Consider the following 325,941-nt stretch of genomic DNA (forward strand, 5'->3'; position numbering starts at 1 on the left):
GATCTGACCTCGGCGTTGCTGGATGCGGAGATCGGCGGTGACCGGCTCACCGATGCGGAGATCATCGGTTTCCTGTTCTTGATGGTGGTGGCGGGTAACGAGACGACCACCAAGTTGCTGGGTAATGCGTTGTATTGGGGTGCGCGTTATCCGGGGCAGTACGCGAAGGTCGTCGCGGATTCGGGTTTGGTGTCGGACTGGGTGGAGGAGACCCTGCGTTATGACACCTCCAGTCAGATGATCGCCCGCACCGCGACCGAGGACCTCGCGTATCACGGTGGGGTGGTTCCGGCGGGGGCGAAGGTGTGTTGTTGCTGATCGGTTCGGCCAACCGGGATGCGGCGGTGTTCGAGGATGGTGACCGTTTTCGTATCGATCGTGCCGATCGGTCCGGGCTGGTGAGTTTCGGGGCGGGTGTGCATTTCTGCTTGGGGGCGCACCTGGCGCGTGTGGAAGCGACGGTGGCGCTGACGGAGTTCGCGTCGCGTGTGCGGTCCTACGACGTCCTCGATTCCGGGATCGCCCGGGTTCATTCGTCCAATGTGCGTGGCTTCGCGCACCTACCCATCACCGTGGAGACCCGATAATGCCAAGATTCGCACCCCATCCGGAGCGCAGGCCCGCGCTCGTCGCCGGCGCCTCCTCCGGGATCGGCGCGGCCACCGCCGTCGCCCTGGCCGAACTCGGCCACCCGGTCGCGCTCGGCGCGCGTCGCGTCGAGCAGTGCGCCGAACTGGCGGACAAGATCCGGGCCGACGGCGGTGCGGCGTTCGCCCATCGGTTGGACGTCACCGAGCCGGATTCGGTGGAGGAATTCGTGCGTGCCGCCGAAGAAGCGCTCGGCCCTACCGAGATCCTGGTCTCCAGTGCGGGCGACATCGAGTTCGGGCAGGCGTACGCGATGGATCCGGAACGATTCGTGCGCCAGGTGCAGGTCCATCTGGTCGGCGCGCAGCGTCTCGTGCACCGGGTGCTGCCCGGCATGCTGCGCAGGCAGCGCGGCGACATCGTATTGATCAGTTCGGATTGCGCCTCCGAGCCGCGTCCGCGCACAGGCGCCTACAGCGCGGCCAAGGCGGGACTGGAAGCGATGGCCGCACAGATGCGTATGGAGCTCGAGGGTAGCGGCGTCCGCCTGTCCCAGGTGCGCCCCGGACCGACCTTGACCGGCATGGGCATGGACTCCACGCCCGAGATCGTCGGCCCGGTGCTGGAGGACTGGAAAGCGTGGGGGTTCGCCAGGCATCCGTACATGTTGCGCGCGAGCGACTTGGCCGCCGCGGTGGTCGCGGTGGTATCCACCCCGCGCGGCTCGCACTTGGTGCTGGTCGAAGTGCAACCCGAGGCGCCGATACGTCCCCTCCCGGACGACGCGGGACCGAACGAACAGTAAGGAGTCACGATGCGAGTGCTCGCCGATCTCGATCTGTGTCAGGGGCATGCCGTGTGCCAGGACGAGGCGCCGGAGGCGTTCCACGTCCCCAAACGCGGCAAAGTCGAGATCCTCGACGCCGCCGCGGACCCGCGGGCCCGCGACGACGTACAGCGCGCGGTCCGATACTGCCCGACCCAAGCGCTGTCGATCGCCACGGACGAATGAGCGGAATTCGTCCCTCGCGGCAGGTAGGCAGGGCGCGGCCGGGCGAATACGATGAATCCAAAATCGGAACGTGTTCTAATTCAGTTGCGCGGTCCGGCCCGGCACCTGCGGCGATGCCCGACGTCATGGAGAAGATCCGATGAGCACAGCACACACCGACAAGGCCGAGAGCACCTTGCCCGCCAGGATCACCGGGGAACTGCTCGCCCGGTTGACCGGCCTGGTCGCCGCCGACGGTGGTGCGGCGCCATATGAGATGACCGAGGTCTACACCGGCGCGCCGGTCGGTGCGCTTCCGCAGTCGTCCCCGCAGGACGTGCTGACGGCGTGCGCCGCCGCCCGGGCGGCGCAGACGGAGTGGGCCGCACTGCCGCTGCGTCAGCGGCTTCGGGTGTTCGAGCGGCTGCACGAACTGATCCTCGGCGAGGTGGAGACCATCGCCGACCTCATCCAGATCGGGTGCGGCAAGACCCGTCGCATGGCCGTCGAGGAATCCTGCGACGTGCCCATGGTGATCAGCCATTACCTCAAGACCGCGCGCCGGGTGCTGCGGCCGAAGCGGCGCGGCGGCGCGATGCCGCTGATCACCTCCTCGATCGAGCAGCACCGGCCCAAAGGTCTCGTCGCCGTGATCGCGCCGTGGAACTTCCCCTTCGCCATCGCCCTGTCCGACGCCATGCCCGCGCTGATGGCAGGCAACGGCGTAGTCCTGAAGCCGGACAACAAGACCGCGCTGTGCGTGCTCTTCGGCGTCGAACTGCTGCACCGCGCCGGGCTGCCCCGCGGCCTGGTCCAGGTGCTGTGCGGTGAAGGGCCCGACATCGGGCCGACCCTGATCGACAACGTCGACTTCGTCATGTTCACCGGCTCGACCGCCACCGGCCGGATCGTCGGCGAGCAGGCCGGTCGCAACCTCATCGGATGCAGCCTGGAACTGGGCGGAAAGAACCCGATGATCGTGCTCGCCGACGCGAACCTGGACGAAGTGGTTCCCGGCGCGGTGTTCGCAGCGTTCGCCAACTCGGGGCAGGCGTGCATGCACATCGAACGGATCTACGTGCACCGGTCCCTCCACGAGGAATTCCTGCGCCGGTTGGTGGCCGCGGCGGCGGAATTGAACGGAAAGATCGGCGGGGCCTACGACTACACGCCGGAGTTCGGTTCGCTGGTCTCCCCGCAGCATCTGGAACGGGTCGCCGCGCACGTCGACGACGCGCGGGCCAAAGGCGCCACCGTGCACGTCGGCGGGCAAGCGCGCCCGGATGTCGGTCCCGCTTTCTACGAGGCCACCGTGCTGACCGGCGTGACACCCGAGATGACCCACGCGACGCTGGAGACCTTCGGCCCGGTCGTCACCGTGTACCCGTTCGACGACGAGCAGGAAGCGGTGCGCCTGGCCAACGCGACCGACTACGGTCTCAACGCCAGCGTGTGGACCCGGGATGCGGCACACGGCGAGCGGATCGCCGCACAGCTGCAAGCGGGCAACATCAACATCAACGACGGCTTCGTCGCGACCTACGCCGCCAAAGGCACGCCGTCGGGTGGAGTGAAGCAGTCCGGAGTCGGCACCAGGCACGGTGACCAGGGCCTGTTGAAGTACACCGATACGGTGAACGTCGGCGTGCTCAAGAAGCAGGTGCTCGCCGCGCGGGCCGGTCAGCCTTACGACAAGCAGCTGAAGATGACCTTGATGTCACTGCGGCTGATGCGCCGGACCAGGTTGCGCTGAAAGCTCGTAGGCCGATGCGCCCGCGGCGGTCGGAAACCCGGTGATCCGGTAGCGTGGCCGTCGGGGTGGATCTACGGAATCGAGAACGGATACCTATGAGCCTTCGAGAAGTCCCGCTACGCACGCTGTCCGGCGAGTCGACGACCTTGGCCGACTTGGTCGGCGACCGCGCCGTGCTGCTGGTGAACGTGGCCTCGAAATGCGGGCTGACACCGCAGTACTCCGGCCTGGTCGAACTGCACGAGTCCTACGGCCCGCGCGGTTTCAGCGTGGTCGGCGTGCCGTGCAACCAGTTCATGGGGCAGGAGCCCGGCACGGCGGAGGAGATCCAGCAGTTCTGTTCCACCACCTACGGCGTCGACTTCCCCTTGCTGGAGAAGACCGACGTCAACGGCGACCAGCGCCACCCCCTCTACCAGACCCTGGCCGACACCCCCGACGCCGAAGGCAACGCCGGCGACATCCAATGGAACTTCGAGAAGTTCCTCATCGACCGCGACGGCAAGGTAGCGGGCCGCTTCCGCCCCCGGACCACCCCCGACGCACCAGAATTGGTCGCCGCCATCGAATCCGTGCTCTGACCGAACGCGAAACCGGAGCCGCCGTCCATCCAGGACGGCGGCTCCGGTCGTATCCACTCACGAATGGCGCATCGCTGCGGCGAATCGCGAGTAGACCTCTCGATGGCGTGCCACTCGACAACTTCGGGCCCGATCGGTCGCGCGGCCTCCGGGCACAGGCGTGCGGAGTGGTTGCCGAGCCGTCGCACAAGTTGGGCGGCGGCTCGGCTGTCGTGCGATCAGGAGCGGCGGGTGAGGGGTTCGCGTAGGCCGAGGTGGGCGCGGAGGGTGGTTCCGGTGTATTCCGTGCGGTAGACGCCGCGGTCTTGGAGTTCGGGAACGAGCCAGTTCACGATTTCGTCGAGGCCGGTCGGGACCAGGTAAGGGGAGATGTTGAAGCCGTCGGTCGCGCCGTGGCGGACCCAGCGGGCCAGTTCGTCCGCGACCTGGGTGGGGGTGCCCGCGAAGCCGGAACGTTCGGTGGAGGCGATCACGACTTCGCGCAGGGAGAGGTTTTCCGCCTCTGCCCTGGCCCGCCATTCGCGGGCGATGGCGATCGGGTCCTGTCCGGAACGCGGTGCGCCTCGGGTCTCCGAGATCGGGCGGGGCTGCGGATCGTCCGCGGGCAGGGGACCGTCGGGGTCGAGGCCGGACAGGTCGCGGCCCCAGATCTGGCCGGCCAGCGACAGCGCGGTCTGGCCGGTGTACTGGCCGCTCTTCACCCAGCGCACTTTCTCCTCGACCTCGGATTCCTTCTCCGCGAGGATGATCTGCGTGCCGGGCAGGATCCGGATGTCGTCCTCGGGGCGGCCCGCCGCGCGCAGGCGTGTACGGATGTCGTTCGCGAAGGCCAGCGCGTCGTCGAAATGCGTTCCGTGCCTGGAGAAGATGACATCGGCGTGCGCAGCGGCGAAATCGCGGCCGGTGGGTGAATCACCCGCCTGGAAGATCACCGGATGCCCTTGCGCGCTGCGCGGCAGCGTGGGGGTGATCGTCACGTCGAAGTGCGGGCCGGTCCGCACCACCGGATGGATCGCCTCGGCACGCGCCCACGACGGGCTCTGCTGCGAGGTCGCGATCGCGCCGTCGTCCCAGGCGTCCCAGATCGCCCGCACCGTGGCGACGAACTCCCCGGCGCGCTCGTAACGCAGCGCGTGGTCCAGGAACCCGCCGCGCCGGAAGTTCGCGCCCGTCCAGGCGTTGTCCGTGGTGACCGCGTTCCAGCCCGCCCGGCCACCGGACAGCAGGTCCAGGCCGCCGAGTTTGCGCGCCAGGTCGGCGGGCTCGTTGTAGGTGGTGTTCTGGGTGGCCACCAGGCCGATGTGGCGGGTGACGCCCGCCAGCGCGGCGAGCTGGGTGATCGCGTCGGGGCGGCCCGCGATGTCCAGTTCCAGGATCGCGCCGTCCTGCTCGCGCAGGCGCAGGCCCTCACCGAGGAAGAACGCGTCGAACAAGCCGCGCTCGGCGGTCTGCGCGACCCGGCGGAAGGTTTCGAAGTCGATCTGCGAGCCGCTGGACGGGTCGGACCAGATGGTGGTGTGGTTCACGCCCTGGAAGAAGACGCCGAAATGGACCTGGGCGTCGGGACGCGGGAAGTCGGTCACGGAAACGATCTCCTGACGATCAGCGGGTGGTCGCGTAGCGGTTGGCGGGGCGGTTCAGGCCGAGGTTGGCGCGCAAGGTCGAACCGGGGATCGGGCGGTGCGCGACGCCGGTGCGCAACAGCGCGGGGACGACCTCGCGCGCGAGCACGGGCAGATCCTCGTCGATCACGGCGAGGTGCAGCCGCACACCGTCCAGGTGCGCGCTGAGTTCGGTCAGCAGATCGGTCAATTCCCCGGCCGATCCGGAGAACGCCAGGCGGCCCGGCGAACCGGAGGATTCGCCGAATCGCTGTGCTGCGTGCGTGCCCGGAACGTCCAAGGTCACTTCGACTTCGGCGAACGCGAGCGCGGCACCGCCGGAGTCCGCCGCCACGGCCGCCGCGACGGAATCGGCGGCGACGAACCGGACGTCGACCTCGCCTTCGGTGCCGAACACCACGGGCTGACCCTGTGGCGGCCGCGGCACGATCGCGGGTCCCTTCACCGAGAAGGTCTCGCCCTGGAAGTCGATGTAATGCAGCTTGTTCCGGTCCAGGAATCGGCCGCTGGCGTAGTCGCGGATCACCGCGTCGTCTTCCCACGAGTCCCATAGGCGACGGGCCACCTCGATCGAATCCCGTTGCTCGCGGGCCAGATCGGCGTCTTCCGACACCGGTCGACGTCCCCAGGTGGCGGCGGCGCGCGGATCGTCGACGCGCTCGGCGATCCATCCGGCCCGTCCCCGCGAGGCGTAGTCCAGCGACGCCACCTGCGATGCCGTGTGGAACGGTTCGGCGTAGGTGGTGGCGACGGTAGGAACCAGACCGATCGTGCTGGTCGTCGCCGCGACGAAGGACGCCCGCGTCACCGCGTCGATGCGACCGGGAATCTCCTGCCCCGGCAGGATCGAGTCGGCGAACGTGGCCAGGGTGAACCCGGCGTTCTCGGCGGCGGCTACCCGCCTGTGCACGGTATCCGCGGTGAGCAGGCGGTCCGGCGCGTGTGCCGCCCGCCGCCACGCCTCGGGGCGGAACCCCTCTCCGTCGAGTTCTACACCGAGCGCGAAAACGCCCATCCCGCACCTTCTTTCATCCCGCGAACGATGACGCGACGATCGGTGGCCCGAGCCGGGCACGATGCGGCTCGGGCCACCTTCGGCGCACCCCTTGCGAGCATGCGCGCAAGGGGCGGCCGATCGCGATGGTTTGCGTCGCGATGATTCGAAGGTTGTCGAACGGAGGGTCGGCTACCGTGCCGCACGAGCCGCGAAAGCGGCCGCCAGCAGGACCGTGACGCCCTCGGCGATCGCGGTGCCGCCGAGCGCATGCGCCGCACTGCGCACCGTGCTGCCCGCGAGGCCGAGGAACAGCGACCCGAAACCGGCGATCCCGACCACCACGCCGAGTTGCACGTTGGTCACCAGGATGCCGCTCGCGTCGGCCGCCAGGCTCATCGGGACCTTGGCCAGCGTGCGGGTCATGAGCGGACTGAAGGCGATACCGTTGCCCGCGCCGCACAGGCCGAGCAGGGTCAGCGCGAGCGGTCCGACCTCGCCGCCGTCACGTAGCAGCACGCCGAGGGCGACCATGCTCACCGCCCCGACGACCAGGCCGAGCGGGATCATCACCGGATGGAACCGGGCCGGGACGCGTTCCCAGTTCAGGCTGGCGACGGCGAAGGTCACGCCGAGGGGGACGAACAGCAGTCCCGCGTGCAGCGCGCTGTAGCCCAGCGTGCTCTGTAGGTGGATCGCCATGACGAACATCCAGCCGCCGAAGGTCGCCATGGTCACGAACAGCGCGACCGCGGCGGGCACGAGGCCGGGCGCGGTGAGTACCGCCCGCGCGAACAGGGGCTCGCCGCCACGGGTGGCGACGACCCGCTCGATCGCCACGAACGAGGCGAAGCCGAGCACGCTGGCGGTCAGGGCGATCCACGACCACAACGGCCAATCCAGCTCCCGCCCCAGGACGAGCGGCAACACCAGCATCAGCACCGACGCGGTGAGCGTGGCCAGTCCCGGCAGATCGAGCTTGCGCTCGAGCCGCTGGGCCGAGGACGGCAGGATGCGCGGCGCCGCCGCGAGCAATACGAGGCCGATCGGCACGTTCACCAGGAACACGCCGCGCCAGCTGCTGCCGAAGAGATCGGCGTTGACGATCAGCCCGCCGAGGACCTGTCCGGCGACCATGCCGCCGGAGATGATGGCCGAGTAGACGCTCAGCGCCCGCGCGCGGGCATCGCCGGTGAAGGTGCGCTGGATGAGCGTCATGATCTGCGGCACCATGGCCGCCGCGCCGACGCCCTGGGCGAACCGGAAGACGATCAGCGATGCCTCGTTCCAGGCCAGACCGCAGGCCAGCGAGGAGAGGGTGAACAGCGCGAGTCCGGCGATGAACGCGCGGCGCTGGGTGAATCGGTCGCCGAGGCGCGCCCCGGTGACCAGCAGGACGGCGTAGGCGATGACGTACCCGGCGACGATCAGCTGCAGCGCCGCGCCGCTGGTGTGCAGGGAATTGCGGATGGAGGGAATGGCGACGTTGACGATGGAGGCATCGAGCACCGCCATGAACTGCCCGGTGAGAATGACGGCGAGGAGGGCAAGCGAACGCCGCGCTCCCAGCACGGCCGGTGCGGCCGCGGCCGCGGCGGCCGTCGTCGCCGCGGGCCCCGGCGATATGGTCTGTGTCATGCATCGAGCATGCGGTGCGGCGGGCACCGGTAACAGGAGCCCGATAACACTGGTACCGACAGCACCAGGCTGAGTGTGCGGCACAACGCAATACCGAGTAGTTTCCGGACCTTCCCGACACCGTGTCCAGTGTCACAGACGTGCGCGGCGGCTATTGCCTGACCAAAGTACTTAGTCGAGCTAACGTGTTTAGGAAGGCGCGTTCAAGGACCGAAGGAGGTCGTCGTGGCACCCGAAACACGCGGGGAGCGGCTCATGCGCCGCATCACCCGGCTATATGCCGAATACGACGACATCCGCAACGCCACACCGCGTGCGGACGTCGCCGAGAAGATTCGCGACCCCGGAGCGGGGCTCGCTCAGATCGTCGAGACGGTGATGGTCGGCTACGCCGACCGGCCCGCCGTCGCCCAGCGCGCAACCGAGCTGCGCACCGACGAGACCGGACGCACCACGCTGACGCTGCTGCCGCGGTTCGACACCATCACCTACGGCGAGCTGTGGGAGCGCGTGCGCGCGGTCGCCGCCGCATGGCACGGTGACGCGGACACACCGCTGCGGGCAGGCGACTTCGTGGGCATCCTGGGCTTCACCAGCAGTGACTACACCACGCTCGACCTGGCCTGCATCCACCTCGGCCTGGTCGCGGTACCCATGCAATCCAGCGCCCCGGTCGCCCAGCTCACCGCGATCGTGGCGGAGACCGAGCCGCGGGCGCTGGCGGCGACACCGGAACTGCTCGACACCGCGGTGACGTGCGCGCTGTCGGAGTCCGGGCCACAACGGCTGGTCGTCTTCGACTACCACCCGGAAGACGACGACCAGCGGGCGGCGTTCGACGCGGCCCGCGCGCGGCTGGCCGACGCGGGCAGCGCGGTGCGCGTCGAATCGCTCGACGAGGTGCTGGCGCGCGGCCGGACGCTGCCGCCTGCGCCGCTGTTCGTCGCCGAGCCCGGCGAGGACCCGCTGGCGCTGCTGATCTACACCTCGGGCAGTACCGGAACCCCGAAAGGCGCGATGTACAGCCAGCGGCTGGTCGCCAGGGGATGGGTGAACCGGCCCGACGTCGCCGCGATCAACTTCAACTACATGCCGATGAGCCATGTGGCCGGTCGCGGTTCGCTGACCGGCGTGCTGGCGCGCGGTGGCACCGCGTACTTCGCGGCCGAGAGCGATATGTCGACGCTGTTCGACGACATCGCGCTGGCCCGGCCGACCGAGCTGTTCTTCGTTCCGCGCGTGTGCGACATGGTCTTCCAGCGCTACCAGAGCGAGGTGGACCGGCGCTACGGACCCGGTGTGGACCGCGTCGCGCTGGAAGCGGAGGTGAAAACCGAACTGCGCGAACACTTCCTGGGTGGACGGCTGGTCATGGCGATCTGCGGGAGCGCCCCGGTGTCGGCGGAGATGAAATCGTTCGTCGAGTCGGTGCTCGATCTGGAGTTGCACGACGGCTACGGATCCACCGAGGCGGGCGGCGTGGTCGTCATCGACGAACGGGTGCAGCGGCCGCCGGTACTGGACTACAAACTCGTCGACGTCCCCGAGCTGGGCTACTTCCGGACCGACAAGCCGCATCCGCGCGGCGAGCTGCTGTTGAAGAGCAGCACCCTGATCTCCGGGTACTACAAGCGGCCCGAGGTCACGGCAGAGGTCTTCGACTCCGACGGCTTCTACAAAACCGGCGACATCGTCGCCGAACTCGCCCCGGATCACCTGGTCTACGTCGATCGGCGCAACAACGTGCTGAAACTCTCCCAGGGCGAATTCGTCGCGGTCTCGCGCCTGGAGTCGGTCTACGCGACCAGTCCGCTGATCCGGCAGATCTTCGTGTACGGCAGCAGTGAACGCGCCTATCTGCTCGCCGTGATCGTGCCCACCGAGGACGTGCTGGCCTGGGGCGATCCCGAGAAGATGAAGACGGCGCTGAGCGACTCGCTGCGACAGCTGGCCAAGGACGCCGAGCTGCAGTCCTACGAGATCCCGCGCGAGTTCCTGATCGAGCCGGAACCGTTCACCACCGCCAACGGGTTGCTGAGCGGCATCGGGAAGCTGTTGCGGCCCAAGCTCAAAGAGCACTACGAGCCGCGCTTGCAAGCACTCTACGCCGAGCAGGCCGCCGGGCAGGCGAACGAACTGCTCGACCTGCGCCGCACCGCGGATCACCTGCCCGTGCTGGAGACGGTGAGCCGCGCGGCGAAGGCCGTACTGGGCTGCGCGGACGCCGATCTGCGCCCCGACGCGCACTTCGGCGACCTCGGCGGCGATTCGCTCTCGGCGCTGTCGCTGTCGAACCTGCTGCACGAGATCTTCGAGGTCGAGGTGCCGGTGTCGGTGGTGATCAGCCCGGCCAACGGTCTGCGCCAGGTGGCGGCTTACATCGCGGCCGAGCGCGCCTCGGGGACGCGGGGCGCCACCTACGCCTCGGTGCACGGCGCCGGGTCGCAGGTCCGCGCCGCCGATCTGACCCTCGACAAGTTCCTCGACGCCCGCACCCTCGCCGAGGCGCCGAATCTGGCGCGCCCCTCCGCAACCGTGCGCACGGTGCTGCTGACCGGCGCGAACGGCTACCTCGGCCGTTTCCTGTGCCTGGAATGGCTGCGACGGATGCACGACAGCGGAGGCACGCTGGTCTGCCTGGTCCGGGGTTCCGACGCCGCCGCGGCGCGCAAGCGACTCGACAGCGCCTTCGACACCGGAGACCCCGGCCTGGTCCAGGAATTCCAGGATCTGGCCGCCGCGCATCTGGAGGTGATCCCCGGCGACATCGGTGATCCGAACCTGGGGCTCGACGATCGGACCTGGCAACGGCTGGCCGAACAGGTCGACGTGATCGTGCATCCCGCCGCGCTGGTCAACCACGTGCTGCCGTATCGGCAACTGTTCGGCCCCAACGTGGTCGGCACCGCCGAGTTGATCCGTCTCGCCCTGACCACGCGGCTCAAGCCGTTCACCTATCTGTCCACGGTCGCCGTGGCCACGCAGATCGACTCGGCCGTCTTCGCCGAGGACGGCGACGTCCGCGAGCTCAGCGCGGTGCGCGCGGTGGACGACAGTTACGCCAACGGCTACGGCAACAGCAAGTGGGCAGGCGAGGTGCTGCTGCGCGAGGCCAACGACCTGTGCGGGCTTCCGGTGGCGGTGTTCCGGTCGGACATGATCCTCGCCGACCGGCGTTACACCGGTCAGCTCAACGTGCCCGACATCTTCACCCGGCTACTGCTGAGCCTGCTCGTCACGGGGATCGCGCCGTTCTCCTTCTACCGCACCGACGCGAACGGTCAACGCTCGCGCGCCCACTACGACGGCTTGCCCGCCGATTTCACCGCCGAGGCGATCACCATTCTCGGCGCGACGGCGGGGACGGGTTTCCACAGTTTCGACGTGCTCAACCCGCACGACGACGGCCGCTCGCTCGACGAGTTCGTCGACTGGCTGATCGAGGCGGGCCATCGCATCGAGCGGATCGCCGATCACGGCGAGTGGGTCACCCGATTCGAGACCTCCCTGCGGGCGTTACCGGAAGCTCAGCGCCAGGCCTCCGTGCTGCCGTTGTTGCACGCCTATCGACGACCGGCCCCGGCCGTTCGTGGCTCGGCATTGCCCGCGGAGAAATTCCGTGCTGCCGTCCGAGCCGCGAAAATCGGCGCCGATCAGGATATTCCGCAGATCTCCCGGGAGCTGATCGAGAAATACGTCACCGACCTGGGCGTGCGGGGCTTGCTGTAGGAGCTAGGACGGCTTCGGCACGGCATCGAGCAAGGCGTTGCCGATGCGTTCGGCTTGGATCAACACGTTCGTCTGCGCCGAGAGGTAGTCGCCGATGCCTTCGTCCTGCGCTGCCCGCAGATACGGCGGCAGCGGTTGCTGGATCTCGGTGCGAATGACGTTGTCCAGCAGCGACTCCATCTCGCCGCGCAACGGATTCCCGGTGGCGGCTTGGTTGTCGAGTTCGAGCCTGCCGCCGTCGGTGCTGTAGTCGTAGAGCTCGAATTCCTGTGCGGCCGCCGGGTCGATCTGGATCCGGCCGTGCACCCAATGGGAATAGGAGGCGAATTTCGCGTCCGGGGTGCGCACCATCGCGACGTGGCCCGGGGCGTTCTGGTCGAACAGCATCGCGGCTTCCTCGATCGAAGCCTCGTCGGTGGTATGGGCGACCCATGGCCTGCCCGCGGCTCCCGGGTTGCGGCACAGCGCGGCGATGTCGAGACGCCCGCTGAGATGTTCGTAGCGTCCGTCGCCGCGCCATTCGTCGCCGCCGGTGCCGATGGTGAGCAGCAGGGGAGTGAAATCGACACTGGAAGTGAGCTGGTCCCTGGTGCTCGTCCCGTTCACCGGGCTCAAGTGACCGCGCGGATCGTGGACGTAGAGCGGGACGCGCAGCGCCTCGTCGTAGGCGGCGCCGCCTTTGCCGTGCAGGCCGTGGGAGCCCGCGTAATCACCGTGGTCGGAGGTGAAGACGACGACGGTGTTGGCGGCGACGTCCGGACGCGACTGCAAGGTGTCCAGCACGCGGCCGATCTGGATATCGACCTGCTGCTGCGCCCACAGATACAGATTGCGCATCTCGATCCAGGCCTGCATGGCTTCCGGCGTTCCGTAGGGCGCCGCTCCGAACGCTACCGCCGAGACCTCCACCAGCGCCATCTGCAGGCGCGGTTTGCGCGAAAGTTGTTCGAGCGACTCGAAATTGGGCGGCAGCTCGTTCATCCAGCGTGGGATGTCGGCGTTGAACTGGTCGCGACGGGTCCAGCGCGGCCACCATTGGATGTCGTGCGGGTTGACCAGCGACACCGTCGTGCACCAGGGCGCATTGCCGGAATCGTTGTGGAACCAGTCGACGAATTGGTCGACGATCTTCGGATCCATTTGCAGCCCTTGACCCGGCGCGCCGTTCGGTGAGGGATAGGTGCCGCCGTGGAATCCGTAGGCTTCGAGCGCGCCCGGTGTGCGATCCGGGTAGCTGCCGAGATGCCACTTGCCCCAGTATGTGGTGGCGTAACCGTGGTCGCGCAGCATGGACCCCCACGTCGGGAACAGCGGCGACAACGTCGATTCCGACACGACCATGACCCCGGTCTGCTGCGCGTAGAGGCCGGTCAGCAGGCAACCCCGGGCGGGTGTGCAGTCGTTGGCCGCCGTGTAGTGATTCTCGAACGACACGCTGCCCCGGCGGATCCGTGCGATGTTCGGCAGCACGGCGTCCAGCGTCTGCTGGTCGGGAAACCATACGGGTGTCCGCATCTCGTCCACGATGATCACCAGGATGTTCGGCTTGTCCGGATCGGTGTCCGCTCGAGCCTTGCCCGGCGCGGCTCCGGTCGTGACGGCGGCCGCGGCCGTGGCCGAAGTGGCCGCACTGGACAGAAATCCCCTGCGAGTGAACGAGCTCGGCAATGTTCCTCCACGAATGAGTCGTGTTCGGTCGAATGGAACGCGGAGAATCTCGGTGCTGTGTACCGTAGCGCCGCCCGGCGTGCGCTACCCGCACGCCGGTGCGGACACGCCGCCATGTCGTCGTACAGATGAGCTGGTCGGACCGGATCGAGACCGGGCTGCGAAGAAGGCGGCGAGGAGACCGCCGGAGGCCGGGTTACGGCAGGCCGACCAGGTCGGCCATCACGTTCATGTGGTGACCGAAGTATTCGTCGCGGGCGTCGATGGTTCCGTTCAGGCGGCCGAAGATCTCGAAGCTGATCAGGCCGAACAGCTGGGTCCAGCCGACGAAGACCCGGTCGAGCACGTCTTCGGGCATGTCGGCGGGCGGCTTCTGCTCGATGAGTCGGCGCAGGTCGGTGCGGACGGGCGCGGGCAGCGGGGCCGGAAGCGGTGGCGGTGTCAGTTTTCCCGCCCCCTCCTGCGCGATGGCGACCAGCCGGAAGACAACGGCCGTGGCGGGGGCCACGGTGTCCTCGGGTGCGAAGTATCCGGGTACCGGGCTGCCGTAGAGCAGTCCGTATTCGGCCGGATGGGCCAGCGCCCAGTCTCGCACCGCCGAGCACACCGCCAGCCACCGGCCGCGTAGATCGGCGGTGGGAACCTTCGCGTCGGCGGTTTCGGCTTCGGCGGCCAGGGCGCGGTAGGCGTCGAGAATCAAGGCGGTCAACAGGTCGTCCCGGCTCGGGAAGTAGCGGTAGAGCGCGGACGGAACGATGTCCATATCCCGTGCGACCCCGCGTAAGGACAGGTTCGCGCCGTCCACGGCCAACCGTCTGCGCGCGACCTCTTTGATCTCCTCGGTCATCTCGGAGCGGATGCGGGCGCGTAGGGATCGGGCGGACATCTCCCCAGTGTAGAGAACAAGCAACCGATAACAGAACATATGTTGGTTCGGTGAACAGTGCTCTTGACTTCACGCATTGTTCTGACTTACGGTGAAGCCGCATTGAGAACACTGTTCTCTAAACGGAACGCCCGACAGGATGGATTGCCATGGTTCTGCACGTTGTCATCGGAGCCGGCCCGGTGGGCGCGACCACCGCCGCGTTGCTCGCCGCACGCGGCGCCCAGGTGCGCGTGATCACCCGGCGCGGCGTCGGCCCGGATCATCCGCTGATCGAGCGCGTCGCCGCCGACGCCACCGACTCGGCGGCATTGATCGGGCATTGTGCGGGCGCGGAGGTGATCTTCCAGTGCGCGCAGCCTCCGTATCACCGCTGGGCGAGCGACTTTCCGCCCCTGGCCGCCGCCGTGTTGCAGGCGGCGGAGGCTACCGGCGCCGCGCTGCTGAGCGTCGGAAACCTCTACGGCTACGGTCAGGTCGACGGTCCGATCAGCGAACAGCACCCGCTGCGTCCCAACAGCGTGAAAGGGCGCGTGCGCGCGGAGCTCTGGACCGAGGCGCTGGCGGCGCACGAAGCGGGCCGCGTCCGCACCGCCGAAGTACGCGGATCGGACTACCTCGGCGCCGGAGCGACGTCGGCGTTCACCGTCGCGGCGCTGCCCGCCGTGCTGGCCGGCCGCCGGGTGCTGTTCCCCGCCGATCCGGACGCCGCGCACAGCTGGACCGACGTCACCGACACCGCACGTACTCTCGTCGCGGTCGCCCACGACGAAAACGCTTGGGGCCGCGCTTGGCACACGCCCACCGCGCCGCCGATGTCCCTTCGCGAACTCGCCGGGCTCGCGGCGACGGTCGCGGACGCGCCGCCCGCGCGGGTGAGCCGGATGCCCGCCGCGGTGCTCTGGGTCGGAGGGCTCTTCGATCCCAACGCCCGCGAGATGCGCGAACTGCGGTATCAGTTCGATCGTCCGTTCGTGATCGACTCCTCGGCCGCGACCGCGGCCTTCGGCATCGAGCCGACGCCCACCGCGGAATCACTGCGCGCCACGATCGCCGCCCTTCGCGACGAGGCGTCCGCATCCATCGACTGACGTCCGGCGGACGATTCGTGGGGAGGGGACCCCGAACACGTCGTGGCGGACGAAGGCCAGGCGCTCGCTCGGGTCCGAGGAGTCATGAGCGGACCGGGCGCCGCGCCGCTACCGCCTGTCGGGAAGCGACCTCGTGCGACCCACAGGATGATTTCGACCTAGCTGCCGGGAACCACGGCCGTCACTCAGGGTCGCGGCCGCCGCGCGAAAGTGGATCTCGGTAGTCGCGCTCGCCGTCGGCGTGCTCATGCCCACTCCTCGGGTAGTCCCTCGATCAGCCGCGATGGGGTGTCCGACGCCGTCCGGACGGCGTCGGCCGGGTAGCGTCGACAACCTCGCCTATGACGAGAGACACCGGGGGAGAGGTAACACAACCGATCCCCGGTCTATCAGGATGGCTGATTCCCGCCAGCGCGGGCGGGGTGGCGGTGACCAGGATCGTGCGCATGACAACTGATGTGATGAGCACCCTGAGGGCCTTCTACGCGTCGGAGGCGGCATATCTGACCGACGGGTCCGGGTTCGAGGAAACGGCCCGGCATCTGGCGCCGGATGTGGTCATGCGCCAGGCGTCGAGCCTGCCCTATGGCGGCGATTGGCATGGACACGACGGATTCCGGAGATTCCTCGCCGCGATGCGAGAGAGCTGGGACGGCTTGTGGTTCGACGAGCAGCATTTCCTCGACGACGAGGCCAGCGTCGTGGTCTACAGCCGGGGTCGTCTACGTGCGCGGCGCACCGGACGGATACTGGAAACCTCACTGCTGCAATGGATCAGCTTTCGAGACGGCCTGATCACCGAATTCCGGCCCTACTATCACGACACTTCGGCGGTCCTGGCCGCCCTGACCGAAGGGCCGTCGGCCGTGCAGCCTCCGTCGGCCGATTGACCGATCCCCTGGCCGAACGGCTAATACCACTTACCCGGATAAGAACCATTCGGGCTGTGGTACAGGACTCCGGTCTCGTAGCAGACGAATTCACCGCGGGTGTCGAAGCAGGTCGCATAGTTGTTCGAGACTTTGCCCGAGATCACCAGGATCCAGTCGCCGATGACATCCATCGGGCGCTGATGCCATCCGCTCGCGACTTTGTTCAGTGTCGTGAGGTCTATGACGGGGCTGTCATCGGCGTTTTGGATGTAGAGATACTTGCCGGCGAGGTAGACGTGCTGGAACCCGAGGCCCGCGGCGTCGTTACCTGACTTCTGGACGACGAACGTCTTCTTGTTCATGTCGTAGACGTTCAGGTAGGCGCTGTCGCTGCCTCCCCGCCCATACGCGAGCAATAGGTTTCCGCTGCGTTGGAACGACTGCGCGAAGGGCGCGATCGGTCCGACGAGCGCGGCGGCAGCCGAATCGAAGTAGAAGAGGTGGTAGTCGGGCCGACCGGCCTGTGCGACGAAAAAGCCGTTGTCCGCCGTCGTATGCGGTGAATCGATGGCCGTTCCGCCCGCGAGGCCGATGCCATCGAACCGCGCGATCTCGGAGCCGTCCTTCGCGCTGTTGAATACGATTCTCTGGCCGCTCTGCGTCCCCAACTCCCTTGCGAGACTCCGACCGTTGTAGCGGTCGCTGTAGAGCTGGCCTTCGTCGAGCTGCCAGGCAACGGCGAGCGTATCGAGGTCGAATCCGACGACGCGCGAACGAACTCGGACGATGAAACCGTATTCTGTCGGGGCCAGCACCGAGAACTTGTCGAGTGCGAGGTCTGCGGGCCAAGGCGCCTGAGCGACAGGTGCTCGATCGTTCACTCCGAACGCTTCGATCCTGGTCGAGTACTTTTCGGCATCCAGACCCGAAGCAGGTGTGCGAACCGAGACTATGTACACGACGCGCACATTTCGAGGCGTACCCATCACCGTGCAGAAGTGGTTGACGAGTTGCTCGGGCGCTTTGAGAATCGGTTGGGGGATCGGCTTGTTCGTGCCGGTCAGCGGATCGAACACCTGGCCGCCGCGGGAGAATTTGTCACCGGCATCGGGAGTGCAGCCCGAGAACACCGTCCCCGGACCGCGCATGCGGTTGTCGCCTTGCAGTAGTGGCACCGTCTCCGGTGGCGGCGCGGCGCTGGACGCCGGTGCGCCGGGGGTTCTGGCGGTTGCGGTCGTTGTCGCGGCGGCCGCCGATCTGGTCGCCGGACCCGGCGAATCGTCGGATGTGGCGCAACCGGCGATCACGACCGCGGCGGCCAGGACGACAGCACCCAAGATTCGTTGCACACACTGACCCATTTCCAACCCCAGACCGTGGACGCACCCGTTCGACCGGGCGTCGGCGGTAGCCTTCACGATCGGTCGATTCGACACCGACCCGAATGTAGAGCATGCGCACCGCATCTGAATGTCAGCTGTTCGACCGATATTCCGGAACCGGAGGCGGGAGAAACGCTGTATTCGGGTCGCTACTGCGATGCCGAAGTTCGCTCGACCCGCGTGCTGGTCACACTGCTGGGATCAGATGGGACGGAATCCGGCGCCGACGTCGTCGCGGGAGTCGATGTCGGCGAGGATGGCGTTGATGTCGGTTCCCACCTCGGGCCCGAGACACCCCATGCCCCAGTAGGCGTTGACCATGCCGACCAGGGTCGAACCGATCACCACCGGCGCGCCGGAATCGCCCTTGAGCACACACATTTGAGTCCAGGTGTCGCTGCCGCGGCCCATCATGTCGCCCCAGGCGACACCGCAGGTTCGGCCGGTCGTGCGGCCCTTCTTGCACACCACGTCGGGAAATCGCGCGGGTGCGCCGAGGCCGTCGATGGCGAAACCACCGACGTCGCGGGCTGGAGCGACCCGCGCGTCATCGAATTGGATGATCGCGTAGTCCAGTTCGTGATCGGCGTAGACGAACCGCCCCAGCACCCCATAGCTGGGATAGGTCACCGACGCCACCTGCGCCCCGGGCTCGCCACAATGCCCCGCCGTCAAACCGACCAGCCTGCCGGCCGCGTCGTAGCCGATGGCAGTGAGCGTGCACTCGGCCCGGTCATCGATCACGATCCCCGATCCACCGCCGATCGGCGGCAACGGCAACTGCGGTACACCGGCCGCCGCACCGGCTCCGACGGAAATCGGGCCGCACACCAGCGCGGCCGCGGAAATCACCTTCATCAGCGAACGAGACACCGTTCCTCCCACCGAGCCGAGCGAACCTCACCACCACCGAGCTACCCACACCTACCACGCGGAAACGGAGGATCGGTCGCAAAGCTGTCGCTCCCGAGGTTCGGTCAGCCGTTTCACGGCGAGGCACTTTGCCGTTGATGCTCGCGATCGGGTATCCATGCGGGTTCCGCGGCGGAATGTGAGCGTCGGGCCGCGGCTCGGTAGTACGTTGTCGTCAGGTTCCCATGGACGTTCCGGCTGCCCGCGCGGCAGTCGGTCGTCGAGTCCAATGCTTACCCGAACGCGGCGTCAGGGAGGAAATGTGGACATTACCGAGCTGATTCTCGATGACCATCACGAGCAGCGGCGGCTGTTCGCGATCCTGGAGCAGATCGATCGCGGGGAAACTGCCGCGCTGTCCGCGATCTGGGACAGACTGGCGGCCTTCCTCGAGCTGCACGCGCAGGCCGAGGAGGAGATCTTCTATCCCGAGCTGCTCCAGGCAGGGATCGCGGCCCGGCGCGCGAGCGGGACGGAGGACGAGACACTCGACGCGATCCACGACCACAACGAGATCAGGGACGCGGTCGCCGAAGTAGCGCGACACCAGGTCGGCACCGACGATTGGTACGCGGCCGTAGCTGCGGCGAACCTGGCCAACAGCGACCATATGGCCGAGGAAGAACGTGAGGGGCTCACCGACTTCCGCCGTCTGGCCGGGTTGGCGCGCCGCCACCAACTCGCCGTCGCCTTCGCCGCCTACGAAGCGAGCAATTACGCCGGCGTCGAGCCCGTAGACAAAGACCCTCTCGGCTATGTCCGCGCGGCGGAGGCGACACTGCGCACCGGGGCGAGTGGATCGCTCAGTGTCGGCAGCCTGAAGCGAATTCCACCGAGCTGAGCACCGTCGATGCGATGGGGGAGCGCATGTCTCGACCGTGCCCACTCGGATTCTGTTGCCTCGAAGAGCTTTTGGATTGGGTGGCCCGCTCTTCCATCGTGAGACGTGCTCTGCGGAGGCGCCATCCCGCGCTCGGTCGATCAGTCCTCGGCGAAGGTTCGGCCGAGCATGGCAATCTGGATGAGTGCCCCTCCCAGCGGGTGGCCGTCGGCACGACAACGCTAGGAGATCGCAGTTACATGGTCAGTGTTATCGGTGGTGGGATCGCGGGTAGTTGCCTGGCCGGTGGTCTCGCGCGGAAAGGTCGTCAGGTAACGGTCTACGAGCAGCAGCGCCCCGGTCCCGGAGCCGGGGCGTTTCTGTTCATCGATGGGCGCGGGCACGACGCGATGGAGGCGATGGGCGTCGATCGTTCGGCGCTGCATGAGGTTTCGTATCCGCTGGCGGGGCTCGACTATGAAGACAGTCGCGGTCGGCGCAGCGAAATGCCCAGTCGCGGTCATCGCTTCTGGTTGCGCCGCAACCTCATGGGTGTGTTGTCGGAGTTCGTCGCCGGCTCCGGCGCGGAGCTGCGCTACGGCGAGCCGATCACCGAGGTGACCTCGGGTGACGACGGCCATGAGATCCGGCGCGGCGCGGACGTCGTCGCCGCCGAGGGACTGGTGGTCGGCGCCGACGGTATCGACTCCGTGGTCCGCGCGGGCCTGGAACCCGGCCGCATCCCGGTCTACGCCGGTGACGTCGTGCTGTACGGGATGACCGGCACGCCATTGGATTCCCCGCCGGCCACCGCACCCGCGGTCCTGCACTTCTTCGCCGAGGTCGCCGAAGACGGCAGTGCCGGTAGTACTTTCGGGCACATCTGGCGCCCAGAGGATCCGGCGGCTCTGTGGTTCGTGCGGATCCCGCGCGAACCCCTGCCCGCTACCCGCGACGATATCGGGATGCGGCCGACCGGTGAATGGGCCGAAACCATCTTGGCCGCAACACCTTCCATCGAGGCGCTGGTGTCGGATTTACTGTCGCACACGGAACTGGTGCACGTCAGCAACGCCCGCGACGTTCCCCTGGACGGAGCGCGCGCGCCTCAGGATTCGGTGCTCCTGATCGGTGACGCCGACCACGCCATCACTCCGGCCGCCGGAGTCGGCGCACGTGACGCGCTCGAGGACGGACGCGCGGTGTTCGAGGCGATCGTCGGCGCCGGCTCACCCGCCGAAGCGATGACGCAGCGCCGCAAGCAGATCATCACCGATCGCGAGGCAGCCCAGCGGGCCCGACGGCGATGATCCGGCATTCGGTCCGCCGCGGTGCGGTCGCTCAGCAGCCTTGCCCACAGTGGCGCTGCACTCAGCGACCGAGATTCGCCGCCAGGATCGCGTCGAGGAGTGCCGGAAGTCGCCGCCCGGGGCCCGCGCTGGAGAACAGGCCCGAGGTGGTGAATGTGCCGACGATCCCCAACTGGAGCTGGTCGGCGAAGGAATCGGGGTCGGGCACGGCAAGGCGTCGACCAAGCCTGCGAAGGCGCATGCCCAGTTCCCGCTCGTGCTGGAGGCAGCGGTCACGGATCTCGTCATGGCTCTCGGAGAATTCGGCCGCCGTGTTGACGAAGGCGCAGCCTCGGTATCCAGGTGATGCCGCCATGTCGGTCATCCACGTGATCTGGGTCCGCAGCTCTGCCTCGGCATCGTCGGCGAACTGCTTCGCCACCTCGTCCCACCGTGCCCACAGTTGCTGGTCGATTCGGTCGAGAACCGCGAGGATGAGCGCGTCTTTGGTGGGGAACCACCGGTAGAGGCTGGCTTTGGCGATGCCGGCGCGGCGCACGACCTCATCCACACCGACGGCATGCACACCGTTGTCGTAGAAGAGTTGACAGGCGATGTCGAGCACCGCTTCTCGAAGCGCCGGCCCACGCAGCCGGGGGGCGCGTGAACCGGCGGTGCCCTGTTGCCGGGGCGGGGCTGCCGGCGTCCCGGTTCGCTGGGTGGTCATTCCGCTGAGTCCGGCATCACGATGACGGCCTTGCCGATGCCGGATCGGCTGGTCACCCACTGCTGTGCCCGACTCGCCTCCGCGAGGCCGAAGGTCGCTCCGATGTGCACGCGCAAGGAACCGGCTTCCGCGAGTTCGGATAAGGCTCTCAGGCCTACGGGATCCGGGTCGACCAAGCAGGACACCGCGTCGATCCCACGCGCATCAGCCTCAGCCCGGTAGTCCGGGACTGCCCAGCCCAAGGCGAGCGCAGCGCAGCCGCCCGGGGCGATCCGGTCGAACAGCCGTAGGGCCAGATCGCCGCCTACGACATCGCACAAGGCGTCGGCCATGTCGATGGCGGCCACCGCCGCGGCGTCCCGATAGTCCACGCAGTCGTCGGCGCCCCATGAGGTGACCAGCGAGTGGTGCTCGGGCCGAGCGAGCGCGATCACTTCCGCATCGAGCGCGCGAGCGATCTGCACGGCGAGGTGTCCGACACCGCCGGAGGCGCCGTCGATCAGGACACGCTTGCCCCGCTCCACCTTCGCCGCTCGGAGCATCTGCCAGGCGGTCAGCCCGCACAACGGCAGCGCGGCCGCCTCCACCATGGTGAGGCCTGCCGGAGCGCGCACCACGTGGTGTGCGGGAGCCGTCACGTACTCCGCGTAAGCCCCGGCCGGATGGGGGAACCGGGCCAAGCCGAAGACCGAGTCGCCGACGCGGTGCCTCGCCACGCCGTACCCGACCGCATCGACGGTTCCCGCCACGTCCCAGCCCGGGATGAGCGGAAGTGTCATCGACTGGACGTAGCCGTTCCCGCGACCGGTGTGCATGTCGACGGGGTTGACGCTGGTCGCCGCGACCTTGATCCGGACCTCCCCGGGAAGCGGCACCGGCCGGGGCAGTTGGCCCACGGCGAGCGGCGCGCCGAATTCGACGTGATGGGCGGCGAGCATCGTGGCAGGCGTCTCCTCCGCGGCTCCGATGATCATGCGCCCGCCCGCAAGTCTGACTCCGTAGCCATGAAGGACTCCATCCGTCGCGCCGATAGAGACTGATCTGTCTCGTTAAAAATAGAGACAGATCAGTCTTGTTGGCAATAGGTACGTCCGAATCCGCCGACAGGAGTCCTGTTCGCGGCGCTCCCAGCGCCACCGCTCCACGAACTGACCGCACGAGCGATGTCCACAGAATCGGCTTCGAATACACTGGCGACCACTTCGAGTGGCATCTTCAAGATTCAGGCTGGCTCGTATGGGCGCAGATCACCTCGTAGGCCCGCGCGGCGTCCTCGGGGAAGACGAGAACGAGCAGGCGGTGGAGTCGGCCGCGTCGGTCGGTCCGTCCCACAGTGGAACGGATCCCGTTGGCGCGCAAGGTGTCTCTGACGACGTTACCCGCGTGCTCGCTGGCGACGGTGGCCGCGGGGACCAGCAGGCCGTAGTCTTCGGCGTGCCCGGCGCGCCTCCGTCTCATCGGTCGTGCCTTTCGTTGTCGCGGCGCTGCTGGTATTCCCGGAGAACGGCAAGTTGCCTGCGTTCTTCGGTGTGCTCGGTCATCACCAGGCGCTCCGCTTCGGGCGCCGGATCCGGGCGCAGGAACGAGCCCGGTCCGGGCTTGCCCGCCAACCCCAGTTTGTTCATCTTTTTCGGTACCGGGGCGCCTTGATATTCGAGCGGAACCGGGTGGCCGTGGTCGTCGACTGGGCCCAACGGCTGGTGCATCTCGATGTATTCGCCGTGCGGTAAGCGTTTGATCACGCCGGTCTCGATGCCATGGGCGAGTACCGCGCGATCGCTGCGTTGCAGACCCAGGCACATTCGGTAGGTAAGGAAGTAGGCCGTAGGCGGGCACAGCAGCACCGCGATGCGGAAGAACCAGGTCGTCGCGTTGAGCGAGATGTCGAAGTTCAGTGCGATGATGTCGTTGACACACGCCAGCGTCAGCACCACGTAGAACGTGAGGGCCATGGCGCCGATTGCTGTGCGCACCGGCACGTCTCGCGGCCGCTGCAGCAGATTGTGATGCGCGGTGTCCCTCGAAAGACGCTTCTCGATCCACGGGTACACCATCAGCGCCAAGAGCACCAATCCCATCGCCAGCGCGACCCAGAAGGCTGCCGGCACGGTGTAGTTGCCGATGTACAGTTCCCAAGGCGGCATGAGGCGTGCCATGCCGTCGGTCCACATCAGGTAGAAGTCGGGCTGCGAACCCGCCGATACCTGCGACGGGTTGTAAGGACCCAGGTTCCAGACCGGATTGATCTGGAAAAGGCCACCCATGAACGACACTGTCGCGAGGGTGAACATGAAGAAGGCGCCCTGATCGAGGGAGAACACCGGCACGATACGTGTGCCGACGACGTTGTTCTCGTTCCGGGCTGGTCCGGGAAACTGAGTGTGCTTCTGGTACCAGACGATTCCGATGTGTGCGACGACCAGCGCCGACATGATCGCCGGGAACAGCAGCACGTGCGTGATGTACAGACGGGGGATGATGATGTCGCCGGGGAAATCGCCCGCGAAGATCAGCCAGTGCAACCAGGTGCCCACCACGGGGATGGAAATCGTGAAACCCGAGAAGGCCGCGCGCATGCCGGTACCCGACAGCAGATCGTCAGGCAGCGAATAGCCGAAGAAGCCTTCGAACAGGGCGAGGATCAGTAGTAGTGAGCCGATCACCCAGGTGATCTCGCGTGGGCGGCGGAACGCGCCGGTGAAGAATATCCGGCACATATGCACGATCATCGACGCCACGAAAAGCAACGCGGTCCAATGGTGTACCTGCCGCACGAACAGCCCGCCGCGGACCTCGAAACTGAGATTCAGCGTCGACTCGTAGGCCCGGGACATGGTCAATCCCCGCATGGGCTGGTACGCGCCGTCGTATACCACCTCGCTCATAGAGGGATCGAAGAACAACGTCAGGTACACCCCTGACAGCAGCAGGATGATGAAGCTGTACAGGGCGATCTCGCCGAGCAGGAACGACCAGTGGGTCGGGAATACCTTGTTGATCGAGCGCTTGACGAAGGCGGAAGCGCGGTAACGTTCATCCAGGGCATCTGCTCCCCGTGACATGGTGCTCATAACTGGCGGGACCTCCCGGTCATCGACGGCTGCCCATAAGACATTTCGGGCCGCCGATTTCTGACACGATGTGATGGACATCACCAATGGATCCCCGTAGGCCGGGGGCGAGCGGCCGACGCCGCGGCGGGTACCACCGGTACGTGCTCGGCGAACGTGTACACGGCGTCGATCGCGGTTCTCGATATGAGTGTCCTATCGGCGGATCGAACTGGGCGACAGCGCGTTTGCCCTCGACCGGGCCGGGAGAGGATTGCGGCGTTCGAGCTGAAACCCCGATTCGGGGCACATCACTGGAGGCCGCGCATGCGCCCCGTAATCCTTGACCTCGCCGCGCACGACTACGCGATGATCGACGCGGAGGAATACCTGCGCGCCGTGCTGGCCTGGCATTTCAGCGAGGAGACGGGCAGCCCGTACTGGCTGCGCCGCGCGCGGACATTGGATTTCGATCCCGTCGCCGATATCCGGACCTTCGCCGACCTGCGCCGTTTCCCCAACGTCATCGACGAATTCCGCACGGTCGCGGTGGAGGACTTGATCCCCCGCGGGCTGACGGGCGCCGACCGCGTCATCGCGGGGATCTATGAGAGCGGCGGCACCACCGGTGCGCCGAAACGTTTCGTCATGTTCGACCGCTGGATGCAGTTCGCGCTCGGCTGGGACGAGCACCACTACGCCGGGCTCGGCACGGTGAACACCTTGGCCGTGGCGCCGAGTGGCCCGCACATGTTCGGCGAGTTCGCCGAACGCCGGGCGCGCAGGCACAACGGCGTGCGGTTCACCATCGACCTCGACCCGCGATGGATCAAGCAGATGATCGCGCGGGGCGACACCGAGAACACCGAGCGGTACGCCGAACACGTCGTCGACCAGGTCGCGCAGATCCTCACCACGCAGTCGGTGGGGATCCTGATCACCACTCCGCCGCTGCTGGAGCGCATCGCGCGTCGCGACGACCTGGTGGAGCAGATCCGCCGGAAGATCGAGTTCATCTGCTGGAGCGGCGCGCACATGGACGCCGACACCCGCGACATCTTCCGGCAGGAGATCTTTCCCGGCATCCCGCTCAAAGGGCTCTACGGCAGCACCACCATCCTCGGCATGTCCCGGGAGCGGGACGAGGAGCGCCCCGACGGACTGCCGGTTTTCGACCCGCCGAGCCCCTACCTGGCGTTCGAGGTGGTGGATCCGGAGACCGGCGACGACGTCGGCTACGGCGAGCGCGGTCAGGTCGTGATGCATCACCTCACGAAATACGCTCTGCTGCCCAACAATCCGGAACGGGACCTGGCCATGAAGGTCGAGCCGCCGAAGCAGGGTTCCGGCTGCTCGGTCGCCGATGTCGCGCCGATGACCTCCTTCGGCGGCGCCGAGGTCATCGAGGGGGTGTACTGATGGGCGAGTTCGTGCACATCGACGCCCTCGGTCCGCAGGGCAGCTATCGCGCCCGCGACCGCAAGCCCCTGACGACCTTGTCCGGCATCGAGATCGGGGAGATCTCCCAGGTGCCGCCGCTGTATGTGCGCCGGGCGCTGACGGCCATGCGCAAGGCGCCGGTGCTGCCCGCCGCCGAGCGATTCGCGGTGCTGGAACGGGCGGCCGACCTGTTCACCGACGCCGAGATCGGCGGGCTCGGACCCGACGAATACGCGCGACTGGTCAGCGTCGCGTCGGGAGTCCCGCTGGCCGTCGTGCGGCAGTCGGTGCAATGGGTCGCCGATGTACTGCGCGAGCAGCGCGACACCCTCGAACTCGCGATGCCGAAGGGCGCGGTGGCGGATTGGCAGGACCGGCGCACCCTCGCCGGATGCGCCGTCTGGACGCGCAGGGGCGATCTATTCGCGGTGCACGCGGCGGGAAACACCCCGGCGGTGCACGGTTTGTGGCCGGAGGCGCTCGCGTTGGGCTACAAGGTGGCGGTGCGGCCGTCGACCAGGGAGCCGTTTACCGCTTTTCGCCTGGTCAGCGCTCTGCGCATGGCGGGGTTGCCGCCGGAGCTGGTCACGCTGCTGCCGACCGACTACGAAGCGGCCGACGTGCTGGTGGCGGAGTCCGATTTCGCCATCGTCTACGGCGGGCAGGACGTGGTCGACAAGTACGGTGGCAGCGCGCGGGTGCTCACCCAGGGGCCGGGGCGCTCGAAGATCCTGGTGACCTCGGACGTGGACTGGCGAGCTGAGGTCGAGCTGATCGCCGAGTCGGTGAGCCACCTCGGCGGTACCGCCTGCACCTGCACTACCGCGGTGCTGGTCGAGGGCGATCCGGAGCCGCTGGCGCGTGCGCTCGCCGCGGAGTTGGGGGCCATTCCCAGCCTGCCGCCCGAGCACCCGGATGCCATCCTCACCGTGCAGCCCACCGAGTCCGCGGCGGCGATGGACCGCTACCTGCGTCGGGTCGCGGGCGACGCGCGCCCGCTGCTCGGTGGTGACACCATCGTGGACGAACTGTCGCCCGGCGCGGTGGTGCTGCGCCCCGCGGTGCACCTCGTCGGCAGCAGCACCGCGCCGCAGCTCGGTGTGGAACTCGCCTTCCCCTGCGTGTGGGTGGGGCCGTGGTCACCCGCCGACGGCGTCGCCCCGCTGCGCGATTCGCTGGTTCTCACGGCGATGACCGAGCGGCGCGAACTCATCGACGCGCTGCTGGACGAGCCGACGATCACCAACCTCTATCTGGGTGACCATCCGACCACGTGGTTGCGTCCGGGGGTCCCGCACGACAGCTATCTCGGCGAGTTCCTCATGCGGACCAAGGGAATGATCCGTTCGGCGGCGACCCGACCGCGCACACCGGTCGGCTAGCCCGCGCCAGGTTCCGTTGGCGTGACCCGGTGGTGCAGGGTCAGCAGGAGATGATCGAAGCGGGTGCGCTGCTGAACCAGCGCACCACCCATCGCGACGACGTCGGCGACGAGCTGCTCGGCCAGCGCGCGGATCTTGATGTTGGTCTCCTGCGAGCGCCACCGCAGCACCCGGAACGCCTGATCGGCGTTGACGCCGTAGACGAACATCACGACGCCCTTGGCCTGTTCGATCACCGCGCGCGCGTCGATCACGTCCGGCAGCAGGTCGTCGAGGGCTTCCTGCCGGTTGTCTTCGAGCGTCTCGGTGACATCGATGAGGTAACCGGAGGAACCCACCACGGCGCCCTGCTCGTCGAACAGCTGGTCGCCGATGACGATCACGTCGTGCGTCTCGTTCTCGGTGTCGATGATCCGGTGACGGGTGCAGAACGGCGACGCGGTCTCGATGGCCTCGGCGAGCGTCTGGGCGACGCGCTCGCGGTCGTCGGGGTGCAGGTGGCGTTGCAGAAGTTCGGTGGACGGCTCGGCTTCTCCCGGTGCGTACCCGTAAATCGTGGCGGCGTCGTCCGACCATTCCCACCGCTGGTCGGCGAACCAGAAACTAAAGCTGCCGATATCGGGGCAACCACCGAGCATCTTGCGTGCAGTCTCCTGCTCGCACTGACCTATCTCCGTCACCGGTCCAGTATGGCGCGTAAACAAGTCCAGGTCAGGCGGGAGGGGCGGCGCTGCGTGACCGACCGGTGACCGGCTCGCGGTTGTGCATGGCCAGGCTGAGGGAAAAAGTGAAACGGGAACGGCCGCGAATCGAAGTCGTCTGCGAAGATCCATCCAAAAATCGATGTCTGAAATCGGTCATCTTATTGGTATTCCATGGTTGCCGAAGGCTAGCGTCGACAGTGTCGTCGCTGGGGATCCAGACGCGTGGGATCGATACTTCCAGGTGCCACGTGGACCAGCGCGACGGGACTCGATGACGCGAACCCTGACCGAGCGGGTTCCGGACGACGGAGACAACACACCATGTCGAAGATCCTTTTCGTGATGACCGGAGTCGACCACTGGACGCTGGCCGACGGGACGAAGCACCCGACCGGCTTCTGGGCCGAGGAATTCGTGGTGCCCTTCGAAAAGCTGAAAGGGGCGGGACACGAGATCGTGGTGGCCACGCCCGGCGGCGTCGTACCGAGCGTGGACAAAGGCAGCCTCGCGCCCGAGGCCAACGGCGGTCAGGAGACCGCAGATCATCGAGCGCGGGTGATCGGCACGAGCGCCGAGTTGAACAACCCTGTCGACCTGGCGAAGGTGGACCTCGCCGACTACGCGGCGGTGTTCTACCCCGGCGGGCACGGGCCGATGGAAGATCTCGCGGTCGACGCCGACTCCGGTCGGCTGCTCGCCACCATCCTGACCTCCGGCAAGCCGCTGGCGGTCGTGTGCCATGCGCCCGCGGCTCTGCTCGCCGCCAAGGGTGAAGATGGCGCGAACCTGTTCGCGGGCTATGCCTTGACCGGGTTCACCAATGCCGAAGAGACCCAAGCGGGCTTCGCGGACAAGGCCCGATGGTTGTTGCAAGACCGGCTCGTCGAGATCGGCGCCGACTTCCGCGAGGCCGATCCGTGGGCGCCGAATGTGGTGGTGGACCGCACGCTGATCACCGGCCAGAATCCGGCTTCCTCCGCAGGGGTGGCGGACGAACTGCTGAAAACTCTCGGTTGATCACGGGACCCGTCTACCCGATCGCTGAAGGGTGAGCGGCGGCCGCGTCGCCGTCCCGATCGGGGCAGTCTGCATGCCAGGTCGGCCGCGGGATCGCTCAGGATCGGTGGTATGCCGGTGGTAGGCGGTACCCGCGGCCGGACAGCAGTGTGCGGAGTACGTCCGGGCGATTCGTGATGAGACCGTCCACCCCGAGGCCGAGCAGAGCGGTCATGGTGGGCTGGTCATCGACCGTCCATGGCACCACCCGCATGCCGCGGCGATGTGCGGCGCGGACGAGTTCGGGCGTGGTGAACGGCCGGTAGTCGGGGTCGGTGACGGTGCCGTCCTGCGGAGTGCCGTGCACCGGCGAGATCGCGGCCGCGCCGATGGCCGCCGCGGCCGCGACGTACTTCTCCTGCAACGATCCCGGAAAATCGTCGATATCCATGCCGCCCAGCCACGGTGAGCCACCGGGCTCTCCGGGTTGCAACTTCGGCCGGCCGTCGGTCAACGCGACGGTCGGCAGCTCGGGGGCCACCTCCCGCAGGCGCGTCAAGGCGCCGAAGTCGAAACTCTGGACAGTGACCTGCCGCCCGATGCCCGCCCGGCGGATCTCCGCCACGACGACGTCCACGAACTGCTCGCGCGGCGCGGTCTGTTCCGGGGCGGCGGCCTCGACCTTGGTCTCGATGTTCAGCATCACCTGATCGGCGCCATACGCGCGCACCAGATCGAATACCTCGGCCAGCAACGGCATTCGCGCTCCCGGCGCCCTGCGCTGCTCCGGGTGATCCGCGGACGGCACCGAACCGCAATCGATCGTCCGCACCTGAGCCAGCGTCAGGTCCCGGATGTAGGTAGTCCCCGGCACATACGGGAACTTCGGGTCGCCCGCGACGGCCGGCGCCGTGTCCACGCACTTCGCCGGACTCGGATCGCGATCGTGGGTGACCACCGCGTATCCGTCCGCGGTGATCTGCACGTCCAGCTCCAGCGTGCTCACCCCGAGTTCCAACGCGTTCGCGAACGCGGGCAGCGTATTCTCCGCCACCAGCCCCGCCCCACCTCGATGGGCTTGCAGATCGAACGCGGCCGGACCATCGGCCGCCACCGGTCCCGCCGTCAGCGCACCGCCCGCCACCAGCCCCGCTACCACACCGGCTGCGCACATCCGCCGCATCACTTCATCGTGCCGCTCTGCGACCGCTCCGGGGTGAAGAAGCGATGAACGGACAGGCAACCGTCGAGGCGAACCCGGCCTCGACGAGACCGGGCCTGCGCACGTTGCCACCCCAGAGTGGATGGGGCAGCGCGGTCGGGATCGGCATCATGCGGACGTATTGACAAGGCGGAGGCATCTTCTCTAATCTCTTCTTCAACGAAGAAACTGCTCTAAAGATGAAACATCTTGTAAGCAGTAAATGCTGTGGGAAGGGATTTCACCATGACGTCGGCTATCGCAGGGACCGAACCGACTGCCTCGCGCAGTCCGCGACGACGCACCGTGGTCCGAGCCGTGGGGGTCGCCGTGCTGACGCTCGGCGTCGTCGGCGGAGGCGGGTACCTGTGGCTGGACCGGACCTCGGATGTCCGCAGTGCCGGCGTCATGGAGTGCACGCGGGTCGTCGCCGATGGTGGCGGCGCCGACGACCTGCGGGCTGTGTGCGGGACCATCGCCGCCATGACGGCGGCCTGGGGCCGCAACGACGCCGACGCGTTCGGCGCGACCTTCACCGAAAATGCCACCTACACCACCTTTCTGGGCACCCACTACGTGGGCCGCCGCGATCTGACCGAGGCGCACCGTGCCCTGTTCTCGGGATTCCTGAAGGGCACCGAACTCGCCGACTCCTTTCTCGGAGTGCGCTTCTACGGTGCCGACGTGGCGATCGTCACCAGCCGAGGTGACCGCTACGAAGGCGATCGCCCGGCGGAGTTGTCCAAGACGCAGACTTACACGTTGGTGCGCGAAGCCGACAGCCAGTGGCGGATCGCCAGTTTCCACAACACCAAGCGGCAGCCGGTCATGGAGCGCATCTCGTTCCTGTTCGACCCGGCGACGAAGGCGGAGGCCGAACGGTGAGAGCGTTGGTGACCGGCGCCAGCGCCGGGATCGGACGCGCATTCGCGAAATCGCTGGCAGCACAGGGCTATTCGGTGACCGTCGTGGCGCGCGGGATCGAAGCGCTGGAGATGTTGCTCGCCGAACTCGGTGACGGACACGACTATCTCGCCGCCGACCTCGGCACCGAAGAGGGACTGCGGGCGGTCGCGGAACGGCTTCGCGGCGGTGGTTACACGCTGCTGGTCAACAATGCCGGGACCGCCGCGCACGGCGATTTCACCGAGGTTGCGCTCGAAGCGTCGATCGCCACGTTGGAGGTGAACTGCCGGGCGGTGGTCGTGCTGGCCCACGCCTTCCTCGGTGCGGCCGCTCCCGGCGGCGTCCTGGTGAACGTGTCCTCCACGCTCGGGCACATACCGAAGCCGGGCCTCGCCGTCTACAGCGCTACCAAGGCGTTCGTCACGGCCTTGTCCGAAACGCTGTGGCACGAACAGCGAGCACGCGGCGTACGGGTGCTGGCTCTGTGCCCCGGCGTCACCGCCACCGCCTCGCAAACCGCCACCGACGTACCGCCCTGGCTGGTCCAGACACCCGAGCAGGTGGTGGACCGTGCGCGAAAAGCTCTGTCCGGCGGGTCCGGTTCCGTCGTACTCACCAGCCCGTTCAACCGGGCACTCATCGCCGTATCGCGGCTGTTCCCCCGCCGGGCCGCCCTGGCCCTGCTGGCCGACTGAAGGAGATCGAAATGACCACCAGCACCGACACCGCCGCCATCCGCGCCCTCATCGAGCGCAGCAGGCAAGCGTGGGATCGCGGCGACGGCGCCGCCTACGGCGCCTGCTTCACCGACGACGCCACGGACATCACCTATGTCGGCACCGTCTACCACGGCGGTGCGGAGATCGGCCGGGCCCACCAAGCGCTGTTCGACAGCTTCCTGAAGGGCACGCGTCTGACCGTGGACATCGTCGAAATCCGTTGCTACGGAACGGATGCCGCCGTAGTCGTGACCCGCGGCGAATCCTCGAAGCGGCGGCCGGGCAAGCTCGGCAAACTCGCGACCTACACCGTCGTCCGCGACACCGCCGGACAGTGGCGCATCGCGGCCGTGCAGAAGACCCAGCGCAAGCCGCTGATGGAGGCCGTGTCCTTCTTGACCCAGCCCGCCACCCGGCCCGCGGCGCGCTGATGGCCGCCATCGCGGTCCTGGGCGCCACCGGCCGAACGGGGCGGATGGTGGTCGACCGGGCGCTGGCACGAGGACATCGCGTCACCGCGATCGTCCGCCCGGCCACTACCGCGGCGTCCGCGCTCGGGTCGACCGTGGTGACGGCCGACCCGTGTGCCGCGGGATCGTTGACCGGCTTGCTCGGCGGGTACGACGCGGTGATCTCCGCGCTCGGCGCGACCGGGCGCGGCCCCGCCACCGTCTACTCCGCCGCCACCGCCGAGATCATCGCCGCCATGCGTCCGGGCGGGCGGCTGCTGGTGATCTCCTCCGCGGCGCTGGACGTCCCGGCGGACGCGGGGCCGGGCGCCAGAGTCCTCGCCGCCGTCCTGCGGAGGGTCATGCGGCACACTTACTCGGATATGGCGCGCATGGAACACCTACTCGCGCAGAGTGATCTGCGCTGGACCTCCGTCCGCCCCACGGGATTGACCGATGCGCAGGCCGACGGCAGCCCGCGCGTCTCGGTGGGAGCGAAAGGTAAGGTCGGTCCCCGCACTTCGCGTGCCGACCTCGCCGACTATCTCCTCGACGCCATCGACGACCCGCACACCTACCGGTCCGTTGTCGCTGTCTCGTCCTGATCGCGACCAACGCGGCGAGCTGTTGGTCGAGGCTTTCCGGGCGCGACTGACCGAGCGTGAGGAGTGGGCGCCGTTCCTCGACATCGGCAGGGTAGCTATATGGACCAGGAGACATCACGGCGAGGCGCCGACCTGCTGGCGGCCGACATCGAGTCGGCTCTCGGTTTCGAGGTGCACATCGATGAAACGATCCCCGAGCGGCTTCGCCGCCTGGCGGATCCACCGGGATGGCGGATCGAATTCACCGTCCCGGCCTTGAGCGTCGTAATTGGCACCACCCCCGTCGAGCGCACTCCCGACGGTGTGGCGTGCAGACTGGCCCGGGAAGTCCACGACGACATCCTGTCCCGCAGTGGAAAGATCTGGCCCGCCGACCCCGCGGGTGGGGACCAACCGTTGCTCCCCACTCTCGACGGATGGCGTGGCGCAGGCGGCTTGGTACCGTACGGGCAGGTCGACGCGGCGAAGGATCCTGATCCGAGCCTCGACGGTGTGGTCCGATGGTGGCTGCCCGACACCTACGACGGACTCATCGCCAGCCACTCCGGCGACGTATGGTTCTCCCTCTGGCAATACCAGGGCGACGAACAACTCATCACACCGGGCATGCCGGTGACATGGGTCATCGGCGAAGGCGGACACGGAAAGTACCGCAAGGCAAGCGAAGTCCGACCAGCTCAGCCGTAGCCCAGACGGTTCGGTATTCGGCCCCGGAACCCCGAAGGCTGACCGTGCGGGTCTTGCCCTCCGTTGGCCGACATCGGCTCGCGCATGCCGGAAACGATGGGTGACACTGCCACCAGATGGGGGCGATCTGTCACGAAATGCCTGGTGACGGGGCCACCAAGGAACGTGTATCGTCGCCTATCAGCGGCACAGCGGCAGTTTGCGCAGGCCTGAACAGCAGTTTCGATGGTCCATGAGATCGGAGTTTCGAGTTCGCTCAGGCCATGGATGCGTGTCGCTCATTCGGTTCGGGCATAGGCAATTTACGTGAATGTGCGAGAACGAGTGGGAAACGAGTTCGCCACCCCCGCTGATCGACCGGCGCACGGTGGTAGGGAGAGTGGAGCGATGGCGGGAGGCGAGCTGCGTCACGGCGTCGAACTGTCCAATCTCGATCAGCCGTTGTTCGACGAGGCCGAGGCGAGCAAAAGGGATCTGGTGGACTATCTGGAGTTCGCCAGGGAACGGTTACTGGGAGTGCTGCGCGGACGGCCGCTGTCGGTGGTACGGGTGCGGCCGGGGCAGGAGCCGTTCATGCAGAAAAACCTCCCGAAGTACACGCCGGAGTGGGTGGCGCGGACGAAGGTCTGGGCGGAGAGTTCGCGGCGGGAGATCACCTACGCGCTTTGTGACGACCTGCGGACCCTGATCTGGTTCGGTAATCAGCGGGCGGTCGAATACCACCCGACCCTGTTCCTCGCGGAATCCGCACCGGAACCCACACATCTTGTGCTCGATCTCGATCCCGCACCGGGACAGACTTTCGCCGACGCCGTGGCAGGCGCCCGGCTGATCCGGGAAGCGCTGACTGCGGACGGGCTGTCCGGAGCAGTGAAGACGAGCGGTTCCAGAGGATTGCACGTGTTCGTGCCGGTGGTCCCGGGGACCGATGTCGAGGACGCGGCCGCGGCGACGCGGGCGGTGGCGGCGCGAGCCGAGCGGATCGATCCGTCGGTCGGCACGACAGCGTTCATCCGGGAAGACCGCCACGGCAAGGTCTTTCTCGACGCCACCCGTGCGGGTGGCGCCACCGTGGCCGCCGCCTACAGTCCGCGTATCCGTCCGGGTGTCACCGTGTCGTTCCCGCTGCGCTGGTCGGACCTCGACGAGGTGACGCCGTCCGATTTCACTGTGCGGACCGTGCCGGACCTGCTCGGCGACAACGATCCGTGGCAGGCGGAGATGCCTGCCCCGCAGCATCTTCCTCCGGATCTGATCGAGGAGGGACACACGATTCCAGTGGCCCGGGTTCAGGCCATGCACGAGGGCAAACGGCGCGCCCGGGCACGCCGCGCGGCGGACGCGCCCCCGACCAGCTGATCCCGTCCGTGTCGGCACCGAACACGCGCGAGTACGCCAGGAAGTCGCCGGTCAGCATGGACTTCACCGCTTCGAGATCGTGGTCGAGGGTTTCCGGCGTGTAGGACAACAGCGCGACCGTGCCGCGGGAGGCGGCATCGAGCGCCGCCGCGGCGTCGCCGTCGGTTCGGTTGTCCGCCGGTTATTGGAGGAACAACAGCATCCGGCCGAGGTGATCGAGGTACCGGGCGTGTCGAGTGGGCAGCGGTTCGAGATCGTGTCCGCCGCCCTGCCCGGCGGCAACGCCGAAGCGCCCGCGCCCCTGAGCCACGATCCGGACACGGTCGTGCAAGCAAACAAGACGAGTATCTGCGGGCCTTCCGCGACTACTTGTTCGGACATCGCCCGCAGCCGATCTACCCTCCCGGCCCCGGACGGCTTCCACTCGATGCGGGACAACACGATCCGAGGAACGAGCAAGAGCCCTCAGGGCCGAGAACATCCGACAACGCCGGATAGTGCGCAGATCATGGGAACTGCGCAGCGAGATCCGCGAGTTCCTGCGAACCGCCGCGCGCGGCTGACCCGCAGCAGGCCGGGCTGCCCGCCTACGGCGGCAACCGTCACGTGGCCGGGTTGCGCCGCGAAGAGGTCGCCCTGCTCGCCGGGGTGACATCTCTGCTACGCACTCCTTAATGCTCGCCTTGGGCAGTCACTCCCAACACTGGGACGAGCGGAGGTGAAGGGCGGGCACTGCTGCCCGCGCAACCCAGCGTGCGACCCCGATCGCCAACCCTCAACCAGGATGATCCGGCAACGCTGTGACCCGGTCGAACACGGAAGGTTATCGGTCGCCGGCTATTCCGTGCGTGCGTTCCGGTCCGTGTCCGGGGCCGCCACGGACAACGCTGGGTGCCCGACCAGGCGGCGTCATCACCGCCGCTTACGGGTGCCTCGCCTGCCCTATCCACAAGAGTTTTCCACTTCCGACAGACGCGTTAGTTGAGCACCAGGGGTAGTTGCGTTAGTTGAGCTGTTGCGGTACCGCCGTGAACCCCGTCTCGCCGACGGTGATGACGCAGTGCGCGTCATGCCGGTCGAGCTCGTGCAGCGCTTCCAACAAATGGGTGGACATCAGCGATTGCCACTGTTGCCATTTCTGGTCTTCGGGATAGAGCGAGGACTTGCTCACCTCGACGTAGTAGGCGCGCAGTTCATCGTCCGTGACCGCGAACTCGATAGGCACATCCAGTCGTTCACCGCCACGCCCGGTGATCTGCAAGCCCTGATCCGACGACGAGATCTCCACCTGCCACTCGCGGCCTGCCGCGATCACCGATTGCGTCAGTTCGGCTGTGGTGGGGTGCGAGCTAGGCACGACATTTACCTCCAGGGAACGCAGTGACGATGACGCCGTTATCGACGATGACTGTGGGTTCGACGGTTTTCGCGATCTGCCCGTTGACGTGGTTGACCAAGTATATCTGCCCTGAGTAACAGGTTCTGGCGCCCTGCGGGACAACGAGGTCGGGGGTATCCAACGATTTACTGATCGCCATGTCGGCGATGTCGCGCCAGTTGCGGTTTTCTATCGCTGCAAGCCCTTGCCACTCCTCGCCGTGCTTGGTTTGGATGTGCCGGAATCCATAGCCGGTGTTGCCGCAGGTCAACCGCGCTTTGCTGTACTTCGCGACAACTTTGTCTTCGGGAGTGCTGATACCGCACGCTCCCCACACTTGCTGTGCGAAGCTGTTGGCGCGGAACCGATCACGGCGGGAATCGTCGCTGCGATCAAGGCAACGATGATGAGTTTCGTGTGGTTCATGGTCTCCCCATTGGGTGTTGCGATGCATGCGCATCAGCAACTGTTGAGTTGCCTTCTGGGATAAGCCCTCTCATTCATCTACTTGGACGTGGCCGTTCCAGACGCCGTTCCATTATGTGATATACATCACATGCCATCGGCCGTGGCGTCGTCAGAAGAGGGTGTCGCGGCCCGCAACAGTCGTAGTCGGTGGGTCCACACTGGGCTGGTTCGGCGTCGATTTGCGCGATTTCACCGGCCCTCGTATTCAACTGCGCCCCAAGTGATGTGATCTCATCCAGATCGGTCTTCAGCGGCTCGACCATCGGGAGTTTCTCCATTGTTAGCACCGAATCCCCACTACAGCAGGCGCGAACGCATCACTCCGGAGGCGGCGGGGTTGCGGCCCGGCCTGGCCCATCGACGGGTGCCGGGGTTGCGGCGCGAGGAGTTGGCGCGCGCGGCGGGGGTCTCGGTCGACTACTACGTGCGCATGGAACGCGGTAGCCTCGCAGGCGCCTCCGAATCCGTCCACGACGCCCTGGCCACCGCGCTGCAAGCCCCGCTGAACGCAACGCGAGGGTCAGATGGTGACGACGATTTTGCCGACCTGATGTCCCTGTTCCAGGTGGTGGTGTGCGGCGACGATGTCGTCGAGGGTGAACACGCTGTCGATCGTGGGGTGCAGGGCGCCGGTGCGGATTCCCGCGGTCAGGAATGCCGCGATGCGGCGCACCGCCACAGGGTCGAGGGTGTGCTCGAAGCTCATGTACCGGATCATCGTGATCGGGCTGGCCGGGAACGGCGCGGGCCGGGGATCGAGCCAGCCCACCGTGACCAGGGTGCCGCTGAATGGCTTTGCCGCGTCGGCCAGTTGGGCCAGGCCGGGACCCATGACGGAGTCCAAGACGATGTCGGCGCCGGTCCCGGCGGTGTGCCGGTGCGTGGCCTCGACGACATCGTCGTGGTCGGTGACGATGACAGCGGCGGCGCCGGTGGCCAGCAAGATGTCCCGCTTCGCGGCGTGCCGGGTGACGGCTAGGGGAACGGCGCCGATCTGGTTGGCGATCTGGATGGCGGCGAGGCCGACAGAGCTGGAGGCGGCGGTGATCAGGACATGGTGACCGGGTCGCATCGCGGCCTTCTCGACGAGGGCGCCGTAGGCGGTGGAGTAGGCCACCCATAGCGCTGCGGCGCTCGTGGCGTCCAGTCCGGCGGGTCGAGCGATGACCCGATCGGCGGGCATGACGATGTGTTCGGCGTAGGTGCCGTTGATGTCCATGTCGGGCACGGCGGTGACGACGACCGCATCGCCGATCGCCCATCCCTCGACCTCGGCGCCGAGGGCATCGATCGTTCCGGTTGCTTCGACTCCGAGACGGGCGTGTGGCACTCGGATCGGCCGCGGGGACATGCCCGCACGCACCATCTGGTCCAGTCGGTTGATGCCGATGGCTTCGACCTTGATTCGCACCTCGTCGATGCCCGGGTCGCCGACCGGCTCGTCGATGATGCGCAGGACTTCGGGGGCGCCGGTCTCGTCGAAGACGACGACTCGTGACATGGAAGGCTCCTGACTCAAATTTCTTGTACAGTCGTTCTAGGAATAATTTCTAGTACAGTCGTTTTAGGAATGTCAATCCGCGAACGAGGGAGCGCAACGATGGCAGGGCGGCCGGTCGACCATCGACACCGGGAAGAGCTGCTCGAGGCGGTGGTCGACTACACGATCGAGCATGGGCTCTCCGAACTGTCGTGGCGGCCGGTCGCGGCAGGCCTCGGGGTCTCACCGACCACCCTGGTGCACCACTTCGGCACCAAAGAACAAATGCTTCAGGCCATCCTCGAGCGGTTGCGGCGGCGCATGTTCGCTGCCACCGGTGATGCGGCGGGCGCGCATCCCGACCTGGCGACGGCAGCCCGCGCGGTCTGGACCCGCAGCTCCGACCCGCGGCGGTGGGCGGAGTTCAAACTGTTCTTCGCCGTCTACGGGCGCGCTCTGCAAGCTCCGCGCCAATTCGCCGACTTCCTCGACCACGTCGTCACCGACTGGAAGATCGCACTGTGCGAAGCCCAGGCGTCCGACACCGACCCCGAGACCGCGGCTCGCACAGCCACATTGGTGATCGCCACGATCCGCGGCCTGCTGCTCGACCTGCTCGCCACCGGCGACCGCGACCGGGTCCAGGACGCCGCCGAGAGCTTTCTGGGAACCCTCGAGCGCCGGGCGTGACCATCGCGGTGACCTGCGGGCGACACCTCCGGAAATCTCGCTCGGCTAGACGGGGCGGCCGGTGAAGCCGTAGGCGCAGAAGTTCCACACCTCGGGGTCGAGTGGCGACGGTCATCTCGCCCGCTCGACGAGCCTTACCGGCTGCGGATTTCAGGCGGCGGCGTTTCGCGAGTCGCCCAGTCGTTTCCGGACGGTGGCCGTGATCCGGCGTCGTCCGGAGCCGGACGTCGAAGCCGCGTAGGCGCTGACGAGTATCAGTGCGCAGCCGGACAACTGGAGCATCGTGGGCTGCTCGCCGAGGACGACCGCCGCCAAGGCGAGCGCACCGACCGGGGTCAGCATGAGCATGGCCGCGCTCACCGTGCTGCTCAGGTGGGCGGTGGCCAGGGCGATCAACAGCCAGCCGCCGATCTGTCCGCACACCGCCGTCAGGGCCAGCCAGCCCAGTTCCGCCCAGCCCGGCGTGAATGTGACCCCTGGCCACAGCGCTCCGACGACGGCCGCGGACAGGAGCACCACCCGGTAGGACTGGACCACCTGCCCGTTGTGCCCGCCGCGGCGCAGGAGGAACAGGAACGCCGAGTAGCACAACGCGGCGAGGACGGCGTGGACCGTGCCCGATACGGGGTCGCTGCCGGAGGCTCCGGTCTCGAAGACGCCGCCGGTGAGCAGGATGCCCGCCACCAGGAACGGCGAGACGACGAGGAACGCGCCCCGAATCGGCTCGCGGTCGATGAGCAGCGCCAGCAGCGGAACGATGACGACCTGCGCGTTCACCAGCACCGCGGTCAATCCGGCGCCGACCTCGTAGATCGCTCGCGTCCACAGCAGCGCATCCGCGGCGAACAGCACACCGGCGGTGACGGCGACCGCGGCCTGTCGCCAGGACAGCGCACCTTCCCGGCCCCGTTCACCACCGGCCAGCGGCCACAGCAACGGCAACGCGAGCGCACAACGGAAGAACGTGGCGGTGGCCGGTGCGACGCCGGACAGATCGATGAAGACCCCCGAGGTCGCGACGCCGAGCGCGCCCACGGCCATCGCCGACCGGGGCCGTGCCCGAACTCCGCGCGACACCGCTACCAGAAATCGCTGCCGCCGCGAACCATTGAGCATCGGCCGACGCTACAACCGAAGGATCGGCGAGGGCATCCGATTATCCGCGCGATGGCGAGGTGCGCAGGCGATTGGACCGGAGCACTGGTTCGAACGCGCGTGGCGTCGTGCTGAGATTCGGTGTGAATCCTTTTCCCGAGGTCGGTCCTCTCATAGTCGTGCCGGCAACCGGGTCGGCACGATAACGAGGAGGTCGTTGTGATCATTGCCGCTATCGCTGTCGCCGCCGTGCTGGTCGGCTGGTGTAGCGTGACGCTGCTTCGCCGCCGGAGCCGCTCCCGTGACTGACCGGATCTGGCCCGACGAACAATTGGTCGTGGCGGCGCGCGAAGGCGACGCCGCGGCGATCACCACGCTGGTATCGGGCTCCTATCCGCATGTCCGCCGGTTCGCCCACACACTGTGCGCCTCCGCCGAAGACGCGGAGGACGCCGCACAGGAGGCGCTGATCATCCTCTACCGCAAGATCGGGACCTTGCGGGCCTCCGGCGCGTTGGCGTCGTGGATGTTCCGCATCGTCCGCAACGAGTGCCTGCGGCAGTGGCGAACGAAGATCAGGCAGCCCGAGCCGATTCCGGACGCCGCCGTGGCGTCGGCCGAGGAGGAGGCGGTGCGGCGGCTCGAAGCGGGCCGGGTGGCGGCCGTGATCGCGGCGCTGCCCGCCGACCAGCGGCGGGTACTGATCATGCGCGATGTGCAGGGATACAGCGGCCGCACGGTCGCGGGCATGCTCGGGCTCAGCGTCGCGGCGATGAAGTCACGGCTGCACCGCGCCCGCGCGACGGTCCAGCACGAGCTGCGGAACACACCGTGGCCGGACTCCGGAGAGGAGCGAACGAAATGACCGACGAGCGAAGCTTCGCCAGCGCCTCGGTGCCCCGGCACCTGGCCCGCGGAGTCGCGGGCTTCGGCGCGCTGATCGGCGCGATCGCATTGCTGCCGGTATTCGGGGCGTTCAGCTTGCTGCTCGCGCCGGTGGGTCTGCTCGCACTGCGCGGGTGCCCGACCTGCTGGGCGATCGGATTGGTGCAGACGATCTCCCGGGGCCGGTTGCGGCGTTCGTGCGTCGACGGTCAGTGTCGATTGACCCCTGCCGGGCACGGTCGGACAGAGCACACGACAGTCGATCAAGTGCCCGACTCGGCGGTATCGCTCTTCGCCGATCACCGTGTCGCGGTTCGGTCACCGCGGGACTTCTCACGCCGGGACTGACGGGGCCGTCGTCCATCGAGGCCGAGCGCATGATCGCGGGGTGCGCTCGGCTCGGTGCGGTCCGGGTCGCTGTGCGCCGCTGAGCTGCCGAATTCCCTCCGGACAGGTTTCAGCACCGATTCACGTGTCCATCAGCACGTTCCGGACACGAGTCACTGGCGCGCGACTTCGCGCCGGATGGGGAACGAAAGCGCGGGCCCATTCCGCCCGCGTCACATCCCGTTGTCCTCGTCTGCCGTGGCGTCGCCGAACGCCGCGACCGCGCAGGCGACGGTGCAGCTGGCGTGATCCGAGAGCTGCTCGAGGGTGATCACGCTGCCGGTGATCGCTATCGGTGGGGTGACCGGCAGTACGCGGACTCGGAGGGAATCGGTTTCGGCGATCTGGTCCGCCGGAAGCAAGGCCCAGCTGTGCGGGTCGGAACCGATCTCGACCACGGCGTCCTGGGTGGTTCCGATAGGCCGGCCGAACTTCGGACGGACTCCGGCTTCTCGGAACGCGGCGTCGATCGCGTCGTGCAGCGGCGGATCGGACTGCCGGGACGGGACCCGCAGTGCGTCCCCGGCCAGGTCGGTGATGGCGGCTACGCCGCGCGCCGCGGCGGGATGATCTCTGGACACCACCGCGCGCAGCGGTTCCGACCAGGTCGGTGAGACGGTGAGCCCTGGCGCGGAGACCACACCGCGGGCCAGCGCCAAGTCGAGTTCGCCGCGCCGCAGCGCGTTCAGCCGCTCGACGACCGGCAGATCGACGAGGACGACTTCGAACGCCGGGGTGTGTTCGCGCAGCGCATCGATGCCGCGCTCGAGGCGGGCGGTCAGTCCTGCCGTGGTGCCGATGCGTACTGTCGCGGCGGGCCGACCGGCGACAGCGCGAACTCGGTCGGCGGCGGCGAGCGTGTCCCGCGCCGCGGCGAGCACGCGACGCCCCGCCTCGGTGAGCTGGACGCGGCGTGGCGATCTGTCGAACAGCCGGACCCCCAGTTCTCGTTCCAGTCGTGCGATCTGCTGGCTGACCGCCGGTTGCACGATGCGCAGCCGCTCGGCGGCCCGGCCGAAATGGAGCTCCTCGGCGACGGCGACGAAGTATCGCAGAGCACGTAATTCCACTGTGCCTCCCGTCGGTACCTGCGGCGATCACATCATGTTATTGCTGCGCAGCGGAATCGGGTCTGGCTGCCTCCAACCATCCCGTGCTGGAGTCGAAGTCATGAGCATCGAACTGGGTACGCTCGGAGCCCACCTGCGCCACAGCGAGGTGACCCTGCGGCAAGCGGCCGAAATCGAAAGATCCGGGTACGGCGCGTTGTGGCTGACCATCTCGCCACCCGCCGATCTGACCGTGGCCGAGCGGATACTCGACGCCACAGAGCATCTCGTGGTCGGCACCGCCGTGGTGAACATCTGGACCACCGACGCGAGGACGGTGGCCGCTTCCTACCACCGGATCGCGGCCGAACACCCCGATCGGTTGATCCTCGGGATCGGCGCCGGACATCGCGAAACGGATCCGGAGTACGCGTCGCCCTACGACGCGATGGTGGCTTACCTCGCCGAGCTGGCCGACGCCGGTGTGCCCTCGGACCGGGTGGTGCTGGCGGCATTGGGGCCGAGGATGCTGCGCCTGGTGCGCGACCGCGCCGCCGGGACGATCCCGGTTCTGGTGACGCCCGAATATATTCGGCGAGCGCGGGAGATCCTCGGCGCTCGCCCGCTGGTGTTGCCCGGCCAAATGGTGGTGCTGGACAGCGACGTCGAACGAGGCCGCGCGACCGGCCGAGCCCACGCCGCGGCCCCTGCCTTGCACGTCGCCAACTACACCGCCAATCTGCGCCGCATCGGCTTCACCGACGCCGACCTCACCGAGCCGGGCAGCGATCGCCTGATCGACGCTCTCGTGCTGCACGGCGATCCGGCCACCGTGGCCGCGGGCGTCCGGGTCTCCCTCGAAGCGGGCGCGAACCACGTCGGCCTCACCGCCCTCGGCGACGACCCGATCGGCACGCTCCGTACGATCGCCGACGCGGTATTCAGCGCCGTGCCACGGAACTGACACCGGCTACCCGTTCGTTTACGAACCGCCTGGCCTCATCGAATTCGCCCGATGCAGGCCGTCGGAGGGTTGTTCGCCATGTCGACGGACGCGGTGCGGTTCTTGTTCCGGAGACCGTTCCAGACCAGCGCGTTCCTCGAGCGGTCATGGTTCATCGTGCGGGTTCGGTCGGCGCGGAAACGCCACCGGCACCGTTGTGCTGGTTCGGCTTCGAACCCGGTCGCTCGACACCACTCGTCACTGGAACCTCACCCGGGCGTGTGGCAGGCGAAAGTGGCGGTGTCCCGCGTCGGCGATCTCAACGAGTGGGATCGGTGATGCGGCGCAGGGCTTCGGCGAGGTCGCTTCCGGTCGGCGCGCTCTCGGGGTCGATGAGGTATTGCGCCGCGACGCCGGTGAGCAGGGCTTGATAAAGGGTGCCGAGACTGCGCGCCGCGGCGGTGTCGGTTTCGGCGACGCCGTCGAAGAGTCGGGCCAAGCCGGAACGGGCCTCGTCGAGGTTCTCGGCGAGCCGGGCGCGGGCCTCGGGGTGGGCCAGCGCGTCGAAGGTGGCCGACCACACCCCGCGATGGGCGGCGAGCGTGGCCAGCACCGCGTCCCAGCGGTCGGCGAAGCGCTGCCACGGGTCGGTCTCGTCGGGCAACCGGGTGAGCGCGTGTTCGAGATCGGCGCCCCATTCGCGGGTCGCCTCGGCCAGCGCTTCGGTGAGCAGGGCCTCTTTGGTGCCGAAGTGGTAGCCGATGGCCGCCATGCTCACCCCGCCGGCGGTGGCGATGTCGCGCACCGTGGTACGTGCGTAGCCCTTGTCGAACAGGCAGCGGCGTGCGCCTGCCAGCAGATCCTCACGGTTTCCCATACGGATCATGGTAGCGCAATCGCATTAGACATTTGTCTTGCGCAGATGCGCAACACGGTTGTACGGTTCGTGGCATGCGGCAGATGAGCAATCGAAACGTCCTGATCTCCGGCGCCAGCATCGCCGGTCCCGCCCTGGCCTTCTGGCTGAAGCGCTACGGGTTCACCCCGACGATCGTGGAGAAATCGCCGACCCTGCGCGAGGGCGGGCAGGCCATCGACGTGCTGGGCACCGCCACCGAGGTGGTGCGGCGCATGGGCCTGCTCGACCGGGTGCACGAGATGAGTACGGGCAAGCGCGGCACCTCCTACGTCGACGCCACCGGCAGAACGCGGGCCAGCATCAGCAGCGAGACGTTCAACGGTGTCGGTGCCAACGGGGACACCGAGATCCAGCGTGGCGATCTCGCGCGAGTGTTGTATGAGGCCACCAGCGACGACGTCGAGTACCTCTTCGTCGACTCCATCACCGCTCTGGTGCAGGACGAGGAGGGCGTGCGGGTGAGCTTCGAGCACGCCCGGTCACGCACCTTCGACCTGGTCATCGGCGCCGATGGTGTTCATTCGAACACGCGCACAATGGTTTTCGGTCCGGAGTCGCAGTTCGCGCGGCATATGGGCTACTACATCTGCATCTACACGATCCCGAACTTCCTCGACCTCGATCACTGGGAGCTGGACTACAACACTCCCGGCAAGATCGCCGGAGCCTACAGCGCCCGGGAGAACACGCGGGCCAAAGCGATTTTCGCGTGGGCATCCGATCCGATCGACTACGACTACCGCGACATCGAGCAACAGAAGAAGATCGTCGCCGACACCTTCGCCGGCCTCGGCTGGCAGGTGCCGCAACTGCTCGCCCACCTCGATCCCGCGCCGGATTTCTATTTCGACGCGATGGCGCAGATTCGCATGGACAGCTGGCACAAGGGCCGCATCGCCCTCGTCGGTGACGCAGGCTACTGCGCGTCACCGCTGTCCGGGCAGGGCGCGGACCTCTCCCTGGTCGGCGCCTACACCCTCGCGGGCGAGTTGGCCGCCGCCGCAGGCGATCACAGCATCGCGTTCGCTCGCTACGAACAACGGATGCGGCCCATGGTCGACGCCTGCCAGAAGTTCGCCGAGGGCGTGGGCGGGTGGTACGCACCCGCGAGCAAGGCGATGATTCGCTTCCGCGATCTCAACGTGCGCCTGCTGCCGTACCTGCCGTGGCGGGGGCTGATCGGCGGCGCCCCGCAGAAAGTCGCCCGCACCATCTCGGCCGGAGATTACGCGGACCTCGAGCGAGCCTCAGGGCGTTAATTCGGGTGACTCCTACCGTGACATGGTCGATACTCGACCGTTCATGGGTCGATGTCCGGAGGTGGGGAAGTGAAGTTGGCGGAGGCGTTGGCGTTGCGCGCGGATTCGGCGCGCCGGATCGAACAGTTGCGTGCTCGGATCGTGAGTAACGCTCGCTTTCAGGAGGGGGAGGAGCCCGCTGAGGACGCGGCGGATCTGCTGGCGGAGGCGGGACAGGTGCTCGGTGAATACGAGACGCTGATCCGGCGCATCAATCGGACCAACGCCGCCGCGCGGATCGGAGACGACGGCACCTTGACCGACGCGCTGGCCCGCCGGGATGCGTTGCGGCTGCGGCACTCTCTCGTCACGGCTGCGGCGGACGCCGCGGCGGGCAAGGGGCAGCCCGGGTACGCGCGCCAGTTGCGATCCGAGTTGAAGATGTTCTCGGCGTTGCCGGTTGCGGAACTGCGCGGGCAGGCCGATGACCTCGCCAAGGAACTGCGGGAACTCGACGTGCGCATCCAGCGCTCCAACTGGGAGGTCGACCTGCTGGATTGACGCGAGAGGTGGAGCGGGTAGCCGTCACGGAGGCGTGCACGAACCCGACGGGCCGACGGGATATTCGGCCCACTTTCTCGGCGCACGAGGGGCAGTGCGAGGGGTTCGATTCCCCGTCTCACACCGCAGCCCAGCACCGCGCACACGAGACAGTGCACAGCACACAGCACACCACCATGTGCAGATCCGTGACGACGAGGGCGGGTAAGGGGCACTCCACCTCTCGCGTCGACCCCAGAGTGCGCCGCACGGCAGGGGGCGGCAGGCCGGGGCGTACGTCGTCGTCGACGGTGATGACGAATCCGCTGTGGGCGCCCAGGTCCGCGACGTCCGCGATCTGCGCCGTGCCCGCGTGGTACCCCCGGCGAAAGCGCCCGCGTCGAAGGTCCGATCGGATTTCCGGCGCGCTCCGTGTGGGCGGCCCGGGACATCAGGGTGCCGGTCGCGCGGAGCGCCTACGCAGCAGCAGGGCGAAGAGCAGCACGAGGACGCTGGCGAAGGCCAGACCGCCCAGCCGGGTGGCGCTGCTCGCACCGGCGGCTTGGAGCATTTGGAGCATGTCGATCGGCTCGGCCGGTTTGCGCGCGCTGGGGTCTCGGTGGCCGGTGTCGCGGCGACACCGGCCACCGGCACCGCCGACAACGTGCCTGGCTCCGGCCCGGCCTGCGCCGAACCCGATCTACGTGGTCCCGAGTTCGCCGAGGTCACCCTGTTCGAGTACGTCGGCGCGGACGACGACAGCGTCATCTCGGTGGCCCCGGCGACCTGCCGGGGCTGGGTCCCAACGCGCCAACTGAGCACGTGCTCGGTGATTCGACCGCTTGCGCACACGGTCCTCGACGTGCTGTTCTTCGCCGACGCGGCTCCCGCTTCTCCCACTCGCGCCCGGCCGGGAGTGGATCGGGAGATGTGCCACAGCGCTCCAGCGCCGAGTAGGTTTGTGCGCCGGCCACCCTCTAGGGCTTGGGTGACGCCGGCTCGATCCACCCGTGTCGATGGCTCGATGCGCAGCAGCAGGCCCGCTGGACCTTGATTAGGGAAACGAACTTCCGAGGGCTGTCGGACTTCCATTGGTCGCATGGTCGACCGAGTTCCGCGCGGCCCAGGCAGACCGTGTCTGCGGCGGATGCGTACGCGAGAGGGCGTGGATTCGCGCCGTTGCACTCGCCGGTTACTCTCTTTTCGACCACTTGCCCGGGCTATGCTCGAATCGTCGCTCGCGCCATCTCGGCCCATCGGCGGCAGTGCAGTCGAACCGCCATTGTGAACAATCACTATCGCTTGCCGACCGCGCTTGCCGAATATCACGTTACTCGGAGTAAACCGTTCTCTACGTTCTTGCGCTGGCTACGCTGGTGCAATAGCTCAGTTAACGGGGGTGGAAGGAAGCTCCACCATGGCTCTCACCTTCGCCGGACGGCAAGGACTCACTGTATCCGGTCGGCCCATGTCGCTGCCGCTGAAAGACGTGCGCGCCTTGTCGCGGCAGATGGTCGGGCATTTTGTCGAAACCGTCGCACCCTGCGGCACCTTGCCTGGTGACGCGATCCATGGCGACATCACCATCATCACCCGTGTGTGCTTGGAGCTGGCAGTCAGCATGCTGGACGGCAGCAACATTTCGGAGAAGACTGGGCAACTCGAGGAGGCTGCGGCGCAATGGGCTCGCGAAGGTGTGCCCATCGGTACCATTCACCACGCAATCCATGAGGGTTTCAAGATCGGCTTCGACCTGGTGGTGTCCACAGCCTTGGCTGAGCAGCGTGCCTCCGGCTCAGCTGACACCGATCCGATGCTCGCCGTCAGTACGGCCGATTATCGAAGCATCCTCGACGGCGCCAAACTCGTCGTCGAAATGCTCGACACCATGACCACGGCGGTCTCGGCGGCCTATGTGCGTGAACTGCGCGCGGTCGTGTCGGAGCACCACACCGCGGTGCACACGCTGACCTCGGCGCTGCTCGGGGGCCATCCCACTTCCACCATGGCCCGAGAGTGTGGCATCGACATCTCCGAGCGCTATCGCGTAATAGCCCTCGCCATTCCGTCTCACCCGGACGAGTCCAATCCGGTGCTGGACGCGAAAGTCGTTGCCCGCCGCAAACTCCGGCGGGTGCAGGCGGAATTGGCCACCCGCTGCGACGATACCGTGCTTTCGCTGCTTTCGCTGCTTTCGGTCGACGGTGGCACCCTGCTCATCCCCGCCGATCACATCACCAAGGGCGCCCTGAAGGAACTGATCGGGCATCTGTCGCGGGCGGCTCGCGTGCACATCACCGCCACCGAGGTGACCGCCTCTACCGACACCGTACCCACCGCCGCGGATCAAGCCCACGAACTGCTCGACATGGTGACCCGGCTCGGGTCGGTGCCGGACCTGTACCACTTCGACGAGCTGGCTCTGGAATACCAGCTCAGCCGCCCCGGCCCTGCCCGCGAACAGCTCGGGTCGCTGCTCGATCCCCTGGATGAATATCCGGAACTGCTGGAGACTCTGCAAATCCATATAGCGCACAACCTGAACCGCCGGCGCACTGCGCGGCTACTGCACGTACACACCAACACCGTGGATTACCGGCTCAAGCGGATCGGTCAGCTCACGGGTTTCGATCCGGCCGAGGCGAGCGGGCTTTGGCGCCTGCGTTCTGCGTTGGTCGCCCGCACATACCGCACGTGATCGGCGTGCGGTCGAGTGGGTGCGGAATCACTCCAGTCGATCAGCGTGCGCCGTTCCCGATCGCAGCGCGGTAGCGCTGACGCCGGGCGAGCGTCAGTAGATGCGATATAGGGGCATGTTTGCATTCTCCATTCATGCCCGGACCCGACCCGACCGATTATCCGTGAACCAAAATCAGCAGGAGGCCGACATCGATAACGGTTGAAATGCATTGGGCCAGAGTCGAAGAGTTGGAAACCGAACATGAATGATATGCGAAGAACCGAGGTCGAAGGATTTCACGTGACATGGCGGCTGTTCCAGGATCACTTGATCTCCATCGTCGCCGTCCACGAGGCATCCGGCGTCACGCCGATCGTATCCTTCGGTCCCGAGAACTTTCCGGATCTCGCACAAGCGCGAGAACTCCTTCCGGAAATGACCAAGTTGTGGGACGCGGTACGCCATGACTTCTGGACGAAACTCATTCCGCCGCAACCGCGGTGCCGCCAGCGGCGATGGAAATGATTTCGAAACCAGATCAGTCCCGGCGTCAGCGCATTCGACCGCCCCACCCTGGGACAGCAGCGCCGCCCGCTCGGCATTCCCGCCGCCGCGGTCGGCGACCTACCGGAAGCGCTGGATGCCAGCCCCGAAATCGTGGTGACGGCGGGGATATTTCGTTTGGTCGGCAGCCCGATCCGGATCGCCGGTTACGAGCCCAGCTACGCGCCACCGCCGCGATTGGGCGAGCGCGGCAGCTGAGGCCGTGACCGGCGGGCCTGTGCGGGGCGGCCGCGATCACGAAGCCGGACGAGGCACTAGGCCTCGGGGCAAGGCGTGAGCCACCACCATCCGCCTGCCAGCTCCGTCGTTGGGCAGATAGGATCGCCGAACCCGTCGTACGGCCCGGCTCCGGGTGTTCCGGTGAAGTGCCCGTAACCGATTGCGCCGTCCGGGATTCCGACGTAGTCGGGCACGAACCGTACCGGCTGTCCACCGCTGGTGCCGATGACCGCCACCTTGCAGTTCGCCGAAACGAAGCACAGGTGACGCGGTAGCGCGACACCGTAGTAGTCGCCTGCGCCATGCTCCGGCACTTCCACTGTGGCCGCCGCTGCGAACGCTGGGCGCTCGAGCTGAAACCGGGTCCACGCGGCGGCCTCGGGTTCGAGGATGAGGAAGACAGGTCCGCAGAGACCGATCACCGCGAGTACCGCCGTGACAGCCAAGGGCCACCGCTGCGCGTCGCGTCGCGCCTGCCACAGCGCGAGAGTGAACAGTGCGATCGAGATCAGGAACGCCAGCGCGGACAACGGCAAGGCGAGGAGCCACAGCTGAGTCAGTATCCAGCCGCGATGCAACGTATAGCCGAGTGTGACCACAGTCAGGAGAGCGGCCGCAAGAGGTGGCGTGGCCGAACCAAGCGTCTTCACGAACACAACGGCAAACCTACGTCGGCTGTGTGGAGAACTCGTGCGTGCGGTGTGCGGATGGTGTGTGCCGGGCGTGCTCGATGCGGTCACGACCGGTGGACGTCAGGGCGGTGCCGGCCGCCCTGGATTACGCGACGACCGCGGAGGATCTCTCCTTCCAGACCGCGGACTTCCACGCGGTGATCAGCAAACTCACCGCGGGCCGGGGCTGACGCCGCGTCGCCGGTCGCAGGCGGCGCCGCCGGGACAGTAGCCGTGCAATAGCCCGTCGGACGCGCGAAGATTGCGCGGAACCAGATGCACCGCAGGATATCTCGCGGCAACCGGCGGTCCTGGAAAGGGTGCTTGGCTAAGTGAACATTCGCGGGGCACACTCTAGGTAACGACGTCCGGCGCCGCCGGTCGAATGCGGGGGCGAGGTCCGAGAAAGATGAGGATTCGGCCGAGGCAGCAGTTGCTCGAGCTGTGGCGAGCGGTGCTGGCCTACTCCTATCGGAACGGAACGTGGACGTGGGGCGGGCGCGACGGCGCCAACTCGATCAGCGACGCCGAACAACTGCTCTGCCTGCTGTATCCGGCTACCGAGATCGCGGCGTTCGCGCTGGACCAGCCGAACGACATGAGTCCCGACGTCCGGTCCGCGCTCGCCCCGTTCGGCGAGGAGACCCGCATCGGCGGCGTCCTGGTCGACTTGGTGGAGGACTATCTGCGCCGCTACACCGGACCCGACGGCGAACCGGTCTTCGCCAGCGGCTCCTACTTGCGCTCGGGCGACGACACTCCGCTCACCCCGGGTCAGCAGGCGGTGGAGGTCGTCGACTCGTACTCGATGTCGTTGAGTCTGTGCATCGCGGCGCTGCGATTCCTGCGCGGATTCATGCGCTTCGTCAGCGGTGAGGTCCGGCTGGAGGCTCGCCAGCTGCGCGAGCGGATCCCCATGGTGATCGAACAGGTCAGCGCGCGGCTCACCGCGGCGATGGCTGGCCTGGTCCGCAGTTTCGTCATCCACACACCGGAGCCGAAGACCGAATACGGTCAATCGATCGTCTACATGCTCAATCAGTCCCGTACGCCGTCCGACGAGGTCATCGAACGGCTGTCGACACAGCTGGAACGCCTGCGGGTGCAGGCGGCCAACGAGGTCAGGCTCAGCCAGACCACCGAGATCGATATCGCCGACGACGGGCGGCTGTTCGAATGCGGATGGAGCTGGGGCATCGTGCGCAGCGCCGAACCCATCGACCTCGTGCCCGGCCGGGTCAGCAGCACGCCCGGGCACGCCGAATCCCGTCCCTACCTGTACTTCACGGCCGTCGCGCTGGACGGCATCAGCGACCTGTCGTCGCAGCGCATCCGGGAACTCGATCTGCTGACCGACGAGCAGCGCACGCTCGCCGACGCGCTGCAGTTGCGCTTCGAGCTGACCCGCAACTACTGGTCGAGGGTCGCCCGCTTCGACAGTGGCCGCTGGCCGCTGGAGGACATCCCGTGGCGTACCTCCGACGGCGAGGAATCGGAGTACTTCAGTCTCGTGGTCGCCGCCGTACTCATCCAGGACCTGGTCTACCGGGAGAGCACCGAGGATCTGGCGCGCACAGTGTCGGTGCTCGATCAGCTTGCCCGCCGGGGGCGCATCACCAGCCGGTTCACGGTCGATGATCCGGCCGCGCCATTGCACTTCCCGGGTGTGCGACTGAACCTGGCCGGCAGCGAGGACGTCGCCGACGGATCCCGATTGATCTGGTACGTCCCGGATTTCGCGACCTTGCTGCTCAAACGCTGCCTGGATGCCGCACGCCTGCGCACCGACGTGGACACCCGCGATCGGTTGATGGAACTCGCCGAGGCGGCGATGGATCACCTCGACCGGCGGGTGCTGCGGAACGGCTCGGTGGTCGGTTTGTGGGACGACATCGGCAGGCTGGTCGGCACGGGCGACATACGGACGGAAGGGCCGTCCTGGTTCGTCACGGAGCGAATGATGGAGTGCTTGGTCATCGCGTACAGCACCTTCGAGCAACCGCCGCTGGCTCCGCAGGCGATGGTCGCCCGCGCGGTGGACCTGCTCAGCGAGGCCGAGCATCTGCTCAATCAAGAGGAACTGGAGGTCGAGGGCCAGGATCGCTCGCCGAAACAGGCGGCGATCAACCGGATCCGGCAGTCGCTGGACCGGGCCCGCCGCGTGCTGCGCGAACGTCCCGGCACCGCCTACAGCCTGGCCACCCAGGCGTTGGTCCAGCTCGACGAACTGGCCTACGCCCGCCGGGACGCGACACGGTAGGGGCGGCATCGTGCTGGTGTTCTCCACCTCCGACAAGGGCGGCACCGGACGGTCGGTGACCAGTTGCAACATCGCCTACCGGCTGTGCCGTTCCGGCCTCAACGTCGTCTACGCCGACTTCGACCTCGGCTCGCCCACGGCCGGTGCGCTGTTCGAGATCGGCGCGGCCGAACGCGGCGTGCCCAGCGGCGGCGTGCATTCCTACCTGCTCGGCGAGAGCGGAACCGTCGCCCGCGTCGACGTGGGCGCGGCGACCGATCGGCCGGAACTGCGCCGGATCGGCCCCAACTCGGGGCGGCTGGTGCTGCTGCCGGGGGACGAGGGCGGCGCCGAATTCCTCACCGACGACGACGCGGTGGTCGAGCGCTGCGCGGAACTGCTGGTCGCGCTGGATCACGAGTTCCGGGTGGTGTTCGTGGATCTGAGCGCGGGTCGTTCCGCGGCGCTGCAGATCGTGTTGCAGGCGACCGCCTTACCGCAACTGCGCGGGCTGACCGCTCGATGGTTGATCTTCCACCGCTGGACGCGCCAGCACATCCTGGCCGCCGCCGGCCTGGTGTACGGCTCGCACGGATTGCTGAAGGCCGGAGCCGAGTGCGGCCACGACCCGGAGGAGTTGCTCGGGTCGGTGCGTTACGTGCGCACCGCGGTGCCCGACGCCAACTGGGACGGTGTCGCCCAGCGCCCGGCGCAGGCGGCGTGGCTGCAAGAGCAGGACACCGCGCTGCGGCGGCTGGCCACCGCCAAACGGCTCGGCACGACGGCGGTGCTCGGCTCGACCCCGATCGAGCCGGTGCTGCAACGGCGCGAGCAGCTCATTCTCGACGCCGACGTCAACGCCCAGATCGCCAACGAGCAGACCGCGCAGGCCTATGCCGAGCTCGCTCGACGACTGGTCGACAACGCGACCTGGGAGAGGCTGTAGATGGGGGAAACACAGGGCTACAGCGAGGCCACGGAACAGCCGCGAATCGCTCAGGTCCCGTTGTCGCACTTGTCGATCGAGGTCGGGCATTTCTATCTCAACGACATCAGTTCCGACATCGAACGGGTCGGCGCGGAGTTTCGCCGCATCGTCCCGCTGGTATCTGCCTTCACCGAGTCGGCCAAGGTGCAGTTCGGACCGAACGCCCGGGTCAGCACCTGCTACCTGATCGACGACTACTTCCAGCCCGACACCGACCCCGCCGCCATCCTCACCAAGCTGCTGGGCGCCGCGGACGAAGCCGGGTTGGTCATCGACTATCTGGCCCGGGAGTCCGCCTGCTGGCGGGCCTCGAGGTTCGTCGACGGTGTGGCGTTCGGTGAGCCGATTCCCGTGGCGGAGATGGTGGCCGCGCGCATCGTCGCCGAGCCCGCGCCGCCGAGCACGGGCCGCAGGCCGCCGACCGCGGAATCGGGCTGGCTGTGCAACGGGCGGCGGTCCTCCGAGGACGAACGCGGCCAGGCCATGCGGCAGCGGATCTATCAGCCGCCGGAGGAGTTCGGCCGCCGCGAGCATTCGATCTTCCTGGACGTGGAACTGTGGAGCAAGCACGTCGTCGACGGGGTGGCGGTGACGCGCTGGTCGTGCCCGTTCCTGGCCGCGGTCTGGCATCTGCTGCGGCTGGGCATGCTGCGCTACCACGGCGCCGCCGTGGTGGATCCGCAACCATGGCGCCGCGAGGATCTCGCGCCGCGCCGCTGGCACGACATTCCGCCGGTGGTGCGGCTCAATCCGTCCGCCGCGCCGTTCGCCGCTTACAAGACCTTGTCGATGCTGCCCAAGCGGTACATCGGCATCGAGCACGCGGTGCGGCTGGTGCTCGACCATCTCGATCTCGACGACGACGTGGTCGAACAGACCATCGTCCGTGGCGGCGGAGAGGTGCCACCGGTGCCGGTGCCGCGCGCGGTCAGCGAACGGCTCTCGCACCTGCTGCTCGACGGAGCCTGACATGGCCTCGACCACGCCTTTGGTCGTGCTCGGTGAAGTACGCACCTGCCTGCTGCCGTCGGCGACCGCGCTGACCGGACCCGAGGCCTGCGATCTGCTGGCGCTCATGCCGGGCTGCACGGTGCGCTGGCGGGAGCGGCCGGGCACGCTGGCGGTGTCGCCGACCACCGCGGTCGGCGTCGATTGCGATCTGGCCGTGGGCGAGCAGACCGCCCACATCGTCGGGACCGTGGCGACCAGCGCGGTCCTGTCCGGCGGCCGCGTGCTGCAGTCCAGCGCGCGCACCCAGGTGGTCCGCGCGGCCAACCGGCGCAGGCAGACGTGGTCGCACTACCTCAGCCGCAAGGGCGTGACCGAGGTCATCAGCCGCCTGCCCGAAAGAAGCGGCAGCGCTGAGGCTTTGGCCGAGGGTTATCTCACCGGTCCGGTCGGCTCCGAGACGTTGGACCTGGCTTCGATCAGCGAGCGGCTGCTGGCTCGCCTGCGCGCCGACACCAGGCTGGACCAGAAGCCGCCGGTGCGGACCGGCGCCACCCGGTTGCGCTGGGTTGCCTGGATCGGGGGCGGTGCGGGCCCCACCGCCAAGCTGCACCTGGACGACGCCACCGTGCGCACCGTCCGGATGCGGGTGCGCAACGAGGCCGATCTGCATGAGGCGCAGCGGTTCTGCGAGGACCTGGCCGCGCACGACTGGCTGCTGACCGTCGTCACCGACGCGCTGGCCGAGGCCGACCGCTTCCCCTCGCACAGTCGCGAACGCACCGACATCCTCGCCCCCGTGCTGGAGGATCTCACCGGACTGTGGATGCCGGGAGCGCACACTCCGGCATCGATGCGGACGTTGTGGCAGAAGTTGCAGACGGATCCCGGGTTGTCTCGCCAGTGGAACGCCCTCGTCGCGCGGTTGCAGAACCGTATCGCCATCGCGACGCTGGACGCGCTGCGGCACAAGGCTTTCGACGCCGAATGGTAGCGCCGCGTCGCGCTACATCCGGAACCACTTGCGCACCAGCAGCGCGAAGAACACCGACATCGACACCGTGCCCATCCACGCTTCCACGGCGAACAACGGCCGGGCGATCGGGCGCAGATCCTCGGTGTCACCGGGGCCCAGGGGATTGATGAAGCTGGTCACGCAGGTATAGACGGTGGCGGCGGGCGAGGGATTGCCGTTCAGGGCCAAAGCGGCGACGGTGAACAGCACCAGCTGCACCGCGACCCAGCCGAGCAGCCAGAACGGCCGGTACCCGTAGCCGCACAGCACATACGACAGTTGTCCGGTCCACCGCCGCCAGCCCGGCGGCAGCGCGAGCGTGCGCGCCCGCGCCAAGCGCAGACCGCAGCGGTCCTGCGCTTCGTCGTCCTCGTTCATCCGGTACAGCGCGGCGCCTCTGCGATAGGCGAGGGCGGCGTGACCGGGCAGACGCGCCGCGGAGAGCTGAGCGCCCAACTGCTCGTACACCTCGGCCAGCATGGTGTTCTGTCGACTGCTCAGCCGCAATGGGCCGCGGAATTCGAGTTCCGCGGCCAGCAGCGCCGCCGGGATCGCGCTCGGCACCCGCCAGCCGGCCTCGTCGGGTATCGGTTGCCGTGCGGCGGCGTACAGGTGCCGGAACACCAGGGAATCGGAGCGCCGCCGCGTGCTGGGCGGGTCGTAGTCGGCCAGAATAGCCTCGGCGTGCGCTGCGAACCGCTCCAGTTCGGTCTGCTCGGAGCGCTCACCCCGATCGAGTTCGGCAGTGTATTCGTCGGCGCGCCTTGTGATCCGGGTCGAGACGGATGCGACGAAGGGCGAGATCTCCCCCATGTCACGAGTCTAGCGGTCGGCCTTTCAGCCGGTATTCGAAAACGTCGCGGGGCTCGCCAGGGCCGAAATACCGGTCGTCGTGCTCGACGAACTCGAAGCCCGCTCGTTTGAACAGGTTGCTCGCGTGCTGATTGTCCGGCCGCACGGTCAGGTACACCACTTCGGCTCCCACTTTCCGGCACGTCTGCAGTGTGCGGCTCAGCAGGCCGCGCCCGTACCCTCCGCCCTGGTGCCTCTTGGCCACCGCGAAGGTGAACAGCAACGCCCGGCCCTTCTTCTCCAGGGTCAGCGCGTAACCGATCACCGTGCCGTCCACCTCCACGACCAGCCATTCGGATCCGTGCAGGTCGAACAGTTGGCGCAGCATCAGATACAGGTACGGCTCGGCGAACACCTCGGCCTCGATGGCCGCGATGTCGTCCAGATCGGCGAAGCAGGCCCGCCGGTATTCCGGCTGAGGCGCTTTGGCGATGTTCATCCGCTCCCTACTGCCAGGGCATAGGCCGTCCGATTCCAGCTTAAACGTCACTCACCGAGCGGGGTCAGTGTAGAACCAGCGAAATCGTTCCCCGGCGCGGCGGGCGGTCGGTGTCGCGTCCGCGCCGGACGACCCGGGCGATGCCGCGTGGCTGTAACGGAGGCAGTCGGGCGCGCTCGCCGCGCAGCGGGCTACTTCGGCGGGAAGCGCAAGGCGGCGTCGAGGCGGATGACTTCGCCGTGGGGTAGTCGTTGTCGATGATGGCGGCGGCCAGCTCGGCGTACTCCTCGGAACGGCCCATGCGCTCGGGGAACGGCACCTGCGGGCCCCAGTAGGGCCTCCTCCGTGGGTGTCGACCGAGATGCGCACGGGCCCCGAGCGATTCCGCTTCGGCGACGGCGGCGAGCACAGAGTCCTCTTCGGTGGCGTCGGTGTGCACGTAGCGGATTCCGGGTTCGGTTTCGAAGATCGGGCATGCACCCGGGTGTAAGTTAAGCTCTCTACTGAGAGAATGGAGCTCTCAGTCGCGAGCGAAACCGTGGGCGCAGAAGTTCCATACTTCGGACGCGGTGATCGGATGCTGCGTCTCGTCGTCGGACGCTCCCGCGGATTGCGCGGTGAACATGACGGTCTGCATGACCATGGCCGCCGTCCGGCGCGAATCGACCTCCGGGCGCAGTTGGCCCGCGTCCTTGGCCAGGTCCATCAGTTCGGTGAACAGTGCCAGCATCGGCGCGTGCGCGACCTTCACGTGATCGGGATGCGAGATCACCAGCTGCGGTGCGAAATCGGTGAACAGTGGGCGTTGCGCCGACGGATCCGGCCGGCACAGCTCGAACAGCAGCTCGACGGCCACATGGAGTTTGTCCAGCGGGTCGGTCTGGCCGTCGGCGGCGGCGCGCAGCTGGTCGGACGTGCGGCTCAGGGCGTCCTCGAAGAGGGCGAGCAGCAGTTCGTGTTTGCCGTCGAACTGCAGGTAGAAGCTGCGCAGGGACTGCCGTGAGCGGTCCACCACCTCCTGCACCGTGAAGTCCGTGCTGTCCTTCTCGGTGATGATCGCCTGGGCGGCGTCCAGGAACCGCTGCACGCGCTCCTCGGCGCGCAACTTCGCGGTGCGAAGAGAGCGCTCGACGGCGCGCTGCTTCCAGGCCGGTTTCTCGCTCGGGCTGGTCACGGGCGCCTCGGTCCTCGGTCATATGCAGAGAACATGAATGCACTGTACGGGAGAACGATGTGTCATCGGGTTCTCGAGGCGCCGTGTCCGCCCAGTTGTGAGACTATCATTTCCTGATACGAGAATAATATTCTCGTACCTGAGCGGCGGTGGAGAGGAGGCAGACCGCGGTGGTCCGTTCGGACCGCTCAGGTCGCCCCTCGGTGCGCCGTCGCCGCCGGGCACGAGCTCGGCCGTCTCGTACTCGAGGAGCTCGATTTGTACATTCGCTATGAGGCCGCCGACCGGGTCGCCACCATTACTCTCGACCGCCCGGAAGCGGCCAACGCGCAGAACGGCGAACTGCTGGACCAACTCGACGCGGCCTGGGTGCGTGCCGCCGAGGACGACGAGGCGCGGTCATCGTGCTGCGCGGTGCGGGTAAGCACTTCTCCCACGATCACCACCGGGATATGCCATTGCGGGCGGCAGAAATGCGCTTCACGCGCCCGCTACTTCGCGGCGGTCACGGGCTCGTCAACGCGCGGGACTCGGAGCTCGAGTGTTCAGCTCTCACGCCTTCGAGCCGGGCGCGATCGTTGCGGTCGGCATGAATCGGCGGGAAGCGGGTCATCCGTTGCTCCCACTCGCCGTCGCGTACTTCCATGCGCCAGGTCTTGTTCCAGCCGAATGGCATCATGTGCACGGCGAAGTCGTGATCGCGCAGGTGTTCGGCGATCCGGGCGAGCACGGTTCTCGCCGTCGTGGTGTCGCATTCGTGACCGGGCCGGGTGAGATGCGAGAAGCCATTGATGACGATCCAGGTAGTGTCGGTCTTGCGCGCGATACGGCGGATCGCTTTGGCTGCGGCACGGGCGAACGTCGAGTCTCCGCACTCGACGCCGATGAGAAGAAGCAGGCACTCGCCGAATTCGTGCGTCACCCCGGGTATGTCGGGCTCGAGCGGCATCGCGGCGGAACTGGGAGTGGTTACGGCATAGTTGAGTGTTCGACAACGTTGACTCAATATGTTCACGCCGAGTCCTCACCTGGAAACCATCTGATCACCAGCCAACCGTCATCGCCCTTGATGGCCGGCCGCGGTGTGAACTATAAAGGCCGACCATCGCCGCGGCGCCTTCCCTCGGTTGGAGGGCTTGGGCCACCACTCGGACCGAGGAGCCTGCCGTGGTGTCGACTACATCGAACACTCAGATCTACACCTTGCGTGCCGACAAGGTCGGTTATGCCGAGATCTGCGTTCCGTGCCGACATCGCACAGGTCGCCGCTGACCGACCTGAAGCCCTCGATGAGCCCATGGAGTGTTACGAAACTGGGATGTTCTCGGGCACTCGATCGTCGGCCCTTGCTTCGACCTGCGGATCCCGGAGCCGCCCCCGCGCGGTCCGCCCGTCGGGCGAGGCTCGCCCATCACACTCGGTTTTGGGTCGGAAGATCCAGTGTGAGAGTTTGAGTTTTGGATGGAACCGAATGACTATCCGGTGCGTCCAACCATTCGAAACCATCCTGTGGGGGGATGAGAGGGCATAGCAGTTGACGTACGACCCGTCTGCCACAACCACGTTCACCGTGGTTCCTGAAACCGTCTCCGATGCAGGGCGCTATGTGCAACAGACCGCGCAGGCCCTCATCAGCGGGTTGCGTTCGGCCAGCGCCGAAGTCGACGGGCTCATGTCGAGCTGGCGCGGCGCGGCGGCCAGCGCATACGCGGGCGCCTGGGACGAGACCCATAGTGCCGCACTCGAGGTGTTCGAAGCGCTGGCTGACATGGCCGACTTGCTGGGCGTGGTGGTCGACCGCAGCGCGGCCGCCGATACGGAGGCCGCGAACCAGTACAGCTCGTTGAGCTTGCCCCCGATCTGACCGCGATCAAACCGAAACCGCTGGGAGAACCCGTGACCGAGTATCGCGTCGATCTCGCGCACCTGGAATCCGTAACCGCCCGAATAGAGGGCTTGAACGGATTTGTGGCCGATTCCTTGGTCGAGATAGACGAACGCATAGCCGCTCTGAAAGGAACATGGAACGGTGAAGCCGCCGAAGCTCACGCCCTGGCTCACGCCGAGTGGACCACCGCCGCTGCGAAGATCCGTGACGGGCTCGCGAGGATGAAGTCCGCCGCCGCATCCGCTCGCAAAGAGTACGAAGCTGTCGTGGCGGCCAATCTGGCCATCCTCGGGCGTGGCGGTAGCGGTGGCGACGGGGCCCCGCGGTGACCGTGCTCGACGTGTCGGTGCCGGTCTACTACGACACCGCGCAGAAATTAGCCGATGCCGCGTCGCGATTCTGGATGTCCATCGATGACGAGTGGCCGAACATGGCCATGGCTACGAATATGGCGGGCTCGTATTCGGATGCGAAGAAGTGGGGCGAGTCCTACGACAATCGGGCCGCTGCCATTCTGAGCATGGTATCGAAAATCGCTACCGCCGCGCACGACTACGCCACGATATTGCAGACCCTCGGCTACAACCACGAGCTAGCCGAACACAATGCAACCATCGGTGAGGCAGCGCCACCACCCGCCCAGCCCGCGCCGTTCCTGCCTCCGGTGGTGGTGTGCCGAATCCCGTTGCCCTCGGCCGGCGGTCCCGGAAATGGTTTGGTCGATGAGGGCATCGGGCTCGCCGAGATGATCGGCATCATCGTGCCGGACGGCAACGCCACGACCATCTCCAATGCGGGCGATACGTGGGCGCGGACTGCGGCGGCCGAAGCGGTGGCATCTTTCCCGGCCGCGCTCGAGGCGGCGGCCGTGGCCTTCGATTCGCTCACCGCACCCGAAGTCGCGTTCATCGATGAAGACCTGCGCACGGTTAAGGCTTCCGCCGAATCGGTGATCACCGCGATGAACGATCTTGCCCAATCCTGCCGCGACCACCGTGTCGCGCTGGACGAGCTACGCGCCAACCTCAAGACCCAACTCGAGGCGATTCGGGATGCGCTGCTGACCGAGCTGGCCATCAACGCGGCGATCTCGATTGCCTCGAGCTGGATCACCTTCGGTGTCTCCGCGGCTGTCGGTGTTGCCGGTGCCGCTGCGATCTGTGCGCGGTATGCCCGGCCGATCCGGCTCATGATCGAGCAATGGCAGACCGAACGCAGGATCGCGGCCGGGGTGAAGCTGGATGAGGATATCGCCCGGCACGTGCGGGACCTCGAGGCTCTGCCAGGCGGGCGGCTGCCGGTCAAACCGGATCCGGTCGGACCGCCGAAAAAGGACCCGATCGAGCTACCCAAGATCGAACATCCCGAAGGCATTCCCAAGGTGGATCTACCGCGAGCGGATATCGACACGATCGGTCGCTACACCGGCAACAGTGCACCACTCAACACCGCGATCCGATCCGGCGAGCCATTGACACCCGCACAGATAGCCGAGCGCGACGCGATGAATGCCGCGTTGGACAAGTGCCCCGTCTACGACGGACCGGTGACCCGGCGCGTGGACATCTCCTCGGAAGACCTGGCACGGTACGAGCCCGGATCAACGGTCATCGAAAAGCCGTTCACCTCGGCGTCCGCTACCCCGGCCGCTGCGAAGGATCTGCCGGTGGAAATGCAAATCTGGTCGGCAGACGGCCGCTACATCGGCCACCATTCCAGTGTTCCCGAAGAGCTGGAAGTCGTGTTCAAGACCGACACCCCGTTTTATGTGGAGGATAAATTCCCCGACCCGGAGACAGGACGCATCATCGTTCGAATGCGCGAAGTGCCCCGGCCATAGAAAGGACAGAGGACAATGCCGGAAGAGATCAATGGGAAGACGTTTTATGCACCCGGTGAATACCCGCACCCCGTCGATATTTCCGATGAGGAACGGGCGAAGATTGAGGCGGGATGGGCGGCATTCAACGCACGCCGCGACGCTGTACCGGAAAACGAGCGAATCCACTTGCGCGACCGGTTCGGTGACGAAGACAAATTAGGCACCCCCCAGGAAGCCGAATACTTGGCCGAAGTGGAAGAGCGCAAAAAGCGGGGCGAGTACTGGGGGTAACCACGGGAGTCGGGTCGGGGCGGATGCTCATCGGGCGAACTGTGATCACCCAACGGCACGGTCTCCCCGGACTTCGTCGCCGGCCTAAGCGTGGCCCACGTCCACAAGCACGCCCTCACCCGCCCCATCCGACACCACACGAGATATGCCGTGGCGCGACGCCGATTCCCCGGACGCGCCTCGGATCCCCGCATCCGAACTCGACGCGCTGTGCGGCGAACTGGCGGCGGCGCTGCCAGGCTGAGGTAGATCGACTCAACCGCCAGTTTGCCGGACTGGACGACGCGCCGACCGCCGCACCGTTCTGCGCTCGGTGCTGATTGCGGCTCAGTTGCCGGGACAGGCGTCGCGGTCGTGGCTGGTGGGGTGGCCGTCCTTGTCGTACCACTGGCCGTTCGCGTTGCGGGTCCAGCCATGGAAAGCGATACCCGTTTCGCGTGGTCGACAAATTTCCCGGACCAGATGGTCGTACCATCATTCAAATGCGAGAATTACCCGAGTAGGAAGGAACCCGGTAATGCCCGAAAAAATCGGAGGAAAAACCTTCTACGCACCGGGTGAATACCCTGGCGACGATGATATCTCTCCCGAAGAGTTGGAGAAGATCAAAGCGGGATTCGCGGCCTGGAATGCCCGCCGCGACGCGGTACCACCAGAGAAGCGCAAGCATCTGCGCGACCGGTTCGGCGACGAGGACAAGCTGGGCACTGACGAGGAAGCTGCATACCTGGCCGAAGTGGAAGAGCGGAAAAAGCGCGGCGAGTACTGGGGGTGATCCTGCGAACCCGGTTTGGGGGCGTAAACGCGTCGGGTCGCTGGCCTGCTTATAGGACGGCGGCCATTCGCCGCCCCTACATCTGCACCATGTGCGGTCACGTCGTCTACACGCCGCGCGTCTTCGCGGACTGCGAGCACCCGACGACAGGGTCGACGTGAACCGATCAGTTGGTCAGATCAGAGTCGGCGGCTACTTGATGTCGTACGGAAGTGCGACTCAAACCGCGTGACAACAATTTTGGTGATTTTACTGTCGGCTTGTGGAACTGGCCCTCGCATAGGTGCCCGACTGCCGTCTGCCTCTGATCGAATGACGCAACCCTTATGTCGGCTTCGGCACAGAAGGCAGTCTTGAACCGGCCGACCGGCTCGGAGGCCTACACGAAGACTCCTTCGTGCCACCAGCGATCGGGTCGCTGAACCAGGGGCCGACCCGGCCCGCGCCGAGGACGCGTAATTCGCTCAGGTCGATGTTGTATCTCCGGTAGAGTGCGACGATTTCACACAATCCGCCTTCATCGACGGCTTCGAGATCGATGGTGAGGTACAAGGTGCGCACTCGTCCGTAGTACGACTCGACGCAAGCGATCTTGTCGAGCCACCCGAAGAACGCCGCCTCGTCCTCCGGCGAATAGTAGGTGACGCCGGTGGCCTCGATGACCACGGTGCCGATGTCGCTCACCGTGACTTCCCGCCTGGATACACGTTCGTATAACCACCTTTCTTCACCGTGAACCCTATCGGTGCGACCCGGACATCATCGAGTTCTGCAACCGAAAGTTTCACCGTGGCGTGCTGATCCGGGATACGTGCAGCACGCCGGGCGTTGCATTGATGTAGTGGTGGGGGCCGTCCCACGACGACCACATGCGCCGCACCTACGGCGACGACGACCTGAATTCGAAGGGGCGGAGTGACCAGCGCGAGACCGACGATGTGAGGTCGATCTTCGACCTGCTGTACATCGACTACACGCAGCGGCGCCGCGCCCACCGGTATATCGGGGGCGTACCGATTGGACTTTCGGAGGACATCGCCTTCACGATGCTGGAAGCGATACTCGCCGAACCCGGCTACGACCCCACCTCGGTATACACCCGCAGGTCTACCTGCAAATGTGTTCCCACGCAGCGACGCGTTGAAGTACGAGGCGACGCTTCGCGCAGCATAGGTGCGTCGCCGCGCCGACGGTACATCCGGAGTCGTGTGCGCCCCGGCGGCCCTTCGGAGACTTCGCGTCTTGCTCGAACCGATCCCACCCCGCCAGGCGTTGCGTGATCGGGACAGACAGGACTCTCATCCTGCGATATTTCGAATCGCCGCCAGCGCGTCGTTGATCTCGTCTTCGTAAAAGCCGGTTCGGTAGCGCGCTTCCTGGCTGCCCAGAAACTGAAAGGTGAGATCCAACAGGGGTGGCCACACGTCGGCGATGAACGTCGGCAGGTGCCGCACGAAGTCGCCGGTCGAGTCGGCCGCCTCCTCGTCGCCCCCCTCGCCTTCGGAGGCGACCACCCTCATTCGCGTATCCGGGTCCAGTTGGCGGGGCACGGAACGGACGAGTCGCTGCAGGCAGTCCTGGACCCCGGCATCCCAGCCCAAGGGAGTCAGGAGGTCTTCCCGAACATTCGCTATTCGAAGTCGCGGACCAGCAGGGCGGAACGGGATCGCGGTGACGATGCTCACCGAGAAGGCGAGCGACCGCGCAGTACTGTGGATCGGTCACCTGCGGTGCGGGTGTCCGGCTGGACGAGAGAACTGACTACCCATGAGCGACGAGCGACAAATCCTCATACCCGGCGAAACCTGCTGGCAGATCGCACGGGCCGACCGGCTGGCATGCATTGTCGACGCGGCGGACTATTTCCGCTTTGCCAAGTCCGCCATGTTGCAGGCCCGTAAACGCATTGTGCTGATCGGCTGGGATTTCGATACCCGGATCAAGTTCGAGCCGCAGGAGAAGACTCTCGAAGGGCCGAATCGGCTGGGTGAATTCCTGTCCTGGCTGCCGAAACAGCGACCGGATCTCGACATCTACCTGCTGAAGTGGAATGTCGGCGCGTTCGCGGCGATCGGCCGTGGGATGACACCGATCTTCGTCGTCAATTGGATGACCGATCGGCGGTTGCACTTGGAAATCGATGGCGCGCACCCGATCGGTTCAGCGCACCATCAGAAGATCGTGGTGATCGACGACGCGCTCGCCTTCTGCGGTGGTATCGACATGACCGTCGATCGCTGGGACACCAGCGACCATCGGGACGACAACCACTACCGAACCGAGCCGAACGGCAACCGGTACGGACCATGGCACGACGCGACCACCGCCGTCGACGGCGACGCGGCGAAGGTGATCGGCGAATTGGCCCGGGCCCGGTGGAAGGCGGCGACGGGACAGCAGTTGGCCGCGGTCGACGAGATCGCCGGTGACACGCTGTGGCCGGACGGGTTGGAGCCGACGATGCGGTCTGTGGATGTCGGTATCGTGCGCACCTTCCCCGAGCTCGCCGACCGCGCCGAAGTCAGGGAGGTCGAGGCGCTGTATCTGGCGGCGATCGCGGGCGCCACGCGGTCGTTGTACATCGAGAGCCAGTACCTGGCCTCGCGCACTCTCGCCGAGGCGATCGCCGCGCGGCTACGTGAGCCGAATGGTCCGGAGATCGTGCTGGTACTGCCGCGTCACGCCGATGGCTGGCTCGAGCAACAGGCGATGGATGGGGCTCGCCGCCGCTTACTCCATCTGTTATGGAAGGCCGATACCGAAAACCGGTTCGGTGTCTACTACCCCGTCACCGAGGCGGGCGCGCCGATCTACGTCCACGCCAAGGTGCTGGTGGTGGACGATCGGCTGCTGCGGGTGGGATCGTCGAACCTCAACAACCGCTCGATGGGCTTCGACACCGAATGCGACCTGGCAGTCGAGGTCACCCCCGCCACCGAGGAAGGTGACCTGCTGCGGGACACCATCCTCGGTATCCGGCGCCAGCTGATCTGCGAACATCTCGATGCCGAACCCGCGAAGTTCGACGCCACACTCGCCGAGACGTCGTCGCTGCTGCGCACGGTCGAGGTCCTGCGCGGCAACGGCCGGACCCTGGTGCGGTTCGAGCCGGGGACCGTCGAGGACGAAGACAGCCCACTGGCGGACAACGAACTGTTGGATCCCGAACGCACGCCACCGCGCCTGCGGGACAACCCGTTGCTGATCCGGGGTATCCGCAGGCTGAAGACAGCGGTGGGGGTGCGCTGACCGCGGATCGCAACGACCAACCGCCGAACATCGTTCCAGATGCGGTGACGGCGGTCGGCGGCACGCCTATGACGTTGCGCAGCAATTGAAATCAGCATCGGTAGCGTTGGACCGTGAGGTTCAAGCGATATTCGGCACCAGGAAGGGGAGTGCCGCCGATACTTATCGCGAGGGATGGGACGACATGCAGGACGGCGCGATAAGGCATGGGACGCGCTCACCGGCCTGGCCTCGAAGCTCGGCGTCAGTGTGTCGACGCTGCAGAATCCGGACAGCTCCAACGCGGCGCCGATCATATTTTGAACGCACGGTAATGCCGATCCCGGGTGATTGGGGAGTGTGGACGCGATCTCGGCTGCACCGATGATTTTCGGGTGAATCTGTCGTCGATACCTCTGGAGATGCCGACAGATAGGAGTCCAGGCATGACGAGACCGTTTCGGTTGGGCATGACGTCGGTGCGGGCGAACGGTGTGGATCTCGGCATCGAGAGCTTCGGTCGCGAGGACGATCCGCTGGTCCTGCTGGTCGGCGGCACGACGATGTTGTCCTGGCCTGAGGTGCTGTGCGAGCGGCTCGCGTCGGGCGGGCGGCGGGTGGTCCGCTACGACCTGCGTGACTCCGGCGCGTCGACGACCCTCGACCCGGAGAATCCGGCCTACGACCTGCGGGATCTCGCCGCCGACGCGGCCGCGCTGGTCGGGGTGCTCGGCGCCGGGACCGCCCACCTCGGTGGTGTCGGCGTCGGCGGGATGGTCGCTCAGGTCGCCGCGCTGGACCACCCGGAGGTGTTCTGCGCACTGACTCTCGTCAGCACTCGGCCGGTGGCGCCGGGCCCGGTCGACGAGGACCTGCCCGACCACGACCGCGCGGTCATGGGCGCGCTGTTCTCCCACCCACGGCCGGACTGGACCGACCGAGATGCTGTCGCAACGTTCGCCGCCGAGGGCGCCGCGCTGATGGGCAACGATCCGCAGCAGGCGCGGGCGACGGCGGCCCGGATCTGGGATCGGACACCGTCGAGCGATCCCGCGGTGCACCAGGCGAACCAGCTCGGGATGGTGTTCTCCCGGATCGACTGCGCCCCGCGCTGGCGGGAGCGGCTCGGTGAGCTCGACGCGCCCACGCTCGTGGTGCACGGTCGCGCCGACCCGTTCTTCCCGGTCGGTAACGGTGAGGTCCTCGCCGCCGAAATCCCGGGGGCGCGACTGCTCGTCCTCGACGACATGGGTACCGCTCTGCGTCCAGCGGCGGCCGACCAGGTCGCTGCCGCCATGCTCGCCCTGTAACCGCCCGGCTGGGAGGCATCCTGAGCCAGCGGCACGCACCATAATGCCGCTGATCGCGCTGACCGAACCGGCCCGGCGCGGCACCTCGGAAGATCAACGAGCAGAAGTGCGCGTCCGACGCTGGCCGATCGCACCCTCATGCCGAGTACAGGGCGTCCGCAGGAGCGTGTACACGACCTCGACCGCACCGATGAATTTCGGGTGGCTCCCTCGTCGAATGGAGTGTCGGACTCGAGGCGTCGCTTGCTGATGCCGAAAAGGACAAGATGCGCACACGTGGGGCTCGGCCTGCGCTCCGGCGCCAGCGGAAGGCGGCGAGGAGCTCGCCTATCCCGTCGGTGCGTGCCATCGCGTCGACAACTGGCATCCCACCGCGAACTCTTCGGCGTCGCGCAGCGCTCTGCCCGCGATGAGGTCCAGTTCGAGCGAGTCGTCGCCGTATCCGGTTGTCGCCGCGATCATCTGGCGGGCGGTGGACCGGATCGCCGACTTGTCGCCGGTCACTGTCCAGCGGTTCACGGCAGGCACGTGGATGAGCCAGTGTGGGCCGCAGCAGTGCACTGTGACGCGGTAGTGGCGCACGGTCACGGCCTTCGCGCTCGGACGGCCCGATGGCGGGTCACTCGGTCCACGACAGGGCTTCGGTGAGGGTCACCGGAGGCGGGGGAGGGGTCGGCACCCCGCCTCCGGGACGTTCGGGTGTGTCGGCCCACTGCCGCAGCGCGTCGGCGTAGCGCTCGAGCACGGGCAGCGGCACGCCCTTGTAGGGGGCGCGAGCCCGTGGGAACGGAACGCGTTGCGGTAGTGCGTTGGTCATGTGTCCTCCCGCTGTCCAAGTGGCGGCGAACGGGGAGTCACGCCGCGCCGATCTCGCGGTCAGTGGAGCACCGGATGCGGGCCGTATGGATATTCCCGCGCGAATTCGCGACAGAAAGTGGCGAAAGCCCTGGACACCTTCCAGCGACCCTGCACAATAGCCCCCGGTGGGGCGAAAGACCGCCCTCCACAATGACTTTCGGAACATTCCAGTCAGTGGGTGTGAATATTCCACGGAAGGGAGCAAACAGCATGGGGGAGAGCGATGCGGGCGCCGGTATTCGGCAGCTCAAAGCCGACATTCGCGGGACGGGAGGCGTTCCACACCGCAGCCTCGGCCGCTGCCTGCGCGGCATGAGGCAGGAGGCGGGGTTGTCCATCGAAGTGGCGGCGCGGGCCATCGGGCGCGGAGCGGGGACGCTGCACCGTTTGGAAACCGGTGCGCCGAACGTGGTCGTCCGGGAGGAAGATCTACGGCGGCTGTGCAGGCTGTATCAGCGGGTGGACATGCTGCCGGTGTTGAAATCGCTCGCTGCACAGGGGCGGACGCCGTCGTGGTTGGACGAGTTTCCCGATCAAGTGAATCCGACATTCAACGCCTACGTGCAGATGGAGGCGGCAGCGTCTCATATCACTGTCTATCGCCCCGATATGGTGCCCGGACTGTTTCAGACTCCGGACTACGCGCGGGCGCTGGATCGTGTCTACTTTCCGATGGACACCGCAGAGGAGATCGAGCGTCGCGTCCGAGTGCGGCGTAACAGGCAAGCGTTGATCTGTCGTGACTTCTCGCCGCTGGCAGCTGTGCTCGTGCTGGACGAGGCAGTGACCAGGCGAGTCGTCGGCAGTCCACGCGTGATGTCGACGCAGCTGCGCCACCTGGCCGGTCTGCCGCCGAATGTTCGCGTGCAGGTGCTTCCTTTCGGGGCAGGCTTCCCGCTGGGAGTCTCGACCGGTCCCTTCACGATCCTGGATTTCGCCGGTGACGGAGGGGGTCGGCCGCTGGAGCCGCCGGTGGTCTATGTCGAGAGCTACACAGGCAACATCTACCTGGAGCGCACCGGCACCGTGCGTCGGTACCGAGCTGGATTCGAGGTAATCCAGCGAGTAGCTTTGGATGTGCCGAATAGCAAACGCCTACTGCGGCAGGTAGCGAAGGAGTTCGACTGTGTCCGTTGATCTATCCGGAGCGCACTGGTTCAAGAGCACCCGTAGTGCTGCTGGAAACGACTGTGTCGAGATCGCGCATCTGGACGGCGGGCGCGTGGGGGTTCGTGACTCGAAGAATCCTCACGGTGGGGCGTTGGTGTTCACGCCCTCGGAGTGGGATGCGTTTCTGTCGGTCGCGCGGGGCGGCGAGTTCGACCGATCTTGAGCTCCGCCTGCTCGATCGCCGGTGTTCATCGAGGACCGCAGTAGGTACGCTTCTGCGGCCAGCAGTACTTCCGAGGCCGAGGGGTTCGACGGATATCGTGCGCTACATCGGCTGCGTCGGCGGGTCGGGGGACCTGCCGACCTCCTCGCGCAGTGCACCGCCGATAGCAATGATCGACGGTGTCTTCGGCATCGGCACCGCATACATTTCATGACGCGGCGAGACCGATGAGTACACCGATTCCGCCGCGAACGTTGACCGACCTCGAAACCAGTGTCGCCATGAAGCTGCTGTCGTCGGGCGACCCCTGCGCCTCCGAGTACCGGGCGCAGGTGCCGTATTCGCAGGTCGTCGCCACCTGGGGCATCGGTTCACCCAGCATCGATCTGGCGGTGCGGGCCGGTGCGGTGCGAGCATCCGGTTCGCCGGACGGGATCTTCGCCAGCGGAGGGGTCACCGACCGCAACGGATCACCGATCGGCGAGGTCATACTGTGGGTCGAGGACGGCTGGCTCAGCGGAATCGAGTACGCCTGGTATACGGACGAACGCCCGCTCGCGCTGCCCGAGCCCGGTCGAATCGAGCTTCTGTAGCGCGAGATGATGATTGGGCCATATTGAGCCGCATGCCGCACACCGAGATCGAGATCACCGCGGAGTTGGTGCGGGATCTGCTGCGTGACCAGCACCCCGACCTAGCCGACCGCCCTGTGCGGCTCGGCGCGCGTGGCTGGGACAACCAGCTGTGGCGGCTCGGCGACGACCTGGCCGTCCGATTGCCTTGGGCGACAGAGTCCGCCGACGCGTTGCTGCGCAAGGAATACACCTGGCTGCCTGACCTCGCTCCGCGTCTTCCGCTGCCGGTTCCCGTTCCGCAGCGCTTCGGTGAGCCCTCCGAACGGTTTCGGCGGCCGTGGATCGTCACGACCTGGGTGCAGGGCGAGGCTGCCGACCGAGCTCCCGTCACCCACGGCGCGAAGGCTGCCACCACCCTGGCCGCCTTCCTGAGGGCACTTCATCAACCTGCCCCCGAGCACGCGCCCGAAGGCCGCGACCGGGGAGGGTCGCTGGCCGGTTGTTCCGACAGGTTCGCCGAGCAGCTCGCAGCAGTCACCGAGTTAGGACTGATCGCCGATCCTGACGCCGTCCGCGCGGTCTGGGAAGACGCTGTCGCCGCACCGGATTGGGACGGCCCGGCGCTGTGGCTGCACGGCGATCTGCATCCGGCCAACGTCCTCACCGCGGATGGCGCGATCTGCGGGGTGATCGACTTCGGCGACCTCTTCGCCGGCGATCCGGCTTTCGATCTCGCTGCCGCGTGGATTCTGCTGCCCGACGGTGCCACCGACCGCTTTCATGAGGCCTACCAGTCGTCCATGGATACGGCGACTCTGCGGCGCGCCCGCGGATGGGCAGTGTTACGCGCCTTCGCGGGCACCCTCATCGCAGACGCCGGGGTCCACGGCCGCCCTGGCGGCAAGCCGACATGGGGTCCACCCGCCCAGGCCGCACTGCGACGCCTCATCGCCACCCATCGCTGATCGTGCGCGTGCCCCGACGCTTCAGGAGACGGTGACGAATAGCGCAGGGTCGCCTGCTGGCCTTTCTGGGGCTTTTGTCCCTGGTACGTGCTCGGTGCGGACAACCGAGCGACATCCGCTCGAAGGTTCACTCGCGACGGTGGGGCCAGTACCGCTTGGATTGAAAGTATTGTGTGGCTTCAGGAGAGTCGTTGTAATCGAGTAGATTGCCGACCTTCTTGGCCAGTACTCGGCGTACTTCTTCCGGGCTGGCGAAGAAGAACTCCCGGCGGGGGTTCGCGTGGTTCAGTCGCGCCGAAGCGAACTCTTTGTGCAGTTCGCTTTCGAGTGTGACTGCATCGTCGGAGAAGTACACGGCGTGGACGTCGAACGGGAACGGGACGGATGCGCCGCCCAGTTCGCGGACTCGGTCGAGTGGTTCGAGTCGACGAGTCAGCCCGATCTTGGGGCCGAAGGCGCCGATGTTGGAGATGACGTAGACGTAGCCTGCGCGGATGTTCGCTGCACGGTAGTCGTTCTGCGCGATCGCCTCGGTGATGCGGGTGAGCTGATCTTCGATATCCCGAGTGTCTTGTCCGGCGGCGGTGAGCCGTTGCAGCACGGCGCGGTAGTGTGCTTGCTCTTTCTCGAGTCGCTCGCGTTCGGCGGCGAGTTCTTGTTCGACTTTGCGTTCCTCGCGCAAGCGCTCGCGTTCCTCGCGGGCGGCTTCTCGTTCTTCCTGCACCTTCATCATGTAGTCGGCGGTGAGTTCGAGTTCCTTTATCCGCAGCGCATGGTACGCGGTGGAAACGTGCATTTGCATTGCCGCGCCGAGCTTTTCGATGTCTTTGGCGGCCTTGTCGAGTCGCCGTTTGGCGGTGTCCAGGTTGCCGGCGCGTATGGTTCGCACGCAGTTTTCCGCTTCGGCGTTGTATGCCCGCAACATGAGCTTGGAAAGGTCAGCGGTCAACCGGCGGCCCTCGGCGAGGGAGTTGTTGAAGCTGAACTTCTTGGCCACCACGATGGCCTCGCTGGTCTTCACGGCTTCTCGCACGTCGGCGCGCAGCTCGGCGAGGGCTTGTTTGTAGCTGTCGGCGTTCTCCAAGGGGTGGTGGTACTCGTAGATTCCCACCTCTTGAAGCACCAGTGCGTCGTCCACGGTGATGAGCCGGGGATCGTTCAGCGGAGGCGGTGCACCGGCTGTGGTCGGGTGGGCTTGCAGTTGTGCGGTGAGTTCTTGGATGCGGTCTTGGAGGTCGGCGGACTCGCGTTCCTTGACGATCAGCATCTTGCGCAGTGCGACGATCGCGGCTTGGGGGTCGTTCATCCGCGCACTCCGTGGTTTGCCATGGGCACCAGCCCGTAGGGGTTCTTCGATACCGCGGCCGCGAGGTGAGTCAGAGTTGCTGTCGACTCCACGCGTGCGAGGTCGATCGGCAGGAAATCTGCCCGGTCGGTGGCCAGACGGACGAGATCGATTCGGGTGTCGTGGCCGGTCGCGGCGTCGACGGTGTCGACAGCGACGGTGAGTGCGATGCTGTCGATGATTTCTTCGCGATCGGCTTCGAACACTTCGTGTGCTGTCCGCAGCGCGGTCTGCGCGATCGCTGATGCGTAGCGACGTTTGACTTCAGCCGCAGGCAGCGCAGTTGCGGTGATTTCATCAGTGGTTTTGTTGTAGCGGAACGCTTTTGTTGTCGGGAACGCGTCAGGGTGCGGAGCCAGGACTGTGACGTGCAACTCGCGGTCGCCGGCGTCGAAGGAGTGCTCGTAGGTCACCTCGAACGTCTCGGGATAGACCGAGTTGGCCAGCACGATGCCGACGTATTCGTCCATTGCGTCGGATCGACGCTCCCGTAGTCCGGCGATCAGCCGATCCAGCCGCGCGTTCGATTCTTCGACCTGTCGGCGGCGCTCGGTGCTTGCTTGCTCGAGCCGGCGCCGAGCATCGCCGAGCTCTGCAACACGCGAGGCTTCCTGCTGCCGCCAACGGGCACGTAGTTCTGCGTTCGCGGCGCAGATTCGGGCGAATGTCAGCTGCCACTGCTGCACGACGTTCAGGTATTCCCGTTGCGCCGCCTCCAGTTGTGTCGCGCGCCTGCGGTTGCCGCCGAGGGCGCCGCTGAGACCTGTTGGCGGCGCGGGTGGGACGAAGATCGGGTGATCCGGCAGCGCGTGGTAGCGGGGAGCCGGTGTTGGAGTGAGCAATTCGGGACGATCGAACGGAAGGTCTGTGGCCTGTTCGCGCAGCGACTCGAGGTCGACCCAGTCATCGACTTCCAGCGTGGCGTCCAGTAGGTGGTCGATCGCGTCGTAGGTGGCGGCGAGCTGCGCGTTCTTCTCTTCGGCCTCTGCCTCACGGGCCGCGATGTGGGCGAGTTTCGCAGCCTTCTCTGCTGCCGCGCGGTCGGCGGCCGAGGCACGCATGGCCGCGGCCGCGGCTCGTTGCTGCTCCCGCGCGAAGCGTTGCGCCTCCCTGACAGCCGTGTTGTGCGCGCGCATCGCTGCCCGTTGCTGCTGCGCCTGCCGCTGCTGTGCCAGCCTCTGCTGGTGTTGCAGTTCCGCGAAAAACCCCCTGCGCCGCGCCACCCGAGCTACACCCCTCTTCCCGATACTCGACATGAACCGGCCGGACAACCCCGGCCCGCAGTTACTGTCCGCGACAGAACCAATCCCGTTACAGACGCCACACTCTGGCTTTTCCAGCTATCAGCGCTCGAGCTTCGGCTCGTGATCCCTTCGGGTCGATGCTGTATCTGCGGTACATGTCGTGCGGCGTAACGACTAGAGGTTGATCACGGATAAGACGTGCAGCCGGGCCGGTGTTCTCGAACTCCCGGTACCGAGGCCCGGCGGCCGTGTATCCGGGCATGTCGATCAGTGTGCAGACTCAGAGGGGAAAGATCATGCGCTCAGTTACCAAATTGGCCACGACCGCCGCTGCCGCCGTAGTGGCCTGCGCCCCGGCGTTCGTCTTCGCCGGTACCGCCTCGGCCGAGGCCGTCAACCTCCCGGTGCTCTACACCACGGCGACAGAAGCGGGCCTGTGCTACGGCACGATTCGCGGGAACGTGGACCAGGACTCCTCCCAGGGACTTCACCTCACCAGCGCCTTCGAGGGCATCGGCACCTGCGCCACCACCGCCTACGTCTCCTGGCACAACGTCGACACCGGCGCGCGGGGGAACACCACGATCAAGCTGGTCGGCTCCTGGTACAACTCCGCCACCATCCCCTCCGGCCCCGGCCACGTCGAGTTGTCCGTCACCACAAAGGAAATCTTCCACTCGCCCGATTCGGTTCAGGTGCAGTACGTCATTCCCGGATGATCGGCAGCTACCGCGCAGCAGTCGCGGCGGATCTGCGCAAGCCCGCCGATGGTGACGCGGCGCCGAACCCACGGTTCGTCCGCTCCGGCAGCAGAAGCCGCCGATAGCGCAGGCATCGTTCCTACCGGCTAGCCGCCCGTTCTTTCCACGAGGTCGGCGCTTCGGTGGGCGCAACGTCAGCACCGGCTTCGCTTGCCTGGGCGGCCGCAGCCTTGGTGTGGTGGCGAATCCTGGTGGCACGCCGCTCGGCGGAGCCGGGATCGCGCTGTGCCCGACTCCGGTCCGTCACGGGGCGGCGCGTTGTCGACCTCGGGTTCGGCAGGTAACTTCGAGCAAATGGATGCTGGCGTAGCCTACTTCCCGACCCACGACGGCCTCGGGCCCGCGGAGCTCGCTCGAACCGTCGAGGACCGCGGCCATCGGTGGCTGATGTGGGCCGAGCATACGCATATTCCGGCGGCGCGGGAGACACCCTGGCGCGGCGAGGAGGGCGCGCCGCCGCTACCGCGAAAATACGCGCACACTTATGACCCTTTCGTGGCGAGCGCCTACGCATTGGGCGTCACGAAAGCGCTGCGGGTCGGGACCGGTATCGCGCTCGTGGCCCAGCGCGACCCGATCATCACCGCCAAGGAGGTCGCGTCGCTCGATCATCTGTCCGGCGGGCGATTCGACTTCGGCATCGGCGCAGGCTGGAACCGTGAAGAGATGGCGAATCACGGCACCGATCCACGGACCCGGATGAAGCGCATGGGCGAGTACGTCCGAGCGATGAAGGTGATCTGGACGCAGCACGAGGCCTCGTTCGACGGCGAATTCATCTCTTTCGACCGGATCTGGAGCGACCCCAAGCCGATCCAGCGGCCGCACCCGCCGATCCTCGTCGGAGGCGGCGGGCCGACGGTGCTGGATCGCGTGCTCGAATACGGCGACGCGTGGATGCCCAATCACGGCCCTGGGATCATCGAGCGGATCACCGAGCTGCGCGAGCGGGCCGATCGCCCGATCGACGTCGTCGTGATGGGCGCCCCCGTCGACGACCTCGAGGCTCTCGAAGCCTATGCGGAAGCGGGAGTCGACCGCGTGCTCTTCTGGTTGCCGTCGGCACGCCGGAGCGTCGTCGAGCGCGAACTCGATCGGGTCGAGGCGACGATGGCCGAGTTGCACGACCGCCCGGTGTGAAGTCGGAGGTGGAGTCGCCCCGGTTTCCTACCGCACCCGTTGCCGGGACGGCCGCCCGCTCGGGCTGAGCCCGGCACGACAGCCGGTCCGGAAGCGGAGCGATGGCTCCGCGTTGACTACGCTGACGCGGTGTCCCAATCCGTGCCACTGACGAGACTTCTCGATGACGCGGGCTTGCTGTCGCTCGAGCACCGCCTGCACCTCGAGGAGGTGCTCGGCGCACACGTGTTGGAGGCCGACCTGGACGGACGTCGGCTCGAATTCCTCGGTGACGAAGGCTCCTTCGTGTGCACCGACGTCCACCTGCTCGGAACGGCGGATGCCGACACGTGGCTGTGGGGATGGGTCAACCCCTGGGGCTACCCGCCGTCGCTGCTGCGCGCGGCGGAGACCGTGCGCGAGTTCGGGTCCCGCTACCGTGTCGCCGAATTGTGTTCGGCCGAACTGCCCGTGGTCCTCGGTGGCGCGGCGCCGGAGCCCTATCAGGTGGCCGGCTTGATGGCGGATGCCGCGAAGATCGTTTGCGGGCGCTGGAACTCCTACTGCGGTGTCATCGATGGCGCCTGCGTGGCGTTCCTCATCGACCACCCGGCCTTCGAGTTGCCCGCGCCCACTCCCTCCGGCCTCGCTCGCGTGCTGGCGCACGGCTTCGGTGCACTGCCACTGACGGATCACCGGCGTGCCGTGTACAGCTACCTCACCCGGCGGGGACTGAACACCGAATTCCTCGACGACTACCGGTTGCTGGAATTCGGCGACGACGGTCTCGCCGGCGAGGTCGAGTTCGACGCTTCGGGCCGGATCGCGAACCTCGATATCCGGATCGTCATGGACGGGATCGACGCACCCTTCGAATCGCAGCCCCAGCCGGCGTGATCCGACCGGTCAGGTCGGCGGGAACTGTTGCTCGAACCAGCCGAGGATCTCGGGGACGGCTATCCGGGCCGTTCCGGCGTGGTCCACGTCGCCCAGGTCCCGCAGCGTGGCGTTGCCGCTGCCGAGAGTTTGCAGGCAGTGCTCGGCATTCGGAAACGGCACGGCGCGATCGCCGCGGGCAGCGTAGAGGTGAACGGGTACCCGCGGCGTCCAGTCGCAGGTGCCGTCGCTCTCGGCGATAGCCGCCGCGGTGGCGCCGGTCGGCTCGGCGGCGGACTGGACGAACCGGGGGGCCAGCAATTGTCCGGGGGTGGGCGCCAGCGAGGTCACGATGGTGATCTCGGTGTGGAAGCCGTCGAAGAGTTCTTCGACTTTGTCGGCGTAGGGCTGCTGGAAGGCCTCGGTCGGGTCGTCGTAGAGGTGGTGGATCCGGTTCATGGAAGTGATCCAGTAGGAGAGGAAGAGCACCGCCGCGCCCGGTAGGACCCGCCCGTCCAGTGCGGCGGGCGCCTGGACGCGCCGTAGGTCGTAGGGTCCGCTTATCGGGGCCAAGGCAGCCACCCCGAAACCCGGGATCGCGCCGGAGGCCAGCGCTTTCCCGAGCGCCATCGCGGCGTGGCCGCCTTGGGAGAAGCCGGTCACCAGCACGTCCGGATCGAGCTCTCGGAGCTGCTGGGCCACGAGGGAAGCGGTCGCGCGCAACAGGTCGGCCGAAGCGCTGACCTCCGAAGGCGCATGGGTGTAGGGATGCGTTCCCGGACCGTTCCCGAGGCCCAAGTAGTCCGGTGCGGTCGCCGCGTAGCCCGCGGCGGCGAAGGCCACCGTACGTAGCCGATCGGGGAGGTTGCGGGTGTCGACCGACGGCGCGTCGCTCTTCAGCGTCATGGTTCCGTGCTCGTAGCTGACCACCCGCAGCCGCCGGGAGTCCGTGCGCGGCAGCGCCACCAGCCCGCTGGCGGTGGTCGGGTCGCCGTGCGGGGTGATCGTCCGGTACTCGATGCGGAAGGCGTCGACGCCGTTGCGCACCGGAGTGGAGATTCCACCGTTGGTCAACAGCGCGGCGGTCTGCTCGGGCGGCAGACTCAGCAGGGGCGTCGTGGAAACGATCTCACCGCGGGCGGGCGGCGGTTCGTGTTCGGTCCCGCATCCGGCGGCTGCCAACAGGACGACCACCGCGACCAGGCAGCGCCTCAGACGGTACATCCGTCGGTCCTCTCGACGATCATCGGCTTCGTTCCATCATCGCGCGTACGCGTACAGGTCGTCGGGCGGTGCGGCCGAGCCGCCGGGATCTGGGGGTGGTTTCGGGTCTCGTGGAAGGCTCGAAGTTCGCGGCGGGCGGAGGGAAGCCGCTCCGATCGTCCGCATCCCCCGCGTCCGGTGCCTGGTCGTAGCTGATCCGGCCACACGCAGTTCACCCGACCGTTAAGTAAATGGCTGTTTCAAGCAATATAGGGCTATCTACCAGTCCAGAGAAGCGATATGTTATGAATCATTATCGTCGACTGTGGTAGTTCGGTGTGGTTGCTACCCGGTCGGCGTGAGGTTGTCGACGCTACTCGGCCGACGCCGTCCGGGCGGCGTCGACACCCCATCGCGGCTGATCGAGGGACTACCCGAGGAGTGGGCATGAGCACGCCGACGGCGAGCGCGACTACCGAGATCTACTTTCGCGCGGCGGCCGCGACCCTGGTCGAGGCCGCGACGGTGCTTGCGGACTTCGGATGCTCGCCGGTGGATGTCTCCGGGATACTCGAGCGCTCGCGCCGAGTCGAGCACGCGCTCGGCGTGGTTATCGGCAACTTGACCGCCGCGCTGGAGTCCGAGCCCGTGGCCGCTGACGGCGCGAAATTGTCCGAACTCGGGCGGGCGCTCGGCCGCGTCGTCGAACGGATCCGGGCGGCAGCCGCGCTCGCGGACGCCCACCTCGTCACGTCGGTGCCGGACGAGGTGCTCGAAGTCGTGATGACGATAGGTCGCTGCGCGCATCTCACCGCCGCTGCGCTGGGCGCGTGCGACCAACCGCTGCTCGGGTCATATCGCGCCGAGTTGCTGCGTCTCGCGGTGCACGCCGAGCGGACGTTCACCCGGTGGTCGCTGTCGCGGCCACGGACCGGCGCGAACCCGACGGCGGAACTCGGCAAGGCGCTCGTCTCGGTCGTGCACGCGTTCCTGGCGGTCGGATGCGCGGCCGCGATCGTGATAAGGGCGTGAACGCTATGTGGCCATGCATTCTTTCCCCGAATCCGAAATCACCAGGGCAAACGGGTCTTTAGTTAGTGGTTGTTCATGTCGTGTGATAGAACTCACTGGCGAAACGAAGGGGACTGTTCGACATGGAACCAACAGCCAAGCAACGCGCGGCGATGAACGTCATCTGCGACACGTTCAACCCCGGCGACGGGTTGACGCTGCCGTCGGCGAGCGCGCTCGGAGCCGTTGACACCGTCTTCCAACTGCTGGGGCGCAATCCGCGCGAGGCGGAGAAGAAGCAACTGGCCACGCTGCTGAACCTGTGGGATTCCCGGCTGACCGGCCTGCTCACCGGCAGCGGTCTCCGGCGCTTCTCCCGCCTGTCGCAGGAGGAGCGGGAACGGGCATTGCTGCGGCTGGCCGATTCGCGTTTCGAATCCGTGCGGGTGATCTTCGGGGCGCTCAAACAAGCGTCGCTGCTGTCCTACAACATCACTCCCGGCCCGACGGGCGTCAATCCGCTGTGGAAGGAGATCGGGTATCCGGCCCCTTCCGGTCCGCTGACCACGGCGCCCGCGCCCGTGTTGACACCGCTGCGCTGCACCGAGACGACCGAATTCGACTGTGATGTAGTGATCGTCGGTTCCGGCGCCGGAGGCGGTGTGGCCGCCGCGGTATTGGCCGAAGCGGGCCTGGACGTCGTGGTGCTGGAACGCGGAAACTACTACGACGACCGCGATTTCGGCGCGGGCGAGCTGGACGGGTTGCAACACCTGTACGCACCGGGGCCGCCGGGCACCGCCGACGGTCAGATCACCCTCGTCGCGGGCACGTGCCTGGGGGGTGGGACGGTCGTCAACTGGAGTACGTCGTTGCCGACGCCGGAGGATGTCCGGGCGGAGTGGGCCGCCCTGGGCGCCGCCCAGTTCGCCGAGGACGAATTCGGCGACGCGCTCGACGTGGTGCGGCGGCGGCTCGGTGTCACCGATCGGCGGTCGGTGCTGTCGGCTCGCGACGGCGTTCTCGAGCGCGGCGCCCGCGCGCTCGGCTGGGAGGTGGACACGTTGCCGCGCAACGTGACCGATGCCTGCGACGCCGGTGTGGAGTGCGGCCGGTGCGGTTACGGCTGCCGCCTGGGCGCCAAGCAGTCGGTGACCAAGACCTGGCTCGCCGATGCGGCGGATCGGGGCGCGCGACTGGTCGTGGACGCCGACGTGCGGCGGATCAGTGTGCGAAATGGTCGCGCGGAAGGCGTTTCGGCGGTCACGTCCGACGGCGTGGCGATCGAGGTGCGCGCTCGTGCGGTGGTGGTGGCGGCCGGTGCGATCCAGACTCCGGCGTTGCTGCGGCGCTCCGGGCTGTGCAACCAGAACATCGGCCGCCATCTGCGCCTGCACCCGGCGGCCGCGGTGTTCGGGGTGTTCGAGGAAGAGATCCGGCCGTGGGAGGGCGGCTTGCAGACCCGGATCTGCCGCGAGCACAGCGATTTGGACGGCAACGGCTACGGCGTGATCTACGAAACCGGCCCGATCCATCCCGGTCTCGCCACCGGGTTCATGAGCTGGCGCGGCGCCGAGAACCATCGGACCACCATGCTCGATTTCGCGCGTTCGAACGCGATCGGCATCATCACGCGCGACCGCGATTCGGGCACCGTGTCCGTCGACCGCGGCGGTGAGCCGATCGTGAACTACCGGTTGTCGGACTACGATGCCGCCCATTTGCACACCGGGTTCGAGGGGGCGGCGAGCATTCTGGAAGCAGCGGGTGCGCAGCGCATCTTCTCCGGGCACCAAGCGGGCGTCTCCTACGAACCGGGCCGCTGCGGCTCGCACGCCGATTTCGCCGCCGCGTGCCGGGCCGCCGGGTACGGACCGGGGCAATGCTCCCTGGGCGCACTGCACATCATGGGTTCGGCGCGGATGGGCGGCTCAGCGGAAACCTCGGCCACCAACCCGGACGGCGCCACGTGGGAGGTGGCGAACATCGTCGTCGCCGACGCCTCCAGCTTCCCCACCGCGTCGGGCGTCAACCCGATGGTCTCAATCGAGGCGATCGCCTACATGAACGCGAAAAGGCTTGTCGCGCGGTTGAGCTGAATACCGGCCGGGGTCGGGTCAGAGCGCGCGAATGCCGTCGAGCACCGCGCGCAGGAGACCGAGATCCGATTCGGACCCGGCCGTGGGCTGCGCCGACCGGTAGATCAGCCTGCCGTCGTCGAGCAGGTCGCCGATGAGGACCTTCGTCATCGTCAGCGGCAGGTTCAATCGCGCGGACACCTCCGCTACCGACTGCGGGGTGCGGCAAAGCTGCACGATGGCGGCGTATTCCGGTTCGGTGCGCCGCAGTGCGGTGCCCGGCGCGCCATCGACCACCAGGGTGACCAAGTTCAGTTCCGGGCGCACGGCACGACCCCGGCCGCGGGTGATGGCGAAGAGCCGGACCATCGGACCGGCGTCTTCCTCGTACCAGGGATCGTGCTGATAACTCATGGCTGTGTCGAAGCGGGTGGGTGCGGGCGCGTGTCGACCGACAGATGTGTTCCGACTCGCTGCACCGTCTGATTCATTTCGTAGGCCACCATACCCATATCGGCGGTCTCGGACGCCAGCAGTGCCAGGCAGGCGTTGGTTCCGGCCGTGGTGACGAACAGCACGGCGTGGTCGAGTTCCACCACGGTCTGGCAGACGCCACCGGCGTCGAAATGGTGACCGACGCTGCGGGATAGGCTGTGCAGTGCCGATGCCATCGCGCAGAACCGCTCGGCGTCGGCCTTGTCCAGTTGCGCCGAATGGCCGATCAGCAGCCCGTCGGAAGACAGCAGCACCGCGGATTTCGCTCCGACCAACCCGGTGACCAGCTCGTCGAGCAGCCAACCGAGGCCGGTTCCCTGGGAAGTAGTCATCGTCGCCTTCTGCAGAGGGGGGATTGCGGACTAATCGAAGTCGGGACGCTTCCGGCGTCCCTGGCGGGTGCCGTTCTCGATGGCACTCATCAGATTGCGTGCTTCATCGGCGGTCCGCTGTCGTATCGGGGCGGCGGGCGCCGTCTGCTCCTGCTCCTGGGGAGATTGACGGCGGCGGCGTGGGAGCGGCGGCCTGGCGTCCGCGGCCGGACCGGGATCTGGTGTGGCCGCGGTGTCGAAGCCACGGTCGTCGCTGTGCGGGGTCGGTGCCGGGGCCTGTTGCTCGGAGGCCGGGGTGAACCATGCCGATCGGCCCGGTACCGGCGCCGGTCGAGGCGGGAGGTCGTCCGGCGCCTGCGGCCGCACGGGCTCGATGGGGTCAGCGTCGCTCTGCTCGCGCGGCGAGGTCTCCGACCGCAGGAGTGCGCTCGGAATGAGCACCACCGCCCGCACGCCGCCGTAGGCCGACTCACCCAGACGTACCGAAACACCGTGCCGGTGAGCCAGTTTCGCGACGACGAACAATCCGAGCCTGGTGTCGCTGGACAAAGTCACCACACTGAAATCCGGTGGGTTGGACAGCAGTTCGTTGCGCGCGGCGAAGTCGGCCTCCGACATGCCCAAGCCCTGGTCGATGATCTCGACCGCGACGCCGCGCCCGACCACGACGCCGGACACCTCGACCCGCGCCTGCGGGGGTGAGAAGGCTGTCGCGTTGTCCATCAGCTCGGCCATCAGGTGGATCAGGTCGGCGACGGCGTTGCTCGACACCTGGAGTTCCGGCAGCCTGCCGGTCTGGATCCTGGCGTAGTCGAGACTTTCGGCGACGGCGGCGCGGACCAGATCGATCAGTGGAACCGGCTTGCGCCAGCGTCTACCCGGCTTCTCGCCGCCGAGGATGATGAGGTTCTCGGCGTTGCGGCGGGCCCGCGTCGCCAGGTGGTCGAGCTGGAACAGCAGCTCGAGCTGGTCGGCGTTCTCCTCCTTGCGTTCGGCTTGGTCGAGCAGCGCCAACTGGCGGTGCACCACGACCTGGCTGCGATGGGCGATGTTGAGGAATACCGCGTTGACGCCCGTTCGCGTCTTCGCCTCGGCGACCGCGGCGGACACGGCCGCGACATGGGCGCGGTTGAAGGCGTCGGCCACTTGGCCCAATTCGTCGGAACCGAAATCCAGTCGGGCCAACTCGGCCTCGGAGTCGATGCTTTCGCCTCGGCCGAGCCTGCCCATGAGATCGGGCAGCCGCTGGTCCGCCAGTTCCAGTGTGTCGCGCCGCAATCGTCGCATTCGCCCGATGAAGCGATTGGCCATGATCAACGCCGCGAGGAAGGCGATGGTCGCGACCAACAGCACCCCCGCACCACCGAGCATGGACCGCCGCGCGGTTTCATCGCCTCGCTCGCGCGCGATCTGGTGCGCGTCGCGGCTCTGGTCGTCCCAAAGCTTCAGCAGGGCCGCCGAGACCTGGCCGGAGGCCTCTTGCCAGGCCGCGACACCCATGGGCAACGACGACGTGGTCCTGGAGGCCGAGCGGCCGCTCTGGGTCCTACCGGTACCGGTGGACTCGTCGGAGTCGGAGCCCGCCTCCACCGGACCGCGCACCAGCACCGCGTCCTGCATCGCGACGAGCTTCTGATAGGCCGGTCCGGCGGTGATCTCCTGGAGTTGGGCGAGTCGCTTGTTCTTCAACACGCGGCCGGAGTAGGCGACCTCACTGCGGAATTCGCCTACCAACCGGCTGAATTCGGTCAATTGCGCGGGAGTGTTCTCGCCGACGGTCAGCGCCACCGCGCCCAGGGTGTCCGCCATCGACAGGGCTTCGGCCGCGCGTAGGGGCTCGACGCCGTAGTTCAGTTCCATGGCGATATCGGCTTCCGGCGCCACCCGTGCGGCGAGCGTCGACGCGGCGATGATCGTGCCGATGACCCCGCTGAAGACTTCGAAAACCTCGTGCGGCGCGGCCTGCCGGGTGTCGACCCCGCCGCGCAGCGTCGGAACCATCGCGAACAGCTTGTTGTAGCCCTCGATATCGGAGGCGGACCCGCCGGGATTCAGTTTGCGGGCGGCATCGCCTTTCGCCATCACTCCCGCCAGCGCCGCGTCCGAACGCTGGCGTGCGGCGGCGAGCCCGCGGGCGACTTCGGTGTCACCGGCCAGGGACAACAGCGACAGGCGACGCTCCTCCTGGAACGCCTGGACCATGAGGATGGCCGGTGCCGTCGTGCTGCTGGCCAGCTCCGCCCATTCCTTGGCCGCCTGGGCGGATCGCACCAGATAGCCGGCCGCGCCCACACCGATGATGAGTAGCGTGACGCTCGATATGAGCACGATCGCCAGCAGGCGTACCCGGACACTCACTCGACCACGGACATCACGCCGGCTCGACCGAACCACTCCCATAGCGGGTTCGCGCAGCTCTGACCACTTGCTCACGGCTGGAAAATGCCTACCCTCTGACACGGCCCCGCCCGACCCGGGCGGCACCTCACCTGTACCCGTTCCGAAGAATAACGAAAGTGTAGCGGTTCGATCGCGAATCCCACGGATTCGCTTGGACCAACAAGTGAATCGAAATTATTCCGAAATTCGAGCACGCGAGCTCGGGTGCGACGGGCTCCGCGCGTGATCGTCGACCGTAAACGCGCCCGGATCGATTGCTACTCAGCGGTATAGCGTAGCCGATCCGCAGCTGCAAGAACCAGAGCGAACATCAATCTCTAACTTACCGATGGTTCTGGTCGTATATGGACAGCTCGTTCGATTCCTCAGCTGTCCGCCTGTGCGATATGGGTGATCGGTACCGTGTCATCGGACCAGACACCGAGAAGGGCAGCCCAATGTCCACGGAACCGGGTGATGATATAGCGCCCACTTCGATATCCGATTCCCGCTGCTGGCAATAAATCCGTCGCTCGATCGCCACACCGGCACTCGCCGCTGCGACCCGCGCTGTTCGTGCAAGCGTTGCGAAGTCCCGGAGCGCCGCCGGGTGCCCGGCGAACGATTCCAGCGTGGCCCTCGTTACCGGACCGTCGGCGCCGCGCCGGGAGTTCGTGTCATCGCGGTGACCAGGTGGCCCGCAGTTCGAGCGCGGCGATAACGCGATGAAGCGTTTCGACGGGGTCGGGGCCGCATTCGAGATGCAGGCCGCCGGGAACGGTGCCGGTCGTTCGGCACGTGTCGAAGAACGCGCGAATCACGTCGGCGACATCGTCGGCACCGAAGTCGCCGCCGCCGTGCGGCATGCGCGTGGACGGCATCGGATCGCACACCCAGCAGATCGGTGTGTCACACGCGGCGGCCGCGGCGAACAAGGACGGAAGCGTATCGAGGGTACGGGCGAAGCCGAGTCGGGGGACCAGTGTGAGCCGCCCCGGCTCTTTCCGCGGATTCAATGTGCGACAGAGGAACTCGATGTCGTCCGGGGTAGTGGCGGAGCCGAGTGCTACCGCGACAGGGTTACCGGCATGGATGGCGACCCGCATTCGGTCGTGGGCGAGAGCCCCCGCCCGATGGTCGAGCCACAAAAGGTGTGCCGAGCGATCCCACCATCGTTCGTCGGGTCCCTGGCCGGGCGGGACGACCGGTTCGCGGGAGATGCGCAGCAGCGGTAGCCAACTGTGCAGTTCACTGGCGCCCGGCGGTGCGATCGCGGCGACGGGCAACAGCCCGCTCACCGCGCGGAGCAGGTCGCGTCGCACCGGATCGTGCGACCGGTCGGCGGCGCGGCGCAAAATGTTCACGCACAGCGTGATCGGCAAGCGGTCGGCGGGCCACTCGTCGAGCGCCGCGACAGCGCGGAGGTCGCCGCGGTGTCGTCCGGGCGCTCGTTCGATGGTGACCGTCGCCGCTCCCAGCCCATGCGTCATGACCGCGGCCGCCGCGTACGTCAGTGCCCTGCGCGCGGCGACCGTTCTGGTGTCGTCGCCGGCAGAGGCGTCGTGGCGGCCACCGAGGTGCAGGACGAAACCATCTCCCCGTGCTGCCTTCGCCAAATCCGCGGTGAGGACCTCACATTCGTGGGGTTGTATGGGCCCGGGCCGCGAATGCCGCAGGCGGATGGATGGCGCTGCGGAGTCCGCACCCCGCTGTACGCTGCCCAGGAATTCGTGCGCCTCGAACAGTCGGCTCGCCACCAGGAACGACCCCGGCCGCGCGGGTTCCGGTTCGTCGGCCCAAGGCGGATCGGCACCGGCCGTGGCGGCGTGGTCGGGTGGGATGACGTCCGGGTTGAACGCCTCCCGGATGTAGCAGAGCGGCCGATCCCCGAGGGTCATGACGTATGCCCGTGCCGCGCAGAGGCGACCGTCCGGCCACCGCACCACGCCGGTCCGCAGGAGATGCCGCCGCTGGGATACGCCGCGGGAGATGAGTCCGGTCCCGATCGGCACCCGCACATCGTCCATACCGGAAGCGGCCGCGCCCGCGCGCACCGCGACGACGTAATTGATGGATGCGGTGACCAAGTCGGCGTTGACCAGGCAGGAGCGGCGGACGATGACGCGATCGGAACCGGATACGCCCAAAGCGTCGGTGACCGTGGTCGGCAGCCGGCCGGCCGCGATGTCGTCCTGACGCAATACCCGCACGTGCAGGTCGGTGCGAAGAATCGCCGCCAGCGCGGGGGTGGTGAATCCGTCACTCGCCAGCAGCATCCTGGTCAGCGGGTGGTCGAATCGCCCGATCTCGTCGTGGGTGCGCAATCCCGAACCACCGGGCGGGCGATCACCCGGTGGTTCGGGGCCGGTGTGCGTGATCGTCACGACCGGCTCCGTGCAGTGCCTGTCACGAGGAATCCGTGCCGGTACCGGCGCTAAAGGGTGGTGGCAGCCGTCGGTGGGAGAACGGGACGAGCCACGGCGGCGATCTCCGCTTCGGTCCGCGGCCGATCGGTGAGGCCGAGCACCGGCTCGGTCGTGATGCGCAACTGGCCGGTCGTCGTGTCCGCCAACGGGTCGCGCCAGTGATCCCACACGACGGACATGTCGAGGTGGCCCATGTACTCGAGGTTCGCCGACTCCGCGTGCAGGCCTTCGGCCGCGGAGATGATGGTCGCGGTCGCGGCGCGCTGTTGCACACCCGAGGACTCGTCCATGTCGGTCAGGCCGGCCATGATCTCGGTGAACTGAGCCTGCTTCGTGTCGCCGCTGTGCCCGGTGGTCAAGGTGCCCGCGTGTGCGAAATACTCCTCCGAGCCCACATACTGCTCGTACATCCGCGACACCAGGACGAGGAATCGCGTGTAGGCCCGGCGATAGGCGTCCTCGTAGAAGGCCAGCGCGGCGGACTCGCTCAGTTCGCCGCGCAGGATCGTCGCGATCGCCGCCGCGGCGACCAGGCCGGAGTACGTCGCGAGATGCACGCCGCTGGACAACAGCGGATCGAGGAAGCAGGCCGCGTCGCCGACGACCACCCAGCCCGGACCGCTGAACCGGTCGGAGGTGTAGGAGTAGTCCTGCTCCGCCTTGACCTCCGCGACCTGCCGCGCACCGACGAGCAACTTGCTCATCGCCGCGCTGTCGGCGATGGTCTGTGCGTAGTACGCCTCTCGGCCGAGTTCGCGGAGTTTCGGAGCGGCTTTGCGCGCCGAGACGACATAGCCGACGCTGTGGCGGCCGTTCGAGAGCGGAATGTTCCAGAACCAGCCGCCCTCCGGCGTGGAGACGACGTTGATCGCGCCCTCCGGGCTGTCCGGATGTAGGTGTGCGCCTTCCCAATACGACCACACGGCGACGTTGCGGAAGGCGGGATGCTGCTGACGATCGACGACCTGGTGTTTGGCCAGTACGCCCGCGCGGCCGGAGGCGTCGACGAGGAAGTCGATCTCGGTGGTGTGCACTTCGTCGTCACCGTCGACGGTCCATTCCACGGCCGTCGGCCGGTCGCCCTCGAACAGGACGTTGGCGACCGTGGCCTGCTCGATCACTCGCGCACCCTGCTCGGCGGCGTTGCGCAGCAGCAGTTCGTCGAAGACGTCGCGTTGGACCTGCCAGGACCAGGCCTCGGCGTCCACGAGCTTGGACCAGTCCAGCAACCAGTTGTCGTCCTGCCACTGGAAGTGGCCACCTCGTTTGATCTGGAAGCCGTGGGCGGCCACCGCGTCGTAGGCGCCGGAGACGCGCAAGGTCGACAGGACCGAAGCCAACAGGCTCTCGCCGATGTGGTAGCGCGGGAACTTATCTCGTTCCAGGAGGGTCACCCGGACCCCCGATTTCGCGAGCAGGGCTGCGGTGGTGGACCCGGCTGGGCCGCCACCGATGACCAGAACATGCGGATTGTCCATAGCGAACTCCCTGGAACTGCCGACAACGGATCGTGCGCCCGCCTCAGTGGTGCAAGAACTCCGGGCGAGCCGCGGTCTTCGACGCGTCCGGATCTAGTTTTGCCACTGATTAGCTAAACTAACGGTGCACGGTTCGATTGTAGCAATTGATAGCCAAACCTCAATAGATACAAGCTATTTGGCAACCATCGGTCTATCCGCCCCCGGGTTACTGAAGGGTTGCCAAAATGCCCGCAGGAGACCTTGCCGCTGGACTGCCGTCACTGGGCATGAGCTGCGACGCCGAAGATGGTGGACATCACATCTTCTGTGGAAACCGTTGCGGGAGGAAGTGTTTCGCCAGCGCCATGCAGTCGCGGCGGGGAATGTGGAGGTCAGGGGGTAGGCGGCGATGACATAGGTCGTTCGGTCATCACCCCTCTTTCCCAACGGATCCAAGGATACGGCGGACCCTCGCGTTGCACGAGCCGTTCACCCAGAGTTACCGCGCTGGTGACCAGGTCTCGGCTTCGGCCAACTCCCGGCGACGGTCCAGGCGAGCGGACGACGTTGTGGCGCGGCCGATTTGCCGACCCTTCTGACCTGCGCGGTAAAGAATTTCGCGGTGTCGGTGGTTGTGACACTCCGGTGGGCGAACTCGGTGGCGTGCGCCGAGCCGTCATCGAGAGGGCGCGAACGGCGACACGACCGCCGAGTCATCCAGGAACGGGCGTTCGCGATCACGGAAGTCGGTGTCGCGTCGCGTGAAGGCGGCGAAGTGCCGGGAAATGGGCGAGAAGGGGCGAGTTCAGGCCGGGCCGCGTCCGGCGGCGACCCGGCCCGCGACCGGCCGTACGTCGCGGTGGGATATCAGCCACTCGCCGTCGTATTTCTCGTATCTGTCCTGCACCAGGCCGATGGTGGTCCAGTCCGCGGGGCGGTTGGTGTCGGCGAATTCCCTGGTGGTGAACCAATGCCATACCGTGGCGTAGGCGGTGAGCAGCGGGCCGTCCTCGGTCCACTCGATGGTGGCCTGCCCGGCGACATGCGCCACCATGGCGCGCTGGGATTTCGGCGCGCGGCTCATGTACGCGGTGAACTCGTCGCGTCCGTGGAAGCGCACCACCGGGCCGGGCATGATCCGGTACTCGATCAGCGCGTCCGGTGTGAAACATTCGACGAAACGTTCGCTCTCCCCGGTGTCCGCGAGTCGGAAGAAGTGATAAAACGTGCGGTAGATCGCCCGCTCGGCTTCGATGGTCGCGAGCAGATCTTCGGGTGAGTCGGTCACGTCGGTCCTTTCCCGGCGACAAGGTATCGCGCGGCGAGTCGTACGGTGTCGAATTCGGCGGCAGCGGTACTTCGCAGGTGCGCTGCGGCTCTCGCCAGGTGCGGCGGACGCGGTGCGCTCCTGCGCGTCGACCGTGGAGGCGGTTTCCAAGCTGACGGCCTACGGGCTCAGGGGTTTTCCTTCGCTTCGTAGGCGCGCAGGAAGGTGTCGACCCCCGTCGTGGCGACCGCGCGCATCTCGGTGGTGGAGACCTTGCGGGTGCCCAGCCGTGAGCGGCCCTCCATCGGGCCGGTGATCAGCGCGAGGAACTGTTCCGCGGCGGTGGCCGGGTCGCACGCGCGCAAGCGGCCGGACAGCGACAGGCGCGCCAGCCGATCGGCCAGCGCATCGGCCAGTTGGTCGGACGTGCGGCTCACCACGATGTCGATCAGGTCGGGGAACTGGGCGACCTGCCCGTAGGTCAGCCACCGCAGCGACCGGGATCGCTCGGAGCAGCAGACCCGGATCAGCCGGTACGCCAGGTCCTCCAGCGTGGCGCGCAAGTCGGGGCCGGGGTTGCGCAACCGGTCCACGACCGCCAGGTTCTCGGCCAGCACCGCGTCGCCCGCGGCCGCCAGCGTGTGCCGGAACAGGGTTTCCTTGTCGTTGAGGTGGTTGTAGATGGTCGGCTTGGCGACGCCTGCCGCCTCGGCGATCTCCTGCACACACGCCTGCGCGTAACCGCGGCGTGCGAAGACCGCGAACGCCGCGTCCAGGATCGCCTGCCGTTTGTCGATCCGCCCGCGCGAAGCCGCCTGTCCGGCTTGCGATGTCACTGCTGCCACTCCCGCAGTCTAGTACGCCGACGAATATCAGATTGAACCGGCTGGTACAAAGCTTCGCACGTTTCGGCTCGAGCCCGTGACCATGAGACCCGGCGCACGGCGGAACCGATGAGTTTCCGGCGGTCACGGCGTCGTTGGTGAGGGAGTATCCCCGACCTGAGCAAGGAGAATCATGACCGACGACCTGGCTGCCGCCTCCACGGCCGATCCCGAATTGCTCGATGTCCCGGAGGTCACCACGGCGGTTATCCGTGACCGTGTCCCACCCGCGGGCTTGCGAGACTTCTTCGACCGGTCGTTCCGGATCCTGCCGGAGGTCGTCGCCGGACAAGGCGCGACGATCGAGGGGCCGGCATTCTGCGTGTATCGGGCGGAGTCCGATGCCACGCTGGATCTGGAGGTGGGGTTCGCGGTCGACCGCGGCCTGCGCCCGGAGCGCGACGTCAGGGCCGGTTGCCTGCCCGCAGGCCGCGTGGCGAGGATCGTGCACGCCGGTGGATTCGACGGCTTGGCTGCCGCCTGGGCACATCTGCGGTCCTGGATCGATGAGCAGGGACTCGCCGCGGAGCCGCTGCGGTGGGAGGTCTACCTGACCAAGCCCGCTCCGGACATGGACCCCACGGAACTGCGCACCGAGCTGAACTGGCCGGTTGCGCAGCGATGATCGAACCCACGCCCGCCCGACGGCGCAGCCGGCGAACTGTTGGCGGCAGCTTCGGCGGGATTGCGTCGAATCGAAGACATCCCCGGCGCGAGCTACTCCGTTCGTAGGCCGGTCAGGATGACCCGCAGGCCGTTTCGGAAGTGGCGTCCCGGAATCTCACGACGCTGATCCTCGCGTCGGCCCGGCTTGGCGGCTTCACGTATCGGGGTCCTCGTCTCGGTCGGTGTTGGGCCCCGGGCCCGCCAGATTGCCGGAGTTCTCGGAGTGGCCTTCGAGAATGCCCTTTTCCCGCGCGTTCGATGTTTCGTGCGAGTCGTCCTTGTCGGTGGTGTCGTGGGGCTGATTCATGACTGCTTCTCCTCGGGAAAAGTCGGGTGTCCGGTCCGGGTGGGGCTATCGCGAATCGGCCTACCCCTGGAGTTGCGCGGCAAACCGAGGGGAGCGCCCGGTCCAGCCATATTGGACGCGGCGCTCGACGGGTTCAGTCGCGCTGTAAGTCAATTGAATGCGTGATGCACGGCTCTCGCGGGCGGTGACGGGCTACAGGCCGAGCAGAGTTTCCGCGACCTTTCCCATGGCCTCGCGATACTCCGCACGGCTGGATTCGTCGGCGGTCCGACGCGCGAGGATGCCCGCGGTGAGGGTGTAGCCGATCGTTTCCGCGATCACCCGCGGCGTCGCCACCGGGGTGATGCGGCCCGCGTCGAGTTGACGCTGGAGATACCGGGTGAAGCGGCGGATCGGCCGTTCGGTGATCTCCTCGGACAGCGCCGCAACCTTGGGGTCCACGGACCCGCGCTCATCGATCAAGCGCAGCAGAGGTCCCGCCGCGGCGACCGCTGTGGCGAAGGATTCGATGGTGGCGCGCAGCATATTCCGCGGATCTTCGTCCTCGATGCCCGGCTCCTGCGCGGCGAGGAAGTCGTCGCGCACCCGCTCGGCCAGCGCGAGGAAGATCTCCTCCTTGGAGGCGAAGTACACGTACATCGTCGCGCGGGAGACGCCGGCCTCGGCGGTGATGGCGGCGACGGTGGTGTTGTCGTAGCCGCGCTCGGCGAACACGCGGGTCGCGGCGTCGAGCAGATCGCGGTGCCGGGAGGTGTGCGAGCGCTCCCGCGCGGCGCGCACCGACCAGGTGGACTGGGTCACGCCGATATGGTGACCCATATTGACGTTGACGTCAATGTCAACGACACTGGGCGGCATGCAGGTCGTCGTGGCGAACAGGGGAGAAGTAGCGGTCCGCGTGTTGCGCACCGCCCGGGAACGGGGTTGGCGAACCCTCGCGGTGCACACCGCCGAGGAACGAGACGCGCTGCACGTCCGGCTGGCCGACGATGCCGTGCCATTGCCCGGCGTGGGAGCCTCCGCCTACCTCGATGTCGCGGCCGTCGTCACGGCGGCGAGGAAGGCGGGCCCCGGCGCGTTGGTGCACCCAGGCTACGGATTCCTCAGCGAGAGCGCCGAATTCGCGAAGGCGTGCGCGGCGGCCGAACTCGTGTTCGTCGGTCCGTCGCCCGAAGCGCTCGACATCTTCGGCGACAAGACCGCGGCACGCGCGGCGGCCGAGCGCGCGGGTGTCCCGGTGATCCCGGCTAGCCCCCGCGGCGCGGACATCGCCGAGGTGCGGGCACTGCTCACCGCGCATCCCGACGGGGTGATGGTGAAGGCCGCGGCGGGCGGTGGCGGGCGCGGTATGCGTGCGGTGCGCGACGCGGCCCGCCTCCCGGAGGTGTTCGAACGCTGCCGCGCGGAGGCGCTGGCCGGATTCGGTGACGACGCGGTCTACGCGGAGGCGCTGATCACCGGCGCGCGGCACATCGAGGTTCAGATCGTCACCGACGGAGCCGTGGCGGCGGCGGTCGGCGACCGCGATTGCAGCGTGCAGCGCAGGCAGCAGAAACTGCTCGAGGTCGCGCCCGCCCCCGAATTGCCGGCCGGGTTGCGCGAGCGGTTGCATCGCTGGGCGGTCCGGCTCGCCGAATCCGTCGGCTGCCGCGGTGTCCTCACCGTCGAATTCCTGGCGCGCGGCGACGAGGCGTGGTTTCTCGAGGTCAACCCGCGGCTGCAGGTCGAGCACACCGTCACCGAAGCGGTTCTGGGAATCGATCTGGTGGCGGTGCAATGCGATCTCGCCCGCGGCGCCACGCTGGCCGATCTCGCGCTCCCCGATCCCGGTTCCGCGCGCGGTTACGCGGTGCAGGCGCGCCTGAACGCCGAAACCGTCACCGCGGGCGGCGACGTGCTGCCCGGCACCGGCACGCTGACCCGGTTCGCGCCACCGACCGGAGTCGGCGTACGGGTCGACACCGCCGCGTTCACCGGTATGCGGCAGGACGCGCGCTTCGACTCGTTACTGGCCAAGGTCATCGCCTGCGGACCGTCCTATCCGGCCGCGCTGCGCCGGTGCGCCGACGCGCTGGCCGAGACCGTCGTGACCGGGGTGGACACCAATATCGCCGTGCTGCGCGCGATCTTGACGGATCTGTCGGAGGGCCGCGTCGTGCCGACCACGTGGTTCGAGCGGAACGTCGACGAATTGGTCCGGCGGGCGGATGATTTCGCCGTCGTCGTGCCCGCTGCGCCCGACCGGGAAGAGAGCGCGGCCGCCGAAGTGACGCTGGACGGCGACGAGGAGGCGGTGCGGTCGCCCATGGGTGGCACGGTGGTCGCGCTCACCGAGCCCGGCGTCGTGGTCGCGGCGGGCGGCGAGGTCGCGGTGCTGGAAGCGATGAAGATGCAGCACGTGGTGCGCGCCGAGCAGGACCTGCGCGTGTGCCGCCACGTGGCGGCGATCGGCGCGGTCGTCGATTCGCACGCGCCGCTGCTGACCTTCGTCCCCGCCGAGCACGAGGGCGCGGTCATGGATCACACCGCGGTGGACCTGGATGCGGTGCGCGCCGACCTCGCCGAAGTCCACGCCCGCCGACGGGGAGTGCTCGACGAAGCACGGCCGGAGGCGGTCGCCAAACGCCATCGGCTCGGGCGGCGCACCGCCAGGGAGAACATCACCGACCTCGTCGACGCGGACAGCTTCGTGGAGTACGGCGCGCTCGCGGTGGCCGCCCAGCGCCTGCGTCGCAGTCCGGAGGACCTGATCGCGAACACGCCCGCGGACGGCCTGATCGCGGGCGTGGCCACCGTCGGCGCCGAGCGATTCGGTCCCGGCCGCTCGCGCGCGGTGGTGCTGTCCTACGACTACACGGTGCTGGCGGGCACCCAAGGGATGCGCAACCACGTCAAGACCGACCGTATGCTGGAACTCGCACGCGAACAACGGCTTCCGGTGATCTTCTTCACCGAGGGCGGCGGCGGCAGGCCGGGCGACACCGACTATCCCGGCATCTCCGGTCTGGACGTGACCACCTTCCGCGCGATGGGCGCACTCTCGGGCCGGGTTCCGCTGATCGGCATCGTGTCCGGACGCTGCTTCGCGGGCAACGCGGCGCTGCTCGGCATGTGCGATGTCGTGATCGCCACTCCCGACGCGAATATCGGCATGGGCGGCCCCGCCATGATCGAGGGCGGCGGCCTGGGCGTCTACGCCCCGGAGGACATCGGCCCCGTCGAGGTGCAGCGTCGCAACGGCGTCGTGCACATCGTGGCCGCGGACGAGGCGGAGGCGGTCGCCACCGCGCGGCGCTATCTCGCCTACTTCCAAGGCGACATCGAGGAATGGACCGCGCCGGACCCGCGGCTGGCGCGGCACGTGGTTCCGGAGAATCGGCTGCGTGCGTTCGATATTCGTGCCGCGATCGAGGCCGTCGCGGATGTCGGGTCGGTGCTGGAGCTGCGCCGCGACTGGGCGGCCGGGATCATTACCGCACTGATCCGGGTCGAGGGACGGCCGTTCGGTTTGATCGCCAACGACTGCCATCATCACGGCGGGGCGATCGATGCTCCGGCCGCCGACAAGCTCAGCATGTTCCTACGTCTGTGTGACGAGCACGGCTTGCCGATCGTCTCCTTCTGCGACACACCGGGCTTCATGGTGGGCCCCGACGCGGAGAAGGACGCCACGGTGACGAAGTTCAGCCGCCTGTTCATCGACTCCGCCGCGCTGTCGGTGCCGCTGGGCACCGTCATCGTGCGCAAGGGCTACGGTCTGGGCGCTCAGGCCATGGCGGCGGGCTCGTTCCGCGCTCCCCGGTTCGTCATCGCCTGGCCGACCGGCGAGATCGGCGGCATGGGCCTGGAGGGCGCGGTCCGCCTCGGGTTCGCGAAAGAGCTGGCCGCCATCGAGGATCCGGGCGAGCGGCAGCAGGCGTTCGACAACCTGGTCCAGCTCGCCTATGCCAACGGCAAGGCTCTCACCGCCGCCACCGTTCTGGAAGTCGACGACGTCATCGATCCGGCCGATACGCGCCGCTGGATCCGTACGCTGCGCTGACCGGTACGGCAGCCAGGGATCCGGCGCGACCCGCCACGCGCTTCGGGTCGAGATCATGATCCGCACGCGCGCCCTATCAGGCGCCGTGCCAGGACTGTCCGTCCTCACCACGGGATCGAGGACCGGCGAGCCGGGCAACGCCCGCGACACATCCACGGCAGAGAGACCTGCCACGAGTTGACCGTGACCACCGATCCAGCGACCGGCACGGCGCGGATGCGCGTGGCACTCGGCGATGACGACGCGACGACCACGCGGATCGCCGACCGGCTCGCCGGACTCGTCGACGTGCACGTTGACCGTGCGCTGAACCGCCGCACCCGGTGACCGGGTGGGCCTGCGCGCGTCGCGGCGGAGCGAACGCTCACCGCACGGTCGCGTGCACGCCGTTCAGCGCGTCGACCAGGTTGCGGGCGCGCAGATCGAGCGCGCCTTCGACGATATGGTTGGTGACGTAGGCGAAGGCGAGACGGCGTTCGGGATCGGCGAACGCGAGACTGCCGCCGCGGCCCGGATGGCCGAACGAGGCGGCTCCGCCCAGTGGCAGTTCCGCGGTGGGCAGCATGTACCCCGAGGCATAACGGCCGGGCAGCATCAGGACGTGATCGGTGCCCGCGACCTGTTCCCGGCTGGCAGCGGCGAGAGTGTCGGCGGTGAGCAGGCGCGTGCCCTCGACCTCGCCGACGAGTGCCGCGTACAGACGCGCCAGGCCGCGAGCCGTGCCGATGCCGTTGCTCGCTGGCAGTTCCGCGGCTTGGACGGCCGGTGAATTGAAGTCGATGTCCGCCGGGTCGGTGATCTGGAAGGCCCGATTGACCAGGGCCTGCGGATCACGCATCGCCGCGAGCAGCGGACGCAGCGACTCGGGAACGGCGTCCTCGGGCACCGCGGTCAAGTCGGGCGCGGGCGCGAACACCAAGCGGCTGACCCGGGCCTGCTCGGACGGTGGCAGGCCGATGAAGAAGTCGATATCGAGCGGACCCGCGATCTCCTCGGCGAGAAACCGGCCGGGCGTGCGACCGGACACGCGGCGGATCACTTCGCCGACCAGCCAGCCGTAGGTGCGCCCGTGATACCCGAACGCGGTGCCGGGGGGCCAATTCGGCGCTTGCGCGGCCAGCGCGTCCACCATCGGCGTCCAGGCCAGTGCGTCACCCAGTTCGACGGGCTTGTCCAGCGCCGCAAGGCCCGCTTGGTGCGTCAGCAGCCAGCGCACCGGGATGTCGGCCTTACCCGCCGCCGCGAATTCCGGCCAGTAGCGTGCCACCGGAGCGTCGAGATCGAGTTCGCCCCGTTGCGCGAGCAGGTGCGCGATGGTGGCGACGACGCCTTTCGTCGCCGAATAGACCAGCTGCAAGGTGTCGCGCTGCCACGGTCGCCCGGTATCGGGATCGGCCGTTCCGCCCCACAGATCGACCACCGGCCGCCCGTCCAGGTACACGCAGACCGCGGCGCCGATGTCGCCCTGCTCGGTGAAATCGGCCGCGAACGCCTCCCGCACGGCCTCGTAGCCGGCGGCGGCCGTTCCCTCGATGATCATGCGGGACAGCATGGCACGACGCGGCCGAGCAGAGCATCCGGCCTGGTGACCACCATCGAGAAGTTTTTTCCACCGCGATGTCCGAGAATGGTCAGCGGCTCCGACGTTCCAGACGAGCGGCGCCACCGGGGCGCCGACGACCCAGAGGAATCGCCATGAAATACATGATCCTGAGCTACGCCTCGCAGCGGGACTATGACGGCATGGTCGGCAAGGACACGGGCAAGCCCGCGTGGACGGCCGAGGAATTCGCGGCACTGACCCAGTTCATGACCGAGCTCAACAAGAAGCTCGAGGAATCGGGCGAACTCGTGGAGACCCGCGGACTGGCGGAGCCGGTACACACCAGGCGGCTGGGCATCAAGGACGGAAAGCCGTTCGTCACCGACGGCCCCTACGCCGAGACCCAGGAAGTGCTCGCGGGATTCTGGATCGTGGAATGCGAGAGCTTCGACCGCGCCACCGAGATCGCGGCCGAACTCAACAAGTGCCCAGCTCCCGCGCACGTGCTCCAATCGGTCTACGCCGATGTGCGCCCGATCGCCGAAGCCGCTCCCGAATTCGGCTGACCGTGCCCGATCCGGTGGCGACGGACCTGCTGCGCCCGTTGGCGCCGCAGGTCCTCGCCGCGCTCGTGCGCAAGTACGGGCACTTCGACACCGCGGAGGACGCGGTGCAGGAGGCGTTGCTCGCCGCGGCGACGCAGTGGCCCGCCGACGGTGTCCCGGCCAAACCGCTGGCCTGGCTGATCACCGTCGCCTCGCGCAGGCTCACCGATCTGCTGCGGGCCGAGCAGGCCCGCAGGCAACGCGAACAGACCGTGGCCCGCTGGGCGCTGCCGGAGGACTGGCTGACGCCGCCCGCCGACCGGCAGCCCAGCGACGCCGACGACACCCTGATCCTGCTGTTCCTGTGCTGTCACCCCGCGCTGTCGCCGTCCTCCCAGGTCGCGCTCACGCTGCGCGCGGTCGGCGGCCTCACCACCGCGGAGATCGCCCGGTGCTTCCTGGTTCCGGAACCGACCATGGCGAAACGCGTCGGCCGGGCGAAGCGCACCATCGCACGCAGCGGCGTGCCGTTCGCCCCGCCGTCCGCGGCCGACCGCGCCGACCGGCTGGCCGCCGTGCTACACGTGCTGTATCTGATCTTCACCGAGGGCTACGCCGCCACCTCCGGCCCGCAACTGCATCGGGTCGAGTTGTCGGCCGAGGCGATCCGGCTCACCCGCCTCGTGCACCGCCTGCTGCCCGAGGACGACGAAGTGGCGGGACTGCTGGCGCTGATGCTGCTCACCGACGCCCGTCGTGCCGCACGCACCGGCCCCGGCGGCGAGCTGATCCCGATGGAGGAGCAGGACCGTAGCCGATGGGACGCGGGCACGATCGCCGAGGGAATCGCACTGATCACCGCCGCACTACCACGGGGGATTCCGGGGCCGTATCAGTTGCAAGCCGCGATCGCCGCACTGCACGACGAGGCGCCCAGCTACGCCGCGACGGACTGGCCGCAGATCGCCCTGCTCTACGAACGCCTGCTGGCGGCGGCCGACAATCCGATCGTCGCGCTGAACCACGCGGTCGCGGTGGCGATGGCAGTGGGACCTGCGGCGGGGCTGAAGCTGGCCGACGATCTCGGCGAGCGTCTCGCCGGCGACCACCGATTGCCCGCCGTGCGCGGACACCTGCTGGAGATGCTCGGCGACATCGCCGGCGCCCGCGGGGCGTATCTGGCCGCCGCGGAGCGGACAACGAGTATTCCGCAGCAGCGCTACCTGCTGTCGCGCGCGGCCCGGCTGGAGTCGAGCGGCGACTGATCTCGATCAGCGGCCGAACTTGTCGTTGCGCACCGGAATACTCGTCGCCGACCGATCTTCGTGACGAACTGGAGGAGTGCATGGCGCGCGAACTCGACGACCTGCCCTACGCGCGGTATCTCACCGCCTTGGACGGGGACCTCGAAGCGGAGGGCGACTACGACTGCGTCCGGGTCGACGGCGGTGCGCTGGACGACATCGATGTGTCGCCCGCGCGCTTCAACGAGTCGGCGTTCAGCTCGAACACCTTCACCCGCGGCACGCTGCGCTACAGCCGGTTCACCGATGTGTGGCTGCGCCACGTCCGCTGGGTCGGCACCGAATTGGCCGACACGGCGTGGCTGGACAGTGAGGTGGTGGCGGGCGCGATGTCCGGTGTCGACTTCGCGGGGGCGAACCTGCGGCGGGTGCGATTCGAAGGGTGCAAGTTCGACTCGGTGAACTTTCGCCGGGCCCAATTGCGCGAGGTGACCTTCACCGACTGCGTGCTGCGCGATTGTGACTTCGCCGAGGCCGCGCTGACCGAGATCACGGTGCCCGGCTCGGCGCTCGTCCGGCTCTCGCTGCGCAACGCTCGCGTGATGAAAGCGGACCTGCGCGGCGCGACGGCACTCGATGTCGCCGACGGGCTCGACAGCCTGCGCGGGGCCACGATCAGCAGTCCGCAGCTGATGGATCTCGCGCCCGCCTTCGCGCGTTCCATCGGTATCACCGTGCGGGATTGATGGCGCCGAACTCACGCGACACCGGACACGGCTACCGTTCCGGCGACGAAAACAGCTGGCTGCCAGCGGCTGCCGTGACGACATTTCGGCGAACCGCCGATGCGCACGACACCCGATTGATACATTGCGCCGATACCGCGCAGTACCGCTTCATCGAGGACGCGAGTCATGGTCGATCCGGATACCCTCCGCAGCACCGCAGGCGTGCGTGCGCTCGTACGCATCGCCGGAGAGCGGGGCATGGCGCCCGCCGAGTGCCTGGCCGGTACCACGCTGGCGCCCGCCGATCTGGGCGACCCCGCCGCCGAGATCACCGCGCAGGACGAACTGCTGGTGGTGCAGACGGTGCTCGGCCGGTTCGGCGACGAGCCGGGACTCGGTCTCGCGGCGGCGGTCCGGCGCGATGTGCGGTCGCGCTGGCCGTGGGGTCTCGCGCTGCTGGGCAGCCGGACGCTGCGTGAGCTGATCGAGGTGGGGTCGCGCTACATCGGTCGCACAGTGCCGTTCGGGCGACTGGCCATCGAGGAAGCCGACGGCGAAGCGCGGCTGGTGTTCGACGACGCCGACATCCCGCCCGAGATGCGGGCGTTCTTCGCCGAAGCGGCCCTGGCCGGATTGCCCGCTTTCGATCGTGAATTGTTCGCCGTGGGCGTCCCGGTGCGGCGGGTCGGTTTCCGGCACGCCGGTCCGCGCGACCTCGAGCGGTACCGCGACGTCTTCGGTGTGGCGCCGGTTTTCGGTGCGCCGACGAGCGCGGTGGTCTTCGACCGCGGTGTGCTGGACCGGCCGCTGCCACCGGCGAACGCGGCCGCGCGGGACAACTGCGGACAACTGTGCCGCGACCTGCTGGACCGGCGCCGGTCACGGACCGGCGTCGCGGCGTCGGTGCGCGACCGCCTCGTTCGCACTCCGGGTGAGATCCCCGATCAGGCGACAGTCGCTCTCGGGCTGTTCATGAGCTCGCGCACCCTGTCGCGGCGGCTGAACGAGGAGGGCACCTCGTTCCGGGCGCTGCTGGACGAGGTACGCCAGACCATGTCGGAGGTGCTGCTCGCGCACACCGACATGACCACCGAACAGGTCGCCGCGCGACTGGGCTATGCGGAGGCGGCGTCCTTCATCCGGGCCTTCCGCCGTTGGCAGGGCTGTCCTCCGCAGACGTTTCGCACGCGGGGGCGGCGGTCGCATCGGTCGCCCGAGCTGGTCTGAGCGACGAGCGGCTGCTCTCGTGCGGATCATCCGGCGCGGGGTGCCATCTCTCGCGGGTGCGGGCAGACCGTCGGCTATCGTGCTGCCGGGCAGCGGGCAGGGAGATCCGGCACCGGGATCGAGACCCGGAACACTCCCGTACTATCGCGATCGGAGTCGGCCTGCCGGGGAGATGAAGGAGGAGGGTGTGGAAGTTCGCACCAGCAATACGCCACTGTGGTTACGGTTGGGCCAACGACTTCCGGAGCATGGCGCGCCCGCGGGCCACGGCACTGTCGGCCGGGGAGCCGTTCGATGAACGATGAAGGTGCCGACCTACGCTGCGCCGGATGCTCGGCTGTCGGACTCGACGGCCTGCGGTGCGGGTCCTGCGGTCGGGAACTCGGTTATCGATACATAGCGCTGCCCGGTCCCGACGCCACGTCGTGCGCCGATTGCGGAGGCGACCACTTCTACGCCGACGGGCGCTGTGCGCGGTGCGGCCGGTCGCGACCGGTGCCGGATCGCTTCGACACCGATCTGGGCGCGGTGGCGGTGCTCACCGATCGCGGCATCGCCCACGCGCGCAACGAGGACGCCGTCGCGGCCGGGGTGCTGGAAGGCGTAGTGCCGGAAACGGACGCGTCGGTCGTGATCGCGGTCAGTGACGGCGTGTCGACTTCGTCCCGGCCGCAGGTGGCCTCCGGCGCGGCGGTCCGGGCCGGTGTCGGCGCGACCTCCGCCGCGCTCGCGGCCGGACAGCCCGCGACCGAGGCGATCATGGCCGGGTTGGCGGCCGCGGTGCAGGCGGTCCGCGACGTGGACGTTCCCGATGGTCCCGCACCCTCGTGCACGTATGTGTCCGCCATCGTCGCCCACCACGGCTCGGAAACCGAGATCACCGTGGCGAACGTCGGTGACAGCCGCGCCTATTGGCTGCCGACCCAGCGCGACGAGCAGGCCCAGCGCTTGACCGTCGACGACTCGTGGGCACAGGCACTGGTCGACGCGGGTGCGATGGACGAGCGCGCGGCGATGGCCGATCCCCGGGCGCACACGCTGATCCGCTGGCTCGGCGCGGACAGCCCGCCGAAGCCGTGGGCGGACAATTGCGTTCGGACGGTGCGCGTCTCGGGGCCCGGTGTGCTGCTGCTGTGCTCCGACGGGCTGTGGAACTACTCGCCCGCGCCCGCCACGCTGGCCGACCAGGTGGCAGCGAAGGCGCCCGCGGAGGCTGCCCGCGCGCTCGCGGAGTTCGCATTGCGTTGCGGTGGCGGCGACAACATCACGGTCGCGCTCGCGCCGGTTCCGTGGGAGAGCCGTTCGCCTGTTCCATAGACAGTGATGTTCATGGTTGCGTATGGTCATCGACTATGACGAAGTTCGCCGGCAAAACCTGTCTGATCACCGGCGCGGCCAGCGGTCTCGGTCGCAGTACGGCGCTCGCGGCGGCAGCCGAAGGCGCTTCGCTCGTGCTGACCGATATCGCCGCTGACGGCCTGGCGCGGACCGCGGCCGACGCGCGCGCCGCGGGCGCGACCGTTCACGTCGCCGAGGCGGCCGATGTCAGTGACTACGACCAGGTCGTGGCGCTGGCGGCCCAGGTGCACGACGTGGTCGGCAGCGTCGACATCGTCATGAACGTGGCCGGTATCGCCACGTGGGGGACCGTGGACCGGCTGACGCACGATCAGTGGCGGCGCACCGTCGACATCGACCTCATGGGCCCGATCCACGTGATCGAAGCGTTCGTCCCGCCGATGATCGCGGCCGGACGCGGCGGTCACGTGGTGAACGTGTCCTCGGCGGCCGGTCTGTTCGGCTTGCCGTGGCACGCGCCGTACAGCGCCGGCAAGTTCGGCCTGCGCGGGGTGTCGGAGGTGCTGCGCTTCGACTTGGCACGCCACCGCATCGGCGTGAGCTTGGTGTGTCCGGGCGCCATGGCCACGCCGATGGTCGACAGCGTCGACATCGCGGGCGTCGATCGCACGGCCGAAGCGGTGCAGCGGGGCATGGCGCTGTTCATGCGGCACGCGGTCACCCCGGAGGCGGCGGCGCGCTCGATCGTGCGTGGTGTCGAGCGCAACCGCTACCTCGTGTTCACCTCGCCCGACATTCGCGTGGGCTTCTGGGCACAGCGGTATTTCCCGCCCGCGTACAACGCCGCGATGCGCGGATTGAATTGGGCGATGAACCGCTATGTCGAGCAGAAGGCAGGCGCTCGGGCGAACTGAGCGCGGCGGGGTCGCCGTAGCCGGTCGTGGCGGGGCGCGCCATGATCGTCGTCATGGCATCGGCTGTCTATCTGATCACCGGCATCCAGGCCGCGGGCAAATCCACCGTCGCCCAGGCGCTGGCCGAGCGGCTGCCGCGCTCGGCGCACGTGCGCGGGGACGCCTTCCGCCGGTTCGTGGTGAACGGGCGTGCCGAGATGACCGCGGACCCCTCGCCCGAGGCGCTGGCCCAGTTGCGGCTACGGCACAGCCTGGCCGCGGCGACGGCCGACTCCTATGCCGATGCCGGATTCACGGCTGTGCTGCAGGATGTCTTCCTCGGTGAATTCCTGCCCTGGACGGCGGATCTGATCGTCACGCGACCGCTGTATGTCGTCGTGCTCGCGCCGCGCACCGAAGTGGTCCTGGCGCGCGAGGCCGGACGCGGAAAAGACGCCTACGACGAATTCACCGTCGCGGGGCTGGACAGGGTGTTGCGCGAGACCACTCCTCGGATCGGGCTCTGGCTGGACACGTCGGATCTCACGGTCGAGCAGACGGTCGATCGAATCCTCGCCGATGCCAGGCCGCTGACGGACTGAGCAGCCCGTCGCCGGTTCACCGGGTGTCGCGCGGCTCGTGCAGGGCAGTGAGCGAGCTGGTGGCCGGGCCCTCGAGCAGCGTGCCGTCCGCGGCGAAACGCGAGCCGTGCAGCGGACAGTCCCAAGTGCGTTCGGCGTCGTTCCAGTTGACGATGCCGTAGAGATGCGGGCACACCGCCGAGACCCGGTTGGTGACGCCGTCCACCGTGCACACCGCCGTCGGGTGCAGGCCCTCGCGCAGGACCATGCCGCAGTCTTCGGCCGGAGCGTCGCCGTCGTGGTGGGTCGCGACCCGCAGCCAGCCCGCGGAGAGTTTCTGTGCCACGGCGCCGTTGATCTTCGTCGCCGCGGGCAGTGCCTTGAGCTCGTCCGGACGCCAGCTCGCCAGCGCGCCCGCCCATCGAGGTGCCGCCCCGGTGAACCGTCCGGCCAGCGCGATCGCCGCGGCGACCCCGTTGGTCAAACCCCACTTGGCGTAGCCGGTGGCCAGCTGAATGTCGTTCTGCCCCGGCAGCAACGGACCCACATAGGGAAGCTCTCCGATGGGGGAGTAGTCCTGAGCCGACCAGCGGTGCGTCAGCTCGGCGCCCGGGAACCAGGTGTGCGCCCAGTTCACCAGATCCTCCACTTTCTCCCGGGTCGATCCGCCGCGGCCGACGACATGACCGTTGCCGCCGACCAGCAGAAGCTCGCCGTCCGGTCCCTGCGCGCGGCGCAGGGAGCGAGTCGGGCTGCCCGCGCTGATGTACATATCGCGCGGAGCCGGTCGGTCCAGGCGGAAGGCCGTCAGATAGGAGCGTTGCGGAGTGAGGCGGGCGAAGAATCCGCCACGATCGAGGATGGGCGTCCCCGTGGCCAGCACCACCCGGCCCGCGCCGAGGTCGCCGTGTTCGGTGGAGACGACGAGATCACCGCCGCCACCGTGATGTACGCCGCGCACGAGGGTGGATTCGTAGATCGGCGCGCCGTGTGACTCCACGTCGGCCGCGAGCGCGGCCAACAGGGCCATCGGATCGAGTTGGGCCTGATCGGCCAAGCGCACCGCGCCGCGCGCGGGAAAGTCGACGTCCAGCTCGCGCAACAGCTCGGTGGGCAGGCCCGCCTTCTGCGTCGCGGCGTATTCCGCTCGCACGGCCGACATTTCGTCGTCGTTCTGCGCGTAGGTCAAGGCTGCTGCCCGCTCGACGGTCACGCCGTGCGCGGTACAGTACTCCAAGAGCCATTCCTGCCCTTCGCGATTGGCCGCCACATAGTCGCGCAGGACGTTGTCGGAATGGTGCCGGGCGATCTGCTGCGCACGCGTCCCCTGCAGCAGACTGACCTTACCCGTGGTGGCCCCGGTGGTGCCCGCACCGACGCGTCTTCCTTCGACCACGGCCACTTCCACGCCGTTCTCGACCAGCAGCAGGGCGGTCACCAGTCCGGTGAGCCCGCCGCCGATCACCACCGTGTCGAAGCGCGATCCCGGCGTCAACCGCAACCGCGCCGGAACCTGCGCGCCGTGCAACCATAGGGACGTCATATGCCCGAGATAGCCGGTCTCGACGGGGCGAAACGCCCGTGCGGATTCCTTCTCATACTCGCACGTGGCCGCTGAGCTGCCGATCGGCGGCGGCGAGCACCTCGGCGGCGCTGATCATCGCCAATCCGGGCGCGGGTGTGTCCGCCCGCGGGTCGCCGGGGTGCCCGGCCCACAACGCGACATGCGCCGCCCGTTCCGGTGGCGGCCCCCAGACCGCGGGCGAGTCGGGACCGAAGATCAGCACCGACGGTGTGCCGAACGCCGTGGCCAGATGCCCGACGCCGGTGTCGCCGCTGAGCACGAGGGACGCGTCGGCCACCGTCGCGGCGAGTTGGCGCAGCGTGAGTTCGCCTGCCAGGACGTCGTTTTCGGGCAAGCCCGCCTGGGCCGCGACGCTGAGGGCGAGCGGACGGTCCGCGGCACTGCCGACGATACGTACCGGACCTCCCCACTCGCGCAGGCCGGCGGCCACCGTCGCGAAACGGTCGGCGGGCCAGCGACGCGCCAGGGCTCCACCCGGATAGACGACGATGGAGCGCCGCTCTCCGGTGCACTCCGGTGGTGGCGTGATGTCCAGTCGGGCCGAATCGGCCGGGATGCCCGCCCAATCCAGTAGCCGGCACCACCGCACGGTGTCGGGCAGGCCTGGCTCGTACAGCGGACCCGGCACCTGCGGAAAGTCCTTGTGGCGGTGGGTGATCATCCGTTCCGGATCGGTCGCGAGCAGCGCGCGTATGCTCTCGGCCCCGCAGTCGTTCAGATTGACCGCGAAGGTCGGCGCCGCGGCGTTCCAGCGCAATCCGGCCGCCATCGGCGTCGCGTGGAGTTCGTCGACGCACGCGGCCAGTTCCACCACCGGGCGCAGCCATCCCGGCGCGGCCAGTACGAGCCGGTGTCGCGGGCGGGCGTCGTGCAACGCGCGCAGGGCGGGAACCGCGGTCAGCAGCTCCCGCAACCCGTGCGCGCGCAACGCGAGCAAGACGCTCATTTCGGCACGAAGATGCCGGTGAGGTCGGCCTTGCGGATCGGGGTGTCCGGATTGGCCTGCGCCGCGCACATCAACTTGATCGCCGTGATCGCCGCGTCGACGGTTCTGGCGTCGGGCGTCTCGTGACCCTCGCGCTCCTCTTCGAGGAACTTCTCGGTGGTGACGCGCTGCTTGTCGGGATCCTGGGCGACGTATTCGTTGCACGGTGTGTCACCGCCCTTGTTCACGATCTTCTCCGGCTCGTTGCCGCACCCCGCCGCGCACACCGCCAGCGCGGCAAGGACGGCGACGCCCATCCGGCGCGCGGCGCTCATCGGCCGAACCCCGCCAGCGCCGAGGCCAGGTCCGGTACGCCGAGCGCCTGCACCGCCTGTTCGCGCACGTCGGGGCAGGTCTGCGTAGTGACGGCGTCGACCGTGTCGCGGTGGGTGACGACGACGTCGTTGAGCCCGCCGTTACGGGCCGCCCAGTTGTGCACGGTGCCGTTGAACGTCACTTTGGCCACCGTGGCGCTCTGGCCACGCCAGGTGTCGATGTCCGCGCCCATCATGTCGCACAGCTGCTTCGCCGCTTCCGCCGTGATCTGGTCAGTGTTCGGCACCTGGGGGCTGCTCGGCCCCGGCATGGTGATCGAGACGGTCGCGGGCTGGGGCGTATCCGCGGCCGGATCGCCGCCGTCGACCGAACATGCCGTGAGCGCCGATCCCGCCGCCACAGCGCCGATGAGCAGGGCGAAGCGGCCCAAAGGCCGATTGGGCTGGTGTGTCATTCCTTCTCCTGGAGTTCGAAGCCGCATCCCCGCGGGCGGCACGCGATCGGGCGAGGATCAGTGACCGGCGGCGTCCCGCAGCCGCCTGCCTTCTCGCGCCTTGATCCGGCGGTGCTCGGCGACGATCACCAAGACGCCCGCGATGATGCAGACGCCGCTGACGACCCCCGCCACCACCGCCCACCCCGCGAATCCGTACCCGGCGGCGGTGAGCGTCAGGGCCATGGCCACGATGCCCACCGCGACCAGGATGATGCCCGGCCAGTTCCGGGCGTCCTCGATGGATTCTCCGGCGTGTGTCCGAATGGTGCGGGTGTCGTCCGGAAACGCGTGGGTCCGGGCCACGTGCTGCTCTCCGGCGCCGCCGGATCCCGCGGTCGGCTCGTTCGGTGCTGGCAGCATCGGATGTCCTTTCTGCTGAGCGGCAACGATTTCGGTGCGCGGGCCTCCCGAGGCCCGCGCCGTTGCGAGCGGGCCGTCCTGGGCGGCCATACCGGTCGGATGCCCGCGTTAAGGGATCCGAAACGGGGGTAGGACGTCAGCGAGCGACCCTGTTCCGGGCCGCTCGTACCCGCGAGAAGATTCAGGAGGATCCCGATGACAACAGCACGGGACATCATGACCCCGAACGTGGAGTGTGTCCGCTCCAGCGACACGGTGGTTGCGGCCGCGCAGCGCATGGCGGAGTTGAACGTCGGCGCCTTACCCATCTGCGGTGAGGACGACAAGCTGAAAGGAATGCTCACCGATCGCGACATCGTCGTAAAGGTGATCGCCCAGCGTAAGGACCCGCTCGGCGTCGACGCGGGCGAACTCGGGGGCGAGGAATTGGTCACCGTCGAAGCCGACGACGACGTACGCAAGGTGATGTCGGTGATGTCGCAGCATCAGGTGCGCCGCGTGCCGGTACTGGAGAAAGGCAAGCTGGTCGGAATCATCGCGCAGGCCGACGTGGCCACCACCGTCGAGAACACCCAGTCGGGCAGCACCGTGGAGGCGATCTCGACCGACTTCTGAGTCCGGCCCTACTCAGACCGCGGCCGGGTGCATATCGTAGACCGCGTACGCCGCTCGGATCACCGGCTGGGCGACATTGCGCACCCGGATGCCGCCCGGAGTGGTGCCGCGCTCGGTGCCCGCGTGCGCATGACCGTGCAACGCCAGGTCGGCGCCGTGTTCATCGATCGCCTCGCCGAGCAGGTAGGAGCCGAGGAACGGATAGATCTCCCTCGGCTCGCCGTGCAGGGTGTCGCTGATCGGGGAGTAGTGCGTGAGCGCGACGGTGACGTCGGTGTGCAGATTCGCCAGCGCATCGCCGAGTGCGGCGGCCACGTCCACGGTGTGCCCGGCGAATTCACGCATCAGGGGTTCACCGAAGACGCTTGCGCACTTGCCCGCGAAGCCGCCGCCGAAGCCTTTCGTGCCCGCGACCCCGAGCGTGCTCCCGTCGAGGTGCAACGTCACCGAAGTGCCTTCCAGCACCGTGATGCCGTGGTCTGCCAGCACGGTGCTGATCTCCTGATCGGCGTCGCTGTGATAGTCGTGGTTGCCCAGGACGGCGACGACCGGCACGCCCAGGTCGGCGAACTCCTCCGCGACCACCCGGCCTTCGTCGACGGCGCCGTGGCGCGTCAGGTCGCCCGCCAGCAGGAGCACATCCGCTCGCGCGGACAGTCCGTCCAGTGCCTCCCGCCATTGCCCGCGCGAATCCACGCCGAGATGTACGTCACCGACCGCGGCTATCCGCATGCCGCTCAACTCCTTTCGGATCCGTCCGGCTCCAGCGTCTCGGTTTCGACGGGCGCCGTGGGACGGGTGACATGGACGTCGTTGTGGATCCGAGCGTGCGGAAGCTGTTCGCGCACGACGGTTTCCATCTGCTGTTTGCAGTTCTCGCTACTCACCTCGCCGCACAGCACCACGACGTCGCCGCGAATGGTCACCTGCACACCGAGTTCGGCGGTGCGGGGATCCTCGGCCAGCGCCCGGCGCAATCGTGCGACCAGGTATTGCGGCTGCTCCATCTACTCCACCTTTCCGGTGCGGGTGATGCCGAGATCGTCCAGCAGGCCCAGGAAGGCCCGCGCGTAGGGCGAGGCCTTGGTCTGCTCGCGCACAACCTCCCAGTCGACCTGTTCGCGCAGGTCGCGCGCGATGTGCAGAATCGGGCTGAGATCAAGGCGGTGCGCGTCGAAGACGAGCATCTTGTCGATCATCAGGTCGGTACCGCTGATCACCGGGGCCTTGGCGGGCCCGATCCGCATCTCGGTGGCCCGGTCGAGCAGTTCGTCGGTCACCTCGCGATCGTTCGGGCGGTGGATGACGTCCACCAGGATGTCGTCGGCGTAGACCTTGCGTAGCCAGTTCTCCGGCGGGTCGCACACCCGCAGCCCCGCACGGGCCAGCGTTTGGATCGCCCGCCCGCTGTCGGCCGGTTTGACGAAGATGTCCACGTCGTGCTGGGAGGTGGGGCCGCCACGGGCGTAGACCGCGCAGCCGCCCGCCACCGCGAATCGGATGTCTGTCGCCGCCAAGGCGTTCACCGTGCGGGTGAGCGCATGCAGCAGCTGATCGGTGGTAACGGCCATGCAGCGGTGGTACCCGGCGGACACCGGGTTAATCGACGTTTCACCGGGTATGCGTCCGGATATCCGGAGGGCCCGATGCGGCCCGGCGCCGGGCTTTCGGACCACTTCGGACCAACCTCGCGAGCAGGGAAGGAGCGACACATGCCCAAGACGACAGCGCGCGGCGATGTGAAGAAGTCCGAGTTGCCGAGCACGCTGAAGCGGTCGGAGGAGAAGGCGCAGCGCACCTTCGCCGAGGCGCACGACGCCGCGCTGGAGCAGTACGACGGGAACGAACAGCGCGCCCACCGCGTCGCCTATGCCGCGCTGAAGCACAGCTACGAGAAAGTCGGCGACCACTGGGAGCCCAAGGCGCACCGCGGTCCCTCGGACGAACGCGCCAAGCAACACGGGCCGGACGCGCGAGGTGAGACGGCCGAAGGCGTCGATGCCAACGCGTCGAAACAACACCTGCTGGAGGTCGCCCGGCGACTCGAGGTCACCGGGCGCTCGCGGATGAGCAAGGACGAACTCGTCGAGGCGATCAAGAAACGCAACCGCCGGGAGGCCGCGCGTGCCCGAGGGTGAGGACGACGACTGGGCCCGCCGTGCGCGCGGCGAGACCGAGCTGGAACGACTGGACCGGAACTGGGCGAGCCTGATCCAAGAGTTGCGCGTTGTCCAGACCGGTGTGCAATTCCTGTTCGGGGCGTTGCTGGTGCTGCCGTTCCAGGCGTCGTTCGGCACGCTGGCGCCGGGCTTGCGAGCGCTGTACCTCGCCACTTTGGCTGCTGTGCTGGGGGCGACGGTGTTCCTGATCGCGCCGGTGTCCTGGCATCGGATCCTGTTCCGCAGGCACCGGCTGGGCAATGTCGTCTGGGCGGCGCACCGGTGCGCGATGGCCGGCGTCGCACTGCTGGGTCTCGCGTTGATCGGCGCGGTGGTTCTCGTGGTCGACTATGTGACGGGCACGGCAGCGGCGGTGGTGACCGGTATCGCCGCCGTCGCGTTGTTCGTGTCGACATGGCTCGTCGCCCCGTGGCGCTGGCGCAGCGCGTCCGAGGACGTCCGCGCCGAGCACTACTGATTCACCGCGCCCAGGAGACGACCTCGCCCGCGTGAGCGGGTGCGCCGCGGTGGTAGGCGCTGAGCGTCTCGACCGCGACCCGATCCCAGGAATTGCGGCTCGCGGCCCGCTGATAGGCTGCCGCGCCCCAGGTTTCGCGCAACGTCGAGTCCGCCAGGAGCGGGCGCACCGCCCGCACGATGGCAGCGGGTTCGGGCGGAGCGACGAATCGTCCCGTGACGCCGTCGACCACGGTATCCAGCAGGCCGCCGACAGCCGTGGCGATCACCGGCTTCCCGCAGGCCATAGCCTCCAGCGCCACCCGGCCGAACGGCTCGTACCAGGGCGTGCAGAGCACGACGTCGGCGGAGCGGTACAGCCGGGGCATGGTCGGCCGCGTGACCGGTCCGGTCAATCGAAGCCGTTCTCGCACACCATGATCCGATGCGATGCGGCGCAGCCTGCGGCCTTCGGCGTCGTCCTCGTCGTCGGCGGCGGGGCCGCCGGCGATCACCAGCTCGGTGTCCGGCAGCTCCGCCAGCGCTCCGATAAGGGGGTCGAATCCGCTGCGGCGCACCAACTCTCCGGCCGCGAGCAGCCGGTGCGTGGCATGCCGATCGGCGGCCGCGCCCTCCGGGGTGAACCTCGTGAGGTCGACCCCGTGCGGCACGATCGAGGTACGGAAGCGCGGCACGCCCATCCTGGCCAGCTCCCCGACCTCGTCGGAGCAGGTCGCCACTACGTGCGCCGCCCGCGTCGCAATGAGCCGCTCGAACCGGATCCGGGAGCGTGGGCTCGGGTCGGCGAGACCTTCGCAGCGCCGCTGCACGGTGCCGAGCCCGTGGAAGGTCAGCACCACTGGGATGCCGTGGGCGCGGGAGGCCAGTTCGGCGGCGAGCCCGGACTTCCAGTAGTGCGCGTGCACGATGTCGGGCCGATCGGCACCCCAGTGCCGTCGCAGCACGGTGCCGAAGTCACCGAGGTAGGGCAGGGTGCGGTCGCTCGGCAAGGGGTTGGGCGGTCCGGCCGCGACGTGCACCACGCGATAGCCGCCGTCGGCGAGCAACTCGGCCGGGGCGTGCGGACTGATACGTCGGGTATAAACCGTCACGTCGTGGCCCCGGCGGGCATAGGCGGCCGACAACTCCGCTACATAGGCGCCGCGGCCGCCCCCGTCGGCGGGGCTGCCTTCGGCGAGCGGGCTGGCATCTTCGGAAACCATGGCAATCTTCACCGGGTGCTCCGTTCTCGTCGCGGGCGGCATCCGGACGCGCGGATACGCGCGGTTGCCCTACGACCGGCATCGCGTGACGTTCGGGAATATGTTCGGTATATGCCCGCGGCCGGCCCGATGAAACCCCACGTCAGCGGTCACATTCCCGGCCGACCGGTCGGTTCGTCCCGGTCGCGGGCCCTCCGGCGGCGGGTCACGTTCTCCTACCGAACGCTGTCGGGAAGGGGTCGGCCGTGCCACACTGTAGGGAGGTTGAGATCACAGCCGACCCCGGTTCGACGCATTCGGCGCAGCCGGTCGATGGGACGGCACGGCAACCGATTCGCGCGCTGCCCTCTCCGGCCGTCGCGGAGGACTGGATACCCCCTACACGGGAGGTTCGACTTGTCTGCCATTTCTCTGCTACGGGACCACGCCGAGGGCGTGCATCTCAATGGTTCGGGACCGGGACGTCGTCGGGACAACCGGTTGTGGGCACAGCGGGTGGACCGCCGTCGCGAATGCGTGGTGGTCCGGGTCGAAGGCGAGTTGGACGCCGCCGTGTCGGCCGAGTTCTTCGAGACGGTCGAGCGTGCGTTGCAGTCACCGTGCGATGCCGTCGTGATCGATCTGCGAGCGGCGAGGTTCTTGAGTCTGCGCGCGGCCGTGCGGCTCGGTGCGCTGCGCAGAGAGGGGTTGGGTCGTCCGGACCTGCGCATCGTCGTGGGCGGACCGGGAGTCGAGCGGGCACTCGAGGTGACCGGCGTGCGGTCGTTGTTCCCCCGCTACCAGTCCATGCGCACAGCTTTGGACGCCTGAGCCGAAGACTGTCGCCCGAGACCGGTGCTCGCCGGTGTGACCGCTCCCGATCCGGTCACACCGGGCGCGTCGGCATCGGATACTTCAGCGGTGAGTGAAAGCAGGTCGGTCCAGCCCGAGAACGCCCTCGCGCTGGACCGGGTGATCGGTACCGGAAGGCCGCAAAGTGTCGGCAGTTTCCGTTTCTGGTTCACCGACCAGCGTTGGGAATGGTCGGACGAGGTCGCGTCGATGCACGGTTACGCGGTGGGGACGGTGACGCCGACCACGGAGTTGTTGCTGAAGCACAAGCACCCGGACGATCGCGAAGCGGTGGCCAGCGCCTTGGCGCGGTCGATCGCCGACGCGGAACCGTTCTCCAGTCGCCATCGCATCATCGACACCGCCGGCGCGGTCCACCACGTGGTCCTGGTCGCCGACCGGATGATCGACGACTCGGGGCTGGTGGTGGGCACCTCCGGTTACTACATCGACGTCACCGACACCCTCGAGGAGCACCGGCAGGAGACGCTGGACGACGCCCTGCCCGAGTTGTACGCCGCCCGAGCGGTGATCGAGCAGGCGAAGGGCGCGCTCATGCTGATCTACGGCGTCGGCCCCGAGCAGGCGTTCCGTGTGCTGAGCTGGCGATCGCAGGAGACCAACGTCAAACTGCGCAAACTGGCCGCGCGGCTGGTCGCCGATCTGCCCGGGCTGGCCGGCGTCACGGTAGGCCTGCGCACCGAATTCGATCATCTGCTGCTCACCGCCCACGAGCGCATCGACGGCGACTGACCGGCGTTTCGATCCCATCCCGGCGGGTACGTCCCGGACGAGGAACGCGGCGATATTCCGCTCCACAGTCCGTGGCGTCCGCGGTGTTCCGGTGGCTGAGAAGGAGAACTCGGCGGCGGTATGCAGGCCGCAGTGGAGTGGCTGTGAGGACAAGGTGGTGATGGGCAAATGGGGGAGTCGACTTCCCGATCCTCGACCGATACGACGACAGTCGGTGTGCGGGTGCCCGCTCGGCTGGAACAGTTGACCATGCTCCGCGCGCTCGCCGAGACAGTCGCCCTCATCGCGGACTTCGCCTTGGACGAGGTGACCGATATCCGGCTCGCGCTCGACGAGGTGGCGACCTCGCTCATCATCGACGCCGCCGTTGGCTCGACGATCGACTGCGAGTTCACCTATGACGACGGCAAGATGTTCGTGCACGTCTCCTCGGTGGCGGTCACCGAGTCGGTGCTCGGGCACGCCGGGCTCGGCTGGCACATCGTACGCACGCTGACCGATTCGATCGCCGCCGCGCAGGGCTCCTACGACAGTGTGCTCGGCGGATATCCGACAGTGATCGACTTCAGCTGGGTGCGAGGTGCGCCGAATGGCGGGTGAGCCGAGGTCGCGCGGGGATACCTACGACAACATCGAGCCGCTGTTCGAGAAGATCGCCGCGCTGGATCCCGGCGATCCACGACGTGCGCCGATGCGTCGGGAGCTGATCGAACGATGCCTGCCGCTGGCCGAGCACATCGCCCGCAAGTTCGCCGGGCGCGGCGAGAACTTCGACGACCTGCTGCAAGTGGCCCGCCTGGGGTTGGTGCAGGCAGCGGACCGTTTCGACGTCACGCGCGGATCGTCGTTCCTGTCCTTCGCCGTGCCCACGATCATGGGCGAGGTCCGGCGGCACTTCCGGGACAACACCTGGGCGGTGCGGGTGCCCCGCCGGACCAAGGAGATCCAACTGAGTATCGGTCCGACCGTCGAAACGCTGTCCCAGCGACTGGGCCGGATGCCACGCGCCAGGGAGATCGCGGCCGAGCTGGATGTCGAGCTCGTGGAGGTGACCCAAGCGCTGATCGCGGGCAACGCCTACCAGTCGTCGTCCATCGACGCGGCCGCCGGTGAGGACGCCGAGAACACCGCGCAGCCGCTACTGGACAGCCTCGGCGCCGAAGAGCCCTCCTATCACCTGGTCGAGGACGTGATGGCGGTCGAACCGCTGCTCGGCGAACTTCCCGAGCGTGAGCGTCAGGTGCTGACCATGCGTTTCTTCGAGTCGTTGACGCAGAATCAGATCGCCGAGCGGCTCGGAGTCTCCCAGATGCACGTTTCGCGCATTCTTTCCCGGACCTTGAACGCGCTGCGCGAGCAGGCGCTGCGGGACTGACGTCGGCCCGTTACACCGGATTCGGCGGAGTCGGGTCCGGCGACGGCCCGGGCAGACCGGGATCCGGCACGGGGGGCGTCGGCGCCGGTCCTGGTACCGGCGGACGTGGCGCGGGGCCTGGCACCGGTGGCAGCGGATGCGGATCAGGTTCCGGCGGAACAGGATTGGGCTCCGGAATGGGGTCCGGCTCGGGAATCGGCGGTACGGGATCCGGTTCCGGGATGGGCGGTACGGGGTCCGGCTCGGGCGTGGGCGGGACCGGCTGTGTCGCGCTGTCGGTGGACATGCGAACTCCTCCTCGTTCGGGTGATCGGCGTGCGCTACGGCTGTGACCGCGCTTCGTCCGGCCGATCATCGGCCGGTTACCCACCGATCACGGCGCCAACCGGTTCGCTCGGCAGCCACGGTTCGGCCGACCAGTTTGCATAACAGGCCCAACGGGTAGTTAGACAGGAACCGGACAACAGATGCCGATGGCTCGAGGAGCTCGTCATGACCGACCAGCGCCGCCCAGGCACCCGGAATCCGCGGTTCGGACCGGGTGGGCCGGGGGCGTCGATCCAGTCCCGAGGGATCTCCGTCACCAGGAACCACGATGTCATCCGCCGCTGGGCGGCCCAGCGCGGAGCCCGGCCCGCGACCGTGCCGGGCAGCGAGCACGACGGACGGCTCGGGGTGTTGCGATTCGACTTCCCCGGGTACGGGGGCGCCGTGCTGCGCCCGGTGCGGTGGGAAGAGTGGTTCGCCACGTTCGATGCCAGGAAACTTCGCTTCTGGTACGAGGAGCGCGGCACCGATGATCCGCCGAGCAACTTCAACCGTTTGGAGCCGCCGCGATAGCCGGGCGGCCGCTGGATTAGTCGTGAGACCGGTCACGGTCGTGCGCCCGTGATCGGCGCATCGGAAGCAATGTGACGCACGGCACGATCGCCTCGCGAAATCTGTTGTCGACCCTACGGTTCGCGCAGGCCCGGCCCGATGTGATCGCTTGTTCGAAAAAGTCTGTTACCGTGCACTTTTCGCGGTCGGTCTCGTTCTCCGCGTCGTGCCGCGGTGCGCGGAAGGCGAGTTCCGCTGCCGCCCCGGTGCTGCCCGAGTCGGGCGGGCGTATAGCGTCGATGGAACAACCAAGAGGCCCCACATCGGTCTGCCGGACGTTTACCGGCCGGGCACAGGGGTACTCGAAGCCGAGCAAAGGTTGCTCGAAAAGCGGAAGGTCGCGTCGGTATGGGGATGCGGTTGTCCGCATCGTGACGCGCTTCCGCATGTCTGCAAGGGATAAGGTCTTGAGCGCAAACCTGATGATCGTGGAAGACGACGACCGGGTCCGTGGTGCGTTACGACTCGCTATGGAAGACGAGGGATACGACGTCGACGAGGCGGAGGAAGCCGAAGACGCGCTCACTCATCTGCGCAGCAACGGTGTTCCCGATGTGATGATCGTCGATCTGATGCTCGGCGGCATGGACGGGTTCGAGTGTATCCGGGAGATCCGCCGCGACCATGACGTCCCGATCATCGTGGTCAGCGCTCGCGACGACACCCACGACGTGGTGGCCGCCCTGGAGGCGGGTGCCGACGATTTCGTGACCAAGCCGTTCGAAATCAAGGAGATCACCGCTCGTATGCGCGCGGTGCGCCGCCGCTTCCGGCTGACCGCCGAACGGGAGACGCCGCAGGAGATGGTGCTCGAGGCAGACGACACGGCTCCGCTGGTCCTCGCGCAGGACAGCGGGGTGGTGCGCCGCGGCGACGAGGAGATCAGGCTGACGCTCACCGAATTCCGTTTGCTGTGTGAGCTGGCCGAGACGCCGGGCCGGGTGCTCAGCCGCACGGCGCTGCTCGAACGGGTTTGGGACCGTGGGTTTTTCGGCGACGAACGCATCGTGGACGTGCACATGCGCCGCTTGCGCACGAAGATCGAGCGGGATCCGTCCGATCCGCGCATCGTGGTGACGGTGCGCGGACTCGGCTATCGCCTCGATGTGCGCCGCTGAACGCTGCTCCGACGCCGAACGCTGGAATCCGAACGCCTGGAGCCTTCGCGCCCGGGTGACCGCCGCCTTCGCGACGATCGCCGCGCTGATGTCGCTGGTACTGGTCGTTTCGGTCTTCGTGATCAGCCGCGGCTACCTGGAAGCGCAGCGAACACACGCGGGCAGCGAATCGCCGGGAGATCTCAACGCGGATCTCGATCTGCTGCGCAACGTGCTCATCTGCTGCGCCGTCGTGGTCACCCTGATCGGCGCGGCGGTCGGCTGGTGGGCGAGCAGGCGGGTGCTGACCCCGCTGCATCAGCTCGCGGGCACCGCCGCGCGGATCGCCTCCGGTGATCTCGACCAGCGGTTGCCCGCGACCGGGGACCAGGATCTGGCGATCACCGTCGAGTCGTTCAACACCATGGTGGACTCGCTGCAACGGCGCATCGAGCGCGAACACCGGCTCTTCGGTGACGTCAGCCACGAGCTGCGCACGCCCCTGACCACCCTGATGGCCAGCGTCGATGTGCTCAACCGGCACCGCGGGGATCTGCCGGAACGTTCGCAACGGGCGCTCGGCCTGGTCACCGCCGAGGTGGAGCACCTGCGCAAACTGTTGGACGATCTGCTCGCCCTGGCGCGGGTGGAAGCGGGCATGCATCACGGCGACGCCGAGCCGCTGTCGGTGCGCGACCTGCTGGTGCACACGCTGAGCGACCGTCGCTATCCGGGCGAGCTGCTCACGGTGCGCCAGGACGTCACCGTGCGCGGCCGCAAGGTCGAACTGGAGCGCGCGGTGGCCAACCTGCTGCACAACGCCGACCGGCACGGCGGCGGTGTGGTCGCGGTCGGCATCGACCGCGACGGCACCGACGCGGTGCTCACCGTCGACGACGCGGGCCCCGGCGTCCCCGCCGCGGACCGCGACCGGATCTTCGAACGATTCGCCACCGCCCGCAGCGGCCGCCGCTCGCCGGACGGGACGGGGATCGGATTGGCGCTGGTCGCCGAGACGGTCGCCACGCACGGTGGCGGGGTGCACTGCACCGACCGTCCCGGCGGCGGCGCGCGATTCGTCGTGCGGTTGCCCCGGCTCGGCGACATCCATCCGTAATACGACCGTAAAGAAGTCGACAGGTTCACCTCAAAGTCGCTTCGCAAGCCTGGATAAGTACTGCTGATCAGACGAGGGAGTTGTATGTCATCGCCAACCCTGTCCCCAGCGGAGATCGAGCGATCGCGCGTCGGGAACGCCGCGGCCGCTCTGGGGGCCACCCCGTCTCGGAGAAGCGCCGGGCCCGCCGTGGTCCTGCGCACGCCCCGCTTGGGCGACGGCGCCCCGATGTGGCGCATCGCGAAGAATTCCGCGGTGCTGGACGTCAATTCGAGCTACGCGTACCTGATGTGGTGCCGGGACTTCGCCGGAACCTCGGTGGTCGCCGAATCCGACGGTCGCGTCGTCGGATACGTGATCGGATTCGTCCGTCCGCAGGCGCCCGACACCGTCTTCGTCTGGCAGATCGCGGTGGACCGCGCGCAGCGCGGCCGCGGCATCGGTGCCGAGCTGCTCCACACGTTGCTCAACAGCGTCGCGGCTCAGGGAGTTTCAGTACTCGAAACCACCATCTCGCCGGACAACGCCGGTTCCATCGCGCTGTTCACGTCGGTGGCCGCTGCGCGCGGCGCCGAGGTGACCAAGCGCCACTTGTTCGACGCGGGCGTCTTCCCCGACAGCCACGCACCCGAAGACCTGTATCGCATCGCCCCGACCGCCCGCACCACCGAGGAGGATCACCGATGATCAACGCGGACACCACCGTTTTCGAGAGTCTGGAGTCGAACGTGCGCGGTTACTGCCGCGCCTGGCCCACCGTGTTCACCACGGCGAAGGGCAGCTGGTTGCGCGACGAGGAAGGCAAGGACTACCTGGACTTCTTCGCGGGCGCCGGTGCCCTGAACTATGGGCACAACAACGATGTGCTCAAGCGCTCGCTGCTGGACTACATCGCGAGCGACGGCATCACCCACGGCCTCGACATGTCGACCGGAGCCAAGCGCGAACTGCTGGAGACGTTGCGCGACACGCTCTTCACCCCGCGCGGCCTGGACTACAAGGTCCAGTTCCCCGGCCCGACCGGCGCCAACGCGGTCGAGGCCGCGCTCAAGCTGGCGCGTAAGGTCACCGGCCGCGAGACCATCGTCAGTTTCACCAACGCCTTCCACGGCATGACCCTCGGCGCGCTGTCGGTCACCGGCAACGCCGCCAAGCGCGCGGGCGCCGGTGTGCCCTTGGTGCACGCCGCGCACATGCCCTACGACGGCTACTTCGACGGCACCACCGCCGACTTCCAGTGGATGGAGAAGGTGCTCGACGACACCTCGTCGGGCTTCGACCGCCCGGCCGCGGTGATCGTGGAGACGGTGCAGGGCGAAGGCGGCGTCAACGTCGCCCGCGCGGAGTGGCTGCGCCACCTCGCCGGGCTGTGCACGGAGCGGGAGATCCTGTTGATCGTCGACGACGTGCAGATGGGCTGCGGCCGCACCGGACCGTTCTTCTCCTTCGAGATCGCGGGCATCACGCCCGACATCGTGACGTTGTCGAAGTCGATCGGCGGCTACGGCCTGCCCATGGCACTGGTGCTGTTCAAGCCGGAGCTGGACGAGTGGTCGCCGGGTGAGCACAACGGCACCTTCCGCGGCAACAACCCCGCGTTCGTCACCGCGACGACCGCGCTGCGCCACTACTGGTCCGACGACGCCCTGCAGACCGCGACCCTGGCCAAGGGTGAGAAGATCGCGCGCAGCTTGGGCGAGCTGGCCGCGCACTTCCCCGGCGTCTCGACCCGTGGACGCGGACTGGTGCAAGGCGTGGTGTTCGACGATCCCTCACAGGCGGGCAAGGTCTGCCAGATCGCCTTCGAGCGCGGGCTGCTGGTGGAGACCTCCGGCTCGACCGACGAGGTGGTGAAGCTGCTGCCGCCGCTGACGGTCACCGACGAGGAACTCGACCAGGGGCTCGGCGTCCTCACCGGCGCCGTCGAGGCGGTGTGCGGCGGGATGGGGGCGATCGCATGATCGTGCGCAGCACCGCGGAGATCACCGGTACCGAGCGCGACGTCGCGGGCCGAGGCTGGCGCAGCAAGCGCATCGTCCTGGGCGGCGACGGCGTCGGCTTCTCGTTCCACGAGACCACCATTGACGCCGGGACGGTGCACGAGTTCCACTATTTGAATCACGTAGAGGCCGTGTGGCTCGTCGAAGGCGAGGGCACGCTGACCGATCTTGACAACGGCGTCACCTACGAGCTCGCGCCCGGCTCGATGTACCTGCTCGACGGACACGAACGCCACCGCTTGGAGGTGCGCACCACGATGCGGATGATGTGCGTGTTCAACCCGCCGGTCACCGGTCAGGAGGTTCACGACAGCAACGGCGTCTATCCGCTGGTCACCGCGACGATCGGAGGTTGAGGACACCAATGGTTCTGCAGCACACCGAAACACCGCCCGAGACGGCTCGCTACGATCGCTACCCGACCCGTCTCGGCGCGCCCGCTCCGCACTTGGAGCGTGCCGACCCCGCGGTGTGGGGGGAGGTCGAGAGCCCGGAACTGGCCTCGTTCGACGCCGATGGGTTCGCCATCCTGGATCAGCTGCTCACGCCCACGGAAGTGGGCGAGTACAGCGAGGAGATCACCAGGCTGGCGAACGATCCGGCGCTGCGCGACGACGACCGTGTCATCGTGGAGAAGTCGTCGAACCGTGTGCGTTCGGTCTTCGAGGTGCACAAGCTGAGCGAGGCGATCGCCGAACTGGTGCGTCAACCGCGGGTGCTCCGGCTGGCCGAACAGGTGCTGGGGTCGCCGGTGTACGTGCACCAGAGCCGGGTGAACTACATGCCCGGTTTCCGCGGCACCGGTTTCTACTGGCACTCCGATTTCGAGACCTGGCACGCCGAGGACGGCATGCCCGCGCCGCGAGCGGTGAGCCTGTCGATCGCGTTGACCGACAACTATCCGATCAACGGCAGTCTCATGGTGATGCCGGGCTCGCACCACACCTTCGTGCCGTGCCTGGGCAGCACTCCGGCCGAGCACTACCGGGAGTCGTTGCAGGAGCAGGAGATCGGCGTGCCGACGAGCGACGACATCACCGCGCTCGCGAACCGGTACGGGATCAGTCAGTTCACCGGCCGGGCGGGCTCGGCGCTGTTGTTCGACTCCAACCTGATGCACGGGTCGTCGAACAACATCACGCCGTTCCCGCGGTCGAACATCTTCGTGGTGTTCAACAGCGTGCACAACACGCTCGTCGACCCGTTCGCCGCGCCCGCGCCGCGACCGGGCTACATCGGCAGCCGGGACTTCACACCGCTGTCGGCCTGATTTCGAGCCGCCCCGCGCGTGCCGCCCGCTCTGGTCGTCGGGCGCGCCGTACGCGCGGGGCGTTTCGCCTGGCGTGCGGTTTCGTGTGGATCAGGCGAGCCGCCGGATCGCTTCCGGACCGAGGTCGGCGATCGTCGGGTAGCCGTCCACCGCCATCAGCAGATCGGCCTCGGCGAGCAGCGAACGCACCACGTGCACGAGGCCGTCGACACCGCCGAGGGCGAGCCCGTAGGGGTAGGGGCGTCCGATGCCGACGGCCGTGGCGCCGAGCGCCAGCGCTTTGACGATGTCGGCGCCGGTGCGGACGCCGGAGTCGAACAGCACCGGCAGGCCGTCGGCCGCCGCGACCACCTCCGGCAGATGCTCGATCGCGGGGATGCCGCCATTGGCTTGTCTGCCGCCGTGATTCGAGCAGTAGATGCCGTCGACGCCCGCGTCCTTGGCGCGCCGTGCGTCGTCGGGATGGCAGATGCCCTTGAGGACGAGCGGCAGGTCGGTCAGCGATCGCAGCCACGCCAGGTCGTCCCAGGTCAACGCGTTGCCGAACAGTGAGATCCAGGTGAGGATGGCGGTTTTCGGATCCTGTTCGGGTGGGCTGGGCAGCAGGGCTCGGAAGACCGGATCGCTGAAGTAGTTGGCCAGGCAGTGGCCGCGCAGCTGAGGAAAGTTGGAATTCGTCAGATCGCGCGGGCGCCAGCCGGGCACCCAGGTGTCCAACGTGACCACGATGGCCTTGAATCCCGCCGCTTCCGCCCGCTGGACCAGGCTCTGCGCGAGATCCCGATCGGTGGGGGTGTAGAGCTGGAACATCCCGGGGGTGTCGCCGAACTCCGCCGCCACGTCCTCGAGCGGATCGACGGTGAGGGTGGAGGCGACCATCGGAACGCCGGTGCGCGCCGCGGCCTTGGCGGTGGCGATGTCGCCGTGCCCGTCCTGGGCGCACAGCCCGATCACTCCGACCGGGGCAAGGAAGATCGGCGTCGGCAGCGTCATGCCGAACAGCTCGATCGAGAGGTCGCGCGTCTTGCTCGCGCGCAACATGCGGGGGATCAGGCCGAGTTTCTCGAACGCCGTGACATTGGCCCGCTGGGTGAGTTCGTCGCCCGCGCCGCCCGCGACGTACGACCAGATGCCCGGTGGCAGCGCCGCCTGCGCCTTGGCTTCCAGGTCGGCGTACGTCATCGGGAAATCGGGCAGCACACCGCCGAGCCCTTGGAAATAGATCTCGTTCTGGTAGTCGCCGAAGTTGGTCACGCTGCTCCTGTCCTCGCCTCGATGCATGAATGTATCCGATACGTTCCTGTAGCGGGTTGGTTCCCCTCAGGCGCGCAGCGCGCGATACAGGGTCAGCCAGCGATCCGGGGAGACCAGCCCGACCGGCTGTTCGAGCGGTACCCCGGCCGCCCCGCAAGCGCTGCGGACGGCACGCGCGGGAAACTCCCGCCGCAACGACGCGGCCACGCTTCCCCCGACTCCGGAGAAACCCAGCTCGACCAGCGCGCGGAAAGCGCCGAGCTGCTCGTGTGGCAGCAACGGCTCGGGCCGGTTGCGCAACCGCAGGACGGCGGCATCGACTCGCGGAACCGGATGGAAACTGTGCCTGCCGACGCGCGCGCCCAGTTCGATCGCCGTCGTCGGCCAGTGGGCGACGGTGAGCTTCGTCCAGCGGCCGTAATCACCGGAGTGCTTGCGAGCGAATTCGAGCTGGGTGAGCAGGGTCGCGGAGGTGAGCCCGCCCGCGGCCAGGCACCAGCGCACGATGTCGGTGGTGATGGCGAACGGCACGTTGGCCACGACGGCGAACGGCTCCCGAGGCGGGCGCACCCTGCGGAAATCTCGGTGGTACAACGCGATTCGCGGGTCGTCCGCGTATCGGCGGCCCAGCAGTGCCGCGTAGCGCCGATCCTTCTCGTAGGCGCGGACCCGGCCGCTCACGGTCAGCAATTGCCTGGTCAGTATGCCGTCACCGGGTCCGACTTCGAGAACGAGATCGTCGGCGGTGACGCCGGAGGCGTGCACGATCAGCCGGGCGGCGCGTGCGTCGGTGAGGAAGTTCTGCGAGAGCCGCTTTCGCGTGGTCGCCGGGTCGCTGCCGCGGGCACGCGAAAGGGAATGATGGCGGGACATGGGTGTCCTCCGAACGGAGTGGTCGAATCGGGAAGGTCGATTCGCCCGGACCCATGCCAGGGCACGAAGAGTGCGACGACCGCTACCGGTCACCGACGCGGATTCCGCTCGAACGGATCAGGAGATCGCAGCGGTACGGTGCACCGGCAGAGCCCAGGCCTCCGTACGCAGCCGGAGGTAATACGCGCCGACCGCGTACGCTCCGTTCATGCCGGGACTGCCACACATGTCCCGCACCGTACGACCGTCACCCAGCCGTGTGCCACTTCTTTTCCGGATGCGGCACCGTAGAGTTCAGCGCGGCGTCGACTGGCCGACCACGTCCGGGTCTTGCCGCTCGGCGGCGTAGGCCCGCCAGGACTTGGCCTCCGCGTGCTTGCCGAGCTGGTCGAGGAGATCGGCGAGTTCGGCGATGGCGCGCGGCTCGTGGCGGTCGGCGGCGGTGCGCCACCAGGATTCGGCCCCGACGGGATCGCCGCGCCGCAGCCGAACCATGCCGAGTTCGTAGGCGGCACCCGCGTGCCCGGCATCGGAGGCCTGCGCCCACAGTCCGCATGCCTGCTCTTCGTCGCCGCGGCGGTACATCGCGACGCCGAGGTCGTAGAGCGCACCGCGATACCCGGGGTCGCCCGACTGCCTGGACTCGCTCGCCCGGGGCGGGGCGTCGACCGGAGCGGGCCGTTCGTCGGACTGCGGGACTCCGTTCGGCACCGACGCCGTATCGGGAACCCGGGTACTCGGCACGCTCGCCGGGGGGCTGCTGTTCGTGTCCACCGGGTCGAGCTCACGGACGGGTTTCTCCGCTGCGGGGGGCGTTTGCGACACCTGCCCGCCGAGCGGTGAGTTCGATTCTCGCTGGACGTGATTCGGCTCCGCAGCGCCGGAACTCGAAGGCGAAGTCTGCGCCGGGGGCTGGGTGTGCGTGCCGGCGAGGTCGAATGCGCGATATGGGTCCACCGTCGGACGGTTCGCGACCCGCGGGCTCGATCCGGAGTGCGGGCCGTCTGCCGAGGGGGAGGTGGTGGGCGGGACTCGAGTGTCCTGGGGGACGGGCCCGGACCCGGGAGGTGAGGTATCTGTTTGGGGTTGGGTGTGTGTGCCGATGGGGTCGAGTGCGCTGGGGTCCGCCGCAGTTGGACGGTTCGCGACCCGCGGGCTCGATCCGGAGTGCGGGCCGTCTGCCGAGGGGGAGGTGGTGGCCGGGACTCGAGTGTCCTGGGGGACGGGTTCGGACCCGGGAGGTGAGGTGCCTGTTTGGGGTTGGATGTGTGTGCCGATGGGGTCGAGTGCGCGATAGGGGTGTGCGGTCCACGGATTCGCGACGATCGGGCTGGCTTCGGTGCTCGTGCCGTCCGCCGCGGGGCGAGCGGGTAGCGGAGCGTTCGGTGCGGGTGGCGTATTGCCGAGCAGCAGGCCGGTGCGGGAGCGTGCCGGGTCCTCGGGCGGGTGTGTATGTGCGACCGGAGGTCCGAAGGTTCCGTACGAGTCCGCCGCCGTTCTCTCGTGCGCGATCCTCGGATGGTGAGCGAGGTTCCGGGCGGGTACTTCGGACTCCGGCTGCGGCCCAGCCGACTGGGTGGTCGAGCTCGACGCCGGCTGCGCGCTGTCCGGGGCTCGGGAGCCGGGAGCGGAAGGTGGAGTTTCCGCAGTGGATCGTGTGGCGCGGGACGACTGCAGATTCACGAAGAGACTGCCTGCGCGGCGGGGCTGGGTCGCTTCCGTCGTTTTCTCGGCACCGCCACCGACGGCTGCCGAGGAAACCCCGGTGAGCCGTTCGGCCGCCGTCGCGGATGCGCTCGCGGCCGTAGCGGCGTCGATACGCGGAACGGGCATGGTAGGCGCGGTGGGCGGGCCCGCCGACGAGATCGCCTGCGGAATGGGCGGATTCATGCCGATCGGAGCCGTCGCGGGCGCGGCGGGAGCCGGAGGCTCCGGGGCGACCGGTGTGGGAGCGGTGGACAGTTCCACGACCAGGTTCGCGAAGTTCGGTGGTCCCTCGCCGATGCTGCACCACAGCACGACGCGACCGTTGGGCCGGTGCTCGACGACGATGCCGTAGTTGCCCGTCCACGACTTCTGCGTGCCGAATTCGTCCACCCAGACGGGGGTCAGTGTCACCAGGGTCACCGGCGCGGTGGGCGTGACGGCGAAGCTGACCCCCGCGGCCAACGCGTCGCTCCACGCGTCGACTCCGGCGAGTGAACGTCCGTGCAGGTCCAGATAGCCGTCGACGACCGACAGACCCATGCCGAGCCCACGCAGCCCTGCGGGCGGTGCGGCGGAGATCATGGTCAAGGCGATGGTGGTGGGCGCGGGGCCGACTTGCTCGGTGTACATCGGGTAGACCATGCTGCCGTGCCAGCGGATCGGATCCGCGCTCTGGTAACGCGCGGCCAGCGGCAGCTCTTCGGGCGTATTCCGGGCAGCCCACGACGAATACCGCTCGTTCACTGTCGCGCGCCTGCCTTTCCACCCGATCCCGACCGCCGCCCCCGCGCCGGGCAGCGGGATATACCGTACTCGCCGCGAACCGGAACTGCGCCGCGATCCCTGGCGGTAGGTAATGCCCCGAGCCCCAACGCTACCGGGTAGTTCACGCCATTTCCCAATGGTGCGTAGTGGCGAGCCGGGCGCGGAATCGGGCGGCGCACGCGTGTGCGGACCCTGTTGTCGATATCCGAAGCGAGGAGAAGGATCGCATCGGCGACGCCGCTGTCCCGCGCTGCCATGGGCGAACGGTCCGCTGCGACCGTCGCTCCCGGAACCGGCGGATGGAGTGCCTGTGGCGCTTAAGGGTGATCGGAGCGCTTTTCCGGAACGCCGAACAGCCGACCAAGCGCTTGCTACGCTCGATCGATGATCTCCACGGTGGTCTGGGGAACCGGCAACGTCGGCCGGGCGGCCATCCGGGCCGTCGACGCGCACCCCGCGCTGCGTTTGACCGGGGTGCTGGTGCACGATCCGGCGAAGGTCGGCCGCGATGCGGGCGAACTCGGCGGGCTGGATCGGGACTTGGGCGTCGCCGCGAGCGATGATGTCGGCGCCGTTCTCGGCGCACGCCCGGACGCGGTGGTCTACGCGGCCTCCGGCGACATCCGGCCGGACGACGCGCTCGCCGATATCGTGCGCGCGCTGCGCGCGGGCGCGGTGGTCGTCACCCCGGCTCTCTACGCCCTCTACGATCCGCGCAACGCACCGCCGGAGGTACGCGACCCGGTACTGGCGGCGATCGCGGAGAGCGGCGGATCGCTGTTCGTCTCCGGTATCGACCCCGGGTGGGGCAACGACGTACTGCCGCTGCTGATCAGCGGGCTCGGGAGCACGGTGGAGACGATCCGCTGCCAGGAGATCTTCGACTACTCCACCTACGACCAGCCGGACTCGGTGCGCTACCTGGTCGGCATGGGGCAGCCGATGGACTATCAGCCGCCGATGCTCGCGCCGTCGGTGCCGACCATGGTGTGGGGCGGGCAGATCCGGCTGATGGCACGGGCGCTCGGTGTCGAACTCGACGAGATCCGCGAGACGCTGGATCGGCGCTCCCTCGACGCCACCGTCACCACGACGTCCATGGGTGAATTCGAGGCAGGCACCCAGGGCGCCGTGCGTTTCGAAGTGCAGGGCATCGTCGCGGGGCAACCGCGACTGGTCGTCGAACACGTCACCCGCATCCATCCGACGTGTGCGCCCGATTGGCCCGTACCGGCCGATGGCGGCGCGGGCGCGCACCGGGTGATCATCGAGGGGCACCCGCGCATCGAAGTGACCGTCGAGGCGACCGACGAAGACGGCAACCGCTCCGCGGGCGGGAACGCCACGGCCGTCGGCCGCCTGGTCGGCGCAATCGACTGGCTGGTGGCGGCGAAACCCGGACTCTACGACGCACTGGATGTCCCGTTGCGTCCCGCCGTCGGCAAACTCGGAAGGAAGCACCCATGATCATCGACGTTCCCGAGGGCAAGGATCCGATCGGCTACGTCTGGGGTGAGATGGTCCCCGGCATCGGCGTCGCCGCCTCGAATTTCTCGCTGTCGGTGTACTCGCACAGCACGCTCGGCCTGCGTGAGTTCGAGGCGGCCCGGCTGCGCATCGCCCAGATCAACGGCTGTCTGTTCTGCATGGACTGGCGCACCGAACGCGACGGGGTGAAGGTCGAGCCCGAATTCGCCGACGCCGTCACGAACTGGCGCACCACCGACGCTTTCGACGAACGCACCCGGCTCGCCGCCGAATACGCCGAGCGTTACGCCACCGACCATCACAACCTGGACGAAGAGTTCTGGCATCGGATGCTCGCCCGCTACAGTCAGGCCGAAGTCGTCGAACTGAGCATGAGCATCGGCTCATGGCTGGCGTTCGGCCGGTTGAACCACGTGCTCGGCTTGGATTCGGTGTGCGTGCTGCCCGGCCATACCGGCAACCGGTGAACCGGCGCCGAAAACGCTAGACCGGCATTCTCGACACCCACGCGGGCTGCCCGTCGACCAGGCCCAGTTCGAACTCCTCGGGCGCGTCGAGCACGGCGCCGAGCTGGCGGAGCGCTCGATCGGCGGAGATTTCCGCCGGGAAACGGATGTATTCGAGGGTGGCGCCGGATATCCGGGCCCGGAATCGGTACCGGAATTCGACCTGACCCGCGTAGGTCAGCGCGATTCGACCCTGCCAGTCGATGTCGTGCCTGCCGTCGGATCGCCGGGTGAACGACACTTCCTGGTCGGCGACCGAGTCGTGCCCGAGCAGGTAGATGTTGAACGCAAGGTATCCGACGTCGTCGGCGTGCGCGAGGGGCAGCGGGTCGACCGTGAGGCGCTGCGGTTGTTCGGATTTCAGTCGAAAGGGCAGGCCCGGCGCCGCGGCGCGCAGGCCGGTGGCGTCGTCCTCGCCCCAGTACGTGGACGACAGCGTGCAGCTGTGATAGTTCTGCCACACGATCGGCGACAGCCAGTCCTCGCCGTCCTCCTCGCCGTGAGCGGGGTCGCGTTCGGCGTTGTACGCCGCGGAGCGCAGGTGCAGATCGAACCACAGGCTGCCGGCCTGGTCCATGCGGCCGGTCCACGCGAACTCCTCGATCGCGTGCCCTTCCGGCCACGGATTGCCCGGGAACACAATTCTCCCGGCGGGCGAAAAACGCACCAGGTCGGTCCTTTCCATGCCGACACACCCTAGCGACCGAGGCCGACAAACTCGATACGCCAGATCAGGGAAGCCGCGACCGGACCGGTCGTACCTCAGGCGTTGGCCGGCGCCTCCTGCTCCGGCTGGTCGGCGGGCGGCTCGTCCACCGTCCGTTTCGGCCCGGTGAACCAGGTCCGAGCCGACGCCAGCCACCAGATGCCGATCGCGCCCACCACGCCGACCAGGGTGATCGGTGCGTAGTTCACGGTGTTCCAGGTGAATTCGCTGTGCCACGGATAGCCGCGGGCGTCGGTGGGCAGGATGAACAGGAAGCTGATCAGCACGATCCAGATCAACGCGACCACTCCGACCGGGCGATACCACGCGCCCAATCGCCATGGGCCGGTGCGGAATCGGCTCCCGTGCCGCTGCCGCAACAGGATCGGAATGCCGTAGGCGATGTAGAGACCGATGGTCGCGACCGAGGTCGCCGCGGCGTAGGCGGTCGGTGCGTTCGCCGCGGGCACCAGCATGGACGGAATCAGCAGCACGAACGCGAAGAACGAGATGAACAGCACCGCGTGCACCGGTACCTTGCGCGTGGAAAGCCGCGACCAGAACCTCGACCCCGGCACCGCGCCGTCCCGCGCGAACGCGAACAGCATGCGGGAAGCCGAAGTCACCGAGGCATATCCGCAGAACAATTGCGCGACCGCCGCGATGATCAGCAGCGAACCCGACCAGAAGCCGTTCAGCGAGTTCTCCAGGATGTAGATCACGGGATAGCCGCTGTTCTTCGCGGGATCCAGCGCGTCGTCCAGATTCGGGATGGCGAACGTCACCGCCATGATGAGCAGATATCCGGCGATCGCCGACACGACGATCGTGTTGATGATCCCTTTGGCCGCCATCCGCGACGCGTCGTGTGTTTCCTCCGACATATGCGCGGAAGCGTCGTAGCCGGTGAAAGTGTATTGCGCATGCAGCAGGCCGAGCAGGAAGCTGAACGCGACCCCGCCGAATCCGATCGCGCTGTTGTCCACCGTCTCGGTGAAGACGAATCGGGCACTCTGGTGGTGTTCCGCTCCGAAGCCGAGGACGACCACGAAGATCGTCACACCACCCACGTGCCACCACGCGGACACATTGTTGATCACCGCCGACAGATGCGGGCCGATCACGTTCAAGACGGCGTGCAGGACCAGGATGGCGGCGAACACCAGGAAAATCGCGGTGCGGTCGGTGCCGATGTCGATTCCGACGACGTTCAACACCACGGTGGTGAAGATGGCGGCGCCGTAATCGATCGCCGCGGTCACGGCGATCTGCCCGATCAGGTTGAACCATCCGGTGAACCAGCCCCACACCGGTCCGCCCAGTTCGGCGGCCCACCAGTACAAGCCGCCGGAGGTCGGGTAGGCGGAGGCCAATTCCGCCATGGCGAGTCCGACGAACAACACCATGAGCGAGACCAGCGGCCACCCCCAGGCCATGGTGATCGGGCCGCCGTTCGCCAGACCGATGCCGTAACTGGCCAATCCGCCGGTCAGGATGGACACGATCGTGAAGCTGATGGCGAAATTCGAGAAACCCGACCATGATCTGGCCAGTTCCTGCTTGTAGCCCAGTTCGGCGAGCCGACGTTCGTCGTCGGAAGGGGGTCGGATCTCGGTCATGTCGTGCTCCCGGGTCAAAACGCTGCCCTCATACCGCGTTTGCCAGAAGATCAGTGTGAAGTACGGATCGGTCACCCGCAGCGCAACCAGCAAATTCGTGGAACGGTGGCCCACGCGGCCGCCGGGTGGACGCCGAACGTAGCGTGAAGCCATGAGCGAGCGACTGGTGGTCATCGGCGGTGACGCGACCGGAATGTCGGCGGCCTCGCAGGCGCGCCGGATGAAGGACGCCGGCGCGCTGGAGATCGTGGTCTTCGAACGCGGCGGGTTCACCTCCTACTCGGCCTGCGGCATTCCGTACTGGGTCGGCGGTCACGTCGTCGACCGGGATGCCCTGATCGCCCGCACGCCCGAGGAACATCGGTCCCGCGAGATCGACTTGCGGCTGCACACCGCGGTCACCGAGATCGATGCCGAGCAGGCTCGCGTGCGCTATCGCGACCGGGAAACCGGCGCGTCGGCATGGATGTCCTACGACCACCTCGTCATCGCCACCGGCGCCCGCCCCGTCCGGCCGCGGCTGCCCGGTATCGACGCGAACGGTGTGCACGGTGTGCAGACGCTCGACGACGGACAGGCGCTGCTCGACACGCTGGAGCGGGCGCGCGGCAACCGCGCCGTCGTGGTCGGGGCCGGTTACATCGGCGTGGAGATGGCCGAGGCCCTCATCCGGCGCGGCTACGACGTCACGATGGTCAACCGCGGCTCGGAACCCATGTCCACGCTCGACCCCGACATGGGGGCTCTGGTGCGCGACGCGATGTGCGGAATGGGCGTCAAGGTGGTCGGCGACGCCGAGGTGTCCGAGTTCCGGACGGATGACGACGGCCGGATCGCCGCGGTCGTCACCGACACCGCGGAATACCCGGCCGACGTGGTGGTGCTCGGCATCGGCGTGCGCCCGGAGACCGAGCTGGCCCGCGCCGCCGGTCTGCCGCTGGGGGAGTACGGCGGGCTGCGGACCGATGTCGCCATGCGGGTACGCGGGCACGAGAACATCTGGGCGGGCGGCGATTGCGTCGAGGTGCTGGACCTCGTCTCGGGCCGGGAACGCCACATCCCGCTCGGCACCCATGCCAACAAGCACGGTCAGATCATCGGCGCGAACATCGGCGGGGGATACGCGGTCTTTCCCGGCGTCGTGGGCACCGCGGTCAGCAAGGTCTGCGAACTCGAGGTCGCCCGCACGGGTCTTCGGGAGAAGGACGCCAGGGCAGCGGGCCTGCAATACGTGACCGTCGCGGTCGAATCCACCAGCCGCGCCGGCTACTACCCGGACGCGGCGCCGATGACGGTGAAAATGCTCGCCGAGCGGCTCACCGGACGCTTGCTCGGCATCCAGATCGTGGGACGGGAGGGCGCGGCCAAGCGCGTCGACATCGCCGCGGTCGCGCTGACCGCCCGGATGACCGTCGAGCAGATGACCATGCTCGATCTCGGTTACGCACCGCCGTTCTCCCCGGTGTGGGATCCCGTTCTGGTAGCAGCGCGCAAGGCCGTCACCGCTGTGCGCAAGCGCGGGTAGCCCGCTCAGCCGAAGATTTCCAGCAGCTCGGTCTTGCCGAACATGACCGCGGCGTCGCGGGCCGACGGGGTGCCCGCGTCGGGGTCGGCGCCCGCCGCTGCGAGTTGTCGCACGATCTCGCTCTCGCCCTTGAAAACCGCCCCGGCCAGCGGAGTCTGGCCCTTGTCGTTGGCACGGTCCGGATCGGCCGACCGTTGCAGCAGCGCCGCCACGGCATCGGCGTGCCCGTGGTAGGCGGCGAGCATGAGCAGGGTGTCGCCCGCGTCGTTGGTGAGGTCGACCGGCACGCCGGCGTCCACATAGGCGGCCAACCTCGCGGTGTCTCCGCGCCGAGCGAAGTCGAACACCTTGGCGGCCAGTTCCAGCAGTTCCGGGTCGATCTCGTCGGTGCTCATCCACTCACTCCTGTCCTGGGCCGCGTGATCAGCGCGCCGCCGCCGACTTTCCGAGTTGTTCCCGCACTATGCGCAGATCGTCGACGAACGCTTCGTAGGCGGCGGTACGGTCGGGCGCGCGCAACACCGACGACGGGTGCACGGTGGCGATCGCGCGGAAGTCGGCCGTTTCGACGACCTCGCCGCGGCGTGCGCTGACCTTGAACGTCGGGCCGAGCACCGCCTGCGCCGCGATCGCGCCGAGGCACACCACCAACCGCGGACGCAGCAGATCGAGTTCGGCGTCGAGCCATGCCGAGCAGGCGACCACCTCGGTGCGGCCGGGTTGCTTGTGGATGCGCCGCTTGCCGCGCTCCACGAACTTGAAATGTTTCACCGCGTTGGTCAGGTAGACCGCGTCGCGGTCGATGCCGACCTCCGCCAGCGCGCGGTCGAGCAGCCGCCCCGCCGGACCGACGAACGGATGGCCTGCCACGTCCTCCTGATCGCCGGGCTGCTCGCCGATCAGTACCACGTCCGCGTCCTGGGGCCCCGCGCCGAACACCGTCTGCGTGGCATGGCGGTAGAGATCGCACCCGTGACAGTCGCAGGCCGCTTGCCGCAGCCGCGTCAGATCCGCGTTCTCGGGGACGTACATCGTGGCGCCGGGCGCCTTCGTCACCATCGGCCGACCTCCTCTGCCCCTCGTGCTGGTGGCGGCTTACCCGTTTCCGCAGCCCTCACGCGACAGTCGCGAATCTGCCTCCCATGTGGTGAACGAGCGGACCCGGGTCGGTATAGTCGCCGCGGATGAGTAGTGTCACCGCCACCGCCGGAACGCCGATGTCCCAGAACCGTCGACTCGCGCGCGTGCTGCGCCCGGCGCCGGTTCTCGCACTCGCGTTCTCCGCGTTCTGTCTGCTGACACCGGTCTGGCCGTTCCACAAGATCACCGGCGGGTTCATCGACCTGCAGGTGTATCGCCTCGGCGTGGACGCCATGCGGCACGGCGCCGACATGTACGGGCAATTGCCGCAGACCACCATCGGAGCGGGTCTGCCGTTCATCTACCCGCCCTTCGCCGCGCTCGCGCTCGGCCCCTTCGCGATGCTGCCCTGGGACGTCGCCGCGTTGAGCTTCTTCGTCTCGTCGGTGGCCGCGTTGGCCCTCACGCTCTATCTGGTGGCGCGGCGGGTGTGGCCGGACGAGTCGCAGCGCCGGCTGGCGGTCTGGGCCACCGCGTGCGCCACTCCGCTGGGGCTGCTGCTGGAGCCGATTCACTCCACGCTGGACTTCGGTCAGGTCAACCTGTTGCTGATGGCCCTGGTCGCCGCCGATTGCCTCACCCACAAGTCGCGCTGGCCCCGGGGCATGCTGATCGGCGTCGCCGCCGCGATCAAGCTGACGCCCGCGGCGTTCGTGCTCTACTTCCTGGTCCGGCGGGACTACCGCGCGGCCGCGACCGCCGCGGTCACCGGCGCGGCCGCCACGGCGCTCGGCTTCGCGATTCTGCCGAAGGAGTCCGTCAAGTATTGGTTCGGCGGCCTGGGCAACGTGTCCGGGCTGAGCGGTTCGGCATTCCACACGAATCAGTCGATTCAAGCGGTGTTCTCTCGTTTCGAAACGCCCGAGCCCGCGTTCACCATCATCTGGTTGATCCTCGGCGCGTTGCTGCTCGCGCTGGTGGTCACCGCCATGCGCCGAGCCGCCGACTTGCCCGCGCTCGCGCTGTCCCTCAACGCCGTCTTCACGCTGCTGGTTTCGCCGATCTCTTGGTCCCACCACTGGGTGTGGATCGCGCCCGCGTTGTTCGCCATGGTCGGTCACGCGTCCCGCCTGCCCGGCAGGCGGGCGATCGGGTGGTGGGTGACGTTCGTGGTGACCGCGGCGATATTCGTCATCGGCCCGCACAACTGGCTGCCCGACGGCGAGCACCGGGAGACCGCGTGGACACCCTGGCAGCATTTCATCGGCAACACCTACGTCTGGTTCAGTGTGGCGCTGGTCGTGCTGTTCCTGGTCGTCCGCAGGCGGAAGGTCGTGGGCGACGGGAGCCCCGCCCGCGAGGAACCGGCCCCCGCGTCCGAGGCCCCGCCCTCAGCGCTGTCGGCGCGCTGAGGAACCGCGGCGGTCTTCGTCGCGTCAGCCCATGCCGGGAGCGGACGGCGCGACGAAGAGGAAGCTCTTCTCCTCGACGCGCTGCTTGATCCGCCACTGTCCGTCCACGCGGACGAACGTGTCGTGGTACCAGAGACCGCACAGCATGATCGTCGGCGGTCCGTCGCCGCCGGACACGAGCATCGGGTTGTGACACATCGTCCGCCCGGTGGCGGTGTCACCGTCGACTCGGATGGACGAGTTGCTGATCAGGTGTTGGAAGGCCGGGAAGTTGGGCAGGACGGCGGCCAAGAACTGCTTCGTCGCCGCCAGATCGCCCACCGATCCGCCCATGGCCGAGTAGTCGATGTGCGCGTCCGGGGTGAACACCTCGTCCAGCAGGTCCCACTGTCGAGTGTCGACCGCGTGCGAATACCGCACCATCAGGTCTTCGATCTCGAGTCGATCCGAAATCTCCTGCAACGACAGCATGCCTGCCTCCCGATTGACGTCGATATCCGGGTAGATGCCACCAGGATTCGGCGTGCGAGGCAAGGTCCGCGCGGTCAAGCCTTGCGCGGCAGGATGTTCAGCACGAGTGTGAGCCCCGCCACGATGCTCACACACGCCACGAGCGTGGTGAACGCCGATTGGGTGAGCGCGGCGATGCCGATCGAAAAGGCAAGGCACGTGGTCAAAGCTAGCGCGCCGGTTCCCGGTTCCACACCGGCGATGCGGGTTGGTCGGTGATCCGTCATTGCTATGTAATACCCACCGCAGCCCGTTACGAAACCGTGATGCCGACTGATTTTCCGCCGGGGCGTGCCAGCAGGTCAGCGCCCGATGGCGGCTCGGGCAGGATCGAGTCGTGACCGTCGCTGTGCAGACCCTCCTCGATGAGGACGACATCCGTTCCGCCAATGCCCTTTTCCGCACGGCCATGGTGGGCTTGCCGCCGCTGACCCCTACCGCGGAGCTGTCGGAGCCCGGTCGCACGCTCGGCGCCTACATCGATGGCGAACTGATCGGCACCGCGGAGTCCTACACCAGCAGGCTGGTCGTCCCCGGCGGCGCGCGCCTGCCGCACGCGGCGGTCAGCCACGTCGGAGTGCTGCCGACCCACACCCGCCGCGGGGCGCTCACGGCGTTGTTGCACCGTCAGCTCGCCGACATCGCCGAACGCGGCGAAGCGGTCGCCACGTTGCGTGCGTCGGAGGGTGCGATCTACGAACGGTTCGGCTACGGCATCGCCAGCTCGTTCGCGCGGGTGGAGTTGCAGCGCCGTCGGGCCCGGCTGCGTGACACGGTGGCGGCGTCCGGTCCGGTGCGTTTCATCGACGGCGCCGCGGCGTGGAAACTGCTGCCGCAGATCTACGCGACGGCCGACGTCGCCTGGACCGGCGCTGTCGATCGGCCCGAATACTGGTGGCGGTTGCAGGAATTGCTGAGCACGGAGCCGAACTACTGCCTGGTCCACGGCCGGCCGGCGCCGAGGACGGGTTCGTCCGCTACCAGCCGGTCGATCCGAGGAGCTGGCTGTCCCGGCCGGAAAAGCAGGTGGTGATCAACGATTTCGTCGCGACGACGCCCGCGGCGTATCGCGGGCTGATCCGCGGGCTGATGTCGATCGACCTGGTCGATACGTTCGTGCTCCCGTTCCTCGCCTTGGACAGTCCGCTGCGCCACCTGCTCACCGACGAACGCGCGGTGCGCGTGCTGTCGACCAGGGACGAGACGTGGTTGCGCCTGGTCGATGTCGGGCACGCGCTGGCGCGGCGCACCTATCGCCAGGCCGCCGCGGTCGTGGTGGAAGTGCGGGACCCGATCCTGACGGCGAACTCCGGCCGCTACCGGATCGCTGTCGACGGCGTGCGACGAGTTCGGGAGAACCGGGATCTCACCACGAGTATCTCCGAGCTCGCGGCGGTCTATCTGGGCGGAACGACATGGCGCGAACTGGCTTTCGCGGGACGTGTCGACGAACATCGTCCCGGTGCGGTCGCGGACGCGGACGCGCTGTTCGCCACCGACTCGTTGCCGTTCTCGGGGACCTTCTTCTGAGCGCGAGGCAGGCGTACAGTACGTACGTACGGTTTGGTAGCGAGCCTCGGAGTGGCCTATGTGGGATCCTCAGCAGTACCTCGCCTTCGACGATCACCGGTCCCGCCCGTTCTTCGACCTGCTGAGCCGGGTCGCCGCGGCCGAACCGCGGGTGGTGGTGGACCTGGGCTGCGGTCCCGGGCATCTCACGGCGGTCCTCGCGCGGCGCTGGCCGGGCGCGATCGTGCGAGCGCTCGACTCGTCGCCGGAAATGGTCGCGGCCGCGCGAGATCGTGGCATCGATGCGACGCTCGGGGCGGTACAGGAATGGCAGCCGAGCGCGGAGACCGATGTCGTGGTCTGCAACGCCGTCCTCCAATGGGTGCCCGGGCATCCGGACTTGCTGGCTCGGTGGATGCGAGAGCTTCCAACGGGCGCGTTTCTGGCCGTGCAGGTGCCCGGAAATTTCGACGCGGCCTCGCACCGGGCGATCCGCCAGGTGGCCGCTCGCGACGATTGGCGCGACAGCCTCGGACGAGCGGGCATCCTCGAGCCGAGGGCGGTGCTCGATCCCGCCGGATACGCCGACCTGCTCGCCGCCGCGGGTGGGGCGGTCGATGCCTGGGAGACGACGTACCTGCAACGCTTGAGCGGAGAAGATCCGGTGCTCGAGTGGGTCACCGGCACGGCGTTGCGGCCCGTGCGCGGGGCCCTCGATGACGCGCAGTGGCGGGAATTCACAGCGCAACTCGCCCCACTGTTGCGCAACGCCTACCCTCGACGCGCCGACGGCACCACTTGGCTGCCCTTCCGGCGAGTCTTCGCCGTCGCCCAGAAGCGATAGGCCGCAGCGGCGCTCAACGGCCGTGTTCGTGCGCGGTCGACAGCAGCCGGTCGACCCGGCTGCGCAGTTCGCTGGTCAGGGCGGGCATGCCGACCGACGGTAGCTCGGCGGCCACATTGGCGGCGAGAACGCGCAATTTGGTGTTGGTTTCCTGCGACCGCACGCGCAGGATGGCGAACGCTTCGTCGGCGTCGAGGCCATAGACCAGCATGACCGCGCCTTTGGCTTGTTCGATCACCGCCCGCGCGGCTACCGGGTCGAGGTCACCGTCCGCCGTGCCGTCACCGTCGTAGCTCACATGCACGCACTACCCGTCCACGGCGGTTCGACACGGCTTCGCGCGCGGGAACACCGGCGTTGCGGTGGCCTCGGCCGGTGAGGGGTTGACGCGAGCCTCCGGGATCGCGATACTTCGAACGTCATAGCGATTGCGTATAACTTGTCCTGCGGAAACGCGACGGAGACAGATCAATGACGATCCATACGGCAGTCGAAGCATTTCTTCTGGCTCAGGTGGACGACCCGGTCCCCGAAGCCCCCCCGAACTCGGAAAAAATTCTCCAGCTGTTCCGGTATTTCACGTGGTTCGTGATTCTCTCCGGAGTCACCGGGATCGCCTATGCGGGTGGAAGATTCGCCTGGGAAAAATGGAACGGCGGTCCGCTCGCGTCGGCGAAAATGGTCGCGGGCGGAATGCTCGGCGGCGTCATCGCCACCAGCGCGGGGACGATCATGAATGCGCTGATCGGTTGAATCGGTCGGCCGGCGCATCCGAATCCGGCCGCCGCGGTCAGTCGGTAACCTCCAATTCGACCAATTGACCCGGCGTGAAAGACTTTTCGCGCCGGTTGGTCTCGACGCCGAAGACCGCGACCACGAGGTCGCCGCCCGGCTGGACCACTCCTGCTTGGGTGAGGGTGCCGTACCCGACGATGGATTCGCCGACATGATCGGCGAGTTCCACCGCGGGAATTCGAATCGTCCTGCTCACGGGGCACCTCTATCGAGTCGAAGTGTTACTGGCTGCTGTGTCCGAGTTCGCAGGACTCGATCCTAATCCCAGAAAAGCGGCGCAGCACCCCCTGTCGCCGCCGATTCACCGCGCCGTGCCCGCACGGCGGCAAACTACGCCGTCAGGACGGAATTCCGTGCGCCATAACGATTTACCTCATGGCCTTGACCGGTTCGTGACCAGCGCGAGCGCGTCGGCGACCTTGGCCTGGAAGTGCGGGCACTCACGGAAGTCCGCGGCGGCGCAGTCGAGAGCGTGCGTAATGGTCTCCAGCGCCGCGGTGGACTGCGCGATCCGGCTGACGAGCTGGTCGCGGTGGGCACGCAGCAAGTCGCGGCGAGCGGAGCGGTCGGACGCCTCGGCGAAGAGCGTGGCGAGTTCCTCCAGCGATAAACCCACCTGCTTGCCGATCAGGATCATCGCCACGGTTTCCGCATCGCCGTCGCGGTAGCGGCGACGGCCCGCCCCGTCCCGCCGCGGCGCGAGCAATCCGGCATCCTCCCAGTGCCGCAGCACATGGGTGGCCAGACCGAACCGCGCCGCGAGTTCACCGATCGGCATGTCGTCGCCCGCCATATCCGCACTCTAGGCGGCGCGGGCGGTGAGCCGCGTGTACAGCCCGATGGGCTGACGCCGCGGACGTACCGCTTCCCGCCGCACGGTCGCCGCCTCGAACGAACGGCGCAACGCGCTGAGCGCGGCCGCCGAGCGCAGGAAACGGAAGTCGTAGATCGCCACGGCGCCGCCGGGTCGCGATACCCGCGCCAGCTCGGCTATCGCGCGGTCGACCTCCGGCCACTCGTGCATGCTCAGGCTCGAAACGACCAGATCGAAGCTGTCGTCAGGGTAGGGAAGCGCGGCCACGTCACCGACCGACAGTTCCACCGCGCCGCCGGACAGCTTCGCGTCGGCGAGGTCGATCATGTGCGGCGACAGGTCGACGCCGTGCAGCCGCAGATCCGGCCGCCGAGAACCCAACTGCGCCAATAGTTCCCCCGGCCCGGTCCCCACGTCGAGCACACACGCCCCCGATTGCGCTATTGCGTCGACGTCCGCGGCGATCCGGCGGTACAGGCCCCCGAGCAGCCGGGAAGCCCGCTGGTCGTAGCCGCGGCTCTGCTTTGCTCCGAACGTTGTCATGGTCACCTCTCCTCGTGCTGCGCTCAGCTTGCGAGTTGAGGTCGCCCTGAAGTCAAGAGCTGCTTGCGGCGCCGAGTCGCCCAGGCTTGCCACCCGCATCGCGCCTCAGTGGACGACACGGCGATCGCGGGTGTGGCACAAAGGAGGTCCGATGGTGACAGTGCCGCCGCGACGGTCGATCCACGTGCGGCGGCGACTGCGACGATCTGCCTTCCTCATGTCGGTTCGCGTGACACTGGGCGGGCTGCCTCGCACACCGCCGATCATCGGAGCTGGAGAAGACTTCCAGCCGAGAAGTGCGGCCCCGCCGGAACGCGGCGGGGCCGCACAACAGGCGCTCTCAGATGCACCAGACGGCGCTGCCGAGCGGTATGCAGAAGACTACCGAGCCGAAAACCGGCGTCGCGGCGCCGGACGGCGTCGTTTCGGCGGTAGCGGCGGGAGCCGCGATGACGCCGAAGGAGACGGCCATTGCGGTCGCTGCGACGATTTTCGTGATTTTGGTCGACATTGTGCATCCTTTGACTCGAGTGAAACTTAACTCTGACTCACGAGATTCATGCTTCACCCATAGTCCGGTGAGCACCAGGCAAGGAAACGTCAAGTTCCCCGGCATCACGTAACAGGACGATCACCGATGGCGCTTTTTTCGGGGTAGTGGCAGCCAACCCGGGCGAAAAACCTACCGGCGGATTCTTTTTGCCCACAATCACCGGAATTACGTGCTTCGATATGTGTTCGATTCTCCTTTGCCCAATGGAGACCTGGCTATCTCCGATCGTGTCGTGGAGTGATAGCCGTCGGCCTGATGCGTTGCCACGGCACACGCTGTGTGGATTGGTTCGGCGCGGGGGAGAGCCGTTCGGTAACGGTGATCGTTACGCCCTCGTAGCGGGGTGGGGCCGCCCGTTGGGCCGCGCCGCCGCATCCGCATGGAGACTTCCCACTGTTGGTGAGTTGGGCCCGAATTCGGTCGGTGCCGCGACCCTAAACTGAGGTAATGGTGCAGCCAACGCCCTGGCAGTCGGACGAAACGCGAGACGACCGGTCCGCCCGGCAGGACCGGGCGGGAAGCGGCGCCGTCGTGCCGGCGAAGGCAATTCTGGCCGCGCTGCGCGGATATTGGGGCTATGTGTGGGCCGCGGTCGGAAGCCTGGTGACGCTCGTGCTGCTGTTCCAGCCATGGCTCACCGCCGCGGGCGCCGATGGCAAGGTCAGCACCAACGCGTTCGGCCGGATGGAGATCACCACGCGGTTCCTCAACGTCTGGTCGCGATCGGCGCCTCCCGGCGCCCGGATCACCGGCTTCTGGGCGTTGCTCGCCTGTGCCGCTATCGTCATCGCGCTTTTCGCGATCGTGGTGAACCTGCGCCTTCGTATCGAGGCGCTGAATCGGCTGGCGACGCTGGCCACGTTGGTCGCCGCACTGTTCGTGGTGTTCACCGTGCTCTACATCAACAGCAAGGGCCCCGAGCTGAAGGCGATGGTCGGACGCAAGACGGATCTGGGCGGGCAGATCGGATCGTTGATGAACTGGGCGTTCGGCAACGGCAAACTCGTCGTGCCCGGTATCGGGCAGGTCGCCTACACGTCCGCGACGCTCACGCCGTGGGCGCTGCTCGCGGGCGTGACCTCGCTGGGCTCGGCGGTCGCCGCCGTCACCCAGTGGGTTCGCAACCGATCGGGCAACCTGTTCCGCCTCCCGTTACGGATCAATGTCGTCACGTCGAAGCCGTCCGCCGAATCCGAAGACGCGGACTGATCGTCTACCCCCGCGGGGCCGAGTAGACTCGCCCGAATCACTGTGTGAGTACGCAGTCCGAGGCGGTAACGCATGGTCGGCACAGAGGTACTCATTGCCGGTGCTGGGCCGGTCGGGTTGACCGCGGCAATCGAGTTGGCCCGGCGCGGTGTCGCCTGCCGAATCGTGGACGCGCTGCCCGAGCCGCCCCGATACGCGAAGGCCGTGGGCATCCAACCGCGAACGCTCGAGGTGTTCGAAGGGTTGGGTGTCCTGCGCCGGATGCTCGACGCATCCCTCCAGTTGCGTGGCCAGCTGGTGTACGTGAACGGCGCCGAGGTGGCCAGGACGGAACTCACGCTGCCCGCGGACGTCCCCTACGGGTTCATCGGGCTGCCGCAATACGTGACCGAGCGAATCCTGCGGGAGCGATTGGCCGAGACGGGCACCCGGATCGAACGCGCCACCTGGCTGACGACCTTCGAGCAGGACGACAGCGGCGTGCGCGCGGTGCTCGTCGACGCCGACGGCGAACACACCGTCGACGCGCAGTTCCTGATCGGCTGCGACGGAGCGCACAGCATCGTCCGCAAGCGGCTGGGCCTGTCCTTCGGGGGAGCGGCGTTCGCCGAGCAATACATGCTCGGCGATGTCGAACTCGACTGGTCGCTGCCCCGCGGCTACGTCATCCGCTCGACGCACCGCACCGAAGGCGTCACCGATGACCTGCTGGTGTGCATACCGTTGCCGGGACGCGGCCGGTACCGAGTGTCGATGCTGGTCCCCGACGAACTCACCACGGCGGAAACGTCCAACCCCGACCAACTCGTGCACGGATTCGAAGGCGGCCCCACGCCGCGGTTGCACCATATCCAAGCCGTCCTCGACCGCCTCGCTCCCGAGCCGGTCACCGCGTCGAAACTGCGATGGTCGTCGGTCTTCCGGATCAGTCACCGCATCGTCGATGCCTACGCGCGCGGACGGGTTTTCGTGGCAGGCGACGCAGCGCATATTCATCCGCCCACCGGCGCGCAGGGGATGAACACGGGCATTCAGGACGCGCACAATCTCGCGTGGAAGCTCGCGCTGGCGGTCAACGGCGACAGTGCACCGAAACTGCCTGCCAGCTACGACGCCGAGCGCAGGCCGGTCGGCGACGAAGTGGTCGGACGCACCGTGCGCAGTGCACGGGAGGGTATCGGGGCCGGGGAGTCGGACCTGGATTTCGTCATCCGGCGTGAGGCGCAACTGCTGATCGACTACCGGGACAGCCCGATCGTGGCGCGCGCGGCCGACCGCTGGCCGGGTCTGCGGGCGGGACTGCGCGCTCCCGACGCCGCCGGGTTGGTCCGCGGCGCGGTCACCTTTCCGATCCGCCTGTTCGCGCTGTTCGGACGGACCGATCACACCCTCCTGCTCTACGCCGACGACAGCGCCGGGACCGAAATCGGGGCGCTGGCCGATCTTGCCGCAGCGGCGCGCCGCCGAGCGCACCGGCACCTGGACGTGTACCTGCTCGCCGCACCCGGAGCGCGGGTCGACGATACGCTGCTGCCGGTCGTCCGCGACCGTGACGCCGATTTCGCGAAGGCCTACGGTGCCACCGGCGCAGCCGCGTATGTCGTGCGTCCCGACGGATACCTCGGTTACGCGGGGTGGGCGTCCTCGATCGACGATCTGACCGAGTACCTCGGCGCGACGTTCCGCTGACGGCGCCACGCCCATTGTGCGGACGAAGGACCTTCCCCCCTTGCGTGCGACCGACTCGATCGGGTACGCCGGATAACAGGAGGTGTTCGATGCCGTCCGCACACCCGTCCCCGACGCGGACAGAAGAGGTCATCGTGCCGTCGGAGTCCACCCGACTGGCCGGGGTGCTGGCTGTGCCGCCGGAGCGCACCGCGCTGATCGCGTTCGCCCATGGCAGCGGCAGCGGCAGGCGCAGTCCGCGTAACCGGTTCGTCGCCGAGGTCCTCAACCAGGCGGGATTCGCGACGATGCTGGTGGATCTGCTGACCGTCGAGGAGGAAGGCGACCGCGCCCGCGTTTTCGACATCCAGTTGCTCGCTCACCGGCTGGTCGAGGTGACGCACTGGCTGCGGACGCGGCCGGAGCTCGGTGGCCTGCCGACCGGATATTTCGGGGCGAGCACCGGCGCGGGCGCGGCACTGTGGGCGGCGACCGAACCGGGCACCGAGATCGCGGCGGTCGTCTCCCGTGGCGGTCGTCCGGATCTGGCCGGTTCGCGGTTGGGCTCGGTCCGCGCACCGACACTGCTCATCGTGGGTGGCAACGATCGATGGGTGCTGGAGATGAATCGGGAGGCGCAGTTACGGATGCCGTGCCCGAGTGAGCTGGACATCGTTCCCGGCGCGACACACCTGTTCGAGGAACCCGGTGCGCTCGAACAAGTCGCCGACTCGGCGGTAGCGTGGTTCCTCCGCCATCTCACCGTCGTGCGCCACTGAACACCACGGGGAGGTCGTCGGTTCCGGGCGCGATGCGGGTGCCGAAACCGCGGCTGATGTCTTCGAGTTTGGCGCAGAGCCAACGGGATTCGGTGCGCGGGGCCCATTCCAGGCGCATGTGCCGCACCTGCAGTGGAATCAGCCGGACCTCCGCCGAACCGTGGTCCACCGCCACGAGATACAGCGGATGCAGATCGGTGTGGTACCGCTCGTGGCCGCGGATGCCTTCGTAGTCGTCGATGACGTCGCCGCACCCGTAGAGGATCGGTTTGCCACGGTAGATCTCGATCGGACGCGGATGGTGCGCGGAGTGCCCGTGCACCACGTCGACTCCGGCGTCGATCAATCGGTGTGCGAACTGTGTTTCGGTTCGCGTCACGTCGTAGCCCCAGTTCGGCCCCCAATGCACGGAAACGATGCCGATGTCGTTGTCCCGCTTGTGCGCCGCCACCTCGGCGGCGACATCATCGGCCGCCGTGGCGCCGGGGGAGTAGCCCACTCGCCACAGGCCCGGCCGGTCGCGCCGTGCCGACCAGGATTCCGGAACACCGCTGGATCCGGCGGCGACCGACACGATCACCACGCGACGGCCGTCGGCGAGTTCCACCGTGGCGGGGGCACGGGCGCCCGCGAGGTCGGCCCCCGCGCCGGCGCGGTCGATATGCGCGGCGTCGAGCGCTTCGAGGGTGTCGGCGAGCCCGGGAATTCCGAAATCGAGCACGTGATTGTTGGCCAGCGCGCAGACCACCGGTGCGATCGCGGTCAACGCGGGCACGTTGTCCGGATGCATCCGGTAATGAATGCCCTTCGCGGGAGCGAACGCGCCGTCGGCGGTGATCGACGTCTCCAGGTTGAGCAACCGCACCTCAGGGTCGAGCTGGGCGAGCAGCGGCAGCACATCACCCCACAAGTGCCGGTATCCGACCGGATGAGTGAACTCGCCGTGCGCGCGCTCGGCCAGCTCCACGTAGGTTCGTGCGTCGTTGACGTACCGTTCGCGCAGCCTCGGGTCGCCGGGATGCGGCAGGATCTGGTCGACACCCCGGCCCAGCATGACGTCGCCGCCGAGCAGCACCGTCGCCATGTCACCATTGTCGATCATCGCGGCCTCGATGTGAACGCGCCGCTGGTCGCGTGCCGCACCCGAGTATCGGGCGTGACCCGTACTCGCCGACCTCCCGGAGTGGTCGGCTACCGAGTCGCCTGCCGGGCCATCGAAAGCAGCTGCTGCGGGTCGTCGGCGTAGACGGTGGCGATGACGTTCGCTCGCGCGGCGAGATCACGGGCGAGATCGCGGATCTCCTCCGACGCGGCCGGGTCGGCGTCGATCCCGGTCAGCAGATCGCGGGTATGGATCGCGGTAGCCTGCGCGCAGCGTCGCAGGCGTGCTTTCGCGACGGTGTCGAGCGCGGCGGGACTGAGATAGCGCTGAATGTGCTCGCCGCGGTCGGTGACCTGGTTGACGATCGGTTCGGTCGCCGCGTCGGTGAGCCAGCGTTCGGCGTCGGCCGTGATCTCGAAGACGAGATCGTGGTCTCGGATGTCGGTCGGATTGGCGGAGGTGGTCAGCAGGGCCATGCTCGCCCGTCCGATCGCGAGGAACCCGCTCATCGCGTGGGCGAGCAGGATATGCGGGTTTGCTGTCGGCAACTGGTGTAGACGTTCCCCCACGACGGTGACCCAGCAGGCGAGGTGTTCGGCTCCGGTGTCGATCGACGTCGCTGTCGGCATAGCGCGACCATACGCTGTTATCCAGGTGAGATATACGGAGAAACGCTGAAAGTTCGCCAGAAGTCGCGATTGGGCGTGCTCGCCGGCTCGTCTCGCTCCGTTGCGCCGCCGCGGCAGCGCCGGAATCGGCGTTCCCTATCGTCGCGTTCATGCTGGCCTCGCCACGACGATCCCGGGGGATACGAGGGCGTGAAGGTCTCTGCCGGAGTGGGTCATCGGGGACGGCGGCCGGCCGTCGCGTCCGGACTTGGGCGTTAACTGCGATTGTGCTCGTGCTCGGCTTCCGAAAGGTTCGGCCGCCGTGCCGAAATCGCATTCGCACGTGCATCCGACCAGGAGTCCGGTTGACCGATACGGCCCTTCGAAGTTCGGCTACCGCTCGGATGCCGGATGCCGGATGCCGGATGCCGGATGCCGGATGCCGGATGCCGGATGCCGGATGCCGGATGCCGGATGCCGGATGCCGGATGCCGGATGCCGGTACCGGCGGCCACGGGTCCGGTGAGTGGGATACGGGTCGTGCTGCCGTCACGTGGAAGCCAGATACTAGCTGTCGAGCGCCCTTACGCGCGGAGGTGGCGCTGTGGGCCGAAGCACCGTCGCTTCGATGGCCTACCAGCGCACTTCCCGCTATTTGGAACTCATCCTATGTTTATAAAGAGGATAGTAGTACTCTAAACTATCTACCTGCAGTTTCACTATGTGAGATCCGGGCTTCGCGTCGCCGATGGCTCGAATCTATCCAGCGAGGGAGTGTCGCGTGCTGGAAATCGACCACTTCAGTCACGGATGGCTTACGCCCATCGTCGCCTACGTCATGTCGTTCACCGGATCATTGCTGGGACTTCGATGCGTGGCCAGATCTCGTACCGGGTCCGCACGCGACGGCTGGCTGATCGCCGCGGCGGTCGCGATCGGCGGCACCGGCATCTGGGTCATGCACTTCATCGCGATGCTCGGCTTCGCCATCGAGGGGGCGACGATCCGGTACGACGTTCCGATCACCCTGCTCAGCGCCGTGATCGCCATGGTGGTGGTGTGGATCGGACTGCGCATCGCACACCAGCGAGCGCTGGGGCCGGTGGGACTGCTGGCCGGCGGCGGGGTGACCGGTCTGGGCGTCGGCGCGATGCACTACGCGGGCATGTACGCCATGAAATCCGACGCGATGATCGGCTACGACGGACGGATCGTCGCGTTGTCCATGGTGATCGCCGTCGTCGCGGCGACCGCCGCGTTGTGGTTCACGCTGCACACCCGCAGCACGCTCGTCACCGTCGGCGCGGCGGCGGTCATGGGTGTCGCGGTGTCCGGCATGCACTACACGGGCATGCTCGCGATGCACGTGCACGAAGCCGAGCACATGCACGCACCTTCCGGGGCCGGCGCGACGCAGTTGCTCACCCCGCTGATCGTGAGCATCAGCCTGGTGACGGTGCTGCTACTGCTGCACCTGGGTGTCACGGAAGTCGACGACGAGAACACCTATGTGCCGCAGGGCCGGCACGCTGCCAGTTACTGGCCGACTCGTGAGTGAACCGACCGGGTAGCGCTTTGTCGCCGGTCGGCCGAATGACGCGGTAGCCCGTTGCCCCGGCACCGCCCGGGGCGCGGCGACGTTTTCACCGCCGCATGCCGGGTACGCGCGCCAAGAGCCGGTTCGCGCGGTGGCCGGACGCTCCCAGTCGAACCAGGAGGTGGCGATGCGCATCGGGTACAAACTGGCGGCCGAGGCATTCGGTCCGAACGAGCTTGTCCGGCAAGCCGTTCGGGCGGAAGAGGCGGGTTTCGACTTCGTCGAGATCAGTGACCACTTCCATCCTTGGCTGGACAACCAAGGGCACTCACCGTTCGCCTGGACAGTGCTCGGAACCATCGCGGCGAAGACCGAGCGGATCGAGCTCGCGACCGGAGTGACCTGCCCCATTCTGCGATACCACCCCGCGATCGTCGCGCAGGCGGCAGCCACTCTGGCGATCTTGTCCGGCAACCGCTTCACCCTCGGTGTCGGTTCTGGTGAACGTCTCAACGAGCATGTCGTCGGCCGGGAATTCCCGCCAGTACGCATCCGGCATCGCATGCTGCGCGAGGCCATCGAGATCATCCGCTTGCTCTGGAGCGGCGGCTATCACTCCTACGACGGGGAATTCCTGAGCCTTTCCGACGCACGGGTCTTCGATCTGCCCGAGACCCTCCCGCCCATCGCCGTCGCCAGCGGTGGGCTGGAGGCGGCCTGCATCGCCGCGGAACTCGGCGACGGCCTGTTCGCGACCGAGCCCGAGTCCGAAATCGTCGAGCGCTACCGCGCGTCGGGCGGCGCGGGCCCCCGATACGCGGAAGTCGGCATGGCGTGGGCGCCCGACGAGGAAACGGCGGCGAAGGCGGTGCTCGATACCACCCGCTGGGCCCTGACGGGCTGGAAGGTGATGAGCGAGTTGCCGAACCCGGTCAATTTCGCCGCGGCGACCACCACCGTCCGGCTCGAAGACGTCCTCGACAACTTCGCCTGCGGGCCGGACCCGGCCCGCTATCTCGATGCCGCCCAGCAGTACACCGATGCGGGCTTCGACCATCTCGTGATGCAGAACGCCGGTCCCGACCCCGACGGCTTCCTGGACTTCTACCGCCGTGAACTCGACAAACCTCTCCGTGCACTGACCCCGAGCGTCTGAGCGCGAAACTTCCGTCACCGACGGGCGCGCGGTCGTCGTCGGTATCTTCCGTCGCGCCGTGCACGTCGCGGGTGGGCAGCCGCTCACGCCCGCCGGCGTGCGGCGCATGTTCGCTTGTTCCGCGCGCAACGCGTCGCCCGCGACGAGGTGTTGCATTGCGACGCAAGGCGACCGCGATCAGGTCCGTCGAGTGGTCGTTCCACGGACCGTGGTGAACAGGCGCAGGCAGCGCTGGGTCATGTCCTCGGGCGTGTGGTCGGGATGGTCGCTCCACCACGAGATGGTGGTGGACACGATGCTGAACCACAGCGCCAGCAGCAGCGAGTGATCGCCGGGATCGGAGATGCCGGCATCGGCCAGAATCTCCGATACCCCTGCCGAGCCCATGCCGTTCAAGGCATCCTGATAATGCCGGGCCACCGCGAAGGCCGCACCCGGACGTGGCAGTGTGGGGTCGTAGACGATCTTCCAGTTCTGGGTGCGTCCGTCCAGTGCGTGGAAGATCCCGGTCAGTGTCGCCAGCGCCCGGTCGTGCGCACCATGCGTGGACTGGGCCGCCGCGACCGCGTCGACCAGGCTCTTCCCGGCGCGGTGCACGCAAGCCGCGTGCAGTGCGTCGCGGGAGCCGAAGTAGGCGTACACGAGCGGCTTGGACACGCCTGCGGCCGAGGCGATTTCGGCGACCGAAGCCTTGGCGTAGCCGCGTTCGCCGAATTCGGTGGTGGCGATGTCGAGGATCTGCTCTTCCCGCCGCTCGCGCGGCACGCCCTTGGTGCCCGGCCTGCTCACCGGTGCTCCCCGGTGGCCCGGTGTACGACCGGGTCGATCAGCACACCGGGATTGAGGATGCCCGCGGGATCGAGTGCCGATTTGGCCGCGCGCAGCGCCGCGGCGAAAGGTTCGGGTCGCTGGCGGTCGTACCAGGGGCGGTGGTCGCGGCCGACGGCGTGATGGTGCGTGATGGTCGCGCCGTTGCGGTGCAGCGCCTCCGACACGGCCGTCTTGATCTCGTCCCATTGCTCGACGGTCCGTCCCCACCGGCCCGCGGCGTAGATGCCGAAGTACGGCGCGGGTCCGTCCGGATAGACATGGGTGAACCGGCAGGTCGAAACACCGGTCACACCGGCGGATCGGAACGCGTCCGTGGTCGCTTCCCGCACCGCCGCTCGCAGGTCCTCGAAACGGTCCCAGGTGCAGGCTGTTTCGAAGGTCTCGACGATCATGGATTGGGCGGCGAGCGCGTCGCGCTGGTAGGGCATGCGGAGGAACGCCGAGCGCCACGCGTCGGCCGCGCCCGTGCGCGCCGAGTCTTCGGCGGAATCGGTGGTGCGGACCCCGTCCGGAATCGTGCCGCCGTGCTCGCGGCAGATCCGCACCGCACGACGCATCGGCTCGTCGACGGGATGGTCGGCGGACTCGAAGCCGAGGACGAGCACCCCGCCCGCCGCGCTGGTGCCCGCGTTGATGAACGCCTCCACCGGATCCAGCAGCCGGCAGTTCGCCGGATACAACGCGGACTGGGCGATGGCGCGCGTCGCGGCCACGGCCGCGCCGTAGTCGCCGAACACCACCGACGCCCCGGACCGCCAGCGCGGACGATCCTGCAAGCGCATCCACGCTTCGGTGATGACGCCGAGGATGCCCTCCGAGCCGAGGAACATCCGATCGGGTGACGGACCCGCGCCGGACGCGGGCAGCCTGCGGGATTCGCTGATCCCGGCCGGTGTGACCACCCGTAGCGATTCGACCATGTCGTCGATGTGGGTGTAGACGGTCGCGTAGTGCCCGCCCGCCCGGGTGGCCAGCCAGCCGCCGAGCGTGGAGAACTCGAACGACTGCGGAAAGTGTCGCAGCGTCAGACCATCCGGCCGCAATGCCGCTTCCAGCGCCGGGCCGAGTATGCCCGCTTGGATTCGTGCGGCTCGGCTGGTGCGGTCGAGTTCGACGATCCGACTCAGGCGGCCGGTGTCCAGCGACACCGACCCGGCGTAGGCGTCGGCGCCGCGGAGTTCGACACCACCCACCACCGACGTTCCGCCGCCGAACGGCACCACGGCGACGCCCGCGCTCGCGCACCAGTCCAGGATGTCGAGGACGTCCTGCTCGGTCCGCGGCCGCAACACCTGGTCGGGTACGTGGTCGACGCGGCCGAGCAGATTGCGCACCACATCGCGGAATGCCTGCCCATGGCCGTGTGCGACCCGGTCGCCGAGGTCTTCGGAGGCCAAGGGGGTCAACGCGTCCGGCACCCGGACGCGTGGCGGAGGCACGCTCAACGACGTCAGGTCCGGCGCCTCGTGCACGGTCAACTCGGCTTTCGGCAGCAGTGCCGCCACGCGTTCGGTCAGGACCTTCCGCTCGGTCCCGGTGACCGCGTCCTCCCGGTTGCCCCAACCCCACCACGATTTCGTCGCCATCGCCGCGCTCCGTCCGCTGAATTGACTCGATGGTAAATTACCTGACGATCAATTGGCAGCGAATGCGTCGACGTCGCGGGCGGTCGACGCCGCGCCGCGACTACCGGACGAGTGCGTTGTTCCGCGTGACGATCAACGGATCGCTCGGCGTGAAGGGCAGGTCGGGAAGTGCGTCCAGGGCGACGCCGAACGTCGCGGCGAGCACTTTCCTGGAATAGGCGCTCATCGAGGCGCGGTAGCCGATGTCCGCGGGCGTGGGTTGGTCGAAGAAGATCAGCAAGTGGATCTCGGGGGAGTCGACGACTTCGATGTGGTGCGGGTAGGCGCGCGGGACGAAGTACACCTCGCCTTCGCGCACGATGTAGGTGTCCAAGGTGCCGTCCGGATCCATGATCGTCATTCGCGCCGAGCCGCGATGGACGTAGCCCATTTCGGCGGTCACCGGATGCCAGTGCGGTTCACGCATGCCGTCTTCGCGCACCCGCAGCGAGTACATCGAGATGTCACGCAATGCGGGCCAGAACTGGGCGCGGGCGGTGCGCGCGGAACCGACCGGCGAGTCCACCGGGGCGGGCATCGCCTCGATCGCGAAGTGGTGCGGATCGCCGTAGCGGGCGGTGCACGGGATGTCGGGCTCGCCCTCGCGTCGCACGACGAGTTTCGCTGTGGTGTCGCGCCGGATCTTCGCGAAGTCCTCGGCGGGCAGGTCGTAGGTGTTGCCGAGCACCGAATCGGTCATCGCGCCGAGGCTCGCGCTGAATCCGAAGTCCTCCGGTCGTTCGTGGCGGAAGGCGAGGATGAACTCGGCCTCGGTATCGCCGACGTTCTCCACGTGATGCAGCGCGCCGGAGTCGATGTGGAACATCTCGCCCGCGCTCACCAGGAACGAGGAGAATCTGCTGCCGTCGTCCAAGACCGAGACCAGGGCCCGGCCCGCGGTGCAATAGGTGAGTTCGGTGGCGTTGGCGTGCCAGTGCGGTTCGCGGATCGCGCCGGGGGCGAGCGTCAGGCGTTTGATCGAGAGCCCGCTGAGGATCGGGAAGCTGTCGGCGGTGAGCCGGGTGAGCGAGCCGAGTTCGCTGCGGTGGATCTGCTCACCCTTCCGTAGGGAGGCCACATGGATCGATGGTGTCTGCACGGTTGCTCCTCGCTCGCGGTCGAAGGATCGGTGTTGCGCGCTCGCGCCGGTATCGGCGCATGGCAGCTCGGGGAGACCGCGCCCCATGCGTCATAGCCGAAAGCCTTGCATAGTGATTTGCAGCACAATGAATAGTGCTGATGGGTGGTGCCCAAACGAATGTTTTTCACATCACACCATGTCATAGCCCAATGCGGGTGCGGGTAATCCTAGGACCTTTACCAACCTCGGCGCGCCGATCCGATCGGTGTTCGCTAAGGTCCGTTCTGCACGCTCGGGTCATGGTTCACGCATTTGAGGCACCGCTTCTGGCTCCATAGCCGGAGCGGACGATGATCGACCAGAGAGTGAACTCGCCGCCGCATGACCCCGACACGCCGTTCCGCACGTCGCACCCAGCATTCACGAGCACGCAATCTTCTGTTCCCGCAACTGCTCACGGCCGCGGTCGACACGGCGTTCGACTCGGCGGCCCTCCGGTACAATCCCACCGGCGATCCCGCGGACCAGCGTGAGCTCAGCTACCGGGAATTGGACGAGATGTCGTCGCGATGGGCCCGCTACCTGATCGGGTTCGGCGTAGGGCCGGGAGACTTCGTCGCGGTGGCCGTCACCCGCTCGATCGAGTCGGTGCTCGCGGTGTGGGCGGTCGCGAAGACCGGTGCCACCTACGTGCCCGTCGATCCCTCCTATCCGGCGGATCGAATCGCACACATGATCGCCGACTGTGGCGCCGTCGTCGGCCTCACCACATCGGCGCATCGCGCGGCACTCGTCGCGCCCGGCATGACGTGGATCGAACTCGATTCCGAAGCGCACCGGGAGAAGGTCGCCGCCGCGCCCGGCCATTCGATCTGCTACCTGGACCGGCTTCGTCCCCTCACCGAACAGCACCTCGCCTACCTGATCTACACCTCCGGCTCGACGGGCAAGCCGAAAGGCGTCGCGGTCACCCATGCCGGTCTCGCGGGCCTGGTCGAGCACGAGATCGCCGCCCGGGCGGTGAGCCGGGCATCGCGCGTCTCGCATCTGTGCACGCCGAGCTTCGACTTCTCGGTGATCGAGATGCTGCTCGCCTTCTCGGCGGGCGCGACGCTGGTCGTGGCGCCGCCCACGGTGTTCGGCGGCGCCGAACTGGCCGATCTGCTGCGGCGCGAGCGGGTCACGCATCTGTGCATCACCCCGGGAGCCCTGGAATCCATCGAGCCGGCCGGGCTCGACGACCTCAGGGCCATCCTGTGCGGCGGGGAGCGTGTGGGCCCCGAGCTGGCCGCACGGTGGGCGACCGGCGCCCGGTCCTTCTATATCGTCTACGGCCCCACCGAGACCACCATCTTCGCCACCGGCACCGAGGCGCTGTGTGCGGGCGGCGCGACCCATATCGGCACTCCGGTCCCGGGGCTGGGCGTCCACGTGCTGGACGCGCGGCTGCGGATGGTGCCCACCGGCGTGATCGGCGAGCTGTATCTGTCCGGACCGGCGCTGGCGCAGGGGTACCTCGGACGCCCCGGGATGACCGCGGACCGATTCGTCGCCAACCCGTTCGCGGCGGTACCTGGCTCTCGCATGTATCGCACCGGCGATCTGGTGCGGCGCGACTCGGCGGGACACCTCGAACACCACGGGCGGGTGGACTTCCAGGTCAAGATCCGAGGGCTGCGGATCGAACTCGGCGAGATCGACAACGCGCTGACCGCCCACCCCGACGTCGACTACGCCGCGACACTCGGCACGACACTGCCGTCCGGCGCCACCGCGCTGGTCTCCTACGTGCTGCCACGAGCGGCGACCGGCCCGGACGGCAGCGTCCGGGTGGCGCTCGACACCGCCGAATTGGCCGATCTCCTGGCGAAAACCCTTCCGGCATACATGATTCCGGCCGCGATCACGGTGCTCGACGAACTCCCGCTGACACCGGTCGGCAAGCTGGATCGCGCCGCGCTGCCGGAGCCGGTGCTCAACACCAGGCAGTTCCGTGCGCCCGCCACGCCGACCGAGCATGTGGTCGCCGACGTCTTCGCCGCGCTGCTCCTCCCGCCGGGCGACTCCGAAACCGCCCGGGTCGGTGCCAACGACGACTTCTTCGAACTGGGCGGCAATTCGCTGATCGCGACGCAGGCCGCGGCGCGGCTCGGTACCACGCTGGGCGTCCGCGTTCCGGTCGCGCTGTTGTTCGAGGCCTCGGTGGTGGCGAAACTGGCCGAACGCCTGAACGAACTGGCTCGAGTCACCCACCCGGCGCCGCGACCGATGGCGCGACCGGACCGGGTGCCGCTGTCGTACGCACAGCGCCGGATGTGGTTCCTCAATCGGTTCGACCCGGCCGCGGCGAGCAACAACATCCCACTGGCGGTGCGGTTGAGCGGACAGCTGGACGTGGACGCGCTGCGGGCGGCGATCCGAGATCTGGTCGAGCGGCACGAGGTGCTGCGGACCAGCTATCCGGAGCGCGACGGGACGGGCAGCCAGCGGGTGCACGCGCTGTCGGAGCCGGGCGCGGTGCCCGAGCTGCCGGTGCTCGACGTCGCCGAAGCCGAGGTCCTCGAGCACACGGTGGCCGCGGTGGTCGAGGGCTTCGATGTCACGGCCGCGCCGCCGCTCCGGTTGCGTCTGCTGCGTTCGAGCGAGTCCGAGCACGTGCTGGTCGGCGTGGTCCACCACATCGCCGCCGACGGCTCCTCGATGGGCCCGCTGACCGCCGATCTGATGAGCGCGTACTCGGCCAGGACCGAGGGCCACGCTCCCGCTTGGCAGCCGTTGCCCTTGCAGTACGCGGACTACACGTTGTGGCAGCGCGAGATGCTCGGCGCCGAGAGCGATCCGGACTCGACGCTCGCCCGCCAGCTCGGTTTCTGGCGGCAGCGGCTGGCGGACCTGCCGGAACGGCTGGACCTACCCGCCGACCGGCCGCGCCCCGCGGTGTTCTCCGGTCGCGGCGCCACCCACGAATTCAAGATCGACGCGGCGGTGCACGCCGCACTGGACCGGCTGGCACACCGCCACGACGCGACGTTGTTCATGGTCGCGCACGCCGCGTACACGGTCTTGCTGGCCCGGCTGTCGAACACCCGCGACATCACCGTCGGCGCGCCGGTGGCCGGTCGTGGCGAGGCCACGGTGGACGGCCTGATCGGCATGTTCGTCAACACCCTCGCGCTGCGTACCGAGATCGACCCCGGCCACAGCTTCACCGAGCTGCTCGAGCAGGTGCGCAGGCGGGACATCGAGGCCTTCGGCCACGCCGACGTGCCGTTCGAACGCCTGGTGGAGGAGCTCGACCCGGTGCGGTCGAGCGCGCATCACCCGCTGTTCCAGACCATGCTGACCTTCCAGAACTTCGCGCCGACGACACTGGAACTGCCCGGGCTGCGGGTTTCCGCGGTGGACTTCGCGCTGCCGCTGGCGAAATTCGACCTCGAGCTGACCATGGTGCCGCACGAGGACGAGCGGACGCCGCTGGGCATCTCGGCCGCGTTCACCTATTCCACCGACCTGTTCGACGAGGCCACGGTGGCGGGATTCGCCCGGCGGCTGTGCGTGATCCTCGCGGCCGTCGCGGATTCGGCGGATCGGGCGGTCGGGGAGATCGACTTGCTCGATTCCGCGGAGCGCGCCGCGATCCTGACCGGGTGGAACGACACCCGGCACCCGATCGCGGCGGGGCTGGTGCTCGACGGGTACCGGCGTGCGGTAGCCCGGCACCCGGACGAGATAGCGGTGGTCCACGCGGATACGCAGTTCACCTACCGCGAGTTCGACGAGCGGGTCAACCGGCTCGCCCGGGTACTCGCCGATCACGGCGTCGGCGCGGAAACCCTTGTGGCGCTCGCGGTCCGGCGGTCGGTGGATCTCGTGGTCGGCATGTACGCGATCCTCACCGCCGGTGGGGCGTACGTACCGCTCGACCCCGATCACCCCGCCGAGCGGATCGCGCACGTGCTCGAGGTCGCGAAACCGGTCTGCGTGCTCACCACTTCCGCCGACGCGATCCCGGTACCCGATCATGTCGCCGTCCTGTCCCTGGACGCCCTCGGCGCGGACCAGCGCTCGGGAGCTGCGATTCGTTCCGACGAACTGAGGCGGGCGGTGCTGCCGCAGCACCCCGCCTATGTGATCTTCACGTCCGGTTCGACCGGGCGTCCGAAGGGTGTGGCGGTCTCGCACGCCGCGATCGACAACCAGATCGAGTGGATGCTCGCCCAGTACCCCATGGGCCCGCAGGACGTATACCTGCAGAAGACCGCGGCGACCTTCGACGTCTCCTTGTGGGGCTACCTGATGCCGTTGCGCGCGGGCGCGAAACTCGTGCTCGCCGACCACGACGGGCACCGTGACGCCGCCTACCTCGCCGCGGCCGTCGCCGCGCACCGTGTGACGGTCACCGATTTCGTGCCCTCCATGTTGACCGAGTTCGCCGCCCATGCGACGGCGGAAAGTCTCGCGACACTGCGGGATCTGTTCGTCATCGGGGAAGCTCTGCCGCCGGAGACCGTGCGCGCGGTCCGCGCGGTGTCCGGCGCACAGGTGCACAACCTGTACGGACCCACCGAGGCGGCGGTCTCGGTGACGTACCGGCCCGCCGGAACGGGCGACGATGTGACGGTGCCGATCGGGCAGCCGCAGTGGAATACCCAGGTATACGTGCTGGATTCGCGCCTGCGGCCGGTTCCGGCCGGGGTACCGGGCGAGCTGTACCTGGCCGGCGAACAGCTGGCCCGCGGATACGTGCGGCAAGCGGCGCTGACCGCGGACCGTTTCGTCGCCAACCCGTTCGGCCGCGGAACCAGGATGTACCGCACCGGCGACCTGGCGGTCTGGCGTGCGCCTCGCGCGGACGAGCCGCAACGCCTGGAATACCTCGGGCGCACCGACTTCCAGGTGAAATTCCGCGGCCAGCGCATCGAACTCGGTGAGATCGAGACGGCGCTGCTCGCGCAGCCGTCGGTGAGCCAAGCGGTCGCGGCGGTGGCGGCATCGCCGTCGGGAGATCGGCTGGCGGCCTATGTCGTCGCGCGTCCGGGGCAGGTCATCGATCATGGCGAACTCGTTGCCGGGATGTCGGCGGTCCTGCCCGCGTACATGATCCCGTCCGCGCTGGTGGAGCTGGCAGCGCTGCCGCTGAACGCGAGCGGGAAACTCGATCGCACAGCGCTGCCCGAGCCCGCCATCGAGACCACGGCGTTCCGAGCGCCGCGCAACCCCGCCGAACAGGCCGTCGCGCAGGTGTTCGCCGAACTGCTCGGCGTCGAGCGAGCGGGCATCGACGACGACTTCTTCGCGCTCGGCGGCAATTCGCTGCTCGCCACCCGGGCCGTCGCACGGGTTAACGAGGCGCTCGGATCGCGGGTCACCGTGCGGGATCTGTTCGAGGCGCCCGCGGTGTGGGCACTCGCCGCGCGGGTGGTCGCCGGTGGGGCGGGCGTGGCTCGCGCGCCCTTGGCGCGAGTGCGACGACCGGATCGCATCCCGCTGTCGCCGGCGCAGCAGCGGATGTGGTTGCTCAACCGCCTCGCGCCGGACTCGCCCGCCTACAACATGCCCTTCGCCGTCCGGCTGACCGGCACTCTCGATCTGCCCGCGCTGCGCCAGGCGCTCGCCGACGTGATCGAACGGCACGAGGTGCTGCGCACCCGCTACCCGGTCGATGCCGACGGGCAGCCGTATCAGGAGATCCTTCCGACCGATGCGGTCCTTCCCGACGGCATCGTGATCGAGCACGGTGCCACGGACGCCGCGGCCATGGTGGACGCGCTGATGTCCGCGGGCTTCGACGTGACCACGGACGCGCCCGTGCGCCTGCGGCTGTTCACCTCGGGCCCAGATCATCTGCTCGTCATCGTGACCCACCACATCTCGGCGGACGGGTCGTCGCTCGCGCCGCTGGCCCGCGACCTGGTGACCGCCTACGTGGCCAGGCTCGGCGGCGGCGCGCCGGACTGGTCGCCCCTGCCGGTGCAGTACGCCGATTACGCGATCTGGCAGCACGGCACGATCGGATCCGAGGACGACGAGGATTCCGTTGCGGCGCAACAGCTGTCGTATTGGCGCGGGCAGCTGTCCGGGCTCACCGGACCGCTGGAACTGCCAGCCGATCGCCCGCGCTCCTCGACAGCCTCGACGCGCGGCGCGTCGACCGGCTGCACGATCCCGGCGCGGGTACACGAGCGGCTGACCGGCATCGCGCGCGAGCACAACGCGACGCTGTTCATGGTGGTGCACGCGGCCCTCGCCACGCTGATCGGACGCCTCTGCGGCGCCACGGACGTCGTCATCGGGACCCCGGTGGCCGGGCGGGGCGAACATGCGCTGGACGACTTGGTCGGGATGTTCGTCAACACGCTGGCGTTGCGCGTCGACGTCGACCCCGACGTGCGGTTCCACGATCTCGTCCAGCGCTCCCGTGAAGTCGCCGTCTCGGCCTTCGCCAACGCGGATGTTCCTTTCGAGCGAGTGGTCGAGGAGGCCGATCCCGCGCGCAGCGGAGCGCGCACCTCGCTGTTTCCGGTGATGCTGTCGTTCCAGAACCTCGAGCAGCCCACCCTGGAGTTGCCGGATCTGACGGTCACCGCCGTCGACAACGGCGAGATCACGGCCAAATTCGATGTGCAAGTGGTCGTCGAGCCGCGGGCGTGCGGCGACGGCCGGACGGAATCGGCGGTGACCTTCACCTACGCCACGGACCTGTTCGACGAATCGACCGTTCGCGCCTTCGCGCGCCGGTTCGAGCGCATCGTGTCCGCGGTCGCCGAAGATCCCTCGGCGCGGGTGTGGGACATCGACATCCTCGACGAGAGCGAACACTGCCCGGCGGTCGCGCACGAGGCGCGGGCCGGGACCGAACCGGTGGCGACCCTGCCCGAGCTGATCGGCGAGCAGGCACGGCGCAGGCCGGAGGCGGAGGCCGTCCGGTTCGGTGCCGCCACACTGAGTTTCGGCGCGTTGTACAAGCGCGCGAATCGAATCGCCCGCGCGCTGATCGCCGCCGGAGCGGGCCCGGAAACCCTGGTCGCCGTGGCGGTCCCGCGCACCGAGGACCTACCGGTCGCGTTGCTCGGAGTGCTGGCCGCCGGTGCCGCGTACCTGCCGATCGACCTCGGCTATCCGGCGCAGCGGCTGGCGTTCGTGCTCGCCGACGCGGCACCGGTGTGCGTGCTGACCACCGCCGCCGAGCGCTCCGCCATCCCGGACACCGACCTGCCCACCGTGTTGCTGGAGCAGACGGCGGAGTTCGCCGACGATCCGATCACCGACGCCGACCGGGCGTCGCCGCTGCTGCCGGACAATCTCGCCTACGTCATCTACACGTCGGGTTCGACGGGCGTGCCGAAGGGTGTCGGCGTGACGCATCGCAATGCGGTGCGACTGTTCACCGAGGCGCGGCCGCTGTTCGAATTCGGCGAGCACGACGTCTGGACGCTGTTCCACTCCTTCGCGTTCGACTTCTCGGTGTGGGAGCTGTGGTGCGCGCTCGTGACCGGCGGCACCGTCGTCGTGGTCGACTACGCGACCTCGCGCTCACCGGAATTGTTCCGCGAGCTGCTGATTCGCGAGCAGGTGACGGTGCTGAACCAGACGCCGTCGGCATTCTGTCAACTGGTCGAAGCCGATCGGGACGTCTCGGCCGCGTCCGGCGAATTCGCGCTGCGGTATGTGATCTTCGGCGGTGAGGCGCTGGATCTGCGGCACCTGCGACGCTGGCGTGAGCGTCGTCCGGGGGAATCGCCGCGACTGGTCAACATGTACGGCATCACGGAGACCACCGTGCACGTCTCCTTCCTGGACGTCGGCGCGGAGCTGATGGAAAGCCCGGCCAGCCTGATCGGACGAGCGCTGCCCGGGCTGGACACGCACGTGCTGGACATTCGTCTGCGACCGGCGCCGGTCGGTACGCCCGGTGAGATCTATGTCGCGGGCGGTCAGCTCTCCCGCGGCTACGTGGGGCGGCCCGGGCTCACCGCGACGCGGTTCGTCGCGAATCCCTTCGGGCCGCCGGGATCGCGGATGTACCGCTCGGGTGACCTCGCGCGCTGGAACCGGTTCGGCGGCGACGCCGGCCTCGCCTACTCCGGTCGCGGCGACCAGCAGGTGCAGTTGCGCGGGTTCCGGATCGAACTCGGGGAGATCGAATCGGCGCTGGTGCGGTGTTCCGGCGTGCGTCAGGCCGTCGCGCTGGTCCGGACCGATCCGACGCTCGGTGACCAGCTCGTGGGTTATGTCCTGCCCGAACCGGGGGCGCGGCCGGACCCGGCCGAGTTGCGCGAACAGGTGGCCGAACACCTGACCGGCTACATGGTGCCCGCCGCGATCGTGGTGATCGACGCCATCCCGTTGACCCCCAACGGCAAGCTCGACAAGCGGGCGTTGCCCGCGCCGGCGTTCCGCGCGCGCGAGTTCCGCGCTGCTGTCACTCCCGTGGAGGCGACCGTCGCGGCCGCCTTCGCCGCGGTGCTCGGCGCCGAGCGCTTCGGCATGGACGACAACTTCTTCGAGCACGGCGGCAACTCACTGCTCGCCGCGAAGCTGACTCTGCGGCTGTCGTCCGCGCTGGGCACCCGGATTCCGGTGATGCGGGTGTTCACCGCGCCCACACCCGCGGAACTGGTCGCCGACCTGGCCCGCCGGTCGAGCGGCGAAGTCCAGACCGAGGCGGCCTTCGACATGCTGCTGCCGCTGCGTCCCGGCGGTTCGGCCGCGCCGCTGTTCTGTGTGCATCCCGTGTCGGGCATCTCCTGGTCGTATGCGGGCCTCGCCGCCTACCTCGACCCGGAACGGCCGCTCTACGGCCTGCAAACGCCCGTGCTGGCCGGCGATGAGGTGATGCCGGATTCGATCGAGGAATGGGCCCGCCGCTACCTCGAGCTGATCCGCGCGAAACAACCGACCGGTCCTTACCATCTGCTCGGCTGGTCCTTCGGCGGCGTCATCGCGCACGAGATGGCGGTCCAGCTGCAACGCGAAGGCGAGCGAGTCGCGCTGCTCGCGGTGATGGACAGCTACATGGCGGATCCGCCCGGCACGCCGCCGGGTGACGCGGGCCAGGTCCCGGTGGCCGAGTTGATCGGCGGCCTGCTGGGTGAGCAGGCGGGCGACCTCGGCAATGTCGCGGAGGTGGACTGGGTCGCGCTGCCGCAGAAGATGACCGAACTTCCGGAGCCGTTCGCGTCGTTCGGCTCCGACCGCGTCACCCGGATCCTGGACGCGGCGGTGCACTCGGTCGCGCTGCGCGGCGCCTACGTCCCGCCGGTGTACCGGGGCGATGTCCTCTATTTCACCGCCGCGCTCGACGATCCGACCGGCTGTGTCGGCGCGTCGATCTGGAGCGAGGTCGTCGACGGCCGCGTGCACAACCATCCCGTGTCGACGACGCACTGGCGAATGACCGTCGCGTCCGGCCTGGCCGAGATCGCCGCGGTGCTGACCCGCGCGTGGCGAGCGGGCGAGCCGGGCGGTGAGGACTCGGTCAGCCGGTGAACCAGCGGTGCAGCCGGGCCTCGGCGGCGGCGGCCTTCTCCCGTGCGAGTTCCACCGAGGGCACGCTGAACGGTGCGACCGGCGCGGGACCGGAGAGGAAATCGGCCTCGACCTTGCCGACCAGCCCGCCTCCGAACTCGATATGGCAGGTGCCCCGCCCGCGATACTGTTCCTGCGGCGCCGAGCCGCCGAACCCGGCCTCGATGCCCGCGGCGACCGTGCGGGCGGCGTCCTCGGCGAACACGCCCGCCCGCGGAACCGGCGCGTCGGCGCAGTCGCCGAGGGCGTAGACGCCCGGATACGGCGTCTCGAGGGTGTGCGGGTCCACGGCGATCCAGCCGTCGGTCCCACCCTCGGTGAGCCCCGACACCTCGACGACCGCGGGAACCCGGTGCTTCGGGATTCCGATGAACAGGTCGTAGGGCACCTCGCCGGTCCTGGTGACCGCGATGTGGCGGTCCGGGTCGAGCGCGTGCACCCGGCGCCCCGGCGAATAGGCGATGCCACGCCGCGCCAGCGCTTCGACGATGGCGGCGGAGGTTTGCGCGGACACCGGAATCGGTGCGTCCATGGGGGTGAAGAACTGCATGTGGGTGCGGTTCCGGATTCCGCGCCTGGTGAGCGCTTCGTGCAGGAGCATCGCGCCTTCGTAGGGCGCGGGCGGGCACTTGAACGGGACGCTCAGCACCGCGAGGACGACGGCTCCGCCGTCGAAACCCGCCAGGCGTTCGCGCAATCGACGGGCGCCGTCGATCGAGTAGTACTCGTAGCCGTCCTCGACGAAGCCGGGGGTGGCGCCGGGATCGTAGTCGGCGCCCAGCGCGACGACGAGGATGTCGGGGTCGTACACCGCCTGGTCGGTGCGGACGCGGCGTGCTCTCGGGTCGATCTCGGTGACCTCCTCCTGCCGGAATTCGACGCGCGGATGGGTGAAGCGGGAATACGGCACCCGCGCTGTCTCCGGGGGCAGGTCACGGAACAGAATGTCCAGTTTGGCGAAGCCGAAGGTGAAGGAGTCGTTTCGGTCGATGATGACGACACGGAGTTCGTCGGCCGGCGAACCCGACAGACGGGTGGCCAGCTCCAGCCCTCCGAACCCCGCACCGAGAATGAGTACGGTTCGCATACGCCGATTCTTCCCCTGGTGACGCCGCCGAGTCGAGGGTTGCTTCCAAGCCTGCCGACGGCCGAGTCCCGGTCCGGCGACGGGCGCGCCGTGGCCGGAGTGCCCTGCGTTCGGTGACCTTCGGCCATCATCTGAACCGACGCTTCGCGCGATGCTGGAGAGACGAAGCGACTCGAATGAGCATCCCCATGACAGAACTACGACCCCTCGATTCCGGCTTCATGGAACTGGAGGACTCCGACCGGCATATCAGTCTCGGCATCGGCGCGGTGGCGATCATCTCCGGTGCCCCACCGAGCAGGTCCGAGCTGAGCGGCGTAGTCGCCAAGGGCGTGCAGCGGAACGCGCGCTTGCGCCAGAAGGTGCGGCGGGCGCCGCTCGACCTGGCCACGCCGGTGTGGGAGGACGACCCCAATTTCGATCTCGCACACCATATTCGGTGGACCGCACTGCCCGCGCCGGGTGACGAGGGCGCGTTGTGCGAATTGGTGGCGACGGAACTCGAGGAGCGACTCGATCGCGACCATCCGCTGTGGCAGTGCGTCGTCGTCGAACACCTCGCGGCGGACCGCTGGGCACTGCTGGTCAAAGCGCATCACAGTCTGGTGGACGGCGTATCCGGCATCTCGGTGTTCCGAAGTTTCTGCGATGCCGTGGCCGAGGAGCCGAACGATCCGGTGACCGAGCCACCGAACCGTACCGAGGTGCGCCGGCCGGATCTGGTTCGAGAACTGTCGCGGCTACCCGTCGTCGTGCCGCGGTCGGTGGTCGCCATGACGCGCGGTCTGGCGCCGCTGCTGTCCGCCGTCGTCTCGCCGGCCACCGAGTGCTCGCTGAACGGCCCCATCGGACGCCAGCGCCGGTATGTCGTGGCCCGGGCCGCCCTGTCGGATGTCCATGAGATCGGCGCGGTGTTCGGCGTCACGGTCAACGATGTCGTCCTGGCCGCGGTCGCCGCCGCTTATCGTGAACTGTTGGTCGGCCGCGACGAACGGCCGTCTCCGGACAAACTGCGTATTCTCGTCCCGATCTCCATGCGCTCCGAACAAGCGAAATACACACTGGACAACCGAGTTTCGGCGGTGCTGCCGTTCCTGCCGATCGAGGTCGCCGACCCGGTGGAGCGGCTGAGGGCGATCCGGGAACGGATGAACCGGCACAAGTCGGGAGGCGAAGCGCAGGCGGAGAAATCGGTGCTCGCGCTGGCGGGCTTGCTGCCGTTCGCGCCCCTGGCGTGGAGTCTTCGTCTGCTGGCACGGTTTCCGCAACGAACCGTGGGGGCGCTGGTGACGAATGTGCCCGGCCCGCGTGAACAGCTGACCGTGCGCGGGCGTGTGGTGTCGGAACTTCTGCCTGCCATGCCGATCGCCATGCGGTTGCGCACGGCGGTCGCGGTCCTCAGTTATGCGGGCCACCTGACCTTCGGCATCACCGGAGACTATGACACCGCTCCCGATATCGCCGTGCTCGCCGAAGGCATCGAGCGGGAGATCCGGCGGCTGCGGGAGCGGGCCGGGATCCGGCGAGCGTCCCGGCCCGAGGAGATCCGACCGTGACGCGCCTTCACGGCGGTGCGGCCCGAGCCGCCGGGACCGGCTGCGCGAAGAGGACGGATCGGGGACTTTCTGCCCTGTCCGGCAGTAGGACTCGGTGATGATATGGGAAGCCGTGGTGTCGAGTGAAGACCGGAGAGCGAGGTTGTTGCCAGGTGGATGCACGCGCGATGTGCCCCGGCCCGAGATCATGATCGCCTCGAACGGCCGTGTCGCTGACCGCGGCGTAGCGGGCCGCACGATGGTCGAGATCGACCGCGAGGAGGCGCTGCGGCTGCTGGCCGGCGTCGCCTACGGACGCGTGGTGTTCACTCGCGACGCACTGCCCGCGATTCGCCCGGTCAACCATTTCGTCGACGGCGGTGTGGTCATCGTGCGTACCCGGGTCACCTCACGGCTCACCGACACCGTTCGTGCCGATCCGTCCGTCGTCGTGGCGTACGAGGCCGACGACATCGACGCGGTGAGCCATGTGGGCTGGTCGGTCGTCGTGACCGGTCTCGCGCGTACGGTCACCGACCCCGAACGGATCGCGCGCTATACGCGGCTGCTGCGCCCGTGGGCCGATGGGCTCATGGACACCGTCATCGCTATCGAACCCACGATCGTGACGGGTGTCAGACTGCTCGGCGAGCAGGGATAGGTCGCCGTAGCGAAGCGCAACGGGTCGGTGACCCGAAGCCGGTCACCGCGAGCAATTGCGGGTCCGCGGTGGACGTCTGTGATCAAATGAGGTGGATGTTGCGGCGTTCCCTTCCGACCGTCGGCGGTCGTCCGACGGCGGGGGCGCGTGGTCGATTCGGCCACCGGACCAGAACACCAGGCAGGTGGCCCGGCAAGTCGCCCGCCGACAGATCGCCGACGCCAGGGCGCTGCTCGGTTCCGGCACGGCGACCGCCGCCGTAGCCGAGTGGCTCGGGCCCCGGCTCTCGGCCGAGACCGGGACGGAACCGAGACATGAGCATCGAGAGTTCTTCGGTATCGCAGGCCAGGCCGAACTCCGTTCTGGTACTGGGTGTACTGGCCGCGGGCCAATTCCTGATGACGCTCGACAGCTCGGTGATGAACGTGTCGATGGCGACCGTGGCCCAGGACGTCGGTACGACGATCACCGGAATCCAAACCGCGATCACCCTCTACACGTTGGTGATGGCGACGCTGATGCTGACCGGCGGGAAGGTGGGCTCCATCCTGGGCCGTCGCCGGGCGTTCGGCCTCGGGCTGGTGATCTACGGCGCCGGTTCCTGCACCACCGGCCTGGCGCCGAATCTGCCGGTTCTGCTGTTGGGTTGGTCGCTGCTCGAGGGGATCGGAGCGGCTCTGATCATGCCCGCGATCGTGTCCCTGGTCGCGGCGAACTTCGCGCCGGAACGCCGCGCGGCGGCCTATGGATTGGTGGCGGCGGCCGGCGCGATGGCGGTCGCGGTGGGGCCGCTGCTCGGCGGCGCGGTGACGACATACGCGTCCTGGCGGTACGTGTTCTTCGGCGAGGTCGTCATCGTCGTACTGATCCTGCTGGTGCTCCGCAGGATCGAGGACGCCCCCGCGGAGCAGGTACGGCTCGATCTGGTGGGCTCGCTGCTGTCGGTGGCCGGTCTCGGCATGGTCGTCTTCGGCGTCCTGCGGTCGAGCACGTGGGGCTGGGTGCGGGTGAAGCCGGGCGGTCCCGCCGTGCTCGGGCTCTCCCCGGTCATCTGGCTGCTGATCGCCGGACTGCTGGTCTCGTACCTCTTCCTGCGGTGGCAGACCCATCTGGTCGACACGGGCCGGGAGCCGCTCGTCGATCCGGGATTGCTGCGTAATCGGCAGCTCACCGGCGGCCTGAGCATGTTCTTCGCTCAGTTCACGGTGCAGGCGGGGGTGTTCTTCGCGGTTCCGCTGTTCCTGTCGGTGGTGCTCGAACTCAGCGCCGTGGAAACGGGCGTGCGGATCCTGCCGCTGTCGGTGGCGCTGGTTCTGGCGGCGACGGCGATTCCGAAGTTCCGGCCGCGGGCGAACCCGCGGCGGGTGGTACGGCTGGGGCTGGGCTCGATGATCACCGGCATCCTGATTCTGGTCGCCGGGATGGACCCCGGAGCGAACGCCGGGGTGGTCTCGATTCCGATGCTGCTGATGGGACTGGGACTGGGCGCTCTGGCCTCGCAGTTGGGGGCTGTCACCGTCTCGTCGGTGCCCGATGCGCAGAGCGGCGCGGTCGGCGGGCTGCAGAACACCGTGACCAATCTCGGCGCATCGCTCGGCACCGCCTTGATCGGCTCGGTGCTGATCGCGACCCTGACCTCGTCGGTCGTCGCGGGCATCGAAAGCGATCCCGCGGTTCCCGCGTCGGTGCAGCAGCGGGCGACCACCGAACTCGCGGGCGGCGTGCCGTTCCTGTCCAACACCCAACTCGAGGATGCCCTCCATGCCGCCGGAGTGCAGCAGTCCACCGCGGACGCCGTCATAACCGTCAACACCGAGGCGCGGCTGGAAGCCTTGCGGGTGGCGTTGGCCGTGACTGCCCTGCTCGCCATCGCGCCGCTGTTCGCCACCGGCAGGTTGCCACTGCGGCCGGCCGCGCGGAGCCGGAATGACCCGGCCGAGACCGACGAATCGTAGAAGCAGCCTTCGGCAGAGGTCCGACGGCCCATCCGGTGAATGACCTTCGTCTCTGCCGCCTTCGTGGGGGACGCGAGATGCTCGATGCCGATGGCAGCGGCGGCGCGGACGGCCGAGGGGACGCCTGCGGCGCCGCTCTCGACGGAGGGAATCTTCATGACTACCGAAAGCGCCTCGCGCGAAACGAATCTCGACTTTCCCGTCTTGGCGGCCGTCGACGGCTCGGCCAGCTCGTACCAGGCGGTCGCTTGGGCGGCGGTCGAAGCCGCGCTGCATCACCGCTCGCTGCACATCGTCACTTCGATGGCGATCCAGACCGGTTTCGGCCCCGAGATGTCGCTCGGAGAAGCCGATCTGGAGTGGTTGCGCGACGACGGCGAGCGCATCCTCACGGAGGCGGCGCGGGTGGCGCGCACGGCAGTGCCGGGCGCCGAACCCGCCATCACCACCGAGGTGACTTTCGAACTGATCATTCCCATGCTCATCGAAAGGTCCGCGCGAGCGTGGATGCTGGTGGTGGGCAGCCGCGGGATGGGTGCGTTCCAGCGGGGGCTGCTCGGCTCGGTGAGCACCGCGGCCACCCATCACGCGCGGTGCCCGGTCGCGGTGATCCATGGCATCGCGGCGATCGACGCCGTGTCGGCCCGGCAGCCCGTGCTGGTGGGCGTCGATGGGACCGACAACAGTGTGGCCGCCGTCGAACTGGCGTTCGAGGAGGCGTCACGCCGAAAGGTCGACGTGGTCGCGCTGCACGCGTGGAGCGACACCAGCGGTCCGGACGCGCCGGTCCGCGGCTGGGACGGCGCGCGCGAGTCGGCGGAGGCGGTGCTGGCCGAGAGTCTGGCCGGTTGGGCCGATCGCTACCCGGACGTCGCGGTACGTCGCGTCGTCACGGCGGGCCGGCCGGGACGATCGTTGCTGGACGAGTCGGCGAACGCACAGTTGGTTGTGGTCGGCAGTCACGGCAGAGGAGGGTTCGCCAGCATGCTGCTGGGCTCGACGAGCAACACCCTGCTGCACTCGGTGGAGGTGCCTTTGATCGTCGTTCGAACGCGGTGAAGGTCGTTTGCGAGCCGCGATGAACAGCACTGACCGCCCGTCGGTCGCGGTGCTGTCTCTGTTGGGTCAATCCGGTGTGCCCATCGCTTGCCCGTGGTTGTCTGGATATCTCACTGCGACATCATGGCGATCGGGGCCTCGTGCCCGCTCACGTCCGGATCGGGCGCTGGAGAACCTGCCATGCGGTCCCAGCCGAGAAAGGACCAGCGGGACATGGCAACGACGGAATCAGCGCGGTACCGCGTACGTCAGGCCGACTCGGAGAGGCGACCGGTCTGGTACGCGCAGGACGCGGACGCGGTGCTGGCGGCTCTCGGCTCGGACCGGCAGTCCGGCCTGACCGCACTCGACGTCGAGGAACGGCGAAAGCGATACGGGCCCAACGAGCTCGCCGCGGAACCCGCGCCGTCGGTCTGGGCGATGGCGTTGCTGCAGTCGAAGGATCCGATGAACCTGATGCTGCTGGTGGTCACGGTGGTCAGTGTGATCATCGGCGAGATTCCGACGGCGATCGTGGTCGGGGTGCTGGTCGGGCTCAATGTCGTGCTGGGTACCCAGCAGGAGGTCAAGGCGCGGGCCAGCGTCGACGCGCTGGCGAGGATGCAGACGCCGCAGGCGCGGGTTGTGCGCGACGGGTCGCTGACGCGCTGTGCCGCGACCGAGCTCGTGCCGGGCGACATCGTCGAACTGGAGGCAGGCGACATCGTCCCCGCGGACGGCAGGCTGTTGAAATCCACCACCCTCGAGACCCAGGAAGCGGCGCTGACGGGGGAGAGCGCGCCCGTCGCCAAGGACGCCCACACGCTCGGCGCCGCCGACGTCGCCCTGGGCGACCGGGCCGACATGGTCTTCCAGAACACGTCGGTGACGCGCGGCACCGCCGCCATGGTGGTCACCGAGACCGGCTCGGACACCGAGATGGGCCGGATCGCGTCGATGCTCTGCGCGGTCGCCCCGAGCAAGTCGCCGTTGCAACGGGAGCTGGATGCGCTGACGAAGGTGCTGGGCGCGGTCGCCTGGACGGCGGTGGCGATCATCGTGATCATCGGGGCGATTCGCGGACAGAGCATCACGGCGGTGCTGTTGCTCGGGATCTCGATGGGCGTGTCGGCGATCCCGACCGGCTTGCCCACATTCGTGCAGGCGATGCTGGCCTACGGGGCGCGCCGGCTGGCCGAGGCCAAGGCCGTCGTCAAGAACCTCACCGATGTCGAGACACTCGGCGCGACGAGCGCCATCAACTCCGACAAGACCGGCACGCTGACGATGAACCAGATGACGGTGCGGTCGCTGTACTTCCACGGCCGGTGGTACACCGTCGAGGGCCAGGGGTACGACAAGTCCGGGGCGATCACCCACGCCGCCGGGCAGGCGGCGCCGGACTTCACCCTGCTGGCCTACGGGCTGTGCCTGGACAGCGACGCCACCGTCGCCGACAGCGGGGAGGTCGTGGGCGATCCGACCGAGGCGGCGCTGGTGGTGCTGGCGGCCAAGCTCGGCGTCGACGCACCCCTGACCCGCCGAACCTACCCCCGGGTCGCCGAAGTGCCGTTCGATTCGGCCTACAAATTCATGGCGACGTTCCACCACCTGGAAGTCGACGGGAGCACCCGGTTCGTCGAATTGGTCAAAGGCGGGCCCGACGTCGTCCTGGACCGGTGCGCGACCGCGTACCGTCCGGGCAGGCGAGCCGTGCCGATCGACGACATGCGGCACGAGATCGCGGCCGCGAATCGCGCCATGTCGGAGAAGGGGTTGCGCGTGCTGGCCTTCGCCGCACGCTTGCTCGACGAGCAGGAGGAAGCCGCCGTTGCCGACCCGATGTCCTTCGTCGGGGAACTCACCTTCGTCGGCATGGTCGGGATCATCGATCCGCTGCGGCGCGAGGCGATCGAGGCGGTGCGCACCGCGCGGGCGGCCGGCATCGAGGTCCGCATGATCACCGGAGATCACGCGATCACCGCGTCCGCGATCGGCGCCGAACTCGGCCTCGGGCCCGGTGCGATCGGCGGCGGCGAACTCCAGGCGATGACCGACGAGCAGTTGTCGGCGGCCTTGCCGAATCTGCACGTGTTCGGGCGGGTCACCCCGCAGGACAAACTGCGGCTGGCCGACCTGATGCAGCGCGGCGGTGACGTGGTGGCCATGACCGGCGACGCGGTCAACGACGCCGCCGCGCTGAAGAAGGCCGATATCGGCGTGGCGATGGGATCGGGCAGCGAAGTCACCAAGCAGGCGGGCAAGATGGTGCTCACCGACGACAACTTCGGGACCCTGATCACCGCGATCCGGCTGGGGCGCGGCATCTACGACAAGATCGTGTCCTATATCCGCTATCAGATGTCCAAGCTGTTCGCGCTGGTGGCGCTGTTCCTCGTCGCCAGCGTCTTCGACATCAACGACGGGGTCGCGCTGACCCCGCTCATGGTGCTGTTCCAGCACTTCTTCATCACCCTGTTCCCGGTCGCCGTGATCATGCTGGATCCGCCGCCGCCGGATCTGATGAACAAGCCGCCCCGCGACCCGGCGAAGCCGATCGCGAACCGGAATTCGTTCGTGCAGTGGCTGGCCTACGGTGCTCTGCAACTGGCCGTGACGCTCGCCGCGATGCTCCTCGCGCCGGGGGAGATGAGCACGACTACGGCGAGTGTCCCGATGACCATGGCGTTCGTGGTGCTGTCGTTCGGTTCCATCCTGAGCGGCCTGGTCATGCGCCGCGACCCGGAGTCCGGCGTCACCGCACCGGTTCTCGGCGCGGTGAAGATCCTGTCGATTCCGGTCGTGGTCACCGTGTTCGCGGTCGAGATCGGCTTCCTGCAGGATCTGCTGATGACGAGGTCGCTGACGGGTGGTCAGTGGCTGGCCTGCCTGGGCTGGTCGCTCGTGGTCCCGATCGTCATCGAAGCAGAGAAGGCGGTGCGACGTCGGCGTCGATCCGGCGCGCCCGCGCCGATCCCCACAATGGCGGCGGTCGGTCCGGGACGGGCGAGTGAACGAGCGGTGCTGCCGGACATCGCGTCGTCCCGGTGATTGTCCATACGCCGGGTCCTGGCGTGCGGCAGGCGACACCACGCCAATTTGCCGAACTCTCCTACCAAGAATTTTTGCGGCCGTATCCGGTGGACCAGCACACGGCTGCGGCGCCGCCCCGATTCCCTTGCGGGCAAAATGTCTTCAGCGTTGTGCCGGTGTGCGTCCGGCACGGCGGTCGTACCGATTGCTCCGGCATGGTCGCCGGTCGCCGGTGCCTGCCCGGCCTGCCATCGGCCGTTCGAATCCGTGGCCTGACCGGGACGATGTCCGTCGTGAGCGCTGATCGACCGCCGTCCGGCCGTGCGTGAAAGCGTGGTGGACGCTGGACTTCTCTCGGGAACCACCCCTTTCCCGCAGCGATCTTCGGCGCACGCGGAAGCGTGGGAACAATTCATCGCCTGATATGAGCGCGCTGCCGAACGGAAGTATGTGCTGCGAGACGGTACCCGGGACAGATTGTTCGGGTGTAGCGGAATGGGCACTCATATGGAATTGTCGGCACGCCGCGTCGATTGATGGAAGTGGTGTCTATTGGCGATCACAAGTGAGATTGCCAGTTTATTGCTATAACCGCCGACTGGTAATTCATTGTCGATCGAAGGCATAGGAGGGGAGGTGCTGCGGCCCCTCGCTCGGCCGTCTGGGCGGCCGCGGACATACCGGCTTGATTCCGCCCCTGACCCGGCATGTACTATGCCCGATCGCAGGTGTCTCTCCTCGGTTACATGGCCCTGAACCAGGATCTTCTTCGGGGATGCGCGATCGAAGTAGCGGCGCCGTCCGAGATGTGCCACGGGTCCGCGTCGCTGGAATCGGGATCCGAAACACCGGCTTCCGTGCGGGGTCGAGAGGTTTGATACGACTAGACTCAGCCAGGCTGCTGTCAGATAGCTTGTCCCACCAGAGTGTCGATGCTCCACCACAGATTCAAAAGTTCTGTTTTCAGATTTTGAGACGACTGGAAATGCCGACAAACAGGAGGTGTGGGAGCCGCCGTAGCGGCCACAATGGTGTCCGATTCGGATGCCGGGAACTGGCTGATCGAGCTACACGCGAAACCTGAACGGCGCGGCGAACAGCAGGGGTACGCCGCTTCTCAGCAGACCAAGTGCATATGTAAGCCAGATTTCGGACGCGGTGAGCTGCGTGGTTCCGCCATGCCTGCGCGCGTCCGGGTAGGAATAAGGGGTCATGCGATGCATCTGAATTCAGACGGAACCGCCGATGGCGAACCGGGATTGATTCCGCTCTCGAGCGCGCAGTACGGCATGTGGCTCGCGGATCATGTGCCCGGTGGACCGGCTGTCAACATCGCACACTACGTCGAGATCGATGGCCCGGTGGACCACGACGCGTTCACCCGCGCGGTGAACGACGGCGGGCACGAAACCGAGTCCCTCGTGGTGCGGGTGATCGAATCCGACGGACGCCCTTATCAATTCGTGGACCGCGGCATCATCTACGACGAGCCGGTGCTGGATTTCAGCGATGCGGAGGATCCGATCGCGGCGGCGATGGAGTGGATGCGCCGCGACTACAACACGAAGGCGGTCGATCTCAGTCGCGACCGGCTCACCCGGACCAGGCTGATCCGGGTCGGCGAGGACCACTACTTCTGGTACGGCCGCGCGCATCATCTGGTGGTCGACGGGTACGGCGCCTTCAACAGTCTCACCCGAATGGCCGAGCACTACAACGCGCAGCTGGAAGGCAGGCCACCGACGCGGCTGGACGCGGCGAGTCTGCACGACATCGTCGAAGCGGAGCGCGTCTATCGCGCCGGCTCGCGGTACCAGGCGGACAAAAAATATTGGCTGGACAAGGTTTCCGATCTGCCGACACCGGTGAGCCTGTCCGGCCGAACGGCACGTTCCGGCAAGGTGGACCGCGTCGCGGGCCTGCAGCTCCCGGCGCACCTGTCCGACCGGCTCGACCGCTTCGCCGATGAGGTGAACGCATCCGCCGCACAGGTGGTGATCGCGGCGTTCGCGGCGTTTCTCGCCCGGATGACCGGCACCGAGGATGTCGCGCTGTCGCTTCCGGTGACCGCCCGGGTGACCAAGCGCCTGCGCAACTCCGCCGCGATGTTGGCCAACATGGTGCCGATTCGTTTCGCCGTGCGCCATTCGACCACCGTGGAGGAGCTGGTCCGCGCCTCGGTGTCGGAGCTCGTCTCGGCCATGCGCCACCAGCTGTACCGGTTCGAGGATCTGCGCCGCGACTCGGCCGCGATCGATTCGTCGGCGAACTCGTTCGGCCCGATCGTGAACATCTTGTTCTTCGACTCGGAGATTCGCCTCGGCTCGGCCGTCGGCCGCTACCGCGCGCTGACCTCGGGCGCGCTCGACGATCTGCAGCTCAACCTGTACCGCTCGGGCGCGGACGCGCCGCTGCTCATCGAGTTGCACGGCAATCCGAACCTCTACGGGCAGAACGAACTCGAGTCGCACGCCGACCGGTTCCTGGATTTCCTGCAGCGGATGATGGACTCGTCCCTGGGCACCCGCATCGGTGACATCCAGCTGGTCGGCCCCGCCGAGGAATTGCGCATCGTCGAGGAACTCGCCGGTCGCGACGGTGAATCCCCTTCGGCCACACTGGTGGATCTGCTGACCCGGCAAGCGGCGGCGACTCCGTCCGCGGTGGCCGTGACGTCCGAGGCGACCACTCTCACCTACCGCGAGCTCGACGAACGATCCACCCGGTTCGCCCGCGGGCTCATCGCACTCGGCGCGGGACCGGAAGCACTGGTGGCCATCGCGATGCCACGCGACGCCGACCTGATCGTCGCCGTGCTCGGCGTGCTGAAATCGGGCGCGGGGTACCTTCCGCTGGACACCGCCCATCCGGCCGAGCGGCTCGAATACGTACTGGACGACTCGAACCCGATCGCGGTGGTGACCACGCGGGGCATGCGCGAGCACGTGCTGGGCGATCCCGGCCGCGTCGTGCTGTTCGACGACGTTCTCGCCGCGGAGCAGGCCGCCGACCCGATCACCGATGCCGATCGGACCGGCCCGTTGCTTCCCGATCACCTCGCCTATGTCATCTACACGTCCGGGTCGACCGGCCGACCGAAGGGCGTATCGATCACGCACCGTGCCGTGTCCACCTACCTGGTGAACTCGTGCGCGGAGATCGGGATTCGATCCGACGACGTCTGGACGCTGTTCCACTCCTTCGCCTTCGACTACTCGGTCTGGGAGATCTTCGGCGCGCTGGTCACCGGCGGCCGGATCGTGGTCGTGGACAGCCTCACCACCCGTTCGCCGGACGACGTGGTGCGCCTGGCGGCGCGGGAGAAGGTCACCGTCTTCAGCCAGACGCCGTCGGCGTTCTATCAGTTCGCGGCCGCGCGCCAGCGGTACGCGCACGCGGGAGAGCCGGAAGGCGAACTGTCGCTGCGGCTGGTCGTCTTGTCCGGCGAAGCTCTCGATCCCGCCGGGCTGGCCGACTGGTACGAGCACAACCCGGACCTGCCGGTGCTGGCCAACAGTTACGGCATCACCGAGACCACCGTCTTCGTCACCTACACCGCCCTCACGCCGGACGTCGCGGTCCCGGGCGCGCCGAGCACGGTCGGCCCGGCATTGCCAGGCCTGCGAACCTATGTCCTGGACGAGCGGTTGCGTCCGTGCCCGCTCGGCGCATGGGGCGAGATCTACGTCGCGGGAACGCAGCTGGCTCGCGGCTATCTCAACCGACCGGCGTTGAGCGCGGGACGTTTCGTCGCCGACCCCTTCGGCGGTGCGGGCAGGCGTCTCTACCGCAGCGGCGACGTGGCGCGCTGGAATCACCGGGGCGAACTGGAGTATCGCGGCCGCGCCGACCAGCAGGTGCAGTTGCGCGGGTTCCGGATCGAGCTGGACGAGATCCGCAACGCCCTGCTGGCCCACGACAGCGTCGCCGCGGCGGTCGTCGTGGTGCATCTGCCCGGCACGGAGGCTGCCCGGCTGGTCGGGTACGTCGTACCCGCCGTCGGCGCCACCTGCGAGCCGGACGACTTGCGCACCCACGTCGGCGGGATGCTGCCGGAGTACATGGTGCCGTCGAGCGTCGTCGTGATCGACGCGGTGCCGCTGACCGTGAACGGCAAAGTTGATCACCGGGCACTGCCCGAGCCGGTGTTCGATTCGGCCGCGGCCTACGTCGCTCCCCGCACGGTCGTCGAGGAGTCGATCGCGGACGTCTTCGCCGAGGTGCTCGGCACCGACCGGGTGGGCGTGTTCGACAGCTTCTTCGACCTCGGCGGCAACTCGATCACCGCGACCAGCGCGGCGGTGCGTATCGCGGAAGCGACCCGGTGCGATGTGTCGGTGCGCGACCTGTTCGTCAAGCAGACCATCGCGGAACTCGCCGCGCACATCGAGGACGGACACCGTTCCGGCAGGCCCGTGCTGCGGGCGGCGGGCAGACCCGATCCCATTCCGCTCGCGCCGGCGCAGAACAGGATGTGGCTGGTCAACCAGACCGACCCTACCTCGGCCGCCTACAACATTCCGCTGATCGTCCAGCTCACCGGACGTCTCGACGCGGCGGCGCTGCGTGCCGCGCTGACCGACGTGATCGATCGGCACGAATCGCTGCGCACCGTCTACCCCGCGGTGAACGGCGAAGGGACACAGATGATTCTGCCTGCCGACGAGGTTGTCGCTGGGCTCGACCTGACGCCGCGGCCGACCGACCCGGACGAGATCGAGGGCCGAATCCGCGACCTGGTTTCGGTCGGGACCGATCTGCGCGAACGCGCTCCGATCCGGGTGGCGCTGCTCGCGACCGCCGACCGCACGCGGCATGTCCTGGCGGTGGTCCTGCACCACATCTGCTGCGACGGATCGTCGCTGCGGCCCCTCGCGGCGGATGTCGCCGTCGCCTACGAGGCGAGGGCGCAGAAGAAGATCCCGGACTGGGAACCGCTGAGCGTCCAGTACGCCGACTACAGCGTCTGGCATCGCAGCCTGCTCGGCGACCCGGACGACCCGGATTCCCGGGCGGCCCGCCAATTGCGGTACTGGTCGCAGCGTTTGGCGGGGATGCCGCCGGTCCTGGAGCTGCCGGCCGACCGGCCGCGTCCGGCCCGCCGGACCATGCGCGGCGACGTCGCGGACACGGTGATCCCCGCGGAGACCTTCGCCGGAATCGAGCGGCTGGCGCGCGCGGCCAACGTCACGACGTTCATGGTCGTCCACGCCGCCCTGGCCGTGCTGCTGGCGCGGATGTCGGGCTCGGCGGACATCACCATCGGCACGCCGGTCGCCGGTCGCGGCGAACGCGCGCTCGAGCCGCTCATCGGCATGTTCGTCAACACCGTGCCATTGCGTACCGAGGTGTCCGCCGAGGAGTCGTTCACCGAGTTCCTCACACGGGTCAAGGGCATCGACGTCGACGCCTTCGCCAACAGCGACCTGCCCTACGAACGTGTCGTGGACGAACTGCATCCGAAGCGGTCCCCGGCGTACGCGCCGCTGTGCCAGATGTATCTCGCGTTCGAGAACATGGACCGGGCGAACTTGGAGCTGTCCGAGCTCACCGTCGAGCTGCTGGACCCCGGCGCCGAACCGGCGAAGGTGGACATCATCGTCACCGTCGCCGAGAACACCGCCGCGGGCGGCGATGTCGCGCTGCGCGTCAACTACGCGACAGACCTGTTCGATCGGGAGACCGTCGAAGAGCTCGCCGAACGACTGAATCGGGTGCTCGACGCGTTCGTGGCGAATCCACGGGCCCGAGTCGGCGACGTGGATTTGTTGTCGGGAGTCGAGCGTCTGGGATTGGTCCCTGCCTCCGGTGGTCGTGCCGAGCCGCCCCGGGTGCTGGCGGATGTGTTGCTGGTGGGTGAACGCACCGCGCCTGCCGTGGTGGCGGGGGATCGCGTGCTCTCCTACGGGGAGTTGGACGACTGGTCGAATCGTCTCGCACGGGTCCTGATCGACTGGGGGGTGGGGCCGGGGGATCAGGTCGCGCTGGCCATGGGGCGGTCGGTCGAGTTCGTGGTCGGTGTGTGGGCGGTGGCGCGGGCGGGCGCCGCGTTCGTGCCGGTCGATCCGCGCTATCCGAGCGAGCGGGTCGCGCACCTGGTCGCGGACGCGAATATCGAGGTCGGGCTCACCGTCGAGGCGTCGTGCGGCATGCTTCCCGGTCACGTGCGGCAATTGGTTCTCGACCATCCTGGCACCGAGGCGTTCCTCGCGGCGCAGTCCCCGGCTGTGGTGACCGACGCGGAACGGGTGCGGGCCTGCCGTGTGGCCGACGCGGCCTACGTGGTGTACACCTCGGGCTCGACCGGCAGGCCGAAAGGCGTGGCGGTCACTCACGAGGGCTTGGCGAATTTCGCGATCGAGCAGCGCGAGCGGTATCGGGTGGATCGCAGGTCACGCGTGTTGCAGGTGGCGGCGCCCGGCTTCGACGCGGTGATGCTCGAGTTGCTCATGGCGCACGCCAACGGCGCGGTGCTGGTCGTCTCGCCGCCGGAGGTGTTCGCCGGGGCGCAGCTGGCGGAATTGATTCGCGCACAAGAGGTCTCGCACGCGTTCGTGACGCCCAGCGTGCTGGCGACGATGTCGCCCGCCGGACTCGATTCGCTGCGGGTGCTGGTGGCGGGCGGAGAAGCGGTATCGGCCGAGACGGTTTCGGTATGGGCGCCGGGGCGTCGGCTGCACAACGGGTACGGGCCGACCGAGACCACGATCATGGTGGCGATCAGCGATCCGCTGTGCGTCGGCGACCCGGTGACCATCGGCGGCCCGATCCGCGGCGTCGACGCGGTGGTTCTCGACGAGCGGTTGCGGCCCGTCCCGGTCGGGGTGACCGGACAGCTGTACGTCTCGGGCGTGCAGCTGTCGCGCGGGTACCTCAATCGTCCCGCCTCGACCGCCGCCACGTTCGTCGCCAACCCGTACGGTCCCGCGGGCACCCGCATGTACGGCACGGGTGACCTGGCGCGCTGGACCGCCGACCACACCTTGGAGTACCTGGGGCGCACCGACTTCCAGGTCAAGATTCGCGGACAGCGCATCGAACCGGGCGAGATCGAAGCCGTCCTCGCCGGGCACCCCACCGTCGCGGCAGCCGTCGTGGTGGGCGTGCACGCCGAGACCGGGTCGCGTCTGGCGGCGTACGTGGTGCCCGCCGACGGCGTGGTCGATACCGCGGAACTGACCAGGTATGCGGCGCAACGCCTGCCGTCGCACATGGTGCCGGACACGGTCATGGTGCTCGACACGCTCCCACTGTCGTCGGTGGGCAAAGTCGATCGCGCCGCCCTGCCGGAACCGGAATTCGCCCCCGCCGTGGAGTTCGTCGCGCCGCGCAACGCCACCGAGCAGATCGTGGCCGACATCTGCGCGGGCGTGCTGGGCGTCGAACGCGTCGGCGTGCTCGACGGTTTCTTCGATCTCGGCGGCAACTCGCTGTCGGCCACCCGCGCGGCCGCGCAGCTCAGCGGTGCGTTCGGCGTCGAGGTGCCGCTGCGCGCGATCTTCGAGACGCCGACCATCGGGGCACTGGCGGAGCGCCTGCGCAGTGCCGACGCGGCGACCAGGGCGCCGCTGGTGCCGCAGGAGCGCCCGGACCGGATCCCGCTCTCACCCGCCCAGGCCAGGATGTGGTTTCTCAACCAGTTCGACACGAGCTCACCGGTGTACAACATCCCGCTGGTCGTGCGGATGTCGGGAGACCTCGACGTGGCCGCGATGCACGCGGCGATCGCGGATGTGCTCGAACGGCACGAGGCGCTGCGCACGGTGTACCCGGACAGCGACAGCGGGCCGCACCAGATGATCGTGTCGGTGCCGACGGCGCTGCCGCCGCTGACGCCGGTGGCGGTCACGGCCGGTGCGGTCGAGGCGCGCGTCGCCGCCGAGGTCGCTGTGGGCTTCGACGTCACCACCGAGGTTCCGTTCCGGGTCGCGTTGTTGCGCAGCGCGGCCGACGAGCATGCCTTGGTGCTCGTGGTCCATCACATCAGCTTCGACGGGTCCTCGCTCGCGCCGCTGGCCGCGGACCTGATGGCCGCTTACCGTGCCCGGGTCGGGAACGAAGCGCCGCAGTGGGCCCCGTTGCCGGTGCAGTACGCGGATTACGCGCTGTGGCAACGGAAGCTGCTCGGCAGCGAGGACGATCCGCACAGTCCGACCGTCGCCCAGACCCGGTACTGGATCGCGGCTCTCGCCGATCTGCCCGAGGTACTGGATCTGCCCACCGACCGTACGCGGCCCGCGAAGCAGTCGTTCCGGGGCGCGACGGTCTCGGCCACCCTTCCCGCGGATCTGCATCGCGAGGTGATCGCGCTGGCCCGCAGCCACGACGCGACGGTCTTCATGGTGATGCACGCGGCCTACGCGGCACTGCTGGCGCGGTTGTCCGGTACCGGGGACATCGCGGTCGGCACACCGATCGCCGGTCGTGGCGAGCCGGGATTGGACGGCCTGGTCGGGATGTTCGTCAACACGCTGGTGTTGCGGACGTACATCGAACCCGGCGCGTCCTTCGTCCGGATCCTGGACCAGGTCCGGGCCACCGACCTGGCCGCCTTCGAGAACGCCGACATCCCGTTCGAGCGTCTGGTCGAGGTGCTGAATCCGCCGCGCTCGACGGCACACGCGCCGTTGACGCAGGTGGGCTTCTCGTTCCAGAACATCGAGATCCCCACGGTGCGGTTCGAGGGCCTGACGGTCTCGGCGCGGATGGCCGATCCGAGCGTGGCGAAGTACGACCTGCACCTGAATCTGGTCGACGCCTTGGCGGCGGATGGCGAGCCGGGGGACATGGCGGTCGAATTCGGCTACGCGACGGATCTTTTCGACGAGGCGACGGTCGAGTCGATGTTCGAACGCTATCTGCTGTTGCTGCGCGCGATCGTCGGTGACCCCACCCGCGCCATCGGCGACATGGAGCTGCTGACCGCCGAAGAGGCGCACCGGATCGCGGCCCGGTCGAGCGGCATACGGACGCAGGCTCCGCCAGCGACGATCGCGGACCTGTTCGCCGCACAGGTGGCCGCGACGCCGGAACACCCGGCGGTGCTCGACGCCGCCGGTGGTGCCCGGCTCGACTACCGGGAATTCGGGGCACGGGTGAATTCGCTGGCCCGCGCGCTGATCCGGCGCGGCATCGGACCGGAGACCATTGTGGCGGTGGCGATGCGCCGCTCGGTGGACCTGCTGGCCACGCTGTACGCCATCCACGCGGCGGGCGCGGCCTACTTGCCACTGGACCCGGACCATCCGGCCGACCGGGTGAGCTCCGTCCTCTCCGCCGCGCGTCCCGCCGCGATTCTCACCCGTACGCCCGACCGGGCGAGTCTGCCCGGCGACGTGCCGGTCTGGACGCTCGGCGAGCTGGAGGCCGAGCGCCTGGACGCGTCGGCGCTGACCGATGCCGATCGGATCCGGCCGCTGCGCCCGGACGATCTGGCCTACGTCATCTACACCTCCGGTTCGACGGGTGTGCCCAAGGGCGTGGCGGTTGCGCACGCGGCGGTGGTGAATCAGCTGCGCTGGATGCGCGATCACTACCGGCTCGGTGGCGGCGACGTCATGCTGCTGCGCACCCCGGTGACGTTCGACCTCTCCGTCTGGGAGCTGTTCTCCGCGCCGACCTGCGGCGCTGCCTTGGTGGTCGCCGGTCCCGACGCGCACGGCGATCCGCGCGAGATCGCCCGGCTGATGGCCGAGTATCACGTGACCACGGTGGATTTCGTCCCGTCGCTGCTCGCGGCGTTCCTCGAGGTGGCAACTCCGGATCAGTTCCCGGACCTGCGGCGCGTACTGTGCATCGGTGAGGCGTTGTCCGCAGAGATCGCGCGCCGCTTCCGGGATTTCAGCGACGCCCGCATCGACAACCTGTACGGCCCGACGGAAGCGGCGGTCAGTGTCACCGCGCACCGGATCGACGTGGTCGAAGGCGCGACCGTGCCGATCGGCGTGCCCGAGGCGAATGTCACGGTGCACGTGCTGGACTCGCGGCTGCATCCCGTGCCGGTCGGCGTCACCGGCGAGCTGTACCTGGGCGGCGTGCAGCTTGCCCGCGGATACCACGAACGCCCGGACCTGACGGCCGCGACGTTCGTCGCCGATCCCTCCGGCGCCGCGGACGGCGCGCGTCTCTACCGCACCGGTGACCTCGTGCGCTGGGACGGCGACGGCAACCTGCGCTATATCGGCCGCGCCGACACCCAGGTGAAGGTGCGCGGCCTGCGGATCGAACTCGGCGACATCGAAGCGGCGCTGCTCGCGCACGAGCAGGTGCGCGCGGCCGTCGCGCAGGTACGCGGCGACGGCGGCGAGCAGCGGCTGGTGGCCTACGTCGTCGCGGATGGCGCGCTCGACGCCCGGCAGGTACGGAATTCGCTGCTGGACCGGCTGCCCGCCTATATGGTGCCGTCGTCGGTGACCCGGATCGACTCGATTCCCTTGAATGCCAACGGCAAGGTGGAGTATCGAGCGTTGCCCGAGCCGGACCCGAGCGCCCAGGACACCGAGTTCCGGGCGCCGCGAAGTCTGATCGAACAAGCGATCGCCGCGGTTTTCGCGGAACTGTTCGACCGCCCCGAAATCGGCGCGGACGACGATTTCTTCGAGTTGGGCGGCAACTCGCTGGTCGCCACGCGCGCGCTGAGCCGGATCGGGGACGTCGTGGACGTGACCATTCCGGTGCGCGCGATCTTCGAGGCGCCGACCGTGTCGGGGCTGGCCGAGCGCATCGCCCAGTTGCGCGCGGTCCCGAGTCTGCCCGCGCCGACGCGGGTCACGCGGCCGGACCGTATCCCGCTGTCGCACGCGCAGACCCGGATGTGGTTCCTCAACCAGTACGACCCCGCCGCGCCCGGATATGTCGTGCCACTGGCGATCCGGCTGGAAGGCGCGCTCGATCCGGCCGCGTTGACGGCCGCTGTCAGCGATGTGCTCGAGCGGCACGAGAGCTTGCGCACGATGTATCCCGCGGTCGACGGCACGCCCACCCAGGTCGTGCTGAACGCCGAAGACGTGCTCGCGACCTGCGATCTCACCCCGCAGGCCGTCGGTGAGCGGGAACTGCCGCACCGGCTGGCCGAATTCTGCGGCACCGGATTCGACGTGGCCGAGGGTGTGCCGCTGCGGGTGGCGCTGTACCAATTGTCCGACGAGGCGTGGACGCTCGCGCTGGCCGCGCACCACATCAGTTGTGACGGCTTCTCGGTGGCCCCGCTGGCGGCCGACCTGGTGACGGCGTACCGGGCGCGCTCCGGCGGTACCGCGCCGGATTGGGCGCCGCTGCCGGTGCAGTTCGCCGACTACGCCTTGTGGCAGCGAGCGGTCCTCGGTTCCGCGGACGACCAGGACTCGCCGGTGGCCCGCGACATCGCTTACTGGCGAACGCAACTCGCGGGCGTACCGGAGCTGCTCGAATTGCCGAGCGACCGGCCGAGGCCGATCGAGCAATCCCAGCGCGGGGCGGTGATCCAGGTCGCCATACCCGGTGAACTGCAAGGCCGGGTGGAATCGCTGGCACGGCGCTCCGGTGCCACCACGTTCATGGTCGTGCACGCGGCCCTGGCGGTGCTGCTGTCGCGACTGTCCGGCAGCGACGACGTCACCGTCGGTGTGCCGCACGCGGGCCGGGGCGACCGGTCGCTGGACCACCTGGTCGGCATGTTCGTCAACACCTTGGTGCTGCGGTCGCGGGTCACGCTCGACCAGACGTTCGCGAGTCTGCTGGACCAGGTCCGGCGCACCGACATCGAGGCGTTCGATCACGCCACCGTGCCGTTCGAGCAACTGGTGGACGCGCTGAACCCGGTGCGATCGACCGCGCATACGCCGTTGTTCCAAGTGCTGCTGGCCTACCAGAACATGACCCGGGCTCGCGTCGAACTGCCGGGACTCACCGTGGAGAACGTGGACCCCTGCGACAGCGCGGCGATCTACGACCTGTTGCTGATGATCAGCGAAGGCCACGGCACGCACAACGAGCCGACCGGCATGACGTTGCGCCTGACCTACGCCACGGATCTGTTCGACGAGGACACGGTGCGCGGCTTCGCCGACCGGTTTGTCCAGGTCCTCGATACCGCGGCCCGCGATGCCGAGGCCACCGTCGGGGAGATCGGCCTGCTCGACGAGGCGGAGCGGTCCCGAGTGCTGGAGCGGTGGAACGACACCGGTGGCTCCGCCGCACCGGGCCGGACGCTCGTCGACGTCTTCGACGAACAGGTCGCGCGCACACCGGACGCCACGGCGCTGCGGCTTCCGGACGGAAGTACGTCGACCTACCGGGATTTCGACGCACGCGTCAACCGGCTGGCTCGCTGGCTCATCGGGCGCGGTGCCGGGCCGGAGACGATCGTGGCGGTGGCCGTCCGCCGATCGGCCGAGCTGGTCACGGCACTGTACGCGGTCGTGAAGGCGGGCGCCGCGTTCCTGCCCATCGACCCGGATCACCCGAGCGCGCGGATCGCGCACGTCCTCGGCGCGGCCGATCCTCTGCTGGTGCTCACGACCGCGGACGACGGCCAGGGCCTGCCCGACGGATTCGAGTACGCGCGGATCGACCGGCTGGACGTGACCGGTCTGTCCGGCGCTCGGATCACGGACGCGGAGCGCCGCACACCGCTGCGGCCGAACCATCTGGCTTATGTGCTGTTCACCTCCGGGTCCACCGGGGCGCCCAAGGGCGTGGCGCTGACCCATGCCGCCACCGTGAGCCAGCTGGCATGGGCCCAGCAGCGGTGGCCGCACGGAACGTCCGACGCGGTGCTGCACAAGACGCCGATCACGTTCGACATCGCCGTGTGGGAGTTGTTCTGGCCGTTGCAGACCGGCGCGCACATCGTCGTAGCCGAACCGGGCGGACATCGCGATCCCGTTCACCTGGCGAAGGTCATCGCACGGCACGAGATCACCACCGTGCACTTCGTCCCGTCGATGCTCGATGTCCTGCTGGAATCGGCCGGGGTCGCGGAACTGCCCTCGATCCGGCGGGTGTTCGTCGCGGGTGAGGCGCTGGCGCAGCGCACGGTCGACGCCGCGGCGCACGTCTTCACGCACGCGGAGCTGGTGAACTGGTACGGGCCTGCGGAGGCGGAGGTGGTCACCGCGCAGCGGTGCGCGCCGGGTGCGTCGGCCGTCGCGGCGGTGCCGATCGGAGCGCCCGCCGGCGGCATGAAGGTCTACGTGCTGGATTCGCGGTTGCGGCCGGTGCCGGTCGGGGTCGTCGGGGAGCTGTACGTCTCGGGTGTCCAATTGGCGCGCGGATACCACGCGCGGGCCGATCTCACCTGCGGCGCCTTCGTCGCCAACCCGTTCGGAGTTGCGGGACAGCGGCTGTACCGGACCGGTGACCTGGTCCGGTGGCGCAAGACCGGCGAGCTGGAATACCTGGGGCGCGGCGACTTCCAGGTGAAGGTGCGCGGTCAGCGGGTGGAGCCCGGTGACATCGAAGCCGCGCTGCGCGCCTGCGGGCAGGTAGCGCGTGCCGTGGCCATCGTGACGACGGAGCGCATCGTCGGTTACGTGACGTTGGCGCCGGGCGCGGTCACCGACGGCCGCGCGATCCGCGAAGAGCTGACCCGGACGCTGCCGTCCTACTTGGTTCCGGACGTCGTGCAGGTGCTCGACGCGATGCCGCTCACCGCGAACGGCAAGCTCGACCGGTCGGCGCTGCCGCGGCCGGTGTTCGACGACGGCGCGGACTTCGTCTCGCCGCGCACCGACGGCGAGGTGGTGCTGGCGCGTCTGGTCGCCGAACTCACCGGCGCGGAACGGGTGAGCGTGACCGCGAATCTCTTCGAGATCGGTGTCAACTCGCTGTCGGCCGCTCAGCTCGCGGCGCGGGCCCAGGCGGTCGTCGGCGTCGATGTCGGCATCAAGGACGTCTTCGATGCGGCGACCATCGCCGCGCTGGCGGAGCGGATCTCGGCACGGACCGGATCCACCGCTGTTGCGCTGACCGCGCGGCCACGCACCGGCGCGGTCCCGTTGGCGGCGGCGCAGCGGCGGATCTGGTTCCTCAACCAGTTCGACACCTCCTCGGCGGCCTACAACATCTGCTTCGCGGCCCGCCTGACCGGGCCGCTGGACACCGAGGCACTGCGTGCCGCGTTCCTCGACGTGGTGACCAAGCACGAACCCTTGCGGACGGTGTATCCGCTCGTCGACGGCGAGCCCTGCCAGGTGGTGCGGGAGATCGCGACGATCGCCGCGGACATGGCCTTCGAACCGGAGCCGGTCGTCGGCGAGACGGAACTCGCCGACCGCATGCGGAACGCGGTCGAGGCGGGATTCGACATCGCCGAATCGGTACCTGTGCGGGCACGGTTGTATCGCACCGCGACGCGGGAACACGTGCTGGTGGTGGTGGTCCATCACATCGCCGCCGACGGGGCGTCGATGGCTCCGCTCGCCCGCGACGTGTTCGCCGCGTACCGGGCGCGGGCGGGCGGCCACCCGCCCCGGTGGGAATCGCCGGTGGTCCAGTACGCCGACTACGCGATGTGGCAGCAGGAGCTGCTCGGCTCCGAGGACGATCCGGCGTCGCTGATCGCGCGGCAGATCGATTACTGGACCGACGCGCTGGACGGTTCCCCGGAGCTGCTCGCCCTGCCGACGGACCGGCCACGCCCCGCCACCCTCTCGACCGACGGCGGCAACGTCCGGTTCGAGCTGCCCGCGCGGCTGCACGACGACATCGTGCGGCTGGCCCACCGCGAGGGCGTCACGGTGTTCGTCGTCCTGCACGCGGCCCTGTCGATCCTGTTGGCGCGCACCGCGCACAGCGACGACATCTCGGTCGGCACGCCGGTCGCCGGTCGCGGCAAGCCGGAACTCGACGATCTCGTCGGCATGTTCGTCAACACCGTGGTGCTGCGGACCCGCATCGATGAGGATCGCTCGTTCCGGGAGCTTCTCGCCGTAGTGCGCGATGTCGACCTCGAAGCGCTCGCTCACGCCGACCTGCCCTACGAGCGGCTCGTCGACGTCATCGGCCGTCCGCGTTCGACGGCGTATTCGCCACTGTTCCAAGTAATGTTCGGGTTGCAGAACACCGGAGCGGCCCGATTCGAGCTGCCCGGAATCGACGTCGAGATCTTGGACCCCGGCATCGCGCAGGCCAAAGCCGACCTCACCGTGCTGGTGACCGAGCGGCGCGAAGGCGATCGGCCCGCCGGAATCGACGGCGAGATCATCTACGCCACCGATCTTTTCGTCCAGTCGACCGCAAATGCTCTGGCGGAGAGGTTCGTCCGCGTCCTCGAGGCGGTCACCGCCCATCCGGCGCGGGCGATCGGCCAGATCGATCTGTTGAGCGCCGCCGACACCGAACGCTTGGTGCCCGCGCGAGGCGGCGACGACGCGCGGCCTTGCTTGCTGCCGGATCTGCTGGCGACGGCCGTGGCATCGGCTCCGGCGGCGGTGGCCCTGATCGGGGACGGCGAAACCCTCACGTACGCGGAGCTGGACGTCAGGGCCAACCGGCTCGCTCGACACCTGCTCACCCAGGGAGTCGGGCCGGGAGTGTTCGTGGCGCTGGCCGTGCCACGCTCGATCGAGTATCACGTCGCCATGTGGGCGATCGCGAAGACCGGCGCCACGTTCGTCCCGGTCGATCTCCGCTACCCCGCCGAGCGGATCGCGCACATGGTGAGCGATTCCGGCGTCCGCGTCGGGCTCACGCTCGCGACCGCACGCGGGGAGCTGCCGGACGCGGTGCGCTGGCTGATGCTCGACGATCCGCGCACGGCGCAGGAGATCACGGCGCGGTCCGGCGAGGCGGTGACCGATGCCGATCGCGGGCGTGTGCTGCGGATCGAGGACGCCGCCTACCTGATCTACACGTCCGGTTCGACCGGAACACCCAAGGGTGTCGTGGTCACCCATGCCGGGTTGGCGAACTTCGCGGCCGAGCAAACCGAACGCTACCGGGTCGACGGCACGTCCAGGGTGCTGCAAGTGGCGGCGCCCGCGTTCGACGCGGTGCTGCTCGAAGCGCTGATGGCGCATGCGGCGTGCGCGGCGTTGGTCGTGTCGCCACCGGAGGTGTTCGGCGGGCCGGATCTGGCCGCGCTGATCCGGACGCATCGGGTGTCGCACGCGTTCCTGACGCCGAGCGTGCTGGCGACCATGGCGCCCGCCGGTCTCGAGTCGGTGCGGATGCTCGCGGTCGGCGGCGAGATGGTGCCCGCGGAGCTGATCGCCACCTGGGCGCCGGGTCGCCGGTTGCACAACATCTACGGCCCGACCGAGACGACGATCGTGATCACGATGAGCGATCCGGTGCGACCGGGCGATCCGATCGCGATCGGCGGCCCGATTCGCGGCGCGGAGGCCTTGGTGCTGGACGCGCGCTTGCGCCCGGTGCCGGTCGGAGTCGCGGGGGAGCTGTACCTGTCGGGTGCGCAGCTGGCGCGCGGCTATCTCAACCGGCGTGCGGTCACGGCCGGTGCGTTCGTCGCGAATCCGTACGGTAGGCCGGGCGGGCGGATGTACCGCACCGGGGACATCGTCCGCTGGACGACGCGACGCACGCTCGAATACGTCGGCCGCAGCGACTTCCAGATCAAGATCCGCGGCCAGCGCATCGAACTCGGTGAGATCGACGCGGCGCTGCTCACGCATCCGGCGGTGGCCGCCGCGGTGACCGTCAGCCGCACGGGGCCGGGCGGGCACCCGGTGCTGGCCGCGTACATCGTGACCGAAGCCGCGACGGTCGCCGACCCGGAGACCGTGCTCGAACACGTCGCGTCGGTATTGCCCGCGCACATGGTGCCGTCGGTGCTCACCGTGCTCGATCGCATGCCGATCACCTCGACCGGCAAGGTGGATCGGAAAGCGTTGCCGGAGCCGGTCTTCCGCGCCGACGGAGACGCGGAGGCGGCGTCCACGGATCTGGAACGCACCGTCGCGGCCGCGTTCGCGGATGTTCTCGGCGTCGCGTCGGTCGGTGTCTCCACCTCGTTCTTCGCCCTCGGCGGCGATTCGATCCTGTCGATCCAGCTGGCTTCCCGGCTGAAGTCGGCAGGTGTCGTGGTGACGGCGCGGGACATCTTCGAGCAGAAGACCGTCCGTGGCCTGGCGCGGGTCGCCGCGGCCGCCGAACGGTCTTCGCTCGCGGAGTTGCCTGGTGGCGGCGTGGGCGAGATCCCGTTCACCCCGGTGGTTTCCTGGTTCACCGAGCGTCTCGGCGCCGCTCCCCGGTTCGCTCAGTCGATGCTGGTGCGCTTGCCGCGCGACGCGCGAGTCGAGGACGTGACCGCGACGGTGCGGGCGGTGCTGCGACAGCACGACATGCTGCGCGCGCGGCTGCGCGAACAGTGCTTGGAGGTGCCGCGGCCGGAGGCCGCGGATGCCGCGGACGTGGTGCTGACCCGCACCTTCCGCGCGGATGAGACCCCGGGCACTGACGGTTTCACCGCGGTGGTGGAAGCGGCGCTGGCCGAGGCGTCGGACCGCCTCGACCCGGCGGCGGGCCGGATGGTGCAGGTCGTGTGCCTGCTGCCCGAACCGGGCCTCGACGCCGAGGCGCGGGCGCTCGTGGTCGTCCATCACCTCGTGGTCGACGGTGTGTCCTGGCGAATCCTGATTCCCGACTTCGCGACAGCCTGGCAGCAGGTCACGCGGGGACGAACGGTGGAATTGCCCGCGCAAGGGACATCGATGCGCCGCTGGGCGCACGCGCTGGCCGATGCCGCCGCGGCCCGTGCCGGGGAGTTCGACCTGTGGCACCGGATGGGTGCGGCGCCGGATCCGCTGCTCGGCAGCGCGGTGCTCGATCCCGCCGTCGACACCCAGTCGACCGTGCGGCATCTGACGGTGTCCCTCCCGGTGGACGTCACTTCGGCATTGCTCGACGCGGTGCCGAAGGCCGCGCACGGCAGCGTCGACGACGCGTTGCTGGCCGGCCTGGCCGTGGCGGCGACGCGCTGGCGCCACCGGCGCGGTATCGCGCACGCGGGTGTGAAAGTCCTCTTGGAGGGGCACGGCCGCGCGGAACAGATCGCCGAGGGAGCGGATGTCTCCCGCACGGTGGGTTGGTTCACCAACACATACCCCGTGGCGCTCGACCTGAGCGGGGTGAATGCGGATGATCCGCGTGCCGCGGTGAAATCCGTGAAAGACCAGTTGCGCGTGATCCCGGACAAGGGGATCGGCTACGGCCTGTTGCGTTACCTCCACGCCGACACCCGCGACCGGCTCGCGGCACTGCCGGAGCCGCAGATCGGTTTCAACAATCTCGGCCGGGTCGGCGTCGACCTCACGACGCTGTCGGACCTCGCGTGGATTCCGACCGACGAGCCGTTCGACCGGTGGTCGGCCTTCGATCCCGACATGCCCGTGGCGGCGGCCGTCACGATCGACGTGAACATCGTGGACACCGAAGCGGGACCGCGCCTGTCGGCGCGGATCGGCTACGCGTCCCGGCTGTTCGAGCGCGACGACGTGGCCGAACTCGCCGACGAATGGATCGGCGCGGTGACCGGGATCGCGACCGCGGCCCTCGCGGACGAGGACTGGGGCTTCTCACCCGCCGACGTTCCACTCGTCGAGGTCACACAATCCGACCTGGACGGGTTCGCCGACCGTTACGGAGCGCTCGGCGATGTCTGGTCGCTGGCGCCGCTGCAGGCGGGACTGCTGTTCCATGCCGAACTCGCCGCGGGTGACCTCGACGTCTACACGGCACAATCCACCCTCGCCCTCGCCGGTGTGATCGATGCGGATCGGCTGCAGCGCTCCGCCACGGCCTTGCTGGAGCGTCATCCGAATCTGCGAGCCGCCTTCGTGCGCACGGCCGATGGCACTCCGGCGCAGGTGATTCCGGCGGCCGCCGCCGTGCGCTGGCGGCGGGTCGATCTGCGCGACGGCACGACGACCCCCGAGGAGCTGATCGCGGCCGAGCGGGCGGTCCCGTTCGATCCCGCCGATCCTCCGCTGCTGCGGTTCCTGCTGATCGATGTGGCGCCGCAGGAGTTCCGGCTGGTGCTGACGGCGCACCACCTGCTGTTGGACGGCTGGTCGTTGCCGTTGCTGTGGCGCGAGTTGATCGGCCTCTACGCGGTGAGTGCGCGGGCCGAGTTGCTGCCCGCCGCGGCGTCGTACCGCGGCTACCTGGCATGGCTGGATCTGCGCGAGCCGTCGACCGGCATCGAGGTGTGGCGGGAGGTCCTGCGCGATTTCACCGAACCGACGGTGATCGCCGACGCGCGCACGCACACGACGGTCGGCATCCCGGTCGACCTTGCGGTGGTGCTGGATCGTGCCGTCACCGCGGAACTGGTGGAATTCGCTCGGGCACGGGCGGTGACCATGTCGACGATCGTGCAGTTCGCCTGGGCGGTGGTCCTGGGGAACCTGCTCGGCACCGAGCGTGTGGTGTTCGGCAGCACGGTGTCGGGACGTCCCGCCGACCTGCCCGGCGTGGAATCGATGATCGGCTTGTTCATCAACACGATCCCGGTAGCCGTGCACCTCCCGCGAACCTGGACCGTCGAGGACGCGCTGCGGCGGTTGCAGGCCGACAACACCCGCGTGCTCGATCACCACGACGTCGAACTGTCCCGGATCCTGGCGGACACGGGCGCTGCCCAGCTGTTCGACACGCTGGTCGTCTTCGAGTCGTATCCGGTCGACAGCAGCGGCCTGGGCGACGCGGACATCGACGGCATGCGGGTGGTCGCGGCCGACGGAAGCGACGCAGCGCACTACCCGATCACGGTGCAGGCGCACCAGACCGATCAGCTGCACGTCATGATCCGCTACCAGCAGGCCCGCGTGGACGACTCGACGGCCGCCGGTCTGGCCGCCCGGATGGAGACCGTGCTGCGCGCCATCACGACCGATCCGGGCGCGCGGCTGGGCGCGGTCGACCTGCTGACCGCTGCCGAGCGCCGTGACCTGGTACCCGCCACCGGCGGACCCGCCGCAGCGCCCCGAGTTCTCGCTGAGCTGTTGGCCGCCGGTGTCGCGGTGGATCCCGAAGCGGCAGCGATCGTTTCGGACGGGCACACGATGTCGTACGCCGAGTTGGACGCCTGGTCGAACCGTGTCGCGCGCGAGCTGATCGACTGGGGTGTCGGCCCCGGCGAGCAGGTGGCGTTGGCGATGGCCCGATCGGTGGAACTCGTGGTCGGCATGTGGGCGGTCACCAAGACCGGCGCCGCGTTCCTGCCCGTGGATCCGCGCAACCCCGCCGAACGCGTCGGGCACATGGTCGCGGACTCGCAGGTGCGGGTCGCGGTCACGGTCGAGGCGTGGCGAGAGCTGGTTTCCGGGCCCGTCCGGCGGCTGGTACTCGACGATCCGGAGACCCGTAAAGCGATCGAGGCACGGTCCTCGGACGCGGTGACCGACACGGATCGAACACGGACGCCGCATGTTCGCGACACCGCGTACGTGCTGTACACCTCGGGCTCGACCGGGACGCCCAAGGGCGTCGCGGTCACCCACGAGGGGCTGGCCAATTTCGCGGCCGTGGAACGTGACCGCTTCGGCGCGGACAGCCGGTCGCGGGTGCTGCACGCGTCCGCTCCCGGTTTCGACGTCGTGGTCCTCGAGTTGCTGCTGGCCCACACCAACGGCGCGGTACTCGTGGTGGCGCCGCCGGAAGTGTTCGGCGGCGCTGAACTGGCGGAATTCGTTCGGCAGCAGCGCGTCTCGCACTCCTTCCTGACGCCGAGCGTGCTGTCGACGATGTCACCGGAGGGGTTGGATCGCCTGCGGGTACTGATGGCCGGTGGCGAGGCCGTGACGCCGGAGATCGTCACGCAGTGGTCGCCGGGCCGGCGACTGCTGAACGGGTACGGCCCGACCGAAACAACGATCCTGGCCGGAATCGGTGGCCCGCTGCATCCCGGTGCGGCCGTCACGATCGGTGGTCCGATCAGCGGCGTCGAGGCCGTCGTGCTGGATGCCTGGCTGCGGCCGGTGCCGGTGGGCGTGGTCGGCGAGTTGTATCTCGCCGGTGTGCAACTGGCCCGCGGATACGTGAACCGCCCGGTGGCGACGTCGAACGCGTTCGTCGCGAACCCGTTCGGTGCGCCGGGATCCCGCATGTACCGCACCGGCGACCTGGCTCGCTGGACGCCGGAGCACACCGTGGAGTACCTCGGTCGTCGCGACTTCCAAGTCAAGATCCGCGGTCAACGGATCGAGCTCGGTGAGATCGAGGCCGTGCTGGCCGCGCAACCCGGCGTGGAACACGCGGTCGTCGTGCTGCGCGAAGACGAGCGCGGCGTCGGCAGACTCGTCGGCTACCTGGTCGGCGCCGAGAACCTGGATCCGGAGGAGATCAGGGCGGCCGCGCGGCTGCGGCTGCCCGCGCACATGGTGCCCGACATCTGCGCGGTGCTCACCGAATTCCCCCTCACCAGAACCGGAAAGCTCGACCGCCTGGCACTGCCCGCGCCGCGGTTCTCGGCGGCACGGGCCTGGACCGCACCGGGTACGGAGACCGAACGGCAAGTCGCGGACGTCTTCGGAAGCGTCCTCGGCATCGACCGGGTCGGAGCGGGCGACAGCTTCTTCGACCTCGGCGGCAACTCGTTGTCGGCGACGCGGGTGACCGCTCAGTTGGGTACCGCGCTCGGAGTGAGCGTGGGCGTTCGCGACCTGTTCGAAGCGCCCACGGTCGCCGGACTCGCCGCCCGTCTGGACGCCTCCGAGCGGACGGTCCGCGCGCCACTGGTGCCGCGCACCCGCTCCGGGCTGGTGCCGTTGTCGCCGGCACAACAGCGGATGTGGTTCCTCAACCAGCTCGACACCTCCGTCGGCGCGTACAACATCCCGCTGGTGATCCGGTTGACGGGCGAACTCGACATCGACGCGTTGCGGCGCGCGTGCGAGTTGGTCCTCGATCGGCACGAGTCACTGCGAACCAGATTCCCGATGACCGACGGGACGCCACATCAGGTCGCGGTCCCCGTCGAAGAGGTCACGATCGGGCTGACCGCCGTACCGGTCGAGGCGGATCGGCTGATGGAGCGAGTGCTCGCCACCGTCTCGGCGAGCTTCGATGTCACACAGGAGCCTCCGCTGCGCATGGCGTTGTTCCGGCTCGGAGCCACCGAGCACGTCTTGGTCATCGCCGTGCACCACATCTGTGCCGACGGGCAGTCCATGATGCCGCTCGCGCGAGACGTGGCGGTGGCCTACCAGGCGAGCAGACAAGGGACACAACCGATCTGGCCCGCTCTCGCGGTCCAGTACGCGGACTACACGCTCTGGCAGCGCGATGTACTCGGCGACGAGCGCGACCCGGGCTCGGTCATGTCCCGGCAGTTGCGCTTCTGGAAGGACACTCTCGCCGGGCTGCCCGAACTGCTCGAACTGCCCACCGACCTGCCGCGTCCGCCGGTGGCGTCGATGCGTGGCCGGACCGTGGATTTCGAGATCTCCGGCGCGTTGCGGGAACGAATCGGCGCGCTGGCGCGCGCGGCGGACGCGACTGTCTTCATGGTCGTGCACGCCGCGCTGGCCGTCCTGCTGTCGCGGTCGGCCGGTGTCGGCGATGTCGCGGTGGGTGCTCCGGTGGCCGGACGCGGGGAGCGCGAACTCGACGATCTGATCGGCATGTTCGTCAACACCCTCGTGCTGCGGTCACGGGTGTCGTCGCGTCAGTCGTTCGCCGAGCTGCTCGCGGCGACGCGGGAAACGGATCTGGCGGCGTTCGCCCATGCCGACGTGCCGTTCGAGCAGGTGGTGGAGGCAATCAATCCACCGAGGTCCACGGCCCATCTGCCGCTGTACCAGGTGACGCTCGATGTGCAGAACCTGAGCAAGGCCGCGTTGGAACTGCCGGGCCTCACCGTCGAGCCGGTCGAGAACGGCTTCGAACCGGCGCAGGCCGACCTGAACCTGAATCTCGTCGAAGGCTCCGGCGCCGGTTGGCAGGCGGAGGGCATTCGAGGTCGCCTGACCTACGCCACCGATCTCTTCGTGGAGGAGACGATGACCCGGTTCGCGGCGGCCTTCGTGCGGATCCTGGAGCAGGTGACCGCCGATCCGGAGGTCGCCGTCGGTGACATCGACCTCGTGGGCCCGCAGCAGCGTCGCGAGCTGCTCGGCGCGGCCGGTGTCGCCGGGGTCGCCGTGCCGGACACGACCCTCGCGGAACTGTTCACCATCCAGGCCGTCGCGCGACCGGACGCGGTCGCGGTGACCGACGGCGAGTCGCGGCTGACCTACGCGGAGCTGGATCGGCGCTCCGCCGCGGTGGCCGCTCGGCTGGCGGAGCGGGGAGTGGGTCCGGAATCGCTGGTGGCCGTGGCGTTGCCGCGGTCGGCGGACCTGGTCGTCGGCCTGCTCGGCGTCGTGCGCGCGGGTGCGGGATATCTGCCGCTGGATGTGGCGTATCCGCCTGAACGATTGCGCTTCATGCTCGACGATGCTCGTCCGGCCGCGGTTCTGACCTCGGCGGACCTGTACGCCGCGGTGCCGGAGTGCGCCGCGCCGGTACTGCTCATCGAGGAGTGCGCGAACGACGACGCGGCGGCCTCCGATTCGGTGGTGTCGCCTGCGCGGCCGGGCAACGTCGCCTACGTGATCTACACGTCGGGATCGACGGGCCGCCCGAAGGGCGTGACGGTCGGCCACCGGGAAGCGGTCACCCTGTTCACCAACGCGGCCGAGAGATTCGACCTCGGACCCGACGACGTGTGGACGATGTTCCATTCCTACGCCTTCGATTTCGCGGTGTGGGAGATCTGGGGCGCGCTGCTGTCCGGCGGCAAGGTGGTCGTGGTCGACTACGACACCTCCCGGTCGCCGGAGGCGTTCGTGGACGTCGTGGCGCGGGAGGGCGTGACCGTGCTGAGCCAGACGCCGTCGGCGTTCTACGGATTCGTCGACGCGGAGCGCCGCTATCGCGAATCCGGCTGCCCCGCAGGTGATCTCGCGTTGCGTTATGTCGTCTTCGGTGGCGAGGCGCTGGACGCGTCGCGGTTGGACGACTGGTTCGCCGCGCACGCGCCTGGCATGCCACGGCTGATCAACATGTACGGCATCACCGAGACGACCGTGCACGTCACGTTCTCCGAAGTGACGCAGACGAGCTCGGCCGGGATCGGTGTGCCGCTGCCCGGGCTGCGGGCGTACGTTCTCGACGACCGGCTGCGTCCGGTGCCGATCGGTGTCGCCGGAGAGATCTATGTGGCCGGTGGGCAGCTTTCCCGGGGATATCTGGGGGCCGCGGCACTGACCGCGGGCCGATTCGTGGCGAATCCCTTCGATCCCGACGGCGCCCGGCTCTATCGATCCGGGGATGTCGGCCGCTGGCGGAAGTCCGCGAGCGGGCTGGAGTTGGCGTACGCGGGCCGGGCCGACGCGCAGGTGCAGTTGCGTGGTTTCCGCATCGAAATCGGCGAGGTGGAGTCGGCGCTGTTGCGCCATCCGCTCGTCACCCAGGCCGCGGTCACGGTGCACCGGCACGATCGCGGTGTCGATCAGCTGATCGGCTACGTCGTCGGCGTCGACGGCGAGCGGATCGATCCGGCGGAGGTCCGCGAGGCCGCCGCCGAGGTGCTGACCGGCTACATGGTGCCCGCGACGATCATGGTGTTGCCCGCGCTGCCGTTGACGGTCAACGGCAAGCTCGACCGAAAAGCACTGCCCGACCCCGAGTTCGACGAGTCGACGATCGCGTTCGTGCCTCCGAGGACCCACACGGAGAAGGTGATCGGCGACGTCTACGCGCAGGTCCTCGGCGTCCAGCGGGTCGGGGCATCGGACGGCTTCTTCGATCTCGGCGGCAACTCGCTGCTGGCCACCATGGTGGTGACCGAGTTGCGCGGCCGCGGCGTGACGATCCAGTTGCCGTGGATGTTCGACGACGCGACGCCGCAAGCCCTGGCGGCCCGGGCCGACGGCACGGCGGGCGGTTCGGGGCTGCAAGTATTGCTGCCGCTGCGCGCGCACGGCCCGAAGCCCGCGGTGTTCGCGGTGCATCCCGCGGGCGGGCTGGCGTGGTTCTACGGCGGAATGGTCGAACATCTGGACAAGGACCGGCCGGTCTACGGCTTGCAGGATCCCCATGTCGTGGCGGGCGAACCCGGTGCGCGTTCCGTCGACGAACTCGCGGAACGCTATGTCGCCGAGATCCGCCGCGTGCAGCCGAGCGGGCCGTATCACCTGCTGGGGTGGTCGCTGGGCGGTGCGATCGCGCATGCCGTCGCGGTCCGGCTCCAGCGGGAAGGACAGCAGGTCGGCGTGCTGGCCATGATGGACAGCGCGGTCGGCGACTCCGAGGCGCTGGCCGCGGCGATGAGCGGCACCGCGGACGAGCCCGCGCCGAGCGAACTGATGGCCGATCTGCTCGGTGGCTGGCGTGAGCTGTTCGACCTCGGCGCCGAGGTGACCGCGCAGACCCACGAGCAGGCCTGGGCGGTGATCCGCGATCAGGTGACCGCCACCGGGATGTTCACCGCCGAACAGGTCGATCGGGTGATGGAGAGCTTCCGGACCGCGAGCGATATCGCCCGGGAGCACCGGCCGGGTGTCTTCGACGGCGACCTGATCTTCTTCACCGCAGGAAAAGACCGCACGGACCACGACGCCGTCGTGCGGACGTGGCGGCCGTTCATCACCGGCGATCTGCACAACACGGTCGTCGACGCACGACATCTCGAGTTGACCCATCCGCACGCACTGGCCGTCATCGGCCCGATCCTCGAAAGGTTCGCGAACGCATGCTGAAGACTCTCGATCAACTCCAGCAACTCCGGCTCGAGGACGGCAGGACGGTCGCCTGTACCAGTCCGGCCGAGGCGCGGATGTTGTGGGGCGAGATGTCGACCGACGGCTTCTATCGGCTAGCGGCCGCGCTGCTGCGTCCCGGGGACATCGCACTGGACATCGGCGCGAACATCGGGCTGAGCGCGATGATGTTCGCCGAGACCTGCCCCGGCGTCCGGGTGATCGCCGCCGAGCCGGCCCCGGCGACCTTCGACTGTCTGCAGCGCAATATGGCCGCTCATGTGCCGGACGGCGTGCCGTTGCAGGTCGCGGTCGGCGCGGCGCCCGGCAGCGCGCCGTTCACCTGGTACCCACGGGCGTCGGCGAATTCGGGTCTCTACGCCGACCGCGCGGCCGACGACCGGGCCACCGAGATCTACCTGCGCAACAGTGGCCTGAACGACGAGGCGATCGCTCTCATCACCGCCGGGCTGCACGAGGGCGAGCGAATGGAGGTCGAAGTCACCACCGTTTCGGCGATACTCGACGAGCACGGCGGGAACGCGGAGGTCGGCTTGCTCAAGGTCGACGTCGAGCGAGCGGAGCTCGATGTCCTGCGCGGCATAGCCGCCGCGGACTGGCCGCGTATCCGTGCCGTCGTCGCCGAGGTGCACGATCGGGACGACCGTTTGGCCCAGTGCCGCGAATTGTTGAGCGGACACGGTCTGTACGCGCGAACGCGCCAGGACCCGAGCCTGGCCGGAACCGAACTGCACGAGATCTACGCCGTCAGGCCGGAGAGCGTCTGACGGTCCCGCGCCGTCTTGTTCCATCTCGGCACGGGTCCAGCCTGCGGATACTCTCCCAGGCTGTTCCCGTGCCGGATCGCCGCCTTCCCGCGCGCTCTCCGGAACAGCCGGATCCCACTGTCGCGGGTGTGGCGACGACCCGGGTACTAGAGATAGAGAGCGCGGCGGGCGTATCGGTTACTGCCGAGCCATGTGCATGCGCATCTCGCTCTTGGCGTCCGTCGTCAGTTCTCCGGACAGATCCACGACGACCGTGCGCAACGTGCCGGTGAACCGGAAGGGCGGCCGGTAGTCGGGCACCACCGCGGAGCCCGGGTTGGCGCCGCAGGTCATCCCACCGGGGTTGAACGCGACCGGCGTGATGAACGGGAAATCGGCTTCGCCTGCCGGGCTGCGGTCGATGTAGAGCCGGGCGATGCCAGGGGTGCCCTTGCCATTGCCGAAATCCGGTGCGCCGGTGGGTTCGAACTCGAAGCGCAATTCGTGGCGGCCTTCCGGGATGGTTCGTGTCGAGGCGACGCGGTGCACGGTGCGCCGCACGTAGTTGTGGGCGTAGTGCAAGTGGCCGTCTGCGACGAAGAAGGTCCAGCCTCCGGCATTGGTGCCCTGGCACAGCAAGACGCCCTCGGCGCCGCCGGACGGGATCTCCACTTCGGCGGTGACGCTGTGCGGGCGGTTCAGCACCCGCGGCGAGACGGCCGCAGGCAGCGTCTCGGTGTCCGGGCGCAGGGTGTATCGGGTCTGCGCGGGCGTGATCTGCGGGCGCTCGGCGAGCAGGCGTTGCAATCCGCTGCCGTCGATCGGCAGCACGTCGTAGCGGCCTGCTTCCACATACCACAGGGCGATCATCTCGTTGAGCTTGTCTCGACGTTCAGCGGCGAGGTCACGGGTCTCGGCGAAGTCCTCGGCGACGTGGTAGAGCTCCCAATCGTCGGCGTCGAGCCGGCGGAGATCATCGGCCGTGATCGGCGTGCCGAACGGCCGGTCCGCTTCGGCGAAGGACGGGCCCGGCCAGGGGCACACGGACCGCCAGCCGTCGTGGTCGATGGCTCGGTGGCCGAGCATTTCGAAGTACTGCGTGTGGTGCCGGGTCGCGGCGGTGGAATCGTCGAAAGTGTGGGCGAAACCGACACCGTGCAAGGGGGACTGGGATACGCCCCTGATGGTGTCCGGCGGTTCGAGGCCGAAAGCGTCGAGAACGGTGGGAACGACGTCGATCAGGTGCGCGTACTGGGTTCGGATCTCGCCCTGTGCGGTGATGCCCCGAGGCCAGTGGACCAGGAAGGGATCGCTGACGCCGCCGCGGTAGGTTTCGCGCTTCCATCGTCGGAAGGGGGTATTGCCCGCCCAGGTCCAACCCCACGGATAGTGGTTGAACGTGGTCGGACCGCCCAGCTCGTCGATGGCGCGCAGGCTGTCCTCGATCGGTTCCGGGGCGTTGTTGAAGAATTGCAGTTCGTTCGTGGTTCCGGTGACCCCGCCCTCCGGACTGGCGCCGTTGTCGGACACGAGCATGAGCAGGGTGTTGTCGAGCTCCCCGATCTGGTCGAGGAAGTCGAGCAGTCGTCCGATGTGGTGGTCTGTGTGGGTGAGGAATCCGGCGTAGACCTCCATCATTCGTGCCGCCAGGCGGCGTGCGTCGGCGGACAGCGCGGCCCATTCGGGCACATCCGGATCACGGCGGGAAAGCCGCGCGTCCGGTGGTACGACACCGAGCTCGCGCTGCCGGTCGAACGTGTATTCGCGATAGGCGTCCCAGCCGCCGTCGAATCGGCCGCGGTAACGGTCCGCCCACTCCCTCGGCACGTGGTGCGGCGCGTGTGTGGCGCCGGTGCAGAAGTTCAAGAAGAACGGCTTGTCCGGGGCGACCTGCTTGGCACCGGCGATGAAGGAGATCGCCTTGTCCACCAGATCGGCGGTCAGGTGGTAGCCGTCTTCCGGGGTGGCGGGCGGCTCGACCTGATGGTTGTCGTGGACCAGATCCGGATACCACTGGCTGGTGTCGCCGCCGAGGAAGCCGTAGAACCGCTCGAAGCCCCGCCCGAGCGGCCAACGATCGTACGGGCCTGCGGCGGATTCCTGCTCCGACGGCACCAGATGCCATTTGCCGACCATGTAGGTGTTGTAGCCGTGCTGCAACAGCATCTCCGAGAGGAATCCGTTCTCGAATGGGATGTTGCCGTTGTAGCCCGGATACCCGGTGGCGATCTCCGTGATGCCCGCCATGGCGTTGGCGTGATGATTACGCCCGGTGATGAGACAGGAACGCGACGGTGAGCACAACGCGGTGGTGTGCATATTGTTGTACAGCAGTCCGCCTGCGGCCAACGCGTCGAAATGCGGCGTGGAAATGGGACTGCCGTAACACCCGAGCTGTCCGAATCCGGTGTCGTCGAGCACGATGAACACCAAGTTCGGTGCGCCGGGAGCCGCCCGTACCGGTTGCGGCCATGCGGGATTCGACACATCCGTCGTTCGCCCGATGATTCCGGGAAAAGCCGTTCCCCGTTTGTATTCTTCCAGTGACATCTACCCGCCCTCCGTCCTGCGGATGGACTGGACACCGCCAGCCTGGTTGTCCGAATGAACGCGTGCGATGCCACTGCGTCGACGAGCGGTGCCGCTGGTGGCACTGCGCAATCAAGTACTGCCGCGGAGCCGGGTGGGTCCTCATCGTCGGAAGTCGACGCCACCGGAGCGTCCGATATCGGTTCCTCGCCCATCCGCTATCGCGACGTGAGTCAAATGCTAGACGACGCGGGCGCGACTGTCAGTGGCGGAAGCCGACCGGCCGCCGCATCGTCGGATGCGGCGGCCGGTGCGACGGTGATCGCCGAGGGTGTCAGAATGCGGCTTCGTCGAGATCCATGACGCTGATGTCGACGTCGGAGATGACCGACCATTCCGCGCTGAGGTGCGGCAGGACAGTTTTGGCGAAGAACGACGCGACGGCGATCTTGCCCTCATAGAAAGCGCGGTCTCCGCCGCCCGGCTCGGCATCCAAGGCCGCGGCGGCGATCTCGGCGGCGACGATCAGACGCCAGGCGATGAGGAGATCGCCGACGGCGAGCAGGAACCGGACGGAATTCAGTCCGATCTTGTACAACTCGGTGGGTTGCTGCTGGGCGGCGATCAGGTGCTGAGTGAATCGGCCCGCCATGTCCTGGACATCCTCCAGCGCGGTGGCCAGCAGCACCTTCTCGGTCTTGAGCCTGCCGTTGCCCACGCCGGATTGCGCCGTGTCCCGGATCTTGCCCGCGATGTGCGCGAGCGCGACGCCGCGATCGCGGGCGATCTTGCGGAAGAAGAAGTCCTGCGCCTGGATCGCGGTGGTGCCCTCGTAGAGCGAGTCGATCTTCGCGTCGCGGATGTACTGCTCGATCGGGTAGTCCTGCAGGAAGCCCGAACCGCCCAGGGTCTGCAGCGACTCGGTCAGGTACTGGTAGGCCCGCTCCGAGCCGACGCCCTTGACGATCGGAAGCAGCAGGTCGTTGACCCGCGCGGCCAGCTCGGCATCCGCCCCCGAGATGTGCTGCGCGACAACGTCGTTCTGGTGACCGGCGGTGTACAGGTATACCGCGCGCAGGCCTTCGGCGTAGGCCTTCTGCATCATCAGCGACCGGCGCACGTCGGGGTGCCGGGTGATGGTCACCTTCGGTGCGGACTTGTCCGCCATCTGGGTCAGATCGCTGCCCTGCACCCGGCTCTTCGCGTATTCGAGGGCATTGAGGTAGCCGGTCGACAAGGTGGCGATGGCCTTGGTGCCCACCATCATCCGAGCTTCCTCGATGACGTGGAACATCTGCGCGATGCCGTTGTGCACCTCGCCGACCAGCCAGCCCTTGGCCGGGATGCCGTGGCCGCCGAAGGTGAGCTCACAGGTGGCGGACGCTTTCAGGCCCATCTTGTGCTCGACGTTGGTGACGAAGACGCCGTTGCGGTCGCCCAGCTCACCGGTCTCGTGGTCGAAGTGGAACTTCGGTACGAAGAACAGCGACAGGCCCTTGGTGCCCGGTCCCGCGCCCTCGGGGCGGGCCAGCACCAGGTGGGCGATGTTGCCGAACAGGTCGTCGGCGTCGGCGGAGGTGATGAACCGCTTCACGCCCTCGATGTGCCAGGTGCCGTCTTCCTGCTCGATCGCCTTGGTGCGACCGGCGCCGACGTCGGAACCGGCGTCGGGCTCGGTCAGCACCATGGTGGCGCCCCAGTTGAGTTCGGTGATGAATCGCGCCCAGCGCCGCTGCTGCTCGGTGCCGATGCCGTCGATGATGTGGGCCATCATCGGCCCGGTCAGATACATGTAGGCCGCGGGCTGCGCCCCGAGCACGAATTCGCTGATGGCCCAGCTGACCATCGAGGGGGCGGGCACTCCGCCGACCGCCTCGGACTTGCCGACGCGCCACCATTCGGCGTCGTACCAGGCGCGCACCGCCTTCTTGAACGACTCCGGCAGGCTGACCGAGTGGGTGGCCGGATCGAAAACCGGCGGGTTGCGGTCGGTTTCGGCATACGGTTCGGCGACCGGCCCTTCGGCCAGGCGCGCGGCCTCCGCCAGCATCGATCGCACGGTGTCGCCGTCCAGGTCCCCGAACGCTCCGGTCCGCAGGATGTCGTCGAGTCCGTACACCTCGAACAAATTGAACTCGAGGTCACGCACGTTGCTCTTGTAATGGCTCACGAGCCAGGGCCTTTCGAGAAACGGCCGGTGTACCGGCGAGGGATTCGGCGGGCGCACGGATAGGTGCTCACCCACGGCACACTGTGCGGCACCGATGACGCGAAAGCAATCTTATGTTAATAACCACTAAGTAGATGGTCGGATGTCCAACGGCATTCAATCCGCTGCTAGCACGTAATTGGCGCAGCTAAGTTAATGCTCGCTAAGTGGTATAAATCACTGCGAGGGGGTGCGGCCGGGATTTCCCGCCGTTTCGATCCGCTCCCCGATGGCTACGAGGACGTCGACGAGATCGGCGCGCCGCCGGAAGCGGGGATTGCGTACGGCATCGATGACGACGGTGACGATCGCGCGGCTGAGCACCCGCGCGACGGGCGCGGATAGATCCGGCCGCACCGCCTGCAGCATGCGGGCCCACTGGGCGATGCCGTCGAGGCGCACCCTCCGGTAGCGCTGCACCCCGTCGCCAGGAAGATGCCGGGTCTCGCTGACCGTGATCGCCAAGAGGTCGGGTTCGTCGACGCCCAATTGCGCGAAGCTGCGCATGAGCGAGCGCAGGGACTCCTCGGCGCTGCGGCCCTCGGCGATCGCTCGGGCGAGCAGCAGTCGGAGCCACTCGTCCTGGCGCCGGACGATCTGGTCCAGCAACTCCGCCTTGCTGGAGAAATGGTGATACAGGGCGGGTCCGGTGACGCCGACGGCCGCACCGATGTCCTCGATGCCCACCGCGGCGTAACCGCGGGTGCTGAACAGCCGCGCCGCCTCGGCGAGCATTCGCTCCGAGCGCAGCGCTCGGTCCAGTGCGGTGTTGCCGATCTCGGTGCGCGGTGGCCGGCTCGGCGCGTGGCCGTTCGGGTGTTCGGGCATCCGGGTCGTGATCACCGCCGCGACGGCGGCGTCGAGCACTTGCGCGGCGGCCGGCGCGGGCAACTCGGCGCGGTGATAGGAGGGGCTGACCGCGATCGACAGCACGCACCAGCTCAGCAATTCGACATCGGCCGTGCTCAGTTCGGGTCGGCGTAAGTGGATCGTGTGTCGTAGGTAGCGGGTGAGCCGCGCGGCGCGGACGAGCACCGCGGTCTTGTCGGCGGCGGTCAAATTGCGGAACTCCAGTTGCCACAGCCGCGGCAGGCCGCGCAACTCCAGCGCGACCCGGACCAACTCGGCCGTTACCGCGCCGCCGGAGTCATCGGCGCGATATGCGGCGTCCAGCCGGTTCAAGGTGTCGTCGAGGCCAACCAGCAGGCATTGGCCCAAAAGTTGCTGTTTGTTGCGGAAGTGTCGATACAACGCCGTCGCCGAGATGCCAACCGCAGCCGCGATGTCGGCCATCGTCGTGCCGTAATAGCCGCCGTGCGTGAAGGCGTCGACCGCGGCGGCCAGGATCATCTCTCGTCGATGCGGTGGTCTCCGCCGTGGTTGTCCGCTGTTCGCCTGTGTGCCCATCGCGGTCAGTGTCGCGCATCGGGCGGTCCGCACCGGCTATCGGGCCGCCCCCCGGGGTCGACCCGATAGCTGGTGGGCCGTGGGAATCTGTCGCGGCCACCGGTCCGTATGACGATTTCGTCACGGGCCACGCCGATGTCCTACTGTCGAGTAGGCTTCCCGCAGCTATCACCAGCCCGGGGATCGTTGTCCCACCAGGTAAGCAGAGGGAGCCCGCCCGTGAGCGCTGACACCGCGGACGCCACAGCACTGTCCACCATCGCGGCCCGGCTGCGCATTGCGACGACCGTCATCCTGCGGCGCGCCCGGAGAGATCCCGACGAACGGCGGCTGTCTGCGACGCAGTGGGCGGTCTTAGGACGGCTGCACCGATACGGCGCCATGGCCGCGGTCGACTTGGCGCGGCTGGAGATGCTGCGGCCGCAGACGATGCGCAACGTGGTCGACGGCTTGCGCGACCAGGGTCTGATCATCGGTGTGCGCGACCCGAACGACGGACGCCGGGTGAATCTGACTCTCACCGACGAAGGCCGCGCGTGGGTGTGCGGACATCAAGCGTCCGCGAACGACGCGCTGGCGCAAGCGTTGTCGGAGAGTTTGCGGACGGGTGAGTTGCACAAGGTCGGCGAGGCGCTGGATCTGCTCGAGCGCATCGCTTACGGTGACCGGGGAGCGGATGCGCTGATCGCGGGCGGTCTCGGCGCCGGGTCACTGGTGGCCGATTCGCGATGACTCGGCCGCCGCCCGGCCGGGGTCCGTGGGCGGCGTGAGCGCCCGGGTCCAGAGATCGATGATCGCCCGGCCGCATTCGTCGGCGGTGCGGCCGGGCGGCGGATCGAGGACCGCGCCGTGGATCTGCGCCTCCACCGCCTGCACGAGCAGCAATGCCGTCAACCCCGGGTCGTCGCCGCCGACCTGGAGGCGGCGCAGATGGAATTCCACTTCGTCGGCGAGGACCCGTTCGAGTTGTCGGAGGCGTTCGACACCCGCGGCGGTGCGAGGGGCCTGATCGAAGAGCAGCCGGTGCATATCCGGTTGAGCCGTGTGCAACCGCGTCACGGCGACGACCAGTTGCCGGATGGTGTCGACCAGAGGCGGCTGTTCGGCACGCAGGCGCCCGGCCGTTTCCAGCAGCGCCTGGGAAGCGTGCCGCAGGTGCCGTTCGGCGAGTGAGTAGAGCAGTGCGTCCTTGTCGGGGACGTAGTGATAGAGGGTGCCGATGGAGACGCCGGCGAGTTCGGCGATCTTGTTGGTCGTCGTCGCGGCGTAACCGTGCTGCTGGAAAAGTCGAGCAGCGGCGTCGAGGATCGCGTCGAAGGTGAACTCCGACCGCTGCTGGCGCGGGATTTTCCTGGGTGTCGACATGGCGTCCTGAAGTCGAGTTGGCAAAACCGAGGATTGCTCGAATTATTGTCACATGCACGCTTCTTACCTCGCCTTTCTCCCCGATGACCTACGCCGGAGCTGGGATTTTCGGCCCCAGTCGAGCACTTGGTCGTGGCGCGGCCATCAAGTCCACATCGAACGGGTCCACCGGCCGGACGCGGACGTTCGGATGATCTTGATCCACGGCGCCGGTGGTCATGCCGCGGCGATGTGGCCGTTCGCGGCGCTGGCGGCGGCGCGCGGTTTCGACGTGCGGGTCCCCGACCTGCCCGGCTACGGCCACACCCGCGTCCCGTCGTCCCGCGCGATCCGGTATGCGGACTGGGTGGACTGCGTCGACGATCTGGTCCGTGCGGTCAAGGCGGCGGATTCGCGGCCGTTGGTGCTGGTGGGGGCGAGCGTGGGCGGGATGCTGGCGTACACGGTGGCGGCCCGCACCGGCATGGTGGACGCGCTCGCGGCCACTTGTCTGCTCGACCCACGGCTGGCGCGAGTTCGCGCGGCGGTCGCCCGTCGCCCGTGGCTGGGTCGGTACGGAACACGGTTGCTGGTGCCCGCGATCGACGATCTGCGAATCCCGATGCGGTTGCTCGCGAATATGTCCGCGATATCGAACGATCCCGAGCTGACCCGGGTCGTCTCGGCCGATCCCCACGGCGGTGGCGCCTGGATGCCACTGGGATTCCTGCGAACCTATCTGCGGTCCGATCCCGGTCTCGAACCGGAGGATTTCACCTCCTGCCCCGTATGGCTGGTTCACCCCGGCGCCGATCGGTGGACGCCCTTGGCGCTGAGCCAGTCGTTCTTCGATCGGATCGCCGCTCCCAAACGCCTGGTCGTGCTCGACGCGGCGGGGCATTTTCCCGTGGAGACGCCGGGCATCCACCAGTTGGCCGACGCGTTCGCCGAGATTCGTGACCGGTTGGTCTCCGGTCCCGTGCCGGCCGGGACGTGAAGTCGCGTACGCGCCGACGCCCGTATGGTCACGTGAGCGGCTCGTGATGCGCTCCGAGCCCGCACCGGCGGGGTGGGTAAGGTCTGAAGCGTCGTGGAACGGACGCCACGATGCCGCCGCCGAACAGCTTCGCGCGGACGCGCCGCCCTGCCGAACGAAGAGAGCTGATTGATGCCGACCTCTACAGCGCGCGCACAGATCGGGGTCACCGGTCTGGCGGTCATGGGTAGCAACATCGCACGGAACTTCGCCAGGAACGGCTATACCGTTGCGCTGCACAACCGCAGCATCGCCAAGACCGACGCACTGCTCGAGGCCCACGGCGACGACGGCGACTTCGTGCGGACCGAAACGATCGAGGAGTTCGTCGCCGCGCTGGAGAAGCCGCGCCGGGTGCTCATCATGGTGAAGGCAGGCGCCGCGACCGACACGGTCATCGAGGAACTCGCGGACGCGATGGAGCCGGGCGACATCATCATCGATGGTGGAAACGCCCTCTACACCGACACCATTCGGCGGGAAGCCGCGATGCGCGAGCGCGGGCTGAACTTCGTCGGAGCGGGGATCTCCGGGGGCGAGGAGGGCGCCCTCAACGGCCCCGCGATCATGCCCGGCGGCCCCAAGGAGTCCTACGACTCGCTCGGGCCGCTGCTGGAATCCATCGCGGCGAAGGTCGACGGAACGCCCTGCTGCACCCACATCGGCCCGGACGGCTCCGGACATTTCGTCAAGATGGTGCACAACGGCATCGAGTACGCCGACATGCAGTTGATCGGTGAGGCCTACCACCTGTTCCGCGACGCGCTCGGTTTCGACGCCAAACAGATCGCGGACGTATTCACCCAGTGGAACTCCGGCGACCTGGAGAGCTACCTGGTCGAGATCACCGCCGAGGTGCTGAACCAGGTCGACGCGAAGACGGGCAAGCCGCTGGTCGACGTGATCGTCGACGCGGCGGAGCAGAAGGGCACCGGGCGCTGGACGGTGAAGTCCGCGCTCGACCTCGGCGTGCCGGTGACCGGAATCGCCGAAGCGGTGTTCGCGCGGGCGCTGTCCGGTTCGCGCGAGCAGCGAAAGGCCGCGCGGGGTCTGGCTTCCGGACGGCTGGCCGACAAGCCCACCGACGTGGAGCGGTTCACCGAGGACATCCGGCAGGCGCTCTACGCCTCGAAGGTGGTCGCCTACGCGCAGGGCTTCGACCAGATCGCCGCGGGCAGCGCCGAATACGACTGGAACTTGCGCCCGGGTGATCTCGCGACGATCTGGCGTGGCGGCTGCATCATCCGCGCCCGGTTCCTCAACCGGATCAAGGACGCCTACGACGAGAACCCGGCGCTGCCGAGCTTGATTCTCGCACCGTACTTCCGTGAGGCGATCGAGACGGCCATCGACAGCTGGCGCCGCGTCGTGGCCACCGCGACGCTGCTCGGCATTCCGGTGCCCGCGTTCGCTTCGTCGCTGTCCTACTACGACGCCCTGCGCGCCGAGCGTCTCCCGGCCGCGCTCACCCAGGGGCAGCGTGATTTCTTCGGTGCGCACACCTACGAGCGGGTGGACGCCGAAGGCAAGTTCCACACGCTGTGGAGCGGGGACCGCGGCGAGGTTCGCGCCGACTAGCCGGACGCGCTGTCGCAGTGCGGGATTCGTTTCCGCACTGCGACGGAGGTCGCTGTCACTCCCGTGATCCGGCAGCTCGCTCCCACGCACCCCGGCGGAGCAGGCGTAGCCCGTTGAGCCCGACGAGGACGGTGGATCCCTCGTGCCCGGCGACGCCGAGGGGGAGCGGCAGGGTCCCGGCGAGGTCCCAGACGACCAGCACGCCGATGCAGGTGGCGGCGATGGCCAAGTTGGCGATCACCACCCGTCGCGCCTGCCGGGACAACGCGATCACCGCCGGGATCGTGGTCAGGTCGTCGCGCACGACGACGGCGTCCGCGGTCCGCAGGGTCAGGTCGGATCCGGCGCCGCCCATGGCGATGCCGACCTCGGCCGCGGCGAGCGCAGGGGCATCGTTGACGCCGTCGCCGACCACGGTCAGTTTCCGCCCGCCGGCTTGCAACTCGCGCACCGCGATCATCTTGTCGTCGGGCAGCAGTTCCGCCCGGACGTCGGTGATGCCGACACATTCGGCGAGCCGATCGGCGGTGGCGGTGTTGTCGCCGGTCAGCAGTATCGGCGCGCTGCCGGTCAGCGCGGTCGTCGCGCGCACGGCCGCGACCGCTTCGGGCCGGAGCTGGTCGGTCAGTGCGAGCACTCCGATCGGTTCGTGCTCGCAGGTCACGACCACGGCGGTGTAGCCGCTCGCGTGGAAGGCGTCGACAGTTGTGTGGGCGTCGCGGGTGGGTTCCCACGCGGCGGGGGAGCCGACGCCGATGAGACGGTCACCGACACGGGCGGTCACGCCGCGACCTGGGTGGGCCGTGAATTCGGTGACCTCGGGCAGCCGCAGCTCTCGGGTGCGGGCCGCGCGCACGATCGCCGCCGCGAGGGGGTGCTCGCTCGGGTGCTCGGCCGCGGCGGCGAGCCGAAGCACCTCGGCGTCGGTGAATCGCTGGTCCAGGCAGCGGATCTCGGCGAGTTCCGGGATGCCGCGGGTCAGGGTGCCGGTCTTGTCGAAGGCGACGTGCGTGGTGGCGCCGAGCTTTTCCATGACCACCGCGGATTTGACCAGGACACCGTGACGCCCCGCGTTGGCGACGGCCGCCAGCAGGGGCGGCATGGTGGCCAGCACCACCGCGCAGGGGGAGGCGACGATCATGAACGTCATCGCTCGCAGCAGCGCTCGCCGCACGTTGTCACCGAGCAGCAGCGGGATGGCGAACACCGCGAGGGTGACCGCGACCATGCCGACGGAGTAGCGCTGTTCCACCTTCTCGATGAAAAGCTGTGTGCGCGCTTTGGTTCGGGCCGCCTGCTCGACCAGGGCCGCGATGCGCGCTACCACGGAGTCCCGCGCGCGGCGCACGACGCGGATGCGCAGGGCCCCCGTGCCGTTGAGGGTGCCCGCGTACACCTCGTCGCCCTGGATTTTGTTCACCGGCAACGGTTCGCCGGTGATGGTGGCCTGATCGACCTCACTGCCGCCGGAGAGGACGGTCGCGTCCGCGGCGATCCGCTCCCCGGGCCGCACCACGAGGACGTCTCCGACGCGCAGTTCGGTGGCGTGGACCGTCTCTTCCTCGCCGTCGCGCGCGACCCGGGTCGCGGTGTCGGGTGTGAGGTCGAGCAGTCCGCGCACCGAGTCCTCGGTCCGGGCGGTGGCCAGCGCTTCCAGGGCGCCGGAGGTCGCGAAGATGACGATCAGCAACGCGCCGTCGGTGATCTGGCCGATGGCCGCCGCTCCGATCGCCGCGGCGACCATGAGCAGGTCGACGTCGAGCGTCTTGTCGTGGAGAGCCTGTAAGCCGGCCCACCCGGGTTCCCAGCCGCCTGCGGCGTAGCAGGCCAGGTACAGGCCCCAGCGCAGCCACTGGGGGCCATCGGTCAGCGGCACCGCCAGCCCGGCGCAGAAGAAGACCACGGCCACTGCGGCCCAACGGGCTTCGGGCAGGGTGAACAGCCGGGTCCGGCGCACGGGCACGCGACCGGATGGCGGAGTCGGACGAGTCGGCGCGAGCGTCGGCGCGGCCACGGGTCACCTCCAGAACAGCAACGAACAGACGGCCCGAACCATACCAGAACACATGAACATGTCTTCATTTGTTCCTAGAGTATGCTGTTCAGTCATGGGACACGGCGTCGAAGGCAGGGACCGCCCTGCCGTGCGCTTGGATCCCGAATCGGCCACCCATGTGGCGACCACGTTGCAGGCGCTGGCCACACCGAGCCGCTTGATGATCCTCACCGAACTGCGCCAAGGGCCGCTGCCGGTGAGCGCGCTGGCCGACGCCATCGGCATGGAACAGTCCGCCGTCTCCCACCAGCTTCGGCTGCTGCGCAATCTGGGTCTGGTCACGGGCACTCGCACCGGCCGCAGCATCGTCTACAGCCTCTACGACAACCACGTCGCCCAACTGCTGGACGAGGCGATCTACCACAGCGAACACCTGCGCCTCGGCTTGTCCGACCGTCCTGAGGCCGCGGTCTGACCGACCCTGCGGCACTGGCGATCCGGCTGCTCGGCAAGGCTTTCACCCGATTCGGGTGATGTCGGCCCGGTACGGCGGTGGCACCGTCCAGGAAATGACGGCCCCGGCGATGGTGGACAACCGGTACGAGTTCGCGAATGGCTATCCGATCGGGTCGTCCGCGACTCGGGCATGGGACGACAGCGTGTTCCAGCGCGCCGTGGTCGCGTACCGGTTCTGGTATCCGACCGTATCGATGGAAGGAATTTTCAACGGAAACAGGGAGCTCGGACTGAACGACAACCGCGCGGTCGGAATCGCCTCGACCGGGCCGCGGCATGTCGGGTTCACTCTGAATTCCGATACCCCGTATGGCGCCGCGGTGCTGGATCTGTCGGCGGGGCCGATGGTGGTCGAGCTTCCGCCGGGACCGTACATCGGCCTGGTCGACGATCATCATCAACGGTGGATCACCGATCTCGGCATTCCCGGGCCGGACCGAGGGCAGGGCGGCACTTACGTCATCGTTCCTCCCGGCTACGCGGGGGCGCTGCCGGATCGGGCGCACGTCGGGCGATCCGCGTCCTTCAAAGTGCTGCTCGCCGTGCGCGCGCTGCCGCTCGGTGGCGACCTGGCCGAGGCGATGGATGCGCTGCGGGCGGTCCGGGTGCATCCGCTCGAGGAGGCGGGCGCGGTGCTGGACATCATCGACACCACCGAGTTGGCTATGGACTCCACCTGTTTGTGCTGGGAAGCCGACATCTCTTACTGGCGGGTGCTGCACGGGATTCTCGAGACGGAACCGGTGGTGCCGGAGTTCTTGCCGATGTATGGGCTGCTCGGGGCGATCGGTCTCGAGCGAGGCGTTCGGTTCGCGCCCGACCGCCGGTCCGCGGCGCTGTTGACGGCCGCGGCGCGGACCGGGCGCGGTCAATTGCTCGTTTCCGCGTTCGCCAGTGGCCGGCCGGACCGCATGGCCTGGCCGGACCGTCGCTGGGAATGGGTGGGACTGGTCGCCGACAACGGCGACTTCCGGACCGCCTCCGGTCTCGACCTCGAAGCGCGCGACCGGTGGTTCGCCCAAGCGATCATCGCCTCACCGGCCATGTTCCGGCGGCAGGTGGGCGGCGGATCGCTGTATTGGCTCGCCATGCGGGACGGGCGAGGGGATTACTTGGACGGTAGTGCCACTTATACCCTCGATATACCGCGGCCGGTGCCGGCCGGGCTGTTCTGGTCCGTGACGGTCTACGACGCGCAGACCCGCTCGCAGATCCAGGCCGACCAGGGCAAGGCCGCCCTCCGGTCGCTGTTCGAGTTGTGCGACCTCCCGCCCGACGGCCCCGTGCGGCTGCACTTCGGCCCCATTCCTCCTGACGGCGACGAGACCCGCTGGCTGCAAACCGTCCCCGGCCGCGGATGGTTCGCCTATCTGCGCATCTACGGACCCGAGGAAGCGGCGTTCGACCAGACTTGGCGGCCCGGCGATTTCGAGCGCGCGAGCTGATCGAATGTGGCGACGGCCCTCGTGGCTCGGCCTATGGGGCGGGATGGCAGCGCTTGCGTCTCTGGTCCGGAATTTCCGCGCGGAGCAACTCGATCAAGCCAGGGAATCGGTGCTGGAGTTCGGCTCTGCGTAGTTGGGCCATATTGCTGTTGCCGCGATCGACCTGACGGATCAGCCCGGCCTGGCGAAGAACCCGAAAGTGGTGCGTGAGTGTCGCTTTCGATACCGGGAGGCCGAACGAACTGCAATGGCGCTCGGTGCCGTCGGGCTCGGCGAGGAGCGTGAGGATCACCTGGCGGCGATGCCGATCGGCGAGCGCGGCGAACACCGAACCGAGTTCCATCTCCTCCGGTGCGGGCTGATCGCTGCCGGGCACGGCGAACCTCCTCCATAGGTACGTCTTGCATCGTACCTCAGTGGCCGCTAGCGTCCGAGGTATGAAAAATCTCGTACCTGATCACGCGCCCTACGTCCTCGTCGGTTTCGCCCACCCCAAACCGGAGCGCGCGGCGGAACTGCGTGAGTTGCTGTTGTCCTTCGTCGAGCCCACGCGCGCCGAAGAAGGTTCGTTGGAGTATCACTTCCACGAGGACAAGGACCGGCCGGGCACGTTCGTCTTCTACGAGGTATGGCGGTCCAAGGAAGATCTCGATCGTCATTTGGCCCTGCCGCACATGCGGGCGTTCTGGGACAAGCGCATGGACTACCTCGAACGGGATCTCGACATCCGCTGGCTGTCGATGCACAGCCCGTATCCGCGCCCGGTCGCAGGTTGACAACCCGATCGATCCGCTGCTTGACCTGGAGCGCACTCCAGCGCTTAGGGTGCGCTCATACAGGGTTGTCCAGCAGAAGGGATCACTTCATGGAGCTCGGTTTTCACATACCAATCTTCGATATCGACGGTGGCACCACCGCCATCGCCGGTGAGCTGGCAAGGGTGGGCGCGGCGGCGGAAGAATCCGGCGCGACGTGGCTGTCGTTCATGGACCACTACTTCCAGATAGAGCCGACCGGCCTGCCCGCGGAGGCGAACATGCTGGAGGGGTACACGACCCTCGGCTATCTGGCCGCGCACACTTCGCGCATCGACCTCGGACTGCTCGTCACCGGCGTGACCTACCGTCACCCCGGTCTGCTCGCCAAGATCGTCACCACCCTCGACGTCCTCTCGGGCGGCCGGGCGGTCCTCGGGATCGGCGCCGCGTGGTTCGAGCGCGAGCACCGCGGGCTCGGTGTGCCGTACCCGCCGACCGCCGAACGGTTCGAGCGGCTGGAGGAGACGCTGCGCATCTGCCGCCAGATGTGGGACCCGCAGGACAACGGGCCGTTCGACGGGAAGTACTACCAGCTGGCCGAGACGCTGTGCTCGCCGCAGCCCATCAACCGGCCGAAGGTGCTCGTCGGCGGCGGGGGAGAGCGCAAGACGCTGCGGTTGGTCGCGCAGTACGGCGACGCCTGCAATCTGTTCGGCTCCTCGCCCGGGGACGTCGAGCACAAACTCGACGTGCTGCGCAGGCATTGTGATGACGTCGGCCGCGACTATGACGAGATCCGTAAGACGATCATCGCCAACAACCCGCGGCCGAGCCCGGAAAACCGCGACGAATTCGTCCGGCAGATGGCCGACTACGCCGAACTCGGCATCGAGACGGCCATCGTCACTCCGACCACAGGCTCACCGGCGGCATGGATCGACGGCATGGCGCCTGCCGTCCCGCAACTGGCGGAACTCGGCTGAGGTATCCGGCGCGGGCCCGGATCGCTTGCGGGATTCCGGGCCCAGCCGGTGCGCCGACCATCGGTGCGCGCCGGACGAACCGGCGGGGCAGCGGTCCTACAGTTTGTAGCCGATCTGACGCAACAGCTGCTTCCGGGCCGCCTGGTCGTCGGCATCTTCCACGCCGAGCGGCGGCGAACCGTCGATCACGCCGATGATTCCTCTGCCGAGTTCGGTTTCCGCGATCAGAACCTCGACGGGATTGGCTGTGGCGCAGTAGATTCCGCAGACCTCCGGGACCTGCTGCACGGCGTTCAGCACGTTGACGGGGTAGCCCTCGCGGAGAAAGACGATGAACGAGTGTCCCGCACCGATGTCGACCGCGTTCTTGGTGGCGAGCTCGACGAGTGCGTCGTCGTTGCCGGAGCGGCGGACCAGGCGCGGTCCGGAGGCCTCGCAGAACGCCAGCCCGAAGCGCAGGTGCGGACCGACTCCGACCAGCGCCTCGTGCAGGTCTTCGACGGTCTTGATGAAATGGGACTGTCCGATGACGACGTTGAGATCATCCGGTTTGTCGATGCGCACGGCTGTCAGCTCCACAGCGACATACTGCGCCCCGGCGACGTCGATTCATAGCATTTCGACATTTGTTCCGCGCGTCGCGAACGGTCCCGGAATCACCCACCGTGGGTGCCCCCCGGCCGGAAAGGCAGGTCCACGACCAGTGCGGTGGCGTTGTCCCTTCCACCGGCCAGGAGGGCGGCATCCACCAAAGTGTTCGCGATCGTGGGAGCCGCGTCGCCCTGCGCGAGGATGGCTTTGACCGCGGCTATGCCGAGTGGCTTGTGTACGCCGTCGGTGCTCAGCAGCAGTCTGCCCGTGCTCGAGCCGGTGGCGGCGTATCCGATCGCGTCCGGCCGCACGGTGCGCGCCGAGGTGGTGACCAGATGATCCATTCGCGGGGTGGAGGCGAGCCCGCGGGTGCGGTACAGCTCGGCTACGGTGTGGTCGGTCGTGATCTGGTGCAACACTCGCCCGTTCCACCGATACGCGCGACAGTCGCCGACCCACGCCACCTCGCAGGGGCCATCGGGTTGATCGGCGGCCGGAAGCACCGCGACCACGAGCACGCTGTCGGCCGAAGGCTCCGGGACCTCGCGCAGGAGTTCCTCCTGGGCCGCGAGAATTCCCGCGCGCGCTCCGTCGGCGGCGGCGGAGCGCGCCGCCGCGGCGGCGACCGTGCGTGCCGCGCGGGCTCCGAGCAGATGATCTCCGACGCCGTCGGCGACGACGTACGCCGTCGCTCCGGTCACGGCGTCGGTCTCGATCGCCACCGCGTCGGCGTTGATCGACCGTGACGCGCGCCGACTGGCCGAAGCGCCGGTCGTTCCGCCCAGCCGCGGTGTGTGGATCCGCGGCATGCTCGCGGTGGTACCGGTAAACACGAACTGGTCTCCTCGTAGCTGGGCTCTGAGTGCTGCCGACCAGCACCCTTCAAGGACACCGCATCAGTATTTGGACTTGGCGAGAGTCCGTTGTGTGAACGCTGAGAATTCGCTCTCGATCAGGTCACGACGGGCGTCCCCGCTAGTGGCGCTGCCCGCCTTCCGGCCGGAGCAGACGCTGTCGCGTGCTGCCGCCGGCGGGCGGACGAAGGGCGCATTGATCGATCACCGCTGTACCTTGTGCCGCAGTCCACAGCGCGGGACGCATTTCGCAACATTGTTTCTGGATTCCGGCAATCGATCGGCTCACTGTTCGTTGCTCGGCGCATTTACGTTCTCCGCTGTGAAGCAGGGGTGCACGCAGCGCGCAAATCACCGAAGCCGGTCACGTTTGTCCGATTTGTTCGGCTCTCGCCGCACAATTCGACGGATATCTGTGGCGACCGCAAATTCGGAGCCGTCGGCTCGTTACGTCCCAGCGCCAGCGCGGGTACCCGACCGGTGGGTGTCCACGTCTGTTCGGCGCTGACGCAGCCGACAACCGCTCTGCCACAGATCAATCGACGCGCCGAGTCGGGCCGTGCAGCGGATCCGCCGGCGTCCGACAACGCGCGCCGGCCCCGGGTACAGGCGTGTTCAGGAACGGAGTACTACGTGGTCATCAGTCCCGCCGAGGACGCCTCTCTACGATTCGCGCCGCGGCTGATCCCGCCGCGCGGAGGTGTGCCCAGCCCGGTGCTCGTGGTCGCCGCGATGGTCAGCATCCAGCTCGGCGCGGTCATCGCCAAGCACCTGTTCACACTCGCGTCGCCGGTAACGGTCGCGTGCGGCCGGATCATGCTCGCGGGCGTGTTCGCCGTGCTGCTGTGGCGGCCGTCGCCGCGGCTCGAGCGCAGGGCGCTGCTGCCGGTCGCCGGGCTCGGCGTGGCCATCGCGGGCATGAACCTGTGCTTCTATGCGGCCCTGGACCGCATCCCGCTGGGCATGGCGGTGACGATCGACTTCATCGGTCCGCTCGCCGTCGCCATGATCGGGTCGCGGCGCACCCGCGACGCGCTGTGGGTGACGCTCGCCGGAGCGGGCGTTCTGCTGTTGGTCGACAGCGAAGGGCCGGTCTCGTGGAGCGGGGTGCTGTTCGCGGCGGCTGCCGGTGCGGGATGGGGCGCTTACATCACGTGCAGCGCCGTGGTGGGCAGGCACACCGCCGGACACGACGGACTGGCGTTGGCGATGGGCCTCGGCGGACTGCTCGCCGTGCCGGTGGTGGTCGCGAATGACGCTGTGGCGCTGACGGATCCGGTGTTCCTGGCGGCCGCGGCGGCGTTGGCCGTGCTCTCGTCGCTGCTGCCGCATGCCATCGAGATGGCGGCCTTGCGCCGGATCACGCCCGCGGTGTTCGGCGTCATGATGAGTTTGGAACCCGTGGTGGCCGCGGGCGTCGGGCTGCTGTTGCTCGGCGAGCAGATGCGGGCGGCGCAGTGGTCGGGTATCGGCCTGGTGGTCGTGGCGTGCGTGGGAGTGGCGCGCGGTTCCCGTGCCGACGCCGTCGGCGATCGGGCGTATGCCGAAATGGCGGTGTCCAGCGCTGTAGACAAAACCACCTAGGTTTTCCGGATGTCGGCAGCGCTCACGTATTTCCGTCGCGGCTGCCGACAGACATGATGACTAGGCAGAATGCATTCCGCACGCGACGATTTCGCTAGAGGGAGAAGTTGTCGGTGACGTAGACAACATCCGAAACTCGGTTGAATTCCCCGCCTTACCGGCGGGTACGTGATCGAATGCTCTGCAACTGATGTCGCGAACCCGTGTGATGCACCGGTTCAGTAATCCGGGAGGTTGTGGCTGTGGCCGACGCAAGCGTGCCCACGCTGCGTCCGTCCGAGCTGGAGAGGTTGGCTCAGCTCGACGAACACAACGAACTCTCCGCCGACCAGGTGCGATCGAGCTCGCAGCGGATGGGCGTGCCGGAGGAGGACCTGTGGCGGTGGCTGGAGGACCGCCGCAGTGCGTCCGCGCCCACCAGACGCATCGATGTCCCCGAGCGGCCGACCGCCCACATCGAGGTTCCCGACCCGCCGACCGCCCACGTCGAGGTATCCGACCCGACCACCACACGCGTCGATGTTCCCGACCCGCCGACCACGCGCATAGATGTCCCTGATCCGCCGACCACCCGGATCGATGGCCCTGAGCCACCGACCAGGCACGTGGGGTATGGGGAGATCAACTACCGGCAGTCCCGCATCATCACGCTTCCCGAAGCGGCCGGAGGCGGGCTGCTGCCGCAGATCTCCGACGGGGACGTCACCACTTTCCGGGCCGATGCCTACCGGAGCCTGCCACCGGAAGAATTCGCGCGCATCGACGCCGTCTACGCCGACGGGATCCAGCTGGCCTGCCGGTGGCTGGCCGAACACACCGGGCGATCGTGCAGGCACGACCTGAACCAGAACGGCGTCGGCAGCTGGCTGGGGCCGCGCGGGGCAGGCCTGGCCGAATACATGCTCTCGGTGCTGCAACCTCGCCTCAGCGTGCCGGACCGCTTCCAGCAGGGCGCCGGTTTGGTGGACGAGTGGAACGACATTCTGAGCCTGTACCGATTCCTCGGCGGCCTCGTCGCCGACAGCCCCAGCCGCGGGCACACGATCACGCGCCTGCGCGGCGCCCAAGCGGCGTTCCTGCTGCACGGGATGCGCCTGGATCTGCCGCCGGACCTGGCCTACTCGGTCGGGCCGGGGCTGACGACGGTCCCGATCGATGACGACCTGGTCGCCCGGGTCCGGGCCAGGACCGCCGATCCGGTGGACGCGGCGGCGATCGTCACCGCGCTCTTCACCGGCGCCACCGCGATGGAACTCAACGCGATCCCCTGCGTCGCGCTCGCCGCGGACGCGCTGATCTTCAACGGCCCGATCGGTTACACCCACGCTCCGGACCTGTATGTGTGGGTGATTCCGCCGTCGGCGCGGCCTCTGCTGTACGAAGCCCGCGTCCACCAGGAATCACGCCCCACACCGAGCACCAAGCTGTTCGCCGGCGCCATCGGCGGAGCGGGTTTCCGCCTCCGCAGGCTCGCCGCGGCGTGCGAGGTGACGCTGCCGGATCTGTACCACTGGCATCACAGCTGGATCCGCGAAGCGGGACTGCTCCGGAAGTCGGAACAATCGACACCGGTCCGCAATACCGATCTGCTCTTCGGTCTGAAACTCGCGCCACGGCCACGCCGCCGCCGCGCACGCTGACGCCGGGGCGTCGAGCAGGTCACCCGGCGTCGTCGAGCAGATGCCGTGGTGCGGCCTGCCGCCACGAGTCGTGCACGATGGCTTCGAGTTCCTCCCGGTCGTCGAGGGCGGTCAGCCGCGCACGGACCCAGGCGTTGCCTGCTTCGTGCGCGGCGATCCAGAACTTGTCCGGTTCGGCGACGACGAGTTCGTCGCGGTCGGCGATGGGGCAGCGGACCGCCATCGAGGTCTCGGACTCGGGAAGGGTGAGGAACAGCTTGCCCGCGACCCGGAAGGTCGGCATCCCCCAGGTGAATTGTTCGGATGTCTCCGGTAGCGACAGCGCGAAGGCCCGGACATCGTCCCCGGTGAAACTCATGCACCGAATCCTGCCAGCTCGCAAGGGAAGTCTCGGACCCGGTCGGATCACGGCGGAGATCGCCCACGCGATGCCGGGCCGATCCATAGGGCACCGTGCCAACGCGGCCGTCCGCGCGTTGTGAGCTACCCAGTAATCGACTCGGCGCCACGGCGTTCGCCGTCCAGCCCCCTATCGTCTGCGCAACAGCCAGTGAGGTCGAGAGGCAGTTTCGGATGGTCGGCACGCGCGAGAAGTTGGAGCAGTTGCGGGGCACCCTCGCGATCGCCGAGGAGCCTGCCGGTGCGTCCGGTATCGCGAAACGACAGAACAAAGGCATCCCCAGCGCCCGCGAGCGGGTGCGATCGCTGCTCGACCCGGGAACGTTCGTCGAGATCGGCGCACTCGCGCGCACGCCGGGAGCGCCGGACGCGAAGTACGGCGACGGAGTGGTCACCGGGCACGGTCGCATCGACGGGCGGCCGGTCGTGGTCATCGCGCACGACCAGACGGTTTACGGCGGCTCGGTCGGCGAGATGTTCGGCCGGAAGGTCGCCCACATCCTGAAGTTCGCCTTCGAGAAGGCGTGCCCGGTGGTGGCGATCAACGATTCCGGTGGCGCCCGGATCCAGGACGCGGTGACTTCGCTGGCCTGGTTCGCGCACATGAGCCGACGCCAGGAACGGCTGTCCGGGTTCGTTCCGCAGGTCTCCATCATGCTCGGCAAGTGCGCCGCCGGTTCGGTGTACGGCCCGGTGAACACCGACGTGCTCGTCGCGACCGAGAACTCCTACATGTTCGTCACCGGACCCGAGGTGATCAAGACGGTGACCGGCGAGGACGTGACCGCGGAGGAGTTGGGCGGCGCCCACGTGCAGGCGCGCAACGGCACGATCCATCACGTGACCGCCACCGAGCAGGAGGCGTTCGACTGGGCGCGCAAATACCTGAGTTACCTGCCGTCGAGCTGCTTGGAGCAGGCGCCGATCGTGAACCCGGGTCTGGAACCCGAGATCACCGCCACCGATCTCGAGCTCGAGTCGATCATCCCGGACTCCGACCGCGAGGGATACGACATGCACGAGATCCTGCTGCGCATCTTCGACGACGGCGATTTCCACGAGATCCGTTCGGCCACCGCGGCGAATCTGATCACCGGCTTCACGCGCGTGGACGGCCGCAGCGTGGGTGTCGTCGCCAACCAGCCGCTGGTTCTCGGCGGCGCGGTCGACGCGAAATGCTCTGACAAGGCAACGCATTTCATCAGGCTGTGCAATGCCTTCGGCATTCCCCTGGTGTTCGTGGTCGACACTCCCGGCGTGCTCCCCGGCGTGGAGGAGGAGCGCAACGGTGTCATCGTCCGCGGCGGTCGCGTGTTCCGCGCGATCATCGAGGCGACCGTGCCCATCATCAACGTGGTGGTGCGCAAGTCCTACGGCGGCGCGTACGGCTTCATGGCGTGCAAGCAACTCGGCGCCGACATCAGCCTCGCCTGGCCCACCGCCCGCATCGCGGTGATCGGTGCGGAGAGCGCGGTCGACATCGCGGGCAGACGTCAGCTGTCACAGGTGCCGGAGGAGCAGCGCGCAGCCGTACGAGAGTTCATGATCGACCAGTACAACGCTACCGTGGCGACGCCGTGGATCGCGGCGGAACGCGGATACATCGACGCCGTCATCGAACCTTCCCGGACCCGGCTGGAAATACGGCACGCGCTGCAGCTCCTGCGGGACAAAGAGGCGGCTGCCGAACACAACCCGCGCAAGCACAGCCTGTACCCGATGTAGTAGCGGTTTCCCTGCCGCCGGGCCGGGTATGCGCCCGGATGGGAACGAAGGTCCGCGGTCGGAGGAGTTGCGGGCATGGACTGGTTCACCGCATCCGAATATTGGTTGAGCAGGCAGCTGCTGACTCGCGGTGTCGCAGCCGTCTATCTGATCGGCTTCGTGGTCGCCGCCCGCCAATTCCGGGCGCTGATCGGGGAGCACGGCATGCTGCCCGTGCCGCGCTGGCTGGCCCGGCGCTCCTTCCGGCGCACGCCGAGCATTTTCCATGTCCACTATTCCGACCGGTTCTTCGCCGTCGTGTCGTGGTTCGGTGCGGCGTTGGCCGCGGCGATGGTGGCCGGCGCCGCCGATCTGGTGCCGCTATGGGCAGCGATGCTGATGTGGGCGCTGTTGTGGGTGCTCTACCTGTCGATCGTCAACGTCGGGCAGGACTGGTACGCGTTCGGGTGGGAGTCACTACTGCTGGAATGCGGGTTCCTGGTGATCTTCCTCGGCAACGACCGCACCGCGCCGCCGGTGCTGGTGCTGTGGCTCGCCCGCTGGTTGCTGTTCCGGGTGGAGTTCGGCGCCGGACTGATCAAACTGCGCGGTGACCGGTGCTGGCGCGATCTGACCTGCCTGTATTACCACCACGAGACGCAGCCGATGCCGGGGCCGCTGAGCTGGTTCTTCCACCATTTGCCCAAGCCGCTGCACCGGGCGGAGGTACTGGGCAACCACTTCGCGCAGCTCGTCGTGCCCTTCGGGTTGTTCGCGCCGCAGCCGGTGGCGAGTATCGCCGCGGCCGTCGTCGTCATCACCCAGCTGTGGCTGGTGCTGTCGGGCAATTTCGCCTGGCTGAACTGGCTGACGATCGTTCTCGCGTGCAGCGCCGTGAGTGGGTCCGCGGCCTCGGCGGTGCTCCCGGTGCCGGCAGCGCCGTCGCTGCCGGGACCGCCGGCGTGGTTCACCGGCCTGGTCATCGCGTTCGCCGCGTCGGTGGTCTTCCTGAGTTACCGTCCCGCCCGCAATCTGATCTCGAGTCATCAGGCCATGAACCGGTCGTTCGACCCCTATCATTTGGTCAACACCTACGGAGCGTTCGGCAGTATCGGCCGCACCCGTTACGAGGTGGTCGTGGAAGGCACCGACGAGCCGGCCGTCACCGACCGGACGCGGTGGAAGGAATACGAGTTCAAGGGCAAGCCCGGTGATCCGCGCCGGCTCCCGCGCCAATGGGCCCCGTACCATTTGCGGCTGGACTGGCTCATGTGGTTCGCCGCCGCCTCACCGCGTTACGCGCAGTCGTGGCTGGGCCCCTTCTTGACACGACTGCTGGAAAACGACGCGGCCACGCTGCGACTGCTACGGAACAATCCGTTCCCGCAGGCCGCACCGCGCTTCGTCCGGGCGCAACTGTATCTCTACCGCTTCACCACACCTCGCGAATTGGCTCGCACCCGAGCGTGGTGGGACCGCACGCTGGTGACCCGATACGTTCCGCCCCTCTCACTGGACGACCTGCATTACCGCAGCCGTTCCGGTCGGCAATGACGCGTTGGTCGGCTCCACCGCGGGCCGAGAATCCATGCCGGACAACGGCTTGCGCTCGAAGCACAGGCCGGGGGTGGCATTCGCCACAACGGGCGTGGCGACGATCGACGGAGAAACCGGGTATGCGCCCGAATGACGCAATCGACCGAAGGAGGATGTCATGTCCATCTCGGCCTCGCGCTCGCAGTATCGCGCCGCCCGACGCGGCGGCAGCGGCTATCCCGGCACGGAGCTGCCCGTCGAATGGACCATCGCGGCATGGGTTTTGGTGTTGACGGTGCTGAGCCTCGCGCTGGCGCTCCTGTAGGAACGCCACCCGGCGAAGAGCGGGGACCAGCTGAAGGCCCGCTTCGCTGGAGCAGGAAGCTCAGCATTGCACTCACCTACGCGGGAGCTGAGCGGCATCGTGCGCTCGAGAATACTGGCGATGCGCTACCGATGCGGCGAAAAGTTCTGCACCGCGGCAGGGTGAGTGGACGAGGAGAAGGAGTTCGATCCGTTGGAGGAAATACTACGGCCGCTCATCGTGCTTCTCGGTACGGTGGCCATCACCGTGACGGCCGGTTTGCTGTTCGATCGCTTACTGCGTTACAGCGCCCGTAGACGCCCGGGCAACCAACTTCCCACTCTATTGCGCCGGGTGCAATTGCCTGTGCAGGTGTTGCTCGGCGCGATGGCCTTGCATGCCACCTACCCGTTGGCCCACCTGGATTTGCGCCAGGACGCGATGATCAGGACCGTCCTGGCGACGGCGGCGATCATGGCAGCGGCATGGGGCGTCATCCGTGCCGCCGACGCGGTCGCGGAGAACACGCTGCGCTCGTATGCCCGGCGCACCCAGGACATCACGCGGGTTCGGCAACTGCGCACCCAGCTCGGCCTGGTGCGCCGGATCGTCACCTCGGTCCTGGTGGTCACGACCGCCGCCGTCGTGATCCTGCTGCTGGTGCCGAGCCTGCGGACCCTGGGCACCTCGCTGCTGGCCTCGGCGGGGGTGATCGGCATCATCGCCGGTGTCGCCGCCCAGTCGACACTGAGCAACCTGATCGCCGGATTGCAGATCGCGTTCGGGGACTCGGTCAAGATCGGGGACACCGTTGTGGTGGAGGGAGAGTGGGGCATCGTGGAGGAGATCACCCTCGCATTCCTCACCGTCCGGATCTGGGACGACCGCAGACTGACCATGCCGGTCTCCTACTTCAACAACAAGCCGTACGAGAACTGGTCGCGTGGCGGGCCGCAGATCACCGGTACGGTTTTCCTGTACCTGGACCACAGCACACCGGTGCCGCTTTTGCGTGAGCACTTGCAGGAGTATCTGCGAACGCGCGCGGATTGGGACGGTCGCGCCTGGGGTCTGCAGGTCACCGACAGCACGCCGACGAACATCGTGGTGCGCGCGACGATGTCGGCCGCCGACGCCGACGACGTGTGGAACCTGCGCTGCGCGGTCCGTGAGGAAATGCTCGACTGGCTCGGCCGCAACCACCCCTACGCCCTGCCCAAGATCTCCACCGCGATCACCGAGACCGCCACCGATCGTCATCTGGCGCTGGCGGGCGACCGCGGCGACTGAGGTTACTATCGAGTCTCCGTGTCGCTCCCGGACGAGTTCCGGGACGAAGGGGGGCCGATCATGACCGAAGCAGCCGACGGGATCACAGACGACCTGTTCGCCGGAACCGCTTGGCACTACGCGCGCTACCGGCCGGACTATCCGCGGCGGTTCTTCGACGAGCTCGTCCGGCGCCTGCGTCTCGACGGCGCCGGACGCCTCCTCGATCTGGGCTGCGGCACAGGCCAACTCACCGTCCCGCTCGCGCGGCACATGGCCGACGCGGTGGGCATGGATCCCGAACCCACGATGCTCGTCGAAGCCGCCCGCCGTGCGGAAGCCGCCGGGGTTGCGAACGTCGCGTGGACGCAAGGCGGTTCGGCGGATCTACCAGCTGGGCTCGGCCGCTTCCGGCTGGTGACCATGGGCCGGTCGTTCCATTGGATGGACCGTGCGGAAGTCTTGGCGGCCCTGTCCGGCATGCTCGAGGAGAACGGCGCGATCGTGCTCGCCAACGACAGCTGTCTCGTGCGTCCGGCTACCACGTGGCAGCGAGCCATCGAAGAGGTCCAGTGCCGTTTCCTGCCGCCGGAACAGTGGTCGGGTAGGACGACGCCCGCCGAGGGCCAGGAGTCGCACGAAGACATCCTGGCTCGATCGTCCTTCCCGCATGTGCACCGGGTGGTCCACGAATTTCAGCGTTCGTGGACGATCGAGCAGGCGATCGGGTACCTCTACTCCACCTCGTTGCCGCTGTACCGGCTTCTCGGTGACCGGCGGGCCGCTTTCGAACAGCTGGTCACCGACACATTGCTGGCGATCGACCCGGGCGGATGTTTCATCGAACCGGTGACCCTGGAAGTGCTGACCGCGACCAGGCGCTGAGGCGAGTGCGCACCGTGGGAAGCCGGCGTTCGGAGTGCGGCGCGCCGAGAGGTCAGCGGTTCGGAACGGTGTGCAGCGTTACCCCGCTCAGCCGCCCGGACTGTATCCGCGCGGTGAGATAGGTGTGTTCCGGTTGGCGGCGGCGGTCGGTGGGCGAGCCGGGATTGAGCAAGCGCAACCCGCTGTCCGCGACGCTGTCCCACGGAATGTGGCTGTGGCCGAAGACGAGTACGTCGGTATCCGGGAAGTCCCGGGCGCAGCGTTCCTCCCGGCCCTTCGCGGGTCCGGTTTCGTGCACCACCGCCAGCCGGAGTCCGTCGAGTTCGGCGCGGGCGACCTCGGGCAGCCGCGCACGCAGCTCCGGACCGTCATTGTTGCCGTAGACGCCGACGAGACGCGCGCTACGTGCCTCCAGGCGGTCCAGCAAGGCGGCCTCCACCCAGTCGCCCGCGTGTACGACCACGTCGGCGGCGTCGACCTCGCGCCAGAGCAACTCCGGCAGATCCCGCGCACGCTTGGGCACGTGCGTATCGGAGATGATGAGCAACCGCATGGTGACCGGTCTACCACGGTTGCGGCGGAGCGCCGATTGTCCCGGTCATGGGGCAGACGACATGGCAGATTGCTTGTGTGATATCTATCACATCCCCTCGGGCTGCCCGGTCGAGATTGGACCTCCGGTCGTGGGTATGCCGGGCGTGACGGTGACGCAGTACAGCGCACCGGTGCGACAGTTTCCATCGCGTTGTCCGGGAGGGCTTGTGTCTTCGATGCTTTCGTTTCTCATGCTCATGCTGATGCTGCCGGGGATGGCGACCGTCGCTGCGTATGTGACGGTGGCGATCAGTGTGTGGCTCGAGGAGCGTCGCGACGCCGCCGACCCCGCGGTCCGGGTCGAAGCGCGCCGCTCGTAGGCCGCGGCCGGTCCGAAATCAGGGTCGGCCTATGCGCGTCACCGGCGCAACCAGCGCGTTACCCCCCGGCGGCGAGGTGCGGCCCTCCAGTCGAGACCGGTGGCGGTCGCGAAGGCGGCGGCGTCGGCGGAGGTGGTCGTCTTCGGGTGATTCCGTGCCCATGCCGTGAAACGGGCGGTGAAGTCACCCTCGCACGCGTGCACCAGCAGTGGGAAACGGCGTGCCACCTCGCCGGCGCGCTTGCGCAACAGCGCCTCCGCCGCGGCGCCGACGGCCTCGGCATCGAATCCGGGCGGCACCGTGGCTCCCGCGACGAGCGCACGCACCAGCGCTGCTTGCCGCTGGGCCAGCGTCGCGTCGTCAGGCGGCCGCGCCGGTCGGGACGCGGCGCTCACGCCAGTACCGCCCTGGCGCCCGCGGTGATCGGCGGGCGGTCGACGGCGGCCGCGATGGCGTCCAGTTCATCGAGCAATTCGGCCGCGAGCGGATAGTTGCCGTCGCGCTCCAGCATGATCGGCGCCGGACGATGCGCGGTGTATTCCGCCACGAGCGCGAGAACTTCGCCGGGAACCGGGTCGGTGTGGGTGTCGTGATAGCGGCCGCCGGATTCGTGACCGCCCGCGACGTGGCAATACGCCACGTGTTCGGCGGGCAGGCGAAGGAGCTCGGCGAGCGGGTCGCGACCGCGGTTGCGGGCGTTCGCGTAGACGTTCGCGAGATCGAGCAGCAGCCATACCCCGGTGCGTTCGACGAGTTCGGACAGGAATTCCGCTTCGGTGTATTCGTCGTCGGGCCAGTCGAACAGCGTCGCGATGTTCTCCACCGCGAGCGGGACGTCGAGCGCCGCCTGGGTCCGGGCGATATTGCGGGTGAGTGCGTCCAGCGCTTCGCGGGTCCGCGGTACCGGTAGCAGGTGACCTGCCTCCAGGCCGCCCGCGCGTACGAAAGCGACGTGCTCGCTCACCAGCGGAGCCGCCACCGCCGCCGCGCAGGCCGCCAAATGCTCGACGCGATGGCCCGCGACCGGCTCCGCGCCGCCGAGCGACAGCGAGATGCCGTGCGGCACCACGGCGACGCCGCGCGCCCGCAGAGCGGCCAGTTCCTCGGGGATGGCGAGCTGCCCGGCGTGGCGGGGGTCCCGGGGTAACGACTCCGCGATGACCTCGCAGAATCCGAGCCCCGCCAAGGCGGCTATCACCCCGCAGATCTCGGGTCGCCAGCCGATACCGAGCGCGTCCGGTGGCAGCGGGCCGGGGCGCTCATCCACCGCAACCGCCGCAGCCGCCGCCACAGCCGCCGCCACATCCGCCTCCGTCCCCGCCACTGTCGCCCCCGCCGTCCCCACCGCCCGACGCGCTCGGCGGCGCGACTGCCTGGGCAAGTCCGGGATCGAGCGCGACGAGCGCACCGATGCCGAAAACAGCTGCCGCGAGTGCCGCGCTCTCGGCGCCATAGGTCGCGTAGGAAGGCGAATTGCTGGGCCGCAGATACCGATTGCGCTCCGACGCGGCGTCCCGGGCACGCACACCCAGCGCGGTGAGCCGGGGCTTGCGCACCACCAACCAATAGCCGAGCGCCTGCGCGATCACCAGCACCACCAGCACCCCGACCGGGTTCCCGTGCGAGGCGCCCGCGATGATCCGCACCACGCCGAGCGCGCCGGTGACGAGAAGCGGCATGCCCGCGTCACGCAGACCGCGGCGCATGTCGGGCCCGGGGAAGTACCCGAGGTCGACCATCCTGGTGCGCAGCGCGTCGAGCGACCCGCCGACGATCGCGCCGACGGTCTTGCGCTGCCCCGCCGCCAGCCGGTCGTACACCGACACGGTGAACGGATCCAGCTGCCCACGCTCCTGCGCGGTGAGTGCGCGAACCGGCGCGGCGCCAGAATCGATCGCGTCGACGCCGCGCAACCGCGCCATCGCCGCGAGTACGGCGTTCTGGTCGCCGTACAGCATTCCCAGCTCGGGCGAGGTCAATTCCGCGCCCGGCGCGGCGACCGCGTCGGTTTCCGGATCCGCGCCCGTCACCCGCGATCGCAGCCAGATCCCCACGAACAGGGCCACCAGCACGAGCGGTATATAGACGGCGAGGAACTGCGGCCCGGAAATACCCCAGGTATCACCGGCAGCGACAAGTCCGTCCGAGCCCACCCCGATCACTTTCATCTCCCACCTCGGAATCGGTCCAACCTGCTCCAAGTATCGGGCCGCCGCGGCTCACACGCCACAGCGAATCGCCGTGGCGCGCATCGGCAGCGGTCGTGACCCGACGGCCCGGCTCACTTCACGCGGCCGAGGCCGAGTTGCTCGGCGAGCATCAGGGCGATCTCGGTCTCCAGCCGATTCACCGTCAACGGATGACCGAGCACCTCTTCGGCCCTGCGTATCCGGTAGTGGACGGTGTTCTTGTGGACGTGCATGCGCGCCGCGGCGTCGGTGAGGCTGCCGCGGGCCTCCAGATACGTCTGCACCGTCTCGCGCAGACGAGCGGTGGTCTCGTCGTCGCGCATGAGATCGCCGAGCACCCGATGGACCCACGCTCTCGTGTCGGGCAGATGGTCGATGAGCAGGCTCGCCAGCGCCACCCGGGAGTGCACGGTCAGCGGACGACCGGGGTCGGCGAGCAACGCGAGGCCACGAGCGCGCTGGGCATCGCGGAAGGTCTGCCGGAACCCGGCCAGTCCGGGGCCGGGATCGCCGATCGCGACGCGAATTCCCGGGCGGCGGCGCAGTTCTCGCTCGAGCAGGTCGGCATCCAGTGACGGTTTGCCGACCGACGATATCCACGCCCAGCAGTTCTGCTCGTCGACCAGGACCGTCAGCGGGTGTTTGCCGGTCGCGGTGGCGAGCATCGACGTACCGGCGCGCAGCAGTTCGATCGATGCCGCGCCGGGTTCGGGCACCCAGAGGACGGCGGCCATATGCCACCCCCGCAGCGAGGCGGACAACATCTCCTCCGCGGAGGCCACGTCGAGGTTCTCGGTGTCGAGCACCGCGCGGATCTGGGCCGCGCGGGTGGTGTCCGAGCGCGCGTCCCAGCGGCGTCGTTCGCTCTCGTAGATGTCGATGACACCTTCGATGACCTGGTCGATGTAGCTGTTGACCAGCACGGCGACCCGGCTGGTGGTCGCCAGGGCGAGATCGGCGGGTGTCTCGGCACGCCGGAGCGCGGCGATGGTCTGCTGCATGAACATGTGTTCGCCGAGGCGGTACGCGCGCAGCAGGGCCTCCAGGGACATCCCGTGCTGGGCGAACCGGCGAGCGTACTCGGCGGCGGCGGGCGGCACGGTGATGTCGTCGCGCGAGATGCTCAGCATGAGCATGTCGAGGATCGCGGTGAGGTTGGACGCGGTGCTGGCGATCATCAGCCGTCGCACTTCGTCGTCGTGGCGGAATTCCGGGATCACCTCGGCGAACATCGCGGTCATCTCGGCGGTCAGCCGGTCCAGATCGGCTTTGACGCGTCCGGCGACATCGCGGATGGTCGTGTCCACGTCAACGCTCATGCCGGGACCGTACCGGAACCGGCGCGGCGGCTCCGACGCATTCCGCTTTCTTTTGTGCCATCGGCACAAAGCCCGCCGAAAACTCTGGGATGCGGGCCCGTAGCCGGGTTCTCGCACCCGATCTAACTTGGATTGTAATCCCCGTCACCCCGAAGTAGGTGAGGACATAAGTGCAGCACGTTGTGGAAATTCCGGAGGTCAGGGCGACCTGGAATCCGTCCGGCCCCTGTATTGCGGACGACCGCGAGCAACTCGACAATCAGACTTTCGTGAAACGGGTACGTACGGCCGCAGCCGTCCTGTACGCGAATGGCGTTCGTGAAGGCGACGTCGTCGCGGTCGTATTGTCGAATCGACTCGAATTCGTCGTCATTCTTTTCGCGGCATGGCGGCTGGGTGCCGCGGTCAGCCCCGTGAAGCCGGATTCGACCGTCGAGGAGGTGCGTTATCAGGTCGAGGACTGCCGGGCGAAGGTGGTCGTGACCGAAGGCGGACGCGAAGGTGCGACGCTGGATGTGACCGAGGTGGCCGGACCGGGCGCCGAGGTCGCCGGGCCCGAATCGGCGCAGGTGGATCCAAGCGCCGCGGCGCTGATCATCTACACCAGTGGCACCACCGGGCAGCCGAAGGGCGTCGTGCTCGACCACGCCAATATCGCCGCCATGTGCGCGATGCTGGTCGGGGCACTGGCATTGAACGACACCGACCACAGCTTGCTGATCCTGCCGCTGTTCCACGTCAACGGGATCGTGGTGAGCGTCCTGTCGCCGCTGCTCGCCGGTGGCCGGGCCACGATCGCGGGCCGATTCTCGGCTTCGGCGTTCTTCGGCATCGTGGAACGTGTTCGTCCGACCTATTTTTCGGGCGTTCCCGCGATCTACGCGATGCTCGTCGCGCAGCCGGAGAGTTCGGCGCCGGACACGTCGTCGTTGCGCCGTGCGATCTGCGGAGCCGCGCCGATGCCCGCGGAACTGATCGCGCGGTTCGAAACGCGTTTCGGTGTTCCGATCGTCGAAGGCTACGGACTGTCCGAGGGTACCTGCGCGTCGACGCTGAATCCGCCCGGCGGACCGCGGAAGCCGGGCACGGTCGGGCGGCCACTGCCAGGGCAGACCGTGGCGATCATGGATGCCGACGGTCGGGTCGTGCCCGCCGGGACGAGCGGGGAAGTGGTCATCCGGGGTGCGAACGTGATGCGAGGCTATCTCGGCCGACCCGAGGCGACCGCGCACACGGTGGTCGACGGCTGGCTGCATACCGGTGACGTCGGCTATTTCGACCCGGACGGATACCTGGTGCTGGTCGACCGGATCAAGGACATGATCATCCGGGGTGGCGAGAACATCTATCCCAAGGAGATCGAGAACGTCCTGCACGCCCATCCCGCCGTTCTGGAAGCCGCGGTGGTGGGGGCGCCCGATCCGGTCCTCGGCGAGGTACCGGTCGCGCATGTGGTGACGATGCCCGGCGCGCGGGTCGATGCCGCGGATCTCGTCGAGCACTGCCGGAGAACTCTCGCCCGCGCGAAGGTTCCGGTGTCGATCGAACTCACCGAAGCGCTGCCACGGAATCCGGTCGGCAAAATCGACAAACGAAAGCTCCGCGCGCTGGTCGCCGACGCGATCGTCACCACCACATAGAAACAATCCGCTCGGCGGTGAGCGGAACTCCCATGATCCGAACCGCATTCGGCCGGGTCCTCGCATGCGCTTTATTCATCGGATAAGAAAGGTCCGAACAATGGGATTCAAAACAGCGGATTTCCCGCCCGTCGACGTGACGACGTTCCTCGAGCAGCCGTTGCGGGAGCGGATGAGAACTTTGGCCCTGCATTGGGTCGAATTCGGTTTCGGCTCGCCGAGGATGATCCACACGATCTATCTGCTCAAGGTTCTGCTGGTCTCGGCGCTGGGCGGCGTCGCCGTGGCGACCTGGAGTTCCGGCGTCGGCCCGTTCTGGGATGTCGCGGCCTGGTGGAACGAGCCGATCGTCTACCAGAAGCTGGTGCTGTGGACCGTCTTGATCGAGGCGCTCGGCATCGCCGGGTCGTGGGGGCCGCTCGCGGGCAAGTTCAAGCCGATGACCGGCGGAATCATGTTCTACGCCCGCCCCGGCTCGATTCGCCTGCGGCCGTGGCGACGGGTGCCGTTCACCGGCGGTGACACCCGCACGGTGGCGGATGTGCTGCTGTACCTGGCGTTCCTCGGGACGCTCCTGGCGGCGATCGTGCTGCCCGGCGTGCCGAGCGCCTCGCTGAGCGCGGCGCTGCCGGACAACACCTCCGGCCTGGTGAATCCCGCGCTGCTCGTCGCTCCGATCGTGCTGTACGTACTGTGCGGCTTGCGGGACAAGACGATCTTCTTGACCGCGCGCGGCGAGCAGTACCTGCCCGCATTGGTGTTCTTCGCGGTGCTGCCGTTCGTCGACATGATCATCGCCGCCAAGTTGCTGATCTGCGCGGTGTGGATCGGAGCGGGCGTGTCCAAGTTCGGGCAGCACTTCACCAACGTGGTACCGCCGATGATCTCCAACAGCCCGGGCGTGCCCGCCAAGTGGATCAAGCGGCTGCACTACCGTGACTTCCCCAGGGACATCCGGCCGTCGAAGGTCGCCTCGTTCATGGCCCATGTCGGAGGCACGACCGTCGAGATCGTCACGCCGCTGGTGTTGCTGTTCTCCACCAACCACTGGCTGACCCTGGCCGGAGTGGTGCTGATGGTGGTCTTCCACGCGTTCATCACCTCGACGTTCCCGCTGGCGGTGCCGTTGGAGTGGAACGTCCTGTTCGCCTACCTGAGCATCTTCCTGTTCCTGGGCTTCCCCAACGGGGGCGGCTACGGTCTGGCCGACATCTCCTCGCCGTGGCTGGCCGTGGCGATCGTCGCGGCGCTGGTGTTCTTCCCGATCCTCGGTAATCTGCGCCCCGATCTGGTGTCGTTCCTGCCGTCGATGCGCCAGTACGCGGGCAACTGGGCCTCGGCCCTGTGGGCCTTCGCGCCCGGTGCGGAGGAGAAGCTGAACACCATCGCGCACCGGCCCACCGTGAACCAGATCGACCAGCTGCGTGCGATGGGTTACCCGCCCGAGGTCGCGGAGATCACCATGCAACAGACGATCGCGTGGCGCTCGATGCACAGCCAAGGCCGCGGCCTGTTCTCCCTGCTGTACACCCACATTCCCGATATCGATCGCTGGACCGTGCGGGAAGCGGAATTCGGCTGCAACTCGCTGATCGGGTTCAACTTCGGCGATGGTCACCTGCACAATCTGGACCTGATCGAGGCCGTGCAGTCCCGAGTGGGGTTCGCTCCGGGAGAATGGATCGTGGTGTGGGTGGAATCGCAGCCGATCCACCGCGGCGTCCAGGAGTATCAGGTCATCGACGCGGCGCTCGGCGTCGTCGAACGCGGCACCTGGCGAGTGCGCGACGCGGTCGAGGCGCAGCCGTGGCTGCCCGACGGCCCGATCCCGCACGAGGTGACGTGGCGGCGCGCGGGCTACACCGTGCCGACGCCGCTGGAGGAATCGACTCGGGTGCTCGCGCCGCAGACGGTCGGCTGACGGTCGGCCACGAGGGACGGAGAGCGACATGAGCAGCGCAGTCGTGGTCGGCGGCGGCCCCAACGGTTTGGCCGCGGCCATCACCTTGGCCCGAGCCGGTTGGGACGTCACCGTGCTGGAGGCCGCCGACGAGATCGGGGGCGGCACTCGCACCGGCGAGGCGATCGTGCCCGGTCTGCTGCACGACCACTGCTCGGCCATCCACCCGATGGCGGTCGGCTCTCCTTTCCTGCGCGGTCTCGACCTGGAGCGCTACGGATTGACCTGGGCCTGGCCGGAGATCGACTGCGCCCATCCGCTCGACGACGGCACCGCGGGCGTGCTGCTGCGCTCGGTCGCGGAGACCGCGGCCGGGCTCGGCGGTGACGGCCGTGCGTGGCGACTGCTGTTCGAGCGGACGGCGGCGGGCTACGACCGGATGAGCCCCGACATCATGCGGCCACTGCTGCGTGTGCCGCGCCACCCGGTGCGGCTGGCGCGCTTCGGGATTCCCGCCGTGGTTCCGGCCACGCTGCTCGCCGGACTGTTCCGCACCGAGCAGGCGAGGGGGTTGTTCGGCGGCGTCGCCGCGCATGCCTTCCACCCGCTGCACCGGCCGCTCAGCGCGAGCATCGGCCTTGGCATCCTCACCGCGGGCCACGCCTACGGCTGGGCGGTCGCCGCGGGTGGATCGCAACGGATCACCGACGCCATGGCGGCGGCCCTCGGCGACCTCGGCGGAAAGATCGAAACGGGCGTGCGGGTGCGGTCGGTGTCCGATCTGCCGCCGGCGGAACTGACCATGTGGGACCTGGCGCCGACCGCGGTCGCGGAGATCCTCGGCGACCGCCTGCCGCCTCGAATCCGGAAGTCGTATCAAGAGTTTCGTTACGGCCCGGGTGCCTGCAAAGTCGACTTCGCGGTGCACGGCGGCGTGCCGTGGACGGCGGAGGCGGCGCGCCGGGCGGGGACGGTGCACCTCGGCGGCACGTTCGCCGAGATCGCCGCCACCGAACGCGAGATCCATCGCGGTCGCATGCCCGAACGACCTTTCGTACTGGTGGGGCAGCAATATCTCGCCGATCCGCAACGTTCGGCGGGCGACATCCATCCGATCTGGGCATACGCTCATGTCCCGCACGGCTATCCCGGCGACGCCACGGCGGAGATCACCGCCCAGATCGAACGCTTCGCCCCCGGTTTTCGCGACCGCATAGTCGGAACCAGCGTGCGCAGCGCGGCGGAATTCGCCGAATACAACCCCAACTATGTGGGCGGCAACATTATGACCGGCGCGAAGGACATCACACAGCTGCTGTTCGGTCCGCGTAGGACCCTGCAGCCCTATGACGTAGGCGTGCCGGGTCACTACCTGTGCTCGGCGGCCACACCGCCGGGCCCAGGGGCGCACGGGATGTGCGGCGTGAATGCCGCGCAGCGGGCGCTCCGGCGTTGACGAGCCCGGCCATCGTCTCGATCCTCGCCCTGGCCTGACGCTGCCGCGGCGACACCACCGGCTGGTCCGGGGTGACCAGCGGTTTCCCGCGGGATCACCCGGGCAATCGGTCACCATGGATGCGGAAAACACCAATGCAGCAGACACGTCGTCGAGCAGCGCACAGCGTTTCGGCCGAGTCACGGCGGATGATCTACGCCGGTTGCTGGCCACCGGCCAACCGGACGCGTACCTGGTCCTCGAGGAAGGGCAGATCAGACTCGAAGGTGCCTTCGGGTCCGAGCCGCAAGGAATGCTCATCCTGTCGCGGGCCGAACTGGCCGCCCGGATCGGAGAGGACCCGGACGCCGCCGCACTGACCGAGACCGCCGCCGAACTGGACACCGAAGTTCGTCTCCGGGGTGCCTGAAACGTCGGCGGCCCGTGCGGCCGGCTATGGATCTGCCGGAAATCGCTTTGCACGGTCACGTGCCGGATGGCCACGATATCGGTATGAGCATCGAACCGTGCTCGGCGCTCGCACCGGGCGTCGTGCCACCGGAACGGATCGAACTGGACGAGCTGCTGTTACGGCGATGGCAGCCGGAGGACCTGCTGCCGCGACTCGAGGCGATCAACGCCTCGTTCGACGAGATCCACCCCTGGATGGACTGGCTCGCCGAACCGGCGACACTGGAGAGTCAACGCGCTTTCGGCCGGGAGACGGACGAGAGCTGGCCCAGCGCCGCAGGCAGTTTCAACTTCGGCATCTTCGCCGCCGACGGCAGCGTGCTCGGCGCGGTCGGTCTGCACGATCGGCTCGGCTCGCGAGCTGTGGAGATCGGCTACTGGTGTCACACCGCGCACTCCGGCCACGGGGTGATCACTCGCAGCGCAGCTGCCTTGACCCGTATCGCCTTGGCACTGCCGGGCGTCGACCGTGTCGAGATCCACTGTGACGAGGCGAATGTCCGCAGTGCCGCGGTAGCCCGGCGGCTCGGCTACCGGCTGGACCGGATCGAGCCACGCGAAAAGCGTGCGCCCGCGGAGTCCGGTCGTGGGATGTACTGGATCAAGGAGCGATGATCAGCCGCCGGTTCGCTCAGCCGGTGGCAACCGGGGCGGCGACAGGCCCGGCGGGTTCGTGGACATCCGGGCCGAGGTCAGTTGCGTAGAGTCCGGCGATTTCGGTGGCGTATTCCTCGGCGATCACCCGGCGCTTGAGTTTCATCGTAAGGGTGACTTCGTCGCCGCCCGCTTCCCAGAAGGTGGGCAAGACGCGGAACCGCTTGACTTGCTCCACCCGCGAGAGCTTCGCATTGCCCGCGGCGATGCCTGCGGCGATCTGCTCGATGACGCCGGCGTCGGCCGACAAGGCCGCTGCCGAGCAATCGGGCAGGTCGTGCCGCTCGGCGTACGGTCCGGCGGTTTCGGCATCGAGGACGAGGAGCGCGGTGTTGTAGGGGCGGCCGTCGCCGATCACCGCGATCGCCCCGATCAGCGGTGTCGCCGCCTTGATCGCGTTCTCGATGTTGGTGGGGGACATGTTCTTCCCGGCGGAGTTGATGATCAACTCCTTCTTGCGGTCCACGACCCTCAGATATCCGGCGTCATCGATGGTGATCACGTCGCCGGTGCTCAGCCAGCCCTCGGAGTCGACGGCCTCGGCGGTCTTGCCGGGCTCACCGCGATAGCCCTTCATCACGAGCGGGCCGCGGACGTGGAGTTCACCGTCGTCGGCGATCCTGGCCCGCATGCCGGGCAACAGTTTGCCCACGGTGCCGAGTCTGGCGTCGCCGGGGTGGCTGACGCTGCAGATGCAGGTGAGTTCGGACATGCCCCAGATCTCGGCGATCGGGATCCCGAGCCCGGCGAAGAATCCGAGCGTTTCGGCGGGGATCGGCGCGGCGCCGGACATCGCCCAGCGGACGCGGTCGAGACCGAGTTTCGCGCGCAGCCCGGACAGGACGAGTCGATCGGCGCGTGTCCACTCGGCGGCGACGGATTCGGGCACCGCCTCCCCGGCCAATTGATGAGCGCTGCGCTGGGCGGCGACCGCCAACGCCCACCGCAACGCGGCCTGGCGCTGCTCGCCGGGCTCGTTGGCGACCGCGAATTCGATTGCCGCTTTGAGCTTTTCCCATACCCGGGGCACGGCGCCCCAGATCGTGGGGTGCAGGTCGGCCAAGGCGGCGCTGATCCCCGTCGGATCGGCGACGCAGGTCACCTGGGTACCGAAGACCTCCTGGAAGTACAGCGCGGTCAGCCGGTCGGCGATGTGCGCGGTGGGCATGTAGGACGTGATGGTGTCCCCGAACCGGATGCCCAGCACCTGATCGACGGCGTAGCACTCGAACATCAGGTTCGCGTGCGTGGTCTCCACCCCTTTGGGATCGCCGGTGGTGCCCGACGTGTAGATCAGCGTCGCGACGTCGTCGGGCTGGACCGCGCGCCACGCGGCGTCGAAGTCGAAGTCTCGCTCGCCCGCGGCGATGACCTCAGCGACCGACAAAGTGCCCTCCGGGGCGTCGTCGACGCAGACGATGTGGTCGAGTTCGACGCCGCTCGCGCGGACCTGTTCGACATATCCAGGCTCACAGATCAGCACGCGCACACCGGCGTTGTCCAGAACGTACGCGATCTGCTCCGGCGACGCGGTGTTGTACACGGAGAAACTGGTGGCGCCGAGATGCTGCGCCCCGACCTCCAGCGGATAGAACTCGATGCGGTTGGACATCATCAGGGCCACCGTGTCGCCGCGCCGGACGCCCAGTCCCGACAGCCCGGCGGCGATCAGCCGGACCCGCGTCGCGTACTCGCGCCAGGTGAGGGTGGCGGCGTCGCCGGGAGTGCGGAGCGTGATCGCGTCGGGATCGACGGCCGCGTTGTGCTGGAAGGCGGCGGGGAGCGTGTCGAAGCGTGGAGTGCTCACGAGAGGGATTCCTTCGGGTCGGACGGCGCATGCTGCGGCCGGACCGTGCTGAGTGGAGATGCGATGGGCGACCTGGAGCCGTCGTGACCGGCATACGGCGACGGTGTCGTGCGTGCTTCGACCTTGCGCAGCAGGTCGTGCACGCGGCGGTCGTGAGCGAGTGCGCTGTCGAGCACGACATTGACCGCCCCGCGCAGCAGCGCGTAGGGCTCCCACCCTGCCGGTGCGATGGTGCGCGCGGCGCGACGCTCGATGCCGTCCGCGATGGTCCTGGCCGCTTGCGCCGCCGAGATGCGCGTGTTCAACGGCCACGGCAGCAGGTCGTCCAGCTCACGGCCGAGTTCGTCGTGATCGAGGGTGTCGTGGGTCATCCGGGTGTCGACGATGCCGAAATAGGCGATGCCCGCCGAAGCGCCGAAGGGCGCCAGTTCCACCCGCAACGCCCGACCCAGCTGTTCGACCGCGGCTTTGCTGATCATGTACGGGGCTCCCGCCATGCCGGGAGCGAACGCCGCGCACGACGACACCACGACCACATGACCTTCGGCGGCGACGACGTGGTCGAGCGCCGGGCGCACGGTGTTGAACACACCGGTGAGGTTGATGTCCATCACCCGGTCGAAGTCCTGCCCGTCGAGCGTGCGCACCGTCGCCGGGCGGGGCACCACGCCCGCATTGGCCACCACCACGTCCAAGCGGCCGAAATGGTCGGCGGCCCGGTCGACGACCGCCCGCATCGCCGAGCGGTCGGCGACGTCGGCGGCGATGGCGAGGGTTCGATCGCCCAATGCGGCGGCTGCCGCGTCGACCGCGTCCCGGTCGAGATCGACCAGCACGACCGAGGCCTGCTTGTGGTGCAGCAGCGCCGCCAGTTCGCTGCCGATGCCGCGCCCCGCGCCGGTGATCAGCACGGCCCTGCCCGCGACCGAATATCCGCGCCGCCCCCTGGCGATCCGGAGCATGTCGCCGATCACCGGGTCACCTCGTAGGCCGCGGTGTCGAATCGGCTGGTGCGCTGCCGGTATTCGAAGCTCCAGTTCGGGTAGAGACCGGCATTGAGCCCGTCCGGCGTCTGGTAGTAGCTCTGGCATCCGCCCGTGAGCCATACCGTCGACGAACTGCGGCGAGCCATCTCCGCGACGAAATCGGCCTGCGCTGCCGGTCGCACCTCGATCCGGCGCGTTCCGCGGGAGCGCGCGTCGCGTAAGGCGTCGACGATGTAGGCGATCTGGGATTCGATCATGTAGATCGCGGACTGGTTACCGGCGGCGCCGAACGGACCGAGCGTGCAGAAGAAATTGGGGAACCCGGACAGCGCGACACCGAGATAGCTCTGCGGTCGTTCCCGATAGAGCTGCGCCAGCGTTCGCCCGTCGCGCCCGACGTAGCGCTCGTAGGCGGTCGGGATCGAGGTGAAACCGGTTCCGAAGATGAGGGTATCCACCGCGTGCTCACTGCCGTCGCGCAGCAGAATCGAGTGCGGCCGGATCTCGGCGATCGGCTGGGTGACCACGTCGACGTTCGGCTGGTCGAGTGCCGGTAGGTAGGTGTCGGAGAAGATCGCTCGTTTGCAGCCGATGACGTAGTCGGGGGTGAGCTTCTTGCGCAGCTCGCGGTCGCGGACCTGCCGCAGCAATTGCAGTCGGCCCAGCGCTTCGTACGGGTGCCGGAAGCGCTGATCGACCAGCGAGATGAGCCCGAAGGTCTCGATCGCCGCGTAGAACCCGCCGCGAATGGCGCGCTGCGCCAGCGGGATACGGCGCAGCAGCCGTCGCTCGAGTTCGAGGGTGCTGCGATCCATGCGCGGGACGATCCAGGGGGCCGATCGCTGGAACAGCAGCAGCTGGGCCACCTTCGGCTGGATCTCCGGCACGAACTGCACCGCCGAGGCGCCGGTGCCGATCACCGCGACCCGCTCGCCGGTGAGATCGTGATCGTGGTTCCAGTGCAGCGAATGGAAGGACGTGCCCGCGAAGGAGTCGATGCCGGGCAGCCGGGGATACTTCGCCTCCGCGAAGAGCCCGGTGGCCGATAGCAGGAAGTCCGCGGTCAGCGTGCCGCGCGAGGTCTCGATCCGCCAGAGCGAACCTTGCTCGTCCCACCGGGCGTCGAGCAGTTCGGCGCCGAACCGGATGTGGCGGACGACATCGTGTTCGATGGCCACCGAGCGGATGTAGTTCAGGATTTCCGGCTGCCGTCCATAGGTGCGCGACCACTCCGGATTGGGTGCGAAGGAGTAGCTGTAGAGGTGGGACGGCACATCGCAGGCACAACCGGGATAGGTGTTGGCCCGCCAGGTGCCGCCGAGGTCGTCGGCGCGTTCGAGGACCACCAGATCGTCGAATCCGGCCTCGCGGAGTTTGATCGCCAGGCCGATGCCGCCCAGACCCGCGCCGACGATCGCGATGGGGGTGTGTTCGATCGGATCGGAGGTCACTGGCGCTTCCTTCCGTGCAGGACCGCGGTGAGCAGGTCGACGACCATGTCCACGCGGTGGTCGCGCCGGAACGAGGTGAGCGGCAACGGGGACGGGAAACGCTGGCGCGTGGTGGCTTTGGCGTAGGTGAATTCCCTGAGCCCGTCCGGCCCGTGCACGCGGCCGAATCCGGAGGCGCCGACGCCGCCGAGCGGCAGCGCGGGAATGGTGGCGTGCGCGACGAACGCGTTGATGGAAATGCCGCCCGCCCGGATGCGGTCGGCGATGTCGCGCCCGTTGCGGCGGGCGAACACGGTGCCGCCCAGCCCGTAGGCGCAGCGGTTGACCAACTCGACGGCCTGGTCCATGTCCCTGACCTTGGTGACCGTCAGGGTGGGACCGAAGGTCTCCTCCGTCACCGCGGACGCGTCCTCGGGGACGTCGACGAGGATGGTCGGTTGGACGAACTGACGATCGATGGCATCCGGGCCGCCGAGCACCGCCCGGGCGCCGCGCGCGACCGCGTCCTCGATGTGGCGGCGAATGATCGCTAGTTGCTTCGGCATCGTGATGGGGCCGATCTTCGAATCCGCCCTACCGGCGTCGATCTGTCCCGCCGCCGCCACCAGTTCGACGAGGAAGTCGTCGTAGACGTCGGCGTGGACGTAGACCCGCTCCACGGCCAGACAGGTCTGCCCCGCGTTGGACAACCCGCCCCACACCGCCGCGCCGGCGGCGGCGGAGAGGTCGGCATCGGCGTCGACGATCAACGCGTCCTTGCCGCCGCACTCCATCAGCACCGGCGTGAGGTTCTCCGCGCACGCCGCGAGGACGAGTTTGCCGGTGGCCGTGGATCCGGTGAACCCGATTTTGCCGACGCCGCTGCGGCACAGAGCGTTTCCGGTGTCGCCGAGCCCGGTGATCACTTGCAGCACCGGCTCGGCGGGCATGGTGCGTGCGAATGCCTCCGCGAGCCACAGCCCGACGCCGGGGGTGTATTCGCTGGGTTTGAACACCACCGCGTTCCCGGCGGCCAGCGCGAAGGAGATGGAGCCGAGCGGAGTGAAGACCGGGTAGTTCCACGGTCCGATCACGCCGACCACGCCGAGGGGGAGGTATTCGACCGTGGCCGCGTGGTTGAGCGTCAGCATGCTCGACGGCACGGAGCGACGGCCGAGCACCTTCTCGGCGTTGCGGGCCGCCCATCGCAAGTGTTCGAGGGCCATCGCGATCTCCAGTTTGGCGTCGGAGACCGGCTTGCCCATTTCCCGGTGGATGATCTGGGCCAGTTCGTTACGGCCGGTGGCGATCTGGGCGCGCCAGGCGTCCAGATGCCGAGCGCGTCCGGCGAAGCCGAGATCGTGCCACCAGGTCGCGGCCTCGTGGGCGGCGGCGACGGCGGTGTCCACGGCATGGCGGTCGTGGACCGGGTAGGTTCCGACCACCTCGCCGGTGGCCGGATCGTGCACGTCGAAGGTCGACACGACCGACGGTGCGTGATTGTCGGTGGAGACGCTCATCGGGTCGTCTCCCTCGATCGGCAACGCATAGACAACGCTGTCCCTTTCCTATGACGGTCTCAGAGGTCGACCACGAGGTGTTCGCCCGCGGCGCGGGAGACGCAGACCAGCATCTGGCTCTCGCGTTCGGCCGCGGTGAGCACGCGATCACGGTGGTCGACGGCGCCGGAGACGACCGCGACTTTGCAGGTGCCGCAGAATCCCTGCCGGCAGGAGTAAGGGGTGTCCGGCAGTGCGCGATGAATCGCGGTGAGCGCCGTTTCGTCGGCCGCGACCCGGACGGTGGTCGCAGTGCGCGCCAGAGTGAGGTCGAATTCCGCGCCGTCGACGACCGGGAGCGCGGAGAACCGTTCGGTGTGCAGCGAGGCCGTCGGGTTGAGTTCGAACAGGCACCGCCGCGCCGCATCGAGCATCGGCGGCGGCCCGCATACGTACACCGCCGCACCGGGTTCTGCGCGCGCCAGCAGTGCGGCGACATGCGGAGGGCCGAATTCGTCGTCCGGCCTGACGTCGGCGCCGGGCAGGTCGGCCAGGAACGGCATGGTCTCGCGTGAGCGGCCGACGTACACCAGGCGTCCACGCGCGCCCGCCGCCTCGACCATCGGCATGATCGGGGTGATGCCGATGCCACCGGCCAGGAACAGATACGACGGCGCTTCGACGAAGGTGAACGCGTTGCGCGGCCCGCGAATGCGCAGACGGTCGCCGACTCGCAGCGAATGATGGATCTCCCGCGATCCGCCGCCCCCGTCGGGAATGAGCCGCACCGCGATGCGATACCGGAACCGGTCGCTCGGGTCGCCGCACAGCGAGTACTGGCGCTGCCGTCCCGAGGGCAAGAAGACATCCACGTGCGCGCCCGGCCGCCAGGTGGGCAGCGGACCGCCATCGGCCGCGCGCAGTGTCAGGCTCACCACGTCGGCGGCTTCGCGTTCGATCCCGGCGATCGTTACGTCCGTATCGAAGCCCGTGCGGCGCACCGTGTTCGGGCGGGACAGGAGTGCGGCGGTGCGTCCGGTGACGAACACCTTCCGATAGATGTCCATGACATCGCCGATCAGGCGCAGTCCCCCGGTCGCCGAGCGCTCGGCCAGGGTGGGTGATCCGTTCATCGGTGCGCCGCCCGCGCGGCAGGCGAGTGCGCCAGATAGCGCAGGGCCTTGTCCATCGGACCCAGCTGGGACGGATGGAAACCCGGCCGCAGGTACCGCGGCATCTCGGTGACGAAGACCGTCCACTTCGGGATGACGCCACGCCGGGTCGCGCTCCAGAACTGCAGGCCCCAGAACCGGCCCTTCTGCGGCGACGGATCCTTCCGGTAGAGATAGGCGGTGGAGACGATGAACAGCGGAAGCAAGGTCGCGCTGGCCAGGATCGCCGTGCGGGCTTTCCGTGCGTAGCTGCCGTCGATATGCATGAAAGCGTCGTAGACGACGCTGCGGTGCTCCACCTCTTCGGCGCCGTGCCACCGGACCAGGTCCAGCATCGCCGGATGCATGCCCTTCTCCTCGAGGATGTCCGCGTTGAGCAGCCATTCCCCGAGCACCGCTGTGTAGTGCTCCATGCCCGCGAACAGACCCAGCCGTTCCTTGAGCCACTCCTCTCGCGCCCGGCCGGTCAATCCGTGGTCACCGAGGATGCGATCGACCAGCCAGGCGACTTTGCCGACGTAGGAATCGACGTCCAACCCGATCGATCGCAGGTGGGCGCGCGCGGCTTCATGACTGTTCGCGTGCATGGTCTCCTGCCCGATGAACCCCGTGACCTCCTCCCGCAATCGTTCGTCATCGATGTGCGGCAGGGCTTCGGCCAGTGCCTGCGCCATGGCTCGTTCCCCTTCGGGCAGCACCAGGTGCATCACATTGACGATGTGGGTGGCCAAGGCCTCGCCCGGCACGTAGTGCATGGGCACGGAGTCGAAATCGAAATGGACGTCGCGCGCACGGATGGCATGCGCTTCGTCGCGATACCGGCGCTGCGTCGCGCCTGCCTGCTCAGCCATGACCCGACCGTACAGAACAACAAATCGCATTGCAATGTTGCAGCAACAACTCGGGCTGGATGTTGCAGGATGGATCCGTTTTGCTAGCGTTGGCCCATGTCCACCGCGTCGAAGGCCACTGCGAGCAGCGAGAATGTCGCCGGTACCCTCGTCACCCGGATCCTGGACGCGGCTCTGGTCCTCTTCGAGCAGGTCGGCGTCAAGAAGACGACGATCGAGGAAGTGGCGCGGAAGGCGGGGGTGGACCGGGTGACGGTCTATCGCCATGTCGGTGGCCGCGACGACCTGGTGCAAGCCGTGATCAGTCGAGAGGTGGCCGCGGTGCTCGCCGAGATCACCCAGATCGCCGACCGGCACGACGAGCTCGGCGATCTCGTCGCCGACATGTTCGTCACCGTGATCACCCGCTGGCGCACGAATCCGCTCGTCGACCGCATGCTGGCGCTGGAACCGGCGCGCGTTGTCCTGAAACTCACCGTCGATGGCGCGGGCCCGTTCGCGATGTCCGTCCACGCGACGGTCACCGCGCTCGAGCGCGCTGTCGAACGGGGAATCCTGCCGCCCGCAACGGATCTGACCACTCGTGCGGAAATCGTGTGCCGGATCGTCCACTCGCTGATCCTCGCGCCGCACGGGCTCGCTGAACTCCGGACCGACGGGCAACTCGACGATTTCGCGCGCACATACCTGGTGCCGGTGGTGGCCGGACCGAACGTCGCGCCCCGCTGACACCGGACGCGCCGGACCGGTCGCTCCGTGGAATGCCGCGCGCGGATGTCCAACGGACGAACGCTCAGTTGTACCGCGGCAACCGCTGTCGATTTCGTCCGGTGTTCCGCGAAAAACGCTGCGCCGGAATTCGTTCAGAAGACGCCTTCGTCCACTTGGCGATCCCGGATGTGCCGTTGACCAGCGCCACGTCGAATCCGTCGCGTTCGGCGAAACGGTCCTCGGCATCTCCCCGCGCTCTCGTTGCGACGGGACGATCGGCCGTACCTGCGACAAGGCCCGGCAAATAGCGGAGAGTGTGCTATTTGACGGGCGATCGATCGCGAACGACCGCGTGGTGAATGGGGGACCGCGACCGTCAGCGGATCGTCGAACATCGTCCCGTTGATCATGTGATGCGCGGTGTTTCACTGTGGCCCCGTACTTCTGGCCTACACCGTCCAGCGGTCAACCACCCGGAAGTGTTTCCATCCAGAAGCCTTCAGCCAACGAAGAGATGAGGTAGCTGCATGTTGACTGTGTGACGATGAAGGAGGAGGGGTGGCGATCTCGATGACCTACAAGGTAGCTGTCGTCGGAGCGGGTTTCGGCGGCATCGGGATGGGAGTCGGGTTGCGGCGAGCCGGGATCACGGATTTCGTGATCTTCGAGCGGGACGGCGACGTCGGCGGGGTTTGGCGAGACAACACCTATCCGGGCTGCTCCTGTGATGTGCCGTCCCACTTGTATTCGTTCTCGTTCGCGCCCTACCGAAGTCGGCGCATCCGATATCCGCGCCAGGCGCAGATCCTGGAGTATCTGCGTGGGGTCGCCGCCGACCACGGTTTGGTTCCGCATCTGCGATTGGGCACCGCGATCAGGGAAGCCAGCTATCTGGAAACCGAGGGCGGGTGGGAACTGACCACCTCCGACGGGCGGCGTGTGGTCGCCGAGGTGGTGATCTTCGCCGTGGGCCAGCTGCACCGGCCGAGCATTCCCGATCTCGCGGGCCGGGCGGATTTCGCCGGACCGTCGTTCCATTCCGCGCGCTGGGACCACGACCAGGACCTGCACGGCAGGGACGTGGCGGTGATCGGCACCGGCTCCAGCGCGGCACAGATGTTGCCGACCCTGGCCACGAGAGCCCGGCGGGTCCGCGTCTTCCAGCGCACGCCGCACTGGGTACTGCCCAAACCACCCGCCGACTTCGGGCCGCTCGCTCGAACGGCGCTGCGGCTGCCCGGCGCTCACCATCTCTATCGCCGAGTCCTGTACTACGGCTCCGATGCCGTGCTCGCGCCGATCATGCGCCGAGGTTGGTCGGCGCGGCCCGCCGAATGGGCTGCCCGGCGGTACCTGCGCAGCCGGATCGCGGACCCGCGGCTGCGGGCGAAACTCACCCCCGACTATCCGATCGGGGGCAAGCGCATCATCTTCGACAGCCACTATTATTCGGCCTTGGCCCGCGAGAACGTCGAGCTGATCACCGACCCGATCGCCCGGATCACCCGCGATGGAGTGCGCACCGCCGATGGTGCACACCATCCCGCGGATGTGATCATCTACGCCACCGGTTTCCGTGCTCCGGAGTTCCTGGTCCCGATCACCGTGCGTGGACGCGGGGGCGTGCTGCTGCACGACCAGTGGCGTTCCGGAGCGACCGCGCTACTGGGCATGGCGGTTCCCGGCTATCCGAATGCCTTCCTGATCGCCGGGCCGAACAGTTTCAACCCCGCGGGCAGCAATCCGGGAATGAAGGAGTGTCAGGTGGACTACATCGTTCGTTGCCTGCACTGGCGTGATCGGATCGGCGCGTCCGCCATCGAGGTCAGGGAAACCGCGATGCGGGAACATCAGCAGTGGCTCGAGCAAGCGGTCACCAAGACGGTGTGGCCCGCGATGGGACCGAACTGCTGGTACAAACACGACAGCGGGCGCGTCACCAACCCGTGGCCCGCCTCGGCGCGTGCCTTCGATCGCGCATTACGGCGACCGCCGTCCGAATCGTTCCGTGCGGTTCCCCCCGATCCGGCGAACCCGACAGATCCGGCCGCATCGGAACCGGCCGCCGGAATCCACTCCGAGTGACAATGCCCGGCCGAGCCGTATTTCGTTGCTACTCGGATGTTTCCGCTCGCTGGGCCGGATTCGCACCCGAGATCGGTTCATAGAGGGCGATGTGCCAGGCGGAGCCGGGCGTCGGCCGTATCACGGCGCGGCGTTCGTGCGGTCCGATGACCGGCTGCGCGGCTTCGAAACCTCCGGCGCGCAGCCGGTTCAACGCGGCATCCAGGTCGTCCACCTTGATCGCGAGGAACGGGCTGTCGTCCTCGCGGTCGGTGCCCGCGAGCATCACGCGGACGCCATCGCTGTCGAACTGGGCCCAGCGGTCGCCGTCGACGACGGTGGGTTCGGTAGCGAGGACGGCGGCCAGCAGTGCCACCGTGGCGGGCAGGTCGTCGGTGGGGTAGGCGGGGCCGATCCGTTGGATGGTCATGGGTGGGTCCTAACAGTGCGTGGTGCGGGCTCGTTCAGGAACGCCGCTCGGCGTGGGCGGCGCGTACGACCTCGTAGGTGGCGGTGTTGGCCCGGACCGCCTCGGGCAGGTCGTCGGCCATGCTCAGGAAGCCGTGGAACATGCCGTCGCAGCGGTGGATCGCCGCCGGGACACCGGCTCGCCGCAGCCGCTGCCCGTAGTCCTCGCCCTCGTCGCGCAGCGGATCGAACTCCGCGGTGACGATGTGTGCGGGCGGGAGCCCGGCCAGGTCGGCGGTGAGTGGGTTGGCGTACGGATCGGCGCCGTCGTGCGAGCCCAGGTACTGACGCCAATACCAGCGCAGGTGGGCGGCGGTGGTGAAATAGCCGTCGGCGTTGTCGCGGTAGGACGCCGTGGCGCAGGCCGGATCGAGCATGGGATACAGCAGCAGTTGCCGGGCGATCTCGGGGCCGCCTCGATCGCGTGCCATCAACGTGGTCACCGCGGCGAGGTTGCCGCCCGCGCTGTCCCCGGCCACGACGAGGCAGGCGGGATCGCCGCCCAGCGATTCGGCGTGGTCGGCGACCCAGCGCAGCGCCGCGTACGCGTCCTCGGCCGCCGCGGGGAACCGGTGCTCGGGCGCCTGCCGGTAGTCCACCGACACCACGATCGCCTCCGCCCCGACGGCCATGGCCCGGCAGAACCGGTCATGGCTGTCGAGGCTGCAGATCACGAATCCGCCGCCGTGGCAGAACATCACGATCGGAGGCGGCTGCACCGCCGCGGCGGGACGATAGACGCGGACGCGGATCTCGGGTGCGCCCGGCGGGCCGGGAATCAGTCGATCCCACACCTCGGCGACGGGAATCGGATCGATGACCGGCGCGGGACGGGCGGCGAGCAGCCGCCGGGCCTCGGCGGCATCGAGCACTTCGGAGCCCAATTTCGGGAACGCGGCGCCCGCGGCCTCGACGATCGCCCGCGCCTGTGGTGTCAGCGGCATCGCGGCTCGCCCCTTTCGCTACTGCTCGAGGTCCGGTGGCAGGAACTTGCCCGCCGCCAGGCCGCCGTCGATCGTCACCTCGGCGCCGGTGATGTAGGCCGAGGCGTCGGAAGCAAGGAACGCGACCAGCTCGGCGACCTCCTCCGGCGCGCCGGTGCGTTGCAGCGGCAGGGAGGGGAAGCTGCCGGGGCCGGTGGTCAGGTACGGGACCATCGGGGTCGCGATCGGGCCAGGATGCACCGAGTTGACCCGGATTCCGGCCGGGCCCAGTTCGAGCGCGGCGGTCTTGGTCAGCCCGCGCAGGCCCCATTTCGAGGAGCCGTAGGCGGAGTGACCCATCAGCCCCTCGAGGCCCGCCTGCGAGGAGATGTTGACGATCGAGCCGCCGCCCGCCCGCGTCATCGGCCCGATCGCCGCCTGGATGCCGCGGAACGGACCGACCAGATTCACCCGCAGGATTCGCTCCAACTCCTCCGGCGCGGTGTCGCTCAGCGGCTTCGCGGTGTAGATGGCGGCGTTGTTCACCAGGACGTCCAGCGTGCCGAACGCCGAAACCGCCGTGCCGACGGCGGCCTCCCAGTTGTCACCGCTGCCGACGTCGTGCCGGACGAAACGTGCGGCGGCGCCCAACGATTCGGCCAGTTGCGCGCCTTCGGCTTCCAGCACGTCGGTGATCACCACCCGGGCGCCGCGCTCCACGAACAGCCGCGCCTCGGCGGCGCCCTGTCCTCGGGCGGCGCCGGTGATCAGGGCGACCTTCCCACTCAGGTCAACCATGTCGAACTCCTCGTTGTCTTGCGGGGTCAGCTGTTGCGGAAGTGGGGGATGACCTTCTCGCCCCAATGCCGGATGGTCTCCAGGCAGGCCTCCTGCGGCACGGTGCCCATCTGGATGAGGCAGAGGATCTCGTCGGCGCCCGCCGCCTGCAGACGCTCGACGTAGGCGATGGCGTCCTCGGGGCTGCCGTAGGCGTGCTCGACGTTGAAGACCGAGGTGGCGCCGGTCTTCACGGGGATCTTGGCCTCATGCAGGTAGGCCACGTGGTCGTCGGCGGCCTGCTTGATGGCGGCGACTTCGTCCGCGTTCGGGTCCACGGCCTCGTCGGGAGCCGGACCCGCGCCGTAGTAGTGCTTGATGGACTGGGCGAAGAAGCGCTGTCCGCGGGCGCCGATCTGCTGGGCCTTCTCCCGGTCGTCGAGGACGATGGTGGGGCACAGCGCCGCGAAATGATCGTTCACGACGGTCGAGACGAAACGCTCACCGGTGCGCGCGGCGATCGCCTCGTCATAGGTGCGCCGCAGTTCGGCGATCTCCTCCACGCCCGCGAAACCCAGCACGAGCGCGCCGATTCCGTAGTCGGCGGCCATTTTCAGCGTGTCCTTCTTGGTGCACGCCATGAACAGCGGCGGATGCGGCAGCTGCTCCGGCCGCGGCAGCAGCGAATGCGGCGAGACCTGCAAGAGTTCGCCGTTGTACTCGAATTCGGCCTCGGGATCCTGCCATGCCTTGCCGATCATGCGCAGCGACTCCTCGACCTCCTGGTAGGTGCGCTCGGGGTCGACACCGCACATGGAGGTCTCCACCGGCGTCGCGCCGCGGCCCGCGCCGAGGTTGAGCCGGCCGCCGGACAGCACGTCGAGCATCGCGGCGCGTTCGGCCGCCCGCACGGGGTGGTTGAAGTTGAACGGCATGCACACCACGCCGTGCCCGATCCGGATCCGTTCGGTCTTGGCGGCCACCCAGGTCAGGAAGACCTCAGGGGCGCTCATGTGCGCATACCACTTCAAGCCGTGGTGCTCGACCGCCCAGACGGTGTCGAATCCCATCTCGTCGGCGAGTACCGCCTGCTCGACACAGTCGCGCAGCACCTGGTGCTCGTGCTCACGCGAGGGGTTGGCCATCTGGGCCTCGAAGATCATCGAGAACTTCATCCGGTCTCCTTCTCGACGCCCGATCGGGCGTTTCCGGTTTCGTCGGGGTGATTCGTCCCGCTGCGGGACAGTCGGAAGCTGTATGCCTAATCGAAATATGACCGCTGGAATTTCTCAGGTCAGGAGCTAGTCCCGGTGGCCGGGACCGTCCGGTGCCGTGCCCCCGGTGGGCGACCTAGCGTCGGTGCGCAAGGGACGGTCAGAGAGGACGGAAATCGGTGGGACAACTCGACGGCAAGGTGGCGCTGGTCACCGGCGGGGCGCGCGGGATGGGCGCCGAGCACGTACGGCAGTTCGTGGCCGAGGGCGCGCGGGTGGTGTTCGGTGACGTGCTCGATCACGAGGGAACGGCGCTGGCCGCGGAACTGGGTGACGCCGCGCGGTACGTGCACCACGATGTGACCAGCGAGGCCGATTGGTCCGCCGCGGTGTCGGAGGCGGTCGGCCACTACGGGCGGCTGGACGCGGTGGTGAACAACGCGGGCATCCTGCGGTTCGTGCCGATCGCCGAAATGGCTCTGGCGGATTTCACCGCGATCATGTCGGTCAACGTGACCGGCACCTGGCTGGGCATCAAGACCGCCGCACCGGCGCTGGCCGAGACCGGCGGCGGTGCGGTCGTGAACGTCTCCTCGGTGGAGGGGTTCGTCGGCGCCGCGGGCCTGTCCGCCTACAGCGCGAGCAAGTTCGCGATCCGCGGCATCACCAAGTCGGCCGCCCGCGAGCTCGGCCATCTGGGTATCCGAATCAACTCGCTGCACCCGGGCGGCATCGCCACGCCCATGACCGCGGCGGTGTCCGGTGCGTCCGGCGTCGACGGCGACGGTTTCTTCGCGAGCCTGCCGATCCCGCGCTGGGGGCAGCCCGTCGAGGTCTCCCATGTGGCGGTGTTCCTGGCCTCGGACGCGGCGAGTTATTGCACCGGAGGCGAATTCGTGGTCGACGGCGGCATGCTCACCGGCTGCGGCTACTGACGGGAAGCGACGCGATGACTCAGGAATTCGAATTCGACGTGGTGGTCGTCGGTTCCGGCGCCGCGGGCATGACCGCCGCCCTCACGGCCGCCTACCGTGGACTTTCGGTGACGCTGATCGAGAAAGGCCGAGCGTTCGGCGGCTCCACGGCACGGTCCGGCGGCGGCATCTGGATCCCGAACAACCCGGTACTCCAGCGCGAAGGCGTGCCCGACAGCCCGGAACTTGCCCGCACCTATCTCGCGGCCGTGGTGGGCGATCGGGTACCGGAGGCCAGGCAGCGGGCGTTTCTCGAGCGCGGACCGGAGATGATGCGCTACCTCGGCGCTCGCAGCAAGTATTGGGAATTCGTCTACGACCGTGGCTATTCCGACTACCACCCCGAGTTCCCCGGTGGTCTCGCCCAGGGACGCAGCATCGAGCCGGCCCCGCTGGACGGACGGCTGCTCGGCGGCGACCTGCACAAGATCAACCAGCCGACCATGTCCGGTCCCAAGGGCATCGCCTTCACCGTCAGCGACTTCCACGATCTGAACATGATCGCCCGCACCTGGGCCGGGAAGCGCACCGCGATCAAGGTCGGTATCCAAGCGGTGGGGAACAAGCTGCGCGGACGGCTGCCGCTGAGCCTGGGCAAGGCCCTCGCGGCCCGGCTGTGGCTGTCGCTGCGCGACGCCGGGGTGCCGGTGTGGCTGAACACGCCGCTGACCGAACTGATCACCGAGGGCAACGCGGTGGTCGGCGTACGCGCCGAACGCGACGGGACGCCGGTGGTGATCAAGGCGCGCCGCGGCGTGGTGCTGGCGGCGGGCGGCTTCGAGCACAACCTGGAGATGCGTCGGCAGTACATGAGCGGCCCCCAGTCCACCGAATGGACGGTGGGCGCCACCGAGAACGTCGGTGAGGGCATCGTCGCGGGCCAGAAGGCCGGCGGCGCGGTCGATCTCATGGACGACGCCTGGTGGGGACCGTCCGTGCGCAATCCCGACGGGCCGCCGTTCTTCTGCCTCGCCGAGCGCTCCCAGCCCGGCGGCATCATGGTGAACCACGCGGGCGAGCGGTTCGTCAACGAATCGGCCCCCTACGTCAACGTCGTGCACAAGATGTACGAGCAGGAAGCGGCGGGCGTCGGGCACATCCCGGCGTACTTCATCATGGACCAGCGGTTCCGGGACCGGTACCTGTTCCTGGGCAACTTCCCGAAGCGTCCGCTTCCGCGGAAGTACCTGGATGCCGGGATCATCCAGCAGGCAGACACTTTGGCCGAGCTCGCGGCGAAGATCGGCGTGCCGCCCGCGGCGCTCACCGCGACGGTGGAGCGCTTCAACGGTTTCGCCCGTGCAGGTCGCGACGAGGACTTCCGCCGTGGCGATTCCGCGTACGACCGCTACTACGGCGATCCGACCGTGCGCCCGAACCCGTGTCTGGCGCCGCTCGAGCAGGGGCCCTTCTACGCCGTCGAGATGGTGCCGGGAGATCTGGGCACCAAGGGAGGTCTGGTCACCGACGAGCACGCGCGCGTCCTCGACAGCGACGAGCAGCCGATACCCGGCCTGTACGCGGCGGGGAACAACTCGGCCTCGGTGATGGGCAACGACTACGCCGGCGCGGGCGCGACCATCGGTCCCGCGATGGTGTTCGGCTACATCGCGGCCGGTCATATCGCAGGGAACCAGCCGGGAACGACCGAACGTCGGGCGCAGACATCGGAAGGAGCGCGTTGATGGGACGCGTCGAGGGTAAGAACGTGATCGTCACCGGCGGCGCACGGGGAATGGGTGCGGCCTTCGCGCGGCGGCTGGTCGCCGAGGGCGCCAGCGTGGTGATCAGCGACGTCCTGGTGGACGATGGCGTGGCTCTGGCCGCCGAGTTGGGCGACGCGGCGACCTTCCTCCCGCTCGACGTCACCGACGAGTCGGCCTGGAACGACGTGGTCACCTACACCGAGAAGGTCTTCGGGCCGGTCTCGGGCCTGGTCAACAACGCGGGGATCGTTCATGTCGATCCGATCGAGAAGCTGTCGGAAGCCGATTTCCGCAAGGTGATCGACGTCAACCAGGTCGGGGTCTTCCTCGGCATGAAGGCGGTGCTGGGGTCGATGCGCCGGGCCGGAGGCGGCTCCATCGTCAATATCTCCTCGATCGGCGGCATCATCGCCTTCTCCAACATCCTCGGCTACACCGCGTCCAAATGGGCCGTGCGCGGCATGACCAAGACCGCCGCCCAGGAGTTCGCCGCCGACGACATTCGCGTCAACTCGGTGCACCCCGGTGTCGTGGTCACCGAGATGACCGCGGAATCGGCACGCTCGCAGGGCATGTCGGGCAATCAGCCGATCCGCAGGGCCGGCCGTCCCGAGGAACTGGCGAACCTGGTGCTGTTCCTGATCAGTGACGAGTCGAGCTTCAGCACCGGCTCGGAATTCGTGGCGGACGGCGGCTACACGTGCCTGTGAGGACCACCGGCAGAGCAAACCGGCGGGCCGACCGCCGAGCGAGACAAGGAAATCGACCGTGAAGAATTTCGAGGGCAGGACCGCGGTGATCACCGGCGCGGGCGCGGGCATCGGCCGGGCGTTGGCGGTCGAACTCGCCCGCCGCGGTGCACGGCTGGCGCTGTCGGGCCGCAACGTGGAGAACGTCGCCGAGACCGCGGCGCTGTGTAGCAAGGAAGGTGCGCAAGCGCGCGCGTACAAGCTGGACGTGACCGACCGGGCGGCGGTGTACCGCCACGCCGACGAGGTGGCCGAGGACTTCGGCGGGATCAATCTGGTGGTCAACAACGCCGGAGTCTCGCTGACCGCGAACGTGGAAGAACTCGGCTGGGCCGACTTCGAATGGATCGTCGGCATCAACTTCTGGGGCGTCGCCTACGGCACGAAGGCGTTCCTGCCTCATGTCATCGCCTCCGGTGACGGCCATATCGCGAACGTGTCGAGCATGTTCGGCCTGGCCGCCTGCCCAAGCCAGGGCGCCTACAGTGCGACGAAATTCGCCATTCGCGCCTTCACCGACGCGCTGCGGCAGGAGATGAACATCGTCGGGCACGCGGTGGGCGTCAGCAGCGTGCATCCGGGCATGATCAAGACCGAGATCGCCTGGAAGGCGCGGGCGGGCGGCGATCGCGATCGCGACGCGCTGGCCGCCAACTTCGACCGCCTGGCCAAGACCACCCCGGAGCACGCCGCGCGGGTCATCGTGAACGGTATCCGCAAGAACAAGGCGAAGATCTTGATCGGCGCGGACGCCCACGTCATCGATTGGTTGCCAAGGCTTTTCGGATCCGGATACCAGAAGATCCTCACCGCGCAGATGAAGAACGAGGTCGCCTGACACGCGGCGCGCAGATCCTGTGGGCGGCAGGTGCGTGTGAGCAGCCGGACACGTTCTCGCTGATCACCCACTGCACAAGGTGGTCCTACCGAACCGGGTCCTTCGCGACCTGGGCGGGTAGGACCGCCTTGCTCGTTTCCGGCGCTTCGACAAGAAGGACGGCCCATGCTGAGGGGATGGCAATGGAGCGGGCTCGAGACGGTGGCGCTCCAAGAGGCGATGCAGCGGTCTCCTGACCCATATAGCTATCCTGCCGCGTGGGGGATGGTGCAACGGTGGATTGGGGTCACCTATAGGTTCGCCGGCGGCCTGGGAGGCGATTACCGGGGTAGAGGCCGGGAATGCTCAGGGCTGGGCACCCTGCGAACGCAGGACCCGTTTGAGGACCTTGCCTGCAGCGTTTCGAGGTAGTGCCGCTACGACCTCGATGCGACGCGGGGCCTTGTAACCGGCGATACGGGTCCGGGCCCAGGCGAGGATCTCTGTCGGGTCGATTTCGACGGGGCCGTCGGGGACGACGAAGGCGTGGCCGACTTCGCCGAGACGAGCGTCGGGGACACCGACTACTGCGGCTTCCGCGATCTCGGGATGGTCGAGGAGGATTCGCTCGATCTCGGCGGGGTGGACGTTGAACCCGCCCACGATGAACATGTCCGCGCGGCGGTCGGCGATGCGCAGGTAGCCGTCGGTGTCGAGGGTGCCGATATCGCCGGTGTGCAACCAGCCGCCGGAACCGATGGCCGCTGTTGTCGCTGCGGGGTCGTCGAGGTAACCGTGCATCACGTTGGGACCGGAAATCACGATCTCGCCGGGCTCACCCGCCCGCACCCGTCGCCCGGAATCGTCCACAACCCGAATCAGCGTGCCGGGCAGCGCTTTTCCTACGGTGTGCGCCAGGAGGTGTGCCGGTGCATCGGGTGCGCAGATCGTGGCGACGCCGGTCGACTCGGTCAGTCCGTACCCGGTGAAGATGTTCTCGGCACCCAGTTCACAGCGGATCCGCTCCACCAATTCGGTCGGCACGCTCGAACCACCCGTGCCCGCCAGCCGCAGGGAACTCAGATCGTGGGCGGCGCGTCGGTGCGTGAGCAGGTCGTGGAAGAGGGTCGGTGGGCCGGTCAGCACGGTGATCCGCTCGCGCTCGATGGCGCTGAACACACGCTGCGGATCGAATCGGTCCACCGGCACCATGGTGGCGCCGCGTAACAGGCACGCGATGATCCCGGCCTTGTAGCCGAAGGTGTGGGAGAACGGGTTCACCAGCAGATACCTGTCGTCGCCGGAGAGAGTGACCGCATCGGCCCAACGGCTGAACGCCTCGATCGTCTGCCGGTGGGTGGACGGCACGCCTTTCGGCACTCCCGTGGTGCCGGAGGTGAACAGGATGTCGGAGACCGACTCCGGGTCCACGGACGCGATCCGCGCGTCGGCGTCCGCGACGGGAACTTCGGCGCCGAGTGCGAGAAATCGGGACCACGAGAGTTCCGCGGCGGTGTCGTCGAGCACGACGGTGGTATGCAACTCCGGCAGCGCGCCCCCCGACTCCCGCAGCATCCCCGGGTAGTCGGTGCCGAGGAATCCGGCCACGGTGAGCAACATGCGGCACCGGCCGCGAGCGAGGATGTCGGCCGCCTCGCGACCGCGCAGCCGAGTACTGATCGGGACGAGCGTCGCGCCCGCACCGAGCACGCCGAGCGCGGCGGTCACCCAGCGCGCGGTGTTGGGCGCCCAGATCGCCACCCGATCGCCGGGCCGCACCGATCGTGCCAGCAACGCCCGTGTGACCCGCCGCGCCGCGACGGCGAGTTCGGCGTAGGTGAGCTGACCTTCCGGCGCCACCACCGCGATCCGCGCGCCGTGCCGCCGTGCCCGGTCGGCCAGTACCGCCGGAATGGTCGCGAGCTCACCGGTCGCCGCGCGCCGTCGATCCATGCCGCGATCGTGCCGTACCAGTCGTTCGCTGCGGACCGATCGCCGCCGAACATCCCGCTGACCGGGAATTCTCTCCCGGTCAGGAGTTCGCAGGTACCGCGTATCGCCCATCGGTACCGGCGCGGTCGCCATATGGCACGTCGAGCGGTCGAGGGCGGCGACGACCGGCATGCCGCCATCCGGTCGGCTCACGCGGGATCGCTGGTCCTGCTCAGCGGGACCACGGGTACGGCAGGTGACCGGTGGCACGGCAGGCTCGAAACGAGCGACAGGTGTGTGCGCCGCGGTTCGCGCCGCGCACGGCCCGGTGTACGAGATCCGAATCGCGCTGAGGCGCGGAACGTTCAGTGATTGCCAAGGAGTGACATGACGGCCGGAGCAGAGCTAGTGGAGCGAAACGACGAGGCAGCGGGCGCGGGGCCGGTCGTCGAACTCGACGGCGCCTGTTCGCTGTCCCGGGAACGCATCGGCGGCAAGGCGTGGAGCGTCAACCGCATGCGCGCGCTCGGCCTCTCGGTGCCGCCCGCGTTCGTGATCACCGTCGAGGGCTGGGCCGACTTCTCCGCGCGCGGGGAGATCGGCGAGGACATCTGGCACGGTGTTCGGGCGGGCATCGCCGCTGTGGAGCGCGGCACCGGCCGCATCTTCGGATCCGGCACCCGCCCGCTGCTGGTGTCGGTCCGCTCGGGCGCGGCGGTGAGCATGCCGGGGATGATGGACACGGTACTCAACCTCGGCATGAACGAGGCGGTCGAGCGAGCGCTGGCGGCGGAGACCGGGAATCCGGGCTACGCGGCCGATACGCGGGAGCGGTTCCGTACCCAGTATCGCGAAACGGTGCTGGGTGATCCCGCCGGTGCGGTGCCGGAGGACCCCTGGGAGCAGTTGCGGGCGGCCATCAGTGCGGTGTTCCGGTCCTGGGATTCGCCCCGGGCGCAGACGTATCGGCGCAATCGCGGCGTGTCCGCAAGCCTCGGCACGGCGGTGACGGTGCAAGCCATGGTGTTCGGCAATCTCGACGAGAAGTCCGGTACCGGTGTGCTGTTCAGCCGCAACCCGAACACCGGAGAGCGCGCGACGTTCGGCGAGTGGCTGGTCGGCGGACAGGGTGAGGACGTGGTGTCCGGCCGGACCACTCCCCGGCCGCTCGACGAACTGGCGACGCTGTCACCGCAGGTGCACGCCGAACTCATCGCGGCGGCCGACCTGCTGGAACGCGACGGTCGCGATATCCAGGACATCGAATTCACCGTCGAGTCCGGCACCCTGTGGCTGTTGCAGTCGCGGTCGGCCAAGCGCTCGGCGCGGGCGGCGGTGCGTGCCGCGGTCGCGATGGCCGAGGAAGGGCTCATCGGCACCGACGAGGCGCTGAACCGGGTCACCGCCGACCAGGTGCGCACCGTGCTGCGCCCGGCGACCGGGGAGTACACCGGGACACCGCTCGCACGCGGCGAAGCGGCGTGTCCGGGCCTGGCCTCGGGTGTCGTCGTCACTGATCCGCACGAGGCCGAGCGTAGGGCGGAGACGGGCGAGGACGTGATCCTCGTCCGCCCGACCACCAGCCCCGACGACCTGCACGGCATGATCGCCGCCCGCGCGATCGTCACCGAATTGGGCGGCGCCACTTCGCATGCCGCACTGGTCGGCCGCGAGATCGGCAGGCCCTGCGTGGTCGGCTGCGGCCCCGGCGTCGTCGCGGCCCTCGCCGGTCAGGTGGTGACCGTGGACGGCGGTGCGGGCAGCGTCTGGCCGGGCCGGGTCGAAGGCAAACCCGTCGATGCGAGCACCCTCGCGGACGTCGGCCGATTGGCCGGGTGGGCGGGCACCGACGCCGACCGGTTGGCGGCGTGGCTCGACGCGCGCGCGACCGATGTCTCGGTGAAAGTAGATGTGGCATCCCCGGCGACCGTGACGGATATTCCCGACCTCGATTTGCTGCGGCTGATCGGGATCAAAGGCCGGGCCGCCCATGACGCGCTGGCCGCGGGCGTAGCTGCGTCTGCCGAGACGGTCGCCGCTCGATGCGAACAGCTGGTAACCGCGGGATGGTGCGCCGCGACACCGATCGGAGTGCGGCTCACACCCGAGGGCAGACAGCACCTGGACGGCCTGCTGGCGGCGGAGCGACGGACCGTCGACCGTGCCGCGATCGCCTCTGTCTACGCCGAATTCTGCGATTTCAACGGCGTTTTGAAAGAAGTCGTCACCGCCTGGCAGATGAAGGATCCGGCCACCGTCAACGATCATGCCGACGCCGACTACGACGCTGCGGTGCTGACCCGGCTGACCGACCTGCACGGCGCCGTGCAGCCGCTGCTGCGGCGGATCGGCGACGTCGCGCCCCGGCTGGCACGGTACCGCGCCCGCTTCGCACACGCCGTCGAGCGGATCGCCGATGGTGACCACGCTTGGGTCGCACGTCCGGTGCTCGACAGCTACCACACCGTGTGGTTCGAGTTGCACGAAGACCTGATCGGACTGTGCGGCCTGAGCCGCGCCGACGAGGCGGCGGCCGGCCGTGCCCACTGACAGCACGGGCGAAGCCACCGTGCCTGGTGACCGGTGGGTCGAGTTCGCCCAGATCGACAACGTCCGCGACCTGGGCGGGTTGCCCGTGCAGAACGGCGGCACAACCCGTTTCGGCGTCGTCTACCGTTCCAGCACGCCGCAGAATCTCACCGAGTCCGACATGGCGAAGCTGCTCGGACCGATCGGTCTGCGCACACTGATCGATCTCCGGCTGCCCGACGAGGTGGAGCGCGAGGGCTACGGCCTGCTGGCCACCGCCGACGTCCGGCGGGTCTGCCTCCCGGTGCGGAAATCGCCGCAATCCTCGCTCGGCGCACGAGATCTGGTCCCCGACTCGAGCCGGGTGGATCTGGTCGACTTGTACGACAAGCTGCTGGCGGGCAGCGCCGAGTCCATCGTCGCGGCGGTCCGGCTCGTCATCGACGCAGGCCACCACTCGGTGCTGTTCCACTGCGCCGCGGGCAAGGATCGCACCGGAGTGCTCGCAGCGGTGCTCCTGGACGCGGTGGGCGTGCCGCCGGAGGCGATCGCGGCCGATTACGCCCTGACCGGCGAACGCATGCACCGGGTCCGTGACCGGCTCGACGCGCTTCCGTCCTACGCGGGGCTGCCCCCGGTCAGCACCGGCATTCTCGGCGTCGAGGCCGAAGTGATGCGGCGTTTTCTCGCGAAACTGTCCGCGGACCACGGCGGTGCGGCCGAGTGGTTGCTGGCCGGCGGGCTCACCACAGGGGAGCTGGCACGACTGCGTGCCGTGCTGATCGCGCCGGAATAGGACATCGCGGCCCGGTCCGGCGCGCTCACCGAGCCGCTCCGGCAGGTCAGTCCTTGACCGGGGCGGCTCCGGCCCGCTTGATCACCGAGTCGCCGACCTCCAGCACCTTCCACAACGTCCGGTCCACGCGGATCTTCATCGTGCTGCCATCCTGCAACCGGACGTGCAAGCGCCGATACAGATTCGCGCCGTCCAGCAACCCACGCGACTTCTTCACGACCGTCCCGCGCCACTCCTGCTGTGTCACTGATCGACTCCTCACTCGACTGGACGCCGGCGCCGTAGCGATTCCCCGACCGGCGTGGTTTCAGTGTCGCCACCCACCGCGCTGGAAACATCGCCATTCAGAATTAAGTCCGCTGTGCCGCAAGTCGCACACCCCGTCGGGCGGTCGGTTGATGCCGCATGCCACCGGAGGGTGATTATGGGTCCGGCGGACACCTCTGCGTGCTGACGGCGGCCCGATCCTCGAGCGCGAATTCGTGACCCGCATCCGCTCAGCGGCGCGGTCGTCCGGTGGGTCCCGAAACGACTGAGCGGGTCGGGTGGATCACGATCCACCCGACCCGCTCCGGTCGTCGACTACCGCGGCAACAGTTCGGCTTTCAGCGCTTCCAGCGTGGCACCATCGACGCCGAGTCCGTCGGTGACGAACCGGTCGAACGATCCGAAGGACGCGGCGGCCTGGTCGAAAGCAGCGTCGAGGTATTCGGCGCGCACGCCGAGGATCGGATCGAACAGCGCCGGATCGGTGACCAGCCCCTTGGCCACCAGCCCGTCCATCGTCGTCTTGTTGCTCGCGGCCAGGTTGTCGTTCGATTCCAGATAGTCCTTGTACACCTGGCCTTTCGGCACACCGAGCGCCGTCATCAAGATCGCGGTCATCCAACCGGTGCGGTCCTTGCCCGCGGTGCAATGGAACAACACCGGTCCGTTCGCGTTCACGATGTCCCGGATGGCGGCCCCGAACTGCGCGCGAGCCGCGGCGTCGGTGACCAGCCAGCGGTAGTAGTCGCGCATGATGCCCGCGGCCTTGCCGTCGCCGAACATCTGCTGCTGCACGGCGGGACCGCCCTGCACCGCCTTGCCCACCATCAGGTAGAAGTCGTTGCCAGGGTCGTACACCGGACGCGCGAGCGCGGGAATCGACGCCGGAAGCTTGTCGGGGTTGGCCCCGGACTCGTTCGGGCTGCGGAAATCGATCACCGCGGTGATGCCCGACGTGACCAGCTTCTGCTGGTCGGCGGCGGTGAGTTTGTCCAGGGCGTCGGTGCGGAACACCACGCCGGTACGGAGTTTGCCGTTGCCCTGGGTGGGATAGTCACCGATGTCCCGCGCATTCGGCGCCGACGACAACTGCATGGAGCGGTCGTGCACAGTGTGCACCAGTCCGGGCCCCGCCACTGCGGTGGTGGTGGACGGGAACACGGCGATCAATGCGGCGGCGACACCGGTCACCGCCCCGCGAACAACACGCGAAATCGTCACTGGCTCATTCCTTCCATAGAGTCGCGGCCCGGCGACGCCGAGCCGGCAAGTGGGCCGGAGTGTGCGACCCCGGCCACGGCTCAGGCGTCGGCGAGCAGGGTGACCGTGCCGGCCGCCCCGTCGACCCGCACCCGTTGCCCATCGGCCAGCCGGGTGCTGGCGGTCTTGGTGTCCACGACGCAGGGGATGCCGAATTCCCGGGCCACGATGGCCGCGTGCGAGGCGGAGCCGCCGATGTCGGTGACCACCGCGGCGGCGTAGGCGAACATCGCGGTGTGCCCGGTGTCGGTGACCGATGCCACCAGGATGTCGCCCGGCTCGATGTCGTCGTCCAGGGACAGGACGCGTTTCACCGTGCCTTCCACGACGCCGGGGCATACCCCGATGCCGGTCAGGCCGTCTCCGGGCGTCAACGCGTCCGCGTTCGGCAGCGGCTCCCAGTCACCTGCGATCACATCCGGCATGCGGACGCCGCGCAACCGGCTCAGCTCGGCTCGGCGGCGTGCCACCCGTTCGGTCAGATCGGCTGGCGCCCAGAGGATTTCGTCGAGCGTGAGAAAGCAGGCGTCCTCGGCCTGCTGTAGCAGCCCCTGCCGAATCAGCCGTTCCGCCCGCTCCCGCACGGCGAGGCGCAGGCAGTGGGTGTACCGGACCACGGCGTCGCGGACGCGTTCGCGCGCCATCGTCGCTCCTGCCGCCATCCGTGCGGTGCGGCTCGGCGCCGGGTCGACCGGTTCCCGCTTGGGCGCGGGCATCCGAGCGGCGCGTGCGGCGGCGGTCACCAGCAGCTCCGGCCGGTCGCCGAAGGTCGGGTTGAGCAGCTCGCACTCGCCCGGTCCGCGATGTCCGATCCGCCGCAGCTCTTCCTCCAGCGCGGCGGCGAACGCCGGGGAGATCGTCCGCGCCGCGGTGACGTCGCCCGCGTGCGCCGCGTCGTGCAACGCGGTGTCGGCCCGGCACAAGGCGGCGAGCCGTTCCACCGCGAGCATGGTCCTGGCCGACTCCAACCGCTCCAGATCGATGGGCACGGTCGCCGCTTCCTTGCCGCGGGAGTGGATGGCGGTGGCCGCGCCGGTCATCATCACCCCGATGGACGCCGCCGCCCAGGACTGATTCAGCCGATCCCGCCACAGCAGGGCGCGGGCGTGCAGTTGTTCATCGGTGAGCTCGCGAATCGCCGCGGCGCCAAGGGATTCCTGATGCGCGGCGGCATTGATGCCGTCGGTGGTCTCGCGGTAGCGCAGCGCGGTGCGCAGCACCCGGCCCGCCGCGCGCCAGGTGGCGCGGGTACTGGCGAATCCCGTCGGTGTGGGTGGCTTGCCGTGCGGGGTCAGCGAGATCTCGGGCGGGATGTTGCCGTAGACGTCGCGGCGGATGCTCTGCTCGTCCCAGCCCGGCATGTTCTCCGCGGCCAGCACGCCGATGGAGGCGTTGATGTAGATGTGGTGCCCGAGCACCGTGGTGACCCGGCTGGTCCAGTGCTCCAGCGCGATGCCGTCCAGCGCGATCATGGTGCCCATCGCGGCATTGGCCAGCCGGATAGCGCCCGCTTGGAGATCCACCGTCAGCGGGGTGAGCGGTCCGGGCAGCGCCTCGGATGTATTGGTCGCGGTGTGCACCGGATAGGCCGGGTCGACACGATCGTCGAACTCGCCCTCGAGACCTTCCGGCGCGACCGACACCAGCGCGTGTCCGTCCGAGGTGGCCGCGCGGGTGGGTATCAGGTAGCCGGGCAGCGGGATGGCGCCGGGCCCGGCGACGAACTCGTCGCCGTCGAGTCTGCGACCGGTCAGTCCGCGGACGATGTCGGCCGCCACTTCGGACGCGGTCCAGCCGCACCGGAATCCCCATTCGTCGCGGGCCACCCTCGGATCCACCTGCGGTGGCGTGCCGGACGTCCGCCGCGACTGCCGTGTTCGGGCCGCCTGGCGGATGCGATGCGCGTCCGCACTCGAGACCACCCCGGGCGCGGCCAGTTCGACCAGGCCGGTGCGCTCGGATTGCGCGGCCAGCACCAGGAAACGTTCGAAGTCGTCGGTGTGCAGCACCTGGAATCCGCCCGCTCGGCGGGAACCGAGCAGCCCGCGCAGGATTCGCCAACTCGCGCCATCGACGCGCCTGCCCGCGACCGGCGCGGTGCGCACGATCAACGCCGCCGCCCCGCTGGACCGCACGACGTCCTCGGCGATCGATTCCGGCCCCGCGATCACCGGAACGACGATTCGCGCCCCGGCCGCTCGGGCCGCCGTCGCGATGGCGGCGAGCGAACCGCCCAGATGCACTACCGACGCGCAGTCGGCGACAGCCCGTGCGCACAACGCGGGCTCGGCGGGGTCACCGGTGATCACCTCGACCCGAGGGTCGACGTACCGGTGCCGCGCGCGGTCCAGCCCGACCACGTCGTGGCCCGCGGCCAGCAGCATGCGCGCCACCGCGCGACCGGTCGGATCGGAAACTCCGGTGACCAGGACCCGCATGAAATCTTCCTCCTCGCTGGCGCCCATACAGACGTGACGCCGTTCACACACCATCGCCATACGGCGAGCCTGCGGCCGACCACAGTCCCGATGAACGGGACCGGCGGGTCGCTCACCAAGACGGGCGGCCCGCCATCGCGACCGGCGCGGGAAGGTCGACCCCATGAGTGATCGGTATTCGGTCGCGCCTCGGGAGGCCGCCGACGTGCGCGCCTACGACCTCGAGACCGATGTGCTGGTGGTCGGTTACGGATGCGCCGGAGCGGCGGCGGCGTTCGAGGCGGCGGTGAGCGGCGCGCAGGTGCTGGTGCTGGATCGGATGAGCGGTCCCGGCGGCGCATCCGCCCTCTCGGGCGGTGAGATCTATCTCGGCGGCGGCACACCGATCCAGCGGGCCTGCGGATTCGACGACGACCCGGGAGCGATGGCCGCGTTCCTGTCCGCCGCGCTCGGTCCGGGGGCGGATTCGGCCAAGATCGCTCGCTACAGCGAGGACAGCGTCGCGCACTTCCACTGGCTCGCCGACCGCGGCGTGCCGTTCAAGCCCACACTGTGGGACGCGCCGACGTGGGTACCGCCGACGGATGACGGGCTGATGTGGCTGGGAGAGAACAGCAAGCCGTTCTCCGACCTCGCCGGTCCCGCGCCCCGCGGGCATCGCCCGGCCGCCGCCGACTTCGGCGGCAAGCTGCTCATGGACTGTCTGGCCGAGGCCGCGCGATCCGCCGGCGCGACAGCGCTTTTCGATACCAGGGCGACCTGCCTGATCCTGGCGGCCGACGGCACCGTCGTCGGTGTGGTGGCCCGGCGGTACGGCACGGAGCTGACCATCCGGGCACGTCGCGGCGTCGTGCTGACCACCGGCGGATTCGTGGACAACGACGCCATGCTCGCCGCCCACGCACCGAAATTGCTGGGGCACACCAAGGTCAGCGCGGGCACCGACGACGGAAGCGGGATCCGGATGGCGCAGGCGCTCGGCGCGGCCGTGCGGCACATGTCCACGGGCCAGGTCGGCATCTCGCTCGTTCCCGGCCTCGCCGCGCGCGGCATGGTGGTCAACGGGCACGGGCAGCGGTTCGTCAACGAGGACACCTATCCCGGCCGGATCGGCCAGGCGGCGCTGTTCCGGCACGGCATGCGGACCTGGGTCGTGCTGGATGAACGAGCCTTCGAGGAAGTGCCGGAACCACAGCGGTGGGGTGTGCAGCCGACCCATGTGGCGGAGACCGCCGAGGAACTCGCCGACCTGATGGGCGTACCGGCGGCCGCGCTGGCCGATACCGTCCGCCGGTACAACGACTTCGCCTCGGGCGGGGTGGATCCCGAGTTCGGGAAAGCGCCGCGCTGGGTGCGGCCCCTCACGCCGCCGCTCGCCGCGATCGACGTGCGGGCGGGGGTGCGGCCACCGTCGGAATCCGGTGATCGCCGTGGGACCGGTGCGTCCGTGTTCACCCTCGGTGGTCTGCACACCTCGCTCGACGGCGCCGTACTCGATATCGACGGCGCCCCGATCCCCGGTCTGTTCGCCGCGGGCCGTGCCGCGAGCAACCTGCACGGCGAGGGCTACATCAGCGGCACTTCGCTCGGCGACGGCACCTTCTTCGGCCGCCGCGCAGGTACCGCCGCGGCCCGCACCAGCTGATCCGGACGGCGGGTTCCGGTCATCGGGATGGATCGGACCGGACGGCGCCGCACCGGCCTAGCGTCGAAAGACGGCACTACCAGGAGGACTACCGCATATGACCAACAAGGTGCTCGATCGGGTACGGGATCTGCTGCCCGCGATCCGGGAGCGAGCCGCCGACGCCGAACTGCAGCGCAGAGTGCCCGACCAGAGCATCCGGGAGCTGACCGAGGCCGGGGTGTTCCGCATGCTGCAGCCGTCCCGTTTCGGCGGCGACGAATCCTCACCGGTCGCGTTCTACGAGGTGATCCGCGCCATCGCGACCGCCTGCCCGTCCACGGCCTGGGTGTCCTCGGTGCTGGGCGCGCACCCGTGGCAACTGGCGTTGTTTCCGCTGCGGGCACAGGAGGACGTCTGGAGTGCCGATCCGGACACACTGGTCTCGTCGTCGTACGCGCCGACCGGCAAGCTGACACCGGTCGAGGGCGGCTTCGAGATCAGTGGTCGGTGGAGCTTCTCCTCCGGGTGCGATCACGCCCGCTGGGCCTTCCTGGGCGCGGTCGTGCCGAACGACGAAGGCGGAGCGGAGTATCTGACCGTTCTGGTGCCGCGTGCCGATTACCGCATCGAGGACGTCTGGCACGTGTCGGGGCTGTCCGGCACCGGCAGCAACGACATCGTCATCGAGAAGGCGTTCGTACCCGCCCACCGGACCTACAGCGCGAGTGAGCAGGCCGAGCTGCGCGGACCCGGGCAGGAGGTCAATACCGCTGCGCTGTACCGGATTTCGTTCGGCGCGGTATTCTCCAACACCATCACCGCACCCATCATCGGCGCCGCCCAAGGCGCGTACGAAGCGCACATCGAGCGCATGCGCGAGCGGGTGCGGATTTCCTACGGCGGGCAGAAGGCCGCCGAGGATCCGTTCGCGCACGTCCGCGTCGCTCGCGCCGCCTCCGAGATCGACGCCGCCGTCCTGCAGATGGAGCGCAACATCGGCGAACAGCTGCGCTACGCCGAGGCGGGGGAGGAGATCCCTCTCGAACTGCGGGTCCGCAGCCGCCGCGACCAGGTGCGCGGCACCGAACGCGCCATCGAGGCCATCGACCTGCTGTTCGACAACTCCGGCGGTCATGCGATCCGCAAACCCAATCCGATCGAACGGCACTGGCGCGACGCGCACGCCGGGAGCGTGCACGTGATCAACGACGTGGAGCGCGCACTGGTCCTGTACGGCCGGGACGCGTTCGGCCTGCCGGTCACGGATCGGATGATCTGATGACGCTCACCGCGGAGAACACCACGCGCCGGATCACGACGGGCGGGCTGGAACTGCGCTACCACGAAGCGGGGTCGGGCGCGCCGCTGGTGCTGTTGCACGGCTCCGGACCGGGCGTCTCGGGATGGGCCAACTTCGGCGCCAACCTGCCGGTGCTGGCCGAGCGTTTCCGTTGTCTGATCGTGGATCAGCCTGGCTTCGGCGCCAGTGGCCGCCCGCCGGTGTACGAACGCAACTACCTGCGCATCTCCGCCGACGCGGTGCTGGGCCTGCTCGATGACCTCCACCTGGAACGGGTACACCTGCTCGGCAATTCGATGGGTGGCGCGGTCGCGACGCTACTGGCGCTGGAACATCCCGACCGGGTCGATCGGCTGGTGCTGATGGCGCCCGGCGGCGTCGGGGTGAACGTGCTGGGGCCCGAGCCGTCCGAAGGCATCACGCGCTTGCTGGAGTTCAGCGCCGCTCCCACCCGGGAACGGCTGCTGCCCTGGCTGCGTGCCATGGTGTCGGATCCGGCGACCCTCACCGAGGAGTTGATCGAGACCCGGTCGGCCGCCGCCTCCGATCCCGCCGCTATCGCCGCGCTGCGCGACGCGTACGCGACCTTCGCCGATCCCGCTCTCGCCGAACCGGTTCCGCTGTGGGTCCGGCTGCGCGGCCTGCGCGCCGAGACGCAGATCCTGTGGGGGCGTGACGACCGGGTGACACCGGTGGAGGCGGCGTTGTTCCCGGCACGGCAGATCCCGAACGCGGATCTGCGCGTCTTCGCCCGGTGTGGTCATTGGGTGCAGATCGAACGCAAGTCGGCGTTCGAGCGCGCGGTCGTCGATTTCCTCACCGCCGGTCTCTGACCGCCCGCCGCCCGCGTCGATCACACCTCGTGATCGCGGACCCACCCCGCGATCTGGGTTCGGGAGGTGAAACCGAGCTTGGTGAGAATGTGCTCGACGTGGGTCTCGGCGGTGCGCACCGAGATCACCAGCTCGGCGGCGATGCGTTTGTTGCTGTGCCCCGCCGCCACCAGCCGGGCGACGTCCTTCTCCCGGCGTGTGAGGACGTCCGCCGCCTGTGCCTCGACCGGAGCGGCCTGCGGCGGTCGCGCCGTGGCGGGTGCGCGTCCCAGCGCGTAATCGATCGCCTCGCTCAGCGACAGCGTCGCGCCGCTGTCGAAGATCTCCTCGAACTTCCGCTCGCCCAGTTCTTCTCGCACGCGACCACGCATCCTGTCACCGAGTACGCCGGTGATGGCGTGGGCGAGGCGTACCGTGCTGCGCGCCAGGATCTCCGCGGCGCCGAGCAGACGGGCGGCTCGCTCGAAGTCGGCGCGCGCGACCGCCGACCACGCCAGCCCTTCGAATCCGGAGGCGAGCCAGACGCATCGGTCGAACAGGCTGAACATCTCGACGGAGCGGGCGAGATATCCGGTCGCGGCACGCTGATCGCCGCGCCGCCAATGATCCAGCCCCATCGACCACTGCGCCAGCCCGCCGAGCAGATACGGTCCGCGCTCTGTGGTGACCTTCAGCAGCCGCTCGGCGAAGGCGGTCGAGCGTTCGTCGGCGAGCACCAGCGCGCACACGAACGCGAACGCGAGGCTGTCCATCTCCATCGCGTGATGGCCGCATTCGGCTGCCAGATGCGTGGCGGTCTCGGCCAATTCGAGCGCGCGGGCGGTGTCGCCGTCGTTGAAGGCGAGCAGCGCCGAATCGAGCATCGCCTCCGCGAGGATGTCGGGGGCATTGACCCGGCGCGCCAGGGCAACGCATTCGTCCACCAACTGGCGCGCCGACCCGCGATCGGACAGCAACGCCGCGAGCGAGGCCGCCGCGGACAGCCCGCGTGCGCGCAGCTCGGTCGGTTCGCTCGACCTCGCCAGCGCGTCGGTCAGCCAGCGGTAGCCCTCGGTGAGGAAGCGATTGTGCTCCCAGAACGGCCGCAGCACCGCCGCCATCTCGAGCGCCGACTCGGGTGCGTCGGTCAGGCCGAACTGTAGCGCCGCGCGCAGATTCGCGTGCTCGCGGTTCAGTTCGCGGAACCAGGCGACGTCATCGGAACTCCAATACGCGGTGCGGCCGCGCAGTGCCAGCCGCCGGTAATGATCGCGGTGGCGGCCGCGCACCTCGGGCTCCTCGCCCCGCTCGGCCAGCCGGTCGCGGGCGAACTGCCGGATCGGCTCCAGCATCGAGTACCGCCCGACGTCGCCGTCGTAGCGCAGACTCAGCACCGACTTGTCGACCAGGCCGGTCAGCGCGTCGATCACCGTGCGCCCGTTCGGTGCGGGCAGGCACACGGCTTCGGCGGCGTCGATGTCGAAGCCGCCGGAGAACACCGACAGCTGCTCCCACAAGCGCTGTTCGGCCGGGATGCACAGGTCGTAGCTCCAGCGGATCGCGCCCTCGATGGTCTGCTGTCGTTCCGGCGCGAGTCGCGGTCCCGCGCTGAGCAGGCCCATGGTGTCGTCGAGCCGGGTGAGGATCTGTTCCGGAGTGAACACGCGGAACCGCAACGCGGCCAGCTCCAACGCGAGCGGAATGCCGTCCAGCCGGCGGCAGATCGCGGCCAGCGCATCGCGATTCGCGGGGGTGGCCGCGAAGCCGGGGTTGGCGGCGCCGGCCCGCTCGGCGAGCAGTCGCATCGCATCGCTGTCGGTGGTCCCCGCGTCCGGTAGCGGCAAGGGCGCGACGGGCATGACCTGTTCGCCCTGCACGCCCAGCACCTCCCGGCTGGTCGCCAGCACGCGGACCTCCGAGGTGGTGGCCACGATCCTGCCCACCAGCCGCGCGCAGGCGTCGATCAGGTGCTCGCAGTTGTCCAAGATCAGCAGCAGCCGCTTGGCCGCGAGGAAGTCGGTGAGCCGCCGCAGCGGCGCCGCCGTGTCATCGCGCAACGCGAGGGCCTCCGCGACGGTCACCGTGACCAGATCCGGGTCCTGGACGTCGGCCAGCTCGACCAGCCACACCCCGTCCGGGAACGCGCGTGCGACCGCGACGCCGACTTGGCGGGACAGCCGGGTCTTGCCGACGCCGCCCGGACCGAGCAGGGTCAGCACGCGTGTCGTGGGCAGCAGCCGCTTCGCGGCGGCGAGTTCCTCCCGGCGCCCGACGAAGCTGGTGACCTCGGCAGGGAGGTTGCCGATGGGACGCCGCGCCATGGGTGTCAACCCTAGGTACCGCGCGGGGCGCGGAAGAGCGTTCTGGACAAATTCAACTCCGATGAACGTGCCCGCGGGCCCGGCACGCGCAGGATCGGCGGCGTTCCGGTGACCGCGGAGGGATCGAACCGGCGCCGCTCACCGAGCGGCGGCAGCGGCGTCGACGTCGCTGAGCTGATGGCGCATACGGTCGCGCTTGGCGCGCAGGTACCGCACGTTGTGCTCGGTCGGACTGGTCTGCAGCGGAATCCGTCGTTCGACGGCGATGCCGTATTCGGTCAATCCCGCCTGCTTGGCCGGATTGTTGCTGAGCAAGTGGACCGACCGCACTCCCAGGTCGGCCAGGATCCGCGCCGCGGCGCCGTAGTGACGGGCGTCGACGGGCAGCCCGAGTCGCAGATTCGCGTCGACCGTGTCGGCGCCCTCGTCCTGGAGCGCGTAGGCGCGCAGCTTGTTCAGCAGTCCGACACCGCGCCCCTCTTGTCCGCGCAGGTACACCACGACCCCGCGGCCCGCGGCGGCCACTGCCCGCATGGCGGCGTCGAGCTGCTCGCCGCAGTCGCAGCGCAGCGAGCCGAACGCGTCGCCGGTGAGGCATTCCGAATGCACCCGGGTCAGTACGTCGCGCTCGCCCGGCGCGCCGAACACCAACGCGAGGTGTTCGGCGTGGTCGGTCGTGTCCCGGTAGCCGATGAGCCGGAACTCGCCGAAGCGGGTGGGCAGCCTGGTCTCGACGACGCGCACGACGCCCGGCTCCAGCCTGCGGCGATGGTCGATCAGGTCGGCGATGGAAATGATCGGGATTCCGTGCACCCTGGCCATGGTCAGCAGGTCGGGGAGCCGGGCCATCGAGCCGTCGTCGCGCACCACCTCGGCGATGACCGCGGCGGGGCGCAAGCCCGCCATCCGCACCAGGTCGACCGCCGCCTCGGTGTGTCCTTGCCGACCGAGCACGCCACGCGGGTGCGCTCGCAGGGGGAACACGTGCCCGGGGCGAGTGAAATCCTGGGGTGTGGCGTCGGGATCGGCGAGCAAGCGCATGGTGTGCGCGCGGTCGGCGGCCGATATGCCGGTGGTGATGCCCGCCGCCGCGTCGACCGAGACCGTGTACGCGGTGCCCTTCGGGTCCTGGTTGATCGCCGTCATCGGCGGCAGCTCCAGCCGGTCCAGGTCGCTGCCCGTCATGGGCACGCACAGCACGCCGCTGGTGTGCCGCACCAGGAACCCGATGTTCGCCGCGGTCGCCTGCTCCGCGGCGAGCACCAGATCGCCTTCGTTCTCGCGGTCCTCGTCGTCCACGACGAGGACCATGCCGCCGTTCGCGATGGCCGCCACCGCGGCAGGCACCGAGTCCAGTTCACCGGTCATCGTCCGCCACCTCCATATGCCTAATAGAAATATGGCGGGGCCGGAACAGCCAGGTGGCGTCTCACTGAGTGAGGCGGTCGATATCCGCCAGCAGCTCGCGGGCGAAATCGCGCTCCGCCTCGTAGTGCCGCACGCACCAGCGCAGCACCAGTTCGGGATAGGCCCAGTCCGGATTCGCCTCGGCGCCCTGCGCGTCGGCCTCGGCGCGCCTGCGCATCTTCTCGGCGTACTCGATGTGCTCGGTGAGTATGTCGCGCATCCGGTCGGGTTCGGCGAGGTTGCCGAGCCATGCGCGCAGCATCACGCTGTGCTTGAGCACCGGCGCCTCCACCGGTGCGTGATTGACCCAGTTCGCCGCGGCCGCACGGCCTTCCGACGTGATGGCGTACATCCGCTTGCCGCGCACGCCGTCCTCGTGCACCACCGTGCGGGAGCTGGCGTAGCCGTGCTTCTCGAGGCGTTTGAGTTCGGCGTAGATCTGGCTGAACGACGGGCTCCAATAGAAGAACTGCAGACTCCAGTCGGCCCATTTCTTGAGGTCGTAGCCGGAGAGTTCGTCGGCGTGCGAGAGCATGCCGAGTACGGCCCACGCGGTGGTCGGCAGGTCGGGCACCGCGGGTGTGACGCCATCGGTCATGGTCGGACTGTACCGCTCAGGCATATTCGGATTCGAACTATCGCCAGCGCGCCCGGCGCCCGAACAGCGTCCGTCCGGCCTCGTGGGAGATCTCGAGCAGCACCCGCGCCAGCTTGTCGAAGCTCATCGCCTCGGCTCGCCCGGACAGCGACAGGGCTGCGGGGGCGGTGCCGCGGCCCCGGAGTGGCGCTGCGACACAGGCGATTCCGTCCATCGCTTCCTCGCGGTCCAGCGCCACGCCCTGGCGCAGCCGGACCTGGGCCAAGGCGCGATGCAGCGCGTCGGGCTCGGTGATGGTGTGCGCGGTCCGTCGCGGCAGCCGGGAATGGAACGCGGCTTCGGCGATAGTCGGCTCGAGCGTGGCCAGCATGGCCTTGCCGAGCGCGGTGCAGTGCGCGGGCATGCGGCCGCCGAGGCGGGTCGGCAGCATCGCGGCCAAGCGGCCGCCCGCCTTGTCCAGGTACACCACCTCGCGCCCGTCTAGCACCGCCAGGTGTCCGACCATGCCGGTGCGCTGGCACAACTCGTGCAGCAGCGGGCTGACCGCGTCGCGGATCTCGTTGTGGTCGGCGGTGAGCCCACCCAGTTCCAGGGTTCGCATGCCGAGCCGGTATCCGCCGGATGTGTGGGCCAGCCACCGGAGCCGGATCATCTGGTCGAGGATCCGATGGACGGTCGACCGCGGCAGGCCGGTGCGTTCCACCAAGCCGAGCAGCGTCAGCGTCGGGGTGGCCGCGTCGAACGCGTCCAGGATGAGGGTCATCCGCTCGATCATCGACACCGGCACCTCGGCTTCCACCCCCTTGGCGCGGGTCCGCCGCGGGACCCGGTCGGTGCGCGGCTCGCTGTCGGGCAGCAGGGTGACGGTCATTCGAACCTCCGTCGGTCACAGTCGGTCAACGTCGACCAGGCATTACGTGCTCGATCGTTTGTGTCTCCCATCACACTGACGACTTCGCAGCCGAGATGAATCGGGAGAACTACGTAGCTTCTACGGATCCGCATCTCGGTGACCGGACTCCGATCTTGACGACCCTCGGGCGAGCGCTGCTGTCATAGCTGACAGGTATATGCCTGATCGAAATAGGAGGCCCGATGGAACCGGTGCTCGAGATGGACGGATCGCCACTGGACGTGCGCGACTTCAAAGCGGTGCTGGGTCGCTTCTGCACAGGCGTCACGGTGATCACCGCGCACGCGGAGGACGGGCCGGTCGGATTCACCTGCCAGTCGTTCTCGGCGCTGTCGCTGGAGCCGCCCGCGGTCTGCTTCTGCCCCGCGCGCACGTCCACATCGTGGCCGCGCATCCGGGCCGTTGGCCGGCTCTGCGTCAACATCCTGGCCCACGACCAGCAGGAGATCTGCCGCCGTCTCGCGCGCAGCGGCACCGACAAGTTCGCGGGGGTCGACTGGGAGCCCTCGCCCAACGGCTCGCCGCGGCTGGCCGGAGCCATGGCCTGGCTCGACTGCGAGATCGAGCAGGAGGTCGACGGCGGCGACCACACCATCGTCATCGCACGCGTCACCGCGCTGTCGGAGCATCGCGAGGCGCCTCCGCTGCTGTTCTACCGCTCCGCCTTCGGGCGGCTCGATGGGGCCTGAGCACCTCCCGGCCAGTGGGACTGCACATTTCCGGGGCGGGACGGCGAACCGAAATATCGAAGTGACAACCGTGCGCGAATCGTGGAGGAACCGATGACTACCGACACCGAGGTCCGAGTGATCGACGCGGGCGCTCCGCCCGCCCGCTACGCGCGCGGCTGGCACTGCCTGGGTCTCGCGCGGGACTACCGGGACGGGAAACCGCATACCATCGAGATCTTCGGCACCGAACTGGTGGTCTTCGCCGGTGCGGGCGGAGAGTTGTACGTGCTGGACGCCTATTGCAGGCACATGGGCGGGAACCTCGGGGACGGCCGGATCAAAGGTGACTCCATCGCCTGTCCTTTCCACGACTGGCGGTGGGGCGGCAATGGACGCTGCACCGGCATCCCCTACGGCCGCCGAGTTCCACCCCGGGCTCGGACTCGCTCGTGGCCGACGTTGGAGCAGAACAAGCAGCTGTTCGTGTGGAACGACCCGGAGGGCGATCCGCCCCCGGCGGAGGTCACCATCCCGCGCATCGACGGGGCGTTCAGCGACGAGTGGACCGACTGGACCTGGAACACCATGACGATCGACGGCGCGAATTGCCGCGAGGTCATCGACAACGTGGTGGACATGGCGCACTTCTTCTACGTGCACTTCGGGTTCCCGACCTACTTCAAGAACGTCTTCGAGGGTCACATCGCCAGCCAGTACATGACCTCGGTGTCGCGCGAGGACATGATGGGGGAGACCGCGAAGGCGTTGGGGGGCAAGAACGTCCTGCACTCTGATGCCTCTTACTACGGCCCGTCCTACATGATCGATCACCTGCGCAGCGAGAGCGCGGGCCTGACGGTGGAGGGCATCCTCATCAACTGCCACTACCCGGTGTCACCCACGAAATTCGTGCTGCAGTACGGCGCGATCGTGAAGAAGCCACACGGCGTGCCCGCGGAGCAGGCCGAGGAGATCGCGGCGAAGTTCGCCGGTGGCCTGGGCCGCGGCTTCGAACAGGATGCCGCGATCTGGCAGCGCAAGACCCGCATCGACAACCCGCTGCTGTGCGAGGAGGACGGACCCGTCTACCAGCTGCGCCGCTGGTACGAGCAGTTCTACACCGACGTGGCCGACATCGATCCGAAGATGACCGACCGCTTCGAGTTCGAAGTGGACACCACCAGGGCGGTCACGGCGTGGGAGGCGGAGGTCGCCGAGAATCTCGCCGAGCAGCGCGCCGCCGCCGGAGCCTGAGCGGGGCGCGATGGAACGGGTTACCTGCCGTATCTGCGCGACGTGTGTGCTCGTCGAGAAGTTCAGTCCGCAGCACACCAGCGTGCAGTGGAGCGCGGGCGCGGTGGCGGCGTGCGCCGAGTTCGCCGGCGCGGACAGTGCGCGGGTACGGACCTGCGTCGCGCTGCGCGACAGCATCGATGCCGCCGTCGCGGGCGGTCTCATCGACGTCAGCACCCGGGACGGGGACGTGCCGTGACAGCCGTGGAGGACCGAAGAGGAGACGCAGCAGTGGATCGAGCCCGAGCGGCCGTGGCGCCGGGGACCCGGGCCGAGGTTCCCGACGACACCGAGAGTCGCCCCGGCGCATTCCTCACCCTGCGTGTGGCGCGGGTGATCCGGGAGACCCACGACGCGGTATCGCTGGAGCTGAGTCCGACCGCGGAGCAGTCGAATGCGATCGACTACCGGCCGGGCCAGTTCCTGACCCTGCGGATTCCGAGCGAGCTGACCGGCTCGGTGAGCCGCTGCTACTCGTTGTCGAGCGCGCCGCACGAAGCGGGGCCGCTGAAGGTCACGGTCAAGCGAACGTCCGACGGCTACGCGTCGAATTGGTTGTGCGACAACGCGGTTGCCGGCATGGATTTCCACGCGCTGCCGCCCGCGGGTGTCTTCACCCCGGCGTCGCTGGACGAGGACGTGCTGTTGTTCGCGGCGGGCAGCGGGATCACCCCGGTGCTGTCGATCCTGAAATCGGTGCTGGCGGACGGAGCCGGGCACTGCGTGCTGATCTACGCCAACCGCGACGAGCGCTCGGTGATCTTCGCCGACGAACTCGCCGACCTGTCCGCCCGGAATCCCGGCCGCCTGGTCGTGGTGCACTGGCTGGAGAGCGTGCAAGGGCTGCCGTCGCGGCCGCAGCTCGCGGCGCTGGCCGGACCGTGGCGCGAGCGCGAGGCGTTCGTGTGCGGGCCCGGCCCGTTCATGGACGCCGTCTCCGCCGCACTGATCGGGTCGGGCGCCGACCGCAAGCGCGTGCACGTCGAGAAGTTCGTGTCGCTGAACGGCGATCCGTTCGATACCGCCACGCCCGATGTCGTCGACTCCGGCGACTCCGGCGACCACGCGGCGGTCGAGGTGGAACTCGACGGCGAGACGCGCGCACTTCCGTGGCCCCGCCACCAGGTCCTGCTCGACGTCCTGTTGGCCAACGGGCTGGAGGCGCCCTATTCCTGCCGCGAGGGCGCGTGCAGCGCCTGCACCTGCCGGGTCGTCTCCGGTCAGGTGGCGATGCGGCACAACGAAATTCTCGACGAGTCCGATCTGGCCGAGGGATACGTGCTGGCCTGCCAGGCGGTCCCGGTCACCGACACGGTGCAAGTCACCTATTCCTGAGGAGTACGACGAATCAATGGCTGACATCGCCTCGCTCGGCTACGTCCGAGTCGCCATCGCCGATGTGGCGGCCTGGCGCGCCTTCGCCTTCGACGTAATGGGTTTCGCGCAGGCCACCGGGCCGAATCCGGACAGTCTGTACCTGCGCATGGACGAGCACGCCTACCGTTTGGAACTCGTCCCGGCGGAACAGGACCGGGTGCTCGCCGTCGGCTGGGAGGTGCGCGACTACCGCGCGCTCGCCCGCGTGCGGCAGGCGCTGGAGCAGGCGGGCGTGGCGGTCACACCGCTCGCTCAGGAGCAGGTCGACGCACTACGCGTCGAGGAAGCCTGCACCTTCACCGACCCCGCCGGGTTCACCGTCGAGGTCTTCCACGGCCCGGTGCTCGACCACAGCCCGGTCGTCACTCCCCACGGAAACCGTTTCGTCACAGCGGGATCGGGACTCGGCCACGTCGTGCTACCGGTGCCCGATCTCGAGGAGGCGAACCGTTTCTACTGCGAGATACTCGGATTCCTGCCACGCGGCTCCTTCCGAGTGCCCACCCCACCCGGTGTGGGACCGGTGCGCGTGCGGTTCCTCGGCGTCAACCAGCGTCACCACAGCCTCGCCCTGATCCCCGGCACCCGTCTCGACGGCCCTGGCCTGGTGCACATCATGGTCGAGGTCGACGAACTCGACGCCGTCGGCCGGGCGCTCGACCGCGTCATGCGGGCGGGTCTCCCGTTGTCGTCGACCCTCGGCAGGCACACCAACGACAAGATGATCTCCTTCTACGTCCGCACGCCCGGCGGCTGGGATCTCGAATACGGCACCGAAGGTCTGCTGGTCGACGAGTCCACTTACAGTGCGGAGGAGATCACCGCCGACAGCTACTGGGGCCACGAATGGTCACGTGGCTGATCCGGTGGCCCGGCTCGTCAGCCGCGCCTCGAGATCGAGCAGTTCGGCGCGGCGCAGTTTTCCCGCGTCGTCGCGCAGCGGGGTATCGGTGAACCGGTAGGTGCGCGGGCATTTGTAGCGGACCAGTCGCGACTCGACGTGACCGCGAAGCCGCGCCTCGTCGAGCGGGGCGTCGGTCTCGACCACGGCGTGAACGCGCCTGCCGAGGTCGTCGTCCGGCAGCCCGACGACCGCACACCCGCGCACGCCGGGATACTCGGTGATCACGGCCTCCACCTCGGCGGGGAAGACGTTGGCGCCACCAGTGACGATCAGGTCGGTGCGGCGGTCGCTGAGATAGAGGAATCCCTCGTCGTCCACGTGGCCCAGGTCGCCGAGAGAATCCCAGCCCGGCCAGTTGGCGTGGGTGCGCGGTTCGGCGCCCACGTAGCGATAGCTGGGTCCGTCGCCCTCGGCCGGGCGCATGAAGATCTCGCCGACCATGCCGGGCGGGCACGGACGTCCGTCGGCATCCAGGACGACGAACTCGCCGAAGACGGCGCGGCCGACCGAGCCGGGGTGGGTCAGCCAGTCCCGGCCGTCGATCAGCGTCATCATCTGATTCTCGGTGCCGCCGTACATTTCGTAGATCTTCTCGGCGCCGAGCAGCTCGATCCAGGCCCGCTTGAGCCACGGCGGGCAGGGCGCAGCCATGTGCCAGAGCCGCCGGACGGAGCCGAGGTCGTAATCCGTCGGCCGATCACGCACCTCGGTGAGCATGCGCGACATCATGGTCGGCACCACGGTCAGCCAGCTGACCCGGTGGCGAGCGATCGCCCGCAACGCCGTGCGCGCCTCGAATTTCGGCAACACGACCAGGTGCTGGCCCGCCAGGAGACCGAAGAACGAGGTATTGAACGGCGCGTTGTGATAAAGCGGGCCGCTGACGAGCTGGACATCGTCCGGTCGCTGACCGAGCACCGCGTTGAGCGGCGCGACGTCGAGCAGACCCGCCTGGCCCGACACGATCAGCTTCGGACGTCCGGTCGTCCCGCCGGAAGTCGGCGCCTTCCACGCGGGCGCGACCGGATAGTGGTCGAACGGCGCGTCGGAGAACTGTGCCGACAGCTCGTCCTCGTCCGGCGCCGTGGGCAGGCCGGGTTCGGCGGCGCCGACCACCAGCCGCGGCCGCGCGAGCCGGAGCACGGCCGATCGCTCCGGTGCGGGAAGCCGCGGCGAGATGAGTTGCGGCACCGCGCCCAGCTTCCAGACCGCGAAGACCGTCGCGAAGTAGGACGGTTTGTTGGCCAAGGCGACGGTCACGTAATCGCCTCGGCGGACACCGAGTTCGGCGAAGTGCTTGGCTCGGCGATTGGCGGCCGACTCGAGGTCCTGCCGCGACCAAGTGTCGCCTTCGAACGTGATGGCCGCGGCGTGCGGGTCGGCGGCGGCCAGGTCGGTGAGGATCTGCCCGAGCGGCCGGGCGAGTGGATCAGGCACGGCGGGCGAACCTCGCGAGGAAGTCCGGGTCCACGATGTCGCCGTGGACTTGGACGTTGTGGCTGTGCGCGAGCTGATGCAGCGCGAAGGCCGTCTGCTGCGCCGTCGCGCGGCCCTGCGCGTCCTGCGCGGCGTTGACCGACCGCTTGGCCAGTTTCAGCGCGAACAGCGGCATGGCGGCGATCGTCGCGGCCAGCCGCATGGTGTGCTCGGTCAGTTCCGCTCGCGGGACGACCCGGTTGACCATGCCGATGCGTTCGGCGTCGGCCGCCGTGAGAGTCCCGGCGGTGAACAGCAACTCCTTCGCTTTCCGTATGCCGAATTCCCACGGGTGGTTGAAGAACTCCACCGCGTTGGCGCCCATCGCGACGACGTTGTCGACGAACTCGGCGTCCTCGGACGCCACGATCAGATCACACGGCCAGACCAGCATCAGCCCGCCCGCGATGACCTTGCCGTGCACCTCCGCGATGGTCGGTTTGGGGATGTTGCGCCATCGCTCGCTGAACCCGGCGTAGATCTCCTCCTCGCGGGCCATGAGTCCCTCGGCGCCCTGGCTGCCGAAGCCGGCCCAGGTGCCGACCGGCGTGCGCGGACCCATGTTGGCGCGCCAGTCGTGTTCGCGCAGATCGTGTCCCGAGGAGAAGTGCGGGCCTTCGGCCGCCAGCACGATCACGTGGATGCCGTCGTCGCGGGCGGCCCGGTCGAACGCGTCGTTGAGGGCGTAGAGCAGCTCGGTGTTCTGCGCGTTGCGTGCGTCGGGACGGTTCAGGACGATCCGGGCGATCCTCGGCGTGCTGTCGTCGTAGCGGACCAGATCGCTCATCGCACACCCGCCCACAGCAGTCGCTCCGCGGCATCGGGATCGTTCGCCACGGTGACGGTGTCGGCGATCAGGCCGGTGGTCCGCCGCTGCCGCTCGTACCGCGCCCAGCCCGGATCGGCGTCGAGCACGAAAGCCCGATACATGCCGTGCAGGTTGTCGGCGACCGCGTCGGGGGCATGCGCGCCGACCAGGGTGTGATTCTCCGGACAGGTGTGCGTTTTGAAGACGAATGGCAGGTCCACCGCGTGCGCGGCGCCGAGCCGCCCGCCGAGCCGCGGTGAGCGCCAGTCGAATCGGAAGACCCACGCCGCGCCGCCCGCCTCGGTCTGCGCCTCGGCCAGGCGAATCGCCGGGATGCGGAAGAACCAGTCTGTAACGACCGCCGACAGCAGATCGCCCGCCGAGGCATCCGGCCGGGACGCGCGATAGCGGGGAAGCGCGACGGCGGGGTCCAATCCGTATCCCGCGGCTCCGGCGGCCAGGGTCGGCTCATCGATCTGATCGATGGCGCCGGAAGCGACCAAGATGAGCCGGGCGTCCTCGGCATTGCTCCCGGCCAGGATCGCCACGTCGGTGGTCGCGCCGGAGGCGACTACCCCCAGCGGATCGTCGACGACGATCGCGCCGTCCACCACGGGCGCGAACGGCAAGGTGGTCAGCGCCAATCGTCCCCATTTCGCCGGATCCGCGGCGGTTTGCACTTCGTGCAGCACCGCCCTGACGTGCGTGGACAGTTCGTCGATCGGCACGTCCGCGAAGGCGTCGAGCGAGGGCTCGATGCCGATGTGCGCGGCCACGTTGTCGATCAGCAGGCGCGCCTCGTCCGGGGTGACGGTGTTGGCCGCCGCTCCGGAGTGCGCGATCAGACCGCGGAACAGGCCCCGAGCGCGCGGCACGGCGAGCAGAGTGGTGGCGAGCATGGCGCCCGCGGACTGTCCCGCGATGGTCACCCGCGCCGGGTCGCCGCCGAAGGCCGCGATGTTGTCGCGCACCCACTCCAGCGCCGCCACCACGTCCAGGATGCCGAGATTGACTGTGTCCGCGCCGAAATGCAGCCACCCTTCGCCGCCGAGGCGATAGTTGACGGCCACCACGACCACCCCGCTCGCCGCGAACGCCGTGCCGTCGTAGGTCGGCAGGGCGTTGGAGCCATTGGTGAACGCTCCGCCGTGGATCCACACCAGGACCGGGCGCGCACCCTCGGTCGCGGAGGTCCAGACGTTGAGGTTGAGCACGTCGTCGCCCGGGATCGACACTTCGGGAACGAGCCCGTCGTAAGCGGGCACGTACGGCGCGCGTGCCGCGGTCGGGCCCGGATCGGTCGCATCCCGGACCGTGGCCCACGCTTGCGGCGGCACCGGTGGAAGGAACCGATGCTTCCCCGCCGGGGCGGCGGCGAAAGGGATACCGAGGAATTCGTGCACCGGCCCACGGGTGCGTCCGCGTACCGGTCCGTATTGGGTTTGGACGGTTTGCAACATATCTGACATCTGTTTCATCCTTGATTGGAATTCAGCACATGTTGCAATCAAGCCCTACGGGATCTCGCTGGTCAAGAGCATCGTCATGACCAATTAGTTGCACATGTGCAACCTAGTGACTATTTGTTACATCGGCGGTACGCTGGCCCGCATGACATCTCGAACGCCTTTGCAGCGGGCGCTGGGGGACGGCGCGGAGCGGCGGCCCGAACCGATGGACGCTCTCCGTCTGGCGAAGCGAAAGTTCCTGCGCGGCGAGCGACTCGACGTCGGCCAGCTCGCGACCGAACTCGCGGTCAACCGGGTGACGCTGTACCGCTGGGTCGGCAGCCGCGACCAGTTGTTGATAGAGGTCATCTGGTCGCTCACCGAAGCGACACTGCGCGACGAGTGGGAGCGGGTGCGAGACGAGCCGGGCGCTCGGGTGCCCGCGCTGCTCGCCGCCTATCTCCGAGCGGTGCTGGCGCAACCGGGAGCGCGTAAATTCGTGTTGGAGGAGAACGAGCGTGCCATGAAGCTGCTCACTTTGGCGAGCAACGGGTTCCAGCCGCGCCTTATCAAAGCCGTGGCCCGGTATCTCGCGCGGGATCTCGAGGACGAGCGCATCGCCACGACGCTCACGCTCGACGAACTGGCCTACGCCAGCGTCCGGATCGCCGAGTCGTTCCACTACTTGCCGACGATCGCCGGGGCGCCCCCCGACCCGGACCGGGCGGAACGGGTCTTGAGCGCGCTGCTGCACAAAGGGTCGGGGTGACCGGCTGACTCGCGCTCGATCACCTCGGTGTGCATAGACTGTCGGATCGAGGAGGAAGGACGCTGATGAAGCGAAAGCTGAACTGCCCCTGCGGAGAACTGATCGTCGGAACCGACGAGGATGATCTCGTGGCCAAGACGCAAGCCCATCTGGCCGAGAACCATCCCGGCCACGACTACTCGCGCGACGAGATCCTGTTCATCGCGTACTGACGAACAGCCTGCGTGGACGCCGCCGAGCGCTCCGGCACCCTGATCCTCGGGCCGGGTGAGGTTCGAGGAACGTGCGCTGCCGACCGGCCGCTGCCACACCGACCGGCATCCACCGCCGGCACTCGTGCCGCGACAATCGCGGCGCATCACGGGCGGGGGCGCAAGCCTTCGATCATGTGTGTGGTTGTCTCGTCCACCAATTCGTCGGCGGTCTCGGCGGCGATCACGCCCGAGCCGACGAAGGTGGCCAGACCTTGTAGCGCGGCGACCGCGGACAGCGCGATCCGGCGCGGGTCGCCGTCGATCACCTCCCCCCGCTTCTGTGCTTCGGTGATGAGCGCGACCGGCGTCGCGAACGCCGCGTCCACGGCCCGGGACATCGCATCGCCCGCGGCGGGGCTGTGCCTGCGCGCGAACATCAACGCGACGAGCGCCGAGTTCTCGGTCGCGAAATGGAGATAGGTGCGGGCCAGGGCGCGGATGTGCCCATCGGCCGAGTCGGCGGCCGCGGTCTGTGCCAAGGCGGCGGCGAGGCGTTGGAAGCCGGATACCGCGATGGCATCCAGTAGCGCCTGCTTGTCCTTGAAATGCCGGGTCGGAGCGGCGTGACTGACTCCGACGTCACGCGCCAGTCGGCGTAGCGACAAGCCGTCGACGCCGGACTCGCGCAGCGTGGCCTCGGCCCGCTGCAACAACTCGGCGCGCAGGTCGCCGTGGTGATAGGACCGGCTTCGAGTGATCGGCATGGTGTAGGCAGGATAACAAAATGTAGTCATTGCCTACTTTGTAGGCGGTGACTACATTGACTCGCATGACGGTTCGGACCTTCACCGCCCCGATCGCAGTGCTGACGGTCTTCGCGGCGCTGCTCGCCACCATGTATCTCGGCTACGCCAGCAATACCGAGAAGAACCTGCACGACTTCCCGGTGGCCCTGGTGAATCAGGACGTCGGCGACACGCTCGACGGCAAACCCGCCAATTTCGGCGCCCAGGTCAGCGACGCGCTGGTCGCGGGCATCCCGGCGGAGAAAATCGACCTGCGCGTCGTCGGCATCGCCGAAGCGCGCAAACAATTGCAGAACGGTGAGGTCTACGGCGCGATCGTGATCCCGTCCGACTTCACCAAGCGGCTCGCCATCCTCGGCGCCGCCGCCGTGGTGCCCGGTGCGGTCGAGCGCCCGGTGATCACCATCCACACCAACCCGCGAATAGGCCCCTACACCACCGGCATCATGCAGCGCATCGCCGACCGCGCGTTGCGTCAGGTGGACGAGACCGTCGGCAAGAGCCTGACCGATCAGGTGAACGCCGCCCTCGCCGCCGGGCCGGGCGCGCCGGTCGAGCCCAGCGGGGCCGCCCGGCTGATGCTCACCGATCCCGTGCAGATCGTCACCGCGCCCTACCGGCCGATGGACGACGGCGCCGGGCAGGGCCTCGTCGCGTTCTTCTACACCTTGATCCTGCTGCTGGCGGGCTTCACCGGCGCCATGATCATCCACACGCTCGTCGACTCGGTGCTCGGTTTCACGCCCACCGAATACGGCCCGTGGTTCGTGCACCCGCCGTCCACCGGCATCTCCCGGTTCCGCACGCTGCTGATGAAATGGGCGGTCATCGTCACCGCGGCTCCGGTTCTGTCGGGGATATTCCTCGGGGTCGCCTCGGCATTGAATGTCCCACTGGGCAGTCCGCTGCTGTTGTGGCTCTACGGAACACTGGCCATCGTCGCGGTCGGAGTGACCGCGCTCGCCGTGCTCGCCACCTTCGGCACCGCGGGGCTGCTGGTCAATCTGATCCTGTTCGTCGTCCTGGGCCTGCCCTCGTCGGCCGCCACGGTCCCCCTGGAGGCGACGCCCGCCTACATCGCGAACCTCGCCGCCTTCGAACCGATGCACCAGATCTACCTCGCCGTTCGCGCCATCCTGTTCTTCGACGCCCACGCCGAAGCCGGTTTCGGCCAGGGCTTGTGGATGACGGTGCTCGGCCTCGGGATCGGCCTGCTGCTCGGTGTGACCGCGACCTACGCCTACGACCGCCGCGGCCTGCACCGGGCTTCGGCTCCGACCGAGAACGCGCCGGTCATCGCGGTACCCGCCCTAGCTCGATAAAGCGCGCCGCGCGGTGGTCAGCGTGGGCTACCGCAGGTGTGAACCTCCCCGGCTCCTTGATCAGTAGAAGATCGAGCGTCGTGCGGATACCGGGCTGGGCGGCCACCACCGTCAGTGGTCACCTGCCGCCAGCAGCGCGTCCAGCTTCTCCGGGTCGACGCCGAAACCGGCGAGGCGGTTCAGCGGGATGGAGCACCCGGCCCACGAATACTTCCGCGACCGCTACCGCACTGCCCGGGACGCTCTCACCCGCGCCATCGCCGACCTTTGCGAATCCGGCCGCGTACCGGCCGATCTGGATCCCGACCGCTTCGCCGTCCTCGACGGCCTGCAGACGCAGTGGCTGTAGGACCCGGCCGTGGACATGGCCGATCACGTGGCGTACCTGTGGGAGCTGATCGAGCGCTCCGGGACGTCGTAGTATCGAGCTTGGTAGTCCGCCCCGGCCGTCCATCGTCGAGCCGGGCGGCAGCCACGGGGAGTGCAAGATGAGCGCACGCGAGGGCCTCCGCCCGCGACGGTTGCATCGCAGCACCCGGGTGCTGGTGGTCGCCGCCACGGTGTTCGTCGTGTCGCTGTTGGTGGTGCCTCGGCTGATCCGAGGCTACGTCAGCTGGCTGTGGTTCGGCGAAGTCGGCTTCCGTGGTGTCTGGCTGACCGTGCTGTTCACCCGGCTCTCGCTGTTCATCGCGGTCGCGCTGATCATCGGTGGCGTCCTTTTCGCGGTGCTGTGGCTCGCGTTCAGGTTCCGCCCGCTCTTCGTTCCCGAGTCCGAAGAGGAGAACAGTCTTCGGCCGTATCGGGCGGCGGTGCTCCGGCATCCGGTGCGGTTCGGTCTCGGCATCGCGACCTCGCTGGGGCTCGTCTGCGGCCTTGCCGCGGAGTCGAACTGGATGACCGTCCAGCTGTTCGTCCACGGCGGGTCCTTCGGCGTGTCCGACCCGCAATTCGGGCACGATGTCGGGTTCTTCGTCTTCGACCTTCCCTTCTATCGATTCGTACTCAACTGGCTGTTCATCGCCGTGGTCCTCGCCTTTGTCGCGAGCCTTGCCGCGCACTACCTGTTCGGTGGCCTGCGGCTGTCCAGAAAGACGGGCGGCCTGACGCACGCGGCCCGCGTCCAGCTCGCGATACTGGCCGGCTCGTTCATCCTCTTGAAGGCTGCCGCCTATTGGCTCGACCGGTACTCGCTGCTATCCAGCCGCAGCAAGGAACCCACTTTCGCGGGCCCTGGCTACACCGACATCAACGCGGTGCTTCCCGCCCGCCTCATTCTCTTCGCGATCGCCGTGATCTGCGCCGTGGCGGTCTTCGCCGCCATCGTCGTGCGGGACCTGCGAATCCCGGCGATGGCCGCGGCGCTTCTGCTGCTGTCGTCGATCCTCGTCGGAGCCGTCTGGCCATTGGCCGTCGAGCAGTTCTCCGTCCGCCCGAACGCCGCCGACATGGAGCGCGTCTACATCCAACGCGACATCGCGGCCACCCGCCAGGCGTACGGGATCGGCAGCGACCGGGTCGAGTACCAGCCCTATCCCGGCGTCGGCACCAGGTCGCCGCCCGAGGTCCCCGCGGACGTCACCACAATCGGTGACGTCCGCCTGCTGGACCCGAGCGTGCTATCCCGGACGTTCACCCAGCAACAACAGCTGAAGAATTTCTACAGCTTCCCACCGCATCTGGACCTGGATCGCTACCGGGTCGGTGGGCAACTGCGCGACTACGTGGTCGCGGCGCGCGAGCTGACCCCGACCGCGCTGAGCGGCAACCAGCGCCATTGGGTCAATCGGCACACCGTCTACACGCACGGCAACGGGTTCGTCGCCGCACCGGCCAACCGGGTGAACGCGGCGGTCCGCGAGGCCGCGGGCGATGCCGCGAGCAGCAACAGCGGATATCCGATCTACGCGGTCGGTGACATCGCGTCCCAAGCCGCCGGGCACCAGGTGATCCGAGTGGACCAGCCGCGCGTCTACTTCGGCGAAGTGATCGCCCATGCGAGCCCGGACTACGCCATCGTGGGCGGCGGCACCGAGCCCCGCGAGTACGACACCGACACCACCACCTACACCTACGCCGGCGCGGGCGGCGTCCCGATCGCCAACTGGGTCAACCGCCTCGCCTTCGCGGTGACCTACACCGAGCGCAATATCGTCTTCTCGAAGGCGATCGGTCCCGGTTCGAAGATCATCTTCAACCGCGATCCCCGCCATCGTGTCGAACTCGTCGCACCGTGGTTGACCACCGACAACGACCCCTACCCGGCGGTCGTGAACGGCCGGATAGTCTGGATCGTCGACGCGTACACCTCGATCGACGGCTACCCCTACGCCAAGCGCAGTTCGCTCGAAGCCCTCGAGCCGGGCGATGAGACCCAGCGGGAGTCGCCGCGAGAGATCTCCTACGTGCGCAACTCCATCAAGGCGACCGTCGACGCATACGACGGCACGGTCACCCTCTACCAGGTCGACCGGCACGATCCGGTGCTGGCGGCCTGGATGAAGGTCTTCCCCGGCACGGTCCGACCGGAGGAGTCGATCAGCCCGGAGCTACGGGCGCACTTCCGGTATCCCGAAGACCTGTTCACGATCCAGCGCGAGATGCTCGCCAAATACCACGTCGACGAACCGCGCGAATTCTTCACCACCAACGCGTTCTGGTCGGTGCCCAGCGATCCCACCGTGGAGTCCAATCCGCATCAGCCTCCGTTCTACGTCCTGGTCGGCGACCAGGCCGGCGCGGAACCGTCGTTCCGGCTGGCCAGCGCGATGGTCGGCTACAACCGGGAATTCCTCTCCGCCTACGTCTCCGCCCGCTCCGACCCGGAGGGCTACGGCAAGATCACCGTCTCGCAGTTGCCCACCGACACCCTCACTCAGGGTCCGCAACAGATCCAGAACTCGATGATCTCCGACACCAGAGTCGCTTCCGAGCGCACCCTGCTCGAGCGCTCGAACCGGATCCAGTACGGCAATCTGCTCACCCTGCCGATCGCCGACGGCGGCGTGCTATACGCCGAGCCGCTGTTCACCGAACGGATCTCGACGGCACAGAACGCGTCGACATTCCCGCAATTGGCGCGAGTGCTGGTCAGTTACCGCGATCCCGGCACCGGCGGTGTCCTCGTCGGCTACGCGCCGACCCTCGCGGAGGCGCTGGAGCAGGTGTTCGGTCCGGCCACCGGCAGACTCGCCACGCCGCCCGGCGGCGGACCCGGCGCCCCACTGCCGCCGGGTCAACAGCCCGCCGCGCCACCACCGGTCGCGTCACCGCAGGCGCAGCCCCCGCCGGTGGATCAGGCGAAGATCGCCGAACTCAACGCGCAGATCGACCAGATCCGGGCCGCACTGGAACGTCTGCAGAAACAGCTGGGCGAACTCGAACGCAACGGTCGCTGACGCTCGCGTCGTCGGCCGCCCGCTACTAGTCGGATTCCGCTGCTGCCGAGTCACTTTCGAGGACCGCGCTGCGTTGCGAGTCCGGCAGGTGAACCAGAATCAGGCCGACGCCCGCGATGAGGAAGTTCTGCAACGCGGCCGACGAGGCGTTCACGTCGTCATTGGCCCACATGCGGAACCATTCGCCGCCGATGGTCAGGAACCCGCCCAAGAACAGCAGCACCGCCATGGTCCAGCCCAGACTCGACAGTTTCACGGCCGCGTCCAGACCGGCTCGCAGCCTGCGCGGCCGTCCGATCAGCACCCGGCCCCATACGGCTCCCGCCGTGAGAAGCACGAAGGCGGTCAGGAATTCCCAGATCACCACGAGGATGTAGGCGACGAGCGCGACATTGCCATTGGTGATCGCGCGCCAGTCCGTGCCCGGATTGTGGATCGTCGCTTTCATCGACAGCACAGCGGCCACGCCGTTGCGATTGGTGTCGGTGTCGACGCAATTGGTGAACGCGACGAACAGATAGTAGAAGCCGGTGATGGTGGCCAGCGTCGCCACCGCCATCCGGCGACTGCCCACCACATCGAGAATCTTTGTGCCGCTGCGCGTCATCTGCCTACCTCGGGTCGACCGGCCAGGAGCTCCAAGCGTCGATGATCATATCGGTGCCCGATCACGCATTCTCCCCACGGCGGGGAGCCCGGCACGGCCGGGGACGAGTCGAAATGTTGTCTACCGCATGAGGTTCCGTTTTGTATCGCCCGGAGTCTGTGCGCGAGGCTTCCGGCTGTACGACCGGCGGCGGCGGGCGGGGGACGTCGTGAAACGCGGCGACTGCGCCACCCGGGTGTGGTGGCGCAGTCGTCAACTGTGCGCTCCGAAGGCTCGGCGGAAGCGCCGAACCCACCGGCTTCTACTGGGCGGTGGTCTGCCGCTTCGGCAGCTTCCACCCCGGCCGGGGGAAGTGGCAGGTGTAACCGTCCGGGTAACGCAGCAGGTAGTCCTGATGCTCCGGCTCGGCCTCCCAGAACTCACTCGCCGGGGTCACCTCGGTGACCACCTTGCCGGGCCACAGACCGGAGGCGTCCACGTCGGCGATGGTGTCCAGGGCGACGCGCTTCTGGTCGTCGTCGAGATAGAAGATCGCCGAGCGATAGCTGCTTCCGATGTCGTTGCCCTGGCGGTCCTTCGTCGTCGGATCGTGGATCTGGAAGAAGAACTCCAGCAGTTGCCGGAAGTCCGTCCGGGCCGGGTCGTAGACGATCTCGATCGCCTCGGCGTGGCCAGGGTGGTTCCGGTACGTGGGATGGTCGTTGCGTCCACCGGTGTAGCCGACGCGTGTCGACACCACCCCCGGCTGCTTGCGGATCAAGTCCTGCATGCCCCAGAAGCATCCACCGGCCAGAATCGCCTTGCGCGTGTCGGTCACGCCTCCTCCTTCGCGAAGAGAGTCCTGTACTGCCCATAGCCTTCCGCCTCGAGGTCGTCGAGGTGGATGAACCGCAGCGCAGTCGAATTGATGCAGTACCGCAAGCCGCCCGCCGCGCGGGGACCGTCGGTGAACACGTGCCCGAGATGGCTGTCGCCGTGTGCCGAGCGCACCTCGGTGCGGACCATCAGATGGCTGAAGTCCCGCTTCCGCACCACGTTCCCGGCTTCGATCGGCTTGGTGAAACTCGGCCATCCACTTCCGCTGTCGAACTTGTCGACCGAGGCGAACAACGGCTCACCCGACACCACATCCACATAGATGCCCGGCTCGTGGTTGTCCCAGTACTCGCCCGTGAACGCCCGCTCCGTGCCGTTCTCCTGAGTGACGTGGTACTGCTCAGGCGTCAAGGCGGCGACCGCCGCGGGATTCCGGTTGTACTCCCGTGCCACATGACCTCCTCATATCGGCCCCTGGTACAACCAGGGCACCGGCATGGAAAATCCCGTGCGAGCCGGGCGTCACACTCCGGTCCGGGCAGCCGGGCCCACGGCGGCCGCCCGTCGTCACCGACGGCGTCGGTCGTCCCGCTATACCGTGGAACTCGCGGTGGCTTCCGGGGCGGGAGGGGCGACGCTCGGGGGCGCCATTCTCCGGGGCACCGTGAATACGGCGACCAGGCAGAGAACCGCGACAACGAAGCACGCGAGGGTGTACCACAGATTCCCGATCGGGTCTCCTTCGCTGGTCACACCGTCGACGGCGGCGAAGAAATCGGGCAACGCGGTGGCCCAGAGCAATGCCATCACGCCCAGGTACACCACGCCGTAAATGCGGACGAAGTCGTTCGTATAGGGCGCCGCGTCCGGGTCGCCGCGCCGCAGCCGGAGCCACTGGCGGGTCAGGATCACCACGGCGGCAATGGAGAGGACGGCCAATTCGGCGGCGTAGAGCACGCCACGCACCGTGTTGCTACCCATGCCGAAGACGGTCGCGGGGATGGGCAGCACCGCTGTGCCCAACGACGCGAGAATGCCGATGACGATCGTGCGCCCGACCAGCTGCCCTCCGGAGAAGTTTCGGCCCTGGTCGATGTGGCGGCCGACGAACGATTGGACGCAGAAGGCGAGCGACATCGGCCACAGGGCGGCGAAGACGACCACGCTCGGAAGCGGTACCGAATCGAACATCGGTTGATTGATCGGGTTGTCGACCGACCATTCCCACCAGCGCAGCTGCGGGCCGAGATGATCGAAGATCTCGTAGAAGGCGTGGTGGACGAAGCCCACGCACACCGATCCGGCGAGCACCCCGTAGTGCCGGAAGACCCCGAGAATCCTGACCAATTCGAACGCGAGGGTGGCCATGAACGGGTAGATCGCGATGATGTAGAGCGGTAATCGGCCCCAGAGGAATTCCACGGTGAACAGGTTGTGCGCGAACATCGTGTCGACGTGTGCGTCGATGCCGAACGCCGCGGGGAAGTACAGCGGCGGCTCGATGATGAACAGATACGCGGTCGCCCCGAACCAGAGCACCAAGTTGGTGGGATCGCCGTGGCGGCGCAACCGCACGATCGCGTAGATCAGGGCCAGGACCGCGCCCAGGACGATCGTGAATTCGAGGACGGGCAGGGTCCAGTTCTCCAACGCGAAAGGGTTCCGCACCTCGACCGGCCCGCCCGCCTCCTCGCAGGAGAAGCCGAGCGCGGTCGCGAGACGGTCGAAGGTGGGTGCGCAATGATCAGCCATCGGTCCGGCTCCTAGCGTGCGACCGTGTCGGCGGTGTACCAGTGCGAGACGTCGTAGCCGGCGTCATAGCGTTCGAACCACACGGCGGCCAGTTCGGGTAGTTTCTCGTGGTCCGGATTGTGCTTCGGCAATTGACTGCGGATGACGCCCACCAGTGCGACGAGTTGTTCACCGAGCGGCAGGTGGTCGAACGCGCGCGGCATCGGGCCGTTGTCCTCGGCCTGCAGAAACGGCAACCATTTGCGCAGCTTCTGCCTCCGCCGGTAATTCGCGAACATGGACAGCGCGTCGACCTTTCGCTCCTCCAGCGGGACATGCTTGTTGAAGCCCGCGCAGGCCAACCGGATCACCTTCATCACGTGACGGAAGATCGACGGCGCCATGCGCATCCGATACACATCGCTCCCGACGACGGAATCGAAGATGATCAGCGCGGAACTGCGATGTTCGACCTCTTCGACGAAGTGCCAGATGAACAGCGACGCCACTCGGTCGTCGCCCGGCCGGAACAAGGTCGAGTCGTTGTCGAGCATCAGTTTGAACACCGGAGTGAACGTCGCTTCGAGATCGGCGGTGTAGGCGAGGCGGTATTCGACCGAAGTGTTCACGGTGAGGCGGTCGAATTCCGCGATCACTTCGTTGAGCGTCTCCTGCAGTCCCGGGTGGCGCCGGATCAAGGCATTGGCGTGCTGGCGGTGGGCGGTGGAGTGCTGCCCCTCCTGGCGCACGAACGCGTCGGCTTCCTCGGCGACCTCGGGATCGGTGATCAGGGGCATGGCCTCGCGGATCATGTTGACGATCATCTTCTCGAAGCCGATCGCCAGGAAGGACACCGCATTGGCCATGGACGAGAAGGCCGGATTCTCCTCGTTCCACAAGAAGGGCACGTCGTAGTCCGCGAATGCGAAGCGCATCTTCCGTACTTGAAGATCGGTCACTGGGCTATACCTCGACTTTCCGAAAACGAACCGGTCCGGCGGCACCATCCCGATGCGCCGAGCCGCGTTACAGTGATCATACATACGGCTGTCCAAGTGTATGATCAGAATCGCGCTCGAACCGGGACTCCGGGACCCTTGTGATACGGTCGAACCCTTGATCCGGAGGGTCGGCAGGCTTTCCATCAGGGGGTTCGCAAGCGACGGGCTTCGAGTCGAGGAAGCGGGCAGTGGCAGGAAGGCGCGGGTGGGGCGGGAGTCCGCCGAAGGACGACGAGGAAGCCGCGCGTCGCATCGTCGCCGCCGCGGTCGAACTGATCGGACGGACGGGTTCGGAGATCGGCATCGCCGACGTCGCCGAGTCGCTCGGCGTCATCCGGCAGACGGTCTACCGGTACTTTCCCAGCGCGGACGCGCTGATGACCGCGGCGGCGATCGCCTCCGTCGACGGGTTCCTCGATCGGCTGACACAGCACGTCAGCGGGTTGGAGGACGCCGTGGAGGCGATGACCGAGGGGGTTGTCTACACCCTCGCCGAGGTCCGTCGAACACCCCATCTCGGCATCTTGCTGTCGAGCACGTACTCGAACGTCCATCCGGAGAGCCTGACCTCCGAAGAGGCGCAAGCCTTCGGCATGACGATGATCAAGCGCTTCGACGTCGACTGGGCGCGTTACGGATACGACGACGAGTCGCTGCACGAGCTGGTCGAATACGTCCTGCGCACGATGCAGTCGTTCTTCATTTCCCCGGGCAATCCACCGCGCGGCGAAGATGACCTGCGACGGTATCTACGGCGCTGGATGGGCGCCGCGATCATCGCCCAGACGAAGCCCTCCGCGAGCGTCCAGGGGTTTGCGCCGTAATCCGTTGCGGCACTTGTGGTGTGCCGCCGATGGCGGACGAGGCGAGTCGGGTCAGCTCGCGTCGTCGAGCCGTACCGTCACGAAGACGCGGCCGCGTTCGTCGCGTCGCGCTACCGCGTGCCCGGGCCGGTCGGCGCCGTTCAGATGGAGCGTGATGGGGCCGCCCTCGCCCAAGAAGTTCCGCCACCACGTCTTCCGGTCCGGCAACGCGACTCCGATGACGAGCTCGTCCGCTTTTCGCCAGTAGTTGACCGGTGTGCTGAACGTCCGCCCGGACCGTCGCCCCACATAGGTGATCACCACGAATCCTCTGCCCAGCAGGCGCCCGAGTACCGGCGCGTCGAGCATGCCTGCCACCCCGGCGTTCATCGCTCGCACGACGCGTCTCAGCACCGTCTTCAGTTCCACGAATTCCTCCAGCCACCCACGGACATCTCCCGAACCCTAACCGTTTTCGCGGTGACGAGCCCGCCGCAGTGGGCCGGACGGTCACCGAAATGTCGTTTTGCGACGCTCGACTTCCGGTTGTGGGCAGGATTCGCCAATTGACCGGCACCTCGAACGGACCCGCTTCGATACTCGTGCGACGACCGTCATCACGGCGGCCGGAGGGTTCATGCGCAGAAGGGAAACCGATGACAACCAGCCTGCCCGCATTCCCCGCGGCGAACGAGGATCTGCTGGACACCTGCATCCGGCTCCGGGAGATCGCGCCGGTGGTCGAGGTGGAGTTCCCCGGCGGCGTGCCCGCCTACCTGGCCCTGACGCACGACGCGGTGCGTGAGATCCTCGCCGGGGACAACAAGACCTTCGCGCGGGATCCGAAGCATTGGCCGGCCCTGCACGACGGTTCGATCGCGGAGGACTGGCCGCTGCGCGCCGTCGTGCAGGGTGATCACCTGTCCACCAAGGACGGTGACGACCACCGGCGGCTGCGGGGTCTGATCAGCAAGGCGTTCACGCCGGGCCGGGTGCAGGCGCTCGAGCCGCGCATCCAGGCGATCATCGACCGATTGCTGGACGACGTGATCGCCGCCGGTGACGGCGTCGATCTGGTGCCCACCTTCACCGAAGCGCTGCCGATGGCGGTGATCTGCGAACTGTTCGGGGTGCCTGAGCCGGAGCGGGACCGGCTGCGACGCTGGACCGCAACCCTGCTGGCCCACACCACACCGCCGGAGGAAGCATTCGCGACGCAGAACTCGCTGATGACGTACCTGTACGAACTGGCGGACCGGAAACAGGAAAAGCCCGGCGACGACCTCACCACCGGTCTGGTCCAAGCTCGCGATCGGGACGACAAACTCACGGCCGACGAACTGGTCGCCGTTCTGTGGATCATGCTGGTGGCCGGGCACGAGACCACGGTGCATCTGCTCGGGCACGCCATTCTGGCGCTGTCGCGACACCCTGAGCAGCTCGCCCTCGCGAAGGCGGAAGACCGCTGGGGTGATGTGGTCGAAGAGACTGTGCGCTATCGCCATTCGGTGATGATGACGAGCTGGCGATTCACGCTGACGGACGTGACCGTGGCCGGAGTCGCCATACCCAAGGGCCAGGCGGTCGGTGTCGCGTACCAGGCCTGCGGGATCGACCCGGCCGAATACGGCGAGACCGCGAACGAGTTCGACATCACCAGGGAGCAGCGCGGCGGACATCTCGGATTCGGTCACGGGCCGCGGTACTGCATCGGCGCGGGCCTGGCCCGCCTGGAGGGCCGTCTCGCGCTCGCCTCGCTGTACCGTCGGCTGCCGAACCTGGAACTCGCCATCGACCCCGACGAAATCCCGTACTCGCCGTCGTTCTTCACCGTCGGACCCCTGTCCATTCCGGTGAAACTGGGCGCCGAGAAGCAGTAACCCTTGCCCGGCGCGGCAGCCGAACCACGAGGTCTCGGGTCCCGACTTTCGTGCCGGTTGCCGCGCCGGTCGACCCGCAATTGCCGATAATCGGTCGTGGTGAACGACTCGCTGGGCGCCGGCCACGGCGCACTCGATGCATGTTCACATGGTCGGCAAGTTTGCGCGGATGGTGCCCGGGCCGTTCGCGATGGTCGCGGCGGATAGTCGAATCTTGCAATGTTTCCGCTGGTCAACGGTCTATTGCGAACGGGAAACGCATTGTCGGATCTGGCGAGATCGGATCATGTGTCATGTCACGCTGCTGCGGTCCGCAGTTCCGTAGCAACTGGCAGGAAGGATCGATGACGCCGATGTCACAAGGAGATCCGATCGTCGGGACCACGTCCGAACAGCTCGCCCGGATCGCAGTCCAGGGGCCCTGGGACGCCCAAGGGCAGGTGCGCCCGGAAGCGGTGCAGTTCGCGTCGAACTTGGTGAGCGCCGTGCGTAAGCGCAGTGGCAAGGGGCTGGTGCCCGATGACGTGGACGACCTGGTGAACCGGGCGCTGAACGTCGCCGTGCCGACGTTCCCGCGCATCGAAGGGGCGGGCGGGATCGGTCTGTCGGCGCACATGCTGCGTCAGACCACCACCCGGCCGTGCCCGCTGGTGGTCTTCCCCGCCGGGTGGACACCCGTCGGCTGGCCCTTGTTCGAGTACGCCTATCTCACCCTCGCGTGGAAGGGCTATCACGTGCTGGCCTACACGCCGCGCGGAATCGGCTGGACCGCCACACCGGGAACGAACCTGCCGTGGTTCGGCACGTCCGAAGGCACCGTCGATGTCGCTGGTCCATGGGATCGGGCCGACGGCAAGAAGGTGCTCGACTACGCGATAGACGAACTCGCCCCCAGCGGCATCGCCTTCATGGGTGAGTCCTATGGCTCGGGCATCAGTCAGCTCGTGGCCGCGCACGATGACCGGGTCGACGTCGTCGTCGCGCTGAGTACCTGGGGCAACCTCGCCACCAGTCTGTACGACAACGGCACCCGCCATCTGAAGGCCGTCGAGGCACTGATCGGCCTGACCGGTGGCGAGCAGGCGGAGAAGTTCGACGAAGAAGCATTGGAGATCCTGGCGAAGTTCGCCGAGGGTGTGGACATGAATCCGGTTGTCGAGTGGGGCACCGAACGCGCACCGGAACGCTATGTCGGCTCCCGTGATATTCCGACCTTCTTCTCGAATACCTGGCACGAGGGGCTTTTCCCGGTGAACCAGGTGCTGGAGACCTTCGAGAAGCTTCCGCGCCCGAAACGGCTGAACATGTGGATCGGCGACCACGCGGCGCCGGAAGGCCCCGGCCTGATCGCTCCACCCATGCCCGGTGCGGGCCCGAACGAGCCACTGCGCGAGGCATACGCCTGGCTCGATCACTACCTGAAGGACGAGGACAACGGCGTCGACGCGTGGCCGGAGATCAGCAATCAGGTCATGTTCACCTACGTGACCACTCCAGGCGCCGGGAACGGCAAGAACGTGATCGTCGAACCGGCGCGGCGCGAGGAGAAGGCCTCGTGGGCGGACGTCACCACCGATACGGAAGTGCTGGTCTTGACCGATGAGCGTGAGGGCGGCGACGGTGTGCTGACCCCCGATTCCACGGGCGGTTGGCAACGCAGTTTCACGGTGGGCGAGGAGCCCGAGGTCGTCGCCATGGACAAGCTCATGACGACGGGCCAGGAGGAGTGGTCGGGCAATCCCAAGGTCTACCGGATCGATGAGATCGACCGCGGTCATGCCCTCGTCTGGTCGACGGGGCCGCTGCTCGCAGCACGAGGCGGCGTCGCCAGGCAGATCCGCGGGATCCCGCGGTTGCAAGTGACCATCGACAGCACCCACGAGTCCGCGACGGTGGTCGCCTATCTGCTCGATGTCGACGAGAACGGCTCGGCGAGAATCATCACCCACGAACCGAAGACGACGGAGTCCGGTCTGCCCGCGACCGTTTCGTGGGAGCTGCAAGCAGCCGCCTACGATCTCCCCGACGGCCATCGGTTGATGCTCGTCCTCGACGGCATGGATCCGCTGTATTCCAGCGCGAACAAGGTCGGTTCGACGATCACCGTCAGTGCACCGGATGGCGCCCCGTCCTGCCTGGAGTTGCCGCTCGGCTGACCGTTGCGCGTGGCCCGGGCAGGCAAACCATCCGGGCCACGCCATGGTCGACGACGGATCGGGCCATGACCACGATTCGGCGGTCCTCAGCCCGGCGCGAACGTCACCACCAAGACATCGCGATAGGCGGGGCGGCTCCGATCCACCGGACGCACCGGCGAAACACTGTGCAAGGTGCGGCGGTCATCGCCGAGCAGCAGCGTTCCCGGCCGATCGAGGGTGGTCCGCAGCAGTCGTCGTCCGCTCGGATCGAACACCGAACTCGCGCCGCCCAGGGCATTCTGCCGTCCAACCAGAAGCGAGGAGACCAAGGTGACGCCGTCGCGGTGGCGGCCTTCCGGTGTAGGCAGGCCGTCCGCGTCCGCCGAGGCGATGACCCGGAAGGGATGTACTTTCGCGCTCCACCGCGCCGGGCCGTCCAGCGCCGTCGCCAATCGCGCGAGCAGTCGCAGCACCGCCACGAAAACAGGGTCGGTCACGAATGCGTCGGTCAAGGGCTCGAAAGTGCGGTCCACGCCGATATAGAGCGGGTTGGATTCCTCGGGCTGCACGAACGAATCCGACGACAGCAGGCCGATGCGACCGGCCGAACCGGTGAGCGAGAACCGGCCGTACCGGCGCAGCCTGCGCGTGCCACGGGCGTCGGCGTAGACGTCCGGGTGCAAGTCTTCCCAGTGTCGGCGAAATCGTTCCCAGTCGGCCGGCTCCAGGTCGAGGCTCGCGGTCGTGACGTCAGCGGGCAGGAGGTGCACGCCGTCGGCGACCAAGGCGTCGCTCGCGGTCCGTTGTACCTGCTCCGCCGTCTGCCCTTCCGGATTCAACGGACGTGGGGCCGGGTGGGCGCGGAGATGGCGTCGTCCTCCGCCGCGATCACGACGTCGTGGTCGTGTTCGGTGAACCGCCGGGCCAGTTCCAAACCGATACCGCTGGAGGCTCCCGTGACGAGTGCGAGTGGTGTGTCGGTCATGTGCTGGGGCTACCCAGTGAAGCCGCACCCATACCCGGGTCCGACCGGCTCGGTAGTCTGCAGGGGTGTCCGCCGCGCCCGCCGACGCTGACGCACCGATCGTTCCGGTGCGAGACGGAGTGTTCTTCACACTTCCCGCCGCGTTGCCGCGGGGGCGCCACAATCTGGGGCGGGAGCAGGTGATGGCGGCGCAGCGGGAACGGTTGCTGGTCGCCGTGACCGAACTGCTCGCCGCCCGCGGTTACGCCGGATTCGGTCCCACCGATGTCGCCAAGCGGGCCGGAGTGTCCTTGGCGGCGTTCTACGACGCTTTCGCCAACAAGGACGAGTGCGTATTCGCGGGCTACGACCGCTTCATCCAAGTGCTGCTGACCCAGCTGACCGCCGCGGACCTCAAGGGCCGGGATCGCAGATCCATCGTCGCCGACGCCCTCGGCCAGTACCTCGGCTCCCTGCAGAACGACCTGGTCGTAGCGCGGGCCTACCAGGTGGAGATCGACGGGCTCGGGCCGGCCGCCCGGCGACGCAGGCGCAAGTCGATCCGGCTGTTCGCCGAGTACATCCGCGGTCTGGTGCAGAGCGCCAGCGGGAATCGGCAGCCACTGTTGTCCGTCACCGCGTACATGGGCGTCGTCTACGCCGTACGCCAGCTCACCGCCGATGCGCTCGACGAGTCGGGTGAGCCGGATCTGACCGCACTGAGCGCCGACCTGGAGCCCTGGCTCACCGATCTGTTCCGCGAACACTGATCCGGCGCGCGGCCGCGAGCCCGACTTGACATGACAGCCGCCGTCGCGCAGCATTGGCGTAAAGCTCGTTACTTCGATACCGCCCGCATCGGCGTGGCACGCCGCCGAATGTCCGATTCGCCGTCGTCGATCCCGCGACGGATGCCTGTCGTCGAAAACCTCGAATGGCCGTAACAATCGCACTCTTCACCCGTGACCTGCGCGTCCACGACAACCCGGCCTTGTTGGCCGCCGTACACGAGGGCGCGGCAGTGGTTCCGCTGTTCGTCGTCGACGACCGGCTCGTCGGCAGCACTCGCCCGGCCGCCAACAAACTGCGTTTCCTCTCCGCCGCGCTGGCCGAACTCGATGCCGAGCTTCGCTGCGCCGGTGGGCAACTGGTGATTCGGCACGGTGACTACGTCGAGGCGGTGGATCGGGTGGCGGCACAGGTGCACGCCGACAGCGTCCACATCGCCGAGGACGTCACCTGGTACAACCGATGCCGACTTCGGGCACTGGGCGAACGGCTGGCGCGGCGCAGCTGCCTGCTGCACACCCATCCCGCCACCCTCACCGCCGTGGATCCCGCCGATTGCGGACCGTATCGGCCGGACGACGAGGTTCCGGACTTCGCGACCTATTTTCGCCGATGGTTGTCGGCGCCGAAGCGACGACCGCTGGAAAAGCCCACGGAATTGATCGTTCCTCGCATCGAAAGTGATCCCGTGCCGAGATTCGACGAACTCGGCGACGCGGCCGTTTCACCGCAGTTGGCGGTCGGAGGCGAGATCACGGGTCGTGCGCTGTGGCGAGGCTGCACCGCCGACCGGCGACAACCACGCGGCCGGTCCAAGGGTGACCTCACGGGCGAGGGATGCTCCCGGCTGTCGCCGTACCTGCATTTCGGTTGCCTGTCGGCCGCCGAAATGGCGTACCACACCGACATGGCGACGCCGGATGGCCGCGCTTTCGTCCGGCAGCTCGCTCGGCGCGACTTCCATCTCCAGTTCCTCGTCGCCCGGGCCGATCTCGCGCGGTCCGGCGCTGGTACGGATGTGCGGCAGGCGCACGATCCGGTCGTCGTCGGCGCCTGGCGCGACGGCCGCACCGGATACCCGATCGTCGACGCGGGCATGCGGCAGCTGGCCGCGCAAGGGTGGATGCCGGAGCGGGCACGGGTGATCGCCGCCAGTTTCCTCACCACGACACTGCAGGTGGACTGGCGGGTCGGCGCCGAGCATTTCCGCCGGTGGCTGCTCGACGACGCGGCGAGCGACCGCTTCACCTGGCAGCAGGCGGGCCGTTTCGACCCGAGAGCGGTCGGCACCGCCGAACGCTACGACCCCGAGGGGAACTACGTGCGGCGTTGGATACCGGAACTGGCTTCCCTGCCGGGTTCGGAGATCCATCGCCCGTGGTGCCACAGCGTGCCGCCCTCGGTATATCCCGCTCCCATCGCGGGCAGCGCGAGCACGTAACCGGCCTGCCGGGCGGTTTCACGTGCTCGCTGCCGGGTACCGCGGCGACGGACGTAATTCGTCAGTCCGTCCCGATTGCCCGAGGGAGGTCAACCATGGCAACCACGATCGACTCGACCACCGACGCCGTCGATTTCCTCATCGACCAGCACGGCCGGATCCGGCAACTGTTCATCGAGACCGCCGACACCTCCGACCCTGTTGAGCGCGAAAGCAAGTTCTTCGAATTGCGACGCCTGCTCGCCGTGCACGAGACCGCCGAAGAAGAGATCATTCACCCGCGCGCCCGGCGTGAACTGGGCGATGGCGCGTCTGTCGTCGACGCGCGGCTGGAAGAGGAGAACAAGGCGAAAAAGCAGCTCGCCGAAATGGAGTCGCTCGACATCAGCTCGATGGAATTCCAGGTGAGACTGGCCAAGCTGCGCGAAGCGGTGCTGGCCCATGCCGACCATGAGGAACGCGAGGAATTCAACCGGCTGCGCGAGGAACTCGACGACGAGACGCTGCGACGACTGCGCAAGACCGTCGAGCTCGCGGAGGCGATGGCGCCGACCCGGCCGCATCCCGGCGTGGAATCCGCCGCCGCGAACGTTCTGGTCGGCCCGTTCGCCGCGATGATGGATCGTGCCAAAGACATGATCAGCAAGCCGCGGCATTGATCCGTGCGGCAGTGCAAGACGCGCGGCGCGCGGCACCTGGTGCCGCGCGCCGCGTCGCTCAACGCCTGAACAGCCGTGTTCCGTTCCGGGCGCAGGCGTGGGGGAGTCAGTCCGGTATGTGTGATTCGTGGGTGAACGGTTTGGTGCCGTGCACCGCGGGCTCGCCTTGCGGGTTGGTCTGCGCGCCATGGTTCACGCGGTCGTCGGAATCGAGCCATTCGCTGACCGGATTGTCGATGTAGCGCCATTCCGTGCCCGAGGGCCACGGCCCCTGCCCTTCGTTCCATGGGCCGCGGGCGCTCGCGGAGCCGTTGGACATGTTGAAGGCCACGTTCTGGAACCGATCGTCGCCGGGCAGTGCTCCGGGCGGGAAGTTGACCGGCAATTCGTTCAGCGCCGCGGTGAACTGCTGGAAGTGTGCGATCTCGCGGGTCATCAGGAACGAAAGCGTGTCCTGCACGCCGGGATCGTCGGTGAACTGCTTGAGATATTCGTACACGATCTTGGCGCGCGACTCCGCCGCGAGGTTGCTGCGCAGATCGACCGAGGGCTCACCGTTGGCGTCGACGTACGACCCCGACCAGGGCACGCCCGCGGAGTCCTTGACGACGGGTCCGCCGCCGCTGAGCGCGAAGTACAAGGGGTTCACCGCGACCTGATGGATCACCTGGTCACGTCCGCCGGGCGTCGCCACCATCGGCATCCAGTCGCACCGCTCGTTGGCTTGCTTCAAATCGTCGTTGAGCCCGTCGAGCAACATGGTGATCATCGCGCCGACGATTTCGAGATGGCTGAGTTCCTCCGTGGCGATGTCCATGAACAGGTCATAGGTTTTCGGGTGCTTGCCACGCAGCATGAACGCTTGGTTGAAATATTGCATGGCGGCCTTCAATTCGCCGTTGGCGCCGCCGAACTGCTCTTGCAGCAGGGTCGCGAAACGCGGATCGGGACGGTCGACGCGAACTTCGAACTGGAGATCCTTGTTATGGGTGAACATCGCTCTCCTTACCAATATGGTCGGCTGACGAGATGGCTTCTACTGCCTAACCCAGCGCACGACGAGCAAGAGACGCGTTGCTTGTTCGGTGGCGACGATACGGGTTCGAATTGCCGGTCGTGCGCAGCGACACGAGGGGCGACCATGCCCTACCCCACGCCGGGGACCTCCAGCCAGGCCGCGCTGTCGGCGGGCAGGACGCTGTCCTGCAAAGGCTCGCTGGACAACAACAGCCGCTCGTGCCTGGGCAGCGTGGTCGGCGCGTTCGAAACGTTCACGATGCACACCAGGCCGGGAGAGCGTCGGAGAAGCAGAACACCCGGCGCACTGGGCAGCCAGGACCAAGAGCCCTCCCCGAGTGCGGGATGGTCCCGGCGCAGACGCAGCGCCCGGTGATAGAGGTCGAGCATCGAATCCGGTTCCCGCTTCTGCAATTCGGCGGTCAGCGACACCCAGCGCTGTGGCTGCGGCAGCCAGGGACGGGTGTCGACCGGGCCGAATCCGAATGGCGGCCGGAATCCGCTCCACGGCAGTGGCACACGGCACCCGTCGCGGCCGCGGGCGGTGTGGCCGGAGCGCTCCCAAGTCGGATCCTGTAGCACCTCTGGCGGGAGATCTTCGACCTCCTCCAAGCCGAGTTCCTCGCCCTGATAGAGGTAGGCGCTGCCGGGGAGCGCGAGCATCAGCAGCAGCGCCGCCCTGGCGCGGCGACGACCCAGCCCGACATCGACGGGACCGTGCGGTTCGTGCTGTGAACCGCCGCCGCGGGTGGAGGCCCGCCCGTAGCGGGTCACATGCCTGGTGATGTCGTGGTTGGACAACACCCACGTGGGTGGCGCGCCCACCGCGTCCAACGCCTCGGTCGTGCAGTCGACCACGGCACGCAGCGCGTCGGCATGCCAGGAGCACCGCAGAAAGTCGAAGTTGAATGCCGTGTGCAGTTCGTCGGGACGCACGTAGCAGGCGAGGCGCTCGGGTTTGGCCACCCACGCTTCGGCGACGAAGACCCGATCCGGCCCATAGGAATCCGCGATCTTGCGCCAGCCGCGATAGATCTCGTGTACCTCCTGCCGGTCCCAGTGCGGATGGTCGGTCCGATCCGGCGGCTCCATCATGTCCTCGTGATCGGTTTCGATATCCGGTAGATCGGGGTGTTTGACCAAACCGTGCGCCACGTCGATGCGGAAGCCGTCCACGCCCCGATCCAGCCAGAAACGCAGGATCGACTCGAACTCGGCACGGACGTCCGGGTGCTCCCAGTCCAGGTCCGGCTGGTGGGCGTCGAACAGGTGCAGATACCACTGCCCGTCCGCCACTCGGGTCCACGCAGGGCCACCGAACACACTCCGCCAATTGTTCGGCGGACCGCCGGAGGACGCGCCGTGCCGGAAGAGGTAACGGGCTCGCTCCGGCGAGTCCGGCCCGGCCGCCAGTGCCTGCTGAAACCAAGGATGCTGATCCGAGGTGTGGTTGGGGACCAGATCCACGATGATGCGCATATCCTGCGCGTGTACCTCGGCGATCAGCTCTTCGGCCTCCGCGAGCGTGCCGAACCGGTAGTCGATGTCGCGGTAGTCGGAGACGTCATATCCTCCGTCCGCCATCGGCGACGGATACCAGGGCGTAACCCATATCGCGTCCACTCCGAGGTCGCGCAAATAGGTCAGTCGAGACCGGATACCGGCGATGTCGCCGAGGCCGTCGCCGTTGCCGTCGCCGAAACTGCGGATGTAGATCTGATAGATCACGGCATCGCGCCACCAGGGAGCAGTCATCGTGGCACCCTCCTCTCGGCTCGTTCCAGGGCGGTTACCCGCGATCGGAATCCTCGTAACGTCGCGTCGGCGCTACGAGGTCGAGGAGGAATCGTCACGCGCGGGGTGGCGGCGGGAGGCGGTGTGGTCCGTGCCCGCGCGGGTAGTCGCTGGACATGGCTACCACAGCTCCACTACCGGAAGAACGAGCAGGCACGCCGCGGCGAGCCGTGGTGACCGGGGGAGACTCCGGAATCGGTGCTTCGATCGCCGTCGCGCTCGCGGCGGGCGGGACCGATGTCGGGCTGACGTTCCACAGCGACCAGCGCGGCGCGGAAAGCACCGCGACGCAGGTGCGCGAACAGGGCAGGACCGCCGCCGTGCGCCGTCTCGACTTGGCGGCCCCGTCGTCCGCCGGGTCGGTGATCGACGAACTCGCCGACGAACTCGGTGGCCTCGATGTGCTGGTGAACTGCGCGGGTACCGGGTCAGCGCGGAAGGCGATGGACATGGACTTCGACACCTGGCGGCACGTGCTGTCGGTCGACCTCGACGGCGCGTTCGTCTGTTCCCAGCGCGCGGCCGGACATATGATCGCCGCGGGCAACGGGGGCAGGATCATCAACATCACCAGCGTGCACGAACACGTTCCCCGGGTGGGCGCCGCACCGTACTGCGCGGCCAAAGCAGGGCTCGGCGCACTGACGAAAGTGTTGGCGCTGGAACTCGCCGAATACGACATCACCGTCAATTCGGTCGCGCCGGGGGAGATTTCGACACCGATGACCGGCCAGGAAGACGTCGATCCCCGAGCGCAGTCGCGTCCCGGCGTGCCGCTGGGCCGAACGGGGCACGCGAAGGAGGTCGCTGCCGTCGTGGCGTTTCTCGCCGCACCGGAGGCGAGCTATGTCACCGGCGCGTCCTACGTGGTAGACGGCGGCATGCTTCTGATGGGCCCGCAGGCCAGCACCTTGTTGACCGACGAGAAATGGCGCACGCCGTGACCACGGATCCGGTTACTTCGTGTCGTCGCGGGGCGATGCGCTGAGCTCGAGCAGACCGTCGACCAGGGTGCGCGCGTCCGTCTATCGCTCCGCTACCGGAGTCATGCAGCTGGCCGGGGGATCGACGAACAAGCAGAGGGCCGGACCGCGGGTAGGACGGTAGCCGTCGGGCACTCCGCCCGCGTCGATGACCTGCGTGTAGGCGCCGACGGCGTCGGTGGGGCGGCGGGTGAGGGAGGAGTCGGTACGCACGTCCACGGTGTAGAGGCCGAAACGGGGCGTGTAACTTCCCCATTCGTAGTTGTCGGTGAGGCTCCAATAGTTGTAGCCCATGATGTTCATGCCGTCGGCCTTGGCGCGCTGGATCCAATAGACGGTGTCGCGAAGGTGATCGCCGCGAACATAGCCATCGGCGCGTGGACGGCCGTCTTCGGTCGGCATCCCGTTCTCGACGACGTAGAGCGGTTTACCGGGCAGCCGGCGCGAATAGTATTGCAGCGCATAGTAGATGCCTTCGGTGCGCAACGGCAGCTCCCAGATGTGCGGTCCGGGCAGCGTGGGCATCGCCGAACCGCTGGCCCGCAGGATGGACTCGATCAGCGACTGCGCGGGGTCGAAGGCGAAGTAGTAGTCGACACCCACGTAGTCGAGCCGATCGGCGATGCGGTCCATCAGCGGGCCGTTCACCTGCGCCTCCGAACCGGCGACGTAACCCATGTTGCTGGTCACCTGTGCGCCCGGCTGCTTCTGGTGGATGTAGTCGTAGCTGGCATTGTGTGCCTGCGCGACCCGCTCGAGCATTTCGCCGGCATCCGCGGCGCCGTGGCGGACCTCGTGCATGATGTAGGCGACGGGCTCGTTCACGGTGACCCACAACGGGTTGCGTGCCGCGTAGCGGTCCACGACGTTGCGCATGTTGGCCAGCCAATCCTCGACCATGCGGGGATTGCGCCAGCCCCCTCGGTCGGCGGCCCAGCCGGGATACACCCAGTGGTCGAGCGTGATCATCGGTCGCATACCGGCCCGCTCGACGCTCGAGATCACCGCGTCGTAGAAGCGGAAGGCGCCTTCGTCCCACACTCCCGGCGCGGGTTGCACTCGGGCCCATTCGATCCCGATCCGGAACACCCGCACGCCCAGGTCCGCCGCGAGCTGGATGTCGGAGGCATAGCGGCCGTAGAAGTCGACGGAATCGCCGAGGGCGTCGTAGCCAGGCGTCGCGCCGACGTATCGGGTCCAATTGCTGTCCGGCGCATGACCTTCGGACTGGAAGCCGGAGGTCGATACGCCCCACAGGAAGTCTCCGCCCAGCGCCGGTAGGCCGGCGACCGGCTGTATCGGCGGGATGGCCGCGGATTGCGTGGCGAGAAGCAGGGTGGATGCCGCGGCGGCGAGCGCGGCCAGGACGTACCGACGGAACCGAGATCGCATCGACCCAGAGTAACTGGGTGCTGTCCACTGATTGCCGGAATCCGCTTATCGCAGCGATTCGAAGACGTGGACACTTGTTGCGATCGGTTTGCGGGTGGGCCACGCGGACCGCGACGCGTGGCACCCGCAGGTGCTATTGCATGGCGAAGCGCAACAGCGCCTGCATGTCGCCCTGCTTGATCTTGCCTTGGCGATTGAGGACTTCCAGCTGCCACACAGCGCCGTTGCGGAAGGCGCGAGCGACCGCGTTGGCGTTGTCGGTGCCGAGCAGCGAGGGCCAGATGTCGGCGACTTGCTGGCTGTTGCCGCCGGTGGCGTCGTAGATCTTGAAGGAGATGTTGTTCGCCTTGTCGAAAGAACTGCCCTTCTTGAAGGCGGCCGCGACGAAGACGATGGCGTCGATCGCGGTGGGGACGTCGGCGAAGGTGACGTGGATGGTCTCGTCGTCACCGGAAGCGGCGCCGGTCTGCTCGTCACCGGTGTGCGCGACCGAGCCGTTGCCCAACGGGTCCAGCGAATCGAGTCCCGCGAAGCGCACCGGGTCGTTGCCCTGCATGAGGACCGCGATCAGATCGAGGTCGACACCGCGTTTGCGGCGTGCCCAGCCGAGTGCGCCGCCGCTCGTTCCGGACGACGGATCCCAGCTCACTCCCACACTCAATTTCGTGATACCCGCGAGGTCCGCGGCACCGTCTTCTTTTCTGAGCGTAATCACGACATCAGGATACTGACGACCAGCCGCCGCGCTCGGGACAACGAATCCGTCTCCGGGACAGGCAGGTCCGCACCGGGTGGTGGAAGTCCATCGCGCGACGCGGCACCGTTGTCGCCGCAGCGATCACCGGCCCGCTCGGCGTGCCCACCACGCCTCGACCAGGCCGGTCGCGCCGACTCGCGCTCGCCGCCGGTTCGGCACGGCGGCGCGGTGATCGAACACCGCGAAGTCGCTGTCCTCGATGCGGTCGAGGATCTCCGAGTACAGCGTCGTCGCCGTCGCGACGCAGGGGCGCGAACGGCGGTGCAGCAGGGCGATTCCGGCAGCGGCGAAGCGGTAGATGTCGCGAGTGCGGGCGATTTGCGCCGCCAGCGCGCTGCGTACCCGGGGCTCGGTACGCCGCCGGGACACGCACCAGCGCAAGAGATCGCGATCGACGTCGAACGCGGCCAGTTCGTCGGCGGGTAGGTACACCCGGTCACGCAGCAGGTCTTCGCCGACATCCCGCAGGAAGTTGGTCAGCTGGAATGCCTTGCCGAGCGCGGCGGCATACGGCGCGGCCGCATCGGCGCGAGTGGCGCCCAGGATCGGCAACAACTGCAATCCGATCACTTCGGCCGACCCGTAGACGTAGGTGTCGAGGGCGGCGCGATCGGGATAGTCGGTCACGGTCAAATCCATCCGCATCGATGTGAGGAAGGCGTCGAACAGCTCCGCTGGAATGCGATAGCGATCGGCAGTGTCCAGAACCGCCGGGAGAACGGCGTCGGTGTCGGCGGCGCGGTCGCGGAAACGGCCCGCGAGTTCCTCGAGCCGCCGGGCACGTTCGGCGATATCGAGACGCGGGTCGAACTCGTCGAGGATGTCGTCGGCTCGGCGGGCGAATCCGTATAGGGCGTGGACCGCGGGGCGCTGATCCGGTGCGAGCAAACGGGTCGCGAGGAAGAAGGTCTTTCCATGGCGTGCGTTGAGCCGGCGGCAGTACCGGTAGGACCGGTGCAGTCGCTGGTCGCTGAGCCGGGTGGTGTCGAGGTCGGTGCGGGTCATCTCGATTCCGATCACAGTTGTCGATCGATGCGGCTGGTGGCGAACGCGGCGCCGATGCGGCGCGGCCGCACGGGCTGGAGGCCGCTGATGCGATCCGCGGCCAGTCGGCCGGAGATCAGCACCGGCGGGATCCCCACCCCCGGCACGGTAGAGCCGCCGGCCAATACGGCATTGTCGACACCGCGGATCATGTTGGCCGGTCGGAACGGACCGGTTTGGGCGAACGTATGCGCCAGCGCGAACGGGCTCCCGGCGAGCATGCCGCGGCGCGCCCAGTCGGCCGGTGTGTCCACGCGCAGTATCTCGGCATCGCCGAAGACCGAGCCGAGACGATCCTGAGCGACCTCGAGTAGTTGCTCGGCATAGCTGGCTCCCGCCCGCTCCCAATCGATTCGGCCGCGTTCCAGGTTCGGCACCGGGGCGAGCACATACAGCAGGTCCCGTCCGGGCGGAGCCGTAGACGGATCGGTAGCCGAGGGACGGGTGACCAGCAGCGAAGGATCGCGCATCACCTGCCCGCGGACGACGATGTCGTGGAACGACTCCTCCCAGGCGGCGCCGAACAGCAGATTGTGGTGCGCTATCCCGGCCGTGGGCGCACACCCCAGATGGACGATCACCGCCGATGGCGCGGAGGTCAGCGGCACCGGTCGACGTGGTGTGCGCGCGATCATGCGATAGGCCTCGTGCAGTTCGGTCGTCAATACCACTGCGTCGCACGAGATTCGGTCGCCGTCGTCGGTGCGTACCCCGGTGATCCGCGAGCCCGTGCGCTCCAGGGCGGTCACGGTGGTGCCATAACGGAATCGGACACCGGCCTCGGTCGCCGCGGCGGCCAGCGCCTCGGGGAGCGCACGCATCCCACCGCGCGGAAAGAACACACCGCCGACGGTGTCCATGTAGGCGATGACCGCGTAGGCGGCCCGCGCCCGGCTGGGCGCGACGCCCGCGTACAGCGATTGAAAGGTGAAGACACGCCGCAATTCCGGGTCGGGAATGTAGCGCGCGACGGCGCGATCCCAGCGGCCGAAACCACCCAAGGCGATCAGCCGGGCGAGAGCGGGGGTCACCATGGACAGCGGTGAGTCGAAGTTCGCCGCGATGAACCGGTCCATCTCGGCTCGGTACAAGCGGGTCAGCCAACGCCGCAGGCGGCGATAGCCGTCGGCCTGGTCGGCGCCGGCGAACCGGCGGATCTCCGCTTCCATCCGCGCGGCGTCGGTGTGTACCTCCAGCCAACGGCCTCCGGCGAAATGTGCCCGATACGCCGGTTCCACGGGCGCCAACTGCAAATAGTCAGCGCTGCGCGCCCCGGCGGCCGCGAAGACGCTTTCGACGATATCGGGCATGGTCAGAACCGTCGGGCCGGTGTCGAGGCGATAACCTGCCGGATCGGCCTGCCCGGCGCGGCCGCCCGGTACGGCTTCGCGTTCCACGACGATCACTTCGCGGGAGCGGCCTGCCAAATGCAGGGCCGCGGACAATCCCGCGAGCCCGGCTCCGACGACCACCACCCGGTCGGTCGGGCCTTCGACGGTGCGCATCGAGGAAAACCTCCCGGTCAGGCAACGCGTTCGGTGCATGCGGTGGCCATGTGCTTCAGTGTCGCGCGCATCGGTGCGCTGAAATTCGCTGTGTGCAAAGCGTTTTCGGCGCAAGCGAGCAAGTCGGCGATCATCGTCTCGATCCTCTCGGGCGCCCCGGACTCGATGATCAGCATCCTGGCGCGGTCGACCTCCGCGGGACCGAGGTGGAGCCGATGGAGGAGCCGGGACAATTCGGTTCGGGCCGAGGGGGCCGCCATTTCGCGTGCGAGGACCACGACGCTGGTCGCGGTGCGTTCCCCGAGATCGCCGTCCGCGGGTTTGCCGGTCACGGCCTGCGACCCGAAGATGCCCAGAATGTCGTCACGCAACTGGAATGCCTCGCCGACCGCGGCGCCGTACCGGCCGAGCGCGTCCAGGACGGCCGCATCGCAGCCCGCCATCGCGGCGCCCATCTCCAACGGGCATCGCACCGTGTAGTTGCCGGACTTGACCCGTGCGATCGCCAGGACCGAGGCCAGCGCGGGCTCGGTGCGCGCGTCGTTGAGCAGATCCGCGAACTGGCCTGTCGCGAGTTCCACCCGCATGTTGTCGTAGCGCGGCCACGCGTGCGCGAGCGCGGACTCGGCGAGCCCGCTTTCGCGGAGCATCTGCTCCGCCCACACCAGGCACATGTCCCCGAGCAGGATCGCCGCGGACTCGCCGTACCTGGTGGAAGAGCCGGGCGCGCCGATGCCGCGGTGCGCCCTGGCGAACCGGACATGTGCGGACGGGGCGCCGCGTCGCGTCGCGGACCGGTCCATGACGTCGTCCTGGAGCAACGCGAACGCGTGCAGCAGTTCCAGACCGGCGGCCGCTCGCAGCGCTGCCGGATCGTCCGGTCCGCCGCACAGCCAGCCGAGGTACATGAACGTCGACCGCAAGCACTTCCCGCCTGTGGCGTATTGCCGCAGAACGTCGTGTGCGCCGAGGCGATGAAGCGGCGCGGGGCATGCCCGCAGGAGGAAATCTTCCAGCTCGCCGAGTACTGCCCACCGCACCGCTTCCCGCCACTGCGAGAAGGGGGCGGCTCCCAGTGCCGGGATGCCGCCGACCGGTTCGGTCGCTGTCGATTCGGACCACGTGATGCTCATTCCCGATCCCCTTCCACGCCTCGGGCAACTACCCGCATGTCTGAGATGCTACGCATAACGATGCACTATCGAGGCGAAAAGCAGCCCTGCAATGTCTGGAAGTCGCCCGCGAAGCCGAACCCGCCCGCGCAGGTCGGCGTCGAGGTGCCGGTAACCGTGACCGTCGCACCGGGACCGGCGATGCCTATCGACAACCCTGGGCGCGCGCCGGTGGTCGTGACCGTCGCGCCGGGTCCGACGGCGATCGCGGCCGGGCCGGACAGGTATGTCGAGTTCGAGGTCGCCACCCCGCCGTTCTGCGCGATGGCCAGGGACAGGCTGTTCGGTGCGGCGTCCGCGGTGGCGTCCGCGTCGAAGCCGTAGGCCGCCGCGGCGCCCCCCGCGCCACTGCTCGCCGAGCAGGAGGCGGTGCTGTCGGCGGTCTGCGTCGCGGCGAGGCCGGGTGCGGGGCACTCCGCGGGGGCGGCGGTGGCGGCGGGTGCGGCGAACAGCATGCCCAGCCACGCCGCGCCGACGCCGGTGGTCAGCCCCACCGATCGCGTGAGAGTGGGTCGATCCATGACGTCCCTCCTTTGGTGCTCGGGCTTGCAAGGCTTCACGCTACGCCATTTTTGATGCAAAATCGATGCATCATTCGAATTCTTCCGAAAGGAGCGGGAGACATGCGGCGGATGCGGTCCCGCGATGGTTGACCAGGGGTCCGCCCGGTACGCGGTGGGCGCGGTGGCGAAGCGGCTGGGCGTTCCGGTCGCCACCCTGCGCAGCTGGAACCAGCGGTACGCGATCGGCCCGCCGAGGCATCGGCCGGGAGCGCACCGCCGCTATTCCGAATCCGACATCGCGACCTTGCGGAGGATGATCGCGCTCATCGAAGCGGGCGCCACACCGGCCGGTGCGGCACAGCAGGCGCTCGCCGAAGCTCCGCGAGTATCAGAGGGTCGCAGCGCTCTCCTGGTCGCCGCCGAACAACTGGAACCCGATGTCGCGCTGACTCTGATCATGGCTCCGCTGGCGCGCGACGGTGTGGTCGCGACGTGGAACAGGTTGTGTCGTCCGGCATTCGAGACGATCGTCGCGGCACAGGACGCCGGTCGGGGGCTGATCGAAGTGGAACATCTGTTGTCCTGGGCGGTGATCGCGGGATTGCACCGCATGTTCCCGCCGGTCCGGCGTCCGGGTTCGCAACCGCCGGTGCTCTTGGCCTGCACCGCGGGGGAGAACCACGTGCTGCCCCTGGAAGTATTGCGTGCCGCGCTGGCCGAGCGGGGCGTCGTCGCGTTGTTGCTGGGCGCGGCGGTGCCCGACTCGGCTTTGACCGAAGCCTTGGCGCGCCATGATCGGCCCTGCGTACTCGTGCTCTGGTCGCAGCTGCCCGCGACCGCCACCGCGGGAACGCTTCGGGCAGTGCGAGAGGCGGCGGCGCGGCTGCTGGTCGCCGGGCCGGGCTGGTCCACGGTCCGGCTACCGCCCGAGGCTCCCTACGTCGCCACTCTCGAGGAGGCCTTGGAGGTTCTCGGCGAACCCGGACCCGACGGGGCGTGATCCCGGGTCACTTCCGGCCCTGCCACCGATGGCGGGTGTCCACGCTCCCGCGCCGCCACGTCCGGCATCGGTGGCGTTCGATGCCGGACGTGGCAGGCGTGGGCGGCGGCGCTCGCGGTCGATACCACGGGCCGCCGCCGCGAACTCAGGCGTCGGCCGAAACCGTCTTCGCCGAGCGCACGTTCGGGAGGCCGAGATTGTCACGCAGGGTGGTCCCGGTGTACTCGGTGCGCAATGCACCACGGTCCTGCAACAGCGGCACCACTCGGTCGACGAATTCGTCCAGGCCCCATGGCACGAGGTGCGAACCGAGAATGAAACCGTCGGACCCGTCGTTCTGAACGAAAGTGTCGATCTTCTCCGCGACCTGTGCGGGGGTTCCGACCAAGGGACCGCGCTCGAATTGGTCGATCACCACCTCGCGCAGCGAGAGCTTCTTCGTCTCGGCGACCTGGCGCAGACGTTCGGCGGTGGCGAAGCGGTCTTGATGCACGAAGGCGCGGCCCTGGATGATCGGCGGAGCGTCGGGGTCCGGATCGATGTCGGGCACCGGCCCTTCCGGATCGTAGCCGGACAGGTCGCGGTTCCAGATCTGCTCCAGCAGAATCAACGCGGTCTGCCCGGTGACCTGCTCGTTGCGGACGGCATGGTATTTCTCGATCGCCTCGGCCTCGGTGTCCCCGAGAACGAAACTCGCCGACGGCAGAATCTTGATGTCGTCGGCCGCCCGCCCCGCCGCTACCGCGCGCGACTTGATATCGCGGTAGAAGTCCGCCGCCTCGGGCAATTTGCCGTACGGGGAGAAGATGGCGTCGGCATTGGCGGCGGCGAAGGCTCGCCCTTGCGGCGACACACCGGCTTGCAGGATCACCGGCCTGCCCTGCGGGCTGCGCGGCACGGTGAAACGACCGGAGATGTCGAACTGGCTGCCGCGGAAAGCGAATGCCCCGGCATCCGGCCGAGCCAGAAACCGTCCGGCGTCCTTGTCGGCGACGATGTCGTTCGCGTCCCACGAATCCCACAGGGCGCGAACGGCATTCAGCGTCTCCTCGGCGCGGGCGTAGCGGTCGGCGGGATCGAGGAATCCGCCGCGCCGGAAGTTCTGGCCGGTGAATGCGTCGAACGAGGTCACGACGTTCCAGGCGGCGCGGCCGCCAGAGAGATGGTCCAGGCTGGCGAACTGCCGGGCCAGTTCGTAGGGCTCGTTGAAGGTGGCGTTGATGGTGCCCGCGAGCCCGAGATGCTCGGTGACCGCGGCGATCGAGGCGAGCACGGTGAATGTGTCGGGACGGCCGATGATGTCCTGATCGAAGATCTTGCCCGCGCGTTCGCGCAGGATGAGCCCTTCGGCGAGGAAGAAGAAATCGAACTTGCCGCGTTCGGCGGTGCGCGCGGTGTGTTCGAAACTGCTGAAATCGATCTGGCTGCCCGCCTCCGGATGCCACCAGGCGGTGTGATGGTTGACGCCGCCGAGATAGGCGCCCAGGATGATCTGCTTACGGGGGGTGCTCATGGTGACCTCGCTCAGGCAGTCGCGTAACGATTGGGGACGTCGGTGGGCAGGCCGAGCAGCGCGCGCAGCGAGCCGTCCGGGTAGCCGGTGCGGAACACACCGCGCCGTTGCAGCGCGGGCACGAGCCGGTCGGCCACCGCTGCCAGATCGTCGACCGCCACGCCGGGACGCAAACGGAACCCGTCGATCCCCCGCTCGCTCCAGTCGGTGAGCAGATCGGCGAGTTCGTCCGCACTTCCCGCGAAGACAGGGGCGTCGGAATCGAATTCGGCACGCGCGAGGTCGCTCAACCGGGACAGCCGCTGCGGACCCGGCTCCTCGTCGGTGTCGAGGAAGACGGTGATGTCGGCATAGACCCGCAGCGGCTCACCGGCGCGTCCCACTCGGGCCGCGGCGGACGCGACTTGCTCCAGGATCGGGCCGGGGCCTTCGTCGCGCGTGGGCGTGACGAAGACCAGATCCGCACCGCGGGCGGCGAATTCGTAGATCAGCGGGCCGTGCGCCAGAGCCGCCACCACCGGCTGCCCTTGGGGCGGACGCGGCGTGATCGATGGCCCACGGACGCTGAAGAAGCGGCCCTCGAAGTCGATGTAGTGCAGCTTGTCGCGATCGATGAACCGGCGGGTGGCCACATCGCGGATCTCCGCGTCGTCTTCCCAGCTGTCCCACAACCGCCGTACCACTTCGACGGCGTCGGCGGCTTCGTCGAACAGATCATGGACGTGGCCGGGAAAGCTCCCGGAAGCGATCGCTTCCGCGATTTCGGCGGTGCTGAGATCACGCACCGATCGACGTCCGAAGTGGGCCGCCTCCTCGGCCGTCCCGGACACCCGCGCCTGCCAGCCCGCCCGGCCACGCGACGTGTAATCGAGCGTGGCGATCGACTTGGAGACGTGGAAGGGTTCGGTGTGCGTGGTCGTCACGGTCGGGATGAGCCCGATGTGCCGGGTGACCGGGGCGACCCGCGCGGCGATCAGATGGGCGTCGAGCCTGGCTCGCACCTGATCGACGGCGTCGTCGGACGGTGCGTGCCGCTCACCGGGGATTCGCAGGCTGTCCTCGATGCTCACGAAATCGAGCAGTGCCCGTTCGGCCGTCGCGACCAATCCGGTCCAGTAACCGGGGCTGAACAGCTCGGCGGGCCGGGAGTTCGGCTCCCGCCATGCGGCCGGATGCCAGCCCGCCCCGTCGAGCGCGACGCCGAGGTGCAGTGGGTTCGGTGCCATCGTCTCCCGTTTCTCTCCATGCGCGAATGTCGTGCCGTGCAACGCGCGAACCTGCGCGTACCCGCCCGACGATGACCATGGCGGGAATCACCGGCCTCGGCCGGATCAATGGCGGGTCGCCGCGCGGGAATCAGTGGCTTCGGATAACACGTGGCCACGGCGGTGAGCGGCGCTACGGGCACGGGCACGACCGTCATCGCGCACGGGGTGTCAACGATTCGGATCAGCTCGATCGATGGGAAATACCCCGGGTGGCCGTGCCCGGCGACCATGGGTTTCGATCAGCGTGAGCCGACCGGTCGCAACGGCGGGGACGGAAGTGGTCCACTCTCCGTGATCGCGCATCGAAAGGAAGAGATACACACCGATGAGTTATGGCCCCTTCGATCTGACCTATGCCGCCGCCGACGACCGGTACGAGAAGGTCCCGTACCGCCGGACCGGCAACTCCGGCCTCGACCTTCCCGCCTTCGCCTTCGGCTTGTGGCAGAAGTTCGGCACCGATTACCCGTTCGCGACGCAACGCGAGATCATCCTGCACGCTTTCGATCTCGGCATCACGCATTTCGACAACGCCGACCGCTACGGTCCCCCGCATCGCGCCGCCCAGAAGAACTTCGGGGCGGTGCTCGCCAAGGACCTCGCTCCCTATCGCGACGAGCTGATCCTCTCGACCAAGGCGGGCAACCCGATCGGGCCCAGCCCTTACCTCAGGGGCGGTTCGCGCAAGTCGATCCTCACCTCGCTCGAACACAGCCTGCGCGACCTGGGCACCGAGTACGTCGACATCTTCTACCATCACAGCCCGGATCCGAGCACGCCGCTGGAGGAGACGGTCGGCGCGCTGGTCGGCGCGGTGCAACAAGGCAAGGCGCTGTACATCGGCCTGTCCAACTACGCGCCCGACCGCACCCACGAGGCCGCCGAGTTGCTCCGGAGGGCGGGCGTCCCGCTGCTGATCCACCAGGCGCGTTACTCGATCTACGACCGCCGCCCCGAACGAAACGGCCTGCTGGACACCGCCCGCCAGGACGGCTTCGGCACGATCGTCTACTCGCCGCTGGCCCAGGGCCTGTTGACCGACAAGTACCTGGAGACGATTCCCGACGGGGCGCGGGCGCGCAACAGCAGCTTCCTGTCGCCGGACGTCATCGACGAGACCTACCGGCAGCGCACCGCCGCGCTCGACAAGATCGCCCGGGCGCGCGGCCAGTCGCTCGCGCAGCTGGCGCTGCAGTGGGTGCTGCGGCGCCCCGAAGTGACTTCGGCGCTGATCGGCGCGAGTTCCACCGCGCAGCTCGACCACAACATCGCGGCGTCGAACTTCCCCGCGTTCACCGACGACGAACTCGCCCTCATCGACGAGCACGGCGTGCACGGGACCGGCCTGAAACTCTGACCCCGCGCAAGCGGTTGGGAGGGGCAGCGCGGGCGCTGCCCCGTCTCGGTCTCGTCACTCTCGCAGCAACGGAAGCAGCTGGTTGCCTTGGCGCTCGATCTCGCGCAGATACGGGGTGTCGGAGAGCACGAAGTGCGTGATGCCGAGATCCTGGTACTTGCGCAGCGACTTGGCGACGTCTTCGGGGGAGCCGACCAGCCAGGTGGTCCCGGCGCCACCCGCGCCGAACTTCCCGGGTGTGGTGTAGAGGTTGTCGTCGAGCACCTCGCCCTTCGCGGCCAGATCCAGCAGTCGCTGCTGTCCCACGGCCGTCCGGCGATGTGGGTTCGGCACGGGGGCGTGGTGGTTGTCGGCCATCTCCGCGACCTTCGCCTCCGCCTCGGCCCAGGCCTGCTCGGTGGTGTCGCGGACGAAAGTGGTGACCCGCAGGCCGAACTCCAGTGGCGCATGCTCGCGACCGAGTTCCTCGCTCAGCGACCGCAGGCGCTCGATCCGCTCCCTGACTCCCGACAGGGGCTCGCCCCAGAAGAGCTGGACGTCGGCCTCGGTCGCCGCTACCCGCTCCGCGGCCGCCGACGCACCGCCGAAGTAGAGCTTCGGGTGGCGGCGCTCGCCGCGCGGGACGATCCTCGGCAGCGCGGTGGAATTGCTGACCTGGTAGTACTCACCACGGTAGGTGACGTTCTCCTCCGTCCACAGCCGACGGACGAGTTGGAGGAACTCTTTGGTGCGGGCGTAACGCTCGGCCTGATCGCCCTCGGTCTCGCCGTAGGCCGCGAGATCGTCCTTACCCGACACGATGTTCACTCGCACCCGGCCGCCGGAGAGGTGGTCGAGGGTCGCCGCGGCCGATGCGAAGTTCGCCGGACGCCAGTAGCCCGGTCTGATCGCGATCAGCGGCTCGAATCTCGTGGTCCTGGCGGCGAGAGCCGTTGCGACGGTGAGTGTGTCCGGGCGACCCCACCCGGTGCCGAGCAACGCGCCCTGCCACCCGTGCTCCTCGAGCGCCTTCGCCTGAGCGGTCAGGGTGTCGAGGCTGTTGTGGTCGGCCACGATGGTGTCGCCGCGGTGTCCCGGCGTGACCTGATTCGGGATGTACCAGAGGAAACTCATCGGCGGTGATTCCTGTTCGGTGGTCGTGATCAACGGCGAATCACCCGACTGGCGGGTCGACCAGCCTTCGGACATCGGAATTATCGACCTCGAACGAGGCCGTAGGCCGTTCACAGCCCGCGTCGTTCACCCTGGACGACCGCTCCTGAGCTGCGACGATTCGCTGCGATGAGCAATAAATTCATCCAGATTCCAGCGCGGCCGATATGCCCTGCGGGATATCGGTTCTCGGTGGATCACAGTCCCGGAGAGATCCTGGTGCCGACCGGGGGAGAAGCGGCGGAATCACACCGCTGTGCGAGCGAGTGGGCGGAGCCGATCTGTGCGCGCATGTCCCGCGGCGATCCTGCTCGCGGTGAATCGACGAGGCCGATCGCCGTGCCCGGCGGAGCAACGGCGACCGGCCCGTTGGCTATCCGACCGGAACGATCGGGGTGCCCGAGCCCGGTCCCGGCGCGGGCGGAACCAGCGCACCTGCGGGGGTATTGGTATTGGGTGCCGACTTGGCGGGCGGGGGCGCCAGCACTTGCAACGGCAGTGCCGGTGGCGGCGCGGCGGGCCCGCCGCGCGTCCCGGGTACGGGCTTGTCGTTGCCGCAAGCGGTGGCGGAGGAGGGTGGTTCGCCGCAGCTCGGTCCCGGGCCGACCGGCACGATCGGATCGGCGGAGGCGGTTGCCGCGGCGATGATCAGCGAAACCGACACGCCGATCGGCGCCATCCAGCGTCGCGGCGCTCGCCCGTGCGTCACAGCCATATCGGGTCACCGTAGAGCGCGACCGAATTGTCCGCCGTGGCCGTGGATATCGACACGATCGCGAACGAGCGCAGGCTCACCGCGCCCGCGCACGCATCGATCTTGATTTGGATCTGATCGACGGAGATCGAACCGTGCGGTCCGGCAAGCGGTTTCGTCCCCAGCGTGATGCTGTTGATGGTACCCGGCTTGATGGTCGTCGACATGCTCGGCAGGGCCAGCGCGCTGCCGCCGACCCCGAGGCCGGGTGAGGGGGCGACGGTCACCGTGGCGCTCGGGCCGATAGCGGCGGAGATGCCCACGGTCAGGCCGTTGGAAACGTCTATCTGGCAGCCGATCTGGTATCCCAATTGCAGCGTTCCGGAGTTCACCGCCTCCCGGCCCTCGCCGCCGATGTCGGCCGCGGCCGACAAGGTGACGAATCCTTCCCTGGTGAACGGTGTCGCGGCGAGATTGGGTACGCGCTGCACGTCTTCGGCGGTCTTGCTGATCCGCAACTCCCAGCCGTCCTCGGTGCCGACGACACGAGATTTGTCCGCCACCGGGTCAGCGGTCGCGGGGGCGGCGGTCATGCCGAATGCCGCGGTCGCGGCGATGCCGAGCATCGCCATCGTCGAGCCCTTCAATGCAATCCTTAGTCCTGTTAACAGTCGAACGCGATAGTACTGACTCCGCTGACGTGGCGGTGCGAAGGCCGCCCACCGTTGGGGTGCAGCGGGTTTCGCCGATCGGGTTTCTGGTCAGCGGTGGATGTATCCCCGGGTGAGCGATGCGTCGTCCAGTCGCGGTGCGATCGATTCACCGCCGAGCGCCTGCCGCAGGAGTGTTTGCTCGTCCTGGATGACGTGCATGACGGCATTGATCAGGGCGAGGTGGGTGAACGCCTGCGGATAGTTGCCCCAGTGTCGGCCGGTTCGGGGATCGATCTCCTCGGCGTAGAGGCCGAGGGGGCTGGCGTAGCCGAGCAGTTTTTCGCACAGCTGCTTGGCTTTCTTCTTCTCGCCGACCTCCGACAGCGCCGATACGAGCCAGAACGAGCAGATCGTGAAAGCGCCTTCCTCCCCGGCGAACCCGTCGTCGGTCTCGTCGACGCGGTACCGCAGGACGAGACCGTCTTCGGTCAGTTCCTCGGCGATGGCCAGCACCGTGTTGCGCACCCGCTCGTCCTCGGGTGGCAGGAAACGTACCAGTGGGATGAGCAGGGTCGAAGCGTCCAGCGAGGTGCTGCCGTAGTACTGGGTGAACACCCCCCGGGAGTCGACCGCGTGTGCGCAGATGTCGGCGTGGATCTCGTCGGCGGCCTGTTGCCACCGGTGCGCGCGGGCGAAGTCCTGGTGGATGCGGGCCAGCCGGGCGCCGCGGTCGGCGGCGACCCAGCACATGACCTTGCTCGAGGTGAAGTGCCTGGGCTGTCCGCGGACTTCCCAGATGCCGTGGTCGGGCTCACGCCAGTAGGTGAGGGCACTCTTGACCGCACGGCCCAGCAGCGGCCAGGCCCGCGCATCGATCTGATCTTGATGACGGCCGTAGAGATAGACCGCGTCCAGCGCGGCGCCCCACACATCGTGCTGACGTTGCCGGTAGGCCTCGTTGCCGATGCGCACCGGGCCCGCGTTGTCGTAGCCGCGCAGGTGGGGGAGGGTCTGTTCGGCGAGATCGGTCTCGCCGCCGATGCCGTAGACGATCTGCATGTCGCGGGCTTCTTCGGTCAGGTCGAGAATGTAGGAGAAGAAGTCGTTCGCCTCCCAGGTGAAACCCAGCGTGTACAGGCCCCACAAGGCGAAGGCGGAGTCGCGGATCCAGGAATAGCGGTAGTCCCAATTACGCTCACCACCAGGTGTTTCGGGTAGTGACGTGGTGGCGGCGGCAGCGACGGCCCCGGTGGGAGCGAAGGTCAATCCCTTGAGCGTGAGCGCACTGCGAGTGAGTTCGGCGGTCCAGGGATGGTCCGGAAATCGCCCGCCCGCCAGCCAGTGCCGCCAGTGGTGGATCGTGCGCAGCAGCCGCTCTTCGGCCTCCGCGACGTCGCGGGGAGCGTCACGACTGCCCCAGGCGAGCGCGCAGAAGCGGGTGTCTCCCTTCTTCAACAGGGTGCGGGCGACCGCGTGCGTGCCCTCCAGGCCCAAGCGCATGTCGGTGCTCAAGGTCAGTTGCAGATCGGTCCCGTCGGCGCCGGCCTGTGCGAGGTGATAACTGCCGAGGTACTCCCACCGCGCGCGATGCCTGCCGTAGTCGAAGGCCGGTTGGCAGTCGAGCCCGAACTGGATCTGCCCGGTCTCGCAGTGCACTGTGCGCAGCAGGATGTGCTCGGCGTCGTAGTCCGTGGGCGTGCGCCGGTGGGCGCTGCGGCCGGGTTTCTGGTGCCGCCACGGTCCGACCAGCAGCACGTCGCGCACCGTCGCCCAGCCCTCGCCGCTGCGCCAGCTCGTCTCCATGACCATCGTGCCCGGGATGTAGCGACGATCGGTGGGCACCACGAAGTCGGCGGGAGCGAACCGGAACGAGCCGGCGGAGCGATCGAGTATCGCGGCGAAGACGCTGGGAGAGTCCATGCGCGGCAGGCACATCCACTCGATGGCGCCGCTGGGCGCGATCAAGGCGGTGACCTCGCAATCGGAGATGAACCCGTAGTCGTCGATGCGTGGGAACGCTGTGAGCCGCGGTGTGCCTTCGATCTCGTCCATGCGTTTCTCCGTCGTGGTCTCGGGGCTTACCGTCCGGCGGTCGTCCACCGGCGAGTACCTGGTGCACCGCCTTTCTTCGGGAGAACACTGTGCGCGGTATGAGCGCTGCGACGCTCCCATCAGCCCACCACCTCGTGGGCCGGATCGGCAAGCCCCGAGATCTAGCGACCGCCGTCGGCTCGGGTCGCCTCCGGGCTGACCAGCCGTCGTGCGGCCAGAACGGTGGCGGCGCGGCGTTCGGTGATGTTGTGCTGTGTGGTGCGGGTGGCGTGCATGGCCGCGGTGCGGGCGAGGTCGGTCAGCATGACGATCAAGGTGATGGGCGCGAACGCCCCGGTGATCAATCCCTGCTCTTGGCCGCGGCGGATCTCGGCGAGTTTTCCCGCGATGGTCCGGCGGATGGCGTCTTCGGCGGCGGGAATGTGGGTCTGCTCGATCTCCGCCCATGCCTGCAGCCGGGCGTTGTCCGGGTGCGCGACGTAGTGGTCGAAGAGCCGGCCGACGTAACCGGGCAGATCCGCGGCGTCGAGGGCGGTCTCGTCGGTGGTCTGGGCGACCCATTCCTCGGTGACAGCGGCGTAGAGCTCGTCTTTGCTCGCGAAGTACGCGTAGAGCCGGTCCTTGCTCGCTTTGGCCGCGTCGGCGATGCGGTTGATGCGCGCTCCCGCGATGCCGTACCGGGCGAACTCCGCTTTGGCCGCGACGAGGATTCGTTCGCGGGTGGCCTGACCTGCTGCGCGCATTGCCGCATCCTATCTTGCCGAACCTTTTGGTTCGGCTATACAGTTGCCGAACCAAAAGGTTCTGGAAACGGCGGCGGGAACGAGGATGGTTATGGGCTCTGTGGGGGCTGGCTGGCGAGAACTCGTCGCGCGGGAGACCGGAGTGACCGCGGCGGAGCTGGACGCGCTGTGGGCCGGCCTGCCCACCGCGCGCGCCGAGGACATCCTCGGCGAGTGGAAGGGAGCGGCGTTCCCGACCGGGCATCCGCTGCGCAAAGCGTTGTCGGTGAGCCGCTGGTACGGCAAGACGTTCCACAGTGTGCTGGACGCCAAACCGTTGATCTGCCGCGCCGAGGACGGATCGCTGTTCTCCGATGTCGAACTCGGCGGCGGTGGGGAAGCGACATTGTGGAACATCGAGTTCCGCGGCGAGGTCACCGCCACCATGGTCTACGACAAGCGCCCGGTCTTCGACCACTTCAAATGGCTCGACGAGAACACGCTGATGGGCATCATGAACGGCAGGCCGGAGCTGGTGCTCGCCGACGGCGAGTACTTCTACTTCCTGCTCGAGCGGATCTGACCGATGGTGACCACCACCGCGGTGCTGTCGCGCGACCCCGCCGCGCCGTTCACCGTCGAATCCGTCGAGATCGACGCCCCCCGCGAGGACGAGATCCTGGTCCGGGTCCAGGCCACCGGCATCTGCCACACCGACCTGGTCACCCGGGCGGCTGGGGCCGCCGACCGTCCCGTGCTGCTCGGCCACGAGGGCGCCGGAGTGGTGGCGGCCGTCGGCGCGGCGGTGACCGGTGTCCATCCCGGTGACCGTGTCGTATTGACCTTCCGGCACTGCCGGTCGTGCCGCAGTTGCCGAGCGGGACGCCCGGCGTACTGCGTGCGAGCGGTGGAACTCAACCAGTTCGGCGCGCGGGCGGACCGGTCGCGCCGGGTCACCGTCGCCGGAACCGCGGTGCGGGACGGGTTCTTCGGCCAGTCCAGCTTCGCCGCGTACGCCTTGACCACCGCCGACAACACGGTGGTCGTCGATACCGAGGTCGATCCGGCTGTCCTCGCCCCACTGGGCTGCGGGTTCCTCACCGGCGCCGGAGCGGTGCTCAATGTGCTACGGCCGGATCACGATGCCCGCGTCGCGGTCTACGGCGCAGGCGCGGTCGGTATGGCGGGTGTGCTGGCGGCGGTGGCGTGCGAGGTCGCCGAACTGGTTGTGGTGGAGCCGTCACCCGTCCGGCGGGCGCTGGCGCGGGAACTCGGCGCGACCGCGGCCCTGGATCCGGCGGCCGACGACATCGTGCCCACGATCCGGAAGCTGACCGACGGCGGGGCGACCCACGCGCTCGACACCACGGGATCGGCGGACGTGCTCGCCACGGCGGCAGGCGCGGCGGCGATCGGCGGCACGGTGGTCGCGGTCGGATTGGGCGCCGGGGTCCCGGCGATCGATCTGCGCGATATCGTGTTGGGCGGCAAGGTGATCCGCGGTTGCCTCGAAGGCGACGCGGTGCCCGCGACCTTCATCCCGCAGCTGCTGAACCTGCACGCCGCGGGACGGTTCCCCATCGACCGTCTCGTCACGACCTACCCGCACGCCGACATCAATGTCGCGCTCGCCGACCAGCGCGCGGGCACGGTCGTCAAACCGGTCCTCACCTGGTGAGGTGACCGAAGTCAGGCGGCGGCTGCGCCTCGGCACGCACGGCGGTTCCGGCAACTGGCACCGAAAGAACGGTTTGTTTGTGGTCGCGGGTGGTACCCGGTGCACGTATCGGCTCGACAGCGCGGTCGCGCCGGTACGCGATCGGGGGATCCCCGCTGCTCGACCACCGGCCGGTTCGACAAATGTCATCAAATCGTTTGCGCCGCACGAGAACGAGGGGCCCCTAAGGTTGAATGGCGCAAAGGAATTGCATCGTGATCGAGGACGCGAACGTGCCCGGCACCGACGATGAAGACCGAGACCGGATCATCTGGCCCGAGTCGCGTTTGAGCGCATGGTGGGCGGATGTCATGGGCCACCGCTTTCCCCGAACTCAGACGACGACATCGAGTTGATCCCCGGCCGCCGGTTCGCCGGGTGCGAGTACGAGCAGCGGGGGAGATGTCCCGGTGGACTGAACTCCTCAGTGCTCACGGCACGTGCGGCCGGGGGAGCGTGCGGTCCGGTTTCCCTGTCCCGGCCCACGCGGAGCGGATCCGCGGACGTCCTCTGAACTACCTTATTCCGGTATGACGGCGCACGTGCGCGTGTGCTACGCCCCGTCCGGTTGTGGCGTCCGGCGCAGCGCGAGGAGTCCGTCGATGATCTCGATCGCCGTCAGCGGAGCCGTCGCGGCGTTGTGGATCTGTGCGGCGAGACCCGCGGGGCAGCCGGGCCCAGGTCTGGCGGTCGTGGCGCACGCGGTACAGCCCGCGACGGCCTCGGCGAGATGCGCTTCGACATTGCGCACGTCGAGTGCGGTGATCAAATCGAACCCGGTCGAGAAGGGGATCGGCATGTCGATGGGTTCCTCCGGCTCAATGTCCGATCGGGTGGCACGTCGCCGCGAGTGGTCCGTCTCCGTGCCGCGCGGCGCGAATCGGCCGGAACGTCGGACGGCCGCGCGAGCAGGCGCCGACCGCTGCCGGGCCGTCGCGAGCGATGCATGGGCGAGAACTCGAGGCGCTGTCTGGTGGATGGGATCCGTTTGTGGCCGACCCCGTTGTCGGCCTGCCGACGTCGTTGTCGGGTCGGATGTCCGGTGACGTCGTTGTCGTTCGGACGAAAGGAGCAGCACGTGTTTATATAGGCTCCGCATCGGTAATGTAACAGATGGATATACCTTCTGGGAACCCGTCAGCTAACTCGGATTCGCCGACCTTTTACCCTGCCTGTGCCTGCTTTCGTACGCGTGCGGCGGAGCGCGGGCTGCGGTTCAGCGACGAATACGCGTTGCGGGACTACCGACCCCGTCCGGCCTCGTGCCGGGCGGGGTCTTCCTCGTGCTCAGGCGGGAGGCGCGGACAGCAACCGGGTCCGCCGGGTCAGGGTCGCTCCGATGCCGTCGGCGGCCGCGCGAACCGATGCCGCGTGGGTCTCGGGATTGAACCGATGGGACGGGCCCGCCACGCTGATCGCTGCGACCACCTCGTCCACCTCGCGAACGGGGGCGGCCACGCAGACGATGCCGGGCGCGGATTCCTCGAATTCGAAGGCCACTCCGTCGGCCGCGATTCGATCGAGCTGGGTGCGCAACGTGCCCGGTAGGGCCATCGTCCGGGGGGTGTAGCGGCGAAGCGGCCCGGCCAGCACCTCGTCCCGAAGCGCCGCGTCGGCGTTGGCCAGTAATACTTTGCCGATGGCCGTGCAGTGCACCGGCATACGGCCCCCGATCCGGGACGGGGCACTGGCCTGCCTGCGTCCGCCGATCTTCGTCAGGTACACGACATCCGTGCCGTCGAGAATGCCCAGATGCACGGTCTCGTGGATACGCGCGTTGAGTTCCTCCAGGAATGGAATGGACACTTCGAGCAGACTCCGCTCGACCGATGCGCGCATCCCGAGCTCGAACACATAGCTTCCGAGCCGATACCCGGCGTCGTTCCGGTCCAGTAGTCGGACCGCCACCATGTCGGCGAGGACCCGGTGCAGAGTGCCCTTCGCAATGCCGGTGCGCCGTCCCAGCTCGGCCAGGCTCAACGCGGTGTCATCGATCGAGAACGCCTCGAGCACGGCCATGATCTTGCCGAGCACGGTCGAACCGTCTATCGCACGACCAGCGAACGCGGATGACACGGTCGACCTCCAACCTCAGGACCCGCTCACTCTACCGCGGCGGCGTTCGGCTCAGTGGAACGCAATGCTGGCGGATGCGCCCACCTGCGGCGACAGTGAGAGCACTGTTTCACCCCTCACGAGATCCGGGACTTCCGATGCCAACACCCCCAGGCCTTGACCGACGCTCCGTGGCTGCCGACGCTGCCACGATCGCCGCCGCCGACCTGCTCAGCGCGGCCGCCCGCTCGGGCACCCCGTGCGGACCGGTGCGCGATCTGATCGGTGCCGACGACGTGACCGCCGCGTACGCGGTGCAGGAACTGCTGACCGCCGAGCGCATCGCGGCGGGCGCCGAGGTGGTCGGCCGCAAGATCGGCTTGACCTCCCCGGCGGTGCAGCGGCAGCTCGGTGTCGATCAACCGGACTTCGGAGTGTTGTTCGACGACATGTACTACGGGCAGGACACACCCGTGCCGCTGAGCCGGTTGTTGCAGCCGAAGGTCGAAGCCGAGATCGCGTTCGTGCTCGGCGCGGACCTGGCGGAGGGGCCGCTCGATGACGAGCAGGTCCGCGGCGCGGTCGACTACGCCGTGGCCGCGCTCGAGATCGTCGACAGCCGCATCGCCGGTTGGGACATCACCTTCGGTGACACCGTCGCCGACAACGCTTCGAGCGGTTTGTACGTGCTCGGCGCCGAACGCCGCACCCTGGATTCCTTCGAGCCCGTCACGGCACAGATGCGGATGTCGATCGACGGTGTCGAGGTGTCGACGGGAAACGGCGCGGCCTGCCTCGGCGATCCGCTGCACGCACTGGCCTGGCTGGCGCGGACCACTCGCGAGTTCGGCAGGCCACTGCGCGCCGGGCAGACAGTGCTCTCCGGAGCGCTCGGACCGATGGCGCCGATCCAGGGCCCTGGAATCGTCGCCGCGGACATCACCGGTCTCGGATCGGTGACCGCGACCTTCATTCGGGAGTGAAACCATGAACGACAGCCCCGCCAAGCTCAAAGTCGCGGTGATCGGATCGGGCAATATCGGCACCGATCTGATGATCAAAGTGATCCGGCACTCGACCGTCCTGGAGATGGGCGCGATGGTCGGCATCGACCCGGAATCCGACGGTCTGGCCCGCGCGCGCAGACTCGGCGTGCCCACCACGTCCGACGGCGTGCAAGGCCTGCTGGAACTGCCGAACTTCGGCGAGATCGACGTGGTCTTCGACGCGACTTCAGCCAAAGCCCACGCCGCCCACGCCGCGGTGCTCGAACCGCTCGGCAAACGCCTGATCGATCTGACGCCCGCCGCGCTCGGCCCGTTCGTCGTCCCGGCGGTGAACCTGGACGCGCATCGCCACGCGCCCAACGTCAACATGGTCACCTGCGGCGGGCAGGCCACCATCCCGATCGTCGCCGCCATCTCGCGCGTGGCGCCGGTCGCCTACGCCGAGATCGTCGCGTCCATCGCCTCGAAGTCGGCGGGGCCGGGCACGCGGGCCAATATCGACGAGTTCACCGAAACCACCGCGCACGCGATCGAAACGGTCGGCGGCGCGCGGCGCGGCAAAGCCATCATCATCCTCAATCCGGCGGACCCGCCGCTGATCATGCGCGACACGGTGCTGTGCCTGGTCACCGCCCCGGATCCCGGCACCCATGAGGCGATTCGCGAATCGGTGGAGCAGATGATCGCGCACGTGGCCACCTACGTCCCCGGCTACCGCCTCAAGCAGCAAGTCCAGATCACCGCCGTCCCGCAGGACCAACCGGTGCACACCCTGCTCGGCCCGGACACGGCGACCGTGCCCACCCATCAGGTGACGGTGTTCCTCGAGGTCGAAGGCGCCGCCCACTACCTCCCGGCCTACGCGGGAAATCTGGACATCATGACCTCGGCGGCCGTGCGCTACGCCGAATCCATCGCCGACACGATCGCCGCGGCGCCGGCGGGACAGGAAGCGCTCCGATGACCACCCAACTGTTCATCCAAGACGTCACACTCCGCGACGGCATGCACGCCGTGCGCCACCGCATCACTCCGGACGACGTCGGCCGGATCGTGGCGGCGCTCGACACGGCCGGTGTCGACGGCATCGAAGTAGCCCACGGCGACGGTCTCGCCGGAGGCAGCCTGAACTACGGCCCGGGAAGCAACACCGACTGGGAATGGATCGAAGCCGCCGCGGACAATCTCACGCACGCCCGGCTGACCTCGCTGCTGCTGCCCGGCATCGGCACCATCGAAGAACTGAAGCACGCCTACCGGCTCGGTGTGCGCTCGGTGCGCGTAGCCACCCACTGCACCGAAGCCGACGTGTCCGCCCAGCACATCGCCACCGCACGGGAACTCGGGATGGACGTCTCCGGATTCCTGATGATGTCCCACATGGCCGAACCGGCTCGCCTGGCCGAACAGGCGAAACTGATGGAATCGTATGGGGCGCACTGCGTCTACGTCACCGATTCCGGCGGCCGGCTGACCATGAACGGAGTCCGTGACCGGGTCCGCGCCTATCGCGAGGTGCTGGACCCCGGCACCGAGATCGGGATCCACGCGCACGAGAATCTCTCGCTGTCGGTGGCCAATTCCGTCGTGGCGGTGGAAGAAGGCGTCACCCGGGTCGACGCCTCGCTCGCCGGGCACGGCGCCGGAGCGGGCAACTGCCCGATCGAGCCTTTCGTCGCCGTCGCCGACCTGCACGGCTGGAAGCACAACTGCGATCTGTTCGCGCTACAGGACGCCGCCGACGACTTGGTGCGGCCCCTGCAGGACCGCCCGGTCCGCGTGGACCGCGAAACACTCACGCTCGGCTATGCCGGGGTCTACTCGTCCTTCCTGCGGCATGCCGAAACCGCCTCGCGGCGTTACGGCATCGATGTGCGCACGATCCTGCTCGAGGTGGGCCGTCGCGGGTTGGTCGGCGGGCAGGAGGACCTCATCGTCGACATCGCGCTCGACCTGGTCGCCGAATCCTCCGGCGCCACCGCCTGAACGGCATCGAGCTCGCCGACGGTGATCAAATGATCGACGTCACAGATCCTCTGTGATGTGTTCGGGACCAGCTGCTTTGCCGCGCCGGTGCGGCTTCCCCCACCTGGATCCCGGCCATACCGCCCATGGATTCCGAAGCCGCGTGCCCTCTTCGTCTCGTCGATCCTCTGCGAGCTCCGACGGTCCTTCCGCGGCTTTGGCTGCCGCGCAACGACATTCCGGTCCCGCCGCGACAGCGCCACCGCCGCGGCGGGACCGCCGTCGTCGCCGGCCGCGAGAGGCCCTCACGCGGTTGCGTTGTGTGCGTGCGAGACTCGGGGCGATGCTCACTTACTTTCAAGCGACAGTCATCGGGGCGGTGCAAGGTGTCACCGAACTGTTCCCGATTTCCAGCCTGGGGCACTCCGTGTTGGTCGCGGCATGGCTCGGAGGCGACTGGGAGAAGTTGACCGGCGAGGGCGAGTCCGGTGCGGGCACACCGTATCTGGCGTTCGTGGTGGCGCTGCACGTGGCGACGGCGGTGGCGCTGCTCGGCTACTACTGGCGCGACTGGTGCGTCATCGTGGCGGGCTTTTTCACCACGCTGCGCACCGGCCGCCTCGACACCATCCCCCAGCGGCTGGCCTGGTCGATCGTCGTCGCCACCATTCCGGTCGGCGTGCTCGGCTTCCTGCTGGAACATCCGCTGCACGCGCTGTTCGGGACGCCTTTCTACGCCGGTATCTTTCTCGCGCTCAACGGCATCGTGCTGATCGTCGGCGAGGGATTGCGCCGGCGGAACGAGCCGTCGCTGGCCGAATACGGGCGGCGGTTCGCTCGGCGGGAAGCCCGCAGAGGCACCCTCACGGCCGAGGCGGAGACCCGGCGCCAATCCGACCGGCCGCTGGCCGCCCTCGGGACAGCGGACGCTCTCGGCATCGGCTTCGCTCAGGTCGGCGCGCTGCTGACCGGCTTCAGCCGTGCGGGCCTGACCATGGTCGGCGGCCTGTCGCGGGGTCTCGCGCACGAGCACGCGGCGAAATTCGCCTTCCTGCTGGCCACTCCGGCGATCCTCGGCGCGGGAGTCCTGGAACTACCGGAACTGGTCGGCCCGCAAACCGAAGGCATCCGTGGACCGGTGTTGTTCGGAGCCATCGTCTCCGGGGTGTCGTCGTGGCTGGCAGTACGGTTCCTGGAGCGCTACTTCCAGACCCGGACCCTACTGCCGTTCGCCATGTACTGCATCGTCGCAGGCACCCTCTCGGTCGTCCACTTCAGTTGAGCTCTGCTCGGCCGAAGTCGCCGATCCGGCTCCGGCGCGGCCGGAACGATCAACCGGTCACGCATTTGTCGGCCTGCACCTCCTCGTCGGTGTCCAGGACGACCGCCGCGCCGACCATCCCGGCGGCGACCAGTTCGATGACAACGGCGGAGGATCTCGGTTCGCCGCGGTAGGGGATCTCGGACTCGTAGGTGAGTTCGTCCCGGTCGCGCAGTTGCGCGGCCGCGATGGCGAGATCGTCGTAGCTGAGGGTCTGGTCCCCGACGAAGGCCGGGTCGGTGCCGGTCAGTGCCCGGGTGCGGTGTGCGTAGGTGACCGGGCGGGGTGATTCGGCGGCGATCTCGGCGATGACGGCGGGGTCGTCGAGGGCGAGCCAGTCGAGGGTGCCGGTGGGTGGATCGCCGAGGGTGAGGCCGACTTTGGCCTCGAGGTCGTCGGGCAGTGCGGTGTCGGGGACGACGGCGGCGCCTGTTTTGAGGACGGCCCAGGTCGCGATGACCGCTTCCATGCCGCGATCCAGACGCAGTGCCACGCCCGCGCCGGGGCCGCAGCCCCGCGCGATGAGTACCCGCGCCAAACGCGACGAGCGGGTCTCCAGATCGTGGTAGGACAGCTCGTCGTCGCCGGACAGGATGGCGGGGGCGTCCGGATCGTCCTCGACGGCGGCCACGAGTGTTTGGGCGAGTGTGGTGCCCGCGGTCGCCGCCGAGTTCGGCGGCGGGGTGGGAACGCTTCTGGCCGTGCCCATTTCCCGTTCGGTTCGGTCGAGGATGTCGATGTCGCCGATGGGGGTGTGGGGGTTGGTGGCGATGGTGGTGAGGATGCGTTCGAGTCGGTGGCCGAG

279 protein-coding genes and 10 pseudogenes are annotated in these 325,941 nt (G+C 68.2%); 155 read left to right on the forward strand and 134 right to left on the reverse strand.

Going from position 1 to position 325,941, the window contains the following annotated elements; all coding sequences use genetic code 11:
- The 5 genes and pseudogenes from ABZW96_RS15565 to ABZW96_RS15585 all read left to right on the forward strand — a co-directional run.
- Nucleotides 1-587, forward strand: a pseudogene (locus ABZW96_RS15565) (cytochrome P450); the annotation flags it as partial.
- Nucleotides 587-1,393: an SDR family oxidoreductase gene (locus tag ABZW96_RS15570; protein WP_355075048.1), complete on the forward strand. Its 807-nt coding sequence runs from the start codon at nucleotides 587-589 to the stop codon at nucleotides 1,391-1,393. The pseudogene ABZW96_RS15565 and the gene ABZW96_RS15570, both read left to right, overlap by 1 nt.
- 9 nt (nucleotides 1,394-1,402) lie before the next feature.
- The gene (locus tag ABZW96_RS15575) at nucleotides 1,403-1,600 is read left to right on the forward strand and encodes a ferredoxin (RefSeq protein WP_355075050.1); all 198 of its coding nucleotides are present in this window, start codon (nucleotides 1,403-1,405) and stop codon (nucleotides 1,598-1,600) included.
- Nucleotides 1,601-1,739: 139 nt separating this feature from the next.
- Nucleotides 1,740-3,332: a succinic semialdehyde dehydrogenase gene (locus tag ABZW96_RS15580; protein WP_355075052.1), complete on the forward strand. Its 1,593-nt coding sequence runs from the start codon at nucleotides 1,740-1,742 to the stop codon at nucleotides 3,330-3,332.
- 95 nt (nucleotides 3,333-3,427) lie between these two features.
- Entirely contained in the window at nucleotides 3,428-3,913 is a 486-nt protein-coding gene (locus ABZW96_RS15585; RefSeq protein ID WP_355075053.1) for a glutathione peroxidase, read from the forward strand.
- A gap of 218 nt (nucleotides 3,914-4,131) precedes the next feature.
- On the opposite strand, the gene ABZW96_RS15590 is transcribed toward ABZW96_RS15585, so the two are convergent.
- From ABZW96_RS15590 to ABZW96_RS15600, 3 genes are all read right to left on the reverse strand, one after another.
- The gene (locus ABZW96_RS15590) at nucleotides 4,132-5,496 is read right to left on the reverse strand and encodes an NtaA/DmoA family FMN-dependent monooxygenase (protein ID WP_355075055.1); all 1,365 of its coding nucleotides are present in this window, start codon (nucleotides 5,494-5,496) and stop codon (nucleotides 4,132-4,134) included.
- A 19-nt stretch (nucleotides 5,497-5,515) separates the two neighbouring features.
- On the reverse strand, nucleotides 5,516-6,550 hold the full coding sequence (locus ABZW96_RS15595; RefSeq protein WP_355075057.1) for an LLM class flavin-dependent oxidoreductase: 1,035 nt from the start codon (nucleotides 6,548-6,550) through the stop codon (nucleotides 5,516-5,518).
- Between the two features lie 171 nt (nucleotides 6,551-6,721).
- Nucleotides 6,722-8,167, reverse strand: coding sequence for an MFS transporter (locus ABZW96_RS15600; RefSeq protein WP_355075059.1), 1,446 nt, complete (start codon nucleotides 8,165-8,167; stop codon nucleotides 6,722-6,724).
- Nucleotides 8,168-8,422: 255 nt separating this feature from the next.
- Between ABZW96_RS15600 and car the strand changes: the two genes are divergently transcribed.
- On the forward strand, nucleotides 8,423-11,896 hold the full coding sequence (gene car, locus ABZW96_RS15605) for a carboxylic acid reductase (RefSeq protein WP_355075540.1): 3,474 nt from the start codon (nucleotides 8,423-8,425) through the stop codon (nucleotides 11,894-11,896).
- Between the two features lie 3 nt (nucleotides 11,897-11,899).
- Here car and ABZW96_RS15610 read toward each other — a convergent pair whose 3' ends face one another.
- Entirely contained in the window at nucleotides 11,900-13,564 is a 1,665-nt protein-coding gene (locus tag ABZW96_RS15610; protein ID WP_355075061.1) for a sulfatase-like hydrolase/transferase, read from the reverse strand.
- Nucleotides 13,565-13,760: 196 nt separating this feature from the next.
- Complete coding sequence (locus tag ABZW96_RS15615) at nucleotides 13,761-14,450, reverse strand: TetR/AcrR family transcriptional regulator (RefSeq protein WP_355075063.1); 690 nt, start codon at nucleotides 14,448-14,450, stop codon at nucleotides 13,761-13,763.
- A 149-nt stretch (nucleotides 14,451-14,599) separates the two neighbouring features.
- Here ABZW96_RS15615 and ABZW96_RS15620 point away from each other — a divergent pair, with 149 nt between their 5' ends.
- Nucleotides 14,600-15,541: an NAD-dependent epimerase/dehydratase family protein gene (locus ABZW96_RS15620; protein WP_355075065.1), complete on the forward strand. Its 942-nt coding sequence runs from the start codon at nucleotides 14,600-14,602 to the stop codon at nucleotides 15,539-15,541.
- A 446-nt stretch (nucleotides 15,542-15,987) separates the two neighbouring features.
- The gene (locus ABZW96_RS15625; RefSeq protein WP_355075067.1) at nucleotides 15,988-16,431 is read left to right on the forward strand and encodes a nuclear transport factor 2 family protein; all 444 of its coding nucleotides are present in this window, start codon (nucleotides 15,988-15,990) and stop codon (nucleotides 16,429-16,431) included.
- Nucleotides 16,432-16,451: 20 nt separating this feature from the next.
- Here the strand turns inward: ABZW96_RS15625 and ABZW96_RS15630 are convergent, their stop codons facing one another.
- Nucleotides 16,452-17,561: a hypothetical protein gene (locus ABZW96_RS15630; protein WP_355075069.1), complete on the reverse strand. Its 1,110-nt coding sequence runs from the start codon at nucleotides 17,559-17,561 to the stop codon at nucleotides 16,452-16,454.
- Here ABZW96_RS15630 and ABZW96_RS15635 point away from each other — a divergent pair.
- The gene (locus ABZW96_RS15635; RefSeq protein ID WP_355075071.1) at nucleotides 17,560-17,769 is read left to right on the forward strand and encodes a hypothetical protein; all 210 of its coding nucleotides are present in this window, start codon (nucleotides 17,560-17,562) and stop codon (nucleotides 17,767-17,769) included. The genes ABZW96_RS15630 and ABZW96_RS15635 overlap by 2 nt on opposite strands.
- Before the next feature lie 227 nt (nucleotides 17,770-17,996).
- On the opposite strand, the gene ABZW96_RS15640 is transcribed toward ABZW96_RS15635, so the two are convergent.
- The gene (locus ABZW96_RS15640) at nucleotides 17,997-18,653 is read right to left on the reverse strand and encodes a serine protease (RefSeq protein WP_355075073.1); all 657 of its coding nucleotides are present in this window, start codon (nucleotides 18,651-18,653) and stop codon (nucleotides 17,997-17,999) included.
- A 316-nt stretch (nucleotides 18,654-18,969) separates the two neighbouring features.
- Between ABZW96_RS15640 and ABZW96_RS15645 the strand changes: the two genes are divergently transcribed.
- The gene (locus tag ABZW96_RS15645) at nucleotides 18,970-19,548 is read left to right on the forward strand and encodes a hemerythrin domain-containing protein (protein WP_355075075.1); all 579 of its coding nucleotides are present in this window, start codon (nucleotides 18,970-18,972) and stop codon (nucleotides 19,546-19,548) included.
- Between the two features lie 239 nt (nucleotides 19,549-19,787).
- Nucleotides 19,788-20,837 (forward strand): FAD-dependent monooxygenase, encoded by a 1,050-nt coding sequence (locus tag ABZW96_RS15650; protein ID WP_355075077.1) that lies wholly within the window; start codon nucleotides 19,788-19,790, stop codon nucleotides 20,835-20,837.
- 61 nt (nucleotides 20,838-20,898) lie between these two features.
- On the opposite strand, the gene ABZW96_RS15655 is transcribed toward ABZW96_RS15650, so the two are convergent.
- The 4 genes from ABZW96_RS15655 to ABZW96_RS15670 all read right to left on the reverse strand — a co-directional run bounded on the left by ABZW96_RS15655 (nucleotide 20,899) and on the right by ABZW96_RS15670 (nucleotide 24,614).
- Entirely contained in the window at nucleotides 20,899-21,543 is a 645-nt protein-coding gene (locus ABZW96_RS15655) for a TetR/AcrR family transcriptional regulator (protein ID WP_355075079.1), read from the reverse strand.
- Nucleotides 21,540-22,517 carry an NADP-dependent oxidoreductase gene (locus ABZW96_RS15660; RefSeq protein ID WP_355075081.1) on the reverse strand — a complete coding sequence of 326 codons (978 nt, stop codon included), beginning with the start codon at nucleotides 22,515-22,517 and terminating at the stop codon, nucleotides 21,540-21,542. The genes ABZW96_RS15655 and ABZW96_RS15660 overlap by 4 nt, the downstream gene beginning before the upstream one ends.
- 241 nt (nucleotides 22,518-22,758) lie before the next feature.
- Nucleotides 22,759-23,001, reverse strand: coding sequence for a hypothetical protein (locus ABZW96_RS15665; protein ID WP_355075083.1), 243 nt, complete (start codon nucleotides 22,999-23,001; stop codon nucleotides 22,759-22,761).
- Nucleotides 22,998-24,614 carry a cytochrome bc complex cytochrome b subunit gene (locus ABZW96_RS15670; protein WP_355075541.1) on the reverse strand — a complete coding sequence of 539 codons (1,617 nt, stop codon included), beginning with the start codon at nucleotides 24,612-24,614 and terminating at the stop codon, nucleotides 22,998-23,000. Before ABZW96_RS15670 ends, ABZW96_RS15665 begins: the two co-directional genes overlap by 4 nt.
- A gap of 306 nt (nucleotides 24,615-24,920) precedes the next feature.
- Between ABZW96_RS15670 and ABZW96_RS15675 the strand changes: the two genes are divergently transcribed.
- Together ABZW96_RS15675 and ABZW96_RS15680 are read left to right on the forward strand one after the other, a co-directional pair.
- Nucleotides 24,921-26,012: an AMP-binding protein gene (locus tag ABZW96_RS15675; RefSeq protein WP_355075085.1), complete on the forward strand. Its 1,092-nt coding sequence runs from the start codon at nucleotides 24,921-24,923 to the stop codon at nucleotides 26,010-26,012.
- A complete protein-coding gene (locus ABZW96_RS15680) occupies nucleotides 26,012-27,415 on the forward strand; it encodes an aldehyde dehydrogenase family protein (RefSeq protein ID WP_355075087.1) in 1,404 nt (467 codons plus the stop codon). The genes ABZW96_RS15675 and ABZW96_RS15680 overlap by 1 nt, the downstream gene beginning before the upstream one ends.
- Here ABZW96_RS15680 and ABZW96_RS15685 read toward each other — a convergent pair.
- The gene (locus ABZW96_RS15685) at nucleotides 27,412-28,095 is read right to left on the reverse strand and encodes a PAS and ANTAR domain-containing protein (RefSeq protein ID WP_355075089.1); all 684 of its coding nucleotides are present in this window, start codon (nucleotides 28,093-28,095) and stop codon (nucleotides 27,412-27,414) included. The genes ABZW96_RS15680 and ABZW96_RS15685 overlap by 4 nt on opposite strands.
- A 345-nt stretch (nucleotides 28,096-28,440) precedes the next feature.
- Here ABZW96_RS15685 and ABZW96_RS15690 point away from each other — a divergent pair, with 345 nt between their 5' ends.
- The gene (locus tag ABZW96_RS15690) at nucleotides 28,441-29,136 is read left to right on the forward strand and encodes a type 1 glutamine amidotransferase domain-containing protein (protein ID WP_355075091.1); all 696 of its coding nucleotides are present in this window, start codon (nucleotides 28,441-28,443) and stop codon (nucleotides 29,134-29,136) included.
- Nucleotides 29,137-29,233: 97 nt separating this feature from the next.
- Here ABZW96_RS15690 and ABZW96_RS15695 read toward each other — a convergent pair whose 3' ends face one another.
- A complete protein-coding gene (locus ABZW96_RS15695; protein ID WP_355075092.1) occupies nucleotides 29,234-30,298 on the reverse strand; it encodes a glycerophosphodiester phosphodiesterase family protein in 1,065 nt (354 codons plus the stop codon).
- Nucleotides 30,299-30,562: 264 nt separating this feature from the next.
- Here ABZW96_RS15695 and ABZW96_RS15700 point away from each other — a divergent pair, with 264 nt between their 5' ends.
- From ABZW96_RS15700 to ABZW96_RS15730, 7 genes and pseudogenes are all read left to right on the forward strand, one after another.
- On the forward strand, nucleotides 30,563-31,201 hold the full coding sequence (locus ABZW96_RS15700; protein ID WP_355075094.1) for an SgcJ/EcaC family oxidoreductase: 639 nt from the start codon (nucleotides 30,563-30,565) through the stop codon (nucleotides 31,199-31,201).
- Nucleotides 31,198-31,917: an SDR family NAD(P)-dependent oxidoreductase gene (locus tag ABZW96_RS15705; RefSeq protein ID WP_355075096.1), complete on the forward strand. Its 720-nt coding sequence runs from the start codon at nucleotides 31,198-31,200 to the stop codon at nucleotides 31,915-31,917. Before ABZW96_RS15700 ends, ABZW96_RS15705 begins: the two co-directional genes overlap by 4 nt.
- Nucleotides 31,918-31,928: 11 nt before the next feature.
- Nucleotides 31,929-32,372, forward strand: coding sequence for an SgcJ/EcaC family oxidoreductase (locus ABZW96_RS15710; protein WP_355075098.1), 444 nt, complete (start codon nucleotides 31,929-31,931; stop codon nucleotides 32,370-32,372).
- Nucleotides 32,372-32,995, forward strand: coding sequence for an NAD(P)H-binding protein (locus tag ABZW96_RS15715; protein ID WP_355075100.1), 624 nt, complete (start codon nucleotides 32,372-32,374; stop codon nucleotides 32,993-32,995). Before ABZW96_RS15710 ends, ABZW96_RS15715 begins: the two co-directional genes overlap by 1 nt.
- 99 nt (nucleotides 32,996-33,094) lie before the next feature.
- Nucleotides 33,095-33,682: a hypothetical protein gene (locus ABZW96_RS15720; protein WP_355075102.1), complete on the forward strand. Its 588-nt coding sequence runs from the start codon at nucleotides 33,095-33,097 to the stop codon at nucleotides 33,680-33,682.
- A gap of 387 nt (nucleotides 33,683-34,069) precedes the next feature.
- Nucleotides 34,070-35,041, forward strand: a complete 972-nt coding sequence (locus ABZW96_RS15725) for an ATP-dependent DNA ligase (RefSeq protein WP_355075104.1) — start codon at nucleotides 34,070-34,072, stop codon at nucleotides 35,039-35,041.
- A 497-nt stretch (nucleotides 35,042-35,538) separates the two neighbouring features.
- Nucleotides 35,539-35,695, forward strand: a pseudogene (locus tag ABZW96_RS15730) (transcriptional regulator); the annotation flags it as partial.
- 349 nt (nucleotides 35,696-36,044) lie between these two features.
- On the opposite strand, the gene ABZW96_RS15735 reads toward ABZW96_RS15730, so the two are convergent.
- Together ABZW96_RS15735 and ABZW96_RS15740 are read right to left on the reverse strand one after the other, a co-directional pair.
- Nucleotides 36,045-36,398 (reverse strand): hypothetical protein, encoded by a 354-nt coding sequence (locus ABZW96_RS15735; protein WP_280475415.1) that lies wholly within the window; start codon nucleotides 36,396-36,398, stop codon nucleotides 36,045-36,047.
- Nucleotides 36,391-36,873: a hypothetical protein gene (locus ABZW96_RS15740; RefSeq protein ID WP_355075107.1), complete on the reverse strand. Its 483-nt coding sequence runs from the start codon at nucleotides 36,871-36,873 to the stop codon at nucleotides 36,391-36,393. Before ABZW96_RS15740 ends, ABZW96_RS15735 begins: the two co-directional genes overlap by 8 nt.
- Before the next feature lie 291 nt (nucleotides 36,874-37,164).
- Here ABZW96_RS15740 and ABZW96_RS15745 point away from each other — a divergent pair.
- Nucleotides 37,165-37,383, forward strand: a pseudogene (locus tag ABZW96_RS15745) (helix-turn-helix transcriptional regulator); the annotation flags it as partial.
- A gap of 24 nt (nucleotides 37,384-37,407) precedes the next feature.
- On the opposite strand, the gene ABZW96_RS15750 reads toward ABZW96_RS15745, so the two are convergent.
- Nucleotides 37,408-38,388, reverse strand: a complete 981-nt coding sequence (locus ABZW96_RS15750) for a zinc-dependent alcohol dehydrogenase family protein (protein WP_355075109.1) — start codon at nucleotides 38,386-38,388, stop codon at nucleotides 37,408-37,410.
- 99 nt (nucleotides 38,389-38,487) lie between these two features.
- Between ABZW96_RS15750 and ABZW96_RS15755 the strand changes: the two genes are divergently transcribed.
- Nucleotides 38,488-39,057, forward strand: coding sequence for a TetR/AcrR family transcriptional regulator (locus tag ABZW96_RS15755; RefSeq protein ID WP_355075111.1), 570 nt, complete (start codon nucleotides 38,488-38,490; stop codon nucleotides 39,055-39,057).
- Between the two features lie 150 nt (nucleotides 39,058-39,207).
- On the opposite strand, the gene ABZW96_RS15760 is transcribed toward ABZW96_RS15755, so the two are convergent.
- The gene (locus ABZW96_RS15760; protein WP_355075113.1) at nucleotides 39,208-40,173 is read right to left on the reverse strand and encodes a DMT family transporter; all 966 of its coding nucleotides are present in this window, start codon (nucleotides 40,171-40,173) and stop codon (nucleotides 39,208-39,210) included.
- A gap of 280 nt (nucleotides 40,174-40,453) precedes the next feature.
- Here ABZW96_RS15760 and ABZW96_RS15765 point away from each other — a divergent pair, with 280 nt between their 5' ends.
- Nucleotides 40,454-41,017 carry an RNA polymerase sigma factor gene (locus tag ABZW96_RS15765; protein WP_355075115.1) on the forward strand — a complete coding sequence of 188 codons (564 nt, stop codon included), beginning with the start codon at nucleotides 40,454-40,456 and terminating at the stop codon, nucleotides 41,015-41,017.
- A complete protein-coding gene (locus ABZW96_RS15770) occupies nucleotides 41,014-41,385 on the forward strand; it encodes a hypothetical protein (protein WP_355075117.1) in 372 nt (123 codons plus the stop codon). The genes ABZW96_RS15765 and ABZW96_RS15770 overlap by 4 nt, the downstream gene beginning before the upstream one ends.
- Nucleotides 41,386-41,597: 212 nt before the next feature.
- Here ABZW96_RS15770 and ABZW96_RS15775 read toward each other — a convergent pair whose 3' ends face one another.
- Nucleotides 41,598-42,494 (reverse strand): LysR family transcriptional regulator, encoded by an 897-nt coding sequence (locus ABZW96_RS15775; protein WP_355075119.1) that lies wholly within the window; start codon nucleotides 42,492-42,494, stop codon nucleotides 41,598-41,600.
- 100 nt (nucleotides 42,495-42,594) lie between these two features.
- Here ABZW96_RS15775 and ABZW96_RS15780 point away from each other — a divergent pair, with 100 nt between their 5' ends.
- The gene (locus ABZW96_RS15780; RefSeq protein ID WP_355075121.1) at nucleotides 42,595-43,437 is read left to right on the forward strand and encodes a TIGR03620 family F420-dependent LLM class oxidoreductase; all 843 of its coding nucleotides are present in this window, start codon (nucleotides 42,595-42,597) and stop codon (nucleotides 43,435-43,437) included.
- A 51-nt stretch (nucleotides 43,438-43,488) separates the two neighbouring features.
- Nucleotides 43,489-43,602: pseudogene (locus ABZW96_RS15785) on the forward strand (ABC transporter permease); the annotation flags it as partial.
- A gap of 133 nt (nucleotides 43,603-43,735) precedes the next feature.
- Here the strand turns inward: ABZW96_RS15785 and ABZW96_RS15790 are convergent.
- Nucleotides 43,736-44,293 carry a helix-turn-helix domain-containing protein gene (locus ABZW96_RS15790; RefSeq protein WP_355075123.1) on the reverse strand — a complete coding sequence of 186 codons (558 nt, stop codon included), beginning with the start codon at nucleotides 44,291-44,293 and terminating at the stop codon, nucleotides 43,736-43,738.
- A gap of 83 nt (nucleotides 44,294-44,376) precedes the next feature.
- Here ABZW96_RS15790 and ABZW96_RS15795 point away from each other — a divergent pair, with 83 nt between their 5' ends.
- Both ABZW96_RS15795 and ABZW96_RS15800 read left to right on the forward strand, forming a co-directional pair.
- Nucleotides 44,377-45,594 carry an FAD-dependent monooxygenase gene (locus tag ABZW96_RS15795; RefSeq protein WP_355075125.1) on the forward strand — a complete coding sequence of 406 codons (1,218 nt, stop codon included), beginning with the start codon at nucleotides 44,377-44,379 and terminating at the stop codon, nucleotides 45,592-45,594.
- Nucleotides 45,595-45,663: 69 nt separating this feature from the next.
- Nucleotides 45,664-46,134, forward strand: a complete 471-nt coding sequence (locus ABZW96_RS15800) for a DIP1984 family protein (protein WP_355075129.1) — start codon at nucleotides 45,664-45,666, stop codon at nucleotides 46,132-46,134.
- Nucleotides 46,135-46,564: 430 nt separating this feature from the next.
- Here ABZW96_RS15800 and ABZW96_RS15805 read toward each other — a convergent pair whose 3' ends face one another.
- Complete coding sequence (locus ABZW96_RS15805; protein WP_355075134.1) at nucleotides 46,565-46,693, reverse strand: hypothetical protein; 129 nt, start codon at nucleotides 46,691-46,693, stop codon at nucleotides 46,565-46,567.
- An 837-nt stretch (nucleotides 46,694-47,530) separates the two neighbouring features.
- On the opposite strand from ABZW96_RS15805, the gene ABZW96_RS15810 reads away from it, so the two are divergent.
- From ABZW96_RS15810 to ABZW96_RS15820, 3 genes and pseudogenes are all read left to right on the forward strand, one after another.
- Entirely contained in the window at nucleotides 47,531-48,811 is a 1,281-nt protein-coding gene (locus ABZW96_RS15810; RefSeq protein WP_355075136.1) for a helix-turn-helix domain-containing protein, read from the forward strand.
- Between the two features lie 282 nt (nucleotides 48,812-49,093).
- Nucleotides 49,094-49,318, forward strand: a complete 225-nt coding sequence (locus ABZW96_RS15815) for a hypothetical protein (protein WP_355075138.1) — start codon at nucleotides 49,094-49,096, stop codon at nucleotides 49,316-49,318.
- Nucleotides 49,319-49,372: 54 nt separating this feature from the next.
- Nucleotides 49,373-49,555, forward strand: a pseudogene (locus tag ABZW96_RS15820) (CoA transferase); the annotation flags it as partial.
- 56 nt (nucleotides 49,556-49,611) lie between these two features.
- Here the strand turns inward: ABZW96_RS15820 and ABZW96_RS15825 are convergent.
- A complete protein-coding gene (locus tag ABZW96_RS15825) occupies nucleotides 49,612-50,232 on the reverse strand; it encodes a hypothetical protein (RefSeq protein WP_355075140.1) in 621 nt (206 codons plus the stop codon).
- A gap of 74 nt (nucleotides 50,233-50,306) precedes the next feature.
- Here ABZW96_RS15825 and ABZW96_RS15830 point away from each other — a divergent pair, with 74 nt between their 5' ends.
- From ABZW96_RS15830 to ABZW96_RS15850, 5 genes are all read left to right on the forward strand, one after another.
- Nucleotides 50,307-50,438 carry a hypothetical protein gene (locus ABZW96_RS15830; RefSeq protein WP_355075142.1) on the forward strand — a complete coding sequence of 44 codons (132 nt, stop codon included), beginning with the start codon at nucleotides 50,307-50,309 and terminating at the stop codon, nucleotides 50,436-50,438.
- A gap of 218 nt (nucleotides 50,439-50,656) precedes the next feature.
- Complete coding sequence (locus ABZW96_RS15835; RefSeq protein ID WP_355075144.1) at nucleotides 50,657-52,507, forward strand: SCO2524 family protein; 1,851 nt, start codon at nucleotides 50,657-50,659, stop codon at nucleotides 52,505-52,507.
- Between the two features lie 10 nt (nucleotides 52,508-52,517).
- Nucleotides 52,518-53,432, forward strand: a complete 915-nt coding sequence (locus tag ABZW96_RS15840) for an SCO2523 family variant P-loop protein (RefSeq protein ID WP_355075146.1) — start codon at nucleotides 52,518-52,520, stop codon at nucleotides 53,430-53,432.
- Nucleotides 53,433-54,443, forward strand: a complete 1,011-nt coding sequence (locus tag ABZW96_RS15845; RefSeq protein ID WP_355075148.1) for an SCO2522 family protein — start codon at nucleotides 53,433-53,435, stop codon at nucleotides 54,441-54,443.
- Between the two features lies 1 nt (nucleotide 54,444).
- On the forward strand, nucleotides 54,445-55,416 hold the full coding sequence (locus ABZW96_RS15850) for an SCO2521 family protein (RefSeq protein WP_355075150.1): 972 nt from the start codon (nucleotides 54,445-54,447) through the stop codon (nucleotides 55,414-55,416).
- Between the two features lie 12 nt (nucleotides 55,417-55,428).
- On the opposite strand, the gene ABZW96_RS15855 is transcribed toward ABZW96_RS15850, so the two are convergent.
- From ABZW96_RS15855 to ABZW96_RS15870, 4 genes and pseudogenes are all read right to left on the reverse strand, one after another.
- Nucleotides 55,429-56,250 (reverse strand): hypothetical protein, encoded by an 822-nt coding sequence (locus tag ABZW96_RS15855; RefSeq protein WP_355075152.1) that lies wholly within the window; start codon nucleotides 56,248-56,250, stop codon nucleotides 55,429-55,431.
- 1 nt (nucleotide 56,251) lies between these two features.
- Nucleotides 56,252-56,728 carry a GNAT family N-acetyltransferase gene (locus ABZW96_RS15860; protein ID WP_355075154.1) on the reverse strand — a complete coding sequence of 159 codons (477 nt, stop codon included), beginning with the start codon at nucleotides 56,726-56,728 and terminating at the stop codon, nucleotides 56,252-56,254.
- 191 nt (nucleotides 56,729-56,919) lie between these two features.
- Nucleotides 56,920-57,062, reverse strand: a pseudogene (locus tag ABZW96_RS15865) (3-hydroxyacyl-CoA dehydrogenase); the annotation flags it as partial.
- 186 nt (nucleotides 57,063-57,248) lie between these two features.
- The gene (locus ABZW96_RS15870; RefSeq protein WP_355075156.1) at nucleotides 57,249-57,902 is read right to left on the reverse strand and encodes a TetR/AcrR family transcriptional regulator; all 654 of its coding nucleotides are present in this window, start codon (nucleotides 57,900-57,902) and stop codon (nucleotides 57,249-57,251) included.
- A gap of 258 nt (nucleotides 57,903-58,160) precedes the next feature.
- Here ABZW96_RS15870 and ABZW96_RS15875 point away from each other — a divergent pair.
- Nucleotides 58,161-58,336, forward strand: a pseudogene (locus tag ABZW96_RS15875) (enoyl-CoA hydratase-related protein); the annotation flags it as partial.
- A 71-nt stretch (nucleotides 58,337-58,407) separates the two neighbouring features.
- Here the strand turns inward: ABZW96_RS15875 and ABZW96_RS15880 are convergent.
- Nucleotides 58,408-58,917 (reverse strand): threonyl-tRNA synthetase editing domain-containing protein, encoded by a 510-nt coding sequence (locus tag ABZW96_RS15880; protein WP_355075158.1) that lies wholly within the window; start codon nucleotides 58,915-58,917, stop codon nucleotides 58,408-58,410.
- 519 nt (nucleotides 58,918-59,436) lie between these two features.
- Here ABZW96_RS15880 and ABZW96_RS15885 point away from each other — a divergent pair.
- From ABZW96_RS15885 to ABZW96_RS15905, 5 genes are all read left to right on the forward strand, one after another.
- On the forward strand, nucleotides 59,437-59,766 hold the full coding sequence (locus tag ABZW96_RS15885; RefSeq protein ID WP_355075160.1) for a WXG100 family type VII secretion target: 330 nt from the start codon (nucleotides 59,437-59,439) through the stop codon (nucleotides 59,764-59,766).
- A gap of 32 nt (nucleotides 59,767-59,798) precedes the next feature.
- Entirely contained in the window at nucleotides 59,799-60,119 is a 321-nt protein-coding gene (locus tag ABZW96_RS15890; protein WP_355075161.1) for a WXG100 family type VII secretion target, read from the forward strand.
- A complete protein-coding gene (locus tag ABZW96_RS15895) occupies nucleotides 60,116-61,630 on the forward strand; it encodes a hypothetical protein (protein ID WP_355075163.1) in 1,515 nt (504 codons plus the stop codon). Before ABZW96_RS15890 ends, ABZW96_RS15895 begins: the two co-directional genes overlap by 4 nt.
- Before the next feature lie 15 nt (nucleotides 61,631-61,645).
- A complete protein-coding gene (locus ABZW96_RS15900) occupies nucleotides 61,646-61,903 on the forward strand; it encodes a hypothetical protein (protein ID WP_355075164.1) in 258 nt (85 codons plus the stop codon).
- 517 nt (nucleotides 61,904-62,420) lie between these two features.
- Nucleotides 62,421-62,678 (forward strand): hypothetical protein, encoded by a 258-nt coding sequence (locus tag ABZW96_RS15905; RefSeq protein ID WP_355075166.1) that lies wholly within the window; start codon nucleotides 62,421-62,423, stop codon nucleotides 62,676-62,678.
- 324 nt (nucleotides 62,679-63,002) lie between these two features.
- Here ABZW96_RS15905 and ABZW96_RS15910 read toward each other — a convergent pair whose 3' ends face one another.
- Together ABZW96_RS15910 and ABZW96_RS15915 are read right to left on the reverse strand one after the other, a co-directional pair.
- Nucleotides 63,003-63,362: a hypothetical protein gene (locus tag ABZW96_RS15910; RefSeq protein ID WP_355075168.1), complete on the reverse strand. Its 360-nt coding sequence runs from the start codon at nucleotides 63,360-63,362 to the stop codon at nucleotides 63,003-63,005.
- 614 nt (nucleotides 63,363-63,976) lie between these two features.
- Complete coding sequence (locus ABZW96_RS15915) at nucleotides 63,977-64,198, reverse strand: hypothetical protein (RefSeq protein WP_355075170.1); 222 nt, start codon at nucleotides 64,196-64,198, stop codon at nucleotides 63,977-63,979.
- Nucleotides 64,199-64,445: 247 nt separating this feature from the next.
- Between ABZW96_RS15915 and ABZW96_RS15920 the strand changes: the two genes are divergently transcribed.
- Together ABZW96_RS15920 and ABZW96_RS15925 are read left to right on the forward strand one after the other, a co-directional pair.
- A complete protein-coding gene (locus tag ABZW96_RS15920; RefSeq protein ID WP_355075172.1) occupies nucleotides 64,446-65,927 on the forward strand; it encodes a phospholipase D-like domain-containing protein in 1,482 nt (493 codons plus the stop codon).
- 449 nt (nucleotides 65,928-66,376) lie between these two features.
- Nucleotides 66,377-67,216 carry an alpha/beta hydrolase gene (locus tag ABZW96_RS15925; protein ID WP_355075543.1) on the forward strand — a complete coding sequence of 280 codons (840 nt, stop codon included), beginning with the start codon at nucleotides 66,377-66,379 and terminating at the stop codon, nucleotides 67,214-67,216.
- A 327-nt stretch (nucleotides 67,217-67,543) separates the two neighbouring features.
- On the opposite strand, the gene ABZW96_RS15930 is transcribed toward ABZW96_RS15925, so the two are convergent.
- Both ABZW96_RS15930 and ABZW96_RS15935 read right to left on the reverse strand, forming a co-directional pair.
- Complete coding sequence (locus ABZW96_RS15930) at nucleotides 67,544-67,735, reverse strand: hypothetical protein (RefSeq protein WP_355075174.1); 192 nt, start codon at nucleotides 67,733-67,735, stop codon at nucleotides 67,544-67,546.
- 100 nt (nucleotides 67,736-67,835) lie between these two features.
- Nucleotides 67,836-68,033: a hypothetical protein gene (locus ABZW96_RS15935; RefSeq protein WP_062977773.1), complete on the reverse strand. Its 198-nt coding sequence runs from the start codon at nucleotides 68,031-68,033 to the stop codon at nucleotides 67,836-67,838.
- A gap of 344 nt (nucleotides 68,034-68,377) precedes the next feature.
- Between ABZW96_RS15935 and ABZW96_RS15940 the strand changes: the two genes are divergently transcribed.
- From ABZW96_RS15940 to ABZW96_RS15955, 4 genes are all read left to right on the forward strand, one after another.
- Nucleotides 68,378-69,211 (forward strand): helix-turn-helix transcriptional regulator, encoded by an 834-nt coding sequence (locus ABZW96_RS15940; RefSeq protein ID WP_355075545.1) that lies wholly within the window; start codon nucleotides 68,378-68,380, stop codon nucleotides 69,209-69,211.
- A complete protein-coding gene (locus tag ABZW96_RS15945) occupies nucleotides 69,201-69,407 on the forward strand; it encodes a DUF397 domain-containing protein (RefSeq protein ID WP_355075176.1) in 207 nt (68 codons plus the stop codon). The genes ABZW96_RS15940 and ABZW96_RS15945 overlap by 11 nt, the downstream gene beginning before the upstream one ends.
- 227 nt (nucleotides 69,408-69,634) lie before the next feature.
- A complete protein-coding gene (locus ABZW96_RS15950) occupies nucleotides 69,635-70,000 on the forward strand; it encodes a hypothetical protein (RefSeq protein WP_355075178.1) in 366 nt (121 codons plus the stop codon).
- Between the two features lie 32 nt (nucleotides 70,001-70,032).
- Nucleotides 70,033-70,947: an aminoglycoside phosphotransferase family protein gene (locus ABZW96_RS15955; protein ID WP_355075179.1), complete on the forward strand. Its 915-nt coding sequence runs from the start codon at nucleotides 70,033-70,035 to the stop codon at nucleotides 70,945-70,947.
- A 127-nt stretch (nucleotides 70,948-71,074) separates the two neighbouring features.
- Here ABZW96_RS15955 and ABZW96_RS15960 read toward each other — a convergent pair whose 3' ends face one another.
- Nucleotides 71,075-72,214, reverse strand: coding sequence for a DUF4041 domain-containing protein (locus ABZW96_RS15960; protein ID WP_355075181.1), 1,140 nt, complete (start codon nucleotides 72,212-72,214; stop codon nucleotides 71,075-71,077).
- A 35-nt stretch (nucleotides 72,215-72,249) separates the two neighbouring features.
- A complete protein-coding gene (locus tag ABZW96_RS15965; protein ID WP_355075182.1) occupies nucleotides 72,250-73,515 on the reverse strand; it encodes a hypothetical protein in 1,266 nt (421 codons plus the stop codon).
- A 317-nt stretch (nucleotides 73,516-73,832) separates the two neighbouring features.
- Here ABZW96_RS15965 and ABZW96_RS15970 point away from each other — a divergent pair, with 317 nt between their 5' ends.
- The 3 genes from ABZW96_RS15970 (at nucleotide 73,833) to ABZW96_RS15980 (ending at nucleotide 76,313) form a co-directional block, all read left to right on the forward strand.
- Nucleotides 73,833-74,255 (forward strand): hypothetical protein, encoded by a 423-nt coding sequence (locus tag ABZW96_RS15970; RefSeq protein WP_355075184.1) that lies wholly within the window; start codon nucleotides 73,833-73,835, stop codon nucleotides 74,253-74,255.
- A 336-nt stretch (nucleotides 74,256-74,591) separates the two neighbouring features.
- On the forward strand, nucleotides 74,592-75,437 hold the full coding sequence (locus ABZW96_RS15975) for an LLM class F420-dependent oxidoreductase (protein WP_355075185.1): 846 nt from the start codon (nucleotides 74,592-74,594) through the stop codon (nucleotides 75,435-75,437).
- 129 nt (nucleotides 75,438-75,566) lie between these two features.
- Nucleotides 75,567-76,313 (forward strand): DUF6882 domain-containing protein, encoded by a 747-nt coding sequence (locus ABZW96_RS15980; protein WP_355075187.1) that lies wholly within the window; start codon nucleotides 75,567-75,569, stop codon nucleotides 76,311-76,313.
- 9 nt (nucleotides 76,314-76,322) lie between these two features.
- Here ABZW96_RS15980 and ABZW96_RS15985 read toward each other — a convergent pair whose 3' ends face one another.
- A complete protein-coding gene (locus tag ABZW96_RS15985; protein ID WP_355075189.1) occupies nucleotides 76,323-77,516 on the reverse strand; it encodes a hypothetical protein in 1,194 nt (397 codons plus the stop codon).
- 426 nt (nucleotides 77,517-77,942) lie between these two features.
- Here ABZW96_RS15985 and ABZW96_RS15990 point away from each other — a divergent pair, with 426 nt between their 5' ends.
- Both ABZW96_RS15990 and ABZW96_RS15995 read left to right on the forward strand, forming a co-directional pair.
- Entirely contained in the window at nucleotides 77,943-78,527 is a 585-nt protein-coding gene (locus ABZW96_RS15990; protein WP_355075190.1) for a hypothetical protein, read from the forward strand.
- Nucleotides 78,528-78,649: 122 nt separating this feature from the next.
- Nucleotides 78,650-80,605, forward strand: coding sequence for a GMC family oxidoreductase N-terminal domain-containing protein (locus ABZW96_RS15995; protein WP_355075192.1), 1,956 nt, complete (start codon nucleotides 78,650-78,652; stop codon nucleotides 80,603-80,605).
- Nucleotides 80,606-80,623: 18 nt separating this feature from the next.
- Here the strand turns inward: ABZW96_RS15995 and ABZW96_RS16000 are convergent, their stop codons facing one another.
- From ABZW96_RS16000 to ABZW96_RS16030, 7 genes are all read right to left on the reverse strand, one after another.
- Nucleotides 80,624-80,998 carry a DUF742 domain-containing protein gene (locus ABZW96_RS16000; protein WP_355075194.1) on the reverse strand — a complete coding sequence of 125 codons (375 nt, stop codon included), beginning with the start codon at nucleotides 80,996-80,998 and terminating at the stop codon, nucleotides 80,624-80,626.
- Complete coding sequence (locus tag ABZW96_RS16005) at nucleotides 80,995-81,411, reverse strand: roadblock/LC7 domain-containing protein (protein ID WP_355075196.1); 417 nt, start codon at nucleotides 81,409-81,411, stop codon at nucleotides 80,995-80,997. Before ABZW96_RS16005 ends, ABZW96_RS16000 begins: the two co-directional genes overlap by 4 nt.
- Before the next feature lie 30 nt (nucleotides 81,412-81,441).
- Nucleotides 81,442-83,769, reverse strand: coding sequence for a nitrate- and nitrite sensing domain-containing protein (locus ABZW96_RS16010; protein ID WP_355075198.1), 2,328 nt, complete (start codon nucleotides 83,767-83,769; stop codon nucleotides 81,442-81,444).
- 698 nt (nucleotides 83,770-84,467) lie between these two features.
- Entirely contained in the window at nucleotides 84,468-86,174 is a 1,707-nt protein-coding gene (locus ABZW96_RS16015; protein ID WP_355075200.1) for a 3-deoxy-7-phosphoheptulonate synthase, read from the reverse strand.
- Between the two features lie 50 nt (nucleotides 86,175-86,224).
- On the reverse strand, nucleotides 86,225-87,694 hold the full coding sequence (locus tag ABZW96_RS16020; protein WP_355075201.1) for an NAD(P)/FAD-dependent oxidoreductase: 1,470 nt from the start codon (nucleotides 87,692-87,694) through the stop codon (nucleotides 86,225-86,227).
- 787 nt (nucleotides 87,695-88,481) lie between these two features.
- Complete coding sequence (locus ABZW96_RS16025) at nucleotides 88,482-88,964, reverse strand: nuclear transport factor 2 family protein (protein WP_355075203.1); 483 nt, start codon at nucleotides 88,962-88,964, stop codon at nucleotides 88,482-88,484.
- Nucleotides 88,965-89,131: 167 nt separating this feature from the next.
- Nucleotides 89,132-89,788, reverse strand: coding sequence for a TetR/AcrR family transcriptional regulator (locus tag ABZW96_RS16030; protein ID WP_355075205.1), 657 nt, complete (start codon nucleotides 89,786-89,788; stop codon nucleotides 89,132-89,134).
- Between the two features lie 172 nt (nucleotides 89,789-89,960).
- Here ABZW96_RS16030 and ABZW96_RS16035 point away from each other — a divergent pair, with 172 nt between their 5' ends.
- Entirely contained in the window at nucleotides 89,961-90,452 is a 492-nt protein-coding gene (locus tag ABZW96_RS16035; protein WP_355075207.1) for a GyrI-like domain-containing protein, read from the forward strand.
- Between the two features lie 195 nt (nucleotides 90,453-90,647).
- Here ABZW96_RS16035 and ABZW96_RS16040 read toward each other — a convergent pair whose 3' ends face one another.
- Nucleotides 90,648-90,800, reverse strand: a complete 153-nt coding sequence (locus ABZW96_RS16040; protein ID WP_355075209.1) for a hypothetical protein — start codon at nucleotides 90,798-90,800, stop codon at nucleotides 90,648-90,650.
- A 192-nt stretch (nucleotides 90,801-90,992) separates the two neighbouring features.
- Nucleotides 90,993-91,601: a helix-turn-helix domain-containing protein gene (locus ABZW96_RS16045; protein WP_355075211.1), complete on the reverse strand. Its 609-nt coding sequence runs from the start codon at nucleotides 91,599-91,601 to the stop codon at nucleotides 90,993-90,995.
- A 34-nt stretch (nucleotides 91,602-91,635) separates the two neighbouring features.
- Here ABZW96_RS16045 and ABZW96_RS16050 point away from each other — a divergent pair, with 34 nt between their 5' ends.
- Together ABZW96_RS16050 and ABZW96_RS16055 are read left to right on the forward strand one after the other, a co-directional pair.
- Nucleotides 91,636-94,842 carry a carboxyl transferase domain-containing protein gene (locus tag ABZW96_RS16050; protein WP_355075213.1) on the forward strand — a complete coding sequence of 1,069 codons (3,207 nt, stop codon included), beginning with the start codon at nucleotides 91,636-91,638 and terminating at the stop codon, nucleotides 94,840-94,842.
- Nucleotides 94,843-95,025: 183 nt separating this feature from the next.
- Nucleotides 95,026-95,169, forward strand: coding sequence for a hypothetical protein (locus ABZW96_RS16055; protein ID WP_355075215.1), 144 nt, complete (start codon nucleotides 95,026-95,028; stop codon nucleotides 95,167-95,169).
- 37 nt (nucleotides 95,170-95,206) lie between these two features.
- Here ABZW96_RS16055 and ABZW96_RS16060 read toward each other — a convergent pair whose 3' ends face one another.
- Nucleotides 95,207-96,382, reverse strand: coding sequence for a serine hydrolase domain-containing protein (locus ABZW96_RS16060; protein WP_355075217.1), 1,176 nt, complete (start codon nucleotides 96,380-96,382; stop codon nucleotides 95,207-95,209).
- Between the two features lie 155 nt (nucleotides 96,383-96,537).
- Between ABZW96_RS16060 and ABZW96_RS16065 the strand changes: the two genes are divergently transcribed.
- From ABZW96_RS16065 to ABZW96_RS16095, 7 genes are all read left to right on the forward strand, one after another.
- Entirely contained in the window at nucleotides 96,538-96,951 is a 414-nt protein-coding gene (locus tag ABZW96_RS16065; RefSeq protein WP_355075219.1) for a YciI family protein, read from the forward strand.
- A 2-nt stretch (nucleotides 96,952-96,953) separates the two neighbouring features.
- Nucleotides 96,954-98,195, forward strand: coding sequence for a DUF6596 domain-containing protein (locus ABZW96_RS16070; RefSeq protein ID WP_355075220.1), 1,242 nt, complete (start codon nucleotides 96,954-96,956; stop codon nucleotides 98,193-98,195).
- An 80-nt stretch (nucleotides 98,196-98,275) separates the two neighbouring features.
- On the forward strand, nucleotides 98,276-98,920 hold the full coding sequence (locus ABZW96_RS16075) for a pentapeptide repeat-containing protein (RefSeq protein ID WP_355075222.1): 645 nt from the start codon (nucleotides 98,276-98,278) through the stop codon (nucleotides 98,918-98,920).
- A gap of 168 nt (nucleotides 98,921-99,088) precedes the next feature.
- Entirely contained in the window at nucleotides 99,089-100,129 is a 1,041-nt protein-coding gene (locus ABZW96_RS16080; protein WP_355075224.1) for an AraC family transcriptional regulator, read from the forward strand.
- Between the two features lie 294 nt (nucleotides 100,130-100,423).
- Complete coding sequence (locus ABZW96_RS16085) at nucleotides 100,424-101,446, forward strand: protein phosphatase 2C domain-containing protein (protein WP_355075226.1); 1,023 nt, start codon at nucleotides 100,424-100,426, stop codon at nucleotides 101,444-101,446.
- Between the two features lie 35 nt (nucleotides 101,447-101,481).
- Nucleotides 101,482-102,342: an SDR family oxidoreductase gene (locus ABZW96_RS16090; RefSeq protein ID WP_355075227.1), complete on the forward strand. Its 861-nt coding sequence runs from the start codon at nucleotides 101,482-101,484 to the stop codon at nucleotides 102,340-102,342.
- A gap of 53 nt (nucleotides 102,343-102,395) precedes the next feature.
- Nucleotides 102,396-102,923: an AAA family ATPase gene (locus ABZW96_RS16095; protein WP_355075229.1), complete on the forward strand. Its 528-nt coding sequence runs from the start codon at nucleotides 102,396-102,398 to the stop codon at nucleotides 102,921-102,923.
- A gap of 16 nt (nucleotides 102,924-102,939) precedes the next feature.
- On the opposite strand, the gene ABZW96_RS16100 is transcribed toward ABZW96_RS16095, so the two are convergent.
- Genes ABZW96_RS16100 through ABZW96_RS16120 form a run of 5 tightly spaced genes read right to left on the reverse strand, consistent with a single transcriptional unit; the run spans nucleotide 102,940 to nucleotide 106,604 of the window.
- Nucleotides 102,940-104,445, reverse strand: a complete 1,506-nt coding sequence (locus ABZW96_RS16100) for an FAD-dependent oxidoreductase (RefSeq protein ID WP_355075231.1) — start codon at nucleotides 104,443-104,445, stop codon at nucleotides 102,940-102,942.
- 52 nt (nucleotides 104,446-104,497) lie between these two features.
- Nucleotides 104,498-105,433, reverse strand: coding sequence for a glycosyltransferase family 9 protein (locus ABZW96_RS16105; RefSeq protein ID WP_355075233.1), 936 nt, complete (start codon nucleotides 105,431-105,433; stop codon nucleotides 104,498-104,500).
- The gene (locus tag ABZW96_RS16110) at nucleotides 105,430-105,747 is read right to left on the reverse strand and encodes a hypothetical protein (protein ID WP_355075235.1); all 318 of its coding nucleotides are present in this window, start codon (nucleotides 105,745-105,747) and stop codon (nucleotides 105,430-105,432) included. Before ABZW96_RS16110 ends, ABZW96_RS16105 begins: the two co-directional genes overlap by 4 nt.
- Nucleotides 105,744-106,202: a hypothetical protein gene (locus tag ABZW96_RS16115; protein ID WP_355075237.1), complete on the reverse strand. Its 459-nt coding sequence runs from the start codon at nucleotides 106,200-106,202 to the stop codon at nucleotides 105,744-105,746. The genes ABZW96_RS16110 and ABZW96_RS16115 overlap by 4 nt, the downstream gene beginning before the upstream one ends.
- 57 nt (nucleotides 106,203-106,259) lie before the next feature.
- Entirely contained in the window at nucleotides 106,260-106,604 is a 345-nt protein-coding gene (locus ABZW96_RS16120) for a hypothetical protein (RefSeq protein ID WP_355075239.1), read from the reverse strand.
- A gap of 195 nt (nucleotides 106,605-106,799) precedes the next feature.
- Here ABZW96_RS16120 and ABZW96_RS16125 point away from each other — a divergent pair, with 195 nt between their 5' ends.
- On the forward strand, nucleotides 106,800-107,219 hold the full coding sequence (locus ABZW96_RS16125; protein ID WP_355075241.1) for a CBS domain-containing protein: 420 nt from the start codon (nucleotides 106,800-106,802) through the stop codon (nucleotides 107,217-107,219).
- Nucleotides 107,220-107,231: 12 nt separating this feature from the next.
- On the opposite strand, the gene ABZW96_RS16130 is transcribed toward ABZW96_RS16125, so the two are convergent.
- Genes ABZW96_RS16130 through ABZW96_RS16140 form a run of 3 tightly spaced genes read right to left on the reverse strand, consistent with a single transcriptional unit; the run spans nucleotide 107,232 to nucleotide 108,790 of the window.
- Nucleotides 107,232-107,951 (reverse strand): metallophosphoesterase, encoded by a 720-nt coding sequence (locus ABZW96_RS16130; protein ID WP_355075242.1) that lies wholly within the window; start codon nucleotides 107,949-107,951, stop codon nucleotides 107,232-107,234.
- A 5-nt stretch (nucleotides 107,952-107,956) separates the two neighbouring features.
- Nucleotides 107,957-108,226: a BON domain-containing protein gene (locus ABZW96_RS16135; RefSeq protein ID WP_355075244.1), complete on the reverse strand. Its 270-nt coding sequence runs from the start codon at nucleotides 108,224-108,226 to the stop codon at nucleotides 107,957-107,959.
- Nucleotides 108,227-108,790, reverse strand: a complete 564-nt coding sequence (locus ABZW96_RS16140) for a nucleotidyltransferase family protein (protein ID WP_355075246.1) — start codon at nucleotides 108,788-108,790, stop codon at nucleotides 108,227-108,229.
- A 141-nt stretch (nucleotides 108,791-108,931) separates the two neighbouring features.
- Between ABZW96_RS16140 and ABZW96_RS16145 the strand changes: the two genes are divergently transcribed.
- Nucleotides 108,932-109,357 (forward strand): ChaB family protein, encoded by a 426-nt coding sequence (locus ABZW96_RS16145; RefSeq protein WP_355075248.1) that lies wholly within the window; start codon nucleotides 108,932-108,934, stop codon nucleotides 109,355-109,357.
- Nucleotides 109,344-109,856, forward strand: coding sequence for a DUF6328 family protein (locus ABZW96_RS16150; RefSeq protein ID WP_355075250.1), 513 nt, complete (start codon nucleotides 109,344-109,346; stop codon nucleotides 109,854-109,856). Before ABZW96_RS16145 ends, ABZW96_RS16150 begins: the two co-directional genes overlap by 14 nt.
- A gap of 1 nt (nucleotide 109,857) precedes the next feature.
- Here the strand turns inward: ABZW96_RS16150 and ABZW96_RS16155 are convergent, their stop codons facing one another.
- Entirely contained in the window at nucleotides 109,858-111,057 is a 1,200-nt protein-coding gene (locus ABZW96_RS16155) for a glycosyltransferase (protein ID WP_355075252.1), read from the reverse strand.
- A 396-nt stretch (nucleotides 111,058-111,453) separates the two neighbouring features.
- Here ABZW96_RS16155 and ABZW96_RS16160 point away from each other — a divergent pair, with 396 nt between their 5' ends.
- The 11 genes from ABZW96_RS16160 (at nucleotide 111,454) to thpD (ending at nucleotide 120,379) form a co-directional block, all read left to right on the forward strand.
- On the forward strand, nucleotides 111,454-111,867 hold the full coding sequence (locus tag ABZW96_RS16160; RefSeq protein WP_355075253.1) for an STAS domain-containing protein: 414 nt from the start codon (nucleotides 111,454-111,456) through the stop codon (nucleotides 111,865-111,867).
- Nucleotides 111,868-111,999: 132 nt separating this feature from the next.
- Nucleotides 112,000-112,641, forward strand: coding sequence for a PAS and ANTAR domain-containing protein (locus tag ABZW96_RS16165; RefSeq protein ID WP_355075547.1), 642 nt, complete (start codon nucleotides 112,000-112,002; stop codon nucleotides 112,639-112,641).
- Nucleotides 112,642-112,809: 168 nt separating this feature from the next.
- A complete protein-coding gene (locus ABZW96_RS16170; protein WP_355075255.1) occupies nucleotides 112,810-113,241 on the forward strand; it encodes an anti-sigma factor in 432 nt (143 codons plus the stop codon).
- Nucleotides 113,231-114,016, forward strand: a complete 786-nt coding sequence (locus ABZW96_RS16175; protein ID WP_355075257.1) for an RNA polymerase sigma factor SigF — start codon at nucleotides 113,231-113,233, stop codon at nucleotides 114,014-114,016. The genes ABZW96_RS16170 and ABZW96_RS16175 overlap by 11 nt, the downstream gene beginning before the upstream one ends.
- Before the next feature lie 492 nt (nucleotides 114,017-114,508).
- A complete protein-coding gene (locus ABZW96_RS16180; RefSeq protein ID WP_355075259.1) occupies nucleotides 114,509-114,856 on the forward strand; it encodes a hypothetical protein in 348 nt (115 codons plus the stop codon).
- 446 nt (nucleotides 114,857-115,302) lie between these two features.
- Nucleotides 115,303-116,013, forward strand: coding sequence for a response regulator transcription factor (locus ABZW96_RS16185; protein WP_355075261.1), 711 nt, complete (start codon nucleotides 115,303-115,305; stop codon nucleotides 116,011-116,013).
- Nucleotides 116,000-117,109: a HAMP domain-containing sensor histidine kinase gene (locus tag ABZW96_RS16190; RefSeq protein WP_355075263.1), complete on the forward strand. Its 1,110-nt coding sequence runs from the start codon at nucleotides 116,000-116,002 to the stop codon at nucleotides 117,107-117,109. Before ABZW96_RS16185 ends, ABZW96_RS16190 begins: the two co-directional genes overlap by 14 nt.
- A gap of 84 nt (nucleotides 117,110-117,193) precedes the next feature.
- A complete protein-coding gene (gene ectA / locus ABZW96_RS16195) occupies nucleotides 117,194-117,796 on the forward strand; it encodes a diaminobutyrate acetyltransferase (protein ID WP_355075265.1) in 603 nt (200 codons plus the stop codon).
- Nucleotides 117,793-119,070, forward strand: a complete 1,278-nt coding sequence (gene ectB, locus ABZW96_RS16200) for a diaminobutyrate--2-oxoglutarate transaminase (protein WP_355075267.1) — start codon at nucleotides 117,793-117,795, stop codon at nucleotides 119,068-119,070. Before ectA ends, ectB begins: the two co-directional genes overlap by 4 nt.
- The gene (locus tag ABZW96_RS16205; protein ID WP_355075269.1) at nucleotides 119,067-119,465 is read left to right on the forward strand and encodes an ectoine synthase; all 399 of its coding nucleotides are present in this window, start codon (nucleotides 119,067-119,069) and stop codon (nucleotides 119,463-119,465) included. Before ectB ends, ABZW96_RS16205 begins: the two co-directional genes overlap by 4 nt.
- A gap of 8 nt (nucleotides 119,466-119,473) precedes the next feature.
- Nucleotides 119,474-120,379, forward strand: a complete 906-nt coding sequence (thpD, locus tag ABZW96_RS16210; protein WP_355075271.1) for an ectoine hydroxylase — start codon at nucleotides 119,474-119,476, stop codon at nucleotides 120,377-120,379.
- Nucleotides 120,380-120,469: 90 nt separating this feature from the next.
- On the opposite strand, the gene ABZW96_RS16215 is transcribed toward thpD, so the two are convergent.
- The 3 genes from ABZW96_RS16215 to ABZW96_RS16225 all read right to left on the reverse strand — a co-directional run bounded on the left by ABZW96_RS16215 (nucleotide 120,470) and on the right by ABZW96_RS16225 (nucleotide 124,957).
- Complete coding sequence (locus ABZW96_RS16215) at nucleotides 120,470-121,633, reverse strand: lactate 2-monooxygenase (RefSeq protein WP_355075273.1); 1,164 nt, start codon at nucleotides 121,631-121,633, stop codon at nucleotides 120,470-120,472.
- A gap of 66 nt (nucleotides 121,634-121,699) precedes the next feature.
- The gene (gene erm / locus ABZW96_RS16220) at nucleotides 121,700-122,506 is read right to left on the reverse strand and encodes a 23S ribosomal RNA methyltransferase Erm (protein ID WP_355075275.1); all 807 of its coding nucleotides are present in this window, start codon (nucleotides 122,504-122,506) and stop codon (nucleotides 121,700-121,702) included.
- A 294-nt stretch (nucleotides 122,507-122,800) separates the two neighbouring features.
- Nucleotides 122,801-124,957, reverse strand: coding sequence for a hypothetical protein (locus ABZW96_RS16225; RefSeq protein WP_355075277.1), 2,157 nt, complete (start codon nucleotides 124,955-124,957; stop codon nucleotides 122,801-122,803).
- A gap of 405 nt (nucleotides 124,958-125,362) precedes the next feature.
- Between ABZW96_RS16225 and ABZW96_RS16230 the strand changes: the two genes are divergently transcribed.
- Both ABZW96_RS16230 and ABZW96_RS16235 read left to right on the forward strand, forming a co-directional pair.
- Complete coding sequence (locus ABZW96_RS16230) at nucleotides 125,363-126,445, forward strand: dihydrodipicolinate reductase (RefSeq protein WP_355075279.1); 1,083 nt, start codon at nucleotides 125,363-125,365, stop codon at nucleotides 126,443-126,445.
- The gene (locus tag ABZW96_RS16235) at nucleotides 126,442-126,933 is read left to right on the forward strand and encodes a carboxymuconolactone decarboxylase family protein (RefSeq protein WP_355075281.1); all 492 of its coding nucleotides are present in this window, start codon (nucleotides 126,442-126,444) and stop codon (nucleotides 126,931-126,933) included. The genes ABZW96_RS16230 and ABZW96_RS16235 overlap by 4 nt, the downstream gene beginning before the upstream one ends.
- 16 nt (nucleotides 126,934-126,949) lie before the next feature.
- Here ABZW96_RS16235 and ABZW96_RS16240 read toward each other — a convergent pair whose 3' ends face one another.
- Both ABZW96_RS16240 and ABZW96_RS16245 read right to left on the reverse strand, forming a co-directional pair.
- Nucleotides 126,950-127,657: a hypothetical protein gene (locus tag ABZW96_RS16240; RefSeq protein ID WP_355075283.1), complete on the reverse strand. Its 708-nt coding sequence runs from the start codon at nucleotides 127,655-127,657 to the stop codon at nucleotides 126,950-126,952.
- A gap of 77 nt (nucleotides 127,658-127,734) precedes the next feature.
- Nucleotides 127,735-129,297 carry an amino acid permease gene (locus ABZW96_RS16245; protein WP_355075285.1) on the reverse strand — a complete coding sequence of 521 codons (1,563 nt, stop codon included), beginning with the start codon at nucleotides 129,295-129,297 and terminating at the stop codon, nucleotides 127,735-127,737.
- A gap of 151 nt (nucleotides 129,298-129,448) precedes the next feature.
- Here ABZW96_RS16245 and ABZW96_RS16250 point away from each other — a divergent pair, with 151 nt between their 5' ends.
- Entirely contained in the window at nucleotides 129,449-130,822 is a 1,374-nt protein-coding gene (locus ABZW96_RS16250; RefSeq protein ID WP_355075286.1) for an FAD-dependent oxidoreductase, read from the forward strand.
- A 5-nt stretch (nucleotides 130,823-130,827) separates the two neighbouring features.
- On the opposite strand, the gene ABZW96_RS16255 is transcribed toward ABZW96_RS16250, so the two are convergent.
- Nucleotides 130,828-131,217: an ankyrin repeat domain-containing protein gene (locus tag ABZW96_RS16255; RefSeq protein ID WP_355075288.1), complete on the reverse strand. Its 390-nt coding sequence runs from the start codon at nucleotides 131,215-131,217 to the stop codon at nucleotides 130,828-130,830.
- A 28-nt stretch (nucleotides 131,218-131,245) separates the two neighbouring features.
- A complete protein-coding gene (locus ABZW96_RS16260) occupies nucleotides 131,246-131,881 on the reverse strand; it encodes a UdgX family uracil-DNA binding protein (RefSeq protein ID WP_355075290.1) in 636 nt (211 codons plus the stop codon).
- A 125-nt stretch (nucleotides 131,882-132,006) separates the two neighbouring features.
- On the opposite strand from ABZW96_RS16260, the gene ABZW96_RS16265 reads away from it, so the two are divergent.
- The gene (locus ABZW96_RS16265; RefSeq protein WP_355075292.1) at nucleotides 132,007-133,314 is read left to right on the forward strand and encodes a glycosyltransferase 87 family protein; all 1,308 of its coding nucleotides are present in this window, start codon (nucleotides 132,007-132,009) and stop codon (nucleotides 133,312-133,314) included.
- A 24-nt stretch (nucleotides 133,315-133,338) separates the two neighbouring features.
- Here the strand turns inward: ABZW96_RS16265 and ABZW96_RS16270 are convergent, their stop codons facing one another.
- Both ABZW96_RS16270 and ABZW96_RS16275 read right to left on the reverse strand, forming a co-directional pair.
- Nucleotides 133,339-133,785 (reverse strand): nuclear transport factor 2 family protein, encoded by a 447-nt coding sequence (locus tag ABZW96_RS16270; protein ID WP_355075294.1) that lies wholly within the window; start codon nucleotides 133,783-133,785, stop codon nucleotides 133,339-133,341.
- Nucleotides 133,786-133,859: 74 nt separating this feature from the next.
- Nucleotides 133,860-134,051, reverse strand: a complete 192-nt coding sequence (locus ABZW96_RS16275; RefSeq protein ID WP_355075296.1) for a hypothetical protein — start codon at nucleotides 134,049-134,051, stop codon at nucleotides 133,860-133,862.
- Between the two features lie 182 nt (nucleotides 134,052-134,233).
- Here ABZW96_RS16275 and ABZW96_RS16280 point away from each other — a divergent pair.
- Nucleotides 134,234-135,354 (forward strand): annotated as a pseudogene (locus ABZW96_RS16280) (GNAT family N-acetyltransferase).
- A 58-nt stretch (nucleotides 135,355-135,412) separates the two neighbouring features.
- Nucleotides 135,413-136,177 carry a trans-aconitate 2-methyltransferase gene (locus ABZW96_RS16285; protein WP_355075297.1) on the forward strand — a complete coding sequence of 255 codons (765 nt, stop codon included), beginning with the start codon at nucleotides 135,413-135,415 and terminating at the stop codon, nucleotides 136,175-136,177.
- A gap of 13 nt (nucleotides 136,178-136,190) precedes the next feature.
- Here ABZW96_RS16285 and ABZW96_RS16290 read toward each other — a convergent pair whose 3' ends face one another.
- Complete coding sequence (locus tag ABZW96_RS16290; protein WP_355075299.1) at nucleotides 136,191-136,475, reverse strand: ANTAR domain-containing protein; 285 nt, start codon at nucleotides 136,473-136,475, stop codon at nucleotides 136,191-136,193.
- Between the two features lie 173 nt (nucleotides 136,476-136,648).
- On the opposite strand from ABZW96_RS16290, the gene ABZW96_RS16295 reads away from it, so the two are divergent.
- Nucleotides 136,649-136,930 carry a hypothetical protein gene (locus tag ABZW96_RS16295; RefSeq protein ID WP_355075301.1) on the forward strand — a complete coding sequence of 94 codons (282 nt, stop codon included), beginning with the start codon at nucleotides 136,649-136,651 and terminating at the stop codon, nucleotides 136,928-136,930.
- A 37-nt stretch (nucleotides 136,931-136,967) separates the two neighbouring features.
- Here ABZW96_RS16295 and ABZW96_RS16300 read toward each other — a convergent pair whose 3' ends face one another.
- The 4 genes from ABZW96_RS16300 to ABZW96_RS16315 form a co-directional block, all read right to left on the reverse strand.
- A complete protein-coding gene (locus tag ABZW96_RS16300) occupies nucleotides 136,968-137,168 on the reverse strand; it encodes a hypothetical protein (protein WP_157170965.1) in 201 nt (66 codons plus the stop codon).
- Nucleotides 137,169-137,345: 177 nt separating this feature from the next.
- On the reverse strand, nucleotides 137,346-137,765 hold the full coding sequence (locus tag ABZW96_RS16305) for a MerR family transcriptional regulator (protein WP_355075304.1): 420 nt from the start codon (nucleotides 137,763-137,765) through the stop codon (nucleotides 137,346-137,348).
- 9 nt (nucleotides 137,766-137,774) lie between these two features.
- Entirely contained in the window at nucleotides 137,775-138,329 is a 555-nt protein-coding gene (locus ABZW96_RS16310; RefSeq protein ID WP_355075306.1) for a class I SAM-dependent methyltransferase, read from the reverse strand.
- A gap of 340 nt (nucleotides 138,330-138,669) precedes the next feature.
- Nucleotides 138,670-138,840, reverse strand: coding sequence for a hypothetical protein (locus tag ABZW96_RS16315; protein ID WP_355075308.1), 171 nt, complete (start codon nucleotides 138,838-138,840; stop codon nucleotides 138,670-138,672).
- Nucleotides 138,841-139,329: 489 nt separating this feature from the next.
- Between ABZW96_RS16315 and ABZW96_RS16320 the strand changes: the two genes are divergently transcribed.
- The 3 genes and pseudogenes from ABZW96_RS16320 to ABZW96_RS16330 form a co-directional block, all read left to right on the forward strand.
- Nucleotides 139,330-140,091: a hypothetical protein gene (locus ABZW96_RS16320; protein ID WP_355075310.1), complete on the forward strand. Its 762-nt coding sequence runs from the start codon at nucleotides 139,330-139,332 to the stop codon at nucleotides 140,089-140,091.
- A 72-nt stretch (nucleotides 140,092-140,163) separates the two neighbouring features.
- A complete protein-coding gene (locus ABZW96_RS16325) occupies nucleotides 140,164-141,780 on the forward strand; it encodes an FAD-dependent monooxygenase (RefSeq protein WP_355075312.1) in 1,617 nt (538 codons plus the stop codon).
- A gap of 155 nt (nucleotides 141,781-141,935) precedes the next feature.
- Nucleotides 141,936-142,538, forward strand: a pseudogene (locus ABZW96_RS16330) (phosphoribosyltransferase); the annotation flags it as partial.
- Here ABZW96_RS16330 and ABZW96_RS16335 read toward each other — a convergent pair.
- Complete coding sequence (locus tag ABZW96_RS16335; RefSeq protein ID WP_355075314.1) at nucleotides 142,519-143,640, reverse strand: CapA family protein; 1,122 nt, start codon at nucleotides 143,638-143,640, stop codon at nucleotides 142,519-142,521. The pseudogene ABZW96_RS16330 and the gene ABZW96_RS16335 sit on opposite strands and share 20 nt — an antisense overlap.
- 89 nt (nucleotides 143,641-143,729) lie before the next feature.
- Nucleotides 143,730-144,269, reverse strand: a complete 540-nt coding sequence (locus ABZW96_RS16340) for a hypothetical protein (RefSeq protein WP_355075316.1) — start codon at nucleotides 144,267-144,269, stop codon at nucleotides 143,730-143,732.
- A gap of 760 nt (nucleotides 144,270-145,029) precedes the next feature.
- Between ABZW96_RS16340 and ABZW96_RS16345 the strand changes: the two genes are divergently transcribed.
- Complete coding sequence (locus tag ABZW96_RS16345; protein ID WP_355075318.1) at nucleotides 145,030-145,806, forward strand: MHYT domain-containing protein; 777 nt, start codon at nucleotides 145,030-145,032, stop codon at nucleotides 145,804-145,806.
- A gap of 166 nt (nucleotides 145,807-145,972) precedes the next feature.
- A complete protein-coding gene (locus ABZW96_RS16350; protein WP_355075320.1) occupies nucleotides 145,973-146,941 on the forward strand; it encodes a TIGR03557 family F420-dependent LLM class oxidoreductase in 969 nt (322 codons plus the stop codon).
- A gap of 177 nt (nucleotides 146,942-147,118) precedes the next feature.
- On the opposite strand, the gene ABZW96_RS16355 is transcribed toward ABZW96_RS16350, so the two are convergent.
- The 3 genes from ABZW96_RS16355 to ABZW96_RS16365 form a co-directional block, all read right to left on the reverse strand.
- Nucleotides 147,119-147,730, reverse strand: coding sequence for a TetR/AcrR family transcriptional regulator (locus tag ABZW96_RS16355; protein WP_355075322.1), 612 nt, complete (start codon nucleotides 147,728-147,730; stop codon nucleotides 147,119-147,121).
- Nucleotides 147,727-149,358: an FAD-binding oxidoreductase gene (locus ABZW96_RS16360; RefSeq protein ID WP_355075324.1), complete on the reverse strand. Its 1,632-nt coding sequence runs from the start codon at nucleotides 149,356-149,358 to the stop codon at nucleotides 147,727-147,729. The genes ABZW96_RS16355 and ABZW96_RS16360 overlap by 4 nt, the downstream gene beginning before the upstream one ends.
- Before the next feature lie 100 nt (nucleotides 149,359-149,458).
- The gene (locus ABZW96_RS16365) at nucleotides 149,459-150,496 is read right to left on the reverse strand and encodes a cupin domain-containing protein (RefSeq protein ID WP_355075326.1); all 1,038 of its coding nucleotides are present in this window, start codon (nucleotides 150,494-150,496) and stop codon (nucleotides 149,459-149,461) included.
- A 363-nt stretch (nucleotides 150,497-150,859) separates the two neighbouring features.
- On the opposite strand from ABZW96_RS16365, the gene ABZW96_RS16370 reads away from it, so the two are divergent.
- Nucleotides 150,860-159,967 carry an amino acid adenylation domain-containing protein gene (locus tag ABZW96_RS16370; protein WP_355075328.1) on the forward strand — a complete coding sequence of 3,036 codons (9,108 nt, stop codon included), beginning with the start codon at nucleotides 150,860-150,862 and terminating at the stop codon, nucleotides 159,965-159,967.
- On the opposite strand, the gene ABZW96_RS16375 is transcribed toward ABZW96_RS16370, so the two are convergent.
- Nucleotides 159,957-161,093: an FAD-dependent oxidoreductase gene (locus tag ABZW96_RS16375; protein WP_355075329.1), complete on the reverse strand. Its 1,137-nt coding sequence runs from the start codon at nucleotides 161,091-161,093 to the stop codon at nucleotides 159,957-159,959. The genes ABZW96_RS16370 and ABZW96_RS16375 overlap by 11 nt on opposite strands.
- A 188-nt stretch (nucleotides 161,094-161,281) precedes the next feature.
- On the opposite strand from ABZW96_RS16375, the gene ABZW96_RS16380 reads away from it, so the two are divergent.
- From ABZW96_RS16380 to ABZW96_RS16410, 7 genes are all read left to right on the forward strand, one after another.
- Nucleotides 161,282-162,649 (forward strand): wax ester/triacylglycerol synthase family O-acyltransferase, encoded by a 1,368-nt coding sequence (locus ABZW96_RS16380; RefSeq protein WP_355075331.1) that lies wholly within the window; start codon nucleotides 161,282-161,284, stop codon nucleotides 162,647-162,649.
- A 187-nt stretch (nucleotides 162,650-162,836) separates the two neighbouring features.
- Complete coding sequence (locus tag ABZW96_RS16385) at nucleotides 162,837-163,289, forward strand: pyridoxamine 5'-phosphate oxidase family protein (RefSeq protein WP_355075549.1); 453 nt, start codon at nucleotides 162,837-162,839, stop codon at nucleotides 163,287-163,289.
- A gap of 314 nt (nucleotides 163,290-163,603) precedes the next feature.
- Nucleotides 163,604-165,244 (forward strand): MFS transporter, encoded by a 1,641-nt coding sequence (locus tag ABZW96_RS16390; RefSeq protein WP_355075333.1) that lies wholly within the window; start codon nucleotides 163,604-163,606, stop codon nucleotides 165,242-165,244.
- A gap of 156 nt (nucleotides 165,245-165,400) precedes the next feature.
- Nucleotides 165,401-166,303: a universal stress protein gene (locus ABZW96_RS16395; protein ID WP_355075335.1), complete on the forward strand. Its 903-nt coding sequence runs from the start codon at nucleotides 165,401-165,403 to the stop codon at nucleotides 166,301-166,303.
- 213 nt (nucleotides 166,304-166,516) lie between these two features.
- Nucleotides 166,517-169,333: a cation-transporting P-type ATPase gene (locus tag ABZW96_RS16400; RefSeq protein ID WP_355075337.1), complete on the forward strand. Its 2,817-nt coding sequence runs from the start codon at nucleotides 166,517-166,519 to the stop codon at nucleotides 169,331-169,333.
- 1,199 nt (nucleotides 169,334-170,532) lie between these two features.
- On the forward strand, nucleotides 170,533-194,997 hold the full coding sequence (locus ABZW96_RS16405; RefSeq protein ID WP_355075339.1) for a non-ribosomal peptide synthase/polyketide synthase: 24,465 nt from the start codon (nucleotides 170,533-170,535) through the stop codon (nucleotides 194,995-194,997).
- Nucleotides 194,991-195,785: an FkbM family methyltransferase gene (locus ABZW96_RS16410; RefSeq protein ID WP_355075341.1), complete on the forward strand. Its 795-nt coding sequence runs from the start codon at nucleotides 194,991-194,993 to the stop codon at nucleotides 195,783-195,785. Before ABZW96_RS16405 ends, ABZW96_RS16410 begins: the two co-directional genes overlap by 7 nt.
- Before the next feature lie 177 nt (nucleotides 195,786-195,962).
- Here ABZW96_RS16410 and ABZW96_RS16415 read toward each other — a convergent pair whose 3' ends face one another.
- From ABZW96_RS16415 to ABZW96_RS16425, 3 genes are all read right to left on the reverse strand, one after another.
- Nucleotides 195,963-198,314, reverse strand: coding sequence for an arylsulfatase (locus ABZW96_RS16415; RefSeq protein WP_355075343.1), 2,352 nt, complete (start codon nucleotides 198,312-198,314; stop codon nucleotides 195,963-195,965).
- Nucleotides 198,315-198,627: 313 nt separating this feature from the next.
- A complete protein-coding gene (locus ABZW96_RS16420) occupies nucleotides 198,628-200,463 on the reverse strand; it encodes an acyl-CoA dehydrogenase (RefSeq protein WP_355075344.1) in 1,836 nt (611 codons plus the stop codon).
- A 216-nt stretch (nucleotides 200,464-200,679) separates the two neighbouring features.
- Nucleotides 200,680-201,909 carry a TetR/AcrR family transcriptional regulator gene (locus ABZW96_RS16425; RefSeq protein WP_355075346.1) on the reverse strand — a complete coding sequence of 410 codons (1,230 nt, stop codon included), beginning with the start codon at nucleotides 201,907-201,909 and terminating at the stop codon, nucleotides 200,680-200,682.
- Between the two features lie 219 nt (nucleotides 201,910-202,128).
- On the opposite strand from ABZW96_RS16425, the gene ABZW96_RS16430 reads away from it, so the two are divergent.
- A complete protein-coding gene (locus ABZW96_RS16430) occupies nucleotides 202,129-202,641 on the forward strand; it encodes a MarR family transcriptional regulator (RefSeq protein ID WP_355075348.1) in 513 nt (170 codons plus the stop codon).
- Here the strand turns inward: ABZW96_RS16430 and ABZW96_RS16435 are convergent.
- Entirely contained in the window at nucleotides 202,618-203,274 is a 657-nt protein-coding gene (locus ABZW96_RS16435) for a TetR/AcrR family transcriptional regulator (RefSeq protein ID WP_355075350.1), read from the reverse strand. The genes ABZW96_RS16430 and ABZW96_RS16435 overlap by 24 nt on opposite strands.
- 190 nt (nucleotides 203,275-203,464) lie before the next feature.
- Here ABZW96_RS16435 and ABZW96_RS16440 point away from each other — a divergent pair, with 190 nt between their 5' ends.
- Nucleotides 203,465-204,250: an alpha/beta hydrolase gene (locus ABZW96_RS16440; protein WP_355075352.1), complete on the forward strand. Its 786-nt coding sequence runs from the start codon at nucleotides 203,465-203,467 to the stop codon at nucleotides 204,248-204,250.
- 171 nt (nucleotides 204,251-204,421) lie between these two features.
- Nucleotides 204,422-205,867, forward strand: a complete 1,446-nt coding sequence (gene gndA, locus ABZW96_RS16445; RefSeq protein WP_355075354.1) for an NADP-dependent phosphogluconate dehydrogenase — start codon at nucleotides 204,422-204,424, stop codon at nucleotides 205,865-205,867.
- A 55-nt stretch (nucleotides 205,868-205,922) separates the two neighbouring features.
- Here the strand turns inward: gndA and ABZW96_RS16450 are convergent, their stop codons facing one another.
- A complete protein-coding gene (locus ABZW96_RS16450; RefSeq protein WP_355075356.1) occupies nucleotides 205,923-207,881 on the reverse strand; it encodes a heavy metal translocating P-type ATPase in 1,959 nt (652 codons plus the stop codon).
- Between the two features lie 94 nt (nucleotides 207,882-207,975).
- On the opposite strand from ABZW96_RS16450, the gene ABZW96_RS16455 reads away from it, so the two are divergent.
- Nucleotides 207,976-208,338 (forward strand): metalloregulator ArsR/SmtB family transcription factor, encoded by a 363-nt coding sequence (locus ABZW96_RS16455; RefSeq protein WP_355075358.1) that lies wholly within the window; start codon nucleotides 207,976-207,978, stop codon nucleotides 208,336-208,338.
- A 94-nt stretch (nucleotides 208,339-208,432) separates the two neighbouring features.
- Nucleotides 208,433-209,824 carry a DUF1214 domain-containing protein gene (locus tag ABZW96_RS16460; protein ID WP_355075360.1) on the forward strand — a complete coding sequence of 464 codons (1,392 nt, stop codon included), beginning with the start codon at nucleotides 208,433-208,435 and terminating at the stop codon, nucleotides 209,822-209,824.
- A 31-nt stretch (nucleotides 209,825-209,855) separates the two neighbouring features.
- Here ABZW96_RS16460 and ABZW96_RS16465 read toward each other — a convergent pair whose 3' ends face one another.
- Nucleotides 209,856-210,200 carry a helix-turn-helix transcriptional regulator gene (locus ABZW96_RS16465; RefSeq protein ID WP_355075362.1) on the reverse strand — a complete coding sequence of 115 codons (345 nt, stop codon included), beginning with the start codon at nucleotides 210,198-210,200 and terminating at the stop codon, nucleotides 209,856-209,858.
- 61 nt (nucleotides 210,201-210,261) lie between these two features.
- Here ABZW96_RS16465 and ABZW96_RS16470 point away from each other — a divergent pair, with 61 nt between their 5' ends.
- Entirely contained in the window at nucleotides 210,262-210,600 is a 339-nt protein-coding gene (locus tag ABZW96_RS16470; RefSeq protein WP_355075364.1) for a putative quinol monooxygenase, read from the forward strand.
- 89 nt (nucleotides 210,601-210,689) lie between these two features.
- On the forward strand, nucleotides 210,690-211,565 hold the full coding sequence (locus ABZW96_RS16475) for an LLM class F420-dependent oxidoreductase (protein ID WP_355075366.1): 876 nt from the start codon (nucleotides 210,690-210,692) through the stop codon (nucleotides 211,563-211,565).
- A 96-nt stretch (nucleotides 211,566-211,661) separates the two neighbouring features.
- Here ABZW96_RS16475 and ABZW96_RS16480 read toward each other — a convergent pair whose 3' ends face one another.
- Both ABZW96_RS16480 and ABZW96_RS16485 read right to left on the reverse strand, forming a co-directional pair.
- The gene (locus tag ABZW96_RS16480; protein WP_355075368.1) at nucleotides 211,662-212,144 is read right to left on the reverse strand and encodes an adenosine-specific kinase; all 483 of its coding nucleotides are present in this window, start codon (nucleotides 212,142-212,144) and stop codon (nucleotides 211,662-211,664) included.
- A 77-nt stretch (nucleotides 212,145-212,221) separates the two neighbouring features.
- A complete protein-coding gene (locus tag ABZW96_RS16485; RefSeq protein ID WP_355075370.1) occupies nucleotides 212,222-212,989 on the reverse strand; it encodes a serine/threonine protein phosphatase in 768 nt (255 codons plus the stop codon).
- Nucleotides 212,990-213,643: 654 nt separating this feature from the next.
- Between ABZW96_RS16485 and ABZW96_RS16490 the strand changes: the two genes are divergently transcribed.
- On the forward strand, nucleotides 213,644-214,594 hold the full coding sequence (locus ABZW96_RS16490) for an EamA family transporter (RefSeq protein ID WP_355075371.1): 951 nt from the start codon (nucleotides 213,644-213,646) through the stop codon (nucleotides 214,592-214,594).
- 242 nt (nucleotides 214,595-214,836) lie between these two features.
- A complete protein-coding gene (locus ABZW96_RS16495; RefSeq protein WP_355075373.1) occupies nucleotides 214,837-216,234 on the forward strand; it encodes a hypothetical protein in 1,398 nt (465 codons plus the stop codon).
- A gap of 19 nt (nucleotides 216,235-216,253) precedes the next feature.
- Here ABZW96_RS16495 and ABZW96_RS16500 read toward each other — a convergent pair whose 3' ends face one another.
- Nucleotides 216,254-216,592, reverse strand: coding sequence for an MmcQ/YjbR family DNA-binding protein (locus ABZW96_RS16500; protein WP_355075375.1), 339 nt, complete (start codon nucleotides 216,590-216,592; stop codon nucleotides 216,254-216,256).
- 215 nt (nucleotides 216,593-216,807) lie between these two features.
- On the opposite strand from ABZW96_RS16500, the gene ABZW96_RS16505 reads away from it, so the two are divergent.
- The 5 genes from ABZW96_RS16505 to ABZW96_RS16525 all read left to right on the forward strand — a co-directional run bounded on the left by ABZW96_RS16505 (nucleotide 216,808) and on the right by ABZW96_RS16525 (nucleotide 222,331).
- Nucleotides 216,808-218,358, forward strand: a complete 1,551-nt coding sequence (locus ABZW96_RS16505; protein ID WP_355075377.1) for an acyl-CoA carboxylase subunit beta — start codon at nucleotides 216,808-216,810, stop codon at nucleotides 218,356-218,358.
- 75 nt (nucleotides 218,359-218,433) lie between these two features.
- On the forward strand, nucleotides 218,434-219,891 hold the full coding sequence (locus ABZW96_RS16510) for a lipase maturation factor family protein (RefSeq protein WP_355075379.1): 1,458 nt from the start codon (nucleotides 218,434-218,436) through the stop codon (nucleotides 219,889-219,891).
- A 160-nt stretch (nucleotides 219,892-220,051) separates the two neighbouring features.
- Nucleotides 220,052-220,198: a hypothetical protein gene (locus ABZW96_RS16515; protein ID WP_355075381.1), complete on the forward strand. Its 147-nt coding sequence runs from the start codon at nucleotides 220,052-220,054 to the stop codon at nucleotides 220,196-220,198.
- Between the two features lie 165 nt (nucleotides 220,199-220,363).
- On the forward strand, nucleotides 220,364-221,467 hold the full coding sequence (locus ABZW96_RS16520; protein WP_355075382.1) for a mechanosensitive ion channel domain-containing protein: 1,104 nt from the start codon (nucleotides 220,364-220,366) through the stop codon (nucleotides 221,465-221,467).
- Nucleotides 221,468-221,527: 60 nt separating this feature from the next.
- Complete coding sequence (locus ABZW96_RS16525) at nucleotides 221,528-222,331, forward strand: class I SAM-dependent methyltransferase (protein ID WP_355075383.1); 804 nt, start codon at nucleotides 221,528-221,530, stop codon at nucleotides 222,329-222,331.
- 52 nt (nucleotides 222,332-222,383) lie between these two features.
- On the opposite strand, the gene ABZW96_RS16530 is transcribed toward ABZW96_RS16525, so the two are convergent.
- Nucleotides 222,384-222,884, reverse strand: coding sequence for a metallophosphoesterase (locus ABZW96_RS16530; RefSeq protein ID WP_355075385.1), 501 nt, complete (start codon nucleotides 222,882-222,884; stop codon nucleotides 222,384-222,386).
- A 208-nt stretch (nucleotides 222,885-223,092) separates the two neighbouring features.
- On the opposite strand from ABZW96_RS16530, the gene ABZW96_RS16535 reads away from it, so the two are divergent.
- Entirely contained in the window at nucleotides 223,093-223,245 is a 153-nt protein-coding gene (locus ABZW96_RS16535; RefSeq protein WP_355075386.1) for a hypothetical protein, read from the forward strand.
- A 38-nt stretch (nucleotides 223,246-223,283) separates the two neighbouring features.
- On the opposite strand, the gene ABZW96_RS16540 is transcribed toward ABZW96_RS16535, so the two are convergent.
- From ABZW96_RS16540 to ABZW96_RS16555, 4 genes are all read right to left on the reverse strand, one after another.
- On the reverse strand, nucleotides 223,284-223,640 hold the full coding sequence (locus ABZW96_RS16540) for a hypothetical protein (protein WP_355075388.1): 357 nt from the start codon (nucleotides 223,638-223,640) through the stop codon (nucleotides 223,284-223,286).
- Entirely contained in the window at nucleotides 223,637-224,512 is an 876-nt protein-coding gene (locus ABZW96_RS16545; protein WP_355075390.1) for a DUF692 domain-containing protein, read from the reverse strand. The genes ABZW96_RS16540 and ABZW96_RS16545 overlap by 4 nt, the downstream gene beginning before the upstream one ends.
- On the reverse strand, nucleotides 224,505-225,413 hold the full coding sequence (locus tag ABZW96_RS16550; protein WP_355075391.1) for a TIGR04222 domain-containing membrane protein: 909 nt from the start codon (nucleotides 225,411-225,413) through the stop codon (nucleotides 224,505-224,507). Before ABZW96_RS16550 ends, ABZW96_RS16545 begins: the two co-directional genes overlap by 8 nt.
- 113 nt (nucleotides 225,414-225,526) lie before the next feature.
- The gene (locus tag ABZW96_RS16555; RefSeq protein WP_355075393.1) at nucleotides 225,527-226,753 is read right to left on the reverse strand and encodes a helix-turn-helix domain-containing protein; all 1,227 of its coding nucleotides are present in this window, start codon (nucleotides 226,751-226,753) and stop codon (nucleotides 225,527-225,529) included.
- Nucleotides 226,754-226,923: 170 nt separating this feature from the next.
- Here ABZW96_RS16555 and ABZW96_RS16560 point away from each other — a divergent pair, with 170 nt between their 5' ends.
- The 5 genes from ABZW96_RS16560 to ABZW96_RS16580 all read left to right on the forward strand — a co-directional run bounded on the left by ABZW96_RS16560 (nucleotide 226,924) and on the right by ABZW96_RS16580 (nucleotide 232,814).
- Nucleotides 226,924-228,393 carry an AMP-binding protein gene (locus ABZW96_RS16560; protein ID WP_355075395.1) on the forward strand — a complete coding sequence of 490 codons (1,470 nt, stop codon included), beginning with the start codon at nucleotides 226,924-226,926 and terminating at the stop codon, nucleotides 228,391-228,393.
- 100 nt (nucleotides 228,394-228,493) lie between these two features.
- Nucleotides 228,494-230,314: a DUF3556 domain-containing protein gene (locus ABZW96_RS16565; protein WP_355075397.1), complete on the forward strand. Its 1,821-nt coding sequence runs from the start codon at nucleotides 228,494-228,496 to the stop codon at nucleotides 230,312-230,314.
- A 28-nt stretch (nucleotides 230,315-230,342) separates the two neighbouring features.
- On the forward strand, nucleotides 230,343-231,749 hold the full coding sequence (locus ABZW96_RS16570) for an NAD(P)/FAD-dependent oxidoreductase (RefSeq protein ID WP_355075399.1): 1,407 nt from the start codon (nucleotides 230,343-230,345) through the stop codon (nucleotides 231,747-231,749).
- 115 nt (nucleotides 231,750-231,864) lie between these two features.
- Entirely contained in the window at nucleotides 231,865-232,158 is a 294-nt protein-coding gene (locus ABZW96_RS16575; protein WP_355075401.1) for a hypothetical protein, read from the forward strand.
- Between the two features lie 83 nt (nucleotides 232,159-232,241).
- Entirely contained in the window at nucleotides 232,242-232,814 is a 573-nt protein-coding gene (locus tag ABZW96_RS16580; protein WP_355075402.1) for a GNAT family N-acetyltransferase, read from the forward strand.
- Between the two features lie 16 nt (nucleotides 232,815-232,830).
- Here the strand turns inward: ABZW96_RS16580 and fadD11 are convergent, their stop codons facing one another.
- The 6 genes from fadD11 to ABZW96_RS16610 form a co-directional block, all read right to left on the reverse strand.
- Nucleotides 232,831-234,660, reverse strand: coding sequence for a fatty acid--CoA ligase FadD11 (fadD11, locus tag ABZW96_RS16585; protein ID WP_355075404.1), 1,830 nt, complete (start codon nucleotides 234,658-234,660; stop codon nucleotides 232,831-232,833).
- Entirely contained in the window at nucleotides 234,657-235,622 is a 966-nt protein-coding gene (locus ABZW96_RS16590) for a short-chain dehydrogenase/reductase (protein ID WP_355075551.1), read from the reverse strand. Before ABZW96_RS16590 ends, fadD11 begins: the two co-directional genes overlap by 4 nt.
- An 8-nt stretch (nucleotides 235,623-235,630) precedes the next feature.
- The gene (locus ABZW96_RS16595; RefSeq protein WP_355075406.1) at nucleotides 235,631-237,097 is read right to left on the reverse strand and encodes an NAD(P)/FAD-dependent oxidoreductase; all 1,467 of its coding nucleotides are present in this window, start codon (nucleotides 237,095-237,097) and stop codon (nucleotides 235,631-235,633) included.
- Nucleotides 237,094-238,596 carry an aldehyde dehydrogenase family protein gene (locus ABZW96_RS16600; protein WP_355075408.1) on the reverse strand — a complete coding sequence of 501 codons (1,503 nt, stop codon included), beginning with the start codon at nucleotides 238,594-238,596 and terminating at the stop codon, nucleotides 237,094-237,096. The genes ABZW96_RS16595 and ABZW96_RS16600 overlap by 4 nt, the downstream gene beginning before the upstream one ends.
- Nucleotides 238,597-238,655: 59 nt before the next feature.
- Entirely contained in the window at nucleotides 238,656-239,642 is a 987-nt protein-coding gene (locus ABZW96_RS16605) for a PDR/VanB family oxidoreductase (protein WP_355075552.1), read from the reverse strand.
- A gap of 62 nt (nucleotides 239,643-239,704) precedes the next feature.
- Nucleotides 239,705-240,598, reverse strand: a complete 894-nt coding sequence (locus tag ABZW96_RS16610; protein ID WP_355075410.1) for a metal-dependent hydrolase — start codon at nucleotides 240,596-240,598, stop codon at nucleotides 239,705-239,707.
- Nucleotides 240,599-240,694: 96 nt separating this feature from the next.
- Here ABZW96_RS16610 and ABZW96_RS16615 point away from each other — a divergent pair, with 96 nt between their 5' ends.
- Complete coding sequence (locus ABZW96_RS16615; protein ID WP_355075412.1) at nucleotides 240,695-241,327, forward strand: TetR/AcrR family transcriptional regulator; 633 nt, start codon at nucleotides 240,695-240,697, stop codon at nucleotides 241,325-241,327.
- Between the two features lie 540 nt (nucleotides 241,328-241,867).
- Entirely contained in the window at nucleotides 241,868-243,394 is a 1,527-nt protein-coding gene (locus ABZW96_RS16620; protein WP_355075414.1) for an NAD(P)/FAD-dependent oxidoreductase, read from the forward strand.
- A 28-nt stretch (nucleotides 243,395-243,422) separates the two neighbouring features.
- Here ABZW96_RS16620 and ABZW96_RS16625 read toward each other — a convergent pair whose 3' ends face one another.
- Genes ABZW96_RS16625 through ABZW96_RS16640 form a run of 4 tightly spaced genes read right to left on the reverse strand, consistent with a single transcriptional unit; the run spans nucleotide 243,423 to nucleotide 246,716 of the window.
- Nucleotides 243,423-243,803, reverse strand: coding sequence for a hypothetical protein (locus ABZW96_RS16625; protein ID WP_355075416.1), 381 nt, complete (start codon nucleotides 243,801-243,803; stop codon nucleotides 243,423-243,425).
- A 34-nt stretch (nucleotides 243,804-243,837) separates the two neighbouring features.
- Nucleotides 243,838-244,785, reverse strand: coding sequence for an alpha/beta hydrolase (locus ABZW96_RS16630; RefSeq protein WP_355075417.1), 948 nt, complete (start codon nucleotides 244,783-244,785; stop codon nucleotides 243,838-243,840).
- 18 nt (nucleotides 244,786-244,803) lie between these two features.
- Nucleotides 244,804-245,562: a glucose 1-dehydrogenase gene (locus tag ABZW96_RS16635; protein ID WP_355075419.1), complete on the reverse strand. Its 759-nt coding sequence runs from the start codon at nucleotides 245,560-245,562 to the stop codon at nucleotides 244,804-244,806.
- Nucleotides 245,563-245,588: 26 nt separating this feature from the next.
- Complete coding sequence (locus ABZW96_RS16640; RefSeq protein WP_355075421.1) at nucleotides 245,589-246,716, reverse strand: LLM class flavin-dependent oxidoreductase; 1,128 nt, start codon at nucleotides 246,714-246,716, stop codon at nucleotides 245,589-245,591.
- Between the two features lie 218 nt (nucleotides 246,717-246,934).
- On the opposite strand from ABZW96_RS16640, the gene ABZW96_RS16645 reads away from it, so the two are divergent.
- Genes ABZW96_RS16645 through ABZW96_RS16660 form a run of 4 tightly spaced genes read left to right on the forward strand, consistent with a single transcriptional unit; the run spans nucleotide 246,935 to nucleotide 251,022 of the window.
- Nucleotides 246,935-247,690 (forward strand): glucose 1-dehydrogenase, encoded by a 756-nt coding sequence (locus tag ABZW96_RS16645; RefSeq protein WP_355075423.1) that lies wholly within the window; start codon nucleotides 246,935-246,937, stop codon nucleotides 247,688-247,690.
- Between the two features lie 14 nt (nucleotides 247,691-247,704).
- Complete coding sequence (gene kstD / locus ABZW96_RS16650; protein WP_355075425.1) at nucleotides 247,705-249,414, forward strand: 3-oxosteroid 1-dehydrogenase; 1,710 nt, start codon at nucleotides 247,705-247,707, stop codon at nucleotides 249,412-249,414.
- The gene (locus tag ABZW96_RS16655) at nucleotides 249,414-250,145 is read left to right on the forward strand and encodes a glucose 1-dehydrogenase (protein WP_355075426.1); all 732 of its coding nucleotides are present in this window, start codon (nucleotides 249,414-249,416) and stop codon (nucleotides 250,143-250,145) included. Before kstD ends, ABZW96_RS16655 begins: the two co-directional genes overlap by 1 nt.
- A gap of 58 nt (nucleotides 250,146-250,203) precedes the next feature.
- Complete coding sequence (locus ABZW96_RS16660) at nucleotides 250,204-251,022, forward strand: SDR family NAD(P)-dependent oxidoreductase (RefSeq protein WP_355075427.1); 819 nt, start codon at nucleotides 250,204-250,206, stop codon at nucleotides 251,020-251,022.
- 345 nt (nucleotides 251,023-251,367) lie between these two features.
- Here the strand turns inward: ABZW96_RS16660 and ABZW96_RS16665 are convergent, their stop codons facing one another.
- Nucleotides 251,368-252,954, reverse strand: a complete 1,587-nt coding sequence (locus ABZW96_RS16665; protein WP_355075429.1) for a FadD3 family acyl-CoA ligase — start codon at nucleotides 252,952-252,954, stop codon at nucleotides 251,368-251,370.
- A gap of 366 nt (nucleotides 252,955-253,320) precedes the next feature.
- On the opposite strand from ABZW96_RS16665, the gene ABZW96_RS16670 reads away from it, so the two are divergent.
- Both ABZW96_RS16670 and ABZW96_RS16675 read left to right on the forward strand, forming a co-directional pair.
- Entirely contained in the window at nucleotides 253,321-255,483 is a 2,163-nt protein-coding gene (locus ABZW96_RS16670) for a pyruvate, phosphate dikinase (RefSeq protein WP_355075431.1), read from the forward strand.
- On the forward strand, nucleotides 255,473-256,258 hold the full coding sequence (locus ABZW96_RS16675; protein WP_355075433.1) for a tyrosine-protein phosphatase: 786 nt from the start codon (nucleotides 255,473-255,475) through the stop codon (nucleotides 256,256-256,258). The genes ABZW96_RS16670 and ABZW96_RS16675 overlap by 11 nt, the downstream gene beginning before the upstream one ends.
- Nucleotides 256,259-256,304: 46 nt before the next feature.
- Here ABZW96_RS16675 and ABZW96_RS16680 read toward each other — a convergent pair whose 3' ends face one another.
- From ABZW96_RS16680 to ABZW96_RS16690, 3 genes are all read right to left on the reverse strand, one after another.
- Nucleotides 256,305-256,505 carry a hypothetical protein gene (locus ABZW96_RS16680; protein WP_355075435.1) on the reverse strand — a complete coding sequence of 67 codons (201 nt, stop codon included), beginning with the start codon at nucleotides 256,503-256,505 and terminating at the stop codon, nucleotides 256,305-256,307.
- 335 nt (nucleotides 256,506-256,840) lie between these two features.
- A complete protein-coding gene (locus ABZW96_RS16685; RefSeq protein WP_355075437.1) occupies nucleotides 256,841-257,746 on the reverse strand; it encodes a tyrosine-protein phosphatase in 906 nt (301 codons plus the stop codon).
- Nucleotides 257,747-257,826: 80 nt separating this feature from the next.
- Entirely contained in the window at nucleotides 257,827-260,223 is a 2,397-nt protein-coding gene (locus ABZW96_RS16690; RefSeq protein WP_355075439.1) for a PEP-utilizing enzyme, read from the reverse strand.
- Nucleotides 260,224-260,386: 163 nt separating this feature from the next.
- Here ABZW96_RS16690 and ABZW96_RS16695 point away from each other — a divergent pair, with 163 nt between their 5' ends.
- The 3 genes from ABZW96_RS16695 (at nucleotide 260,387) to ABZW96_RS16705 (ending at nucleotide 263,983) form a co-directional block, all read left to right on the forward strand.
- Nucleotides 260,387-261,868 (forward strand): FAD-dependent oxidoreductase, encoded by a 1,482-nt coding sequence (locus ABZW96_RS16695; protein WP_355075440.1) that lies wholly within the window; start codon nucleotides 260,387-260,389, stop codon nucleotides 261,866-261,868.
- Between the two features lie 97 nt (nucleotides 261,869-261,965).
- A complete protein-coding gene (hsaA, locus tag ABZW96_RS16700) occupies nucleotides 261,966-263,129 on the forward strand; it encodes a 3-hydroxy-9,10-secoandrosta-1,3,5(10)-triene-9,17-dione monooxygenase oxygenase subunit (protein WP_355075442.1) in 1,164 nt (387 codons plus the stop codon).
- Nucleotides 263,129-263,983 carry an alpha/beta fold hydrolase gene (locus tag ABZW96_RS16705; protein ID WP_355075444.1) on the forward strand — a complete coding sequence of 285 codons (855 nt, stop codon included), beginning with the start codon at nucleotides 263,129-263,131 and terminating at the stop codon, nucleotides 263,981-263,983. Before hsaA ends, ABZW96_RS16705 begins: the two co-directional genes overlap by 1 nt.
- Before the next feature lie 20 nt (nucleotides 263,984-264,003).
- Here ABZW96_RS16705 and ABZW96_RS16710 read toward each other — a convergent pair whose 3' ends face one another.
- The 4 genes from ABZW96_RS16710 to ABZW96_RS16725 form a co-directional block, all read right to left on the reverse strand.
- The gene (locus tag ABZW96_RS16710; protein WP_355075446.1) at nucleotides 264,004-266,283 is read right to left on the reverse strand and encodes a LuxR C-terminal-related transcriptional regulator; all 2,280 of its coding nucleotides are present in this window, start codon (nucleotides 266,281-266,283) and stop codon (nucleotides 264,004-264,006) included.
- Nucleotides 266,284-266,421: 138 nt separating this feature from the next.
- Nucleotides 266,422-267,651, reverse strand: a complete 1,230-nt coding sequence (locus tag ABZW96_RS16715; protein ID WP_355075448.1) for a bifunctional 3,4-dihydroxy-2-butanone-4-phosphate synthase/GTP cyclohydrolase II — start codon at nucleotides 267,649-267,651, stop codon at nucleotides 266,422-266,424.
- Nucleotides 267,652-267,712: 61 nt separating this feature from the next.
- The gene (locus ABZW96_RS16720; RefSeq protein ID WP_355075449.1) at nucleotides 267,713-268,288 is read right to left on the reverse strand and encodes a PadR family transcriptional regulator; all 576 of its coding nucleotides are present in this window, start codon (nucleotides 268,286-268,288) and stop codon (nucleotides 267,713-267,715) included.
- A 37-nt stretch (nucleotides 268,289-268,325) separates the two neighbouring features.
- Nucleotides 268,326-269,159 carry an IclR family transcriptional regulator gene (locus tag ABZW96_RS16725; RefSeq protein ID WP_355075451.1) on the reverse strand — a complete coding sequence of 278 codons (834 nt, stop codon included), beginning with the start codon at nucleotides 269,157-269,159 and terminating at the stop codon, nucleotides 268,326-268,328.
- 224 nt (nucleotides 269,160-269,383) lie between these two features.
- On the opposite strand from ABZW96_RS16725, the gene ABZW96_RS16730 reads away from it, so the two are divergent.
- The 5 genes from ABZW96_RS16730 (at nucleotide 269,384) to ABZW96_RS16750 (ending at nucleotide 273,404) form a co-directional block, all read left to right on the forward strand.
- Nucleotides 269,384-269,890 (forward strand): flavin reductase family protein, encoded by a 507-nt coding sequence (locus ABZW96_RS16730; RefSeq protein WP_355075453.1) that lies wholly within the window; start codon nucleotides 269,384-269,386, stop codon nucleotides 269,888-269,890.
- 93 nt (nucleotides 269,891-269,983) lie between these two features.
- The gene (locus ABZW96_RS16735) at nucleotides 269,984-271,126 is read left to right on the forward strand and encodes a Rieske 2Fe-2S domain-containing protein (RefSeq protein WP_355075455.1); all 1,143 of its coding nucleotides are present in this window, start codon (nucleotides 269,984-269,986) and stop codon (nucleotides 271,124-271,126) included.
- 10 nt (nucleotides 271,127-271,136) lie between these two features.
- Nucleotides 271,137-271,364 carry a hypothetical protein gene (locus ABZW96_RS16740; RefSeq protein ID WP_355075456.1) on the forward strand — a complete coding sequence of 76 codons (228 nt, stop codon included), beginning with the start codon at nucleotides 271,137-271,139 and terminating at the stop codon, nucleotides 271,362-271,364.
- Nucleotides 271,365-271,483: 119 nt separating this feature from the next.
- The gene (locus ABZW96_RS16745) at nucleotides 271,484-272,500 is read left to right on the forward strand and encodes a ferredoxin--NADP reductase (RefSeq protein WP_355075554.1); all 1,017 of its coding nucleotides are present in this window, start codon (nucleotides 271,484-271,486) and stop codon (nucleotides 272,498-272,500) included.
- Between the two features lie 16 nt (nucleotides 272,501-272,516).
- Complete coding sequence (locus ABZW96_RS16750) at nucleotides 272,517-273,404, forward strand: VOC family protein (protein WP_355075457.1); 888 nt, start codon at nucleotides 272,517-272,519, stop codon at nucleotides 273,402-273,404.
- Here the strand turns inward: ABZW96_RS16750 and ABZW96_RS16755 are convergent.
- The 3 genes from ABZW96_RS16755 to ABZW96_RS16765 are packed head-to-tail and all read right to left on the reverse strand — an operon-like array spanning nucleotide 273,393 to nucleotide 277,199.
- Entirely contained in the window at nucleotides 273,393-274,883 is a 1,491-nt protein-coding gene (locus tag ABZW96_RS16755) for an AMP-binding protein (RefSeq protein ID WP_355075459.1), read from the reverse strand. The genes ABZW96_RS16750 and ABZW96_RS16755 overlap by 12 nt on opposite strands.
- Nucleotides 274,876-275,709, reverse strand: coding sequence for an enoyl-CoA hydratase (locus ABZW96_RS16760; protein WP_355075461.1), 834 nt, complete (start codon nucleotides 275,707-275,709; stop codon nucleotides 274,876-274,878). The genes ABZW96_RS16755 and ABZW96_RS16760 overlap by 8 nt, the downstream gene beginning before the upstream one ends.
- On the reverse strand, nucleotides 275,706-277,199 hold the full coding sequence (locus ABZW96_RS16765; protein ID WP_355075463.1) for a carboxylesterase family protein: 1,494 nt from the start codon (nucleotides 277,197-277,199) through the stop codon (nucleotides 275,706-275,708). The genes ABZW96_RS16760 and ABZW96_RS16765 overlap by 4 nt, the downstream gene beginning before the upstream one ends.
- Before the next feature lie 142 nt (nucleotides 277,200-277,341).
- Between ABZW96_RS16765 and ABZW96_RS16770 the strand changes: the two genes are divergently transcribed.
- Both ABZW96_RS16770 and ABZW96_RS16775 read left to right on the forward strand, forming a co-directional pair.
- A complete protein-coding gene (locus tag ABZW96_RS16770; RefSeq protein WP_355075465.1) occupies nucleotides 277,342-277,947 on the forward strand; it encodes a QsdR family transcriptional regulator in 606 nt (201 codons plus the stop codon).
- Between the two features lie 65 nt (nucleotides 277,948-278,012).
- The gene (locus tag ABZW96_RS16775; RefSeq protein ID WP_355075467.1) at nucleotides 278,013-278,159 is read left to right on the forward strand and encodes a DUF1059 domain-containing protein; all 147 of its coding nucleotides are present in this window, start codon (nucleotides 278,013-278,015) and stop codon (nucleotides 278,157-278,159) included.
- 146 nt (nucleotides 278,160-278,305) lie between these two features.
- Here ABZW96_RS16775 and ABZW96_RS16780 read toward each other — a convergent pair whose 3' ends face one another.
- Nucleotides 278,306-278,905, reverse strand: coding sequence for a TetR/AcrR family transcriptional regulator (locus ABZW96_RS16780; protein WP_355075468.1), 600 nt, complete (start codon nucleotides 278,903-278,905; stop codon nucleotides 278,306-278,308).
- 65 nt (nucleotides 278,906-278,970) lie between these two features.
- On the opposite strand from ABZW96_RS16780, the gene ABZW96_RS16785 reads away from it, so the two are divergent.
- The 3 genes from ABZW96_RS16785 (at nucleotide 278,971) to ABZW96_RS16795 (ending at nucleotide 283,664) form a co-directional block, all read left to right on the forward strand.
- Nucleotides 278,971-280,269: a DUF3533 domain-containing protein gene (locus ABZW96_RS16785; protein ID WP_355075469.1), complete on the forward strand. Its 1,299-nt coding sequence runs from the start codon at nucleotides 278,971-278,973 to the stop codon at nucleotides 280,267-280,269.
- A 187-nt stretch (nucleotides 280,270-280,456) separates the two neighbouring features.
- Nucleotides 280,457-280,618 (forward strand): hypothetical protein, encoded by a 162-nt coding sequence (locus ABZW96_RS16790; protein WP_355075471.1) that lies wholly within the window; start codon nucleotides 280,457-280,459, stop codon nucleotides 280,616-280,618.
- Nucleotides 280,619-280,757: 139 nt separating this feature from the next.
- Nucleotides 280,758-283,664, forward strand: a complete 2,907-nt coding sequence (locus ABZW96_RS16795) for a UPF0182 family protein (protein WP_355075473.1) — start codon at nucleotides 280,758-280,760, stop codon at nucleotides 283,662-283,664.
- 25 nt (nucleotides 283,665-283,689) lie between these two features.
- On the opposite strand, the gene ABZW96_RS16800 is transcribed toward ABZW96_RS16795, so the two are convergent.
- From ABZW96_RS16800 to ABZW96_RS16820, 5 genes are all read right to left on the reverse strand, one after another.
- Nucleotides 283,690-284,271 (reverse strand): DUF2165 domain-containing protein, encoded by a 582-nt coding sequence (locus ABZW96_RS16800; protein WP_355075475.1) that lies wholly within the window; start codon nucleotides 284,269-284,271, stop codon nucleotides 283,690-283,692.
- A gap of 301 nt (nucleotides 284,272-284,572) precedes the next feature.
- Nucleotides 284,573-285,088: a peptide-methionine (S)-S-oxide reductase MsrA gene (msrA, locus tag ABZW96_RS16805; RefSeq protein ID WP_355075477.1), complete on the reverse strand. Its 516-nt coding sequence runs from the start codon at nucleotides 285,086-285,088 to the stop codon at nucleotides 284,573-284,575.
- Nucleotides 285,085-285,540: a peptide-methionine (R)-S-oxide reductase MsrB gene (gene msrB, locus ABZW96_RS16810; protein WP_355075479.1), complete on the reverse strand. Its 456-nt coding sequence runs from the start codon at nucleotides 285,538-285,540 to the stop codon at nucleotides 285,085-285,087. Before msrB ends, msrA begins: the two co-directional genes overlap by 4 nt.
- 138 nt (nucleotides 285,541-285,678) lie before the next feature.
- On the reverse strand, nucleotides 285,679-286,839 hold the full coding sequence (locus ABZW96_RS16815) for a hypothetical protein (protein WP_355075481.1): 1,161 nt from the start codon (nucleotides 286,837-286,839) through the stop codon (nucleotides 285,679-285,681).
- An 11-nt stretch (nucleotides 286,840-286,850) separates the two neighbouring features.
- Nucleotides 286,851-287,777, reverse strand: a complete 927-nt coding sequence (locus ABZW96_RS16820; protein ID WP_355075483.1) for a metal-dependent hydrolase — start codon at nucleotides 287,775-287,777, stop codon at nucleotides 286,851-286,853.
- A 230-nt stretch (nucleotides 287,778-288,007) separates the two neighbouring features.
- On the opposite strand from ABZW96_RS16820, the gene ABZW96_RS16825 reads away from it, so the two are divergent.
- Nucleotides 288,008-288,643: a TetR/AcrR family transcriptional regulator gene (locus ABZW96_RS16825; protein WP_355075485.1), complete on the forward strand. Its 636-nt coding sequence runs from the start codon at nucleotides 288,008-288,010 to the stop codon at nucleotides 288,641-288,643.
- A gap of 51 nt (nucleotides 288,644-288,694) precedes the next feature.
- Here ABZW96_RS16825 and ABZW96_RS16830 read toward each other — a convergent pair whose 3' ends face one another.
- Nucleotides 288,695-289,012: a hypothetical protein gene (locus ABZW96_RS16830; RefSeq protein ID WP_355075556.1), complete on the reverse strand. Its 318-nt coding sequence runs from the start codon at nucleotides 289,010-289,012 to the stop codon at nucleotides 288,695-288,697.
- A 266-nt stretch (nucleotides 289,013-289,278) separates the two neighbouring features.
- Between ABZW96_RS16830 and ABZW96_RS16835 the strand changes: the two genes are divergently transcribed.
- Both ABZW96_RS16835 and ABZW96_RS16840 read left to right on the forward strand, forming a co-directional pair.
- Nucleotides 289,279-290,502: a cytochrome P450 gene (locus tag ABZW96_RS16835; RefSeq protein WP_355075486.1), complete on the forward strand. Its 1,224-nt coding sequence runs from the start codon at nucleotides 289,279-289,281 to the stop codon at nucleotides 290,500-290,502.
- Between the two features lie 353 nt (nucleotides 290,503-290,855).
- Nucleotides 290,856-292,658 carry a CocE/NonD family hydrolase gene (locus ABZW96_RS16840; RefSeq protein ID WP_355075487.1) on the forward strand — a complete coding sequence of 601 codons (1,803 nt, stop codon included), beginning with the start codon at nucleotides 290,856-290,858 and terminating at the stop codon, nucleotides 292,656-292,658.
- An 86-nt stretch (nucleotides 292,659-292,744) separates the two neighbouring features.
- On the opposite strand, the gene ABZW96_RS16845 is transcribed toward ABZW96_RS16840, so the two are convergent.
- Together ABZW96_RS16845 and ABZW96_RS16850 are read right to left on the reverse strand one after the other, a co-directional pair.
- Nucleotides 292,745-293,479, reverse strand: a complete 735-nt coding sequence (locus tag ABZW96_RS16845; RefSeq protein ID WP_355075489.1) for a 2OG-Fe dioxygenase family protein — start codon at nucleotides 293,477-293,479, stop codon at nucleotides 292,745-292,747.
- Between the two features lie 9 nt (nucleotides 293,480-293,488).
- A pseudogene (locus ABZW96_RS16850) lies at nucleotides 293,489-293,625 on the reverse strand (SDR family NAD(P)-dependent oxidoreductase); the annotation flags it as partial.
- 65 nt (nucleotides 293,626-293,690) lie between these two features.
- Here ABZW96_RS16850 and ABZW96_RS16855 point away from each other — a divergent pair.
- The 3 genes from ABZW96_RS16855 (at nucleotide 293,691) to ABZW96_RS16865 (ending at nucleotide 296,493) form a co-directional block, all read left to right on the forward strand.
- On the forward strand, nucleotides 293,691-294,374 hold the full coding sequence (locus ABZW96_RS16855) for a TetR/AcrR family transcriptional regulator (RefSeq protein WP_355075491.1): 684 nt from the start codon (nucleotides 293,691-293,693) through the stop codon (nucleotides 294,372-294,374).
- Between the two features lie 164 nt (nucleotides 294,375-294,538).
- Nucleotides 294,539-295,834 (forward strand): FAD-binding domain-containing protein, encoded by a 1,296-nt coding sequence (locus tag ABZW96_RS16860; protein WP_355075493.1) that lies wholly within the window; start codon nucleotides 294,539-294,541, stop codon nucleotides 295,832-295,834.
- 95 nt (nucleotides 295,835-295,929) lie between these two features.
- Nucleotides 295,930-296,493, forward strand: coding sequence for a hemerythrin domain-containing protein (locus tag ABZW96_RS16865; protein ID WP_355075494.1), 564 nt, complete (start codon nucleotides 295,930-295,932; stop codon nucleotides 296,491-296,493).
- Between the two features lie 106 nt (nucleotides 296,494-296,599).
- Here ABZW96_RS16865 and ABZW96_RS16870 read toward each other — a convergent pair whose 3' ends face one another.
- On the reverse strand, nucleotides 296,600-297,490 hold the full coding sequence (locus tag ABZW96_RS16870) for a manganese catalase family protein (protein WP_355075495.1): 891 nt from the start codon (nucleotides 297,488-297,490) through the stop codon (nucleotides 296,600-296,602).
- Between the two features lie 149 nt (nucleotides 297,491-297,639).
- Nucleotides 297,640-299,265 (reverse strand): glycoside hydrolase family 13 protein, encoded by a 1,626-nt coding sequence (locus ABZW96_RS16875; protein WP_355075496.1) that lies wholly within the window; start codon nucleotides 299,263-299,265, stop codon nucleotides 297,640-297,642.
- Nucleotides 299,266-299,420: 155 nt separating this feature from the next.
- Between ABZW96_RS16875 and ABZW96_RS16880 the strand changes: the two genes are divergently transcribed.
- Entirely contained in the window at nucleotides 299,421-300,248 is an 828-nt protein-coding gene (locus ABZW96_RS16880) for an SDR family oxidoreductase (protein ID WP_355075497.1), read from the forward strand.
- Nucleotides 300,249-300,329: 81 nt separating this feature from the next.
- Here ABZW96_RS16880 and ABZW96_RS16885 read toward each other — a convergent pair whose 3' ends face one another.
- The 6 genes from ABZW96_RS16885 to ABZW96_RS16910 form a co-directional block, all read right to left on the reverse strand.
- Nucleotides 300,330-301,679 carry a family 1 glycosylhydrolase gene (locus tag ABZW96_RS16885; protein WP_355075499.1) on the reverse strand — a complete coding sequence of 450 codons (1,350 nt, stop codon included), beginning with the start codon at nucleotides 301,677-301,679 and terminating at the stop codon, nucleotides 300,330-300,332.
- 133 nt (nucleotides 301,680-301,812) lie between these two features.
- Nucleotides 301,813-302,394 (reverse strand): TerD family protein, encoded by a 582-nt coding sequence (locus ABZW96_RS16890; protein ID WP_355075501.1) that lies wholly within the window; start codon nucleotides 302,392-302,394, stop codon nucleotides 301,813-301,815.
- Nucleotides 302,395-302,517: 123 nt separating this feature from the next.
- Nucleotides 302,518-303,441 carry a phytoene/squalene synthase family protein gene (locus ABZW96_RS16895; protein WP_355075503.1) on the reverse strand — a complete coding sequence of 308 codons (924 nt, stop codon included), beginning with the start codon at nucleotides 303,439-303,441 and terminating at the stop codon, nucleotides 302,518-302,520.
- An 11-nt stretch (nucleotides 303,442-303,452) separates the two neighbouring features.
- Complete coding sequence (crtI, locus tag ABZW96_RS16900) at nucleotides 303,453-304,985, reverse strand: phytoene desaturase family protein (RefSeq protein WP_355075505.1); 1,533 nt, start codon at nucleotides 304,983-304,985, stop codon at nucleotides 303,453-303,455.
- A gap of 17 nt (nucleotides 304,986-305,002) precedes the next feature.
- Nucleotides 305,003-306,112: a polyprenyl synthetase family protein gene (locus ABZW96_RS16905; protein WP_355075558.1), complete on the reverse strand. Its 1,110-nt coding sequence runs from the start codon at nucleotides 306,110-306,112 to the stop codon at nucleotides 305,003-305,005.
- 71 nt (nucleotides 306,113-306,183) lie between these two features.
- Nucleotides 306,184-306,678, reverse strand: coding sequence for a DUF6764 family protein (locus ABZW96_RS16910; protein ID WP_355075507.1), 495 nt, complete (start codon nucleotides 306,676-306,678; stop codon nucleotides 306,184-306,186).
- 124 nt (nucleotides 306,679-306,802) lie between these two features.
- On the opposite strand from ABZW96_RS16910, the gene ABZW96_RS16915 reads away from it, so the two are divergent.
- On the forward strand, nucleotides 306,803-307,660 hold the full coding sequence (locus ABZW96_RS16915) for a MerR family transcriptional regulator (RefSeq protein ID WP_355075509.1): 858 nt from the start codon (nucleotides 306,803-306,805) through the stop codon (nucleotides 307,658-307,660).
- Nucleotides 307,661-307,805: 145 nt separating this feature from the next.
- Here ABZW96_RS16915 and ABZW96_RS16920 read toward each other — a convergent pair whose 3' ends face one another.
- Together ABZW96_RS16920 and ABZW96_RS16925 are read right to left on the reverse strand one after the other, a co-directional pair.
- Nucleotides 307,806-309,173, reverse strand: coding sequence for an NtaA/DmoA family FMN-dependent monooxygenase (locus tag ABZW96_RS16920; RefSeq protein WP_355075511.1), 1,368 nt, complete (start codon nucleotides 309,171-309,173; stop codon nucleotides 307,806-307,808).
- An 11-nt stretch (nucleotides 309,174-309,184) separates the two neighbouring features.
- Complete coding sequence (locus ABZW96_RS16925; protein ID WP_355075512.1) at nucleotides 309,185-310,399, reverse strand: LLM class flavin-dependent oxidoreductase; 1,215 nt, start codon at nucleotides 310,397-310,399, stop codon at nucleotides 309,185-309,187.
- 367 nt (nucleotides 310,400-310,766) lie between these two features.
- On the opposite strand from ABZW96_RS16925, the gene ABZW96_RS16930 reads away from it, so the two are divergent.
- Entirely contained in the window at nucleotides 310,767-311,798 is a 1,032-nt protein-coding gene (locus tag ABZW96_RS16930; RefSeq protein WP_355075514.1) for an aldo/keto reductase, read from the forward strand.
- A gap of 54 nt (nucleotides 311,799-311,852) precedes the next feature.
- Here ABZW96_RS16930 and ABZW96_RS16935 read toward each other — a convergent pair whose 3' ends face one another.
- From ABZW96_RS16935 to ABZW96_RS16955, 5 genes are all read right to left on the reverse strand, one after another.
- Nucleotides 311,853-312,911: an LLM class flavin-dependent oxidoreductase gene (locus ABZW96_RS16935; protein WP_355075560.1), complete on the reverse strand. Its 1,059-nt coding sequence runs from the start codon at nucleotides 312,909-312,911 to the stop codon at nucleotides 311,853-311,855.
- A 412-nt stretch (nucleotides 312,912-313,323) separates the two neighbouring features.
- Nucleotides 313,324-313,665 (reverse strand): hypothetical protein, encoded by a 342-nt coding sequence (locus ABZW96_RS16940; protein ID WP_355075516.1) that lies wholly within the window; start codon nucleotides 313,663-313,665, stop codon nucleotides 313,324-313,326.
- Nucleotides 313,656-314,291 (reverse strand): MspA family porin, encoded by a 636-nt coding sequence (locus tag ABZW96_RS16945; RefSeq protein WP_355075518.1) that lies wholly within the window; start codon nucleotides 314,289-314,291, stop codon nucleotides 313,656-313,658. Before ABZW96_RS16945 ends, ABZW96_RS16940 begins: the two co-directional genes overlap by 10 nt.
- A gap of 114 nt (nucleotides 314,292-314,405) precedes the next feature.
- Nucleotides 314,406-316,349 (reverse strand): glycoside hydrolase family 15 protein, encoded by a 1,944-nt coding sequence (locus ABZW96_RS16950; protein ID WP_355075520.1) that lies wholly within the window; start codon nucleotides 316,347-316,349, stop codon nucleotides 314,406-314,408.
- A gap of 161 nt (nucleotides 316,350-316,510) precedes the next feature.
- Nucleotides 316,511-317,092: a TetR family transcriptional regulator gene (locus ABZW96_RS16955; RefSeq protein WP_355075522.1), complete on the reverse strand. Its 582-nt coding sequence runs from the start codon at nucleotides 317,090-317,092 to the stop codon at nucleotides 316,511-316,513.
- Nucleotides 317,093-317,183: 91 nt separating this feature from the next.
- On the opposite strand from ABZW96_RS16955, the gene ABZW96_RS16960 reads away from it, so the two are divergent.
- From ABZW96_RS16960 to ABZW96_RS16970, 3 genes are all read left to right on the forward strand, one after another.
- Nucleotides 317,184-317,654: a DUF4334 domain-containing protein gene (locus ABZW96_RS16960; protein WP_355075523.1), complete on the forward strand. Its 471-nt coding sequence runs from the start codon at nucleotides 317,184-317,186 to the stop codon at nucleotides 317,652-317,654.
- Nucleotides 317,655-317,660: 6 nt separating this feature from the next.
- Nucleotides 317,661-318,749, forward strand: coding sequence for an NAD(P)-dependent alcohol dehydrogenase (locus ABZW96_RS16965; protein ID WP_355075562.1), 1,089 nt, complete (start codon nucleotides 317,661-317,663; stop codon nucleotides 318,747-318,749).
- A 254-nt stretch (nucleotides 318,750-319,003) separates the two neighbouring features.
- Nucleotides 319,004-319,144: a hypothetical protein gene (locus ABZW96_RS16970; RefSeq protein WP_355075525.1), complete on the forward strand. Its 141-nt coding sequence runs from the start codon at nucleotides 319,004-319,006 to the stop codon at nucleotides 319,142-319,144.
- A 197-nt stretch (nucleotides 319,145-319,341) separates the two neighbouring features.
- Here ABZW96_RS16970 and ABZW96_RS16975 read toward each other — a convergent pair whose 3' ends face one another.
- Nucleotides 319,342-319,587, reverse strand: coding sequence for a hypothetical protein (locus tag ABZW96_RS16975; protein WP_355075527.1), 246 nt, complete (start codon nucleotides 319,585-319,587; stop codon nucleotides 319,342-319,344).
- A gap of 488 nt (nucleotides 319,588-320,075) precedes the next feature.
- Nucleotides 320,076-320,807, reverse strand: coding sequence for an IclR family transcriptional regulator (locus ABZW96_RS16980; RefSeq protein ID WP_355075564.1), 732 nt, complete (start codon nucleotides 320,805-320,807; stop codon nucleotides 320,076-320,078).
- Nucleotides 320,808-321,001: 194 nt separating this feature from the next.
- On the opposite strand from ABZW96_RS16980, the gene ABZW96_RS16985 reads away from it, so the two are divergent.
- From ABZW96_RS16985 to ABZW96_RS17000, 4 genes are all read left to right on the forward strand, one after another.
- Nucleotides 321,002-321,826 (forward strand): fumarylacetoacetate hydrolase family protein, encoded by an 825-nt coding sequence (locus ABZW96_RS16985; RefSeq protein WP_355075530.1) that lies wholly within the window; start codon nucleotides 321,002-321,004, stop codon nucleotides 321,824-321,826.
- 4 nt (nucleotides 321,827-321,830) lie between these two features.
- Nucleotides 321,831-322,814 (forward strand): acetaldehyde dehydrogenase (acetylating), encoded by a 984-nt coding sequence (locus tag ABZW96_RS16990; protein WP_355075533.1) that lies wholly within the window; start codon nucleotides 321,831-321,833, stop codon nucleotides 322,812-322,814.
- Entirely contained in the window at nucleotides 322,811-323,836 is a 1,026-nt protein-coding gene (gene dmpG / locus ABZW96_RS16995; RefSeq protein WP_355075535.1) for a 4-hydroxy-2-oxovalerate aldolase, read from the forward strand. Before ABZW96_RS16990 ends, dmpG begins: the two co-directional genes overlap by 4 nt.
- 322 nt (nucleotides 323,837-324,158) lie before the next feature.
- Complete coding sequence (locus ABZW96_RS17000; protein WP_355075536.1) at nucleotides 324,159-325,097, forward strand: undecaprenyl-diphosphate phosphatase; 939 nt, start codon at nucleotides 324,159-324,161, stop codon at nucleotides 325,095-325,097.
- A 49-nt stretch (nucleotides 325,098-325,146) separates the two neighbouring features.
- On the opposite strand, the gene ABZW96_RS17005 is transcribed toward ABZW96_RS17000, so the two are convergent.
- Nucleotides 325,147-325,941 (reverse strand): AMP-binding protein (locus ABZW96_RS17005; RefSeq protein ID WP_355075538.1); only part of this gene is annotated, 795 nt, incomplete at its 5' end.

This window comes from Nocardia sp. NPDC004168 (genome assembly GCF_040610355.1).
Taxonomy (GTDB): domain Bacteria; phylum Actinomycetota; class Actinomycetes; order Mycobacteriales; family Mycobacteriaceae; genus Nocardia; species Nocardia sichangensis.

Bases quoted from the DNA above. Each gene is read 5' to 3' on its own strand.
- hsaA (WP_355075442.1), top strand. From the start codon at position 261,966: ATGACCAACAAGGTGCTCGATCGGGTACGGGATCTGCTGCCCGCGATC.
- ABZW96_RS15585 (WP_355075053.1), top strand. From the start codon at position 3,428: ATGAGCCTTCGAGAAGTCCCGCTACGCACGCTGTCCGGCGAGTCGACG.
- ABZW96_RS16320 (WP_355075310.1), top strand. From the start codon at position 139,330: ATGGTGCAGCCAACGCCCTGGCAGTCGGACGAAACGCGAGACGACCGG.
- ABZW96_RS16400 (WP_355075337.1), top strand. From the start codon at position 166,517: ATGGCAACGACGGAATCAGCGCGGTACCGCGTACGTCAGGCCGACTCG.
- ABZW96_RS16140 (WP_355075246.1), bottom strand. From the start codon at position 108,790: ATGGCCGTTACCACCGATCAGCTGCTGCATGCGCTCACCCGCACGGTG.
- ABZW96_RS15650 (WP_355075077.1), top strand. From the start codon at position 19,788: ATGGTCAGTGTTATCGGTGGTGGGATCGCGGGTAGTTGCCTGGCCGGT.
- ABZW96_RS16435 (WP_355075350.1), bottom strand. From the start codon at position 203,274: ATGTCGACACCCAGGAAAATCCCGCGCCAGCAGCGGTCGGAGTTCACC.
- ABZW96_RS15720 (WP_355075102.1), top strand. From the start codon at position 33,095: ATGGACCAGGAGACATCACGGCGAGGCGCCGACCTGCTGGCGGCCGAC.
- ABZW96_RS16925 (WP_355075512.1), bottom strand. From the start codon at position 310,399: ATGGCACCGAACCCACTGCACCTCGGCGTCGCGCTCGACGGGGCGGGC.
- ABZW96_RS16555 (WP_355075393.1), bottom strand. From the start codon at position 226,753: ATGAGCGTTGACGTGGACACGACCATCCGCGATGTCGCCGGACGCGTC.
- ABZW96_RS15845 (WP_355075148.1), top strand. From the start codon at position 53,433: ATGGGGGAAACACAGGGCTACAGCGAGGCCACGGAACAGCCGCGAATC.
- ABZW96_RS16255 (WP_355075288.1), bottom strand. From the start codon at position 131,217: ATGAGCACCGACGAGATCGACCCGGAACTGCTGGAACTGGCCGCCAAG.
- ABZW96_RS16305 (WP_355075304.1), bottom strand. From the start codon at position 137,765: ATGGCGGGCGACGACATGCCGATCGGTGAACTCGCGGCGCGGTTCGGT.
- ABZW96_RS15985 (WP_355075189.1), bottom strand. From the start codon at position 77,516: ATGTACCGTCTGAGGCGCTGCCTGGTCGCGGTGGTCGTCCTGTTGGCA.
- ABZW96_RS16105 (WP_355075233.1), bottom strand. From the start codon at position 105,433: ATGAGCGTCTTGCTCGCGTTGCGCGCGCACGGGTTGCGGGAGCTGCTG.
- ABZW96_RS15660 (WP_355075081.1), bottom strand. From the start codon at position 22,517: ATGATCATCGGAGCCGCGGAGGAGACGCCTGCCACGATGCTCGCCGCC.
- ABZW96_RS15635 (WP_355075071.1), top strand. From the start codon at position 17,560: ATGCGGTTGTCGCCTTGCAGTAGTGGCACCGTCTCCGGTGGCGGCGCG.
- ABZW96_RS15640 (WP_355075073.1), bottom strand. From the start codon at position 18,653: ATGAAGGTGATTTCCGCGGCCGCGCTGGTGTGCGGCCCGATTTCCGTC.
- ABZW96_RS16735 (WP_355075455.1), top strand. From the start codon at position 269,984: ATGACTACCGACACCGAGGTCCGAGTGATCGACGCGGGCGCTCCGCCC.
- ABZW96_RS16665 (WP_355075429.1), bottom strand. From the start codon at position 252,954: ATGGATCGACGGCGCGCGGCGACCGGTGAGCTCGCGACCATTCCGGCG.
- ABZW96_RS16205 (WP_355075269.1), top strand. From the start codon at position 119,067: ATGATCGTGCGCAGCACCGCGGAGATCACCGGTACCGAGCGCGACGTC.
- ABZW96_RS15575 (WP_355075050.1), top strand. From the start codon at position 1,403: ATGCGAGTGCTCGCCGATCTCGATCTGTGTCAGGGGCATGCCGTGTGC.
- ABZW96_RS15850 (WP_355075150.1), top strand. From the start codon at position 54,445: ATGGCCTCGACCACGCCTTTGGTCGTGCTCGGTGAAGTACGCACCTGC.
- ABZW96_RS15855 (WP_355075152.1), bottom strand. From the start codon at position 56,250: ATGGGGGAGATCTCGCCCTTCGTCGCATCCGTCTCGACCCGGATCACA.
- ABZW96_RS16360 (WP_355075324.1), bottom strand. From the start codon at position 149,358: ATGGCGACGAAATCGTGGTGGGGTTGGGGCAACCGGGAGGACGCGGTC.
- ABZW96_RS16350 (WP_355075320.1), top strand. From the start codon at position 145,973: ATGCGCATCGGGTACAAACTGGCGGCCGAGGCATTCGGTCCGAACGAG.
- ABZW96_RS16705 (WP_355075444.1), top strand. From the start codon at position 263,129: ATGACGCTCACCGCGGAGAACACCACGCGCCGGATCACGACGGGCGGG.
- ABZW96_RS16530 (WP_355075385.1), bottom strand. From the start codon at position 222,884: ATGCGGTTGCTCATCATCTCCGATACGCACGTGCCCAAGCGTGCGCGG.
- thpD (WP_355075271.1), top strand. From the start codon at position 119,474: ATGGTTCTGCAGCACACCGAAACACCGCCCGAGACGGCTCGCTACGAT.
- ABZW96_RS16240 (WP_355075283.1), bottom strand. From the start codon at position 127,657: ATGGAAAGGACCGACCTGGTGCGTTTTTCGCCCGCCGGGAGAATTGTG.
- ABZW96_RS16000 (WP_355075194.1), bottom strand. From the start codon at position 80,998: ATGAGTTATCAGCACGATCCCTGGTACGAGGAAGACGCCGGTCCGATG.
- ABZW96_RS16895 (WP_355075503.1), bottom strand. From the start codon at position 303,441: ATGACCCGCACCGACCTCGACACCACCCGGCTCAGCGACCAGCGACTG.
- ABZW96_RS16750 (WP_355075457.1), top strand. From the start codon at position 272,517: ATGGCTGACATCGCCTCGCTCGGCTACGTCCGAGTCGCCATCGCCGAT.
- ABZW96_RS16175 (WP_355075257.1), top strand. From the start codon at position 113,231: ATGGCGGGTGAGCCGAGGTCGCGCGGGGATACCTACGACAACATCGAG.
- ABZW96_RS16395 (WP_355075335.1), top strand. From the start codon at position 165,401: ATGACTACCGAAAGCGCCTCGCGCGAAACGAATCTCGACTTTCCCGTC.
- ABZW96_RS15755 (WP_355075111.1), top strand. From the start codon at position 38,488: ATGGCAGGGCGGCCGGTCGACCATCGACACCGGGAAGAGCTGCTCGAG.
- gndA (WP_355075354.1), top strand. From the start codon at position 204,422: ATGCCGACCTCTACAGCGCGCGCACAGATCGGGGTCACCGGTCTGGCG.
- ABZW96_RS15950 (WP_355075178.1), top strand. From the start codon at position 69,635: ATGAGTACACCGATTCCGCCGCGAACGTTGACCGACCTCGAAACCAGT.
- ABZW96_RS16790 (WP_355075471.1), top strand. From the start codon at position 280,457: ATGGAGCACCCGGCCCACGAATACTTCCGCGACCGCTACCGCACTGCC.
- ABZW96_RS15665 (WP_355075083.1), bottom strand. From the start codon at position 23,001: ATGAGACGGAGGCGCGCCGGGCACGCCGAAGACTACGGCCTGCTGGTC.
- ABZW96_RS16460 (WP_355075360.1), top strand. From the start codon at position 208,433: ATGACGGCCCCGGCGATGGTGGACAACCGGTACGAGTTCGCGAATGGC.
- ABZW96_RS15675 (WP_355075085.1), top strand. From the start codon at position 24,921: ATGCGCCCCGTAATCCTTGACCTCGCCGCGCACGACTACGCGATGATC.
- ABZW96_RS16775 (WP_355075467.1), top strand. From the start codon at position 278,013: ATGAAGCGAAAGCTGAACTGCCCCTGCGGAGAACTGATCGTCGGAACC.
- ABZW96_RS16990 (WP_355075533.1), top strand. From the start codon at position 321,831: ATGAACGACAGCCCCGCCAAGCTCAAAGTCGCGGTGATCGGATCGGGC.
- ABZW96_RS16425 (WP_355075346.1), bottom strand. From the start codon at position 201,909: ATGGGCACACAGGCGAACAGCGGACAACCACGGCGGAGACCACCGCAT.
- ABZW96_RS15790 (WP_355075123.1), bottom strand. From the start codon at position 44,293: ATGGGAAACCGTGAGGATCTGCTGGCAGGCGCACGCCGCTGCCTGTTC.
- ABZW96_RS16570 (WP_355075399.1), top strand. From the start codon at position 230,343: ATGAGCAGCGCAGTCGTGGTCGGCGGCGGCCCCAACGGTTTGGCCGCG.
- ABZW96_RS16260 (WP_355075290.1), bottom strand. From the start codon at position 131,881: ATGGTGACGAAGGCGCCCGGCGCCACGATGTACGTCCCCGAGAACGCG.
- ABZW96_RS16020 (WP_355075201.1), bottom strand. From the start codon at position 87,694: ATGGACAATCCGCATGTTCTGGTCATCGGTGGCGGCCCAGCCGGGTCC.
- ABZW96_RS16500 (WP_355075375.1), bottom strand. From the start codon at position 216,592: ATGAGTTTCACCGGGGACGATGTCCGGGCCTTCGCGCTGTCGCTACCG.
- ABZW96_RS15920 (WP_355075172.1), top strand. From the start codon at position 64,446: ATGAGCGACGAGCGACAAATCCTCATACCCGGCGAAACCTGCTGGCAG.
- ABZW96_RS16250 (WP_355075286.1), top strand. From the start codon at position 129,449: ATGAGCGAGCGACTGGTGGTCATCGGCGGTGACGCGACCGGAATGTCG.
- crtI (WP_355075505.1), bottom strand. From the start codon at position 304,985: ATGCGCACCGTCGAAGGCCCGACCGACCGGGTGGTGGTCGTCGGAGCC.
- ABZW96_RS15710 (WP_355075098.1), top strand. From the start codon at position 31,929: ATGACCACCAGCACCGACACCGCCGCCATCCGCGCCCTCATCGAGCGC.
- ABZW96_RS16800 (WP_355075475.1), bottom strand. From the start codon at position 284,271: ATGACGCGCAGCGGCACAAAGATTCTCGATGTGGTGGGCAGTCGCCGG.
- ABZW96_RS16525 (WP_355075383.1), top strand. From the start codon at position 221,528: ATGACCGAAGCAGCCGACGGGATCACAGACGACCTGTTCGCCGGAACC.
- ABZW96_RS16455 (WP_355075358.1), top strand. From the start codon at position 207,976: ATGGGACACGGCGTCGAAGGCAGGGACCGCCCTGCCGTGCGCTTGGAT.
- ABZW96_RS16960 (WP_355075523.1), top strand. From the start codon at position 317,184: ATGGGCTCTGTGGGGGCTGGCTGGCGAGAACTCGTCGCGCGGGAGACC.
- ABZW96_RS16385 (WP_355075549.1), top strand. From the start codon at position 162,837: ATGATCGCCTCGAACGGCCGTGTCGCTGACCGCGGCGTAGCGGGCCGC.
- ABZW96_RS15655 (WP_355075079.1), bottom strand. From the start codon at position 21,543: ATGACCACCCAGCGAACCGGGACGCCGGCAGCCCCGCCCCGGCAACAG.
- ABZW96_RS15680 (WP_355075087.1), top strand. From the start codon at position 26,012: ATGGGCGAGTTCGTGCACATCGACGCCCTCGGTCCGCAGGGCAGCTAT.
- dmpG (WP_355075535.1), top strand. From the start codon at position 322,811: ATGACCACCCAACTGTTCATCCAAGACGTCACACTCCGCGACGGCATG.
- ABZW96_RS15625 (WP_355075067.1), top strand. From the start codon at position 15,988: ATGACAACTGATGTGATGAGCACCCTGAGGGCCTTCTACGCGTCGGAG.
- ABZW96_RS16600 (WP_355075408.1), bottom strand. From the start codon at position 238,596: ATGAGCGTCTCCACCGACAATCACGCACCGTCGGTCGTGTCGACCTTC.
- ABZW96_RS16930 (WP_355075514.1), top strand. From the start codon at position 310,767: ATGAGTTATGGCCCCTTCGATCTGACCTATGCCGCCGCCGACGACCGG.
- ABZW96_RS16515 (WP_355075381.1), top strand. From the start codon at position 220,052: ATGTCCATCTCGGCCTCGCGCTCGCAGTATCGCGCCGCCCGACGCGGC.
- kstD (WP_355075425.1), top strand. From the start codon at position 247,705: ATGACTCAGGAATTCGAATTCGACGTGGTGGTCGTCGGTTCCGGCGCC.
- ABZW96_RS16005 (WP_355075196.1), bottom strand. From the start codon at position 81,411: ATGACTACTTCCCAGGGAACCGGCCTCGGTTGGCTGCTCGACGAGCTG.
- ABZW96_RS16110 (WP_355075235.1), bottom strand. From the start codon at position 105,747: ATGAGCGCCGCGCGCCGGATGGGCGTCGCCGTCCTTGCCGCGCTGGCG.
- ABZW96_RS16245 (WP_355075285.1), bottom strand. From the start codon at position 129,297: ATGACCGAGATCCGACCCCCTTCCGACGACGAACGTCGGCTCGCCGAA.
- ABZW96_RS16370 (WP_355075328.1), top strand. From the start codon at position 150,860: ATGACCCCGACACGCCGTTCCGCACGTCGCACCCAGCATTCACGAGCA.
- car (WP_355075540.1), top strand. From the start codon at position 8,423: ATGCGCCGCATCACCCGGCTATATGCCGAATACGACGACATCCGCAAC.
- ABZW96_RS16295 (WP_355075301.1), top strand. From the start codon at position 136,649: ATGACGATCCATACGGCAGTCGAAGCATTTCTTCTGGCTCAGGTGGAC.
- ABZW96_RS15600 (WP_355075059.1), bottom strand. From the start codon at position 8,167: ATGACACAGACCATATCGCCGGGGCCCGCGGCGACGACGGCCGCCGCG.
- ABZW96_RS15905 (WP_355075166.1), top strand. From the start codon at position 62,421: ATGCCCGAAAAAATCGGAGGAAAAACCTTCTACGCACCGGGTGAATAC.
- ABZW96_RS16655 (WP_355075426.1), top strand. From the start codon at position 249,414: ATGGGACGCGTCGAGGGTAAGAACGTGATCGTCACCGGCGGCGCACGG.
- erm (WP_355075275.1), bottom strand. From the start codon at position 122,506: ATGTCCCGCCATCATTCCCTTTCGCGTGCCCGCGGCAGCGACCCGGCG.
- ABZW96_RS15615 (WP_355075063.1), bottom strand. From the start codon at position 14,450: ATGTCCGCCCGATCCCTACGCGCCCGCATCCGCTCCGAGATGACCGAG.
- ABZW96_RS16920 (WP_355075511.1), bottom strand. From the start codon at position 309,173: ATGAGCACCCCCCGTAAGCAGATCATCCTGGGCGCCTATCTCGGCGGC.
- ABZW96_RS16760 (WP_355075461.1), bottom strand. From the start codon at position 275,709: ATGAGCGATCTGGTCCGCTACGACGACAGCACGCCGAGGATCGCCCGG.
- ectA (WP_355075265.1), top strand. From the start codon at position 117,194: ATGTCATCGCCAACCCTGTCCCCAGCGGAGATCGAGCGATCGCGCGTC.
- ABZW96_RS16840 (WP_355075487.1), top strand. From the start codon at position 290,856: ATGTCACAAGGAGATCCGATCGTCGGGACCACGTCCGAACAGCTCGCC.
- ABZW96_RS15690 (WP_355075091.1), top strand. From the start codon at position 28,441: ATGTCGAAGATCCTTTTCGTGATGACCGGAGTCGACCACTGGACGCTG.
- ABZW96_RS16100 (WP_355075231.1), bottom strand. From the start codon at position 104,445: ATGACGTCCCTATGGTTGCACGGCGCGCAGGTTCCGGCGCGGTTGCGG.
- ABZW96_RS16325 (WP_355075312.1), top strand. From the start codon at position 140,164: ATGGTCGGCACAGAGGTACTCATTGCCGGTGCTGGGCCGGTCGGGTTG.
- ABZW96_RS16815 (WP_355075481.1), bottom strand. From the start codon at position 286,839: ATGGCTGATCATTGCGCACCCACCTTCGACCGTCTCGCGACCGCGCTC.
- ABZW96_RS16565 (WP_355075397.1), top strand. From the start codon at position 228,494: ATGGGATTCAAAACAGCGGATTTCCCGCCCGTCGACGTGACGACGTTC.
- ABZW96_RS16550 (WP_355075391.1), bottom strand. From the start codon at position 225,413: ATGAAAGTGATCGGGGTGGGCTCGGACGGACTTGTCGCTGCCGGTGAT.
- ABZW96_RS16975 (WP_355075527.1), bottom strand. From the start codon at position 319,587: ATGCCGATCCCCTTCTCGACCGGGTTCGATTTGATCACCGCACTCGAC.
- ABZW96_RS16575 (WP_355075401.1), top strand. From the start codon at position 231,865: ATGGATGCGGAAAACACCAATGCAGCAGACACGTCGTCGAGCAGCGCA.
- ABZW96_RS16310 (WP_355075306.1), bottom strand. From the start codon at position 138,329: ATGACAACGTTCGGAGCAAAGCAGAGCCGCGGCTACGACCAGCGGGCT.
- ABZW96_RS15925 (WP_355075543.1), top strand. From the start codon at position 66,377: ATGACGTCGGTGCGGGCGAACGGTGTGGATCTCGGCATCGAGAGCTTC.
- ABZW96_RS15630 (WP_355075069.1), bottom strand. From the start codon at position 17,561: ATGCGCGGTCCGGGGACGGTGTTCTCGGGCTGCACTCCCGATGCCGGT.
- ABZW96_RS16795 (WP_355075473.1), top strand. From the start codon at position 280,758: ATGAGCGCACGCGAGGGCCTCCGCCCGCGACGGTTGCATCGCAGCACC.
- ABZW96_RS17000 (WP_355075536.1), top strand. From the start codon at position 324,159: ATGCTCACTTACTTTCAAGCGACAGTCATCGGGGCGGTGCAAGGTGTC.
- ABZW96_RS16270 (WP_355075294.1), bottom strand. From the start codon at position 133,785: ATGCTGTCGTTGCAGGAGATTTCGGATCGACTCGAGATCGAAGACCTG.
- ABZW96_RS15990 (WP_355075190.1), top strand. From the start codon at position 77,943: ATGAGCACGCCGACGGCGAGCGCGACTACCGAGATCTACTTTCGCGCG.
- ABZW96_RS16380 (WP_355075331.1), top strand. From the start codon at position 161,282: ATGACAGAACTACGACCCCTCGATTCCGGCTTCATGGAACTGGAGGAC.
- ABZW96_RS16135 (WP_355075244.1), bottom strand. From the start codon at position 108,226: ATGGAGCAGCCGCAATACCTGGTCGCACGATTGCGCCGGGCGCTGGCC.
- ABZW96_RS16860 (WP_355075493.1), top strand. From the start codon at position 294,539: ATGGCCGTAACAATCGCACTCTTCACCCGTGACCTGCGCGTCCACGAC.
- ABZW96_RS16980 (WP_355075564.1), bottom strand. From the start codon at position 320,807: ATGGCCGTGCTCGAGGCGTTCTCGATCGATGACACCGCGTTGAGCCTG.
- ABZW96_RS16065 (WP_355075219.1), top strand. From the start codon at position 96,538: ATGAAATACATGATCCTGAGCTACGCCTCGCAGCGGGACTATGACGGC.
- ABZW96_RS15935 (WP_062977773.1), bottom strand. From the start codon at position 68,033: ATGACCAACGCACTACCGCAACGCGTTCCGTTCCCACGGGCTCGCGCC.
- ABZW96_RS16235 (WP_355075281.1), top strand. From the start codon at position 126,442: ATGATCATCGACGTTCCCGAGGGCAAGGATCCGATCGGCTACGTCTGG.
- ABZW96_RS16690 (WP_355075439.1), bottom strand. From the start codon at position 260,223: ATGCGGGTCCTGGTCACCGGAGTTTCCGATCCGACCGGTCGCGCGGTG.
- ABZW96_RS15900 (WP_355075164.1), top strand. From the start codon at position 61,646: ATGCCGGAAGAGATCAATGGGAAGACGTTTTATGCACCCGGTGAATAC.
- ABZW96_RS16440 (WP_355075352.1), top strand. From the start codon at position 203,465: ATGATCTTGATCCACGGCGCCGGTGGTCATGCCGCGGCGATGTGGCCG.
- ABZW96_RS15830 (WP_355075142.1), top strand. From the start codon at position 50,307: ATGCGGTCACGACCGGTGGACGTCAGGGCGGTGCCGGCCGCCCTGGAT.
- ABZW96_RS16475 (WP_355075366.1), top strand. From the start codon at position 210,690: ATGGAGCTCGGTTTTCACATACCAATCTTCGATATCGACGGTGGCACC.
- ABZW96_RS16580 (WP_355075402.1), top strand. From the start codon at position 232,242: ATGAGCATCGAACCGTGCTCGGCGCTCGCACCGGGCGTCGTGCCACCG.
- ABZW96_RS15740 (WP_355075107.1), bottom strand. From the start codon at position 36,873: ATGCATCGCAACACCCAATGGGGAGACCATGAACCACACGAAACTCAT.
- ABZW96_RS16285 (WP_355075297.1), top strand. From the start codon at position 135,413: ATGTGGGATCCTCAGCAGTACCTCGCCTTCGACGATCACCGGTCCCGC.
- ABZW96_RS16730 (WP_355075453.1), top strand. From the start codon at position 269,384: ATGGAACCGGTGCTCGAGATGGACGGATCGCCACTGGACGTGCGCGAC.
- ABZW96_RS16865 (WP_355075494.1), top strand. From the start codon at position 295,930: ATGGCAACCACGATCGACTCGACCACCGACGCCGTCGATTTCCTCATC.
- ABZW96_RS16130 (WP_355075242.1), bottom strand. From the start codon at position 107,951: ATGCGGATAGCCGCGGTCGGTGACGTACATCTCGGCGTGGATTCGCGC.
- ABZW96_RS16095 (WP_355075229.1), top strand. From the start codon at position 102,396: ATGGCATCGGCTGTCTATCTGATCACCGGCATCCAGGCCGCGGGCAAA.
- ABZW96_RS16085 (WP_355075226.1), top strand. From the start codon at position 100,424: ATGAACGATGAAGGTGCCGACCTACGCTGCGCCGGATGCTCGGCTGTC.
- ABZW96_RS16145 (WP_355075248.1), top strand. From the start codon at position 108,932: ATGCCCAAGACGACAGCGCGCGGCGATGTGAAGAAGTCCGAGTTGCCG.
- ABZW96_RS16630 (WP_355075417.1), bottom strand. From the start codon at position 244,785: ATGCCGCTGACACCACAGGCGCGGGCGATCGTCGAGGCCGCGGGCGCC.
- ABZW96_RS16415 (WP_355075343.1), bottom strand. From the start codon at position 198,314: ATGTCACTGGAAGAATACAAACGGGGAACGGCTTTTCCCGGAATCATC.
- ABZW96_RS15760 (WP_355075113.1), bottom strand. From the start codon at position 40,173: ATGCTCAATGGTTCGCGGCGGCAGCGATTTCTGGTAGCGGTGTCGCGC.
- ABZW96_RS16910 (WP_355075507.1), bottom strand. From the start codon at position 306,678: ATGGATCGACCCACTCTCACGCGATCGGTGGGGCTGACCACCGGCGTC.
- ABZW96_RS16605 (WP_355075552.1), bottom strand. From the start codon at position 239,642: ATGGACATCTATCGGAAGGTGTTCGTCACCGGACGCACCGCCGCACTC.
- ABZW96_RS16625 (WP_355075416.1), bottom strand. From the start codon at position 243,803: ATGACCATCCAACGGATCGGCCCCGCCTACCCCACCGACGACCTGCCC.
- ABZW96_RS16695 (WP_355075440.1), top strand. From the start codon at position 260,387: ATGAGTGATCGGTATTCGGTCGCGCCTCGGGAGGCCGCCGACGTGCGC.
- ABZW96_RS16830 (WP_355075556.1), bottom strand. From the start codon at position 289,012: ATGAACGCCGGGGTGGCAGGCATGCTCGACGCGCCGGTACTCGGGCGC.
- ABZW96_RS16170 (WP_355075255.1), top strand. From the start codon at position 112,810: ATGGGGGAGTCGACTTCCCGATCCTCGACCGATACGACGACAGTCGGT.
- ABZW96_RS15835 (WP_355075144.1), top strand. From the start codon at position 50,657: ATGAGGATTCGGCCGAGGCAGCAGTTGCTCGAGCTGTGGCGAGCGGTG.
- ABZW96_RS16180 (WP_355075259.1), top strand. From the start codon at position 114,509: ATGACCGACCAGCGCCGCCCAGGCACCCGGAATCCGCGGTTCGGACCG.
- ABZW96_RS16125 (WP_355075241.1), top strand. From the start codon at position 106,800: ATGACAACAGCACGGGACATCATGACCCCGAACGTGGAGTGTGTCCGC.
- ABZW96_RS16610 (WP_355075410.1), bottom strand. From the start codon at position 240,598: ATGGCTGAGCAGGCAGGCGCGACGCAGCGCCGGTATCGCGACGAAGCG.
- ABZW96_RS16060 (WP_355075217.1), bottom strand. From the start codon at position 96,382: ATGATCATCGAGGGAACGGCCGCCGCCGGCTACGAGGCCGTGCGGGAG.
- ABZW96_RS15580 (WP_355075052.1), top strand. From the start codon at position 1,740: ATGAGCACAGCACACACCGACAAGGCCGAGAGCACCTTGCCCGCCAGG.
- ABZW96_RS15995 (WP_355075192.1), top strand. From the start codon at position 78,650: ATGGAACCAACAGCCAAGCAACGCGCGGCGATGAACGTCATCTGCGAC.
- ABZW96_RS16725 (WP_355075451.1), bottom strand. From the start codon at position 269,159: ATGACCGTCACCCTGCTGCCCGACAGCGAGCCGCGCACCGACCGGGTC.
- ABZW96_RS16405 (WP_355075339.1), top strand. From the start codon at position 170,533: ATGCATCTGAATTCAGACGGAACCGCCGATGGCGAACCGGGATTGATT.
- ABZW96_RS16340 (WP_355075316.1), bottom strand. From the start codon at position 144,269: ATGCCGACAGCGACGTCGATCGACACCGGAGCCGAACACCTCGCCTGC.
- ABZW96_RS16335 (WP_355075314.1), bottom strand. From the start codon at position 143,640: ATGATCGACAATGGTGACATGGCGACGGTGCTGCTCGGCGGCGACGTC.
- ABZW96_RS15770 (WP_355075117.1), top strand. From the start codon at position 41,014: ATGACCGACGAGCGAAGCTTCGCCAGCGCCTCGGTGCCCCGGCACCTG.
- ABZW96_RS16870 (WP_355075495.1), bottom strand. From the start codon at position 297,490: ATGTTCACCCATAACAAGGATCTCCAGTTCGAAGTTCGCGTCGACCGT.
- ABZW96_RS16035 (WP_355075207.1), top strand. From the start codon at position 89,961: ATGACCGACGACCTGGCTGCCGCCTCCACGGCCGATCCCGAATTGCTC.
- ABZW96_RS16510 (WP_355075379.1), top strand. From the start codon at position 218,434: ATGGACTGGTTCACCGCATCCGAATATTGGTTGAGCAGGCAGCTGCTG.
- ABZW96_RS16885 (WP_355075499.1), bottom strand. From the start codon at position 301,679: ATGCGATCTCGGTTCCGTCGGTACGTCCTGGCCGCGCTCGCCGCCGCG.
- ABZW96_RS16375 (WP_355075329.1), bottom strand. From the start codon at position 161,093: ATGCGAACCGTACTCATTCTCGGTGCGGGGTTCGGAGGGCTGGAGCTG.
- ABZW96_RS16470 (WP_355075364.1), top strand. From the start codon at position 210,262: ATGAAAAATCTCGTACCTGATCACGCGCCCTACGTCCTCGTCGGTTTC.
- ABZW96_RS16120 (WP_355075239.1), bottom strand. From the start codon at position 106,604: ATGCTGCCAGCACCGAACGAGCCGACCGCGGGATCCGGCGGCGCCGGA.
- ABZW96_RS16765 (WP_355075463.1), bottom strand. From the start codon at position 277,199: ATGTCAGATATGTTGCAAACCGTCCAAACCCAATACGGACCGGTACGC.
- ABZW96_RS16955 (WP_355075522.1), bottom strand. From the start codon at position 317,092: ATGCGCGCAGCAGGTCAGGCCACCCGCGAACGAATCCTCGTCGCGGCC.
- ABZW96_RS16410 (WP_355075341.1), top strand. From the start codon at position 194,991: ATGCTGAAGACTCTCGATCAACTCCAGCAACTCCGGCTCGAGGACGGC.
- ABZW96_RS16940 (WP_355075516.1), bottom strand. From the start codon at position 313,665: ATGGCTGTGACGCACGGGCGAGCGCCGCGACGCTGGATGGCGCCGATC.
- ABZW96_RS16390 (WP_355075333.1), top strand. From the start codon at position 163,604: ATGAGCATCGAGAGTTCTTCGGTATCGCAGGCCAGGCCGAACTCCGTT.
- ABZW96_RS16265 (WP_355075292.1), top strand. From the start codon at position 132,007: ATGAGTAGTGTCACCGCCACCGCCGGAACGCCGATGTCCCAGAACCGT.
- ABZW96_RS16720 (WP_355075449.1), bottom strand. From the start codon at position 268,288: ATGACCGATGGCGTCACACCCGCGGTGCCCGACCTGCCGACCACCGCG.
- ABZW96_RS16590 (WP_355075551.1), bottom strand. From the start codon at position 235,622: ATGCTCCGGATCGCCAGGGGGCGGCGCGGATATTCGGTCGCGGGCAGG.
- ABZW96_RS15970 (WP_355075184.1), top strand. From the start codon at position 73,833: ATGCGCTCAGTTACCAAATTGGCCACGACCGCCGCTGCCGCCGTAGTG.
- ABZW96_RS16315 (WP_355075308.1), bottom strand. From the start codon at position 138,840: ATGTCGACCAAAATCACGAAAATCGTCGCAGCGACCGCAATGGCCGTC.
- ABZW96_RS16785 (WP_355075469.1), top strand. From the start codon at position 278,971: ATGACGGTTCGGACCTTCACCGCCCCGATCGCAGTGCTGACGGTCTTC.
- ABZW96_RS15960 (WP_355075181.1), bottom strand. From the start codon at position 72,214: ATGCTGATCGTCAAGGAACGCGAGTCCGCCGACCTCCAAGACCGCATC.
- ABZW96_RS16935 (WP_355075560.1), bottom strand. From the start codon at position 312,911: ATGAGTTTCCTCTGGTACATCCCGAATCAGGTCACGCCGGGACACCGC.
- ABZW96_RS16075 (WP_355075222.1), top strand. From the start codon at position 98,276: ATGGCGCGCGAACTCGACGACCTGCCCTACGCGCGGTATCTCACCGCC.
- ABZW96_RS15750 (WP_355075109.1), bottom strand. From the start codon at position 38,388: ATGTCACGAGTCGTCGTCTTCGACGAGACCGGCGCCCCCGAAGTCCTG.
- ABZW96_RS16615 (WP_355075412.1), top strand. From the start codon at position 240,695: ATGTCCACCGCGTCGAAGGCCACTGCGAGCAGCGAGAATGTCGCCGGT.
- ABZW96_RS16950 (WP_355075520.1), bottom strand. From the start codon at position 316,349: ATGGACGAGATCGAAGGCACACCGCGGCTCACAGCGTTCCCACGCATC.
- ABZW96_RS15860 (WP_355075154.1), bottom strand. From the start codon at position 56,728: ATGAACATCGCCAAAGCGCCTCAGCCGGAATACCGGCGGGCCTGCTTC.
- ABZW96_RS16715 (WP_355075448.1), bottom strand. From the start codon at position 267,651: ATGACCGGTGAACTGGACTCGGTGCCTGCCGCGGTGGCGGCCATCGCG.
- ABZW96_RS16050 (WP_355075213.1), top strand. From the start codon at position 91,636: ATGTCAACGACACTGGGCGGCATGCAGGTCGTCGTGGCGAACAGGGGA.
- ABZW96_RS15620 (WP_355075065.1), top strand. From the start codon at position 14,600: ATGGTTCTGCACGTTGTCATCGGAGCCGGCCCGGTGGGCGCGACCACC.
- ABZW96_RS16640 (WP_355075421.1), bottom strand. From the start codon at position 246,716: ATGAAGTTCTCGATGATCTTCGAGGCCCAGATGGCCAACCCCTCGCGT.
- ABZW96_RS15670 (WP_355075541.1), bottom strand. From the start codon at position 24,614: ATGAGCACCATGTCACGGGGAGCAGATGCCCTGGATGAACGTTACCGC.
- ABZW96_RS15715 (WP_355075100.1), top strand. From the start codon at position 32,372: ATGGCCGCCATCGCGGTCCTGGGCGCCACCGGCCGAACGGGGCGGATG.
- ABZW96_RS16080 (WP_355075224.1), top strand. From the start codon at position 99,089: ATGGTCGATCCGGATACCCTCCGCAGCACCGCAGGCGTGCGTGCGCTC.
- ABZW96_RS15700 (WP_355075094.1), top strand. From the start codon at position 30,563: ATGACGTCGGCTATCGCAGGGACCGAACCGACTGCCTCGCGCAGTCCG.
- ABZW96_RS16115 (WP_355075237.1), bottom strand. From the start codon at position 106,202: ATGACACACCAGCCCAATCGGCCTTTGGGCCGCTTCGCCCTGCTCATC.
- ABZW96_RS15975 (WP_355075185.1), top strand. From the start codon at position 74,592: ATGGATGCTGGCGTAGCCTACTTCCCGACCCACGACGGCCTCGGGCCC.
- ABZW96_RS15795 (WP_355075125.1), top strand. From the start codon at position 44,377: ATGAGCAATCGAAACGTCCTGATCTCCGGCGCCAGCATCGCCGGTCCC.
- ABZW96_RS15780 (WP_355075121.1), top strand. From the start codon at position 42,595: ATGAGCATCGAACTGGGTACGCTCGGAGCCCACCTGCGCCACAGCGAG.
- ectB (WP_355075267.1), top strand. From the start codon at position 117,793: ATGATCAACGCGGACACCACCGTTTTCGAGAGTCTGGAGTCGAACGTG.
- ABZW96_RS16505 (WP_355075377.1), top strand. From the start codon at position 216,808: ATGGTCGGCACGCGCGAGAAGTTGGAGCAGTTGCGGGGCACCCTCGCG.
- ABZW96_RS16915 (WP_355075509.1), top strand. From the start codon at position 306,803: ATGGTTGACCAGGGGTCCGCCCGGTACGCGGTGGGCGCGGTGGCGAAG.
- ABZW96_RS16230 (WP_355075279.1), top strand. From the start codon at position 125,363: ATGATCTCCACGGTGGTCTGGGGAACCGGCAACGTCGGCCGGGCGGCC.
- ABZW96_RS15915 (WP_355075170.1), bottom strand. From the start codon at position 64,198: ATGAGGGTGGTCGCCTCCGAAGGCGAGGGGGGCGACGAGGAGGCGGCC.
- ABZW96_RS16635 (WP_355075419.1), bottom strand. From the start codon at position 245,562: ATGGTTGACCTGAGTGGGAAGGTCGCCCTGATCACCGGCGCCGCCCGA.
- ABZW96_RS16040 (WP_355075209.1), bottom strand. From the start codon at position 90,800: ATGAATCAGCCCCACGACACCACCGACAAGGACGACTCGCACGAAACA.
- ABZW96_RS16155 (WP_355075252.1), bottom strand. From the start codon at position 111,057: ATGGTTTCCGAAGATGCCAGCCCGCTCGCCGAAGGCAGCCCCGCCGAC.
- ABZW96_RS16985 (WP_355075530.1), top strand. From the start codon at position 321,002: ATGCCAACACCCCCAGGCCTTGACCGACGCTCCGTGGCTGCCGACGCT.
- ABZW96_RS16275 (WP_355075296.1), bottom strand. From the start codon at position 134,051: ATGACGGATCACCGACCAACCCGCATCGCCGGTGTGGAACCGGGAACC.
- ABZW96_RS15810 (WP_355075136.1), top strand. From the start codon at position 47,531: ATGGCTCTCACCTTCGCCGGACGGCAAGGACTCACTGTATCCGGTCGG.
- ABZW96_RS16740 (WP_355075456.1), top strand. From the start codon at position 271,137: ATGGAACGGGTTACCTGCCGTATCTGCGCGACGTGTGTGCTCGTCGAG.
- ABZW96_RS15805 (WP_355075134.1), bottom strand. From the start codon at position 46,693: ATGCTCCAAATGCTCCAAGCCGCCGGTGCGAGCAGCGCCACCCGGCTG.
- ABZW96_RS16835 (WP_355075486.1), top strand. From the start codon at position 289,279: ATGACAACCAGCCTGCCCGCATTCCCCGCGGCGAACGAGGATCTGCTG.
- ABZW96_RS16710 (WP_355075446.1), bottom strand. From the start codon at position 266,283: ATGGCGCGGCGTCCCATCGGCAACCTCCCTGCCGAGGTCACCAGCTTC.
- ABZW96_RS15595 (WP_355075057.1), bottom strand. From the start codon at position 6,550: ATGGGCGTTTTCGCGCTCGGTGTAGAACTCGACGGAGAGGGGTTCCGC.
- ABZW96_RS16880 (WP_355075497.1), top strand. From the start codon at position 299,421: ATGGCTACCACAGCTCCACTACCGGAAGAACGAGCAGGCACGCCGCGG.
- ABZW96_RS16770 (WP_355075465.1), top strand. From the start codon at position 277,342: ATGACATCTCGAACGCCTTTGCAGCGGGCGCTGGGGGACGGCGCGGAG.
- ABZW96_RS16780 (WP_355075468.1), bottom strand. From the start codon at position 278,905: ATGCCGATCACTCGAAGCCGGTCCTATCACCACGGCGACCTGCGCGCC.
- ABZW96_RS16090 (WP_355075227.1), top strand. From the start codon at position 101,482: ATGACGAAGTTCGCCGGCAAAACCTGTCTGATCACCGGCGCGGCCAGC.
- ABZW96_RS15955 (WP_355075179.1), top strand. From the start codon at position 70,033: ATGCCGCACACCGAGATCGAGATCACCGCGGAGTTGGTGCGGGATCTG.
- ABZW96_RS16875 (WP_355075496.1), bottom strand. From the start codon at position 299,265: ATGACTGCTCCCTGGTGGCGCGATGCCGTGATCTATCAGATCTACATC.
- ABZW96_RS15695 (WP_355075092.1), bottom strand. From the start codon at position 30,298: ATGCGGCGGATGTGCGCAGCCGGTGTGGTAGCGGGGCTGGTGGCGGGC.
- ABZW96_RS15725 (WP_355075104.1), top strand. From the start codon at position 34,070: ATGGCGGGAGGCGAGCTGCGTCACGGCGTCGAACTGTCCAATCTCGAT.
- ABZW96_RS15570 (WP_355075048.1), top strand. From the start codon at position 587: ATGCCAAGATTCGCACCCCATCCGGAGCGCAGGCCCGCGCTCGTCGCC.
- ABZW96_RS16190 (WP_355075263.1), top strand. From the start codon at position 116,000: ATGTGCGCCGCTGAACGCTGCTCCGACGCCGAACGCTGGAATCCGAAC.
- ABZW96_RS16670 (WP_355075431.1), top strand. From the start codon at position 253,321: ATGACGGCCGGAGCAGAGCTAGTGGAGCGAAACGACGAGGCAGCGGGC.